Annotated in this window: 399 protein-coding genes, 8 tRNA genes, 4 pseudogenes and 2 riboswitches (2 of these 413 running past the window's edge); of the genes and pseudogenes, 268 read left to right on the top strand and 143 right to left on the bottom strand. The window is 71.7% G+C overall.

From position 1 onward, the window contains the following. From ACH4C6_RS02515 to moeZ, 6 genes are all read left to right on the top strand, one after another. Positions 1-1,168, top strand: the 3' portion of a protein-coding gene (locus ACH4C6_RS02515; RefSeq protein WP_398106667.1) for a dipeptide ABC transporter ATP-binding protein. Its footprint begins 497 nt before the window's first position; the window shows 1,168 of its 1,665 coding nt (coding positions 498-1,665); its start codon lies off the left edge, out of view; its stop codon occupies positions 1,166-1,168. Between the two features lie 270 nt (positions 1,169-1,438). Further along, entirely contained in the window at positions 1,439-3,172 is a 1,734-nt protein-coding gene (locus ACH4C6_RS02510; protein WP_398106666.1) for a DUF3492 domain-containing protein, read from the top strand. Positions 3,173-3,324: 152 nt separating this feature from the next. Continuing rightward, positions 3,325-4,752, top strand: coding sequence for a hypothetical protein (locus ACH4C6_RS02505; protein WP_398106665.1), 1,428 nt, complete (start codon positions 3,325-3,327; stop codon positions 4,750-4,752). Positions 4,753-4,921: 169 nt separating this feature from the next. Continuing rightward, positions 4,922-5,881, top strand: a complete 960-nt coding sequence (locus ACH4C6_RS02500) for an NAD-dependent epimerase/dehydratase family protein (protein ID WP_369193827.1) — start codon at positions 4,922-4,924, stop codon at positions 5,879-5,881. Next, positions 5,869-6,618, top strand: a complete 750-nt coding sequence (locus tag ACH4C6_RS02495; protein WP_398106664.1) for a spherulation-specific family 4 protein — start codon at positions 5,869-5,871, stop codon at positions 6,616-6,618. Before ACH4C6_RS02500 ends, ACH4C6_RS02495 begins: the two co-directional genes overlap by 13 nt. Before the next feature lie 63 nt (positions 6,619-6,681). Beyond that, complete coding sequence (gene moeZ / locus ACH4C6_RS02490; RefSeq protein ID WP_333936861.1) at positions 6,682-7,860, top strand: adenylyltransferase/sulfurtransferase MoeZ; 1,179 nt, start codon at positions 6,682-6,684, stop codon at positions 7,858-7,860. 98 nt (positions 7,861-7,958) lie between these two features. On the opposite strand, the gene ACH4C6_RS02485 is transcribed toward moeZ, so the two are convergent. From ACH4C6_RS02485 to ACH4C6_RS02475, 3 genes are all read right to left on the bottom strand, one after another. After that, a complete protein-coding gene (locus tag ACH4C6_RS02485) occupies positions 7,959-9,431 on the bottom strand; it encodes an alpha/beta hydrolase (protein ID WP_398106663.1) in 1,473 nt (490 codons plus the stop codon). 157 nt (positions 9,432-9,588) lie between these two features. Next, on the bottom strand, positions 9,589-11,136 hold the full coding sequence (locus ACH4C6_RS02480) for an alpha/beta hydrolase (RefSeq protein WP_398106662.1): 1,548 nt from the start codon (positions 11,134-11,136) through the stop codon (positions 9,589-9,591). 204 nt (positions 11,137-11,340) lie between these two features. Then, entirely contained in the window at positions 11,341-14,064 is a 2,724-nt protein-coding gene (locus tag ACH4C6_RS02475) for a lysylphosphatidylglycerol synthase domain-containing protein (RefSeq protein ID WP_398106661.1), read from the bottom strand. A gap of 186 nt (positions 14,065-14,250) precedes the next feature. Between ACH4C6_RS02475 and ACH4C6_RS02470 the strand changes: the two genes are divergently transcribed. The 5 genes from ACH4C6_RS02470 to nudC all read left to right on the top strand — a co-directional run bounded on the left by ACH4C6_RS02470 (position 14,251) and on the right by nudC (position 24,577). Next, complete coding sequence (locus tag ACH4C6_RS02470) at positions 14,251-14,640, top strand: MGMT family protein (RefSeq protein WP_398106660.1); 390 nt, start codon at positions 14,251-14,253, stop codon at positions 14,638-14,640. 266 nt (positions 14,641-14,906) lie between these two features. Then, entirely contained in the window at positions 14,907-18,401 is a 3,495-nt protein-coding gene (locus ACH4C6_RS02465) for an ATP-dependent helicase (protein ID WP_398106659.1), read from the top strand. A 92-nt stretch (positions 18,402-18,493) separates the two neighbouring features. Further along, complete coding sequence (locus ACH4C6_RS02460) at positions 18,494-22,063, top strand: ATP-dependent DNA helicase (protein ID WP_398106658.1); 3,570 nt, start codon at positions 18,494-18,496, stop codon at positions 22,061-22,063. A 10-nt stretch (positions 22,064-22,073) separates the two neighbouring features. Then, positions 22,074-23,477, top strand: a complete 1,404-nt coding sequence (locus tag ACH4C6_RS02455; RefSeq protein WP_398106657.1) for a dipeptidase — start codon at positions 22,074-22,076, stop codon at positions 23,475-23,477. 155 nt (positions 23,478-23,632) lie between these two features. Then, positions 23,633-24,577: an NAD(+) diphosphatase gene (gene nudC, locus ACH4C6_RS02450; protein ID WP_398106656.1), complete on the top strand. Its 945-nt coding sequence runs from the start codon at positions 23,633-23,635 to the stop codon at positions 24,575-24,577. An 80-nt stretch (positions 24,578-24,657) separates the two neighbouring features. On the opposite strand, the gene ACH4C6_RS02445 is transcribed toward nudC, so the two are convergent. Continuing rightward, positions 24,658-24,900 (bottom strand): mycoredoxin, encoded by a 243-nt coding sequence (locus ACH4C6_RS02445; RefSeq protein ID WP_333936850.1) that lies wholly within the window; start codon positions 24,898-24,900, stop codon positions 24,658-24,660. Between the two features lie 202 nt (positions 24,901-25,102). On the opposite strand from ACH4C6_RS02445, the gene ACH4C6_RS02440 reads away from it, so the two are divergent. The 5 genes from ACH4C6_RS02440 (at position 25,103) to ACH4C6_RS02420 (ending at position 29,085) form a co-directional block, all read left to right on the top strand. Beyond that, positions 25,103-27,355: an ATP-dependent DNA helicase UvrD2 gene (locus ACH4C6_RS02440; protein ID WP_398106655.1), complete on the top strand. Its 2,253-nt coding sequence runs from the start codon at positions 25,103-25,105 to the stop codon at positions 27,353-27,355. A 164-nt stretch (positions 27,356-27,519) separates the two neighbouring features. Next, positions 27,520-27,846: a hypothetical protein gene (locus tag ACH4C6_RS02435; RefSeq protein WP_369193809.1), complete on the top strand. Its 327-nt coding sequence runs from the start codon at positions 27,520-27,522 to the stop codon at positions 27,844-27,846. A gap of 173 nt (positions 27,847-28,019) precedes the next feature. Further along, the gene (locus ACH4C6_RS02430) at positions 28,020-28,388 is read left to right on the top strand and encodes a WhiB family transcriptional regulator (RefSeq protein ID WP_037766327.1); all 369 of its coding nucleotides are present in this window, start codon (positions 28,020-28,022) and stop codon (positions 28,386-28,388) included. Further along, entirely contained in the window at positions 28,385-28,708 is a 324-nt protein-coding gene (locus ACH4C6_RS02425) for a hypothetical protein (protein ID WP_376332539.1), read from the top strand. The genes ACH4C6_RS02430 and ACH4C6_RS02425 overlap by 4 nt, the downstream gene beginning before the upstream one ends. Before the next feature lie 155 nt (positions 28,709-28,863). Next, complete coding sequence (locus ACH4C6_RS02420) at positions 28,864-29,085, top strand: hypothetical protein (protein WP_398106654.1); 222 nt, start codon at positions 28,864-28,866, stop codon at positions 29,083-29,085. Between the two features lie 27 nt (positions 29,086-29,112). Here the strand turns inward: ACH4C6_RS02420 and ACH4C6_RS02415 are convergent, their stop codons facing one another. Continuing rightward, complete coding sequence (locus tag ACH4C6_RS02415; RefSeq protein ID WP_398106653.1) at positions 29,113-30,483, bottom strand: ABC1 kinase family protein; 1,371 nt, start codon at positions 30,481-30,483, stop codon at positions 29,113-29,115. Beyond that, positions 30,476-31,690 (bottom strand): TOMM precursor leader peptide-binding protein, encoded by a 1,215-nt coding sequence (locus ACH4C6_RS02410; RefSeq protein WP_398106652.1) that lies wholly within the window; start codon positions 31,688-31,690, stop codon positions 30,476-30,478. The genes ACH4C6_RS02415 and ACH4C6_RS02410 overlap by 8 nt, the downstream gene beginning before the upstream one ends. 298 nt (positions 31,691-31,988) lie before the next feature. Between ACH4C6_RS02410 and ACH4C6_RS02405 the strand changes: the two genes are divergently transcribed. The 4 genes from ACH4C6_RS02405 to ACH4C6_RS02390 all read left to right on the top strand — a co-directional run bounded on the left by ACH4C6_RS02405 (position 31,989) and on the right by ACH4C6_RS02390 (position 35,966). Further along, positions 31,989-32,600 (top strand): M48 family metallopeptidase, encoded by a 612-nt coding sequence (locus ACH4C6_RS02405; RefSeq protein WP_398106651.1) that lies wholly within the window; start codon positions 31,989-31,991, stop codon positions 32,598-32,600. 138 nt (positions 32,601-32,738) lie between these two features. Then, positions 32,739-34,502 carry a TerD family protein gene (locus ACH4C6_RS02400; RefSeq protein ID WP_398106650.1) on the top strand — a complete coding sequence of 588 codons (1,764 nt, stop codon included), beginning with the start codon at positions 32,739-32,741 and terminating at the stop codon, positions 34,500-34,502. A gap of 11 nt (positions 34,503-34,513) precedes the next feature. Next, positions 34,514-35,194 carry an AIM24 family protein gene (locus ACH4C6_RS02395; RefSeq protein ID WP_333936841.1) on the top strand — a complete coding sequence of 227 codons (681 nt, stop codon included), beginning with the start codon at positions 34,514-34,516 and terminating at the stop codon, positions 35,192-35,194. A 16-nt stretch (positions 35,195-35,210) separates the two neighbouring features. After that, complete coding sequence (locus ACH4C6_RS02390; RefSeq protein WP_398106649.1) at positions 35,211-35,966, top strand: AIM24 family protein; 756 nt, start codon at positions 35,211-35,213, stop codon at positions 35,964-35,966. A 178-nt stretch (positions 35,967-36,144) separates the two neighbouring features. On the opposite strand, the gene ACH4C6_RS02385 is transcribed toward ACH4C6_RS02390, so the two are convergent. Both ACH4C6_RS02385 and ACH4C6_RS02380 read right to left on the bottom strand, forming a co-directional pair. Then, positions 36,145-36,672: an NUDIX hydrolase gene (locus tag ACH4C6_RS02385; protein WP_398106648.1), complete on the bottom strand. Its 528-nt coding sequence runs from the start codon at positions 36,670-36,672 to the stop codon at positions 36,145-36,147. Continuing rightward, positions 36,669-38,165: a zinc-dependent metalloprotease gene (locus tag ACH4C6_RS02380; RefSeq protein ID WP_398106647.1), complete on the bottom strand. Its 1,497-nt coding sequence runs from the start codon at positions 38,163-38,165 to the stop codon at positions 36,669-36,671. The genes ACH4C6_RS02385 and ACH4C6_RS02380 overlap by 4 nt, the downstream gene beginning before the upstream one ends. Positions 38,166-38,357: 192 nt before the next feature. Between ACH4C6_RS02380 and ACH4C6_RS02375 the strand changes: the two genes are divergently transcribed. From ACH4C6_RS02375 to ACH4C6_RS02360, 4 genes are all read left to right on the top strand, one after another. Then, positions 38,358-39,479 (top strand): SDR family oxidoreductase, encoded by a 1,122-nt coding sequence (locus ACH4C6_RS02375; RefSeq protein ID WP_398106646.1) that lies wholly within the window; start codon positions 38,358-38,360, stop codon positions 39,477-39,479. Positions 39,480-39,651: 172 nt separating this feature from the next. After that, the gene (locus ACH4C6_RS02370; protein WP_398106645.1) at positions 39,652-40,113 is read left to right on the top strand and encodes a molybdenum cofactor biosynthesis protein MoaE; all 462 of its coding nucleotides are present in this window, start codon (positions 39,652-39,654) and stop codon (positions 40,111-40,113) included. A 115-nt stretch (positions 40,114-40,228) separates the two neighbouring features. Beyond that, positions 40,229-40,390, top strand: a complete 162-nt coding sequence (locus tag ACH4C6_RS02365; protein ID WP_376328773.1) for a hypothetical protein — start codon at positions 40,229-40,231, stop codon at positions 40,388-40,390. A gap of 105 nt (positions 40,391-40,495) precedes the next feature. Then, on the top strand, positions 40,496-41,587 hold the full coding sequence (locus tag ACH4C6_RS02360) for a PDZ domain-containing protein (RefSeq protein WP_398106644.1): 1,092 nt from the start codon (positions 40,496-40,498) through the stop codon (positions 41,585-41,587). 114 nt (positions 41,588-41,701) lie between these two features. Here ACH4C6_RS02360 and ACH4C6_RS02355 read toward each other — a convergent pair whose 3' ends face one another. Then, positions 41,702-42,244, bottom strand: a complete 543-nt coding sequence (locus ACH4C6_RS02355) for a PPA1309 family protein (protein WP_398106643.1) — start codon at positions 42,242-42,244, stop codon at positions 41,702-41,704. Between the two features lie 162 nt (positions 42,245-42,406). On the opposite strand from ACH4C6_RS02355, the gene ACH4C6_RS02350 reads away from it, so the two are divergent. From ACH4C6_RS02350 to ACH4C6_RS02335, 4 genes are all read left to right on the top strand, one after another. Continuing rightward, positions 42,407-45,334 carry a UPF0182 family protein gene (locus tag ACH4C6_RS02350; RefSeq protein WP_398107113.1) on the top strand — a complete coding sequence of 976 codons (2,928 nt, stop codon included), beginning with the start codon at positions 42,407-42,409 and terminating at the stop codon, positions 45,332-45,334. A 58-nt stretch (positions 45,335-45,392) separates the two neighbouring features. Continuing rightward, positions 45,393-45,466: transfer RNA gene (locus ACH4C6_RS02345), tRNA-Met, on the top strand. Positions 45,467-45,700: 234 nt separating this feature from the next. Then, positions 45,701-47,524 carry a tetratricopeptide repeat protein gene (locus ACH4C6_RS02340; protein ID WP_398106642.1) on the top strand — a complete coding sequence of 608 codons (1,824 nt, stop codon included), beginning with the start codon at positions 45,701-45,703 and terminating at the stop codon, positions 47,522-47,524. Positions 47,525-47,802: 278 nt separating this feature from the next. Continuing rightward, a tRNA-Met gene (locus ACH4C6_RS02335) sits at positions 47,803-47,876 on the top strand. 129 nt (positions 47,877-48,005) lie between these two features. On the opposite strand, the gene ACH4C6_RS02330 is transcribed toward ACH4C6_RS02335, so the two are convergent. Continuing rightward, the gene (locus ACH4C6_RS02330; RefSeq protein WP_369193794.1) at positions 48,006-48,422 is read right to left on the bottom strand and encodes a Fur family transcriptional regulator; all 417 of its coding nucleotides are present in this window, start codon (positions 48,420-48,422) and stop codon (positions 48,006-48,008) included. Positions 48,423-48,567: 145 nt separating this feature from the next. On the opposite strand from ACH4C6_RS02330, the gene ACH4C6_RS02325 reads away from it, so the two are divergent. Continuing rightward, positions 48,568-50,019, top strand: a complete 1,452-nt coding sequence (locus ACH4C6_RS02325) for a catalase (RefSeq protein ID WP_398106641.1) — start codon at positions 48,568-48,570, stop codon at positions 50,017-50,019. Positions 50,020-50,091: 72 nt separating this feature from the next. Here the strand turns inward: ACH4C6_RS02325 and ACH4C6_RS02320 are convergent, their stop codons facing one another. Together ACH4C6_RS02320 and hisN are read right to left on the bottom strand one after the other, a co-directional pair. Next, on the bottom strand, positions 50,092-50,484 hold the full coding sequence (locus ACH4C6_RS02320) for a cyclic nucleotide-binding/CBS domain-containing protein (RefSeq protein WP_369193792.1): 393 nt from the start codon (positions 50,482-50,484) through the stop codon (positions 50,092-50,094). A 128-nt stretch (positions 50,485-50,612) separates the two neighbouring features. Continuing rightward, on the bottom strand, positions 50,613-51,413 hold the full coding sequence (hisN, locus tag ACH4C6_RS02315) for a histidinol-phosphatase (RefSeq protein WP_398106640.1): 801 nt from the start codon (positions 51,411-51,413) through the stop codon (positions 50,613-50,615). A gap of 287 nt (positions 51,414-51,700) precedes the next feature. Here hisN and ACH4C6_RS02310 point away from each other — a divergent pair, with 287 nt between their 5' ends. Beyond that, positions 51,701-52,306: a TetR/AcrR family transcriptional regulator gene (locus ACH4C6_RS02310; RefSeq protein ID WP_398106639.1), complete on the top strand. Its 606-nt coding sequence runs from the start codon at positions 51,701-51,703 to the stop codon at positions 52,304-52,306. A gap of 39 nt (positions 52,307-52,345) precedes the next feature. Here ACH4C6_RS02310 and ACH4C6_RS02305 read toward each other — a convergent pair whose 3' ends face one another. The 4 genes from ACH4C6_RS02305 to ACH4C6_RS02290 form a co-directional block, all read right to left on the bottom strand. Further along, positions 52,346-52,669, bottom strand: coding sequence for a multidrug efflux SMR transporter (locus ACH4C6_RS02305; protein WP_369193789.1), 324 nt, complete (start codon positions 52,667-52,669; stop codon positions 52,346-52,348). Between the two features lie 128 nt (positions 52,670-52,797). Further along, positions 52,798-53,808: a ribosome small subunit-dependent GTPase A gene (rsgA, locus tag ACH4C6_RS02300; protein ID WP_398106638.1), complete on the bottom strand. Its 1,011-nt coding sequence runs from the start codon at positions 53,806-53,808 to the stop codon at positions 52,798-52,800. A 17-nt stretch (positions 53,809-53,825) separates the two neighbouring features. Further along, positions 53,826-55,142, bottom strand: coding sequence for a 3-phosphoshikimate 1-carboxyvinyltransferase (gene aroA / locus ACH4C6_RS02295; RefSeq protein WP_398106637.1), 1,317 nt, complete (start codon positions 55,140-55,142; stop codon positions 53,826-53,828). Between the two features lie 588 nt (positions 55,143-55,730). After that, complete coding sequence (locus tag ACH4C6_RS02290) at positions 55,731-56,453, bottom strand: M50 family metallopeptidase (RefSeq protein WP_398106636.1); 723 nt, start codon at positions 56,451-56,453, stop codon at positions 55,731-55,733. Positions 56,454-56,632: 179 nt separating this feature from the next. On the opposite strand from ACH4C6_RS02290, the gene ACH4C6_RS02285 reads away from it, so the two are divergent. The 10 genes from ACH4C6_RS02285 to ACH4C6_RS02240 all read left to right on the top strand — a co-directional run bounded on the left by ACH4C6_RS02285 (position 56,633) and on the right by ACH4C6_RS02240 (position 66,712). Continuing rightward, positions 56,633-57,448 carry an SOS response-associated peptidase gene (locus ACH4C6_RS02285; RefSeq protein ID WP_398106635.1) on the top strand — a complete coding sequence of 272 codons (816 nt, stop codon included), beginning with the start codon at positions 56,633-56,635 and terminating at the stop codon, positions 57,446-57,448. Between the two features lies 1 nt (position 57,449). Then, positions 57,450-58,124, top strand: a complete 675-nt coding sequence (locus ACH4C6_RS02280; RefSeq protein ID WP_398106634.1) for an alpha/beta family hydrolase — start codon at positions 57,450-57,452, stop codon at positions 58,122-58,124. 257 nt (positions 58,125-58,381) lie between these two features. Beyond that, entirely contained in the window at positions 58,382-59,068 is a 687-nt protein-coding gene (gene sigR / locus ACH4C6_RS02275) for an RNA polymerase sigma factor SigR (protein WP_333934068.1), read from the top strand. Further along, positions 59,065-59,376 carry a mycothiol system anti-sigma-R factor gene (rsrA, locus tag ACH4C6_RS02270; RefSeq protein WP_352098347.1) on the top strand — a complete coding sequence of 104 codons (312 nt, stop codon included), beginning with the start codon at positions 59,065-59,067 and terminating at the stop codon, positions 59,374-59,376. The genes sigR and rsrA overlap by 4 nt, the downstream gene beginning before the upstream one ends. Positions 59,377-59,494: 118 nt before the next feature. Beyond that, complete coding sequence (locus tag ACH4C6_RS02265; protein ID WP_398106633.1) at positions 59,495-60,844, top strand: HD-GYP domain-containing protein; 1,350 nt, start codon at positions 59,495-59,497, stop codon at positions 60,842-60,844. Continuing rightward, positions 60,841-62,088, top strand: a complete 1,248-nt coding sequence (locus tag ACH4C6_RS02260) for an HD domain-containing protein (RefSeq protein ID WP_398106632.1) — start codon at positions 60,841-60,843, stop codon at positions 62,086-62,088. The genes ACH4C6_RS02265 and ACH4C6_RS02260 overlap by 4 nt, the downstream gene beginning before the upstream one ends. A gap of 117 nt (positions 62,089-62,205) precedes the next feature. Further along, the gene (locus ACH4C6_RS02255) at positions 62,206-63,186 is read left to right on the top strand and encodes a tetratricopeptide repeat protein (RefSeq protein ID WP_398106631.1); all 981 of its coding nucleotides are present in this window, start codon (positions 62,206-62,208) and stop codon (positions 63,184-63,186) included. Positions 63,187-63,313: 127 nt separating this feature from the next. Beyond that, positions 63,314-63,964: a peptide deformylase gene (gene def, locus ACH4C6_RS02250; protein WP_398106630.1), complete on the top strand. Its 651-nt coding sequence runs from the start codon at positions 63,314-63,316 to the stop codon at positions 63,962-63,964. Between the two features lie 295 nt (positions 63,965-64,259). Next, positions 64,260-65,345 carry an epi-isozizaene synthase gene (cyc1, locus tag ACH4C6_RS02245; protein ID WP_398106629.1) on the top strand — a complete coding sequence of 362 codons (1,086 nt, stop codon included), beginning with the start codon at positions 64,260-64,262 and terminating at the stop codon, positions 65,343-65,345. Beyond that, a complete protein-coding gene (locus ACH4C6_RS02240; RefSeq protein ID WP_398106628.1) occupies positions 65,342-66,712 on the top strand; it encodes a cytochrome P450 in 1,371 nt (456 codons plus the stop codon). Before cyc1 ends, ACH4C6_RS02240 begins: the two co-directional genes overlap by 4 nt. Before the next feature lie 33 nt (positions 66,713-66,745). On the opposite strand, the gene ACH4C6_RS02235 is transcribed toward ACH4C6_RS02240, so the two are convergent. Then, positions 66,746-67,708 carry a GlxA family transcriptional regulator gene (locus ACH4C6_RS02235; RefSeq protein ID WP_398106627.1) on the bottom strand — a complete coding sequence of 321 codons (963 nt, stop codon included), beginning with the start codon at positions 67,706-67,708 and terminating at the stop codon, positions 66,746-66,748. Positions 67,709-67,801: 93 nt separating this feature from the next. Here ACH4C6_RS02235 and ACH4C6_RS02230 point away from each other — a divergent pair, with 93 nt between their 5' ends. Beyond that, positions 67,802-68,044: a hypothetical protein gene (locus tag ACH4C6_RS02230; RefSeq protein WP_398106626.1), complete on the top strand. Its 243-nt coding sequence runs from the start codon at positions 67,802-67,804 to the stop codon at positions 68,042-68,044. Here the strand turns inward: ACH4C6_RS02230 and ACH4C6_RS02225 are convergent. From ACH4C6_RS02225 to ACH4C6_RS02205, 5 genes are all read right to left on the bottom strand, one after another. After that, on the bottom strand, positions 67,957-68,964 hold the full coding sequence (locus ACH4C6_RS02225) for a ribonucleotide-diphosphate reductase subunit beta (RefSeq protein WP_398106625.1): 1,008 nt from the start codon (positions 68,962-68,964) through the stop codon (positions 67,957-67,959). The genes ACH4C6_RS02230 and ACH4C6_RS02225 overlap by 88 nt on opposite strands. Continuing rightward, a complete protein-coding gene (locus ACH4C6_RS02220; protein ID WP_398106624.1) occupies positions 68,964-71,315 on the bottom strand; it encodes a ribonucleoside-diphosphate reductase subunit alpha in 2,352 nt (783 codons plus the stop codon). The genes ACH4C6_RS02225 and ACH4C6_RS02220 overlap by 1 nt, the downstream gene beginning before the upstream one ends. 122 nt (positions 71,316-71,437) lie before the next feature. Beyond that, positions 71,438-71,572: riboswitch (cobalamin riboswitch) on the bottom strand. 138 nt (positions 71,573-71,710) lie between these two features. Next, positions 71,711-73,339 (bottom strand): monocarboxylate uptake permease MctP, encoded by a 1,629-nt coding sequence (gene mctP / locus ACH4C6_RS02215; protein WP_398106623.1) that lies wholly within the window; start codon positions 73,337-73,339, stop codon positions 71,711-71,713. After that, complete coding sequence (locus ACH4C6_RS02210) at positions 73,336-73,602, bottom strand: DUF3311 domain-containing protein (RefSeq protein ID WP_398106622.1); 267 nt, start codon at positions 73,600-73,602, stop codon at positions 73,336-73,338. The genes mctP and ACH4C6_RS02210 overlap by 4 nt, the downstream gene beginning before the upstream one ends. Positions 73,603-73,732: 130 nt before the next feature. Next, the gene (locus ACH4C6_RS02205; RefSeq protein WP_398106621.1) at positions 73,733-74,497 is read right to left on the bottom strand and encodes a GntR family transcriptional regulator; all 765 of its coding nucleotides are present in this window, start codon (positions 74,495-74,497) and stop codon (positions 73,733-73,735) included. A 316-nt stretch (positions 74,498-74,813) separates the two neighbouring features. On the opposite strand from ACH4C6_RS02205, the gene ACH4C6_RS02200 reads away from it, so the two are divergent. The 6 genes from ACH4C6_RS02200 to ACH4C6_RS02175 all read left to right on the top strand — a co-directional run bounded on the left by ACH4C6_RS02200 (position 74,814) and on the right by ACH4C6_RS02175 (position 80,483). Further along, positions 74,814-76,094, top strand: coding sequence for an extracellular solute-binding protein (locus ACH4C6_RS02200; protein ID WP_398106620.1), 1,281 nt, complete (start codon positions 74,814-74,816; stop codon positions 76,092-76,094). Positions 76,095-76,239: 145 nt separating this feature from the next. Then, positions 76,240-77,229: a carbohydrate ABC transporter permease gene (locus ACH4C6_RS02195; protein WP_398106619.1), complete on the top strand. Its 990-nt coding sequence runs from the start codon at positions 76,240-76,242 to the stop codon at positions 77,227-77,229. Continuing rightward, entirely contained in the window at positions 77,226-78,071 is an 846-nt protein-coding gene (locus tag ACH4C6_RS02190; RefSeq protein ID WP_398106618.1) for a carbohydrate ABC transporter permease, read from the top strand. Before ACH4C6_RS02195 ends, ACH4C6_RS02190 begins: the two co-directional genes overlap by 4 nt. A 9-nt stretch (positions 78,072-78,080) precedes the next feature. After that, positions 78,081-79,619: a glycoside hydrolase family 3 protein gene (locus tag ACH4C6_RS02185; RefSeq protein ID WP_398106617.1), complete on the top strand. Its 1,539-nt coding sequence runs from the start codon at positions 78,081-78,083 to the stop codon at positions 79,617-79,619. 73 nt (positions 79,620-79,692) lie between these two features. Then, complete coding sequence (locus tag ACH4C6_RS02180) at positions 79,693-79,941, top strand: helix-turn-helix transcriptional regulator (protein ID WP_398106616.1); 249 nt, start codon at positions 79,693-79,695, stop codon at positions 79,939-79,941. Further along, positions 79,938-80,483 (top strand): hypothetical protein, encoded by a 546-nt coding sequence (locus ACH4C6_RS02175; RefSeq protein WP_398106615.1) that lies wholly within the window; start codon positions 79,938-79,940, stop codon positions 80,481-80,483. The genes ACH4C6_RS02180 and ACH4C6_RS02175 overlap by 4 nt, the downstream gene beginning before the upstream one ends. 356 nt (positions 80,484-80,839) lie before the next feature. Here the strand turns inward: ACH4C6_RS02175 and nagB are convergent, their stop codons facing one another. Both nagB and ACH4C6_RS02165 read right to left on the bottom strand, forming a co-directional pair. Further along, the gene (gene nagB / locus ACH4C6_RS02170; RefSeq protein WP_398106614.1) at positions 80,840-81,625 is read right to left on the bottom strand and encodes a glucosamine-6-phosphate deaminase; all 786 of its coding nucleotides are present in this window, start codon (positions 81,623-81,625) and stop codon (positions 80,840-80,842) included. Positions 81,626-81,886: 261 nt separating this feature from the next. Then, positions 81,887-82,636, bottom strand: a complete 750-nt coding sequence (locus tag ACH4C6_RS02165) for an SDR family NAD(P)-dependent oxidoreductase (RefSeq protein WP_398106613.1) — start codon at positions 82,634-82,636, stop codon at positions 81,887-81,889. A gap of 87 nt (positions 82,637-82,723) precedes the next feature. On the opposite strand from ACH4C6_RS02165, the gene ACH4C6_RS02160 reads away from it, so the two are divergent. Then, on the top strand, positions 82,724-83,431 hold the full coding sequence (locus ACH4C6_RS02160) for a TetR/AcrR family transcriptional regulator (protein WP_398106612.1): 708 nt from the start codon (positions 82,724-82,726) through the stop codon (positions 83,429-83,431). Between the two features lie 355 nt (positions 83,432-83,786). After that, positions 83,787-85,253 carry a sensor histidine kinase gene (locus ACH4C6_RS02155; protein WP_398107112.1) on the top strand — a complete coding sequence of 489 codons (1,467 nt, stop codon included), beginning with the start codon at positions 83,787-83,789 and terminating at the stop codon, positions 85,251-85,253. Between the two features lie 289 nt (positions 85,254-85,542). Here the strand turns inward: ACH4C6_RS02155 and ACH4C6_RS02150 are convergent, their stop codons facing one another. Together ACH4C6_RS02150 and ACH4C6_RS02145 are read right to left on the bottom strand one after the other, a co-directional pair. Continuing rightward, complete coding sequence (locus ACH4C6_RS02150; RefSeq protein ID WP_003992873.1) at positions 85,543-85,800, bottom strand: WhiB family transcriptional regulator; 258 nt, start codon at positions 85,798-85,800, stop codon at positions 85,543-85,545. A gap of 321 nt (positions 85,801-86,121) precedes the next feature. Continuing rightward, entirely contained in the window at positions 86,122-87,090 is a 969-nt protein-coding gene (locus ACH4C6_RS02145; protein ID WP_398106611.1) for a diacylglycerol/lipid kinase family protein, read from the bottom strand. Between the two features lie 116 nt (positions 87,091-87,206). On the opposite strand from ACH4C6_RS02145, the gene ACH4C6_RS02140 reads away from it, so the two are divergent. Then, positions 87,207-87,650: a hypothetical protein gene (locus ACH4C6_RS02140; protein WP_398106610.1), complete on the top strand. Its 444-nt coding sequence runs from the start codon at positions 87,207-87,209 to the stop codon at positions 87,648-87,650. Positions 87,651-87,653: 3 nt separating this feature from the next. Here ACH4C6_RS02140 and ACH4C6_RS02135 read toward each other — a convergent pair whose 3' ends face one another. The 3 genes from ACH4C6_RS02135 to ACH4C6_RS02125 form a co-directional block, all read right to left on the bottom strand. After that, complete coding sequence (locus ACH4C6_RS02135) at positions 87,654-88,790, bottom strand: SigB/SigF/SigG family RNA polymerase sigma factor (protein WP_398107111.1); 1,137 nt, start codon at positions 88,788-88,790, stop codon at positions 87,654-87,656. A gap of 17 nt (positions 88,791-88,807) precedes the next feature. Further along, positions 88,808-89,221, bottom strand: coding sequence for an anti-sigma regulatory factor (locus ACH4C6_RS02130; RefSeq protein ID WP_361198141.1), 414 nt, complete (start codon positions 89,219-89,221; stop codon positions 88,808-88,810). 262 nt (positions 89,222-89,483) lie between these two features. After that, positions 89,484-89,744 (bottom strand): UBP-type zinc finger domain-containing protein, encoded by a 261-nt coding sequence (locus ACH4C6_RS02125; protein ID WP_369193758.1) that lies wholly within the window; start codon positions 89,742-89,744, stop codon positions 89,484-89,486. 61 nt (positions 89,745-89,805) lie between these two features. Here ACH4C6_RS02125 and ACH4C6_RS02120 point away from each other — a divergent pair, with 61 nt between their 5' ends. Continuing rightward, complete coding sequence (locus ACH4C6_RS02120) at positions 89,806-91,404, top strand: Na+/H+ antiporter (RefSeq protein ID WP_398106609.1); 1,599 nt, start codon at positions 89,806-89,808, stop codon at positions 91,402-91,404. A gap of 73 nt (positions 91,405-91,477) precedes the next feature. Here the strand turns inward: ACH4C6_RS02120 and ACH4C6_RS02115 are convergent, their stop codons facing one another. Then, a complete protein-coding gene (locus tag ACH4C6_RS02115; RefSeq protein WP_398106608.1) occupies positions 91,478-92,386 on the bottom strand; it encodes a 1-aminocyclopropane-1-carboxylate deaminase/D-cysteine desulfhydrase in 909 nt (302 codons plus the stop codon). 276 nt (positions 92,387-92,662) lie between these two features. Between ACH4C6_RS02115 and ACH4C6_RS02110 the strand changes: the two genes are divergently transcribed. From ACH4C6_RS02110 to ACH4C6_RS02095, 4 genes are all read left to right on the top strand, one after another. Beyond that, entirely contained in the window at positions 92,663-94,069 is a 1,407-nt protein-coding gene (locus ACH4C6_RS02110; protein ID WP_398106607.1) for a family 2B encapsulin nanocompartment shell protein, read from the top strand. A 111-nt stretch (positions 94,070-94,180) separates the two neighbouring features. After that, on the top strand, positions 94,181-95,350 hold the full coding sequence (locus tag ACH4C6_RS02105) for a family 2 encapsulin nanocompartment cargo protein polyprenyl transferase (protein ID WP_398106606.1): 1,170 nt from the start codon (positions 94,181-94,183) through the stop codon (positions 95,348-95,350). Positions 95,351-95,667: 317 nt separating this feature from the next. Then, positions 95,668-96,282, top strand: coding sequence for a GNAT family N-acetyltransferase (locus tag ACH4C6_RS02100; protein ID WP_398106605.1), 615 nt, complete (start codon positions 95,668-95,670; stop codon positions 96,280-96,282). Positions 96,283-96,830: 548 nt separating this feature from the next. Beyond that, a complete protein-coding gene (locus ACH4C6_RS02095) occupies positions 96,831-97,061 on the top strand; it encodes a hypothetical protein (protein WP_398106604.1) in 231 nt (76 codons plus the stop codon). 2 nt (positions 97,062-97,063) lie between these two features. On the opposite strand, the gene ACH4C6_RS02090 is transcribed toward ACH4C6_RS02095, so the two are convergent. Next, positions 97,064-97,816 carry a VOC family protein gene (locus tag ACH4C6_RS02090; RefSeq protein ID WP_398106603.1) on the bottom strand — a complete coding sequence of 251 codons (753 nt, stop codon included), beginning with the start codon at positions 97,814-97,816 and terminating at the stop codon, positions 97,064-97,066. Positions 97,817-97,918: 102 nt separating this feature from the next. Here ACH4C6_RS02090 and ACH4C6_RS02085 point away from each other — a divergent pair, with 102 nt between their 5' ends. Then, positions 97,919-99,073: an anion permease gene (locus ACH4C6_RS02085; RefSeq protein ID WP_398106602.1), complete on the top strand. Its 1,155-nt coding sequence runs from the start codon at positions 97,919-97,921 to the stop codon at positions 99,071-99,073. 298 nt (positions 99,074-99,371) lie between these two features. Here ACH4C6_RS02085 and sodN read toward each other — a convergent pair whose 3' ends face one another. Further along, complete coding sequence (gene sodN, locus ACH4C6_RS02080) at positions 99,372-99,767, bottom strand: superoxide dismutase, Ni (protein ID WP_004983535.1); 396 nt, start codon at positions 99,765-99,767, stop codon at positions 99,372-99,374. A gap of 146 nt (positions 99,768-99,913) precedes the next feature. On the opposite strand from sodN, the pseudogene sodX reads away from it, so the two are divergent. Further along, positions 99,914-100,165: pseudogene (gene sodX / locus ACH4C6_RS02075) on the top strand (nickel-type superoxide dismutase maturation protease); the annotation flags it as partial. A 65-nt stretch (positions 100,166-100,230) separates the two neighbouring features. Here the strand turns inward: sodX and ACH4C6_RS02070 are convergent. The 4 genes from ACH4C6_RS02070 to ACH4C6_RS02055 all read right to left on the bottom strand — a co-directional run bounded on the left by ACH4C6_RS02070 (position 100,231) and on the right by ACH4C6_RS02055 (position 103,755). Then, entirely contained in the window at positions 100,231-100,890 is a 660-nt protein-coding gene (locus tag ACH4C6_RS02070) for a CGNR zinc finger domain-containing protein (protein WP_398106601.1), read from the bottom strand. 179 nt (positions 100,891-101,069) lie between these two features. Next, on the bottom strand, positions 101,070-101,831 hold the full coding sequence (locus ACH4C6_RS02065; protein ID WP_398106600.1) for an amino acid ABC transporter ATP-binding protein: 762 nt from the start codon (positions 101,829-101,831) through the stop codon (positions 101,070-101,072). Further along, on the bottom strand, positions 101,828-102,769 hold the full coding sequence (locus ACH4C6_RS02060; protein WP_398106599.1) for an amino acid ABC transporter permease: 942 nt from the start codon (positions 102,767-102,769) through the stop codon (positions 101,828-101,830). Before ACH4C6_RS02060 ends, ACH4C6_RS02065 begins: the two co-directional genes overlap by 4 nt. Positions 102,770-102,801: 32 nt before the next feature. Beyond that, positions 102,802-103,755, bottom strand: a complete 954-nt coding sequence (locus ACH4C6_RS02055) for an ABC transporter substrate-binding protein (RefSeq protein WP_398106598.1) — start codon at positions 103,753-103,755, stop codon at positions 102,802-102,804. A gap of 624 nt (positions 103,756-104,379) precedes the next feature. On the opposite strand from ACH4C6_RS02055, the gene ACH4C6_RS02050 reads away from it, so the two are divergent. From ACH4C6_RS02050 to ACH4C6_RS02035, 4 genes are all read left to right on the top strand, one after another. Further along, positions 104,380-105,612 carry an NADP-dependent malic enzyme gene (locus ACH4C6_RS02050; protein WP_398106597.1) on the top strand — a complete coding sequence of 411 codons (1,233 nt, stop codon included), beginning with the start codon at positions 104,380-104,382 and terminating at the stop codon, positions 105,610-105,612. Positions 105,613-105,881: 269 nt separating this feature from the next. After that, positions 105,882-106,847: a zinc-binding dehydrogenase gene (locus ACH4C6_RS02045; RefSeq protein ID WP_398106596.1), complete on the top strand. Its 966-nt coding sequence runs from the start codon at positions 105,882-105,884 to the stop codon at positions 106,845-106,847. Between the two features lie 111 nt (positions 106,848-106,958). Then, a complete protein-coding gene (locus ACH4C6_RS02040; protein WP_003992902.1) occupies positions 106,959-107,168 on the top strand; it encodes an HTH domain-containing protein in 210 nt (69 codons plus the stop codon). Continuing rightward, positions 107,168-107,731 (top strand): Clp protease N-terminal domain-containing protein, encoded by a 564-nt coding sequence (locus ACH4C6_RS02035; protein ID WP_398106595.1) that lies wholly within the window; start codon positions 107,168-107,170, stop codon positions 107,729-107,731. Before ACH4C6_RS02040 ends, ACH4C6_RS02035 begins: the two co-directional genes overlap by 1 nt. 11 nt (positions 107,732-107,742) lie before the next feature. Here ACH4C6_RS02035 and ACH4C6_RS02030 read toward each other — a convergent pair whose 3' ends face one another. Both ACH4C6_RS02030 and ACH4C6_RS02025 read right to left on the bottom strand, forming a co-directional pair. Next, entirely contained in the window at positions 107,743-108,819 is a 1,077-nt protein-coding gene (locus tag ACH4C6_RS02030; protein WP_398106594.1) for a PadR family transcriptional regulator, read from the bottom strand. Position 108,820: 1 nt separating this feature from the next. Beyond that, complete coding sequence (locus tag ACH4C6_RS02025; protein ID WP_398106593.1) at positions 108,821-109,786, bottom strand: DUF4097 family beta strand repeat-containing protein; 966 nt, start codon at positions 109,784-109,786, stop codon at positions 108,821-108,823. Between the two features lie 145 nt (positions 109,787-109,931). Here ACH4C6_RS02025 and ACH4C6_RS02020 point away from each other — a divergent pair, with 145 nt between their 5' ends. Beyond that, a complete protein-coding gene (locus ACH4C6_RS02020; RefSeq protein WP_398106592.1) occupies positions 109,932-110,768 on the top strand; it encodes a hypothetical protein in 837 nt (278 codons plus the stop codon). 80 nt (positions 110,769-110,848) lie between these two features. Here ACH4C6_RS02020 and ACH4C6_RS02015 read toward each other — a convergent pair whose 3' ends face one another. The 5 genes from ACH4C6_RS02015 to ACH4C6_RS01995 form a co-directional block, all read right to left on the bottom strand. Beyond that, the gene (locus tag ACH4C6_RS02015) at positions 110,849-111,028 is read right to left on the bottom strand and encodes a DUF6104 family protein (protein WP_003992906.1); all 180 of its coding nucleotides are present in this window, start codon (positions 111,026-111,028) and stop codon (positions 110,849-110,851) included. Between the two features lie 85 nt (positions 111,029-111,113). Continuing rightward, positions 111,114-114,992, bottom strand: a complete 3,879-nt coding sequence (locus ACH4C6_RS02010) for a multifunctional oxoglutarate decarboxylase/oxoglutarate dehydrogenase thiamine pyrophosphate-binding subunit/dihydrolipoyllysine-residue succinyltransferase subunit (protein WP_398106591.1) — start codon at positions 114,990-114,992, stop codon at positions 111,114-111,116. A 281-nt stretch (positions 114,993-115,273) separates the two neighbouring features. Then, the gene (locus ACH4C6_RS02005; RefSeq protein WP_398106590.1) at positions 115,274-116,386 is read right to left on the bottom strand and encodes an ATP-binding protein; all 1,113 of its coding nucleotides are present in this window, start codon (positions 116,384-116,386) and stop codon (positions 115,274-115,276) included. Further along, a complete protein-coding gene (locus ACH4C6_RS02000; protein ID WP_333933999.1) occupies positions 116,383-117,123 on the bottom strand; it encodes a response regulator transcription factor in 741 nt (246 codons plus the stop codon). The genes ACH4C6_RS02005 and ACH4C6_RS02000 overlap by 4 nt, the downstream gene beginning before the upstream one ends. 135 nt (positions 117,124-117,258) lie before the next feature. Next, positions 117,259-117,936, bottom strand: coding sequence for a spermidine synthase (locus ACH4C6_RS01995; RefSeq protein ID WP_398106589.1), 678 nt, complete (start codon positions 117,934-117,936; stop codon positions 117,259-117,261). 174 nt (positions 117,937-118,110) lie between these two features. Between ACH4C6_RS01995 and ACH4C6_RS01990 the strand changes: the two genes are divergently transcribed. Next, complete coding sequence (locus ACH4C6_RS01990; RefSeq protein ID WP_398107110.1) at positions 118,111-118,998, top strand: rhomboid-like protein; 888 nt, start codon at positions 118,111-118,113, stop codon at positions 118,996-118,998. Here ACH4C6_RS01990 and ACH4C6_RS01985 read toward each other — a convergent pair. Then, positions 118,989-119,648, bottom strand: a complete 660-nt coding sequence (locus ACH4C6_RS01985) for a GNAT family N-acetyltransferase (protein WP_398106588.1) — start codon at positions 119,646-119,648, stop codon at positions 118,989-118,991. The two genes, ACH4C6_RS01990 and ACH4C6_RS01985, sit on opposite strands and share 10 nt — an antisense overlap. A gap of 174 nt (positions 119,649-119,822) precedes the next feature. On the opposite strand from ACH4C6_RS01985, the gene lon reads away from it, so the two are divergent. Then, on the top strand, positions 119,823-122,246 hold the full coding sequence (gene lon / locus ACH4C6_RS01980) for an endopeptidase La (protein WP_398106587.1): 2,424 nt from the start codon (positions 119,823-119,825) through the stop codon (positions 122,244-122,246). Between the two features lie 174 nt (positions 122,247-122,420). Further along, positions 122,421-122,909 carry a MarR family winged helix-turn-helix transcriptional regulator gene (locus tag ACH4C6_RS01975; protein WP_398106586.1) on the top strand — a complete coding sequence of 163 codons (489 nt, stop codon included), beginning with the start codon at positions 122,421-122,423 and terminating at the stop codon, positions 122,907-122,909. A 22-nt stretch (positions 122,910-122,931) separates the two neighbouring features. Here ACH4C6_RS01975 and ACH4C6_RS01970 read toward each other — a convergent pair whose 3' ends face one another. Further along, positions 122,932-123,717, bottom strand: a complete 786-nt coding sequence (locus tag ACH4C6_RS01970; protein ID WP_398106585.1) for a protein phosphatase 2C domain-containing protein — start codon at positions 123,715-123,717, stop codon at positions 122,932-122,934. 368 nt (positions 123,718-124,085) lie between these two features. On the opposite strand from ACH4C6_RS01970, the gene ACH4C6_RS01965 reads away from it, so the two are divergent. The 5 genes from ACH4C6_RS01965 to ACH4C6_RS01945 are packed head-to-tail and all read left to right on the top strand — an operon-like array spanning position 124,086 to position 129,782. Next, positions 124,086-126,938, top strand: a complete 2,853-nt coding sequence (locus ACH4C6_RS01965; protein ID WP_398106584.1) for a nitrate- and nitrite sensing domain-containing protein — start codon at positions 124,086-124,088, stop codon at positions 126,936-126,938. Next, positions 126,935-127,459 carry a roadblock/LC7 domain-containing protein gene (locus tag ACH4C6_RS01960; protein WP_398106583.1) on the top strand — a complete coding sequence of 175 codons (525 nt, stop codon included), beginning with the start codon at positions 126,935-126,937 and terminating at the stop codon, positions 127,457-127,459. Before ACH4C6_RS01965 ends, ACH4C6_RS01960 begins: the two co-directional genes overlap by 4 nt. After that, complete coding sequence (locus ACH4C6_RS01955) at positions 127,456-127,878, top strand: DUF742 domain-containing protein (RefSeq protein WP_376328609.1); 423 nt, start codon at positions 127,456-127,458, stop codon at positions 127,876-127,878. The genes ACH4C6_RS01960 and ACH4C6_RS01955 overlap by 4 nt, the downstream gene beginning before the upstream one ends. Next, positions 127,859-128,506, top strand: coding sequence for a GTP-binding protein (locus ACH4C6_RS01950; RefSeq protein ID WP_398106582.1), 648 nt, complete (start codon positions 127,859-127,861; stop codon positions 128,504-128,506). The genes ACH4C6_RS01955 and ACH4C6_RS01950 overlap by 20 nt, the downstream gene beginning before the upstream one ends. Positions 128,507-128,519: 13 nt before the next feature. Further along, the gene (locus ACH4C6_RS01945) at positions 128,520-129,782 is read left to right on the top strand and encodes a styrene monooxygenase/indole monooxygenase family protein (protein WP_398106581.1); all 1,263 of its coding nucleotides are present in this window, start codon (positions 128,520-128,522) and stop codon (positions 129,780-129,782) included. Here ACH4C6_RS01945 and ACH4C6_RS01940 read toward each other — a convergent pair. The 9 genes from ACH4C6_RS01940 to ACH4C6_RS01900 form a co-directional block, all read right to left on the bottom strand. Further along, complete coding sequence (locus ACH4C6_RS01940; RefSeq protein ID WP_398106580.1) at positions 129,746-131,050, bottom strand: NlpC/P60 family protein; 1,305 nt, start codon at positions 131,048-131,050, stop codon at positions 129,746-129,748. The genes ACH4C6_RS01945 and ACH4C6_RS01940 overlap by 37 nt on opposite strands. A 109-nt stretch (positions 131,051-131,159) precedes the next feature. Then, positions 131,160-131,468 carry a hypothetical protein gene (locus tag ACH4C6_RS01935; RefSeq protein WP_398106579.1) on the bottom strand — a complete coding sequence of 103 codons (309 nt, stop codon included), beginning with the start codon at positions 131,466-131,468 and terminating at the stop codon, positions 131,160-131,162. A 10-nt stretch (positions 131,469-131,478) separates the two neighbouring features. Then, positions 131,479-132,132, bottom strand: coding sequence for a TetR/AcrR family transcriptional regulator (locus tag ACH4C6_RS01930; RefSeq protein ID WP_398106578.1), 654 nt, complete (start codon positions 132,130-132,132; stop codon positions 131,479-131,481). Positions 132,133-132,268: 136 nt separating this feature from the next. Next, positions 132,269-133,207: a diiron oxygenase gene (locus ACH4C6_RS01925; RefSeq protein ID WP_398106577.1), complete on the bottom strand. Its 939-nt coding sequence runs from the start codon at positions 133,205-133,207 to the stop codon at positions 132,269-132,271. A 127-nt stretch (positions 133,208-133,334) separates the two neighbouring features. Next, positions 133,335-134,795 carry a penicillin-binding transpeptidase domain-containing protein gene (locus ACH4C6_RS01920; RefSeq protein WP_398106576.1) on the bottom strand — a complete coding sequence of 487 codons (1,461 nt, stop codon included), beginning with the start codon at positions 134,793-134,795 and terminating at the stop codon, positions 133,335-133,337. Further along, positions 134,792-136,156, bottom strand: coding sequence for an FtsW/RodA/SpoVE family cell cycle protein (locus tag ACH4C6_RS01915; RefSeq protein ID WP_398106575.1), 1,365 nt, complete (start codon positions 136,154-136,156; stop codon positions 134,792-134,794). Before ACH4C6_RS01915 ends, ACH4C6_RS01920 begins: the two co-directional genes overlap by 4 nt. A gap of 955 nt (positions 136,157-137,111) precedes the next feature. Then, on the bottom strand, positions 137,112-138,410 hold the full coding sequence (locus ACH4C6_RS01910; RefSeq protein ID WP_398106574.1) for an ATP-binding protein: 1,299 nt from the start codon (positions 138,408-138,410) through the stop codon (positions 137,112-137,114). Then, entirely contained in the window at positions 138,407-139,222 is an 816-nt protein-coding gene (locus ACH4C6_RS01905; RefSeq protein ID WP_398106573.1) for a hypothetical protein, read from the bottom strand. Before ACH4C6_RS01905 ends, ACH4C6_RS01910 begins: the two co-directional genes overlap by 4 nt. A 298-nt stretch (positions 139,223-139,520) precedes the next feature. Beyond that, positions 139,521-140,039: a dual specificity protein phosphatase family protein gene (locus tag ACH4C6_RS01900; protein ID WP_398106572.1), complete on the bottom strand. Its 519-nt coding sequence runs from the start codon at positions 140,037-140,039 to the stop codon at positions 139,521-139,523. Between the two features lie 158 nt (positions 140,040-140,197). Here ACH4C6_RS01900 and ACH4C6_RS01895 point away from each other — a divergent pair, with 158 nt between their 5' ends. Continuing rightward, positions 140,198-141,001, top strand: coding sequence for a nuclease-related domain-containing protein (locus tag ACH4C6_RS01895; RefSeq protein ID WP_398106571.1), 804 nt, complete (start codon positions 140,198-140,200; stop codon positions 140,999-141,001). Positions 141,002-141,054: 53 nt separating this feature from the next. On the opposite strand, the gene ligD is transcribed toward ACH4C6_RS01895, so the two are convergent. Next, entirely contained in the window at positions 141,055-141,936 is an 882-nt protein-coding gene (gene ligD / locus ACH4C6_RS01890) for a non-homologous end-joining DNA ligase (protein WP_398106570.1), read from the bottom strand. 54 nt (positions 141,937-141,990) lie between these two features. Between ligD and ACH4C6_RS01885 the strand changes: the two genes are divergently transcribed. Both ACH4C6_RS01885 and ACH4C6_RS01880 read left to right on the top strand, forming a co-directional pair. Further along, positions 141,991-143,010 carry a Ku protein gene (locus ACH4C6_RS01885; protein WP_398107109.1) on the top strand — a complete coding sequence of 340 codons (1,020 nt, stop codon included), beginning with the start codon at positions 141,991-141,993 and terminating at the stop codon, positions 143,008-143,010. Between the two features lie 154 nt (positions 143,011-143,164). Next, on the top strand, positions 143,165-144,055 hold the full coding sequence (locus ACH4C6_RS01880; RefSeq protein WP_398106569.1) for an MBL fold metallo-hydrolase: 891 nt from the start codon (positions 143,165-143,167) through the stop codon (positions 144,053-144,055). A gap of 216 nt (positions 144,056-144,271) precedes the next feature. Here ACH4C6_RS01880 and ACH4C6_RS01875 read toward each other — a convergent pair whose 3' ends face one another. After that, the gene (locus ACH4C6_RS01875; protein WP_398106568.1) at positions 144,272-144,745 is read right to left on the bottom strand and encodes an Asp23/Gls24 family envelope stress response protein; all 474 of its coding nucleotides are present in this window, start codon (positions 144,743-144,745) and stop codon (positions 144,272-144,274) included. A gap of 127 nt (positions 144,746-144,872) precedes the next feature. Between ACH4C6_RS01875 and ACH4C6_RS01870 the strand changes: the two genes are divergently transcribed. The 5 genes from ACH4C6_RS01870 to ACH4C6_RS01850 all read left to right on the top strand — a co-directional run bounded on the left by ACH4C6_RS01870 (position 144,873) and on the right by ACH4C6_RS01850 (position 156,270). Beyond that, the gene (locus ACH4C6_RS01870) at positions 144,873-145,268 is read left to right on the top strand and encodes a hypothetical protein (protein WP_398106567.1); all 396 of its coding nucleotides are present in this window, start codon (positions 144,873-144,875) and stop codon (positions 145,266-145,268) included. Between the two features lie 818 nt (positions 145,269-146,086). Beyond that, the gene (locus ACH4C6_RS01865; RefSeq protein WP_398106566.1) at positions 146,087-148,183 is read left to right on the top strand and encodes a hypothetical protein; all 2,097 of its coding nucleotides are present in this window, start codon (positions 146,087-146,089) and stop codon (positions 148,181-148,183) included. Continuing rightward, the gene (locus ACH4C6_RS01860; protein ID WP_398106565.1) at positions 148,183-149,130 is read left to right on the top strand and encodes a hypothetical protein; all 948 of its coding nucleotides are present in this window, start codon (positions 148,183-148,185) and stop codon (positions 149,128-149,130) included. The genes ACH4C6_RS01865 and ACH4C6_RS01860 overlap by 1 nt, the downstream gene beginning before the upstream one ends. Continuing rightward, on the top strand, positions 149,123-154,693 hold the full coding sequence (locus tag ACH4C6_RS01855) for a DEAD/DEAH box helicase (RefSeq protein WP_398106564.1): 5,571 nt from the start codon (positions 149,123-149,125) through the stop codon (positions 154,691-154,693). Before ACH4C6_RS01860 ends, ACH4C6_RS01855 begins: the two co-directional genes overlap by 8 nt. A 152-nt stretch (positions 154,694-154,845) precedes the next feature. Further along, on the top strand, positions 154,846-156,270 hold the full coding sequence (locus ACH4C6_RS01850; protein WP_398106563.1) for a PIN-like domain-containing protein: 1,425 nt from the start codon (positions 154,846-154,848) through the stop codon (positions 156,268-156,270). A 14-nt stretch (positions 156,271-156,284) separates the two neighbouring features. Here the strand turns inward: ACH4C6_RS01850 and ACH4C6_RS01845 are convergent, their stop codons facing one another. Beyond that, entirely contained in the window at positions 156,285-157,157 is an 873-nt protein-coding gene (locus ACH4C6_RS01845) for a hypothetical protein (RefSeq protein ID WP_398106562.1), read from the bottom strand. Positions 157,158-157,739: 582 nt separating this feature from the next. Here ACH4C6_RS01845 and ACH4C6_RS01840 point away from each other — a divergent pair. Beyond that, complete coding sequence (locus ACH4C6_RS01840; RefSeq protein WP_398107108.1) at positions 157,740-157,937, top strand: hypothetical protein; 198 nt, start codon at positions 157,740-157,742, stop codon at positions 157,935-157,937. A gap of 208 nt (positions 157,938-158,145) precedes the next feature. Then, positions 158,146-158,583: a hypothetical protein gene (locus tag ACH4C6_RS01835; protein ID WP_398106561.1), complete on the top strand. Its 438-nt coding sequence runs from the start codon at positions 158,146-158,148 to the stop codon at positions 158,581-158,583. A 68-nt stretch (positions 158,584-158,651) separates the two neighbouring features. On the opposite strand, the gene ACH4C6_RS01830 is transcribed toward ACH4C6_RS01835, so the two are convergent. From ACH4C6_RS01830 to ACH4C6_RS01805, 6 genes are all read right to left on the bottom strand, one after another. Further along, positions 158,652-160,028 (bottom strand): hypothetical protein, encoded by a 1,377-nt coding sequence (locus tag ACH4C6_RS01830; protein ID WP_398106560.1) that lies wholly within the window; start codon positions 160,026-160,028, stop codon positions 158,652-158,654. 1,133 nt (positions 160,029-161,161) lie between these two features. Beyond that, complete coding sequence (locus tag ACH4C6_RS01825; protein WP_398106559.1) at positions 161,162-161,794, bottom strand: hypothetical protein; 633 nt, start codon at positions 161,792-161,794, stop codon at positions 161,162-161,164. A 758-nt stretch (positions 161,795-162,552) separates the two neighbouring features. Beyond that, positions 162,553-162,933, bottom strand: a complete 381-nt coding sequence (locus tag ACH4C6_RS01820; protein WP_398107107.1) for a hypothetical protein — start codon at positions 162,931-162,933, stop codon at positions 162,553-162,555. Next, positions 162,933-163,358, bottom strand: a complete 426-nt coding sequence (locus ACH4C6_RS01815; RefSeq protein WP_398107106.1) for an ATP-binding protein — start codon at positions 163,356-163,358, stop codon at positions 162,933-162,935. The genes ACH4C6_RS01820 and ACH4C6_RS01815 overlap by 1 nt, the downstream gene beginning before the upstream one ends. Before the next feature lie 46 nt (positions 163,359-163,404). Beyond that, on the bottom strand, positions 163,405-163,812 hold the full coding sequence (locus tag ACH4C6_RS01810) for an NUDIX hydrolase (RefSeq protein ID WP_030851880.1): 408 nt from the start codon (positions 163,810-163,812) through the stop codon (positions 163,405-163,407). Positions 163,813-163,832: 20 nt separating this feature from the next. Continuing rightward, on the bottom strand, positions 163,833-164,075 hold the full coding sequence (locus tag ACH4C6_RS01805) for a hypothetical protein (RefSeq protein ID WP_398107135.1): 243 nt from the start codon (positions 164,073-164,075) through the stop codon (positions 163,833-163,835). On the opposite strand from ACH4C6_RS01805, the gene ACH4C6_RS01800 reads away from it, so the two are divergent. The 13 genes and pseudogenes from ACH4C6_RS01800 to ACH4C6_RS01740 all read left to right on the top strand — a co-directional run. After that, entirely contained in the window at positions 163,989-164,708 is a 720-nt protein-coding gene (locus ACH4C6_RS01800) for a GntR family transcriptional regulator (protein ID WP_398107105.1), read from the top strand. The two genes, ACH4C6_RS01805 and ACH4C6_RS01800, sit on opposite strands and share 87 nt — an antisense overlap. A 166-nt stretch (positions 164,709-164,874) precedes the next feature. Beyond that, positions 164,875-165,231, top strand: a complete 357-nt coding sequence (locus tag ACH4C6_RS01795; RefSeq protein WP_398106558.1) for a hypothetical protein — start codon at positions 164,875-164,877, stop codon at positions 165,229-165,231. Continuing rightward, positions 165,231-166,607, top strand: a complete 1,377-nt coding sequence (locus ACH4C6_RS01790) for an FtsK/SpoIIIE domain-containing protein (protein ID WP_398106557.1) — start codon at positions 165,231-165,233, stop codon at positions 166,605-166,607. The genes ACH4C6_RS01795 and ACH4C6_RS01790 overlap by 1 nt, the downstream gene beginning before the upstream one ends. A gap of 87 nt (positions 166,608-166,694) precedes the next feature. Continuing rightward, positions 166,695-167,357: a DUF2637 domain-containing protein gene (locus ACH4C6_RS01785; protein WP_398106556.1), complete on the top strand. Its 663-nt coding sequence runs from the start codon at positions 166,695-166,697 to the stop codon at positions 167,355-167,357. A 16-nt stretch (positions 167,358-167,373) separates the two neighbouring features. Beyond that, positions 167,374-167,559, top strand: coding sequence for a hypothetical protein (locus ACH4C6_RS01780; RefSeq protein ID WP_398106555.1), 186 nt, complete (start codon positions 167,374-167,376; stop codon positions 167,557-167,559). Positions 167,560-167,561: 2 nt separating this feature from the next. Continuing rightward, positions 167,562-167,753 carry a mobile element transfer protein gene (locus ACH4C6_RS01775; RefSeq protein ID WP_102910782.1) on the top strand — a complete coding sequence of 64 codons (192 nt, stop codon included), beginning with the start codon at positions 167,562-167,564 and terminating at the stop codon, positions 167,751-167,753. Positions 167,754-167,768: 15 nt separating this feature from the next. Then, on the top strand, positions 167,769-167,963 hold the full coding sequence (locus ACH4C6_RS01770) for a hypothetical protein (protein WP_053670608.1): 195 nt from the start codon (positions 167,769-167,771) through the stop codon (positions 167,961-167,963). A gap of 24 nt (positions 167,964-167,987) precedes the next feature. Next, positions 167,988-168,233 (top strand): SpdD protein, encoded by a 246-nt coding sequence (locus ACH4C6_RS01765; protein ID WP_398106554.1) that lies wholly within the window; start codon positions 167,988-167,990, stop codon positions 168,231-168,233. A gap of 144 nt (positions 168,234-168,377) precedes the next feature. Then, the gene (locus ACH4C6_RS01760) at positions 168,378-169,694 is read left to right on the top strand and encodes a replication initiator (RefSeq protein WP_398107104.1); all 1,317 of its coding nucleotides are present in this window, start codon (positions 168,378-168,380) and stop codon (positions 169,692-169,694) included. Then, positions 169,694-169,864, top strand: coding sequence for a helix-turn-helix domain-containing protein (locus tag ACH4C6_RS01755; RefSeq protein WP_078625823.1), 171 nt, complete (start codon positions 169,694-169,696; stop codon positions 169,862-169,864). Before ACH4C6_RS01760 ends, ACH4C6_RS01755 begins: the two co-directional genes overlap by 1 nt. Further along, entirely contained in the window at positions 169,861-171,243 is a 1,383-nt protein-coding gene (locus tag ACH4C6_RS01750) for a tyrosine-type recombinase/integrase (protein WP_398106553.1), read from the top strand. The genes ACH4C6_RS01755 and ACH4C6_RS01750 overlap by 4 nt, the downstream gene beginning before the upstream one ends. Positions 171,244-171,677: 434 nt before the next feature. Continuing rightward, positions 171,678-172,868, top strand: coding sequence for a hypothetical protein (locus tag ACH4C6_RS01745; RefSeq protein ID WP_398106552.1), 1,191 nt, complete (start codon positions 171,678-171,680; stop codon positions 172,866-172,868). Positions 172,869-172,945: 77 nt separating this feature from the next. After that, a pseudogene (locus ACH4C6_RS01740) lies at positions 172,946-173,299 on the top strand (site-specific integrase); the annotation flags it as partial. A gap of 233 nt (positions 173,300-173,532) precedes the next feature. Here the strand turns inward: ACH4C6_RS01740 and ACH4C6_RS01735 are convergent. Continuing rightward, a tRNA-Arg gene (locus ACH4C6_RS01735) sits at positions 173,533-173,604 on the bottom strand. 176 nt (positions 173,605-173,780) lie between these two features. Here ACH4C6_RS01735 and ACH4C6_RS01730 point away from each other — a divergent pair. The 26 genes from ACH4C6_RS01730 to ACH4C6_RS01605 all read left to right on the top strand — a co-directional run bounded on the left by ACH4C6_RS01730 (position 173,781) and on the right by ACH4C6_RS01605 (position 202,016). Continuing rightward, positions 173,781-174,371: a response regulator gene (locus ACH4C6_RS01730; RefSeq protein WP_398106551.1), complete on the top strand. Its 591-nt coding sequence runs from the start codon at positions 173,781-173,783 to the stop codon at positions 174,369-174,371. 202 nt (positions 174,372-174,573) lie between these two features. Then, entirely contained in the window at positions 174,574-175,650 is a 1,077-nt protein-coding gene (nrtL, locus tag ACH4C6_RS01725) for an ArgS-related anticodon-binding protein NrtL (protein ID WP_398106550.1), read from the top strand. Positions 175,651-175,675: 25 nt separating this feature from the next. Then, positions 175,676-177,067: a diaminopimelate decarboxylase gene (gene lysA / locus ACH4C6_RS01720; RefSeq protein WP_398106549.1), complete on the top strand. Its 1,392-nt coding sequence runs from the start codon at positions 175,676-175,678 to the stop codon at positions 177,065-177,067. Positions 177,068-177,220: 153 nt separating this feature from the next. Then, a complete protein-coding gene (locus tag ACH4C6_RS01715) occupies positions 177,221-178,513 on the top strand; it encodes a homoserine dehydrogenase (protein WP_398106548.1) in 1,293 nt (430 codons plus the stop codon). A gap of 6 nt (positions 178,514-178,519) precedes the next feature. Beyond that, positions 178,520-179,578: a threonine synthase gene (thrC, locus tag ACH4C6_RS01710; RefSeq protein ID WP_398106547.1), complete on the top strand. Its 1,059-nt coding sequence runs from the start codon at positions 178,520-178,522 to the stop codon at positions 179,576-179,578. Positions 179,579-179,937: 359 nt separating this feature from the next. Then, positions 179,938-180,867, top strand: coding sequence for a homoserine kinase (thrB, locus tag ACH4C6_RS01705; RefSeq protein ID WP_398106546.1), 930 nt, complete (start codon positions 179,938-179,940; stop codon positions 180,865-180,867). Positions 180,868-181,269: 402 nt separating this feature from the next. Continuing rightward, entirely contained in the window at positions 181,270-183,324 is a 2,055-nt protein-coding gene (gene rho / locus ACH4C6_RS01700) for a transcription termination factor Rho (protein ID WP_398106545.1), read from the top strand. Between the two features lie 126 nt (positions 183,325-183,450). After that, positions 183,451-185,232 (top strand): trypsin-like serine protease, encoded by a 1,782-nt coding sequence (locus ACH4C6_RS01695; protein ID WP_398107103.1) that lies wholly within the window; start codon positions 183,451-183,453, stop codon positions 185,230-185,232. A 205-nt stretch (positions 185,233-185,437) separates the two neighbouring features. Next, on the top strand, positions 185,438-186,574 hold the full coding sequence (locus ACH4C6_RS01690; protein WP_398106544.1) for an LCP family protein: 1,137 nt from the start codon (positions 185,438-185,440) through the stop codon (positions 186,572-186,574). A gap of 172 nt (positions 186,575-186,746) precedes the next feature. Further along, positions 186,747-186,968 (top strand): 50S ribosomal protein L31, encoded by a 222-nt coding sequence (gene rpmE, locus ACH4C6_RS01685; protein WP_333933958.1) that lies wholly within the window; start codon positions 186,747-186,749, stop codon positions 186,966-186,968. Positions 186,969-187,073: 105 nt separating this feature from the next. Next, positions 187,074-188,150, top strand: coding sequence for a peptide chain release factor 1 (gene prfA / locus ACH4C6_RS01680; protein ID WP_398106543.1), 1,077 nt, complete (start codon positions 187,074-187,076; stop codon positions 188,148-188,150). 50 nt (positions 188,151-188,200) lie between these two features. After that, entirely contained in the window at positions 188,201-189,046 is an 846-nt protein-coding gene (gene prmC / locus ACH4C6_RS01675; protein WP_398106542.1) for a peptide chain release factor N(5)-glutamine methyltransferase, read from the top strand. A gap of 61 nt (positions 189,047-189,107) precedes the next feature. Beyond that, positions 189,108-189,755 (top strand): L-threonylcarbamoyladenylate synthase, encoded by a 648-nt coding sequence (locus ACH4C6_RS01670; RefSeq protein WP_369193700.1) that lies wholly within the window; start codon positions 189,108-189,110, stop codon positions 189,753-189,755. Continuing rightward, complete coding sequence (locus ACH4C6_RS01665) at positions 189,752-190,432, top strand: protein-tyrosine-phosphatase (RefSeq protein ID WP_398106541.1); 681 nt, start codon at positions 189,752-189,754, stop codon at positions 190,430-190,432. The genes ACH4C6_RS01670 and ACH4C6_RS01665 overlap by 4 nt, the downstream gene beginning before the upstream one ends. Before the next feature lie 193 nt (positions 190,433-190,625). Beyond that, entirely contained in the window at positions 190,626-191,864 is a 1,239-nt protein-coding gene (gene glyA / locus ACH4C6_RS01660) for a serine hydroxymethyltransferase (protein WP_398106540.1), read from the top strand. A gap of 128 nt (positions 191,865-191,992) precedes the next feature. After that, on the top strand, positions 191,993-193,339 hold the full coding sequence (locus tag ACH4C6_RS01655) for an MraY family glycosyltransferase (protein WP_398106539.1): 1,347 nt from the start codon (positions 191,993-191,995) through the stop codon (positions 193,337-193,339). Between the two features lie 298 nt (positions 193,340-193,637). Beyond that, a complete protein-coding gene (locus ACH4C6_RS01650; protein WP_398106538.1) occupies positions 193,638-194,075 on the top strand; it encodes a hypothetical protein in 438 nt (145 codons plus the stop codon). A gap of 273 nt (positions 194,076-194,348) precedes the next feature. Further along, on the top strand, positions 194,349-195,119 hold the full coding sequence (gene atpB / locus ACH4C6_RS01645) for a F0F1 ATP synthase subunit A (RefSeq protein ID WP_398107102.1): 771 nt from the start codon (positions 194,349-194,351) through the stop codon (positions 195,117-195,119). A 76-nt stretch (positions 195,120-195,195) separates the two neighbouring features. Further along, positions 195,196-195,429 (top strand): ATP synthase F0 subunit C, encoded by a 234-nt coding sequence (gene atpE, locus ACH4C6_RS01640; protein ID WP_143636214.1) that lies wholly within the window; start codon positions 195,196-195,198, stop codon positions 195,427-195,429. Between the two features lie 41 nt (positions 195,430-195,470). Beyond that, positions 195,471-196,019 (top strand): F0F1 ATP synthase subunit B, encoded by a 549-nt coding sequence (locus ACH4C6_RS01635; protein WP_398106537.1) that lies wholly within the window; start codon positions 195,471-195,473, stop codon positions 196,017-196,019. Further along, entirely contained in the window at positions 196,016-196,831 is an 816-nt protein-coding gene (locus tag ACH4C6_RS01630) for a F0F1 ATP synthase subunit delta (protein ID WP_398106536.1), read from the top strand. Before ACH4C6_RS01635 ends, ACH4C6_RS01630 begins: the two co-directional genes overlap by 4 nt. Before the next feature lie 124 nt (positions 196,832-196,955). Next, positions 196,956-198,545: a F0F1 ATP synthase subunit alpha gene (gene atpA, locus ACH4C6_RS01625; protein WP_398106535.1), complete on the top strand. Its 1,590-nt coding sequence runs from the start codon at positions 196,956-196,958 to the stop codon at positions 198,543-198,545. A gap of 20 nt (positions 198,546-198,565) precedes the next feature. Then, on the top strand, positions 198,566-199,480 hold the full coding sequence (locus ACH4C6_RS01620; protein WP_398106534.1) for a F0F1 ATP synthase subunit gamma: 915 nt from the start codon (positions 198,566-198,568) through the stop codon (positions 199,478-199,480). A gap of 3 nt (positions 199,481-199,483) precedes the next feature. Beyond that, complete coding sequence (gene atpD, locus ACH4C6_RS01615; protein ID WP_398106533.1) at positions 199,484-200,932, top strand: F0F1 ATP synthase subunit beta; 1,449 nt, start codon at positions 199,484-199,486, stop codon at positions 200,930-200,932. Positions 200,933-201,062: 130 nt separating this feature from the next. Continuing rightward, positions 201,063-201,440 carry a F0F1 ATP synthase subunit epsilon gene (locus ACH4C6_RS01610; protein ID WP_102908178.1) on the top strand — a complete coding sequence of 126 codons (378 nt, stop codon included), beginning with the start codon at positions 201,063-201,065 and terminating at the stop codon, positions 201,438-201,440. Positions 201,441-201,569: 129 nt separating this feature from the next. Next, positions 201,570-202,016, top strand: a complete 447-nt coding sequence (locus ACH4C6_RS01605) for a DUF2550 domain-containing protein (RefSeq protein WP_398106532.1) — start codon at positions 201,570-201,572, stop codon at positions 202,014-202,016. A gap of 105 nt (positions 202,017-202,121) precedes the next feature. Here the strand turns inward: ACH4C6_RS01605 and ACH4C6_RS01600 are convergent, their stop codons facing one another. The 3 genes from ACH4C6_RS01600 to ACH4C6_RS01590 form a co-directional block, all read right to left on the bottom strand. After that, positions 202,122-203,945, bottom strand: coding sequence for a glycosyl hydrolase family 18 protein (locus tag ACH4C6_RS01600; protein ID WP_398106531.1), 1,824 nt, complete (start codon positions 203,943-203,945; stop codon positions 202,122-202,124). A gap of 133 nt (positions 203,946-204,078) precedes the next feature. Further along, the gene (locus ACH4C6_RS01595; RefSeq protein ID WP_398106530.1) at positions 204,079-204,720 is read right to left on the bottom strand and encodes a response regulator; all 642 of its coding nucleotides are present in this window, start codon (positions 204,718-204,720) and stop codon (positions 204,079-204,081) included. Continuing rightward, positions 204,717-205,901: a sensor histidine kinase gene (locus ACH4C6_RS01590; protein ID WP_398106529.1), complete on the bottom strand. Its 1,185-nt coding sequence runs from the start codon at positions 205,899-205,901 to the stop codon at positions 204,717-204,719. The genes ACH4C6_RS01595 and ACH4C6_RS01590 overlap by 4 nt, the downstream gene beginning before the upstream one ends. A gap of 152 nt (positions 205,902-206,053) precedes the next feature. Here ACH4C6_RS01590 and ACH4C6_RS01585 point away from each other — a divergent pair, with 152 nt between their 5' ends. Together ACH4C6_RS01585 and ACH4C6_RS01580 are read left to right on the top strand one after the other, a co-directional pair. Further along, the gene (locus ACH4C6_RS01585; RefSeq protein WP_398106528.1) at positions 206,054-206,638 is read left to right on the top strand and encodes a hypothetical protein; all 585 of its coding nucleotides are present in this window, start codon (positions 206,054-206,056) and stop codon (positions 206,636-206,638) included. Further along, complete coding sequence (locus tag ACH4C6_RS01580; protein WP_398106527.1) at positions 206,635-206,823, top strand: DUF5708 family protein; 189 nt, start codon at positions 206,635-206,637, stop codon at positions 206,821-206,823. The genes ACH4C6_RS01585 and ACH4C6_RS01580 overlap by 4 nt, the downstream gene beginning before the upstream one ends. Positions 206,824-206,842: 19 nt before the next feature. Here the strand turns inward: ACH4C6_RS01580 and ACH4C6_RS01575 are convergent, their stop codons facing one another. Next, entirely contained in the window at positions 206,843-207,415 is a 573-nt protein-coding gene (locus ACH4C6_RS01575) for a cob(I)yrinic acid a,c-diamide adenosyltransferase (protein WP_398106526.1), read from the bottom strand. Positions 207,416-207,636: 221 nt separating this feature from the next. On the opposite strand from ACH4C6_RS01575, the gene ACH4C6_RS01570 reads away from it, so the two are divergent. The 3 genes from ACH4C6_RS01570 (at position 207,637) to ACH4C6_RS01560 (ending at position 211,732) form a co-directional block, all read left to right on the top strand. Next, on the top strand, positions 207,637-208,485 hold the full coding sequence (locus ACH4C6_RS01570; protein ID WP_369193683.1) for a 3-hydroxyacyl-CoA dehydrogenase family protein: 849 nt from the start codon (positions 207,637-207,639) through the stop codon (positions 208,483-208,485). Positions 208,486-208,635: 150 nt separating this feature from the next. Continuing rightward, entirely contained in the window at positions 208,636-208,959 is a 324-nt protein-coding gene (locus ACH4C6_RS01565; RefSeq protein ID WP_369193682.1) for an STAS domain-containing protein, read from the top strand. Between the two features lie 265 nt (positions 208,960-209,224). Next, on the top strand, positions 209,225-211,732 hold the full coding sequence (locus ACH4C6_RS01560) for an ATP-binding protein (RefSeq protein ID WP_398106524.1): 2,508 nt from the start codon (positions 209,225-209,227) through the stop codon (positions 211,730-211,732). 93 nt (positions 211,733-211,825) lie between these two features. Here ACH4C6_RS01560 and nucS read toward each other — a convergent pair whose 3' ends face one another. Beyond that, complete coding sequence (gene nucS, locus ACH4C6_RS01555) at positions 211,826-212,497, bottom strand: endonuclease NucS (RefSeq protein WP_398106523.1); 672 nt, start codon at positions 212,495-212,497, stop codon at positions 211,826-211,828. Between the two features lie 251 nt (positions 212,498-212,748). On the opposite strand from nucS, the gene ACH4C6_RS01550 reads away from it, so the two are divergent. After that, positions 212,749-213,141, top strand: a complete 393-nt coding sequence (locus tag ACH4C6_RS01550) for an SCO5389 family protein (RefSeq protein WP_369193679.1) — start codon at positions 212,749-212,751, stop codon at positions 213,139-213,141. Positions 213,142-213,225: 84 nt separating this feature from the next. Here the strand turns inward: ACH4C6_RS01550 and ACH4C6_RS01545 are convergent, their stop codons facing one another. Continuing rightward, positions 213,226-214,254: an LLM class flavin-dependent oxidoreductase gene (locus ACH4C6_RS01545; protein WP_398106522.1), complete on the bottom strand. Its 1,029-nt coding sequence runs from the start codon at positions 214,252-214,254 to the stop codon at positions 213,226-213,228. A 276-nt stretch (positions 214,255-214,530) separates the two neighbouring features. Between ACH4C6_RS01545 and ACH4C6_RS01540 the strand changes: the two genes are divergently transcribed. Continuing rightward, positions 214,531-214,860: an ATP/GTP-binding protein gene (locus ACH4C6_RS01540; protein ID WP_398106521.1), complete on the top strand. Its 330-nt coding sequence runs from the start codon at positions 214,531-214,533 to the stop codon at positions 214,858-214,860. Between the two features lie 7 nt (positions 214,861-214,867). Here the strand turns inward: ACH4C6_RS01540 and ACH4C6_RS01535 are convergent, their stop codons facing one another. The 7 genes from ACH4C6_RS01535 to mce form a co-directional block, all read right to left on the bottom strand. Then, positions 214,868-215,755 carry an ABC transporter permease subunit gene (locus ACH4C6_RS01535; RefSeq protein ID WP_398106520.1) on the bottom strand — a complete coding sequence of 296 codons (888 nt, stop codon included), beginning with the start codon at positions 215,753-215,755 and terminating at the stop codon, positions 214,868-214,870. Beyond that, complete coding sequence (locus ACH4C6_RS01530; RefSeq protein WP_398106519.1) at positions 215,752-217,104, bottom strand: ABC transporter ATP-binding protein; 1,353 nt, start codon at positions 217,102-217,104, stop codon at positions 215,752-215,754. The genes ACH4C6_RS01535 and ACH4C6_RS01530 overlap by 4 nt, the downstream gene beginning before the upstream one ends. A gap of 121 nt (positions 217,105-217,225) precedes the next feature. Further along, on the bottom strand, positions 217,226-217,996 hold the full coding sequence (locus ACH4C6_RS01525) for an ABC transporter permease (RefSeq protein ID WP_398106518.1): 771 nt from the start codon (positions 217,994-217,996) through the stop codon (positions 217,226-217,228). Between the two features lie 2 nt (positions 217,997-217,998). Then, positions 217,999-218,979, bottom strand: a complete 981-nt coding sequence (locus tag ACH4C6_RS01520) for an ATP-binding cassette domain-containing protein (RefSeq protein ID WP_398106517.1) — start codon at positions 218,977-218,979, stop codon at positions 217,999-218,001. A gap of 86 nt (positions 218,980-219,065) precedes the next feature. Further along, positions 219,066-220,001 carry a cellulose-binding protein gene (locus ACH4C6_RS01515; RefSeq protein ID WP_369193672.1) on the bottom strand — a complete coding sequence of 312 codons (936 nt, stop codon included), beginning with the start codon at positions 219,999-220,001 and terminating at the stop codon, positions 219,066-219,068. A gap of 196 nt (positions 220,002-220,197) precedes the next feature. Continuing rightward, the gene (gene scy, locus ACH4C6_RS01510) at positions 220,198-224,112 is read right to left on the bottom strand and encodes a polarized growth protein Scy (RefSeq protein WP_398106516.1); all 3,915 of its coding nucleotides are present in this window, start codon (positions 224,110-224,112) and stop codon (positions 220,198-220,200) included. A gap of 232 nt (positions 224,113-224,344) precedes the next feature. Further along, positions 224,345-224,785, bottom strand: coding sequence for a methylmalonyl-CoA epimerase (mce, locus tag ACH4C6_RS01505; protein ID WP_333933921.1), 441 nt, complete (start codon positions 224,783-224,785; stop codon positions 224,345-224,347). Between the two features lie 148 nt (positions 224,786-224,933). Between mce and ACH4C6_RS01500 the strand changes: the two genes are divergently transcribed. Further along, positions 224,934-226,133, top strand: coding sequence for an acetyl-CoA C-acetyltransferase (locus tag ACH4C6_RS01500; protein ID WP_398106514.1), 1,200 nt, complete (start codon positions 224,934-224,936; stop codon positions 226,131-226,133). A 34-nt stretch (positions 226,134-226,167) separates the two neighbouring features. Continuing rightward, positions 226,168-227,124: a methylmalonyl Co-A mutase-associated GTPase MeaB gene (gene meaB, locus ACH4C6_RS01495; protein WP_398106513.1), complete on the top strand. Its 957-nt coding sequence runs from the start codon at positions 226,168-226,170 to the stop codon at positions 227,122-227,124. A gap of 265 nt (positions 227,125-227,389) precedes the next feature. On the opposite strand, the gene ACH4C6_RS01490 is transcribed toward meaB, so the two are convergent. Further along, positions 227,390-228,019 carry a PepSY domain-containing protein gene (locus ACH4C6_RS01490; RefSeq protein ID WP_398106512.1) on the bottom strand — a complete coding sequence of 210 codons (630 nt, stop codon included), beginning with the start codon at positions 228,017-228,019 and terminating at the stop codon, positions 227,390-227,392. A 116-nt stretch (positions 228,020-228,135) separates the two neighbouring features. Here ACH4C6_RS01490 and ACH4C6_RS01485 point away from each other — a divergent pair, with 116 nt between their 5' ends. Both ACH4C6_RS01485 and ACH4C6_RS01480 read left to right on the top strand, forming a co-directional pair. Continuing rightward, positions 228,136-228,804 carry a response regulator transcription factor gene (locus tag ACH4C6_RS01485; RefSeq protein WP_398106511.1) on the top strand — a complete coding sequence of 223 codons (669 nt, stop codon included), beginning with the start codon at positions 228,136-228,138 and terminating at the stop codon, positions 228,802-228,804. Continuing rightward, positions 228,801-230,201, top strand: coding sequence for an ATP-binding protein (locus ACH4C6_RS01480; RefSeq protein WP_398106510.1), 1,401 nt, complete (start codon positions 228,801-228,803; stop codon positions 230,199-230,201). The genes ACH4C6_RS01485 and ACH4C6_RS01480 overlap by 4 nt, the downstream gene beginning before the upstream one ends. A gap of 4 nt (positions 230,202-230,205) precedes the next feature. On the opposite strand, the gene ACH4C6_RS01475 is transcribed toward ACH4C6_RS01480, so the two are convergent. The 4 genes from ACH4C6_RS01475 to ACH4C6_RS01460 form a co-directional block, all read right to left on the bottom strand. After that, the gene (locus tag ACH4C6_RS01475) at positions 230,206-230,682 is read right to left on the bottom strand and encodes a MarR family winged helix-turn-helix transcriptional regulator (protein ID WP_369193665.1); all 477 of its coding nucleotides are present in this window, start codon (positions 230,680-230,682) and stop codon (positions 230,206-230,208) included. A 116-nt stretch (positions 230,683-230,798) separates the two neighbouring features. Next, a complete protein-coding gene (locus tag ACH4C6_RS01470) occupies positions 230,799-231,599 on the bottom strand; it encodes an AIM24 family protein (protein ID WP_398106508.1) in 801 nt (266 codons plus the stop codon). Further along, positions 231,596-232,246: an AIM24 family protein gene (locus tag ACH4C6_RS01465; RefSeq protein WP_398106507.1), complete on the bottom strand. Its 651-nt coding sequence runs from the start codon at positions 232,244-232,246 to the stop codon at positions 231,596-231,598. Before ACH4C6_RS01465 ends, ACH4C6_RS01470 begins: the two co-directional genes overlap by 4 nt. A gap of 1 nt (position 232,247) precedes the next feature. Further along, positions 232,248-232,880, bottom strand: a complete 633-nt coding sequence (locus tag ACH4C6_RS01460; RefSeq protein WP_398107101.1) for an AIM24 family protein — start codon at positions 232,878-232,880, stop codon at positions 232,248-232,250. A 169-nt stretch (positions 232,881-233,049) separates the two neighbouring features. On the opposite strand from ACH4C6_RS01460, the gene ACH4C6_RS01455 reads away from it, so the two are divergent. The 5 genes from ACH4C6_RS01455 to ACH4C6_RS01435 all read left to right on the top strand — a co-directional run bounded on the left by ACH4C6_RS01455 (position 233,050) and on the right by ACH4C6_RS01435 (position 236,492). Next, positions 233,050-233,394, top strand: a complete 345-nt coding sequence (locus tag ACH4C6_RS01455) for a DUF3817 domain-containing protein (protein ID WP_398106506.1) — start codon at positions 233,050-233,052, stop codon at positions 233,392-233,394. Then, positions 233,391-233,684, top strand: coding sequence for an MTH1187 family thiamine-binding protein (locus ACH4C6_RS01450; protein WP_398106505.1), 294 nt, complete (start codon positions 233,391-233,393; stop codon positions 233,682-233,684). The genes ACH4C6_RS01455 and ACH4C6_RS01450 overlap by 4 nt, the downstream gene beginning before the upstream one ends. Before the next feature lie 99 nt (positions 233,685-233,783). After that, positions 233,784-234,293, top strand: a complete 510-nt coding sequence (locus tag ACH4C6_RS01445; protein ID WP_369193661.1) for a MarR family winged helix-turn-helix transcriptional regulator — start codon at positions 233,784-233,786, stop codon at positions 234,291-234,293. A 43-nt stretch (positions 234,294-234,336) separates the two neighbouring features. Next, on the top strand, positions 234,337-234,675 hold the full coding sequence (locus ACH4C6_RS01440; protein WP_398106503.1) for a DUF3817 domain-containing protein: 339 nt from the start codon (positions 234,337-234,339) through the stop codon (positions 234,673-234,675). A gap of 116 nt (positions 234,676-234,791) precedes the next feature. Further along, positions 234,792-236,492 carry a methylmalonyl-CoA mutase gene (locus tag ACH4C6_RS01435; RefSeq protein ID WP_398106502.1) on the top strand — a complete coding sequence of 567 codons (1,701 nt, stop codon included), beginning with the start codon at positions 234,792-234,794 and terminating at the stop codon, positions 236,490-236,492. A 3-nt stretch (positions 236,493-236,495) separates the two neighbouring features. Here the strand turns inward: ACH4C6_RS01435 and ACH4C6_RS01430 are convergent, their stop codons facing one another. Next, positions 236,496-237,107 carry a TetR/AcrR family transcriptional regulator gene (locus tag ACH4C6_RS01430; RefSeq protein WP_398106501.1) on the bottom strand — a complete coding sequence of 204 codons (612 nt, stop codon included), beginning with the start codon at positions 237,105-237,107 and terminating at the stop codon, positions 236,496-236,498. 237 nt (positions 237,108-237,344) lie between these two features. Between ACH4C6_RS01430 and ACH4C6_RS01425 the strand changes: the two genes are divergently transcribed. The 4 genes from ACH4C6_RS01425 (at position 237,345) to ACH4C6_RS01410 (ending at position 241,738) form a co-directional block, all read left to right on the top strand. Further along, complete coding sequence (locus tag ACH4C6_RS01425; RefSeq protein WP_398106500.1) at positions 237,345-238,319, top strand: tetratricopeptide repeat protein; 975 nt, start codon at positions 237,345-237,347, stop codon at positions 238,317-238,319. 621 nt (positions 238,320-238,940) lie between these two features. After that, positions 238,941-239,579, top strand: a complete 639-nt coding sequence (locus ACH4C6_RS01420; protein WP_398106499.1) for a DUF6230 family protein — start codon at positions 238,941-238,943, stop codon at positions 239,577-239,579. Positions 239,580-239,766: 187 nt separating this feature from the next. Next, positions 239,767-240,351, top strand: coding sequence for a DUF6114 domain-containing protein (locus ACH4C6_RS01415; RefSeq protein ID WP_398106498.1), 585 nt, complete (start codon positions 239,767-239,769; stop codon positions 240,349-240,351). A gap of 91 nt (positions 240,352-240,442) precedes the next feature. After that, positions 240,443-241,738: a hypothetical protein gene (locus ACH4C6_RS01410; protein ID WP_398107100.1), complete on the top strand. Its 1,296-nt coding sequence runs from the start codon at positions 240,443-240,445 to the stop codon at positions 241,736-241,738. Positions 241,739-241,824: 86 nt separating this feature from the next. Here ACH4C6_RS01410 and ACH4C6_RS01405 read toward each other — a convergent pair whose 3' ends face one another. The 5 genes from ACH4C6_RS01405 to pta all read right to left on the bottom strand — a co-directional run bounded on the left by ACH4C6_RS01405 (position 241,825) and on the right by pta (position 251,055). Further along, entirely contained in the window at positions 241,825-242,178 is a 354-nt protein-coding gene (locus tag ACH4C6_RS01405; RefSeq protein ID WP_398106497.1) for a hypothetical protein, read from the bottom strand. Next, positions 242,168-245,965, bottom strand: coding sequence for a hypothetical protein (locus tag ACH4C6_RS01400; protein WP_398106496.1), 3,798 nt, complete (start codon positions 245,963-245,965; stop codon positions 242,168-242,170). Before ACH4C6_RS01400 ends, ACH4C6_RS01405 begins: the two co-directional genes overlap by 11 nt. Before the next feature lie 274 nt (positions 245,966-246,239). Continuing rightward, positions 246,240-247,667: a pyruvate kinase gene (gene pyk / locus ACH4C6_RS01395; RefSeq protein ID WP_398106495.1), complete on the bottom strand. Its 1,428-nt coding sequence runs from the start codon at positions 247,665-247,667 to the stop codon at positions 246,240-246,242. Positions 247,668-247,741: 74 nt separating this feature from the next. Then, positions 247,742-248,956: an acetate kinase gene (locus ACH4C6_RS01390; RefSeq protein ID WP_398106494.1), complete on the bottom strand. Its 1,215-nt coding sequence runs from the start codon at positions 248,954-248,956 to the stop codon at positions 247,742-247,744. Continuing rightward, positions 248,953-251,055 (bottom strand): phosphate acetyltransferase, encoded by a 2,103-nt coding sequence (gene pta, locus ACH4C6_RS01385; RefSeq protein WP_398106493.1) that lies wholly within the window; start codon positions 251,053-251,055, stop codon positions 248,953-248,955. Before pta ends, ACH4C6_RS01390 begins: the two co-directional genes overlap by 4 nt. Before the next feature lie 248 nt (positions 251,056-251,303). On the opposite strand from pta, the gene ACH4C6_RS01380 reads away from it, so the two are divergent. Then, entirely contained in the window at positions 251,304-252,329 is a 1,026-nt protein-coding gene (locus ACH4C6_RS01380; protein ID WP_398106492.1) for an ATP-dependent 6-phosphofructokinase, read from the top strand. Positions 252,330-252,365: 36 nt separating this feature from the next. Here the strand turns inward: ACH4C6_RS01380 and ACH4C6_RS01375 are convergent, their stop codons facing one another. The 3 genes from ACH4C6_RS01375 to ACH4C6_RS01365 all read right to left on the bottom strand — a co-directional run bounded on the left by ACH4C6_RS01375 (position 252,366) and on the right by ACH4C6_RS01365 (position 255,911). Next, on the bottom strand, positions 252,366-253,109 hold the full coding sequence (locus ACH4C6_RS01375) for an XRE family transcriptional regulator (RefSeq protein WP_398106491.1): 744 nt from the start codon (positions 253,107-253,109) through the stop codon (positions 252,366-252,368). 449 nt (positions 253,110-253,558) lie between these two features. Further along, complete coding sequence (locus ACH4C6_RS01370; RefSeq protein WP_398106490.1) at positions 253,559-254,248, bottom strand: response regulator; 690 nt, start codon at positions 254,246-254,248, stop codon at positions 253,559-253,561. After that, positions 254,238-255,911 carry an ATP-binding protein gene (locus ACH4C6_RS01365; RefSeq protein ID WP_398106489.1) on the bottom strand — a complete coding sequence of 558 codons (1,674 nt, stop codon included), beginning with the start codon at positions 255,909-255,911 and terminating at the stop codon, positions 254,238-254,240. The genes ACH4C6_RS01370 and ACH4C6_RS01365 overlap by 11 nt, the downstream gene beginning before the upstream one ends. A gap of 185 nt (positions 255,912-256,096) precedes the next feature. Between ACH4C6_RS01365 and ACH4C6_RS01360 the strand changes: the two genes are divergently transcribed. Beyond that, positions 256,097-257,503, top strand: a complete 1,407-nt coding sequence (locus ACH4C6_RS01360) for a cation:dicarboxylate symporter family transporter (RefSeq protein ID WP_398106488.1) — start codon at positions 256,097-256,099, stop codon at positions 257,501-257,503. An 84-nt stretch (positions 257,504-257,587) separates the two neighbouring features. On the opposite strand, the gene ACH4C6_RS01355 is transcribed toward ACH4C6_RS01360, so the two are convergent. Continuing rightward, a complete protein-coding gene (locus tag ACH4C6_RS01355) occupies positions 257,588-258,217 on the bottom strand; it encodes a TetR/AcrR family transcriptional regulator (protein WP_398106487.1) in 630 nt (209 codons plus the stop codon). A 145-nt stretch (positions 258,218-258,362) separates the two neighbouring features. Here ACH4C6_RS01355 and ACH4C6_RS01350 point away from each other — a divergent pair, with 145 nt between their 5' ends. The 4 genes from ACH4C6_RS01350 (at position 258,363) to ACH4C6_RS01335 (ending at position 263,243) form a co-directional block, all read left to right on the top strand. After that, the gene (locus tag ACH4C6_RS01350) at positions 258,363-260,033 is read left to right on the top strand and encodes a DHA2 family efflux MFS transporter permease subunit (protein WP_398106486.1); all 1,671 of its coding nucleotides are present in this window, start codon (positions 258,363-258,365) and stop codon (positions 260,031-260,033) included. A 52-nt stretch (positions 260,034-260,085) separates the two neighbouring features. After that, positions 260,086-260,496, top strand: a complete 411-nt coding sequence (locus tag ACH4C6_RS01345) for a MerR family transcriptional regulator (protein ID WP_398106485.1) — start codon at positions 260,086-260,088, stop codon at positions 260,494-260,496. A gap of 20 nt (positions 260,497-260,516) precedes the next feature. Next, positions 260,517-260,831 carry a thioredoxin family protein gene (locus ACH4C6_RS01340; protein ID WP_398107099.1) on the top strand — a complete coding sequence of 105 codons (315 nt, stop codon included), beginning with the start codon at positions 260,517-260,519 and terminating at the stop codon, positions 260,829-260,831. A 180-nt stretch (positions 260,832-261,011) separates the two neighbouring features. Further along, the gene (locus tag ACH4C6_RS01335) at positions 261,012-263,243 is read left to right on the top strand and encodes a HelD family protein (RefSeq protein ID WP_398106484.1); all 2,232 of its coding nucleotides are present in this window, start codon (positions 261,012-261,014) and stop codon (positions 263,241-263,243) included. Between the two features lie 84 nt (positions 263,244-263,327). On the opposite strand, the gene glgB is transcribed toward ACH4C6_RS01335, so the two are convergent. From glgB to ACH4C6_RS01315, 4 genes are all read right to left on the bottom strand, one after another. Further along, positions 263,328-266,399 (bottom strand): 1,4-alpha-glucan branching enzyme, encoded by a 3,072-nt coding sequence (gene glgB, locus ACH4C6_RS01330; RefSeq protein ID WP_398106483.1) that lies wholly within the window; start codon positions 266,397-266,399, stop codon positions 263,328-263,330. 29 nt (positions 266,400-266,428) lie between these two features. After that, positions 266,429-267,871, bottom strand: a complete 1,443-nt coding sequence (locus tag ACH4C6_RS01325) for a maltokinase (RefSeq protein ID WP_398106482.1) — start codon at positions 267,869-267,871, stop codon at positions 266,429-266,431. 194 nt (positions 267,872-268,065) lie between these two features. Then, positions 268,066-269,766 (bottom strand): maltose alpha-D-glucosyltransferase, encoded by a 1,701-nt coding sequence (gene treS / locus ACH4C6_RS01320; RefSeq protein WP_398106481.1) that lies wholly within the window; start codon positions 269,764-269,766, stop codon positions 268,066-268,068. Next, on the bottom strand, positions 269,763-271,886 hold the full coding sequence (locus ACH4C6_RS01315; RefSeq protein WP_398106480.1) for an alpha-1,4-glucan--maltose-1-phosphate maltosyltransferase: 2,124 nt from the start codon (positions 271,884-271,886) through the stop codon (positions 269,763-269,765). The genes treS and ACH4C6_RS01315 overlap by 4 nt, the downstream gene beginning before the upstream one ends. Positions 271,887-272,675: 789 nt before the next feature. Between ACH4C6_RS01315 and ACH4C6_RS01310 the strand changes: the two genes are divergently transcribed. Then, positions 272,676-275,294 (top strand): glycosyltransferase family 1 protein, encoded by a 2,619-nt coding sequence (locus ACH4C6_RS01310; RefSeq protein WP_398106479.1) that lies wholly within the window; start codon positions 272,676-272,678, stop codon positions 275,292-275,294. Positions 275,295-275,342: 48 nt separating this feature from the next. On the opposite strand, the gene ACH4C6_RS01305 is transcribed toward ACH4C6_RS01310, so the two are convergent. The 7 genes from ACH4C6_RS01305 to glgX form a co-directional block, all read right to left on the bottom strand. Beyond that, on the bottom strand, positions 275,343-275,864 hold the full coding sequence (locus tag ACH4C6_RS01305; protein WP_398106478.1) for a DUF1990 domain-containing protein: 522 nt from the start codon (positions 275,862-275,864) through the stop codon (positions 275,343-275,345). 69 nt (positions 275,865-275,933) lie between these two features. Further along, complete coding sequence (locus tag ACH4C6_RS01300; protein ID WP_398106477.1) at positions 275,934-277,574, bottom strand: M4 family metallopeptidase; 1,641 nt, start codon at positions 277,572-277,574, stop codon at positions 275,934-275,936. 209 nt (positions 277,575-277,783) lie between these two features. Continuing rightward, a complete protein-coding gene (locus tag ACH4C6_RS01295; RefSeq protein ID WP_398106475.1) occupies positions 277,784-279,841 on the bottom strand; it encodes a M4 family metallopeptidase in 2,058 nt (685 codons plus the stop codon). Positions 279,842-280,101: 260 nt separating this feature from the next. Then, the gene (locus ACH4C6_RS01290) at positions 280,102-280,617 is read right to left on the bottom strand and encodes a DinB family protein (protein WP_398106474.1); all 516 of its coding nucleotides are present in this window, start codon (positions 280,615-280,617) and stop codon (positions 280,102-280,104) included. 101 nt (positions 280,618-280,718) lie between these two features. Next, a complete protein-coding gene (locus ACH4C6_RS01285) occupies positions 280,719-282,566 on the bottom strand; it encodes an ABC transporter ATP-binding protein (protein WP_398106472.1) in 1,848 nt (615 codons plus the stop codon). Continuing rightward, entirely contained in the window at positions 282,563-284,371 is a 1,809-nt protein-coding gene (locus ACH4C6_RS01280; protein WP_398106471.1) for an ABC transporter ATP-binding protein, read from the bottom strand. The genes ACH4C6_RS01285 and ACH4C6_RS01280 overlap by 4 nt, the downstream gene beginning before the upstream one ends. Positions 284,372-284,504: 133 nt before the next feature. Beyond that, positions 284,505-286,754 (bottom strand): glycogen debranching protein GlgX, encoded by a 2,250-nt coding sequence (glgX, locus tag ACH4C6_RS01275; RefSeq protein ID WP_398106470.1) that lies wholly within the window; start codon positions 286,752-286,754, stop codon positions 284,505-284,507. 189 nt (positions 286,755-286,943) lie between these two features. Between glgX and ACH4C6_RS01270 the strand changes: the two genes are divergently transcribed. The 7 genes and pseudogenes from ACH4C6_RS01270 to ACH4C6_RS01240 form a co-directional block, all read left to right on the top strand. Further along, entirely contained in the window at positions 286,944-288,188 is a 1,245-nt protein-coding gene (locus ACH4C6_RS01270; RefSeq protein ID WP_398106469.1) for an Ig-like domain-containing protein, read from the top strand. A 157-nt stretch (positions 288,189-288,345) separates the two neighbouring features. After that, the gene (locus tag ACH4C6_RS01265) at positions 288,346-289,578 is read left to right on the top strand and encodes an Ig-like domain-containing protein (RefSeq protein WP_398106468.1); all 1,233 of its coding nucleotides are present in this window, start codon (positions 288,346-288,348) and stop codon (positions 289,576-289,578) included. Positions 289,579-289,659: 81 nt separating this feature from the next. Continuing rightward, on the top strand, positions 289,660-290,427 hold the full coding sequence (locus tag ACH4C6_RS01260; RefSeq protein WP_398106467.1) for an enoyl-CoA hydratase/isomerase family protein: 768 nt from the start codon (positions 289,660-289,662) through the stop codon (positions 290,425-290,427). A gap of 274 nt (positions 290,428-290,701) precedes the next feature. Beyond that, on the top strand, positions 290,702-291,205 hold the full coding sequence (locus ACH4C6_RS01255) for an ATP-binding protein (RefSeq protein WP_398106466.1): 504 nt from the start codon (positions 290,702-290,704) through the stop codon (positions 291,203-291,205). An 86-nt stretch (positions 291,206-291,291) separates the two neighbouring features. Next, positions 291,292-292,470 carry a hypothetical protein gene (locus tag ACH4C6_RS01250; protein WP_398106465.1) on the top strand — a complete coding sequence of 393 codons (1,179 nt, stop codon included), beginning with the start codon at positions 291,292-291,294 and terminating at the stop codon, positions 292,468-292,470. 133 nt (positions 292,471-292,603) lie between these two features. Beyond that, positions 292,604-292,816 carry an EF-hand domain-containing protein gene (locus ACH4C6_RS01245; RefSeq protein ID WP_190201287.1) on the top strand — a complete coding sequence of 71 codons (213 nt, stop codon included), beginning with the start codon at positions 292,604-292,606 and terminating at the stop codon, positions 292,814-292,816. A gap of 180 nt (positions 292,817-292,996) precedes the next feature. Continuing rightward, a pseudogene (locus tag ACH4C6_RS01240) lies at positions 292,997-293,665 on the top strand (NADPH-dependent F420 reductase); the annotation flags it as partial. 7 nt (positions 293,666-293,672) lie between these two features. Here ACH4C6_RS01240 and ACH4C6_RS01235 read toward each other — a convergent pair. The 6 genes from ACH4C6_RS01235 to gcvT form a co-directional block, all read right to left on the bottom strand. Further along, positions 293,673-294,230, bottom strand: coding sequence for a glycoside hydrolase family 25 protein (locus ACH4C6_RS01235; protein ID WP_398106464.1), 558 nt, complete (start codon positions 294,228-294,230; stop codon positions 293,673-293,675). Positions 294,231-294,360: 130 nt separating this feature from the next. Continuing rightward, a complete protein-coding gene (locus ACH4C6_RS01230; RefSeq protein WP_398106463.1) occupies positions 294,361-295,773 on the bottom strand; it encodes an MFS transporter in 1,413 nt (470 codons plus the stop codon). Positions 295,774-295,886: 113 nt separating this feature from the next. Further along, the gene (locus ACH4C6_RS01225; protein ID WP_398106461.1) at positions 295,887-297,254 is read right to left on the bottom strand and encodes an L-serine ammonia-lyase; all 1,368 of its coding nucleotides are present in this window, start codon (positions 297,252-297,254) and stop codon (positions 295,887-295,889) included. A gap of 87 nt (positions 297,255-297,341) precedes the next feature. Beyond that, positions 297,342-298,604, bottom strand: coding sequence for a serine hydroxymethyltransferase (glyA, locus tag ACH4C6_RS01220; RefSeq protein ID WP_398106460.1), 1,263 nt, complete (start codon positions 298,602-298,604; stop codon positions 297,342-297,344). 14 nt (positions 298,605-298,618) lie between these two features. Then, the gene (gene gcvH, locus ACH4C6_RS01215) at positions 298,619-298,996 is read right to left on the bottom strand and encodes a glycine cleavage system protein GcvH (protein ID WP_086562694.1); all 378 of its coding nucleotides are present in this window, start codon (positions 298,994-298,996) and stop codon (positions 298,619-298,621) included. Between the two features lie 110 nt (positions 298,997-299,106). Continuing rightward, positions 299,107-300,228: a glycine cleavage system aminomethyltransferase GcvT gene (gene gcvT, locus ACH4C6_RS01210; RefSeq protein WP_398106459.1), complete on the bottom strand. Its 1,122-nt coding sequence runs from the start codon at positions 300,226-300,228 to the stop codon at positions 299,107-299,109. Positions 300,229-300,376: 148 nt separating this feature from the next. Then, a riboswitch (glycine riboswitch) is annotated at positions 300,377-300,476 on the bottom strand. 222 nt (positions 300,477-300,698) lie between these two features. Here gcvT and ACH4C6_RS01205 point away from each other — a divergent pair. From ACH4C6_RS01205 to ACH4C6_RS01160, 10 genes are all read left to right on the top strand, one after another. After that, positions 300,699-301,367 carry an AAA family ATPase gene (locus ACH4C6_RS01205; RefSeq protein WP_398106458.1) on the top strand — a complete coding sequence of 223 codons (669 nt, stop codon included), beginning with the start codon at positions 300,699-300,701 and terminating at the stop codon, positions 301,365-301,367. A 361-nt stretch (positions 301,368-301,728) separates the two neighbouring features. Then, on the top strand, positions 301,729-302,517 hold the full coding sequence (locus tag ACH4C6_RS01200) for an enhanced serine sensitivity protein SseB (protein WP_398106457.1): 789 nt from the start codon (positions 301,729-301,731) through the stop codon (positions 302,515-302,517). 125 nt (positions 302,518-302,642) lie between these two features. Then, a complete protein-coding gene (locus ACH4C6_RS01195) occupies positions 302,643-303,443 on the top strand; it encodes an enhanced serine sensitivity protein SseB C-terminal domain-containing protein (RefSeq protein ID WP_398106456.1) in 801 nt (266 codons plus the stop codon). A gap of 331 nt (positions 303,444-303,774) precedes the next feature. After that, positions 303,775-304,773, top strand: coding sequence for an ABC transporter permease (locus tag ACH4C6_RS01190; RefSeq protein WP_398106455.1), 999 nt, complete (start codon positions 303,775-303,777; stop codon positions 304,771-304,773). An 8-nt stretch (positions 304,774-304,781) separates the two neighbouring features. Then, positions 304,782-306,548, top strand: coding sequence for an ABC transporter substrate-binding protein (locus ACH4C6_RS01185; protein WP_398106454.1), 1,767 nt, complete (start codon positions 304,782-304,784; stop codon positions 306,546-306,548). A gap of 91 nt (positions 306,549-306,639) precedes the next feature. Further along, positions 306,640-307,650 carry an ABC transporter permease gene (locus ACH4C6_RS01180; RefSeq protein WP_333933850.1) on the top strand — a complete coding sequence of 337 codons (1,011 nt, stop codon included), beginning with the start codon at positions 306,640-306,642 and terminating at the stop codon, positions 307,648-307,650. Further along, positions 307,647-308,732 carry an ABC transporter ATP-binding protein gene (locus tag ACH4C6_RS01175; RefSeq protein ID WP_398106453.1) on the top strand — a complete coding sequence of 362 codons (1,086 nt, stop codon included), beginning with the start codon at positions 307,647-307,649 and terminating at the stop codon, positions 308,730-308,732. The genes ACH4C6_RS01180 and ACH4C6_RS01175 overlap by 4 nt, the downstream gene beginning before the upstream one ends. After that, on the top strand, positions 308,729-309,862 hold the full coding sequence (locus tag ACH4C6_RS01170) for an ABC transporter ATP-binding protein (protein ID WP_398106452.1): 1,134 nt from the start codon (positions 308,729-308,731) through the stop codon (positions 309,860-309,862). Before ACH4C6_RS01175 ends, ACH4C6_RS01170 begins: the two co-directional genes overlap by 4 nt. Positions 309,863-309,925: 63 nt before the next feature. Next, positions 309,926-310,600: a trimeric intracellular cation channel family protein gene (locus ACH4C6_RS01165; RefSeq protein ID WP_333933847.1), complete on the top strand. Its 675-nt coding sequence runs from the start codon at positions 309,926-309,928 to the stop codon at positions 310,598-310,600. A 74-nt stretch (positions 310,601-310,674) separates the two neighbouring features. Next, positions 310,675-311,535, top strand: coding sequence for a thioesterase family protein (locus ACH4C6_RS01160; protein WP_398106451.1), 861 nt, complete (start codon positions 310,675-310,677; stop codon positions 311,533-311,535). A 75-nt stretch (positions 311,536-311,610) separates the two neighbouring features. Here the strand turns inward: ACH4C6_RS01160 and ACH4C6_RS01155 are convergent, their stop codons facing one another. Beyond that, complete coding sequence (locus tag ACH4C6_RS01155) at positions 311,611-312,249, bottom strand: TetR family transcriptional regulator (RefSeq protein WP_398106450.1); 639 nt, start codon at positions 312,247-312,249, stop codon at positions 311,611-311,613. Positions 312,250-312,365: 116 nt separating this feature from the next. Between ACH4C6_RS01155 and ACH4C6_RS01150 the strand changes: the two genes are divergently transcribed. From ACH4C6_RS01150 to ACH4C6_RS01140, 3 genes are all read left to right on the top strand, one after another. Further along, positions 312,366-312,530, top strand: a complete 165-nt coding sequence (locus ACH4C6_RS01150) for a hypothetical protein (RefSeq protein WP_398106449.1) — start codon at positions 312,366-312,368, stop codon at positions 312,528-312,530. A gap of 45 nt (positions 312,531-312,575) precedes the next feature. Then, complete coding sequence (locus ACH4C6_RS01145) at positions 312,576-312,842, top strand: DUF4190 domain-containing protein (RefSeq protein WP_369193605.1); 267 nt, start codon at positions 312,576-312,578, stop codon at positions 312,840-312,842. A gap of 62 nt (positions 312,843-312,904) precedes the next feature. Then, a complete protein-coding gene (locus ACH4C6_RS01140) occupies positions 312,905-314,074 on the top strand; it encodes a cysteine desulfurase family protein (protein WP_398106448.1) in 1,170 nt (389 codons plus the stop codon). A 21-nt stretch (positions 314,075-314,095) separates the two neighbouring features. On the opposite strand, the gene ACH4C6_RS01135 is transcribed toward ACH4C6_RS01140, so the two are convergent. Further along, positions 314,096-314,761 carry an N-acetylmuramoyl-L-alanine amidase gene (locus tag ACH4C6_RS01135; protein WP_398106446.1) on the bottom strand — a complete coding sequence of 222 codons (666 nt, stop codon included), beginning with the start codon at positions 314,759-314,761 and terminating at the stop codon, positions 314,096-314,098. A gap of 60 nt (positions 314,762-314,821) precedes the next feature. On the opposite strand from ACH4C6_RS01135, the gene mnmA reads away from it, so the two are divergent. After that, positions 314,822-315,952, top strand: coding sequence for a tRNA 2-thiouridine(34) synthase MnmA (gene mnmA, locus ACH4C6_RS01130; protein WP_398106445.1), 1,131 nt, complete (start codon positions 314,822-314,824; stop codon positions 315,950-315,952). A 43-nt stretch (positions 315,953-315,995) separates the two neighbouring features. Here mnmA and ACH4C6_RS01125 read toward each other — a convergent pair whose 3' ends face one another. Both ACH4C6_RS01125 and ACH4C6_RS01120 read right to left on the bottom strand, forming a co-directional pair. Beyond that, positions 315,996-316,778, bottom strand: a complete 783-nt coding sequence (locus ACH4C6_RS01125) for an alpha/beta fold hydrolase (protein WP_398106444.1) — start codon at positions 316,776-316,778, stop codon at positions 315,996-315,998. Between the two features lie 61 nt (positions 316,779-316,839). Next, entirely contained in the window at positions 316,840-317,163 is a 324-nt protein-coding gene (locus ACH4C6_RS01120) for a DUF427 domain-containing protein (protein WP_398106443.1), read from the bottom strand. Between the two features lie 80 nt (positions 317,164-317,243). Between ACH4C6_RS01120 and ACH4C6_RS01115 the strand changes: the two genes are divergently transcribed. The 10 genes from ACH4C6_RS01115 (at position 317,244) to gatB (ending at position 328,814) form a co-directional block, all read left to right on the top strand. Further along, positions 317,244-318,047 carry a class I SAM-dependent methyltransferase gene (locus ACH4C6_RS01115; RefSeq protein ID WP_398106442.1) on the top strand — a complete coding sequence of 268 codons (804 nt, stop codon included), beginning with the start codon at positions 317,244-317,246 and terminating at the stop codon, positions 318,045-318,047. Beyond that, positions 318,044-318,583, top strand: a complete 540-nt coding sequence (locus ACH4C6_RS01110) for a TIGR00730 family Rossman fold protein (protein ID WP_398106441.1) — start codon at positions 318,044-318,046, stop codon at positions 318,581-318,583. The genes ACH4C6_RS01115 and ACH4C6_RS01110 overlap by 4 nt, the downstream gene beginning before the upstream one ends. Positions 318,584-318,651: 68 nt before the next feature. Beyond that, positions 318,652-319,350: an SDR family oxidoreductase gene (locus tag ACH4C6_RS01105; RefSeq protein WP_398106440.1), complete on the top strand. Its 699-nt coding sequence runs from the start codon at positions 318,652-318,654 to the stop codon at positions 319,348-319,350. Positions 319,351-319,380: 30 nt separating this feature from the next. Next, positions 319,381-320,388 (top strand): methionine synthase, encoded by a 1,008-nt coding sequence (locus ACH4C6_RS01100; protein ID WP_398106439.1) that lies wholly within the window; start codon positions 319,381-319,383, stop codon positions 320,386-320,388. A 15-nt stretch (positions 320,389-320,403) separates the two neighbouring features. Beyond that, positions 320,404-322,599 carry an NAD-dependent DNA ligase LigA gene (ligA, locus tag ACH4C6_RS01095; RefSeq protein WP_398106438.1) on the top strand — a complete coding sequence of 732 codons (2,196 nt, stop codon included), beginning with the start codon at positions 320,404-320,406 and terminating at the stop codon, positions 322,597-322,599. A gap of 258 nt (positions 322,600-322,857) precedes the next feature. Beyond that, complete coding sequence (locus ACH4C6_RS01090; protein ID WP_398106437.1) at positions 322,858-325,137, top strand: putative bifunctional diguanylate cyclase/phosphodiesterase; 2,280 nt, start codon at positions 322,858-322,860, stop codon at positions 325,135-325,137. A 114-nt stretch (positions 325,138-325,251) separates the two neighbouring features. After that, entirely contained in the window at positions 325,252-325,548 is a 297-nt protein-coding gene (gene gatC / locus ACH4C6_RS01085) for an Asp-tRNA(Asn)/Glu-tRNA(Gln) amidotransferase subunit GatC (RefSeq protein WP_018531282.1), read from the top strand. Positions 325,549-325,554: 6 nt separating this feature from the next. Beyond that, positions 325,555-327,048 (top strand): Asp-tRNA(Asn)/Glu-tRNA(Gln) amidotransferase subunit GatA, encoded by a 1,494-nt coding sequence (gene gatA / locus ACH4C6_RS01080; protein ID WP_398106436.1) that lies wholly within the window; start codon positions 325,555-325,557, stop codon positions 327,046-327,048. Then, positions 327,045-327,284, top strand: coding sequence for a hypothetical protein (locus ACH4C6_RS01075; protein ID WP_019329755.1), 240 nt, complete (start codon positions 327,045-327,047; stop codon positions 327,282-327,284). Before gatA ends, ACH4C6_RS01075 begins: the two co-directional genes overlap by 4 nt. Before the next feature lie 15 nt (positions 327,285-327,299). After that, positions 327,300-328,814 carry an Asp-tRNA(Asn)/Glu-tRNA(Gln) amidotransferase subunit GatB gene (gene gatB / locus ACH4C6_RS01070; RefSeq protein ID WP_398106435.1) on the top strand — a complete coding sequence of 505 codons (1,515 nt, stop codon included), beginning with the start codon at positions 327,300-327,302 and terminating at the stop codon, positions 328,812-328,814. 62 nt (positions 328,815-328,876) lie between these two features. Here gatB and ACH4C6_RS01065 read toward each other — a convergent pair whose 3' ends face one another. Next, complete coding sequence (locus ACH4C6_RS01065; RefSeq protein WP_398106434.1) at positions 328,877-329,683, bottom strand: SAM-dependent methyltransferase; 807 nt, start codon at positions 329,681-329,683, stop codon at positions 328,877-328,879. 193 nt (positions 329,684-329,876) lie between these two features. Between ACH4C6_RS01065 and ACH4C6_RS01060 the strand changes: the two genes are divergently transcribed. The 7 genes from ACH4C6_RS01060 to ACH4C6_RS01030 all read left to right on the top strand — a co-directional run bounded on the left by ACH4C6_RS01060 (position 329,877) and on the right by ACH4C6_RS01030 (position 337,700). Next, positions 329,877-330,251 carry a hypothetical protein gene (locus ACH4C6_RS01060; protein WP_398106433.1) on the top strand — a complete coding sequence of 125 codons (375 nt, stop codon included), beginning with the start codon at positions 329,877-329,879 and terminating at the stop codon, positions 330,249-330,251. A 157-nt stretch (positions 330,252-330,408) separates the two neighbouring features. Next, on the top strand, positions 330,409-332,652 hold the full coding sequence (locus ACH4C6_RS01055) for an MMPL family transporter (RefSeq protein ID WP_398106432.1): 2,244 nt from the start codon (positions 330,409-330,411) through the stop codon (positions 332,650-332,652). Continuing rightward, entirely contained in the window at positions 332,630-333,202 is a 573-nt protein-coding gene (locus tag ACH4C6_RS01050) for a GNAT family N-acetyltransferase (protein WP_398106431.1), read from the top strand. Before ACH4C6_RS01055 ends, ACH4C6_RS01050 begins: the two co-directional genes overlap by 23 nt. A gap of 35 nt (positions 333,203-333,237) precedes the next feature. Beyond that, complete coding sequence (locus ACH4C6_RS01045) at positions 333,238-333,792, top strand: hypothetical protein (RefSeq protein WP_398106430.1); 555 nt, start codon at positions 333,238-333,240, stop codon at positions 333,790-333,792. A 169-nt stretch (positions 333,793-333,961) separates the two neighbouring features. Further along, a complete protein-coding gene (locus ACH4C6_RS01040; protein ID WP_398106429.1) occupies positions 333,962-334,171 on the top strand; it encodes a hypothetical protein in 210 nt (69 codons plus the stop codon). 200 nt (positions 334,172-334,371) lie between these two features. After that, the gene (locus ACH4C6_RS01035) at positions 334,372-337,476 is read left to right on the top strand and encodes an AAA family ATPase (RefSeq protein WP_398107098.1); all 3,105 of its coding nucleotides are present in this window, start codon (positions 334,372-334,374) and stop codon (positions 337,474-337,476) included. Positions 337,477-337,526: 50 nt separating this feature from the next. After that, positions 337,527-337,700 (top strand): DUF6191 domain-containing protein, encoded by a 174-nt coding sequence (locus ACH4C6_RS01030; protein WP_398106428.1) that lies wholly within the window; start codon positions 337,527-337,529, stop codon positions 337,698-337,700. A gap of 263 nt (positions 337,701-337,963) precedes the next feature. Here the strand turns inward: ACH4C6_RS01030 and ACH4C6_RS01025 are convergent, their stop codons facing one another. Beyond that, a complete protein-coding gene (locus ACH4C6_RS01025) occupies positions 337,964-339,127 on the bottom strand; it encodes a PQQ-dependent sugar dehydrogenase (RefSeq protein ID WP_398106427.1) in 1,164 nt (387 codons plus the stop codon). A gap of 118 nt (positions 339,128-339,245) precedes the next feature. After that, a complete protein-coding gene (locus tag ACH4C6_RS01020) occupies positions 339,246-340,244 on the bottom strand; it encodes an aldo/keto reductase (protein WP_398107097.1) in 999 nt (332 codons plus the stop codon). A 78-nt stretch (positions 340,245-340,322) separates the two neighbouring features. On the opposite strand from ACH4C6_RS01020, the gene ACH4C6_RS01015 reads away from it, so the two are divergent. From ACH4C6_RS01015 to serA, 6 genes are all read left to right on the top strand, one after another. Next, complete coding sequence (locus ACH4C6_RS01015) at positions 340,323-341,273, top strand: 2-hydroxyacid dehydrogenase (RefSeq protein WP_398106426.1); 951 nt, start codon at positions 340,323-340,325, stop codon at positions 341,271-341,273. Positions 341,274-341,694: 421 nt separating this feature from the next. Next, entirely contained in the window at positions 341,695-344,712 is a 3,018-nt protein-coding gene (locus ACH4C6_RS01010) for a putative bifunctional diguanylate cyclase/phosphodiesterase (RefSeq protein WP_398106425.1), read from the top strand. Between the two features lie 230 nt (positions 344,713-344,942). Continuing rightward, positions 344,943-346,790, top strand: a complete 1,848-nt coding sequence (locus ACH4C6_RS01005) for an acetolactate synthase large subunit (protein ID WP_398106424.1) — start codon at positions 344,943-344,945, stop codon at positions 346,788-346,790. Between the two features lie 21 nt (positions 346,791-346,811). Further along, the gene (ilvN, locus tag ACH4C6_RS01000) at positions 346,812-347,336 is read left to right on the top strand and encodes an acetolactate synthase small subunit (protein WP_010048631.1); all 525 of its coding nucleotides are present in this window, start codon (positions 346,812-346,814) and stop codon (positions 347,334-347,336) included. Positions 347,337-347,457: 121 nt separating this feature from the next. Further along, positions 347,458-348,456, top strand: coding sequence for a ketol-acid reductoisomerase (gene ilvC, locus ACH4C6_RS00995; protein WP_398106423.1), 999 nt, complete (start codon positions 347,458-347,460; stop codon positions 348,454-348,456). A gap of 255 nt (positions 348,457-348,711) precedes the next feature. After that, positions 348,712-350,301 (top strand): phosphoglycerate dehydrogenase, encoded by a 1,590-nt coding sequence (gene serA, locus ACH4C6_RS00990; RefSeq protein WP_398106422.1) that lies wholly within the window; start codon positions 348,712-348,714, stop codon positions 350,299-350,301. A gap of 136 nt (positions 350,302-350,437) precedes the next feature. Here serA and ACH4C6_RS00985 read toward each other — a convergent pair whose 3' ends face one another. Then, positions 350,438-351,706, bottom strand: coding sequence for a PucR family transcriptional regulator (locus tag ACH4C6_RS00985; RefSeq protein ID WP_398106420.1), 1,269 nt, complete (start codon positions 351,704-351,706; stop codon positions 350,438-350,440). Positions 351,707-351,880: 174 nt separating this feature from the next. On the opposite strand from ACH4C6_RS00985, the gene ACH4C6_RS00980 reads away from it, so the two are divergent. The 4 genes from ACH4C6_RS00980 (at position 351,881) to ACH4C6_RS00965 (ending at position 355,500) form a co-directional block, all read left to right on the top strand. Further along, complete coding sequence (locus tag ACH4C6_RS00980; protein WP_398106418.1) at positions 351,881-352,807, top strand: proline dehydrogenase family protein; 927 nt, start codon at positions 351,881-351,883, stop codon at positions 352,805-352,807. Positions 352,808-352,861: 54 nt separating this feature from the next. Next, positions 352,862-354,493 (top strand): L-glutamate gamma-semialdehyde dehydrogenase, encoded by a 1,632-nt coding sequence (pruA, locus tag ACH4C6_RS00975; RefSeq protein WP_398106416.1) that lies wholly within the window; start codon positions 352,862-352,864, stop codon positions 354,491-354,493. Between the two features lie 76 nt (positions 354,494-354,569). After that, positions 354,570-355,112 (top strand): GNAT family N-acetyltransferase, encoded by a 543-nt coding sequence (locus ACH4C6_RS00970; RefSeq protein ID WP_398106415.1) that lies wholly within the window; start codon positions 354,570-354,572, stop codon positions 355,110-355,112. A 256-nt stretch (positions 355,113-355,368) separates the two neighbouring features. Next, positions 355,369-355,500, top strand: a complete 132-nt coding sequence (locus tag ACH4C6_RS00965) for a hypothetical protein (RefSeq protein WP_389093301.1) — start codon at positions 355,369-355,371, stop codon at positions 355,498-355,500. Between the two features lie 46 nt (positions 355,501-355,546). Here ACH4C6_RS00965 and ACH4C6_RS00960 read toward each other — a convergent pair whose 3' ends face one another. Then, entirely contained in the window at positions 355,547-357,127 is a 1,581-nt protein-coding gene (locus ACH4C6_RS00960) for a purple acid phosphatase family protein (RefSeq protein ID WP_398106413.1), read from the bottom strand. Between the two features lie 163 nt (positions 357,128-357,290). On the opposite strand from ACH4C6_RS00960, the gene ACH4C6_RS00955 reads away from it, so the two are divergent. Both ACH4C6_RS00955 and ACH4C6_RS00950 read left to right on the top strand, forming a co-directional pair. Continuing rightward, positions 357,291-358,343 (top strand): 3-isopropylmalate dehydrogenase, encoded by a 1,053-nt coding sequence (locus ACH4C6_RS00955; RefSeq protein ID WP_398106412.1) that lies wholly within the window; start codon positions 357,291-357,293, stop codon positions 358,341-358,343. A gap of 243 nt (positions 358,344-358,586) precedes the next feature. Then, the gene (locus tag ACH4C6_RS00950) at positions 358,587-359,675 is read left to right on the top strand and encodes a branched-chain amino acid aminotransferase (protein ID WP_398106410.1); all 1,089 of its coding nucleotides are present in this window, start codon (positions 358,587-358,589) and stop codon (positions 359,673-359,675) included. 403 nt (positions 359,676-360,078) lie between these two features. On the opposite strand, the gene ACH4C6_RS00945 is transcribed toward ACH4C6_RS00950, so the two are convergent. Beyond that, positions 360,079-361,527, bottom strand: coding sequence for a cytosine permease (locus ACH4C6_RS00945; protein WP_398106408.1), 1,449 nt, complete (start codon positions 361,525-361,527; stop codon positions 360,079-360,081). 143 nt (positions 361,528-361,670) lie between these two features. Here ACH4C6_RS00945 and ureA point away from each other — a divergent pair, with 143 nt between their 5' ends. The 5 genes from ureA to cimA all read left to right on the top strand — a co-directional run bounded on the left by ureA (position 361,671) and on the right by cimA (position 367,702). Then, on the top strand, positions 361,671-362,375 hold the full coding sequence (gene ureA / locus ACH4C6_RS00940) for an urease subunit gamma (protein ID WP_398106407.1): 705 nt from the start codon (positions 361,671-361,673) through the stop codon (positions 362,373-362,375). Then, positions 362,372-364,084 carry an urease subunit alpha gene (locus ACH4C6_RS00935; protein ID WP_398106406.1) on the top strand — a complete coding sequence of 571 codons (1,713 nt, stop codon included), beginning with the start codon at positions 362,372-362,374 and terminating at the stop codon, positions 364,082-364,084. The genes ureA and ACH4C6_RS00935 overlap by 4 nt, the downstream gene beginning before the upstream one ends. 9 nt (positions 364,085-364,093) lie before the next feature. Then, positions 364,094-365,131 carry an agmatine/peptidylarginine deiminase gene (locus ACH4C6_RS00930; RefSeq protein WP_398106405.1) on the top strand — a complete coding sequence of 346 codons (1,038 nt, stop codon included), beginning with the start codon at positions 364,094-364,096 and terminating at the stop codon, positions 365,129-365,131. Positions 365,132-365,139: 8 nt separating this feature from the next. Beyond that, positions 365,140-365,745 (top strand): TetR/AcrR family transcriptional regulator, encoded by a 606-nt coding sequence (locus ACH4C6_RS00925; RefSeq protein ID WP_398106404.1) that lies wholly within the window; start codon positions 365,140-365,142, stop codon positions 365,743-365,745. 352 nt (positions 365,746-366,097) lie between these two features. Then, on the top strand, positions 366,098-367,702 hold the full coding sequence (gene cimA, locus ACH4C6_RS00920; RefSeq protein WP_398106403.1) for a citramalate synthase: 1,605 nt from the start codon (positions 366,098-366,100) through the stop codon (positions 367,700-367,702). A 31-nt stretch (positions 367,703-367,733) separates the two neighbouring features. On the opposite strand, the gene ACH4C6_RS00915 is transcribed toward cimA, so the two are convergent. Beyond that, a complete protein-coding gene (locus tag ACH4C6_RS00915; protein WP_398106402.1) occupies positions 367,734-368,420 on the bottom strand; it encodes an SLATT domain-containing protein in 687 nt (228 codons plus the stop codon). 147 nt (positions 368,421-368,567) lie between these two features. On the opposite strand from ACH4C6_RS00915, the gene ACH4C6_RS00910 reads away from it, so the two are divergent. Then, complete coding sequence (locus ACH4C6_RS00910) at positions 368,568-369,923, top strand: hypothetical protein (RefSeq protein WP_398106400.1); 1,356 nt, start codon at positions 368,568-368,570, stop codon at positions 369,921-369,923. A gap of 141 nt (positions 369,924-370,064) precedes the next feature. Here the strand turns inward: ACH4C6_RS00910 and ACH4C6_RS00905 are convergent, their stop codons facing one another. Next, entirely contained in the window at positions 370,065-371,042 is a 978-nt protein-coding gene (locus tag ACH4C6_RS00905) for a DMT family transporter (RefSeq protein ID WP_398106399.1), read from the bottom strand. Positions 371,043-371,115: 73 nt separating this feature from the next. Here ACH4C6_RS00905 and ACH4C6_RS00900 point away from each other — a divergent pair, with 73 nt between their 5' ends. Both ACH4C6_RS00900 and ACH4C6_RS00895 read left to right on the top strand, forming a co-directional pair. After that, on the top strand, positions 371,116-371,697 hold the full coding sequence (locus ACH4C6_RS00900; protein ID WP_398106397.1) for a TetR/AcrR family transcriptional regulator: 582 nt from the start codon (positions 371,116-371,118) through the stop codon (positions 371,695-371,697). A gap of 39 nt (positions 371,698-371,736) precedes the next feature. Further along, a pseudogene (locus ACH4C6_RS00895) lies at positions 371,737-372,317 on the top strand (YdeI family protein). Positions 372,318-372,686: 369 nt separating this feature from the next. Here ACH4C6_RS00895 and ACH4C6_RS00890 read toward each other — a convergent pair. Both ACH4C6_RS00890 and ACH4C6_RS00885 read right to left on the bottom strand, forming a co-directional pair. Further along, on the bottom strand, positions 372,687-373,472 hold the full coding sequence (locus tag ACH4C6_RS00890) for a S1 family peptidase (RefSeq protein ID WP_398106396.1): 786 nt from the start codon (positions 373,470-373,472) through the stop codon (positions 372,687-372,689). A 220-nt stretch (positions 373,473-373,692) separates the two neighbouring features. Further along, on the bottom strand, positions 373,693-374,304 hold the full coding sequence (locus ACH4C6_RS00885; RefSeq protein ID WP_398106395.1) for a YceI family protein: 612 nt from the start codon (positions 374,302-374,304) through the stop codon (positions 373,693-373,695). A 366-nt stretch (positions 374,305-374,670) separates the two neighbouring features. On the opposite strand from ACH4C6_RS00885, the gene ACH4C6_RS00880 reads away from it, so the two are divergent. The 4 genes from ACH4C6_RS00880 to ACH4C6_RS00865 all read left to right on the top strand — a co-directional run bounded on the left by ACH4C6_RS00880 (position 374,671) and on the right by ACH4C6_RS00865 (position 380,153). Continuing rightward, positions 374,671-375,522: an SDR family NAD(P)-dependent oxidoreductase gene (locus ACH4C6_RS00880; RefSeq protein ID WP_398106394.1), complete on the top strand. Its 852-nt coding sequence runs from the start codon at positions 374,671-374,673 to the stop codon at positions 375,520-375,522. 299 nt (positions 375,523-375,821) lie between these two features. Beyond that, positions 375,822-378,185 (top strand): polysaccharide lyase 8 family protein, encoded by a 2,364-nt coding sequence (locus ACH4C6_RS00875; protein WP_398106392.1) that lies wholly within the window; start codon positions 375,822-375,824, stop codon positions 378,183-378,185. Between the two features lie 154 nt (positions 378,186-378,339). Further along, positions 378,340-379,923 (top strand): acyl-CoA carboxylase subunit beta, encoded by a 1,584-nt coding sequence (locus ACH4C6_RS00870; RefSeq protein ID WP_398106391.1) that lies wholly within the window; start codon positions 378,340-378,342, stop codon positions 379,921-379,923. A 35-nt stretch (positions 379,924-379,958) separates the two neighbouring features. Further along, positions 379,959-380,153: an acyl-CoA carboxylase subunit epsilon gene (locus ACH4C6_RS00865; protein ID WP_398106390.1), complete on the top strand. Its 195-nt coding sequence runs from the start codon at positions 379,959-379,961 to the stop codon at positions 380,151-380,153. Positions 380,154-380,306: 153 nt separating this feature from the next. On the opposite strand, the gene ACH4C6_RS00860 is transcribed toward ACH4C6_RS00865, so the two are convergent. The 8 genes from ACH4C6_RS00860 to ACH4C6_RS00825 form a co-directional block, all read right to left on the bottom strand. Then, complete coding sequence (locus ACH4C6_RS00860) at positions 380,307-380,888, bottom strand: ATP/GTP-binding protein (RefSeq protein ID WP_014675207.1); 582 nt, start codon at positions 380,886-380,888, stop codon at positions 380,307-380,309. Then, on the bottom strand, positions 380,869-381,444 hold the full coding sequence (locus ACH4C6_RS00855) for a DUF742 domain-containing protein (protein WP_369193553.1): 576 nt from the start codon (positions 381,442-381,444) through the stop codon (positions 380,869-380,871). The genes ACH4C6_RS00860 and ACH4C6_RS00855 overlap by 20 nt, the downstream gene beginning before the upstream one ends. A 94-nt stretch (positions 381,445-381,538) precedes the next feature. Continuing rightward, a complete protein-coding gene (locus ACH4C6_RS00850) occupies positions 381,539-381,952 on the bottom strand; it encodes a roadblock/LC7 domain-containing protein (protein ID WP_004983065.1) in 414 nt (137 codons plus the stop codon). A 10-nt stretch (positions 381,953-381,962) separates the two neighbouring features. Continuing rightward, complete coding sequence (locus ACH4C6_RS00845; RefSeq protein ID WP_398106389.1) at positions 381,963-385,286, bottom strand: nitrate- and nitrite sensing domain-containing protein; 3,324 nt, start codon at positions 385,284-385,286, stop codon at positions 381,963-381,965. Positions 385,287-385,663: 377 nt separating this feature from the next. Next, positions 385,664-386,239 (bottom strand): GTP-binding protein, encoded by a 576-nt coding sequence (locus ACH4C6_RS00840; RefSeq protein ID WP_398106387.1) that lies wholly within the window; start codon positions 386,237-386,239, stop codon positions 385,664-385,666. After that, entirely contained in the window at positions 386,220-386,615 is a 396-nt protein-coding gene (locus ACH4C6_RS00835) for a DUF742 domain-containing protein (protein WP_159535968.1), read from the bottom strand. The genes ACH4C6_RS00840 and ACH4C6_RS00835 overlap by 20 nt, the downstream gene beginning before the upstream one ends. 111 nt (positions 386,616-386,726) lie before the next feature. Beyond that, entirely contained in the window at positions 386,727-387,140 is a 414-nt protein-coding gene (locus tag ACH4C6_RS00830; RefSeq protein ID WP_030851929.1) for a roadblock/LC7 domain-containing protein, read from the bottom strand. Positions 387,141-387,149: 9 nt separating this feature from the next. After that, positions 387,150-390,944: a nitrate- and nitrite sensing domain-containing protein gene (locus ACH4C6_RS00825; protein WP_398106385.1), complete on the bottom strand. Its 3,795-nt coding sequence runs from the start codon at positions 390,942-390,944 to the stop codon at positions 387,150-387,152. Between the two features lie 605 nt (positions 390,945-391,549). Here ACH4C6_RS00825 and ACH4C6_RS00820 point away from each other — a divergent pair. The 10 genes from ACH4C6_RS00820 (at position 391,550) to ACH4C6_RS00775 (ending at position 397,901) form a co-directional block, all read left to right on the top strand. Then, on the top strand, positions 391,550-391,741 hold the full coding sequence (locus ACH4C6_RS00820) for a hypothetical protein (RefSeq protein ID WP_398107134.1): 192 nt from the start codon (positions 391,550-391,552) through the stop codon (positions 391,739-391,741). Positions 391,742-391,935: 194 nt separating this feature from the next. Then, positions 391,936-392,712, top strand: coding sequence for a fumarylacetoacetate hydrolase family protein (locus ACH4C6_RS00815; RefSeq protein ID WP_398106384.1), 777 nt, complete (start codon positions 391,936-391,938; stop codon positions 392,710-392,712). Continuing rightward, complete coding sequence (gene gltX, locus ACH4C6_RS00810) at positions 392,705-394,189, top strand: glutamate--tRNA ligase (RefSeq protein ID WP_398106383.1); 1,485 nt, start codon at positions 392,705-392,707, stop codon at positions 394,187-394,189. The genes ACH4C6_RS00815 and gltX overlap by 8 nt, the downstream gene beginning before the upstream one ends. 173 nt (positions 394,190-394,362) lie before the next feature. Further along, on the top strand, positions 394,363-396,570 hold the full coding sequence (locus tag ACH4C6_RS00805) for a FlgD immunoglobulin-like domain containing protein (protein WP_398106381.1): 2,208 nt from the start codon (positions 394,363-394,365) through the stop codon (positions 396,568-396,570). Between the two features lie 29 nt (positions 396,571-396,599). Continuing rightward, positions 396,600-397,331 carry an HAD family hydrolase gene (locus tag ACH4C6_RS00800; RefSeq protein ID WP_398106380.1) on the top strand — a complete coding sequence of 244 codons (732 nt, stop codon included), beginning with the start codon at positions 396,600-396,602 and terminating at the stop codon, positions 397,329-397,331. Between the two features lie 91 nt (positions 397,332-397,422). Then, positions 397,423-397,494 (top strand) — tRNA-Gln (locus ACH4C6_RS00795). 21 nt (positions 397,495-397,515) lie between these two features. Continuing rightward, positions 397,516-397,588, top strand: a tRNA-Glu gene (locus ACH4C6_RS00790). Positions 397,589-397,635: 47 nt separating this feature from the next. Continuing rightward, positions 397,636-397,708, top strand: a tRNA-Glu gene (locus ACH4C6_RS00785). Positions 397,709-397,728: 20 nt separating this feature from the next. Next, a tRNA-Gln gene (locus ACH4C6_RS00780) sits at positions 397,729-397,800 on the top strand. Positions 397,801-397,828: 28 nt separating this feature from the next. Then, positions 397,829-397,901, top strand: a tRNA-Glu gene (locus ACH4C6_RS00775). Between the two features lie 202 nt (positions 397,902-398,103). Here ACH4C6_RS00775 and ndgR read toward each other — a convergent pair. Next, positions 398,104-398,820 carry an IclR family transcriptional regulator NdgR gene (ndgR, locus tag ACH4C6_RS00770; RefSeq protein ID WP_020270051.1) on the bottom strand — a complete coding sequence of 239 codons (717 nt, stop codon included), beginning with the start codon at positions 398,818-398,820 and terminating at the stop codon, positions 398,104-398,106. Between the two features lie 196 nt (positions 398,821-399,016). Between ndgR and leuC the strand changes: the two genes are divergently transcribed. The 4 genes from leuC to ACH4C6_RS00750 all read left to right on the top strand — a co-directional run bounded on the left by leuC (position 399,017) and on the right by ACH4C6_RS00750 (position 402,342). Then, complete coding sequence (leuC, locus tag ACH4C6_RS00765) at positions 399,017-400,447, top strand: 3-isopropylmalate dehydratase large subunit (protein ID WP_398106379.1); 1,431 nt, start codon at positions 399,017-399,019, stop codon at positions 400,445-400,447. 6 nt (positions 400,448-400,453) lie between these two features. After that, positions 400,454-401,047: a 3-isopropylmalate dehydratase small subunit gene (gene leuD / locus ACH4C6_RS00760; protein ID WP_398106378.1), complete on the top strand. Its 594-nt coding sequence runs from the start codon at positions 400,454-400,456 to the stop codon at positions 401,045-401,047. A gap of 277 nt (positions 401,048-401,324) precedes the next feature. Next, the gene (locus ACH4C6_RS00755) at positions 401,325-401,555 is read left to right on the top strand and encodes a hypothetical protein (protein WP_333933759.1); all 231 of its coding nucleotides are present in this window, start codon (positions 401,325-401,327) and stop codon (positions 401,553-401,555) included. A 136-nt stretch (positions 401,556-401,691) separates the two neighbouring features. Beyond that, positions 401,692-402,342: an HU family DNA-binding protein gene (locus tag ACH4C6_RS00750; RefSeq protein ID WP_398106377.1), complete on the top strand. Its 651-nt coding sequence runs from the start codon at positions 401,692-401,694 to the stop codon at positions 402,340-402,342. 81 nt (positions 402,343-402,423) lie between these two features. On the opposite strand, the gene ACH4C6_RS00745 is transcribed toward ACH4C6_RS00750, so the two are convergent. Together ACH4C6_RS00745 and cofC are read right to left on the bottom strand one after the other, a co-directional pair. Continuing rightward, positions 402,424-402,627, bottom strand: a complete 204-nt coding sequence (locus tag ACH4C6_RS00745; RefSeq protein WP_398106376.1) for a hypothetical protein — start codon at positions 402,625-402,627, stop codon at positions 402,424-402,426. A gap of 9 nt (positions 402,628-402,636) precedes the next feature. Next, positions 402,637-403,275 carry a 2-phospho-L-lactate guanylyltransferase gene (gene cofC, locus ACH4C6_RS00740; RefSeq protein ID WP_398106375.1) on the bottom strand — a complete coding sequence of 213 codons (639 nt, stop codon included), beginning with the start codon at positions 403,273-403,275 and terminating at the stop codon, positions 402,637-402,639. A 157-nt stretch (positions 403,276-403,432) separates the two neighbouring features. Here cofC and ACH4C6_RS00735 point away from each other — a divergent pair, with 157 nt between their 5' ends. Genes ACH4C6_RS00735 through ACH4C6_RS00725 form a run of 3 tightly spaced genes read left to right on the top strand, consistent with a single transcriptional unit; the run spans position 403,433 to position 406,486 of the window. After that, entirely contained in the window at positions 403,433-404,263 is an 831-nt protein-coding gene (locus ACH4C6_RS00735) for a lysophospholipid acyltransferase family protein (RefSeq protein ID WP_398106374.1), read from the top strand. Continuing rightward, complete coding sequence (locus ACH4C6_RS00730; RefSeq protein ID WP_398106373.1) at positions 404,260-405,270, top strand: NAD(P)H-dependent glycerol-3-phosphate dehydrogenase; 1,011 nt, start codon at positions 404,260-404,262, stop codon at positions 405,268-405,270. Before ACH4C6_RS00735 ends, ACH4C6_RS00730 begins: the two co-directional genes overlap by 4 nt. Positions 405,271-405,328: 58 nt before the next feature. Continuing rightward, positions 405,329-406,486: a D-alanine--D-alanine ligase family protein gene (locus ACH4C6_RS00725; protein ID WP_398106372.1), complete on the top strand. Its 1,158-nt coding sequence runs from the start codon at positions 405,329-405,331 to the stop codon at positions 406,484-406,486. A 32-nt stretch (positions 406,487-406,518) separates the two neighbouring features. Here the strand turns inward: ACH4C6_RS00725 and ACH4C6_RS00720 are convergent, their stop codons facing one another. Next, positions 406,519-407,034 carry a DUF3515 domain-containing protein gene (locus ACH4C6_RS00720; protein ID WP_398106371.1) on the bottom strand — a complete coding sequence of 172 codons (516 nt, stop codon included), beginning with the start codon at positions 407,032-407,034 and terminating at the stop codon, positions 406,519-406,521. A 20-nt stretch (positions 407,035-407,054) separates the two neighbouring features. Continuing rightward, on the bottom strand, positions 407,055-407,288 hold the full coding sequence (locus tag ACH4C6_RS00715) for an Lrp/AsnC family transcriptional regulator (RefSeq protein WP_158990895.1): 234 nt from the start codon (positions 407,286-407,288) through the stop codon (positions 407,055-407,057). Positions 407,289-407,494: 206 nt separating this feature from the next. Between ACH4C6_RS00715 and ACH4C6_RS00710 the strand changes: the two genes are divergently transcribed. Both ACH4C6_RS00710 and thiD read left to right on the top strand, forming a co-directional pair. Continuing rightward, a complete protein-coding gene (locus tag ACH4C6_RS00710) occupies positions 407,495-408,460 on the top strand; it encodes a thiamine-phosphate kinase (protein WP_369193537.1) in 966 nt (321 codons plus the stop codon). After that, a complete protein-coding gene (thiD, locus tag ACH4C6_RS00705) occupies positions 408,457-409,248 on the top strand; it encodes a bifunctional hydroxymethylpyrimidine kinase/phosphomethylpyrimidine kinase (protein WP_398106369.1) in 792 nt (263 codons plus the stop codon). Before ACH4C6_RS00710 ends, thiD begins: the two co-directional genes overlap by 4 nt. Before the next feature lie 145 nt (positions 409,249-409,393). Here thiD and rpmB read toward each other — a convergent pair whose 3' ends face one another. Next, positions 409,394-409,579 (bottom strand): 50S ribosomal protein L28, encoded by a 186-nt coding sequence (gene rpmB, locus ACH4C6_RS00700; protein ID WP_003993230.1) that lies wholly within the window; start codon positions 409,577-409,579, stop codon positions 409,394-409,396. Positions 409,580-409,844: 265 nt separating this feature from the next. On the opposite strand from rpmB, the gene ACH4C6_RS00695 reads away from it, so the two are divergent. After that, on the top strand, positions 409,845-411,851 hold the full coding sequence (locus ACH4C6_RS00695) for a DAK2 domain-containing protein (RefSeq protein ID WP_398106368.1): 2,007 nt from the start codon (positions 409,845-409,847) through the stop codon (positions 411,849-411,851). Positions 411,852-411,860: 9 nt separating this feature from the next. Here the strand turns inward: ACH4C6_RS00695 and ACH4C6_RS00690 are convergent, their stop codons facing one another. Next, positions 411,861-414,851, bottom strand: a complete 2,991-nt coding sequence (locus tag ACH4C6_RS00690; protein ID WP_398106367.1) for a tetratricopeptide repeat protein — start codon at positions 414,849-414,851, stop codon at positions 411,861-411,863. A gap of 302 nt (positions 414,852-415,153) precedes the next feature. Between ACH4C6_RS00690 and recG the strand changes: the two genes are divergently transcribed. From recG to mutM, 8 genes are all read left to right on the top strand, one after another. Then, the gene (gene recG / locus ACH4C6_RS00685; RefSeq protein ID WP_398106366.1) at positions 415,154-417,391 is read left to right on the top strand and encodes an ATP-dependent DNA helicase RecG; all 2,238 of its coding nucleotides are present in this window, start codon (positions 415,154-415,156) and stop codon (positions 417,389-417,391) included. Between the two features lie 83 nt (positions 417,392-417,474). Continuing rightward, positions 417,475-418,062, top strand: coding sequence for a 16S rRNA (guanine(966)-N(2))-methyltransferase RsmD (gene rsmD, locus ACH4C6_RS00680; RefSeq protein ID WP_398106365.1), 588 nt, complete (start codon positions 417,475-417,477; stop codon positions 418,060-418,062). Between the two features lie 26 nt (positions 418,063-418,088). Further along, positions 418,089-418,568, top strand: coding sequence for a pantetheine-phosphate adenylyltransferase (gene coaD / locus ACH4C6_RS00675; RefSeq protein WP_398107096.1), 480 nt, complete (start codon positions 418,089-418,091; stop codon positions 418,566-418,568). 120 nt (positions 418,569-418,688) lie between these two features. After that, positions 418,689-419,801: a cell division initiation protein gene (locus ACH4C6_RS00670; RefSeq protein ID WP_398106364.1), complete on the top strand. Its 1,113-nt coding sequence runs from the start codon at positions 418,689-418,691 to the stop codon at positions 419,799-419,801. Positions 419,802-419,931: 130 nt separating this feature from the next. Further along, the gene (locus ACH4C6_RS00665) at positions 419,932-420,585 is read left to right on the top strand and encodes a YceD family protein (RefSeq protein WP_398106363.1); all 654 of its coding nucleotides are present in this window, start codon (positions 419,932-419,934) and stop codon (positions 420,583-420,585) included. Between the two features lie 2 nt (positions 420,586-420,587). Further along, on the top strand, positions 420,588-420,761 hold the full coding sequence (gene rpmF, locus ACH4C6_RS00660) for a 50S ribosomal protein L32 (RefSeq protein ID WP_003951102.1): 174 nt from the start codon (positions 420,588-420,590) through the stop codon (positions 420,759-420,761). A gap of 7 nt (positions 420,762-420,768) precedes the next feature. Beyond that, positions 420,769-421,620, top strand: coding sequence for a ribonuclease III (gene rnc / locus ACH4C6_RS00655; protein WP_398106362.1), 852 nt, complete (start codon positions 420,769-420,771; stop codon positions 421,618-421,620). Positions 421,621-421,732: 112 nt separating this feature from the next. Beyond that, complete coding sequence (gene mutM, locus ACH4C6_RS00650) at positions 421,733-422,593, top strand: bifunctional DNA-formamidopyrimidine glycosylase/DNA-(apurinic or apyrimidinic site) lyase (RefSeq protein ID WP_398106361.1); 861 nt, start codon at positions 421,733-421,735, stop codon at positions 422,591-422,593. Here mutM and ACH4C6_RS00645 read toward each other — a convergent pair. Next, on the bottom strand, positions 422,566-422,970 hold the full coding sequence (locus ACH4C6_RS00645) for a winged helix-turn-helix transcriptional regulator (RefSeq protein WP_398106360.1): 405 nt from the start codon (positions 422,968-422,970) through the stop codon (positions 422,566-422,568). The genes mutM and ACH4C6_RS00645 overlap by 28 nt on opposite strands. Positions 422,971-423,078: 108 nt before the next feature. Here ACH4C6_RS00645 and ACH4C6_RS00640 point away from each other — a divergent pair, with 108 nt between their 5' ends. Beyond that, positions 423,079-423,663, top strand: coding sequence for a flavodoxin family protein (locus ACH4C6_RS00640; RefSeq protein WP_398106359.1), 585 nt, complete (start codon positions 423,079-423,081; stop codon positions 423,661-423,663). A 138-nt stretch (positions 423,664-423,801) separates the two neighbouring features. On the opposite strand, the gene ACH4C6_RS00635 is transcribed toward ACH4C6_RS00640, so the two are convergent. Then, positions 423,802-424,983 (bottom strand): CAP domain-containing protein, encoded by a 1,182-nt coding sequence (locus ACH4C6_RS00635; RefSeq protein WP_398106358.1) that lies wholly within the window; start codon positions 424,981-424,983, stop codon positions 423,802-423,804. Between the two features lie 161 nt (positions 424,984-425,144). Between ACH4C6_RS00635 and ACH4C6_RS00630 the strand changes: the two genes are divergently transcribed. From ACH4C6_RS00630 to ftsY, 5 genes are all read left to right on the top strand, one after another. Further along, entirely contained in the window at positions 425,145-425,426 is a 282-nt protein-coding gene (locus tag ACH4C6_RS00630) for an acylphosphatase (RefSeq protein WP_398106357.1), read from the top strand. A gap of 381 nt (positions 425,427-425,807) precedes the next feature. After that, positions 425,808-426,011, top strand: a complete 204-nt coding sequence (locus tag ACH4C6_RS00625; protein ID WP_003993245.1) for a hypothetical protein — start codon at positions 425,808-425,810, stop codon at positions 426,009-426,011. Between the two features lie 210 nt (positions 426,012-426,221). Next, positions 426,222-429,803, top strand: coding sequence for a chromosome segregation protein SMC (gene smc / locus ACH4C6_RS00620; RefSeq protein WP_398106356.1), 3,582 nt, complete (start codon positions 426,222-426,224; stop codon positions 429,801-429,803). Positions 429,804-430,026: 223 nt separating this feature from the next. Further along, positions 430,027-431,445 carry a sugar porter family MFS transporter gene (locus ACH4C6_RS00615; RefSeq protein ID WP_398106355.1) on the top strand — a complete coding sequence of 473 codons (1,419 nt, stop codon included), beginning with the start codon at positions 430,027-430,029 and terminating at the stop codon, positions 431,443-431,445. Between the two features lie 271 nt (positions 431,446-431,716). Next, positions 431,717-432,910, top strand: coding sequence for a signal recognition particle-docking protein FtsY (gene ftsY, locus ACH4C6_RS00610; protein ID WP_398106354.1), 1,194 nt, complete (start codon positions 431,717-431,719; stop codon positions 432,908-432,910). 105 nt (positions 432,911-433,015) lie between these two features. Here the strand turns inward: ftsY and ACH4C6_RS00605 are convergent, their stop codons facing one another. Further along, on the bottom strand, positions 433,016-433,681 hold the full coding sequence (locus ACH4C6_RS00605) for a bifunctional DNA primase/polymerase (RefSeq protein WP_398106352.1): 666 nt from the start codon (positions 433,679-433,681) through the stop codon (positions 433,016-433,018). A 446-nt stretch (positions 433,682-434,127) separates the two neighbouring features. Here ACH4C6_RS00605 and ACH4C6_RS00600 point away from each other — a divergent pair, with 446 nt between their 5' ends. The 5 genes from ACH4C6_RS00600 (at position 434,128) to ffh (ending at position 441,760) form a co-directional block, all read left to right on the top strand. After that, positions 434,128-435,624 carry a hypothetical protein gene (locus tag ACH4C6_RS00600; protein ID WP_398106351.1) on the top strand — a complete coding sequence of 499 codons (1,497 nt, stop codon included), beginning with the start codon at positions 434,128-434,130 and terminating at the stop codon, positions 435,622-435,624. Positions 435,625-435,960: 336 nt separating this feature from the next. Next, the gene (locus ACH4C6_RS00595; protein WP_398106350.1) at positions 435,961-437,301 is read left to right on the top strand and encodes an ammonium transporter; all 1,341 of its coding nucleotides are present in this window, start codon (positions 435,961-435,963) and stop codon (positions 437,299-437,301) included. Beyond that, complete coding sequence (locus ACH4C6_RS00590; RefSeq protein ID WP_030117734.1) at positions 437,298-437,636, top strand: P-II family nitrogen regulator; 339 nt, start codon at positions 437,298-437,300, stop codon at positions 437,634-437,636. Before ACH4C6_RS00595 ends, ACH4C6_RS00590 begins: the two co-directional genes overlap by 4 nt. Positions 437,637-437,672: 36 nt before the next feature. Further along, positions 437,673-440,120 (top strand): [protein-PII] uridylyltransferase, encoded by a 2,448-nt coding sequence (locus ACH4C6_RS00585; RefSeq protein ID WP_398106349.1) that lies wholly within the window; start codon positions 437,673-437,675, stop codon positions 440,118-440,120. Positions 440,121-440,203: 83 nt separating this feature from the next. After that, complete coding sequence (ffh, locus tag ACH4C6_RS00580) at positions 440,204-441,760, top strand: signal recognition particle protein (protein ID WP_398106348.1); 1,557 nt, start codon at positions 440,204-440,206, stop codon at positions 441,758-441,760. Positions 441,761-441,841: 81 nt separating this feature from the next. Here ffh and ACH4C6_RS00575 read toward each other — a convergent pair whose 3' ends face one another. Next, positions 441,842-442,696 (bottom strand): methyltransferase domain-containing protein, encoded by an 855-nt coding sequence (locus ACH4C6_RS00575; protein ID WP_398106346.1) that lies wholly within the window; start codon positions 442,694-442,696, stop codon positions 441,842-441,844. Between the two features lie 199 nt (positions 442,697-442,895). Here ACH4C6_RS00575 and proS point away from each other — a divergent pair, with 199 nt between their 5' ends. From proS to ACH4C6_RS00485, 18 genes are all read left to right on the top strand, one after another. Continuing rightward, positions 442,896-444,311 carry a proline--tRNA ligase gene (proS, locus tag ACH4C6_RS00570; protein ID WP_398106345.1) on the top strand — a complete coding sequence of 472 codons (1,416 nt, stop codon included), beginning with the start codon at positions 442,896-442,898 and terminating at the stop codon, positions 444,309-444,311. Positions 444,312-444,580: 269 nt separating this feature from the next. After that, positions 444,581-445,183, top strand: a complete 603-nt coding sequence (locus ACH4C6_RS00565; RefSeq protein WP_333937174.1) for a hypothetical protein — start codon at positions 444,581-444,583, stop codon at positions 445,181-445,183. A 290-nt stretch (positions 445,184-445,473) separates the two neighbouring features. Then, positions 445,474-445,893 carry a 30S ribosomal protein S16 gene (rpsP, locus tag ACH4C6_RS00560; RefSeq protein WP_333937175.1) on the top strand — a complete coding sequence of 140 codons (420 nt, stop codon included), beginning with the start codon at positions 445,474-445,476 and terminating at the stop codon, positions 445,891-445,893. A gap of 2 nt (positions 445,894-445,895) precedes the next feature. Then, entirely contained in the window at positions 445,896-446,135 is a 240-nt protein-coding gene (locus tag ACH4C6_RS00555) for an RNA-binding protein (protein ID WP_115744409.1), read from the top strand. An 80-nt stretch (positions 446,136-446,215) separates the two neighbouring features. Next, entirely contained in the window at positions 446,216-446,758 is a 543-nt protein-coding gene (rimM, locus tag ACH4C6_RS00550; RefSeq protein WP_398106344.1) for a ribosome maturation factor RimM, read from the top strand. Then, complete coding sequence (gene trmD, locus ACH4C6_RS00545; RefSeq protein WP_398106343.1) at positions 446,758-447,591, top strand: tRNA (guanosine(37)-N1)-methyltransferase TrmD; 834 nt, start codon at positions 446,758-446,760, stop codon at positions 447,589-447,591. The genes rimM and trmD overlap by 1 nt, the downstream gene beginning before the upstream one ends. Positions 447,592-447,726: 135 nt before the next feature. Next, entirely contained in the window at positions 447,727-448,077 is a 351-nt protein-coding gene (gene rplS, locus ACH4C6_RS00540; protein ID WP_030852073.1) for a 50S ribosomal protein L19, read from the top strand. A 45-nt stretch (positions 448,078-448,122) separates the two neighbouring features. Further along, positions 448,123-448,845, top strand: coding sequence for a signal peptidase I (gene lepB / locus ACH4C6_RS00535; RefSeq protein ID WP_398106342.1), 723 nt, complete (start codon positions 448,123-448,125; stop codon positions 448,843-448,845). Further along, positions 448,838-449,929: a signal peptidase I gene (lepB, locus tag ACH4C6_RS00530; protein ID WP_398106341.1), complete on the top strand. Its 1,092-nt coding sequence runs from the start codon at positions 448,838-448,840 to the stop codon at positions 449,927-449,929. Before lepB (ACH4C6_RS00535) ends, lepB (ACH4C6_RS00530) begins: the two co-directional genes overlap by 8 nt. Further along, positions 449,817-450,782 (top strand): signal peptidase I, encoded by a 966-nt coding sequence (lepB, locus tag ACH4C6_RS00525; protein WP_398106340.1) that lies wholly within the window; start codon positions 449,817-449,819, stop codon positions 450,780-450,782. The genes lepB (ACH4C6_RS00530) and lepB (ACH4C6_RS00525) overlap by 113 nt, the downstream gene beginning before the upstream one ends. A 124-nt stretch (positions 450,783-450,906) precedes the next feature. After that, complete coding sequence (gene lepB / locus ACH4C6_RS00520) at positions 450,907-451,680, top strand: signal peptidase I (protein WP_398106339.1); 774 nt, start codon at positions 450,907-450,909, stop codon at positions 451,678-451,680. Continuing rightward, positions 451,670-452,194 carry an NUDIX hydrolase gene (locus ACH4C6_RS00515; protein ID WP_398106338.1) on the top strand — a complete coding sequence of 175 codons (525 nt, stop codon included), beginning with the start codon at positions 451,670-451,672 and terminating at the stop codon, positions 452,192-452,194. Before lepB (ACH4C6_RS00520) ends, ACH4C6_RS00515 begins: the two co-directional genes overlap by 11 nt. A 56-nt stretch (positions 452,195-452,250) precedes the next feature. Continuing rightward, positions 452,251-452,559, top strand: a complete 309-nt coding sequence (locus tag ACH4C6_RS00510) for a DUF2469 domain-containing protein (RefSeq protein ID WP_055510545.1) — start codon at positions 452,251-452,253, stop codon at positions 452,557-452,559. A 127-nt stretch (positions 452,560-452,686) separates the two neighbouring features. Further along, positions 452,687-453,079 (top strand): YraN family protein, encoded by a 393-nt coding sequence (locus ACH4C6_RS00505; RefSeq protein WP_398106337.1) that lies wholly within the window; start codon positions 452,687-452,689, stop codon positions 453,077-453,079. Further along, positions 453,080-454,705 carry a YifB family Mg chelatase-like AAA ATPase gene (locus tag ACH4C6_RS00500; RefSeq protein ID WP_398106336.1) on the top strand — a complete coding sequence of 542 codons (1,626 nt, stop codon included), beginning with the start codon at positions 453,080-453,082 and terminating at the stop codon, positions 454,703-454,705. Further along, complete coding sequence (gene dprA / locus ACH4C6_RS00495) at positions 454,702-455,862, top strand: DNA-processing protein DprA (RefSeq protein WP_398106335.1); 1,161 nt, start codon at positions 454,702-454,704, stop codon at positions 455,860-455,862. The genes ACH4C6_RS00500 and dprA overlap by 4 nt, the downstream gene beginning before the upstream one ends. Positions 455,863-456,134: 272 nt before the next feature. Next, the gene (gene whiG / locus ACH4C6_RS00490) at positions 456,135-456,977 is read left to right on the top strand and encodes an RNA polymerase sigma factor WhiG (protein ID WP_398106334.1); all 843 of its coding nucleotides are present in this window, start codon (positions 456,135-456,137) and stop codon (positions 456,975-456,977) included. A gap of 94 nt (positions 456,978-457,071) precedes the next feature. After that, positions 457,072-457,629 (top strand): TetR/AcrR family transcriptional regulator, encoded by a 558-nt coding sequence (locus tag ACH4C6_RS00485; RefSeq protein ID WP_398107095.1) that lies wholly within the window; start codon positions 457,072-457,074, stop codon positions 457,627-457,629. 242 nt (positions 457,630-457,871) lie between these two features. On the opposite strand, the gene ACH4C6_RS00480 is transcribed toward ACH4C6_RS00485, so the two are convergent. Further along, positions 457,872-458,498, bottom strand: coding sequence for a murein hydrolase activator EnvC family protein (locus tag ACH4C6_RS00480; RefSeq protein ID WP_398106333.1), 627 nt, complete (start codon positions 458,496-458,498; stop codon positions 457,872-457,874). A gap of 273 nt (positions 458,499-458,771) precedes the next feature. Between ACH4C6_RS00480 and rpsB the strand changes: the two genes are divergently transcribed. The 3 genes from rpsB to pyrH all read left to right on the top strand — a co-directional run. Continuing rightward, positions 458,772-459,662 (top strand): 30S ribosomal protein S2, encoded by an 891-nt coding sequence (gene rpsB, locus ACH4C6_RS00475; protein WP_398106332.1) that lies wholly within the window; start codon positions 458,772-458,774, stop codon positions 459,660-459,662. 172 nt (positions 459,663-459,834) lie between these two features. Then, the gene (gene tsf / locus ACH4C6_RS00470; RefSeq protein ID WP_398106331.1) at positions 459,835-460,671 is read left to right on the top strand and encodes a translation elongation factor Ts; all 837 of its coding nucleotides are present in this window, start codon (positions 459,835-459,837) and stop codon (positions 460,669-460,671) included. 183 nt (positions 460,672-460,854) lie between these two features. Further along, positions 460,855-461,373, top strand: partial view of a UMP kinase gene (gene pyrH / locus ACH4C6_RS00465; protein WP_398106329.1) — the 5' portion only. 240 nt of this gene lie beyond the right edge of the window; 519 of the gene's 759 nt are visible here — the first part of the coding sequence; it begins with the start codon at positions 460,855-460,857; its stop codon lies off the right edge, out of view.

The raw sequence follows: 461,373 nt of genomic DNA, 5'->3' as shown, positions 1-461,373 counted from the left end.
CGAACCCGCCCTGCTGATCGCCGACGAACCGACCACCGCCCTCGACGTCACGGTGCAGGCCCAGGTCCTCGACCTGCTGCACGACCTGCGCACCGAGACGGGCATGGGGCTGCTCCTCGTCACGCACGACGTGGGCGTGGCCGCCGAGAGCGTCGACGAGGTGCTGGTGATGCGGCACGGCCGGGCGGTCGAGCAGGGCCCGGTCGCCACCGTCCTGGGCGCTCCGGAGCAGCCGTACACGCGTGAGCTGCTGGCCGCGGTACCGCGGGTGGACGCGCCGCGGGTTGTGGGGGCGGGATTGGGGGAAGCCGCGCCGGCGGTGCCGGGGGCGGCCGGGCCGGGGGCGCCCGGTGAGGTCGTGCCTGGAGTGCCCGGTGAGGTCGTGCTGGAGGCGAGCGGTCTGCGGCGGGCGTTCGGGCGGGGCAAGCGTGCGGTCACGGCCGTGGACGACGTGTCGCTGACCCTGCGACGCGGCGAGACCCTCGGGATCGTGGGGGAGAGCGGCAGCGGCAAGACGACCCTGGGCCGCATGCTCGTGGGGCTCCTGCAACCGACCGCCGGGTCGATCACCCTCGACGGCCGTCCGCACACCGGTGTGAACCCGGCCGTGCAGATGGTCTTCCAGGACCCCGTGTCGTCGCTCAACCCGCGGCGCAGCGTGGGCGAGTCCGTCGCGGACCCGCTGCGGGCGCGCGGCGAACGCGACCAGGAACGCGTGCGGGCGCGGGTGGGGGAACTCCTGGAACGCGTCGGCCTGGAGGCGGCGCACCAGGACCGCTACCCGCACGAGTTCAGCGGGGGGCAGCGCCAGCGCATCGGCATCGCCCGGGCCCTGGCGGCCGACCCGCGGGTCGTCGTCTGCGACGAGCCGGTCTCCGCGCTCGACGTCACCACGCAGGCCCATGTGGTGGCCCTGCTGGGGGAGTTGCAGCGCGAGCTCGGGCTCGCGCTGGTCTTCGTGGCGCACGACCTGGCCGTCGTGCGCCAGGTCAGCGACCGGGTCGCGGTCATGCGGCGGGGCAGGGTCGTCGAGGAAGGGCCGGCCGACGAGGTGTACGCCTCGCCGCGGGACCCGTACACCCGTCGGCTGCTGGCCGCCGTACCGGCCGTCGACCCCGAGGCTGCCGCCCTGCGCCGGGCGCGACGGCGGGAGCCCGCGGTGGTGTGAACGCCGGGCGCACCGCACGGGATGCCCCCGGGAGCGCGGCGGGCAGCGCCGCCCCGGCGACAGGAGTTGGCCGGGGCGTGACGATCCGTGTCCGGTTGATCTCCTAGCGCGACGGAACGCGACCCGCACGGGAAAGTTACGACCGTTCACCCCTTTTGGTGGTGCGACGGACAACCGTCCGTCGCACCCCCGCCTTGTCCGCATACGTTCGTCCCGCTGCGAGCCGCCGGGCAACGGCGGCTCCCCATACGGGAGATCGGGGGTGCACTCGTGCGCATCGGACTGCTGACGGAGGGTGGCTATCCGTACGTGAGCGGTGACGCCAGGCTCTGGTGCGACCGGCTCGTACACGGGCTCGCCCAGCACGAGTTCGACGTCTACGCGCTCAGCCGCAGCCGGCACCAGGAGGACGAGGGCTGGGTCCCGCTGCCGCCCAACGTCCGCAGGGTGCGCACCGCTTCACCCTGGTCCGCCGAGGACGACGAAGCCGTGCTGGGCCGCCGGGCCCGCAGGCGCTTCACCGAGTGCTTCGCCGAACTGGCGGCAGTGCTGTGCGGCGCGGGCGCGGGCGGGTCCCCGAGCGGGACGGCCGCCGCAGCCGCCGGGGCTCCCGCGGAGGGGTTCACCCCTGAGGCGGACCGTTTCGCCAACGCTCTGTACGCGCTCGCCGAACTGGCCCGCGACGAGGGCGGCCTGACCGGAGCGCTCCGCTCGGAGGCCGCCGTGCGCACGCTGGAGCGCGCCTGCCGCGCGCCCGGCGCGCACCGGGCGGCCCGCGAGGCCCGCGTGCCCGACCTCCTCACCGTCACCGCCCACCTGGAAAGCGCCCTGCGCCCCCTCTCCCTCGACTGGTACGAGGACGACGGGCTCGGCGCCGTCGACGTGTGCCACGCCGCATCCGGCGGCACGGCCACCCTGCCCGGACTGCTGGCCCACCACTTCACCGGCGTGCCCCTGATGGTGACCGAGTACGGCGTGCGCCTGCGCACGCACTACCTCACCACCCCGGACGCCCCGCCCGCCGTACGGTCCCTGCTCGCGGCCTTCCACGGTCTGCTCGCGGCCGAGGCCTACCGGCGGGCCGAGGTCGTCACCGCCGGCAACACCCACGCCCGGCGCTGGCAGGAGCGCTGCGGCGCCGACCGGGGCAAGCTCCGCACGGTCTACCCGGGCATGGACGCCCGGCCGTTCGCGGAGGTGGGGGAGTCCCCCGAGTACGCGGATCCGCACACGCTGGTCTGGGTCGGCCGCGTCGAGCCGGCGAAGGACCTGGTCTCCCTGCTGCACGCCTTCGCCGAGATCCGCAGGCAGGAACCGCGGACCCGCCTGCGCGTCGTCGGAGCGGCCGCCGGTGACGAGGGCGCCGCCTACCTCGGGCACTGCCGGACGCTGGCCGCCCAGTTGTTCCCCGACGAGGCCGCGGGGCCGCACGCCGCCGGGGACAACCCCGTGTCCTTCGAGGAGATCGGCGGCCCCGAACTGCCGTCCGCCGCCGAGGCTTACGCCTCGGGCGCGGTGACCGTCCTGTCCAGCGTCGTGGAGGGCTTCCCGGCCGGCCTCGTCGAGTCCATGCTCTGCGGGCGGGCGACGGTCTCCACCGACGTCGGCGCGGTCGTGGAGATCATCGGCGGCACCGGGCTGGTCGTCCCGCCGCGCAATCCCCGGGCGCTCGCCGACGCGTGCGTGGCGCTGCTGCGCGACCCCGAGCGCCGTCAGCGCCTCGGCGCCGCCGCCCGCGCCAGGGCGCTCGAACTGTTCACGGTCGAGCAGAACATCGAGGCCTTTCACGGCATCTACCTGGAGATCGTCTCGCGCGCGCCCGTCCGCCGGGCCCTCGACGGCGCGGGCGAGCCGCTGCCCTTCGCGGTGCCCGCCGAGGCGCGGGTTCCCGTGCGGTGGTCCTCCCCGTCGCCGCGCCTCGCCGCGCGCCGGGGTCCCGGCTGGGCCGCGGGCCGTCCCGTCCGGGCGACCACGCCGGTGCCGGCCCCGGAGGGAGCGCGATGAAGGACCTGGGCGCACTGGACAGGCCGGGCACCCCCGCCGGCCCCGGTGCAGGAGACACCGACTCGGAGCGGGCACCGGCCCCCGGGAGGGGAAGGAGCGGCTCGGAACCGACGGCACGGGGGGCCACGGAGGGTTCCGGGGCCTCGGAGTCGATGGCACCGGGGGTCGACGTGGACTTGTCCTCAAGCGGGTCGGAGTCGCTGGTGTCGCGGTATGCGGGACCGGAACTGCCGGTCTCGGAGCGCTCCGGATCGGAGTCGCCGGTCTCGGAGCGCTCGGGATCGGAGTCGCCGGTCTCGGAGCGCTCCGGAACGGAGTCGTCGCTGTCGGAGCGTGCGGAGGGCGCGTCCGGGGTGGCGGGAGGTGCGGAGGTGAGCGCTCCTCCGGTGGGCGGGCACGCAGGTGTCTCGCGGGTGACGGCGCCCGGTGCCGTCACTGCCCCGGCGCCGGCCCCGCGTCGAGGCGCGGCCGACCCCGTGAAGGCCCTCATGCACCGCCACCGCGAGCTCTGCGAACGTGCGGTGGACCCGCTGGAGATCGCTGCGGGTCTCGAAGCGCACGGCATCACCGACCGCACCGCCGCCCGCTTCCGGCACCGGGACGTGTTCTCCCTCGCGGAGGAGATGTACGCACGCGTCTCCCGGGAGAGCGACGCGCCTCCGCCCGCCCCGACCGCCGCACCCCGCGTGCGCGCCGACTGGGTGCTGCTGACGCTTCTGCCCGGAGCGCTGTGCGCCGCCGCCGTGACCGCCCTGGATCTCACCCAGGGCCGGGCGCGCCTGTACGTCGCGGTCGCTGGGGCCCTCGCCCTGGCCCTGGCCCTCCGTGCGGCCCTGCGCCGCGGCCCGCTGAGCCTCACCGAGGGAGGCGGGCCGGGGCCCCGCCCCGGTGCCGCCCGGGGCAGGTCCGCCGTATGGACGCTGTGGCTCCTCGGCTACGCGCTGCTCGGTGACGGTCTGCTCCGCAGCGCCCTCGCCGGAGGCCCGGACCTCCCGCCCACCGGAGCCGCGAACGGGCCCTGGCCCCTCACCGCGGCCCCGGTCCTGGCTCTCGCCCTGGCGTGCGCACCGGCGGCCTGGAGCGCCCACCTTCTGACCGCGCGCGCCCGGCGCAAACTCGTCGCGAGCCGCGGTCTGGAGGACTTCGCCGCCTCCGTCCGGCCCTTGCTGCTCGGCACGTTCGCTCTGTTCATGGCCGCCCTGACGGCTCTGGCCGTCCTGAGCACCACCCTCCTCGACGAGCCGTCGGCCTATGCGGAGGTGCTCACCCTCGGTGCCCTGCTGCACTTGGCTCGCCTCCTCACCGTCCACGGCTTCGCCTACGCACCGGCCCTCGTCCTCACGGCCACCGCCCTGGTCGAGGCGGCCGCTCTCGCCTCCGTGTTCGTCTCCCGCCTTCCCGGATGCGGTTTCGTCGCCACTCCGGTCGAGGCCCTCGTGGCCACCTGGGGAGCCGGCAGCGTCCCGGCCCTGGCGTGCGGTGCCGGGACCCTGGCCCTGCTGCTCCACACCACGCGCAAGCTGGCCCGGGCCTCCGCCCACGCGCCGCCGGACCGGCCCCCGGTGACGCCCTCCGGGTGAGCGCCCGGCCATCCGCGGCCGGCGCGGCCTCCCACGCCCCCGTCACCGCCTCACAGCCCCACCCCCCACAGCTTCGGACACCACCCCCCCACACCCGTTCCGTCCCGCCCTCAAGGAGAACCCGCATGACCAGCCAGCCAGGAGCCACGGCCGCAACAGGAGCCGCGCGATGAGAGTCCTGCTGATCGGAGCCAACGGCTACATCGGCCGCTTCGTCGCCGACCGCCTGCTCGCCGACCCGGCCGTCCAGCTCACCGCCCTCGGCCGCGGTGACGACGCCGACGTGCGCTTCGACCTCGCCTCGGGCAGCCCGGGCGCCCTCACCCGCTTCCTCGACGCGGTCCACCCGGGAGTCGTCGTCAACTGCGCCGGCGCCACCCGCGGCGGGGCCCGCGAGCTCACCCGCCACAACACCGTCGCCGTCGCCACCGTCTGCGAGGCCCTGCGCCGCAGCGGCTGCGGCGCCCGTCTGGTGCAGATCGGCTGCAGCGCCGAATACGGACCCAGCCAACCCGGCTCCTCCACCGCCGAGGACGCCGTGCCCCGGCCGGGCGGCCCGTACGGGGTCAGCAAGCTCGCCGCCACGGAACTCGTCCTCGGTTCCGGCCTGGACGCCGTCATCCTGCGCGTCTTCTCACCGGCCGGTCCCGGCACCCCCGCCGGCTCCCCCCTGGGCCGCCTCGCCGAGGCCATGCGCCGGGCCATGCAGTCAGGCGACGGCGAGCTGAAACTCGGCGGCCTCGGCGCCCAGCGCGACTTCGTCGACGTCCGCGACGTGGCCCGCGCCGTGCACGCCGCCTCCCTCTCCGCCGCGCAGGGCGTCATCAACATCGGCTCCGGGCGCGCCGTGCGCCTGCGCGACGCCGCCGCGGTCCTCGCCCGCGTGGCCGGGTACGGCGGCGCCCTCCACGAACTGGACGGCCCGCCCGGTGCCCTGCGCCCGGCCATCGGCCACCCGCGGCCCGACTCCGACCACGCGGCTCCGGTCGCGTACCCGTACCCGGACGGTTGCGGCAGCTGGCAGCAGGCCGATGTGCGCACCGCCCGCGACCGGCTCGGCTGGCGTCCCCGGATCGGTCTTGAGGAGTCCCTGGCCGACATCTGGATGGAGGCGGCGTGCCGCATCTGACCAGGCCACAACCGCGCACCTCCGGCACGGAACTCCGTCCCGGCGTCGGCGTCCCCGGCTACGCCCACCCCCTCCTCGCCCGCGCCGAATGGGGTGAGCTGACGAGGCCCGGCACTCCACTGCACTGGGTGGTCCTCAACGTGGCCGACGGGCCCGGCGCCCGCCCCGACCCGCACTGCCTGGAAGCCGCCGGCCGCCTGCGCAACGCGGGCGTCCGCGTCCTCGGACACCTCGACACCCGCTACGGCACCCGGAGCTTCGGCGAAGTCGTCTCGGACGCCCACCGGTTCGTCGACTGGTACCAGGTCGACGGTTTCCTCCTGGAGCGCTGCCCGGCCGACCACGTCGGGCTGCCCGAGGTGCGCCGCACGGTCGCCGCGCTCCGCGTGATCCGTGACGAGGCCCACATCGTCCTCGGCCACGGCATCCACCCGCACCCGGGATACGCCGACCTCGCCGACCAGCTGGTCACCTTCTCCGGACCGTGGAGCGACTACCGCTGGTCCCAGGTGGCCGAGTGGACCGCCGAGTACGAACCGGAGCGCTTCTGCCACTTCGTGCACGGCGTGCCCCGGGCCCATCTGGAGGAGGCGCTGCGCATCGCCCGCTGGCAGGGGGCTTCGACGGTCTGGTTCACCGACCACACCGACCGCGGTGGCCGGGTCGACCCCTGGGAGGCCATGCCCGGCTACTGGGACGACATCGTCTCGCTGGTCGGAACGGGTGTCTCGGAATGAAAAAGGGCATGGCAGTGTTACGGGGAGAACAACCGTAGTGATTGACCGACCAACGGAGTCCCCGTGTCGTTGCCACCCCTGGTCGAGCCGGCTGCCGAGCTCACCGTAGACGAGGTCCGCAGGTACTCCCGCCACCTGATCATCCCCGACGTCGGGATGGACGGGCAGAAGCGGCTGAAGAACGCCAAGGTGCTGTGTGTCGGCGCCGGCGGCCTGGGCTCGCCGGCGCTGATGTACCTGGCCGCAGCGGGCGTCGGCACCCTGGGCATCGTGGAGTTCGACGAGGTCGACGAGTCGAACCTGCAGCGCCAGATCATCCACAGCCAGGCCGACATCGGCCGGTCGAAGGCCGAGTCCGCCCGCGACAGCGTCAAGGGCATCAACCCCTACGTGAACGTGGTCCTTCACGAGGAGCGGCTCGAGGCCGACAACGTGATGGACATCTTCAGCCAGTACGACCTGATCGTCGACGGCACGGACAACTTCGCGACCCGCTACCTGGTCAACGACGCCTGCGTACTGCTGAACAAGCCGTACGTATGGGGCTCGATCTACCGCTTCGACGGTCAGGCCTCCGTCTTCTGGTCCGAGCACGGTCCCTGCTACCGCTGCCTCTACCCGGAGCCCCCGCCCCCCGGCATGGTCCCCTCCTGCGCCGAGGGCGGCGTCCTGGGCGTGCTGTGCGCGTCCATCGGCTCCATCCAGGTCAACGAGGCCATCAAGCTCCTCGCCGGCATCGGCGAGCCCCTCGTCGGCCGCCTGATGATCTACGACGCCCTGGAGATGCAGTACCGCCAGGTCAAGGTCCGCAAGGACCCGGACTGCGCGGTCTGCGGCGAGAACCCCACCGTCACCGAGCTCATCGACTACGAGGCCTTCTGCGGCGTCGTGTCCGAGGAGGCCCAGGCGGCGGCCGCCGACTCCACGATCACTCCGAAGCAGCTCAAGGAGTGGATCGACGACGGCGAGAGCATCGACATCATCGACGTCCGCGAGCCGAACGAGTACGAGATCGTCTCCATCCCGGGCGCCCGGCTGATCCCGAAGAACGAGTTCCTCATGGGCACCGCCCTGGAGAGCCTCCCGCAGGACAAGAAGATCGTCCTGCACTGCAAGACGGGTGTCCGCAGTGCGGAAGTCCTCGCGGTCCTGAAGTCCGCGGGCTTCTCGGACGCCGTCCACGTCGGAGGCGGCGTGATCGGCTGGGTCAACCAGATCGAGCCGAGCAAGCCGGTCTACTGACACCGACCTGACGGTCCGGCCCACCGGGCCGGACCCTGATGCCCGGTCACATCGGCGGGGGTCGCGGGCACCTCGGGTGCCCGGGGCCCCCGCCGTCGTCATGAGCAGACCTTGCCGTCCTTGGGCACCGACCCGTCGAGCAGGTACGCCTCCACCGTGGAGTCCACGCAGTCGCTCCCGCTGCCGTACGCCCCGTGGCCCTCGCCACGCCAGGTGAGCATCACCCCGACGCCCTCGCCCAACTCGTCGGCCATCCTGCGGGCACCCTCGTAGGGCGTCGCCGGATCGCCCGTGTTGCCCACCACCAGGACCGGCGCCGCTCCCGGTGCGCCGACCTCCGGGGTGTCGTGCTGTCCGGGCACGGGCCAGTCGTGGCACCAGCCGGCCGTGTCCCACGCGAGGAACGTGCCGAAGACCGGGGAGATCCTCTCGAACCGGGGCAGCAGCTTCCTCGTCTCGGCAGCGGTCGGCCGCTGCCTGTCGTCCAGGCACGATATGACCCGCTGGGAGTGGGTCGTCGTGCCGTAGCGCCCCGAGGAGTCACGCTCGTTGTAGCCGTCGGCCAGCGCCAGGAGTTCCGAGCCGTCGCCCTTCCTCGCCGCGTCCAGTGCGCGGGTCAGGCTCGGCCAGCCGTTCTTGTCGTACAGAGGCAGGATGATGCCCGTCACGGCGAGGGACTGGGTCAGTTTCCGCTCGGGCGTGCCCGTCTCGAGAGGGCGGGCGTCGATGCGCCGGAGCAAGGCCGCGATCTCGCGGGAGCCTTCCTGCGGGTCCTGGCCGGTGGACGTGAGGTAGTTGTCCAGCGCGCGCTGGAAGCCACGGGCCTGGTTCTCGGCATGGCCCACGGTGTCGGCGCCGGGGTCGACGACCGCGTCCAAGGTCATCCGCCCGACCTTCTCCGGGAAGAGGTGGGCGTAGGTGCCGCCCAGCTCGGTGCCGTAGGAGATGCCGAAGTAGTGCATCTTCGCGTCGCCGAGGACCTCGCGGATGCGGTCCATGTCGCGTGCCGAGTCCGCGGTGGAGACGTGCGGGAGCAGCTTGCCGGCGGCCTTCTCGCAGCCCTTGCCGAAGTCGGCGGCGTCGGCGAGGTAGGCCTTCTCCTCGGCCGGGGTGTCCGGGGTGACGTCCACCGACTCGGCCGCCTGGATCTCCTCGTCCCCGCGGCAGCGCACCCCTTCGCTGGCGCCCACGCCCCGCGGGTCCCAGCTCACCAGGTCGTAACGCTCGCCCAGTCGCGAGACCGTCGGGGCGTAGGACGGCATCATGGACACCCCCGAAGCACCCGGGCCGCCGAAGTTGAACAGCAGTGAGCCCACGCGGTCCCCGCCCCGGGCCTTGGCGCGGATCAGCCCCAGGCCGATCGTCTCGCCGTCCGGCTTCGACCAGTCCAGCGGCACCTCCAGCGTGGCGCACTGCCATTCGCTGCTCGGCGCGGGCCCGTCGGCCGTGGCCTTGCAGCGGCCCCAGGAAAGCCCGCCCCTGCCGTCGTCGGACGTGTCGCCGCCGCTGCAGCCCGCTGCCAGCAGGGCCGAGGCCGCCGCCGCAGCGGCCCACCGTACGAAGCGCGTCATCGCCCATCCCCCCTCACAGGCCGTCCGCTTCGTGCCGCGGATGGCGGTCAGGCCATGGTAGGCAGAACCCGCGGCCGCCGGTCCGGCCTGTGGATAACCCGCTGACCTGCGGATTCCGCAGGTCGGCTGAGATGTACGGAGGAGGTCGGGTGGGTCGTCAGGCGCAGACCGTGCCGGTCGGCGGCACCTTCCCGTCCAGCAGATAGCCGTTCACGGCGCCCTGCACGCACTTGTTCCCGCTGTCGTACGACCCGTGCCCCTGCCCCCGGTACGTCAGCTCGATCCCGACCCCCTTGCCCAGGGCCTCCACCATCGCCCGCGCCCCCTCGTACGGGGTCGCGGGGTCGCCGGTGTTGCCGACGACCAGGATCGGCGCCGAGCCCGCAGCGCTCACGTCCGGATGATCGGCCGCGCCCGGCACCGCCCAGTCCGTGCAGCTGATCATGCCCCAGGCCAGATAGTCGCCGAACAGTTCGGACGCGGCTCGGAACTCGGGCAGCTTCCGCTCCACGTAGGCGGTGTCGTACCGCGCCTTGTCGTCGGCGCAGTTGATGGCGGCGTTGGCCGCGGCGCTGTTGTTGTACTCGCCGTTCTCGCTGCGTCCGTTCAGCGAGTCGGACAAGAGCATGAGGATCTGGCCGTTGCCGTCGTAGGCCTGCTCCAGGCCCTGGGTGAGGTACTCCCAGAAGTCCTTGGAGTACAGCGCCTGCGCGATGCCGCTCGTCGCGGCCGTCTGGGTCAGCTCGCGGGGGAAGACGCCCGGGATCGGCTTGCGGTCGAGGTCCGCCAGCAGCTTGGCGATACGGTCCTTCACGTCCTGGGCGCTGTCGCCGACGGGGCAGTCCTCGGTCTTGGAGACGCAGTCCTCGGCGAAGTTGTCGAGGGCCAGCTGGAAGCCCTTGGCCTGGCCCAGCGAGCCCTGCTCGGCGGATTCCGAGGGGTCGACCACGGCGTCGAACACGGCCCGGCCGACGCGCTCGGGGAACAGGTGGGCGTACACGCCGCCGAGTTCGGTGCCGTAGGAGATGCCGAAGTAGTGCAGCTTGTCGTCGCCCAGGACCTGGCGCATCAGATCCATGTCGCGGGCCGCGTCGGTCGTGCGCACGTTCGGCAGCATCTTGCGCGAGTTGTCCTCGCAGGCCGCGTTGAACTCCTTGGTGTTGTCCAGCAGCGTGGTGCGCTCCGCGGCGTCGTCGGGTGTGGCGTCCTGCTGGAAGTAGGCGTCGAGCTGCTGGTCGTTCTCGCAGATCACGGGTGCGCTGCGGCCGACTCCGCGAGGGTCGAAGCTGACCAGGTCGTAGCGGGTGCGCAGTGTCTCGTAGCCCTCCGCGAAGGCGGGCAGCGAGGTGACGCCGGAGCCGCCGGGGCCGCCGAAGTTGAAGATGAGCGAGCCGATGCGCGCGCTGTTGTCACCGGTCGTGCGCACCCGGATCAGTTCCAGGCCGATCGTGTCCCCTTTGGGGTCGTCCCAGTCCAGCGGCGCCTTCATGGTGGTGCATTCCCACTCGCCGTCGTCCGGCAGCGGGGACGGCGCGGGACCGCCTCCCTGGGCCTCGTCCGGCGCGGGGCATTCCTTCCAGTCCAGGGTCTGCCGCGTGAGGTCCTCGTCCTTGGCGTCGTCGCCCCCGCAGCCCGCGAGGACGGCGGACAGCAGCGCGGCGGAGGCGGTCAGGGCGGTGGCGCGCAGGCGGAGGCGGGTCGGCATGAATCCATCCTGCGGCGGCCCGCACCGGTCCGCGCGGGACGCGTGCCGTACGAGGGAGGAGGGGTCGTGGGGGCCAGTGAGGCGGGAGGGAGCCTGGCCGGCCAACGGTCAGGGGGCCGGCTGGCAACCGGTCAGGGGGCCGGCTGGCCACCGGTCAGGGGACCGACTGGCCACCGGTCAGGGGACCGGCCGGCCGACGGTCCCCTAGAGCGCCTGTTTGCGGGTCAGATGGGTGAAGGCCAGCCAGCCCGGCAGGACGGGCAGCCACAGGGTCAGCATGCGGAACAGCAGCACCGCGGGAGTCGCGACCTCCTTGGGCAGCCCCACGGCGATGAGACCCACCGTCAGGGTCACATCGACCGCGCCCACACCGCCCGGGGTGGGCGCCGCGGACCCCAGGGCGTTGCCCGCGAGGAAGACCACGGCGACGCTGGCGAGGCTGATCGAGGTGGTCTCGTCGCCGAACGCCCGGATGGAGGCGTCCAGGCACATCACGAAGCAGGCCGTCAGCAGCAGCATGCCGCCGATGCCGGTGACCAGCTTCTGCGGCCGCTGCAGCACGTCCAGCATGCGCGGCACGACACCGGCGAACAGCGACCGCACGCGCGTGACGACGAACTTGCGCAGGAACGGCACCGAGGTCACCACGAGCACCAGCACCGCCACCGTCAGCAGACCGGCGATGACCGTCCGGGACGGTGACAGCGACGGCGTCTTCTCGGTGCCGGTGAGATAGCCGAAGGACAGCAGCATCAGGATGTGACAGCCCAGCCCGAACAACTGCGACGCGCCCACGCTCGCCACCGCCAGCCCCGGGCGCACGCCCGCACGCTGCAGGAAGCGCGTGTTCAGGGCCACACCTCCGACCGCCGCCGGAGCGACGATCTTGACGAACGAGCCGGCCACCTGAGCCGCCACCGTCCGCACGAACGGCACCCGCTCGGGCACGAAGCCCAGCAGGGCCATCGCCGCCGCGACGTAGCTGGCCATCGAGAACAGCACCGCTGCGGCCACCCAGCCCCACTCGGCGTTCGCGATGAGCGGCCCGAACTCGATGTGGGTGAGTTGGGTGAGCAGGAAGTACGCGCCGATCGCACCGGCGATGAGACTGATGAGGGTGCGCGGCCGCACCCGCTCCAGCCGGGCCGGCTCGACCGGGGCCTGCGGCCTGATGCGCAGCACCTCGTGCCGGATCTGGGTGAGCAGATCCTCCTCGCGCGCCTCCTCCAGAGCCTCGTCGATGGCCCGCTTCTCGGCCCGCTGCTCGGCGCGCACGGCCTTCTTGTCGGCCTTCTCCGGGGCCGGTGCGGTCTCGTCGGCGGCCTCGTCGAGACGGGCCTGCTTGGCCTGCCGGGACGCCTCCAGGACCGCCTCGCGCTCGCGCTCCGCCCGCTCCCGGGCGAGTCGGCGCAACGTCGCGCGCGTGGAGCGGCTGAGCGCGATGGGCTGGAGCATCGGCAAGCAGTCCGCCACCGCGTCCGGGCCGAGCACCCCGACCGCCGAGGCGACCGCACGCTCGCCCCCCACGCGCAGGCCGAGGGTCACCAGGAGCTGGGAGATGTCCATCCGCAGCAGCAGATCACCGGCCGCGATCTCGCCGACGCGCAGATCGGTGAGGATCACCGTGCCGGAACGATCCACCAGGATCGCGTCGCCCACCAGCCTGCGGTGCGCGATCCGACGGGACTGCAGGGCCTTGACCTGGTGCCAGGTGTCGCGCAGCAGGTCGTCGGTGATCTCCTCGTCGGACAGCGAGTCGAGGCTGCGGCCGCCGCTGTGCTCGTAGACGAGCATCACCGCGTCGGGGCCGAGCTCGGAGGTGGCGATCAGCTTCGGCGCGTTGGCGCCCGCCGCGATGGCCGCGTACGCGAGCAGTGCCTCCTGCTCCAGGGCCTGGCGCAGCGACTGCAGGCTGCTGCGGGTGGCGAAACCGCGCAGGGTGAGGTTGCGCCAGGCGCGGTAGAAGAAGCCCTGGGCCTGCTGCTCCCGATCGACCACGGTGACGTCCAGGGGCGGGCCGTCCTCCAGGGTGACGAAGTAGCGGCGCCCTCGGTCACCGGTGTCCGGGTTGTCCGACGTGTCCTCGCGGGAGGCGCTGACCGGCCGGAAGCCGACGGTCCGCAGGCCCGCCATCAGGGTTCGCCCGGTGGGCCGGACATTGGGCGAGCCGACCGCGTAGAGCGTGCCGTAGGCCACCGTCCAGCCGATCAGCACGGTGAGGATGATCGAGAACGGCGTCGTGTACCCGGTCACGAGCATCGAGAAGGCGTCGAGGAGCAGGACGACCCAGAGCACCGCGCGCCATCTCGGTCTGCGGGACATGCCGACGGCGGTCATGTACGCGATCACGGGCGCCAGATAGCCGTGCACCGGGTCGGTCAGCGCGTGGACGTCGCCCGGGGAGGGCTGGGTGAGCGCCTCCTGGATCGAGTCGGGGGCCGCCCGGGCCACCCACAGGTCGGTGGCCAGCGTCACACCGTGGGCGAGGACCGCCGCCAGCACGCCGTCGGCGATCCTCAGGCCGTCCCGCTTGATCAGCCGTTCGATGGCGAACGCGACCGGCACCAGCAGGATCGCGATGCTGGAGGCCAGCCCCGCGATCTTGATGAGCAGGTCCGGGGCCTGCCCGGTGCCCTTGTTGATGTCCTGTTCGAGTCCCGACGTGGTGCCGTGCGCGAACGCGGCGATCCCGATGAGCACCGCGACGGCGAGCACGCCCACCAGGAGCCGCATGAGGTCGGACGGCCGGTGCACGCGCGCGGGGAGCAGCGGTTCATCGCCCTCGACCTGGTCGATGTGGGCGACGTCGGGCTCCTCGACGGCCGGCCGGTTCCTCTTCCCGGGCGCCTTGCGGCCACCGGCGGGGGATTCCGGGCGCGACGAAGCGTCAGAGGTGCCCTCCGTGTCCTGTGCACCCTGCTGCTTCATGGTCTCTTCTTGGTCTCGTATCACCGGTCACCGCCCGCACGATGGTGGCATGCCACACCGATACGCGCGGGCATCAGGGTGCACATGCGGGGGCGGACAGTCTGCCCGACGCGCCTGTGCCGGGCGATTCGCAAGCCTGTGCGCACCTCCAGCCCGTTGTCGGTGGGGTGGGGCAGGATGGGACGGATGAGTGAGCAGAGCCCTGAGGGGGGCCGGGACGAGGACGGCGGCGCGCAGGCGCTGCCCGCGTACGCCGAGCGGGTCCTCGACGTCGCGGAGCTGATCCCGCCGGGACGCGTCCTCACCTACGGCGACGTCGCCGAATGGCTGGAGGAGGGCGGCCCGCGGCAGGTCGGCCGCGTGATGGCCCTCTACGGGGGAGCCGTGCCGTGGTGGCGCGTCGTCCGCGCGGACGGCCTCCTGCTCCCCGGGCACGAGCAGCGCGCGCTCGGGCACTACCGCGAGGAGGGCACGCCCCTCAAACAGGCGAGCCGGGCCGCCGAGGGCCACCTGCCGCGCATCGACATGAGACGCGCGCGGTGGGACGGCGGCGATCGCGCGGAGGGTCACATCTGACAGCTTCCGCCATCGCGGGCGCCCTCGTGTGACCCGTGATCCGGACGGGGGACACGGGGCACGTCGGCGGCATGACGTACGTTCGTGGGACGAGGGACTCGAGCGCCGAGCGTGTCCCGAGTGACCGGAGGGAAGAAGGGGAAGCCCTGCCTCCGCCTCACTCGGCGGCGTAGCGTCGGCCGCACCTGTCCCCGTCATCCCGCGGTCACCGCCCGCCACGCGTGGCGGCCCGCCAACCAGCACTTCCACCAGGACCGGCGAACCACGTGAGCTCCTCTTCCTCCACCAGCGGCCTGACGCACCCCCGGGTGCGGCGGGGGAGCCGTGGCGCTTACCGACTGGTCCGTACCCCTCCCGCCCGGGTGGATCCCCCCGTGTTGGACGCGGCGCAGCGCTCCGTGGTTGACCACGCGGGCGGGCCCTTGCTCGTCCTCGCAGGTCCGGGCACCGGCAAGACGACCACGCTCGTCGAGTCCGTGACCGAGCGGATCGCCCGCGGCGCGGATCCCGAGCGCATCCTGGTGCTGACGTTCAGCCGCCGGGCCGCCGTCGAACTGCGCGACCGCATGGCCCTGCGCACCGGTGCGGCCCGCGCGCCCCGGGCCACCACCTTCCACTCCTTCTGCTACGCCCTGGTGCGCGCCCACCAGGACGACGACCTGTTCGTCGAGCCGATGCGCCTGCTGTCCGGCCCCGAGCAGGACGTCTCCGTCCGGGAACTGCTCGCGGGCCAGGTGGACCTGGAGCGGCTCGGGCTCGCCCACGTGCGCTGGCCGGACGAACTGCGCGCCTGCCTCACCACCCGGGGATTCGCCGACGAGGTCCGCGCGGTCCTCGCCCGCAGCCGTGAACTGGGCCTCGGCCCCGACGCCCTGGACGCCTTCGCACGCCGCACGGGCCGCCCCGACTGGCGTGCCGCGGCGGCCTTCCTCGCCGAGTACCTGGACGTGCTCGACCTTCAGGGCGTGATCGACTACGCCGAGCTCGTCCACCGCGCGGTGCTCCTCGCCCGCCGCCCCGAGGTCGCCGCCCGGCTCGCCGCCCGGTACGACGCGGTCTACGTCGACGAGTACCAGGACACCGACCCCGCTCAGGTGCGGCTCCTGCACGCGCTCGCCGGAGGCGGCCGCAGCCTCGTCGCGTTCGGCGACCCCGACCAGTCGATCTACGCGTTCCGCGGGGCGGACGTCAACGGCATCCTGGAGTTCCCGCACGCCTTCCCGCGCGCGGACGGTCACCCCGCCCCCGTCGCGGTACTGCGCACGTCCCGCCGTTCCGGCGCCGCCCTGCTGGCCGCCACCCGGCTGCTCACCCAGCGCATGCCGCTGACCCGGCTGCCCGCCGAGAAGGTCCGCGCCCACCGCGAACTCGCGCCGGTGCGGGAGGGCGGCCGCGTCGAGGCGTACACCTACCCGACCTCCGGGACGGAGCTCGACAACATCGCCGACATCCTCCGCAGGGCCCATTTGGAGGACGGCGTCCGGTGGAGCGACATGGCGGTGCTGGTGCGCGCCGGTTCCCGCACCATCCCGACGATCCGCCGCGCCCTCACCGCGGCGGGCGTCCCCGTGGACGTCGACGGCGACGACATGCCCCTGCGGCACGAGCCGGCGGTGGCACCGTTGCTGACGGCACTGCGGGCGGTGGCCGGGGCGGAGGCGGGGCCCTCCGGGGCGGCGCCCACGAGGCTCTCCGGCGCGGCGCAGGCGGGGCTCTCCGGCGCGGCGCAGGCAGGGCTCCCCGGGGTGGGGGACGTGGCAGCCCCGAGCGCGGAGGACGCAGCTGCCTCGGACACCGGTGCCCCAGCCGATCCCGCAGCTGCCATCGGCGAGGGCACCGCCCCCGCCTCCGACGCCGGTGACGGCCGCACCGGCCACGGCGACCCCTGCTGGCTCGACACCGAGACCGCCCTCACCCTGCTCACCTCCCCCCTCGCCGGCATGGACGCCGCCGACCTGCGCCGGCTCGGCCGCGCCCTGCGCGACGAGGAACGGGCCGCCGGCAACCCGCTGCCGCCGCCCTCGGACGTGCTGCTCGCCCGCGCGCTCGCCGAGCCGGAGCGGCTCGCCGTGCACGACCCGACGTACGCGCGCGGTGCCCAGCGGCTCGGCGCGCTCCTGCGCAAGGCCCGTGAGCGGCTGGCCGGCGGCGGCACGGCCGAAGAGGCGCTGTGGGACCTGTGGGAGGGCACGCCGTGGCCCGCCCGGCTGGAGCGGACCGCCCGCAGGGGCGGCGCGGCGGGACGCAACGCCGACCGCGACCTGGACGCCGTCTGTGCCCTGTTCGCCACCGCGGCCCGGGCCGAGGAGCGCACCGGCGGCCGCGGCGCGCTGAACTTCCTGGAGGAGATCGACGCCGAGGACATCGCCGCGGACACCCTCACCCGGCGGGCCGTGCGCCCGGACGCCGTGCGCCTGATGACCGCTCACCGCGCGAAGGGCCTGGAGTGGCGCCTGGTGGTCGTCGCGGGGGTCCAGGAAGGCCTGTGGCCGGACCTGCGCCGCCGCGGCTCCCTGCTGGAGGCCGACCGCATCGGCCGCGACGGGCTCGCCGAACCCCTCACCCCGGGTGCGCTGCTCGCCGAGGAGCGCCGCCTGTTCTACGTGGCGGCCACACGCGCGCGTGAACGGCTCGTCGTCACCGCCGTCAAGGCCCCCGCCGACGACGGCGACCAGCCGTCCCGGTTCCTCACCGAACTCGGCGTCGAACCCAAGGACGTCACCGGACGTCCCCGCCGTCCGCTGTCCGTCGCCGCGCTCGTCGCCGAGCTGCGCGCCACCACGGTCGACCCGCGGGTCTCCGGCGCCCTCAGGGAGGCCGCCGCCCGCCGCCTGGCCCGCCTCGCCGCCCTCTCCGACGAGGACGGCCGTCCCCTGGTGCCTTCCGCCCACCCCTACCGCTGGTGGGGCATGTTCGAACCGACCGAGTCCAAGGTGCCGCTGCGCGACCGCGACCAGCCCGTCGTCCTCTCGGGCAGCGCCCTCGACCAGCTGGCCAACACCTGTGCCCTGCAGTGGTTCCTGGGCCGGGAGGTCAAGGCCGACGCACCCGCCACCGCCGCGCAGGGGTTCGGCAACGTGGTGCACGTCCTCGCCGACGAGGTCGCCTCCGGACGCACCCCGGCCGACCTGTCGGTCCTCATGGAACGCCTCGACTCCGTCTGGAACGCCCTGGCCTTCGACGCGCCCTGGAAGTCGGAGCAGGAGAAGGCCAACGCGCGCGTGGCGCTCGAGCGCTTCCTCCAGTGGCACGTCATGGACCGCACCGGGCGCACCCCGGTGGCCAGCGAGCACGACTTCGACGTCACCCTGGAGGCGGGCGACTACGAGGTGCGCATCCGGGGCCAGATGGACCGTGTCGAGGCCGACGGAGACGGCCGCGCCTACGTGGTCGACTTCAAGACCGGCAAGCAGGCGCCCACCTCCAAGGAGGTCGAGCGCCACCCGCAGCTGGCTGTCTACCAGCTGGCCGTGCGCGAGGGCGCCGTCGACGAGGTCTTCGACGGGGTGCGCCCCGAGCCGGGCGGAGCGGAACTGGTCCACCTCCGGCAGGGGGCGGCCAAACGCGACGGCGGCGAGACGCTGCCCAAGGTGCAGGCGCAGGAGCCGCTGGAGGGGGAGTGGGTCGGCGACCTGCTGGCCACCGCGGCCGGCAAGGTCCTCGACGAGCGGTTCACACCGACCGCGGGGCAGCACTGCACGCACTGCGCGTTCCGGGCCTCCTGCAGCGCGCGTCAGGAAGGGCGCCACGTGGTGGAGTGACCCATCGCACCACCCGTGCCGACCTGCGCTTTCCGTCGTCACGGCAGGCGATCCGGTCACCGCTGTCACTGGCCGCCGCTAGCCTCTTCGACGTGCCCGCCCGTATCACCGACCCCGAACAGCTCAAAGAGCTCCTCGGCATCCCGTTCACCCCGGAGCAGACGGCCTGCATCACCGCGCCGCCCGCCCCGCAGGTGATCGTGGCCGGGGCCGGGTCGGGCAAGACGACGGTGATGGCGGCGCGCGTGGTGTGGCTGGTCGGCACCGGCCAGGTCGCCCCCGAGCAGGTGCTCGGACTCACCTTCACCAACAAGGCCGCCGCCGAACTCGCCGAGCGGGTCCGCAAGGCGCTGGTCAGGGCCGGTGTCACCGACCCTGACGCAATCGACCCGGACAACCCGCCCGGCGAGCCGGTGATCTCCACCTACCACGCCTTCGCGGGCCGGCTGCTGACCGACCACGGCCTGCGCATCGGCCTGGAGCCCACTTCCCGCCTGCTCGCCGACGCCACCCGCTTCCAGCTCGCCGCGCGCGTGCTGCGCGAGTCACCGGGGCCCTACCCGGCGCTGACCCGGTCCTTCCCGGACCTCGTGGGCGACCTCCTCGCCCTCGACGCCGAACTGGCCGAGCACCTCGTACGCCCGGAGGTGCTGCGTGCGTACGACGCCGAGCTGCTGCTGACCCTGCGCGGCGCCAAGCTCAGCAACGCCGACCTGCGCAAGGTGCCCGAGGCGGCCACCGCCCGCCGTGAACTCGCCGAACTCGTCACCCGCTACCGAGCCGCCAAGGGCGAGCGGGACCTGCTCGACTTCGGCGACCAGATCGCCCTGTCGGCCCGTCTGGCGAAGGTCCCCGAGGTGGGACGCCTGCTGCGTGACGAGTTCCGGGTGGTCCTGCTCGACGAGTACCAGGACACCTCGGTCGCCCAGCGCGTCCTGCTGGCGGGCCTGTTCGGCGAGGGCACCGGCCACCCCGTCACCGCCGTCGGCGACCCCTGCCAGGCGATCTACGGCTGGCGCGGGGCCTCCGTGGCGAACCTCGACGACTTCCCCGAGCACTTCGCCCACGCCGACGGCCGCCCCGCGACCCGGCAGGCGCTCAGCGAGAACCGCCGCAGCGGCGGCCGCCTCCTCGACCTCGCCAACGGCCTCGCGAAGCCGCTGCGCGCCCTGCACGCGGGCGTGGAGGCGCTCCGCCCGGCCCCGGGCGCCGAGCGCGACGGCTCGGTGCGCTGCGCCCTGCTGCGCACCCACGCGGAGGAGCTCGACTGGGCCGCCGACTCCGTCGCCCACCTGGTACGGACGGGGACGCCGCCCGGCGAGATCGCCGTCCTGTGCCGCACGGCCACCGACTTCGCCGAGATCCAGGGCGCGCTGGTCGCGCGGGACGTCCCGGTCGAGGTGGTCGGCCTGTCCGGATTGCTGCACCTGCCGGAGATCGCCGACCTCGTGGCCGTCTGCGAGGTCCTGCAGGACCCCGGCGCCAACGCCTCCCTGGTCCGTCTCCTGACCGGTCCCCGCTGGCGCATCGGACCACGCGACCTCGCCCTCCTCGGGCGGCGCGCCAGGCTGCTCGTGGCCCACGCACGCGTGGAGGAGGACGACGACCCGGACCGCCGGCTCGCCGAGGCGGTCGAGGGCACCGACCCGTCGGAGGTGATCTCCCTCGCCGACGCCCTCGACACGTTCCTGGAGACGCCGCTGGACGGCCGTGGGGACGACGACGGGCTGCCGTTCTCGCCCGACGCGCGCGTGCGCTTCGCCCGGCTGGCCACCGAGCTGCGCGAGCTGCGCCGCTCCCTGTCCGATCCGCTGATGGACGTCCTGCACCGCGTGCTCGCCATCACGGGACTGGAGGTGGAGCTGTCGGCGTCCCCGCACGCCCTGGCCGCCCGCCGCCGCGAGACCCTGTCGAACTTCCTCGACGTCGCCGCCTCGTTCGCCGCCGGTGACAACGAGGCGACCCTGCTCGCCTTCCTCGGCTTCCTGCGAACCGCCGCCCAGTACGAGAAGGGCCTGGACAACGCCCTGCCCGGCGGGGAGAACACCGTGAAGGTGCTCACCGCGCACAAGTCCAAGGGCCTGGAGTGGGACGTCGTGGTCGTCCCGGGGCTGGTCACCGGAACCTTCCCCAGCAGCCAGGGCCGTGAGAAGTGGACCTCCCAGGGCAAGGTCCTGCCGCACGAGCTGCGCGGTGACGCCGACACCCTGCCCAACGTCACCTCGTGGGACGCCCGGGGCCTGAAGGCCTTCCACGAGGCGATGAAGGACCACCAGCACATCGAGGAACTCCGCCTCGGCTACGTCACCTTCACCCGCCCCCGCTCCCTCCTGCTGGGCTCCGGCCACTGGTGGGGCCCGACCCAGAAGAAGCGCCGCGGCCCCTCGGCGTTCCTCCAGGCCCTCTACGAGCACTGCGCAGCGGGACACGGCGAGATCGAGGCCTGGGCGGAGGATCCCCCCGAGGACGAGGAGAACCCGGCCCTGCACCGGGCCGCGGGCGACCAGGTGTGGCCCCTGCCCTTGGACGACGCGGCCCTCGCCCGCCGCCGAGCGGCCGCCGAGACCGTCCTGACCTACCTCGAGCGCCTCGCTGCGCACGAGGACATCCACACCGCGGTGCACGCCACAGGCGTACTCGACGACCCGGAGTGGCCCCCGCCACCCGAGGACGACGAGCCCCCGTACGACGAGCCGGACCCCTACGGCGAACCAGGCTCTTACCGCGAACCCGGCTCCTACGACGGCCCCGGCCCGTTCGACGAGCCCGGTCCCTTCGACGAACCTCGCCCCTCGGACGAGCGCGACCCCTTCGCGGAGCCGGCCGCGCCCGGCGCCGGTGCGAGGCCCGGGCACCGCCCCACCGTCCCCCGCCAGGCCGCCCCGGCCGACCCCGCGCCCTTCCGGGACGAACCCCGTCTCACCCCGGAGGAGGCCCGCACCGTCGCCTCCTGGGACCGCGACCTCGACGCCCTCACGGGCGAGCTGCTGCGCGCCCGCGACAGCGTCACCGAGGTCCCCCTCCCGGCGTCGCTCACGGCCTCCCAGCTGATGCACCTGGCCGCCGACCCGGACGGCTTCGCCCAGGAACTGGCCCGCCCCATGCCGCGCCCGCCCCGGCCCGCCGCCCGCCGCGGCACCCGCTTCCACGCCTGGGTCGAGTCCCGCTTCGAGGAACTCACGCTCCCGATGCTGGAGCCCGAGGAACTGCCCGGCGGCGACGCCGAGATCGCCGACGAACGGGACCTGGAAACGCTCAAGGAGGCCTTCGAACGCAGCACGTACGCACGCCGCACGCCCTACCGGGTCGAGGCACCCTTCCAGCTGGCGATCGCCGGCCGGGTCGTCCGGGGCCGCATCGACGCCGTCTACAAGGAGGGCGACGGGCGAGGCGCGACGTACGAGATCGTCGATTGGAAGACCAGCCGCTCGCGCACCGCCGACCCGCTCCAGCTGGCCGTCTACCGCCTCGCCTGGGCCGAGCAGCAGGGCGTTCCCCCGGAGAGGGTCACGGCGGCGTTCCTCTACGTGCGCAGCGGAGAGGTCGTACGACCCCGGCACCTGCCCGGCCGGGCGGAGCTGGAGCGGCTGCTTCTGGACGAGCCCCCGGGAGGGCAGCTCGGTGAGGAACCGCACTCCGACGACGCCGGTGAGGGCCGATAGGCTCGTGACCATGAGCCAGACCCCGGACAGCGTCGTCCGTACGTACATCGAGCAGCACCGCGCCGCCTTCCTCGACGACCTCGCCGAGTGGCTGCGCATCCCGTCGGTGTCGGCCCAGCCCGACCACGCGCCCGACGTACGACGCAGCGCCGACTGGCTCGCCGCCAAGCTCCGCGAGACCGGCTTCCCGACGGCCGAGGTCTGGCCGACCCCGGGCGCCCCCGCCGTCTACGCCGAGTGGCCCTGCGACGACCCGCAGGCGCCCACGGTCCTGGTCTACGGCCACCACGACGTTCAGCCCGCCGCCCGGGAGGACGGCTGGGACACCGAGCCGTTCGAGCCGGTCGTGCGCGGCGACCGCCTCCACGCGCGCGGGGCGGCCGACGACAAGGGCCAGGTGTTCTTCCACACCCTCGGTGTGCGCGCCCACCTCGCCGCCACCGGCCGCACCTCTCCGGCCGTGCACCTCAAGCTGCTCGTCGAGGGCGAGGAGGAGTCCGGCTCGCCGCACTTCCGGGCGCTGGTCGAACAGCACGCGGAGCGGCTCGCCGCCGACGCGGTCATCGTCTCCGACACCGGCATGTGGTCCGAGGACACCCCCACGGTGTGCACGGGCATGCGCGGCCTCGCCGAGTGCGAGATACGGCTGCACGGCCCGGACCAGGACATCCACTCCGGCTCCTTCGGCGGCGCCGTGCCGAACCCCGCGACGGCCGCCGCCCGCCTGGTCGCCGCCCTGCACGACGAGCACGGGCGCGTGGCGGTCCCCGGCTTCTACGACGGCGTGATCGAACTGACCGACCGCGAACGTGAGCTCTTCGCGGAGCTGCCCTTCGACGAGGAACGGTGGCTGCGCGGAGCCAAGTCGTACGCGGCGCACGGCGAGGCCGGCTACAGCACCCTGGAGCGGGTCTGGGCCCGCCCCACCGCCGAGGTGAACGGCATCGGGGGCGGTTACCAGGGCCCCGGCAGCAAGACGATCATCCCGTCCTCCGCCATGGTGAAGCTGTCCTTCCGCCTGGTGGCGGGCATGGACCCCGGCCACGTCGAGAAGGCCGTCCGCGCGTGGGCCGGACAGCAGGTGCCCGACGGGATCCGCAGCGAGATCACGTTCAGCGGGGCCACGCGCCCGTGCCTGACGCCGCTGGACCACCCGGCCCTGCAGTCGGTCGTGCGCGCCATGGGCCGGGCCTTCGGCAAGCCGATCCGCTTCACCCGCGAGGGGGGTTCCGGCCCGGCCGCCGACCTCCAGGACGTCCTCGGCGCACCGGTGCTGTTCCTGGGCATCTCCGTCCCGTCGGACGGCTGGCACGCCCCGAACGAGAAGGTCGAGCTCGACCTGCTCCTCAAGGGCGTCGAGACCACCGCCTACCTGTGGGGTGACCTCGCCGAGCACTGGAGCCACGCCCCCTGAGTCCTCCGCGCCGTCCGGACCGGCCACGCGCGCGGGGCACACTGGAAGAGCCGCCCCGCACCGCCCGGGTCCGCCGCACCCGGTCGCCTCCCGCCGTACCGCCCGCCGATCAGTCCGCCGAACCAACCGTTCCACCGGGGGAGTTGGAAGCACCCGTGACCACCTGGACCGACCACAACGCCGACCGTCCCATCTCGCTCACCGCCCCGAGCGGCATCGACCGGGCCGCCCACCACCGGCTCGACGAGGCCTGGCTCGCGGCGGCGTGGAGTCACCCCACCACGCGCTGCTTCGTGGTCTCCGGCGGCCAGGTCCTCATCGACGAGACGGCGGACGGGCGCACCGAACTCGTCATGACCCCGTCCTTCGAGGCTCCCCTCACCGAGGCGCACCGCTACTTCCTCGGCATCGACGAGGAGGGCGTCAGCTACTTCGCGCTGCAGAAGGACGCCCTGCCCGGGCGCATGGACCAGTCGGCGCGCGCGGCGGGTCTGCGCGAGGCGGGCCTGCTGCTGTCGGCCCGGGACATCGGCCTGATGGTGCACGCCGTGGGCCTGGAAAACTGGCAGCGCACCCACCGCTTCTGCTCCCGCTGCGGCGAGCGCACCGTCATCGCGGCAGCCGGCCACATCCGCCGCTGCCCGGCCTGCGGCGCCGAGCACTACCCGCGCACCGACCCGGCCGTGATCATGGCCGTCACCGACGAGGACGACCGCATCCTGCTCGGACGCCAGGTGCACTGGCCCGAGGGCCGCTTCTCCACGCTCGCCGGCTTCGTCGAGCCCGGTGAGTCGATCGAGCAGTCGGTGCGCCGCGAGGTCCAGGAGGAGGTCGGCATCACGGTCGGCCCGGTCGAGTACGTCGCCAGCCAGCCCTGGCCCTTCCCGTCCAGCCTCATGCTGGGCTTCCTGGCCCGCGCCACCTCCACGGAGATCGACGTGGACGGCGACGAGATCCACGAGGCCCGCTGGTTCTCCCGCGACGAACTGCGCGCCGCCTTCGAGTCCGGCGAGGTCCTCCCGCCGTACGGCATCTCGATCGCGGCCCGGCTGATCGAGCTCTGGTACGGCAAGCCGCTCCCGACGAGGACGGCCGCCTGACCGGGACCCGGGACCCGGGATACAACGAGAAGGCGGCTCCTGAGCCTGTCAGGAGCCGCCTTCCTCGTACGTCCGGGCCGTCAGGCGCCGATCTTCTGCTTGACCTGGGCCAGCGAAGGGTTGGTCAGCGTGGAGCCGTCGGGGAACAGCACGGTGGGTACCGTCTGGTTCCCACCGTTCGCCTTCTCCACGAACGCGGCGGACTCCGGGTCCTGCTCGATGTTGATCTCGTCGTACGCGATGCCCTCGCGGTCCATCTGGCTCTTCAGCCGGCGGCAGTAGCCGCACCACGTGGTGCTGTACATCGTCACAGTGCCCGGCATGTCGCTCGTGCTCCTTCGGTGACTCGGGGACGGGTTCGCAGTGGAGGGAACGTATGTGAAACCTCCACCATTCCCGCTGCCCCGCCGCCTCCGCTTCCACCGGCTGCCGGGCCGCCGACGACTGTGACACCCACCGCACCGGTCATGCACAGAGCCCCTCGCACCAGCCGCTGTGACGCCTGCCGCATCAGTACGACTATCGGTGCGTGCCTGTGGACAACCGGCACAGCCGTCTCCCACGACCTGGCAGCATGGCCATGTGACAGCAGCAACGCACTCCCCCCTCTTCCCGCGGGTACCGGACTCGGCCGACGCGGTGCTCGAAGGGCTCGACCCCGAGCAGCGCGAGGTGGCCACCGCCCTGCACGGTCCGGTGTGCGTCCTGGCGGGCGCGGGCACGGGCAAGACCCGGGCCATCACCCACCGCATCGCCTACGGCGTGCGCGCAGGAATCCTGCACCCCTCCAGCGTGCTCGCCGTCACCTTCACCAACCGCGCCGCGGGGGAGATGCGCGGCCGGCTGCGCCAGCTCGGCGCCGAGGGCGTCCAGGCACGCACGTTCCACTCCGCGGCCCTGCGCCAGCTCCAGTACTTCTGGCCGAAGGCAGTCGGCGGATCCATGCCGCGGCTCGTCGACCGCAAGATCCAGCTCGTCGCCGACGCGGCCGCCGCCTGCCGCATCCGCCTCGACCGCGGCGAGCTGCGCGACGTCACCGCCGAGATCGAATGGTCCAAGGTCACCCAGATCGTCCCCGCCGACTACGCGCCCGCCGCCGCCAAGGCCGGCCGTGAGACGCCCCGCGACCCGGCCGAGATCGCCCAGCTCTACGCGGCCTACGAGGACGTCAAGCGCGAGCGCTCCGTCATCGACTTCGAGGACGTCCTGCTGCTGACCGTGGCCGTCCTGCAGGACCGGAACGACATCGCCGAACAGGTCCGCGCCCAGTACCAGCACTTCGTCGTCGACGAGTATCAGGACGTCAGCCCCCTCCAGCAGCGCCTGCTGGAACTGTGGCTGGGCGACCGCGACAGCCTCTGCGTGGTCGGCGACGCCAGCCAGACCATCTACTCCTTCACCGGGGCGACCCCCGATCACCTGCTGGACTTCCGCACCCGCCACCCCGGGGCGACGGTCGTCAAGCTGGTCCGCGACTACCGCTCCACGCCGCAGGTCGTCCACCTCGCCAACGGCCTGCTCGCCCAGGCCCGGGGCCGGGCCGCCGACCACCGGCTCGAACTCGTCTCGCAGCGCGGCCCCGGCCCCGAGCCCGTCTACACCGAGTACACCGACGAGCCCGCCGAGGCCGAAGGCGCCGCCCGCCGCATCCGCGAACTCGTCGACTCGGGCGTCCCGGCCGCCGAGATCGCCATCCTGTTCCGCACGAACGCGCAGTCCGAGACCTACGAGCAGGCACTCGCCGACGCCGGAGTGCCCTATCAGCTGCGCGGAGCCGAGCGGTTCTTCGACCGCCCCGAGGTGCGCAAGGCCGGCGTCGCCCTGCGCGGCGCGGCCCGCTTCGGCGGCAACGACTCCCTGCTGGACGACGCCGTGGACCTGCCCTCCCAGGTGCGCGCGGTGCTGTCGGGCGAGGGCTGGACCCCGCAACCGCCGGCCGGCTCCGGCGCCGTGCGCGAACGCTGGGAGTCGCTGGCCGCCCTGGTGAACCTCGCCCACGACTTCGCCGCCGCCCGGCCCGGCGCCACCCTGGCCGACCTCGTCGCCGAGCTCGACGAACGCGCCAACGCCCAGCACGCCCCCACGGTGCAGGGCGTCACTCTGGCCTCGCTGCACTCCGCCAAGGGACTGGAGTGGGACGTGGTCTTCCTGGTCGGCGTGGCCGAGGGCATGATGCCGATCACCTACGCCAAGACCGACGAGCAGATCGAGGAGGAGCGCCGCCTGCTCTACGTCGGCGTCACCCGGGCACGGGAGCGCCTCCATGTCTCCTGGTCGCTCTCCCGCTCACCCGGGGGCCGGCCGGGTCGCCGTCCGAGCCGTTTCCTGGAGGGACTGCGCCCCGGTTCCACGGCCACCACCGGGCGCGCCGCCGCAGGCGGAGCGGGCGGAATCGAGCGCGGCATCCCCGGAACCAGGGGCTCCGCCCCGAGACGGACGCGTCGCGTCCCGGCGCGCTGCCGGGTCTGCGGCCGCACCCTGACCGACGCCGGCGAGATGAAGCTGATGCGCTGCGACGGCTGTCCCTCCGACATGAACGAGGGCCTCTACGAGCGGCTGCGGGAGTGGCGCGCGGACCAGGCGCGCACCAGTGGTCAGCCCGCTTTTTGCGTCTTCACCGACCGCACCCTGATGGCGATCGCGGAGACCGCCCCGGACGACGCCCACGAGCTGGCCCGCATCCCGGGCGTCGGCCAGCGCAAGCTCAACCGCTACGGGGCCGATGTGCTGGCCATCTGCGCAGGCCAGTACGGCTCCCCGGACACCGGCGAGGACTGACACGAACTCGTCGAAAAAATAGTTTGCGCATGCCCCGGCAATCCCCATAGGTTCTTAGGCACGAGAGCAGCGGCCTTCTCGAAGGCCCTGACTCCGTGTTGTACTTGCATATCCGCAGGACTGGTCCGTCCAGTCCCCCGAGACGCCGAGAGGAGGCGAGTCCAGTGATCAGCATCAACACCAGCTTCTCCAGCACCGTGAAAATGACCGATCGCTCGGCCGTCTCCACGTGCATGCTCGGCGTCTCGAACCTGGGCACCGGTCTGTCCGGCATTCGTGCCGTCCTGCCGGCTGCCTCCTCCGTTGCCCCCGCGGCCCTTCCTGTCCGTGAGCGCAATGAGCGACCGACCAAGGCACTGGAAGCAGCAGTAGTGGCACAGGCCCAGGCCTATGCCTTTACGGCGACCGGTGCCGGATTCCGGAAGCAGACGACGCAGCACCACCAGATGTGGGCCTTCCGTGGGCCAGAACCCTGGAGTGATCCAGCCTGATCGACGATCAGGTCGGCGCCTTCAGGGCCGCGGAACCCCATCCGGGATCCGCGGCCCTTCTGTTTGTCCCCGACCAGGGACGACAGACCGAAGGAGCCTCGGGACAAGAAAAGAACCCGGTACCAGCCGCCCCCGGCCAACCGGCCGGAACGACCAGACGAGGAAGACGAACCGTGCAACTCGAAGCGCACGCACCGTCCGTACCGCCTTCCGACACGATCCCCAAGCCCGGCTCCACGGAGGACTCCGCCTTGACCCCGCTCACCGCGCTCACCGCGCTCGACGACGCCATCGAGAACCTCGGCGTACCCGTCCCGTGCCGCTCCTACGACCCGGAGGTCTTCTTCGCCGAGTCGCCCGCGGACGTCGAGTACGCCAAGTCCCTCTGCCGTACCTGCCCGCTGGTCGAGGCCTGCCTCGCCGGCGCCAAGGAGCGGCGTGAGCCCTGGGGCGTCTGGGGTGGCGAGCTGTTCGTCCAGGGTGTCGTCGTCGCCCGGAAGCGGCCGCGTGGCCGCCCGCGCAAGAACCCGGTCACCGCATGAACACCGCAGGAACGATCGACCGCCCCCTCACGCACGACCCCCAGAAGCAGGCCCCGATGAAGCCGTCCACCGACGAGCCCGCAGGCTCCGCGACCCGCGATTTCACCACCACCGGCGCGAAGGACTCGCGTCAGAACAGGACCCGAGAGATGCAACTCATCCCAGAAGCCCTGGCGCGTGCGCATATGCACGAGCGCTTGCACGAGGCGGAGCAGGAACGCCGGGCCGTGCGCCTGGTGACCGCCCGCCGGATGCAGCGCAGGGCGGAGCGAGCCTCGCGGCGTGCCCGCCGGGCGCTCGCCATGGCCGTCATGCAGTGACCGTCCAGATCTGAAGCACGGGCCTCCCGATCAGGAGGCCGGGCTCTCCCGCGGGGGCCGGTCCGTACCCACGGACCGGCCCCCGCGGCGTTCTCGGCGACTGGCCGGCCGCCGCCCCGGTGTCCGCGTCCGGTGCTTCGGCGTATCGTCGGCGCGTGGCGAGTGCGACGAATCCTTCCGGAGCCGACGGCGACGCCGCGAAGACTCCGCGGCCGGTGTGCGGCCGCTGCGGTGCGACAGCGGACGCCGGGGCACAGGGTCCGCCGCCGACCTGGACGTTCTCCGTCGAGCACGGCGCCGGCCGCCACTACTGCGACATCTGCTCCCGGGAGAACCTCAGGTCGATCGAGGGGCGGCTGGACTCCGACTGGTGGTGAAGCCCCCGGCTCCGGCCGGTCGCGCGATCACGCCTGGGCGACGGACTCCGCACCGTCCGCCGGATCCTCCGGGAGGAAACCCGGCAGCCACTCCTCCAGTTCCTCGCGCAGCCGCACCGTCGCCCCGAGCTGGCACAGCACGCCGATGGTGCTCAACGTCACCCGGTGGATCAGCAGGTAGGCCGGGGGCAGGTTGAGCCGCTTGCCGAGCTGGTAGGCGGGCGAGCGGGGGTCGGCGACCCGGGCCGCCTGGCTGCGCATCCAGCCGCGGGTGAAGGTGAACGCGTCCACCTGGGCCGGTTCGATGATCGGCAGCAGGTAGTCGAGGACCGCGTCGGCCTCCAACTCGATCGTCTCCTTGACGAACCCTTCCGCGCACAGCAGCTCGTAGACCGTCTCCGCCTCCCCGTCGAGGGTCAGCCGCAGGCACTCCCCGATGGTGGCGGGCAGCCCGCCGGGCAGCCGGTCGACCGTGCCGAAGTCGAGCACGCCCAGGCGCCAGTCGTCCTCGCCTCCGGGGCCGTCGGGCAGGAGGCGGAAGTTGCCCGGGTGCGGGTCGGCGTGCAGCAGGCCGGTGCGGGCGGGGCCGGAGAACAGGAAGCGGGCCAGGAGCTGACCGGCACGGTCGCGCTGTTCCTGGGTGCCGTCCGAAATGATCTCCGACAGCGGGATGCCGTCGATCCACTCGGTGATCAAGACCTGTTCGGACTGATGCACCACCTGCGGCACGAGAACGTCCGGGTCGTCCGCGAACTCGTCGGCGTGGGCGCTCTGGGCCTGCGCCTCCAGCCCGTAGTCCAGCTCCTCCGAGACCCGGTCCTTCAGCTCGGTGATCAAGGGCTTGATGTCCATGCCGGGGATCAGCGGGCCGAGCAGGCGGGAGAAGCGGCTCAGCTGGTTCAGGTCGGACAGCAGGGCCTCGCCTGCGCCCGGATACTGCACCTTGACCGCGACCTCACGGCCGTCGTGCCACACCGCCCGGTGCACCTGGCCGATCGAGGCGGCCGCGGCCGGCTTGTCCTCGAACTCCAGGAACATCTCCTGCCAGTCCTCCCCGAGCCGCTCGCGCAGCACCGTGTGCACGGTGCGCGTCGGCATCGGCGGCGCGGCTTCCTGCAGCTTGGTCAGGGCCGCCCGGTAGGGCCCGGCCACCTCCTCCGGCAGGGCCGACTCGAAGACGGACAGCGCCTGCCCGAACTTCATCGCCCCGCCCTTGAGCTCGCCCAGCACCTTGAACAGCTGCTCCGCGGTGCGCTGCTGGAGCTCACGGCCGACCAGCTCGGCGGACTCGCCGACGATCCGCTTGCCGAACCCCCAGGTCGCCCGCCCGGCGAAGCCGAGCGGGAGCGCGGCGAGCTTGGCGGTCCGGGTGACCGCCTTCCGGGGAAGATCAGACATGCGCCCTCCAAGTCCCAGCCGGCCGCTCCGCCGCTGCCTCACGGCACTGCGTCGGCGGCCGTTGCACAGCCATTGTCTCGTGCGGCTCCCCGTCCTCCGAAGGGTGCTCCTCGATTTCTCTCGCCGCGGCCCCGCACGGACATGCAGCATGCGGGTAGACGGGCCGCGCATGCCAGTGCAGCTCGGGAACGGAGACCTCCCAGCGGGCCCCGGCGCTCGACGGGAGCCGGCCGTCCAGGAACGCCAGCGCGTGCGCGGCCGCCAGCCCGGCCACGGTGGTGGCCAGCGCCAGATCGCAGGCCCGCCCCTGCGGCTGCCGGCCCGAACGCCACTGGGCGACGAGACGGGGCCACGTCGGGTCCCGGTCGGTGCGGCTGTGCTGCAGGCACCCCGCGCAACCGGTCTCCCCGGGCAGGACGAACGGGCCGACCACCCCGGTCCCCTCCACGACACCGGCGTACAGATGCGGCGTCCCGGACGCCATGAACGGCTCGGCGGCGGCAGGGTCCGGCGCGTGCACGGCGACGTCGTCACGAGGAGCGAGGACGACCAGTGAGAAGCCCGGGTCGGGCTCCGCCGGAGCGGACCCCGCCGCCGGACGGCGCGAGGGACGGTCCGGAGCGGCCCGTCGCACGGCACGGCGAGCCGCCGCGTCCCTGCGATCCCCGACGGCATCCGCGGGCAGACCACCCGGGGCGACGTCCCAGGGCTCCACACACCCCCCGTCGAGCACCTCGACCTCGCCCACGCCCGCTCCCGCGAGCACTGAGGCGAGCACGGCGCCCACCCGGCCCGCGCCCCGCACCTGCACCCGCTGCGCACGCCGGGCGGCCAGCCGGCCCATCGCCTCGCCGGGGCGGGACGTCGTCAGGGAGAGGGTCGCCAGATCCGGCCGCAGACGGTCGAGGACCTCCTTGTTCTGTCGCAGGGCGTCGGCCTCCGGCCCGCCGCCCCGGGCGTCGTCGAGCAGCCCGGCCTCGGCGAGGCCACGCACGAGCCGGTCGACGTGGCCGTCGGGGAAGTCCATCCGGTGGCCCTCCTCACGGAGCAGCTCCATGCCCCGGGTGCCGTTCAGCAGGTCGAGGAAGTAGCCGGACGCCTGGTCCAGCGGACCGAGTGTCATCGCGTGCGCCGGCGCCATCCCGAACTGCACGGTCTTCAGATCACGCCAGCCGCGCCGGAGCGCAGGCTTCACCACCGGATGCATGACAACCCCCGTGTGCCATAGATCGTTCCCGTTCCACGTCGCGGTGCTCACCGAGGCAATGCCGCGAGGCTCGCCGAAGCGATGCCGCGAGGCGCGCCGAGGCGGTGTCGCGGTGCTCACCGAAGCGATGCCGCGATGCTCGCCGACGCGATCCAGGATGCCCGCACTGGTGATCCGCCGCCGAGAGTTGTCCACAGGGGCGGGGAATCGTCGTACAAATCCGGCAGCCGATGACGGTGCGGGCACGGAAGCCTTCCGGAGCCGGGACTTCCCCCGGCCCAGCGGGTACGGTCGGGGCGTGCCCGCCGACCCACTGCACCGCGCCGGAAACCCACAGCGCAGTACGACGAGCCAGCCGCCGAGCGGCTCCGGGGCGAGCGCGATCGAGGTCCGCCGGAGCACCCGCCGCCGCAGAACGGTCTCCGCGTACCGCGAGGGCGATCGCACCGTGGTCCTCATCCCCGCCCGGATGTCCGAGGCGGAGGAGCAGCGCTGGGTCGACGTCATGCTCGCCAAACTGGCGGCCCAGGAAAGCAAACGGGCCCTCGGCGACGCCGAGCTGGCCGAGCGGGCCCGGCGCCTGTCGGAGCAGTACTTCGGGGGGCGGGCCCGGCCCGCGACGGTGCGCTGGGTGAGCAACCAGAACACCCGTTGGGGATCCTGCACCCCGGCCGAGGGCAGCATCCGCCTGTCGCACCGCCTGCAGGGAATGCCCGAGTACGTCGTCGACTACGTCCTGCTTCATGAGCTCGCCCATCTCCTCGTCCCCGGGCACGGCCCACGCTTCTGGGCACTGCTGGAGGCCTACCCGCGCACCGAACGCGCGCGGGGCTACCTCGAAGGCGTGGTCGCCGCCGGGCGCCTGCCCCACGTGCCGGGCGCGCGGGGCGAGCCCCCCGCGGGTGAGTGACCGCTCACCCGGAGCGAGCAGCGGATACGGCCGGGCACGCGTTCTGTACCGGGTCTGTACCGACATCTACCGGTGTCCGTGTTTGCCGTTAGCCTGACGCGACGCACTCACGTTCTGGATGGGGGACGGTCGTTACGCATGGCCAGGGAATTCCAACGCGGCCACAAGGCCAGGATCAGTGACCTCACCGCGGGCACGGATCTGTACGTAGGTGTGCAGATCTCCGGCCCCGGTCTGGGTTTCGACATCAGCTGCTTCGGCCTCGACGCCGACGAACGGCTCTCCGACGACCGGTACTTCGTCTTCTTCAACCAGCCGAAGTCCCCCGAGGAGGCCGTCCAGCTCCTGGGCGCCCAGGCGGGCGACACGGAGTCCTTCCGGGTGACGCTCGACCGGGTCCCGCCGCAGATCCACAAGCTGTCGTTCACGGCGACGATCGACGGCGCCGGACAGATGTCGCAGATCACCTCCGGGTACATCCGGATCGTCGCGGGCGGTGAGGAGGTGGCCCGCTACTCCTTCAGCGGCTCGGAGTTCTCCACAGAGCGGGCCGTGATGCTCGGTGACTTCTACCTCAAGGACGTGTGGCGGTTCGCCGCCGTCGGGCAGGGATTCGACGGCGGGCTGGAGGCGCTGCTGAAGAACTTCGGCGGCGAGGTGGCCGAGGAGGAGACCCCGGCCCCGGCCCCGGAGCAGCCCCAGACCGGCGCCGCCCCCGGCTTCGCCCCGCCCGCGTTCGCGGCCCCGGGCGCCCCGCCGGCCTCCGCGCCCGCCCCCGCCGCGCCCCCCGCTCCCGCGCCGCAGCCCGCCGCGCAGGGCTTCGCGCCCCCGCCGGGCGCCACTCCGCCCCCGGCACCCGCGCCCGCGCCCCAGGTTCACGCCGCCCCCACCATCGTCGCGCCCCTGCACACCCCGCCGGGCGGCTCCCCGGTGCCCCCGCCGACCGCGGCACCGCCTCCCTACGGACAGCCCGGCCAGCAGCCTGCGCCGTACGGACAGCCCGGCCAGCAGCCTGCGCCGTACGGGCAGCCCGGCCAGCAGCCGGCGCCGTACGGCCAGCCGCCGGGCCACACGCCCCCGCCGCCTCCCGGCTACGGCCAGCCCGCGGCCCCGCACGCCCCGGCACCGCCCCCCGGCTACGGCCAGCCCACCCCGCCCCCGGGCTACGGGCAGCAGCCGTACGGACAGGCGCCCCACGGCGTCCCGCAGCAGGCCGCCCCGCAGGCCGGTGCCGGACAGGGACCCGGTGTGGCCGCCGCGTTGCAGCAGTTCAAGGAGACGCCCACCGGCCAGCGCTGGACCCAGCAGAACAAGAAGCTGGTCCGCGTCGACCTCGGCGTCGGCGGCCAGCCCGTCCTGGCCCGCCAGGGCAGCATGGTGCTCTACCAGGGCAAGGTCGACTTCAGCTACAAGGGGGCCGGCTTCTCCGGCCGGATCGTCGGCAACGCCACCGGCCAGGAGATGCAGCTGATGCGCTGCACCGGCCAGGGGCAGGTGTTCCTCGCCGAGAACTCGACGATGCTGCACCCCATCGAGCTCCAGGGCGACGGCATCTGCGTCTCCGCCGAGAACGTCCTGGCCTTCGACGAGAGCCTGCAATACGAGGTCCGCCGCATCGAGGGCCACGGCATCCCCGGCGGCGCGCTGTTCACGATGCAGTTCACGGGCACCGGCACGGTCGTCGTCAAGACGCACGGCACGCCCGTGGTGCTCCCCGTCACGCCCACGACGTTCGCCGACTGCAACGCCGTGGTCGCCTGGTCGTCCGCCGCGCAGGTGATCGTCTCCAGCCAGGTGCGGATGCGCCGCAACGCCTACCCGGGCGACACCGGCGAGAGCATCAACCTCCAGTTCCGGGGCGCCCCCGGCAACTTCATCGTCGTCCAGCCGTACGAGATCTGAGGGAGAGCCCGATGAACCAGCCGCTCGCGGGCTACGCCCCCGCACCCGTCACCGCCCGCATGGAGAACCACGGCAACCACATGCTGAAGGTCGCCATGCAGACGGGCAACGACCTCCTCGCGCGCGTGGGGTCGATGGTCGCCTACGAAGGGTTCGTCCAGTACGAGCCCAACCCGCCGGCCGTGCGCCAGATCGCCAAGGACTGGCTCACCGGCGAGGGCGCGCCCCTGATGAAGTGCTCCGGCGACGGCCTGCTCTACCTGGCCGACTACGGGGCGAACGTCGTCGTCATCAACCTCAACGGCGACGGCATCTCGGTCAACGCCACCAACCTGCTGGCCTTCGACGCCCACCTGAACTGGGGCGTCGAGCGGGTCAAGGGCCTGGCGAAGTTCGCCGGCCAGGGCCTGTGGAACACCCGGATCTCCGGACAGGGCTGGGTCGCGCTGACCTCCCGGGGCAAGCCCATCGTCGTCGACTGCGGAGGCGGCGAGGACGAGACCTACGTCGACCCCGACGCGCTCGTGGCCTGGTCCCCGAACCTCAAGGTGAAGGGCAAGCGCAGCTTCCGCGCGCAGTCGCTGATCGGCCGCGGCAGCGGCGAGGCCTACCAGATGGCCTTCTCCGGTCAGGGCATCGTCGTCGTCCAGCCCAGCGAGGACAGCACCGACCGCCTCCGGTTCCGGGGCTGAGGGGGAGCAACACACCATGCAGAGCCCGATTTTCGCCTACAACGACCAGCAGACCCAGGAACGCTGGAGCCTGCAGAACAAGCAGATGCTGCGCGTCAGCCTGGAGGGCCACGACGACGTGCTGGCCCGCAAGGGGACCATGGTCGCCTACCAGGGGCTCGTCGAGTTCGACGCCGAGTTCCAGACGAACCAGCAGTCACGCGCGCGCGCCCAGACCGGGGAGGGCCTGGACCTGATGCGCTGCCACGGGCAGGGCACGGTCTACCTGGCCAACCTCAAGCAGCACGTCCACGTCATGGAGGTGGACCAGGAGGGCCTGACCGTCGACAGCAGTTACGTGCTGGCGATGGACTCCTCGCTGCACCACGAGGTCATCGCCGTCGACAGCCTCTACGGCATCGCCGGCTCCGGGAAGTACCAGCTCAACATCAGCGGCCGGGGCAAGGTCGCCCTGATGACCTCCGGCATGCCGCTGCTGATGCAGGTGACGCCCGACAAGTACGTCAACTGCGACGCCGACGCGATCGTCGCCTGGTCGACGAGCCTGCGCGTGCAGATGCAGGCACAGACGCACTCCTCCGGCGTGTGGCGGCGGCGCGGGAACACCGGTGAGGGCTGGGAGCTCAGCTTCATGGGTTCCGGCTTCGCATTGGTCCAGCCGAGTGAACTGCTGCCGCCGCAGAACGCCCAGATCGGTTCGGGCCTCGCCGCGCAGTACGGGATGGGCCAGCAGGGGGCCCGGGGGCAGAACCAGGGCAACGTCTGGAGCTGAGCGCTCCTCGGATCCGGCCGGTCCTGGTGCGGGAACCCGCCGTCGAGCTGTGGCAGCAGCCCTTCGGGTCCGGTCGCGCGGGGTCCGGTCGCGCGGTTCCCCCTCGGGGGCGGCGCGGCCCGGGTGACCGGGAGCTGTCAGGGGCGGCCGCAGTGGCGTCGCCCCTGACAGGCCGCGGTCAGGCGGCGAGCCTCGCGCGCGTGGCCGCCAGGAGCCGGACGACCGACTCGTCGGCCACGTCCGCGACCTCGTCGTAGCCGAACCAGCGCACGTCGAGGGACTCGTCGCTGACGGCGTGCGCGGCGTCCGGGGGCGCCAGGACGCCGTACTGGACGTCGAAGTGCCAGTGGCACGGGGCCGGGATCGGGTGCCGGTCCAGGCGCACCGGGCCGCCGGGCAGCAGGGTGAGCCCCGCAACGCCGGACTCCTCCGTCGCCTCGCGCAGGGCCGCGGCCGCGAGCGAGGTGTCCCCGGGCTCGCAGTGGCCGCCCATCTGCAGCCACATCCGCAGCTTCCTGTGCAGGGTCAGCAGCACCCGGCCGCGCTGCGGGTCGACGACCAGACCGCTCGCCGTGAGGTGGCCGGCGTGGCAGGCCTTCCACAGACCGTCCGGGTGTTCCGCCAGATGGGTGAGGTAGGCCTCGCGCAGCTCCGTCTGGTCCTCGTACCCCTTCAGGACGAGGACCGCGTCGTCGTACAGACTCACCCGGCGTCGTCGCCCTTGCGCTCGTCCTTGCCGCCGTCGCCGCCGCCGTCGCCGCCGTCGCCGTCGTCGGTGCCGGGCTTCTTGAGGTCCGGCTTGTCCGCCGCCTCGCCGAGCATCTTGTCCAGCTCGGAGAAGTCGAGGTGCTCGCGGTGCACGAAGCCGTCCGGGTCGTCCAGGTCGGTCGCCGTCGGCAGCATGTCCGGGTGGTGCCACAGGGCGTCCCGGCCGTCGACCCCGCGCGCGTCCGTGAGCGAGGCCCACAGGCGGGAGGCGTCCCGCAGACGGCGCGGACGCAGCTCCAGGCCGATCAGCGTGGCGAACGTCTGCTCGGCCGGCCCGCCCGAGGCGCGGCGGCGGCGCAGCGTCTCGCGCAGGGCGTCGGCGGACGACAGGCGGGGCTTCGCCGCGGCGTGGACCACCGCGTCCACCCAGCCCTCCACGAGCGCCAGAGCGGTCTCCAGCCGGGCCAGGGCGGCCTTCTGCTCGGGCGTGTCCTCGGGCTGGAACATGCCCTGCTGAAGGGCCTCCTGCAGCTGCTCGGGGTTCTGCGGGTCGAACTGGCCGACCACGTCCTCGAGCTTTGCCGTGTCGACCTTGATGCCGCGCGCGTAGCCGTCGACCGCGCCGAACAGGTGCGAGCGCAGCCACGGCACGTGCGCGAAGAGGCGCTGGTGGGCGGCCTCGCGCAGGGCGAGGTAGAGCCGCACCTCCTCCTGGGGGACGCTCAGGTCCCTGCCGAACGTCTCGATGTTCACCGGCAGCAGGGCGGCCTTGCGGGCCGGGCCGAGCGGCAGGCCGATGTCGGACGAGCCGACGACCTCGCCGGCGAGCACGCCGACGGCCTGACCGATCTGCGTGCCGAACATCGCGCCGCCCATCGAGCGCATCATGCCGATCAGCGGGCCGGCCATGGCCTGCATCTCCTCCGGCAGGACGTCGCCCATGGCGGTGCCGACGCGCTCGGCGACCGGATCGACCAGCTCCTTCCAGGCGGGCAGCGTCGCCTCGACCCACTCCGCGCGGCTCCAGGCCACCGCCGAGGCGGCGCCGGAGGGCAGGGAGGTGGCGTCGTCGAGCCACAGGTCGGCCAGGCGGACGGCCTCCTCGACGGCACGACGCTCGGCGGGGCCGACGCTCGCGTCCTTGGTGCCGTCAGGGGAGCCCTGCGACACCGTCTGGCGGGCGATCTGCTTGGCCATGTCCCAGTTCACCGGGCCGCCCTCGTAGGAGAGCATCTGGCCCAGCTGCTGGAACGCGGCGCCCAGGTCGGTGGGGTTCAGCGACCCGAACATGGCTGCGAACGGATTGTCCGCACCGGGGCCGCCGGGGCCACCGGGGCCTCCGCCGAAGCCTCCGGCTCCGGGCAGACCGCCGAATCCGAACGGGTTGGCCGGTCCCTGACCACCACCGCTCTGCTGGTCCTTCTTCTTGCCCTCGTCGCCGTCGTCCGGCTCCTCCGGCGGAAGGCCGAATCCGAATGGGGTGTCACTCACGGGATTCCTCGGCTGGTAGGGCCGCCGGTTCTTTCCGGCGGCACGGCTGCCCGACAACACCACCCAGCGTAGACACCCGGGGCGGATCGGGCCTCGGTGCTTCGCCGACTGACGGCCTGCGGCAGGATGGATGCCACCTGGTACGCACGCGTGGCACGTGCTCGTACTGAAGACAACCGCTGGAGACGCCCGGTGAGTTCCCCAGATCCGCAGGTTCGCGCAGCGCGAAACCAGTCAATCAGTTCCGCGAGCCCCGCGGCGCGCGGACCCGTCGTCGCGGTCACCGGTGCCGCCTACGGCGTAGGAGCCCTGCTCACGGAGCGGCTCGCGGCGTCCGACGAGATCAAGCAGGTCGTGGCCATCGACGAGCGGCGCGGCGAGTGCGCCGCCGCGCAGTGGCACATCCTCGACGTCCGGGACCCGGCCATCGCGGACAAGCTGCGCGGCGCCGACGTGGTCGTCCACCTGGCGCTGGACCTGGACCTGGAGACCGACGCGGCCGCCCGGACGGCCTACAACGTACGGGGGACGCAGACCGTCCTGACGGCCGCCGCGGCGGCCGGGGTCCACCGGGTCGTGCTGTGCACCTCGGCGATGGTCTACGGGGCACTGCCGGACAACGAGCTGCCCCTGTCGGAGGACGCGGAGCTGCGGGCCACGGCCGAGGCGACCGGGGTCGGCGACCTGCTGGAGGTCGAGCGCCTGGCGCGCCGGGCACCCCGCGCACACCCCGGGCTCAACGTCACCGTGGTGCGGCCGGCCGTCCTGGTCGGCGGCACCGACACGGCCCTGACCCGGTATTTCGAGTCGCCCCGGCTGCTCGTCGTCGCCGGTTCGCGGCCCGCCTGGCAGTTCTGCCACGTCGAGGACCTGTGCAGCGCGCTGGAGTACGCCGTCCTGGAGAAGGTCGACGGGGAGCTCGCCGTCGGCTGCGACGGATGGCTGGAGCAGGAGGAGGTGGAGGAGCTCAGCGGCATCCGGCGGATGGAGCTGCCCTCCGCCGTCGCGCTGGGGGCGGCGGCGCGGCTGCACCGCATCGGGCTCACCCCGTCCCCCGCGGGTGACCTGGCCTACACGATGTACCCGTGGGTGGTGAGCGGCAGCCGACTGCACGACGCCGGCTGGCGGCCGCGGTACACGAACGAGGAGGTGCTGGCGGAACTCCTGGAGGAGGTCTCCGGCCGGCACACGGTGGCGGGCCGCCGGCTGGGCCGCAAGGACGCGACGGCCGCGGGTGCCGCCGGCGCGACGGTGGCGCTGCTGGGCGCGGCGGCGGTGGTGCGCCGGGCGCGCAAGGCCCGGCGGCGCATCTAGCGCCCGTCTTCGCGCGGGGGAGCACGGCGCACCCCGGCACCGCCGTGGCCGCCGTCCTCGTGCGCGGCACGGGGGCCGGGGGCGCCCCTGTAGGAGGCTCCAAACGGGCACGCGCGCGTGCCGGTCGATAGCTCTATTCCGTGCTGTCGGTGCGGTGCGGCACGATGGGGGCATGGCACCCACGAGCGAGCACCCCGGTGAGCAGGCCGCGCAGGACCCGATCCGGCTGATCGGCATCCGTGAGACGGCCCTCTCCCTGGACGAGGTGTTCCGGGCCGTCGGGGACGACGCCGCGGGAGGCACCGCGCTCTTCGTGGGGACGGTGCGCAACCACGACGGCGGCGCCGACGTCGAGGAGCTGGGCTACTCGTGCCACCCCAGTGCCGAGGCCGAGATGCGGCGGATCGCGGAGAAGGTCGCGGCCGAGTACCCGGTCCGGGCGCTGGCCGCCGTGCACCGGGTCGGCGACCTGGCGGTCGGTGACCTCGCGGTGGTCGTCGCCGTCTCCTGCCCGCACCGCGGCGAGGCCTTCGAGGCGTGCCGGAAGCTGATCGACGACCTCAAGCACGAGGTGCCCATCTGGAAGCACCAGAGGTTCTCCGACGGCACCGAGGAGTGGGTCGGCGCCTGCTGATCCCCGGAGTCGATTTCCGGTTGCGTAACCGCACCCCTGGCGTGAGCGTTGTCACTGCGGATGGTTAATCTGCTGATCAGTCAGTTCGCGGAGCTCGATGGGGTTGGAGGTCGGCATGGCGGCGCTCGCCTGGTTGCTGATTCCGCTTGTGGCTGCGATCGGCGCCGGTCTGTGGGGAAGTTGGGCCAACCGGACCCGCAAGGTCCGCAACGACGGCCCGGAACTCGTCGGGTACGCCCGCTTCCGAGAGGCCATGGAGAAGCCCCCGGTGCGCTAGCTCGGAGCCGGAAAGCAGCAGGTCACAAGCGTTTGACGCCTCAGGGTCGCCCCGGACGGGCGGCCCTGACGGTGCGCTGACAGAACCGTCCCGTACTGTCGAGTCATGCCACGCCGCACCGCGACGATGCTCGCCTCCACCCTGATGCTGATCGCGCTCCTGTGCGCGGGAGTCTTCATCCCCGTGCCGTACGCGGAGATGTCGCCGGGGCCGACGGTGAACACGCTGGGCGATCACGACGGTGAGCCGGTGCTGCACATCTCGGGGCGGAAGACCTATGCGACCAGCGGCCACCTGAACATGACGACGGTCCGGGTCACCAGCGCGGACTACCGCATGAACCTGGTCGAGGCGGTCTACGGCTGGCTCGCCCACGACAACAAGGTCGTGCCCCACGACACGCTCTACCCGGACGGCAAGACCGAGGAGCAGTCCACACAGGAGAACGCCGAGGAGTTCAGCCAGTCCCAGGAGAGCGCCAAGGTCGCGGCGCTGAAGGAACTGGACGTCCCGGTGAAGTCCTGGGTGATCGTCTCCACGGTCGTCAAGGGCTCCCCGGCCGAGGGCAGGCTGCACGCCGGCGACGTGATCAAGGCCGTCGACGGCACGGCGGTCAAGGAGCCGGCGGACGTGGCCAAGCTGGTCACGAAGCACAAGCCCGGCCAGGAGGTGCGGTTCACGATCGTGCCGGTCAAGGAGCAGGCCGCCGCGGAGAAGGAGAAGCGGACGCCGACCCGGACGGAGAACGTCACCATCACGACGGCGACGTCCGACGACACCGGCGAGAAGCGCGCCATCGTCGGCATCTCGGCGGGCACCGACCACACGTTCCCGTTCACCGTCGACATCAAGCTGGCCGACGTCGGCGGCCCCAGCGCGGGGCTGATGTTCGCGCTCGGCATCTACGACAAGCTCACGCCCGGCAGTCTCACCGGCGGCAGGTTCGTCGCGGGCACCGGCACGATCGACGACCAGGGCAAGGTCGGACCGATCGGCGGCATCGAGATGAAGACCGTCGGCGCGCGGAGCAAGGGCGCCCGGTACTTCCTGACGCCGGCCGACAACTGCGCGGCCGCCGCCAAGGACACCCCCGAGGGCCTCACCCTGATCAAGGTGGACACCATCAAGGACGCCCTCGGCGCGCTCGAGGACCTGCGCAGCGGCGACACCGCGGACCTGCCGACCTGCGGCAAGTAGCCCGGGGCGCACGACGGTGGACCGGGGCGCACCCCCGGTGGACCGGGCGGGGCGCATGCGTGGGGCCGGGGCGCGCGCAGTATTGCGCCCGCGCCCCGGCCGGGCGCGGCGGGCCTACTCCTCGAAGGTCGCCGTCAGGGCCTCCGCCAGGCCCGGCACCAGGTCGGACCCGGTCAGCACCTCGGTGGGGGAGTCCTTCTCCCGCAGACGCAGCGCCGAGTCGCGGGTGCCGTCGCGCAGGACCGCGACGGTCATGCGGACCTCCTGGCGGTCCGGGTGCTCCGCCACCCACTTCGTCAGCGCGGTCTCGTCCAGGTCCTTGGGGACCTGTGCCTCCGCGGACGGCGGCAACATCAGGCGCTCCACGGTGAGGGCGCAGCCGGCCACCGCGTCGGGCCAGGCGATGGTGGCGAGGAACTCGTCGAGGGGCTTGCCCGTCGGTACTTCGTCCTGCTCGATCGGGGTGAGGCCGGCGCTCTCCGGCTCGTCACCGAGACCGAGCCGATCCGCCAGCGAGGGCTGGTCGGCCTTGAGCCGGGCGGTGTCGACGAGGGCGAAAAGGCGGGCCGGCTGGTCCCAGCCGAGGCCGGAGACGTACTCGTCGATCTCGAGAACGGCCCGGGTGAGCGGGTTCGCAGCCATGGGAGTGTTGGACATGGTCACAATCCTCTCTCGTTCCTGGCCGAAATCGGGAACCGAGTAAACGGTGAGTAAGTTGCATAGGTGGGGGCCCACGATCACGGGGGCCGCTGACGGCCCGTGAAGACGCGGGCCCGACGAATCGACAGCGACTTCGAGGTGCGCACCTTGGCTTTCCAGATGCCGGACCGCGGCGGAGGCCCGACAGGGCCGCGGATGAGAGTGGGCCGCCCGTCCCGGCGTGTCCGGACCCTGCTCATGACGCTGGGCGTCCTGGCCGTTCTCGGCATGGCGTTCACCATGTTCGCGGGGTTCTGGACGGACTGGCTGTGGTACCGGTCGGTGAACTACTCGTCGGTCTTCACCACCACCCTGTGGACCAAGATCGGGCTCTTCTTCGTCTTCGGGCTGCTGATGGCCCTCGCCGTCGGCGTCAACATCTGGCTGGCCCACCGCCTGCGGCCGCCGCTGAGCGCGATGTCGATGGAGCAGCAGAACCTCGACCGCTACCGCATGGGCATCGCGCCCTACAAGAAGTGGCTGCTGCTCGGGATCACCGCCCTGGTGGGCCTGATCGCCGGCGCCTCCGCGTCCGGCCAGTGGCGCACCTGGCTCATGTGGGTCAACGGCGTGCCCTTCGGCCAGAAGGACCCCCAGTTCAAGCTTGACGTCTCCTTCTACGCCTTCGACCTGCCCTGGTACCGATTCCTGCTCGGCTTCGGCTTCGCCGCCGCGATCCTGTCCGTGATCGCCGCCGCGCTCACCCACTACCTGTACGGCGGGCTGCGCGTCACCAGCCCCGGCGCCCGTGCCACGGCCGCCGCCACCGGTCATCTGTCGGTGCTGCTCGGCATCTTCGTGGCCCTGAAGGCGGTCGCCTACTGGCTCGACCGCTACGGGCTCGCGGTGAAGTCCAGTGACTTCCGGGCGACCGACAACTGGACCGGCCTCAGGTACGTCGACGCCAACGCCTACCTGCCGGCCAAGACGATCCTGTTCTGCATCGCCGTGATCTGCGCGCTGCTGTTCTTCGCGACGCTGTGGCGGCGCACCTGGCAGCTGCCCGTCATCGGCTTCGGCCTGATGGTCCTGTCCGCCATCCTCATCGGCGGCCTCTACCCGGCGATCGTCCAGAAGTTCCAGGTCCAGCCGAACGAGCAGGCCAAGGAAGCGCCGTACGTCGAGAAGAACCTCGAAGCGACGCGCAAGGCCTACGGCATCGACGGCACGAAGGTCACCGACTACTCGGGCACCAGCAAGACCGAGGACAAGTCCACGCTCCGCGACGACGTCGGCTCCACGGCGAGCATCCGCATCATGGACCCGAACATCGTCTCGCCGACCTTCCAGCAGCTCCAGCAGATCAGGAACTACTACGCGTTCCCGACCAACCTGGACGTCGACCGCTATCCGAAGGACGGCAAGGACCAGGACACGGTCCTCGGCCTGCGTGAGATCAACCTCGCGGGCATCCCGAAGAAGAACTGGATCAACAACCACTTCCGCTACACCCACGGCTACGGAGTGGTCGCCGCCGAGGGCACCAGCGCGGACGCCCAGGGCCGGCCGAACTTCACGGAGTCCGACCTGCCGTCCAAGGGCGACCTCGGCACGTACGAGCAGCGGGTCTACTACGGCGAGAAGACGACCACGTACTCGATCGTCGGCGGTCCCCAGAAGGAGATCGACTACTCCGACGACAACGGCGAGAAGACCACCAGCTACAAGGGCGACAGCGGGGTCAACCTCTCCAACCCGGTCAACCGGGCCGCGTACGCGGTGGCGTTCGGCGAGCCGCAGATCCTGTACTCCGGTGCCATCGGCGACGGTTCGCGCGTCCTGTACAACCGCACGCCCAAGGAGCGCGTCGAGGCGGTCGCCCCCTGGCTGACCATCGACGGCGACGCCTACCCGGCGGTGGTCAACGGCCGCATCCAGTGGATCGTCGACGCGTACACGACGACGAACGGCTACCCGTACTCCTCGCGCACGACGCTCGGCGACACCACGGCCGACTCGCTGACCGCCACCAACGACAACCGCGCGGTGGTGGCCCAGCAGAACCAGGTCAACTACATCCGCAACTCGGTGAAGGCGACCGTCGACGCCTACAGCGGCAAGGTGAAGCTCTACCAGTGGGACACCCAGGACCCCGTCCTGAAGACCTGGATGAAGGCCTTCCCGGACACGGTCGAGCCCAAGAGCGACATCTCCCCGCAGCTGATGGACCACCTGCGCTACCCGCAGGACCTGTTCAAGGTCCAGCGTGAGCTGCTCACCCGCTACCACGTGAAGGACGCCACGACGTTCCTCAGCGGCAGCGAGGTGTGGCAGGTGCCGGACGACCCGACGAACCGGTCGGGCAGCGCGGTGCCGCCGTACTACTTGAGCATGAAGATGCCCGACCAGAAGGCGCAGGCGTTCTCGCTGACGACGACCTTCACGCCCAACGGCCGGGACAACCTGAGTGCTTTCATGGCGGTCGACGCCGAGGCCGGCACCAGTGACTACGGCAAGATCAGAATCCTGAAACTGCCGACGAACACCACGGTGAACGGCCCCAAGCAGGTCCAGAGCCAGTTCAACTCCCAAGAGGACATCGCCGAGTCCATCAGGCTCCTGAGAGGCGGCGACTCCGAAGTCGAGTACGGCAACCTGCTGACCGTCCCGCTCGACGGGGGACTGCTCTACGTGGAGCCGGTCTACGTACGCGGTGGTGGACTGAAGTACCCGCTGCTGCGCAAGGTTCTGGTGACCTACGGAGGCCAGACCGCCTTCGAGAACACCCTCGACGAGGCCCTCAACAAGGTCTTCGGAGCGGACGGCGCGACTCCCGAACCGCCGGACGAGGGCGACAACGACACGTCACCGCCACCGCCGTCGTCGAAGAACCCGACGGTCCAACAGGCCCTGGAGGACGCCCAGAAGGCGTTCGACGAAGGCCAGGAGGCCCTGAAGGACAACGACTGGGAGGCCTACGGCCGAGCGCAGAAGGACCTCGAGGACGCCCTGAAGAGGGCCGAGGACGCGCAGGCCGAGGCGGGCCGGGGTGCCGGGGGCGGCGAGAGCAAGCCCAGCGGCAGCCCGAGCCCGAAGCCGAGCAGCTAGCGCTCCGGCCTGGACGAATGGCCCACCCCGCGCCGTGATACGGTGGTGAACACAACGGCGCGGGGTGGAGCAGCTCGGTAGCTCGCTGGGCTCATAACCCAGAGGTCGCAGGTTCAAATCCTGTCCCCGCTACTGCAGTCGCGATGTCCGAGTGACACAGCGGCAACGAAGGCCCGGATTCCACAAAGGAATCCGGGCCTTCGTGATGTGTGAACGCATGTGCTGACGGGAGGTGTGGCCGCGCCGCCGGGGGGAGTTGGGCAATCTGTGTTTGACTTGTCTCTCTGTGGGCATGTCGACAAAACGCTGTAGTGACCTCACTGGCTGCGGTATACCAGGTGTACCCAGGTTGCAGGTGGTGCGACGATGGACGTTATGGGGGACAAGGCAACTCTGTTCGAGACAGGGCGTTTTGTGCAGCCTTCCAGCCGGGAGGACACCGAGACCCCGGACGAGACCGGGGAGATCGCCGACGAGGCGGCCGAAGAGCTGCGTCAGCGGCTCGCCGCGGAGGCCGGCGATGTCGAGGCGATGAGTGTCCTCGGGGCCATGCTGCTGCGCCGTGGTGATCTCGACGGTGCCGAACCCCATCTGCGTGCCGCCACCGCCGCGGGCGACCGGGCCGCGGCCAACAACCTGGGAGTCCTTCTCCACCAGCGCGGATACGCCGACGAGGCCGCCGGATGGTGGCGCATCGCCGCCGTCGCCGGATCCGCGGCGGCCGCGCACGCCCTCGGCCGGCACCACCGCGAGCGCGGGGACGAGCCCGCCGCCGAGTACTGGCTGCGCCAGTCCGCCGAACAGGGCCACACGCTGGGTGCGTACGCCCTCGCCGATCTGCTGGAGCACCGCGGTGACGCCGGGGCCGAGCGGTGGATGCGGGTCGCGGCCGAACGCGGCCACCGGGAGGCGGCCTACCGGCTGGCGCGGGCACTGGACCGCGGGGCGACAGGGGAGAGCGACGGTGACAACGGTGTCCACGGGGCCGCCGAGGCCGAGCAGTGGTACCGGCAGGCCGCCGCGCGCGGCCACCGCCGGGCGGCGCTGCACCTCGGGACGATCCTGGAGCGGCGCGGTGAGCTCAAGGAGGCCGGGCGCTGGTACCTGACGTCCGCGAAGGACGGCGAGGCCCGGGCCGCCTGCGCGCTCGGGTTCCTGCTGCGTGACGCGGGCGACACCGAGAACGCCGCCGTGTGGTGGCTGCGCGCCGCCCAGGACGGCGACGGCAACGCGGCCAACGCGCTGGGCGCGCTGCACGCCGAGCGGGGCGAGACACAGACGGCCGAGCGGTGGTACAGGGCCGCGATGGACGCGGGTGACGTGAACGGCGCCTACAACCTCGGGCTGCTCTGCGCCGAGCAGGGCCGGACCCCGCAGGCCGAGCAGTGGTACCGCCGCGCCGCCTACGCCGGGCACCGCGAGGCCGCGAACGCGCTGGCGATCCTGCTGCTGCAGGGCGGCGACGAGACGGGTGCGGAGCCGTGGTTCTCCAAGGCCGCGGAGGCCGGGAGCGTGGACGCCGCGTTCAACCTCGGCATCCTGCACGCGGGGCGGGGCGAGGACGAGGCCGCGCTGGGCTGGTACGAGCGGGCTGCCGCCGCCGGGCACACGGAGGCGGCGCTGCAGGTCGGCATGGCGCGGCTGCGAGCCGGCGACGAGCAGGAGGCCGAGCGGCACCTGCGCTGTGCGGCCGGGGGCGGCAGCGCCGAGGCGGCGTACCGGCTGGCGACCGTGCTGGACGCGCGACGGCCGCCGGAGCCGGCGCACGAGCTCGGCGAGCCGGTGCACCGGCGCAGCGAGTGCGAGGAGTGGTACGAGCGGGCGGCCTCCCAGGGGCACCGGCGGGCGCAGGTCCGGGTGGGCATGCACGCGGCGGCGCGGGGGGATGTCGTCGAGGCGGCCCGGTGGTACCGCGAGGCGGCCGAGGCGGGCTCCCGCAACGGGGCGTTCAACCTCGGGCTGCTGCTGGCGCGGGAGGGCAGTGAGCCCGAGGCGGCGGTCTGGTGGCAGCGTGCGGCCGACGCCGGTCACGGACGGGCGGCTCTGCGGCTCGCCCTGGTCTACGCGCGTCGTGGAGAACTCGCGGAAGGACAGCGCTGGGCCGACCGCGCGGTGGCGCTCGGCCCGGAGTCCGTGGCCGAACGGGCGGCGCGCCTGCGGGACGCGTTGCGGCAGGAGCTGTCCGCGTAGGGCGGCCGGGCCGCGGGGTGGCCCGGGCGATCCCCGGTGCCGGGGTGCCGGGGTGCCGGGGTGCCGGGGTGCCGGCGGCGGTGGCACGCTGACTCGCCGCCGGGCCCGTGGCGGACGGGCCGCGCGTCGCCGAGGGCGAGTGATGGAACGGCCCTCCGCCGAACCGTAGGCGTCGGGAGAGGTTCGCTCACCTCCAAGCGGGGGGGCCCCTGACGCGCCACCCGAGAGGAAGGGATTTGCATCTGCCCTCGTCACTGACGTAACGTTGCATTCATCGCCGCGGGGTGGAGCAGCTCGGTAGCTCGCTGGGCTCATAACCCAGAGGTCGCAGGTTCAAATCCTGTCCCCGCTACTGATGGCCGAGGGCCGGAATCCGAAAGGGTTCCGGCCCTCGGTCGTTGTCGTGATCCACAGGCGCCCTGCGGGCACGGCACGGAAAAGCCCCGGCACCCATCGGTGCCGGGGCTTTCGTGCGGAGGGGTCAGGCCGCCGCGCAGTTCGGGCACACGCCGCGGTACGTCACCTCGACGTCGGAGACGGTGAAACCGAAGCGCTCCGAGTCAGGCAGGTCAGCCATCGGGTTGCCGACCGGGTGGACGTCGCGGATCGCGCCGCACTGGGCGCAGACCAGGTGGTGATGCGGCCGGTGGGCGTTCGGGTCGTACCGCTTGGCGCGCTGGTCGGTGGAGACCTCCAGCACCTCGCCGAGGGTGACGAGCTCACCGAGGGTGTTGTAGACGGTCGCCCGGGAGATCTCCGGCAGCTTGGCGACGGCCCGGGCGTGGACCTCGTCGGCCGTCAGGTGGACGTGTTCGCCGTCGAGGACCTCGGCCACGACGCGCCGCTGCGCGGTCATCCGCCATCCGCGTCCGCGCAGGCGTTCCAGAAGGTCACTCATGGCCACCAGCCTAACAGCTAAGGGAACCAGGTTCCGAACAGGTGTGAGATTGGAGTCTCACTTGCTTTAGACAATGTCTATTGTAGGATCGAGAACGGCTTTGGCCAAGGGACAGGATTGACCAGGATTGCTGCAGGAGGCGCACGTGACGCAGGGACCGCTTACGACGGAGGCCGGGGCTCCGGTCGCCGACAACCAGAACAGCGAGACCGCGGGCGTCGGCGGCCCCGTGCTCGTCCAGGACCAGCTCCTGCTGGAGAAGCTGGCCCACTTCAACCGGGAGCGCATCCCGGAGCGCGTGGTGCACGCCCGCGGCGCCGGCGCCTACGGCACCTTCACGGTGACGGCCGACGTCACGCCGTACACGCGCGCCGCGTTCCTCGGCGAGGTCGGCAAGCAGACCGAGGTCTTCCTGCGCTTCTCGACCGTGGCCGGCAACCTGGGCGCGGCGGACGCGGTGCGCGACCCGCGGGGTTTCGCGCTGAAGTTCTACACCGAGGAGGGCAACTACGACCTCGTCGGCAACAACACCCCGGTGTTCTTCATCAAGGACGCCATCAAGTTCCCGGACTTCATCCACACCCAGAAGCGCGACCCGTACACCGGCTCGACCGAGGCGGACAACGTCTGGGACTTCTGGAGCCTGTCGCCCGAGTCCACGCACCAGGTGACCTGGCTGTTCGGTGACCGGGGCATCCCGGCCTCCTACCGCCACATGGACGGCTTCGGCTCGCACACCTTCCAGTGGAACAACGCGGCCGGCGAGGCCTTCTGGGTGAAGTACCACTTCAAGACCGACCAGGGCATCAAGAACCTGACCAGCGCGGAAGCCGCGCGGCTCGCCGGTGAGGACCCCGACTCCCACCAGCGCGACCTGCGCGAGGCCATCGAGCGGGGCGAGTACCCGAGCTGGACCGTCGGCGTGCAGATCATGCCGGTGGCCGAGGCGGCGACGTACCGGTTCAACCCGTTCGACCTGACCAAGGTGTGGCCGCACGCGGACTACCCGGTCGTCGAGATCGGCAGGCTGCAGCTCAACCGCAACCCGGAGAACATCTTCGCCGAGGTCGAGCAGTCGGTCTTCAGCCCCGCCCACTTCGTGCCGGGCATCGGTCCCTCCCCGGACAAGATGCTCCAGGGCCGTCTGTTCGCCTACGGCGACGCCCACCGCTACCGCGTCGGCATCAACGCCGACCACCTGCCGGTGAACCGCCCGCACGCCACCGTGGCGCGCACCCACTCCCGGGACGGCCACCTCTACGACGGTCGCCACGGGGGCGCGAAGAACTACGAGCCGAACAGCTTCGGCGGGCCGTTCCAGACGGACCGTCCGCTGTGGTCGGCCGTCACCGTGGGCGGCGCCACCGGCAACCACGAGGCGCCCGTGCACGCCGAGGACGACGACTTCGTGCAGGCGGGCAACCTCTACCGGCTCATGTCGGAGGACGAGAAGGAGCGTCTGATCGCCAACCTGGCGGGCTTCATCGCCAAGGTCTCGCGCGACGACATCGTCGAGCGGGCGATCGATAACTTCCGTCGGGCCGACGGGGACTACGGCAAGCGGCTGGAGGCCGCGGTCCAGGCCCTGCGCGGCTGAACTCCAGCACTGGACCGCTTGCGGTAGGGGACGGGCCGGGCTCCTTGTGCGGAGCCCGGCCCGTCCGTGTGTCTAGGCGGGGACGCGCTGCCGCGCCGGTGCCCAGCAGCGGATGATGTCGCGGACCGAGACGATGCCGGCGGGTTCGCCGCCGTCCAGCACGATCAGGTGCCGGAATCCGCCGTGGGTCATGGCGCCCGCCGCCTCCTCCAGGGTCCAGGCCGGAGCGGCGAACACGACGTCGGTGGTGGTGTGGGCGTGGGCGTGTTCCGTGTCCGGGTCCTGGCCCAGGCCCACGGAGTTGAGGATGTCGCGTTCGGTGAGGATGCCGATGCCGCCGGCGTCCGGGTCGTGGACGACGGCCGCGCCGACCCGGCGGGCCGACATCAGCGCGGCGGCCTGACGCAGGGTGTGGGTCGGTCCGATGGTGAGGACAACGGTGCTCATGGCGTCACGGACGAGCATGAAAGGAGCCACCTCCTGGGAGTGTCCCGCAGCTTGTTCATGATTTCACAAGTTCACAAGCCGGGGGACTCTCAGAGTGGCAGGCAAAGGGACGGTCAAACAAGAGGGCGCTCGTAACAACAGGGCGCTCAGTAGCGCTGGTTGAGATACCCCAGCAGTTCGTCGTGGAGCAGGCCGTTCGACGCGGCCGCGTTGCCGCTGTGCGGGCCCGGGCGGGAGTCCAGCCCGGTGAAGGTGCCCCCGGCCTCCGTGACGATGATCGCCGTGGCGGCCATGTCCCACAGGGACAGCTCCGGTTCGGCGCACATGTCGACCGCGCCCTCGGCGACCATCATGTACGGCCAGAAGTCGCCGTACGCGCGCGTGCGCCAGACCGCGCGGGTCAGGTCGAGGAAACCGTCGAGACGGCCCTGCTCCTCCCAGCCGCTGAGCGAGGAGTACGCGAACGACGCGTCGGAGAGCTGCGCGACCCGCGAGACCTGCAGCCGGGACGCCTTGGTGAGGCTGCGGCCGGTGAACGCGCCGTGGCCCTTCGCCGCCCACCAGCGGCGTCCCAGGGCCGGGGCGGAGACGACGCCAACGACGGGCTGGAACCCGCCCTCGCCGGCTTCCATCAGGGAGATGAGCGTGGCCCACACGGGCACGCCCCGCACGTAGTTCTTCGTGCCGTCGATCGGGTCGATCACCCAGCGGCGCGGGCCGGTTCCCTCGACTCCGTACTCCTCGCCGAGGATCGCGTCCCTGGGTCGGGCGCGCTGGAGCTGGCCGCGGATGAGCTCCTCCGCGGCCTTGTCCGCCTCGCTGACCGGGGTCATGTCCGGTTTGGTCTCGACCTTGAGGTCGAGGGCCTTGAAACGGTCCGTCGTCGCGGCGTCGGCGGCGTCGGCGAGGACGTGTGCGAGACGCAGGTCGTCGAGGTAGTCGGGCATGCGACGAACCTATCGGCCGAGGTGGGGGTGGGGCCACCGGGGGATCGTGAGGGTGGGGGAGCGGTCGTGTGACGCGCCTGCGGGGCCCGGCGGGCGCGGTGGACCGGTGCCACGAGCTGTGGTTCCCGCCGGGTTGCGGCCGGTGGTGCACGGCCGCGGCTGCGCCGGATGAACGCCCCGCGTGCAGCGGCCGGAACGCGCCCTCGCGCGCCTTCGTGAACCCTTGACAGTGGTCGCATGCGCGTCAAACCTGGGCGCAGAGCCGCTCGCCCCAAGGGGAGGCGAAGATGCCTGCAGCGCGGGAATCCCTACTGGACGCCGCCTACACGGCGCTGGCGCGCCGGCCCTGGTCCACCGTGCGCATGGTGGACGTGGCCGCGGCGGCGGGAGTGTCCCGGCAGACGCTGTACAACGAGTTCGGCAGCAAGGACGGCCTGGCCCGGGCCCTGGTGCGCAGGGAGGCCGACGGATACCTGGCGGGCGTCGAGCGGGCGCTCGCCGCGCACACCGACCCCCGGGAGCGCATCACCGCCACCGCCGAGTGGACGGCCGCGGCCGCCCGTGACAACGCCCTGGTCCGCGCCATGCTCACCGGCTGCTGGAGCGAACGCCTGCCCTCGCCGGTCCTGACCGCCGTACCCTCCGGCTCCGCCGTGCCGGCCCAACGGCGTGCCGACGGCCCGCTGCCCTCGCCGGCGGACTTCGTCGCCCTGGTCCGCGACCGGGCCGTCATGGCCCTGGCCCCTCCGGGCACGCCCCGCCCCGAGACCGGGGAGCTGGCCCGCACCTGCGAACTCGCCCTCCGGCTCGCCCTGTCCTGCGTGGCCGCGCCACCCGCCGACGGCGGCGTCGCCGACCTCGTCCGCGGCGCCCTGCACCGGCAACCCGGCTGACCCGCGGCGGCCGCCCCGCTCACGGCAGTTGACGTGCCGTCAGTGCGCCGACCCCGACAACTGGAGCCCGATCACCCCGATGATGACGAAGCTGATCGACACGATCTTCAGCGTCGACACCAGGTCGCCCAGGAAGACCATGCCGTAGATCGCGGTGCCCGCCGCACCGATACCGGTCCACACCGCGTACGCGGGGCCCACGTCGAGCCTCTTCAGCGCCAGCGTCAGCAAGCCGAAACTGCCGAGGGCGAAGGCGCAGAACGCGATCGTCGGCCAGAGCCGGGTGAATCCGTGGGAGAGCTTCAGGCACACGGCGAAGCCGGTCTCCAGCAGCCCTGCCACGATGACCAGCAGCCACGCCATGAGGTGTCCTCCCGTTTCCCACGTCCGGTGACCGCTACGTCCGGGTCCGTCGAGTTCGGCCAGGCTTGCATCCGGCTCGGTGCGATTATGCACTTGCCGTCCGCGGGCCAGGACAAACAACGCGGAGGTCAGTCCCCTTCGGTTCGCTCCCGGGTGGCCAGCAGCCGCCGCAGCGAGTACAGCCGCGCCGGATCGGCGTGCCCCTCGGCCACCCAGGCGTCCAGCGCGCAGTCCGGTTCGTCGTGGCTGCACGCGCGCGGACAGCCCTCGGTGCCCGGCTCCAGGTCGGGGAAGGCGTGGATGACCCGGGACGGGTCGACGTGGTTGAGCCCGAAGGACCGCACACCGGGGGTGTCGATCACCCAGCCGTCGCCGCCGGACAGCGGCAGTGCCAGCGCCGACGTGGTGGTGTGCCGGCCGCGCCCCGTCACCGCGTTCACATGCCCGGTCGACCGGCGTCGCTCCTCCGGCACCAGCGCGTTGACCAACGTCGTCTTGCCGACCCCGGAGTGGCCGACGAACGCGGTGATCCTGCCGTCGAGTTGCTCGCGCACCCGGGCCACGGCCACCCCGCTGTCCAGTTCCGCGCGGCTGGTGACCACGTAGGGGATGTCGAGGTCGCCGTACAGCTCCAGCAGCTTCTCGGGCGGGGCGAGGTCGGACTTGGTGAGGACCAGCAGCGGTTCGAGGCCGCCGTCGTAGGCCGCGACCAGGCAGCGGTCGATGAGCCGGGGGCGGGGCTCGGGGTCGGCCAGGGCGGTGACGACCGCCAGCTGGTCGGCGTTGGCCACGACCACCCGCTCGAACGGATCGTCGTCGTCGGCCGTGCGGCGCAGGACCGAGGTGCGCTCCGCGATGCGCACGATCCGCGCGAGCGTGTCCTTCTTCCCGGACAGGTCGCCCACCAGGGCCACCCGGTCTCCCACGACCGCGGCCTTGCGGCCCAGTTCGCGTGCCTTCATCGCCAGGACCACGCGGTCCTCGACCAGGCACGTCAGGCGCCCCCGGTCGACGGTCAGCACCAGGCCCTCGGCGGCGTCCTCGTGCTTGGGGCGGATGTTCGTCCGGGGCCGGGTGTTGCGGCGGCCCGGGCGCGTGCGGATGTCGTCCTCGTCGGTGTGCTTGCCGTAGCGGCGCATGACCTGTTCCCCGCGTCCTACGCCCCGAGCATCCCGGTCCACAGGCCGGGGAAGTCCGGCAGGGTCTTCGCCGTCGTCGCCACGTTCTCGATCTGCACGCCCTCGACCGCGAGGCCGATGATCGCGCCGGCCGTGGCCATGCGGTGGTCGTCGTAGGTGTGGAAGATGCCGCCGTGCAGCCGGCGCGGGCGGATGTGCAGGCCGTCGGCCGTCTCGGTGACGTCGCCGCCGAGTTCGTTGATCTCCTTGGTGAGCGCGGCCAGCCGGTCCGTCTCGTGCAGGCGCAGGTGGGCCACGCCGCGCAGGGTCGACGGGGAGTCGGCGAGGGCGGCGACGGCCGCGATGCCCGGGGTCAGCTCCCCGACCTCGCCCAGGTCGACGTCGATGCCGTGGAGGGATCCGGAGCCGGTGAACACCAGCCCGTACTCGGTCAGTTCGCAGGAGCCGCCCATCTCGGTGAAGATCTCGCGCAGCTTGTCACCCGGCTGGGTGGTGCGGGCCGGCCAGTCCGGGACGACGACCTTGCCGCCGGTGACCAGGGCCGCTGCCAGGAACGGCTGGGCGTTGGACAGGTCCGGCTCGATCACCAGGTCGCGGCCGAGCAGGGCGCCCGGCGTCACCCGCCAGACGTTCGGCTCACCGCCGGACTCGGGCGTGTCGACCTGGGCGCCGACCGCGCGCAGCATGTCGACGGTCATGCGGATGTGCGGCAGGGAGGGCAGCGTGTCGCCCGTGTGGCGGACCTCGACGCCCTGGTTGAAGCGCGGCCCGGACAGCAGCAGGGCGCTGACGAACTGCGACGAGGAGGACGCGTCGATCGACACCGGGCCACCGTCCAGGGCGCCGCCGCCGTGCACCGTCATCGGCAGGGCGCCCCGGCCGTCGTCGTCGATCCGGGCACCGAGCGCGCGCAGGGCGTCGATCACGCCGTGCAGGGGGCGCTCGTAGGAGCGGGGGTCGCCGTCGAAGCGGACGGGGCCGTCGGCCAGCGCGGCGACCGGCGGCAGGAACCGCATCACCGTGCCGGCGTTGCCGACGTCCACCGTGGCCGGGCCGCGCAGACCCGTCGGCAGCACGCGCCAGGCCTCGCCCGTGCCGTCGGGACCCACGCCCTCCTCGATCTCGACGCCCAGCGCGCGCAGCGCGCCGGCCATCAGCAGCGTGTCGCGGGAGCGGAGCGGGCGGCGCAGCCAGCCCGGCTCGGAGGCGAGGGCCGCCAGGACCAGGGCACGGTTCGTGACGGACTTGGACCCCGGCACGTGGACCGTCGCGTCGACGGCTCCGCTCGCGTGCGGGGCGGGCCAGAGGGCGGCTTCTGCGGTGTTCGGGGCCATGCCCTCACTTTATCGGCAGGCGGTGCCACGGACGCCGCGCCGTCGGGCCGACAGCGCCCGCACGGCGGAGCGGGACGGCACCTGGGACTCCGCCTTGTGGACCGGGGCGGTCCCTCGGACCCCCGCCCCGCCGGCGCTGGACGGCACCTCGAACCCCCGCGCTGCGGAGCGGGACGGCACCGCGGACCCTCCTTGCGCGGAGCTGGACGGCATCTCGGACTCCGCCCTGCGGGAGCGGGAGGGCATCACGTACTCCAACCCTGAGGGGGACGGCACGTCGGACTCCCGCCCTGTGCAGCGGGACGGCACCGCCGACCTCCTCCGCGGAGCCGGTCGGCACCTCGTACTCCGCCTTGTGGAGGGGGACGGCACCTCAGACCCCCGCCCTGCCGGCGCTGGACGGGACCTCAAACCCCCGCGCTGCGGAGCGGGACGGCATCGCGGACCCTCCTCCGCAGAAGCGGACGGCACCTCGGACCGGTCTCCGCACCCCGGTCGGCGTGGACCCGCCCCCGCACCCCGGTCGGCACGCGGCCCCCCCGCGCCCCCGTCCGCACGTGAACCGGGCCGGCGTGTGCCCGGGGTGTGTCACAGACCGAGCAGCCAGCGGCCGCCGCCGAGCAGTGAGCACAGCGACACCGCGTGGAACAGGAAGAACCACATCCCCGCCGGTACGTGCGTCAGCCGGGACAGCTGGTCCGCGTCGGAGTCCCCGGCGCCGCCCCGCGACCGCTTGGCCTGGAGTTCGAAGGCCGGCCGCACCCCGCCGACCAGCAGGAACCACACCACCGCATACGCGAACGCCGCCTGCACCTGCGGTCCGGCCAGCCACGACACCACCACGAACAGCCCGCCGGTGACGAGCATGGTCAGGGCGCCGTAGGCGTTGCGGATCATCACGAGCATCGCGAGCAGCAGGGCCGTCGCCAGCCACAGCAGGAGCGTGATGCGGCCGGCGCCCAGCAGGGCGGCGCCGCCGAGACCGAGCAGGGGCGGGGCCGTGTAGCCGGCGGCGGCCGTGAGGATCATGCCGATGCCGTGCGGCTTGCCCCGGCTGACCGTCAGGCCGCTGGTGTCCGAGTGCAGCCGGATGCCGGTCAGCGTACGGCCGGTGAGCAGGGCCACGAGCCCGTGACCGCCCTCGTGCGCGATGGTGATGGCGTTGCGGGCGACGCGCCACAGGCCGTGCGGGACGACCACGGCGAGCGCCGCGGCCAGGGTCGCGATCACCACCCACAGGTCGGGTTCGGGCTGGGTGCCGGCGACCTCGTCCCAGAGGGAGGCGAGCGAGGCGGATGCTATGTGGTCCATGTCGGCGGGGGGCTCCTCCGGGTCGCGCGGGTCTGGCAGTGTGGCACGTCTGCGCGGACGGTACCCAAAGACGCCCTGGAGGCGGCGACCGTTCCGGCCTCTGCGACCCTGGGACCCGTCCGGGCCGGCGCCGGCCCGGACGGATTCTGGCGTGTGCGCAGGTCGGAGGGGCAGGACACATGTGCGGGCGGTACGCGGCCAGCCGCAGTGCGGAGGATCTCGCGGCGATCTTCGGGATCGAGAAGTGGGAGCCCGAGGAAAGCCCCGGGCCCGACTACAACGTGGCGCCCACCAAGGAGGTCCACGTCGTCCTGGACCGCCCCCTGAAGGACACGGACGACCCGCGACCGGTGCGGCAACTGCGCCGGCTGAAGTGGGGGCTGGTCCCGTCCTGGGCGAAGACGCCCGAGGGCGGTGCCCGGATGATCAACGCGCGTGCGGAGACCGTGCACGAGAAGCCCTCCTACCGCCGCGCCTTCACCTCCCGGCGCTGCATCGTGCCCGCCGACGGCTACTACGAGTGGGTCACCGGCACCGAGGAGCGCGAGCTGGAGGTCGAGGGGCGCAGGAAGCGGCCCCGCAAGCAGCCCTACTTCGTGACCCCGGCGGACGGGTCCGTCTTCGCCATGGCCGGCCTCTACGAGTTCTGGCGGGACAGGACCCTGCCCGACGACCACCCGCTCGCCTGGTGGGTGACGTGCTCGGTGATCACCACGGAGGCCGAGACGAGCCCGCTCGCGGTGGCCCCCGAGCAGGGGCCGCGGGCGCTGGCCGACATCCACCCCCGGATGCCGCTGATGCTGACCCCGGACCGCTGGGACGCCTGGCTGGACCCGGCCCGTACCGACCTCGGCGCACTGCGCGAGCTGCTCGCGCCACCGCCCGCCGGGCTGATGCGCGCCTACCCGGTCGCCACCGCCGTCAGCAACGTCCGCAACAACGGGCCGGAGCTGCTGAAGGAGCTGGACGGGCCCGAGGAGGGCACACTCTTCTGACGTGACGCAACGAAAGCAGGCGGCCGGAGGCCAGGCCACCGGGAGCGCCGAGACCGAGACCGTCGAGACCGAGGCCGGGACCGCGCGGATCACGTGGCACCGGGCCCCGCGGCCCCGGCTCGTGCTGGCCGTGAGCCACGGCGTCGGCGGCGGCATCGAGGCCCGCGACCTGACGGCCCTGGCCGCCGTCCTGCCCGGCCACGGCGTGACCGTCGCCCGGGTCGAGCAGCCCTGGCGGGTGGCGGGCAGGAAGCTGGCGCCCGCCCCCAAGACCCTCGACACCGGCTGGCGGGGGCTGTGGCCCGCGCTGACCGCACCCGGCCTGCCCGTCGTCGCGGGCGGCCGCAGCGCCGGGGCCCGGGTGGCCTGCCGCACCGCCGCCGAGCTGGGCGCGCACGCCGTGCTCGCGCTGAGCTTCCCCCTGCACCCGCCCGGCAAGCCGGACCGCTCCCGCGCCGGCGAACTGCTGGGCGCGGGCGTGCCCACCCTGGTCGTGCAGGGCGGCAACGACCCCTTCGGCAGGCCCGAGGAGTTCCCCGAAGGGCCGTACCGGCTCGTGGAGGTTCCGTACGGGGACCACGGGTTCGCCGTGCCCAAACGTGCGGAGATCTCGCAGGAGGAGGCCGTGGAGGTCGTCACCGACGCGGTCGCGGAGTGGACCGGGTCACTCGGGTAAAGCTTCGGGAATGCCGGGGCGGCGGTCGCTGTTGTGCGGTGCGTACGTGCTGGGGGACCAGCACCGACGCCGTAGGAGAGGGAGTCCGCCGCATGGGTTCGACCGTATGCCCGACCCGCAGCAGCCGCGCCGACCTGGACTGGACGGTGCTGCACGCGGCCAAGACCGCCCCTGTTCGGGCGGCGGGCGGACCGGATCGTCGTCTATCCTCCGATTCGGGTGGGACCGGCCTCGGTCCCACGAGAGCATTCGAGGAGGTGGGTCCGGTCACTGGGACCGACGCAGGGACCGACAACGGCCAGGCGGAGCAGCCCGAGGGCCAGGGCGGCACGAGCACGGAGACCGCGACCGAGCGCAGCGCGCGCTTCGAGCGGGACGCGCTCGAGTTCCTCGACCAGATGTACTCGGCCGCGCTGCGCATGACGCGCAACCCGGCCGACGCGGAGGACCTGGTGCAGGAGACGTACGCCAAGGCGTACGCGTCCTTCCACCAGTTCCGCGAGGGCACCAACCTCAAGGCGTGGCTGTACCGGATCCTCACCAACACCTTCATCAACTCGTACCGCAAGAAGCAGCGTGAACCGCAGCGTTCCGCGGCCGAGGAGATCGAGGACTGGCAGCTCGCCCGTGCCGAGTCGCACATGTCGACCGGTCTGCGCTCCGCCGAGTCGCAGGCCCTGGACCACCTGCCCGACTCGGACGTGAAGGAAGCGCTCCAGGCGATCCCCGAGGAGTTCCGCATCGCCGTCTACCTGGCGGATGTCGAGGGCTTTGCCTACAAGGAGATCGCCGACATCATGGGGACACCCATCGGTACGGTGATGTCCCGCCTGCACCGGGGCCGCCGTCAGCTGCGCGGCATGCTGGAGGACTACGCCCGCGACCGCGGGATGGTCCCGGCCGGCGCCGGAGAGTCGAACGAAGCGAAAGGCTCGGGGTCATGAGCTGCGGAGAGCCGCACGAGACGGATTGCAGCGAAATCCTCGATCATCTCTACGAGTTCCTCGACCGTGAGATGCCGGACTCGGACTGCGTGAAGTTCGAGCACCACTTCGAGGAGTGCTCGCCCTGCCTCGAGAAGTACGGGCTCGAGCAGGCCGTCAAGAAGCTGGTCAAGCGGTGCTGCGGGCACGACGACGTCCCGGGCGACCTGCGCGACAAGGTCATGGGGCGGATCGAGCTGATCCGCTCCGGCCAGACGGTCCCCGAGCAGGACGTCACGGCCTCGCCCGCCACGCCGCGGGAGTCCTGACCGTCCCGGTCGCCCCCGCGCACGTCACCCGAACGTGCGAATGCGCGGGCCGTCCGCCCGCGAACCCCTCCCGCCGTCCTAGGCTCCGGGCCTGACGGACATGGCCGGGGAGGGGCTCATGACAGCGGTACCGGCACGGGTACGTGCGTACGTCGCCTGTGTCGTCGGCGCCGCCCTGCTCTGCCTGCTGCCCCTGCCGGGCGCGCGAGCGCCCTGGTGGGCGGCCCTGTTGCTCGCCCTGCTGTACGCGGGCTGCGAGCGCGCCGCCCGGTCCCGCCTCGCGGGGATCTCCCAGCCGGCCGGGACCTTCTACCCCGTGCTCCTCGCCGGTGCCTTCCTGCTGCCCGCGCCCGTCGCGGCCCTGGTGGCCGTGCCGGGCGCGCTGCTGTCCCACGTCGAGCACCGGCCCGTGGCGGTGCGGCGGATCTGGCGGGCCGCGCAACTGGTCGTCGGTGTGTGGGCCGCCGCCGAGGTGCACCGCCTCCTCGGCGGCCGGGACGCGGTCGCCGAGGGCGACGTCCCCTACGCCCTCGGCCCGGCGGGAGCGGCGGTGCTGGCGTTCTGCCTGGTGCTCGCGCTGCTCGACGGCGGGATCCTGGCCGTGGCCGAGCGGGTCCCGGTGCGGCGGGCCTGGCGAGGGCTGGTGGCCCGCTCGCTCGCCCCGATCGCCGTGCACGGCCTGGCCGGACTGATGATGGCCGTCCTGTGGCGCAGCCCCTACGGACCCGTCGCGGCACTGCTGGTCCTGCTGCCGATGTGCGTCTCGTGGTGGGCCTTCGCGCAGTACCACCGCGAACGCGGCGCCCACCAGGCGACCATCCGGGCACTGGTGCAGGCCGTCGACATCAAGGACGGCTACACCCGCGGGCACAGCGAGCGCGTGGGGCACGCCTCCATGATGATCGCCCGCGAGCTGGGCATGGACGACGAGCGCGTGGAAGTGCTGCGCTTCGCCGGGATCCTGCACGACGTCGGCAAGCTCGGTGTGCCCACGCGGCTGCTCCGCAAGGACGGGCCGCTGACCCCCGAGGAACGGCGGGTGATCGAGCTCCACCCCGAGTACGGGCACGAGATGGTGCGCGGCATCGGCTTCCTCGGCGAGGCCCGCGCGGCGGTGCTGCACCACCACGAACGGCTGGACGGCAGCGGCTACCCCTACGGGCTGACGGGTCGGCAGATCCCCGAGTCCGCCCGGGTGGTGGCCGTCGCCGACGCCTTCGACGCCATGACCTCCACCCGCAGCTACAGCAGGGCCCGGCCGGTTCCGGTGGCCCTGGCGGAGCTGGAGCGGTGCGCCGGCAGCCAGTTCGACCCTGCGATGGTGACGGCTCTGGTCGAGGCCGTGGGACGCTCGGGGTGGCGCCCCGCGGTCACCGCCGGGGACGAGGAGGTCCGCGACCGCACCGGGGCGACCCGCGTGCCCCGGCCGGGCGCCCCCGTCGCCGGCCGGCCCGGAGCCCACCGGTGAGCCCGCGGCGGCAGCCGCTGCTCCTCGCCCTCGTGCACACCTGCGCCGGCCTCCTCGCCGCCGGCTCCCTGGCCGTCACCCTCTACGACGGGCTGGAGGAACGGCGCGTCGCCCTGGCCTTCGGCGTCCTCGTCGCCGTCGGCGAACTCGCCCGGCGCAACGACGCACACGTCCGCGAACCGGCCCCGCTGGGCGCCGCCGGAGCCCTGTCCTACGCGCTGCTCGGCGAGGCCGGCGGGCACCCCACCCACCACGGCCTCGCCCAGGTCCTCGCCGTCGTGCTGGCCGCCTCGCTGCTCGGCAGCGTGCCGCACGTCGCCCGGGGTGAAGGCCCCACCCTCGACCACCTCTCCCGGCGCGTGCTCACCGTCGGGTTCGTCGCCGTCTGCTTCCAGCCCCCGTACAACCGGGGCACGTTCGAGGACTGGGGCGGTCCCGCCTACGCGCTGCTGCTGCTCGCGCTGCTGTCGCTGACCGCGCTGTGCGACGCGCTGCTCGCCGCCGCCCTGGCCCACCTGCGCACCGGCTGGCCCTTCGGACCGGTGCTGCGCGACGAGCTGCGGGCCGCGCACGGCATCGGCACCGCGGTCATCGCCACCGGGGCGGTGATGGCCCTGGCGGTGGCCGTCGTGGGCCTGTGGGCGCTGCCCGTGTTCTCCGTGCCGCTGCTGCTCGCCCAGATGTCCTTCCGGCGGTACGCGGCCGTCCGGGCGACCTACCGGCAGACCATCGCCTCCCTCGCCCGGGCCACCGAGGTCGCCGGCTGCACCCCCGCCGGGCACGCCCGCCGCGTCGCCGCGGTGAGCCAGGCCGTCGGCCGTGACCTGGGCCTCACCGAGCCCGAACTGGCCGTGCTGGAGTACGCGGCGCTCATGCACGACATCGGCCAGCTGAGTCTCGTCGACCCCGTGCCCGCCGGCGCCACCGCCGCGCTGCCCGCCGCCGAACAGCGGCGCATCGCGCTGCTCGGCGCGGCCGTCGTCCGGCAGACCGGCGTCGACGAGGCGGTCGCCGTGGTCGTGGAGCGGCAGGCCGACCCCTACCCGGAGCAGCCGCTCGCGGCGCGAATCGTCCGGGCCGTGAACGCGTACGAGGAGAAGTCCCGGGAAGGAGGGCCCGGCGGGCCGCTGACGGCGCTGGAGGAACTCCGGCTCGCCACCGCCGGGACGTATGCGCCGGAGGTGGTGGAGTCACTGGCCCGTGTACTGGCAAGGAGCAGTCTGACGCTGCCCGTGGCTGGGTAACCCATGGGTAATGAGCGCCCCCGAGGGCGTACGTGGTTGGATGCGAAGGAGAAGGTGTCCGGGGGCTCGAAACACAGCTACGGCCAGCCCACCGCACGGAACTGGCAGGCGGGAATCGTGAGGATCTTCGGCAAGGGACGGCACCGGCCCTCCGCCTCCTGGCGGCAGGCCACGGACCGGGCGTTCACACTGATCGGCGACGGCCGGTACGAGGACGCGGGCGCACTGCTGACACGTGCCGCCGATCTGGAGCCCTGGCTTTCCGAGTCCTGGTTCAACCTCGCGCTGCTGCACAAGTTCCGGCACGACTGGGAGCAGGCGCGGGCGGCGGGCCTCAGGGCGGTGGCCCTGCTGGACCGGGACGCGGGCGCGCCCGACTGGTGGAACGTCGGCATCGCCGCGACGGCCCTGCAGGACTGGCCGCTGGCCCGGCGCGCCTGGCAGGCGTACGGGCTGCGCACACCGGGTCCGGCCAACGACCCCGGTGAGCCCGTCGGCATGGACCTCGGCAGCGCCGCCGTACGGCTGTCCCCGGAGGGGGAGGCCGAGGTCGTGTGGGGGCGGCGACTGGATCCCGCGCGGATCGAGGTGCTGTCCATCCCGCTGCCGTCGTCCGGGCGGCGCTGGGGCGAGGTCGTCCTGCACGACGGCGTGCCGCACGGCGAGCGCACCACGGCCGCCGGGCACACCTATCCGGTGTTCGACGAGATCGAGCTGTGGGCGCCGTCCCCCGTGCCGACCTGGGTGGTGCTGCTGGAGGCGGCGACCGAGTCGGACCGGGACGCGCTGGAGCAGCTCGCCGGTGACGCGGGGTTCGCCGCGGAGGACTGGTCCTCCTCGGTGCGGCTGCTGTGCCGGATGTGCTCGGAGTCGCGGATGCCGTCCGACGAGGGCGACGGCGAGCACCTGGATCCGCACGACCACAGCGAGCCGGGGCACCCCGGGCCGCTGGGGCACCGGACCGACGGGCAGCTGTGGGTTCCCGAGCGGGAGTGCGGGTTGGCCGCGCCAGCTTCGCTGGTCCGGGGGCTGCTGGACGGGTGGGTGGCCGACAGCCCGGATTCCCGGGACTGGCGGGATCTGGAAGAGGTGTGCTAGCGCCGTCGTCCGGTGCGGCTGCGTCCTGGTCGCTCGCGCAGCTCCCCGCGCCCCTCAGGGGGCGCCTTCCCCGTACCCTGTATCAGCATCCCGGGTTGGATTTGTTCAGGAAGGCGTACGTAACGTCATGGCTCAGCAGGACACCGATCAGCAGCACGAGGGCGTGCTCCCCGTCGACGGCGAGGGGTACGTGATCGACACGGAGGACTGCGAGGAGCGCGAGGCCGCCTGGCGTGAGCGGGGGACCTCGCGGCCGATCACGGTCGTCGGCAACCCGGTGCTGCACAAGGAGTGCAAGGACGTCACCGAGTTCGGCGAGGAGCTCCAGCAGCTCGTGGCCGACATGTTCGCCAGCCAGCGCACCGCCGAGGGCGTGGGCCTGGCCGCCAACCAGATCGGTGTCGACGCGAAGGTCTTCGTCTACGACTGCCCGGACGACGAGGGCGTCCGGCACGTGGGCGTGATCTGCAACCCCAAGCTCGTCGAACTGCCCGCCGACAGGCGCCGGCTGGACGACAGCAACGAGGGCTGCCTGTCGGTGCCGACCGCGTACGCGCCGCTGGCCCGGCCCGACTACGCCGAGGTGACCGGGCAGGACGAGAAGGGCAACCCGGTCAAGGTGCGGGGCACCGGGTACTTCGCACGGTGTTTGCAGCACGAGACCGATCACCTCTACGGCTACCTGTACATCGACCGGCTCTCCAAGCGGGAGCGCAAGGACGCGCTGCGGCAGATGGCCGAGAACGAGCCCCGCTACCCCGTGGTGGCCAACGACTGAGACCTCTGCTTCACCAGGCGCACGGCGTCTGTTCGGGTGCACCGCCCCGAACAGGCGCCGTTCGTCTGTGTCGTTCGCCTGTCCGTCGCACGTTCGATCGCTTCTGCTCGCCCGCCGATCCGGTACCCGTCACCTCCCGGGAGGATCACGGCCCTGTGGGGTAGTGAATGAAGCAAATACGTTCCCAGAACGGTCAGTTGTAGTGCTGAATGGGATGAGCGGGGTATGCAACGGCGCACGCCCGGCACGAAGGGAGGGGCGCCCGCGCCAACCGGCGGCTGAGAGGGGTTAGTTCGTGCACGCTTTGACACACGGCACCACAGCGACACCGGCCAGGACCGCAGTTCCACCGTCGCTCTCGCTCCCGGTGATCGAGGAGTCGTTTCCGCGGCGACTCCACCCGTATTGGCCCAAGTGCCAGGAGAAGACCCGGGCCTGGCTGCTCGAAAAGCGGCTCATGCCCGCGGACAAGGTGGAGGAATATGCCGACGGCCTGTGCTACACCGACCTCATGGCGGGGTACTACCTCGGCGCCCCCGACGAGGTCATGCAGGCGATCGCGGACTACAGCGCCTGGTTCTTCGTCTGGGACGACCGGCACGACCGCGACATCGTGCACGGCCGTCCGGACGCCTGGCGGGAGCTCAGGGACCGCCTGCACGCGGCGCTCGACTCCCCCGGGGAGCACCTGCACCACGAGGACCCACTGGTCGCCGGGTTCGCGGACGGGGTGCACCGGCTGTACGGGTTCCTTCCCCGGACGTGGAACCTCCGGTTCGCCCGGCACTTCCACGCGGTGATCGACGCGTACGACCGCGAGTTCCACAACCGCACCCACGGCATCGTGCCCACGGTCGAGGAGTACCTGCGGCTGCGCCGGCTCACGTTCGCGCACTGGATATGGACCGACCTGCTCGAGCCGGCCGCGGGATGTGAATTCCCCGACGCCGTGCGCGATTGTCCGGCCTATCGGCGGGCGGCGCTGCTGAGTCAGGAATACGCCGCCTGGTACAACGACCTCTGCTCGCTGCCGAAGGAAATCGCGGGCGACGAGGTGCACAATCTCGGAATCAGTCTCATCACCCATGAGGGGCTGACCCTCGAACAGGCCGTAGGAGAAGTCCGCCGACGCGTCGAGGAATGCATCACCGAATTCATCGACGCCGAGAGGGAGGCCGTACGGTTCGCCGAGGGCCTCGACGACGGAACCGTGCGCGGAAAGGAACTGAGCGCCGCCGTGCGCCTCTCTCTGAGCAATATGCGGAACTGGTTCAGTGCCGTCTACTGGTTCCACCACGAGTCCGGCCGGTACATGGTCGACAGCTGGGACGACCGCTCCACGCCCCCGTACGTCAACAACGAAGCGGCAGGTGAGAAATGACCGTCGAGTCCGTCACGCCGGACACCGCTCCGGCAGGGGAGCCGCACGAGCCGCCCCGGGCGGGCGGCGGCGTCCCCGTCCTCGGCCACGGCTGGCGGCTGGCGCGGGACCCGCTGGGGTTCATGTGCCGGCTGCGCGAGCACGGCGACGTGGTCCGCCTCAAGCTCGGCCCGAAGACCCTCTACGCCGTGACCGCCCCGGACCTGACCGGCGCCCTCGCGCTGAGCAACGACTTCATCATCGCCGGACCGCTGTGGGAGTCCCTGGAGGGCCTGCTCGGCAAGGAGGGCGTGGCCACGGCGAACGGCCCGCTCCACCGCCGCCAGCGGCGCACCATCCAGCCCGCCTTCCGGCTCGACGCGATACCCGCCTACGGGCCGATCATGGAGGAGGAGGCGCACGCCCTCACCGAGCGCTGGCGGTCCGGGGAGACCGTCGACTGCACCTCGGAGTCCTTCCGGGTGGCCGTGCGCATCGCGGCCCGCTGCCTGCTGCGCGGCGACTACATGGACGAGCGGGCGGAGCGGCTGTGCGTCGCCCTCGCCACCGTCTTCCGCGGCATGTACCGGCGGATGGTGATTCCGCTCGGACCGCTCTACCGGCTGCCGCTCCCGGCCAACCGCGAATTCAACCGCGCTCTGGCCGATTTGCATCTCCTGGTCGACGAGATCGTCACCGAGCGCCGCGCAAGCGGTCAAAAGCCGGACGATTTGCTGACGGCATTGCTGGAGGCGAAGGACGAGAATGGCGACCCGATCGGGGAACAGGAGATCCATGATCAGGTCGTGGCGATCCTCACCCCGGGCAGCGAAACCATCGCCTCCACGATCATGTGGCTCCTGCACGTCCTCGCGGAACACCCGGAACACGCGGACCGGGTGCACGACGAAGTGCAGGAGGTCACCGGCGGCAAGCCCGTGACATTCGCCGACGTTCGGGCCCTGCGGCACACCAACAATGTCGTGGTCGAGTCCATGCGTTTGAGCCCGGCCGTCTGGATTCTGACCCGCCGGGCGGTACGGGACACACAGCTCGGCGAATACCGCATTCCGGCCGGGGCGGACATCATCTACAGTCCGTACGCGATCCAGCGCGATGCGAAGTCCTATGAGCGGAATCTGGAGTTCGACCCCGACCGCTGGCTCCCGGAACGGGCGAAGGACGTGCCCAAGCACGCCATGAGCCCGTTCAGCGTGGGCAACCGCAAGTGCCCGAGCGACCACTTCTCGATGGCCCAGCTGACCCTGGTGACGGCGGCGCTGGCCGCGAAGTACCGCTTCGAGCAGGTGGCCGGTTCGAAGGACAGCCCGCGGATCGGCATCACCCTGCGGCCGCACGAGCTGAAGGTGCGGCCGGTGGCGAGGTGAACCGCCGGGCCGGCGGTCAGGCCGCCTCGGGGCTCAAGCCGCCTCGGGGCCCCTGAACGTGCGCCGGTAGGCGTTCGGGGTGGTCCCGACCGCCCGGACGAAGTGGTGGCGCAGCGTGGCCGCGTTGCCGAACCCCGTCCGGCCGGCGATCGCGTCCATCGTCTCGTCCGTCGCCTCCAGCAGCCGCTGGGCCTGCAGCACGCGCTGCCGCAGGACCCAGCGGTAGGGCGTCGTGCCCGTCTCCTGGTGGAAGCGGCGGGCGAACGTCCGCGGGGACATCAGGGCCCGGGCGGCGAGCTGCTCGACGGTGACCTCCTCGTCGAGGTGCCGCTCCATCCAGGCCAGCACCTCCCCGATCGAGTCCGCCTCGGAGTGCGGCAGGGGACGCTCGATGTACTGGGCCTGGCCGCCGTCCCGGTGCGGCGGCACCACCATCCGCCGGGCGATCTTGTTGGCGATCTCGGTGCCCTGCTCCTTGCGAACCAGGTGCAGGCAGGCGTCGATGCCGGCGGCCGTGCCGGCGGAGGTGATCACCGGGTCCTCGTCGACGTAGAGCACGTCCGGCTCGACGGCCACCCGGGGATAGCGCCGGGCGAGGTCCCGCGCGTGCTTCCAGTGCACCGTGCAGCGGCGGTCGTCCAGCAGCCCGGCGGCGGCCAGCACGTAGACGCCGGAGCAGACGCTGAGCACCCGGGCGCCGCGGTCGACGCCGCGGCGCAGGGCGTCCAGCAACTCCGGCGGGAAGGTGCGCGTGGAGTAGTCGTCCCCGGCCGGGACGGCGATGAGGTCCGCCGTCTCCAGCCGCTCCAGGCCGTGCTCGACCTGGAGCGAGAAGCCCGTGTTCGTGCGCAGGGACGGACCCTCGGCCGAGGCGACGGCGAAGTTGTACACCGGCAGTCCGTCGTCGCTGCGGTCGGTGCCGAAGACCTCGCACACCACGCCGAGTTCGAAGGGGTTCACACCGTCGAGCAGGGCGACGGCCACGTTCTGCAGCATGCGTCCAGTGTGCCTCGCCGCTGGCAGTAATTCGAGGGTCCACGGCAGTACTGCCACTGACGGTAAGGAGCATCAGGCGGGACAGTGGTGTCCATGGACACGAACCAGACACAGACACTCATCGCCATGATCTTCGTCCTCGGGACGCTGGTCCTCCTGGTCCTCCCGTCCGTGATCGGCCTGGTGCACGACCGGCGCATCGACCGGCGGATCCGGGAGGCCCAGGAGGCCCGTGCGAGCGCTCCGGCTCAGAAGTCCTCGTCCAGGTCGACGGTGCCCTCCACCGCCACCTGGTACGCCGAGGGCCGCCGCTCGAAGAAGTTGGTCAGCTCCTGAACCCCCTGGAGCTCCATGAAGGAGAAGGGGTTCTCGGAGCCGTACACCGGAGCGAAGCCCAGGCGGGTCAGCCGCTGGTCGGCGACGCACTCCAGGTACTGCCGCATCGACTCGGTGTTCATGCCCGGCAGGCCGTCACCGCACAGGTCGCGCGCGAACTGCAGCTCGGCCTCGACGGCCTCCCGGAGCATGTCCGTCACCTCCTGCCGCAGCCGGTCGTCGAACAGCTCCGGCTCCTCCTTGCGCACGGTGTCGACCACGTCGAACGCGAACGACATGTGCATCGTCTCGTCACGGAACACCCAGTTGGTGCCGGTCGCCAGCCCGTGCAGCAGGCCGCGGCTGCGGAACCAGTAGACGTAGGCGAAGGCCCCGTAGAAGAACAGGCCCTCGATGCACGCGGCGAAGCAGATCAGGTTGAGCAGGAAGCGGCGCCGGTCCGCGGGTGACTCCAGCCGGTCCAGCTTGTCCACCGAGTCGATCCACTTGAAGCAGAACGCCGCCTTCTCGCGGATGGACGGGATGTTCTCCACGGCCGCGAAGGCCGCCGCGCGGTCCTCCGGGTCGGGGAGATAGGTGTCGAGCAGCGTCAGATAGAACTGGACGTGCACGGCCTCCTCGAAGAGCTGCCGCGACAGATACAGGCGCGCTTCAGGGGAGTTGATGTGCTTGTACAGCGTCAGCACCAGGTTGTTCGCGACGATCGAGTCGCCCGTCGCGAAGAAGGCCACCAGCCGGCCGATGAGGTGCTGCTCGGCGGGGGAGAGCTTGGCGAGGTCGGCGACGTCGGAGTGGAGGTCGACCTCCTCCACGGTCCAGGTGTTCTTGATGGCGTCCCGGTAGCGCTCGTAGAAGTCCGGGTAGCGCATGGGGCGCAGGGTCAGCTCGAAGCCGGGGTCGAGAAGGTTCTGGGTGCTCATCACTGACAGGCCTCGCAGGACTCGGGGTTTTCCAGGGAGCAGGCGACCGCCTCGGGGTCGGGGGTGGCCTGCACGGGCACGGTGGCCCGGGCGGCGCGGGCGATGCGGGTCGCCGGGCGCGAACGCAGGTAGTACGTGGTCTTCAGCCCGGACTTCCAGGCGTAGGCGTACATCGAGGAGAGCTTGCCGATGGTCGGCGTCTCCAGGAACAGGTTCAGGGACTGGGACTGGTCCAGGAACGGGGTCCTGGCCGCCGCCATGTCGATCAGGCCGCGCTGCGGGATCTCCCACGCCGTGCGGTAGAGGGCGCGCACGTCCTCGGGGATCCAGGCGAAGTCCTGCACCGAGCCGTTCGCCTCGCGCAGGGCCTCCCGGGTGCGGGCGTCCCACACGCCGAGCCGCTTCAGCTCGTCCACCAGGTAGGAGTTCACCTGGAGGAACTCGCCCGACAGCGTCTCGCGCTTGAACAGGTTGGACACCTGCGGCTCGATGCACTCGTACACGCCCGCGATCGAGGCGATGGTGGCCGTGGGCGCGATGGCCAGGAGCAGGGAGTTGCGCAGGCCGGTCGCGGCGATCCGCTCGCGCAGGGCGGCCCAGCGCTCGGGCCACGTCCGTTCCACGTCGTAGTGGTCGGGGTGCAGGACGCCCCGGGCGGTGCGGGTCTTCTCCCAGGCGGGCAGCGGGCCGCTGCGCTCGGCGAGATCGGCGGACGCCTCGTACGCGGCGAGCATGATGCGCTCGGCGATCCGGGTCGACAGGGCCTTGGCCTCGGGCGAGTCGAAGGGCAGGCGCAGCTGGAAGAAGACGTCCTGCAGGCCCATCGCGCCGAGGCCGACCGGGCGCCAGCGGGCGTTGGAGCGGCCCGCCTGCTCGGTCGGGTAGAAGTTGATGTCCACGACCCGGTCGAGGAACGTCACCGCCGTGCGGACGGTCTCGTCCAGCCGCTCCCAGTCGATGTCCCCGCCGGTCACGAAGGCGCCGAGGTTGACCGAGCCGAGGTTGCAGACCGCCGTCTCCCCGTCGTCGGTGACCTCGAGGATCTCCGTGCAGAGGTTGGAGGAGTGCACCACGTGGCCGGGCTCGGCCGTCTGGTTGGCGGTGCGGTTGGCGGCGTCCTTGAAGGTCATCCAGCCGTTGCCGGTCTGCGCGAGGGTGCGCATCATGCGGCCGTACAGCTCACGGGCGGGCAGGGTCTTCCGCGCCAGGCCCTTCGCCTCGGCCGCACGGTACGCGGCGTCGAACTCCTCGCCCCACAGGTCGACCAGTTCGGGCACGTCCGAGGGGGAGAACAGCGACCACTGCGCGTCCGCGTTCACGCGCCGCATGAACTCGTCCGGCACCCAGTGCGCCAGGTTGAGGTTGTGCGTGCGCCGGGCGTCCTCGCCGGTGTTGTCCCGCAGCTCCAGGAACTCCTCGATGTCCGCGTGCCAGGTCTCCAGGTAGACCGCGGCGGCTCCCTTGCGGCGGCCGCCCTGGTTCACCGCGGCGACCGAGGCGTCGAGGGTCTTCAGGAACGGGACGATGCCGTTGGAGTGGCCGTTGGTGCCGCGGATCAGCGAACCCCGGGCACGGATGCGGGAGTAGGCCAGGCCGATGCCGCCCGCGTGCTTCGACAGGCGCGCGACCTGGTGGTAGCGGTCGTAGATCGAGTCCAGCTCGTCCTGGGGGGAGTCGAGCAGGTAGCAGGACGACATCTGGGGATGCCGGGTGCCGGAGTTGAAGAGGGTGGGGGAGGAGGGCAGGTAGTCGAGGCGGCTCATGAGCCCGTAGAGCGCCGCGACCTCGTCCACCGCGCGGGCGGTGTCGTCCTCGGCGAGGCCGCTCGCCACCCGCAGCAGGAAGTACTGGGGTGTCTCGACCACCTTGCGGGTGATCGGGTGCCGCAGCAGGTAGCGGCTGTACAGCGTGCGCAGGCCGAAGTAGCCGAAGCGGTCGTCGGCGGCGCCGTCGACCAGCGCGTCGAGGCGGGGGGCGTGGACGCGTACGAACTCCGCGGTGCGGTCGGCGATGAGCCCCTCGCGGTGGCCGACCGCGACGGACCCGGTGAAGGACGTGACCCCCTGCGAGGCGGCCTCCTCGCGGATGCCGATGGTCAGCAGGCGTGCGGCCAGCCGGGAGTAGGCCGGGTCCTCCGAGATGAGGCCCGCCGCCGCCTCCGTCGCCAGGTCCCGCAGCTCCCGCTCGTCCGCCTGCGCGGACCGGCCGCGCAGCGCGGCGGCGGCGACCCGGCCGGGGTCGGCGTCGGGGAGGTCGGCGGTCAGTTCGGTCAGGGTCCGCAGCAGCGCGGCACCGGGAGCGTCCTGCTCCGGTTCGGCGGCTGCGGCCGGATCCGCTGGCGCGATGGTCACGGGGGCTCTCCCTCGCTCGGCACGGGGCCTCGCCGAGGGCAGGGGGCAGCACACGGACGCACACGGCGTCACGCGTCCACCGGCCCATTCCACGAGGCCCGGACGTCAGGGCACACCGGCCGGCGGCCGGGTGCACTGTCGGCAGGTCCTCGGACTGACCGTCATGCGCGCAGAGGGGCATGGGTTCACCGTTGCGGGACAGTTCCGGATTCGCACCGGATTCCCCTGCGGCGACAGCGAGCATGAGCATACATCTTGTGCCGGGCCCGGGTGGCACCCCCAGATGTAGTGTCGCGGGGGTGTCGGAGTGTCGGCTTCACATGACGGCGGGCCGCCGTGACGTTCGGTCACGGCGGCCCGCCGTTCGGTGGTCGCGGCGTGCCGCGCCGTTCGGGTCAGTGCGACGATCCGGCGGTGGCCGGCGGAAGCTCCACCTGGACTCCCGGGTCGCCCGCGTCGGCCGTGTAGTCCTCCGGCTTGGTCTCGTCGACGCCGTCGGGGGCCTTCACCGCCTTCAGGACGAAGGTCAGGACGACCGTCACGACCACGTTCAGCACGAACGCCGTGAGGCCGATGTAGCCGATCTCGCCGATGCCGGGGATCTCCTTCGACGAGCCGCCGAAGTGCTTCTGCGTCGGGGAGGCCACGCCGTAGGCGGCGAGGGTGCCGTAGACCATGCCGACCGCCCAGCCCGCGAGCAGCGCCCAGCGGTGGAACCAGCGGGTGAACAGGCCGCCGACCAGGGCCGGGAAGGTCTGCAGGATCCAGATGCCGCCCAGCAGCTGGAAGTTGATGGCGACCGTCTTGTCCATGGTGAGGACGAAGACCAGCGCGCCCACCTTCACCAGCAGCGAGACCAGCTTGGAGACCTTGGTCTCCTGCGCGGGGGTGGCGTCCGGCTTGAGGAAGTCCTTGTAGATGTTGCGGGTGAACAGGTTCGCGGCCGCGATGGACATGATGGCCGCGGGCACCAGCGCGCCGATGCCGATGGCCGCGAAGGCCACACCGGCGAACCAGTCCGGGAACATCGTCTCGAACAGCTGCGGGATCGCCAGCTGCCCGTTCTGCACCTTGATGCCGGCCGCGATCGCCATGAAGCCGAGCAGCGCGAGCAGGCCCAGCATCAGCGAGTACAGCGGCAGGATCGTGGTGTTGCGGCGGATCACCTCACGGCTCTTCGAGGACAGCGTCGCCGTGATCGAGTGCGGGTACATGAACAGCGCCAGCGCGGAGCCCAGCGCGAGCGTGGCGTACGTCCACTGGCCCGCCTCCGGCGGCGTCAGCGCACCGCGCGGCGCACCCGTGGCCGGGTTGGTCTGGCTGTACGCCTCACCGGCCTTGGCGAAGATCTCGTCGAAGCCGCCCAGCTTGATCGGGATGTAGATGATCGCCACCGCGATGACGAGGTAGATCAGGGTGTCCTTCACGAACGCGATCAGCGCCGGCGCCCGCAGGCCCGAGGAGTACGTGTACGCCGCCAGCACGCCGAACGCGATCAGCAGCGGCAGGTCCTTGATGAACCAGTTGGTGTTCTCGCCGCCGCCGACGCCCATCACGTCCAGTACGGCCTGGATGCCGACCAGTTGGAGGGCGATGTACGGCATGGTCGCCAGGATGCCGGTCACGGCCACCGCGAGCGACAGCCCCTTGGAGCCGAACCGGCCGCGCACGAAGTCGGAGGTCGTGACGTAGCCGTGCTTGTGGGAGACCGACCACAGGCGGGGCAGGAAGGTGAAGATCAGCGGGTACACCAGGATCGTGTACGGCACGGCGAAGAAGCCGGCCGCGCCGGCCGCGTAGATCGCCGCGGGTACCGCGACGAACGTGTAGGCCGTGTACAGGTCGCCGCCGAGCAGGAACCAGGTGATCCAGGTGCCGAACGAGCGGCCGCCCAGGCCCCATTCGTCCAGGCTGTGCTCGTTCTCGGCCTTGCGCCAGCGCGCGGCCAGGAAGCCCATGACCGTGACGAGCAGGAAGAAGAAGATGAAGACGGCGAGTGCGACGCCGTTCACGCCGTCCTTCACCGCGACGCACCGCCCTTCGCGGCCGAGCGGGAGCGCTGGTCACGCTGCCACAGCTTGTAGGCGATCATCGTCAGTGCGGTGGAGATCAGCACCCACGCCATCTGGTACCAGTAGAAGAACGGGATCCCGATGAGAGCCGGGTCGGTCTTCGCGTACGAGCCGACCCAGAGCATGGCCACGAAGGGCGCGACAAGACAGAGGCCGATGACGACGCGCACGGGCGTCACCACCGGACCTCTGCTGGATTCTGGGGCTTGCGACATCAGGCGGCTCCGTCCCCTCAGTGATCACCTGTGCAATGCGCAGGCAATCTAGGTCAGGGTGCGGCGCAAGCGGAACCCCTCGTCCGCAATGCGGTACCCAAAAGCAATCGGGGGTTCGGCGGCCGTCGCGTCAGTCCTGGGGCCGCTTGAGACGGGCCACGAACTTGTACCGGTCACCCCGGTACACCGAGCGCACCCACTCCACCGGCTGGCCGTCCCGGTCCAGCGAGTGCCGGGACAGCATCAGCATCGGCAGGCCCACGTCCGTGCCGAGCAGTCCGGCCTCGCGCGGGGTCGCCAGCGACGTCTCGATGGTCTCCTCGGCCTCCGCGAGGTGGACGTCGTAGACCTCGGCGAGCGCGGTGTAGAGGGAGGTGTACTTGGCCAGCGACCGGCGCAGCGCGGGGAAGCGCTTGGCGCTCAGGTGGGTGGTCTCGATGGCCATCGGCTCACCGTTGGCCATGCGCAGCCGCTCGATGCGCAGCACCCGCCCGCCCGGGGTGATGTCGAGCAGACCGGCCAGCCGGTCGTCGGCGGTGATGTAGCCGATGTCCAGCAGCTGCGAGGTGGGCTCCAGGCCCTGTGCGCGCATGTCCTCGGTGTACGAGGTGAGCTGCAGCGCCTGCGAGACCTTCGGCTTGGCGACGAAGGTGCCCTTGCCCTGGATGCGTTCCAGCCGGCCCTCGACCACGAGTTCCTGCAGCGCTTGGCGCACGGTGGTGCGCGAGGTGTCGAACTCCGCCGCCAGGGTGCGCTCGGGCGGCACCGGGGTACCGGGCGCCTGGGTCTCGGTCATGTCGAGCAGGTGCTTCTTCAGGCGGTAGTACTTGGGCACGCGCGCGGTACGGACGGGTGCCCCCGTCTCGTTCTCCGCACTGCTGACGTCGGTGCTCATGCTCCGCCTTCCCGGCTCGGTCCGCCGACACGATCCCACTTGTATACCGTCGGCGCCTCTTTTGGTCTAGTCCAGCCATCGCTGTGGTCTACCCGCAGTATGCCGTGTCCATCAGGGTTTTCGCTGGCTTCTTACTTAAAGGTTCCTGCATATGTAGGTCGCATAACGGCTGGTCAGGGCCATCTCGCGACCCTTGACAGGCCTGCTGGTCTGGTCCAAGCTCCCCGTACTGGTCTACACCATTGGTCCAGGTCCTGGCGCCCCACGTCTCACCGCGGGGAGCAGGGGGGTTTGTGGCATCCCTGAGGAGGGTGGCGTGAAGCGCAAGCTGATATCCGCGATCGGTATCGCGGGCATGATGGTCTCCATCGCGGCGTGCGGGGGCGAGGGTGACGGGGGCTCCGACAAGGGCGCGGACGCCAAGGAGCTGACGGTGTGGCTCACCGTCGACGCCCAGAACAACTGGCCGGAACTGGTGAAGGCCGCCGACGCCGCGGTGAAGAAGAAGCACCCCGGCGTCAAGATCAACCACGAGTACTACGGCTGGCCCGACAAGAACGCCAAGCTCGACGCCGTCCTCGCCACGGACAAGGCCCCCGACGTGGTCGAGATGGGCAACACCGAGATGCTCAGTTACATGGTCAAGGGCGCCTTCGCCCCCCTGGACGCGAGCAAGTTCGACCACTCGGACGCCTGGCTGGACGGTCTGAAGGCCTCGGTGACCTACGAGGGCGAGACCTACGGCGTCCCCTACTACGCCGGTGGCCGTGTCGCCAACTGGCGCAAGGACGTGGCCGCCTCGGCCGGCCTGAAGACGCCCCCCAAGACCTACGGGGAACTGACCGACGCCCTGGACAAGATCCAGAAGAAGCAGGGCGACAAGTTCAACGCCTGGTACCAGCCCACCCGCGACTGGTACGCGGCCATGTCCTTCGTCTACGACGCCGGCGGCGCCATCGCCACCGAGTCGGGCGGCAAGTGGAAGGCCTCCCTCTCCTCGCCCGAGTCGATCAAGGGCCTCAAGGAGTTCAAGAACGTCGTCGACACGTACATGCACGGCGACAAGACCAAGGACGAGTCCGACCGCTACATCGTCTACGGCCAGGGCAAGTCCGCCATGATCTTCGCGGCGGCCTGGGAGGGCGCGACCGCCGAGGACCCGAAGAACGACAAGACCGGCAAGCTCAAGGGCAACCTCGAGAACTTCGTGATGCCCGGCCCCTCCGGCAAGAACATGCCCGTCTTCCTGGGCGGCTCCGACCTCGCCGTCCCGGTGAAGTCCGACGCCCAGGCCCTGGCCGCCGAGTGGATCAACGCCTTCACCGGCTCCTCCGGCCAGAAGGGCCTGATGGCCAAGGGCAACCTGCCCAACAACAAGACCGACCTCGCGACGCTGAAGAACGACCCGAAGACCGCCGTGCCCGCCACCGCGGCCGAGTCCAGCTGGTTCGTCCCCATGGCCCCCGGCTGGGGCCAGGTCGAGAAGGCGCAGGTCCTGCAGACGATGCTGCAGAGCATCGGCACCGGCAAGAAGTCCGTCGAGGCCGCCGCCAAGGAGGCGGACGCCGCGATCGACAAGGTCATCAACACCAAGTGACCTGCGGGTCCGTCGTCCGGGTCGAACCACGCCACGGTGCCTCCCCGCGTCTGCGGCGCGACCCGGACGACAGACCCACGGGCGGGGCTCCCGGCAGCGGAGCCCCGCCGTTCGTCCGACCTGAGGGACCGCCGAGGAGCGCGCGATGAGTGCCGCAGACACCCACATTCCCGCCAAGGTGCCGCCACCGCGGCAGGTGCCCATGCCGCCACCCCAGGCGCGTCGTCCACGTGGACGGCGCACCTCGGGCGGGGCCGCCGCTCCCTGGCTGCTGCTCGCGCCCTGTCTGGTCATCCTGGCCCTGGTCATGGGCTATCCGCTGGCCCGCCTGGTCACCCTGTCCTTCCAGAAGTTCGGCCAGTCGCAACTGTGGGGCTTCCAGCCCGCCGAGTCCGTCGGCCTCGACAACTTCGCCAAGGTGCTGGGCGACGGCGAGTTCTGGGCCGTCGTCGTGCGCACGATCGTCTTCGCGGCCGGCGCCGTCGTCTTCACCATGGTCATCGGCATGGCGCTCGCCCTGCTGCTGCAGCGGATCTCCGGCTGGCTGAAGGTGCTCATCAACATCGTGCTGGTGGCCAGTTGGGGCATGCCGGTCATCGTGGCGACCACCGTCTTCAAATGGCTCTTCGACTCCGACTACGGCGTCTTCAACGCGCTGCTCAGCAAGCTGCCGGGCGTCGACATGATCGGCCACAACTGGTTCGCCAGCGGGCCCGAGGGCCTCGCCGTGATCATGCTGCTGGTCATCTGGGGCGCCGTGCCCTTCGTGGTCATCACCCTCAGCGCCGGCCTCACCCAGGTCCCCAAGGAGCTGGAGGAGGCCGCCCGCCTGGACGGCGCCAGCTCCTGGGGTGTCTTCCGCTTCGTCACCCTGCCCGTCCTGAAGCCGATCATCGTGATGCTCACGACCCTGTCGGTCATCTGGGACATGGGCGTCTTCCCCCAGGTGTTCGTCATGCGCAACGGCCACCCCGAGCCGGAGTTCCAGGTCCTCAACACCTACTCCTACGACCGGGCCTTCGTCGTCAACGACTACGCCCAGGGCTCGGCCATCGCGCTGATCACCGTCCTGCTGCTGCTCGGCGTCGTCGCCGTCTACATGCGGCAGATGCTGAAGATCGGAGAGGTCGAATGAGCACGCTCGCCGGAACCCGCCGCCGCAGGAACCCGCGGCTCGGCTGGAACCTCCTCGGCCTGCTGGTCTTCCTCGTCGCGGGCTTCCCCCTCTACTGGATGCTCAACACGGCGTTCAAGCCGGCCAAGGACGCCATCGACCCCGACCCGAGCCTGCTGCCGACCGGCCTGACCTTCGACAACTTCGGCCGCGCCCTGGACATCGCCGACTTCTGGGGCCCGGTGGGCCGCAGCCTCGTGGTGTCCCTGGCGGTCGTCGTGATCGGCATGGCCGTCGGGCTGCTGGCCGCCCTCGCCATCTCCCGCTTCGCCTTCCGCGGCCGGAAGATCGTGATCGTCGGCATCCTCGCGGTCCAGATGGTCCCGCTGGTCGCCATGATCATCCCGGTGTTCCTGCTCCTGAACGACCTGGGCCAGTACGACAAGCTCACCGGCATCATCATCACCTACCTGACCTTCGTCCTGCCCTTCACGGTCTGGACGCTGCGCGGCTTCATCGTCAACATCCCCAAGGAGCTGGAGGAGGCCGCCATGGTCGACGGCTGCTCCCGCACCAGCGCCTTCCTGCGGGTCGTCTTCCCGCTGCTGGCCCCCGGGATGGTCGCCACCTCGGTCTACGGCTTCATCCAGGCCTGGAACGAGTACCTCTACGCCCTGATGCTCCTCAGCCAGAAGAACCAGACCGCGACCGTCTGGCTCGGCAACTTCACCACCAAGCACGGCACCGAATACGCGCCGATGATGGCCGGAGCCACGATGATGGCCGTGCCGATCGTCGCCCTCTTCCTCCTCGTCCAGCGCAAGATGGCCGCGGGCCTGACCGCGGGCGCCGTGAAGGGATGACCTCACCCGATGACGACACTCGCCAGCGGCACCGACACGCTCACCCGCGACGCCCTGACCGTGCTCCAGCCCGGCTTCACCGGTACCACCGCCCCCGACTGGCTGCTGCGCCGGCTCGGTGAAGGGCTCGCCTCCGTCGGGCTCTTCGGCCGCAACATCGCCTCACCCGGCCAACTCGCCGCCCTCACTGCCCAGCTGCGGGCCGAGCGCGACGACGTCCTCGTCGCCATCGACGAGGAGGGCGGTGACGTGACCCGGCTGGAGGTGCGCAACGGCTCCTCCTTCCCCGGCAACCACGCCCTCGGCGCGGTCGACGACGTGGAGCTGACCCGGCAGGTCGCCCACGAACTGGGCCGCCGCCTCGCCGCCTGCGGCGTCAACCTCAACTGGGCACCCTCCGCCGACGTCAACTCCGACCCCCGCAACCCCGTCATCGGCGTCCGCTCCTTCGGCGCCGACACGGCCCTGGCCGCCCGGCACACCGCCGCCTACGTCACCGGCCTCCAGTCCGCCGGCGTCGCCGCCTGCACCAAGCACTTCCCGGGCCACGGCGACACCGCCGTCGACTCCCACCACGCCCTGCCCCGCATCGACGTCTCCGCCGAGGTCCTGGCCGAACGCGAACTGGCCCCCTTCCGGGCCGCCATCGCCGCCGGCAGCCGCGCCGTCATGAGCGCCCACATCCTCGTCCCCGCCCTGGACCCCGAACGTCCGGCCACCCTCTCCCACCGCATCCTCACCGGCCTGCTCCGCGGCGAACTCGGCTACGACGGCCTGATCGTCACCGACGGCATGGAGATGCGGGCCATCGCCGGCACCTACGGCATCGAACGCGGCAGCGTCCTCGCCATCACCGCGGGCGCCGACGCGATCTGCGTCGGCGGCGGACTGGCCGACGACGCCACCGTGCTGCGGCTGCGCGACGCCCTGGTCTCGGCCGTGCGCACCGGCGAACTCCCCGAGGAACGCCTGGCCGACGCGGCCGAACGCGTCCGCGCCCTGGCCCAATGGACCGGCACGGCCGACCGCTCACCCGACAGCGCCCACGGCACCGAGGTCGGCCTGCACGCCGCCCGCCGCGCCCTGACGGTGACCGCCGCGCCCGGTCTCGGCGACCCCGCGACCTTCGAACCGCTCACCGAACCCCCCTACGTCGCCGCCTTCACCCCCGTCGCCAACATCGCCGTCGGCGACGAGACGCCGTGGGGCGTCGCCGCCGAACTGATCCACCTCCTGCCCGGCACCGTCACCGGCAGCTTCACCGCCGAGGACGCCGACGGGGGAGAGGCCGGGCATCACGCGGGCCGGGCCGCCGTCCAGGCCGCCGGGACGCGCCGCATCGTCGCCGTCGTGCGCGACGAGCACCGCCATCCCTGGATGGCCGGCGCCCTCGACGTCCTGCTGTCGGCCCGCCCCGACACCGTCGTCGTCGAGATGGGCGTCCCGCAGGCCGCCCCGCGCGGCGCCCTGCACATCGCCACCCACGGCGCGGCCCGCGTCTGCGGCCGGGCGGCGGCCGAGGTGATCGCCGGGGCCACGAGCCACTAGGCCCGCTCCGGGGGAGTGGCGGCGCCGGGCCGAATGGTTGCAGGGCTGCTGACTGATGTAGTACTTCTTATACATGAGCGAGCAGGTGCACAACAGGTTGGCCGTGGTGCGCGCCGAACGGAAGGTGTCGCGCCAGAGCCTGGCCGAGGCAGTGGGAGCCCACTACCAGACCATCGGCTACATCGAGCGGGGCCAGTACAACCCGAGCCTCGACCTGGCGCTGAAGATCTCCGCGTTCTTCGGTCTCCCGGTCGAGGCCCTGTTCTCCCTCGAACCGTTCCGGCCGCTCACGGACGAGGTCTACGGGAGGAAGCAGCCATGACGGAACCGGCGATCACGACGACACGCCTGACCCGCTACGACCGGACGATGCTGCGGCTGATGAACGACCGCCGCGGAGCGGCCTGGTACGCCACCGCGGCGCGCCGCCGCCTGGCCGTCGCCGCGCACATCACCCTGACCGCGGCCATCGGCGGGCTGCTGACCGTCTTCTTCCTCGTCGAGGGCGAGCCCCTGTGGACGGTGGCCGTGACGGCGGTGTTGTTCCTCCCCTGGATGGTCGCCACCGGCGTGATCAACGCCGCCACCCGGGGCCTGCTGGAACTGCGCGAACGCGCTCTCGACGAGCGCCAGTCCGCCGAGCGCACTCGGGTCCTGGCCCTGGCCCACCGGGCGACGACCCTGCTCCTGCTCGCCGGTGCGGCAGCCCTCCTGATCAGCGGCGGCCTCGACGGCGACGCCCCCAAGGCCTACGCCGCGCCCCTGCTCATCACCGTTCTCGTCGTGCACTGGCTGATGCCCCTGTGGGTGGCCGGCTGGCGCGCGCAGGACGAGCCGGGCGACGACGAGGTGGCGCACGCCTGAGTTATGTGGCGGTGGGTGGGCGGCAGTGGCAGCCGAGGCGGGGCGTTTGCCAGTGGGAGCCGCGCCGAGTTCTGAGGAACGGTGACCGCGCCATGTCCTGAGGAACGGTGACCGCGCCGAGTTCTGAGGAATGGCTCCTCGGAGGCGCCCCGGGGCCGCCCTGAGGTGCCCGGCGTCAAGTCGAGACGCCCGTCGCCGCCCCGGGGTGGCGGCCGCACCGGCCGCTCCGGGTGGCCCCCCGGGCCCCACTCGGCCTCCGGGCCCACTCGGCCTCCGGAGGCTATCCGGCTGAGAGATCCGCCGTCGGTCAGCCGGCATGGCCGACCCTTGCCCTGCCAGCGGTCAGGCCCGGCGCCTCAGATGCCCTGCCACTCCGGCTTGTTGGCGTACGTATGGCGGAAGTAGTCCGCCAGCTTCAGCTTCGACGCCGCGGCCTCGTCGACGACCACCGTCGCGTGCGGGTGGAGCTGCAGCGCGGACGCGGGGCACACGGCCGCCACCGGCCCCTCCACCGTCGCCGCCACCGCGTCGGCCTTGCCCTCACCCGTCGCCAGCAGGACCAGGTGCCTGGCCTCCAGGATCGTGCCGATGCCCTGCGTGATCACGTGGTGCGGGACCTGGTCGATGTCCCCGTCGAAGAAGCGCGCGTTGTCGATCCGGGTCTGCTCGGTCAGTGTCTTGATGCGCGTCCGGGAGGCCAGCGAGGAGCACGGCTCGTTGAACCCTATGTGCCCGTCGGTCCCGATCCCCAGCAACTGGAGGTCCACACCCCCGGCCTCGGAGAGCGCCCTGTCGTAGGCCTCGCACGCCCCCTGCACGTCCTCTGCCGTACCGTCCGGACCCGTGAACTGCTCCATGCCGATCCCCAGCGGCTCCAGCACCTCGCGTCGCAGCACCGACCGGTAGGACTCCGGGTGGTCGGCGGGCAGCCCCACGTACTCGTCGAGCTGGGCGATGCGCGCCCGGGTCACGTCCACGGCACCGGAGCGCACCTTGCCGGCCAGCGCCTCGTACACGGGCAACGGCGTCGAGCCGGTGGCCACGCCCAGCAGGGCGTCGGGCTTGCGCCGGAGCAGCTGCGCCATGGCCTCGGCGATGAGCTCGCCGCCCGCCCTGGCGTCCGGGACGATGACAACTTCCACGCTGGGCCTGCCGATCTGAGAGGGATGCTCGACTGGGAGGGGACCCCGGGGGAGGGTCGTGTGGTTTAGACCAATCTAACAGAGCGAGAGCCTCCCTCCCAGGGTGGCGGACGCCCCTGCGCGGTGAGGCGGCCGCCGGGTGCAGGGCAGGTGGCCGGCCGGGGAACGGCTCCGGCGGTGGAGTGGGCGGCGCCCCCGCCGGCCGTGGCGCGTCCACCGGCCGAGGTGCGTCCACCAGCCGTCATGCACCCTCCTCCCCAGCTACGTCAGTGACCCCCCTGTCACATCCACCCAGCTCCCCGTCACCCAGCGCCCGGCGTCCGAGACCAGGAACGCCACCACGTCCGCCACCTCGGCCGGCTCGCCCACGCCGCTCAGCGCCGATATCGCCTCGGCCTGCCGCCGGCCGCCGGGGCTGCTCAGCAGCGGGGCCGTGTTGTCGGTGTCGATGATCCCCGGCGCCACCGAGTTCACCGTGATGCCCCGGGGGCCCAGCACCTTGGACAGGTCACGGGAGAGGATGTCCAGCGCGCCCTTGGTCATGGCGTACGCCATGTTGTCCGGCATCACGGCCGTCCGTGCCAGCCCCGACGAGATGTTGACGACGCGGCCGCCGTCCCGCAGCCGGGGCATGCCGTGCTTGAGGATGAAGAACGGCGCTTTCACGTTCACCGCGAACACCGCGTCGAACTCCCGCTCCGCCAACTGCTCGATGGGGCGGGTGCCACCGATCCCCGCGTTGTTCACCAGGATGTCCAGGCCGTCCGCATGCCGGTCGAACTCCTCCCACAGCGCCTCGGCGTCCCCCGGGACCCCCAGCTCCACGCCCAGTGCGAACGCCGAGCCGCCCTCCTTCTCGATCGCCGCGACCGTCTCCTTGGCCGCCGCTTCGCTCCTGCCGTAGTGCACCGCCACGCGCGCCCCGTCGCGCGCCAACCGCTCGGCGATGCCGCGACCGATCCCCCTGCTCGCCCCCGTGACGAGTGCCGTCCTGCCCGTGAGCACACCCATGACGCTCCCCCTCCATAATTCCCTAGCGATCGATACAGAAATGACCGTACAACAGCCCGCTGACATTTCTCTAGTGCCCGCTATAAAATGCACGCCATGGTGAACGACCAGACCTCGCCACAGGGGTCGACTGAGTCGAAGAAGCCGGTGGCGCCGGTGACGGGTGCCGCCGCCGGCGGACGCAAGAAGGGCAAGCCGCGCGGGCGCCCCCGCTCCTTCGACCGCGAAACCGCGCTGGAGAAGGCTCTCCTGGCCTTCTGGGAGCACGGCTACGAAGCCACCTCCGTCTCCGACCTCACCCGCGTCATGGACATCGGCGCGCCGAGCCTCTACGCGGCCTTCGGCGACAAGCGCTCCCTCTTCGACGAGGTCGTCCAGGTCTACGGCGTGCGCTACGGCTCCTTCGCCGACCGGGCACTCGCCGAGGAGCCGACCGCTCGCGCCGCCGCCGGGCGCACGCTGCGCGAGGCCGCCACCGCGTACACGGAACCGGGCCATCCGCACGGCTGTCTCGTGGTCCACGCCGCCGCCAACTGCTCCACCCCCGAGGTCGAGCAGTCGCTGCGCGAGCGCCGCAACGCCAACATCGCCGCTTTCGAGCGCCGCATCAGCGCCGATGTCGCCGCCGGTGTGCTGCCCGCGGACACCGACGCCGCCGCCCTGGCCCGCCACACCGGCGCCATGATCCAGGGCATGTCACAACAGGCGCGGGACGGGGCGAGCCGGGAGGAACTGGAAGCCGTCGCGGAAATTGCCATGACCGTCTGGCCCCGCACAGGAACCCACACGGGTTAGGCTGCCTGCTGGGCGCCGGTGCGCCCGGCATGTCGGAGAAAAAGACAGCAACGAACAGCCTCGCACGCATGGACACCCGCGAGTGGTCTAGTCCACAATGCGTGACGAGAACGCGTGTCACAGCGCGCAGCCAGCTTCCGTCTTCCCCGCACAGGAAGGCGGATCGAGGATCCGAGGCTCTCTGCCCTGACTGCCCCGGCTCCTCATCCTTCGGCCGACCGGGACCGCACACCCCACGGCCGATACTGCTCCGGGCTGCGGTGCCGGGAGGGTTGAGGGTCCCTCCCAGGCGCCGCGGCCCGCGGGTGTTTCAGTGCCGTACAAACCCCCGGGTACGCTCGCACACGTGCCCTCCATGAACGAACTCGTACGCCAGCACACCGCACTCGACGACACCGATCTCGAGTGGCTCCATCTGCTGGTCTCGGAGTGGCAGCTGCTCTCCGACCTCTCCTTCGCCGACCTGGTCCTGTGGGTCCCCACCAGCGACGGCACCCGGTACGTGTCGGTCGCCCAGATGCGGCCCAACACCGGACCGACCTCCTACCAGGACGACATGGTCGGCCACCTCGTCCCGCGCGGCCGCCGCCCCATGCTGGACGCCGCCCTCGACGAGGGCCGCATCGTGCGGGAAGGCGACCCGGAGTGGCGCGAGGAGGTCCCCGTCCGGGTCGAGTCGATCCCCGTGCGGCGGGAGGGCCGCGTCCTCGGGGTCATCGCCCGCAACACCAACCTGCTGACCGTGCGCACCCCGAGCCGCCTCGAACTGACCTACCTGCAGAGCGCCTCCGACCTCGCGCAGATGATCGCGGCGGGTTCCTTCCCGTTCGCGAACCAGCAGCTCGACATGGACGCCTCGCCCCGCGTGGGCGACGGCCTGATCCGTCTCGACGCCGACGGCCTCGTCCAGTACGCCTCCCCGAACGCGCTGTCCGCCTACCACCGGCTCGGCCTCGCCTCCGACCTCGTCGGCCAGCACCTCGGCCGCACGACCGCCGAACTCGCCCCGACCCGGGGCCCGGTGGACGAGGCTCTGGCCAAGGTCGCCAGCGGCTGGGCGCCGCGCGAGTTCGAGATCGAGGCCAGCGACGGGGTCATCCAGTTCCGCGCGATCCCCCTCAAGCCCAAGGGCACCCGCATCGGTTCCCTCGTCCTCCTGCGCGACGTCACCGAACTGCGCCGGCGCGAACGCGAGCTGATCACCAAGGACGCGACCATCCGGGAGATCCACCACCGGGTCAAGAACAACCTCCAGACCGTCGCCGCCCTGCTGCGCCTCCAGGCCCGGCGCATCGAGTCCGACGGTGGGCGGGAAGCCCTGGAGGAGGCGGTGCGGCGCGTCGGGTCGATCGCGATCGTGCACGAGACGCTGTCCCAGAACCTGGACGAGCGCGTGGAGTTCGACGACATCGCCGACCGGGTCCTCGCCATGGTGGCGGAGATCTCGCCCGGCAAGGTCACCGGCCGGCGCACCGGCCGCTTCGGCATCCTCGACGCCGAGGTCGCCACGCCGCTGTCCATGGTCCTGACCGAGGTGTTGCAGAACGCGCTGGAGCACGGTTTCCGCGAGGGCGACACCGGCACGGTCGAGGTGTCGGCGGTCCGCGGCGGCACCACCAAGGAAGCCCGTCTGCTGGTCACGGTCCAGGACGACGGGGTCGGGCTCCCGGAGGGCTTCGATCCGCACACGGCCGGCAATCTGGGCCTGCAGATCGTGCGCACGCTGGTGGAGGGCGAACTGGGCGGCACCTTCGACATGGTCCCGGCCCCGCAGCACGGGACCCGGGTGATCCTGGACATCCCGGTGCGCGGCGAGAAGTAGGGGCGGCGGTCACCTTTCGGCGAAGCGCGCCGCCGCCGCCCGGAGGAGCCAGCCGCCAATTCCCGGAAGGGTTACCGCAGTTGCGTTGGTTCCATAAGGAAGAAGGGCGCCGCGACTTACGGAACGGCCCGGAAAAGCATTGAGCCCCGGGCCGTCAACTGGCCCGGGGCTAAAGCTCGTTGTCGCTTGACTAAGCGCATCGGGGGAACTGCGCGCTGCGGCTCGGGGGCGGGAGATGCGTACGCGGTGTACGCGCCGCCAAGCTCAGGCTGTCAGCAGGGGTGGGTTGTCAGGCAGAAGCCTGACGAGCCCGGTTGCGAGCGGCGCGGCGCTTCATCGCGCGGCGCTCGTCCTCGCTGAGACCACCCCAGACGCCGGAGTCCTGGCCGGACTCGAGCGCCCACTGCAGACACTGCTCGATCACCGGGCAGCGACGGCAGACGGCCTTGGCTTCCTCGATCTGCAGCAGCGCAGGACCGGTGTTGCCGATGGGGAAGAAGAGCTCGGGGTCTTCCTCGCGGCAAACGGCGTTGTGACGCCAGTCCATGGCTGCTACCTCTCCTTGGTATTACGTGCAGGTGTGCTTGTGAATGTGAACGCTTTCACGAATCCCCCAACAAGTGAAGGGCCGACCGCCAGGTTCCCTGACGTAGGTCCTGTGAGTTGATGAGGGGTTCTGGTGATCAGTGGAGGCCGATCCTGCGGGCCGTCCCGATCGCCACGTAGAGACTCGCAAACCTCAGCGGCGGATACAACCCCTTCCGGAAAGTTTTTTTTGATTCTTCGGTGTCGACTAGGTCACAGCCGTACTTCCATGGGGTGGATCCTGGCCTAAACGTTCGAGTGAAAGGACTTTAGCCAGTTCTGCTCACACAATCACACGCAGTGCACGGCGTACGCCTGTGAACGTCACGCTGGTTCGCAGCCCCAGGTGGTCGCCGTCCATCTGGAGGGGGAGCGGGACCTTCGAATGCAAGGTGAACTGTGTCAAGTCGTGCAGCGAAGTGGCGTGCTTCCCATGGGGGCCGCGCTCGGGGGACGAAGTGAGCAACTGGGTGCCATACCGGGCAACCGCCGCGGTGGAGAGGCGGCTGAGAGCGAAGACGTCGAGGCCGGTATCGAACGAGGCCTTAGGTGCCGCGTAGATCGGGCGATTCCCCAGAAACGTCCAGGGCGAGGTGTTCGAGGCTATGGACAGGACCAGATCGGTGATCGGTTCCTCGCCCGCCCGCTCCAGTGTGATCGTGCCGTGCCGGCGGTTCGGCTCGCCGAGGAGCTGGCGCACCACCTGGCGTACGTACAGCGCGTGCGTGGACTTGCGGCCCCGTTCGCGGTGCTGCTCCACCCGCCCCACCACGCCGGCGTCGAATCCGAGCCCGGCGTTGAAGGTGAACCAGCGAGACGGCACCGACTCGTCCTCCGTGCCGGCCGTGCCCGAGGTCAGACCGAGGCCGACCGTCCGCTCCCGGCCCTCGCGCAGCGCGTCCAGCAGGACGCCGGTGGCCTCCACCGCGTCATTGGGCAGACCCAGGGCACGGGCGAAGACGTTCGTGGAACCGCCCGGGACCACGGCCAGGCCGGGCAGGTGCCCGGGGTTCGGGCCCGCGTGCAGCAGGCCGTTGACCACCTCGTTGACCGTGCCGTCGCCGCCTAGGGCCACCACCAGGTCGATGTCGTCGCTCTGGGCCGCGTGCCGCCCGAGGTCGCGGGCGTGGCCGCGGTACTCGGTGGTGACCGCCTCCAGCTTCATCTCGCTGGCGAGCGCATGGATCAGTACGTCGCGTGTGCGCGCACTTGTGGTGGTTGCCGCCGGATTGACCACGAGAAGTGCACGCATGACTGGCAGCGTACCTACTGGGTGGTACCTGGCCCAGACCGAGGTGGGGATCAGGTAAGAGAGCGGAGGTGAACCTGGCCACGGGGGGCGCGTGCGCCGAGGGCTACCCTTCAGGGGTGAGCAGTGAGCAGACCCCCACCACCGAGGAAACCACCGGCCCCCGCCCGCGGCGGCTCACCTACGCCGCCCTGCTGGCGGCACTGGAGGGGCTCGCGCTGGTCGTCGGCGGCGTCTGGATCCTCGTCCTCGGCCTGAGCGGACACCCGGACGACCGGCAGCAGGCCGTGACCGGTGGGATCACCCTGGTCGTCCTCGCGCTGCTGCCGCTGCTCGCCGCGCGCGGACTGCTCGCCCGCCGCAGCTGGAGCCGCGGACCCGCCGTCATCACTCAGCTCCTGGCGCTGCCGGTGGCCTACAACCTGTTGCAGGCCGACAGCATGGCCATCCCGGGCGGGATCGCCCTCGCGGTCGTCGCCGTCGCGGCGCTCGTGCTGCTCGTGAACCCGGAGACCACCCGGGCCCTCGGGATCCGCGGGCCCGGAAACACCGGCGAGCAGTAGCGGTCACTCCTCGACGAGGAGCTTCTCCCGCAGCTGGGCCAGGGTGCGCGCCAGCAGCCGGGAGACGTGCATCTGCGAGATGCCGACCTCCTGCGCGATCTGCGACTGGGTCATGTTCCCGAAGAAGCGCAGCAGCAGGATCCGCTTCTCGCGCGGTGGGAGGTCCTCCAGCAGCGGCTTGAGGGACTCCCGGTACTCGACGCCCTCCAGCGCCTCGTCCTCCGCGCCGAGGGTGTCCGCGACCGCCGGCGACTCGTCGTCCGTGTCGGGGACGTCCAGGGACAGCGTGGAGTACGCGTTCGCCGACTCCAGGCCCTCCAGGACCTCCTCCTCCGAGATCGCCAGCTTCTCGGCGAGCTCGTGGACCGTGGGGGAGCGGCCGTGCAGCTGCGAGAGCTCGGCCGTCGCCGTCGTCAGCGACAGGCGCAGTTCCTGCAGCCGGCGCGGGACGCGCACCGCCCAGCCCTTGTCGCGGAAGTGCCGCTTGATCTCTCCGACGACCGTCGGGGTCGCGTACGTGGAGAACTCCACCCCGCGGTCCGGGTCGAAGCGGTCGACCGACTTGATCAGGCCGATCGTGGCGACCTGGGTGAGGTCGTCCAGCGGCTCGCCCCGGTTGCGGAAGCGGCGGGCCAGGTGCTCCACGAGCGGCAGGTGCATGCGGACCAGTTGGTTGCGCAGCTCCGCGTACTCCGGGCTGCCGCTGCTCAGGGTGCGCAGCTTCAGGAACATCTCGCGTGCCCCGCTGCGGTCCGGGGACGCGTGGTGCGCGCCCTGGGCGCGGTGCGCGTTCGGCGTCTCGTCCTCGGAGTGTCGCTCGTGCTCGCTCATCGTCCCGCCCGTCGCCCTTCCCCGAGCCCTCGCCCCCTCCGCCACCCTCGACTCCTCATGGGTGGCGGGACCCCCCTGGGCCGGGGGTGCGGTGACCTCCCCGCCCGGAGGCGCGCTCCGCACGGCACTGTCCCGCTCCGGCCTCGCACCGCCCGGGAGGACGGCCCCCGCGGCGTCGTCCTCCGGGTGCGGGCGGGCCTGCTCGGGAATGCCGTCGATACCGTCTGCCATGCGCCGGGCTCCGCTCGGACCGCCTGTGCCCGTGCCCTCGGCCGGCAGCTCTCGTGTGCTGCGCTCTTCGTCCCGCACCGGCCCGTCCCCGTTCCTCACGCCGGCCCGGGTCCCGCGCCGCGCTGTTTGTAGAGGCTGATCGAAACGGTTCTGTCCTTGTCCACGGCGGAGGAGACCTTGCCCGCGAGGGCGGACAGGACGGTCCAGGCGAAGGTGTCCCGTGAAGGGGCGTGCCCGTCCGTGGTCGGCGCCGAGACGGTGACCTCGAGTGAGTCGTCGACGAGGCGGAAGACGCAACTGAGCACCGAGCCGGGCACGGCCTGCTGCAGCAGGATCGCGCAGGCCTCGTCCACCGCGATGCGCAGGTCCTCGATCTCGTCGAGGGTGAAGTCCAAACGGGCCGCGAGACCGGCCGTGGCCGTACGCAGCACCGACAGGTAGGCCCCCGCGGCCGGCAGCCGGACTTCGACGAAGTCCTGGGTCGCGGGCTCGCCTGCGATCTGGGACACCCTCACCTCCATGGTGGTACAAGCGTTATAGGGCCCGAGGGTCGCCCCCCGGGGGTAACGCGCTACGTGGTTCAGCGGTGACGCTATCGCGCTCTCAACGGTCCTGTCCCCGGGACCCCAACCCCTTGCCGTCACTCACAGTAAACCTGTGGATACGCTCCGTGTCTAGGGGTTGGGCGGGCCCAAATGGGAAGAGCGCGCGCCGGGTTGACGTACCCAGACGTCAGACGGTCGAACCGTCCTGCTGCGGGGTCCTGCGGCGTCACACCAGGACATGATCGACGAAGCACCACCGCCAGGCCTCCCCGGGCTCGTGGGTCCGCATCACGGGATGGCCGGACTCCTTGTGGTGTCGCGCCGCGTGCCGCCCCGGCGAGGAGTCGCAGCAGCCGACGTGACCACAGCTGAGGCACAGCCTCAGCTGCACCGGATCCGTGCCCTCGGCCAGGCACTCCGGACAGGTCTCGGTGAGCGGACCCGGTTCGGGGTGCGGCAGCGCGTCGGCGTGCGTGCACTGTTTCATGATTGCCAGGTTACGACGGTCGGGCCGAAGACCGCGTGGAAAAAGAGGGCGGGCGAGAACGATGGACGTGATGCCACTGCTGCTCCTGGTGGCGGGCAGTGCCGCGATCGCCGCGGCCGCGCGGCGCACACCGGTGCCGGCGCCGCTGCTGCTGGTGGCGGCCGGACTGGCGGTGAGCTACGTCCCGGGGGTGCCGGACTACACGCTCGACCCCCATGTCGTGCTGCCGCTCATCCTGCCCCCGCTGCTGCACACGGCCGCCAGTGACAGCTCCTACCTCGACCTGCGGGCACAGCTGCGGCCGGTGGCGATGCTGTCCGTCGGCTACGTGCTGTTCGCGACGTTCGTCGTCGGCTGGGCCCTGTACGTGATCGTTCCGGACATGCCGCTGACGGCCGCCCTGGTGTTCGGCGCGGTCGTCGCGCCCCCGGACGCGGTCGCGGCGACGGCGGTGGCCCGCCGGGTGGGGCTGCCGTCCCGGATCACCACGATCCTCCAGGGCGAGTCCCTGCTGAACGACGCCACCGCCATCACCGCCTACCGGGTCGCCCTCGCGGCCGCCGTCGGCGAGGGGGCCACCTGGGCCGGGGGCATCGGCGAGTTCCTCCTCGCCGCGGTGGGCGGTGTCGTGGTCGGACTCGTGCTGATGGCGCCGATCCACTGGCTGCGCACGCACGTGAAGGAAGCGCTGTTCCAGAACACCCTGTCCCTGCTCACCCCGTTCGTCGCCTACGCCGTCGCCGAGCAGGTGCACGCCTCCGGTGTGCTGGCCGTCGTGGTCGTCGCGCTCTACCTCGGGCACCGCGCGTGGGAGGTCGACTTCGCCACGCGCCTGCAGGAGGACGCCGTCTGGAAGATGGTCGCCTTCGTCCTGGAGTCGGCGGTGTTCGCGCTGATCGGCCTCCAGCTGCCGATCGTCCTGCGGGGACTGGGGGAGTACGAGGGCTCGCAGGCCCTCTGGTACGCGGTCGCGGTCTTCCTGGTGGTGGTCGCCGCCCGGTTCGTGTGGGTGTACCCCTCGGCCTTCCTGCCACGGCTGCTGTCGGCCCGGATCCGCGAACGCGAGGAGAGACTCACGTGGAAGGCGCCCTTCGTGGTCGGCTGGGCCGGGATGCGGGGCGTGGTGTCGCTGGCCATCGCCTTCTCCATCCCGCTCACCCTGCACGGCGGCGAGGAGCCCTTCCCGCAGCGCAACCTGATCCTCTTCCTGACCTTCACCACCGTCATCGGGACTCTCGTCGTGCAGGGCCTGACCCTGCCCCCGCTGATCCGTCTGCTGAAGTTCCCCGGGCGCGACGCCCAGGCCGAGACCCTCGCCGAGGCCAACGCCCAGGCGCAGGCCTCCCGGGCGGCCGAGCGGCGCCTGGACGAACTCCTCACCGACGAGCGCAACGCCCTGCCCGGCCCGCTCGCCGAACGCCTGCGCACGGTCCTGGAACGCCGCCGCAACGCCGTCTGGGAACGCCTCGGGCAGGCGAACCCGATCACCGGGGAGTCCGTCGACGACACCTACCGGCGGCTGTCGCGGGAGATGATCAGCGCCGAGCGCGAGGTGTTCGTCAAGCTCCGCGACGGTCGCTACATCGACGACGAGATGCTGCGGACCCTGCTGCGCAGGCTGGACCTGGAGGAGGCGGCGGCCTTCCGGGAGGCGGCGTGACGGTCTGGCCCGGGGCGGTCCGGGACGGGAAGCCCGGACCTCGGACCTCGGACCTCGGACCTCGGGTCACGGGTCACGGGAACGGGCGGCCCGTGATCACGGCCGCCAGCGTCGTCCCGAGCGGGAAGGCGCCCTCGTCCACCAGGGTGACGAGGCCGTACAGCAGCTTGGCGACGTAGAGCCGCTCGACGGGCAGGCCGTGGCGCTGTTCGAAGTCCACGGCGAACGCCTCCAGCTCGGCGGGCACGCGCGCGTAGCCGCCGAAGTGAAAACGGTCGTCCAGGTCCCACGTGCCCCGACGGCCGCCGAAGGCGCGTCGTTGCAGGGCCTCGGTCTCCGCGGCCAGGAAGCCGCCCTTGAGCACCGGTACGCCCAGGGCGCGCTGCCCGGGCGCGAGACCGGCGGCCAGGCCCGCCAGGGTGCCCCCGGTTCCGCAGGCCACGGCGACGACGTCGGCCTCGCCGCGCAGTTCGGCGCCCAGCTCCCGGCAGCCGCGCACCGCCTCGGCGTTGCTGCCGCCCTCAGGGACGACGCAGGCCTCCCCGGCCCCCGCCGCGCGCAGCACGGAGGCCAGGACGGCGGGCTCCGCCTTGCGGCGGTACGTCGTCCGGTCGACGAAGTGCAGCCGCATCCCGTCGGCCGCGCAGCGCGCCAGGGAGGGGTTCAGGGGCCGGGTCGCCAGTTCGTCGCCGCGTACGACACCGACCGTGGGGATGCCGAGCAGGCGGCCGGCCGCTGCCGTGGCGCGCAGGTGGTTGGACCAGGCACCGCCGAACGTGACGACGGTCCGGCCGGCGGCAGCCGCGAGGTTCGGCGCCAGCTTGCGCCACTTGTTGCCGATCAGTTCCGGATGGATCAGGTCGTCGCGCTTCAGCAGCAGCCGCACGCCCCGCCGCCCGAACCGGCCGTCCACGACCTCCTGCACCGGCGAGGGGAGCCGGGGGCGCAGTGAGGCGAGGCCGGAGGTGTCGGGGCTGGTCACCGCGCCATTGTCACCCGGGAGCGGTGGTTGCCGGGCCGGCGCCGGCGGAGTGCGGCGAGCGCCCGGCGTCCGTCCGACGTCCGCGCCCGCGTGGGCTGCAGTTCGGTGTTTTCGAACGCCGGGGACGCCTGAACCGGCCCCCCTGCCCAGCGCGGCAAAGATCCATTCCCGCTCTTTCGGGTAATAGCACCACAACGCTGCGTGAGGAAGGCTTGCCCGTGCACAGCGATGCCCGAGGCATATGGGCGTCGGTCACAACCGGGGAGGCAGTTCTCTATGTCGGTAGGCGAAGAGGTCCGCACGGAGCAGACCAAGCCGCAGCAGAGTCTCGGCACAGCGGCCGCGCGGAACCTGGCCACCACGACCAAGTCCGTGCCGCAGATGCAGGAGATCAGCTCTCGCTGGCTGCTGCGCATGCTGCCCTGGGTCGACATCAAGGGCGGTACGTACCGGGTGAACCGGCGGCTCACCTACGCCGTGGGCGACGGCCGGCTGACGTTCGTCAAGACCGGCGACCGTGTCGAGATCATCCCCGCGGAGCTGGGCGAGCTGCCGGCACTGCGGTCCTACGAGGACGAGGAGGTCCTCTTCGAGATCGCCCGCCGCTGCGAGCAGCGGGAGTTCGCGGCGGGCGAGGTGATCACGTCGTTCGGCGGGCCGTCCGACGAGGTGTACCTGCTGGCGCACGGCCGGGTCGAGAAGGTCGGCACCGGCCCGTACGGGAACGACGAGTCCCTCGGCATCCTCGCCGACGGCGCCTACTTCGGCGACGACGCGCTCCTCGACGAGGACGCGATCTGGGAGTACACGGCCCGCGCGCTCACCGCCTGCACCGTGCTGGTCCTGCCCCGTGCCGAGTTCCAGCAGATCGCGGAGCGCTCGGACACCCTGACCGGGCACCTCCAGCAGGTCCGCTCGATCCCCTCGCAGCGCTCCAACAAGTACGGCGAGAAGGAGATCGACCTCGCCGCCGGCCACTCGGGTGAGCCGGACATCCCGCACACGTTCGTCGACTACGAGGCCCGGCCCCGCGAGTACGAACTGAGCGTCGCCCAGACCGTCCTGCGCATCCACACGCGCGTGGCCGACCTCTACAACCAGCCCATGAACCAGACCGAGCAGCAGCTCCGGCTGACCGTCGAGGCGCTCAAGGAGCGCCAGGAGCACGAGCTCATCAACAACCGGGACTTCGGTCTGCTGCACAACTGCGAGTACGACCAGCGGATCCAGCCGCACGACGGCGTCCCCAGCCCGGACGACCTGGACGAGCTGCTCAGCCGGCGCCGCGGAACCAAGCTGCTCCTCGCCCACCCGCGGGCCATCTCCGCGTTCGGCCGCGAGCTCAACAAGCGGGGCCTCGTGCCCGAGACCATCGACATGGCCGGCAACCGCATCCCCACCTGGCGCGGAGTGCCAATCTTCCCGTGCAACAAGATCCCGGTGACCGAGGCGCGGACGACCTCGATCATCGCCCTGCGTACCGGCGAGGCGGACCAGGGCGTCATCGGTCTGCGGGCCTCCGGCATCCCGGACGAGATCGAGCCGAGCCTGTCCGTGCGCTTCATGGGCATCAACGAACAGGCCATCATCAAGTACCTCGTCACGGCCTACTACTCGGCCGCCGTCCTGGTGCCGGACGCGCTCGGCGTCCTGGAGAACGTCGAGATCGGCCGCTGGCAGTGACGCTCCCGGTGCGCCTCTCGTGTCCCCGCCCACCGCGGCGGGCAGGCCCTCGGGGCATGCGCCCGGCGGCAGCGGAAGCGCCACCGTCCGCTCATCCGCCGAGGCGGCCCCATGGGTGATTCCCTCACGGAGTCCCGGATGGAGCCGACGCTGCCCGCCCCCGGCGGGCAGCCCGGGGCCGAGTCCCGGCCCCAGGCCGGGCCGCCGGAAAAACGCAGGCCGATCGGGACGCAGCGGGACGGCCGGACCGAACCGGCCGAGGGGCACGAGGCGGTGACGCTCCTGGAGCGGGCCCGCGCGGAGGTCGACCCGGTGCTGCGGTGCGCCCTCGGCACCCTGCCCCCGTCGATGCGCCGGGTCGCGCTCTACCACTTCGGCTGGGAGCAGGCCGACGGCAGCCCCGCCGACGGCGGCTCGGGCAAGGCCATCCGTCCCGCTCTGGTCCTCGCCGCGGCGTCCGCCCTCGGCGGTCCCGAGGCCCGGGCGGCAGCGGCCACGGCGGCCGCGGCGGTGGAGCTGGTCCACAACTTCTCGCTGCTGCACGACGATGTGATGGACCGGGACGCCACCCGCCGCCACCGGGCCACCGCCTGGACCGTGTTCGGTGACGCGGACGCGATCCTCGCCGGTGACGCCCTGCAGGCGCTGGCGCTGAGGCTGCTGGCCGAGGACCCGCGTCCGGTGTCCCGGGCAGCGACCGCGCGACTCGCGGACTGCGTGATCGAACTGTGCGGGGGCCAGCACGCGGACACGGCCCTGGAGCACTGCGCCCCGGGCGAGGTGACGCTCGACGAGGTGCTCGCCATGGCGGAGGCCAAGACGGGCGCACTGCTCGGCAGCGCCTGCGCGATCGGCGGTCTGTACGCGGGTGCCTCGGACGACGAGGTGGCGGCGCTGGACGCGTTCGGCCGGGAGGCCGGGCTCGCCTTCCAGCTCATCGACGACATCATCGGCATATGGGGTGATCCGCGCCGTACCGGCAAGCCCGCCGGCGCGGATCTTGCCGTCCGCAAGAAATCCCTGCCCGTCGTCGCGGCGTTGGTCTCCGGCACTCCGGAGGCGGCGGAACTGGCCGAACTGTACGCACGGCCCGGCGAGAAGGAGGACCTCGACCACATCGCCACGGCCGTGGAGCGTGCGGGGGGCCGGGACTGGGCACAGATCCAGGCGGCGGACCGGATGGCCCGGGCGATGCAGCAGCTCTCCCGGGCGGTGCCGGACCCGGAGTCGGCGGGCGGACTGCTTGCCCTCGCCGAGTTCGTGACGCGGCGCAGCAGTTGACGGCCGGCACCCGTTGGCGGTCACCGTTCGGCGGTCGGGGGGCCGGCCGCCGGCAGCACTGACGGCCCTTCGGGCGACCGAAGGGCATGACCCCGGAGCGCCGGGGCCGTGCGGCTCCTGACCCCGCACGGTCACCGGCCTCCGGCCGGCGGGTCCCGCACTGCCCCACGGTGTGCGGGGCCCGCCCCTTACGCGTGTCACGTACGCGAGACAGGGCGCGCGTTCGACTGATTTGCGCCAAGCTGGCTCGCGGTTCGTCCGGGCCACCCTCAACGCCCCTACGATCAACGCCGATCGGACGAGCGAAGGGGCGGAGCATGGGTGTGGCGATCCGGACGGCGGACGAAGGGGACAGGGACCTGATCGTCCGTCTGCTCGACGAGGCGTTCCAGGACGACCCCGTGAGCGGCTGGGTCTTCCCCGACGCGCAGGACCGTCGCGTGCACCACCCCGGGCTCATGGCCGCCTTCACCGACATCGTGTTCGAGGCCGGCCGCATCGACGTCACGGAGGACGGCTCGGCCTGTGCGCTGTGGCTGTCCCTGCCCGCCGGCGATCCCCATCAGGACGACGACGCCGAGGACGAGGGCCCGGCCCAGGTGCGGGAGGCCGTCGACCCCGGCAACGAGCGCATCGAGCTCATCGGCCGGCTCACCGCGGGCATCCACCCCTCGGGGCGGGCCCACGAGTACCTGTGGATGATCGGCGTCGCCCCGGGCCGCCAGGGCGAGGGGCTCGGCACGGCGCTCATCGAGACGGTCCTCGACCGGTGCGACCGCGAGGGGACCGCGGCGTACCTGGAGGCGAGCAGCGCGCGCAGCCGCAAACTGTACGAGCGCCTCGGGTTCGAGCCCTGCGGCCCCGCCCTGCACCTGCCCGACGGCCCGGAGATGTGGCCGATGTGGCGCGAGCCGGCGTCGCACACGGTCTAGGCACCCGGCCAGGGCCTGTCCGCCGACCCGGTGACGTCCGGGCCGCCCCCGCCCTGCGCAGGCCCCGTGCGAGTCCCGCGCAGTGCCCCGGCGCGCTGGTGTCCGAGCCCGGAGCCGCGAGTCGCCGGGCGCCCGCGTACGGCGGTGAGCGGGGTGGCCCGGACCGGCCTACGCTGAGGACATGGGCAGCAGCGACGAGCACGTCTGTCCCACTTGCGGACAGCCAGTGGAAACGGTCGTCCGGCGGCACAAGACGCTGGGCACATGGGTCCCGCGGTGGGTGGCGGGCCCCTGCCACAACCCGGACTGCGGAGCGCGGGAGACCGAGGGCGCCGACAGCGCCCGCACCGCGGCGGAGCAACAGCAGGCCGAGGCCCCCACAGCCACGGCGACGGCACTGCCGGAGACCGCCCCGCCCGGCGCCGCCCCACCCCGGCCGGTATCGGAGGAAGCCGTCACACGGCGCCCCTGAGCAGGGCCGCAAAGGCCGGGCAGCCCGTCTCTGGCCCGCCTGGCCGGGCGCGACGCGGAGGCCTAGCGTGTGACCCATGGGCTTGCGGGGGGAGCATCGCCGCCGTGCGCGGCGCGCGGTGGTGATCGTGTGGGTGCTGCTCGTGGCCGCGGCGGGTGCGCTGACCCTGTGGATACGGGACTCGTCGGAGCCCGCAGGGCCGTACGTCTGGCAGAACACCGAACCCGGGGAGACCTACGACCTGCCGCCCTGCCCGACGCCCGACGCGGGTCGGCCCGCCACCTGCGCGTACGCCGACCCGCGCTGACGTCAGGCCGTCCGCGGGGACCGGGAGCGCACTGCGCCCGTCGCCGGATCGCGGGACGTCAGGCAGTACAGGCCGCCCGCCGGGTCGCGCATCACCGTCCAGCCGGAGAAGCCCGACACGAAGACCGCCCCGAGGGCTTCGTGCCGCGCCCGGGTCGTGGCCGGGTCCGCGCAGGCCAGGTCGAGGTGCGCGGAGACCGGCCGCTCCTCGTCGAGGCGCTGGAGCAGCAGACGGACCGGCAGGCCGGACGGCGGCTGGACCACATGGAACTCGGGGAGGGACCCCGGCCGCGTGTCCCAGCTGGCCAGCAGCGTGCTCCAGAAGGCGACTTCGGTGCCGTACGAAGACGGCGGGACGTCCAGGCACACCTGGTCGAGCCGGCTCCCCTGCACCACGTCCGGCCGTGACGCCTGGCCGCGCCACGGGTCCGCGCAGAACAACTGGCCGCCTGGTGAGCGCAGTACGACGAGCGACCCGAGGTCCGTCACCACGCTCGCGCCGAGCCGCACCGCCGCGGAGGCGAACTGAGCCACGTCGTCCACGCAGAAGTCGAGATGCGCGCCGCCCGGCCCCGACTCCACCGCCTGCGCCTTCACGTACGCGTCGGCATCCTCCGGGAGCAGGGTCACGAACTCCTTGTGCTCGCCGCGCAGTTCGGACAGCCGGGTGTCCGTGGCCGCCGTCCAGAAGTCACAGGCGGCGCGGAAGCCGGAGCGGGGGCGGTCGATGAAGGCGTAGGTCCAACGGATCGTCATGGGCGCGATCGTAGAGGGCCCGCCACGGCCACCTGCGTGAACCTTGCGTCTGCTCCGCCTCGCCGGTCCCGCCCCCCGGCCCGGACTTGTTTGCATGCTGCGATGGACCACATCACGTTCCTCGTGGCGGCCGTGATCATCACGGCACTCGTCTTCGACTTCACCAACGGATTCCACGACACGGCGAACGCGATGGCCACCTCCATCGCCACCGGCGCGCTCGCTCCCCGGACGGCGGTCCTGCTCAGCGGTGTCCTCAACGTCGCCGGTGCGTTCCTGTCCACCGAGGTCGCCCGGACCATCTCGGACGGCATCGTGGACGACGGCCTCGTCACCCCCGGCATGATCTTCGCGGGGCTGGTCGGTGCGATCCTGTGGAACCTGCTGACCTGGCTCCTCGGGCTGCCGTCCAGCTCTTCCCACGCCCTTTTCGGCGGGCTGATCGGGGCGGTGTGGGCAGGAGCGGGCAGCCAGGGGGTGCACGTCGGCAAGGTCGTCGAGAAGGTCCTGGTGCCGGCGGTGGCCTCACCGCTGGTGGCCGGGGTCGCGGCGCTGCTGGCCACCGGCCTCGCCTACCGGCTCACCCGCCGGGCCCGCCCGGAGACGGTGGCCAGGGGTTTCCGCGTCGGCCAGGTCGCCTCCGCCTCGCTGGTCTCCCTCGCCCACGGCACGAACGACGCGCAGAAGACCATGGGCGTCATCACCCTCACCCTCATCTCGGCCGGGGCGCTCGGCGCCGACGCCGGGCCGCCCCTGTGGGTGGTCGCCTCCGCGGGGCTGGCCATGGGGCTGGGCACCTACCTCGGCGGCTGGCGGATCATCCGCACGATGGGCCAGGGCCTGGCGGACATCCGCTCGCCCCAGGGCTTCGCGGCGGAGACCGCCTCCACGGCCGTCATCCTCACCTCCGCCCACCTCGGCTTCGCCCTGTCCACCACGCAGGTCGCGTCGGGCAGCATCCTCGGCGCGGGGCTGGGCCGCCGGGTCGCGGAGGTCCGCTGGGGCGTGGCGGGACGCATGGTGGTCGCCTGGGCGATCACCCTGCCCGCGGCCGCGCTGATCGGCGGCCTGGCGGCCGCCGTCGTCGGCTTCGGCGGCGACATCGGTACGGCCGTCGTGGGACTCACCGGCGCCGCTGTCGCCGCCGGCATGGTGCTGGTCGCGCGCCGCAGCCCGGTCAACGCCCACAACGTCAACGACGCGCACGAGGTCCCGCTCCGCGGCGACCGGCCGGCGAAGGCCGGCTCCGCCGCGTGAGGCGGCGTAAGCGCACGCTAAGCCGTGCGTGAGGCCGCAGGTCAGGCCGGGCGTGAGGCCGCACGCCAGGCCGAGGCCAAGCCGCACGTGAGGCCGCACGTCAGGCCGTGTATGAGGCCGCACATCACGCCGCAGGTCAGGCCGTCGTGGAACCGCACGGCAGGCCGTAGGACAAACCGCACGTGAGACCGCACGTCACGCCGTGCGTAGGCCGCCCGTCAAGCCGCACATCAAACCGTACGCACAGCGAAGGGGCCCGGCCGCCGATCCGGCCGGGCCCCTTCGCCGCAGGTGGCGATCAAGCCTTCTTGGTCTCCCAGAAGATCTTGTCGATCTGGGCGATGTAGTCCAGCGCCTTCTGGCCGGTGGCCGGGTCGGTCGACGCCTTGGCGGCCGAGAGGGCCTTCAGGGTGTCGTTGACCAGCTGGTGCAGCTCCGGGTACTTCTCGAAGTGCGGGGGCTTGAAGTAGTCGCTCCAGAGCACCGAGACGTGGTGCTTGGCAAGCTCCGCGCGCTGCTCCTTGATGACGGTGGCGCGGGCCTGGAAGTGCGGGTCGTCGTTTCCGGCCATCTTCTCCTGGACGGCCTTGACCGACTCCGCCTCGATGCGGGCCTGGGCGGGGTCGTAGACACCGCAGGGAAGGTCGCAGTGCGCGCTGACCTTGACCTTGGGTGCAAACAGGCGGGAAAGCATGGAGCATTCCTTCCTCGTGATCGTCTTCTCACAGGGGACATTACTCCGTGACGGAGGGGTTTTCGCGAGTGCCCCCTTGGGCTTAGGACAAAAGTCCGGGGTGAGACTGAGACTGGTGGAGGAAAGAACCGGGGAGGTGCCGGGTGATGCCGGAGCTGTCGCAGGAGTCCGAGCGGGGAAGGCCGGCCCCGCCCTTCGGGGTCGCCGAGGTCACGGGTCCCTCCATGGTGCCCACGCTGTACCACGGCGACCGGCTCCTGGTGCACTACGGTGCCCGGATCCGGACCGGTGACGTCGTCGTGCTGCGGCACCCCTTCCAGCAGGACCTGCTCGTGGTGAAGCGGGCCGCCGGGCGCCGCGGCGACGGCTGGTGGGTGCTCGGCGACAACGCCCACGCCGGCGGCGACAGCACCGACTACGGCGTGGTGCCCGACGAGCTGGTGCTGGGCCGGGTCCGGTTCCGCTACCGGCCGCTCAGGTCCGGCCGGCGCAGGCCCTGGGCGCTGCTCGGCTGGGTGCTGTCCGCCGCCAGGCCCGTCGTCTCGGGCAGGCCGGGCCTGGCCGTCTCCAGGCGCTTGCGGGCCCGGTAGGCCGCCACGTTGGCCCGGGTCGCGCAGCGGTCCGAGCAGTAGCGCCGGGAGCGGTTGGTGGAGGTGTCCAGGTAGGCGTTGCGGCAGGGGGCGGCCTCGCACAGGCCGAGGCGGTCCACGCCGTACTCGGTGAGGTGGAACGCCAGGCCCATCGCGGCGATCGCCGCGTAGCCGGCCGTCGCGTTGGACGGGTGGTCCGCCAGGTGCATGTGCCACAGGGGGCGCCCGTCGTCGTCGCGGACGTCGTGCCCGGAGATCTGGGGGCTGACCGGGAACTCCAGCAGCAGGGAGTTGAGCAGGTCGACGGCGAGCGTCTCGTCGCCGGCGTCGGCCGCCTCGAAGACCGCGCGCAGCCGGGCCCGGATGGAGCGGAACCGCGTCACGTCCGCCTCCGTGGCACGACGGGCCGCGGACCGGCTGGTGCCGAACAGGTCGCGAACGGCCTCGACCGACGTCAGGGCGTCCTTGCCCCGGACCGGCTCCTCGGTGTTGACGAGGCGCACGGCGTAGTCCGAGTAATAGGCCAGTTCCACTTGTAGTCCTCACGCAGGGCTTCATCGTCGGGAGCGTGCACGGGTAAGAGCTGATGGAGCTTCCAGGGTATTACGAGGGAGGGGCTCGACGGCGTCTCGGACACTCGCCGCCGGGCCGGACCGGGACGTGCGAAGGGGCGGTACGGAGACTCCGTACCGCCCCTTCGCCGTGTCCGGGGTCAGAGCACCTTGGACAGGAAGGACTTCGTCCGCTCGTGCTGCGGGTTGGTCAGCACCTCGCGCGGGTGGCCGGACTCGACCACCACGCCACCGTCCATGAAGACCAGGCTGTCGCCCACCTCGCGGGCGAAGCCCATCTCGTGGGTGACGACGACCATCGTCATGCCGGACTCGGCGAGGTCGCGCATGACGTCCAGGACGTCACCCACCAGCTCCGGGTCCAGCGCCGAGGTCGGCTCGTCGAACAGCATCAGCTTCGGGTCCATGGCCAGGGCCCGCGCGATCGCGACGCGCTGCTGCTGGCCGCCGGAGAGCTGGGAGGGGTAGTTGCCCGCCTTGTCGGCCAGGCCCACCCGGTCCAGCAGTTCCAGCGCACGCTGCCGGGCCTGGCCCTTGTTGGCGCCCTTGACCTGGACCGGTGCCTCCATGACGTTCTCCACGGCCGTCATGTGCGGGAACAGGTTGAAGCGCTGGAAGACCATGCCGATGTCCCGGCGCTTCAGCGCGACCTCGCTGTCCTTCAGCTCGTAGAGCTTGTCGCCCTTCTGGCGGTAGCCCACCAGCTCACCGTCGACGTAGAGGCGGCCGGCGTTGATCTTCTCCAGGTGGTTGATGCACCTCAGGAAGGTCGACTTGCCGGAGCCGGAGGGGCCGATGAGGCAGAACACCTCGCCGGACTTCACCTCCAGGTCGATGCCCTTGAGCACCTCGACCGGACCGAAGGACTTGTGGACGCCCTCGGCCTTCACCATGGCGGTCATGCGGTGCCTCCCGTCGTCGACGAGCGGTTGGACAGGGACAGCACGTTGGCCTTGATCTTCTGGAACGGCGTCGCCGGGAGCGACCGGCTCGAACCGCGGGCGTAGTAGCGCTCCAGGTAGTACTGGCCGACGCTGAAGATCGAGGTCAGCAGCAGGTACCAGGCCGCGGCCAGGAAGAGCATCTCGGCGGGTGCGCCGGAGGTCTGGCCGATGTCCTGGGCTGCGCGCAGCAACTCGGGATACTGGACGACCGAGACCAGCGAGGTCGTCTTCAGCATGTTGATGACCTCGTTGCCCGTCGGCGGCACGATCACGCGCATCGCCTGCGGGATGACGATCCGGCGCAGCGTCTTGGAGTGGCTCATGCCGAGCGCGTGGGACGCCTCGGTCTGGCCCTCGTCGACCGAGAGCAGGCCGGCCCGGCAGATCTCCGCCATGTAGGCGGCCTCGTTCAGGCCGAGGCCCAGCAGCGCCGTCAGGAACGGGGTCATGAAGTCCGACCACTCGTCCTTGTAGAACGGCCCGAGGTTGATGTACTCGAAGACCAGGCCCAGGTTGAACCAGACGATCAGCTGGACCAGGACCGGGGTGCCGCGGAAGAACCAGATGTAGAACCACGCGATCGACGAGGTCACCGGGTTCTTCGACAGGCGCATCACGGCGAGCAGGACGCCGCCGACGATGCCGATCGCCATGGACAGCACGGTCAGCAGCAGCGTCTTGCCGACGCCGTCGAGGATGCGGTCGTCGAAGAAGTAGTCCGGGATCGCGCCCCAGTTGATCTTGCCCTGGGAGAACGCGTAGACGATGCCGCCCAGCAGGGCGACGGCGACGACGGCGGAGACGTACCGGCCGTAGTGCCGGACCGGGATGGCCTTGATGGCCTCCGGTCCGGCCGGGGGCGTGTCGCCCGCCGTCTTCTCGATGTCAACAGTCACGGGTAGTGCCTTTCAGTGCCGCTGCGCTGCGGTCACTTGCCGCCGTTGATGGTGGCCGCGTCGATGGAGCCGTCGGTGACGCCCCACTTCTTCATGATCTTCTCGTACTCGCCGTTCTCGATGATGGCGTCGAGCGCGGCCTTGAGCGCGTCCCGCAGCTGCGTCTGGTTCTTGGCGACCGCGATGCCGTACGGGGCGGCCTCGACCTGCTCGCCGACCAGCTGGAAGTCCTTGCCGCCGCCGGAGGTCTTCACCGCGTACGCGGCGACCGGGAAGTCGGACGAGCCGGCCGCGGCACCGCCCGCGCGCAGACGGGTCTGGGCCTGCTGGTCGTTGTCGAAGGCCTCGATGGCGATCTTCTTGCCGGCCGGGCACTTCTTCGACTCCGCCTTGGCGAGGTCCTCGGAGACCGTGCCGCGCTGGAGCACGATCTTCTTGCCGCACAGGTCCGACCAGGTCTTGATGCCCTGGTCGTCGCCCTTCTTGGTGTAGATCGACACACCGGCGGTGAAGTAGTCGACGAAGTCGACGCCCTCGCCGACCTTCTTGCCGGTGTCGGAGTCGATGCCCTCCTGGCGGTCCTTGGTGTCGGTCATCGCGGACATGGCGATGTCGTACCGCTTGGACCGCAGACCCGTGATCAGCGTGTCGAAGGTGCCGTTCTCGAACTGGAAGTCGACACCGAGCTGCTTGCCCATGGCGGCGGCGACGTCCGGGTCGATGCCGACGACCTTGCCGGAGCTGTCCTTGAACTCGACCGGGGCGTAGGCGATGTCCGAACCGACCTTGATGACGCCCTTGTCGCGGATGGCCTGCGGCAGCTTGCCGGCGAGCGGGGCGGTGGAGGCGGTGTCGCTCTCCGAGCCGCTGTCCTTGGTCTGGTCACCGCATCCGGTGAGCATCAGCGTGCCTGCGACCGCGATCGCACCGACCGCTGCTAGCCGGGAGCGGGCGGCGGTCGTACGACGGGTGGAGCTTGCGGTCATGGTGGGTTCCTCCGGCGGATGGGTGGAGTTGCCGATGGGGCTGCGCGCCGCCGATGGGACCGGCAGCGCATGCACTGCCGACGGTGCCGGCAGAGCCGTGGGTCGACGGGAGCACACGTCTTCGAGTGTCGCGACCTCGTGTGATTACGGCATCTTGCCATTCGGACTGCGCCATTCTGGGGGCCAGCCATGTCAAAATCGGATAACGGGCGATCCCCGAACCGCACCACTCCGGTACATCACGGCCGGACCTTCTGTGGGAATCTTTCGTTCCGGCCGGAAGATCTTCGGTACATCCCAGGATTTCGAGACGGGGTCCATGGGCTTCGCCGCCGCTTGAGTGGTTCTCCCTGGTTTGTCCAGGCCTTGTACCGATATTGGACGAAGAGTCAGGGCACCGTCATGTGACCTTGGCGTTATGGACTCGTCCCAGGAGCCTTCCGTCCGGTAAGAAGGGTCTTCACACCCCTCATCCGGGGCTCAGGGCGCGTGTGCGGCGCGCCCGTCGCGTACGCGCCCGTACGTATCACGTACACAGCACGACCACGGCGGTACGCGGTCCCGCCCACCCCTCACCAGGAGTGGCCACCCTCAAACCGATGAAGATTTAAGGGGTAAAAGAAAGTGGCAGCGGAGATCGTCAATCCTCGCAGCGAGAGCAAGACCGGCGATACGGATCCCGAGGGCGGTGCGGAGCCCCTCGACTCCTTCGATCCGGCATTCGCGCTGCACCGCGGCGGCAAGATGGCCGTGCAGGCCACGGTGCCGGTCCGCGACAAGGACGACCTGTCCCTGGCGTACACGCCCGGCGTCGCGAAGGTGTGCAGCGCGATCGCGGAGCAGCCGGAGCTCGTGCACGACTACACGTGGAAGTCGTCGGTCGTGGCCGTCGTGACGGACGGCACGGCCGTTCTGGGGCTCGGTGACATCGGGCCCGAGGCCTCCCTCCCGGTGATGGAGGGCAAGGCCATCCTGTTCAAGCAGTTCGGCGGTGTGGACGCCGTTCCGATCGCGCTGAACTGCACGGACGTCGACGAGATCGTCGAGACGGTGGTGCGCCTCGCGCCCTCGTTCGGCGGAGTCAACCTGGAGGACATCTCGGCGCCGCGGTGCTTCGAGATCGAGCGGAAGCTGCAGGAGCGGCTGGACATCCCGGTCTTCCACGACGACCAGCACGGCACGGCGGTCGTCACGCTCGCCGCCCTGCGCAACGCCGCCCGGCTGAGCGGGCGGGCGGTGGGCGACCTGCGGGCCGTCATCTCCGGCGCCGGCGCGGCCGGTGTCGCGATCGCGAAGATGCTGGTCGAGGCCGGTATCGGGGACGTCGCGGTGGCCGACCGCAAGGGTGTCGTGTCGGCGGACCGCGAGGACCTCACGCCCGTGAAGCGGGACGTGGCCGGGTTCACGAACAAGGCCGGGCTGACCGGGTCGCTGGAGTCGGCGCTGGCCGGTGCCGACGTGTTCATCGGCGTGTCCGGCGGGACCGTCCCGGAGTCCGCGGTCGCCACGATGGCCGAAGGCGCCTTCGTCTTCGCCATGGCGAACCCGAACCCCGAGGTCCATCCGGAGGTCGCGCACAAGTACGCGGCGGTCGTCGCCACCGGGCGGTCGGACTTCCCGAACCAGATCAACAACGTCCTGGCGTTCCCGGGGATCTTCGCCGGCGCCCTCCAGGTGCGGGCGTCCCGGATCACCGAGGGGATGAAGCTGGCCGCCGCCGAGGCGCTGGCCGCCGTCGTCGGGGACGATCTGGCCGCCGACTACGTCATCCCGTCGCCCTTCGACGAGCGTGTCGCACCCGCCGTGACCGCTGCGGTCGCGGCGGCGGCCCGCGCGGAGGGCGTGGCCCGGCGCTGACAGCGCCGACCGTGCCGTGAGGTGACCCCGTCCGGGTGCGGACGGGGTCATTTCTTTGCCGGGCGGTACGGCCGATCGGGTGGAGCAGGCCGGTCCCGACCGATGCGGTGCCCGTCCTGTGCCGTCCGCCCGTGCGGGTCCCGTGTCCTCGCGGGGTGCGGGCCCTGCCCCGGTGGCTGCGGGCACCACCCGCGGGCTCCTGGCAAGAGGGTGTGTCTCACAGGGCGGTGTGGTTCCTTCGCCACAGCCGGGAACCTATCGTCAAGGTCATGTTCGCCGTCTACGCCGCCCGAATCGACCGCGACCAGCCGCTCTCCGGCCTGGAGTCGGGGGAGCGTCCCGCCCCCGAGGCCCGTCCCGGCTGGAGCACCGTCAACGTCAAGGCCGCCTCCCTCAACCACCACGACCTCTGGTCCCTGCGCGGGGTCGGCCTCGCCGAGGACAAGCTGCCGATGATCCTCGGCTGCGACGCCGCGGGCGTCGACGAGGACGGCAACGAGGTCGTCCTGCACTCCGTCATCGGCCAGAGCGGACACGGGGTCGGCCCGAAGGAGCCCCGTTCCATCCTCACCGAGCGCTACCAGGGGACGTTCGCCGAGCAGGTCGCGGTGCCGACCTGGAACATCCTGCCGAAGCCGAAGGGGCTGTCCTTCGAGGAGGCCGCCTGCCTGCCCACGGCCTGGCTGACCGCCTACCGGATGCTGTTCACCAACGCGGGTGTCCGGCCGGGCGATTCCGTGCTCGTCCAGGGCGCCGGCGGCGGTGTCGCCACGGCCGCCATCGTGCTGGGCAGGGCCGCCGGCCTGAAGGTGTTCGCCACCAGCCGCGACGAGGCCCGGCGCAAGCGGGCCCTGGAGCTGGGGGCCGTGGAGGCGCTGGAGTCCGGGGCGCGGCTGCCCCATCGGGTCGACGCCGTGATCGAGACCGTGGGGGCCGCCACCTGGTCGCACTCGGTGAAGTCGCTGAAGCCGGGCGGCACGCTCGTCATCTCCGGCGCCACCAGCGGCGACCGGCCCTCGCACGCTGAGCTGACCCGGATCTTCTTCCTGGAGCTCAAGGTCGTCGGCTCCACGATGGGCACCAAGGACGAGCTGGAGGACCTGCTGTCCTTCTGCGCCACCACCGGTGTACGGCCCGTCATCGACGAGGTGCTGCCCCTGGACCGGGCCCGCGAGGGCTTCGAGCGGCTGGCCGCGGGTGAGCAGTTCGGGAAGGTCGTGCTGACCAATCCCTGAGGGGATTCCGCACGCAGACGCGCTGGTCGACGGCCGGTCCGGAAACGGGCCGGCCGTTGCGCATGTCAACCGGGGTTGACGAGCACGGGGGCGTCAACGTAAGTTGACGTCATGACCGAAGCGACCGATCTGGCCGAGCGGGCCGGTGACCGGGACCCGCGGGTCGGCCTGCGGGCCGTCGCCGCCCTGCGCCGGCTGCTGGAGCAGCTGGAGGCCGTGCAGGTGCGCAACGCGCGCAACCAGGGCTGGTCCTGGCAGGAGATCGCCACCGAACTCGGTGTGAGCAGGCAGGCCGTGCACAAGAAGTACGGGAGGCATTGATGTTCGAGCGGTTCACCAAGGACGCGCGGGACGTGGTGAAGGGCGCGTTCTCCCACGTGGAGGGCGGACGGAGCGTGGAGCCGGAGCACCTGCTGCTGGCCCTGCTCGACCGGGAGGGCAGCCGCGGCTCGTTCGCCCTCGCGGCGCTGGGGCTCGGGGAGGACCGGGAGCCCGTGCGCGAGGCACTGCGGGAGGCGCGGCGACGGGCCGGGCTCTCCCGCGCCGAGAGCGACGCGCTGGCCGGGCTGGGTATCGACGTGGCCGAGATCGTCGCCCGGGTGGAGGGCGTGCACGGAGCGGGTGCGTTGTCCGGCGACCCGAAGGACCGGCGGTGGTGGTCCGCCGGGCGTCCCTCCTTCGGACGGGGCGCGAAGGACGTGCTGGAACGCTCCCTGCGGGCCGCGCTGGCACAGCACGACCGGCACATCGGGGACGAGCACATCCTGCTGGCCCTGACCACCCGCCCGGGCGTGCCCGCCGAGGTCCTCGCCGACCACGGGGTGACGTACGAGTCCCTGGTGCGGGTGCTGTACGGACGCGGCGGCGAGGCCAAGGCCGGCTGAGCGGGGGCCGGTCACCTCCTCGGGGAGCGCAGCAGCGCTCCTATGTGGGCCGCCGCCGTCGACAGGTGGCGGCGGGCGTCGCGGAGCTGGTCCGGCGTCACGCCGTTGTCCCGGGCCGCGTCGCGGATGTCGTCCCGGAAGCGGTCGAGCAGGCGGTCCAGGTCGCGGGCCGGGTCGCCGGTGGAGTCCGCCGCGTCCTCATGGGCCCAGACGGGTTCGTAGGCCGCCGGGAAGTCCTGCGCCGGCTGCTCGTGCGCCGGCTGGTCGCGCGCCGGGTCCGGGGCGGGTGGGGCGGTCCTGCCCGTGCCGGACCAGTCGAAGCCGAAGTCCTTGCCGTAGTCCTTCCCGAACTCGCCCATCTCCTTGACCAGTTCGCTCAGGCCCTCGCGCAGCCCGGCCGGCCAGTCACCGCGGGCGAAGCGGTCCTGCACCTGCTCCTGGACCCGGCGGGTGATGCGCTGCATCTGCTCCTGGGCCTGGGCCCGCGCCTGCTCCTGGGCCTCCTTCGCCTGGCGCCGGGCCCGCTGGGCGTCCTCGCGGGCCCGGCGGCTCTCGTCCTTGGCCCGCCGGGCCTGCTCCTTCCACTCCTGCCGGGCGCGGCGCATCTCCTCCTTGGCGATGCGCCAGGCCTCCTTGTCGCCGAACGGCGGGACGTCACCGGGGGAGGTGCCGCCCTCCGTGCCGCCCGAGCCGGGGCCCCGGCGCGCCTCCGTCGCCGCCGCGCGCATCTCGCGGCGCAGGTCGCCCGCGGCGCCGCGGACGTCCGCCTGGATCTCGGCGGCCAGTTCCGCGACCGACTCCCGGATCTCCAGCTCCAGATCGGCCAGTTCACCGCTGCGGTCGGCCAGCTCGGCGCGCCCCGCGTCCGTGATCGAGTAGACCTTGCGGCCGCCCTCGGTGGTGTGGGTGACCAGGCCCTCGGCCTCCAGCTTGGCCAGCCGGGGGTAGACGGTGCCCGCCGACGGCGCGTACAGCCCCTGGAAGCGCTCCTCGAGGAGGCGGATCACCTCGTAGCCGTGGCGCGGGGCCTCGTCGAGCAGCTTCAGCAGGTAGAGGCGGAGGCGGCCGTGGGCGAAGACGGGGGGCATGTCAGAGCACCTTCTTGTCGGTCGAGCCGTCGGCCGGGGCGCCGTCGACGCCGGTGTCCCGGCCGGAGACGGAATTGTCTCCCGAGCCGGCCGGCGTCCCGCCCCGCGGGTCGGCGGGCGGGGTGCCGGGCCGGGCGTCCCCGGGAGCGGTGTCCTCGTCCTCCCGGGCGGGGCGGCGCAGCAGGGCGATGGAGCCGGAGACGGTGGTGGCCCGCAGCCTGCCGGTGCCCGCGCCGAGCCTGCCCGCGATCTTGTGCGCGCCCCACTGGCCGTAGACCCGCAGGCCCTCGAAGGCGTTGGAGATGGCGCCGCTCGCCGTGTTCGCCTCGACCTCCGCGTCCGCCGGGTACGGCAGGCGGATGGCGATCTCGCCCGAGACGCTGGTCAGCCGCACGTCCGTCGGGCCGTCCGGGTCGAGGTCGACGATCATGGAGCCGCTGACGGATTCGGCCCGCACGGAGGGCCCGGAGCCCTCGACCACGGTGAGATCGCCGGAGACGGAGTTGAACCGGAGCTCGCCCGTCACGTCCTGGGCCTCCAGGCTCCCGGAGACCGTGTCGGCGCGGACCGGGCCGGACAGGCCCACCAGCGTCGTGTCGCCGGTGACGCCCTTGACCACCGACGGGCCGCGGAGGCCGGAGACCACCGCCGCCGCGCCGACCACGCCCACCTCGACGCGGGTGCCGGCCGGGACGGCCAGGGAGACCACCGCGCTGCGCTGCCAGCCCTTGCGGTCCAGCCACTTGAGGAAGCCCTTCCAGGGCAGGTCCTCGTACGCCACGGTGAGGGTGCCGTGCTGCTGGGTCACCACCAGGGGCGGCCCCTCGATCTCGGAGACCTCCAGCCGGGCGGAACCCTCGTCGGTGCCCACCACGTTCACCGTGCCGTTGACCACGCGCACGTGGAGATCGCGCACGGGCTCGTCGAAGGTGAGCTTCACCGGTTCCGTGACGGACCACTCGGGCATGGCAGACCTCCCTGACGGGACGCGCCATATCGCGTCCTCTCGCATTCACGATATATCGCGGTCGAGGAAAGTCAAGACACCCGTTGTGTGGACGGGGGGCAGTCATAAGTGCTCACAGGTGGGCAAATCGCCCTACCGTGGGACCATGCCGACGGAAGCCGCCCCTACGGGCTCTGCCTCTGGGGCGTTGCTGCTGTGCCGGGCGGCGCCCTCCGCCGTCGCGGCGGTGGCCCCGCTGCTGCGCGAACCGATGCAGCTGACGCGCGCGGGTGACGGGTGGAGCGTGCTCGTTCCCGAGGGCGGCCCCTGGCGGGACGGCGACGAGCCCATCGACCGGGTGGTGACCGGCTGGGCCGGTGCCCTGGCCGTCGGTGCGCCGTGGCCCGTGCTCGCGCTGTGGTGGGACGCGGACCACGCGGGCTTCACGCTGGCCACCGGGTTCCGCCGCCCGGTCGGCTTCGTCTGGCTCTCCCGCGGCGTCCCGGTCGGGGAGGACGAGGCGATGCGGACCTTCGCCGCGCGGGTGGGGCTCGACCCCGTCCTGGACCTCCAGGCCCTCGACCGGCTGACCGCACCCGACACGACGGCCGACGCCCGCGCCCGGCTGCGTGGCCTGCTGGCGGTCCTCACGCGCGTGGGCGTCTCGATGCCCCCGGAACTCGTCCCCGGGCTGCCCGCCGACCGCCTCCGCGAAGCCGTCGCGGTCCTGCCGGACAGCCGCCGTGTCGAGTGGCCCGGCCTGCGCGAGGCGGCGGGGGAGCGCGGCGCCGTCACGCACAGCCGCCCGGGTGCCTGGATGCCCTGGACGGGCGGCCCCGCAGCGCACGTCCTCGCCCTGGCCCAGATCGCGGCGGGCGTCCCCCTGCTGGTCCGGGGCCTGCGCCGGCCCGGCGGACGCTGGGGCTGGGTCACGGCCGGCGCGCTGCTCCTCGCGCACGGCACCGCGGGGCTGGCCTACCGGGTGACCCACCCGCGCGACTGAAGCCGGACCTGCCGGGCTCCGGAACAGGAGGGGCCCACCCGGAGTGCCGGAGCCGGCGCGTGGAGGAGTCCGCGCGGGTGCTACTCGTCGTCCTCGTCGTCCAGCCGGGCCAGCCACGTCGCGAGGCGTTCCACCGGGACCTCGAAGTCGGGGTTGAGGTCCACGAACGTGCGCAGCTGCTCGGCCAGCCACTCGAAGGTGACCTCCTCCTCGCCGCGCCGCTTCTCCAGTTCCTCGATGCCACGGTCCGTGAAGTACATGCCGTCAAGGATAGGGGGGTGCGAAACGGCCGGGCCGCACCCCCACCAGCGGGGATGCGGCCCGGCCGCGGACGCGCGAGGGCGGTTACGCCTCGAACACCTCACGCACCAGCTGCTCCTGCTCGGCCTGGTGCCGCTTGGCGGAACCGACGGCCGGGGACGAGGAGTGCGGACGCGAGATGCGGCGCAGACGCTCGCCGTGCGGCACCTCGGCGCCGACGGCCAGGTCCAGGTGGTCGATCAGGTTGAGCGCGATGAACGGCCAGGCACCCTGGTTCGCCGGCTCCTCCTGGGCCCACAGGTACTTCTCGGCGTTCGGGTACTTCTTGATCTCCGCCTGGAGCTCGGTACCCGGCAGCGGGTACAGGCGCTCGATGCGGATGATCGCCGTGTCCGTCACACCGCGCTTCTGACGCTCGGCCTCCAGGTCGTAGTAGACCTTGCCGGCGCAGAAGACGACCTTCTTCACGGCGGCCGGGTCGACCGAGGCGTCGCCGATGACCGGCTGGAACTGGCCCGTCGTGAACTCCTCCGCCTTGGCCGCCGCCGCCTTCAGGCGCAGCATCGACTTCGGCGTGAAGACCACCAGCGGCTTGTGGTGCGGGTTGTGCACCTGCCACCGCAGGAGGTGGAAGTAGTTCGACGGCGACGTCGGCATGGCGACCGTCATGTTGTTCTGCGCGCACATCTGGAGGAAGCGCTCGGGGCGGGCCGAGGAGTGGTCCGGGCCCTGGCCCTCGTAGCCGTGCGGCAGCAGCAGCACGACGCCCGAGGTCTGGGCCCACTTCTGCTCGGCCGACGAGATGAACTCGTCCACGACCGTCTGCGCGCCGTTGACGAAGTCGCCGAACTGCGCCTCCCACATCACGAGCGCCTCGGGGCGGGCCAGCGAGTAGCCGTACTCGAAGCCCATCGCCGCGTACTCGGAGAGCAGGGAGTTGTAGACGTTGAGCCGCGCCTGGTCCTCGGAGAGGTACTGCAGCGGCGTGTACTCCTCGCCCGTGCTGCGGTCGATGATGACCGCGTGGCGCTGGCCGAACGTACCGCGCTGCGAGTCCTGGCCGGCCAGGCGGACCGGCACGCCCTCCAGCAGGAGGGAACCGATCGCGAGGGTCTCGCCCATGCCCCAGTCGATGGTGCCGTCCTCGACCATCGACGCCCGGCGCTGCAGCTGCGGCAGCAGACGCGGGTGGACGGTGATGTGGTCGGGGATGTTGACCTGCGACTCGGCGATCCGCTTGACGACCTCCGTGGTCACCGCGGTGTTCACGGCGACCGGGAACTCGGCCTGCGGGTCGGACGTCTCCACCGTGTTCGGCTGCGAGGTGGCCTCGCGGACCTCGGTGAAGACCTTCTCCAGCTGGCCCTGGTAGTCCTGCAGCGCCTGCTCGGCCTCTTCCAGGGTGATGTCGCCGCGACCGATGAGGGACTCGGTGTAGAGCTTGCGCACCGAGCGCTTCTTGTCGATCAGGTCGTACATCAGCGGCTGGGTGAAGGCCGGGTTGTCCGACTCGTTGTGACCGCGGCGGCGGTAGCAGATGAGGTCGATCACCACGTCCTTGTTGAACGCCTGGCGGAACTCGAAGGCGAGCCGCGCGACGCGGACCACGGCCTCCGGGTCGTCGCCGTTCACGTGGAAGATCGGGGCCTCGATCATGCGGGCCACGTCCGTCGCGTACATGGAGGAGCGCGAGGACTCGGGGGCCGCGGTGAAGCCGACCTGGTTGTTGATGACGATGTGGACCGTGCCGCCGGTGCGGTAGCCGCGCAGCTGCGACATGTTCAGGGTCTCGGCCACCACGCCCTGGCCCGCGAAGGCCGCGTCGCCGTGGATCGCCACCGGCAGGACCGTGAAGTCCGTGCCGCCCTTGTTGATGATGTCCTGCTTGGCGCGCGAGACGCCCTCCAGGACCGGGTCCACCGCCTCCAGGTGCGAGGGGTTCGCGACCAGGGAGACCTTGATCTGCTCGCCGTCCAGGCCGGTGAAGGTGCCCTCGGCGCCCAGGTGGTACTTCACGTCACCGGAGCCGTGCATCGACTTCGGGTCGAGGTTGCCCTCGAACTCGCGGAAGATCTGGGCGTAGGACTTGCCGACGATGTTCGCCAGGACGTTCAGGCGGCCGCGGTGGGCCATGCCGACGACGACCTCGTCCAGGCGGGACTCCGCGGCGCTGTCGAGGACCGCGTCCAGCAGCGGGATGACGGACTCGCCGCCCTCCAGGGAGAAGCGCTTCTGGCCGACGTACTTCGTCTGCAGGAACGTCTCGAAGGCCTCGGCCGCGTTCAGCCGGCGCAGGATGCGCAGCTGCTCCTCGCGCTCCGGCTTGGAGTGCGGGCGCTCGACGCGGTCCTGGATCCACTTGCGCTGCTTGGGGTCCTGGATGTGCATGAACTCGATGCCGGTGGTGCGGCAGTACGAGTCGCGCAGGACGCCGAGGATGTCGCGCAGCTTCATCATCGACTTGCCGGCGAAGCCGCCGACGGCGAACTCGCGCTCCAGGTCCCAGAGCGTGAGGCCGTGCTCGGTGATGTCCAGGTCGGGGTGCTTGCGCTGCTGGTACTCCAGCGGGTCGGTGTCGGCCATGACGTGGCCGCGGACCCGGTAGGAGTGGATCAGCTCGAAGACGCGGGCGGCCTTGGTGACGTCGTCGTCGTGGCTGGCGTCGATGTCCTTGAGCCAGCGGACCGGCTCGTAGGGGATGCGCAGCGCCTCGAAGATGTCGTCGTAGAAGCCGTTCTCGCCGAGGAGGAGGTTCGCGACGATCCGCAGGAACTCGCCGGAGGCGGCGCCCTGGATGACCCGGTGGTCGTAGGTCGACGTGAGCGTCATGACCTTCGAGATGCCGAGCTTGTTCAGGGTGTCCTGGGAGGTGCCCTGGAACTCCGCGGGGTAGTCCATGGAGCCGACGCCCATGATCACGGACTGGCCGGGCATCAGACGCGGCACGGAGTGCACGGTGCCGAGGCCGCCCGGGTTGGTCAGGGAGACCGTCACCCCGGTGAAGTCGTCCATGCCCAGCTTGCCGTCACGGGCGCGGCGGACGATGTCCTCGTAGGCCTGCCAGAACTCGAAGAAGTTCAGCGTCTCGGCCTTCTTGATGCCCGCGACCACGAGCTGGCGGTCGCCGTTGGGCTTGACCAGGTCGATCGCGAGGCCGAAGTTGACGTGCTCCGGCTTGACCAGGGTCGGCTTGCCGTCCTTCTCCGCGAAGGAGTAGTTCATCGACGGCATGGCCTTGATGGCCTGCACCATCGCGTAGCCGATCAGGTGCGTGAAGGAGATCTTCCCGCCCCGGGCGCGCTTCAGGTGGTTGTTGATGACGATGCGGTTGTCGAACAGCAGCTTCACCGGGACCGCGCGCACGGACGTGGCCGTGGGCACCTCCAGGGAGGCGTTCATGTTCTTCGCGACCGCGGCGGCCGGGCCGCGCAGCACGACGTGCTCGGGGCCCGAGGGGGCCTCGGCGGCGGGCTCGGCCTTCTTCGCCTGGGCGGCCTGCTTGGCGGCGGCCGGCTTCGCGGGGGCCGGGGCGGCCTTCGCGGGAGCGGCGGCCTGGGCCGGGGCCTGTGCGGCGGGCTTCGGCTGGGCCGGGGCCTGCGCGGGAGCCGGGGCCGGAGCCTGCGCCTGGGCGGGGGCCGGAGCGGCGGCGGGCTTCTGGGCCTGCTCGGCCGCAGGCGCGGGGGCCTGGGCGGGAGCGGCCGGAGCCGCCGGCTGAGCGGTGGTGGTGGTCCCCGCGGCCCCCGCGGCCGCGGTACCCGCCGGAGCCGGGGCGCCAGCGGCGCCCGGCTTGTAGTCGGCGAAGAAGTCCCACCAGGCTCGGTCTACCGAATTCGGGTCCTGGAGGTACTGCTGATAGATCTCGTCGACGAGCCACTCGTTGGCACCGAACGACGCAGCGGGGTTCTTGCCCGCTTGGTCGGTGTCGGTCGAGATGCTCGAGTTACTGGGGGACTGTGGCGACACGGCGGCAACCGCCCTCTTCCGCTTCACAAGATGATGGACAGCGGGAATCAAGGCTACGCCTCCCCGACGGGGAAGGTCAGGCCGGGCCCGTTCAACGTCGTGCAAGTCACATCTTGGAGCGTGTTTCGGAGCTTGAAATGGCGGGAAACAAGCGTGGTTCCGCTTTGGCAGGCAAGGGTGGAGCGGGGCCTGGCGCGCCGACGGCGCGGGCCTGTGCCTGATCACACGTGTCCGTCTGCGAGGACGCTCGTGGATCTTGTGACTCCGGTTCGAACTTTACGTCAACTTGGCGTTGAGGTGACTCCCGGGAGAGTGACAAGAATCCGGCAACCCCGCTCGGATTCGGCCACTCCGATCCGGCCGCCGTGCAGATCCACCGCCCAGCGGGCGATCGCCAGCCCGAGTCCCGTGCCCCCGTCGCTGCCCGGCCCCTGCGGGCGCTTGGCGCTGCCGCGGTTGAACCGCTCGAAGACGCGGTGCCACTCCGACTTGGGGATGCCCGGACCCTCGTCCAGGACCTCCAGCTCCAGCGACTCCGGCAGCGCCCCGCGCCGCGCCTTGACCGTCACCCGGCCGTGCGGCGGGCTGTGCTTGACCGCGTTGTCGATGAGGTTGGCGACGACCTGGTGGATGCGCTCGGGGTCCGCGTGGGCGGTCAGCTCCGGCGGATGGACGTCGAGGTGCAGATGGACGTCCGTACGGGTGTGACTGCCCGAGCCGGTGGCGATGCCGGCGCGCACGGAGGCGACCATGTTGGCCTCCTTCAGCACGCCGGACAGGTACGGCCACACCTCGAACCGCCGCTTCTTCAGCGGCACCACGCCGTTGTCCAGGCGGGACAGGTCCAGCAGGGTCTCCACCAGCCGGCCGAGCCGCTCGGTCTGCTTCAGCGCCGTGCGCATGGTCTCCGGATCGGCCTGCGTGACGCCGTCGACGATGTTCTCCAGCACCGCGCGCAGCCCCGCGATGGGCGTGCGCAGCTCGTGCGAGACGTTCGCCACCAGCTCCTTGCGCTGGCTGTCCTGCGCCTCCAGCTCGTCGGCCATGGCGTTGATGGTCACGGCCAGGTCGCCGAGCTCGTCCCGGCGGTTCTCCCGCGTGCGGCGGGTGTAGTCGCCCTGGGAGATGGAGCGGGCCACCGCCGTCATCTCGTCCAGCGGGGCGGTGAGCGAATGGGCCACGAACTGCGTGATGAGCAGGGTGGCGATCATCGAGAAGACCGTGATGAAGCGCAGCTCCGTCTTGGTGTGCACCGCGATCACCGACAGACCCGTCGTGATCAGCACCGAGATGACGACGAGCGCGCCCAGCTTGGTCTTGATCGAGAACGGGCTCACCCTGCCCCAGGGCTCCGGCTCCCGGGGGTTCCTCCGTGCGGCCGGCCCGCGGCTCATGGCGTCGGGGTCTCCAGGGCGTAGCCCACGCCGTGCACCGTGCGGATCCGCTCAGCGCCGATCTTCCGGCGCAGCGCCTTGATGTGGCTGTCGACCGTGCGGGTGCCCGAGGCGTCCGCCCAGTCCCAGACCTCGGCCAGGAGCTGCTCGCGCGAGAGGACCGCGCGCGGGGTGTTCGCCAGGCACACCAGCAGGTCGAACTCGGTGGGCGTGAGGTGGACGTCCTCACTGCGCACCCGGACCCGGCGCTGGGCGTGGTCGATCTCCAGCTCGCCCAGGCGCAGGATGCCGGAGCGGGGGGTGGCCGCCGCGATGGCGGCCCGCTCCACCCGGCGCAGCAGCACGTGCACGCGCGCCGCCAGTTCCCGCATCGAGAACGGCTTGGTCATGTAGTCGTCGGCGCCGACGCCGAGCCCGACCAGCATGTCGGTCTCGTCGTCGCGCGCGGTCAGCATCAGCACCGGCACCGGGCGGGCGGCCTGCACGCGACGGCAGACCTCCAGGCCGTCGAAGCCGGGCAGCATGATGTCGAGGATCAGCAGGTCGGGCTGCCACGCCTCGGCGGTGTCGACCGCGGACGGACCGTCGCCGGCGGTTTGCACGAGGAATCCCTCGGCTCGCAGACGGGTCGCGATGGCATCCACGATCGTGGCGTCGTCCTCGACGACCAGCACCCGGCGCTGTGCGCCCGGTGCAGCCGTCGCGGAACCGTTGTGGGAGGTGTGTGTCTGCTCCATCGCCCGCCCCTGGGGTGTGCTTTCCGGAATCAGTGGGGTGATTCCTTCTGACTGGCTGTGCCTGCGCATGGTTGCGATTGACGCTTGAATGATCGGCGCCAGGGGAGCAGCGTACGGGGCTGCGGCGCGCCATTGCTATCCAGGGCGGACGCCGAGGTGGACGACGTCCGGAACGCCCCGGGCAACGGGGATCTCTTCGGTACGCACCTGTTGGAACCCGGCATTCCGCAAGGTTCCCTCGAATTCCGGAGACGGCTGCGCGGACCAGACAGCGAGCACTCCACCGGGCCTCAACACCCGGGCGCAGCACGCCAGTCCGGCCTCCCCGTAGAGCGCGTCGTTGTCCTCGGTGACCGTCCAGTCGGGTCCGTTGTCGATGTCGAGGCACAGGGCGTCGTACGTGGCGGATGTCTCACGGAGGTGGGCCACCAGGTCCGCCTCGACGATGTCGGTGCGCGGGTCCGCGAGCGCCTCGGCGGACAGGGCCGCGAGCGGGCCGGAGCGGTGCCACTCCACGATCGCGTGCTCGCGTTCGACCACGGTGATCCGGCCCCAGCGCGGATCGGCCGCCGCGTGTGCGAGGGAGAAGCCGACGCCGAGCCCGCCGATCAGCACGTCGGGGTGGTCCCGGCCGGGCAGGGCGTCCAGCGCCGCGTCGACCAGGCGCCGCTCCGAGCGGCCGTCGGAGGTGTCCATCAGGAAGGTGCCGTTGGCGATGATCTCCAGCCGGTCGCCGTGCCGCCGCAGCACGACCTCGCCGTGCGGCCCCTCGCGCCGGTCCAGAACGTCAGGCCTGTCGTATGAGGTGGGCATCGCATCATCCTGGCAGGTCCGGGACGGCGGGTGCGGGGAATTGTCTGTGGGGTGCCGCCGGCGGGACGCGAAGGTCCCCGCGGGGCCTGTGCGCGGGGAGCACGCGCGCGTGGGCCGTCGCGGACACTGGGACACACGGGGCGAATGCCGGGCAGGACGGAGGGAGCGCCCGTGGTGGAACGCACCGCGCCACCCGACGGGACGGCCGCACCGGAATCGACCGGCCGGCCCACCGGAGGGGCGACGGCCGCACCGGCATCGGCCGGCCGGCCCGCCGGAGGGGCGCCCGTGCCGCTCGACGGGGTGCCGCGCCAGGGGTGCCCGCGCGTGGCGGCGGGGACCGGCGCACGGCGCACCCCGGAAGCGGGCCCGCGCCGGGCCGCGGCGGGTGGAGTGCGGCCCTGGCGGCTGCTGCCCACGCCCGCCGGGACGCCGTTCACCTTCTGGTACACCGTCGTGCTCTGCGCGACCGGGCTGATCGCCGCGCTCGCGGACCCCGCCGTGGTGCACGCGCTGCTCCAGGGCTCCAGCACCGACGTGGCCCACCTGGTGCGGACGCCGGAGCTGGTGCTGGTCGGCAGCGCGCTGTGGATCGCGGGCGGGCCGGCCTCCCCGTCCGCCGTCGGCTTCGTGCTGGTGCTGACCGCGCTGGAGCGGCGGATCGGCGGGCTGCGCACGGCCGGCGTCTTCCTGCTCGGCCATGTCCTGGCCACTTTGACGACCGAGGTGCCGGTGGGCCTCGCCGTGCTGGCCGGGGACCTCCCGGGATCCTCGCTGCACCGCATGGACTACGGCGTGAGCTTCGGTGTCGCGGCGGTCTGCGGCGCCCTGGCCGGCCTGCTGCCGCCGTGGCTGCGGGTGCTGTCGCCGGCCGCCCTGGGCGCGGTGCTCGTGCGGGACCTGCTCGCCCTCACCGACCCCGTGACCGCGTGGGGGCATCTGATCGCCCTGGCGGTCGGGATCGCGCTCTGGCCGCAGGTGCGCCGGTGGCGCGCAGCCCGGCGGCTTCCTCCGGGTGCCCGGCAGGAGGCTGGTGCCCGGCGGGCGGCGCCTCAGGGCTGAGCGGCGGGCGGCGGGCCGTACCGGGCGCTGGTCAGCGGGGCCACCACCTGCCAGCCCACGGCCTCGTAGAGAGCGCGCCCCGCGGGTGTGCCCGCCAGGACGCCGGTGCGCGCGCCCTGCCGGTACGCGACCTGCTGCAACGTCCGCACCACCAGGCTGCCGAGTCCCTTGCGGCGGTGTGCGGCCGCCGTCTCGATCCGGTCGGCGACGGCGGTGCCGCCCGTCGGCGTGATCTGGCCGCGCGCCGCGAGGGACCCGTCGGGCGCGGCCACCATCAGCCGCGTCACTCCGTCGCGCGACCAGGTGCGCAGCCGGTAGCCGTCGGGAACCTCCGGGACGTCGTCCTCCGTCAGCGGCAAGGTCATCAGCCAGCCGGTCTCCGGATCGATCCACCAGCCGGGGCCGAGCCAGCCGGAGACCACCGCCGGGTCCCGGAACGCCTTGAGCCACACGCCGTGCCCGGTGACCCCGCCGGCCACCTTGCGGACCGTCGTCTCGTCCAGGGCGTCGCCCGTGGTGCCGAGGACGTGCCGGGTGGCGTGCCCGATCAGGCCCACGTCGATCGTCCAGCCCCACGGCTCGGCCACGGGCGGGGCCGCCCCGCGCGACACGACCCACCCCTCCACCCACGCCTGCACGGTCTCGTCCACGCATCCCCCTGTAACGACCGAAAGCGGTTTACGTCTATTACCCACCGCAGCTTAGGGGCTCTGCGTTCCGGCGCGTGAGAGGTGATCGCTGACAGCGAACAGGGGCCGGGGAACATTCGGCCGCCCCCGAGCATTGAGTCGGCATAGCTCAACTTGACTGCCGAAGGGGAGATCATGGCTGCTGAGTCCACGGCGTTCACACCGCTCACCCTGCCCGTGCTGCCGCTCGACGACGAGGTCGTGCTGCCCGGCATGGTGGTCCCGCTGGACCTGAGCGACTCCGAGGTCCGCGCGGCGGTGGAAGCCGCTCAGGCCGCCGCCCGCACAACACCCGGGAAGCCCCGGGTACTCCTGGTGCCGCGCATCGACGGGACCTACGCGAACACCGGTGTGCTCGGCACCGTCGAACAGGTGGGCCGGCTGGCCGACGGCGATCCGGGCGCGCTCATCCGCGGCCGGGGCCGGGTGCGGATCGGTGCCGGGACCACGGGCCCCGGCGCGGCCCTCTGGGTCGAGGGCACCAGCGTCGACGAGACCGTCCCTGAGCCCCTGCCCGGTCAGGTCGCCGAGCTGGTCAAGGAGTACAAGGCCCTCGCCACCGCCTGGCTGCGCAAGCGCGGTGCCTGGCAGGTCGTCGACCGGGTCCAGGCCATCGACGACGTCTCGGCGCTGGCCGACAACTCCGGCTACTCGCCGTTCCTGACCACCGACCAGAAGGTCGAACTGCTGGAGACCACCGACCCGGTGGCCCGGCTCAAGCTCGCCACCCGGCAGCTGCGCGACCACCTCGCCGAGCAGGACGTGGCCGAGACCATCGCCAAGGACGTCCAGGAGGGCGTCGACAAGCAGCAGCGCGAGTTCCTGCTGCGGCGCCAGCTGGACGCCGTGCGCAAGGAGCTGCGCGAGCTCAACGGCGAGCAGGAGGGCGAGGAGTCCGACGACTACCGCGCCCGCGTGGAGGCCGCCGACCTGCCCGAGAAGGTCCGCGAGGCCGCCCTGAAGGAGGTCGACAAGCTGGAGCGCTCCTCCGACCAGTCGCCCGAGGGCTCCTGGATCCGCACCTGGCTCGACACGGTCCTGGAGATGCCGTGGAACGAGCGCACCGAGGACGCCTACGACATCCAGGGCGCCAAGGCCGTGCTGGACGCCGAGCACTCCGGCCTGGAGGACGTCAAGGAACGCATCACCGAGTACCTGGCGGTGCGCAAGCGGCGCGACGACCGGGGGCTGGGCGTCATCGGCGGACGGCGCGGCGGTGCCGTGCTCGCGCTGGTCGGGCCACCCGGCGTCGGCAAGACCTCCCTCGGCGAGTCCGTCGCCCACGCGATGGGCCGCACGTTCGTCCGCGTCGCCCTCGGCGGCGTCCGCGACGAGGCCGAGATCCGCGGCCACCGGCGCACCTACGTCGGTGCCCTGCCCGGCCGTGTCGTGCGGGCCATCAAGGAAGCCGGGTCGATGAACCCGGTCGTGCTCCTCGACGAGATCGACAAAGTCGGCTCGGACTTCCGGGGCGACCCGGCCGCCGCCCTGCTCGAAGTGCTCGACCCGGCGCAGAACCACACCTTCCGGGACCACTACCTGGAGGTCGAACTGGACCTGTCGGACGTGGTGTTCCTCGCCACCGCCAACGTCCTGGAGTCGATCCCGGAGGCCCTGGCCGACCGCATGGAGATCGTCCGCCTCGACGGCTACACCGAGGACGAGAAGGTCGTCATCGCCCGCGACCACCTGCTCCCGCGCCAGCTGGAGCGGGCCGGACTCGGCGCGGACGAGGTGACCGTCGACGAGAGCGCCCTGCGCAAGCTGGCCGGCGAGTACACCCGCGAGGCGGGCGTGCGCACCCTGGAGCGGTCCGTCGCGCGGCTGCTGCGCAAGATCGCGGCCCAGCACGAACTGGGCGAACGGGAGCTGCCGTTCACCGTCCGCGACGAGCACCTGCGGGACCTGATCGGCCGGCCGCACCACGTGCCCGAGTCCGCCCAGGACCCGGCCGAGCGGCGGACCGCCGTGCCGGGCGTGGCGACCGGGCTCGCGGTGACGGGCGCGGGCGGCGACGTCCTGTACGTCGAGGCGTCCCTGGCCGACCCGGAGACCGGCGCGGCCGGACTGACCCTGACCGGTCAGCTGGGCGACGTGATGAAGGAGTCCGCGCAGATCGCGCTGAGCTTCCTGCGCTCGCACGGCGCCGAGCTCGAACTGCCGGTGGCCGACCTGAAGGACCGGGGCGTGCACATCCACTTCCCGGCGGGCGCGGTCCCCAAGGACGGCCCCAGCGCCGGCATCACGATGACCACGGCCCTGGCGTCCCTGCTGTCCGGCCGGCTGGTCCGCACGGACGTCGCGATGACCGGCGAGGTCTCGCTGACCGGGCGGGTGCTGCCGATCGGCGGCGTGAAGCAGAAGCTGCTCGCCGCGCACCGCGCCGGTGTCACCACGGTGATCATCCCCAAGCGCAACGAACCCGACCTGGACGACGTCCCGGCGGAGGTGCTGGACACGCTCGACGTCCACGCCGTCACCGACGTCCGCCAGGTCCTGGAACTGGCGCTCGCACCCGCCACCAGCGGCGCGGCGCCCGAGGTTCCGGTGGCCGCGTGACGGAGGTCATCGGATGAGGGAAGGCCCGGGTCCCGTGAGCGAGATCCGGGCCTTCACCCCGTGTAGACCCTGTGGACACGGGTGCCGTGAGCTGCGGAATACTTGCCGAGCTGCGGCGACGCCCGCGGCCGGCGGAGAATTCAGGTACCGGGCGACGACCGAGGCAGGGCTCACGTGCACGACGACGGCAACGACGACGACCGCCGGGACGCCGGCCCGGCACGCGGTGTGGACCAGCCGGCGTTCCTCGCGCTGGAGCGCGAGCTGACCGTGCTGCTGCGGCGCGCCCGGGCCAGCCAGGGCGAGATGGCCCGCGAGGTGCACCCCGACCTGGAGTCGTCCGCCTACGGGCTGCTCGTGCGCCTGGACGAGTGCGGCAAGCAGCGGGCCACCGAACTGGCCGGCTACATCGGCGTCGGCAAGGCCACCATGTCCCGGCAGTTGCGCGCCCTGGAGGAGCTCGGCCTCGTCGCCCGCGAGCCCGACCCCGCCGACGGACGGGCGTGGCTGGTCGCCCTCACCCAGGAGGGGCACGACCGGGTCGGCCGCGTCCGCCGGGCCCGCCGCGCCCGCTACGCCGGCCGCCTCGCCGATTGGGACACCCACGAGGTCACCGAACTGGCCCGGCTGCTGCACCAGCTCAACCGCGGCATGGAGAAGTAGCGCAGGAGGGCGGGCCCGGCGCCTACAGCTCGGCGTACACGACCGTCGCGTCGTCGTGCGTCTTGCCCCTGCCCGGGGACGTCCGGGCCGCGCCCGACCGCTCCAGGTCCCGCACGCGGTCCACCAGCGCCTGCGCCCCCTCCTTGCGCACGAGCCGGAAGCAGTCCGTCCAGTCGCCCTGGCCGAACCGCTCCACCCAGCGGCCGGCGCCGTCCGTCAGGGCGGCCAGGGCGCGCACCTCGCCGCGGGGCAGGGTGCCGGTCACCGCCCGCGCCGCGACGGACGGATCGGCCGCGGCGGTGAAGAAGCCGCCCTCCTGGTTGCGCAGGGTCGTGTCCACGAGCGCGGCCGTCGCCAGCGCCGAGCGGGGGAGCAGGGCCAGCCGGTCGTCCAGCACCGGCGTCACCACCCCTTCCGGCGACTCCACCAGCAGCGCCGAGTCCGACAGGACCAGGTACTCCACCGCGGCCGGGTCCCAGCGGGCCACGACCACCGTGGCCTGCGGTGTACGCGGGTGAGAAAGGTCACAGGTTGCCGCGTGTGCGGCGGCGGTACGCGCGATGGCGTGGGACAACGCGTCGGCCAGGGGAACATCCGGGAGTGAAACGGTCAGTTCGGTCAGTGCGCCGCCGAGGCGCGCGGTGAACCAGGGGACGGAATGCAGACAGCCCGTCCCGCTCGTCGGGGGCGTGACCCCGTCCAGCACGACGACCGAACCGCCCTGTCCCGAGGCCGGGAGTCCGACAGCGGCGAAGTCCTCGTTCGGGCGGTCCGCGTCCCCGGGCTCCGAGGCGAGTTCTGTACGCATCGAGCCAGTCTGCACGAGCCCTTCACAAGGCCCGCCGGAGGTCGGCAACGACCGCCGGACCGGCACACCCGAGCAGGTCAGACGCCCTGTTTGGGGGGTAATGCTGGGTATCGGGAAGGCGTGGTGGCGAATATTGCCACCGCCCGTCGCCGTCGTCCAACCGGCCCGCCGCGCAGGGCGACTGCACAGGCCGGTGGAACTTGCCCCTCAACTCCCCTCCGATGTTCACTCCTTCGGGTGGCGGGTCAGGTGATGCGCGTGCGTGGCACACCGGCGCTGGGAGGGTCGGGAAGTGTACCGGGAGTACGCGCCAGTTGACGGAGCGTCACCCGGACCCAAGGGTTCACGAGTCAGGAATGCGAGCACCGGTGCAGAAGACGCGGCCTCGTCGCACAGGCAAGCAGACGGCCCCCCAGCAGAGCGCTGAGCCGACGACCCCCACCGGCAAGGGCCGCCCCACCCATGTACGCAACCGGCTGATCGTCTCCGTGGCCGTGGTCGCCGCGGCCATCGCCGGTGCCGGCACGCCGGCCGTCCTGGCCGCCTCCGGGCAACTGCACGACACGCAGCAGCTGGTGACGCTCGCCGAGCAGACCCGGGACGCCCTCGTCCTCGCCCACTCCCTGGCCGACGAACGCGACGACGTCACCGCCTACATCGCGGCGGGCCGCCCCGAGTCCAAGGCCCCCTCCGAGCAGCGCAGCGCCCGCGTGGACCGGCAGGTCGAGGAGTTGCGCGCCGACACGGACACACCGGCGGCCCTGAAGACCGGACTCGACGGCATAGCGGCCGTGCGGCGGGCCGCGCTCACCGGCAAGAGCAGCGCGCTGGAGACCCACCAGGCGTACTCCGCCGCCATCACCGAACTGCACCGGCTCGCCGAGGACCTGGCCCAGCGCACACCGCCGCGCGCCGGCTCCGGCGGGTACGCCCTGGCCGAACTCGACTCCGCCGTGCAGCAGGCCGCGGCGGCCCGCGGGCTGCTGCTCGCCGCGCTGAGCGTGCCGCGCAGCACCGGGACGGTCATCGACCCCGTCACCGGGCTGCCCACCCGGACCTCCACGTCCTCGGACGCCGACACCCGGCAGCGCGGCCTGCTGAGCGCCGCAGCCCAGCAGGCCCGGCTGCGCTCCGACGCCGCCCTGGCCGACTTCCGGGCCACCGCGCCCAAGGCCGCCCGCACCTCCTTCGACAGCACCGTCACCGGCGCCGAGGTCAACTCCGCCGAGAAGTACCTCGCGGCCCTGACCGACCAGCCGGCCCTGTCGAGCCGTGAACTGGCCACCAGCACCAAGAAGCTGGACACGGCCCTGTCCGCCCGGGTCGACCTGATGCGCGGCGTGGAGTCGGCCCTCTACGACCGGCGCGTCAAGGACCTCGAGGCGCTGCGCGACGAGGACGTCACCGCGCTGGAGATCCGCGTCGCGGTCCTCGGCGCCCTGATGCTGCTCGCCGTCGGCGTCGCCACGGGCATGGCCCGCAGCCTCACCCGGCCGCTGGCCGTGCTGCGCCTGGGCTCCAAGCGCCTCGCCGAGGCCGAGGACCCGGCGGCGGAGGAGCCGGTCCGGTTCACCGGCCGCAACGACGAGTTCGCGCAGGTCGTCCGCTCCGTCAACGCCCTGCACGCGCACGCCGCCGCCCTCACCGAGCGCATCACCACGCTGGAGGCCGACCGCAAGCACCTCGTGGGACAGCGGCAGAAGATGGCCGACGCCCGCGAGCAACTGCGCGGCGAACTCGCCGAGTCCGCCGCCCATCTGGAGCGGCTGCGCACCGCCATCGGCGGCACGTTCGTCAACCTCGCCCTGCGCACCCTCGGCCTGGTCGAGCGGCAACTGGGCGTCATCGAGAACCTGGAGGAGCGCGAGCAGGACCCGGACCGCCTGGCCACGCTGTTCAAGCTCGACCACTTCGCGACGGTCATGCGCCGCCACAGCGAGAACCTCCTGGTCCTCGCCGGCACCGAGCACGTCCAGCACACGGCCGGGCCGGTACCGCTCGTGGACGTCGTGCGCGCCGCGGTCAGCGAGATCGAGCGCTACGAGCGCGTCCGCATCGCCGCCCTGCCGCCGCACGCCCACATCGCCGGGTTCGCCGCCGACGACCTCTCCCACCTGCTGGCCGAACTCCTGGAGAACGCCACCTCGTTCTCCCCGCCCGACCTGCCCGTGGAGATCTCCGGCTGGCTCCTGGAGAACGGCGAGGTCATGCTGTCCGTCCAGGACGAGGGCATCGGCATGACCGAGGACCGCATGGAGCGCCTCAACGCCCGGCTGTCCGACTTCGACCCCGAGGCGCCCTACGACCAGGAGGGCGAGGACGGCCTCGGCCTCGGGCTGTACGTCGTGGCCCGCCTCGCCCACCGCCACGGCGTGCGCGTGCAGTTGCGCGAGCAGAAGCAGGGCGGTGTGGCGGCGGTCGTCGTCCTGCCGCGCACCCTGCTGGCGGCGGCCACGCCGGGGGCCGTCCCGGCCTCCGGGCCCGTCGGCGGCGCCGCCCACTCCTTCTCCCTGCCCGGCGCGGACGCCGAGGCCAACTCCAACGTCCTGCACGGCCGCACCGAGAGCGGTGACCCGCTGGTGGCCCTGGCGGAGAAGGCCGTACGCCGCACGGAGGCCGGCGAGCACGCCGCCGCCGCGGAGCACCCCGAACCGGCCGGGACCACCGAAGCGGACCGCGCGGCGGACCCCGCCGGCGCCGAACGGGCGCGGATCCCGGCGCAGATCCCGGCGCAGATCCCGGCGGAGACCCCGTCCGAGACCACGATGGAGCTGCTGGCCCCCCTGCCGCAGGGCGAGCCGGACGACGTGCAGCACACATCCGCTGCCGCCGCCGGCGGGGACGCCCCGCAGGGGCCGGCCGCGCACGACCACGGAGGCCGCACGGGGGGTGCGGCCGGGAACGAACCCGCCGGGGGCGGAACCGAGGCGGAGGCCGACGCCGCACACGAGCGCGTCACCGACAAGGGCCTCCCCAAGCGCACGCCCAAGATCACCGCACCGGCCACCGCGCCACGCCAGCGCAGCGGCTCCGTCGACGCCGAGGCCCTGCGCCGACGCCTCGGCGGCTTCCGCCAGGGCGCCCAGGCCGGCTACCGGGACGTCAGTGCGGAGATCGCCGAGCAGACGGCCTCGCACAAGAGGCCGGCCGCCACCGGCACGTCTGAACCAGCTGAATCCGAAGAAGCCACGGGGGGCACAGTCGAGGAGGCAAGCAGTTGACCGCTCCCAGTACCTTCGGACTGATCGGACTGAGCAGCGAGGCACGAAACCTGCACTGGCTGCTGACCAACCTCGTCGAGGAGGTCCCCGGCATCCAGTCGGTCGCGGTCGTCTCGTCCGACGGACTGCTCCTGCTGTCCTCGGACGCGGACCGCAACAAGGAGGCCCGGGAAGCCCTGCACACCCGAGGGGCCCGGCAGACCGGCCCGCGCGGCTCCGCCGCCGACCTGGCGACCATCGTCTCCGGCATCGGCAGCCTCACCGTCGGCGCCGCCAAGCTGATGGACTTCGGCGGGGTGAAGCACACCATGATCGCCATGGACGAGGGCAGCCTGTTCGTCATGTCGATCAGCGACGGCTCGCTGCTCGGCGTGCACGGCTCCGCCGACTGCGACATGAGCGTGGTGGCCTACCACATGGCGCTCTTCGTGGGCCGCGCCGGCCACGTCCTGACGCCCGAACTGCGCAGCGAGCTGCGCGCCTCCCTCGAGGAGACGCAGACGGCGGAGGACGCCCGATGAGCAGGACGCCCAAACAGCAGCTCCCCGTGCGCGGCGGCGACCGCAAACCGGCCCGGGTGCGCCCGTACTCGCTCACCGGCGGCCGCACCCGCTTCGGTCACGTCCTGCTCGTCGAGACCTTCGTGGCGAGCACCGCCGCCCTCGAAGCGGCCGAGGAGCGCAGGGAACTGACCAACGGCCACCTCTCCAGCCGTGTGATGCCGGAGCTGAGGGCCATCGTCGAACTGTGCCGCCGCATGCGTACGGTGGCCGAGATCGCCGCGCTGCTGAAGATGCCGCTCGGCGTGGTCCGCGTGCTCCTCAGCGACCTCGCGGACCAGGGAAAGATCCGTGTGTACGGCACGGGGACCGGCCATGGCACGGGCCGCCCCGACCGCGCTCTGCTGGAAAGGGTGCTGAGTGGACTCCGTCGTCTCTGACGCCGCTCACGGCGTCACCGGTTCCTCTCCGTTCGCGCAGCCCGACGAGGGCATGCACGCCTGGGAGACGGACCGCACCCGGGCCCCGATCGCCACGAAGATCGTGGTGGCGGGCGGCTTCGGCGTGGGCAAGACCACGCTGGTCACCTCCGTCTCGGAGATCACGCCCCTCCAGACCGAGGCGCTGATGACCGAGGCGAGCGAGGCCACCGACGACCTCACCGCCACGCCGGGCAAGACCACCACCACCGTCGCCATGGACTTCGGGCGCATCACGCTCGACGACGACCTGGTGCTGTACCTGTTCGGCACGCCGGGCCAGCAGCGGTTCTGGTTCATGTGGGACGACATCGTGCGCGGAGCGATCGGCGCCGTCGTCCTGGCCGACACCCGGCGGCTGAAGGACTGCTTCCCGGTCCTGGACTACTTCGAGAGCTCCGGACTGCCGTACGTGGTCGCCGTCAACCACTTCGACGGCAGCGAGCTGTTCGAGCCGGAGGACGTGCGGGAGGCCCTGACCATCCCGCGGCACATACCTGTCATGATCATGGACGCGCGTCGCCGGATCTCCGTGATCGAGACCCTCCTGGCCCTGGTGGGCCACGCGCTCGACGAAACCCCCGAGTAGGAGACAGCCCCGCATGCGGAAGATACTCGTCGTCGGAGCCGGTCAGTCCGGCCTCCAGATCGCCCTCGGCCTCCAGTCCCAGGGGTACGAGGTCACCCTGATGTCGAACCGGACGGCGGACGAGATCCGCACCGGCCGGGTCATGTCCACGCAGTGCATGTTCCACACCGCGCTGCAGCACGAGCGTGACCTCCAGCTGAACTTCTGGGAGTCCCAGGCCCCGAAGATCGAAGGACTCGGCGTCTCGGTCGCCGCCCCCGGCTCCTGGGCCGAGGGCCCGGCCGCCCGGGCCATCGACTGGCTGGGCCGGCTCGACGGGTTCGCGCAGTCCGTCGACCAGCGCGTGAAGATGGCCGGCTGGATGGAGACCTTCGCCCAGCGCGGCGGACAGCTCGTCATCCACGGCGCGGCCGTCGGCGACCTCGACTACTTCTCCCGCACCTACGACCTGGTGCTCGTCGCGGCCGGCAAGGGCGAACTGGTGCAGATGTTCGCCCGCGACGCGGAGCGCTCCCCGTACAGCGAGCCGCAGCGCGCGCTCGCCGTCGCCTACGTCCACGGCCTCGGGCCGCGCCCCGAGCACCCCGGCACCGAAGCGGTCCGCTGCAACCTCGTGCCGGGCGTCGGCGAGCTGTTCGTGATGCCCACCCTGACCACCTCCGGCCGCGCCGACATCCTCTTCTGGGAGGGCATACCCGGCGGTCCGCTCGACGTCTTCGCCGGCGTCAAGGACCCCGCGGAGCACCTCTCCCTGACCCTGGAACTCATGGAGCGGTACGTCCCCTGGGAGTACGCGCGGGCCACCAAGGTCGAACTGACCGACGCCGGCGGCACGCTCGCCGGCCGCTACGCCCCGACCGTCCGCAACCCCGTGGGGCGGCTGCCCGGCGGCGGTCTGGTGCTGGGCGTCGCCGACGTGGTGGTGGCGAACGACCCGATCACGGGCCAGGGCTCCAACTCGGCCTCCAAGTGCGCCGCCGCCTACCTCGCCTCGATCGTCGAGCACGGCGACAGGCCCTTCGACGAGGAGTGGATGCGGGCCACCTTCGACCGCTACTGGAACACCGCGCAGCACGTCACCAAGTGGACCAACGCGATGCTCGCGCCGCCGCCGGAGCACATCCTGAACCTCATCGGCGCCGCCGGCGAGATCCAGCCGGTCGCCGACCGCTTCGCCAACGGCTTCGACAACCCGGCCGACTTCGAGAACTTCTTCTACGACCCGGACAAGGCCCAGGCCTACCTGGTCGAGGCGTCGGGCGCGGGCGCCGCGTAGGACCCGTAGCCCTCGTCCGGCCCGTCCGCAGCCCCCTCGGGGAGCTCCGGCGGCTCGTAGCGCCGCAGGGGCTTCCCGTCCGGGTCCGGGCGCACGGCGCCCAGGACCGGGTTGGCCGCGATCGGCGACACCTTCACCTCGGCGCCGGGGCGGGGCGCCTGGACGACCATGCCGTCGCCCAGGTACACCGCCACGTGCGTGGCCTCGGGGAAGTAGACCACCAGGTCACCGGGGCGCAGCCGGTTCAGCGGGACGCGCTCCAGCCGCTTCCACTGCTCCTGGCTGGTCCGGGGCACGGCCCTCCCGGCCGCCGCCCAGGCGCGCGAGGTCAGCCCCGAGCAGTCGTACGACCTCGGGCCCTCCGCGCCCCACTCGTAGGGCTTGCCCAGCTGCCGCACGGCGTAGTGGACGGCCCGGGCGCCCGCCGCGGTCGGGCGGCGCACGACGGCCTTTTCACCGTCGGCCTTCTCAGCACCGGCCTTCCGGCCGTCACCCTTACGGCCGTCGTGGTTCTTGCCGTCGTCCTCGCCGTCGCCGTCGCCCTCGCCGTCGATGGTCGCGTCGTCGTCGGCGGTGGGCTCGTCCTCGCCGGGCGCGCCGAGGGCCTCGGAGGCCAGGAACTTCCGCTGCGCCTTCGTGATGCCGTCCGCCTCCAGCTCGGCCAGGGCCGTGAGCTGGTCCCGGCTGAGCGAGGTGAGCATCTCCTCCACCTCCGCGAGGCGTGCGCGGACCTCGTCCCGGGCCTTCTTGCGCCGCTCGGTGAGGACGAGCTGCCGGTCCAGTGCCTTGCGGGACGTGCGGGCCAGCGCACGGGCCGTGCGCTCGGCGCCGGTCAGGCGCCCGACCGTGCCGGCGCGCTCCCGCGCCAGCCGGCCGATCACCTGGCCCTGCTCGATCGCGTGCTGCGGGTCGCGGGCCAGGAGCAGGCGTACGTAGGGGGAGAGGTCGGTGCTGCTCTGGTACTGCTGGCGGGCCAGCCGGCCGGCCGCGCTCCGGCTGTCGTACAGGGAGAGCCGGGCGCGGACGAGGGCGCGCTCCAGCCGGGCCGTCTCGGCGCGCTGTGCCTTCAGCTTCTCGTCGGTGGCGTTGAACGCCTCGGTCGCCTTCTCCGTCTCCCGGTACAGCTTCTGAAGGTCCGTCAGCAGCTCGGCCACGGAGACGTCCGCGGCCGGTTCCGGCTTCGGGGCCGCGGTGGCGGGGACGGGCGCGAGGGCCGTGGTCGCCGCCGTCGCCGCGACACAGACCAGACGCACGAACCGTGCTGACATGGCATCACCTCCGGGTGCGGGGGCGGCCCTTCGGCCACCGGACACTCGTGAGGATCAGGTGTGCGCGCGGGGAGCGCGCGGCGGGTGTGCGCGGTTCGGCGCAACGGGGTCACCCGTCGGCGTCGTCCGGCTTGCCCGGCGGCGTGGCGTCTGGCCTGTGCGGCTTCGACCACGGCCAGTTCAGCCGGCGGGGCGGCACGCCCTCCGGGGCGTACTCGTACTTCCAGCGGTTCGTCAGGCCGACCTTGCCCGGGCCGCGCGGCACGCGGCGGTAGACCAGGACCGTGGGCGGGCCGCCCGCGGGGTCCGGGACGGGGATGCGGTACGTCTTGGGCGGGTGGCCGGTGATGCCGAGGAGGACGGGCAGGACCCTGCCGTCCATCGGGCCGCCCTCGAAGGGGGTCTCTTCGCTCTTCACGGGATCAGTGTCAGACATCCTCGGCGAGGGCCCGGACCAGGGCGTCGGTCTGCGGGTCGCGCCGGGCGGTCACCGTCAGCACCGCCACGAACTGCTCGACCAGCCAGTCGCGCAGCTCCCCGGCGGGGGGCTGCTTGCCCTCGTCGAGCCACATCAGCGACGACGCCTCCACCGCGGTGATCCACATGCGGACCGTCATGCGCAGGCTCGGCCCGGGACGGGTGGCGCCCAGGTGGCTGAGGATGTGCTCGGCGGCGGTGCGGCGGACGCCGTCGACGATGGACGAGGTGCGCGAGGTCTCCACGACGCTGCCGCCCTGGAGGAGGGCGCTGAAGCCGGTGTCGTGCTCGTCGACGAAGGTGAGGTAGCGGTCCAGGGCCCGGGACAGCCGGGCGAGCAGGGGGCCCTCGCGGGGCTCGTCGAAGCAGTCCTGGAGCTCGTCGGCGGCGGAGCGCAGCGCGGCCTCGTACAGCTGCTGCTTGCCGCCGGGGAAGTAGCGGTACACCAGCGGCCGCGACACCCCGGCCGCCTCGGCCACGTCGTCCAGCGAGACCTCCTCGGGGGCGCGGTGCGCGAAGAGGCCCAGCGCGGACGAGAGCAGCTGATTGCGCCGCTCCTCGACGCTGAGCCGCCGGTAGGCGGGACTGGAGGCGGCTGGTGTCATGTCCAGCAGCGTAATCGGGGCGGCGCCGGCTGCGTAGCGCGGCTTCGGTGGGGTGTGCGGGTGGCGCCTGACCGTGGGTGGGGGGCGGAGCCGTGCCGGGGGGTGCGGGCCCTTGCCGTGGCGGGCGCGGTGGTGGTCAGGCCAGCAGGCCCGAGGACTTCCAGAGGCGGCGGCCGACGCCCCGCAGCACCCCGATGTCGTCCAGGAAGTCCGTCAGGCGCTTGGAGCCGGTCTGCATGACCTCGCGGCGGTGCCCGCTCGCCCGGACCTGCGCGACGGCCTCCCGCTTGTCGAGCCCCACGTTCGTGTAGACCTCGGGGTTCACGAACGCCACCGAGAACACCCGGGCGAACTCGCCGGAGGTGACGCGGGTGAACTCCCGGGACCACCGGGGGGCCGTCACCATCTGGCGGCGCAGTTCCTCCCGGGCGTAGCGGACGTGGCGGGCCTCCTCCACGACGTGGATGCGGGTGACGCCTCGCACCAGGGTCTGGACGCGCTCGTCGGGGAACGTCAGACGCTGCATCCAGTCGAGGACCTCCTCGCCGAGGAGGGTGGCCGTGAAGGAGCCGGGGGTGGTGGAGACGGTCTTGAACAGCCGGCCGAGCTGCTGGTGGGCGCGGCTGACCGGGTACCAGGGCGTGTCGCCGCGGGAGATCAGGCGGGCGAACATCTTGGAGTGGCGGCACTCGTCCTCGATCTCGGTGAGCGCGTAGCGCACGTGCGCGCTCGTCGCCGCCTTGTCGTAGATGTGCCGGACCAGCAGCTGCATGAGGATGATCTCGAACCAGATGCCGAGGGAGGCGAGCGCCGCCGCCTCGTGCTGGGAGAGCAGGATGCGCTGCTCCTCGCCCATGCGCTTCCACAGCGGGGTGCCGTAGAGCGAGACCAGCTCCGGCGGCCAGAACCACTTGCCCTCCTCGAAGGGCGCGTCCCAGTCCAGCTCCTCGTCCGGGTCGAAGGAGTGCTTGGCGGAGGAGTCGAGCAGCCGCTGGGCCACCTGCTCCCGGTCCTTCAGCAGGCCGAGTGCGTCGCGCAGGCCGTCGAGCGCGTCGGCTTCCGTCAGGGTCGTCATGGCTGCCCACCTCGTTGTGCACACGTCACCGTCCCCACTTATGAGACTGCCTGTCAGCAAGCTCGTCAATCCCCCGTGCACGAGTTGTCGACCCGCGGCCGCCGTGTGCGGGGCCGCGGACAGTCACCTAGCGGGACGTGAGGACCGCCTCCATCACCGCACGGGCGATCGGGGCCGCGTCGCCGCCCCCGCTGATCTCCCGGCGCTCCGCCTCCGCGTCCTCCACGACCACCGCCACCGCCACCCGCGGCTCCAGGTCCGCCTCGCCCTGCGCCCAGGAGATGAACCAGGCGTACGGCATGCCGGAGTTGCGGCGGCCGTGCTGGGCCGTGCCGGTCTTGCCGCCCACCTCGGCGCCGCGGATCGCGGCCCGGCGGCCGGTGCCCTTGTCCACCACCTCCCGCATCAGCGCCCGCAGCCGCACCGCGGTCGAGGGGTACATCGCCTGACGGGCCGCGCGCGAGCCGGCGGTCGCGAGCGTGCCGCCGCCCGGCCGGGTCGTGCGCTCCACCAGGTACGGCTCGCGCACCTGCCCCCCGTTGGCCACCGCCGCCGCGACCATCGCCATCTGCAGGGGCGTGGCCCGGGTGTTGTACTGGCCGATCGACGACAGTCCGAGCTGCGCCCGGTCCAGCGCGGTGTCGAAGGTGGAGCGGGCCACCGCGAACGGGACGCGCAGCGCCGGGTCGTTGAAGCCGAAGTCCTGCGCCGTGGCCGTCATGTCCGCCACCCCCACCTCCACGCCGAGCTTGGCGAACACCGTGTTGCAGGACAGCGTGAACGCCTTGCGCAGGGACGCGTCCCGGCAGCCCTTGGCGGCGTTCGTCAGCCGGGTGCGTGTGCCGGGGAGCGTGTACGGGTCGGGGGAGTCGGTCGGCGCGTCCAGGTCCCTCACCACACCCGCGTCCAGCGCGGCGGCCGCGGTGACGACCTTGAAGGTGGACCCCGGCGGATACGTCTGCCGTACCGCCCGGTTGAGCATCGGCCGGTCCTCGTCCGCGTTCAGCCGCTTCCAGGCCCGGGTCGTACCGGGTCCGTTGCCCGACAGCGGCTGCGGGTCGTAGGACGGGGCCGACACCAGGGCCAGGATCCGGCCGGTGGCGGGTTCCACCGCCGCGACGGCCCCCTTCAGCCCGGTGAGTCCCTTGAACGCCGCCCGCTGCGCGCCCTGATGGAGGGTCGTGACGACGTCCCCGCCGGTGGGCCGCGCCCGCGTGAACTCGTCCCACAGCGGGAACGGCGCGAGCATCGGGTCAGAGCCGGACAGGACGCCGTCCTGGGCGTCCTCCAGCAGCGTCGTCCCGTACAGCTGGGAGGCGAAGCCGGTGACCGGCGCGTACAACGGCCCGTCCGTGTAGGTCCGCTCGAAACGGAGGTGCTCCCGCGTGTCCCGGGAGCCGGTGACGGCCCTGCCGCCGACCAGGATGTCCCCGCGCGGCTGCTCGTAACGGGCGATGTCGGGGCGGCGGTTGGCCGGACTGCGGTCGTACTCCGGGGCCCGCACCAGCTGGACCCGGGCCGCGTTCAGCAGCAGGGCCGCCAGCAGCAGCGCGCAGAAGAGGCGGGCGTGCCTGATGTACCGGGTCACCGGGTCTCCTGCCCTTCCTGCTGGCGCCGGGCCGAGTCGCTGACCCGGACCAGCAGCGCCACGATCGCCCAGTTGGTCACCACCGACGAGCCGCCCTGCGCCAGGAACGGCATCGCCATGCCGGTCAGCGGGATCAGCCCGGTCACCCCACCCGCGATCACGAACACCTGGAGCGCCACGAGCGAGGCGAGACCGACCGCGAGCAGCCGCCCGAAGGGCTCGCGCAGGGCGAGGCCCGCCCGGAAGCCGCGCTCCACGAGCAGGCCGTACAGCAGGAAGATCGCGGACAGGCCGGCCAGGCCCAGCTCCTCGCCGGCCGTGGCCAGGATGAAGTCCGACTTCACCGCGAACCCGATGAGGACGGAGTGGCCGAGACCCAGGCCGGTGCCGAGCAGGCCGCCCTCCGCGAAGGCGAACAGGGACTGGGCGAGCTGGTTCGCCCCCTCGCCCGCCTCGACGGAGGCGAAGGGGTGCAGCCACGTCTCGATCCTGCTGTGCACGTGCGGCTCCAGCCGGCCCACCGCGACCGCGCCCAGCCCCGCCAGCAGCAGTCCCAGGGCGATCCAGCCGGTGCGGCCGGTGGCGACGTAGAGGAGGACCACGAACAGGCCGAAGAACAGCAGCGAGGTCCCGAGGTCACGCTCCAGGACCAGCACGCCGACGCTCACCAGCCAGACGGCGACGATCGGCCCGAGGACCCGCCCGGTGGGGAACTGCAACCTCCACAGGCGGCGGCCGGTGTACGCCAGGGCGTTGCGGTTGGCCGCCAGGTACGCCGCGAAGAACACCGCCAGCAGCACCTTCGCGAACTCGCCCGGCTGGATGGAGAACCCGGCGACCCGGATCCAGATGCGGGCGCCGTTCACCGCCGGGAACAGGATCGGCAGGGTGAGCAGCACCAGCGCGGCCACGACGCAGACGTACGTGTAGCGCTGGAGCACGCGGTGGTCGCGCAGGATCAGCACGACCAGGGTGAACAGCGCCACGCCGAGCGTCGACCACACCAGCTGGGCCGGCGCCGCCCGGTCGCCCGGGGTCTCCAGGTCGAGCCGGTAGATCAGCACCAGGCCGAGCCCGTTGAGTAGCACGCCGATCGGCAGCAGCAGGGGGTCGGCGTACGGGGCGCGCAGGCGTACGGCCAGATGGGCCACCAGGGCCAGTACGCCCAGCCCGGCGCCGTAGCCGGCCGCGCCGGGCGGCAGGGTGCCGTGCCGGGCGAGGCCCACGGCGCAGTAGCCGTAGACCGACAGCAGGACGGCCAGGACGATGAGGGAGAGTTCGACGCCCCGGCGCCGGGGAGGGCGGCGGACGACGACTGCGGGAGGATCCGCCGTCGCCACGGTGATTCCGGCCTTGCTCATGTCTGGAACCTACCCAAACAGTGCGTCTTGTGAGTCTTTGGGTGAGGGAGTGTCAGCGCTGAGGTGATGCGGGGCCGTCCGGCAGTGGCCGGACCGTTCCGCCCGTCGTACGCGGGGGCGGTGAGGGCGGGGTAGGGGCGCAGGGGCATGGGGGAGGGATACCTCCATGCGGGGGCGAGGGTGGCGAAGCCGACTGAGCGCCACCCTAGGGGCGCCCCTGGCGGACCGCCCTTCGGGCTGGGCCAGGAGAGGGGCCTGGGAGCGTCCCACGCGGACCACCCTTCGCGCTGGGCCAGGAGGGGACCTGCGGCTGACACCGCGCCAGGGCGGCACTTGGCCGGAGCCTCCGCGGCGGGCGGGGCATGTGGCTGTCGCCTGGCTGGGATCTCCGTGGCGGGCGGCGCGTGTGGCTGTCGCCGGGCCAAAGTCTCCGCGGTGGGCGGGGACCCGCGGCTGTCGCTCGGCTGGAGCCCGCCCGTGGCAGAGAATCCCACTGCCGAGCTGTCACCGGGCTGAAGCCGCCTTTCCCACCCGGGTGGCAGGCTGGGCCCGTCGTCCTCCCCGGCCGAAGCCGGTCCCGGCAGGCGCGGCCAGGTGGCCGTCACCCGGGCTAAGCACTCGCCCGCGGCAGGCAGGGCCTGCGTCCCCCGGCTGAGGCCGGCCGAGGTAGGTACGGCCGCGATCGTCACCCCGGCCGAAGCCCTCCGGGGGGTGGCAGGCTGGGCCCGTCGTCGTCCCTCCGCCGAAGCCGGTCCCCGCCAGGCACGGCTCGCGATCGTCACCCGAGCTCGGGACTCGTCCGAGTCAGGCAGAGGCCGTAGTCGTCCCCTCGGCGAAGCCCGTCCCCGGCAGGCAGAGACCGCGGTCGTCACCCGGTCCGAGACTTGCTTGTGGCAGACAGGGCCCGCCGCCACCCCCGGACGAAGCCGCCCCCAGCAGGCACGGCCCGGGGTCGTCACTCCGTCGGGAGCCGCAGTGTCGCCACCGCTCCGCCGTCCGGGGCGTGGCCGAACTCCAGTCGCGCGCCGAGCACCTCGGCCTGCCCGGCCGCGATGGTCAGCCCCAGCCCGTGCCCCCGCGTACCGCCCTCCGTGCGGAAGCGCTGCGGGCCGTGCGCCACCAGGTAGTCGGGGAAGCCCTCGCCGTGATCGCGCACGGTCACCACCGGGCCGTCCACCGTCAGGACCACCGGCCCCGCTCCGTGCTGGTGCGCGTTGGCCACGAGATTGCCCAGCACCCGCTCCAGCCGGCGCCGGTCCGTCTCCACGCACACGTCCCGGACGACGCTGACCTCCGTGCCGCCGCCCGCCGCCCGCACCACCCGTTCGGCCAGCGGCCCCAACTGCTCGGTGTCCAGTTCCAGCCGCTCCCGGCCGGTGTCCAGCCGGGAGATCTCCAGCAGGTCCTCGGTGAGCGTGCGCAGCGCCGCCACCCGGTCGCGGACCAGTTCCGTCGGCCGGCCGGGCGGCAGCAGTTCGGCCGCCGCGTGCAGTCCGGTCAGCGGCGTGCGCAACTCGTGCGCGACATCGGCCGTGAACCGCTGCTCGGCGAGCAGTTTGCCCTGGAGCGAGGAGGCCATGGAGTCCAGCGCGGCGGCGACCGCGGCCACCTCGTCCTGCGGACGCGGCGGGCCCCCGGCCCGGGCCCGCGGTTCCGTACGGGGATCGTGCACGCGGGCGTCCAGGTCACCCGCGCTGATCCGCCGGGCCACCTGTGCCGTGGTGTGCAGCCGGCGCGTCACCCGCGTCACCGCGAACGCGCCGACCAGCAGCGTCGCACCGATCGCCAGCGCCGAGGACCACAGGATCGCCCGGTCCAGCCCCGCGATCGTGCGGGCCTGCTGCGAGTAGTCCACCGCCACGGCCAGGGCCCGGCCCCCGTCGGCGGGCCCGGCCGCCCACATCGTCGGCCGCCCGTCCCGGTCGGCGACCATCGTGCCCCGGTCCCCGGACGCCGCCAGGTCCCGCAGCTCGCGCGGCAGTCCGCGCGGATCCAGCCCGGCGTCCCGCCGCAGGGCGTCCCCGGCCTCGTACCGCCGCGTCGCGTCCGTGAGCCGCTGCAACGCCTGGTGGCGGGCCTGACCGACGGTCTGGTTCGTCACCTGCACGTGCACCAGGACGCCGAGCAGCGCGGCCAGCGCGCAGCACATCACCGTGATGAAGGCGGCGGCCTTGACGGCGAGCGTCCCGGACCACCGGGGGAGGCCGGACCTTCGCCGAAGTACCGGTCTCCGGAGGAGCGCGGGCCTTCTCATCCGCTGCTCGCGGCGGACGGACCGGAGGACGCCCCGGAGGCCGAGGGGGAGGACGTGGGGGTGGGGGTGGGGGAGGCCCGGTGCGGGGGCTTGCGCGAGCCGGTGCGCAGCATCTCGTCGTGCGTGAGGAGCATGGCCCCCTGGTCCCGGTCCCAGGTCCACTGGAGCCGGTACTCGTACCCGGCCACCTCGGAGGGCGAACGGATCACCAGGGAGCGCCCGGCCAGCTCCACGCCGCTGAGCGCGTCCTCCCAGGCCATCACCTGTTCGATCCGGTGCCCGACCACCGTGTAGACGCGCACGGCCGTGGTCTTGCCGGGCAGGAGCCGGAAGCCCAGCACGAGGTCGTCGCGCCCGTCCCCGGTCAGGTCCCGGTAGTACGGGACGAGGACCGGGCAGTCACCGTGCCCGGCGCCGTCCGCGCAGTCGGCCATCCGGGCCTTCGTGCCGCGGTAGGGGGCCTTGGCGCCGTCGTAGTCACCGGGGTGCGCGGCGATCTCGGCCCGGACGATGCCGACCGGGTCCACCTTGCGGAGGTCGTCGCCGGGGACCTTCACGCCCTTGACGACCTCGGTGTCGACCTCGCCGATCTCGAAGGCCGGACTGGACGCCGGTGTCATCCCCGGCCACAGCCGGACCGGGCCGGCCGCCGTCGGGGTCGCCCCCGCGCCCTCGAGACCACCGGCGTCCCCGCAGCCCACGGCCCCGGCCAGCAGCAGCACGGCGACGGCCGCCGCACGCGCGGGGCGGCCGGGTCGGCACGCGAAGGGGCCGAGGCGGCTGCGGGTACCGGGGCGGCGGCTGGGGGGCACTGCACTCCTGCGGGGGTGGGTGATCACGCGGCTCGGACGCGACCGCCGGCCGCGTACACCTTATTCGCGGGGACGTCCCATTTGCGCGCGAGGGCGGCCGTGAGCCGCGGGCACGGCGACATGGCGGCACGGCGGCACGGCGGCACACCGTGCGCCGCACGCCGTACGCCGTACGCCGTACGCCGTACGCCGTACAGCCGTGGGCACCCCGCACCCCGCACCCCACACCTCGCACGTGCGTCGCACCCCGCACGCCGTATCGCGCACCCGGCCGCCTGTGTCTGCCGACGGGGCCGCCCTACTCCGCGCCCTGCTGCTCGGTGAGTTCCTCCAGCAGCCGGGCCGTGGCCAGACCGGCCCGCAGGTAGTCGACGAACAGGTCGTTGTGCAGCGCCCAGGGCGAGCGGCGGTCCCGGATCAGCCGGATGGCCGCCTCGGCCGAACTGCCCCGGCGCATCAGCACGTGCGCGACCACCAGCCCCGAGCGGTTGTAACCGTGGAAGCAGCGGACCAGGACCCTGCGGCCGTCGTCCAGCGCCTCGCACGCGGCCTCGGCCAGCCGCATCACCCCGGCCAGCTGGGTGCCGTCCAGCGGCCCGTCCGGGATCGGCCAGACCTGGTGCCGCACGCCCGGATCGGGGCCGTGGCCGGGCAGCCGCAGCAGCGTCTGCACCAGGTCGAACTCGTCCCGTACGACGGCGAACTCCCGGTGGCCGGAGCCGCCGGCGTACTCGTGGCCGCCCATCCACAGACCGGGGACCACCTCGCTCCACGCGTTCTGCGGAGCCGGAACATCGGGTTTTCCGCGGGTACGCACCGACGCCTCCCACCTCACCGCCCGGGGGCCCGCCCCGCTGACCAGGCGCGGCGTCCTTCCCGCGCCCCGTCGCCGGACGGGCCCAACTCCTTCCCAAGGTAACCGGGTTCTTGCCCCCGCAGCACCCCGCCTGTTCCCATGGTCGGGGGTGATGGTGCATGCGAGGACTGCGCGTCATACCGACCTGGAGGCACGGCCGGCAGCTGCTGTACGTCTGCCTCCCGGACGGCGGCAACGTCGCCTGGTACGACCGTGAGGCCGCCCGGGTCAGCCTGCTCGCCGAGGACCGAGAGGACGAGGTCCTGCGCGTTCTCCAGCCCTTCCTCACCGGCCCCGTGGCGGTCGGCCCGCCCCCGGTGCCGACCCCGGCCGAACTCGCCCGCCTCGCCCTCCACCCGGACGACGACCTCGCCCCCAACCGTCCCGGCGAGGCCCTCGTCGTCGCCCTGGACCGGGACCCCGGGCCGGCCCACCGGCTGCGGCCCGACCCCCGCCGCCGCGCCCTGGCCGCCGAGCAGACGGTGGGCGACGCCCTGGACGCCCTCGACGGGGCGGGCTGGCACGCCCTGCACTCCGTACCGCTGCCGGGCGGCGACCGCGTCCACCACCTGCTGATCGGCCCCGGCGGTCTGTACGCCGTGCACACGCTGTACGCCCGCCGGCAGCGCGTCCGGGTCTCCGACCCGCTCGTGGCGCTGGGCCGCCACGACCCCGAACCCCTGCTGCGCCGCGTCCGCTCCGACGCCGCCCGCGCCTCCTACGCCCTGACCGCGGAGGTCCGACCGGTCCTCGTCCTGGTGGGCCCGGCGGCCGTGTCGGTCCCGGTTCCGCCGCGCGGGGTGCGGGTCCTGGCGGACGGCGACCTGCCAAACCTGTCCCGCCAGGGCGGCGTCCTCAAGCCGGCGGACGTGGAGGCCCTGCACGCCATGGCCCGCGACCGGAACACCTGGGCCCGGGTGTGACGGGTGCGATGTGACGGCACGGCGCACCGGCCCCGTCGCCGGCCGCGGCGTCTCTACGGCAACGACCCGGCCCGCTCCGGGTCCAGCAGCGGCGCGAGCAGGTCCCCGAAGTCCTGCACCCGGGGCGGTACGTCCCCCGCCCGGAGGTCCAGCCGCCCGGGCGCCCGGCACTCCTCGACCTCCTCCCAGGTCACCGGCGCCGAGACGGTCGGCTCGGGGCGGGCCCGCAGGGTGTAGGGCGCCGCGGTCGTCTTGCGGGCGGCGTTCTGGCTCCAGTCGACGAACACCTTCCCCGGCCGCAGACTGCGCGTCATCCGGTGCAGGGCCAGGCGCGGCATGGCCTTCTCCGCCTCCACGGCGAGGGCCTTGGCGTACTCCGAGACCTGCTCGGAGGACGCCCCCCGCACCGCCGTGAGCAGGTGCAGCCCCTTCGAGCCGGAGGTCTTCGCGTACGTCTCGAAGCCGTCCCGCGCGAGCCGCTCGCGCAGCCACAGCGCGACCTCGCAGCACTGCACCACGGTCGCCGGCGCCCCCGGGTCGAGGTCGAAGACGATCCGGTCGGCCTCGTCCGGCGAGCCGACGAGCCACTGGTGCGTGTGGAACTCGGTCACCAGGTTCGCCGCCCACATCAGGCTCGGCAGGTCCTGCACCAGGACCATCCGCGACGGCCCCTCGACCCGGGGCACCTCGGCGGTGGTGACCCACTCGGGCGTACCCGGCGGCACGTTCTTCGCGAAGAACCGCTGCCCGTCCGGCCCGTCCGGATACCGCAGGAAGGACACCGCCCGGTCGTGCAGGTGGGGCAGCAGGACCTCGGCGACGGTGGCGTAGTAGTGCAGCACCTCGCCCTTGGTGAAACCGGTGGCGGGATACAGCACCTTCTCCAGGTTGCTCAGCGCGAGCCGTCGCCCCTCCACCACTGTCATAGGCGCCATACGATAAGAATCCCACGCAAACCGTGACAAACACTCCCGAGCGTGACCGGAAGGGTGCTGCACGTGAGATCCATCTGGAACGGCGCCATCTCCTTCGGCCTGGTCAGCATTCCGATCAAGCTGGTGAACGCCACCGAGAACCACTCGATCTCGTTCCGCCAGATCCACAGCGAGGACGGCGGCCGCATCCGCTACCGCAAGTTCTGCGAACTGGAGGACCGCGAGGTCACCCAGGGGGAGATCGGCAAGGGGTACGAGGACGCGGACGGCACGATCATCCCGATCACCGAGGAGGACCTCTCCAGACTGCCGCTGCCGACGGCCAAGACGATCGAGATCGTCGCCTTCGTCCCGGCCGACCGGATCGACCCGCTCCAGATGGACGCCGCGTACTACCTCCAGGCCGGCGGCGCCCCGGCGGCGAAGCCGTACACCCTGCTGCGCGAGGCCCTCAAGCGCAGCAACCGGGTGGCGATCGCCAAGTACGCCCTGCGCGGCCGGGAACGCCTCGGCATGCTCCGGGTCGTCGGCGACGCCATCGCCATGCACGGCCTGCTCTGGCCGGACGAGGTGCGCGCCCCCGAGGGCGTCGCCCCCGACACCGACGTCACCGTCCGCGACCAGGAACTGGACCTCGCCGACGCGCTGATGGACACCCTGGGCGAGGTCGACCTGGAGGACCTGCACGACGAGTACCGCGAGGCCGTGGAGGAGGTCATCGCCGCGAAGGTCGCCGGCGAGGCCCCGCCGCAGGCCCCGGAGCCGGCCACCGGAGGCAAGGTCCTGGACCTGATGGCGGCCCTGGAGAACAGCGTCCGCGCCGCCCGCGAGTCCCGCGGCGAGGAGGCCGGCGACCACGCCGAGGTCAAGCCGCTCCCGGCCCGCAAGACGTCCCGCGCGGCGCCCAAGCAGACCGGCGGCAAGAAGTCGACGTCCACCGCGAAGAAGACGGCGGCGAAGAAGACGACGGCCTCGTCCGCCAAGAAGTCCACGGCGAAGTCGGCGCAGAGTGCGAAGAAGACGACGGCCAAGAGCACGGCGAAGAAGTCGACCCCGCGCAAGCGCTCGGCCTGAACGGCCGGGGCAGGGGTACCCCGCCGGGGAGAGGCCGGGTCCGCGGAGGCCGGCACGGATAGTCCGGGCCTACGCGTCCGGACCGACGCGACCGGACCGACGCGTCGGGGCCCACGCAAGCGGGCCGACGCGTCCGTGAAGACGGGAGAACGCCATGCCGCGGTCAACCGACCACCACACCGGCGCCGCTGCCGAAGGACCGGCAGGAGCCGACGCACTCGACGTCCACTTCATCGGCAACGCGACGGTGCTGCTCTCCTACGGCCCCCTCACCCTGCTCACCGACCCGAACTTCCTGCACAAAGGCCAGTACGCCTACCTGGGCTACGGCCTGCTCAGCCGCCGCACGACCGAACCGGCCCTGGACGTCCACGAACTCCCGCGCCTGGACGGGATCGTCCTGTCCCACCTGCACGGGGACCACTGGGACCGCCGGGCCCGCCGCCACCTCGATCACACGGTGCCGATCCTGACGACCCCGCACGCGGCCCGCCGCCTCAAGGTGCTCCACCGCTTCGAACGCACCGCAGGGCTGCGCACCTGGAAGTCGCTCACCCTGCAACGCGACGGCGTCCAGGTCACGGTCACCGCCCTCCCGGGCCGCCACGCCGGTCACGCCGCGCTGCGCCGCCTGCTGCCGCCGGTGATGGGCAGCATGCTCGAGTTCGGCCCGGCCGGCGGCCCGCCCCGGCTGCGGCTCTACATTTCCGGCGACACCCTCGTCTACGACGGCCTCGACGAGATCACCCGCCACTTCCCGTCCGCCGACCTGGCCGTGCTCCACCTCGGCGGCACCCGCCTGCCGGGCGGCTTCGTCGTCACGATGGACGGCCCCCAGGGCGCCGAACTCGCCCGCCGCCTGCGCCCCCGCCTGATCCTGCCGGTCCACTACGGCGACTACACGGTGATGCGCTCACCGCTGTCGGAGTTCCTGGCGGAGGCGGAGAAGATCGGCCTCGGCGACAGGATCGTCCACTGCGCCCACGGGGAACGGGCCCGGATCCCGACGGAGGCCGGGGTGACCCCGGGCGTACACGCAGACTGAGCCCGCACGACGCCTACGTCTCCCGGCCCGACGCACCGGGATGCGCGGACGCCGGACTGGAGAACGGGACGCAACTGAACGCAACTGGACGCCCCCTGGCGTAAGTCACATAAGGCCGGCGCCCGCCGCACCACCACCCTCCCACGGTGCGCACGGGCGCCGTCGAAGCTCTGGTCGGGACCGATCGCGCGCCGAACCGACCGCTCGCCGGGGCGATCAGGCGACCCGCCTCCCCCCTCCCTCTTCCTCCTCGTCGGGCTCGTCGGGAAGATGGACGTCGTCGACGGAGATGTTCACCTCCACGACCTCCAGCCCGGTCATCCGCTCCACAGCATTGATGACGTTGGTCCGCACGTCGGCGGCCGTGTCGGTGATGGCGGCGCCGTACTCGACGACGACGTCCAGGTCGACGGCGGCCTGACGCTCGCCGACCTCCACCTTCACGCCCTGCGTCACACCGCTGCCCGAGCCGGGCACGCGCTGACGCACGGCACCGAAGGCCCGGGTCATCCCGCCGCCGAGGTTGTGGATCTCGGGAATCTCCCGGGCCGCCATGCCCGCGATCTTCGCCACGACCGTGTCCGCGATCGCGGTGCTCCCACGGGTCTCGGGGGCGCCTTTACCGCCCCGCGACGCGGAACCCGGGCCGGACCCGGCCGCGGCATTGCTGCGCTGAGTGGTCTCCGTCATGACCGTCACCTCGATGGTGGGTGAGGGGGTACGAGCAGCGTCTTTCCTTCCACGGTAGAACAGAGGGACAGAAGGGGCGAAAGTGCAGAAACCCCGGACGGGCGCGAGAGGCCAGGAGGCAAGGGCCATGACGGATCCGCGAACGGTCCTGTGGCAGGCGCGCAAGGGACCGGTACCGCAGGACTGGCGCGTGTTCACCAAGAAGCGCGGCAGACTCTCCGGCTTCTTCCACGGAACGTCGGACGACCCGGACCCGCTCCTGGTGATCACGACGGGTGGCTCGGTGGAGTATGTCAGCGAGGCCAAGCCCCTGGCGATCGTCCTCTTCGGCGACCTGACGGAGGTGAAACTGCGCGTCTCCACGACGGACTCGTCGTCACTGGTCTCCACGTGGCTGGACCTGCGCCACCGCAACGGCAACAAGACACGATGGAGCTCGGTCGGCTTCACGAACCACCTGGACGTGATCCAGGCCTTCCTCGAGTCCTACGGCGCACACAAGGCACTACGGGGGCACGGCTGAGCTGGTCGGGGGGAGGGGAATGCGGGGCCCGGGTTGAGGCCTCCGCAGAGACGGCGAGGCGGTAAGTCCCCTCACTGACCAGCCGGCCTGAGCTCTGATCAGTCAACGCCGCTGCACCCAGCCATACTTGCACCCGATCGAGCCGCTCAGATCTGCCCATACGCGAAGACCCCGTCTCAGCTGGAACGCTGATGGCGGGGTCTTTGGGCACCTCATACAAGGTGCCCCCGGCAGGATTCGAACCTGTGCACACGGCTCGGCCTTTGCGGGTTTCAAGGTTCGAGCAGGTCACAGGCCTGTGAACCGTAGATGGCGCGCGCTTCGTCCACAGGTAGTCCACGGGTGCTTTGCAAGCCGCTCGACGGAGCGGTGAAGGGCATCGGGAGCAGCCTTCGCACTTCGATCAGCAGAGGTGTGACTGCACCTCGGTCATCGTTGCTCGAGGGTGCGCGCCGGGGCCCCTGGCAGGTGCTGCCTTCGGTGTCTGCCGCCCTTCCGGCATAGCCAGCTAGAGGTAACCGCAGCCGCGTTGAGGCCCCGTGCTTCGAGTGAGGGCAGTTGCGGTTGGAGGGCTGACTGGATACGACAAGGCTGTCGGCATTCTGGCAGCTTTCAGCACGGGAGGGGGCCGACAGTGATGCGCCAGTAGGCCGCAAGAGCGACGAACGAGCGCATATGCCTGTCGCGCGAAGAGCCGCATGAGTAGCGTGGGTTGAGCTGGGCGGATGGCAGGGCCACTGCCGAAGCGGGACGCGAGAGCGTGTGTCCGCACCCGCAGGTGGGCGCGCGGCTGTGGGTGGGGAAGCTGGAAGGGTTTGATGGGGTCTGAGTACAAGCAGTGGCACGAGGTGCTCTGCGCTGAGTTCTTCGGTGAGGGCAATGAGCAGCGGAGCACCGTCCTGTACGTCGATGCCGAGGTTGAACGGGAGTTGGCCGAGCGCGTAGGAGCAGGCCTTGCCCAGGCTGTCGCCGGCGAACTCAACTGGAGCGATCCGGACAGACCGCTGTTCAGCCGCATTCAGCGCGAGTGCGAGATGTGGGAGGAACGGGGGAGTGTGGGCCCGCCGCCGAGCCTACCGGTGCTGGCGCTGTCCGTGCTGGCGGCTACCCGCATGGCGTCCTCGGACGGCATGCTGAAGACCAACTTCTACGGACGGTGGAGCCAGCTGTTCGGCGAACAGCCCTCCAGTCGGCGGGGCCACAAACTTGCGAACGCCTTTGAGGACGTGGCCGGGATGTGGGAGGAGCTGGATACCTGGCTTGAGGATACGGGCGGTCTCTACGGCACCAGCACGATCAGCACCGACGAGTATTACTGGAAGATCGGTTTCCCTATCTCGCAGGCACTGGTGCGCGACTCGGACCGGCAGATCCTCACCCGGTTTTTCGCCGCCACCCGCTTGCGGCCTCGCAACCCAGACGAGGTTTCGGGCCGCGAGTTGCTGCGGCGCCTGCGCGTGTGGACAGCAGGGCGGGACCGGCACCTGTCGCCCCGGCTCATGGAGGAGCTTGCCAACGCCCTGGATATGGGCGACACCCTGATCGCCGGCCTGGTCAAGCGGCTCGCCGATGACTGGGACGGTACCCTCCACGAGCCGGAGCGCGAGCATCGGCGCCGCGCCATCGGACTGAGACTCGTAGTCGCGGACCGGGGCAGGCGCCTGGAATGGCTCGCAGAAGCGTGTGACGGTATCGACGAGGCGCGCGTCGCAGTGCCCCCAGGCGGTCGCACGTTCACGCTGCGCAAGGGGTATGGGGGCGTATACGAAGGGCTGGAATCGCTGCACCCCTCTTGGCAGCAGCTGGAACACGGCCTGCGCCTTGAAGGGGCGGAGCTGGTCCTTGAGTGGGCACCGCAGGAGGTGCTCCTGCTGCGACTGCACCCGCACCTAGGTGAGTGGGTGAGTACAGAGTATTTCGAGCCCGGCGAGCAGCACTGGATTCTGGCCGCTGACTCTGCTGTCCGCGCAGTGCGATCCATGGTCGATGCCCTCGGCGGCCGTACTGTCCGTGAAGCGGCGGCGCCCGTACCGGGGTGGAAGCTGATCAAGGGCGTGCGCGCCGTCAATGGGCTGGCCTTCGCAAGCGCCCTCGACCGGGGCGGAGACCACGCACACGTCCTTGAGCCCCAAATCCGGCACCATGCCGCGTTGTCCGGCGGGCTGCGTATCGCCCCTGAGTACCCGACGGGTGCCGGAGTGGCCGGCCATTTCCTCCGCGGCGGTGCTCCCGACCTCATCTTGCCGGCCAGCGACTCACAGGACGGTCGTGTGGAAGTCGTCCTCGACGGCCGCACTGAGAAGCTGCGCGCTGACCCCCGCGTGCCCTTCCCGCTCTGTCTGATCCCTCTCGATGAGGGAGAGCACCGCGTGGGTACGGCCCGCAGCAACCAGGTCTTCACACTGCACGACGGACTTCACGAAGGTCTGCCGCCGGGCACTGGGATGCTGGGATACCCCTGCGACGGCACTGCCCAGCCCGAGCTGAGCGACGTAACGGGTTCCAAGGCCGCCATCCGCGGGGCTGATGCGGTAAGCAGTATCAGCCTCCCGCGAACCGAGCTGCTGCGCTCAAGTGTTCTGGAAGCCGTGCTGCTGGATCCCTGTGGCGGCGTGTACCGGGCCAAGCAACGGTCGGTCCCGGCCTGGATGGCTTCCCGTCTGCCCGCTGCAGCCCTCGGCCCCTGCCTCGAGATCGAGGTGCCGGACGGCTGCGTCTGGCTGGTCTACCGTACGGCGGCCCGCTGGTCGGTCAGGGCGCTGGCGGCAGCAGCTGACATACCCGCTCCCGCGCCGGCATCCGACGACTACGCCTGGGCGTACGCCGTCCTCAGCGCCGCCCAGCGCCTGCAGGATCCTGCCTGGCTCGACTATGTAGCGGCAGCAGAAGCGATCAGCGGAAGGCGGGGAGCCTGATGACCGACACAGGAGCCCTGCTGCTGCGTTGGCTGAGTGAGCGGGGCGCCGGCACCCTGTCTGATGCCAAGCAGGGCATGTGGTGGCTTGCAGCTAAACACTGTCAGGACATCGAACCGGGAGCCCCAGGCCGCTGGCTACGCGACGCCGTCTCCCTGGCTTACATGGACATCGACTGGCGCAACCGGCGCTGGTGCGCTGCCCCGCCGGTCCTGACCCGCCTGCCACAGGCGCGGGGGCTGGCGGTACTCACCGGGAGCCGGACGGCCGCCTTTGACGCGCGCGTAGCGCAGGCGGTGGAGGATGGGTTGCTGGAGCTGTTCCAGGTGCCCAGTGACCGTCCGCCCACGGACATCCCCTTGCCCCCCTCCCTCATCGTCCAATTTGATGACGAAGCAGGGCTAGCAAGCTGGGCAGCCGAGCTCGGCGTCTCCTACACACCGTGCTTCGCGCTGCAAGGAGCAGCGCTCTTGCCGCCTTTGAGACTTGGCGAGCCTACCTCCGCACCGGAGTTTGGCAAGCCGCTGGAACAGTACGACCTTGAGCGCGGCGAATACCGTCTTGTGCCGCGGCCCCAGGGTGATGGTCTGTACCGGCTCAAGCGGCGCGACAGCAAGCGCGTATGCCAAGTCCTGCGCGACCGGCAATGGTACGAGACCAGTCACGAGCAGGGCGTCTACCTCGTGCTGGAGAGCCAAAGGCGGATTGCGGACGTGCTGCGCTGGAGGCCCGAGAAAGACTCCGGACGTGAGAGGTTCGGGACCCTATTCGTCGACTGGGGGTACCCCCTGCCCGACCTGCACCGGCGTGTGGCCGTGATGTGCTGCGGTCTCGCGCCCCGTATCAACGCCCAAGCCAAGAACCTCGCCTACGACAACGTGCCCTACGCCGTAGCCGCCAAGATTGCCCAATCGCTCGGACAGCATCTGGGGGAGAACGATGAATGACGCCGCTTCGCAGCAGCCTGGCCGGGAGGTGGACATCCTCGGTTCGTTCGAGCACTTGAAGGATGCGCTCTTCCGTTACTACAACACGCCGTTCGGGCTTGCTGACGAGCACCTCGAACGCGAGCGCCAGGACCTGTTCGACGTGAACGGCGGAGCCTGGAGGCGTCCTCTGCTGGAGGTCCGCCCGCGCTACGTTCAGATGGACGCGGGCATCGCGGAATCCGTGAAGGCAGCAGGAGCCCACCCTGACCTGGCGGAACTGGTCCAGCTTGGACTGATGCAGGGTGTCCCCTCCCTGTACGAGCACCAGCACCGGGCCCTGGCTGCGGCTGTGCGCGACGGGCGCGACGTCGTCGTCACGGCCGGCACAGGCTCGGGCAAGACAGAGTCGTTCATGCTGCCCATTCTGGCCGACCTCGTCCGCGAGTCCGCCGACTGGCCGACCGCCTCGCCGCCGTCGAACCGCTGGTGGGTTTCTCCCAACGGCGAGTATCAGCCCCAGCGGGCAGGCGAGGCCGGCCGGCACGCAGCTGTACGCGCGCTCGTCCTCTATCCCATGAACGCGCTCGTCGACGACCAGATGATGCGCCTGCGCAGGGCGCTGGACAGCGATGACGTCAGGGCATGGCTTGCCCGGTCGCGGCCCGGCCACCGCTTCTATTTCGGCCGCTACACCGGGGCGACGCCCGTCCCTGGTGAGGTCGGTTCGCCGGCTGGCGTCAAGACGTTGCGCAAGGAGTTTGCCGCCACGGAGGAGCGCTCCCGCCAGGCGCAGAAAGCCTCCGGCGACGGCCGGTACTTCATCCCCCGGCTGGATGGTGCGGAGATGCGCTGCCGCTGGGACATGATCCAGGCTCCGCCCGACATCATGATCACGAACTACAGCATGCTGAATGTCATGCTGATGCGCTCGCGCGAGTCGCGGATCTTTGACAAGACGCGCCGCTGGCTGGAGGAAGTGCCCGACGCCCGATTCACCCTGGTCGTCGACGAGCTCCACATGTACCGGGGCACGGCGGGCACAGAGATTGCTTACCTCCTGCGCAACCTGCGTCACCGCCTCGGCCTGGATCACAGGCCGGACAAGTTCCGCATCCTGGCCGCCTCCGCCTCGCTCGAAGCCCCCCGTGATCTGGACTTCCTGCAGGAGTTCTTCGGCGTCGACCGCAACCGGTTCGTGGTCCTCGGCGGTCAGCTTGTATTGCCGACGCACACCCGCACCGACATCTCCCATCATGCCGAGGCCTACGCCGCCCTGGACCAGGATCCCGCGCCCGCCCAGGCCGACCAGTTCCTGGCAGATACCGGTGCCGGTGACGCGCTGGTCAACGCCCTGCGTGACGGTGACCGCCTCATCGCCGACTTCGACGACGCTGTTGCCGCCCGCATCTTCCCTGCCGCCGACACCGCCGTGCAGGAGAAGGCGTTGCGCGGAGTCCTCGCCGCACTGCGACGCTCGGCCGATCCCCGGACGCCCAAGCTGCGCGGGCACCTTTTCTTCCGCAACATCCCAGGTGTCTGGGCCTGCTCTGACCCTCAGTGTCCCGACGCTCCGCGTCCGGAAGGTATGGAGAGGACCGTCGGCAAGCTGTACCCGCGCCCCACGTCGCGCTGCAGCTGCGAAGCACGCGTGCTGGAACTCCTCTACTGCCAGAACTGCGGAGATCCGTTCCTCGGCGGGTACGCACCAGAATCGGCCTTCCGGAACGCGGCCAAAGGGCGCCCCTTCGAAGCCGGACTGCTCGCGGACCTGCCCGACCTCGACTCACTACCCGACGCCGCTGCTACGGGGCCGAGCGCGGCCAACTACATCGTCTACTGGCCGCGTAAGGACGACCCTGCGGTGGAGAAGCTGAAGTGGCCGTCCACCTCGGACAAAGGCACACTGAGCGCCGACTTCGAGTTCAAGCGCAGCCAGTACGACCCGCGGACCGGCATCCTCCGCAACCATCACAAGCACACCGGCTGGTCCTTCCACACCAGCGTGCCGCAGACAAAGAAGGGGCGATCCCGGCTCAAAGCGGAGGACCTCCCCGCGGCACCGACCCAGTGCCCCAACTGCGGTGACAACTGGGAAGTCAAACAGGTCGGGACGGAGCATCTCAGCCTCAACGACTCCCGCCGCATGCGTACACCAGTCAGGTCCATGCGTACCGGTTTCGAGAAGGTCAACCAGGTGCTGACCACCGGGATCCTCTCCCACCTGCCGAACAGGCAGGCCGTGGTCTTTTCCGACAGCCGTCAGGACGCAGCGAAGCTGTCCGCAGGCCTGGGGCTGCGCCACTACCAGGACCTCCTGCGCCTGCTGCTTGCAGAGGAGGTCGAGGGCCAAGGGGATCCGGCCGCCGACCTCGCGGCCGTATCGGGCTTCTACCGCAAGTCCCCTGACGACCCGGTCGACAAGGAGACTGCTAAAGCCGCCCGCGACCGGCTGCGTGCCCGCGATCCGGAAACCTATGACGCCTGGGTGAAGCTCCAGAAAGCATCCGAAAGCCTCGACGATCTCGACGATGACCTCGCCGACCCGGCAGAAGAGGCTGCGCTCTACAGCCGCCTCAGCCGGGTGCCCAGCCTCGACAGCCACGGCAGCGCCGTCGCTGAACGCCTGGTCCAGCTCGGCGTCAATCCCGGCGGCCCGAAGGCGTCACTGCAACAGACCAGCTACCAGAATGGCTCCCAGCCGCAGCCCTGGACCTCCCTGTACCAGTGGCCCGAGCTCCCTGCTGGCAAGGTACGTGACGAGTCCAGCCTGGTCCTGAGCGAACGGCAGGCGCAACTGCGCCAGGACATCCGCGAGGCTCTCACCAGCGAGCTGCTCAACGGGCTGTTCGGCAGCGCCGGACGCGACTTCGAGTCTCTGGGCCTGGGCTGGCTCACCCTCGCCACCGATCAGGCACCCCTCGAAGCTGAGCGGGCCTCCGATGCCGCGCTGGCCCGGGCCAGCCTGCGAGTCCTCGGCCACATGCGCCGTTTCGCAGGACTGCGCAGCCCGGCTGACGAACCACCGAAGAAGCTGCGGGACTTCTGGGCCAGCACAGCGGACCACCTGGGACAGGACCCGGACGACCTCCGCAATACCGTCGAGCGGATCTGGGGCGAGGCAGTCAAGAAATACGTCATCCAGCCTGAGCACGTCGCCTTGCGCCACGGCCGAGCGGTGTCCTGGACCTGCTCCGTCTGCCGACGACGGCACCTCCACCCCGGCGTCGGGGTGTGCACGAAGTGCCGACGGCCCCTTCCTGCTGTGCCCGAGCCGTTCGAGGGCACAGACGCCGACTACTACGCCTGGATGGCGCACAGGCAGTTCGGTGATTTCCGACTCAACGCCGCCGAGCTCACCGGCCAGACAGACCGTCTGGACGCGCAGGCCCGCCAGGCCCGCTTCCAAGGCATCTTCCTCGACGGCAAGGAGCACAAGCTCCCCGACACTCTCGACATCCTCTCTGTCACCACCACGATGGAAGCCGGAGTCGACATCGGCCCGCTGTCCGCTGTCCTGATGGCGAACATGCCGCCGACCCGGTTCAACTACCAGCAGCGAGTCGGACGGGCAGGACGGCGCACCTCGCCGGTCGCGCTTGCACTCACCGTGTGCCGCGGCCGTAGCCACGACGAGTACTACTTCCAAGACCCCCAGCGCATCACCAACGATCCGACTCCGCCGCCTTACCTGTCCACGGACATGAAGGACATCTACCAGCGGGTCCTCGCTGCCGAAGTGCTCCGAAGGGCATTCGACGCCGTGCAGGGCGCGGCCGGGGACGACACAGGGCCCGATCCGACCCGTAACGTCCACGGCCAGTTCGGCCACACTGCAGACTGGCCCGCCGTAAGTGAAGCGGTCAGCGGATGGATTAAGTCGCATGATGCCGAAATCTGCAGTCTCGCCGAAGCCCTCGCCGACCACACCCGCAGCACCTGGTCCCCGGCTCAGGCGACGGCATGGGTGGCCCAGGAGCTCGTCAACCGCGTCACCCAGATCGCCGACGAGCCTCGCGGCCACCACGAACTCAGCCAACGACTGGCGGAGTCAGGCCTGCTGCCAATGTTCGGATTCCCCACCTCGGCCCGCTACCTGTACACCAAGCGCCCTTCCGAGTCCTACCCCTGGCCGCCGAGCGGAGTAGTCGACCGGTCGCTGGACATCGCGATCTCGCAGTTCGCTCCCGGCGCTGAAACGGTCAAGGACGGACAGGTCCACACGGCAGTCGGCGCAGTCGCGTTCGAGCCGACCGGGCGAGCTCCCCGAGCCGTGCAGGAACCGCTCGGGCAGCCTGTCCTCATCGGTATCTGCCGTGCCTGCGGCCACCTCGCAGAGGACGTACAGGCGCTGCCGGAACAAGAGGACGCTCCGCCGCAGCCGTGCCCCGCCTGCGGAACGGCCGACGGCTCCTACCGGGAGATCGAACTGCGCGAACCGGTCGGCTTCTACTCCGGCAAGGCACGCGACTTCGACGGCAATTTCGCATGGAGGGCCAGGTCGCTCGCCCCCCGCACTGCCGCAGACCTTGAGAACGGCGCACCGCTGAAGATCGAGACACCTGGCATGGTGGTCCACTCCGGCAAGGGCGAGCGGTACGCAGTCAACGACAACGGCGGCCGACTGTTCCAGTTCTCAAAAGTAAGCCCGACCACACGCTGGTCCGGCGCCTACCTGGAGGCCGGGGCGGCCGATCTGTTCCCATGGCTTGCAAAGGACATTGTCGCCGACGAGGAACCGCTCACCACCGCCATCGGCGCCACCCAGCACACGGACCTGTTCCTGCTCGGCCCCCAGGCAAGCGAGATCCCAGCGCTCGGTCTGCGCCTGAACCTCACCTCCGTGCCACAGAGCACCGGCTTCCCCGACGACCGCTCGGGCCGACGGGCAGCCTGGTACTCGCTGGCCGCCCTGCTGCGCACAGCCGCCGGCTCGCTCCTGCAGGTGCAGCCGAACGAGATCGCATCCGGCATCCACGGCGCAGGTACTGGCAGCAACAAGGCGCGCACCTTCGCCTTCCTCTCCGACACCTTGGACAATGGCGCCGGCTACTGCACGCACCTCGCCGAACGGGAGGTCTTCGAGCAGCTCATGGCGACTGCCAGCAGGATGCTGGCCGGCTTCGCGGACGGTGCGCACGGCCATGACTGCCGCGGCTCGTGCTACCAGTGCCTGCGCGACTACACGAACATGGCGTACCACAGCCTCCTGGACTGGCGACTGGCCGGCGAACTCCTGGCCATCCTCCAAGGCACAGGCGCCGCCAGCAGCCAGCATGGCCGCCGGGCCGCGGGACTGCTGCGCAACTGGGCGTCCGACTTCCCGCCCGGCGACGCGGAATTCGTGGACGACCTGGGCGGCACCGGCCCTGCGGTACTCTTCGAAGAGCGGGTCTGGGTCGCTGCCAAGGGCCCCTTCGAGGCGGCCGACGCCATGCTGTCCTCCCCCCGCATCAGCTCCGTACGCGACGCCGCCGCAGTCGACAGACGAGATGTTCCGGACGTGGTATTCGTCGACGACTTCCTCCTCGACAAAGCCCCTGCCCGCGTGTCAGCCATGCTCGCCGACTTCGACGGGGTGTAGAACATCAGCCCCTTGCAGCTGCGGAGTTGCAAGGGGCATGGGAGCTGAGAGGCAGCACAGCCGCTGCAGCCGGGCGCACGCCCGCCGACTGTCGACTGCTTATGCCAAGATGATCGGCCAGGGGAGAGGGCACGGCCGAGCCGGAGGGAAGTATGAACGACCCGGTACTGCTGCAGCGGTTCGCAGCCTGGCTCCAGCCCGGGCCGTCGGCTGAGGACGCGGAGCGCAGCGCCTTCTTCAAAGACGGCGTCATCGTGCTGGACACGAACGTCCTGCTGAGCCTGTACGAGTACACCGAGACCTCCAGAAAAGATGTCCTGTCGGCACTCGAGCAGACCGCAGGACGGCTGTGGATGCCCTACCAGGTCGGCCTCGAGTTCGTCCGCGGCCGCCGCAGCACACTGGAATCCCGCAAAAGGGCCCTCGCTGATGCTGCTTCAGAGGTCAACAAGAAGCTCATGGCAGCCCGAAAAGCGATCGTCGAGGCCAAGAAGGTCGTGTGTGCCCAGCTCGACAAGTACGCTCGGGCCCAGCAGGAGATAGCGGGACTCGACGCACTCGTCGCGGACTCCGGCGTCGATGCTCACCTCGACGTCTACCGGCACGAGTTCAAACGTCACCTAGACATGCTCAAAGCCGACCACGGCTTAGCGCTGAACTCCGCCGATGCGGAAGACCCCATCCTTAAGCGCATCGCGAAGCTATACGGGGAAAGCATCGGCGAGCAGCCGGACGACGACACCCTGCGCAAGCGGCTGGAGGAGGCGACCGTCTTCCGGTTCCCGAACAAGATCCCTCCCGGATTCTCCGACTCCGACAAGGACACGCCGCTGAAGTCTGCTGGCGACTTCCTCCTCTGGGAAGAGCTGATCGCGTATGTCCGCCAGTTGCCCCCCAGTGGCCGCCGCGTGCTGTTCGTTTCGAATGACACGAAGGAAGACTGGTACGAGCAGGGCTCCGGCTCAAGTAGCTCCCGTCCGTGGCCAAGTCTTGTCGACGAACTGAGGCGGAGGGCACAAGCAGACTTGAGAATCGAGACACCACCCCACTTCTTCGGCGGGGTCAGGGAGTTCCTGGACGCTGAGCTCGCCGCGGATACATACGCAGAGATCGAGCGGGTGTCGGAGGCATTCGAGGCGAAGGTCCAGGACACACCGCTGGTGGTCACGGAGGAGACAGCGTCTCACCTAGACCCCCCGGAGGGGCTGGCGCTTGATGCGTTCAACTCCGTAGGACTCACCTCTTCGGCCGTCCGTGCGGCTGCGGAGTCGGCGTCGCCGTCCCAACGGTTGTTCCAATGGTGGCTCATCGGTGTGACAGCCCAGCTCGGGCGGAGGGCTGTAGGAGAAGCGGAACCGTCTGTAAGCATTGCTACGGCCAAGAGAGGCAGCGAGCCGCCCTCCGCGGACTGGATTCCCGGTACCGCCCTCTCGCCAGGCGAGTGGCTCCACCGGGACTCGTCGTGGATCGCACCGTGGTTCATGGACCTGCTGGACTCCATCCCCCAGGCGGACCGCGCTCTCCTGCGCCGGCTGGCGCAGCAGCAAGCAGAGAGCAACAGGCGCTTCCGCAGCTGACGCTAACCGATGTCTCAACTTCCCACCGTGTCCCGCACATCTGACAGGTGTGGGGCACGGCCTCTCTGCCCACGACTCTGGTGGTCTGGTGATGCAGGGGCCCAGGCCGCGCTAAAGAGGGCCAGTTCGAGGACGTCCGGCCCAGCGGACCACTCGATCGATGAAGCCGTCAGCTGCTCGCTGGCCGCGTACATCCATGTTAGATAGATGTGATACCGGTAGGACGTCCAGTTTCCGTCACGCCAAACGCGATTGGCGACCACCGGGGCCCATTCGAAGCCAGCCGTTACTCCAATTTTCGTGGCATACCGACGGAGAACCCCAGCAAGCACTCTGTCGAGGATGAGGGGACGCAGCCCCTTCACCTCAGGCAACGCCTGACCAGCAAAGTAGAGGAACTTGGTAAGAAACGCCGGCCCAAGACCGTCCAATACCTGCAGCCGCTCGTAGGCCGCGGACGCACCTTCGCAAGTAAGCAGAGATACGGCTTCTGTGAAGGCTTCCTCAGCACCTGGCTGGGCGAGCACATGACCTGTGCGGTACGGGCCGTAGCCCGTGAGGCCGTAGCCCCAAACCTGGGTGGCCACGAACGCTTCTGCCAAACTCTGCGACTGTTCCGCAGCTCGGAATGTGGCCACGACCTCAGCCCGGCTCACAGAAGCCGAATCAACTGTCGTCCGATCGGCGAAGTCGTTGGGCCAGGGGTCTACGGCCATCCAACTGGAAGGCGTGTACGGAACGGTGTGGACTCCACTTCCGTTCCTGTACCGCTGGCCCCTCTCCGGGGCATTCAGCCACCTGCCCAAGGACGTCACTGCATCTTCCGGCAGTAGCTGCGCAAGTATCACCGCGTCGAGCTTGTCCGCCAAGCTCTGGTCAAACCGCATTAAAATTCCCCCTCCTTGCAGGAGACGTCATCGTGTCAGGCAAGGAGAGAGCAGCTATGTCGAACGTGTGCACGATAATGGCTCCGGAGGCCGTCTGGGTCCTAGGCAACGCAGCAGGTCACGGCCCTGCACGCGGCAGATTAAGGGGGAGGAGTCCACGGATAATCCACGGCTGGCTGAGTACGGCTGTAGCGGCTTGGGTGGCGGACTGGCGCTGTACACCTTCAGTCGTCACTTCCATGTCCCCACCGGCTGCGTTGACGTGCCATCGTCTGGCGCCGTTGATGTCACCTGGCCAGCCCGCTACACACCAGGGACGACGCTGCAGCGCCTGGCACCTATCCGGATGATCACGTGCGGGCGCCAGATGCCGATCAAGTGGAGGGGCAACCGGATTTGACCTGCATGGATAGTGCTCTGGACGAGCATTGTCAGTGGTGTCGCGTACGGTGAGTCTCGTCGAGTGCCAGGACGTGTAAGGGTTGGCGACACCCCCTTCTGGCGGCTGCTCGGCCTATGGGGAAGAGTGGAGCTAGACACCCGACAAGCCCGCTCTTGAAGGAGGAGGACACTGTGACCGTCATGGACGAGCGGACCGGCCGTGAGGACGACCAGCACATCGTCTGGACGGCTGAGGAAATCCAAGCCGTCGTGCGGCATGAGCTGAAGGAATTGGGGCTGACGTACGAGGAGTTGAGGGACCAGGCACGTCGCCGTGATTTCAGTTCTGCGCAGGCAAACTCGCTGTGGGCCCTGATCGGGGACGCTGTTGATCTCTGATCCGCTGTCGCGGAAGTCTACTGAGTTCGCTCAGGAGATACAGAACCTTCTGAACGCCACGGTTACACAGCACGTCCGAATCAACTCGGCGGAGTTCCCCACGAGGCAAGGCCGGTTGTTTATGGTCGCGGCCGGCCTGTCCAAGAGTCGTCTGTTTCAGACCTCTCGCTTCCTCCTGCGGACAGCCAAGGGACGGCCGGAGGTCTGGATGGAACTCAGCTTCCAGCTCCACATGGATCCAGAGGGTGAGTACCTGACCGTCTACAAGTCGTTCATCGGTGTCTTCCGAGACAAGGAGACCAAAGTCGGCTTGGTGCACTTCGATTATGAACGTGACAAGGCTGATGGGTACCCGGACGCGCACTTGCAGGTCCAGGGCTACTCGGAGTTCCTAGCAGAACTCCTCCCGAACCGACCCCTGGCCAAGCTGCACTTTCCCGTCGGGGGTAAGCGGTTCCGGCCGTGTCTGGAAGACGTTATTGAGTTCCTTATCGTGGAGGACCTTGCAGAGGGTGCCCCGGAGTGGCGTGGAGCATTGGCACCCGGCCGCGAGCGTTTCCAGCGTAACCAGCTGCGAGCGGCTATGCGACGCAACCCCGACATAGTGCGCGAGTTCGTGAAGGAGTACCGCTTCGACGAGACCTGAGAGGTTCAGTACTGTGCATAAACCCAGGTCTACCGGTGGTGCGCGCTGCGACCCGCGCCTCGTAGTGACTACAAACTGCGGGGCTTGATCAGTTTTTCACCTCGCGGGATGGATCTGATCTGGTGAGGGAGCCCGGCCAGCATGGAGGCCAAATCGTCTTCTTCCTCACTGGTCGCAAAGATGATCTGGCTTCCAGCTGCACCATTCGCAGCGGCGCGACCCAAGAGCTGCTGAAAGCTGGCACGAGCCGCCTCTTGCTGTCTCGGCTCATCGAAAATCAGAATTTGCGGATGATGTCCACGGAATTCGCGTGATACTTCCATGAAGGAAAAAAGGTAAGCCCAGATCACTCGGATCATATCGCTCGCCGACAAGTCAAACCCGAGATCGAATCCCTCATGAATCGGGCGATATGTCTTCTTGGAGATGTCGAGGGACTGTGGTACCAGTGAGCGAAATCCGTACGCATCAAGCTGAGAGACGAGTGATGACCTCAGGGCGCTGATCTTAGCCTCATCAGAAACCGTAAGGTCCCTGCCCTTGAGCGCGGCCAATTCTTCCTTATTGCGTCGCCATGTTGCAGCCAGCGAGTCAAGCTCATCAATTGATGACTCAATCGAATCCCTGATGCTACGCAGCGCTTTGACCTTTTCTTCCAGTCGCAAGCGCTCGGCTAGAAGAGAAGAATCCGGCAGTGAGTTGGGGCTGACTAGCGCGTCCTTTTGTGACCGGATGGCCGCCCGCAACCCCTCCATCTCTTCGCGCAACCTGTAGACGCGGGCCTGGCTGATCTCTGCAGTCCGTGCGGCGTCGAGTGCCATGGAGCGGAAGGTCGCTAGTTCTCTCTCTAGATGTGCAATGTTGTCCTCAATCGCCAATGGGTAGTCGGTAATTTCAAAGCCGTCGGGAAGGCTCTGACCGCATGTTGGGCAGTTTTCATATGCGGTACCCAAGTCATCGGGCGATCCAAGGCGCTGAAGGAGAAGGGCATCCTTGTGTTTGCGTAGGTCTTCTTCCAGTGCTTCGATGCGCAGCTCAAGGGATTGCCGCTGCTTGTTCGCCTGCTCCCAGTCCTCTATCGCAGAAGCCAGCACCATACTGAGCTGGGTTACCCTCTCCTGGTTTCTAGTTAGGGCTCCTTCAATCTCAGTCGCGGCCTCCCCGACGGAGGCGACTGGCCGAACTTCTTGGGCATCCAACTCCCTCGCGATTCGGTCAATCTCGTCGTCAAGTGAAATCCATCCGGATCCGGAATCCATCTCTAGGCCAACTAGATCTTCCCTGCGCCAAGTAGTGCTCGGCTTTTTTGGGATTCCACGCACGAGAATTCCGGCCCTGGATGCTAAATCAGAGATGCTACGATGCACGCTTTTCCAGTCGGCCTCAAGGAGCGAGATAGCCGACTCGATTCTTTGCACTTCAAGCACCATGTCCATGGCGTCCATGGCCAAGATGAACTCGGCTGATCGTTTGGACACATCCTGAATCCCCAAGTATGTGGGGATTCGGGCTTGAACGCCGGACCAGCCGTGTTTCTGCTCAACAAAGAAGTAGGGAAAAAGGCATTCCAGATACAGTGGCCCTTCGCTCCCGTCCATTCGGGTTACCCGTGGAGGCTCCCAGCCTAGGAAACGAGCCAGTTCGTAGTGGAAGCCGGCCTCTCTCTGTGCGGCTCCGGCTCGACGGACAAAGTAATCCCGCTGCGTGTAGGCGCTGCCAGGTTGCGACAGTGTTGGCCCACTCCGGGTACGCACGAGGCTGGTATCGTGCCGGGAGCTCTTAACAGGGCGACCAATCGTTAGAACTTCACCCCGAGAGTTCTCAATTTCGAGCGCGACGCTTGACTCGGTTACTTGGTATTCTCTCCCCTCAACCTCAATAACGTCCGTCATGGCATGGGGGAGAGGGATATCTCGACTAGGGCTCATCATGCCCTCAAGGCCCAGTGCATAGATAATTGACTGCAGGCATGTGGACTTGCCGCTAGAGTTGTCGGCTCGCAGGATATTGAGGCCCGCCTCAAAACTCAGATCTGTTCCACATGTGGGCCCGGAGGTGCGGACATTTAATGAAAGCCTCCTGATTTTCACGACTTAGGACCTCCACTCCAATAGATCGTTGACAGACTTCTGAGTGATTCGGGCTGGCAGGGTGGCTAAGAATTCTTTCTCAGGTAGTAAGAGCTCTGGATGGGTCCAGAGTTTGTTAGCGAGTCGCTCTCCCTTCTCTGTGAGGGAGATGGTGGAGTTATCATTCCTCTTCGCCAGTCCCGTAGCCACGGTCAGGTTGATGGTGCGGGTTGTCGAGGGATCATGACGGATGATTAGACCGTTCGGCTTACGGTGCTCCGTAAACCACTCCTTGATCACCTTGCGTCCCTGTGCAGAGCGTAGAGCCCAGGCAAGTACGTGAATCTGCTCCAGGTTGGCTGTATTTCCTCGACAGCGCTTCAAAATCAAGACAGCTGAAGCCAGCCTCCATCCCGTACGGAGATCGCCAGGGATTGGGTCGGGGCGTCGTGTAAAAACGACCCCGCTTGTGATGCCCGAGAAAGCACGCTCCAAGACGGATGTATTACTCATGATGCACTCTCAATCTCAAAGTCCAATGGGCATCGCATGAGCCAGTCAGCGATCGAACCCCACGACATGGCATCGACAAATGCATCGTCTAGAGCGGGCGCCTGGCGGGCCAACTCCTCTTTTAGTGACCTTACGATGGTAGTGACGTCTGCCGCGCTATTGGTGCTTCCAGGGGGATATTCTAGGACTAGTTTGCGCTCCTTGCGTACTCTCGCCCCTGTTGCAGCTTCCCACTGATCGGGATACTTTTCTCGCAAGCGAGTCAAGGCGTTTTCCGAGTCAAGGAACTGATTTACAAGCTGTTCGAGATATGTCTTTTGGGCAGTCGGGGACAGCCTGAGTTTCGCGAGTTTCTTGAGCGCGACGTGAGCAAGCTGGGAATTACCCTCCATCCAGTCATCGACTTCATCGGGAGGGGTAGGTACGACGTCGACTAGAGACGTGGCCCGTTCCAGAACTTCACTTCGCTCTGCGGCGTAGATAGCATCAGTAGCAACGGTGACCTTGAAGCCATCTGCGATGAATGGGAGGCCTTTGGCGCGGATCTCATCCGACTTTGTGCTGGCATGCTGAACGAGTTGAGCAGAATCGAAGATAGGCACCAGGAAGATATAGTTGTGAATCTTCACATCTCCGAGCAGCTTGTGAAGTTCCTTCTGTTTGGTATCCAGCTTTCTGAGGTCCGTCGAGAGTTTGTCTCGCTGCTTTTCGTATCGTTCAGCAGTAGACAGTGGCTCGACTGGGGCATAGCACTGAAACGCTCGTCCACAGAAAGTGAACGCCTCAATTCCAAGGTCTCCACCGTGTCGAGCCGGGACCTCCTGAACCCGGTCTGCCCCGTAATGACGTCGAGCCAAAAGGAGGCAGTACTTCTCCCACTCGTCTCCTGAGTAGTGGTGAGTTGCTACCAAGTAGACCCCCAACCTCGCGGGCTGCCGCCCAGCCCATAAAGGGCCTGCCTGTGAGGCCCTCCGCCCCAGGACATGATAGGGAGAGGTTTTGCCCGGTGACCTCTGCTTTCAATCATCTAGGTCGGTGGAGCGGGTTTGGCCGGTGGCCTGCCCGGTCTGGGGTCGAGCATGACCAGGGGGCCGTACGCTGGCTGGCAACTCGGGCAGGCTTTGGACCTGCCCGCAATGTGCACGAGTGGCCCCCTGGTCTTGCTCGACGCGGGACCCGGACCGGGGAGGTGGCTAAAGCCGTGGAGCCGACCGCCCCAGCCACGACGTACCCCTTCTCTGACGTCAGGCGGCTGATTGCTGTGCGCGCGGCGCGGGCGCCGGCCGGGCTGGAGCGGGGCGGAGACAGGAGCGCAGGCCCGGCCGGGGGCCGGGCCGCGCGCGGGGAGCGGAGCGAGCCGCCTTGAACCACTAGAGAAAGTTGTAACTCAGTCTTTGGTGTGGGGCGTGAAGTCGTATGCGCAGGCTGGAAGTTCGATGCCTTGGCGGTGGGCCAGCGGTAGGAAGACAACTGGTCGGATCGTCCATGTGATGCGGGTGCTGGCGTGGGTCAGAGAGACCGTGCAGGGCTCCATGCGTAAGAGGGCTCGTCGCGTGTCGATGCGGCCGTCGTAGAGCCATTCCCAGGCCTCGTCGGAGGCGTCCGGGTCGAGTGCAGGTGAGATGGTGCGCAGGGCGACCGCTACCCATCTGTCAGCCTGCGGTGCGGAGTAGGCGTCGAAGGATGCCCGAAGTGCCGGCCACCCAGTCTCGTCGCTGACGTCCTGTGTCCAGCACTCGCACCAGAAACCCCGCTGGGGCTTGTCCATCAGCACGGGTGTCCCCCCGGCTGGGTGTCCGTGAAGAGTTCCGCGGTGACGGTGTAGCCGCTGTGGCTGCCGTGGACGACGACCCGATGCGCGATGACACTCACCATTCCCAAGCCGCGGCCATGCACGGCGTCCTCGCTCGGCCGTTCGACCTTCGGAGTCGTGCCTGTCCCTCCCTCGTCGGTGACCGACAGGGCCACCACCTTGGGGGAGACCGCGAGGGCCAGGTGGAAGCTGCCTACCCCGCCGCTCGCCGTGTGGAGGATCGCGTTCGTGCTCAGCTCGCTCACGATCAGTTCGGCGTCGTCGGCCAGGGGAGATCCGCGCAGGATGTCCCGTGTCCAGCGGCGGGCCCTGCTGACCTCTTCCGGAAAACCTGGGCAAGTGAGTCCCCAGACCCGGGCGGTGCTCGTATACTCGTGCATACAAGTTCCTTCGTGCTGGTAGGCCGCCATGTGCAGCGGGTTCGGGCTAGACGAGTTTGACGCCGTCGTGGGCGCGGATGGCCGGCGGGGATACCGCGTCGAGTGCGTCCAGGACGCGGATCGCGTATGCCTCGTCGGCGAGTTCGATGACTTCTTCGCGGGTGGCCCAGCGCAGTGCGCGGGTCTCGTCCCCGGTGGTGGGCGTGCCGTCGGCGGCCTCGCAGCGGAAGACCATGGAGACGATCAAGCCCTTCATGTTCTTGTAGATCCCGGTCAGGGTCGCGGGAAGCGCGATCTTGATGCCGGTCTCTTCGAGAACTTCGCGCTGGAGGGCCTCGGGGATGGTTTCCTCGCGTTCGAGGACTCCGCCCGGGGGTTCCCAGTGGCCGTTGTCGCGGCGTTTGATCAAGAGGGCGCGGTCCTGGTCGTCGACGATGACTCCGGCGACGCTCACGGAGTGCGGACGGTCGGTGCTCACGTTCCTCTGCCCTCTCGGATGGCTAGGCTCTCCACCGTAGCAACAAAGCTCGCCCACTCGTCTAGATACCTAAAGGAGTACACGTGCCGTCTCTTTCCTCCGGCCTCCTCGGCGATCTCGACCCCACGAGCGATCGTGCGGTCTTCCGGCAGATCGCCGACCAGCTGCGCGAGGCCATCGACCGTGGGCGATTCAAGGAGGGCGAAAAGCTGCCCTCTGAGGCCGAACTCGTCGAGCATTACGGGGTTTCCCGTATGACGGTTCGAAACGCCTTCTCCGTCCTCCAGGGCGAGGGCCTGGTGCACGCCGAGCACGGCAAGGGCGTCTTCGTACGACCACGACCGCCTGTACGGCGTCTCGCCTCCGACCGGTTCGCCCGGCGCCACCGCGAGCAGGGGAAGTCCGCCTTCATCGTCGAGGCCGACGCCGCCGGCAGTCACCCGCAGGTAGACAGCCTGGAGGTCAAGGAAGAGAAGGCAAGCCAGGACGTCTCCACCCGGCTCGGTTCCGTGCGGCGAGTGCTCGCCCGGCGTCGCCGGTATCTGCTGGACGGGCGGCCCGTGGAGTTCGCCACCTCGTACCTGCCGCTCGACATCGCACGGGGCACACCGATCGCCGAGCCGAACCCCGGGCCCGGCGGCATCTACGCCCGGCTTGAGGAGCTGGGGCACCGCCTCGATCACTTCGAGGAAGAGATCCGTGCCCGGATGCCCTCGCCTGATGAGGTGCGCACGCTGCGGCTGGCCTCCGGCGTGCCGGTCATTCACCTGATCCGGACCGCTTTCGACCAGGAAGGCCGGGCCGTGGAGGTCTGCGACACGGTCATGGCGGCGGACGCCTACGTCCTGTCGTACCAGCTCCCGGCGACGTGAACGCCTGATCGGCGGTGGTGCGCGGGGAGGCTTCTCCGAACTCGTACACCCCAACACGCTTACTCGTATAGACGAGTGGGCAAGTTGTGTGGCAAGGTGGTTGCCGTTTCCGGGAGATCGGGTTCGAACGCCGCATCTTGTATAGACGAGCAGACGGGGAGAAGTCTTGCGCACCATCCGTGTAGAGACCTCGGCCGCAACGATCCTGCTGACCGAAGCGCCCGAGCCCAAGGTCCGCGACCGGCAGACCGGCGAGATCGCCAAGGACGCCACCAGCGGAGAGGCTCTGATGACGATCGGCGTCGTCTACCTGGAAGACGGCGAGTCGTCGCTGATCAAGGTCACCGTTCCCGAGAGCGGAGTGTCCGAAGGGCTCGCCCTCGGGGCTCCGGTCTCGCTGCCGGGGCTGGTGGCCCGGCCGTGGGAGCGCGTCTTCAACGGCCAGCAGCGCCACGGCATCGCGTTCCGCGCCGCCGCCGTTACTCCGGCCGCGTTCCCGGCCGCCACCGGGGCCGCTGCCTGATGACCGACCTGACGACACTCCTGGAGGTGGGTGGTCCTGTCGCCGCACTCGGCGGCGGGGCCGCCTACGCCCGGGCCAAGCACCCCGGGGTGTACTGGTCCACGGTTGGCCTGCCGATATCCACCGCCCGGCTCCTCAGCTCCTATGGCTCGGTCATGGAGGCCTGCGGCCTGACCGTGGCTCCGTCCCGGCTGCGGATGCTGGCGGTCAAGGCCACCACCCGCCGAGAGGTCCGTCCCGTACCGCCGCGTCGCGGCATCATCCGGCCCACCTCGACCGGGCTGCGGCTCCGGCTCCGCCTCGCTCCGGGGCAGGAACCCGCCGACGTCGCCGCCTCGGCGGAACGGCTGCGGCACGCCTGGGGCGTCCACGCCGTGTACGTGACCACGATCAAGCCCGGTGTGGTTGAGCTGCGGCTGGTCGGCTTCGATGTGCTGCGGCAAGTGCGGATGCCGCGCAAGGTGGACGCCGGGTTCCTTCAGGTGCCGGTGGCCCTGCGAGAGGACGCCATGCCCTTCGTGCGCGACTACCGGACCGTGCCCCACCAACTCACACTCGGCGCCACGCTGTCGGGCAAGTCCATGTACCTGCGGCACCTGATCGCCGGACTCGCCCCTCAGCCGGTCGCCCTGGTCGGGATCGACTGCAAGCGCGGTGTGGAGCTGGCACCTTTCGCCTCCCGCCTCTCCGCGCTGGCGACCGAACCGGAGCAGGCTGCCGAGTTGCTGCCCGTGCTCGTGAAAGAGATGGAGGACCGATACGACCTGATCAAGGCCCGGCAAGGCATTGCCCCGGACACCCCGGCGGAGGAAATCACCTCGGACGTCTGGGGGCTGCCCGAGTCCGAACGCCCGGTCCCCATCGTGCTGTTCGTGGACGAGGTGGCTGAACTCTTCCTTGTCGCCACGAGGAAGGACGAGGAACGCCGGGACGAGATGGTCACCCAGCTCATTCGTCTCGCCCAGCTCGGCCGCGCGGCCGGCATCTACCTGGAGGTCTGCGGCCAGCGGTTCGGTGCCGAGCTGGGCAAGGGCGCGACCATGCTGCGGGCCCAGTTGACCGGTCGCGTCTGCCACCGCGTCAACGACGAAGCCTCCGCGAAGATGGCGCTCGGCGACATCGCACCCGAAGCGGTCACGGCCGCCTGCGCCATCGCCCCCGAACGGCCCGGCCTCGCCGTGGCAGGTGACACCTCCGGCGGCTGGTCTCGCATCCGCACGCCGTACCTGTCGCTGGGCGACGCTGCCGAGACCTGCCGCGAGTCGGCCCACCTGGTCTCCGACCTGCCCGCGCTCAAGCCCTTCCGGCCCGACGTGCCCGTACGGCCCGTCGAGGCACCGGGACTGGCTGTGCGGCCCCGGCCCGTGACCGACTGACCCGCGTCCCCACTCAACCCCGGTCGGCGTGACCGCCTCACGCCACGTCCCTACCCCTCCATGCCCGAATTCGGAAGGAGCCGCAGCATGCGCGCCCACCTGGCCCGCGTCGATGCGGTGCTCGTTCAGGCGGTCATCGCCGCCGCGCTGTCCTTCGCCCACCTGCACGATGTCGCCTCGGCGGCCGGGCAGGACGGGTGGAAGGCGTGGGCCTACCCGATCAGCGTTGACCTGCTGCTCGTCGTCGCCTGGCGCCGACTGCGCTCCGGAGAGGCGAAAGCGGCCGGGTGGTGCTGGTTCCTGATCGCACTCGCCGCCTCCCTCGGCGCGAACGTCGCCACCGCCGGCCTGCTCGACCTGGATCACGTCCCGGCCTGGCTGCGCATCCTCGTGGCGGGCTGGCCCGCGGTCGCCTTCCTCGGCGGAACGCTCCTGGTCCACTCGCCGCCGACAGCGCACGACGAGACCACTGACGCCGTGGACCAACAGGATCCCGACGACATCGAGGACCAGGAGAACGCGCCCGATCCTGCGCCAGACCCCCCGACGCCACCGGCGGCCGACCTGGCACCGGCCCCACCGTTGGCCCCGCCTCCGGTCGCTGTCCCGCCCGCCCTGGTCGAGCACGCCCGCAAAGTCGCCGCCGACCACCACACCCGCACCGGAAAAGCCATCGACACCCCGACCCTGCGCGCCCGCCTCGGCGTCCCGCCGCCCATGGCCGAAGCCATCGCCGCCCAACTCACCTGACCAGCAAAGGAAGATCATGCCGCTCTTCTGCTTCAACACGGCCGCCGACTACCTCTCAGCGGCCCGCGACATGGCCGTCAGCGGCCGATCGACCCTCGCCCGGCTCCTCGCCGAAGAAGCCGCCGACCGCACGCCGGACCCGGAAGAAGCCGCCCGGATCCTGCGCGACTTCCCCCGCCCCAGCCCGCGACAGGAGGACTGACCATGCCCGCACCGAAGCGCTTCCGCCACGTCAGCCGCATCGGCCCCGTCCAGGTCGGCACGTCCTACGACGGCCGAGGCCGGGAGAAGCACACCGCCGCCTGCACCGCCCCGCGCTGCGGCTTCTCCGCCGACTACGACAGCCGCGCCGCCGCAGAGCTGGCCGCCCGCACCCACCGCTGCCCCGTGCGCTGAAAGGATCCCCGACCCGTGACCGTCAGCCTGCCGCTTGTCGTCGTCCTCGGCTTCTTCGCCTGGGGAGCAGTCAGGTTCCTCGGCGTCCGCGTCTGGATCGTCGTCCTGATCGCCCTCTTCGGCTTCTGGCTCTCCCGCACCTTCCTCGCACCCGCCATCGAGTCCGGCACACGTTCCGGCGTGACCGTCATAAACGGCTCACACACCTAGACGAGTAGATAAGGAGCCCTGACCGTGTTCCTCCCGAAGTACCCCGACAGCCCGACCCCGCCGCCCGCGCACACCCACACCCCGACCGAGCCGGCACCCATACGGCGTTCGTTCCCGTCGGTCTCCATCGATCAGAAGACCATCGCGGCCCTGGTCGTCGGCGGGGTCGTCCTCACCGCGCTCCTGGCAGCCGTCGCCGTCACGGCCATCTCCGTAGCCGTCGCCGCCGTCGTCCTGCGCTCCATGCTCCGCGACCACCACCGCCGCTGAACCGCGCTGGCCGCCGGGGCGGCGGCACACGACCAAGCATCTCGCCGCCCCGGCGCCTGCTCCTCCCGACCGACCGAGCCAGTCAGAAGGGGAATCGCCATCTTCACCCGCACCACTCCGGCCCCACTTCCGGAACTCGCGAACCTGGCCGCGCAGGGCACGCTGCCGGGTATCCTCCGCCAACTCTCCGGACTCGGCGGCTGCACCCACCCGATCCGCCTCGACGGTCACCGCACCGAGTACGACGTCGACACCCGCACCGGCGAGATCGGCAATGTCCTCCACCGCCTCGACTCGACCAGCCTCCCGGCCGGACAACTCCTCGTCCGCTGCAACAACCGCCGCACGACCCGCTGTCAGGCCTGCGCCGAGGTCTACCGCCGCGACACCTTCCACCTGATCACCTCCGGCCTGCGCGGCGGCAAGGGCACCCCCGAACACGTCGCCACGCACCCGCGCGTGTTCGCCACCTTCACCGCGCCGAGCTTCGGCCCGGTCCACAACCGCCCCTCCAGCGGGCGCCCCTGCCGCTGCGGCACCCACCACGACCAGAACGACGACGAACTCGGCTCCGCGCTCGACCCGGACACCTACGACTACGAAGCTGCCGTGCTTTGGAACGCCCATGCCGGTCCGCTCTGGCGGCGCCTCTCCACCTACCTGCGCCGAGAGGTCGCCAAGCGCGCCGGCCTGTCTCAGCGGCGCTTTCGCGAGCACGCTCGCGTGTCCTTCGCCAAGGTCGCCGAGTACCAGAAGCGCGGCGCGGTCCACTTCCATGCCGTCATTCGCATTGACGGTCCCAGCGGCGGCGACACCTCACCCCCTGCCTGGGCAACCGCCGAACTGCTCACGGACGCCATCCGCGCTGCCGCCGCCAAGGTCCGCGTGGACGGCCCGACCATCGACGGCCGCACCCACACCTTCACCTTCGGCCGCCAACTCGACGTCCGCACCATCCGCTCGGCCGATTTCAACGGCGGCCAGGAGCTGACCGAACGGGCCGTCGCCGCCTACATCGCCAAGTACGCCACCAAGGGCGCCGAGACAGCGACGGGAGCTCTCGACCGGCCGCTCAAGTTCGCCGCCGAACTCGCCCAGCTCGACATCAGCGATCACGCCCGCCGCCTCATTCGCACCGCATGGTTCCTCGGCGCGCGCAAGGACCTCGAACACCTCCGCCTACGCGCCTGGGCCCACATGCTCGGCTTCCGCGGCCACTTCTCCACCAAGTCCCGCCGCTACTCCACCACCCTCGGCGCCCTCCGCGACGCCCGCGCCGAATGGCGCCGCGCCCAAGCCGCAGCAGCCAACGGCCCCGAGCCCGAGACGACGTACGTCCTCGCCCACTGGGTCTTCGCCGGTACTGGCCTCTCCGACGCCGAAGCCTGGCTTGCCGCATCTCTCGAACCCGCCCCCGGAACGGAAGGAGAACCGACATGGACCGCCGACGGGATGAACTGATGACTGTCCCGCAGATCCTCGCCGAGCTCGGCGGAGTGTCCCGGCGAACCTTCTACCGCTGGCGCGAGCTGGGGCAGGCTCCGGAAGCGATCAAGCTTCCGAATGGTGAGCTCCGCGTCTGGCGCAGCGACTTCGACGCGTGGCTCCACGGGCTCGCGGAGGCGGCGTGAAGTCGCATGACGTGAGGGTGTGGGGCATCCGCAAGCGGCCGTACAAGACGCCGTCGTATGACGTGCGATGGAAGGTCGGCGATGCCCCGCCGTTCTCCGAGACCTTTCGGACGAAGGCACTCGCCGACCACTTCCGGGCCAAGCTTCTTCGGGCTGCCCAGAAGGGGGAGGCATTCGACACGGAAACCGGTCTGCCGGACTCCATGGCACCCGCCAAGGCGTCTCGCACCTGGTACGACTTCGCACGGGCCTACGTCGCCATGAAGTGGCCGCACGCGGCTCCGAACTCGCGCGACAGCTTGAACGAGACGATGACGCTCGTCACGACTCAGCTGCTGGGTGATCGGCCTGGGCGTCCAGCTGACGACGTATTGCGCCGTGCGCTGCGTGGCTGGGCTTTCGTAGTCCAAGCCTCGGGCGAGGGAGATCCGCCGGTCGATATCGCGAACGCTCTTCGCTGGGTGGCCAAGGCCTCGCTGCCGTTGGCGACACTCAAGAATCCGGCAGACATCCGCCGCGTCCTCGACTCGCTCAAGCTCAAGCTGTCCGGCGCTCCAGCGGCCGCCGAGACGGTACGGCGCAAGCGCGCGGTCCTCTTCAACGCCCTCGCCTACGCGGTCGAACTGGGGGAGCTCCCGGAGAACCCGGTGACGCTCGTGAAGTGGAAGCCACCGAAGGTGACCAAGGAAGTCGACCGCCGGGTCGTGGTGAACCCTCGGCAGGCACGCGAACTCCTGGCCGCAGTCTCTTACGTCGGCGGTTACCGCAGGGCCCGTGGACGGCGCCTGGTCGCGCTCTTCGCCTGCATGTACTTCGGTGGGCTTCGGCCGGCGGAAGCTGTGGCGCTGCGTCGTCCGGACTGCACGCTGCCGGAGGCCGGGTGGGGTTCACTGATCCTGGAGAAGACCCGCCCGACTGTGGGGAAGCGCTGGACCGGGACCGGGGAGGTTCACGACAACCGCGGCCTCAAGAACCGCCCCACGAACGAAACCCGCATCGTCCCGATCCCGCCTCGTCTCGTCCGTATGCTCCTCGCTCACATCGAGGAGTTCGGCACCGCCGAGGACGGGCGGATGTTCGCCAACGAACGCGGGGGAGTGGTCGCCTCCACTACGTACTGGCGCGTCTGGGACGAGGCTCGGCACCTGGCGCTCACGCCGGAACAGGTGGCCTCGCCGCTGGCCGCTCGGCCGTACGACCTGAGGCACGCCGCGCTCTCCTCGTGGCTCAATGCGGGCGTCGACCCCACCGAGGTTGCGGAGCGTGCGGGCAACAGCGTCGAAGTGCTGCTGAGCCGGTACGCGAAGTGCCTCGATGGTCGCCAGGACATCGCCAACCGCCGGATCGCCGAGCTCCTCGGTGGGGACGACGACGGCTAGGAGGACGAGCCCAGCGACGGGACCTGATCCCGACACCCCTCCGACACACGCACCTGCGGCATGATGGCCCCTGGACTACGGTCCGGGGGCCTCAGCGTTTTCCGGGCCTGACCTGCGGATTCCTACCCTGTAGCCAGTCCACGTGGACACATCGTGCCCACAGCTCAGGTCCTCCCATGCACCCTGCTGATATTGATCGTCACTCGCTATTTGAAGGCGAAAAGGGATAGCGCGGAGTGAGATGCGAGCGACAACGGAGCCGCGTAGCCTGAAAATATAAGGGCGCACGAGCCGAGGAAGTCGAGGGGGCGTCCGCCGTGACTGTTTGGTGGCGTGAACGCGGATTCCGAACCAGTCCCTATCACGTGGATCCCGTTCCGAGTTCATTTGATGGGGAAGCGCTTCTGGTTGGACGGGATGGGCAGATCAATGCTTTGAATGACTGCATAACCGGCGGCGTTCTACACCCAACTGTTGAGGGGGAGAACGGGGTGGGTAAAACAAGCCTAGTCTCTGTCGCTCAGTACAGGCTGTGGCGAGAATTCAACGAGAATGACGGGATCCCGTTCATTCCGATCAAGACGACTGAGTTGCGCTCAAACGATACTGCCGCTTCATTTACCAGGAGTGTGATGTTCGATGTAGCTCACGCTTTCATTAAACACAGGAAGATACTGAAGCGGCGCGGTTATCATTTCCCTGACTCGCGTAACATTGAAAGGTGGATTTCCGATCCGGTGAATCGGTCCAGAACTGCGGGTGTCTCGGCTTTGAGCTTCGGAACCACCTTTGGGGGGTCGCGAACGTCGAACACATCACCCGGTTTTGCTGAATCTGGATTCCCCTCCGCAATCATGGCTTGGCTGGAAGAATGCTTCCCTGACCGCTCCTCGGGCGGGTTCGTGTGCACGATAGACAACCTTGAGCTGCTGCGGACTGCCAGGGCATCTATTAACGCCCTTGAATCCATGAGGGATGCACTCTTCAAGTGCCCGGGTCTTTTTTGGGTGCTTTGTGGATCCAACCACGTAACGCGGACTTTGGTTCAGACGCCACGTCTTAGAGGGCGTCTCGACGATCCAATCGAGTTGTCCCCAGTTGGGGATGGTGACGTCAGGGAGATCCTCAAGCGCAGGTTTGACGTTTACGCTGTCCGTAAACCGCACGACGCGCCTGTCGATGCGGACGACTTCTACTTCATATATGCAACCATAGGGAAGCAATTGCGTGACGCCTTTAAGTATGCGGAATGTTTCTCCTCTTGGTTTGCAAGGGAGCGTCCTGTTGTCGAGCCCTCGGGGCGTAGCAAGCTCCTTAAGGAGTGGCTTACGGGTAAGGGTAAGGAGCACGAGAGTAGTCAGCCCGTACGTTTGAAGGTTAGGGAGCGAGGCTGGCAACTTTTCGACAGGCTGGCCGACGCGGGAGGATACTGTATCTACAGTCAGCATCAAGAGTTCGGTTTTCCCGGTCAACAAAGCATGCGGGACCAGATCGCGCGCCTTGTGGACGTCGGCCTAGTTCGCCAGGACACGGACGTTTCAGCTAATGGCCGCAGAGTGATGTCACTAACCCCGATTGGCTGGCTTGTTGCGCGTGCTAGAGGTGTCGTTCATGACGTCACATAGCTGTGCGTGGATCACTGTAAAACTCACCGCAAGTTCGGTGGGTGGCAAGAAAATGCGTATGGCGCTATAGCGCGCTGTTCGGCACCGCCGAGGACGGGCGGCTGTTCGCCAACGAACGTGGGGGAGTGGGCGCCTCTACCACGTACTGGCGCGTCTGGGACGAGGCCCGGCACCTGGCGCTCACGCCGGAACAGGTGGCCTCGCCGCTGGCCGCTCGGCCGTACGACCTGAGGCACGCCGCGTTCTCTTCCTGGCTCAATGCCGGCGTCGACCCCACCGAGGTCGCGGAGCGCGCGGGCAACAGCGTCGAAGTGCTGCTGAGCCGGTACGCGAAGTGCCTCGACGGTCGCCAGGACGTCGCCAACCGCCGGATCGCCGAGCTGCTCGGTGAGGACGACGGCCAGGAGGACGAGCCCGGCGACGGGACCTGATCCCGACACCGCTCCGACACGCGCACCTACGGCATGATGGCCCCTGGACTACGGTCCGGGGGCCTCGGTGTTTTCGGGGGCCTGACCTGCGGGTTCCTGGCCTGCGGTCAGTCCACGCATAGTCCACGGCGCCCGACATACAGCCGCTCCAAGCCGCACACGCCTGCACATACGCGAAGACCCCGTCCCAGCGAAAGCGCTGATGGCGGGGTCTTTGGGCACCTAATCCAAGGTGCCCCCGGCAGGATTCGAACCTGCGCACACGGCTCCGGAGGCCGTTGCTCTATCCCCTGAGCTACGGGGGCGTGTCGGGCGGGAGCTGTTCGCTCGCGGCGACGGGTAGAACACTACCAGCTCCCTCGGGGTGGTCATGAACCACTTTCCGCGCTGCCTGCAGCAAGGCCTGTTCCGCCTCCACGCGGGGTCAGCGCATGGGCCCGCACGGCCGGCACGGCGTGCCGGTCGCCCGTGCGGGGTGGAAGTGGGGAAAACCCGGACGCGATGGCCGGGGGCCACCTACTCTCGAGTTGTGCCAGGCGCGTCGGGCCGGGTGCTTGTTGTCGACGACAACAAGGTCATCCGGCAGTTGATCAGGGTCAACCTCGAGCTGGAGGGGCTGGAGGTCGTGACCGCTGCCGATGGTGCCGAGTGTCTGGATGTCGTTCATCAGGTGCGCCCCGACGTCGTGACCCTCGATGTCGTCATGCCCCGGCTCGACGGGCTCCGCACCGCCGCTCGGCTGCGGGCCGACCCGCGTACCCGTGACGTCCCCCTTGCCATCGTCAGCGCCTGCAGCCACCACGAGATCGAGTCCGGGCTCGAAGTGGGTGTGGACGCCTTTCTACCCAAGCCCTTCGAGCCCGCCGAACTCGTCGTTCTCGTACGGCAGTTGGTCGAGCGTGCCCGGGGTGGCGGGCGGCTGCGGGGTGGTGGTTCCGGCGTCGGCAAGGAAGGTGACGCCTCCGCCCATCAGCCGGCGGCGGTCGAGTCGTCCGCCACGGGTGATCGGTCGGCCGTGGCTCATCCGCCCGTCGTCCCGCCCGTCGCCGCGGATCAGTCCGTCGGGTCGTAGCCCCTTCTTCTTTCCTCCCCCTCACCACGTGAGGCTGCGCCCCCGGGCATCCGGACCGCTGTGACGTCCGCCGGCGTCCGGGGCCTCCGCCTCAGGGTGATCTCCGCCCTTCTCCCGTCGCGCCCGCCCCCTCCGTCCACATCCCGGGACCCTCGGCAAACCGGTTCGCTTACCCACCCCCCTCCTCCCCTACGCTTGACCCGTGACCCCCGTCGAGCTCTCGCGCACCGTGCTGCACGCCGTGCGTCGCGCTGTCGACGAGGGGGAGCTGTGCGTGACCGTGCCCGAGCGGGTCGTGGTCGCGCCGCCCGGGCCCGGAGGGTGCGGCGACTACGCCACCCCCGTCGCGCTGCAGCTGGCCCGTGCGGCGGGCGAGTCCCCGCACCGCGTCGCCGGCATCCTGCGCGCGCGGCTGCTCCAGGAGCGTCGGATCACCGACGTCGTCGTCACCGGACCGGGGTTCCTCAATCTCCGTCTGCGCGGTGACACCTCCGCCGACCTCGTCGCCGAGATCCTGCGGTGCGGGCAGCGGTACGGGCACATCACCGCACCGAACCCGTCCGGCCGCCTCCTGCTCCGTTGTCCCGCCGAGGTGCGCGCCGTCGTCGTCGCCGACGCCCTCGCCCGCGTGGCCCGCAGCCAGGGATTCGTTCCCCGCTTCGCATGCGACGGTCCCGTCGACCCGCAGTGGCCCACCGCCCTCGGACTCGACAGCGACACCGACACCGACACCGACAGCGACACCGACACCGACAGCGCGCAGCACCCCGGCGACGACACCGCTCCCGCCCTCCGCCCCGCCCCCGCCCCCGCCGACCCCCTCCCCCTCGGCCGCGACGCCGCCCGCTGGGCCCTGCTGTATCCGGCCGGGCACGACCGGCCCCGCGTCACCGGCGAGCACCTCGTGCAGCGGGAGAGCAACCCCCTGTTCCGCGTCCGGTACGCCCACGCCCGCACCCGGGCCCTGCTGCGCAACGCCGCCGACCTGGGCTTCCACCCCGAGCCCGGCCCGGTGGACGCCCCCTCCCTCCTGACCGGCCTGCGCGACCACCCCCGCGTCCTCGCCGCCACCGTCGCGGACCGTGCTCCCGACCGGCTCGCCCGGCACCTCGTCGCCGTCGCCGACGCCACCCTGCCCGCGCTGCACTCCGTGCTGCCCCTGGGGGAGGAGAAACCCTCGGCCGCCCACCGTGCCCGGCTCGCTCTCGCCGAAGCCGCCGGGACGGTGCTGGCCGGCGGCCTGTCCCTGCTCGGTATCGACGCACCCGCACACCTCTGAGAGCCAAGAAGAGGCACACGACACCATGAGCCGTTCCGCACACCCCGCCGGGCCCCGTCACGCCGATGTCCTTCCCGAGGGCCACTACTCCGCCCCGCCCGCCGACCTCAACGCGCTCGACCCCAAGGTGTGGGCCGGGACGGTCACGCGCGACGAGGACGGTGTCGTCACCGTCGGCGGGATCCCCGTCACGCGGCTCGCCGAGGAGGTCGGGACCCCGGCGTACGTCCTGGACGAGGCCGACTTCCGCGCCCGTGCGCGGGCCTGGCGCACCGCCTTCGGGACCGGCGCCGACGTGTTCTACGCCGGCAAGGCGTTCCTGTCCCGGGCCGTGGTGCGCTGGCTGCACGAGGAGGGGCTGAACGTGGACGTCTGCTCCGGCGGTGAGCTGGCCACGGCGCTGTCCGCCGGCATGCCCGCCGAGCGCATCGCCTTCCACGGCAACAACAAGTCCGTCGACGAGATCACCCGGGCCGTCGAGGCCGGGGTGGGCCACATCGTGCTCGACTCCTTCCAGGAGATCGTCCGCGTCGCCCACATCGCGCAGGGCCTGGGCAAGCGGCAGAAGGTGCTCATCCGCATCACCGTCGGCGTCGAGGCGCACACCCACGAGTTCATCGCCACCGCCCACGAGGACCAGAAGTTCGGCATCCCGCTGGCCGGCGGGCAGGCCGCCGAGGCCGTACGGCGGGCGTTGCAGCTCGACGGCCTGGAGCTGGTCGGCATCCACAGCCACATCGGCTCGCAGATCTTCGACATGTCCGGGTTCGAGGTCGCCGCCCACCGGGTGGTCGGGCTGCTGAAGGACATCCGCGACGAGCACGGCGTCGAGCTGCCCGAGATCGACCTCGGCGGCGGGCTCGGCATCGCGTACACCAGCGGCGACGACCCGCGCGAGCCGCACGAGATCGCCAAGGCGCTCACCGAGATCGTCACGCGCGAGTGCGAGGCCGCCAGGCTGCGCACCCCCCGCATCTCGGTCGAGCCGGGGCGGGCCATCGTCGGGCCGACGGCCTTCACGCTCTACGAGGTCGGCACCATCAAGCCGCTCGACGGGCTGCGCACGTACGTCTCGGTGGACGGCGGCATGTCGGACAACATCCGCACCGCGCTGTACGACGCCGAGTACAGCGTCGCGCTGGTCTCCCGCACCTCCGACGCGGAGCCGATGCTGTCCCGCGTCGTCGGCAAGCACTGCGAGAGCGGGGACATCGTGGTCAAGGACGCGTTCCTGCCGGCCGACCTGGCGCCGGGCGACCTCGTCGCCGTGCCCGCCACGGGTGCCTACTGCCGGTCGATGGCCAGCAACTACAACCACGTGCTGCGCCCGCCGGTCGTCGCCGTGCGCGACGGCGAGGCCCGGGTGATCGTCCGCCGCGAGACGGAGGAGGACCTGCTGCGTCTCGACGTCGGCTGAGCCCGGCGCGCAGGCCCGGGGCGGCGGAAGATCTGCTGTCCGCCGCCCCGTGAAAATGAAATTGATGTCTCACGATCCGGACTCCGGGCAGAAAGTCCCGTCCGGTGAGTGAGACTGGATCCACCGATGACGGTCATGAGGAAACGAGGTCGGATGATGCGTACGCGTCCGCTGAAGGTGGCGCTGCTGGGCTGTGGAGTGGTCGGCTCAGAGGTGGCGCGCATCATGACGACGCACGCCGACGACCTCACGGCCCGCATCGGCGCCCCGGTGGAGCTCGCGGGCGTGGCGGTCCGCCGGCCCGACCGGGTCCGCGAGGGCATCGACCCCGCGCTCATCACCACCGACGCCACCGCCCTGGTCAAACGGGGCGACATCGACGTGGTCGTCGAGGTCATCGGCGGCATCGAGCCCGCCCGGGCGCTCATCACCACCGCCTTCGAGCACGGTGCCTCCGTCGTCTCCGCGAACAAGGCCCTGCTCGCCCAGGACGGGGCGGCCCTGCACGCCGTCGCCGAGCAGCACGGCAAGGACCTCTACTACGAGGCCGCCGTCGCCGGTGCCATCCCGCTGATCCGGCCGCTGCGCGAGTCCCTCGCCGGCGACAAGATCAACCGGGTGATGGGCATCGTCAACGGGACCACCAACTTCATCCTCGACAAGATGGACTCGACGGGCGCCGGGTACCAGGAGGCCCTCGACGAGGCCACCGCCCTGGGGTACGCCGAGGCCGACCCGACCGCCGACGTCGAGGGCTTCGACGCCGCCGCGAAGGCCGCCATCCTCGCGGGCATCGCCTTCCACACGCGCGTGCGCCTCGACGACGTCTACCGCGAGGGCATGACCGAGGTGACGGCGGCCGACTTCGCCTCCGCCAAGGAGATGGGCTGCACCATCAAGCTGCTCGCCATCTGCGAGCGGGCCGGGGACGGCGCGTCCGTCACCGCGCGCGTGCACCCGGCGATGATCCCGCTGAGCCACCCGCTGGCCTCCGTCCGCGGCGCCTACAACGCCGTGTTCGTCGAGTCCGACGCCGCCGGGCAGCTCATGTTCTACGGTCCCGGGGCGGGCGGTTCCCCCACGGCCTCGGCCGTGCTCGGCGACCTCGTCGCCGTCTGCCGCAACCGGATCGGCGGCGCGACCGGGCCGGGCGAGTCCGCCTACGCCGCGCTGCCGGTGTCGCCCATGGGCGACGTGGTCACGCGCTACCACATCAGCCTCGACGTGGCCGACAAACCGGGCGTTCTCGCCCAGGTCGCGACCGTCTTCGCCGAGCACGGGGTCTCGATCGATACGGTTCGCCAGTCGGGGAAGGACGGCGAGGCCTCCCTCGTCGTCGTCACGCACCGCGCGTCCGACGCCGCCCTCACCGGCACCGTCGAGGCGTTGCGCAAGCTCGACACCGTGCGTGGTGTCGCCAGCATCATGCGGGTTGAAGGAGAGTAACCAGCAATGACCCACCAGTGGCGCGGAATCATCGAGGAGTACCGGGACCGGCTGCCGGTCTCCGACACCACGCCGGTCGTGACGCTCCGCGAGGGCGGTACGCCGCTCGTGCCCGCGCAGGTGCTCTCCGAGCGCACGGGCTGCGAGGTCCACCTCAAGGTGGAGGGCGCGAACCCGACCGGTTCCTTCAAGGACCGCGGTATGACCATGGCCATCACCCGGGCCAAGGAGGAGGGCGCCCAGGCCGTCATCTGCGCCTCCACGGGCAACACGTCCGCCTCCGCCGCGGCGTACGCCGTGCGGGCCGGGATGGTGTGCGCCGTCCTCGTGCCGACGGGCAAGATCGCGCTCGGCAAGATGGGCCAGGCGCTGGTCCACGGCGCGAAGATCCTCCAGGTCGACGGCAACTTCGACGACTGCCTCACGCTGGCCCGCGGCCTCAGCGACAACTACCCGGTGGCACTGGTCAATTCGGTCAACCCGGTACGGATCGAGGGCCAGAAGACGGCCGCGTTCGAGATCGTGGACATGCTGGGCGACGCGCCCGACCTCCACGTCCTCCCGGTGGGCAACGCGGGCAACATCACGGCCTACTGGAAGGGCTACACGGAGTACGCCGCCGACGGGATCGCCTCCCGCAAGCCCCGGATGTGGGGTTTCCAGGCCTCCGGCAGCGCCCCGATCGTGCGCGGCGAGGTGGTCAAGGACCCCTCGACCATCGCCACCGCCATCCGCATCGGCAACCCGGCCTCGTGGAACTTCGCGCTCGCCGCGCGGGACGAGTCGGGCGGACTCATCGACGAGGTGACGGACCGTGAGATCCTGCGGGCCTACCGGCTGTTGGCGTCGCAGGAGGGTGTCTTCGTGGAGCCGGCGTCCGCCGCGTCCGTCGCCGGTCTGCTGAAGGCCGCCGAGCAGGGCAAGGTCGACCCGGGCCAGCGGATCGTCTGCACGGTCACCGGCAACGGGCTGAAGGACCCCGACTGGGCCGTCGCCGGCGCCCCGCAGCCGGTCACCGTGCCCGTGGACGCGGCCGCCGCGGCGGAGCGCCTGGGTCTCGCCTGAGGGCGCCCGGACCCGCTGTGACGTGCGCCGACGCTTCGAGCGCCGGTGCCCGCACGGCACGGTCCGGCGTAAGGCGGCGCCCGCTGGGGAAGGGTTCCGGCGGGGGGTGCACAGGGGGCTTGCGACACGCATCGTGCGCCTGCTGTGCGCCCTATGTCGCCGCAGAACCTTCCTTCGATAGGCTGTACTGAACCCGCCCGCCGCATATGCCTCCGCAGGAGCGCGGTGCCGCGCCGTCTCCGCGGCCGGGCAGCGGCCGGCCCTCCCGGCCGGCGGCGGCCCCCGGGGTTCCCGTACGGCATCGCATGTCCATCGAACGTCATTCGACAATCACGCAGCTCAAGGAGAGTCATCGAGCGATGGCCGGTCCAGCGTTCCGCGCCGCCGCCGTCCGGGTGCGCGTCCCCGCCACCAGCGCCAACCTCGGCCCGGGCTTCGACGCCCTCGGCCTCGCGCTGGGCTTGTACGACGACGTCGTCGTCCGGGTGGCCGACTCCGGGCTGCACATCGACATCGCGGGTGAGGGCAGCGAGACGCTCCCGCGCGACGAGCGGCACCTCCTCGTACGGTCCCTGCGCACCGCCTTCGACCTGCTGGGCGGGCAGCCGCGCGGACTGGAGATCGTCTGCGCCAACCGCATCCCGCACGGCCGGGGCCTCGGCTCCTCCTCCGCCGCCATCTGCGCCGGGATCGTCGCCGCCCGAGCCGTGACCATAGGCGCCGACGCCAAGCTCGACGACACCGCGCTGCTGGAACTGGCCACCGAGATCGAGGGCCACCCCGACAACGTCGCGGCCTGCCTGCTGGGCGGCTTCACCCTGTCCTGGATGGAGGGCGGCGCCGCCCGCGCGATCAGGATGGACCCGGCCGATTCCATCGTTCCGGTGGTTTTCGTCCCCGCCAAGCCGGTGCTGACCGAGACGGCGCGAGGACTGCTCCCGCGCAGCGTTCCGCACGTCGACGCGGCCGCCAACGCCGGCCGGGCCGCCCTGCTCGTCGAGGCCCTCACCCGCCGCCCCGAGCTGCTGCTGCCCGCCACCGAGGACCGGCTGCACCAGGAGTACCGCGCCCCGGCCATGCCCGAGAGCGCGGCGCTGGTGGAGCGGCTGCGCGGCGACGGCGTCCCCGCGGTCATCTCCGGTGCGGGACCCACGGTCATGGCACTGGCCGACGCGGACACGGCCGACAAGGTCGAGGCCCTGGCCGGCGCCGAATGGGCCGCCAACCGGCTCGGCCTCGACGCGCAGGGCGCGAGCGTGCTGCCGCTGACGGCGTCCGGCGACATCTGACGCCACACGGTTGCCGGATTTCGAGAGGGGGAATGTTTGTTGGATCCGGTAGTGTTAACCTCAAGTCTGCACCCGACCCCACCATGGCGAGGTGCCTCGTGTCCCCGTCCGGGACAGACATTCTTCCGGGAGCCCCCCAAGCCGCACTGTGTGCCGTACGTCGGACCGTACGCCGTACGAGGACACTGAGCGGGGCGCAGGGCGCGCTCCGGAACCGGTGCTCCCACGCCGCGTGACACTGACACTGGGTGCCACGACTCAAGGAAGCGCCATCACCAGATTCCTCCGCCGCTTAGGCGGACCACCGCCCCGGCACGGTTCACACCACACGGACCGAAGCCGGACAGCACAACCGGTCGCCGAGCCAGACAGGCCGACGTCCGCTCCAGGGAAGGACCCTTCGTGAGCGACACCACCGATCTGATGGGCGCACGTGTCGAGGAGACCGCTGCCGCGCCCGCCACGGACGCCTCCGCGCCTGCCACCGGTGCCGGCTCCCGGCGGCGCCGCGGTACCGGCCTCGAGGGCATGGTGCTGGCCGAGCTGCAGCAGGTCGCATCCGGCCTCGGCATCAGGGGCACCGCGCGGATGCGCAAGAGCCAGCTGATCGAGGTCATCAAGGAGGCGCAGGCGTCCGGCGGCGCCGCCCCGGCCGCCAAGGCCGACGCGGGCGACGCGGGTGCCGAGACCAAGCCCAAGCGCCGCGCGACCTCCCGCGCCCGTACGGGCGACAACGCCGACGGCGCCGGCAAGGCCGAGAAGAAGGACGCGAAGGAGGCCCCGAAGGCCCCCGCGGACCAGGCCGACAAGGCCGCGGCCCAGCAGCAGATCGAGATCCCGGGACAGCCCGCCGGCGGCGAGGACGCCCCGGCCGAGCGCCGTCGCCGCCGCGCCACCGCCGATGCCGGAGCTCCCGCCTCCGCTTCCGGGACGGTCGCGGCCGAGGCGAAGAACGACGGCAAGGCCGAGACCCCGGCCCCGCAGCAGTCGCAGAACAACAACGACGCCAAGTCCGACGCCGGTGACGGCGGCGAGGGCCGCCGGCGCGACCGCCGCGACCGGGACCGCGACCGCGGCCGGGACCGCGACCGCGGCCGCGGGGGCAAGGGCGACGACCAGCAGGGCGGCGGCCGTCAGGACCGCGGCCAGCAGCAGAACCAGCAGGGCGGCGGCCGTCAGGACCGCGGCCAGCAGCGGGCCGACGAGGACGGGGACGACTTCGAGGGTGGCCGCCGGGGCCGCCGCGGCCGCTACCGCGACCGCCGGGGCCGTCGCGGCCGCGACGACATCGCGACCGAGCCGCAGATCAACGAGGACGACGTCCTGATCCCGGTCGCGGGCATCCTCGACATCCTCGACAACTACGCGTTCATCCGGACCTCCGGCTACCTGCCCGGCCCGAACGACGTGTACGTCTCCCTCGCCCAGGTCCGCAAGAACGGCCTGCGCAAGGGCGACCACATCACCGGCGCGGTCCGCCAGCCCAAGGAGGGCGAGCGCCGCGAGAAGTTCAACGCGCTGGTCCGCCTGGACTCCGTCAACGGCATGGCGCCCGAACACGGCCGCGGCCGCCCGGAGTTCAACAAGCTCACCCCGCTGTACCCGCAGGACCGCCTCCGCCTGGAGACGGACCCGGGCGTGCTCACCACCCGCATCATCGACCTCGTGTCGCCGATCGGCAAGGGCCAGCGCGGTCTGATCGTGGCCCCGCCGAAGACCGGCAAGACCATGATCATGCAGGCGATCGCCAACGCGATCACGCACAACAACCCCGAGTGCCACCTGATGGTCGTCCTCGTCGACGAGCGTCCGGAAGAGGTCACCGACATGCAGCGGTCGGTCAAGGGCGAGGTCATCTCCTCGACCTTCGACCGCCCGGCCGAGGACCACACCACCGTCGCCGAGCTCGCCATCGAGCGCGCCAAGCGCCTGGTGGAGCTGGGTCACGACGTGGTCGTGCTGCTCGACTCGATCACCCGTCTGGGCCGTGCGTACAACCTCGCCGCCCCGGCCTCCGGCCGCATCCTGTCCGGTGGTGTCGACTCGACGGCGCTGTACCCGCCGAAGCGGTTCTTCGGTGCCGCGCGCAACATCGAGGACGGCGGCTCGCTCACCATCCTCGCCACCGCGCTCGTCGACACCGGCTCCCGCATGGACGAGGTGATCTTCGAGGAGTTCAAGGGCACCGGCAACATGGAGCTCAAGCTCGACCGGAAGCTCGCCGACAAGCGCATCTTCCCGGCGGTGGACGTCGACGCGTCCGGCACCCGCAAGGAGGAGATCCTGCTCGGCAACGAGGAGCTCGCGGTCGTCTGGAAGCTGCGCCGGGTGCTGCACGCGCTCGACCAGCAGCAGGCCATCGAGCTGCTCCTCGACAAGATGAAGCAGACGAAGTCGAACGTCGAGTTCCTGATGCAGATCCAGAAGACGACGCCGACGCCGGGCAACGGCGACTGACGACGGCACTGCGCACAAGGGCCGCTCCCCGCACGGGGGGCGGCCCTTCGTGATGGTCGTGTACACGTTAGGATCACGCTTCCTTCGAACTTGTGATCCCGAGGGGGGACATACGTGGGTACACCCATGTCCGGGGGCGGTCGGCACAGACGCCGGATACGTTTCGCGCTGCCCGTCGCCGCCGCCGGCATCGCGGCCGCCGTGGCCGGCACGCTGCTGACGACGTCCGCGGGCGCCGCCACCTCGCTGCCGCGGCCGACGGTCGAGCCGGCCGTCAGCTCACCGTCGCCGGCCGAGCTGCAGAAGCGGGTCGCCGGCGCCATGGCCGGTGACGACGTCGCCGGCCGGACGGGCAAGACCTCGCTCAGCGCGGGCACCGTCGAGGGCCGCATCGACCCGAAGATCATCGGTGGCAACGAGACCACCATCAGCACGGCCCCGTGGATGGCGCAGCTCCACTACTACGACGACCGGGGCACCTCCAGCACCGGCGACGACCTCGGCTTCTTCTGCGGCGGCGCCGTCGTCGCGCCGACGAAGATCCTCACCGCCGCGCACTGCGTCAAGGGCTACGACTGGAAGAACAACGGCGCCGTCATCACCGGCACCTCCCAGCTGCCCGACGGCGACGACATGCACGGCGGCACCGTCACCGGTGTCTGGCGCCAGTGGAACCACCCCTCCTACAGCGCCACGACCATCGACAACGACATCGCGGTGCTGACCCTGCCCGTCGCGGTCAAGGCCACCCCGATCCGCATGACGACGTCCGGCGACACCACGTCGTACAAGGCCGGCACCAGCGCCAAGGTGTACGGCTGGGGCCGCACCAGCTCCACCAGCGACGACATCTCCGACACCCTGAAGACCGCCACGCTGCCCATCCAGTCCGACACGACCTGCTCCGGCGCGTACGGCAGTGACTTCGTCAAGGGGCACATGGTCTGCGCGGGCAAGCCCGCCACCGGCAGCGACAGCGGGACCACCACCGCCTGCAACGGCGACTCCGGCGGCCCCCTGGTCGTGAACAACCGGATCGTCGGTGTCGTGTCCTGGGGCGTGACCGACTGCGTCGCCCGGGGCGCCTACAGCGTCTTCAGCAAGGTCAGCTCCTACGTCGGCGCCGCCTACCCGCGCCTGGACGACACCAACATCAGCGGTGACCACAAGGCCGACCTGTGGGTGCGCAACGCCTCCACCAGGACCGGCTACTCCAAGGACTCCAAGGGCACGTCGTTCGCCGCCCGCGAGTCCTGGGGCGACTGGAACGGCGTCAACGTCGTCCTGCAGACCGACCTCGACCGCGACGGGTACCAGGACCTGGTCTACCGGCGCAGCAGCGACGGCGACGTCTTCTGGACGCACTTCGTCGTCTCCAGCGGCACCTGGACCACCAAGCAGATCTTCGACAACTGGAAGACCCGCACCCGGATCGTCACCCCCGGTGACGTCACCGGCGACTACCTGCCCGACCTGCTCTCGGTGGACTCCGCCGGCGTGCTGTGGATCTACCCGGGCAAGGGCAACGGCACCTTCGTCACCCGCGTGCAGGTCGGCTCCGGCTGGAACCAGTACAACTCCGTGCGCGGCAAGGGCGACTTCACCGGCGACGGCAAGACCGACCTGATCGCCCGCGCCAAGTCCGGCAGCGCCCTGTACCTGTACAAGGGCACCGGCAAGTCCGGCTCGGGCGCCTTCTCGGCCCGGGTCAAGGTGCGCACGTGGGACGGCTACAACGCCTTCGACGCACCCGGTGACGTGACCGGCGACGGCAAGGCCGACTTCCTGGCCCGCACCCCCGGCGGCACGCTCTACCTGTACGCCGGCACCGGCAAGGCGACCAGCGAGATCTTTGCCACAAGGAAGTCCGTCGGCACCGATTTCGAGCAGTACGACATCTTCGGCTGAAAGCCCAGGTGAGCGGGTACGGCCCGCGACGTACGACCACGCACTGTGCCCACCGCCGCACGCGGTGGGCACAGTGCGTCGTGCAACCCTTTCCCGAGTTTCTCCGTCCTCCCGGGCGGAGCGACGATGGTGCGAGGAGGAGGTTCGTCTCCACGCCTGGCGCTGACCGCAGGGGGTAATGGACCGTAGACGAGCTGAGGAGCACATGTCTGCCGAGAGCACACCGGGCCCGGACATACCGGGTGAGACCGGCACCGAGGGAACGCGCAGCCGTGCCAAGGGGCGGCGCCGCAAGCCCCGCACGCGACACAAGGGGCTGGTGATCGCGGCCTGGACGGCGGCGGGCATCGTCGTCCTGGGCGGCACGGGAGCGGGGTACCTGTACTTCAAGCTCAACGGCAACCTCAAGAGCGTCGACATCGACCAGGCCCTCGGCACCGACCGGCCCGAGAAGGCCGACAACGGCTCCGAGAACATCCTCGTCCTCGGCTCCGACACCCGCGCCGGCGGCAACAGGAAGATCGGCGGCGGCACCGACGACGGCAGCGCCCGCTCCGACACGGCGATGATCGTGCACGTGTACAAGGGCCACCGGAAGGCCAGCGTCGTCTCCGTCCCGCGCGACACCCTCATCGACCGTCCGGCCTGCACCGACACCGAGGGCGGCGAGCACCCCGCCGCGCGCGGCGTGATGTTCAACTCCGCCTACTCCACCGGCGGGGCCGCCTGCGCCGTGAAGACCGTCGAGTCGATCACGGACCTGCGCATGGACCACTACCTGGAGGTCGACTTCGCCGGCTTCCAGAAGCTCGTCGACGACCTCGGCGGGGTCGAGATCACCACCACCGAGGCCATCGACGACCCCGACAGCCACCTGAAGCTCAAGGCCGGCACGCACAGACTCGACGGGGAGCAGGCCCTCGGCCTGGTCCGCACCCGCCACGGCGTCGGCGACGGCTCCGACCTCGGCCGCATCCAGCTCCAGCAGGCGTTCATCAAGGCCCTGGTCCACCAGCTCAAGGACGTCGGCGTCCTCTCCCACCCCAAGAAGCTGCTCGACCTCGCCGAGACCGCGACCAAGACGGTGACGACCGACTCCGACCTCGGCTCGGTCAACCGGCTCGCGTCCTTCGCGAACGGCCTCAAGGGCATCAGCCCCTCCCACCTGCACATGGTCACCATGCCGGTCGCCTACGACCCGGCCGACCCCAACCGCGTGCTGCTGCGGGAGAAGAAGGCCGACGAGATCTGGAAGGCCCTCGCGCACGACGAGCCGATCCCGAGGAGCGCGACCACGGGCAACGCCTCAGGAGAGGCCAAGGGCGTCGTGAGCGCCCCGTAAGGGGCGCGGGGCCCCGCGCGAGCAGCCGCATGCGGCCCGCAGGGAACAAACAACGGCAACCCCCGGTTTTGGGGGATGGCCCCAGTCCTGGCAGACTGGTACGTCGGCCCCGGTTCACGCCCCCGCAGCCCGCGGCGGCGACCCGGCGCCCTCCCGGAACCTAGGAGACACCTTGAAGCGCGACATCCACCCCGCGTACGTCGAGACGCAGGTCAGCTGCACCTGCGGCGCGTCGTTCACCACCCGCAGCACCATCGAGTCCGGCACCATCCGCGCCGATGTCTGCTCCGAGTGCCACCCGTTCTACACGGGCAAGCAGAAGATCCTCGACACCGGTGGCCGCGTGGCCCGCTTCGAGGCCCGCTTCGGCAAGGCCGCCGGCTCCAAGAAGTAGCGAGCCCCGATTCGCCGGTCCGCGGACGCGCCCCCTCACCGGGCGCTCCGGGACCGGCGTTTTTGGTCGCCCGCCCTTCACCCCCGTCCCGCACAGGAGCCCAAGATGTTCGAGGCCGTCGAGGAACTCGTCGCCGAGCACGCCGACCTGGAGAAGAAGCTCGCCGACCCGTCGGTCCACTCCGACCAGGCCAACGCGCGCAAGCTGAACAAGCGTTACGCCGAGCTCACCCCCATCGTCGCCACCTACCGCTCCTGGACGCAGACGGGCGACGACATCGAGACCGCGCGTGAACTGGCCGCCGACGACCCCGACTTCGCGGCCGAGGTGAAGGACCTGGAGCGGCAGCGCGAGGAGCTCACGGAGAAGCTGCGCCTGCTGCTCGTCCCGCGCGACCCCAGCGACGACAAGGACGTCATCCTGGAGATCAAGGCGGGCGCGGGCGGCGACGAGTCGGCCCTGTTCGCCGGCGACCTGCTGCGGATGTACCTGCGCTACGCCGAGCGCGTCGGCTGGAAGACCGAGATCATCGACGCCACCGAGTCCGAGCTCGGCGGCTACAAGGACGTCCAGGTCGCCGTGAAGACCAAGGGCGGCCAGGGCGCCACCGAGCCCGGGCAGGGCGTGTGGGCGCGGCTGAAGTACGAGGGCGGTGTGCACCGCGTGCAGCGCGTGCCCGCCACCGAGTCCCAGGGCCGGATCCACACCTCCGCGGCCGGCGTCCTCGTGACGCCCGAGGCCGAGGAGATCGACGTCGAGATCAACCCCAACGACCTGCGCATCGACGTGTACCGCTCCTCCGGCCCCGGCGGGCAGTCCGTCAACACCACCGACTCCGCCGTGCGCATCACGCACCTGCCCACCGGAGTCGTCGCCTCCTGCCAGAACGAGAAGAGCCAGCTGCAGAACAAGGAGCAGGCCCTGCGTATCCTGCGCTCCAGGCTCCTCGCCGCCGCGCAGGAGGAGGCGGAGAAGAACGCCGCCGACGCCCGCCGCAGCCAGGTCCGCACCGTGGACCGCTCCGAGAAGATCCGGACGTACAACTACCCGGAGAACCGCATCTCGGACCACCGCGTCGGCTTCAAGGCGTACAACCTGGACCAGGTCCTGGACGGCGACCTCGACGCGGTGATCCAGGCCTGTGTCGACGCCGACTCGGCGGCGAAGCTGGCGGCCGCGTAAGACGACGTGCGCGCGCGCCCGAGCACGTACGAGCACTACGGAGGACTTGCGTGAACCTGCTGCTCGCGGAGGTGGCCCAGGCCACCCAGCGGCTCGCCGACGCCGGCGTGCCCTCGCCGCGCACCGACGCGGAGGAGCTCGCCGCGTTCGTGCACGGCGTCAAGCGCGGCGAGCTGCACTCCGTCAAGGACTCCGACTTCGACGCCCGGTACTGGGAGGTCATCGCCCGCCGCGAGGCCCGCGAGCCCCTCCAGCACATCACCGGGCGCGCCTACTTCCGCTACCTGGAACTCCAGGTCGGGCCCGGGGTGTTCGTGCCGCGGCCCGAGACGGAGTCGGTGGTCGGCTGGGCCATAGACGCCGTGCGCGCCATGGACGTCGTCGAGCCGTGCATCGTCGACCTGTGCACCGGCTCCGGCGCGATCGCGCTCGCCCTCGCCCAGGAGGTCCCGCGCTCGCGCGTGCACGCCGTCGAGCTGTCCGAGGACGCCCTGCAGTGGACGCGCAAGAACGTCGAGGGGTCCAGGGTCGACCTGCGCCAGGGCAACGCCCTGACGGCCTTCCCGGACCTCGACGGCCAGGTCGACCTGGTCGTCTCCAACCCGCCGTACATCCCGCTCACCGAGTGGGAGTACGTCGCCCCCGAGGCGCGCGACTACGACCCCGACATGTCCCTGTTCTCCGGCGAGGACGGCCTGGACCTGATCCGGGGCCTGGAGCGCACCGCGCACCGGCTGCTGCGCCCCGGCGGCGTCGTCGTCGTGGAGCACGCCGACACCCAGGGCGGCCAGGTGCCGTGGATCTTCGCCGAGGACCGCGGCTGGACCGACGCCGCCGACCACCCGGACCTGAACAACCGTCCGCGCTTCGCCACGGCCCGCAAGGCACTGCCGTGAGCCCGGCGCGTTCCCCGCGAACTTCGACCCAGCAGTACGTGTACGAGGAGGCCAGCTGAAGATGGCACGGCGATACGACACCAACGACGCGACCGACCGTGTGACCGGTCTGCGCGAGGCAGCGTCCGCCGTCCGCCGAGGCGAGCTCGTGGTGCTGCCGACGGACACCGTGTACGGCATCGGCGCGGACGCGTTCTCCGCGGAGGCGGTCGCCGACCTGCTGGACGCCAAGGGCCGGGGCCGCAACATGCCCACGCCCGTCCTCATCGGCTCCCCGAACACGCTGCACGGCCTCGTCACGGACTTCTCCGAGCTGGCCTGGGAGCTGGTCGACGCCTTCTGGCCGGGCGCCCTGACGCTCGTCGCCCGGCACCAGCCGTCCCTCCAGTGGGACCTCGGGGACACCCGGGGCACGGTCGCCGTGCGCATGCCGCTGCACCCGGTCGCCATCGAGCTGCTCACCGAGGTCGGCCCCATGGCCGTGTCGTCGGCGAACCTCACGGGCCACCCGGCGCCGGAGGACTGCGACGCCGCGCAGCAGATGCTCGGCGACTCCGTCTCCGTCTACCTCGACGGCGGCCCCACCCCGGGCAACGTGCCGTCGTCCATCGTCGACGTCACCCGCGAGGTCCCGCTGCTGCTGCGGGCCGGCGCCCTCTCGGCGGACGAGCTGCGCAAGGTCGTACCCGACCTCGAGGTGGCGAATTGACGTCCCCCGGAACGGGGCGCGGCATAGGCAACGGGGAAGGCGCGGCGGAGATCACGACGACCTTCGTGGGACTTCCGCGCGACAGCTTCCGCATCCTCCACGTCAGCACCGGCAACGTGTGCCGCTCACCCATCACCGAGCGGCTGACCCGCCACTTCGTCAAGGAGCGGCTGGGCGTGCTCGGCGGCGGCCTCATCGTGGAGAGCGCGGGCACCTGGGGTCACGAGGGCGCGCCCATGGAGGCCCACGCGGAGACCGTCCTCGCCGACTTCGGCGCGGACGCCTCCGGCTTCACCGGGCGCGAGCTCCTCGACGAGCACGTGATCCGCGCGGACCTGGTGCTGACCGCCACCCGCGACCACCGCGCCCAGGTCATCTCCATGGGCCACTCGGCGGGCCTGCGCACCTTCACGCTCAAGGAGTTCACCCGCCTGGTGAAGGCCATCGACCCGGTGACCCTGCCCCCGCTGGAGGAGGGCGTGGTCACCCGCGCGCGTGCCCTGGTGCGCGCCGCGGCCGCGCTGCGCGGCTGGCTCCTGGCCCCGGACGCCGAGGCGGACGAGGTCTACGACCCGTACGGGGCGCCGCTGACGTTCTTCCGCTCCATCGGCGACGAGATACACCAGGCGCTCGACCCGGTCGTCACGGCCCTCACCGGCGTTCCCGCACGGACGTAGCGGCCGAGCGCCCCGGGGGCCCCGGGCCTACATTGGACGTACGTCACCCCGGCGCGTGAGCCGACGGGGCGCGTCGGTCCCGAGAGGCCGAACGCGCGGAGGCCCGAGGGCTGAGCACCATCGGCCTCTCGGGACCGACTCAGGCGCCCCGGAGGCGAACCGCCCAGAAAAGCGACGCCGCCCGGAGCCCACCATGACGGTCACCCCTGCCATCGAGGCCGACGTCCTGCACCGCCAGGACCCGGAGCTCGCCGACCTCCTGCTCGCCGAACGGGAGCGGCAGGCGACCACGCTCCAGCTGATCGCCGCGGAGAACTTCAGCTCACCCGCCGTGCTGGCCGCGCTCGGCTCACCCCTGGCCAACAAGTACGCCGAGGGCTACCCGGGCGCGCGCCACCACGGCGGCTGCGAGATCGTCGATGCCGCCGAACGCCTCGCCGTCGACCGGGCCAGGGCCCTGTTCGGCGCCGATCACGCCAACGTCCAGCCCCATTCGGGCTCTTCGGCCGTCCTGGCCGCCTACGCGGCCCTGCTGCGCCCCGGGGACACCGTCCTGGCGCTGGGCCTGCCGCACGGCGGCCACCTCACGCACGGGTCGCCCGCCAACTTCTCCGGCCGCTGGTTCGACTTCGTCGGCTACGGGCTGGAGGCCGACTCGGGGCTCGTCGACCACGAGCAGGTGCGCGCCCTGGCCCGCGCGCGCCGGCCCAAGGCGATCGTGTGCGGCTCCATCGCCTACCCCCGCCACCTGGACCACGCCTTCTTCCGCGAGGTCGCCGACGAGGTGGGCGCCTACCTCATCGCGGACGCCGCGCACCCGCTGGGGCTGGTGGCCGGGGGAGCGGCGCCGAACCCGGTGCCGTACGCGGACGTCGTGTGCGGCACCACGCACAAGGTGTTGCGCGGCCCGCGCGGCGGGCTGATCCTGTGCCGGGCCGAGCTGGCCGAGCGGGTCGACCGGGCCGTGTTCCCCTTCACCCAGGGCGGCGCCCAGATGCACACCGTCGCCGCCAAGGCCGTCGCCTTCGGGGAGGCGGCAACACCGGCGTTCTCCGCGTACGCCCATCAGGTGGTGGCGAACGCGCGCGTTCTCGCGGCGCGGCTGGCCGCCGAGGGCCTGGTGGTCACCACCGGCGGCACGGACACCCACCTCATCACCGCCGACCCGGCCCCGCTCGGCGTCGACGGCCGCACCGCCCGGGGCCGGCTGGCCGCGGCCGGGCTGGTCCTGGACTGCTGCGCGCTGCCGCACGGCGACGCCCGGGGACTGCGTCTGGGCACCGCCGCCGTCACCACCCAGGGCATGGGGGAGGCGGAGATGACGCGGATCGCGCAGCTGCTCGCGCGGGTGCTCCGGAACGTGACGGATCCCTCGACGGCTCGTGAAGAAGTGCGGGAGCTGACCGGTGGATTCCCGCCGTACCCCCGCTGAGCGGGGCGGGCGCGCCCGGGTGCGCGGCTGATCGTGCAACCATCGTCGCTACCCGGAAGTCCCCACTCATATGCGCGCATCGCTAGGGTGTGAGGCTGAGATGGCCAGCGAGACCTGTGGGGAAGCCCGTGCGTGAATACCTGCTGACGCTCTGCATCACGGCCGCGGTGACGTATCTGCTCACAGGGCCGGTGCGGAAGTTCGCGATCGTGGCGGGTGCGATGCCGGAGATCCGGGCCCGCGACGTGCACCGGGAACCCACTCCGCGGCTCGGCGGGATCGCGATGTTCTTCGGCCTGTGCGCGGGCCTGCTGGTCGCCGACCACCTCACCAACCTCAACCAGGTCTTCGAGACGTCGAACGAACCGAGAGCCCTGCTGTCCGGAGCGGCGCTGATCTGGCTGATCGGCGTCCTGGACGACAAGTTCGAGATCGACGCCCTCATCAAGCTGGGCGGTCAGATGATCGCCGCGGGCGTGATGGTCGTGCAGGGTCTGACGATCCTGTGGCTGCCCGTCCCGGGCGTCGGCTCGGTCGCGCTCACGCAGTGGCAGGGCACGCTGCTCACCGTCGCGCTGGTCGTCATCACGATCAACGCGGTCAACTTCGTGGACGGCCTCGACGGTCTCGCGGCCGGCATGGTCTGCATCGCGGCCACGGCGTTCTTCCTGTACGCCTACCGCATCTGGTTCTCCTACGGCATCGAGGCCGCCGCCCCGGCCACGCTGTTCTCGGCGATCCTGATGGGCATGTGCCTGGGCTTCCTGCCGCACAACATGCACCCGGCGCGGATCTTCATGGGCGACTCGGGCTCCATGCTGATCGGGCTGGTCCTGGCCGCCGGCGCGATCTCCATCACGGGGCAGGTCGACCCGGACGCGCTGAACCTGTACGCGGGATCCGAGAAGGAGGCCGTGCACCAGACGGTCCCCGTCTACATCCCGCTGCTGCTGCCCCTGACGATCATCGCGGTGCCGGCCGCCGACCTGATCCTGGCGATCGTGCGCCGCACCTGGCGCGGGCAGTCGCCGTTCGCCGCCGACCGGGGCCATCTGCACCACCGGCTGCTGGAGATCGGGCACTCGCACAGCCGCGCGGTGCTGATCATGTACTTCTGGTCGGCGCTGATCGCCTTCGGCGCGCTGGCCTACTCGGTCAACTCGGCGTCCATGTGGATCGTGCTGGGCGTGGTCTTCCTCAGCGCGATCGGACTGATCCTGCTGCTGCTGCCGCGCTTCACGCCGCGTGCGCCGCGCTGGATGGAGCGGTTCGTGCCGCCGCGCTACCGGCGTCGTGGGGCGGTGTCGGAGGTCGCGCCGGGTGCCTCGTCCCCGGAGCCGCCCACGGACGAACCGGCCCCCGCCGACCCGGACCACCGCACCCCGGTGGCCTCGGGGGTGTCGGGCGCCAACGGGGCCACGGCCATCGGCGCACGTTCGCGCATGGCCGACCGGGGCAGGGCTGGGACAAGGTAAGAATCTGACGAGAGCATTGCCAAGTCGTGGGGTGGCGATGGGGGTGCAAAGCGTCCCAATACCAGACAAGTGGATGCTGTTCCCGCTCAGACGCGCGTGTTCACTCTCATGTGTGACTGTACGCACACTCCCAGGTAAAGACTGCATCAAATAGTTTGTGATACGGTTCACGAGAACCCCCCGGATAGAGCCGAAGGACCGCAGTGCGACGGTCCACCGGCGTGAGGTCTCCACTCAGCCCGGGACTACGCTCGTCCATGACGACACCCCTGCCCCCTGCGAAAGCGGAGTTGCCGCCATGCCGTCCAATGACGCCCGGATCCTGGCCCAGGCCGCCGTACCCACGGCTGCCGTCGGTGCTGTCGCCGCCGTCATCAGTGGTGTGGTCGCCGGCGGCAAGGGGGCGATCGGGGCGGTCGTCGCCACCTTCGTGGTGATCCTCTTCATGGGGATCGGTCTCTACGTCCTGCAGCGCACCGCCAAATCGCTTCCGCATCTTTTCCAGGCGATGGGCCTGATGCTCTACGCGGCGCAGATCCTGCTGCTGTTCGTCTTCATGGCCGCCTTCAAGAACACGACGCTGTTCAATCCGAAGGCCTTCGCCCTCACGCTGGTTGTCGGCACCCTCGCATGGATCGCCGCTCAGACGCGTGCTCACATGAAGGCCAAGATCCTTTACGTGGAGCCCGATTCGACGACGGGCGAGAAGCCCGAAAAGTCGGAGCACTCCGCGTGAGGGATAGGGCCGGGATAAAGAGGCATGAGATCTCCTGCTATCGTCCGGTGCCAACTGCGGCATCGCGGGCGCGGGCATCCGAGCTGACGCCTGCTCCATCGCGAGGCGAGATGCCCCACTGCCGCCCCCACATCCGTAACACCAGTCCCGTGCCGAACCGCGGCCGCGCGCCGCGCCGACACAACGAGGTTGCCGTACCCATGCGTCACGCCGAAGGAGCCCGTGGTGAGTGCTGACCAGACCCAGCTCGCCTTTGACTGGAGCTGTCGGATCATGTCCGACAACGGGTGTGGTTTTCCGGCTCCGGGCCTGCACTCGTTCCTCTTCAAGCCGATTGCAACGGTCGGGGGGTTCGAGTTCAACAAGGTGATGCTGCTTGCCCTCATCACCACGCTTCTGGTCGTCACCTTCTTCACGCTCGCCTTCGGCAAAGCGAAGGTGGTGCCGGGCAAGCTGCAGATGGTCGGTGAGGCCGGCTACGACTTCGTCCGCCGCGGCATCGTCTACGAGACCCTCGGCAAGAAGGAGGGCGAGAAGTACGTCCCCCTGATGGTCTCGCTGTTCTTCTTCATCTGGATCATGAACATCTGGTCCGTGATCCCGCTGGCGCAGTTCCCGGTGTCGTCGATCATCGCGTACCCGGCCGTCCTGGCCGCCGTGGTCTACGTGACGTGGGTCTCGGTGACCTTCAAGCGGCACGGCTTCGTCGGCTTCTTCAAGAACGTCACCGGCTACGACAAGACGCTCGGCCCGGTACTGCCGCTCGTGATGGTCATCGAGTTCTTCTCGAACCTGATCGTCCGCCCCTTCACGCACGCGGTCCGGCTGTTCGCGAACATGTTCGCCGGGCACCTGATGCTCGTCATGTTCACCGTCGCCTCCTGGTACCTGCTCAACAGCTGGATGATCCCGGCGGCCGGCGTCTCCTTCGTCATGACCATGGTCATGATCCTTTTCGAGCTCTTCGTGCAGGCCGTCCAGGCGTACGTCTTCGTGCTCCTCGCCTGCTCCTACATCCAGGGCGCTCTCGCCGAGCACCACTGAGCGACCCGCCCTCCCAGACCCATGAACGTCCGGTGGCCAACCCCCGCCGGTCCATGAAAGAGAAGGAAGAATCAGCATGGCTGCCCTTGAGACCCTCGCCGCCGTCGAAGGCAACATCGGTTCCATCGGCTACGGCCTTGCCGCCATCGGCCCCGGCGTCGGTGTCGGCATCATCTTCGGCAACGGCACGCAGGCGCTCGCCCGCCAGCCCGAGGCCGCTGGCCTGATCCGTGCCAACCAGATCCTTGGCTTCGCCTTCTGTGAGGCGCTCGCCCTCATCGGCATTGTCATGCCGTTCGTCTACAACTGACGAACGCTGACGAGCCGAACCTTTCGACGAAAGGCACTGATGTGATCGCCAACCTGGTGCAGCTGGCGGCCGAGGAAGAGCAGAACCCGCTCATTCCTCCGGGCCCCGAGCTGCTCGTCGGCACCATCGCCTTCGCCATCGTGTTCTTCTTCTTCTGGAAGAAGCTGCTTCCGAACATCAACAAGGTTCTGGAGGAGCGCCGCGCGGCGATCGAAGGCGGTATCGAAGAGGCCGAGACCATGAAGGTCGAGGCCCAGAGCGTCCTTGAGCAGTACAAGGCACAGCTCGCCGAGGCCCGGCACGAGGCCGCGCGTCTGCGCCAGGAGGCGCAGGAGCAGGGCGCCACGCTCATCGCCGAGATGCGCGCGGAAGGCCAGCGGCAGCGCGAGGAGATCGTCGCCGCCGGTCACGCCCAGATCGAGGCCGACCGCAAGGCCGCCGCGTCCGCGCTGCGCCAGGACGTCGGCAAGCTCGCCACCGACCTGGCCGGCAAGCTCGTCGGCGAGTCCCTCGAGGACCACGCCCGGCAGAGCCGCGTGATCGACCGGTTCCTCGACGACCTCGAGGAGAAGGCCGAGGCCGGGCGATGAACGGAGCGAGCCGCGAGGCCCTGGCAGCCGCACGAGAGCGTCTCGACGCGCTGACGGACTCCACGTCCGCCGACGCGGCGCGGCTCGCCGACGAGCTGGCCGCCGTCACCGCGCTGCTCGACCGCGAGGTGTCGCTGCGTCGGGTCCTGACCGACCCGGCGCAGGCCGGTCAGGCCAAGGCCGAGCTGGCCCAGCGCCTGCTCGGCACGCAGGTCAGCGGCCCCGCCGCCGACCTGGTCGCGGGCATGGTGCGCTCCCGCTGGTCGCGTTCGCGCGACCTGGTGGACGCGCTGGAGGAGCTGGCCGACACGGCCGACCTCACCGCCGCCCAGCAGGCCGGCAAGCTCGACGACGTCGAGGACGAGCTGTTCCGGTTCGGCCGGATCGTCTCCGGCAGCACCGAGCTGCGTGCCGCGCTGACCGACCGCAAGGCCACCACCTCGGCCAAGAGCGGGCTGCTGCGCGGCCTCCTCGGCGGCCGGGCGCAGTCGGCCACCGAGCGTCTGGTGACGCGCCTTGTGACCGCGCCGCGTGGACGTAGCCTGGAGTCGGGACTCGAGTCCCTGTCCAAGCTCGCCGCCGAACGCCGGGACCGCATGGTCGCCATCGTGACCTCGGCGGTTCCGCTGAGCGACCTGCAGAAGCAGCGCCTGGGCGCCGCCCTCGCGAAGCTCTACGGCCGCCAGATGCACCTCAACCTGGACGTGGACCCCGAGGTCCTCGGTGGGATCAGGGTGCAGGTCGGCGACGAGGTGATCAACGGCTCCCTCGCGGACCGCATCGAGGACGCCAGCCGCCGGCTCGCCGGCTGAGCAGCAACTCAATAGGCACAACGTACTTACGACGGCCCTGGTTGGGCCGTGCAGAAGAATCCTGGGGGTCACCCCCAGACCCCCTAAGAAACTTCGGGCCCAACAAGGAGAGCAGGGAACCCAGATGGCGGAGCTCACGATCCGGCCGGAGGAGATCCGGGACGCGCTGGAGAACTTCGTCCAGGCGTACAAGCCGGACGCGGCCTCGCGCGAGGAGGTCGGTACGGTCACCTTTGCCGGCGACGGCATCGCGAAGGTGGAGGGCCTGCCCTCGACCATGGCCAACGAGCTGCTGAAGTTCGAGGACGGCACCCTCGGCCTCGCCCTCAACCTCGAGGAGCGCGAGATCGGTGCCATCGTCCTCGGTGAGTTCAGCGGCATCGAGGAGGGTCAGCCGGTCTCCCGCACCGGTGAGGTTCTCTCCGTCGCAGTGGGCGAGGGCTACCTCGGCCGCGTGGTCGACCCCCTCGGCAACCCGATCGACGGCCTCGGCGAGATCGAGTCCGAAGGCCGCCGCGCCCTCGAGCTGCAGGCCCCCACGGTCATGCAGCGCAAGTCGGTGCACGAGCCGATGGAGACGGGCTACAAGGCCGTCGACGCGATGACCCCCGTCGGCCGCGGTCAGCGTCAGCTGATCATCGGTGACCGCCAGACCGGCAAGACCGCCCTGGCTGTCGACACCATCATCAACCAGCGTGACAACTGGCGTACCGGCGACCCGAACAAGCAGGTCCGCTGCATCTACGTCGCCATCGGCCAGAAGGGCTCCACCATCGCCGGCGTGCGCGGCGCTCTGGAGGAGGCCGGCGCGCTGGAGTACACGACCATCGTCGCCGCCCCGGCGTCCGACCCGGCCGGCTTCAAGTACCTGGCGCCGTACACCGGTTCGGCCATCGGTCAGCACTGGATGTACCAGGGCAAGCACGTCCTGATCATCTTCGACGACCTGTCGAAGCAGGCCGACGCCTACCGCGCCGTGTCGCTGCTGCTGCGCCGCCCGCCGGGCCGTGAGGCCTACCCGGGTGACGTCTTCTACCTGCACTCCCGCCTGCTGGAGCGCTGCGCCAAGCTCTCCGACGAGATGGGCGCGGGTTCGATGACCGGTCTGCCGATCGTCGAGACCAAGGCCAACGACGTCTCGGCGTTCATCCCGACCAACGTCATCTCCATCACCGACGGCCAGTGCTTCCTGGAGTCGGACCTGTTCAACGCCGGTCAGCGCCCCGCGCTGAACGTCGGTATCTCCGTCTCCCGAGTCGGTGGTTCCGCGCAGCACAAGGCGATGAAGCAGGTCTCCGGCCGTCTGCGCGTGGACCTCGCCCAGTTCCGTGAGCTGGAGGCGTTCGCCGCCTTCGGTTCCGACCTGGACGCCGCGTCGAAGGCGCAGCTGGAGCGCGGTCAGCGCATGGTCGAGCTGCTGAAGCAGCCGCAGTACCAGCCGATGGCCACCGAGGACCAGGTCGTCTCCGTCTGGGCCGGCACCACCGGCAAGATGGACGACGTCCCCGTCGCCGACATCCGCCGCTTCGAGTCGGAGCTCCTGGACTACCTGCACCGCAAGGAGCAGGGTCTGATGACCTCCATCCGCGAGGGCGGCAAGATGTCCGACGACACCCTGCAGGCCGTGGCGGACGCCATCGCGGAGTTCAAGAAGCAGTTCGAGACCTCCGACGGCAAGCTGCTCGGCGAGGACGCCCCGGCTGCCGGCAAGTGACGACGGAAGGGACCTGACTCATGGGAGCCCAGCTCCGGGTCTACAAGCGTCGCATCCGATCCGTCTCCGCGACCAAGAAGATCACCAAGGCGATGGAGATGATCGCCGCCTCGCGCGTCGTCAAGGCGCAGCGCAAGGTGGCGGCCTCCACCCCGTACGCGACCGAGCTCACCCGCGCGGTCACGGCGGTCGCCACCGGCTCTAACACCAAGCACCCGCTGACGACGGAGGCCGAGAACCCGACCCGTGCCGCGGTCCTGCTCCTCACGAGCGACCGCGGTCTGGCCGGCGCCTTCAACGCCAACGCCATCAAGGCGGCGGAGAGGCTCACGGCGAAGCTGGAGGCCGAGGGCAAGGAGGTCGTCAACTTCATCGTCGGCCGCCGTGGTGTCGCCCACTACAACTTCCGCGAGCGCAAGATCGCGGAGTCGTTCACGGGCTTCACCGACGACCCCTCGTACACGGACGCCAAGAAGGTCGCGGCCCCGCTGATCGAGGCCATCGAGACGGAGACGGCCGAGGGCGGGGTGGACGAGCTCCACATCGTCTACACCGAGTTCGTGTCGATGATGACGCAGACGGCGATCGAGGCGCGGCTCCTGCCGCTCAGCCTCGACGAGGTGGCGGCGGAGGCCAAGCCCAAGGGCGAGATCCTCCCGCTGTTCGACTTCGAGCCCTCGGCGGAGGACGTCCTGGACGCCCTGCTGCCGCGCTACGTGGAGAGCCGTATCTACAACGCGCTGCTCCAGTCGGCCGCCTCCAAGCACGCCGCCACGCGGCGCGCGATGAAGTCGGCCACCGACAACGCCGGAGAGCTCATCGAGACGCTCACCCGGCTTGCCAACCAGGCCCGCCAGGCCGAAATCACCCAGGAAATCAGCGAGATCGTCGGTGGCGCCAGTGCCCTGGCCGACGCGACCGCGGGGAGTGACTGACAAATGACCACCACTGTTGAGCCGACCGCTCCTGCTGGCGTGGCCACTGGCCGCGTCGCGCGGGTCATCGGCCCGGTCGTCGACGTGGAGTTCCCCGTCGACGCGATGCCGGAGATCTACAACGCCCTGCACGTCGAGGTCGCCGACCCGGCGCTCGAGGGCGCGAAGAAGACGCTGACCCTGGAGGTCGCGCAGCACCTGGGCGACGGCCTGGTCCGCGCGATCTCGATGCAGCCGACCGACGGCCTGGTCCGCCAGGCCCCGGTGACCGACACCGGCGAGGGCATCACCGTCCCCGTCGGCGACTTCACCAAGGGCAAGGTGTTCAACACCCTCGGCGAGGTACTGAACACCGACGAGGTCCACACGGGCGAGCGCTGGTCCATCCACCGCAAGGCCCCCGCGTTCGACCAGCTCGAGTCGAAGACCGAGATGTTCGAGACGGGCCTGAAGGTCGTCGACCTGCTGACCCCGTACGTCAAGGGCGGCAAGATCGGTCTGTTCGGTGGTGCCGGTGTCGGCAAGACCGTGCTGATCCAGGAAATGATCATGCGTGTCGCCAACCTCCACGAGGGCGTCTCCGTCTTCGCGGGCGTCGGCGAGCGCACCCGTGAGGGCAACGACCTCATCGCGGAGATGGAAGAGTCCGGCGTTCTGGACAAGACCGCCCTGGTCTTCGGCCAGATGGACGAGCCCCCGGGCACCCGTCTGCGCGTGGCCCTGGCCGGCCTGACGATGGCGGAGTACTTCCGTGACGTCCAGAAGCAGGACGTGCTGTTCTTCATCGACAACATCTTCCGCTTCACCCAGGCCGGTTCCGAGGTGTCGACCCTGCTCGGCCGTATGCCCTCCGCGGTGGGCTACCAGCCGAACCTGGCCGACGAGATGGGCACCCTCCAGGAGCGCATCACCTCGACCCGTGGTCACTCGATCACCTCGATGCAGGCGATCTACGTCCCCGCGGACGACCTGACCGACCCGGCCCCGGCCACCACCTTCGCCCACCTCGACGCGACGACGGTTCTGTCCCGTCCGATCTCCGAGAAGGGCATCTACCCGGCCGTGGACCCGCTGGACTCGACGTCCCGCATCCTCGACCCGCGGTACATCTCGGCGGACCACTACAACGCCGCGATGCGCGTAAAGAACATCCTGCAGAAGTACAAGGACCTGCAGGACATCATCGCGATCCTCGGTATCGACGAGCTCGGCGAGGAGGACAAGCTCGTCGTCCACCGTGCCCGTCGCGTGGAGCGCTTCCTGTCCCAGAACACCCACGCCGCCAAGCAGTTCACCGGCGTGGACGGTTCGGACGTGCCGCTGGACGAGTCGATCGCCGCCTTCAACGCGATCTGCGACGGCGAGTACGACCACTTCCCGGAGCAGGCGTTCTTCATGTGCGGTGGTCTCGAGGACCTGAAGAAGAACGCGAAGGAGCTCGGCGTCTCCTGAGCCTCGTGCTCGACGTGAGCCGCGTGCTCACACCGGAGGGGGCGGGGTTCGTCCCGCCCCCTCCGTCACGCCTACTAGACTTGTAACCAACACCCGGCACTCCCGCCGGGTGGTGACCCGAGGAGCCACCTTGGCTGCTGAGCTGCACGTCGCGCTGGTCGCGGCCGACCGTGAGGTCTGGTCCGGCCAGGCCACCCTGGTCGTCGCGCGCACCACGTCCGGCGACATCGGCGTCATGCCCGGTCACCAGCCGCTGCTCGGTGTGCTGGAGTCGGGCCCGGTGACCATCCGCACGAGCGAGGGCGGGACGGTCGTCGCCGCGGTGCACGGCGGATTCATCTCGTTCGCGGACGACAAGCTCTCCCTGCTGGCCGAAGTCGCCGAGCTGTCGGACGAGATCGACGTCCAGCGTGCCGAGCAGGAGCTGGAGCGCGCGAAGGCGGAGGACGACGCGGAGGCCCGGCGCCGCGCGGACGTCCGGCTGCGGGCTGCGACGGCGGCGCGCTGACCCCGCTCGCCGTGTACTGACGTCACTCAGCCGCGGCTGGGTACCGGAGAGATCCGGACCCGGCCGCGGCTGAGGCGGATGTGGGTGTTTTTACGTTCCGTTACCTAGGAGACGAGGAGGTCGGTGCCGATGGTCCTCGCTCTGACTGTGTGCGGAATCGTGGTGGCCCTCGTGGTGGTGGGCCTGTTCGTCTTCGGTCTGCGCCGCCGGCTGATCCAGCGCTCGGGCGGCACCTTCGACGCCAGCCTGCGCTGGGACACCCCCGCCGAGGGCGAGAGCAACGGCAAGGGGTGGGCGTACGGAGTGGCCCGGTACAACGGCGACCGCGTCGAGTGGTACCGGGTCTTCTCGTATGCGCCGCGCCCGCGCCGCGTCCTGGAGCGGTCGGCGATCGAGGTGGCCGGCCGCCGGGTCCCGGAGGGCGAGGAGGAACTGGCGCTGCTCTCCGACCACGTGATCCTGGCCTGTCTGCACCGGGGTACGCGCCTGGAACTCGCGATGAGCGAGGATGCGCTGACCGGTTTCCTCGCGTGGCTCGAGGCCGCGCCCCCCGGACAGCGGGTGAACGTGGCGTAGCCGCGGTCCCCCCCCCCGAACGGGTGACGCTCCCCCGGAAGGATTCCGGGGGAGCGTCAGTGTCGTCCAGGGTCTATGACCCTTCGAACGTCTCTCTGATCCGGCCTACTTCAGGCCGCTGTCGATGGCCGCCGCCAGCTCTCCGTTGGCGGTGTCGCCGCTGAACTCCCAGAAGAACGCGCCGCCCAGGCCCTGGCTCTTGGCCCAGCTCATCTTGGAGGCGATGGTCGACGGGGTGTCGTACGACCACCAGTTGCTGCCGCAGTGGGCGTACGCGGTGCCGGCGACGGTGCCGGTGGCGGGGCAGGAGTTCTTGAGGATCTTGTAGTCCTCGATACCCGCCTCGTAGGTGCCGGGTGCGGGGCCGGTGGCGGTGCCGCCGGGGGCGGCCTGGGTGACACCGGTCCAGCCGCGGCCGTAGAAGCCGATGCCGAGCAGGAGCTTGCTCGCCGGGACGCCCTTGGCCTTGAGCTTGGCGATGGCCGCCGCGGAGTTGAAGCCGTCCTTCGGGATGCCGCTGTACGAGGTCAGCGGGGAGTGCGGGGCCGTCGGGCCGGCCTTGTCCCAGGCGCCGAAGTAGTCGTACGTCATCACGTTGTACCAGTCGAGGTACTGGGCGGCGCCGCCGTAGTCGGCCGCGTCGATCTTGCCGCCGGACGAGCCGTCGGCGGTGATGGCCGCGGTGATCAGGTAGTTGGAGCCGAACTCGGTGCGCAGGGCCTGGGAGAGGGTCTTGAACGCCGCCGGACCGGACGTGTCACAGGTCAGGCCGCAGGCGTTCGGGTACTCCCAGTCGATGTCGATGCCGTCGAAGACGTCGGCCCAGCGCGGGTCCTCCACGACGGCCTTGCAGGACTTGGCGAACGCGGCCGCGTTCTGCGCCGCCTGGCCGAAGCCGCCGGAGTAGGTCCAGCCGCCGAAGGAGTACAGCACCTTGATGTGCGGGTACTTGGCCTTCAGCTGGCGCAGCTGGTTGAAGTTGCCGCGCAGCGGCTGGTCCCAGGTGTCGGCGGTGCCGCTGACGGACTGGTCGGCGGTGTAGGCCTTGTCGTAGGCGGCGTAGGTGTCGTCGACGGTGCACTGACCGTTCTTGACGTTGCCGAACGCGTAGTTGATGTGGGTGATCTTCGACGCGGTGCCCGACGTCACGAGGTTCTTGACGTGGTAGTTGCGGCCGTAGACGCCCCACTCGGTGAAGTAGCCGAGCTTGACCTTGTCGCCGGGGGGCGGCTCGGTGGTGCCGCCGGTGGTGCGGACCCGTACGGCGCCGCTGACCGGGCCGGTCTGGTCGGCGGTGTCACGGGCCTGGACCGAGTAGGAGTAGTCCGTGCCCTTGGTCAGGCCGGTGTCCGTGTACGAGGTCGTCGTGACGGTGGCGACCTTGGCGCCGTCGCGCAGGACGTCGTAGTTCTTGACGCCCTTGTCGTCGGTGGCGGCGGACCAGGTCAGCTTCGCCGAGGTGTCGGTGATGCCGGAGGCCGTGGGGGTGCCGGGGGCGCTCGGCGCGCTGTCGCCGGGCTCGCCGGTGCCGCCGTCGCAGCTGCCGCCGTTGAGCTTGCAGTTGGCGGGGGAGCCGGAGCCGGAGCCGTTGAAGCCGAAGGAGACGGAGGCGCCGGGGGCGAGGCTGCCGTTCCAGGCCTTGTTCTTCGCGGTCCAGTGGGTGCCGGAGGAGGTGACGTCGGCGTCCCAGGAGGAGGTGACGGACGTGCCGGAGGGGAAGTCCCACTCGACGGTCCAGGAGCTGATGGAGGTGGTGCCGGTGTTCTTCACCGTCCACTTGCCCTCGAAGCCGGAGCCCCAGTCCTGGGTCTTGGCGTAGGTGGCGGTCGCGGACGTGGCTGCCTGGGCCGGGCTCGCCAGGCCGACGAGGCCGGCGAAGGGGAGCAACAGGGTCGCGAACCCTGCCGCGGCTCTGTGTCTGAAGCGCATGCTGCGCCTCCTCGATGGAGTTGTGGGGGGCGTGACTGAGCCTCACGCCACTCGTGGTGCGGTGAGAATAGAAAGGTCTGGACCACCGGTCAATAGGTCTGGACCACCACGACCTGTGCCGATCCGTGCCGGATCAGAGCCCCAACTCCTGCGCGAGCACCGCCGCTTGCACCCGGCTGCGCAGCTCCAGCTTGGCCAGCAGGCGGCTGACGTGCGTCTTCACGGTTGCCTCGGCCATGTCCAGCCGCTCGGCCACCCCCGCGTTCGACAGCCCTTCGCCGAGACAGGACAGCACCTCGCGTTCGCGCCGGGTCAGCCGCTCCAGCACCGCCGGGTCGGCCGCCGGCTCCCGGGCGGGCTTCGCGGCGAACTCCGCGATGAGCCGCCGGGTGACCGCGGGGGCGATCAGGCCCTCCCCGCGCGCGACGGTCCGCACCGCCTCCAGCAGGTCCCCGGCCTCCGTGTGCTTCAGCAGGAAGCCGGAGGCGCCCGCCCGCAGCGCCCCGAAGACGTACTCGTCCAGATCGAAGGTGGTCAGCACGAGCACGTCCGCGAGCCGGTCCGCGACGATCCGCCGGGTCGCCGTCACCCCGTCCAGACGCGGCATCTGAATGTCCATCAGCACCACGTCCGGCCGCAGCTCCCGGGCCAGCTCCACCGCCTGCTCGCCGTCCGCCGCCTCGCCGGCCACCTCGATGTCCGGGGCGCTGCGCAGGATGAGCACCAGGCCGGCGCGGACGGCGGACTGGTCCTCGGCGACCAGGACGCGGATCATGCGGGTTCTCCTTCGACGACGGGCAGGGCGGCGCGCACGACCCAGACCTTGCCCTCCGGCGAGGTCTCGGGTCCGGCCTGGAACGTGCCGTCCAGCAGCGCGGCGCGTTCGCGCATGCCGACCAGGCCCGCGCCCGACCCGGGAGCGCCGGGCACCTCACGGTCTCCGTAGGGGCTGGTGACGGTGATGGCCAGCGACCCGTCCCGCCGGGTCAGGCGGACGGCGACCCGGCCGGGACCGGCGTGCTTGAGGGCGTTGGTCAGGGACTCCTGGACGATGCGGTAGGCGGCGAGCTCGACCGGCGCGGGTACGGCGCCCGGGGCCGCGTCCAGGTGGACGTCGAGGCCGTTGGTGCGGGCCGCCTCGACCAGGGCGTCCAGCCCGTCGAGCGTGGGGGCCGCGGCCGGCTCGGTGCCGCCGCCGGCGTCCCGCAGGATGCCGATCAGACGGCGCATCTCGGCCAGCCCCTCGACGCTGTTCTCGCGGATGACCGTGAGGGCGTCCCGGGAGGTCTTCGGGTCGTCCAGGGAGAGCGCGGCCGTGGAGTGGATGGCGATCGCCGAGAGGTGGTTGGCGACCATGTCGTGCAGTTCGCGGGCCATCCGGGCGCGTTCGGCGGTGACCGCCTGGGTGCGGTCCATCTCGGCGAGCAGCGCGGTCTGCCCGGCGCGCAGCCGGGCCGCGTCGGCGGCCTCGCGGTGGTTGCGCACGATCAGCCCGGTGGAGGCGGGCCCGAAGGCGACCAGGCCCGTCACCACGCCGATCAGCAGCGCCTCGGGCTCGCGCCAGAGCGCGAACGGCACGACGGCTCCGGCCACCGTGAGCAGCCCGGTGATCCGCGGGATCCGGTGCGCCGAGGCGGGCGGCCCGTACAGCACGGCCGCGTACATCAGGTCGGTGTACATCAGGATCGTCACCAGGTTGCCCTGGGTGACGGTGTCCAGGACGATCGCGGGCGTGCCGACCAGCAGGGCCGTGCGCGGCGCGGTCCGGCGCAGCAGCTCGCAGCCCGCCATGACGACCAGCGGCAGCAGGACGGGCCAGCGTCCCGGCAGCAGGACGTACGGCTCGGTGTGCGGCCGGACGGACAGGCCGAGACCCCACAGCAGCAGTCCGCCCAGCAGGCTGCCCAGCGCGACGACCGCGTCGAAGCGGCTGGGGCGGGTCGGTCGTGCGGCCATGTCCCCATCCAACACGGCCGCGTGGTGCGGCGCCTGATCCCCGCGGAGGGTCCCCGGCTGCATCTTTCGATGTACCGCGACCTCGTCGGTGGTGACGACGACTCCGGCCGCACCGCCCGGGAGCCTTGAAGGGTGACCGAGAGGAGCGAACCGTGATCGTCGCCTTGATCGCCGCCTGCGAGGTCGGCTTCTGGGTGCTGCTGGCGGCCGGGCTGGCCTTCCGCTACCTGCTGCGGATGCCGCGCACGGGACTGGCGCTGCTGCTGTGCGAACCGCTGCTGGAGGTCGTCCTGCTGGTCGCCACCGCGGTGGACCTGAGGAACGGCGCCGATCCCGACTGGACGCACGGGCTGGCCGCGCTGTACATCGGCTACACCGCGGGGCACGGCCACCGCACGGTGACGTGGCTGGACGGCCACGCGGCCCACCGGCTGGGCGGCGCCCCGAAGCCCGCCGGCCCGCCGCGGTTCGGCCTGGCCCGGGCGCGCCACGAGGGGAAGGTCTGGCTGGGCACGCTGGTGGGCGCCGTCGTCGCGACCGGGCTGCTCCAGCTGGCCATCTGGTATGTCGACGACCCGAGCCGCGTCACCTCGCTGGAGAGCTGGCGCTGGGTGGCGTGGCGCGCCGCGGGCATCCACGGCGTGATCGCGCTGTCGTACTGGATCTGGCCGCGGAAGGCACCCGTGGGGGAGGCCGGCGTGGCGGCGGAGGAGGACAAGGAAGGGGTGCGCCGATGAGCCGCGGGCGCGGGGGGCTGCTGGAGGGGGCCGTCACCTTCACGGCGGGCCTGGCGCTGTGGCTGTTCGCCGGTGACGTGGAGGTGCCGTGGGTGACCCTCACCAAGGTGGGGGTGGTGATGATGTGCGTGGGCGCCGCGCAGGCCGTCGCGGGGGCGTGGCGCAGGGCGCACAGGGGAGCCTGAGCGCCGCCCTGCCGCGTGCCTACCGCTCCCCGCCCGGGACCCACAGGACGTCGCCGATCTCCTTGTTCGCCGTCCGCGCGAGGATGAACAGGAGGTCGGAGAGGCGGTTGAGGTACGTGGCGGTGAGGGGGTTCATCACGTCGGCGTGGACCTCCAGGGCGGCCCAGGTGGAGCGCTCCGCCCGGCGCACCACCGTGCAGGCCTGGTGGAGGAGGGCCGCGCCGGGGGTGCCGCCGGGGAGGATGAAGGAGCGGAGCTTCTCCAGCCGCTCGTTGAAGCGGTCGCAGTCCGCCTCCAGCTTGTCGACGTAGAACTGCTCGACCCGCAGGGGAGGGAACTCCGGGTTCTCCACCACCGGCGTCGACAGGTCCGCCCCCACGTCGAACAGGTCGTTCTGCACGCGGGTGAGGACCGTGACGACCTCCTCGTCCAGACCGCCCAGCGCGATCGCCGTGCCGATCACCGCGTTCGCCTCGTTGGCGTCGGCGTACGCGGCGATCCGCAGGTCGGTCTTGGCGACCCGGCTCATGTCACCGAGGGCGGTCGTGCCCTGGTCGCCGGTCCTGGTGTAGATGCGCGTCAGATTGACCATGCGGCCAGCCTAGTTACGCACCGGCCGATCGGGACACGTGTGTGCCCACCGTCACCGGGGAGGGGCTCAACTACGCCGTCCGGGGCGCCGCGTGACCCCTGCCGGTGTGATGTCCGTCATGTGAGACGTGACGCGCATTACTTACTGGTCACACAGGACCTCACGACCGCTACTGTCCGCTGGAGAGGCAGACATGAACAGCGCGTCAGGGGAGTCGCACAGTGGCACGGAAGCTCGCCGTCATCGGAGCCGGCCTCATGGGATCCGGCATCGCCCAGGTCTCCGCACAGGCGGGCTGGGAGGTGGTCCTGCGTGACGTCACCGACGAGGCGCTGCGGCGCGGCACCGACGGCATCAAGGCGTCGTACGACAAGTTCGTCGCCAAGGGGAAGCTGGAGGCGCACGACGCCGACGCCGCCCTGGCGCGCATCACCGCCACCACCGACCTGGACGCCGCGGCCGACGCGGACGTCGTCGTCGAGGCCGTGTTCGAGAAGCTCGAGGTCAAGCACGAGATCTTCCGTGCGCTCGACAAGATCGTGAAGGACGAGGCGATCCTCGCCTCCAACACCTCCGCCATCCCGATCACCAAGATCGCGGCCGCGACGGAGCGCCCCGAGCGGGTCGTCGGCACGCACTTCTTCTCGCCGGTGCCGATGATGCAGCTGTGCGAGCTGGTGCGCGGCTACAAGACCAGCGACGAAACCCTCGCCACCGCCCGTGAGTTCGCCGAGTCCGTCGGGAAGACCTGCATCGTCGTCAACCGCGACGTCGCCGGGTTCGTGACGACCCGTCTCATCTGCGCCCTGGTCGTCGAGGCCGCGAAGCTGCAGGAGTCCGGCGTGGCCAGCGCCGAGGACATCGACCTCGCCTGCAAGCTGGGCTTCGGCCACGCCATGGGCCCGCTGGCCACGGCGGACCTGACGGGCGTCGACATCCTGCTGCACGCCACGAACAACATCTACACCGAGTCCCAGGACGAGAAGTTCGCCGCCCCCGAGTCGATGCGCCGGATGGTTGACGCCGGTGACATCGGCCGCAAGAGCGGGCAGGGCTTCTACAAGCACTGAAAAACCGCACACGCCCCGGGGGATCACTCCCCGGGGTGAATTCGGTATCGGTTCGCTTACAAGAAGCAACCTCCGGCTCCTCCACACAGTCAGAGGTTGCATACCCAGAACCAGAACGCGGAGCACGATTCGCACGCACCGGGAGCGCATATGTACATCAGGGGCGACCACGCCGAGCTGGTCGTCGGGGGCCGCCTCGACGTCCGCAGCGCGGCGGACGCCCGTACGGTTCTGCACTCGGCCGTCGACGGCGGAGTCGGTGACCTCGTGCTCGATCTGTCCGCACTGGACTCCTGGGACGCCACCGGACTCGGCGTCATCATGGGCGCCCACCGGCGGGCCGGCCGCTGCGGCCGGCGGCTGGTGCTGCGCGGCGTCCCGCCGCAGATGCAGCGGCTGCTCGTCGCCACCCGCCTGCACCGCATCCTCGCCATCGAGGGCGGCATCGGCGTGGAGACCCTGCCCCGCGTGTGACGCCCGTCCGGGTGTGAACCGGGCGACCGGGGAGACCCGGCCCCACGGCGCCGAGCAGCGCGCCGCGCACAATCCTCACGACACCGTGACGTTACGGACGGAGCGGCACCCCGGACTGTCGGAGATACTGAGCGAAGGTTTAAGGTCTGGCTGCCCGCTGCACTGCACCCTTCGAGCGGGCCCGGACCAGAAGCGACAGCGCGGTGTGCAGCAAGGCCGGGAGGGGCTTCACCGAGCACACACACGCCTCTGGGGGGCATGACCTATGGACCCTGACAACCGGGGACCCGAGGAGTACGGCCACGACGGCGACGGCGACACGCCGCGTCAGCGCCCTCCCAGGGAATCCCTCACCTCCGACTTCGGGCAGCACGCACCGGCGCCGGCGCGCACCGTGCAGCTGGTCTCCGGCGACTTCCTGCTGACCGTCAACCCCGTCGACGGCAGCGAGATAGAGGTCTGCCCGCCCGCCGAGCGGCCCGCCGCTCCCGTGAGACTCACCGCCGCCGAGCGGGCCGAGGCCGAGCGCGCGTCCCGGCCGCCCGTGCCGCCCGGCCCCGCCCAGCCCGACCTGCCGCTGCTGGCCCGCCAGGACGAGCGCAAGCAGCTGGTCCGCCTGCTGGCCCGCGGCCGCTCCGTCCGGCTCACCGGCCCCGGCGGCTCCGGCCGCACCCGTCTGCTCGACGTCGTCGCCGAGGACTGCTCCGACCTCGCCCCCGACGGGGTCATCCGCCTCAGCGGCTTCGGCCGCACCGCCGGCGACCTGCTGGACGACCTCTTCCGGGCTGTGTACAGCGCCCCCCTGCACCGCCCCGACCGGGACCGGCTGCTCGCCCACGTCCGGGAGATCGGCGCCGTCGTCGTCCTCGACGACCTGGAGTTCGGCGGGGCCGCACTCGACGAGCTGCTGGAGGCGACCCCCGAGTGCGCCTTCCTGTTCGGCGCCACCCCGGACGTGCCGGCCCCCTCCGGCGACTCCGGCGTCGAGGAGGTCACCCTCGGCGGCCTGGACCGTGCCGACGGCCTGGAGCTGCTGGAGCACGCCGTCGGCCGGCCCCTCACCGAGGAGGAGTCCACCTGGGCGGGCGACCTCTGGTTCGAGTCCGAGGGCCTGCCGCTGCGCTTCGCGCAGGCCGGCGCCCTGCTCCGCCAGCGCGACCGGCTGCGCGCCGGCACCAGCGCCGTCGACGAGTTCGGCGTCTTCGAGGACGCGCCCCCTTCCGACTCCTTCGACCCGGACGACGGGGACGACGTACCCCTGCCCTCGCTCGCCGAGGCCGCCGCCCCCGCGCCGCTGCTCGCGGCACGGCTGAGCGCCTCCGCCCGCGCCACCCTGCGCTTCGCCGTCGCCCTCGGCGGCGAGATCCCGCACCAGGCCCACCTGCCCGCCCTGGTCGGCGACACCCACGCCGACGCCGCCCTCGGTGAACTGGCCGCCTGCGGCCTGGTCTCCCCGGTCGGCTCCCGCTACCGGCTCGCCGCGGGCGTGCAGGCGCAGCTGGAGGCCGCCGGGTACGGCGACGAGGCCGAGACCGCCGCCCGCAGCGCCGCCCAGCACTACTCCTGGTGGGCGGGGCACCCCTCGGTCACGCCCGAGCGGGTGAGCGCCGAGGCCGACGCGCTCCTCGCCGCCCTGGCCGTCCTCGCACCGGCCACCCGCCCGCCGGCCGAGGACGAGCGGAGCGCGGCCGTGCACCTGGCCCGCACCGCCGCCCCCGCCTTCGCCGCCGGGCTGCACTGGAGCGCCTGGGAGCGCACCCTGCGCTCCGGCGCCGAGGCGGCCCGGCTCGCCGGGGACGTCGCCGAGCAGGCCTACTTCCACCACGAGCTCGGCATCCTCGCCCTGTGCGAGGGCGGGCTCGACCGGGCCCGCGCCGAGCTGGAGGCCTCCATCGGCCTGCGCGGCGCCCTGTCCGACAAGCGCGGCACCGTCGCCGGACGCCGGGCCCTCGCCCTGGTCGCCGACCGCTCCGGCACCCCGCTCAGCCTCGGGCCGGCCGTCGCGGACGAGGTGCCCGAGGCCCGGCACGAGGATCCGGCGCCCCTCGCCGGTGCGGCCCCCGCGGCGTTCCCGACGCTCCAGCCGCCCACCTCCCCGGCGCTCGTCACCCACCACAGCACCCCCGCGCCCTCGCGCAAGGCCCGGGGCGGACTGGGGGGCCTCGCCCGGCGCAACCTCGTGGCCGCCGGTGCCGGTGCCCTGCTCGTCGCCGTCCTCGGCACGGTCGTGACCCTCGGCGCCACCTCCGACAACGACCCCGGCACACCCTCGGACCGGGTGGGCGTCAACCCGTCCGCGAGCCAGGACGCAGGCGACGGCAGCCTGGGCGCCGACCGCCCGGCCGACGGGGCCAACGGCGACACCGAACCGGCGGCGAGCCGCCCGACCGACCCGGGCCCCGACGGCACGCTCGGCACCTCGGACGACCCCACGCCGACGGGCGGCCCGAGCGGATCCCCGGACCCGAGCGGTTCCGCTTCCGTGTCCGGCCCGCCGGCCGGTTCCAAGCCGCCTGCGTCGTCGAAGCCGCCGGCCGGTTCCAAGCCGCCCACCTCGTCGAAGCCGCCGGCCAGTTCCAAGCCGCCCACCTCGGAGCCGCCGACCTCGTCCGAGCCCCCGGCCTCCTCCGAGCCGCCGACGTCCGACCCGCCGCCGTCCTCGCCCTCCACGTCCAACTCCGCGAGCGGCCCCGCCTCCAGTGCTCCCGCGAGCACGATGAGCGCACCGGCGAGCGGCAGCGGCGCGCCGAGCGGCTCCCCGTCGGTGATCTGACACCCCTACACACGGCAGGGCCGGGTCCGTACGCGGACCCGGCCCTGTGTGTTCGTCGTGTTCGTCGCGCGGGAGCGCGCGCGGGAGGTGCGGTCAGAACAGCCGCAGCTTGTCGTCCTCGATGCCGCGCAGCGCGTCGTAGTCGAGGACCTGGCAGCCGATGCCCCGGTCGGTGGCGAGGACGCGGGCCTGGGGCTTGATCTCCTGCGCGGCGAACACGCCGCGCACCGGCGCGAGATGGGGGTCGCGGTTCAGCAGCTCCAGATAGCGCGTCAGCTGCTCGACACCGTCGATCTCACCGCGCCGCTTGATCTCCACGGCGACCGTCCGGCCGTCGGCGTCCCGGCAGAGGATGTCCACCGGCCCGATGGCCGTGGGGTACTCGCGGCGGATCAGCGTGTAGCCCTCGCCCAGTGTCTCGATACGGTCGGCGAGCAGCTCCTGGAGGTGTGCTTCCACGCCGTCCTTGATCAGGCCGGGATCCACGCCCAGTTCGTGCGAGGAGTCGTGGAGGACCTCCTCCATCGTGATGATGAGCTTCTCGCCCGCCTTGTTGACGACGGTCCAGACGCCCTCTTCCTCGCCGGTGCCCACTTTGAGGGTGCAGGGCGGCGACATCCAGTTCAGGGGCTTGTAGGCCCGGTCGTCGGCGTGGATCGAGACGCTGCCGTCCGCCTTCACCAGGATCAGGCGCGGGGCCGAGGGAAGGTGGGCGGTGAGCCGCCCGGCGTAGTCCACGGAGCAGCGGGCAATGACGAGACGCATGGTCCGCAACGCTACTCGACGGGCACCTGTCCACGCGATTCGCCCTGGAAAACGCGTGTTCGGTAATGGCCGATTGTGTGCACGGTGTGCTCACTGGGAGTGTCTCATCTGCGCATTTTCCTGGTGCCGTTCCGCTCCGGTGCTTACCGTATGAGCGGGAGGTCGCGATGTGTGTACGCAGCGTGTCTGGATCGCGAGCTCCCTCATCCGTCAGGCAACCCCCGCTGGTTGGGGGTGCGAGAGGAGAACTCATGTCGCTCGACGTCTCACCGGCCCTACTCGAACAGGCCGAGCGAGGCGAGGTCGACGAAGCGGAATTCGTCGACTGCGTCCGGACCTCCCTGCCCTATGCGTGGGAGATGATCAGCTCCCTGGTGGCCCAGCTGAAGGTGGACGGCGGTGCGTTCGCCGACAACCAGACGCCTCCGCCGGACGAGCAGGCGCGCGGCCAGCTGCTGCGCGCGCTTGCGAGTGACGCGATACGCGGTGCGCTGCAACGCCACTTCGGTGTGCGGCTGGCCTTCCAGAACTGCCACCGGGTGGCCGTGTTCCCGCTCGACTCCTCGGTCGACGAGAAGCTGACGCGCTTCACCTCGGTCCGCAGTCAGGTGCTCAACCAGTCTCCCGAATTCCGGGACTGCTGACGCAGCGCCGCTCGCTTGCCGCTCCGTACGCGGGAGGTGCACTTTTTGTACCGGAGCGGCAAGTGCCCGGGATCCACCGTGCCCTCAGAGGAGTTGGGGGAGCACCTCTGCCCCCAGCCGTCGTACGTTCTCCTCCGTCGCGGCCAGGTCGCCGGAACCCTCGACGAGGAGGGCGAAGCGGGAGATGCCGGTCCGCTCGCTGGTGGCCGCGAGCCGGTCCGCACACAGCCGCGGGGTGCCCACCGGGTGCAGCCCGCAGAGCAGTTCGGTGTACGCCAGGGGGTCGCGCATCCGGCGCGTGCGCCCGTCGACCGTGACGTGCGCCTCCAGACCCTGCTTGAGCCAGCCCGGCATCGCCTTCATCAGCGTCTCCGCCGCGTCGGCCCGGCGGTCCGCGATCTGGCAGACGCCGGCCGACACATGGGCCGCGGCGCGGACCTCCTCGGCGGGCCGGCCGCTGTCGCGCGCGTGCCGCCGCCACAGCGCGACCATCTCGGCCTTCTCCTCGTCGCCCACGTGCATGCCGAGCAGCATCGGCAGCCCGCGTTCGGCCGCCAGCCGCACCGACTTCGGCGAGGTGCACGCGACGACCAGCTCGGGACCCGCCACGTCGGTCAGGGCCTCCGACGGCCGGGGCACGACCGGGACCTCGCGGAAGCGGAACCGCTCCCCGTCGGCCGACACGGACGGCTCGCGCAGCCAGCGCGCCAGGATGTCGAGGGACTCCGGGAAGCCCGTCTCGTAGGCCTCCAGGCCGGCCCCGAAGACCTCCAGGTCGATCCACGGGCCGCCCCGGCCGACGCCGAGGGTGAAGCGGCCACCGCTCGTGTGGTGCAGCAGCGCCGCCTGCTCGCCCAGGGCCACGGGGTGGGCGGTGGGCAGGACGCTGACCGCCGTGCCGACCCGGATGCGGCGGGTGCGGCCCAGCAGCAGGGCGGCCAGGGTGACGGCCGACGGGCAGGTGCCGTACGGCACGAAGTGGTGCTCGGCCAGCCAGACCGTGTCGAGCCCGGCCTCCTCGGCCACCTCGGCCGAGCGGACCGCGCGGTGCAGCGCCTCTCCCTCGCCCTGGCCGGGGAACCGGGCCCCCAGCACGAAACTTCCAACGCGCATTGCTTTCCTGCTTCCTTGGCTCCGACGCGGAGCTCCCCCACAGCGCATAACCGTCCGACACGTGCCGAGGACACGGCCGGGCGGAGTATTTTGCGGATTGTCTGCCGAATGAGCGGCTGCGCGGGGGACCGCGAGCGGTTGCGCGGCGGACCCCGGAGAGCCGCCCGCCGCCTTCGACGGGCGACTTGTGGCGACCGGCGGCGTACGTCCACCGGCCCCCGTGCCGCGTAGGCTGGACGCGGCCCGTGCTTCCTGTATAGCCCCGAGAGGTGTCCCGTGTCCCCGCGTCGCAACCGAGCCAAGGGCGCCGGATCGTCCGGCCGGACCTCCGAGGACGACGGCGGCCGCTACGGCGGCTGGCAGTCCTCCGAGGACTGGCGGGGCGAGAGCTGGAGCGTGCGGCACGTGGCCGGGGCGAGCGCGCAGGGCAAGTCCTACCGCTGCCCGGGCTGCGACCAGCTGATCCCGGACGGGGTGCCGCACGTGGTGGCCTGGTCCGAGCACGCGGGCGTCGACGACCGCCGGCACTGGCACAAGGCCTGCTGGAACGCGCGGGACCGCCGCACCCCGGGGGTGCGGCGGTCCCGTAACGCGCCGAGGTTCTGAACCGGGCTCAGACGTCCCGCTTCTCCAGCAGCGCGAAGGCGGCGGCGAACGCGACGGCCGTGGCGCCCAGCATGATCCACAGCGGGTCCCAGCCGGACGGGCCGGACGAGCTGAGGGAGTTGGCGTAGAAGACGCTGAGCTGGTTCGGGATCGAGTACTCGAACAGGGCGTCGCGCACGCCCTGGAGCGACTCCGAGTACATGAACAGGGCGATCACCAGCGGGGCGAGCACGGCGCCGATCATGATCGTGATGGCACCGGCCGAGTGGCGGATGATCGAGCCGACGGCCAGCGAGAGCAGGCCCAGCAGGGCGACGTAGGCCGCGATGCCGACGGTGGCCTTGAGCCACTCGCCGCCGGAGGGGCTCCGGGCGCCGTCGCCCTCCAGCAGCGCCACGTGCAGCAAGGCCACCAGGGACGCCGAGACCAGCGTCACCACGAACGCGACCAGGAAGAACACCACGCCCTTGGCCGCCAGGACCCGGCCGCGGCTCGGGCAGGCGACCATGGTGGTGCGGATCATCCCCGTGCCGTACTCCGAGGCGGTGGTCAGCACGCCCAGCGTGATGATGCACATGCTGCCCAGAAGCACCCCGAAGAAGCCCAGCCCGAGCGGGCTCTCGCCGCTCAGGGCCGGGTCGGAGCCGGCCACGATCGCTCCGGTCAGCGTGCCGATGCCGACGACGAGCAGGACGAACACGCCGAGCGTCCACAGCGTGGAGCGCACCGACCGGATCTTCGTCCACTCGGAGGCGATCGCGTGCACCAGGTGCGTGCGGACGACCGGGATCGGCGAGGTGTAGCCGGGCTCCGCCGGGCCGGCGGGGAACGGCGTGCCGGGCGCCGCGTGCCAGGCGGGCTCGGCCTGCGGCATCTGGGGCTGGGGGCTGCTCATCGGGCGTCCTCGGGCTTGGTCAGGTCGGTGGTCGGGGCGGCGGCGGGCGCGGACGGAGCCGCCGGCGCGCTGTCCGCGGGGGCCGGTGCCGCGGCGGCCGCCGGGGCGGGCGCCTGCGGGGCCGGGGGCGCGGACGGGGCGCCGGCGGAGGGAGCCTGGCCCGCGGAGGACGGCGGGGTCAGGGGCGCGGCGGGCGCACCCGCGGGCGCCTGCGGGGCCGGCGCGGCGAAGCCCTGCGGCGCGGGCTGGGCGTACGGGTTGACCGCGCCCGGGGCGAAGGCGCCCTGGGGAGCGCCGTAGGGGCCGGAGGGGACCGGCGCGCCCGGCTGGGGCGGCGGCGGGGCGTACCAGCCGGGCTGGCCCTGGCCGGGCACCGGCATGGGCGGCTGCGTGCCGGGCGGCAGCGGCTGCTGGAGTCCTTCCTTCTGGTCGGTGGTCGACCGGTAGTCGACGGCGCCCTGCGTCATCCGCATGTACGCCTCCTCCAGGGACGCCTGGTGCGGCGAGAGCTCCCACAGCCGCACGTCGTGCTCGTGCGCGATGTCGCTGATGCGGGGGAGCGGCAGCCCGGTCACCCGCAGCGCGCCGTCCTGCTCCGGCAGCACGTGGCCGCCCGACTCGGTGAGCGCGGCCGACAGCTTCTCGCGCTGCTGCGGCTCGCTGTCGGGCGTGCGCACCCGGGCGAAGTCGGCGGAGTTCGCCGAGATGAAGGCCGTGACGCTCATGTCGGCGAGCAGCTGGCCGCGGCCGATGACGATGAGGTGGTCGGCGGTCAGCGCCATCTCGCTCATCAGGTGCGAGGAGACGAAGACGGTACGGCCCTCGGCGGCCAGGGCCTTCATCAGGTTGCGCACCCAGAGGATGCCCTCCGGGTCGAGACCGTTGACCGGCTCGTCGAACAGCAGCACCTGCGGGTCGCCGAGCAGCGCCGCCGCGATGCCGAGTCGCTGCCCCATGCCGAGGGAGAAGCCCTTGGACCGCCGCTTGGCCACGTCCTGGAGACCGACGACCCCCAGCACCTCGTCCACCCGGCGGGCCGGGATGCCCGACAGCTGGGCCAGGGACAGCAGGTGGTTGCGGGCGGAGCGGCCGCCGTGCACGGCCTTGGCGTCCAGCAGCGCGCCGACGTGGCGGGCGGCGTTGGGCAGCCTGCGGTAGGGGAAGCCGCCGATCGTCACGTGCCCGGCCGTCGGATTGTCCAGACCGAGGATCATGCGCATGGTCGTCGACTTGCCGGAGCCGTTCGGCCCGAGGAAGCCGGTCACGGCCCCGGGCCGCACCTGGAAGGAAAGGTTGTACACAGCGGTCTTGTCGCCGTAGCGCTTCGTCAGGCCGACTGCTTCGATCATGCTCCGCACCCATCGCAAGGTTCAGGACAGCGGGGCACACGCCCCCGTAAGGGTTAGGAGGATATCCAGGCGCTGACGGTTCCGCCCAAGAGCAGGTAAAAGAGCGGCGGCCTCCGCACCGCTAGGCGTCCCGTTTCCTCAGCAGCAGGTACCCCCCGGCCAGGGCGGCCAGCACCCACAGCGCCATGATCCCGAGCCCGCCCCACGGACCGTACGGCGTGTCGTCGCCGACGGGCGGGACCACCTGCATGATCTTGCTGCCGGCCTGGTCGGGCAGGAACCGGCCGACCTTCTTCGTCGCCTCGACGTTGCCCAGGATGTTGGAGATCAGGAAGAAGAACGGCATCAGGATGCCCAGCGACAGCATCGGCGAGCGCAGCATCGCGGCGACACCCATGGAGAACATGGCGATCAGCGCCATGTAGAGGCCCCCACCGAACACCGCCCGCAGCACCCCCGGATCGCCGATCTCCGCCCGGTGCCCGCCCAGCATCGCCTGGCCGAGGAAGAACGCGGCGAAGCTGGTGACCAGCCCGACCAGCAGGGCGAGTGCCGTGGCCACCGCGATCTTGCTGAACAGGAAGGAGCCCCGCCGGGGCACCGCCGCCAGCGAGGTGCGGATCATGCCGGTGCTGTACTCGTTCGACACCACCAGCACGCCGAACACGATCATCGCCAGCTGCCCGAGGCTCATCCCCGCGAAGCTGATGAACGTCGGGTCGAACTCCGCCCGGTCCTGCGCGCTCATCGAGTCGAACTCGTTCTTCGACAGGGCCGAGATCAGCATGCCGAGGGCGACCGTCACGACCACCACGAGCGACAGCGTCCACACCGTGGACGCCACCGACCGGATCTTGGTCCACTCCGACCGTACGACCTGTGTCACCGCCATGCTCAGCCCCTCTTCCAGCCGTCGCCCCACTGCTGCTGCTGCTGCTGTTGCTGCTGCGGTGGCGCCCCGGCGCCCGCTGCGCCGTGCGCGTGGTACTCCACCGACTCCGCCGTCAGCCGCATGAACGCCTCCTCCAGGGAGGCCTGTTGCGGGCTCAGCTCGTGCAGGGTGATCCGGTGCTGCGCGGCCAGCTCGCCGATCTGCTCGGCCTTGCCGCCGTCCACCTCCAGCACGCCCTCACCGCTCTCCACGGCCACCACCCCGGCTTCGTGCAGCACGTCGAGCAGCCGCTCCCGCTGCGGGCTGCGCACCCGGACGTACGAACGCGAGTTGCGGTCGATGAAGTCGGCCATGGAGGTGTCCGCGAGCAGCCGCCCCTGCCCGATGACGACGAGGTGGTCGGCCGTCAGGGCCATCTCGCTCATCAGGTGGGAGGAGACGAACACGGTCCGGCCCTGTGCGGCGAGCGACTTCATCAGGGTGCGGATCCAGTGGATGCCCTCCGGGTCGAGGCCGTTGACCGGCTCGTCGAACATCAGGATCCGCGGGTCGCCGAGCAGCGCGGCGGCGATGCCGAGCCGCTGGCCCATGCCCATGGAGAAGCCCTTGGTCTTCTTCTTCGCGACGCCGGTCAGCCCGACCGTCTGGAGCACCTCGCCGACCCGGGCGCGCGGGATGCCGTTGCTCTGCGCGAGGCACAGCAGGTGGTTGTAGGCGGTGCGCCCGCCGTGCCAGGCCTTGGCCTCCAGCAGGGCGCCGATACAGGTCAGCGGGTCCTTGAGCTGGTCGTACCGCTTGCCGTCGATCCGGACGCCGCCGGCGGTCGGATGGTCCAGGCCCAGGATCATCCGCATGGTGGTGGACTTGCCCGCGCCGTTCGGCCCGAGGAAGCCGGTGACGATGCCCGGTCTCACGGTGAACGACAGGTTGTTGACCGCCACCTTCTCGCCGTAACGCTTGGTCAGCCCCTCCAGCTCCATCATGACCGCCACGCTAGAGCGCGGCAAAGCCCTCTGCCACCCGAGCGGCAGAGGGCTTTGCGGAGGTTCAGCTTCCGTATGCCGGGCTGTTACCGGGACTGCTGGGCCGGGACCCCACGGGAGATGGGCTCGTCCTCGGCCGGCGTGCCGGCTGCGGCCACCGCGGCGCCGGTGAGCGTCGCGAGCATCTCGCGGACGTTCGTCAGCTGCGCGTTGATGGAGTCGCGACGGTTCGTCAGCGCCGCCAGCTCGCGCTCGGATTCCGAGCGGATGCGGTCGGCCTTGGCGTTGGCGTCGGCCACGATGTCCTCGGCCTGACGCTGGGCCGTCTCGACCGTCTGGCGGGCGCGGCGCTCGGCGTCCGTGCGGAGCTTCTCGGCCTCCAGACGCAGCTGCTCCGCGCGGTGCTCGATCTCGGCGAGGCGCTTCTCGGCCTTGGCCTGACGCGACGCCAGGTCCCGCTCGGACTGCTCGCGGCGCTTGGCGAGGTTCGTCTCGAAGTCGGCGGCGGCCTGCGCGGCCTTGGCGCGGGTCTCCTCGAAGAGGGCGTCCGCCTCCTCGCGCTTGGACTGCGCGTCCTTCTGCGCCTCGGAGCGCAGCTGGGCGGCGTCGCTCTTGGCCTTCTCGACGATCCGCAGGCCCTCGTCCTCGGCCTTGGCCTTGCGGTCGGCCGAGTACGACTCGGCGTCGTTGCGCACCTGCTGGGCCGCCGACTCGGCGAGCTCGCGGTGCTGCTCGGCCGCGCGCCGGGCCTCCTCGCGCAGGTCCTTCGCCTCTTCCTCGGCGAGGCGGAGGATCTTCTCCACGCGCGCACCGAGACCCGCGTACGACGGCTCGGCGTCGGTGATCTGGGCCTGGGCGTTCTGCGTCTCGAGGTGGAGCTCTTCGATGCGCTTTTCCAGAGCGGTGATGCGGGCGAGAGCGCTGTCACGGTCGGAGACGAGCTTGGAGATACGTTCGTCCACCTGAGCGCGGTCGTACCCACGCCGCACAAGCTCGAAGCCGTAGGGGGAAGTGTCGCTCATGGGGTTCCTGTCGAATGAGACCGGTGAGGTGATAGGTGGAATCCTAGGGGCCGGAACGGTGTGTCATCGAGCGGATGCGCGTTTGAACCGGAAAATGAGACCCCTTTTGAGTGGCTAAGCGGCGGATCGCTTGCCAGAACCCGGTCAAAGCCCCTCGATGTCCCCGGAATCAGCCGTTCCGGCTCGCTCCGGACGCCTAGCCGTCCGAGGACTTGCCACCCGATCGGGGCGCGCCGATCGTCGCGCCCGCCTTCACCCCGCTGTCCTTGGCGCCGGCCGGAGCCTCGAAGGACTCCAGCGCCTCCAGCACGTCCTGGACACGGGAGATCTCGGCGTTGATGTCCTCGCGGCGGCGGACCAGCACCTCCAGCTCGCGCTTGCCCTCCTCGACCGTGCGCTTGGCCTCGCGGACCGCCTCGGCCTTGAGCTCCTCGGCCTCCCGGACCAGCGTCGACTTCTTCTGCTCGGCCTCCTTGAGCAGCCCCTCGGCCTTCTTCACCGCGGCGATGCGCACCTTGCCCGCCTCGGAGTTGGCCTCCGACACGATCTCCTTGGCCTTCGCCTGCGCCTTCGCCAGCTGCTCCTCGGCCGCCTTGACCAGGGCGTCGCAGCGGTCGCCCGCCGTCTTCATCGCCTCGGCCGACTCCCGGCGGGCCCGCTCGTGCAGCTCCTCGATCTCCGTCGTGATGCGGTCGCGCAGCTCCTCGGCGCGCTCCCTTATCTGCGTGGCGTCCCGGCGCGCGCCGACCAGCAGCTCGTCCGCGTCCGTACGGGCCTTCTCCACCAGCGAGTTGCCCTCGACCGTCGCCTCGGACACCAGCCGGTCGGCCTCCGTGCGGGCCGCGCCCACCATCGTGTCGGCCTGCGCCTCGGCCTCGGCGGTGGTCTTGTGCGCCTGCTGCTGCGCCTCGGTGAGCAGCTTGTCCGCCTCGGCCGTGGTCTCCGTGATGAGCTTGTCGACCTGCTCGGCCGCCTCCGAGCGCCGCTTGTTGGCGTCCTTGCGGGCCTCGTCCAGCGTGCGGTCGGCCTCCTCGCGCGCGTCGGCGACGACGCGCTCGGCCTCCGCCCGCGCCTGCGACTTGACGCGCTCGGCCTCGGTGCGGATCCGCTCCGCGTGCTGCTGCGCCGAACCGACCGTCTCGGCGGCCTCGGCCCGCAGCCGCTCCGCCTCACCGGTGGCCTCCGCGAGGAGCCGGTCGGCCTCCCCGGCAGCCTCCGCGCCCACCCGCTCGGCCTCGGCGAGCGCCTCGGTGCGCACCCGCTCCGCCTCGGTGACCGTCTCCATGCGCAGCCGGTCGGTCTCCCGGACCGTCTCGGTGGTGAGCCGCTCCGCCTCGCTGCGCGCCTCGGTGATGAGGGTGTCCGCCTGCGTCGCCGCGTCCGAGCGGATGCGGTTGGCGTCCTCGCGGGCGTCGGCCCGGGTGCGCGAGGCGCTCTGCTCCGCCTCGGCGATCGTGTCGGACGCCTCCGTGCGCACCCGCTGGGCGTGCTCGGCGACATCCGCGCGGATCCGCTCCGCCTCGCTGATCGCCTCGGACATCGTCCGCTCGGCGAGCGCCTTGGCGGCCTCGGACTCCTCGTGCGCCTCGCGGCGCAGCCGGCTCGCGTCCTCGCTCGCCCGCTCGCGCTCCGCGTAGGCGTCGGCGCGGACCCGGTCCGCCTCCTCCTCGGCCTCGCGCCGGGTGCGCTCCGCCGCGTGCTCGGCGGCGCTGCGCAGCCCGGTGATCTCCTCCTGGGCCTGCTCGTGCAGCCCCGCGACGGAGTCGCGGACCTGCTGCGCGTGCTGCTCGGCGGCGGACACCATCTCCGTGGCCCGCCGGTCGGCCTCCTCGACCAGCCGGACGGCCTCGGCCTGGGCCTCCTCCACGCGCTTGCGCGCCGAGGCCAGCAGCTCCTCGCTCTGCTCGCGGGCCCGCTCGCGCTCCTGGTCGGCCTCCTGCCGGGCGCTGCCGAGGAGTTCCTCGGCCTCGCGGCGGCGGCGGTTGGCCTCCTCCTGGGCGGCGGCCAGCGTCTCGGACGCCTCCGCGGCCAGCCGCTCCGCGGCGGCCTGCGCCTCCGCGCGCATCCGGTCGGCGCTCTCCTGCGCCTCGGACTTCAGCCGCTCGGCCTCCGTCGCGGCCTCCGTGCGCAGCCGTACGGCGACGGCCTCGCCCTCGGCCCGCGCGGCGGACGCGTCCGAAGCGGCCTCGTCCCGCAGCCGCTCGGCCTCCGTCTCGGCCTGCTGCCGCAGCGTGCGGATGCGCTCGGCGGCCTCGGCCCGCAGCCGCTCGTTCTCCTCGGCGGCCTCGCGGCGGATCCGCGCGGCCTCCTCCCGGGCCTCCGACAGCGCCTGCTCGGCCGCCGTCAGCCGCTCCTCGGCCTCCCGCTGCAGCCGCGTCAGCTCCTCGGCGGCCTCCGCGCGGCGGGCCTCGACGGCCCGCTCGGTCTCCTCGTGCAGCTCCAGCGCCGCGCGCTCGGCTTCCGCCTTGAGGGCCTCGGCCTGCTCGACGACCTCCTCGCGGTGCCGTTCGGCCTCCTGCCGGGTGCGCTGGAGGGTCTCCTCCGCCTGCCGGCGCAGCGTCGTCGCCCGCTCGATGGCCTCGGTGCGGACCTTCTCGCTGTCGGCCTGGGCCGTGGTGCGCAGCTCGTCCGCGTCGGCCTTGGCCTTGGCGAGCAGCTCCTCTGCGGACTTCGCCGCCTCCTCGATCTGCGCCACGGCCTCCTTGCGGGCCTCGGCGCGGATCTTCTCGCCCTCCTCGACGGCGTCCGCCCGGAGCTGCTCGGCCTCGCCGCGCAGCCGGCGGGCCTCCTCCTGCAGCTCGACCGTCTTGGCGCGGTACTCCTTGGTGTCGTCCTTCGCCGCGCCCTTGAGCTCCTCGGCGATGTCGTGCGCCTCGGCCCGCAGCCGGTCCGCCTCGGCCTCGGCCTCCTTGCGGATCCGCTCGGCCTCCTCGGCCGCGGCCTTGGTGGTCTTCTTGGCGTCCTCCGACGCCTTGTTGAGGACCTCCTCGGCCGTACGGGCCGCCTTGGAGAGCTGGGTCGCCGTCTCCTCGGCGGTGAGCGTGCGCGCCTTCTCGGCGGCCTCGGCGACGATCTTCTCGGCCTCGGCGCGGGCGTCCGCGACGATCTGCTCCGCCTCGGACTTGGTGCTCTCGGCCTCCTTCGTGGCCTCCTCGACCAGCCGGGCGACCTGCTCCTTGGCGGTGCGCGTGCGCGTCTCGTTGGCCGACTCGGCGCTCGCCAGGGCCTTGGCGGCGGCCTCCTTGGCCTCCGTGACGAGCTTCTCCGACTCGGACTGCGCCTTGCGCAGCGCCTCCTCGGCCTCGGCCATCCGCTGTTCGGCGGCCTTGGTGAGCTCCTGGGCCTCGCGGCGCGCGGACTCCGACTCCGAGACGGTGGAGGTGCGCAGCTGCTCGGCGTGGTCGGTGGCCTCCTGGGCCTGCGTGGAGGCCGCGTTCAGCAGCCGCTCGGCGTCCGTGCGGGCCCGCCGCAGGATCTGCTCGGCCTCCGCCCGGGCCTCCTCGGCCGCGCTGGTCAGCCGCTGCCGGGCCTCGGTGGCCAGCCGCTCGGCCTCCGCGCGGGCGGCGGCCAGGGACTGCTCGGCCTCCGCGCGGGACTCCTCCAGCAGCCGGCGGGCCTGCTGCTCGGTGCGGGCGCGCAGCTGCTCGGCCCACGCCACGTTCTCGTTGACGTGCGACTCGACCGTCTGGCGGCGCTCGGCCAGTTCCTGGTCCAGCTGCTGGCGGCGGGTGACCGCCTCCTGGTGCAGCTCCGCCTGGAGGCGGGCCGCCTGCTCGGCGTGCTCCTGCAGGATCCGCTGGGTCTGGGCCCGGGCCTCGCTCAGTTCCCGCTCGGCGTCCGTGCGGATCTGGTCGGCCTGCATCTGCGCGTTGCGCAGCAACTGCTCGGCCTGCCAGCCGATGTCGCCCCCGTCGAAGGAGGGCCGGGTCATGATGGTGCGCCGCGCCTCGTGCAGCTTGGCGCGCAGTACCTCGACCTGGTAGCCGAGGTCCTCGGCGTGCTGGATCGCCTTTTCCCGCTCGGTCTTCAGCCGCTTCATCTCGGCTTCGAACCGAGAGAGGTGGTCGACGTCAGCCGCCGGCTCTCGCTCCTGGCTCTCGTAGCCCCGCACTGCGCGGTCCCATCCGTCCCCTGGTCGAAACTCTTTCCGTACGAGCTCCGTCCATCCGCCGAACGGGGCCCCCGGGGAATGGTGTCAGATCATCGGCGGAGCAGAGGCTGCTGCCCCGACGCTCGTCCCCCGAAACCCGGACCCCGGTGGTCCTGCCGTCGCACGGCGGGACCGCGGTCACCCTGGCTGAGCGGCGACCGCACCCAACCCTACCGGCCCCTATGTACGAGGGTCAGTGCTCAGGTGACTCAACGGGCGCCGAAGTGACCAGTTCTGTCAGTACGCCATGACAGTCCTTGGGGTGCAGGAAGGTGATCCGTGACCCCATGGAGCCGCGCCGGGGCTCTTCGTACAGCACGCGCACGCCCTTGTCCTTGATGTCGGCGGCGTCCGCGTCGACGTCCGCGGTGCCGAAGGCGATGTGGTGGACGCCCTCGCCGTTCTTCGCGAGCCACTTCGCGACGGTGGAGTCCTCCCGGGTCGGCTCCAGGAGCTGGAGGTAGGTGGCGCCCCCGTCGGACGTCTCGTTGATCTTGAGCATGGCCTCGCGCACGCCCTGCTCCTCGTTGACCTCGGAGTGGAAGACCTCGAAGCCGTAGGTGGCACGGTAGAACTCGACGGTCTTGTCCAGGTCGAAACAGGCGATCCCGATGTGGTCGATTCGCGTCAGCATGAGTTCAGTGCAGCGCCCCGGAGGTGGTTACGCAACGTGCGCGCGATCACACCGACGGCCCGATGACGGCACGGAGTGCCACTCAGTACATTCGAAGTAAACCCTCGTTCACTCCTCGGCTGTGCAGCCGGTAAGGGGATCGCAGCTCATGTCTTCTGCAACGACCAGCTCGGTGATCGTCTCGGGTGCGCGTACGCCCATGGGACGGCTGCTGGGCTCCCTGAAGTCCTTCTCCGGAGCCGACCTCGGCGGCGTCGCGATCAAGGCCGCCCTCGACCGTGCGGGGATCGGCGGCGACCAGGTGCAGTACGTGATCATGGGCCAGGTGCTCCAGGCCGGGGCGGGGCAGATCCCGGCCCGCCAGGCCGCGGTCAAGGCCGGCATCCCGATGAACGTGCCGGCGCTGACCATCAACAAGGTCTGCCTGTCCGGCCTCGACGCCATCGCGCTCGCCGACCAGCTCATCCGCGCGGGTGAGTTCGACGTGATCGTCGCCGGCGGCCAGGAGTCCATGACCAACGCCCCGCACCTGCTGCCCAAGTCCCGCGAGGGGTACAAGTACGGCGCCATCCAGATGCTGGACTCCATGGCGCACGACGGGCTGACCGACTCCTTCGACGGCGTCGCCATGGGCGAGTCCACCGAGAAGCACAACACCCGCCTCGGCATCGGCCGGGCCGAGCAGGACGAGATCGCCGCGCTGTCGCACCAGCGGGCCGCCGCCGCGCAGAAGAACGGCCTGTTCGAGGCCGAGATCACGCCCGTCGAGATCCCGCAGCGCAAGGGCGACCCGGTGCTGTTCAGCAAGGACGAGGGCATCCGCGGCGACACGACCGCGGAGTCGCTCGGCAAGCTGCGTCCCGCCTTCGCCAAGGACGGCACGATCACGGCCGGTTCCGCCTCGCAGATCTCCGACGGCGCCGCCGCCGTCGTCGTGATGAGCAAGGCCAAGGCGCAGGAGCTCGGCCTGGAGTGGATCGCCGAGATCGGGGCGCACGGCAACGTGGCCGGGCCGGACAACTCGCTGCAGTCGCAGCCGTCCAACGCGATCCTGCACGCGCTGAAGAAGGAAGGGCTGGAGGTTTCCGACCTCGACCTCGTCGAGATCAACGAGGCGTTCGCGGCGGTGGCCGTGCAGTCCATGAAGGACCTCGGAGTGTCCACCGAAAAGGTGAATGTCAACGGCGGTGCCATTGCCCTGGGTCACCCGATCGGGATGTCCGGTGCGCGGCTCGTGCTGCATCTCGCGCTGGAGCTGAAGCGGCGCGGCGGCGGGGTGGGCGCGGCCGCGCTGTGCGGTGGCGGGGGCCAGGGTGACGCGCTGATCGTGCGCGTGCCCAAGGCCTGAGTGTCGGTACGTCCCTGATCTGAACGGAGCTGTGATGCAGGACGTCTCCACGTTGGTGGCCCAGGCCAGGGAAGGTCGGCCCCGGGCCGTGGCCCGGCTGATCTCCCTGGTGGAGGGGGCGTCCCCGCAGCTGCGGGAGGTCATGGAGGCGCTGGCGCCCCTGACCGGCGGCGCGTACGTGGTCGGCCTGACCGGGTCGCCGGGTGTCGGCAAGTCGACGTCGACCTCGGCACTGGTCAGCGCCTACCGCAAGCAGGGCAGGCGGGTCGGCGTGCTCGCCGTCGACCCGTCGTCCCCGTTCTCGGGCGGTGCGCTGCTCGGCGACCGTGTGCGCATGTCGGATCACGCGTCCGACCCGGGCGTGTACATCAGGTCGATGGCGACGCGCGGGCACCTGGGTGGGCTGGCGTGGGCCGCGCCGCAGGCGATCCGGGTGCTGGACGCCGCCGGGTGCGACGTGATCCTCGTCGAGACGGTGGGGGTCGGGCAGTCGGAGGTGGAGATCGCCTCGCAGGCGGACACCTCGGTGGTGCTGCTGGCGCCCGGCATGGGCGACGGCATCCAGGCGGCCAAGGCCGGGATCCTGGAGATCGGCGACGTGTACGTCGTGAACAAGGCGGACCGGGACGGCGCGGACGCCACGGCCCGCGAGCTGAACCACATGCTGGGGCTGGGGGAGTCGCGGGGGCCGGGGGACTGGCGCCCGCCGATCGTGAAGACGGTCGCCGCGCGGGGGGAGGGCGTGGACGAGGTCGTCGAGGCGCTGGAGAAGCACCGGGCCTGGATGGAGGAGCGGGGGGTCCTCGCGGAGCGGCGGACGGCCCGGGCCTCGCGCGAGGTCGAGACGATCGCGGTGACGGCTCTGCGCGAGCGGATCGGGGACCTGCACGGGGACCGGCGCCTGGGGGCCCTGGCGGAGCGGATCGTGGCGGGCGAGCTGGATCCCTACCGGGCGGCCGACGAGTTGGTGGCGGGGCTGACGGAGGGCTGAGCCTGCGCGTTCGGCGGGCACGTTCGGTGCTTCGCCTGGCGCTTGTGGTGGGTCGGGGCCGTGCCGGGGGGTGTCCGTCCTCGGAACGGCGCGATGGGGTGTCACACCGACTCACTGTCCGTCGACGCGCCAACCAGCTGCGGGCGGACACCCCCCGGCACGGCCCCTTCCGTGGCACGGCGGGTGCGGGTGCGGTGCGCTGCGAGGCGCGTCGCGCCCCGGCGCGACTGTGGGCGCCGGGGCGGTTGCGGTGCTGGGTGACGGGTCAGTCCTGGTCGTCATCGGTGTCGTCCTGGGTGTCCGAGCGGTCCGCGGTGACCTTCGCCGTGTCGAGGCCGATCTTCCAGTCCTGCTCGGTGCCGTCCTGCTTGCGGGTCTCGGCCTCCCAGGCCTGGCCCTTGCCGTCGTCGTCGAGGTCGACGGACGTCACCACGCCCTTGCCGGCCGCGGCCTTCGCCGCCTCCTCGGCGGTCACGGCGGAGCCCTTCAGCGCGGCCCGCACCTGCGCCGTGTCGTCCTCGTCGTCCTTGTGCGCGCCGAGGACCTTGCCGCTGGACGGGTCGACGCTCACGCTGCGCCAGGTGTCGTCGCCGGCCAGCACGTCGACCTGCCACACCGTCTTGCCGGAGTCGTCCTCGTCGTCCAGTTCCGCGGAGACGGCCGTGCCCGAGGTGTGCTTCAGCGCGGAGGCGATGGCCTCGGCCGCCGTGACGTCCGCGTCGGCGACCTGCTCGGCGTCGTCCCGGTCGTCGCGGCGGTCGTCGTCCGACACCCGGGTGTTCGCCGTCTGGCGCGCCGGGCCGTCGTCGTCGCCCGTGGTCGCGAGGGCCGTGGCCGTACCGCCTCCGATCAGAGCGGCGGCGGTCACGGCGGCGATCACGATGTTGCGCTTCATGCGGGTTCCTCCCGAGTCGTTTCGTTTTCGATGTCTTCGACTCTGGCCGACGGAGGCTGAGAGGAACCTGAAGCCCCCTGAAGGGATCTTCAGCTTGGCTTTGCCACTCTGGACGCATGCGCCTGTTGATCGTGGAGGACGAGAAGCGGCTGGCCCTGTCGCTCGCCAGAGGCCTGACGGCCGAGGGGTACGCCGTGGACGTCGTCCACGACGGACTGGAGGGGCTGCACCGGGCCTCGGAGGGCGTCCACGACCTGGTGATCCTGGACATCATGCTGCCGGGGCTCAACGGCTACCGGGTCTGCGCCGCCCTGCGCGCCGCCGGCCACGACGTGCCGATCCTGATGCTGACCGCCAAGGACGGCGAGTACGACGAGGCCGAGGGCCTCGACACCGGCGCGGACGACTACCTCACCAAGCCGTTCTCCTACGTCGTGCTGGTCGCCCGTGTGAAGGCGCTGCTGCGCCGGCGCGGGCAGGGCGGCGGGGCGTCGCCCGTGCACGTGCACGGGGATCTGAAGGTCGACACGGCCGCCCGCCGGGTCTTTCTCGGTGACGCCGAGATCGCCCTGACGGCCAAGGAGTTCTCCGTGCTGGAGCAGCTCGTGCTGCGGCCCGGCGAGGTCGTGTCCAAGTCGGAGATCCTGGAGCACGTCTGGGACTTCGCCTACGACGGCGACCCCAACATCGTCGAGGTGTACGTCAGCACGCTGCGGCGCAAGCTGCGCCCGGGGCTGATCCGGACCGTGCGCGGGGCCGGGTACCGGCTGGAGACGGCGCCGTGAGCCGGCTGTTCGGGTCCGTCCGGGCGCGGGCCACGCTGGGAGCCACGCTCGTCGTCGCGGTCGCCCTGGTCGCGGCCGGGACCGCCGTGCTGCTGTCCCTGCGGTCCAACCTGATCGGCGAGGCCGGAACGCAGGCCGAGCGCTCCGCCCGCGCGGTCGCCTCGGAACTGGCCGCCGGCACGCCCTACGACAAGCTGTCCGGGCTGGACGGCGACGACGGGCCGGTGCAGGTGCTCGACGAGGACGGACGGCTGGTCGCGGCCAGCGAAGACCTGGAGCGGATCAGCGGCACCGACAGCACCCGGGTGGAGCCGCAGCCGGCCGCGTCGCCGGACGGGGACGACGAGGACGACTCCGGCGAGAGCCTCGCACCGGGCGAGATCTCCGGGGAGAGCGTCTTCAGCAACGGCTCCGCGACGATCGACGGGGACACCGAGGACTACCGGTTCGCCGCCGTCGAGGTGGAGACCCGGGACCGCGGCCACCTCGAGGTCTACGCGGGCTGGCCGCTGGCCGCCGAGCACGGGGCGGTGCGCACCGCCCTGACCGTGATGCTCATCGGCTTCCCGCTGCTGCTGGCCGTCGTCGCGGGCGTGACGTGGCTGGTGACCCGGCGGGCCCTGCGCCCCGTCGAGGGCATCCGGCGCGAGATGGCCGCGATCACCCGGTCCGAGGACCTCGCGCGCCGGGTGCCCGAGCCGGACACGCACGACGAGATCGCCCGGCTCGCCAGCACCACCAACGAGACGCTCGCGGCGCTGGAGACGTCCGTGGAGCGGCAGCGCCGGTTCGTCGCGGACGCCTCCCACGAGCTGCGCAGCCCGATCGCCTCCCTGCGCACGCAGTTGGAGGTGGCCGCCGCGCACCCCGAGCTGCTGGACCTCGACGGGGCCGTGGAGGACACCGTGCGCCTCCAGCGACTGGCCGCCGACCTGCTGCTGCTCGCCCGGCTCGACGCGGGGGAGCGGCCCGGGGACGCGACGGTCGACCTGGCCGCCCTGGCCCGCGAGGAGGCCACCGGGCGGACCGGCGTGAGCGTGCGGGCGGAGGCCGTGGAGGTGGCCGGGTCGCGGGGGCAGCTGGGGCGGGTGCTCGCCAATCTGCTGGACAACGCCCAGCGGCACGCGCGCTCGGCCGTGACGGTCAGCGTGCGGCGCGAGGGCGACCGGGCCGTGGTCGGGGTGGCCGACGACGGCGACGGGGTGCCCGAGGCGGACCGGGAGCGGATCTTCGAACGGTTCGTCCGGCTCGACGCGGCCCGCAGCCGGGACGACGGAGGCGCCGGACTGGGGCTGGCCATCGCCCGGGACGTCGCCGTCCGGCACGGCGGCACGCTCACCGCCGGGCGGGGACCCGCAGGCGGAGCCCTGTTCGAACTCCGCCTGCCGCTCCGCTAGCGGGTCAGGGGCGCCCGCGCTGGCCGCGCAGGTGCTCGGCGATGGGCTTGAGTGCCTTGTCGAGCTCCGTGAGGGTCTCCGGGGACAGCAGGTCGATGAAGTGCCTGCGCACGGACGCCACGTGGTGCGGCGCGACCTTCTGCATCGTCGCCATGCCGTGGTCGGTGAGGACCGCGTAGAGCCCCCGTCGGTCCGACTCGCAGTTCTCGCGCCTGACCAGGTGCGCGTTCTCCATGCGCGTGATCTGGTGCGACAGGCGGCTCTTGGACTGCATCGTGGCGGAGGCGAGGTCGCTCATCCGCATCCGCAGGTCGTCGGACTCGGAGAGGTTCACGAGGATCTCGTAGTCGTTCATCGTCAGGCCGAACGGCTGCAGGTCCTTCTCGAGCTGGTACGTCAACAGCCTGTTGACCTCCAGGTGGGTGCGCCAAGCGCACTGCTCCGCATCGGTCAGCCAGCGGGTGGCCGTCTCGGTCTCCATGAATGAAGTCTACCTAAAATGTTGAAAGGCGAACTAGTGAGGGGTGGCGTGTGACAGCGCACACCTGGCGAACAACCGTGCGCAGGCGTTCGATGTCACACTCCGCAGACTACCGCTCACAGCCCGAAGCGACGCTGGAGGTCCCCCAGCTGTCCGGGAAGGCGCGGTACGCCCGACTGCCCCGCCTGCGGGCCGTGCGTCCCCGCGCCGGGCACCCCCGCCTGGTGCGGGACCGCCCCCGTCGCCTGCTCCGCCATCAACGTCTCGGACGACTGCAACAGCACCGTGCCGGCGCCCACGAACTCGAACTGGTGCTCCTCGCCGGAGGCGCCCCCGAGGCCCGTCAGTGCACGTAGACCGCCCATCACGCCCGTCATGTAGCCGTGGTCGTAGTGGTGGCAGGGCGAGGGGCAGTCGGCCCAGCCGACCAGCGCCTGGGGGTCGACCCGGATCGGGGGCTCCATGAACACCACCGGGCCGTTGGACGCGGCCACGAACTTCCCCGTCCCGATGAGCGTCAGAAAACCCGGCACGATTGATTGCTTCAGCGACAGACTTGGCTGAAAAGCAAGCAGGTTGCCCGAGCGAATGGTCAGGTTGCCGTCCTCGAGGTCGTACGAATTGACGTCGAAGGCCCGGTCGGCCAGGAGCATCTTGCCCGACCCCTCGGCCACCACCCAGTCGCTCGCGTGCAGTGGCGAATGGAACGAGGTGCGCACGAGACGGTCCAGCCGGCCGTGCCCGACGCCGTTGAAGTCCATCGAGCCGTAGTAGGCGATCATCTTCCCCTTCTGCAGGAACCACTGGCTCCCCTTGAGCTCCACGCAGAAGGTGTACGGATTGACGTTGTCGTCGCAGGGCAGGGTCGCCGGGTCGAAGACCGCGGGGCCGGCGCCCGGGGATGCGTAGGTGCTCACAGCTTCTCCTCCGACGCCTGGACGTACACCGCACCGCTGCCGCTCAGCTCCAGCTGGAACGCCTCGCCGGAGCCGCGGCCCACCATGTCCCGCCAGCCCAGGGCGGTGGACAGCTTGTTGCGGACCTCGCCGTGGTGGGCGACGTAGGCCTGCGGGTCGACGTGCACCGGGTGCTGCGGGGTGATCGGGATCTCGATGACGCCGCCGTGGGCCATGACCGCGACGGACCCGTGCCCCTTCAGCGTCGTCGTGAACAGCCCCTGGCCGCTGACCTGGCCGCGCACCATGCCCATCACGCCGCCCTGCGCACCGAGGAACATCGTGCCCTGCTGGAGCGTGCCCTCGAAGGCCAGCAGGCGGTCCGCCTCGACGTAGAGGGTGTCGCCGGTGAGGCGGATCACCTGGACGTGGTGCCCGCCGTGCCCGAACAGGACCGTGCCGCTGCCCTCGACGGACATCAGGGGGGTGTCCTCGTTCGCGACCCGGCGGCCGATCATCGACATGATCCCGCCCTGGCCGCCCGCCATGTCGGGCGTGAAGGACACCTCGCCCTTGTACGCGAGCATCGCGCCGCGCTGGCTGAACAGCCGCTGCCCGGGCGCGACCGTCGCCTCGACCATCTTCCCGTTGATCTCCCGGAAGCCCATCTCACACGTCTCCCGCGATCGTGTTCCGCTCGCTCGGCTGCACGTACACCAGCCCGTCCCCCTCGAACCGCATCTGGAACGCCTCGCCGCCGCCCTCCCCGAGCAGCGTGCGGAACGTCACACCGGACTGGAAGGACTGCCGCAGGTTCCCCTGGTGCGCCACGTACGCGCCCGGGTCCACGGTCAGCGGGTACTGCGGACTGACCCGGAGCACCACCGCCGGTCCGTCCGACATGATCGCTGCCTGGCCGTGGCCCTCGAGGGTCGTGGTGAACAGCCCGTTCCCCTGGGAGGCGCCGCGCAGGCCGGTGAACTCGGTCCCCGTGCGCAGCCCGCCGTCGGTGGCGAGCAGATTGCTCGACTCCACGTAGAGCTTGTCGCCCTGCACGCGGACCAGGTTGATCTCGGAGGCCCGGTCCGCGAACCAGCAGGTCCCCCGGCCCTTCACCTCCATCAACGTCATCTGCTCGCCGGTCAGGCGCCGGGTCACCATGCCCCGTATGCCCTCGCCGCCGCCGCTGAGTTTCTTGAAGGCCATCTCGCCGTCGTACGCGACCATCGAGCCGTTCTTCGCCTTCACGGCGTCTCCGGTCATGTCGACGGCGAGCACCTTGCTGCTCTGAAGTCGGAACATCGCCACGTACGCGAAGGTATCCGCAGGCCGGGCCCCGCGGACAGGCCCCGTGGGTGGAGAACGTCCCTGAGCGCACCCCTAGGGACCGGACGGCCGGGGCGGTTTGCCACAATGGGCGCGACGCTTGTGCGTGCGTTCACAAACCGATCCCTGCCATCGAAGGTGACCCGTGGACCTCAAGACCGCCACCGCCCTCCGCCGCCTCCGCCTGGTCTCGGCCCCCGAGGCGATCTCGTTCCTGCTCCTGCTGGTCTGCTCGGTGCTGAAGCGGACCACGGACTTCAACGCCGTGCCGGTGATGGGGGCGGTGCACGGTGCGCTGTTCGTCCTCTACGTCGTCTTCTGGGCCGACGCCTGGAACCGGGCCAAGTGGCCGCTGGGGACCGCCGCGCTGTACTTCGTCCTCTCGGTGCTCCCGGCCGGCGGCTTCTTCGCCGAGCGCCGGCTGCGGCGTGAGGCCGAGGACGCGGTCATCGCCTCGCGCGTGCGCAAGGAAGGCGTGGTGAACGCGTGATCGTCGCCTTCTCCGTGACGCCCCTGGGCGTGGGCGAGGACGTGGGGGAGTACGTCGCCGACGCCGTGCGGGTGGTGCGGGAGTCCGGGCTGCCGAACTCCACGGACGCGATGTTCACCTCCGTGGAGGGGGAGTGGGACGAGGTCATGGACGTCGTCCGGCGTGCCGTGGCCGCGGTCGAGCGGCGGGCGCCGCGCGTCTCCCTCGTGCTGAAGGCGGACATCCGCCCCGGTGTGACGGACGGACTGACGTCCAAGGTGGAGACGGTGGAGCGGCACCTCGCGCGGTAGCGCCCTCGCCCTCCCGCCGCCGGGGTGCCCGCGGCGGCGGGTGGACCGAAGGGCGAGACGGAGCTGACCACCATGTGACCGGCCGGTAAGGTCTGGTCCGTGCCGAAGCCGCTCAGTCTCTCCTTCGATCCGATCGCGCGCGCCGACGAACGCTGGAAGCAGCGCTGGGGGAACGTGCCGTCCATGGCCGCGATCACCTCGATCATGCGCGCCCAGCAGATCCTGCTCGCCGAGGTCGACGCGGTGGTCAGGCCGTACGGGCTGACCTTCGCCCGCTACGAGGCCCTGGTGCTGCTCACCTTCTCCAAGTCGGGCGAGCTGCCGATGTCCAAGATCGGCGAGCGGCTGATGGTGCACCCCACGTCCGTGACCAACACCGTCGACCGGCTGGTCCGGTCCGGCCTGGTCGCCAAGCGGCCCAACCCCAACGACGGCCGCGGCACCCTGGCCAGCATCACCGCCAAGGGCCGCGAGGTGGTCGAGTCGGCCACGCGGGACCTGATGGCGATGGACTTCGGGCTCGGCGCGTACGACGCGGAGGAGTGCGCCGAGATCTTCGCGATGCTGCGCCCGCTGCGCGTCGCGGCCGGCGACTTCGAGGAGCAGTGACCCGGGGCAAGATCTCCCGGAACGGGTCGTTACGCTCGACGGCATGAAGAAGAGCGTGCTGACCCGCTACCGGGTCATGGCCTACGTCACCGGTGTGCTGCTCGTCGCGCTGACCCTCGGAATGATCGGCAAGTACGTCCTGGATCTGGGCGGCGCGGCCGACTTCACCCAGGTGGTCAGCATCGCGCACGGCTGGCTGTACGTCGTGTACCTGATCTTCGCCTTCGATCTGGGCTCGAAGGCGAAGTGGCCGGTCAAGAAGCAGCTGTGGGTGCTGCTGGCCGGCACGATCCCCACGGCCGCGTTCTTCGTCGAGCGCCGGATCAGCCGTGAGCTGGACGGCAGGCTCGCCGAGGACGTGCCCGCGCCGGCCAAGGCGTAGCAGAACACCCGGGACCGCCGCCGTACGCGCGCGTACGGCGGCCGGCCTCACCCGTTCGCCAGGTCACTGCCGTCAGCCATCGACATTTACTAGGACGTCCAAGTAAATTCGACGGTATGGACGCTGACGCCATCGAGGAGGGCCGCCGCCGCTGGCAGGCCCGGTACGACGCCGCACGCAAGCGCGAGGCCGACTTCACCACGCTCTCCGGGGACCCCGTGGAGCCGGTGTACGGGCCCCGGCCCGGGGACCGGTACGACGGGTTCGAGCGGATCGGCTGGCCCGGGGAGTACCCCTTCACCCGCGGTCTGTACGCGACGGGCTACCGGGGCCGCACCTGGACCATCCGGCAGTTCGCCGGGTTCGGCAACGCCGAGCAGACCAACGAGCGCTACAAGATGATCCTCCGCAACGGCGGGGGCGGGCTCTCGGTCGCCTTCGACATGCCGACCCTCATGGGCCGCGACTCCGACGACCCGCGCTCGCTGGGCGAGGTCGGGCACTGCGGCGTGGCGATCGACTCGGCGGCCGACATGGAGGTCCTGTTCAAGGACATCCCGCTGGGCGACGTCACCACGTCCATGACCATCAGCGGCCCGGCCGTGCCCGTCTTCTGCATGTACCTGGTCGCCGCCGAGCGGCAGGGCGTCGACCCGTCCGTCCTCAACGGCACGCTCCAGACGGACATCTTCAAGGAGTACATCGCCCAGAAGGAGTGGCTCTTTCAGCCCGAGCCCCACCTGCGGCTCATCGGTGACCTCATGGAGTACTGCGCGGGCGGGATCCCGGCGTACAAGCCGTTGTCCGTCTCCGGCTACCACATCCGCGAGGCCGGGGCCACGGCCGCCCAGGAGCTGGCCTACACCCTCGCGGACGGCTTCGGCTACGTGGAGCTGGGCCTCTCGCGCGGCCTGGACGTCGACGTGTTCGCGCCCGGCCTGTCCTTCTTCTTCGACGCGCACGTCGACTTCTTCGAGGAGATCGCCAAGTTCCGCGCGGCCCGCCGCATCTGGGCCCGCTGGATGCGGGACGTGTACGGCGCGCAGTCGGAGAAGGCCCAGTGGCTGCGCTTCCACACGCAGACCGCGGGTGTCTCCCTCACCGCCCAGCAGCCGTACAACAACGTCGTCCGCACGGCCGTCGAGGCCCTGGCCGCGGTGCTCGGCGGGACGAACTCGCTGCACACCAACGCGCTCGACGAGACCCTGGCCCTGCCGAGCGAGCAGGCCGCGGAGATCGCGCTGCGCACGCAGCAGGTGCTGATGGAGGAGACCGGCGTCGCCAACGTGGCCGACCCGCTGGGCGGTTCCTGGTACATCGAGCAGCTCACCGACCGCATCGAGGCCGACGCCGAGAAGATCTTCGACCAGATCAAGGAGCGCGGTCTGCGGGCCCACCCCGACGGGCAGCACCCCATCGGCCCGATCACCTCCGGCATCCTGCGCGGCATCGAGGACGGCTGGTTCACCGGCGAGATCGCCGAGTCGGCGTTCCGCTACCAGCAGGCGCTGGAGAAGGGCGACAAGAGGGTCGTCGGCGTCAACTGCCATGACGGCTCGGTGACCGGGGACCTGGAGATCCTGCGCGTCAGCCACGAGGTGGAGCGCGAGCAGGTGCGCGTGCTGGCCGGCCGGAAGACGGCGCGGGACGACGCGGCGGTGCGCACCGCCCTGGACGCCATGCTGGCCGCCGCCCGCAGCGGCGCCAACATGATCGAGCCGATGCTGGACGCCGTCCGCGCGGAGGCCACCCTCGGGGAGATCTGCGGGGTGCTCCGCGACGAGTGGGGCGTGTACACGGAGCCGGCCGGCTTCTGACGGCTACGACCCCAGCCCCTGCAACAGCACCCTGGTGAAGCCGCGGACCCACTCCTCGTCGGCGGGTTCCGCGCTCACCAGGGTGCGGTGCACCACCGCGCCCGCCACCATGTCGAAGATCAGGTCCACCGTGCGCGCCGCCGACTCCGGGTCGTCCTCGGCCGGGAGTTCGCCGCGCGCCTGGGCCCGGGCGCGGCCCTCCACGACCAGCCGCTTCTGCCGGTCCACCACGGAGGCGCGGATGCGCTCGCGCAGCGCCTCGTCGCGGGTGGCCTCCGCCACCACCGCCATCAGTCCGCTGCGCGCCTCCGGGAGGGCCAGGATCGCGGCGAACTGCAGCACCACGCCCTCGATGTCCGCGGCCAGCGAGCCGCAGTCGGGCAGCTCCAGCGCGTCGAACAGTTCGGCCACGGCGTCGACGACCAGTTCGTTCTTGCCCGCCCAGCGGCGGTAGAGCGTCGTCTTCGCAACCCCCGCACGCGTCGCCACGTCCCCCAGGGTGAGCTTGGACCAGCCCAGGTCCACCAGCGCCGCACGGGTCGCGGCCAGGATCGCGGCGTCCGCCGCGGCGCTGCGCGGGCGCCCGGAACGGCCGGACGGGCTGCGACGGTGCATGTCCTGACCATAAACCGACGGTTCCCGCACGGCCCCGTGAGGGAGATCACCGGGGGGCGGTGTCCCGAAGACCACGTCTGGCATTACGCTACGACTCGTAGCGAAAGCCCGTGCCGGACGTACACGGGCCTCGACACGCACGGCGTGGGGTGGGGACCCGGCGCCGAAGGGCACCGACCGGCCCGGCTTCCACACCGCGTTTTCACACGCGCGCGCACTACGGGGGAGGATAGGCGCATGCAGCCACGGAACATGTCCATGAGCGGAGTCGTCGACCTCGCCGCGGTGAAGGCGGCCCAGGAGGCCAAGGCGAAGGCGGAGCAGGCGCGGGCCCAGGCGGCCCGCGAGGGCGGCGCGGGGGCCATCTCCCCGGCCGACCTGGTCATCGACGTCGACGAAGCGGGCTTCGAGAACGACGTCCTGCAGCGCTCCGCCGAGGTGCCGGTCGTCATCGACTTCTGGGCCGAGTGGTGTCAGCCCTGCAAGCAGCTGAGCCCCGTCCTGGAGCGGCTGGCCGTCGAGTACAACGGCCGCTTCCTGCTCGCCAAGATCGACGTCGACGCCAACCAGATGCTGATGCAGCAGTTCGGTGTCCAGGGGATCCCCGCGGTGTTCGCGGTGGTCGCCGGGCAGGCGCTGCCGCTCTTCCAGGGTGCCGCGGGCGAGGCGCAGATCCGGCAGACCCTGGACCAGCTGGTGCAGGTCGCCGAGCAGCGCTTCGGCCTGACCGGCCTCGTCGTCGACCCGGAGGCCGAGCCGGGCGGCGCCCCCGCCGCCCCCGAGCGGCCGGCCGGTCCGCACGACGGGCTCCTGGAGGCCGCCGTGCAGGCACTGGACTCGGGCGACCTGGGCGGGGCGATCCAGGCCTACCGCAACGTGCTGAACGAGGACCCGGCCAACGAGGAGGCCAAACTGGGCCTCGCACAGGCCGAGTTGCTCCAGCGGGTGCAGGGCGCCGACCCGCAGCGCGTGCGCCGGGACGCGGCCGAGAAGCCGTCCGACGTGCAGGCGCAGATCGCCGCCGCCGACCTGGACCTGGTGGGCGGTCACGTCGAGGACGCGTTCGGCCGGCTCATCGAGACCGTGGCGCGCACGGCGGGCGACGACCGGGACGCCGTACGCGTGCGGCTGCTGGAGCTGTTCGAGGTCGTCGGCCCCGAGGACCCGCGGGTGATCGCGGCGCGCCGGGCCCTGGCGCGCGCTCTGTTCTGACCAGTCGCTAAACGCCCGGGCCTGTGGTGCCCAGGTGAAAAGTCTGCTGTGGAGTCCTCACTGCGGCCGCGCTTTGCCAAATCTTGGCAATCGCGGCCGCTGTTACTACCAGTAAGTCCGGGGCGTTGATCTGTCGGATTCTGTCCAGCGATCAACAGCTTTGTACCGCCGTCCGGCGCCACCCTGCGTTGCCGTCCGAGACCGTTGGGTCGTTGTTCGGTTATCCCGCCGTTACTAGTGAGTAACGAACCCCCTTGTGCGGGCGGCGAGAATGCACCACGATCGGCCACGCTCGGTCCATTCCCGTACCCCGGCAGCCGGTTGGGTCGCGGGACGATCTGGGTCCCCACCGAGCAGAGCCGGCGGCAGTGGCGCCGGCTCTTGGACAGGGGGGTCTTCGCCCACCGGGTGAAGCCTGTCCAGCAGGGTTGTGCGTGATGCGTGTCAGGCGCGACCAGTGGTTGTCGCTCGGGGGTGATCGCCGGTGATTCGGGCGCAGTTGCGCCGCCGAGTGCAGGCGCTCTCCTTCCCGAGGACGTAGCACTTCTCCCATCCCTGCCCGGCTGAGCCGCAGTTCGCGGCGGGCCAGGACAGGAGATGTACGTCCGAGAAGGAGGAAATATGGAGTCCCAGGTGCGTGGCGGGACCAGATGGAAGCGGTTCGCTGTGGTCATGGTGCCCAGCGTCGCCGCCGCGGCATGTGTGGGTGTCGGACTCGCTCAGGGGGCGCTCGCCGCGTCGTTCAGCGTCTCCGGCCAGCAGTTCAAGGTGTCGGCCGGTCACCTGCACGGTGACGGTTTCGCCCAGTACGGCGGAATCGACACCGTCTACAAGACGACCGAGGGCAAGGAGAAGGTGCCGGTCCCGGTCGCCATCTCCTCGTTCGACACGGCGACCATCAAGAAGATGTGTCAGTCGGTCGCGACGCCGATCCCGCTCATCGGCAAGACGGTGTACCTCCGTCTCGAGGCGGGCAACGACAAGCCGGTCACCGCCGAGAACCTCTACATCGACGTCGCCCAGCTCGACGCCGACGCGAAGTTCAAGAACATCGACATCGGCGTCGCCGTCAAGGACAAGACCCGCGGCCCCGACGTCAAGCAGGGCGAGAACGTCCTGCCGGGCGGCTTCGCCCAGCAGGCCGAGTCGGCCGACCTCACAAAGGTCGAGCAGACGGCGTGGGCGACCTCCGCCGGCACGTTCACGCTGAACGGTCTGTCGATGAAGCTCGGCATGAACAAGGAGATGGAGTGCTTCTGACGGTCTCCGGCCGACAGACACCCCCAGGGCCGAAGCGCCCCTGAAGGGCGGGGAAGCCGTCGCTTCCCCGCCCCGCCGCCCGGCCCGGCCGTACGCCGGGCGCCTCCACAGACTCACCATTTCCGGCTACTGAACGCCTACGGCCGAGCCGGTACGTACCTCCACCGGACCGAGGGAGCTGTTTTCCATGAGTGCCGAGACTCCGGTCCAGAGCGCCGGGACCTTCACCCGGCTGCGTCGGCGATTCCGTGACTGGCGGGGCAACCGGCCGTTCTGGGCGGGGCTGTTCACCATCCTCGGCGGCGTGCCGATCGCCTACTTCCCCTACGCCACCCTGAAGCTGGGAACCATGTCGCTCACCATGGCGACCACCGCGGGTGCCGGCTCCCTCATCATCGGCGTCCTGCTCGTCACGCTGGGCCTGACGATGTGGTTCCAGCAGGCGACGCGCATCTTCGCCGGTGTGGCGGCGATCATCCTGGCCCTGGTGTCGCTGGTGGTCTCCAACATCGGCGGTTTCATCATCGGCTTCCTGCTCGCCATGCTCGGCGGCGCACTGGCGATGGCCTGGGCGCCGGGCCGGCCGGAGGACACCGGGCGCGGCAAGGGGGCGGCGGACCAGGGTCCCGCGGACAAGGCCGCCTGGGAGCCCACCCCCGCCGGCGAGCCCGGGGAGCCGGGGCACCCGCACCCCGCGCCGGGGACCGGTGACGGCGAGGCGGCCGGCGACGTGCGGCCCGAGGCGCACCACGGGGGGCACCGTGTCGGCTGACGCCCGCGACCAGTTCCCCGGGACGCAGGACCGGCCGAGAACGGGTCCCCGTCACGCGGCCCCCAGGAAGCCGCTGTTCACCAGGTTCCAGATGCCGGCCGGCAAGGCGATAGCCATGGCGGCGATGCCCACCGCCGTCCTCATGGGCATGGGCTTCACCCCGACGCTGGCCCTCGCCGACGACCACCCGACGGCGTCCAACAGCCTCAAGGCCGACGAGTACAAGGACTGCGTCGAGGCGCTCGACAAGGACGGCAAGGACGACAAGGACAAGGCCGACGCCTCGCCCTCCCCCTCGCCCTCGGCGAGCGGCAGTGAGGACGACGGCGGCAAGGACATCCCTGCGGCCGAGCCGACTCCCTCGGCGTCGGCGGGCGGTTCGGGCACGGACGCGGACAAGAGCCCGTCGGGTTCCTCCGGTTCGTCAGGTTCGTCGGATTCAGGTTCCGACGACCCGGGCGACAAGGCCGAACCGAAGCCCGCCCCTTCCGCCTCCGGGGACGCCTCGGACGAGAAGGAGGACGAGGCGGCGCCCAGCCCCTCGGAGTCCAGGAGCGGCGGCCTCCTCGAGGGCATCGGCGACGCGATCGGCGGCATCCTCACGGGCGGCAAGTCCACCGAGAGCCCGAGCCCCACGCCGTCGGCGTCCAGCTCGTCCCCGTCCGCGGAGACGAGCACGCCGGAGAAGACCGAGAAGCCCTCGGGCACGGACACGTCCGACGCCGCCGCCAGCGCCGGGAAGACCGCCGGCAAGGCCACCGACGCCGTGAAGGACACCGTCGAGGACACCGCGAAGGACACCACCGACGCGGCGTCGAAGGCGGCCGAGGACGCCGAGGACAAGGCCGAGGAGGCGGCGGACGAGGCCACCGCTTCCCCCAGCCCCTCCGCGAGCCCGTCGGTCGACCCCGAGGACTGCCCGGCCGCCACCGACGCCGAGGGAGGCGTCGACAACCAGATCCTGGTGCCCGACGAACCGTGGTACCTGGAAGCCAGCTCCCTGACGCTCAAGGGCGCCGACTACCAGGGCATCGTCGAGGTCAGGACGGCCAGCGGGACCACCAAGAAGGTGCTGAAGTACGTCATCAGCAACGGCACCGACATCGGGGACCTGCACCAGCTGGTGAAGGACAAGCAGTCCGGGAAGACGCACCACGTCCAGGCCGCGAAGGGATCGACCTCCACGATCGACGACGGCAAGACGGTGATGTACACGGAGAGCATCTCCGGCAACCTGCTCGGACTGATCCCGGTCACCTTCGACCCGGAGCACCCGCCGCCCCTGAACATCCCGCTGATCTACTTCACCAAGGTGAAGGTCACCCAGGCCGCCCAGTTCGGCGGCACGCTGACCGTGCCGGGGCTGCGCCAGTACGTCACGGACTGACGCCGCCTGCGAGGTCTTCCAGGGAGCCGCAACGAGCTGTGCCCCGCCGGATTCGTCCGGCGGGGCACAGCTCGTTGCGCGATGCGTCAGTCGTCCTCTTCCTCGTCCTCGTCGTCGACGAAGCGCGGCAGGACATCGGTGTCCAGGCCGTGTCGGCCGAAGAGGTCGACCAGGGCCGCGGTCATGGCCGGGAGGCCGCCGCTGCGCACGACCACGAGGTCGGGGATCCGCAGACACGGGTCCCCGCCGGTCGAGGAACGCTCGTCCAGCACCTCGGCGATCTTCCGTGCCGTCATGAGTGTCGCGGTCCACCCTGCGCCGTCACCGGTGGTGATGACGGCGTCCACGTCCTCGACAGTGCCTGCGTCGTCGTCCAGGGCCAGTACATAGGTGATGGAGAAGTCGGCCGTCTCCACCGTCACCAGGGGCTCATGAGCCATAGATCTTCAGCAACTCCTTGATGACGTTCGGCTCGTTCGGCTTGTCGGACTTGCCGATGATCTCGAAGCCGCCGTCGACCTCGCGGAAGAACAGCCGCGCGCCGGCGTCGCCCCGAAGGTACCGGATGCCGTGCGACAGCGCCCTGGAACCCTTGCCCGGCTGGTCGTTGCCGCCCATCAGCTTGTTGATGAGCTGGTTCATCTCACGCTGCACGGCCTGGTTCTTCGTGGACTTCTCCGCGAGCTTCGCCAGCCGGCTGTTCTTGCCGAGCGCCGAGGTCACGCAGACCTTCGGGTTCCCCGCGGAGGCGGCAGTGGCGACCCTGCCCGCGTTCGCTGCCGCCTGGTGGGACGGGGCCTGCCGCGCTGCGGCTCCCTCGGCGAGCGGGACGAGGCACGCCACGGCGCTCTGCCCCTTCTTGACCCGGTCGACGACCGTACGCAACCGGTCCAGGGTGTCCTTGGCCTTGTCGAGGCGCTCCCAGAAGCTGTGGATCCCGTTGCCGACCCGGTAGATCGCCTTGCCGACCGCCGGGATCTTGGTGACGGCCGCGCCCACGAGGATCACGTTCACCAGCGTCCACAGGCAGCCCTCGACGTCGCGCTTGGTGAAGCACTTCTTGGCGTCGGTGTAGCCGAGCTCGTCGAGGATGATCTGGCCGCCGTTGGCGACCACCCAGTCCATGACGTCCATGGCCAGGAGTTGCTTGGCCTCGCGGAAATCGTCGACGCAGGTCTGGCCGCACTGGGCCCGGAGCAGGGCCTCCTCGTTCTGGGTCAGGTCCGGCCCCGTCGCCGGCTTGGGACCCTCCAGGGCCGCCTTGCGCTCTTCCTCCAGCTCCTCCAGGAACTCCTTCTCGGCGCGGTCCGCCGCCGCGTCGGCCGCCTTCGCGTCCTCGTCGGCGTTGGCCGCGGACTTCTCCGCGGCGTCGGCGTCCTTCTCGGACCGGGTGGCCGCCGAGTCCGCGGCGCCGGCGTCGCGCGTGGCGGCGTCGGCGGAGGCGCGGGCGTTGACGGCGCTCTTCTCGGCCTCGGTGGCCTCGTCGTTCGCCGCGGCGGCCTCGGTCGACGCCTCGCGGGCCGCGAAGTCCGCGTAGAACCAGTCCGTGCCCGCCTGGGCCACGTACTCGCCGGTCTTGGTGTCGGCCTTCTTGGCGGCCTCGGCGGCCTTGGCCGCTTCCGCGGCCGAAGCGCGGGCGGCGGAGGCGGAGGTGAGCGCGGCCGCCGCGTCGGCCGCGGCTGCGGCTGCCGCCTGGGCGGCGAGCTTGGCGTCACCGGACGCCTTGTCGGCCAGTGCCTTGGCGTCGGCGGCCGCCTTGGCCGCGTCCTTGGCCTTGGCCGCTGCCGCGGCGGCCTGCCGCTCGGCGATCGGCTTCGAGGTCTGTCCGACGAGCACCGCGAACGCGGCCGCGGTGTCGGTCTCCTTGTAGGGAGTCCCGACGGTGATGGCCTCGTTGGCGGGCTTGATGACCTCGGCGGCCGAGTCGCGGGCTGCCGAAGCCGCCAGGCCGGCCGCATAGGCGTGCCCGGCGGTCACGGCCGCCCAAGAGCTGGTCCTGGCCGCCTCGGTGCGGGCCGCTTCGGCCTCCTTGCCCGCCTTCAGGGAGGCGGCTTGGGCCTTCTTGGCCTCCTGCTCCGCCTTGGCGGCGTTCGCCGACGCGGCATCGGAGGCGTCGATGGCCTCGGCGGCTGCGGCATGCGCGGTGGCGCCCGCGGCCACAGCCGTCTGGTAGGCCGACCAGGCCTTGTCCGCGGCCGCGTTCGAGCGCTGGGCCGCGGCCTCGGACCGGGTGGCGGCGGCGCGTGCCTTCTGTGCCGCGGTGCTCGCCTCGCCGGCGGCGGTGTTCGCCCGGGTGGCCGCGCCGGCCGCGTCGTCGGCGGCGGCGCGGGCGACGGTGGCCGCCTCACGGGTCTCGGCCGCGGCACCGGTACCGACGGCCGCGGCGGCGGCCGACTCCAGGGCGGCGGCTCGTGCGGCGGTGGCCTTCTTGTTGCGCTCCGCCTCCTCGGCCTTCTCCCGCGCCGCGGCGGCCTTGCCCTCGGCCGCGAGCGCCACGCCGAGTTGCTCGTCGGCCGTCTTGGCGGCACTCTCCGCCTTGGTGCGGGCGCTTCCGGCCGTCTCGCGTTCCTCGGCCGCGCGCTTCTCGGCCGCTTGTGCCTTGCCGCGTTCACCGGCCGCGGTACGGCGTTCCTTCGCCGCGACGGCCTTCTCCTGCTCGGCCTTGGTGCGCTGCTCCTTGGCGGTCTGCGCCGCCTCGCGGGCGGTCTCCTGTGCCGCCTCGGCCGTGGCCTGGGCGTTCTTCGCCTTCGTGGCGTTGGCCGCGGCCTCCTTGGCCAGCGCGTCCGCGGACACCCGGGCCGCCTTGGCCTGGGCGGCCGCCTCCTGCGCGGCGATCCGGCGGAACTCGGTGTTGATGGCGTGCGCCTGGGTCTTGGACAGCGCGAACAGCGCCTTGCTGTCGGCCACCGTCGCCTTGGCCGCGTTCACCGCGGTCTGCGTGGCCTTCGCCGCGGCCTGGGCGGCGGCGTACGAGGCCTTGGCGACCTGCACCGACTGCTGCGCGTACAGCAGACCCCGGCCGCGCGGCGTCTTGGCGGCGTCGGCGAGGGCGTAGGCGTCGTTCTGGGCCGTGCCCGCCTGCTCGGAGGCCGTCTTGGCCGACGCCACCGCCTTGTTGGCGAGCGTCAGCTGGTCGGCGGCGCGCTTCTGGGCGTTGGCGAGATCCGTCTTCGCCTGGGTGAAGACCGCCGCCTTGGGCCGGTGGATGTTGTCCTTGGGCTGGCCCGCCCAGTACTTCTGCCACAGGAGGATCTGCTCGGCGAGCCACGCCTGCCCGATGGACTCGATCATCGCCTCGGTGGCCTTGCGGGCCTCGGCCGAGGCGGTCGCCTCGGCGGCCATGATGGTCGTCCGGGGCTTGGCCTGGGCGGCGTACTCCTGCTCCCACTCCTGATGGGCGGTCAGGACCACCGGGGTGAGGATCCGGCGGGCGTCGACGGGGTTGAAGCTGTCGCAACCGCCCCAGGCGACCTTGAGCGCCTCGACCTCCAGGCGGTACTCGGCGGAGCCCTCCTCCAGCGGCTTGGTGACGAAGCCGCCGTGGCGCAGGAAGGAGGCGACGTCGCTGGCGGTGGTGGTGTTGTAGGGGCCGCGGACGTCGGTGTCCCCGAGCATGGTGCCGACCGCGAAGTCGTTCCAGTCGTCCTGGCCCTTGATCTCCTCGGCGACCTTCTTCGCCTGGTCGACCGAGGCCTTGGTGGGCACGCTGCGGCCGTCCTGCCCGAGCCTGCCGTAGAGGTCGCGCTGGGGACCCAGGGTGAAGGCGACGATCCCCTTGTCGAACTCCGGAGCGTGGTACTCGGTGCCCGAGTCCCAGCCCGTCTGTGCGTAGATCTTGTTGGCCGTCTCCCAGCGCTCCTTGCGCTTGCGGGACTGGTCCAGGTAGTCGATGACGGCGTCGTTGTCCTTGGAGCGGGCGTCACCGATCGTGCCCAGGCCCAGTTGGTGGCCTTCCAGGGCGGCGGCGAGTTCGGTGTCGGTGCCGTTCAGGGCCTTGGCGGCCGCGGTCTTGAGGGCGGGGCCGCCGATGTGCAGTGCCGTGCCGGCCACGCACCGGTCCGTACGGGCGCGCATCCCGAGACTGATCCGGACACTGCCGGCGTCCGGGTCATCGGCCGGGGGGTCGTCGGCGCGGGCCGGTGTCGCGTACACCAGTCCGGTGAGTACGGCGGAGGCGGCCACCAGAGCGGTGCCGGACAACCCCCGCGAGCGCAGGGCTCTTCGCATGTCGTCGCCTGTCTGCTGTCGGATGATGAGGCCAGGAAGAGAGCAGGCGGACATGGCTGCGCGGCAGCTGGTGTGAAGAGCCGACGGATGTGGTCCGTCGGGTGAGACATGTGCGCTGGTCAGGCGCGTTCCCCCTGTGCCCCCTCCCCGGGAGCGGCACAAGATTTTCACATCTGATCGAATATGGATAGAGGATGATCAGCCATGAACGCCAGCGAGGGCGCCCCCTGTGCGCAGGGGGCGCCCTCGGTCGTCCGGGCGGGTGGGGCGGGGGTCAGCTCGTGGCGTCGCCCAGGTGGTGGACGCGGACCATGTTGGTGGTGCCGGGGACGCCGGGGGGCGAACCGGCGGTGATCACCACGATGTCACCGGTGTTGAAGCGGTTGAGCTTGACCAGCTCCTGCTCGACCAGTTCGACCATCTCGTCGGTGCTGTTCACGAACGGCACGACGTACGGCTCGACGCCCCAGCTGAGCGCCATCTGGTTGCGGGTGCCCTCGTCGGTGGTGAAGGCGATGATCGGCTGCTGGGCGCGGTAGCGGGACAGCCGGCGGGCGGTGTCGCCGGACTGCGTGAAGGCCACCAGGCCGCGGCCGCCGAGGAAGTCGGCGATCTCGCAGGCGGCACGGGCCACCGAACCGCCCTGCGTGCGGGGCTTCTTGCCCGGAACCAGCGGCTGCAGGCCCTTGGACATCAGCTCCTGCTCGGCCGCGGTGACGATCTTCGACATCGTCTTGACGGTCTCGATCGGGTACGCGCCCACGCTCGACTCGGCGGACAGCATGACCGCGTCGGCGCCGTCCAGGATCGCGTTGGCCACGTCGGAGGCCTCGGCGCGGGTCGGACGGGAGTTGGTGATCATCGACTCCATCATCTGGGTCGCCACGATCACCGGCTTGGCGTTGCGGCGGCACAGCTCGATGAGCCGCTTCTGCACCATGGGGACCTTCTCGAGCGGGTACTCGACGGCGAGGTCGCCACGGGCGACCATCACGCCGTCGAACGCCATCACGACGTCCTCCATGTTCTGCACCGCCTGCGGCTTCTCCACCTTGGCGACGACCGGGACGCGGCGGCCCTCCTCGTCCATCACGCGGTGCACGTCCTGGACGTCCTTGGCGTCCCGGACGAACGACAGCGCGACCAGGTCGCAGCCCATGCGGAGGGCGAAGCGCAGGTCCTCGATGTCCTTCTCCGACAGGGCGGGCACGTTGACGGCCGCGCCGGGCAGGTTGATGCCCTTGTGGTCGGAGATGACGCCGCCCTCGATGACGATCGTCTTCACCCGGGGGCCCTCGACCTCGGTGACCTTCAGCTCGACGTTGCCGTCGTTGATGAGGACCTGGTCGCCCTTGTTCACGTCGCCGGGCAGGCCCTTGTAGGTCGTCCCGCAGATCGTCTTGTCGCCGGGGACGTCCTCGGTGGTGATGGTGAACTCGTCACCGCGGACCAGCTCCACGGGACCCTCGGCGAAGGTCTCCAGCCGGATCTTCGGGCCCTGGAGGTCGGCGAGGACACCGATGGCCCGGCCGGTCTCCTTGGCGGCGGCCCGGACCCGGTCGTACCGGCCCTGGTGCTCGGCGTGCGAGCCGTGGCTGAAGTTGAAGCGGGCCACGTTCATGCCGGCTTCGATCAACGCGACAAGCTGCTCGTGGGAGTCGACCGCGGGGCCGAGAGTACAGACGATTTTCGAACGGCGCATGGGGGCGATCCTATCGGTTTGTTTCCCAGCGGAATATTCCGTCTGGCGGAAAATACAAAAGGGCGGGTTGCCGCTCAGGTGTGATTCCCCGAACCAATTACCAGCGCGTAGGTCTGCGTGGCGATCTCCATTTCCTCGTCGGTGGGGACCACGGCCACCGCCACCCGGGCGCCGTCGGGCGAGATCAGCCGCGCCTCGTCCGAGCGCACCCCGTTGCGTCCGGGGTCCACGGCGAGACCCAGCTCCTCCAGACCCGCCACGGCTGCCGCGCGCACGGGCGCCGCGTTCTCGCCGACACCGGCGGTGAAGGCGACCGCGTCCACCCGCCCGAGAACGGCGTAATAGGCGCCGATGTACTTCTTCAGCCGGTGAATGTAGATGTCGAACGCCAGCTCCGCCTGCTCGTCGCCCGCGTCGACGCGACGGCGGATCTCCCGCATGTCGTTGTCACCGCACAGCCCGATCAGCCCGCTCCTCTTGTTGAGAAGAGTGTCGATCTCGTCGGCGGACATTCCGCCGACGCGCATCAAATGGAAGATGACGGCCGGGTCCATGTCTCCCGAGCGCGTACCCATCACGAGTCCCTCCAAAGGGGTCAGCCCCATGGAGGTGTCGACGCACCTGCCGCCCCGCACGGCCGAGGCCGACGCCCCGTTGCCCAGGTGCAGCACGATCACGTTCGTCTCGGACGGGTCCTTGCCCAGCAGCCCGGCGGTGGCCCGGGAGACGTAGGCGTGCGAGGTGCCGTGGAAGCCGTAGCGGCGGATGCGGTGCTCGTCGGCGGTTCTCACGTCGATCGCGTAGCGGGCGGCCGACTCCGGCATCGTGGTGTGGAACGCGGTGTCGAAGACGGCGACCTGCGGCAGATCCGGCCGCAGCGCCTGCGCCGTGCGGATGCCGGTGAGGTTGGCCGGGTTGTGCAGTGGCGCCACCGGGATGAGCCGCTCGATCTCGGCGAGCACGGCGTCGTCGATCACGGTGGGCTCGGTGAAGGACTTGCCCCCGTGCACCACCCGGTGCCCGATGGCGGCCAGTTCGGGGGAGTCCAGTCCCAGGCCGTCCTTGGCGAGCTCCTCCGCCACGGCCTTCAGGGCGGCGTCGTGGTCGGCGATCGCGCCGCCGCGCTCCCGGCTCTCGCCGCCCGCCGGCGTGTGCTTCAGCCGGGAGGACCGCTCGCCGATGCGCTCGACCAGGCCCATCGCCAGGCGGCTGCTGTCGCGCATGTCGAGCAGCTGGTACTTCACCGACGAGGAGCCGGAGTTGAGGACGAGGACACGGGTGGGGCTCACTGGGCGGTCGCCTTCTCGCTCGGGGACGGGGCGGGGGACTGGGCCTGGATCGCCGTGATGGCGACGGTGTTGACGATGTCCTGCACCAGGGCGCCCCGGGACAGGTCGTTGACCGGCTTGCGCAGGCCCTGGAGCACCGGCCCGACGGCGATGGCGCCCGCCGAGCGCTGCACGGCCTTGTAGGTGTTGTTGCCGGTGTTCAGGTCGGGGAAGATCAGCACGCTCGCCTGCCCGGCGACCTCCGAGCCGGGCAGCTTGGTCGCCGCGACGGACGGCTCCACGGCGGCGTCGTACTGGATCGGGCCCTCGATCCGCAGGTCGGGCCGGCGGGCGCGCACCAGCTCGGTGGCCTCGCGGACCTTGTCGACGTCGGCCCCCGAGCCGGAGGTGCCGGTGGAGTACGACAGCATCGCGATGCGGGGCTCCACGCCGAACTGCTCGGCCGTGGTGGCCGACTGGATGGCGATGTCGGCCAGCTGCTCGGCGTCGGGATCCGGGTTGACCGCGCAGTCGCCGTAGACGAGGACCTTGTCGGCCAGGCACATGAAGAACACCGACGAGACGATGTCCGCGTCCGGCTTGGTCTTGATGATCTCGAAGGCCGGGCGGATCGTCGCGGCCGTGGAGTGCACCGATCCCGACACCATGCCGTCGGCGAGACCCTCCTGGACCATCAGTGTGCCGAAGTAGTTCACGTCCGAGACGACGTCGTAGGCCAGCTCCACGGTCACGCCCCGGTGGGCGCGCAGGGCCGCGTACTTCTCGGCGAAGGAGTCCCGCAGCTCGGAGGTGGCCGGGTCGATCAGCCGGGACTCGCCGAGGTCCACACCGAGGTCGGCGGCCTTCTTGCGGATCCGGTCGACCGGGCCCAGCAGCGTCAGGTCGCACACCCCGCGGCGCAGCAGCACCTCCGCGGCGTGCAGCACCCGCTCCTCGGTGCCCTCGGGGAGCACCACCCGGCGCAGGTCGGTGCGGGCCTGCTCCAGCAGCTTGTGCTCGAACATCATCGGCGTGACGCGGTCGCTGCTCGGCGCGGAGACGCGGTGGGCCAGTCCGGCGGTGTCGGCGTACCGCTCGAACAGGCCGAGGGCGCGCTCGGCCTTGCGCGGGGTGGCCGCGTTGAGCTTGCCCTCCAGGGAGAACAGCTGCTCGGCGGTGGGGAAGCTGGTGCCGGCCACCGACAGCACGGGGGTGCCGGGGGCGAGGCGGTCGGCCAGGGTCAGGATGTCCCGGCCGGGCACCTCGTCCAGGGTGAGCAGCACGCCGGCGATCGGCGGTGTCCCGGCGCTGTGGGCGGCCAGCGCGCCGACCACCAGGTCCGCCCGGTCGCCCGGGGTGACGACCAGGCAGCCCGGCGTCAGGGCGGTCAGGAAGTTCGGCAGCATCGCACCGCCGAAGACGAAGCCGAGCACGTCCCGGGCGAGGCCCGAGTCGTCGCCGAGCACCACCCGGGCGCCGAGGGCGTGGCTGATCTGCGAGACGGTCGGGGCGGACAGTGCGGGCTCGTCGGGCAGGACGTAACAGGGCGCGGGGAGCCGGGAGTCCAGCTGGGCGGCGATCGCGTCCCGGTCCTCACGCGCCACCCGGTTGGTGACCATCGCCAGGACGTCGCAGCCGAGGGTGTCGTAGGCGCGGTAGGCGTTGCGCGTCTCGGCGAGCACCGACTCCACGCTCTGCCCGCGCCCGCCGACGACGGGGATCACGGAGGCACCGAACTCGTTGGCCAGCCGGGCGTTGAGCGACAGTTCGTCGGGCAGCTGCGTGTCGGCGTAGTCGGTGCCCAGGACCAGGACCACGTCGTAGTCGCGGGCGACCAGGTGGAAGCGGTCGACCAGAGTGGAGACGAGCTCGTCCGTGCCGGCCTCGGCCTGGAGGGCCGACGCCTCGTGGTAGTCCATGCCGTAGACGGTCGCCGGGTCCTGGGTGAGGCGGTAGCGGGCGCGCAGCAGCTCGAAGAGGCGGTCGGGCCCGTCGTGCACCAGGGGCCGGAAGACGCCGACCCGGTCGACCTGCCGGGTGAGGAGTTCCATGACCCCCAGTTCGACGACCTGGCGGCCGTCGCCGCGGTCGATGCCGGTCACGTACACGCTGCGGGTCACGCGCGCTCTCCGTTTCGTTGCGAAGGGGGGTGCGTCCAGATGGGGGTGCGTCCAAGGGTGGCGGCCCTGCCTCACGGCTGTCCCGCCAGAGGCACAAAAATCGCCCACCGAGGTGAGCAGAACCCTCTTGACAATACCTCTGCCGCTAGATAAGGCGCCCGTCAGAGAGGGGTTCCACAGCGGGGTGCGGGGCGTGAAACAATCGGCAGTGCTCACCGGTGTCTACAGCGAGCAGGAGACAGAGCACGATGCGTATCGGAGTTCTCACCGCAGGCGGCGACTGCCCCGGACTGAACGCCGTGATCCGGTCGGTCGTGCACCGGGCGGTCGACAACTACGGCGACGAGGTCATCGGCTTCGAGGACGGGTACGCGGGGCTGCTCGACGGGCGCTACCGCACCCTCGACCTCGAGTCCGTCAGCGGCATCCTGGCCCGCGGCGGCACCATCCTCGGCTCGTCCCGGCTGGAGCGCGACCGGCTGCGCGAGGCCTGCGAGAACGCCTCCGACATGATCCACCAGTTCGGGATCGACGCGCTCATCCCGATCGGCGGCGAGGGCACGCTCACGGCGGCCCGCATGCTGTCCGACGCGGGCCTGCCCGTCGTGGGTGTGCCGAAGACGATCGACAACGACATCTCCTCCACCGACCGCACCTTCGGCTTCGACACCGCGGTCGGTGTCGCCACCGAGGCGATGGACCGCCTGAAGACCACCGCGGAGTCCCACCAGCGGGTGATGGTGGTCGAGGTCATGGGCCGCCACGCCGGCTGGATCGCCCTGGAGTCCGGCATGGCCGCCGGTGCGCACGGGATCTGCCTGCCGGAGCGCCCGTTCGACCCGGCGGACCTCGTGAAGATGGTCGAGGAGCGCTTCTCCCGCGGCAAGAAGTTCGCCGTGGTCTGCGTCGCCGAGGGCGCCCACCCGGTCGACGGCTCCATGGACTACGGCAAGGGCGCCATAGACAAGTTCGGCCACGAGCGCTTCCAGGGCATCGGCACCGCCCTCGCCCACGAGTTGGAGCGGCGACTGGGCAAGGAGGCCAAGCCGGTCATCCTGGGCCACGTCCAGCGCGGTGGCGTGCCGACCGCCTACGACCGGGTGCTCGCCACGCGGTTCGGCTGGCACGCGGTGGAGGCCGCGCACCAGGGCCGCTTCGGCCGGATGACGGCACTGCGCGGGACGGACATCGTGATGGTGCCGCTCGCGGAGGCCGTGACCGAGCTGAAGACCGTGCCGAAGGACCGCATGGACGAGGCCGAGTCGGTCTTCTAGGACCTCCCGGTCCGGGCGGGGCGCCGGGGGCCGGCGTCAGGCGCCCTCCCGGCCGTCGTCCTCCTGGAGCTTCGTCCAGAAGTGCTCGACGATCCGGTCCAGGAACTCCTGGCCGGCGCCGCCCGCGTCACCGCGGCCACCGCCCCAGCTGAGGGTGGCGGCCATGTGCCCCTGGTAGTCCTCGTGCAGGCCCTGAAGAGTCCTCTCCAGGGACCGCCGGGTCAGCGGCACCACGCGGGCCACCGGGCGCACGTACGCCTGCCAGCGGGTGGTGGCCGCGCTGCGCAGCAGTTCGCCTAGCTTGCGCTCGCGTCCCGTGACGGCGACGAAGTCGGGCAGGTCGAGGCCGAGCACCTCGGCCAGGGCCGTCGCCTGGCGCTCGGTCCCGCGCCAGTGGTCGGTCTCCTCCATCCGCAAGTAGGCGTGCACGTCGTGCCCGACGGCGCGGGCCACGTCCTCGGGCGCGAGGCAGCGCGCGATGCGGTGTTCGCGCAGCGTGCGCGGCCTGCCGATGAGTTCGGCGGGCGAGCACCACAGCACGCCCGCGAGAGCGGTGAGTTCGGAGCCGCTGGGGGCGGTCAGTCCACGCTCCCAGTCGACGACGTGCTCGGGGGTGACGTGGGCGTGCCCGTAGGAGACCCGCATGCCGTAGGCGACATGCTCGGGGGCCATGCCGAGGGCCGCCCGCAGACGGCGGGCCGCGGAGGCGTCGAAGGGCGGGGGAGCGGTCGCGGGAGGGGGATCGCCCGGACGGGGTGTTGGTCGGCGCACGGGCCACAAGCTAGGGGCGCCCGGCGCCGCCGACTACGGTCTGTTCGGCCAGGATCACGGATTGTAGGAACGTACGGCTACCCGTCGGTTCGGGTGGAGCGGGGGAGCGCCTGTCGGGCGGACGGGTGTGCGGCCGGGGCCGGCGCGTGAGCCGGTGCGCGCGGGCGTGCGAGCTCTCAGGGCGCGAGAACGGCAAGCTCAGCGGGCATATGCGTCAATCGCGCGCCACGCCCGGCTCCGCGCGGCTCGCGGCGCCGGGGCGGGCGGCGGCGGGAGCGAGGTCGTCCGTGCGGACGGCAGTCGAAGGCGGGTGCGCCGCCGTCAACCCCTCGCGCACGGACGGAAGGCGGCACTCCGCGGCGCGATCCGTACGCTGCCCGCCCCCTGCCGCCCTCCACGTCGCGTGGTCCGGTCAGCTCGATGCGTGTGCGCGGGTCAGGTCACCGGCTGAGGGGCCGTCACTGGCCGGTGACCCAGCGGTACTGCAGTTCCGGCCGCCCCACCGTGCCGTACTGCGGGCGGCGGGCCGCGCGGCCGGCGTCGACCAGGTGCTCCAGGTAACGGCGCGCGGTGATGCGGGAGATGCCCACGCTCTCGGCGACGCCGGCGGCCGTCAGGCCCTCGGCGCTGTCGCGCAGGGCGAGGGTCACCCGCTCCAGGGTCGGTGCGCTCAGGCCCTTGGGCAGGGCGGCCGGGCCGGGCGCGCGCAGGGCCGCGAGTGCCCGGTCCACCTCGTCCTGCCCGCTCGCCTCGCCGACGGCCGCGTGGAACTCGGCGTAGCGCACCAGCCGGTCGCGCAGGGTGGCGAAGGTGAACGGCTTCAGGACGTACTGCACCACCCCGAGCGAGACGCCCTCGCGGACGACGGCCAGGTCGCGGGCCGACGTCACCGCTATCACGTCGGCCTGGTGCCCGGCCGCCCGCAGGGAACGGGCCAGTTGCAGTCCGTGCACGTCCGGCAGGTGCAGATCGAGCAGGAGCAGGTCGACCGGGGTGCGCTCCAGGATCCGGCGGGCCTCCGCGCCCGTGTGGGCCTTGCCCACGGCGACGAACCCGGGCACACGGCCGACGTAGAGGACGTGGGCGTCGGCGGCGACCGGGTCGTCCTCCACCACCAGGACGCGGATGGCGTGCTCGCTACCGGTCATGCGTCGTCTCCCGCGCCCTGCCGGCGGTGGCCGCGGCGGTCACGCCCCGGTCGGTCCCCGGCTCCCGCAGCGGCAGCCGCACCTCGAACTCGGCCCCGCCCCCGTCGGCCTCCGCCACGGTCAGCGAGCCGCCGTGCCTCCGGGCCGTCTGCCGGACCAGCGCCAGTCCCAGGCCCCGGCCGCCCGGGCCCGCCGGCTTGGTCGAGAAGCCGCGCTCGAAGACCGCCTCGGCATGGGCGGGGTCGACGCCCGGACCCGTGTCCGAGACCCGCAGCACCAGTTCCGGGCCGGCCGCGGGACGCCGGGTGCGGGCCGTGACCGTGACCCGGGCGCGCACGGTGCCCTGGGCCGCGTCCACCGCGTTGTCGATCAGGTTGCCCAGGATGGTGACCAGGTCCCGGGCGGGCAGGGTCTCGGGCAGCAGGCCGTCGTCCAGGCTGCTGTCCGGTGACACCACCAGCTCCACGCCCCGCTCGTTCGCCTGGGCCGTCTTGCCGAGCAGCAGTGCCGCCAGCACCGGCTCGCTCACCGCCGCCACGACCTGGTCGGTCAGGGCCTGCGCCAGCTCCAGCTCGGCCGTGGCGAACTCCACCGCCTCCTGCGCCCGGCCCAGCTCGATCAGGGAGACGACCGTGTGCAGCCGGTTCGCCGCCTCGTGCGCCTGGGAGCGCAGGGCCTGGGTGAAGCCCCGCTCGGAGTCCAGCTCGCCCGTCAGCGACTGAAGTTCCGTCACGTCGCGCAGGGTGGCGACGGTGCCACGCCGCTCCCCGCCCGACACCGGCGAGGTGTTGATCACCAGCACCCGGGACGCCGTCAGGTGCACCTCGTCCACCCGCGGTTCCGATGCCAGCAACGCGCCCGTGAGCGGGGCGGGCAGCCCCAGCTCCGCCACCGATCTGCCCACCACGTCCCCCGCCACGCCGAGCAACTCGCGCCCCCCGTCGTTGATCAGCGCCACACGGTACTGCCCGTCCAGCATCAGCAGCCCCTCACGCACCGCGTGCAGGGCGGCCTGATGGTAGTCGTGCATCCGGCTCAGCTCGGTCGCGTTCATCCCGTGGGTGTGGCGGCGCAGCCGGGCGTTGACGACGTACGTGCCGACCGCGCCCAGCAGCAGCGCGCCGGCCGCGACGCCGAGCAGGGCCGTCAGCTGCTCCTGCACCCGCTGGGTGATCTGCTCGACCCGGATGCCCGCGCTGACCAGTCCGACCACCCGGTCGCCGTCCCGGATCGGGGTGACCGCGCGGACCGAGGGGCCGAGCGTGCCGGTGTAGGTCTCGGTGAAGGTCCGGCCCCGCAGGGCCCGCTCGGTGTGCCCCTGGAAGGTCTGGCCGATCTGCCGGGGATCGGGGTGGGTCCAGCGGATGCCCCGCGGATCCATGATCGTGACGAAGTCGACCTCGGTGTCCCGCATGACCTTCAGCGCGTACGGCTGCAGCTCGGCGGTCGGATCGGCGGTGCGGGCCGCCGCGAGCACGGAGGGGGAGTCCGCGACGGACCGGGCCACCGCCCTGGCCTGGCGTGCCGCCGCCTCCTCGGCCTGGCTGCGGTCGCTGACATAGGTGAACAGCGCATATCCGGCCACGACGACCGCTATCAGCACGGCCTGCATGGCGAAGAGCTGCCCCGCCAGGCTGCGGGGGCGGGGGACGGTGAGGCGCATGCCGTCAGTCTGCACCGTGGCCGATTGTGAACTAAATGAACGGAAGGGTGACCGCGCTCACAGCGCACGACATAGTCACGGCATTCCCCGTAACGCACCTTCGGGAGCCTCGACCTGCTTCCCGGAGTTCCCCGGACGTGAGCCGCACGCCGGTGATGCCGACGACGTCGTCAAGGAGGGCCGCCGTGACCAGCGCAGCCGATACGGCACCTGCCGCACCCCGAGCCAGGCGGGACCGCACGCACTACCTGTACATCGCGGTGATCATCGCGGTCGCCGCCGGTATCGCGGTGGGTCTGGCCGCACCCGACTTCGCGCAGGAGCTCAAGCCGATCGGCACCGGGTTCGTGGCCCTGATCAAGATGATGATCTCGCCGATCATCTTCTGCACGATCGTGCTGGGCATCGGCTCGGTCCGCAAGGCCGCCAAGGTCGGTGCCGTCGGCGGTATCGCCCTCGGCTACTTCATGGTCATGTCGCTGGTCGCGCTGGCCATCGGCCTGGTCGTGGGCAACATCCTGGAGCCGGGCACCGGCCTCGCGGTGACCGACGCGGTCAAGGACGCCGGCCACGCCCAGATCGACTCCGAGGCCAAGGACACCACCGAGTTCCTGCTCGGGATCATCCCGACCACCATCGTGTCGGCCTTCACCAGCGAGTCGGTGCTCCAGACCCTGCTGATCGCCCTGCTCGCGGGCTTCGCCCTGCAGGGCATGGGCGCGGCCGGGCAGCCGATCCTGCGCGGCATCGAGCACATCCAGCGGCTCGTCTTCCGCATCCTGGCCATGGTGATGTGGGCGGCCCCCGTCGGCGCGTTCGGCGCGATCGCCGCCGTCACCGGCTCGGCGGGCGTGGAGGCGCTCAAGAGCCTGGCCGTGCTGATGCTCGGCTTCTACGTGACCTGTTTCCTGTTCGTCTTCCTGGTGCTGGGCACCCTGTTGCGCGTGGTGTCGGGGCTGAACGTCTTCTCGCTGTTCAAGTACCTGGGCCGCGAGTTCCTGCTGATCCTGTCCACGTCCTCCTCCGAGTCCGCGCTGCCGCGCCTCATCGCCAAGATGGAGCACCTGGGCGTCAGCAAGCCGGTGGTCGGCATCACCGTCCCGACCGGCTACTCCTTCAACCTCGACGGCACCATGATCTACATGACCATGGCGTCGCTGTTCATCGCCGACGCCATGGGCACCCCGATGTCCGTCGGCGAGCAGATCCCGCTGCTGCTGTTCCTGCTGGTCGCCTCCAAGGGCGCCGCCGGTGTCACCGGCGCCGGCCTCGCGACCCTGGCCGGCGGGCTCCAGTCGCACAAGCCGGCCCTGGTGGACGGCATCGGCCTCATCGTCGGCATCGACCGCTTCATGAGCGAGGCCCGCGCCCTGACGAACTTCGCGGGCAACGCGGTCGCCACCGTGCTGATCGGCACCTGGACCAAGGAGATCGACCGGGCCCGCGTCGACCAGGTGCTGGCCGGCCGGCTGCCGTTCGACGAGAAGACGCTGCTGGACGACGGGCACGGCGCGCAGGAGGCCCGGCCCGCGGACGACCCGGCCGGGGACGTTCCCGGGCAGGGCGGCGAGAAGGAGCTGGCGAAGGCCTGAGGGCCGCTTCGCCCCGCGGACGCCGGGCGGCCCGGGCGACGACCCCCCCTCGTCGCCCGGCCGCCCGGTCTCACTGCGCGCGGTTCAGTCGTTCAGTTTCGCCACCAGCGCGGTGGCGTCGGAGGCGGGCACGCCCGCCGCAGTCAGGATGGTGACTGCGGCGCAGCGGCCCGCCTCCCGCGCGTCCACCAGCCCGTCGTTCACCGCCTCCATCAGCGCCACCAGCATCTGCTCGTGCACGTACGCCAGGGCCGGCGGGGGCAGCGGTGAACTGAAGACGCCCTGCCCGGCCCCGCGCCGCAGCACTTCGGTGGCCGCCTCCCGGACGGGGGCGAGGCGCTCCCGGATGCCCTGCATGGTGACCGTGCGCTGGGCGAGGGCGATCAGCAGCCGGTAGCGGTCGGCCAGCTCCCAGACCGCCAGCACCGAGCGGGCCACGGCCTCCGCCGGATCCTGCACCCCCTCCCGGCCCGCCGCGTGGGCGGCCGACAGCGCCAGCACCGCCTCGTCGACGAGCGTGCTGATCAGCGCCTCGCGGTTGGGGAAGTGCCCGTACACCGTCCGCCGGACGACGCCGGCGGCGCGGGCGATCTGGTCCATGGACGCGTCGGGGTCGCGCAGCAGCTCGGCCAGGGCGACGTCGAGGATGCGGCGCCGGTTGGCGTCGGCGCGGCTGGAGTGGCCGGGGGCGCGGCCGGGGTGACCGGTGGGCATGCCAGCCATTCTGCCCGTCCCGCCCGGGGGGACGCCTCCGTTGTTTGCACAGTGCTGTGCAACAGGCATACATTGCACAAGACTGAGCAATTGCACAGTGCTGTGCAATCACCGTCGCGCACACCGGAGGAAGGCGACCCCTGCCATGCGACTCGTCGTGACCGAACCGGCCGACAGGACGGACCAGCCCTACGCACGCCGCTGGTGGGCGCTGCTGGTGCTGTGCTTGAGCCTGCTGATCATCGTGATGGCGAACACGGCCCTGACCGTCGCCGCGCCCGACATGACCGCCGACCTCGGCCTGACCAGCGCCGACCTGCAGTGGGTGATCGACGGGTACACCGTCCCCTACGCGGCGCTGATGCTGCTGCTCGGCGCGATCGGCGACAAGTACAGCCGCCGGGGCGCGCTCGTCGCGGGGCTGGCGGTGTTCGGCGGCGGCTCCGTCCTCGGCTTCCTCGCCGACAGCGCCGCGACCGTGATCGCCGCCCGGGCCGTGATGGGCGCGGGCGCGGCGATGATCATGCCGGCCACGCTCTCCCTGCTCGCCGCAACCTTCCCGCGGGCGGAGCGTGCCAAGGCCATCACCCTGTGGACCGCCACCGCCGGACTCGCCATCGCGGCCGGGCCCCTGGTCGCCGGGGCCCTGCTCCAGGGGCACGGCTGGTCGTCGACGTTCCTCATCAACGTGCCCGTCGCGGCCCTCGCCGTGGTCGGCGCGTTCGTCCTCGTCCCGCCGTCCCGGGCCGGGCACCGCGGCCGGATCGACTACGGCGGCGGACTGCTGTCGGTGGTGTGGATCGCCGCGCTCGTCTACATGATCATCGAGGGTCCGCACTTCGGCTGGGGCGTCGAGGCCGTCACGGCGGCCGTCGTCGCCGGCGCCGGCCTGGTGGCCTTCGTGCTGTGGGAGCTGCGTCACCCGCGCCCGATCCTCGACGTCCGCCGCTTCACGGACCGCGGCTTCGCCGGGTCCAACCTCGCCGTCGCGCTGTTCTTCCTGGCCGTCTTCGGCGCCTTCTACTACCTGACCCAGCACCTGCAGTTCGTGCTCGGCTACGACGCCCTGGACACCGGGCTGCGCATGCTGCCGCTGGCCGGTGCGGTCTTCGCCGGTTCCGCGCTGACCGGGTACCTCACCCCCCGGGTCGGCATGAAGTGGACCGTCACGGCCGGTATGGCCGGGGGCACGGCGGCCCTGGCCCTGCTGACCCGGGTCGACTCCACGTCGTCCTACGGCGACTTCGTCGCACCCCTGATCGTCCTCGGCCTCGCGATCGGGCTGGCGCTCTCGCCCTGCACCGACGCGATCATGGGGGCGTTCCCGGAGCCGGAGCTGGGCGTCGGCGGCGCCGTCAACGACACCTCGCTGGAGCTGGGCGGCTCCCTCGGCATCGCCGTCCTGGGCTCGCTGCTGGCGACCTCCTACTCCGGCCACCTGTCCGACGCCACGTCCGGCAGCAAGCTGCCCGCCTCCGCCCTGGACACCGCCCAGGACTCGGTCGGCGCCGGGTACGCCGTCGCCCGGGGCATCGGCGACCGGGCACAGCAGCTGGCCGAGCAGGCGGCCCACACCGGCGACCCCCAGCAGGCGGAGCGGCTGCGCGCCCAGGCCGGGAAACTCGGCGACGGAGCGCGGCAGATGACCGACGCGGTGGGTGCGGCCTTCTCCGACGCCGTCGCGCACACCAGCCTCGTCGGGGCCGTGATCCTGGGCGCGGGCACCCTGCTGGTGGCCCTGCTGCTCCCCGGCCGGGGCAAGCCGGCGGCCGAGTCCGCCGAGGAGAGGGAGCCGGAGACCGCCGGGGCCCGCTAGCGGGCGTCCCGCCGTTGCCTTGACGCCGGGGGCAAGGCTTACGTTCGGCGGTATGCGAATCGGCGAGCTGGCCGCGCGGGCCGGGACCACGACGCGGACGCTGCGGTACTACGAGTCGCGGGGCCTGCTGCCCGCGCGGCGCACCGGGAACGGCTACCGCACCTACGACGAGAGCGATCTGCGGCTGCTGCGGCAGATCCGGACGCTGCAGGACTTCGGGTTCGACCTGGAGGAGACGCGGCCGTTCGTGGAGTGTCTGCGCGCCGGGCACCCCGAGGGGGACTCCTGCCCGGCGTCCCTCGCGGTCTACCGGCGCAAGCTGGACGAACTCGACGCGCTGATCGGCCAGCTGAGCACCGTGCGCGAGACGGTGGCACGGCAGCTGGCCCGCGCCGAGCTGGCCGCCGAGGCGGAGGTTCCGGGTGGTCCGGAACCCGTGTGCGAGCTGGGAGGGAACCCGTGACGAGCAGGGTGAGCGACGGCGTGACCGAGGTGACGGACGCCGATTTCGAGTCCGAGGTGATCGGCGCGGAGCTGCCGGTGCTGGTGGAGTTCACGGCCGACTGGTGCCCGCCCTGCCGGCAGATGGGGCCGGTGCTGAAGGCCCTCGCCGCGGAGGAGGGCGAGCGGCTGAAAGTCGTGCAGCTGGACGTGGACGCCAACCCGGTCACGACGCAGGCCTACAAAGTGCTCTCGATGCCGACCTTCCTGGTGTTCCGCGACGGCGAGCCCGTGAAGGCGATGGTGGGGGCACGGGCCAAGCGGCGGCTGCTCCAGGAACTGGACGAGGTGCTGTAGCCGAGGCGGGCGACCCGCCCGGAAACGGGAAATCCCCCGAGCAATTGCGCTCGGGGGATTTCCTTGCGTATATTTGTCTGTTCGTGACTTCAAGTCTATTGCAGTCACAGTGAAGTTCAGTGAGCACAGTATATCCGGGCGGGAGCGGAATTGTCAAACACCGAGTTTCCGGACGATGAATTGCGACAGGAACAGGAATTCATCGACGGGTTGTACGCGCGCGTGGACGCACTGCGCGGCGACACCGAGACCTCCGTCACGGACGCCCTCGCGCAGGGCGACACGCCCATGCAGGCCCGGCTCGAACGGGACATCCTCGTCGCCGAACGCTCCGGGCTGCTCGCCGCGCTGAACGCGGTGGACGGCTCCCTGTGCTTCGGCCGGATCGACCTCACCTCGGGCGTCAGCCACCACATCGGCCGCATCGGCCTGCGCACCGACGACAGCGAGCGCACCCCCGTCCTGATCGACTGGCGCGCCGAGGTCGCCCGTCCCTTCTACCTGGCCACCGGGCACACCCCGATGGGACTCAGGCGCCGGCGGCACATCGCCACCGAGGGCCGCCGCGTCACCCACCTGCACGACGAGATCCTCGACCTCGGCGACGAGACGCGCACCGGTCACGAGGACCCCACCGGCGACGCGGTCCTGCTCGCCGCGCTCGACTCCGCCCGTACCGGCCGCATGGGCGACATCGTGCGGACCATCCAGGCCGACCAGGACCGCATCATCCGCGCCCCGCACCGCGGTGTCCTCGTCGTGGAGGGCGGGCCGGGCACCGGCAAGACGGCCGTCGCCCTGCACCGTGCCGCCTACCTGCTGTACGAGCACCGGGAGCTGCTCGCCAAGCGGGCCGTGCTGATCGTCGGGCCCAACCCGGCCTTCCTCGGCTACATCGGCGAGGTGCTGCCCTCGCTGGGCGAGACCGGCGTGCTCCTCGCGACCGTCGGCGAGCTGTACCCGGGCGTGCGGGCGACCGCCGTCGACACCCCCGCGGCGGCCGCCGTGAAGGGGCGGGCCGAGATGGCAGACGTGCTCGCCGACGCCGTCCGCAGCCGGCAGGCGCTGCCCGACCCCGTCATCACCGTCGAGCACGAGCGCGAGGTCCTCATGCTCGACGACGGTCTGGTCAACGTCGCCCGCGAGCGCACCCGTGCCGTGCGGCTGCCGCACAACACGGCCCGCGAGCACTTCGAGGGCCACATCCTCAACGCGCTCACCGACCTGTACGCCGAGCGGATCGGCACCGATCCCTTCGACGGGTCCAGCCTGCTCGACCCCAGCGACATCACGCAGATCCGCGACGACCTCGCCGAGAACCCCGAGGTGTGGGCGGCCGTCGACCGGTTGTGGCCGGTGCTCACCCCCGAGCGGCTCGTCGCGGACCTCCTCGCCGCGCCCGAGGAGTTCCTGTCCGCCGAGGACGCCGACGCCGTGCGGCGGCCCGTGACCCGGCACTGGACGGTCGCGGACGTGCCGCTGCTGGACGAGGCCGCCGAACTGCTCGGCGAGGACGACCGGATCGCCCGGGACCGCGCCGCGCGCGAGCGGGAGCGGCAGATCGCCTACGCGCAGGGCGTGCTGGACGTGTCGTACGCCTCCCGGACCTACGAGTTCGAGGACAAGGAGGAGGACGACCCCGAGAGCTCCGAGGTGCTGTCCGCGCACGACATCATCGACGCCGAGCGGTTCGCCGAGCGGCACGAGGAGGACGACCACCGCAGTGCCGCCGAGCGCGCGGCGGCCGACCGCACCTGGGCGTTCGGGCACATCATCGTCGACGAGGCGCAGGAGCTGTCGCCCATGGCGTGGCGGCTGCTGATGCGGCGCAGCCCGACCCGTTCCATGACCCTGGTCGGCGACCCCGCCCAGACGGCGGAGGCGGCCGGGGTCGGCTCCTGGTCCGACATCCTCGCCCCGTACGTGGAGGACCGCTGGGAGCACACCCGGCTGGGCGTCAACTACCGCACCCCCGCGGAGATCATGGACGTCGCGGCGGCCGTGGTGCGGGCCGAGAACCCGCGGTTCGAGCCGCCCGGCTCGGTCCGCTCCACGGGCGTGCGCCCCTGGGCCCGCCCCACCGACGACCTGCCCGGCGCCGTCGCCAAGGCGGTCGGGGAACTCACCCCAGCCGAGGGGCGGCTCGCGGTGATCGCCCCGCGCGACCTGCACCGGGGCATCGCGGCCCGGCTGGACGGCGTGACGGCGGGCGCCGAACCGGACCTCACGCAGACGGTCGTCCTGCTCGACCCGCGGCAGGCCAAGGGGCTGGAGTTCGACTCCGTGCTCGTCGTCGAACCCGGCCGCTACGGCACCAGCGACCTGTACGTGGCGCTGACCCGGGCCACCCAGCGCCTCGGCGTCGTGCACACCGGCCCCCTGCCCGAGGCGCTCGCCGACGCCCTGCCGTGACACACCGCAGCCGTACCCGGCCGCAGCCGTACCCGGCCGTTCCCCGGCCGGGTACGGCACGTCACCGCGGTGGTACCCAGCCGCTCAGGCCGGCCGCAGCCACACCGTCGCCAGTGGGGGCAGGGTCAGGCGGATGCTGGCCGGGCGGCCGTGCCAGGGCTGGGGCTCCGGCTTGACCGGGTCCGGGGCCGTCACGTCGCTGCCGCCGTAGCGGGCCGCGTCGGTGTTGAGGACCTCGTGCCAGGCGGGGATCTCCTCGGGGACGCCGAGCCGGTAGTCGTGGCGGATGACCGGCGCGAAGTTGGAGACCGCCAGCAGCGGGTTGCCCTCCGGGTCCAGCCGCAGGAACGCCACGACGTTGTCGTCGGCGGCGTCCCCGACGATCCACTCGAAGCCCGCCGGGTCGGTGTCCAGCCGCCACAGCGCCGGGGTGGCGCGGTAGACCGCGTTGAGGTCGCGGACCAGGTCGCGCACGCCCCGGTGGTCCGCCTCCGCCCCGTAACCCGGGTCGAGCAGCCACCAGTCCGGGCCGTGCACCTCGGACCACTCCGCGCCCTGCGCGAACTCCTGGCCCATGAACAGCAGTTGCTTGCCCGGGTGGGCCCACATGAAGCCGAGGTAGGAGCGCACCCCGGCCCGCTGCTGCCACCAGTCGCCCGGCATCTTCGACACCAGGGAACCCTTGCCGTGCACGACCTCGTCGTGCGAGATCGGCAGCACGTAGTTCTCGCTGTAGGCGTACACCATGGAGAAGGTCATCTCCCCGTGGTGGTACTTGCGGTACACCGGCTCGTGGCTCATGTACTGCAGCGAGTCGTGCATCCAGCCCATGTTCCACTTCAGCCCGAAGCCGAGCCCACCGAAGCCGCTCGGGCCCTTGTGGTGGGTGGCCCGCGTGACGCCGTCCCACGCGGTGGACTCCTCCGCGACCGTCACCACGCCGGGCACCCTGCGGTACACCGTCGCGTTCATCTCCTGGAGGAACGCCACCGCGTCCAGGTTCTCCCGGCCCCCGTGCTCGTTCGGCGTCCACTGGCCCGGCTCGCGGGAGTAGTCGAGGTAGAGCATCGAGGCGACCGCGTCCACGCGCAGCCCGTCGATGTGGAACTCCTCGCACCAGTACACCGCGTTGGCCACGAGGAAGTTGCGGACCTCGTTGCGCCCGAAGTCGAACTCCAGCGTCCCCCAGTCGGGGTGCGCGGCCCGCAGCGGGTCCTCGTGCTCGTACAGCGGGCGCCCGTCGAACTCGGCCAGCGCCCAGGCGTCCCGCGGGAAGTGGGCGGGCACCCAGTCCATGAGGACGCCGATGCCCGCCTGGTGCAGCTTGTCGACCAGGTACCGGAAGTCGTCCGGCGTGCCCAGCCGGGCCGTCGGCGCGTAGAAGCCGGTGACCTGGTACCCCCAGGACCCGCCGAAGGGGTGCTCGGCGACCGGCATCAGCTCCACGTGCGTGAAACCGAGGTCCTTCACGTACGCGGGCAGCTGTTCGGCGAGCTGACGGTACGTCAGTCCCGGTCGCCAGGAGGGCAGGTGCACCTCGTACACCGAGAACGGCGCCTCGTGCGCCGGGGCCTGCGCGCGGCGCTCCAGCCACTCGGCGTCGCCCCACTCGTAATGCGAGGAGGTGATGACCGACGACGTGGCGGGGGGCACCTCGGTGCGGCGGGCCATCGGGTCGGCGCGCAGCGTCCTCGACCCGTCGGGCCCGGTGATGTCGAACTTGTACAGCTCGCCCTCGCCGACGTCCGGCAGGAACAGCTCCCACACCCCGGACGAACCCAGCGACCGCATGACGTGCCCGGTGCCGTCCCAGAAGTTGAACGTGCCGGCCACGCGCACACCGCGGGCGTTCGGTGCCCACACCGCGAACCGGGTGCCGGTCACGCCCTGGTGCGTCGTCGGGTGGGCGCCCAGCGCCGTCCACAGCTCCTCGTGCCGGCCCTCACCGATCAGGTGCAGGTCGAGATCACCGAGTGTGGGCAGGAAGCGGTAGGCGTCCTCCGTCTCCAGCAGCGTGCCCTCGTAGCGCACCAGCAGCCGGTACTCCGGGACCTCCGTCAGCGGCAGCAGCCCCGAGAAGAACCCCTCGCCATCGTCGTGCAGCTCCGCCCGCACCTCACCGGCGAGCACCGTCACCGCCAGGGCGTACGGACGGAACGCCCGGAAGGCGATGCCGCCGGGCACGGGGTGTGCGCCGAGCACGGAGTGCGGGTCGTGGTGCGTGCCGTCGAGCAGCCGCGCGCGGTCCTGCGGGTCGACGGCGGGGGAGACGGCGACCTCCATCTCCGGAGGAACCACCTGGGCGGCGGCCTCCTGTGCCGGAGCCCCGACGGCCGGTGCCTTCCCGGCCGGTGCCTTCTTGGCCGGAGCCTTCCCGGCCGGTGCCTTCTTGGCCGGAGCCTTTCCGGCCGGTGCCTTCTTGGCCGGAGCCTTTCCGGCCGGTGCCTTCTTGGCCGGAGCCTTTCCGGCCGGGGTCTTCTTGATTGCCTTCCTCGGCGCCGTCGCCTTCTTCTCGGCGGTCTTCCTCGCGGGGGCTCGCTTGGCGGGGGCCTTCGTGGCGGGGGCCTCGGCGGTGGCCGCCGGCGCGGCCGCCGCCTTCACCGCGGCGGCTTCGGTGGCCGCCGCCTTCTTCGTCACGGCCTTCTTCGCCGTGGTCTTCTTGGCGGCGGCCTTCTCCGCCGGGGCCTTCTCGGCCGTGGTCTTCCGTGCGGTGGCCTTCTTCGCGGCGGACTTCACCGCGGCCGTCCCGGCGGCCGTCGCCTTCTTCGCCGTGGTCTTCTTGGCGGTGGTCTTCTTCGCCGCGGTCGTCCTCGCCGCCGTGGCCGGTTCGGCAGCCGTGGCCGCCCCGGCCTCGGCCGGCTGCGCTGCCGGCGTCCTGGTCGCGGCGACCTTCCTGGCCGTGGACTTCGCCGCGGCCGCCTTCTTCGTGACGGCCTTCTTGGCGGCCGCCGCCTTCTCGGGGGCCGCCTTCGCGGCAGTGGCCGTCTTCTTGGCCGCCGCCTTCTTCGCGGCCGCCGTCTTCTTCGCCGCTGCCTGCTTCGGCACCGCCGTCTTCTTCGCGGCGCTCTTTCGCTGCGCGGCCGTGGGCTGCTCGGGGATCTTCTCCCCGGCCGTCCCCTTGGGACGCGGACCGCTGGACTCAGGACGGGGGGTCACGGGCGGAGCCTCCAGGACGAGGGGGTGGGTCAGGTCAGGTGGCCGGACGAGGCCAGCCGCTCTATGGCGGCCAGCGGGACCGGCAGCCAGTCGGGGCGGTGCCGGGCCTCGTACACCACCTCGTAGATCGCCTTGTCCGTCTCGAAGGCGCGCAGCAGCACCGGGTCGGTGCGCGGGTCGCTGCCGGAGGCGTCGGCGTAGCCGGAGCAGAAGGCGGCCCGGCACGTCTCGGCCCAGTCCGGCTGGGCCGGGTCCACCGAGCGCGCCGCGTAGTCGAAGGAACGCAGCATGCCGGCCACGTCCCGCACCGCCGGCTGCGGCATGCGCCGCTCGGACAGCGGACGGGCCGGTTCGCCCTCGAAGTCGATCAGCCACCACTCGCCGGACGGCGAGCGCAGGCACTGCCCCAGGTGGAGATCGCCGTGCACGCGCTGCGCGGTCCAGGTGCGGCCCTCCGAGGCCAGGTCGGCGAGCGCCGTGAACGCCGAGCGCAAGCCGCCGGCGTAGGGGCGCAGCGCGGGCACCGCCTGGACGGCCGTGTCCAGGCGCTCGATCATGCCGTCGACCATCAGCCGCAGCTGCATGTGGCCGAGCGTCACCGTGGGCAGTGCGCGGGCCAGCGCGGTGTGCACCTCGGCGGTGGCCCGCCCCAGGGCCCGTGCCTCGGCGGCGAAGTCCTCGCCCTTCGCCAGTTCGCGCAGCGCCAGCTCCCAGCCGTCGGAGGCACCTTGCAGGAACGGCTGCAAGACGCCCAGCACGTACGGCTGCCCGGCGAGGTCCGCCGGGCCGCCCATGGCGACCGGGTCGGACGCGGGGTCGACGTCCGCGACCATCCAGGCCGTCGGCGCGGGCACCCGGGGGCAGCCCTCGCGGGCCAGCGCCAGCGGCAGCTCCAGATCGGGGTTGATCCCCGGCACGATCCGGCGCAACAGCTTCAGGATGAACGTATCTCCGTAGACGACCGACGAGTTGGACTGCTCGGCGGTCACCACGCGTGGTACCAGCCCCGAGCGGATGTCCTGCTGCGGGTCCCGGTCGAAACGGAGCCCGCCGATACGCGCCCGGGTGCGCAGGGCCTCCAGGAGCAGTTCGGCGGGCCTGGTGTCGTGCAGGGCGTCGTAGACCGTGCGGCCGGCGAGCGGCCCCGTCGACACGTGTCCGATGAGCGCGGGCGCCAGCCGAGGCGGCAGCGCCTCGCGCACGCCTATCAGCAGCTGGTAGCAGTCACCTGGGTGGTCCGGCGCCCCGTGGGACGGCACGAGCGGCTGGTGGGCGCGCACGAGCAGGTGGTACAGACCGAGCTTCGCCGTGCCCGGGAGCAGCTCGGTGGCCCCGACCAGGGTGAAGCCGGTGACCGGCCGTCCTTTGCCCGCGAACCAGCGCTGCCGCGGCAGCCATTCCCGCAGCAGTGGCTCCAGGGATGCGAGAAGGCCGGGCGGGGTGGCGACGGTGCGTGTGACGGCTTCCGACATGGCCTCGCGTCCTTTCACCCATTCTTGATGCGCCCCCTGATGCCTGCAACCGGCCCGGACGGCGCTCCTCCGGCATACGCGGGTGGGCGGGGTGTTACTAGTGCGTGCCCCGGGCGGGGCGGAGGAAACGCCCCGCCACGGGGGTTTGCGGCCCGCCGCGCGGATCAGGCCTCAGCAGGCCTGTCGTTCGGCTTTCACACGGCGTCCTTGCGGAGCCGGAACCAGTAGAAACCGTGCCCGCCGAGGGTCAGCAGGTACGGCAGTTCACCGATCGCGGGGAAGCGGACCCCGCCGAACAGCTCCACCGGGTGCCGGCCCTCGAAGGCGCTCAGATCCAGCTCCGTGGGCTGCGCGAAACGCGAGAAGTTGTTCACGCACAGCACCAGGTCGTCCTCGTACTCCCGCAGGAACGCCAGCACGGCGGGGTTGGACGAGGGCAGCTCGGTGTAGGAGCCGAGTCCGAACGCGGGGTTCTGCTTGCGGATCTCGATCATGCGCCGGGTCCAGTGCAGCAGCGACGATGGCGAGGCCATGGACGCCTCGACGTTGGTCACCTGGTAGCCGTAGACCGGGTCCATGATCGTGGGCAGGAACAGCCGCCCGGGATCGGACGAGGAGAAACCCGCGTTGCGGTCGGGCGTCCACTGCATCGGGGTGCGCACCGCGTCGCGGTCGCCGAGCCAGATGTTGTCGCCCATGCCGATCTCGTCGCCGTAGTACAGGATCGGCGAGCCGGGCAGCGACAGCAGCAGCGCGGTGAACAGCTCGATCTGGTTGCGGTCGTTGTCCAGCAGCGGGGCGAGCCTGCGGCGGATGCCGATGTTGGCCCGCATGCGCGGGTCCTTGGCGTACTCGGCCCACATGTAGTCGCGCTCTTCGTCGGTGACCATCTCGAGCGTCAGCTCGTCGTGGTTGCGCAGGAAGATGCCCCACTGGCAGCGCTCGGGGATGGCCGGGGTCTTGGCCAGGATCTCGGAGACCGGGTAGCGCGACTCGCGCCGCACGGCCATGAAGATGCGCGGCATGACCGGGAAGTGGAACGCCATGTGGCACTCGTCGCCACCGCTCGGGTAGTCGCCGAAGTAGTCGACGACGTCCTCGGGCCACTGGTTGGCCTCCGCCAGCAGCACGGTGTCCGGGTACTGGGCGTCGATCTCCTTGCGCACCCGCTTCAGGAAGGCGTGGGTCGCCGGGAGGTTCTCGCAGTTGGTGCCCTCCTCCTGGTACAGGTACGGCACCGCGTCGAGCCGGAACCCGTCGATGCCCAGGTCCAGCCAGAACTTCAGCGCGGAGATCATCTCCTCCTGCACGGCCGGGTTCTCGTAGTTGAGGTCCGGCTGGTGCGAGAAGAAGCGGTGCCAGTAGTACTGCTTGCGGACCGGGTCGTAGGTCCAGTTGGAGGCCTCGGTGTCGACGAAGATGATCCGCGCGTCCTGGAACTGCTTGTCGTCGTCGGCCCACACGTAGTAGTCGCCGTAGGGGCCGTCGGGGTCCTTCCTGGACTCCTGGAACCACGGGTGCTGGTCGCTGGTGTGGTTCATGACGAAGTCGATGATCACGCGCATGCCGCGCTGGTGGGCGGCGTCGACGAACTCCACGAAGTCGGCGAGGTCGCCGAACTCGGGGAGCACGGCGGTGTAGTCGCTGACGTCGTAGCCGCCGTCACGCAGGGGCGACTTGAAGAACGGCGGCAGCCACAGGCAGTCGACGCCGAGCCACTGGAGGTAGTCCAGCTTGGCGGTCAGGCCCTTGAGGTCGCCGACGCCGTCGCCGTTGCTGTCCTGGAACGAGCGGACCAGCACCTCGTAGAAGACGGCGCGCTTGAACCAGTCGGGGTCGCGGTCCCTGGCCGGGGTGTCCTCGAAGGTGTCCGGCACGGGTTCGTTGACGATCATATTGTGGGTGACCCTCCGATCTGCGGGGTGGACGGTCGCAGCACCGAGAAGACGTGCGCGGGACGCCGGCCCGGCTCGAGGCGCACATAGTTGGACCTGCCCCAGTGATAGGTCTCGCCGGTGAGCTCGTCGCGCACCGGCACCGACTCGTGCCAGTCCAGGCCGAGTTGCGGCATGTCCAACGAGACCGTGGCCTCCTGGGTGTGGTGGGGGTCGAGGTTCACGACCACCAGAACCGTGTTCGAACCCTGCCGCTTCGAGTACACGATCACCGCGTCCTGGTCCGCGTGGTGGAAGTGCAGGTCGCGCAGCTGTCGCAGGGCCGGGTTCTCCCTGCGGACGGTGTTGAGGCGGGTGATCAGCGGGGCGATGCTGCGTCCCTCGCGTTCGGCCGCCTCCCAGTCGCGGGGCCGCAGCTGGTACTTCTCCGAGTCCAGGTACTCCTCGCTGCCCTCCTTCAACGGCGTGTTCTCACACAGCTCGTAGCCGGAGTAGATGCCCCAGGTCGGCGAGAGCGTCGCGGCGAGCACCGCCCGCACCTCGAAGGCCGGCCGGCCGCCGTGCTGGAGGTAGGCGTGCAGGATGTCGGGCGTGTTGGCGAAGAAGTTCGGCCGCATGTAGGAGGCGGCCTCGCCCGACAGCTCCGTCAGGTACTCCGTCAGCTCCTGCTTGGTGTTGCGCCAGGTGAAGTACGTGTACGACTGCTGGAAACCGATCTGCGCCAGGGTGTGCATCATCGCCGGCCGGGTGAACGCCTCGGCCAGGAAGATCACATCCGGGTCGGTGCGGTTGACGTCCGCGATCACCCGCTCCCAGAACACCACCGGCTTGGTGTGCGGATTGTCCACCCGGAAGATCCGCACCCCCGCGTCCATCCAGTGCCGCAGCACCCGGCACGTCTCCGCCACCAGACCGTCCATGTCCGCGTCGAAGGCGATGGGGAAGATGTCCTGGTACTTCTTCGGCGGGTTCTCCGCATACGCGATCGTGCCGTCGGGCCGGTGGTGGAACCACTCCGGGTGCTTGTGCACCCACGGGTGGTCCGGCGAGCACTGCAAGGCGAAGTCCAGCGCGATCTCCAGCCCCAGCTCCCGCGCCCGCTCGACGAACCACACGAAGTCGTCCATCGTGCCCAGATCCGGGTGCACGGCGTCGTGGCCGCCCTCGGGCGAGCCGATCGCCCACGGCACCCCCACGTCGTCCGGACCGGGGGAGAGGGTGTTGTTCTTCCCCTTGCGGAACGTGGTGCCGATGGGGTGGATCGGCGGCAGGTAGACCACGTCGAACCCCATCGCCGCGATCGCCGGCAACCGCCGCGCCGCCGTGCGGAACGTGCCGTGCGGCCGCTCGGCCGTGCCCTCCGAACGCGGGAAGAACTCGTACCACGACCCGTACAGCGCCCGCTCCCGCTCCACCAGCAACGGCAGGGGATCGCTGCTCGTGACGGGGTCGCGCAGCGGGTACCGGGCCAGGACCTCGTCCACCTCGGGTGTCAGCGCCGCGGCCAGCCGCGACGCCGCGGGACGCGTCTCGTCCCGCAGGGCGGCGGCAGCGGCCGTGATCACGTCGCGCGATCCCTCCTGTGCGGGCACCCCGGCGGCCGCTCGCTCGTACAGGCGCGCGCCCTCCTCCAGGACGACGTCCGTGTCGATGCCCGCCGGGATCTTGATCCGGGCGTGGTGGCGCCAGGTGCTGACGGGGTCTCCCCACGCCTCCACCGTGAACGTCCACAGTCCGGGTTCCCCGGCGGTGACGGTCGCACCCCACCGGTCCGTCCCGGGCGCCAGCTCCCGCATCGGCGTCCACGGGCCCGGGCGGCCCTCCGGGTCCTTCAGGACGACATTGGCCGCGACCGCGTCGTGCCCCTCCCGGAACACGGTCGCCGAGACCTCGAAGCTCTCGCCGGTGACGGCCTTCGCCGGACGGCGCCCGCCCAGGACGACGGGGTGGACGTCGAGGACGGGTATGCGCCCGACCGCCGTCTCCCCGCTCCCGGACGGCGGTGGCGGGGCCGGGGGACCGGCGTCCGCCGGGCGCGCGGGGCGTGTGTCACCGCCGGGCGCGCGCGCCCCGGTGGTGCGGCGGTTCGGGGGTGCTGGCGAGTGGTGCTTGGCGGGCATGACCGCTCCTGTCCGCGTCAACGTGGGTGGGCGGATGACTGTGGGGAGGTGGGTCCTGCGTGGTGTTCCCGAGAGGAGTACCCGCTGGAGCCTTCCCACCCTGTTCGGGTGGGCAATCCGGCACTTTGTTAACTACTCACGCGTATGTCGACACACAAGACCGGCCTCCTCCGGGGCACACGGGACCGGCCTTCCGAGTGGCCGCTCCTTCGCCCTACCCCCGTCCTCCGCGCAGTAACTTGTCCGATCAACGTCCGTCGGCGAGCACCTTCCCCGCGGTCGACGCCGCGGCGGCCGCACCCCCGCCGACCTGCGCCCAAGCCGACCTCGACGAGGTCGTCGGTGGATGTGCGACCGTCCTCACGGCATGAACCGGCGCCGGGGCGGTACCCGGTCGGGCTGCTCCCTTGCGGCGGACGGGGACGTGCCGGCGACGCCCCGCGGACCGCCGGGGCAGGCGCCGGACCCCTCGCGCAGAAGTCCGGTTTCCTACCCCTCGCAGCCGGTCGCCCCCTGGTTCGCGCCCCCCCCGGCCGCTCCGGCGCACGACCGACGCGGGGCGGCGCGCGCGGCGGACGGGAGCCGGTGCGACGGCAGCCGCCTCCCGTGGCACGTGCACCACCGGGGGAACGGCCTGGCGAACGGTTCCGGCCACGCCCGCGGACGGTGTCGTTCGGGCCGATCGGGGGTCCGGCCGCAGAGCCTCAGCGGACGCGGCGCCGACGCCGGTAGTGTCGTAGACGACGTCGATGAAGCCCTGTGTCGAAGCCCAGCGTGACGAGGTGGAAAGTGAAGGCGATCCGTCGGTTCACCGTCCGACCCGTGCTCCCCGAACCCCTCAGGCCGCTCAGCGATCTCGCCCGCAACCTGCGCTGGTCGTGGCATGCCGAGACCCGTGACCTGTTCCAGTCCGTCGACCCCGGGCGCTGGTCCGCCTCGGGGAGCGACCCGGTCCGCCTGCTGGGGAGCGTGCCGCCCGCGCGCCTCGCCGAGCTGGCCGGGGACCGCCGCTTCCTGCGCCGCCTCGCCGCGGCCGCGGGCGACCTGCACGACTACACCACCGGCGACCGCTGGTACCAGGCGCAGACCGAGCCCCTGCCCGCCGCCATCGCCTATTTCTCACCCGAGTTCGGCATCACGGCCGCCCTGCCGCAGTACTCCGGCGGACTCGGCATCCTGGCCGGCGACCATCTGAAGGCGGCCAGCGACCTCGGCGTCCCGCTGATCGGCGTCGGCCTGCTCTACCGGCACGGCTACTTCCGCCAGACCCTCTCCCGGGACGGCTGGCAGCAGGAGCACTACCCGGTCCTCGACCCCAACGAGCTGCCCGTCGCCCAGCTCGAGGAGCCCGACGGCACCCCCGCCCAGGTCGCCCTGGCGCTGCCCGGAGGCCGGCAGCTGCACGCCCGGATCTGGCTCGCGCAGGTCGGCCGGGTCCCGCTGCTCCTGCTCGACTCCGACGTCGAGGAGAACGACCTCGGCGAGCGCGGCGTGACCGACCGCCTCTACGGCGGCGGCAGCGAGCACCGGCTGCTTCAGGAGATGCTCCTCGGCATAGGAGGGGTCCGGGCGGTACGGACGTACTGCCGGCTGACCGGCCACCCCGAGCCGGAGGTGTTCCACACCAACGAGGGGCACGCCGGGTTCCTCGGCCTGGAGCGCATCGCCGAACTGTGCGACGGCGGTTCCGACTTCGACTCGGCGCTGGAGGCGGTCCGGGCCGGGACCGTCTTCACCACCCACACGCCCGTGCCGGCCGGCATCGACCGCTTCGACCGGGAGCTGGTCGCCCGGCACTTCGGCCCCGACGCCGAACTGCCCCGCATCGACGTCGACCGCGTCCTGCGGCTGGGCATGGAGTCCTACCCGGGCGGGGAGCCCAACCTGTTCAACATGGCCGTGATGGGCCTGCGCCTGGCCCAGCGCGCCAACGGCGTGTCGCTGCTGCACGGCAACGTCAGCCGCGAGATGTTCTCCGGCCTGTGGCCCGGGTTCGACGCCGACGAGGTGCCGATCACCTCCGTCACCAACGGGGTGCACGCACCCACCTGGGTCGCCCCCGAGGTGTTCCGGCTCGGCGCCCGGCAGATCGGTGTCCAGCGCGCCGAGGACGCCCTGACGGTCGGCGGCTCGGAGCGCTGGGACTCGGTGGCCGACATCCCCGACCAGGACATCTGGGACCTGCGGCGGGTGCTGCGCGAGCAGCTCGTCGAGGAGGTCCGCGAGCGGCTGCGGGCCTCGTGGCGGCAGCGCGGCGCCGGTACGGCCGAACTGGGCTGGATCGACGGTGTGCTCGACCCGGACGTGCTGACCATCGGCTTCGCCCGGCGCGTGCCGTCGTACAAGCGCCTGACGCTGATGCTGCGCGACCGGGACCGGCTGATGGACCTGCTGCTGCACCCCGAGCGGCCGATCCAGATCGTCGTCGCGGGCAAGGCGCACCCCGCCGACGACGGCGGCAAGCGGCTGGTGCAGGAGCTGGTGCGGTTCACGGACGACCCGCGGGTGCGCCACCGGATCGTGTTCCTGCCCGACTACGGCATGGCGATGGCGCAGAAGCTCTACCCAGGCTGCGACATCTGGCTGAACAACCCGCTCAGGCCGCTGGAGGCCTGCGGCACCTCGGGCATGAAGGCCGCGCTCAACGGATGCCTCAACCTTTCCGTCCTGGACGGCTGGTGGGACGAGTGGTTCCAGCCGGACTTCGGCTGGGCCATCCCCACGGCCGACGGCGCCGGGACCGACCCGGACCACCGCGACGACATAGAGGCCGCGGCGCTGTACGACCTGCTGGAGCAGCGGGTGACGCCCCGCTTCTACGAGCGCGGGCGCAGCGGCCTGCCCGACCGCTGGATCGAGATGGTCCGGCACACGCTGGGTTCGCTCGGGCCGAAGGTGCTGGCCGGGCGGATGGTCCGGGAGTACGTCGAGCGCCTCTACGCGCCGGCGGCCGTCGCCCACCGCGCCCTGGGCCCGGACACGGCACGGGAGCTCGCCGAGTGGAAGGCCCGGGTGCGCGCGGCCTGGCCCGGCGTCACCGTCGACCACGTGGAGACGTCGGCCTCCGAGGCCCTGGCCGAGCTGGGCACGACGCTGGGGCTGCGGGTGCGGGTCGGGCTCGGTGAGCTCGGGCCCGACGACGTGGAGGTCCAGGTGGTCTCGGGGCGGGTGGACGAGCAGGACCGGATCGGCGACGCGACGGTCGTGCCGCTGAAGCCGGTGGGGTCTGCCGACCGGGACGGGCGCTGGGTCTACGAAGGGCCCCTGTCGCTGGATCGCACCGGGCCTTTCGGGTACACGGTGCGGATCCTGCCCGCGCATCGGCTGATGGCATCGAGCGCGGAGTTGGGCTTGGTCGCCGGGCCGTCCGAGGAGCTGGTGGCGGCTGCGGGGTTGTTGATGCGTTGAGCGCCGGTGCGGGCGCGTGGGGGTTGCTCGCGCAGTTCCCCGCGCCCCTCAGGGCGACTCACCACCCTGCGTCGCGAGGTCGCGCAGGACGGTGCCGCACCTGCGGGCGTACGCGTGCTGGAAGCCCCGCGTCGCGGGGCCGCCCGCCTTCGCGTACCACTTGGCGGCGCGGCTGAAGGCGTGCACCGTCAGCCACACCGTGCCGTCCCCCGTGCGGTCCACCACGAAGGACTCCTCGCCGCGCTCCGGGTGGCCGGGCAGCGTGCCGTACGCCCAGCCGGCGCGGCGGGGCTCCTCCACGGTCCACACCACGCGGCAGGGGGCCTTGATCATCCCGGCCAGGGTGACGGTGACGTCCACGCCGGGGGCCGCCCGGTCCGCGCTCGCGTCCAGGCCCACCCCCATGGCCCGGTGCATCTCCCAGGTCAGGACGGCTTCCGAGGCCCGGCGGAAGACCTCCTCGCCCTCGCCCAGCCGGGTTCGCACGTGCAGGGTACGGAAGCCCGGCGGGCAGAAGCCCTCGTCACGGGTGGCGCCGACATCGGCGTAGCTGAAGTCCTCGGAAGACATGGTCACCAAGACTAGGGCGGTACCCGGACCGGCGTTCGGTCCGGGTACCGCCCCGGGGTCGTGCTTCGGTCAGCCGACGTTCACGGCGGACCAGGCGGCCGCGACCGCCTTGTACTCGGTGCTGGACGCGCCGTACAGGGCCGACGCGGCGTTCAGGGTCGCCGTGCGGGCCTGCGCGTACTTCGTCGTCGACGTCATGTACGTCGTCAGCGCCTTGTACCAGATCTGCAGCGCCTTGGTGCGGCCGATGCCGGTGACCGTGGAGCCGTTGGACGTGGGGGAGTTGTAGGACACGCCGTTGATGGTCTTCGCGCCGCTGCCCTCGGACAGCAGGTAGAAGAAGTGGTTGGCGGGGCCGGACGAGTAGTGCACGTCCACGCCGCCCAGACCGGAGGACCAGGCGTCCTTGGAGGCCCCGTCCTTGCTGGGCTTGTCCATGTAGCGCAGCGGGGTGCCGTCGCCGTTGATGTCGATCTCCTCGCCGATGAGGTAGTCACCGGTGTCGGAGGAGTTGTTGGCGAAGAACTCCGCGCCCGCGCCGAGGATGTCGCTGGTGGCCTCGTTCAGGCCGCCGGACTCGCCGCTGTAGACCAGGCCCGCGGTGGCCGAGGTCAGGCCGTGGCTCATCTCGTGGGCCGCCACGTCGAGCGAGGTCAGCGGGTTGGCGTTGCCCGAGCCGTCGCCGTAGGTCATGCAGAAGCAGCTGTCGGACCAGAAGGCGTTGACGTAGTTGTTGCCGTAGTGGACGCGGGAGTAGGCCGCCCTGCCGTCGCCCCGGATGCCGCTGCGGCCGAAGGCGCTCTTGTAGAAGTCCCAGGTGACCTGGGCCCCGTAGTGGGCGTCGGCGCCGGCGGTCTCCGCGTTGGAGGGGCTGCCGTTGCCCCAGATGTCGTCGGCGCCGGAGAAGAGCGTGCCGGTGCCGGAGGTGCCGCGGTTGAGGTTGTACGTCTTGTGCCCGCCGCGGGAGGCGTCCGTGAGGTTGTACGAGGTGCCCGACTTGGTGGTGGTCAGGGTGACCTGGCCGCTGTAGGTGGTGTTGCCGGTGCCGGTCTCGATGGCCTGGTACTCGTACAGCTTCTTGCCGGTGGCCGCGTCGGTGATCACGTGCAGCTCGTTCGGGGTGCCGTCCTCCTGGAGTCCGCCGACGACGGTCTCGTAGGCGAGGACCGGCTTGCCGCTCGCGGCCCAGACCACCTTGCGGGGCTCGGACGTGGCCTCGGTCTTCGCCGAGCCGGCCGCCTCGGCCAGGGTCAGGGCCTGCTTCTCGGCCTTGGCGGCGGCGATCGCGGGCTTGAGCGAGGCGACCTTGATCGCGGCCTTGGTGGCTCTCGTGACGCCCTTGGCGGCCCCGGACTTCGAGGTGTGCACCACGAGGTCGCCACCGAGGACGGGCAGTCCGTCGTAGGTGCGCTCGTAGCGGGTGTGGACCGTGCCGTCGGCGTCCTTGACGACGTCCTTGACGACGAGTTCATCCTGGGCGCCGAGGCCTATCGCGTCGGCGGTCCGGGCGGCGCCGGCCTGCTGGTCCTGGATGAGCGCGGTGCGGGCGGGTGCGGAGAGCCGCACGGGCGCGGCGGCCGGGGTGCTCACCGAGTCGGCGGCGACGCTGCTGCCCGAGGCGAGGCCGGTGGTGAGGAGGGCGCCGGAGGCGACGGCGGTGGCGATGGCCAGCGTGGCGCGCCTGCGACGGGTGTAGCGAGGGGTGGACACACAGGCTCCTAGGTGTGGGGGAAGCTGCGGTGCTGTGCGGTGGGTGGGGGAAGAGTGGCACCGAAGACGCGTACATGTCAGGAGTGACGAGTGATGTTGGCCGGAAATCGACGGCGCATGCTTGCCCTCTCCACACGAAACGGGCGCCGCCCCGGGGGATTCGAACCCACCGGGGCGACGCCCTGACTCGGTGCCCGCGACCTGCCGGTCTACGGGAAGGTCAGCTTCCAGCTGTTGATGTAGCCGGTGTCGGCGGCCGCGTTGTCCTGGACCCGCAGCTTCCAGACGCCGTTGGCCACCTCGGAGGAGGCGTTCACCGTGTACGTGGTGTTGATGTTGTCCGCGCTCCCGCCGGTGCCGTAGGCCTTGAGGGTGTAGGCCGAGCCGTCGGGGGCGACCAGCTCCACCTTGAGGTCGCCGATGTAGGTGTGGACGATGTCCACGGCGACCTGGAGGTTGGAGGGCGCGTTGCCCGTTCGTCCGGAGACGGTGATCGAGGACGTGACCGCGGAGCCGCGGTCCGGGATCGCCACGTCGGCGGTGTTCTCGAACGAGGTGCCCCCACCGCCTCCGCCGCCGGAGCGGGTGCCGACGTTGACGCCGGCCCAGGCGTCCTGGACTGCCTTGTACTCGGCGCTGTCCGCGCCGTACAGCTCACCGGTGGCCGCGAGGGTGCCGGTGCGGGCGGCCGCGTAGTTGGTGTTCGAGGTGAACTTCGTGGTGAGCGCGCGGAACCAGATCTTCTCCGCCTTGTCGCGGCCGATGCCGGTGACCGGAAGGCCGTCCGAGGTCGGCGAGTTGTACGTGACACCGTTGATCGTCTTGGTGCCGCTGCCCTCGCTCAGCAGGTAGAAGAAGTGGTTGGCGGGGCCCGACGAGTAGTGCACGTCGATCGAGCCGATGCCCGAGTACCAGGCGTCCTTGGAGGCCCCGTCCTTGCTGGGCTTGTCCATGTAGCGCAGCGGGCTGCCGTCGCCGTTGATGTCGATCTCCTCGCCGATGAGGTAGTCACCGGTGTCGGAGGAGTTGTTGGCGTAGAACTCGACGGTCGAGCCGAAGATGTCGCTGGTGGCCTCGTTCAGGCCGCCGGACTCGCCGCTGTAGACCAGGCCCGCGGTGTTGGAGGTGACGCCGTGCGTCATCTCGTGGGCGGCCACGTCGATCGACGTCAGTGGGTGCGTGTTGCCCGAGCCGTCGCCGTAGGTCATGCAGAAGCAGCTGTCGGACCAGAAGGCGTTGACGTAGTTGTTGCCGTAGTGGACGCGGGAGTAGGCGCCCACGCCGTCACCCCGGATGCCGCTGCGTCCGTGCACGTTCTTGTAGTAGTCCCACGTCAGCGCGGCCCCGTAGTGGGCGTCGGCGCCCGCGGTCTCCGCGTTGGAGGGGCTGCCGTTGCCCCAGACGTCGTCGGGCCCGGAGAAGAGCGTGCCGGTGCCGGAGGTGCCCCGGTTGAGGTTGTACGTCTTGTGCCCGCCGCGCGCGCCGTCGGTCAGGTTGTACGTCGACCCCGACTGGGTGGTGCCGAGCGTCACCGTGCCGCTGTACATGGTGTTGCCCGTGCCGGTCTCGATGCCCTGGTACTCGTAGAGCTTCTCGCCGGTGGCCGCGTCGGTGATCACGTGCAGTTCGTTCGGGGTGCCGTCCTTCTGGAGGCCGCCGACGACGGTCTCGTAGGCGAGGACCGGCTTGCCGCTCGCGGCCCAGACCACCTTGCGCGGCGCCCTGTCGACGTCCGCGCTCCTGGTGTCGTCGGCCTTCGCGGCCGCCAGTGCCTGCTTCTGCGCCTTGGCGGCGGGCAGTGCGGCCGTGGTGGTGGCCGGCTTCACGGCGGCCCGGGTCGCCTTGACGACGTCCCTGGTCGCACCGGACTTCGCCGTCTCGACCACCAGGTCCCCGCCGAGGACGGGCAGTCCGTCGTAGGTGCGCTCGTAGCGGGTGTGGACCGTGCCGTCGCGGTCCTTGACCACGTCCCGGACGACCAGCTTCTCCTTGGCGCCGAGGCCCAGCTGCTTCGCCGTCCGCGCCGTGGCGGCGTCGGCGTCCCGTATCAGCGCGGCGCGCTGGGCGGGGGTCAGCTTGACCGACTCGGAGCCGGGGTTCGCCTTGCTCGCGGCCGACGGTGCCTTCGCCGGTGCCGCGACGGCGCTGCCGCTCTGGACGGCCGCGGCGATCAGCGCGGCGACGCCGGCCAGGGCCACGGCCGCGGTGCGGCGGGTGCGGGCAGCGGGTCTGTGGGAGGTGGCTCTGCGCGAGGAACTGCTTCTCAACACGGACTCCTTCTGCGGGACCGGGGGTCGCCCGGCCTGGGGAGGTGGAGGTGTTGCTGTGGGGTTGCTGTGGAGCAGTCGCCACGGAAGCGTGGCAGGGGACCGCGCTTTCTGTCAGGAGCGCGTCAACACTATGGCCGGAAACGGTTCGTTGACCGGAAGTTCATGTTCGCTATACGAACGCTTCGCCCCTGCGACTTCCGCACGGTCGTCGCGGCAGCGGTCGGCTGCGGCTCCGCCCGCGACCCGCACGACGGGTCTCAGGCGCCGGTCTGCCCGTCGACGAGTTCGCGCACCACGTCGAGGTGGCCGTTGTGGCGGGACGTCTCCTCGATGAGGTGCAGGATCACCCACCGCAGGTCGACGTGGCGGCCGTCACTGATGGGACGCCTGGCCGTCGCGTCCAGGTCGTGGTCGGACACCAGGCGACGGTAGCGGGAGCTCTGCTCCTCGTACTCGGCGAGAAGCCGGGGCAACGGGACGTCGACCGCTGTCCGCATCTCGGGGTCGGGGTCGTCGTCGCCCGCCTCGGCGAGCGGCCCGGCGAGCTCCTCGCCCAGGAACATCACCTGGAACCAGTAGTACTCGACCCACCGCAGATGGCTGATCAGCCCACACAACGTCATCAGCGGTGAACCCGGGGGCGGGGCCCTGCGGGCGTCCTCGGCGGACACGCCCTCGCACTTGGCGCGCGCGGTGTCACGGGCGTAGTCCAGGAAGGTGGCCAGCTGCGTGCGCTCGTCCCAGGTGGGAGGCGTATCGGTTCGTCGCGTCATCGCGAGGAGTTTCCCTCGGTCCGGGACGGGTGTCGACCCCGTCGCGGGAGCCCGACGGGAACGGGCCCCGGGGGGCGCGGGGCGCCGGGGGCCCGCGCCCTCTACGTCAGGCTGTCCCGCCAGGCCCGGTGCAGGTCCGCGAACCTGCCCGTGCCGCCGACGAGTTCGGCCGGGGTGCCGTCCTCGACGACCGCGCCCCGCTCCATCACCAGGACACGGTCCGCGATCTCGACCGTCGACAGCCGGTGCGCGATCACCACCGCCGTACGGCCCTTCAGCACCGTCGCCATCGCCCGCTGCACCGCGCGCTCGCCCGGGACGTCCAGCGAGCTGGTCGCCTCGTCGAGGATCAGCACCGCCGGATCGGCGAGCAACGCCCGTGCGAACGCCACCAGTTGCCGCTGCCCGGCCGAGATGCGCCCACCCCGCTTGCGGACGTCGGTGTCGTAGCCGTCGGGCAGCGCGGCGATGAAGTCGTGCGCACCGATGGCCTTCGCCGCCTGCTCCATCTCCGCGCGGGTCGCGTCGGGGCGGCCGATCGCGATGTTGTCGGCGACCGTGCCCGAGAACAGGAAGGCCTCCTGCGTCACCATGACCACCCCGCGCCGCAGTTCGGGCACGGCCAGGTCGCGCAGATCGACGCCGTCGAGCAGCACCCGGCCCTCGGAGGGGTCGTAGAACCGGGCCAGGAGCTTGGCCAGGGTCGACTTGCCCGCGCCCGTGGAGCCCACGACCGCGACCGTCTGGCCGGCCGGGATCGTCAGGTCGAAACGGGGCAGGATCTCGCCACCCGTGCGGTAGGCGAAGCGCACGCCGTCGAAGACGACCTCGCGGCCCGGGTGCTCGCCCGGCAGCGGCGGCAGCTGCCGCGGGTGCGCCGGCTCGGGCACGGAAGGGGTCTGCGCCAGCAGGCCCGCGATCTTCTCCAGGGACGCCGCCGCCGACTGGTACGAGTTGAGGAACATCCCGAGCCGGTCGATCGGGTCGTACAGCCGCCGCAGGTAGAGCACCGCAGCCGCCAGCACGCCGAGGGCGAGCGTGCCGTCCGCGACCCGGTGCGCGCCCCACAGCACGATCCCCGCCACCGCCGTGTTCGCGATCAGACGCGAGCCGGTGACGTAGCGGGCCATCTCCAGCAGCGCGTCGCCGTTGGTCCGCTCGTGCCGCCGGTTCAGCACGCCGAACTCGGCGTCGTTGACGGCCTCGCGGCGGAAGGCGCGCACCGGCCGGATGCCGTTCATCGTCTCGACGAACCGGACGATGACGGCGGCGATGGCGGTCGAGCGCGCACGGTACACCCGCCCCGCCCGCCGCTGGTACAGCCGCACGAGCGCGTACAGCGGCACCAGCGAGGCCACCGCCACACCCCCGAGGCCGAGATCCAGCCACAGCAGCATCGCCGAGATGTAGACGAACGACAGGACGACCGTCACCAGCTCCTGCAGGCCCTCGTCCAGCAGCTCGCGCAACGACTCCACGTCCGTCGTGGCGCGCGAGATGAGCCGGCCCGAGGTGTAGCGCTCGTGGAAGTCCACACTCAGCGCCTGCGCGTGCCGGAAGATCCGGCCCCGCAGGTCCAGCAGCACGTCCTGGCTGACCCGGGCCGCCGCGGCGACGAAGGCGAACTGCAGCCCGCCCGCCGCCAGCGCACAGGCCAGGTACCCGGCGGCCACCGCGATCAACGGCCCGTGGTCCTGCCCCCGGAAGGCCGGAACGGCCCGGTCGATGGCGTACGCCACGAGCAGCGGACCCGCCTGCACGACCGCCTGCTGCACCAGCAGCAGCAGCGTCGTCACCACGACCCGGGCCCTCAGCGGCGCGAGCAGGGAACGCAGCAGCGCGGCGGTCGCGCCCGGCGGCGTGGGCAGGAGGTCCTGGTCGAAGGGGTCACCGGCGGCCGCCGGGCCCCCGGGCCGCCGGTCGGCCGGTGCGGTGGTGGGCGCCGTCATCGTCCGTCCCCCTCTTCCCCCGCCGGCTCCCCGGCCATCAGATGCGCGTACTCGGCGCTGGTGCGCAGCAGTTCGTGGTGGGTGCCGACCGCGGTGATCCGGCCGCCGGACAGCAGGGCGACACGGTCGGCGAGCAGCACGGTCGACGGGCGGTGCGCCACGATCAGGGCCGTGGTGTCCGCGAGCACCTGCCGCAGGGCCGCCTCCACGGCGGCCTCCGTGTGCACGTCCAGGGCCGACAGCGGATCGTCCAGGACGAGGAACTCCGGCTGCCCGACGACCGCCCGGGCCAGGGCCAGGCGCTGGCGCTGCCCGCCGGACAGGCTCAGGCCCTGCTCGCCGACCCGGGTGTCCGCGCCCTGCGGCAGCGCGTGCACGAAGTCGGCCTGCGCCACGGCCAGGGCGCGCCCCAGGTCGGCCGCCGAGGCGGTGTCACCGGCGCCCATCAGGACGTTCTCGCCCACCGAGGTCGAGAACAGCGTGGGCTCCTCGAACGCCACCGCGACCTTCGCCCGCAGGGCGTCCCTCGACAGCTCGGTGATGTCGGTGCCGTCGAGGGTGATGCGCCCCGAGGTGACCTCGTAGAGCCGCGGCACGAGAGCCGTGAGGGTGGTCTTGCCGCTGCCGGTGGTGCCGACCAGGGCCATGGACTCGCCGGGGCGGATGTGCAGGTCGATGTCGCGCAGGACCGGCGGGGAGCCGGGTGGGGCGTCGGGGTAGCGGAAGGTGACGCCGTGGAAGCGCAGGCCCCTGTCCGCGGGGACCGGTCCGGCGGGGGCGGGACGCGCCGGGAGCACGGCGGACGCGGTTCCCTCGGCCTTCTCGTCCATCACCTCGAAGTACCGCTCGGTGGCGGTCGCGGCCTCCTGGCTCATCGCCAGCAGGAAGCCGATCGACTCCACCGGCCAGCGCAGTGCCAGCGCCGTCGACAGGAACGCCACCAGCGTCCCCGCGGACAGCGCCCCGTCGGCGACCTGCACGACACCCACCACCAGCGCGGCCCCGATCGCCACCTCGGGCAGCGTGACGATCACGCCCCAGATGGCCGCCAGCAGCCGCGCCTTGCGCAGCTCCGTGCCGCGCAGCGTACGCGACAGGTCCCGGAACGCCGTCGCCTGACTGCGGTGGCGGCCGAAACCCTTGATGATGCGGATGCCGAGCACGCTCTCCTCGACGACCGTCGTCAGGTCGCCGACCTGGTCCTGGGCGCGCCGGGCCACCGCCGCGTAGCGCTTCTCGAAGATCACGCACATGACGACGACGGGCACCGCGGGCCCGAGGACGACCAGCCCGAGTGTGGCGTCCTGGAGCAGCATGATGACCACGCCGACCAGAATCGTCACGCCGTTGACCAGCAGGAACGTCAACGGGAAGGCGAGGAACATGCGCAGCAGCATCAGGTCCGTCGTCCCCCGGGACAGCAACTGCCCCGAGGCCCACCGGTCGTGGAAGGCCACCGGCAGCCGCTGGAGGTGGCGGTAGAGATCCGCCCGCATCGACGCCTCGACCCGGGACAGCGGGCGCGCCACCAGCCACCGCCGCAGCCCGAACAGCAGGGCCTCCGCGAACCCGAGGAGCAGCAGGTACAGGGCGCCGAGCCACACGCCGGCCGGGTCCCGGCCGGCGATCGGCCCGTCCACCATCCACTTCAGCACGAGCGGGATGACCAGCCCCACGCAGGAGGCCAGTATCGCGACGAACGCGGCCGTGAACAGCCGCACCCGCACGGGGCGCACGTACGGCCACAGGCGCAGCAGCGAACGCACGGCGGAGCGGTCGGGGGCGGGGGCGGGTGTCGTGGGCATCAGCAGCGAGCCTACGGTTCACCACTGACGCTGCCCACCGGATTTCCGCCCGGTCCGCCTCGGTCCCCGGTCCTACGACCTGCCGGTTCGAGCGGCCGGTCCGGGGCGTCCGGAGGACAGCGGCCGGAGGGTGTCATCCCGCCACGCGCAGAAGCAGCACCGCCCGGGCCGGCATCGTGATCTCCGCCCCGGCCGGGTGCTCGACGCCCGGCGCCCGCCCCTGCTCCTCCAGGCTCGTGTCCACGACCACCTCGTACCGCTCCGCCCACGGCGGCCCCGGCAGCACGAAGCTCACCGGGCCCTCGCCCGCGTGCAGCACGGCCAGGAAGCTGTCGTCGAGGACCTGGTCCCCGTGCTCGTCCCGGCCCGGGATGTCCCGGCCGGACAGGTACATCCCGAGTGTGGCCGCCGGCGCGTACCAGTCCTGCTCGGTCATCTCCGTGCCCCGGGAGGTGAACCAGGCCAGATCGCGCAGCCCGTCGGCGGAGTGCGCCCGGCCGGAGAAGAACGCCCGGCGGCGCAGCACGGGGTGGCGGTGGCGCAGCGCTATCAGCCGGGAGGTCAGCTGGAACAGGGCCTGCCAGCCGGGTTCGTCGAGCAGCCCCCAGTCCAGCCAGCTGATCTCGTTGTCCTGGCAGTAGGCGTTGTTGTTCCCGCGCTGGGTGCGGCCCAGTTCGTCGCCGGCGACCAGCATGGGCACGCCCGTGGACAGCAGCAGCGTGGTGAGCAGGTTGCGCAGCTGCCGGCGGCGCAGGGCGAGGACGTCCTCGTCGCCGGTCTCGCCCTCCGCGCCGCAGTTCCAGGCTCGGTTGTCGTCCGTGCCGTCGCGGTTGCCCTCGCCGTTGGCCTCGTTGTGCTTGCGCTCGTAGGAGACCAGGTCGCGCAGCGTGAACCCGTCGTGCGCGGTGATGAAGTTGACCGACGCGTAGGGCCGGCGCCCGCCCCAGGCGTACAGGTCGCTGGAGCCGGACAGGCGGTAACCCATCTCGCGGACGTCCGGCAGCGCGTGCCGCCAGAAGTCCCGCACGGCGTTGCGGTACCGGTCGTTCCACTCCGTCCACAGCGGCGGGAACGCGCCCACCTGGTAGCCGCCCGACCCCACGTCCCAGGGCTCGGCGATCAGCTTCACCCGGCGCAGCACCGGGTCCTGGGCGATCACCGCCAGGAACGGGGAGAGCATGTCGACGTCGTGCATCGAGCGGGCCAGCGCCGCCGCCAGGTCGAAGCGGAAGCCGTCGACGCCCATCTCGGTGACCCAGTAGCGCAGCGAGTCCGTGATCAGGCGCAGCACGTGCGGCTGGACCACGTGCAGGGTGTTGCCGCAGCCGGTGTAGTCGGCGTAGCGGCGGGCGTCGTCCTGGAGGCGGTAGTAGCCGCGGTTGTCGATGCCCTTCAGCGACAGCGTCGGGCCCAGCTCGCCGGCCTCCGCGGTGTGGTTGTAGACCACGTCCAGGATGACCTCGATGCCGGCCGCGTGCAGGGCGCGCACCATCCGCTTGAACTCGCCGACCTGCTGGCCCCGGGTGCCGGAGGCGGCGTAGGCGGCGTGCGGGGCGAAGTAGCCGACGGAGTTGTAGCCCCAGTAGTTGCGCAGGCTGCGGCGCAGCAGGTGGTCCTCGTGCGCGAACTGGTGCACCGGCAACAGCTCCACCGCCGTCACGCCGAGCTTCACCAGGTGCTCGATCGCGGCCGGGTGGGCGAGGCCGGCGTAGGTGCCGCGCAGCTCCCCGGGGATGTCCGGGTGCAGCTGTGTGAAGCCCTTGACGTGCAGCTCGTAGATCACCGAGTCCGCCCACGGCGTCTTGGGACGCCGGTCGTCCGCCCAGTCGTCGTCGTCGTGCACGACGACGCCCTTCGGTACGTACGGCGCCGAGTCCCGGTCGTCGCGCACGGTGTCGGCGACGTGCTGCTGCGGCCAGTCACGGACGTGCCCGTACACCTCGGGCGGCAGCCCGAAGTCGCCGTCGACCGCCCGGGCGTACGGATCCAGGAGCAGCTTCGCGGGGTTCCAGCGGGCACCGGTCCACGGGTCCCAGCGCCCCTGCACCCGGTAGCCGTAGCGCTGGCCGGGCAGGACGCCCGGCACGAAGCCGTGCCATATCCCGTGGGTCAGTTCGGCCAGACGCACCCGGGACTCCTTGCCCGCCTCGTCGAACAGGCACAGCTCCACCCCCTCGGCCCCGCCCGCCCACAACGCGAAGTTGGTCCCGGCCACTCCTGCCGGGCCGGCCCGGAACCGGGCGCCCAGCGGTGTCGGCGCGCCCGGCCGGGCGGGCACGACGGGCGGCGGCGCGGCCCTCCGCGCCCCGTTCACGGAGGCCTGGCGCCCCTCCTCGGTGGCCCGACGACCGGCCACCGCCTCCTGCTCGGCTGCGCTGGACACCTGTCAGCCTCCCGCGGCTCGTGGAACGACGGGGAACAGGGGGGTGCGGCCCTGGTGCTGCGGCCCGGGTCGCGGCTCCCCTGCGCGCCGTCCTCCCCACTGTTCTGCCCAGAGCATGGGTCGCACTCACGTTTCCCCGGAGGCGGGCATGGTCGTTTCCCGGGGGCGCGGCCGGTCGTTGGGCACCCCGTGAGGCACGTACAAGGGCGCGCGCGGCGCGCGAGGGCCGCGCTGGCCGCCGTAGTGACATGGGCAGGGCTCCTCGCCGGGGCCACCGGCTGTACCTCGGACGACGGCGGCGGCATCGCCGGTGCCTTCGGTGCGCCCCGGGCGCCCGGGGACGTCATCGAGGTCTCGCCCGGCGACGGGAGCAGGGGTGTGCGCCCCGGCAGGAAGCTGCGGGTGCGCGTGTCCGAGGGGCGGCTGGAGTCGGTGAAGGCCGTCCGCTCCCAGGACGCCCAGGACACGCCGGTGCCCGGGCGGATCTCCGCCGACGGCCTGAGCTGGGAGCCGCGGGAGGACCGGCTGGCGCTGGCCGCCAAGTACACGGTCGACGCGGTGGCCGTGGACGCCGGCGGGCGCCGCTCGGCCCGGCACACCACCTTCACCACCTACGTCCCGGGTGAGCGCTTCATCGGCTACGTCGCCCCGGAGCACCGCGCCACGGTCGGCACCGGGATGATCGTCTCGCTGGCGTTCAACCGGGCGATCTCGGACCGGGCCGCCGTGGAGCGCGCGGTGACCGTGACCGCCCGCCCGCCCGTCGAGGTCCGTCCGCACTGGTTCGGCCGCACCCGCCTCGACTTCCGCCCCGAGCACTACTGGAAGCCGGGCACCAAGGTCACCGTCTCGCTGCGCCTGCGGGACGTCGAGGGCGCACCCGGCGTCTACGGCCTGCAGCACAAGGCGTTCGCGTTCACGGTCGGCCGCAGCCAGGTCTCGGTCGTCGACGCCGCCGCCCACTCCATGGAGGTGCGGCGCGACGGCGAGCCGCTGGCCACCGTGCCCGTGACGGCGGGGGCCCCGAGGACGACCACCTACAACGGCAAGATGGTGGTGACCGAGATGCTCGACGTCACCCGGATGAACGGCGCCACGGTCGGCTTCAAGAAGCGCGACGGCAAGGGCGAGTACGACATCCCGGACGTCCCGCACGCCATGCGCCTGACCGACTCGGGCACGTTCCTGCACGGCAACTACTGGGCCCACCGCTCGGTCTTCGGCCGCACCAACGTCAGCCACGGCTGCATCGGACTGCGCGACGTGAAGGGCGGCGGCTCGGACACCCCGGCCGGCTGGTTCTTCGACCGCAGCCTCGTCGGGGACGTGATCGAGGTCGTCAACAGCAATGACAAAAAGGTTGCTCCCGACAATGGGCTCGGAGGATGGAATATGGGCTGGAATGCATGGAAGGCGGGCAGTGCGGTGAAGTAGCCCGACACGGGGGCGGGTTGACCCGGCGGTCCGTTGGGACCGAACAGTGACAATCGCGGGCCGCCGGGGCCGGGCGACCAGTGGTTACTATTCGCCGGTGCGCGGGGGTCACGCGCCGGGGAGCGGGCCTGGTCAGGCCCTGGGAGGGGAGAACCACGTGAACGGGCGACCGATATCGGGGGCGTCGGTTGGGCGCAGGAGGGGACGTCTCGCACTGGCCGTGGGCGCGCTGCTGTTCGCCGTGACGGCGTGCGGGGGCGGGGACACGAACTCGGGTTCCGGCTCGGGTGGCCGCGAGGGCAAGGACTCGGGCAGCGCGCAGAGCAAGCAGTCCGAGGCCGTCGTCGGCATCGCCCCGAAGGACGGCGCGAAGTCCGTCGACACCAGCGGCGCGCTGAAGGTCACCGCCGCCAAGGGCAAGCTGACCGAGGTCCTGGTCAAGGACTCCGAGGGCGAGAGGATCGACGGGAAGATATCCGCCGACGGCGCCACCTGGACGCCGTCCACGCACCTGGCCGGCGCGACCAAGTACACCGTCCACGCGGTCGCCAAGGACTCCGCGGGCCGCACGGCCGCGGAGGACGCCGACTTCACCACGCTGACCCCGCAGAACACCTTCATCGGCACCTTCACCCCGGAGGACGGTTCGAAGGTCGGGGTCGGGATGCCGTTCTCGGTCCGCTTCTCGCGGGGCATCACCCACCCCGACGCCGTCGAGCGGGCCATCCGCATCCGGACCGAGCCCGCCGTCGAGGTGGAGGGCCACTGGTTCGGCAACGACCGCCTCGACTTCCGCCCCGAGAAGTACTGGAAGCCCGGTACCAAGGTGACCGTCGACTTCGCCCTCGACGGCGTCGAGGGCCGGCCCGGCGTCTACGGCGAGCAGGACAAGAAGGTCGAGTTCACCATCGGCCGCAACCAGGTCTCCGTCGTCGACGCCAAGAAGCTCACGATGAAGGTCACCCGCGACGGCCGGACCGTCAAGACGATCCCGGTCACCACCGGCAAGCCCGGCATGGAGACCTGGAACGGCCAGATGGTCGTCAGCGAGATGCTGAAGGTGACCCGGATGAACGGCGAGACCGTCGGCTACGGCGGCGAGTACGACATCAAGGACGTCCCGCACGCCGTGCGCCTGACCACCTCCGGCACCTTCCTGCACGGCAACTACTGGGCGAGCGGCGCCTTCGGCGAATACAACGCGAGCCACGGCTGCATCGGACTGCGCGACGTGCGCGGCGGCTGGGACAAGAAGGTGCCCGCCGCGTGGTTCTTCGACAACTCGATGGTCGGCGACGTCGTGGTCGTCAAGAACTCCGAGGACCGCACCGTGGACCCGGACAACGGACTCAACGGCTGGAACATGTCGTGGGAGAAGTGGAAGAAGTAGCACCCCGCAGCTGACGGCAGGGCCCCGGTGTGACGGACCGCACCGGGGCCCCGCCCGTTAATCCCCGTTAACCTGCTGCCCATGACCGTCTCTCTCGAAGTCGCCGAAGGCGTCGGCACGCTCCGGCTGGACCGACCGCCCATGAACGCGCTGGACATCGCCACGCAGGACCGGCTCAAGGAACTCGCCGAGGAGGCCACGCGCCGCGAGGACGTGCGCGCCGTGGTGATCTACGGCGGCGAGAAGGTGTTCGCGGCCGGCGCGGACATCAAGGAGATGCAGGCGATGGACCACACCGCGATGGTCCTGCGCGCCCGCGCCCTCCAGGACGCGTTCACCGCGGTGGCCCGGATCCCCAAGCCGGTCGTCGCGGCCGTCACCGGCTACGCGCTGGGCGGCGGCTGCGAGCTCGCCCTGTGCGCGGACTTCCGCATCGCCGGGGAGAACGCCAAGCTCGGCCAGCCGGAGATCCTGCTCGGCCTGATCCCCGGCGCGGGCGGCACCCAGCGCCTGGCCCGCCTGGTCGGCCCGTCCAAGGCCAAGGACCTCATCTTCACGGGCCGGATGGTCAAGGCCGACGAGGCCGAGCGGATCGGCCTGGTCGACCGGGTCGTGCCGGCCGACGAGGTGTACACGCAGGCCCACGCCTGGGCGGCCCGGCTGGCGCAGGGTCCCGCCCTGGCGCTGCGCGCGGCCAAGGAGTCGGTCGACACCGGGCTGGAGACGGACATCGACACCGGCCTGGCGGTGGAACGGAACTGGTTCGCCGGCCTGTTCGCCACCGAGGACCGCGAGCGCGGCATGCGCAGCTTCGTCGAGGAGGGACCGGGCAAGGCGAAGTTCCTCTGAACATCCCTCCAGGGGCTTGCAATTGACACGATGTCTGATCCGGGGTCCCTCGAAGGGGCGGTTTATGGCAGCCTTAGCGCAGCCTTAAGCCCGTCTGGCCGAGGGAGCCCGTCGATTGCCCCGCAAAGGGACGTTCCAGCAGGTCGGAGGGGGCGCTGACGACCCCGACGTGCCTCTGGCACATGCCGGGGGACCACCTGGCGGGGGGCCGTCCCCCGGAGTGCGTTGCCCGGGAACGGCCTCCTCAGCCCTGCCCGGCGGCCATGATGGGGGCATGGCGGGGCTGGAGGGTACGGAACAGCCGCGGGGGCACGCTCGTGCGGCCGCGGCACGCTGGTCGCCGGCGGTCGAGGACGAACACGCGACGCGCGCACTGGAGTTGTACGGCAACCCGACGGAGGCGGAGGTCCCGCTGCCGTCCCGCCCCGAGTCCGCGGCCACCGCCCGGCGCCTCGCCCAGGTCGTGATCCTGCGCCAGTGGGGGCTCACCCCCCGGACCACGGAGGACGCCGTGCTGCTCGTCTCCGAACTGGTCGGCAACGCCGTCCGCCACACCGGCGCCCGCGTCTTCGGGCTCCGCATGCACCGGCGCCGGGGCTGGATCCGGGTCGAGGTGCGCGACCCGTCCCGGGGGCTGCCCTGCCTGATGCCGGTCCAGGACCTGGACCTCAGCGGCCGGGGCCTGTTCCTCGTCGACAAGCTGGCCGACCGCTGGGGCGTCGACCTGCTGCCGCGGGGCAAGACCACCTGGTTCGAGATGCGGGTCGCCGAGCGCTGACGGCCGCAGGCCCCGGGGCATGCCTCACCCGGCCGCCGTACGGACGAATCGCCCGTTTCCGGGGCACCAGGCCCTTGAATGGTCCGATGCACCGCCATCTCGCCAAGAGCGCCCTCGTCGCGGGCGCCGTCGCCGCCGTCCTCGCCGCCTGCGGCGCCCCCAGCGGGGAACGGGCCGCCGAGACCCGCGGCACCCGGGCCGCCGTGCCCGCCCCGCCCGAGAAGAGGCCCGTCGACGGCCTGCCCGGCATGCCGCCCGTGCTCGACCCCCGGGACGTGTACGCGGCCGACCGCCCCGGCAGGCTGTCGCCCGTGGTGAAGGACTTCCCCTCCCGGGTGTACGTCCCCAACACCGAGTCCGACACGGTGTCCGTCATCGACCCCGGTACCTACGAGATCGTCGACACGATCAAGGTGGGCCGGCAGCCCCAGCACGTCGTGCCCTCCTGGGACCTCAAGACGCTGTGGGTCAACAACAACCGGGGCCACACCCTCACCCCGATCGACCCGAGGACGGGCAGGGCCGGCAAGGAGGTCGACGTCCACGACCCCTACAACCTCTACTTCACCCCCGACGGCAAGTACGCCGTCGTGATGGCCTCCCTCGACCGCGAACTGGTCTTCCGCGACCCGCACACCATGCGGATCGAGAAGACCGTCCCGGTCTCCTGCTACGGCGTCAACCACGCCGACTTCTCCCTCGACGGCCGCTACTTCATCGTCTCCTGCGAGTTCAGCGGCGAACTCCTCAAGGTCGACACCGCGAGGAGGGAGGTCGTCGCACAGCAGCGGCTGCCGTTCGAGGGCGCCATGCCGCAGGACGTGAAGCTCTCGCCCGACGGCAAGCGGTTCTACATCGCGGACATGAAGGCCGACGGCATGTGGGTCCTCGACGGCGACAGGTTCACCGAACCCACCCTGCTGCCCACCGGCAAGGGCACCCACGGCCTGTACGTCAGCCGGGACTCGCGCGAGATGTACGTGTCCAACCGCGGTGAAGGCACGATCTCCGTCTTCGACTTCCACCGGAACGAGCTGACCAAGAAGTGGAAACTGCCCGGCGGCGGCAGCCCCGACATGGGCGGTGTCTCCGCCGACGGCAAGGTGCTGTGGCTGTCCGGCCGCTACGACGCCGAGGTGTACGCCCTCGACACCCGCACCGGGGCCCGGCTCGCCCGCATCGCGGTCGGCAGCGGCCCGCACGGCCTCGCCGTCTACCCCCAGCCCGGCCGCTACTCCCTCGGCCACACCGGCGTCTTCCGGTGAGGCGCGTCGTCCTCCGGTGAGGCGTGCGAGGTCCGGCGGTGGTCGCCGCGCCGGCGTTCCCGGCGGGCGGATAACCTGACCTCCGTCATACCCGCGTCACGAGGACGCGCAGCACGAGAAGAGGGGCGGATCGGTGGCGGACATCGAGGAAGCACGCAAGCAGTTCGAGCGGATCGATACGGACGGTGACGGCTACATCACCGCTGCCGAGTTCAAGACCGCCCTGGCACAGTCGGGCGACTGGAACGTCACCGAGTCGGTCGCCGAGGTCGTCATCAAGACCCGCGACCTGGACGGCGACAAGCAGCTCAGCTTCGACGAGTTCTGGGCCTACCTGAACAAGTAGGGCCGCCGCGGCGCACGCCGTCCCGGCAGGGGCCCGCTCCATGCCCGGACCGGGCCCTTCGGCGTGCCCGGGGGAGGTCTTCGGCCGTCCGGGCGAGGAGCGGAATAGCCGGCCCGCCGCCGAGGTTGTCGCCGGTCGCAGACCTTTGGCCGGCGTTACCGACCCCCGGAAGGGCGAGGCGAGGACATGAAGATCGGCATCATCGGAGCGGGCAACATCGGCGGCAACCTGACCCGGCGGCTCACCGCACTCGGTCACGACGTGTCCGTCGCCAACTCCCGCGGACCGCACACGCTGACGGCCCTGGCCGAGGAGACCGGCGCGACGCCCGTGCCCGTCGAGGAGGCGGCCCGGGGCGCGGAGGTGGTCGTGGTGACCATCCCGCTGAAGGCCGTCCCCGACCTGCCCTCCGGCGTGCTCGACGGCGCCGCCGAGGGCGCGGCCGTCGTCGACACCGGCAACTACTACCCCCGGCAGCGCGACGGCCGGATCGCCGGGATCGAGGACGAGGGCCTCACCGAGAGCCGCTGGACCGAGCGGCAGCTCGGCCACCCCGTGATCAAGGCGTTCAACGGCACCTACGCCCAGGACATCCTGGACCGCCACCGCCCGGCCGGCGATCCCGGCCGCATGGCCCTGCCGGTGGCCGGCGACGACGAGCGGGCCAAGCGCACGGTGCGGGCCCTGATCGACGAGCTGGGCTTCGACACCGTCGACGCGGGCGGCCTCGACGACTCCTGGCGCCAGCAGCCCGGCACCCCGGTGTACGGACTGCGCGCCGGCACGGACGAGGTCGCCGAGGCGCTCGCGGAGGCGTCCCCGGAGCGCACGGCGGACTTCCGCGGCTAGGGCCCGCTCACGCGCCCTCGGCCCACTCGCGCAGGGCCGCCCTGCTCTCGAAGGCGGCGACGTTCCTGTCCAGGGGGTCGTCGGTGTACTGGTGGAAGCGCCACTTCGCCTTGATCCGGGGCTTGCCCGCGCTCACGTAGTCGGCGATCCACAGACCGTCGCCCGCGTAGGAGCTCGTGTCGACGTTGAGCCAGAAGTCGCGGTTGCAGTAGAGCACCACGCGGTTGTCCGGGCGCAGTTCCTTCAGTTTGCGCAGGAAGCGGTCCTTCTCGGCGTTGCTCGCGCGCGTCCCGTCGCCGGTCCTCTCCCAGTCGACGGCGAGCACGTCGCCCGCCCGGTCCGGTGCCTTGCCGAGGAAGTACTCGGCCTGGTCGGTGAGGTTGCCGGGCCACAGGAAGTGGTAGAAGCCGACGACCAGTCCGGCGTCCCGCGCCCGCTTCGTCTGCGCGGCCAGTCTCGGGTTGACGTAGGAGCGGCCCTCCGTCGCCTTGACGAAGACGAAGGACAGGCCCTCCGTGGAGTAGGACGAGGACTGGTAGGCGCTCACGTCGATTCCGCGCAGCATGGGGGGCTCCCTCGGGTTCCGGTGGGGCGGAAGTGCACTCGGGTGGAGGGTTGTTGTATGCCCGCCGCCGACGGCCGTACGCCGGGCGCGCGGAGGTGCGCGGCCCGGCGGAGGTGCGCGCCGGACGGACTCAGGGAGCGGCGGAGGCGGCGGGTGCCGGGCTCTGCGACGAGGCCGGACCGGGCTCCCCGTCGTCCAGGGAGACGTGCCTGGTCTCCTTGCCGAGCAGGAGCGCGACCAGCGTGAGCAGCGCCATCCCGGACAGGTAGACGCCCACCAGCCACGGCGAGCCGTCCCCGGTCTCCCAGAGCGCCACGGCGATGAACGGGGCGACCGCCGCCCCCAGGATCGAACTGACGTTGTACGAGATGCCCGACCCGGTGTAGCGGACGCTGGTCGGGAACAGCTCGGGCAGCAGCGCGCCCATCGGACCGAAGGTGAGGCCCATCAGGGTGAAGCCCAGCACGAGCCACAGCACCACGCCCGGCGTGCCCAGGCCGATCAGCGGCACCCAGACCAGCCCGAAGACGACGATGGCGGCGGTGATCCAGACGAGGGTGGTGCGCCGCCCGTAGCGGTCCGCGAGGGGGCCGGAGACCAGGGTGAACGCGGCGAAGAACAGCACACCGAAGATCATCATGAGGACGAACGTGGTGTAGTCGTAGCCCAGTCCGGGCACGGCGGCGTCCTCGGGGGTGCGGCCGTAGCTCAGCGAGAACGTCGTCATCAGGTAGAAGAGCACGTAGGTCGCCAGCATGATGAACGTGCCGAGGACCAGCTGCCTGCCGTGGCTGCGCACCACCGTGGCCAGCGGCAGCCGCCGCACCCCGCCCGTGGCGCGGGTCCTGGTGAACACCGCCGACTCGACGAGCCGCGAGCGCACCCACAGCCCGATGGCGACCATCACGGCGGAGAAGAGGAACGGCACCCGCCAGCCCCAGCTGACGAAGGCGTCCGAGGGCTGCGAGGGGTCGGCGCCCGCCGCGGACGGCAGCAGCGCGCCCATGGCCAGGAACAGCCCGTTGCCGATGATGAAGCCGAACGGGGCGCCCAGTTGCGGGAAGGTGCCGTACAGGGCCCGCTTGCCGCGCGGGGCGTTCTCGGTGGCGACCAGGGCCGCGCCGCTCCACTCGCCGCCGAGCGCGAAGCCCTGCGCGAGCCGCATCAGCACCAGCAGCGCGGTGGCCACCCAGCCGGCCTGGGCGTAGGTGGGCAGCACGCCGATGAGGAACGTGGCGATGCCCATGGTCAGCAGCGAGGCGACGAGGGTCTTCTTGCGGCCGAGACGGTCACCGAGGTGCCCGAAGACGACGGCCCCGACCGGCCGGGCGACCATCGCGGCGCCGAAGACGGCGAAGGACGACAGCAGCGCGGTGGTCGGGTCGCTGCTCGGGAAGAACAGCTGCGGGAAGACGAGCACCGCGGCCGTCGCGTAGATGTAGAAGTCGTAGAACTCGATCGTCGTGCCGATGAGGCTGGCGACGAGGACGCGCGAGCGCGGGTTGACGGGTGCCGGGGCTGAACCGGAGGCAGGAGCGGACATCGATCGGTCTTTCACGCGCGAAACATGGCACGTACAACGATGTCAGCCATCTTGTTGCGCGGTACGGCCCTCTCGCGATGTGAGACGCGGTCGGGCCGTGCCGTCCGGCCCGCTCAGCACTCGATGATGTTCACCGCCAGCCCGCCCCGGGCCGTCTCCTTGTACTTGACCGACATGTCGGCGCCGGTGTCCTTCATCGTCTTGATGACCTTGTCCAGGGACACCTTGTGGGAGCCGTCGCCGCGCATCGCCATGCGCGCGGCGGTGACGGCCTTGACCGCCGCCATGCCGTTGCGCTCGATGCACGGGATCTGGACCAGCCCGCCGACCGGATCGCAGGTGAGCCCGAGATTGTGCTCCATGCCGATCTCCGCGGCGTTCTCGACCTGCTCGGGCGAGCCGCCGAGGACCTCCGCGAGGGCTCCCGCGGCCATCGAGCAGGCGGAGCCGACCTCGCCCTGGCAGCCGACCTCGGCGCCGGAGATCGAGGCGTTCTCCTTGAACAGCATGCCGATCGCGCCCGCGGCGAGCAGGAAGCGGACCACGCCCTCCTCGTCGGCGCCGGGCACGAAGTTCACGTAGTAGTGCAGCACCGCCGGGATGATGCCGGCCGCGCCGTTCGTGGGGGCCGTGACGACCCGGCCGCCGGCCGCGTTCTCCTCGTTCACGGCCATCGCGTAGAGGGTGATCCACTCCATGGCCAGGGCCTGCGGGTCGCCCTCGGAGCGCAGCTTGCGGGCGGTGTTGGCGGCCCGGCGGCGCACCTTCAGACCGCCGGGCAGGATCCCCTCACGCGACATACCGCGCGCCACGCACGCCTGCATCACGCGCCAGATCTCCAGCAGCCCCGCGCGGATCTCCTCCTCGGTGCGCCAGGCCCGCTCGTTCTCCAGCATCAGCGCGGAGATGGACAGGCCGGTCTCCTCGGTGAGGCGCAGCAGCTCGTCACCGGTGCGGAAGGGGTACTTCAGCACGGTGTCGTCGAGCTTGATGCGGTCCGCGCCGACGGCGTCCTCGTCGACGACGAACCCGCCGCCCACCGAGTAGTACGTCTTCGTCAGCAGCTCCGCGCCCGAGGCGTCGTACGCCCACAGCGTCATGCCGTTGGCGTGGTACGGCAGGGCCTTGCGGCGGTGCAGGACCATGTCGTCGTCGAAGGAGAAGGCGATCTCGTGCTCGCCGAGCAGGTTCAGCCGGCCGCCGGTCCTGATCGCCTCCACCCGCTCGTCGGCGGTCTCCACGTTCACCGTGCGCGGGGAGTCGCCCTCCAGGCCGAGCAGGACCGCCTTGGGCGTGCCGTGGCCGTGGCCGGTGGCGCCGAGCGAGCCGTACAGCTCCGCGCGGACCGAGGTCACGGACTCGAGGAGCTCCTCGTTGCGCAGCCGCCGGACGAACAGGCCGGCCGCGCGCATCGGGCCGACGGTGTGCGAGCTGGACGGGCCGATGCCGATCGAGAACAGGTCGAAGACCGAGATGGCCACGGGGGAACTCCTGACTACGGGGGTGGTGCCAAGGGGGTGGGCGCCGCGCCCGCTTGTGGCCGGCGCGGCGCCCGAAAGGTTTCTTCGTTACTTGTTCAGACCCGGGTACAGCGGGTGCCGGTCGGCCAGGGCCTTCACCCGGGCCTTGAGGGCCTCCGCGTCGTACGACGGCTTCAGCGCCTCGGCGATGACGTCGGCGACCTCGGTGAAGGCCTCGGCGTCGAAGCCGCGGGTGGCCAGGGCCGGGGTGCCGATCCGCAGACCGGACGTCACCATCGGCGGACGCGGGTCGTTCGGGATCGCGTTGCGGTTGACGGTGATGCCGATCTCGTGGAGCCGGTCCTCGGCCTGCTGCCCGTCCAGCTCGGAGTCGCGCAGGTCGACCAGGACCAGGTGCACGTCCGTGCCGCCGGACAGCACGTCCACGCCCACGGCCCGGACGTCGTCCTTCACCAGACGCTCGGCCAGGATGCGGGCACCCTCCAGCGTACGGCGCTGGCGCTCCTTGAAGTCGTCCGAGGCGGCGACCTTGAAGGCGACGGCCTTGGCGGCGACCACGTGCTCCAGGGGGCCACCCTGCTGACCGGGGAAGACGGCGGAGTTGATCTTCTTGGCCAGCTCGGCCGTGGAGAGGATCACACCGCCGCGCGGGCCGCCGAGGGTCTTGTGCGTCGTGGTGGTGACCACGTGCGCGTGCGGCACCGGGTTGGGGTGCAGCCCGGCCGCGACAAGACCGGCGAAGTGGGCCATGTCGACCATCAGGTACGCGCCGACCTCGTCCGCGATCCGGCGGAACTCGGCGAAGTCCAGCCGGCGCGGGTAGGCCGACCAGCCGGCCACGATCAGCTTCGGACGGGACTCCTTGGCCAGCCGCTCGACCTCGGCCATGTCGACCCGGCCGTCGTCGCCCACGTGGTAGGCGACGACGTCGTAGAGCTTGCCGGAGAAGTTGATCTTCATGCCGTGGGTCAGGTGACCGCCGTGGGCGAGGTTCAGGCCCATGATGGTGTCGCCCGGCTTGAGCAGCGCGAACATGGCGGCCGCGTTGGCCTGGGCGCCGGAGTGCGGCTGCACGTTGGCGTGCTCGGCGCCGAACAGCTCCTTCACGCGGTCGATCGCGATCTGCTCGACCACGTCGACGTGCTCGCAGCCGCCGTAGTAGCGGCGGCCCGGGTAGCCCTCGGCGTACTTGTTGGTCAGGACCGAGCCCTGCGCCTCCATGACCGCGACCGGGGCGAAGTTCTCCGAGGCGATCATCTCGAGCGTGGACTGCTGACGGTGCAGCTCGGCGTCGACCGCGGCGGCCACGGCCGGGTCGAGCTCGTGCAGGGGGGTGTTCAGGACGGACATACGGCTACGACTCCTCAGCCGGCGGAGAACGCGGTGTACTCGTCGGCGGAGAGCAGGTCGCCCGGCTCGTCCGTGACGCGCACCTTGAACAGCCAGCCGCCCTCGAAGGGGGCCGAGTTCACCAGCGAGGGGTCGTTCACGACGTCCTCGTTGACCTCGGTGACCTCACCGGAGACCGGCGAGTACAGGTCGGACACCGACTTGGTCGACTCCAGCTCGCCGCAGGTCTCGCCCGCGGACACCGTGTCACCGACCTCGGGGAGCTGGACGAAGACCACGTCGCCGAGCGCGTTGGCCGCGTGCTCCGTGATGCCGACCGTCGACACGCCGTCCTCGGCGGCCGACAGCCACTCGTGCTCCTTGCTGTAGCGCAGCTGCTGGGGGTTGCTCATGGCCTGAATTCTCCTGTTACGCGCGGGAGTGCTGTGAAAAAGGGGGACGGGAGACTGCTCGTGAACCGGGTGACGGTGGCCGGGCCGCACGGGCGGCCCACGGCCAGTGTCTACTTCTGCCGCTTGTAGAACGGCAGCGCCACGACCTCGTACGGCTCGTGACTGCCCCGGATGTCCACACCCACGCCGGGCGTGCCGGGCGCGGCGTGCGCGGCGTCGACGTAGGCCATGGCGATCGGCTTGCCCAGGGTGGGGGAGGGGGCGCCGGAGGTGACCTCGCCGATCACCTCGCCGCCGGCGACCACGGCGTACCCGGCGCGGGGGACGCGGCGGCCCTCGGCGACCAGGCCGACCAGCACGCGCGGCGGGTTCTGCTCGGCCCGGGCGGCGGCCTCGCGCAGGGCCTCGCGGCCCACGAAGTCGCCCTCCTTCTCGAACTTCACCACGCGGCCGAGACCGGCGTCGAAGGGAGTCAGGGAGGTGGTGAGCTCGTGCCCGTACAGCGGCATGCCCGCCTCCAGGCGGAGCGTGTCGCGGCAGGACAGGCCGCAGGGGACCAGCCCGGCGCCCTCGCCGGCCTCGGTCAGCGCCTGCCACAGCTCGACGGCGTGCTCCGGCTTCACGAACAGCTCGAAGCCGTCCTCGCCGGTGTAGCCGGTGCGGGCGATCAGGGCGGGGACCCCGGCGACGGTGCCCGGCAGACCGGCGTAGTACTTCAGCCCGTCGAGGTCCGCGTCGGTCAGGGACTTCAGGATCCCGGGGGACTCAGGGCCCTGGACGGCGATCAGCGCGTAGGCGTCCCGGTCGTCGCGCACCTCGGCGTCGAAGCCGGCGGCGCGCTCGGTCAGCGCGTCCAGGACGACCTGGGCGTTGGAGGCATTGGCGACGACCATGAACTCGGTCTCGCCCAGCCGGTAGACGATCAGGTCGTCGAGGATGCCGCCGTCGGCCCGGCAGATCATGGTGTAGCGGGCGCGGCCCGGCTTCACACCGCCGATGTTGCCCACCAGGGCGTGGTCGAGGAGGGCGGCGGCCTGCGGGCCGGTGACGGTGATCTCGCCCATGTGGGAGAGGTCGAACAGCCCGGCCCTGGTGCGCACGGCGAGGTGCTCGTCGCGCTCGGAGCCGTAGCGCAGGGGCATGTCCCAGCCGGCGAAGTCGGTCATCGTCGCGCCGAGCGAACGATGCAGGGCATCGAGCGCGGTGTGACGGAGTTCTCCTGTACTGCTCACGGTCGGTCGTCTCCCAAGGCGATGACGGGGGCGAGGTCGTTCCTCCCCATCTGTCATCGGAACCTGAGAGGTTCGCCATGACCGCGCCGGTCCATGGCTTGCACCTTGGGTGGGACCGCCCTGGCAGCGGCCCGCTTTTCAGATGTGCCTCGCCCGCGCGGTAACGGGGCCTGAGAGATTCAAGGGAGGGACTTGCTCCTTCGGCGCCCCAGCGTCAGCGGTGCTGGGAACTCTCCCGCGCGGATTCAAACGGCCGGTATGCAGTTGGCGCGCACATCATTGCACGCATCCTTCCGGCGCGGCAGGGGGACCTTTCTCAGCAAGTGCGCTGTCCCGCGCGCCGGGCCCGGAGAGCTGTGGCAGCCCTGTTGCAGGAACCGGACCGAAATGAGAGGCCTGCGGCATTACCTTCTCTTTACACTCGGCGGGGACGGTACCGGCGTACCTGGCTCCAGGGGAGGACGATCACGGTGAACAGGACCAGGGCGTACGCCGCGACCACGGGCATCGCGTTGCCCGGGCAGCCGGCGGTGCCGGCCCGGGCGGCCCGGGGCACGGTGCCGGCGCCCACCGTCCGTGACCTGCGCGAGCGCGCCGGGCGCGGTCCGCGCACGCTGGTGTTCGGCTCCCGCGACGTCGTCGTGGTCACCGGGCTGCCCGGCAGCGGCAAGTCCACGCTGATGCGGCGCGCCGTCCCGGGCCGGCGCGTCGACTCCCAGGACGCCCGCGACCGCTGGGAGCGCCGCGTACCCCGCTTCCTGCCCTACGGGGTCTACCGCCCGCTGGTCCGCCTCTCCCACTACGCCGGGCTGCGCCGCGCCCTGCGCACCGGCGAAGGACTCGTGGTGCACGACTGCGGCACCCAGGCGTGGGTGCGCCGCTGGCTCGCCCGCGAGGCACGCCGCCGGGGCGGCGCCCTGCACCTGCTCCTCCTCGACGTCACGCCGCAGCAGGCCCTGGCCGGCCAGCGGGACCGGGGCCGCGGCGTCTCCCGCTACGCCTTCCGCCGCCACCGCGCGGCCACGGACCGCCTGCTGCGCGCGGTGGAGAACGGCCGCCTCCCACGAGGCTGCGCCTCGGCCACCCTGACCGACCGCGCCACAGCAGCAACCCTCCACCGCATCACCTTCACCCCCTGACCCCAGCCCCCTCCCGCCCCTCAGCGAGCCAGACCACCGCGCGCACGGCACCCGCCTGTCAGGGGCGCGGGGGACTGCGCGAGCAACCCCCGACAACCCGCACCCACCCACCGACCCCGGCCCTCCAGGGGCGCGGGGAACGGCGCGAACAACCCCCGACAACCCGCACCCACCCACCGGCCCTGCCGGCACCCACGGACAACTGGCCTCGGCCCCCCCAGCGCAGCTACCCCCGCACCCCTGCCCCCCCGGGCACACACCCACCCCCAACCGCCCCACCCCCGGAGGGCCCCGCACGGAGATCCCCCAAACCGTTAGCCTGCTGACGGCACTGGCAGTGGCTCGAGGCAGGCGGTAGGACATGGACGTTCCGGCGGAGTTCCCGGCCGGCTTCCCGGCGCACACGCAGACCCATCCGACCGGAGGATGGCCCGGCAACGAGCTGGAGGAGGTCCTCTCGGCCTCCCTGGGCGCCGGACCCGCGGCCGGCGGCCGGATCGTCGAGGTGCTGGGGCGGAGCTTCGTCTGGGTCCCGCTGCCCAACGGCGGCGGCCCGCACAGCGGCCCCCTCGACCTGCCGGCCGTCGAGATCGACGGCCAGGCGTACGTGCCCGTGTTCAGCTCGGAGGAGCAGTTCCGCCTCGCCGCCGGCGCGCACATGTCATACACGATCGCCCCCGCCGTGGAGTTCGCCCGCGGACTGCCCCCGCACGCCGGCCTCGTGATCAACCCCGGCGGCGTGGTCGGCATACCCCTGCCGCCCCCCGCCGTCGCCGAGCTGTGCCGGGCCGGGCGCACCCCGCTCGACGGGCCCGCGGGCGGCGGCCGCGTCCGCCTCTTCGAACCCGACTGGCAGGACGACCCGGTGGACTTCCTCGCCGCCGCCTCGGCCGAGTTCGGGGCTACCGGTGTCGTCGTCACCGCCCGCCGCTGCCTCGCCGCGATCGAGACCGCCGACCCCGTGATGTTCGTGGGCGTCGAAGTCTCCTCGTGGGAAGGCGACCTGCGCGCCCTGCCCCTGGAGGCGCTCACCCGGGCCGTCACCGCCGTCCCCACCCCCTGGCCGGTCAACCTGGTGCTCCTGGACGTCACGGAGGACCCGGTGGGCACCTGGATGAGAGAGCGGGTCCGGCCCTTCTACCAGCGGTAGCGGCCGGCACGGCGGCCCGGCGTACCACCGCCCGCGCCCGTACCGCCGCGCGCGGGCAAGTCCCGAGCCGGTGGGCGGGCTTAAGCTAGGTCACGGTCGAGGCGTTGTACGAAGGGGCGGTAAAGGTGAGCGCGAGCGGCACGGCCGCGGCCGGACAGGTCGAGCACATGCTGCGCCAGGTCACGCCCGGGCGCTACGACGCCTACGAGGCACTCCTGCGCGCGCTCGCGACCCCGCACACCGGCCAGATCTGGATGCTCCTGTGGCACGGCCAGGCCGGCTCCCCGGACGCCCAGTACGGGAAGATGGAGGTCGACGGCCACGGCTACGCGCCGTGCGTCACCTCCGCCCAGGAGCTGTCCGCCAGCGGCTGGAACCGCTCCTACGAGGTGATCGACGGGCTCGACGTGGCCCGCGCCCTCTACCCCGACCACTACGGCCTCTGGCTCAACCCGCACGCCCCCGGCGGCGGCCTCGGCATCCCCTGGCTCGACCTGCGCCGGATCGCCACGGGCCTGGACCGCCAGCCGGCCGGTCCGCTGCGGCTGTCCGAACCGGCCATCGAGATCCCCCAGTTCTACGCCCTGCTCGCGCAGAACGCCCACCGCACCCCGGCCGTCCGCTCCCTGCGCCGCGCCTGGGTGCAGCCCGCGCTCGGCGCGCCGTACCTCGCCATCGGGCTGGACGTGTACGACACCTCGCCGCCGGCCGTGGACGCCGTACGCGCGATGATGCAGCAGTCCCTCGGCGCCGTGCCGGACGGTCTGCCCGTCTCGACGGTCGCCATGTCGGACGAGCACGACCCGGTCGCCATGTGGCTGCGGGCCAAGGCGCGCCCCTTCTACGACCGCGAGGCGCACGCCACCGCCCCCGCCCAGGCCCCCGCGTCCGGCTACGGCTACCCTCCCGCGCAGGGCAGGTTCTGAGGCCCCGGCGGGCCTGCCGCCGACCCCGTTCAGAAGGTGAAGGAAGCTCACCTCTCCGCGCGTAGATGAGAGCAGTACGGGTGGGTTCGCCCTAAAATCCCCCTACTACGCCGCGTCCGACCCCCGTTACCCGCTGTCCGGATAACGGAACCCCCCAGACAGCATCACGTTTACGCATCCATTCACCGCCAAGTCTGGCAACAGATCGCCAAAGCGTTGAAGACTCCCGGCAAGACACGGACCGGTCGGTCGCGTGTACGAGACAAACAACACCGCTACAGCGGCAGCCAGGGGGTCGGCGATCGCCGGCCCGAGAGGGGTCAATCGCACCGTGACCGCACCGATCGAGACCACCGGGGCGGAAGCCGGAGCACAGCCCGAGGCCGTGCTCTCCGGGGTCAAGAAGAGCCAGATCGAGGGGCGTTCGCTCACCCAGATCGCCTGGATGCGCTTCAAGCGGGACAAGGTGGCGATGGCGGGAGGCGTCGTCGTCATCCTGCTCGTGCTGATGGCGATCCTCTCGAAGCCGATCCAGTGGGTCTTCGGCCTCGATCCCAACAAGTTCAACCAGGACCTCATCGACCCGGCGCTGCTCGCGCCCAAGGGCGGCTGGGGCGGCATGAGTTGGGACCACCCGCTGGGCGTGGACCCCCAGTACGGCCGTGACATGCTCGCGCGCATCATCGACGGCTCCTGGGTCTCCCTGCTGGTCGCGGGCGGCGCCACGCTGCTGTCCGTCTGCATCGGCACCGTGCTCGGTGTCGTCGCCGGGTACTACGGCGGCTGGATCGACAGCGTCATCAGCAGGCTGATGGACACCTTCCTGGCCTTCCCGCTGCTGCTGTTCGCCATCTCGATCTCCGCCTCCGTGCAGGACGGGTTCTTCGGTCTCGACGGCCTGTCCCTGCGCATCAGCGTGCTGATCTTCGTCATCGGCTTCTTCAGCTGGCCGTACATCGGCCGCATCGTGCGGGCCCAGACCATGACCCTGCGCAAGCGGGAGTTCATCGAGGCCTCCACGAGCCTCGGGGCGCGCGGCCCGTACATCCTGTTCCGCGAGCTGCTCCCGAACCTCGTCGCGCCGATCCTCGTCTACGCGACGCTGATCATCCCGACGAACATCCTGTTCGAGGCCGCGCTGAGCTTCCTCGGCGTCGGTATCGCTCCGCCGCAGGCCTCCTGGGGCGGCATGCTCAGCAACGCTGTGGATCTCTACACGGCTGATCCGCAGTACATGTTCGTGCCCGGACTGGCGATCTTCATCACCGTCCTGGCCTTCAACCTGCTGGGTGACGGGCTGCGTGACGCCCTCGACCCTCGCAGCAAGTGATCCATCGAATGAGGGGGCTTCCTCAGGTGAAGACGAGAAGGGTGACCGCCGGCGTTGCGTCGGTCCTGGCACTGTCGCTCGGTGCTGCCGCGTGCGGCGGCGGAGGCGACGACAACGACGGGGGAGGCAGCGGCAAGAAGGACGCCGCGCTGAACTCGATCGTCAACGCGTCCGACAAGAAGGGAGGGACGGTCGCGTACGAGCACTCGGACGTGCCGGACTCCCTCGACCCGGGCAACACGTACTACGGCTGGGTCCAGAACTTCTCGCGGCTCTACGGCAGGACGCTCACCACGTTCAAGCCGGCCGCGGGCAAGGAAGGCCTGGAGGTCGTGCCGGACCTCGCCGAGTCCCTCGGCAAGTCCAGCCCGGACGCCAAGACCTGGACGTACAAGCTGCGTGCGGGTGTGAAGTTCCAGGACGGCACCCCGGTGACGTCCAAGGACGTCAAGTACGCCATCGAGCGCTCCAACTTCGCGCCCGAGGCCCTGTCGAACGGCCCGACGTACTTCAAGGCCTACCTCGAGGGCGGCGACAAGTACAAGGGTCCCTACAAGGACAAGTCCGCCGACGGCATCAAGTCCATCGAGACGCCGGACGACCGGACGATCGTCTTCAAGCTGAAGCAGCCGTTCGCGGACTTCGACTACCTGGCGACCTTCTCCCAGACGGCCCCCGTGCCGCAGGCGAAGGACACCGGCGCGAAGTACGTCCAGGCCATCCAGTCCTCCGGCCCGTACCAGTTCCAGTCCTACGAGGAGGGCCGCGGCGCCACCCTCGTGCGGAACAAGCAGTGGGACGCGAAGACGGACCCGATCCGCAAGGCTCTGCCGGACAAGATCACGATCAAGTTCAAGGTCAACCCGGTCACGGTCGACAACAACCTGCTGTCCGACAAGATCACGGCTGACGCGGCCGGCACCGGTGTGCAGCCGCAGACCCAGCCGAAGGTGCTGCGCGGCAAGTACGCCAACCAGACCGACAGCTCCTACGCGGGTGCCACGCAGTACATCGCGCTCAACGTCAACGTGAAGCCGTTCGACAACGAGCACTGCCGCAAGGCCGTCCAGTGGGGCCTGAACAAGCAGTCCGTCCTGGACGCGATGGGCGGCTCCCCGAAGGGCGACGTGGCGACCACGCTGCTGCCGCCGTCGGTCAACGGCTACACCAAGTTCGACACCTACGCGACCGAGGGTCACAAGGGTGACGTGGCCAAGGCCAAGGCCGAGCTGAAGGAGTGCGGCAAGCCGAACGGCTTCAACACGATCCTGACCGCTCGTTCGGACCGTCCGGCGGAGGTCGCGGCCGCGACCGCCATCCAGGCGTCGCTGAAGAACATCGGCGTCAACATCGAGATCAAGCAGTTCCCCTCCGGCAAGTACTTCTCGAACTTCGCCGGTGTCCCGAGCTACGTGCACGACAACAAGCTCGGCATGCTCTCGATGGCCTGGGGTGCCGACTGGCCGACCGGCTACGGCTTCCTCGACCAGATCATCAACGGTGCCGCCATCAAGCCCTCCGGCGGCAACAACCTGATGGAGCTGGACGACCCGAAGATCAACAAGGCCCTGACGGACGCGATCGCCAACACCGACGACGCGGCCCGCACCAAGGCCTGGGGTGACATCGACAAGATGGTGCTCGACAACGCCTCGGTCGTCCCGCTGGTCTACCGCAAGAACCTGCTGCTCCGGCCGGTGTCCGCCAGCAACGTCACGGTCACGCAGGCCTACCTGGGCATGTACGACTACCTGCTGATGAGCTCCTCGAAGTAACTCAGCAGGCCGGATCCTTTCGAAAGGCAGGTGAAGGCAACGGGTGGCCGCGGCGGACGATCCCGCCGCGGCCACCCGGGGCCGTACAGCTGTGGCTGCGTACATCCTCCGACGCGTCATGGGCGCGGTGCTGTTGCTGCTGGTGGTCAGCGCAGTCACCTTCGCCATCTTCTTCCTCGTTCCCCGCCTCGGGGGGCAGACGGCCGACCAGTTGGCCACCCAGTACGTCGGCAAGGACGCGAACCCCGCCTCCGTCGCCGCGATCAAGCAGAACCTGGGACTGGACCAGCCGGTCTACGTCCAGTACTGGGACTTCATCAAGGGCCTCGTGGTGGGCGCCGACTACAAGTTCGGCCCTGACGCGACGCACTGCAGCGCACCCTGCTTCGGCTACTCCTTCAAGAGCCACATCGAAGTGTGGCCCCAGTTGGAGCAGCGGATCCCGGTGTCCTTCTCGCTGGCCATCGGTGCCGCGGTGATCTGGCTGGTCTCGGGTGTGACGACCGGTGTCATCTCCGCCCTGCGCAAGGGCAAGCCGATCGACCGCATCTCGATGTTCATCGCCCTGGCCGGCGTCTCCCTGCCGATCTTCTTCACCGGCCAGATCCTGCTGGCCCTCTTCGTCTACGAGATCCCCATCTGGGACAGCATCGACTACGTGCCGTTCACCGAGAACCCGGCCGAGTGGGCCTGGCACCTGGTGCTCCCCTGGGTCAGCCTCGCCTTCCTGTTCTCCGCGCTGTACGCCCGGCTCACCCGGGCGGGCATGCTGGAGACGATGAGCGAGGACTACATCCGCACCGCGCGGGCCAAGGGCCTGACGGAGTCCACGGTCGTCGCCAAGCACGGCCTGCGCTCCGCGCTCACCCCGATCGTCACCATCTTCGGCATGGACTTCGGCACCCTGGTCGGCACCGCGGTGCTCACCGAGACGGTGTTCTCCCTCCAGGGCATCGGCGCATACTCGGTCCAGGCCATCAAGGACAACGACCTGCCCATCGTGATGGGCGTGACCCTGGTCGCCGCGTTCTTCATCGTCTTCTGCAACTTGATCGTCGACCTGGTGTACGCCGCCATCGACCCCCGGGTGAGGTACTCGTGAGCAAGCTCGACAAAGCCGCGCTCGGCGAACCGGACGACACCACCGCCCCGTCCGCCCCGGACGACGCGTTCCTGTCCGTCCGCGACCTGCGCATCCACTTCGACACCGACGACGGCCTGGTCAAGTCCGTCGACGGCGTCAGCTTCGACGTGCGCAAGGGTCAGACCCTGGGCATCGTGGGCGAGTCCGGCTCCGGCAAGTCCGTCACCTCGCTCGGCGTGATGGGCCTGCACCGCTCGGCGCGCGCCAAGGTCACCGGCGAGGTCTGGCTGGACGGCCAGGAGCTGATCGCGGCCGACCCCGACGCCGTACGGCGGCTGCGCGGGCGGAAGATGGCCATGATCTTCCAGGACCCGCTGTCCGCGATGCACCCGTACTACACCGTCGGGCACCAGATCGTGGAGGCGTACCGCGTCCACCACGACGTCAGCAAGAAGGCCGCCAAGCAGCGGGCGGTGGACATGCTCGACCGGGTCGGCATCCCCGAGCCCGGCAAGCGCGTCGACAGCTACCCGCACGAGTTCTCCGGCGGTATGCGCCAGCGCGCCATGATCGCCATGGCCCTGGTGAACAACCCCGAGCTGCTGATCGCCGACGAGCCGACCACCGCCCTGGACGTCACCGTCCAGGCGCAGATCCTGGACCTGATCCGGGACCTGCAGAAGGAGTTCGGCTCCGCGGTCATCATGATCACCCACGACCTGGGCGTCGTCGCCGAGATGGCCGACGACCTGCTGGTCATGTACGGCGGCCGGTGCGTGGAGCGCGGCCCCGCCGAGGACGTGTTCTCCGCGCCCCGGCACCCCTACACCTGGGGCCTGCTCGGCTCGATGCCGCGTCTGGACCGGGACGAGACCGACCGGCTCATCCCGATCAAGGGCTCGCCGCCCTCCCTCATCAACCTCCCGTCCGGCTGCGCCTTCCACCCGCGCTGCCCGTACGCGGACATCCCGAAGGACAACGTCACCCGCACGGTCCGTCCCGAGCTGACCGAGGTCGGCGGCTCGCACTGGGCCGCCTGCCACATGACCCAGGAGCAGCGGGAGCGTATCTGGACCGAAGAGATTGCGCCGAAGCTGTGAGCGACGACAAGACGGTGAGCGCACCGGACACCAGCGCACCCACCCTCACCAAGGACACCGCCGACGGCGAGATCCTGCTGAAGGTGAGCGGTCTGGAGAAGCACTTCCCGATCCGCAAGGGCCTGCTCCAGCGGCAGACCGGCGCGGTCCGCGCCGTCGACGGCATCGACTTCGAGGTCCGCAAGGGCGAGACGCTCGGCGTCGTCGGCGAGTCGGGCTGCGGCAAGTCCACCATGGGCCGGCTGATCACCCGGCTGCTCGAACCGACCGGCGGCTCGGTCGAGTTCGAGGGCAAGGACATCACGCACCTGAAGACCGGCGAGCTGCGCCCCATGCGCCGCGACGTGCAGATGATCTTCCAGGACCCGTACTCCTCGCTGAACCCGCGGCACACGATCGGCACGATCGTCGGCGCCCCCTTCCGGCTGCAGGGCGTCGAGCCCGAGGGCGGGGTCAAGAAGGAGGTCCAGCGGCTGCTGTCGGTGGTCGGCCTCAACCCCGAGCACTACAACCGCTACCCGCACGAGTTCTCCGGCGGCCAGCGCCAGCGCATCGGCATCGCCCGGGCCCTCGCGCTCAACCCCAAGCTGGTGGTGGCCGACGAGCCGGTCTCCGCGCTGGACGTGTCGATCCAGGCGCAGGTGGTGAACCTGCTGGACGACCTCCAGGAGGAACTCGGCCTGACGTACGTGATCATCGCGCACGACCTGTCGGTCGTCCGGCACGTCTCGGACCGGATCGCGGTGATGTACCTCGGCAAGATCGTCGAGCTGGCCGACCGCGACAAGCTCTACAAGTCGCCGATGCACCCGTACTCCAAGGCTCTGCTGTCGGCCGTGCCGATACCGGACCCCAAGCGCCGGGGCGTCAAGAGCGAGCGCATCCTGCTCAAGGGCGACGTGCCCTCGCCGATCGCGCCGCCGAGCGGCTGCCGCTTCCACACCCGGTGCTGGAAGGCGACGCAGATCTGCAAGACGACCGAGCCGCCGCTGGTGGAGCTGCGGGCCGGTCAGCGCGTGGCCTGCCACCACCCGGAGAACTTCGAGGACCAGCAGCCGCAGGACACCGAGCTGCTGTCCTCGGCCAAGGAAGTGACCGCGGAGAACACCGCCACCGCCGTGCAGAAGTGACTCCGCCCGAGCCCCCGCACCGTACCCCGGGGCGGGGGCTCACCCGTGGGGGAAAATGCACGGGTGCTCCAGCAACTCTTCAGTCCGTCCGTCCAGCACACGCTCGACCTGATCGGCATCTTCGTCTTCGCGATCTCCGGCGCGCTGCTGGCCGTGCGCAAGAACTTCGACGTCTTCGGCATGGCCGTCCTCGCCGAGGTCACCGCGCTGGGCGGCGGGCTCTTCCGCGACCTGGTCATCGGGGCCGTCCCGCCCGCCGCCTTCACGGACCTGGGGTACTTCCTCACCCCGCTGCTCGCCACGCTCCTGGTGTTCTTCCTGCACCCCCAGGTGGAGCGCATCCAGGTCGCCGTGAACGTCTTCGACGCGGCGGGCCTCGGCCTGTTCTGCGTCGCCGGCACCACCAAGGCGTACGAGTACGGGCTCGGCCTGACCGCCTCCGCCGGCCTGGGGCTCACCACCGCGGTGGGCGGGGGCGTGCTGCGGGACGTCCTCGCCAACGAGGTGCCCTCGCTGCTGCGCTGGGACCGCGACCTCTACGCGGTCCCGGCGATCGTCGGCGCCGCCCTGGTCGCCCTGTGCATCCGCTACGACGCCCTGAACCCGTTCACCAGCTCCCTCGCGGTGATCACCGCCTTCGTGCTGCGCCTGCTGGCGATGCGCTACCACTGGCGCGCCCCGCGGGCCTGGCACCGCAGGTCGACGGTGAGCGAGGAGGAGCAGCCCGTGCTGCCGTGACGGCCGGGGAGCCCCTCGCGCGGAGCGCGGCACAAAAGCTACCGCTTAGTAGCTGATTCTTGTACTGTTCAGCCATGCCAGAAGCAGCCTCCGCCCCGGCCGTCCGGGCCTCGATCGGCGACAGCGAGTTCGACCGCGACACCGCGCTGACCCGCCGCGCGCCCGGCGTGTACGACATCGACCTCTCCGCCGGCTGGACGATCATCAGCGCCGTCAACGGCGGCTACCTGCTCGCGGTCCTCGGCCGCGCCCTCGCGGACGCCCTCCCGCACGCCGACCCCTTCACCGTCTCGGCGCACTACCTGACCGCGTCCCAGCCCGGCCCCGCCGTCGTCCGCACGGACGTCGTCCGCACCGGCCGCACGCTGTCGACGGGCCAGGCCTCGCTCTTCCAGTACGACGACGAGGGCCGCGAGGTCGAGCGCATCCGCGTCCTCGCCTCCTACGGCGACCTGGACGCCCTGCCCGACGACGTGCGCACCACGGCCCGGCCGCCCGCCATCCCGCCGCCGGAGCACTGCTTCGGCCCCGAGGACGGGCCGGCCCCCGTGGACGGCAGTTCCGCGATCACCGAGCGCCTGATGCTCAAGCTCGACCCCTCCACCCTGGGCTGGGCCCTCGGCCAGCCGTCCGGCAAGGGCGAGATGCGGGCCTGGTTCGGCTTGAAGGACGGGCGCGACCCCGACCCGCTCTCGCTGCTGCTCGCGGTGGACGCCCTGCCGCCGACCGCGTTCGAGATGGGGCTGAAGGGCTGGGTGCCGACCGTCGAGCTGACCGTGCACGTCCGGTGCCGCCCGGCCCCCGGCCCGCTGCGGGTGTCGATCACCACGCGCAACCTCGCCGGCGGCTTCCTGGAGGAGGACGCCGAGGTCTGGGACAGCGCGGACCGGCTGGTGGCCCAGTCCCGGCAGCTGGCGCGGGTGCGGCTGGGCTGAGGCCCGGCGGCCTTCACGCCACAGGGGCGGTGCGCTCGTGAACGGGCGCGCCGCCCCCGTGTCGTCTGCGCCGCATCAATCCAGCCAATGCCGGCGGCCCAGGCCGATCAGCCGCATCTGCCGGGCCGCCACCCGGGCGACCTGCCGCTCGCGCTCCTCGCGCTCCTCGCCGGGACTCTCCAGCACCTCCAGGAACAGCGACGCCGTGCTGAGCATCTGGTCCACGTAGAGGTGGGCCAGCATCAGCAGGTCGTCCCCGCTCCAGCCCTGCGACACCGGGTCCTTGGCCAGCTCGTCCCCCACCTCCCGGGCGAACCGGTCCAGTTGCTCGCGTATGGCCTCGCGCACCCGCTGGACACCGCCGTGCCGTTCCCGGGCGATGAACCGGACGTGCGCGGGGTACCCGTCGACGTGACGAGCGATCAGTTCGATGGTGCGCGTGACGCGTTCCTCGTGGTCACCCGTCGTGGACACCGTCGTCCGGATCATCGGGTGCAGGCTGCCCAGCGCCTCCTCGACCAGGGCCACGCCCAGATCCGCCGTGGACCGGAAGTGGCGGTAGAAGGCGGTCGGGGCCACTCCGACGGCGCGGGTGACCTCGCGCAGCCCGAGGCTGCTCAGGCTCTGCTCCTCGAGCAGCGCCAGGGCCGCGTCCAGGAGCGCCTGCCGGGTCTTCTGCTTCTGGGCCTGCCGGATCCCGAGGGTGTGACTCATACCATGCAGTTAACAACTGTTCTCTGGAATTGAAAAGTCATGAGAGGCGCTAGACTGGGAAGTCAGTGAACAACTGTAACTACAACCGTTCACCGAAACTCAGGGAGCTGTTTCCCGTGCTGTTCATCGTCGCCGCGCTGCTGCTGCTGGGTGTCCTGCTGGGCACCGTCGCCCACGCGCCGCTCACCTTCTCCGTCGGCGCGGGCATCGTCATCGCCGTCTGGCTCGCCGTCTTCGCGCTGCGCGAGCGCGGCCGCCGCCGCCACACGCAGGCCCACTGACCGCCGACCGCCGCACGACCGCACCCACCTCGGGAGTCGATCACCATGCAGCTCACCGCTCCGGCCTCGCGCCGCACCGGTCTCCGCGACACCGACGGCATGGCCGTCGCGTCCTTCGTCCTCGGCCTGCTGGGCCTGCTCGTGCTGAACCTCCTGCTCGGCCCCATCGCCATCGTGCTGGCGAGCGTCGCCCTGTGGCGCGGCACCGAGCGCCGCGGCCGCGCGCTGCTCGGCCTGGGTCTCGGCATCGCCGACCTGGTGGTCCTCGCGACCTTCATGCAGTTCGACAGCTCCATCTCCTGGAGCCTGTAGCCCCGCCGGCGGGCCCTCCGCGCCCCGGGGCGGCCGGGGCGAGCCGTAGAATCGGGCTCACCATGGCTTACCTCGACCACGCCGCGACCACCCCGATGCTCCCGGAGGCGGTTGAGGCGTTCAGCGCCCAGCTGGGTGCCACCGGCAACGCGTCGTCCCTCCACGCATCGGGCAGGCAGGCCCGCCGCACCGTCGAGGAGGCCCGCGAGTCCCTCGCCGAGGCCCTCGGCGCCCGCCCCAGCGAGGTCGTCTTCACCTCGGGCGGCACGGAGGCCGACAACCTCGCCGTGAAGGGCCTGTACTGGTCACGCCGGGACGCCGACCCGGCCCGCACCCGCGTCCTCGCCAGCCCCGTCGAGCACCACGCGGTCCTCGACGCCGTGCACTGGCTCGGCGAACACGAGGGCGCCACCGTCGAGTACCTGCCCGTCGACGCGCACGGCCGCGTCCACCCCGGCGCCCTGCGCGAGGCCATCGCCCGCAACCCCGATGACGTGGCCCTCGCCACCGTGATGTGGGCCAACAACGAGATCGGGACGATCCTGCCGATCCGCGAACTGGCCGACGTCGCGGCCGAGTTCGGCGTCCCGCTGCACTCGGATGCCGTCCAGGCCTTCGGCCAGATCCCGGTGGACTTCGCCGCGTCCGGCCTCGCCGCGATGACCGTGTCCGGCCACAAGATCGGCGGCCCGTACGGCATCGGCGCGCTCCTCCTCGGCCGCGAGCACACCCCCGTGCCCGTCCTGCACGGCGGCGGCCAGGAGCGGCACGTGCGCTCCGGCACCCTCGACGTGCCCGCCATCGCGTCCTTCGCGGTCGCCGGACGGCTCGCCGCCGAGCAGCGCGAGTGGTTCGCCCGCGAGATCGGCGCCCTGCGCGACGCCCTCGTGACCGCGGTGCGCCGAGCCGTCCCGGACGCCGTCCTCGGCGGCGACCCGGACCCGGCCGGACGCCTGCCCGCCAACGCGCACTTCACCTTCCCCGGCTGCGAGGGCGACTCCCTGCTGCTGCTCCTCGACGCCCAGGGCATCGAGTGCTCCACCGGCTCCGCCTGCACCGCCGGCGTCGCCCAGCCCAGTCACGTCCTGCTGGCCACCGGCACCGACCCGGACCTGGCCCGCGGCACCCTGCGCTTCTCCCTCGGCCACACCTCCACCGAGGCCGACGTCGAGGCCCTGGCCAAGGCCATCGGCCCGGCCGTGGAACGGGCCCGGGCGGCGGGGCTCACGTAGGTCCGGCGCCGGGTCGCCCGGTCACGCCGGTGCCGTGCGCGCCCGCCGCACCAGCCGCATGTACCGGTCCCAGTCCCAGTGCCGCCCCGGGTCGGTGTGGTCCGTGCCCGGGACCTCCACGTGGCCGATGATGTGCTCGCGGTCGACGGGGATGCCGTAGCGGGCGCATATCCGGGCGGTGAGGCGGGCCGAGGCCGCGTACATCTCGTCCGTGAGGTCCTGCGGGCGGTCCACGAAGCCCTCGTGCTCGATGCCGACACTGCGCTCGTTGTAGGAGCGGTTGCCCGCGTGGTAGGCCACGTCCAGCTCGCGGATCATCTGCGTGACGTGCCCGTCCTGGCGGACGATGTAGTGCGTGGCCGCCTTGTGGCCCGGGTCCTGGAAGGCCTTCACGGCACTGTCGAAACTGCCCTGCGTCACATGGACGATCACCATGTCTATGCCGTAGTCGTCGGGCCGGTCCGCCCGGCGCCAGTTCGCCTCCGACGCGGCCACCCAGCGCGCGCCCGCGAAGTCGACCTCGCCCTCCTTGCGGGGCTTCTCCACCCCGGGGGTGCGCCACCACAGCCGCGCCAGCTCGTCACGGGCCAGCACGGCCGAGCCCGCCGCGGCCACCGTGCCGCCGATCAGCAGCGCGCGGCGGCCCACCCTGCGGTCGCCGTCCTTCGAAGCCTTCCGCTGTCCCATGTGATCGTCAACGGATACCCGGCGGCCCCGGTTCCCGCGCCCCCGTACCCTGGAGGGGTTATGACTGAGACCCCGCAGCGCTCCCGCCCCCTCCGCGTCCTGGCCGCCATGTCCGGCGGCGTCGACTCCGCCGTCGCCGCCGCCCGCGCGGCCGAAGCGGGCCACGACGTGACCGGTGTGCACCTCGCGCTCTCCGCCAACCCCCAGTCCTTCCGGACCGGCGCGCGGGGCTGCTGCACCATCGAGGACTCCCGCGACGCCCGCCGCGCCGCCGACGTCATCGGCATCCCCTTCTACGTGTGGGACCTCGCCGACCGCTTCCGCGAGGACGTCGTCGAGGACTTCGTCGCCGAGTACGAGGCCGGCCGCACGCCCAACCCCTGCCTGCGCTGCAACGAGAAGATCAAGTTCGCCGCCCTTCTCGACAAGGCGCTCGCCCTCGGCTTCGACGCGGTCTGCACCGGTCACTACGCCAAGGTGATCGTCCGCGAGGACGGCACCCGGGAGCTGCACCGCGCCTCCGACATGGCCAAGGACCAGTCCTACGTCCTCGGCGTGCTCGACGACCGGCAGCTCGCCCACGCCCTGTTCCCGCTGGGCGACACCGTCACCACCAAGGACGAGATCCGCGCCGAGGCCGAGCGCCGCGGCCTGGCCGTGGCCAAGAAGCCCGACTCGCACGACATCTGCTTCATCGCCGACGGCGACACCCAGGGCTTCCTGGCGCGGCGGCTGGGCAAGGCCGAGGGCGCCATCGTCGACGAGGCCGGCAACAAGCTGGGCACCCACGAGGGCGCGTACGGATTCACGATCGGCCAGCGCAAGGGACTGCGCATCGGCACGCCCGCCGCCGACGGCAAGCCCCGCTACGTCCTCGACATCTCCCCGGTGGACAACACGGTGACGGTCGGCCCGGCCGGCGCCCTCGACGTCACCGGACTGCGGGCGATCAAGCCGCGCTGGTGCGGCGCCGCCCCCACCGGCCCCGGCACCTACACGGCCCAGCTGCGCGCCCACGGCGGCGAGAGCGAGGTCACCGCCGAACTGGTCGACGGCACCCTGGAGGTCGCCTTCACCGAGCCGGTCCGCGGGGTGGCCCCCGGCCAGGCGATCGTGCTGTACGACGGCACGCGCGTGGTGGGCTCGGCGACGATCGCGTCGACCACGAGGGCCACGGCCGGGGTGGCCTGACCCGCCGACGGCGACCGGCCGGGCCCACGCACGCGTGGCCCGGTCAGTCCCGGCCGAAGAACTCCGTCAGCGCCGGTGCCAGCACGTTCGGCTCCACCATGTGCGTCTGGCCCTGCAAAGCCCGGTAGGCGCCCTGCGGCACGCAGTCCGCGATCGCCCGGGCCGCCTCGCGCAGCCACCCGGGACTTGCCTCGCCGGCGACCGCCAGGACCGGCACCCCGACCTTGCCCAGGCGGTCGCGCGGGACCCGGCCGTCGCGCATCACGGCGTCGTCGTAGGCCAGGCTCGGGGCGATCGCCTCCATGCCGGCCCACATGGGGGACTGGCGGGCGCCCTGGATGACGTTCTCCGCCAGGCCGGTCAGCCGCAGGAACAGCTCCACCGCGTCCCCGCGCCGCCCCTCGCCGAGCGCCTCCGTCAGCCGCCGGGTGTACTCCGCGCGTTCCCCGGCGCCCTCCTCGGACATCGCGAACGGTGTCTCGTACACGGCGACGCGGCGCACCGGCAGCCCGGCGGCCGCCGCCTCCAGTGCCAGCGCCCCGCCCGAGGAGATGCCGTACAGGAACGCCTCGCCGCCCACCGCCTCGATCACCGCCGCCAGGTCCTCGACCTCGCGTTCCACCGCGTAGGGCGCGGTGTCACCGCTGGCGCCGCGGCCCCGGCGGTCGTACACGACGGCCTGGAAACGCTCCGAGAGCGACACGGCCAGCGGCGCGAGCGTGCCGCCCGTCGACATCGCGCCGCTCACCAGCACGACCGCGGGGCCCTGCCCGGTGCTCTCGTAGGCGATGCGGGTGCCGTCGCGCGAAAGGGTCTTCTTGTCCATGCCCATGCAGACTGCCGCACCGCGCGGACTTCATCGGTGAGGCGAGCCGCGCGTCAGCCGATCACACCACTTCGACCTCGTAGAAGCACAGGTGATCCCTGATCCCGGCGACATCCGGCTTGGGGTCGGGATACGCCCAGACGAGGTCGTCCGCGCCCGGCCGCGACCAGTAGGCGGCGGTGCCCTTGAACGGGCAGTACGTCTGCGTGTCCGACGGCGTCAGCAGATCCAGGCGCACGTCCTCCGGGGGGATGTAGTAGCGCTCCGGGCAGCCCGTCTCGCGCAGCACCAGCGCCCGGTCGCTGTCCGCGAGGACGTCCCCGCCCTGCACCACGCGCACGTGCCGGTCGCTCCGCTCGACGGTGATGCGGTGTCCTGTCGTCACGATCGCTCCTCCTCGGGTAGCCGACTCCCCGTGTACAGCGCACGCTGAAGCGGAGTTCTTCCCCCGCCGCTGGAGGCCCCATGCGTGCCACCGACCCGTCCGGCAACCGCTCCAGCCTGCTGCACCAGGTCCGCTACGCCCTGCGCCACCCCGAGCGCGTCCCCGCCCACGCCCGGCGCGCGGCGCGGGACGCCCTGCTGCGGCTGCGCCACCGCGACCACGTCGCCTACTACCGGGCCGTGATGGCCTCCGACGCGGCCCGCAGCGTCGAGGCCGCCGTGGGGCACAACCCGTCGCGCGAGCAGTGGGAGCGCATCGGGCGCCTCCAGTTCGACTACCTCGTCGGCCACGGCCTGCGGCCCCACCACCGGATGCTCGACATCGGCTGCGGAAACCTGCGCGCCGGGCGGCTGTTCATCGAGCACCTCGACACCGGCAACTACTACGGCATCGACATCTCGCCGCACATCCTGCTCGCCGCCCAGGACACCCTGGTGGCCGACCGGCTCCAGGCCAAGCTGCCGCACCTGACCCTCGCCGCCGACCTCACCTTCGCGTTCCTGCCCGAGGGCCACTTCGACGTGGTGCACGCGCACAGCGTCTTCTCCCACTCCCCGCCGGACGTCATCGAGGAGTGCCTCACCCACGTCGGCCGCGTCCTGGCCCCCGGCGGCTTCTTCGACTTCACCTTCGACCGCACGGAGGGCGAGGAGCACCAGGTGCTGCACGAGGACTTCTACTACCGCACCCGCACCCTGACCGAACTCGCCGCGCGGCACGGCCTCGACGCCCGGTTCATGGACGACTGGGAGCGGCTCCCGCACCGGCAGTCCAAGATGCGCCTGACCGTCGCGTCCGGGCGGGCCCGTACCGTGGGCGCATGAACATCTGCGTCTTCCTCTCCGCCGCCGACCTCGACGAGCGCTACACCCGGCCCGCCCGCGAGTTCGCCGAACTGCTGGGCAGGGGCGGCCACACGCTCGTGTGGGGCGGCTCGGACGTCGGCCTGATGAAGGTCGTCGCCGACGGGGTGCAGGAGGCCGGCGGCCGGCTCGCCGGCGTCTCCGTGCGCTTCCTCGCGGCCAAGGTCCGCCCGGGCGTCGACGAGATGGTGATCGCCGAGGACCTGGCCGAGCGCAAGAAGCTGCTGCTGGAGAAGGCCGACGCCGTGGTCGTCATGGTCGGCGGCACGGGCACGCTCGACGAGGCCACCGAGATCCTGGAGCTGAAGAAGCACGGGCACACCGACAAGCCGGTGGTCCTGCTCAACACGGCCGGCTTCTACGACGGCCTGAAGGAGCAGTTCCGCCGCATGGAGGCGGAGGGCTTCCTGCCCCGCCCGCTCACCGAGCTGGTGTTCTTCGCGGAGGAACCGGTCGGCGCCCTGGCCTACCTGGAGGAGAGCCAGGGCATCGACTGACCCGGGGCAGGGGGGCAGGGGGCGCGGCCTGCTGCCCGGCGCCGGCCCCGGCCCCGGGTGATGCGAGCATGGCGCCCATGGCTACTCATGTGATCACCGGAGCCGGCTCCGGCATCGGCGCGGCCGTGGCCCGCCGGCTGCACGCGCGCGGGGACGAACTCGTGCTGCACGCGCGCGACGCGGGCCGCGCCAAGGAACTGGCCGCCGCGTTCCCCGGGGCGAGGACCCTGGTCGGCGACCTCGCCGACCCCGACAAGCTGTCCTGGGCCTTCTCCCACCAGTCGCTGCCGGACCGCGTGGACTCCCTGCTGCACATCGCCGGGGTCGTCGACCTCGGCCCGGTCGGCGAGCTCACCCCGAAGACCTGGCGCCACCAGCTCAACGTCAACCTCGTCGCCCCCGCCGAGCTGACCCGCCACTTCCTGCCGCAGCTGCGCGCCGCCCGCGGCCACGTGCTGTTCGTCAACTCCGGCGCCGGCCTCAGCGCGCACGCCGGCTGGTCCGCCTACGCCGCCTCCAAGCACGGGCTGAAGGCCCTCGCCGACTCCCTGCGCCAGGAGGAGCACGGCAACGGCGTGCGGGTCACCTCCGTCTACCCGGGCCGCACGGCCAGCCCCATGCAGGCCAAGGTCCACCAGCAGGAGGGCAAGGAGTACGACGCCGCGCGCTGGATCGACCCGGAGTCGGTCGCCACCACCCTCGTGATGGCCCTGGACCTGCCGCGGGACGCCGAGGTCAACGACCTGACGGTGCGGCCGGGCGCCTGACCGCGGCGGCCCGTTCACTAGGCTGTCGCGGTGAGCGAAAACAGCCAGTTCAGGTTCGGTGCCGCCACCGGCGTGGGCTCCATGCCCGGCGGCGACGCCCGCGAGGCCGCCAAGACGGTCACCGGGACCTTCGAGGACTTCCCCTTCCTGCCCGAACTGCCCGCCCGGGGCCCCGGCGCGGACATGATCGGGCGGACCGCCGGCATGCTCGTCGAGCTCTACGCGCGCGTGGAGCCCAGCGGCTGGCGGCTGGGGGACCGGCCGGGCCGGGACACCAGGCGGGCCCGCTCCTGGCTCGGCGAGGACCTCGACGCGCTGGAGGAGTTCACCCAGGACTACCGAGGGCCGCTGAAGGTCCAGGCCGTCGGGCCGTGGACCCTCGCGGCCAACCTGGAGCTGCGCGGCGGCGAGGCCGCCCTCTCCGACGCCGGCGCCTGCCGCGACCTGGCCGCCTCGCTCGCCGAAGGGCTGCGGGAGCACCTGGCCGAGGTGCGCCGGCGCGTGCCCGGCGCCCGGCTCGTGCTCCAGCTCGACGAACCGTCCCTCGCCGCCGTGCTGCGCGGGCAGGTGAAGACCGCCAGCGGTTACCGCACGCACCGGGCCGTGGACCGGCAGGTCGCCGAGCAGACGCTGCGCGACCTGGTCGCGGTGCATCCGGACGGCCCGGTCGCCGTCCACTCCTGCGCCCCGGACGTCCCCTTCGCCCTGCTCCGCCGGGCGGGCGCGGCGGCCGTCTCCTTCGACTTCTCCTTGCTCACCGAGCGTGACGACGAGGCGATCGGGGAGGCGGTGGAGGGCGGCACCCGGCTCTTCGCCGGTGTCGTCCCGTCCGCGGAGGGACCATTGTCAGACCCTGCCGGTAGCGTCATGGGTGTCAGGACGCTGTGGCGCAGGCTGGGGCTGTCTCCGGGGCTTCTCGCGGAGGCGGTCACGGTCACCCCGGCGTGCGGGCTCGCGGGGGCCTCCCCGGGGTACGCGCGCACGGCTCTCGCCCACTGCGCCAGGGCGGCGAGATCCCTCGCGGACAACCCAGAGTAACGGGAGGACGACACGGTGGCCGGCGACAAGCAAGCGGAGACGACGACGGTGCCCGCCGAGGCACGGGAGAAGCACGCGCGCCTCGCGGAGCAGATCGAGGAGCACCGCTTCCGCTACTACGTGAAGGACGCTCCCGTCGTCAGCGACGCGGAGTTCGACCAGCTCCTGCGGACCTTGGAGGGTCTGGAGGAGGAGTATCCCGAGCTGCGCACCGCGGACTCGCCGACCCAGAAGGTCTCCGGGTCCTACGAGACGGAGTTCACGGCGGTCGCGCACCGCGAGCGGATGCTCTCCCTGGACAACACGTTCAACGACGACGACCTGGCCGCCTGGTTCGACCGGATCGCCCGCGAACTGGGCGAGCAGACCTACCACTTCCTGTGCGAGCTGAAGGTCGACGGCCTCGCCGTGAACCTCACCTACGAGCACGGCCGCCTGACCCGCGCGGCGACCCGCGGCGACGGCCGCACCGGCGAGGACATCACGCCCAACGTCCGCACGATCGCCGAGATCCCGGACCGCCTCGCCGGCGACGACCTCCCCGACCTGGTGGAGATCCGCGGCGAGGTCTACTTCCCGATGGAGAAGTTCCAGGAGCTGAACGCCCGTCTCGTCGAGGCAGGCGACAAGCCCTTCGCCAACCCGCGCAACGCGGCGGCCGGTTCGCTGCGCCAGAAGGACCCGCGCGTCACCGCCACCCGCCCCCTGCACATGGTCGTCCACGGCATCGGCGCCCTGGAGGGCTTCACCGGACTGACCCGCCTCTCCCAGGCCTACGACCTGCTCAAGACCTGGGGCCTGCCCACCTCCCGGCACAACAGGGTGGTCGACGGGCTCGACGGCGTACGGGAGTTCATCGCCCACTACGGCGAGAACCGCCACTCCGTGGAGCACGAGATCGACGGCGTGGTCGTCAAGCTCGACGAGATCCCCCTCCAGGGCCGCCTCGGCTCCACCTCGCGCGCCCCGCGCTGGGCCATCGCGTACAAGTACGCCCCGGAGGAGGTCAACACCAAGCTGGTCAACATCCGCGTGGGTGTGGGCCGTACGGGCCGGGTCACCCCGTACGCCCAGGTCGAGCCGGTCACGGTCGCCGGCTCCGAGGTCGAGTTCGCCACGCTGCACAACCAGGACGTGGTCAAGGCCAAGGGCGTCCTCATCGGCGACACGGTGGTGCTGCGCAAGGCCGGTGACGTGATCCCGGAGATCCTCGGGCCCGTCGCCGACCTGCGGGACGGCAGCGAGCGCGAGTTCGTCATGCCGAGCGAGTGCCCCGAGTGCGGCACGCCGCTGCGGCCCATGAAGGAGGGCGACGTCGACCTGCGCTGCCCCAACGCGCGCAGCTGCCCCGCCCAGTTGCGCGAGCGCCTGTTCTACCTCGCGGGACGCAAGGCGCTGGACATCGAGCACTTCGGCTACGTCGCCGCCGCCGCCCTGACCGCCCCGCTGGAGCCCGGGACGCCGCCGCTGGTCGACGAGGGCGACCTGTTCGACCTCACCATCGAGCAACTGCTGCCCATCAAGGCCTACGTCCTCGACCCGGACAGCGGTCTGCCCAAGCGCGACCCGAAGACCGGCGAGGAGAAGGTCGCCACGATCTTCGCCAACCAGCACGGCGAACCCCGCAAGAACGCGGTCGCGATGCTGGAGAACATCGCCGCGGCCAAGGAGCGCCCCCTGGCCCGCGTCCTCACCAGCCTGTCGATCCGTCACGTCGGGCCGGTCGCGGCCGAGGCGCTGGCCCGCGAGTTCCGCTCGATCGAGCGGATCGACCAGGCAGGCGAGGAGGAGCTGGCCGTCACCGACGGGGTCGGCCCGACCATCGCGGCCTCCCTGAAGCAGTGGTTCGCCGAGGACTGGCACCGGGAGATCATCCGCAAGTGGAAGGCCGCCGGCGTCCGCATGGAGGAGGAGGGCAGCGGCGGCGACGAAGGCCCGCGCCCCCTCGAAGGACTCACCGTGGTCGTCACCGGCACCCTGGAGAAGTTCACGCGGGACGGCGCCAAGGAGGCGCTGCAGAGCCGCGGGGCGAAGGTCACCGGCTCTGTCTCGAAGAAGACGTCGTTCGTGGTCGTGGGTGACAGTCCCGGGTCCAAGTACGACAAGGCGATGCAGCTGAAGGTTCCGGTTCTGAACGAGGAGGGCTTCGGCGTCCTGCTGGAACAGGGGCCCGAAGCGGCGGCCGAAGTCGCGCTTTCGTCCGAGGAGTAGCGGTTGAAGGCCACCCGTTCGGCGCATACCAGATGCATACGGGTGGCCGGGGCGCATTCGGGCAACCGTCGGCGACCGCCGCCCGAGGAAGCCTTCCGCGGCCTACTGTTGAGATGTGCGCCTGCCGTGCCCAGCTGCGGTCGGGGCATCCTCGTGCTCGGGCAGGGGCGCGGGGAAGGGTTTTCCAGCGCGGGCCGTTGAGGTTGTCGGGCACCGGCCCGCGTGGCGTGGGCACCGCCGGCTGTGAGAGGGACGGGAATGGAACCGACCGAGAGCGCCGTGCCGGGCTCACGGCTGCGCATGCGCCGCATGGCGGTCGCGTGGCGTGCAGTCCGTGGAGCGGGCCGGCCGGCGGGACGTCCGGGCGCGGGAGTGCGTGCCGCCGGACAGTACTCCGCGGACGGGCACACCACGGGGGAGCGAGCCGCCGGGCCGGACGGCCGCGGGACCCCGGGACCGGGCGCCGAGGACCGACCCGCCCTCGGCGCGGCGGACACCGACCGGCACGCCTCCTGGCCCGCCCTGCCCACCACGGTCGTCGCGGCGGCCGGCCTCGTCCTCGGCGCCGGCTTCCAGCGCGCCTTCACCGGCGGCCACGCCCTCTTCCCGTCGGGCACGGCCGGCTGGTCGCTGGCCGTGCTGACCGGCCTGATCGTCGGCCATCTCGTCATGCTCGGCCGCTCCCGCTGGTGGGGCGGCACCGGATCGGGCGCCGCCCTCACCCTCGCCGTGCTGCTGCTGTACGGCTGGGTCCCGGCCGGGATGGTCAGCCTCACCGTCGTCGTCCTGGTCGGGGTCGCCCGGCGCAACCGCTGGCGCCAGGGGGTGCTGCACGGCGCCGTCGACCTGCTCGGCATCGGCGCCGGGGCCCTGGTGCTGGCCGCCTTCGGCACGGTGCCCTCCGTCGAGTCCCCGGCGGATCCCGCCTCCTGGACGCCGGCCACCGGGCCGCAGGTCGCCCTGGTCGCCGTCGCCTACCTGGCCGTCACCCGTGTCCTGCTGTGGTACCTGCACGCCCCGCGCCCCGGCCTGCCCACCGTCGCCCGCACCGCCCTGGTCAGGCAGGGCCTGGTCGCCGTCGCGCTGCTGGGCATCGCACCGCTGGTGTGCGTGGTCGCCGTGGCCAAACCGATCCTGCTGCCGCTGTTCGCCATCCCCCTCGTCGCCCTGGACTCCACCCTGTGGATAGCCCGGGCCCGGGCGGAGGAGCAGTTGCGCGACCCGCTGACCGGGCTCCCCAATCGGCAGTGGCTGCTCGAACGGATCTGGACCGCGCTGGACGACGCGGAGCGGATCGACGCCCGGGCCGCCCTGATGCTGATCGACCTCGACCGTTTCCGGTCGGTCAACGACACCCTCGGTCATCTGGCGGGGGACCGGCTGCTGCTCCAGATCGCCGACCGGCTGCGGGTGGCCCTGCCGCGCGGCGCCGAGGCCGCCCGGCTCGGCGGGGACGAGTTCGCCGTGTTACTGCCGGTCGCCGACTCCACCACCTCCGCGACGCGCGTGGCCCGCACCCTCGTCGCCGCGCTCAGCTCCCCGCTCGACCTCGACGGCCTCACCCTCGTGCTGGAGGCCAGCGCCGGGGTCGCCGTCTTCCCCGACCACGCCCTGGACGCCGAAGGACTGCTGCGCCGCGCGGACGTGGCGATGTACCAGGCCAAGCGGGACCGCACGGGAGTGGAGGTCTACGAGTCCAAGCGCGACTCCAACACCCCCGACCGGCTCGGTCTGCTGGGCGATCTGCGCCGCGCGCTCGACGCGCACGAGGTGCACCTGCACTACCAGCCCAAGGTCCGGTTCGACGGCCAGGTGGCGGGCCTGGAGGCCCTGGTCCGCTGGGTGCACCCGGAGCGGGGCAAGGTCCCGCCGGACGAGTTCATAGCCATCGCCGAGTCCTCCGGACTCATGCCGCACCTCACCGAGTACGTCCTGGAGACCGCGCTCGGCCAGGTCGCCCGCTGGCGCGAGCAGGGCCTGTTCGTGCCGGTCGCGGTGAACGTCTCCCCGCGCGACGTGCACACCCCCGGCTTCGCCGGCTCCGTCGCCGCCCGGCTGGCCCGGCACGGCGTCCCGGCGGGAGCGCTCCAACTGGAGATCACCGAGCACGTCCTGCTGGAGGACCCGCAGCGCGCCGCCGACACCCTCAACGCGCTGACCGGGCACGGCGTGAAGATGTCCCTGGACGACTTCGGCACGGGCTACTCCTCGCTGGTGCACCTGCGCCGGCTGCCGGTCAGCGAACTGAAGATCGACCGCTCGTTCGTGGCCCGGCTCGCGATCGACACCGAGGACGCCGAGATCGTGCGCTGCACGGTCGACCTGGCCCACTCCCTCGGGCTGCTGGTCGTCGCCGAGGGCGTCGAGGACGACGAGACCTGGGAGCGCCTGCGCGACCTCGGCTGCGACGCCGTGCAGGGGTGGCTGGTCGCGGCCGCGATGCCGCCCGAGGAGACCACGGCGTGGCTGCGGGCGCGCGGACCACGGGGGTGGCAGCGGCCGCGCGCCGCGCTGCCGGCGGCCACGGCCGACGAGTAGGGGGCGGCCCGGCCCCCCGCGTCGGTGCCGGGCACGGCAAACCGTTTCACGGTCACCGGCCCCGGACCCATAGGATTGGGCCAAACCCGTTCACTCACCCCAGAGGATCGCTGCATGCCTGGCATCACGCGCGAGGAGGTCGCCCACCTCGCCCGGCTGGCGCGTCTGGAGCTGAAGCCCGAAGAGCTCGACCACTTCGCAGGCCAGCTCGACGACATCATCGGCGCGGTCGCCCGCGTCAGCGAGGTCGCCGACCAAGACGTACCGCCGACCTCGCACCCGCTCCCGCTGACGAACGTCATGCGGGCGGACGAGGTCCGTCCGTCGCTCACCCCCGAGCAGGCGCTCTCCGGCGCCCCGGCCCAGGAGCAGCAGCGTTTCAAGGTGCCGCAGATCCTGGGGGAGGACTAGGAAGTCATGACGGACATCATCAAGCTCACCGCCGCCGAGACCGCCGCGAGGATCGCCTCCGGCGAGCTCACGGCCGTCGAGGTCACCGAGGCCCACCTCGCGCGCATCGAGGCCGTCGACGAGAAGGTGCACGCCTTCCTGCACGTCGACCGCGAAGGCGCCCTCGCCCAAGCCCGCGCCGTCGACGAGAAGCGGCAGCGCGGCGAGAAGCTCGGCCCGCTGGCCGGCGTCCCCCTCGCGCTGAAGGACATCTTCACCACCGAGGGCATCCCGACCACCGTCGGCTCCAAGATCCTCGAAGGCTGGATCCCGCCGTACGACGCGACGCTCACCAAGCGGCTGAAGGCCGCCGACGTCGTCATCCTCGGCAAGACCAACATGGACGAGTTCGCCATGGGGTCCTCCACCGAGAACAGCGCCTACGGCCCGACCGGCAACCCCTGGGACCTGACGAAGATCCCCGGCGGCTCCGGCGGCGGCTCCTCCGCCGCGCTCGCCGCGCACATGGCGCCCCTCGCCATCGGCACCGACACCGGCGGCTCCATCCGCCAGCCCGCCGCCGTCACCGGCACGGTCGGCGTCAAGCCGACCTACGGCGCGGTGTCCCGGTACGGCATGGTCGCCTTCTCGTCCTCCCTGGACCAGGGCGGACCCTGCGCCCGCACCGTCCTCGACGCGGCCCTGCTGCACGAGGTCATCGCCGGGCACGACCCGATGGACTCGACGTCCATCGACGAGCCGGTCCCGCCGGTCGTCGAGGCCGCGCGCAACGGCAGCGTGCGGGGCATGCGGGTCGGCGTCGTCAAGCAGTTCCGCGGCGAGGGCTACCAGGCCGGCGTCATCCAGCGCTTCGACGAGTCCGTCGAGCTGCTCAAGGAACTGGGCGCCGAGATCGTCGAGCTGGACTGCCCGTCCTTCGACCTGGCGCTGTCGGCGTACTACCTGATCGCGCCCTCCGAGTGCTCCTCCAACCTCGCCCGCTTCGACGGCCTGCGCTACGGCCGGCGCGTCGGCGACGACGGCACGCACTCCGCCGAGGAGGTCACCTCGCTGACCCGCGAGGCGGGCTTCGGCGCCGAGGTCAAGCGCCGCATCATGCTCGGCACCTACGCCCTGTCCAGCGGCTACTACGACGCCTACTACGGCAGCGCCCAGAAGGTCCGCACGCTGATCAAGCAGGACTTCGACGCGGCGTTCGAGCAGGTCGACGTGATCGTCTCCCCGACGACCCCGACCACCGCCTTCGCGATCGGCGAGCGTGCCGACGACCCGATGGCGATGTACCTCGCCGACCTGTGCACCATCCCGACCAACCTGGCGGGCAACGCGGCCATGTCGCTGCCGTGCGGCCTCGCCCCGGAGGACAACCTCCCGGTCGGTCTGCAGATCATCGCCCCCGTCATGAAGGACGACCGCCTGTACAAGGTGGGCGCCGCCGTCGAGGCCGCCTTCGTGGAAAAGTGGGGCCACCCGCTGATCGAGGAGGCTCCGTCGCTGTGAGCGCACTGTCCAAGGCCAAGGGCTTCAAGAAGTCCAAGTCCGGTCTGTACGTCTCGATGGCCACGTCGGCGTTCGGCGCCGTCGGTGTCTACAAGCAGATCAAGAAGGCCCGCGGAGACAACGACACGCTGCGGCTGCTCGACGCCGTCGTCACCGGCGCGGCCGTCGTCACCAACCTGGCCATTCTCTACCGCGAGCTGAAGCGGCTGGGCGACGACGACGTCCTGCTGGGCTGAGAGGGAACTTCCACCGTGACCACCACGACCGACCTGGTGTCGTACGAGGACGCACTCGCGTCGTACGACCCCGTCATGGGCCTCGAGGTCCATGTCGAACTCGGCACCAAGACCAAGATGTTCTGCGGTTGCTCGACCGCCCTCGGCCAGGACGCCAACACGCAGACCTGCCCGGTCTGCCTCGGCATGCCCGGCGCGCTCCCGGTCGTCAACGCGACCGGCGTCGAGTCCGCCATCAAGATCGGCCTCGCCCTGAACTGCGAGATCGCCGAGTGGTGCCGCTTCGCCCGGAAGAACTACTTCTATCCGGACATGCCGAAGAACTTCCAGACCTCCCAGTACGACGAGCCGATCGCGTTCGACGGCTACCTCGACGTGCAGCTGGAGGACGGCGAGACCTTCCGCGTGGAGATCGAGCGCGCCCACATGGAGGAGGACACCGGCAAGTCGACGCACGTCGGCGGTGCCACCGGCCGCATCCACGGCGCGTCCCACTCCCTGCTGGACTACAACCGCGCCGGCATCCCCCTCATCGAGATCGTCACCAAGCCGATCGAGGGCGCCGGCGAGCGGGCCCCCGAGGTCGCGCGGGCGTACGTCCGTGAGCTGCGCGAGGTCATCAAGGCGCTCGGCGTCTCCGAGGCCCGCATGGAGATGGGCCAGATGCGCTGCGACGTGAACCTGTCGCTGCGCCCGCACGGCACCGAGAAGTTCGGCACGCGCTCGGAGACCAAGAACGTCAACTCGCTGCGGTCCGTGGAGCGCGCGGCCCGCTTCGAGATCCAGCGGCACGCGGCCGTGCTGTCCTCGGGCGGCACGATCATCCAGGAGACCCGCCACTTCCACGAGGACACCGGGTCGACGACCTCGGGCCGCGTGAAGGAGGAGGCCGAGGACTACCGGTACTTCCCGGAGCCCGACCTCGTCCCGGTGGCCCCGTCCCGTGAGTGGGTCGAGGAGATCCGGGCCGCGCTGCCCGAGCTGCCGCTGGTCCGCCGCAACCGGCTCCGCGAGGAGTGGGGCGTCTCCGGCACCGACATGCAGGCCATCCTCAACGCCGGTGCGCTGGAGCCGATCGTCGCCACCATCGAGGCCGGTGCCGACGCGGCGTCCGCCCGCAAGTGGTGGATGGGCGAGCTGGCCCGCAGCGCCAACGAGTCGGGCAGGGCGCTCGACGAGCTGGCGATCACGCCGGAGCAGGTGGCCCGGGTCACCGAGCTCGTCGCGAAGGGCGACCTGAACGACAAGCTGGCCCGGCAGGTCATCGAAGGTGTCCTCGCGGGCGAGGGCACCCCGGACGAGGTCGTCGACAAGCGCGGTCTGAAGGTCGTCTCCGACGAGGGCGCCCTCACCACCGCCGTCGAGGAGGCCATCGCCGGCAACCCGGGCGTGGCGGACAAGATCCGCGGCGGCAAGGTGGCCGCGGCCGGCGCTCTGGTCGGCGCGGTCATGAAGGCCACCCGCGGCCAGGCGGACGCGGCCCGCGTGAAGGAACTCATCCTGGAGAAGCTGGGCGTCAGCGAGGGCTGACCGCGGCGGACCCGAGGAGGGGGGGATGCACCGGACCCGGTGCATCCCCCCCTCCTCGTCACTTACGGGCGGCGTCCCACGACCCGGACGAAGCCGAGCGTGCGCCCCCGGTCCCGGCGCAGCATCTCGGCGCTGTGCCGGGCCATGCGGACGTGCCATTCGTCGGTGTGCTCGTCGGCCACGATCTCGGACCAGCGCAGCCAGTCGCGCCAGCCGTCCTGAAGCCAGTCCGCGGTCTCCACCTCCACCGCCCCGCTGCGGGTCCAGTGGCGGCGCCACCACGCGGCCGTGTGGAAGCACCAGAACGCCGGCTCCCAGTAGGGCCGCAGGTGCTCCGGAGGCTCGGTGCCGTCGATCTCCTCGCGCAGCGCCGGGACGACGACGCCGATCCGCCCGCCGGGCTTGAGCAGCGGCGTCAACGCGGGCAGGTAGAGATCGTCGGTGCCGAAGTACTGGTAGGCGTCGACGGAGACGATCGCGTCGAAGGTGCCCTCGCCGAACGGCAGGTCGTGCGCCTCGGCCAGCACGGGGACGACGCGGTCCGCGACGCCCGCCTCGGCGATGCGCGCGGCGTTCTCGCCGGGCTTGATCCACAGGTCGGCCGCCGTGACCTGGAGGCCGTACTCCCTGGCCAGGAAGACCGAGGTCATGGCGCGGCCGCAGCCCAGGTCGAGCACGCGCGAGCCGGGGCTCAGCGTGTCGAGCCCCAGGGCCGGGGCCAGCCACTCCAGCAGCCACAGCGCGTGCGGGCCCATCTGGTTGTCGACGGTCCAGCGGGCGTCGTAGCCGTTGCTGCGCGGGAAGCCGGGATGCCTCGCACGGTCAGCGAGGGGGGCGTCCGAAGGAGGGAAGGTGAGGTCGTCGTGCATCGGTGAACGGGCTCCTTGAGTCCTCGAGGAAGAACGGGTGTGCGTCGGAGCTCGGTCGGACCGTCAAACAATGCACCTGCTTCGGCGGGGCGGCGCGGGGCGCCGCGGGCGTACCCGGGACGCGCGGACGCTAGCAGCCGGACCACCGGCCCCGCATCCGGTTTACGCCACCCGGCGCGCTACCGTTCCGGCCATGAGTGGACGCGCTGAATCCGACACCGTTCCCGGGACGGCGGACCCGGAGACGGCCGCGGCCCCGGAGACGGCCGCGGAGCACGATACGGCCGCGGAGCAGGACGGCGACGCCGAGGACCACCACCGTCAGGACGCCCGCCGGGCCCGCTGGACGGCGGCGGGTGCCGGCGCCGCCCTGACACTGGCCGGCCTGGCCGCCGCGCTCCTCCGCCTCGCCCGCTCCACGCCCGCCTTCGTCCCGGCCGCCTACGCCGGCGGAGCCGCGGTCTGCGCCGCGGCCGCCGTGCTCGGATCCCGGGGGCGGACCCGGCGGGCCCTGTGGCTGCTGATAGCCGGAGTGATGGTCATGGCGCTGGGTGACCAGTTCGACTGACCGCTGCCATTGTGAATAAGCCCACGAATGCCGCAATGGATCTTTTTCGCCTGTAAGAGTGGCTTTGCATTGCTCATGCGTTCTTTGCGGGCTGTTCGGTTCCCCGACGACTGATCCCGGTCAAAGATCCACACAAGGCAACTCCGGGAGCACGTTCGTGGCAGCCCTCGCACGCTGGTGTGTCCAGCGCCGTCTGGTCACCGTTCTGCTGTGGCTCCTCGCCTTCGCGGGCGTCGCCACCGGCGCCGCCGTCGCGGGCACGACGTACTCCAACGACTACGAGGTCCCGGGCACCGAGTCCGGCCGGGCCACCCAGCTGCTGCACGAGGGCTTCCCCCAGCTCGGCGGCGACAGCGACACCGTCGTCTGGCACACCCCGTCCGGCAGCGTGCGCGGCACCGACGTCGAGCAGACCATGACCCGCACCCTGGAGCGCATCGAGGACCTGCCCGGCGTGGCCTCGGTCGCCGGCCCCTACGGGCCGGGCACCGGCCGCATCAGCGCCGACGGCCACACCGCCTACGCCACGGTCACCTTCGACGACCGGGCCGAGGACATCGACCGGGGCGAGGCACAGGCGGTCGTCGACACCGCCAAGGCCGCCGAGGGCGACGGGCTCCAGGTGGAGCTCGGCGGCAGCGCCGTGGCCCTCACCCAGTCCTCCGGCGGGCACCTCGCCGAGGTCGTCGGCGTGGCCGTCGCCGCAGCCGTGCTGTTCCTCGCCTTCGGCTCGCTCGCCGCCTCCCTGCTGCCCATCGCCACCGCCCTGGTCGGCGTCGGCACCGCCTACGCCGGGATCGTGCTGCTCGGGCACGCCATGACCGTCGCCGACTTCGCGCCCATGCTCGGCATGCTCATCGGGCTCGGCGTCGGCATCGACTACGCGCTGTTCATCGTCACCAGACACCGGCGCGGGCTCAAGCGCGGACTGTCCGTCCCCGAGGCGGCCACCAACGCCGTCGCGACCACCGGGCGCGCGGTCGTCTTCGCGGGTGCCACCGTTTGCATCGCCCTGCTCGGCATGCTGATCCTGCGGCTGGGCTTCCTCAACGGCGTCGCCATAGCGGCGAGCCTGACGGTGGTCCTCACCGTCGCCGCGTCCGTGACCCTGCTGCCCGCCCTGCTGTCCCTGATCGGCATGCGCGCCCTCAGCCGGCGCGAGCGCCGCCGGCTGGCCGAGCACGGGCCCGAGCCCGAGGTGCCCACCGGCTTCGCGGCCCGCTGGTCGGCGTTCGTCGAGCGCCACCCCAAGCTGCTCGGCGTGATCGCGCTGGCCGTCATGGCCGTCCTCGCGCTGCCCACCTTCTCCCTCCACCTGGGCACCTCCGACCAGGGCAACGACTCCCGGGCCACCACCACGCGCCAGGCCTACGACCTGATCGCCGACGGCTTCGGCCCCGGCGTGAACGGCCCCCTCACCCTCGTCACCGAGGTCGACGGCGCCGCCGACCGGCTCGCCCTGGACAACCTCGACGCCACCCTGCGCACCACCGAGGGCGTCGCCTCGGTCACCCCGGTGACCTTCGACGCCGGCGGCGGCACCGCGTACCTGACCGTCGTACCGGAGTCCTCCCCGCAGTCGCAGCGCACGAGCGACCTCGTCGACCGGCTGCGCGAGGACGTGCTGCCGCGCGCCGAGTCGGGCACCTCGCTCGACGTGCAGGTCGGCGGCATGACGGCCGGCTACGACGACTTCGCCGAGGTCATCGTCTCCAAGCTGCCCGTGTTCGTCGGGGCCGTGATCGGCCTGGGCTGCCTGCTGCTCCTGCTCGCGTTCCGCTCGATCGGCATCCCGCTCAAGGCCGCCGCGATGAACGTCGCCGCCGTGGCCTCCGCGTTCGGCGTGGTCGTCGCGATCTTCCAGTGGGGCTGGGGGAGCGAACTGCTCGGCCTGGGCAGCGCGGGCCCCATCGAGCCGTTCCTGCCCGTGATCATGGTGTCGGTCCTCTTCGGCCTCTCCATGGACTACCAGGTCTTCCTGGTCAGCCGGATGTACGAGGAGTGGCTGGAGACCGGCGACAACCGGCGGGCCGTGCGCGTCGGCCTCGCCGAGACCAGCCGCGTCATCAACTCGGCGGCCGTCATCATGATCTCCGTCTTCCTGGCCTTCGTGCTCAGCGGCGACCGCGTGATCGCCATGTTCGGCATCGCCCTGGCCGCCGCCGTCGCCCTGGACGCCTTCGTCCTGCGCACCCTGCTGGTCCCCGCCCTGATGCACCTGCTCGGCGGCGCCAACTGGTGGCTTCCGCGCTGGCTCGACCGGCGCCTGCCGCGCATCAGCATCGAGCCGCCCGAGACGCGCGCCACCCATGAGAGGCTGGCCGCCGCGACGGACGCCGAGGTGGCGGACGTCCTGGCGGAGGAGGAGCGGCAGCGGGATGTACGCGATATCCCTGGGTGACGACGCAGAGCTGAAGCCCCTGGAGCCCTGGCACGCCGCCGAGTTCCTGGCACATCTGGAGCGCGGACGGGACTTCATCGGCCGGTACATCCCGTTCGGCACGACCGAGACGGACCTGGCCTCGGCGCGGGCGAAGCTCCAGCGGTACGCGGACATGCGGGCCGCCGACACGGGCTCCCTGCACGGACTGTGGCTGGACGGCACGCTCGTGGGCGGGGTGCTGTTCCTCAACTTCGACGCGGCGAGCGGCAACTGCGAGGTCGGCTGCTGGCTGGAGCCGGCCGCCACCGGGCGGGGCCTGGTGACCCGGGCGATGCGGGTGCTGATCGACTGGGCCGTCGAGGAGCGGGGCATCCACCGCGTCGAGTGGGTCGCCGCCGCCGGCAACCGGCCCAGCCTGAACGTGGCGCGCCGGCTCGGCATGAGCCGCGACGGTGTGCGGCGCGAGGCCCACCCCTATGGTGGCGTACGGCACGATCTCGAAGTCTGGTCGCTGCTGGCGCCCGAGTGGCGCGCCGCACGCGCGCGTGCCGCCCACGACGCTCATTAAGAGACTTCTCAGACAGCGACCCTACGGTGCGAGACATGGCAACGAACGCAGTGGACGAGACCGAGGCCGCCGAGGCCACGACCGAGGAGAAGGCGGTGAAGACCACCGAGTCCGACGAGGTGACTCCAGCCGGGGCCCCCGAAGAGACCGAGGCCCCGGACGAGGCCGGGGAGGCGGCGACGGAGCGGGAGCGCCCGTCCGGCGTCGGCCAGGGCGCCGCGGCCGTGGTCTCCGCGGCCTTGGGCCTCGTCTCGCTCACCGGCAGCTGGGTCGGCACCGTGGCCGCCGCGCGCCAGAACCTCATCGGCCAGCTGGAGACCACGCAGAACGCGAGCGTCGCCAAGCAGATCCAGGCCGTCTACGGCGACGCCTGGCAGACCACCGCCCTGTGGGCCGGCCTGTTCGCCCTGACCGCGCTGATCGTCGGCGTCGTCACGCTGGCCCGCCCCGCGTTCGGCACGCCCGGCCGCGTCCAGGCGCCGTGGATCAAGTCGGTCGCGTGGGCGGGCGTCGCCCTCGGCGTCGTCGGCCTGTTCCTGGCCGTGCTGAAGTACACCGACGTCCTGCTCGGACTGCCGTCGGCGAGCTGAACCGCAGCACGTCCTGAGGGGCCTTAGGACGTCCGTGAGCACCTTACGGACGACCCGGGGCCCCTCGGCCGTGTCCTAAGGCCCCTGCCGCGGCGGGAGATGCGGAACTTACCCGATGTGGCCACCCCGCCCGGGGGACGACAGTGGAGTCGTCGCGGAGAAGCCCTCCGTGACCGACACCCACCGAGGACACGCCATGTACGAGTACGAACTCCAGCGCCTGCACACCGCCGACCTCATCCGCCGGGCCGACCACGAGCGCCAGGTCCGCGAGGCCGACCGGGCCCGCCGCGCCCGCCGCGATACGGACCACGACTCCGCCGAGCACGAGAGCCATAGCCGCCGCTTCCGCCGCCCGCGCCCCGCCCGGCCGGCGTGAACGCCGGGCCGGGACCGGCCCCGGGCGGGGCACACGGCGCCCGGCCGGTGACCAGGCACACGAGCACCGCCCCCGAAGCCGGATCCGGGGGCGGTGCGCTCGTGCGTACGGCACCGGCCACCGCTGCCCTCCGCCCGCACGGCGGCCGCCCGACCGCCGCACCGGCGAAAACCGGTGCCGCGCCCTCCGGCGCGCGTGCGATGCTCGGGACCGTGGAGACCAGGTCCGTCAGCCCCGTGTTCGTCGGCCGTGCCGAGGAGTTGGGCACGCTGCACGACGCGCTCGCCCGCTGCCGCGCCGGTGAACCGCAGGCACTGCTCCTCGGCGGCGAGGCCGGAGTCGGCAAGACACGCCTGGTCGAGGAGTTCGCCGCCGCCGCCCGCGAGCGGGGCGCGGTGGTCGCCCTGGGCGGCTGCGTGGAGATCGGCGCCGACGGACTGCCCTTCGCGCCCTTCTCCACGGCCCTGCGCGCCCTGCGCCGGGACCTGCCGGCCGAGCTGACCGACGCGGCCCGGGGCCAGGAGGAGGAGCTGGCCCGGCTGCTGCCCGAACTCGGCGAGTCCGGCACCGGACGGCACGACGAGAACGGCATGGCCCGCCTCTTCGAGCTCACCGCCCGCCTGCTGGAACGCGTGACGGCCGAGCACACCGTCGTCCTCGCCCTGGAGGACCTGCACTGGGCCGACGCCTCCACCCGCCACCTGCTGGCCTACCTCTTCCGCACCCTGCGCACCGGCCGGCTCGTCGTCCTCGCCACCTACCGCTCGGACGACATCCACCGCCGCCACCCCCTGCGCCCGCTGCTCGCCGAGCTCGACCGGCTGCGCACCGTCCGCCGCATCGAACTGCGCCGCTTCACCCGTGAGGAGGTGGGGTGCCAGATCGCCGGCATCCTGGCGCAGGAACCCGACCCCGACCAGGTCGACGCGATCTTCCGACGCTCCGACGGCAACGCCTTCTTCGTGGAGGAGCTCGCCGTCGCCGCCCACGAGGGCTGCCGGACCGGCCTGACCGACTCCCTGCGCGATCTGCTGCTCGTACGGGTCGAGGGGATGCCGGAGCCGGCGCAGCAGATCGCCCGGATCGTCGCCGAGGGCGGCTCCACCGTCGAGTACCGCCTGCTCGCGGCCGTCGCCCGGCTCGCCGAGGACGACCTCATCGAGGCGCTGCGCGCCGCCGTGAACGCCGGCATCCTCGCCCCCGCGCCCGGCGGCGACGGCTACCGCTTCCGGCACTCCCTGGTCCGCGAGGCCGTCAGCGACGACCTGCTCCCGGGTGAGCGCTCCCGCCTCAACCGCCGCTACGCCGAGGCCCTGGAGGCCGACCCGCAACTGGTCCCCGCCGACCAGCGCGCCACCCGCCTGGCCAGCTACTGGTACCACGCCCATGACGCCGCCAAGGCCCTGCCCGCCGTCCTCGAAGCCTCCGTCGAGGCCCGCCGCCGGCACGCCTACGCCGAGCAACTGCGCCTGCTGGAACGGGCGATGGAGCTGTGGGACTCGGCTCCCGAGGATGTGCGCCGCACCCTGCGCCCCGTGGACCACGCCGAGATCTATCCTCCCCCACTGCCTGAATGGCGTGGGGGGACCCCCAGCGGCCGCGACCCGGCCACCACCGCCCTGCGCCACCTCGACCTGCTGGCCGAGGCGGCCGTGGCGGGGCGGCTCTGCGGGGAACGCGAACGGGCCCTGAAGATCACCAAGCGGGCTCTGCGCCTGCTGGAGGAGGACGGCACCGCGCCCTGCGGCGCCGGCCGGGGCCCCGGCGGCGCCGACCCCCAGCGCGCCGCCTGGTTCTGGATCCAGCGCTCCCGCCTGGTGCGGGGCCTCGCCCGCGGCGACGGCTGGCAGGAGATCGCCACCGCACGGGAGCTGGTGCGGGGACTGCCGCCGTCCGGGGTGCACGCCGAGGTGCTGGCGGCCGCCGCCCACTGGTCGATGCTCCACGAACCCGGGCCGCAGGCCCTGACGGCGGCCGAGCGGGCCGTGGAGTACGCGCGCATGGTCGGCGCCGACGACATCGCCTCCCACGCCCGGCTCACCCTCGGCGGTCTCATGGTCGACGCCGGGCAGATCGACGCCGGACTGGCCCACATGTACGACGTGCGCGACGAGGTGGTCGCCCGCGGTCTCGCCGCGATCGTCGGCCGGAGCCATGTGAACCTGCCGTCCGTCCTGGAGGGCGTCGGCCGCTCCGAGGAGGCCGTCGGCATCCTCCAGGAGGGCCTGCGGCTCACCGGCAGGATGGGGCTGCGGGACACCGAGGCCTGGATATGGAGCAACCTGGCCGAGTCGCTCCTGTCGCTGGGGCGCTGGGACGAGGCCGCCGAGGCCGCCGCCAACGCGCAGCGGCGCGGTCACACGGCCGGCCCGCACGGATCGGCCGCCAACAGCCTGGCGTACCTGGCCCTGGCCCGCGGCCGGGTGCCCGAAGCCGCCCGGCACCTCGCCGAGGGCCGGGCCGCCTACGGCCCGCACGACCCCATGCCCCAGCACGACCTGCCGCTCTCGTGCCTCACCATCGCCGTCGCCGTGCGGGAGGGCCGCCCGGCCGACGCCCGCGCCGAACTCGCCCGCACCCTCGCGGCGGGCTTCCCGCCCGGCACCCAGCGCTACGCCTGGCCGCTGCTGCTCGAAGCGGCCGCCGCCGAGGCCGACGCCCGCGCCCTGCCCGCCGCGCGGGAGGGCCGCGACGAGGTCCTCGACAGCGTTTTCGAGGCCGTCCGGCGCCTCACCACCAACGCCCCGGTCTGGCTGGCGCACGAGCAGTGGGTCCGCGCGGAGCTGCACCGCGCGCAGGGCCTGAGCGCCCCGGAGACCTGGTCCCGGGTGGTCACCGCCTTCGAACCGCTGGGGCGGCCCTACGACCTCGCCCGCGTCCGGTACCGCCTCGCCGAGTCCCTCCTCGCCGGCGGCGGCGAGGACGACCGCGCCCGCGCCACGGAACTGCTCCGGCTCACCCACGCCGTCGCACGCCACCTCGGTGCCCGGCCGCTCGCCGACGCCGCCGGGGCGCTCGCCCGCCGGGCCCGGCTCCCCCTGGCGCCCGCCGGTACGGCGGCCGGGGACCCCGCCGGCGCACTCGGCCTGACCAGCCGGGAGCGGGACGTGCTGCGGCTGGTGGCCGCCGGGCACACCAACCGCGGGATAGCGCAGGAGCTGTTCATCTCCCCGAAGACGGCGAGCGTGCACGTCTCCAACATCCTGGCCAAGCTCGGCGTCTCCGGACGGGGCGAGGCGGCGGCGCTGGCGCACCGGCTGGGCCTGTTCCCGGCCGAGACGCTCCTGCCGGGTCCGGCGGGCTGAGGCATACGCTGGAAGAGAGGTCGCGGTCCCCGCGGCTGAGGGAGGCAGAGTTGTTCAACGCGTTCGAGGAACTGTTCTCGCCCGGCCGCAAGCACACCCGGGACGAACAGAACCGGCTGGAACTGACCCGGGAGGACGTCGGGGACGGCGATCCCGGTCGCGGCCCGATAGACCTGGCCTCCGGCAAGGTCGTCGTACGCCCGCCGGACGACCCCGCGGAGTAGGCGCCGGCTGTCCGGGCGCCACCCTGCGGCCGGGGGCAGCGGCTGGCCCGCGCCACATGGCGGCCGAGGGCACCGGCCCGCCGGCCGCCCCGGGGCCGCGCGAGGGCGCCGATCGGCCCGCACCTGCCGACGGTCGAGACGGCACACCGGCCAGGACCGCACACCGGCCAGGACCGCACACAGGCCGAGACCGGACGGGAAATCCCCCCCGGGGCCGCGACCGTCAGCGGACGCCGCTCTGGCCGTCGGCCCCCGCGGCGTGGCTACCGGACCCGCACCTCCAGGATCCTGTCGTCCCCGTCCCCGGGGCTGCCCCGGCCGTCCGTGTTGCTGGTCATGACGTAGAGCCGGTCGCCGCCCGCCGCGACCACCGTGCGCAGCCGGCCGTACTCGTCCTCCAGGAACGGCTGCGGCTCCGCCGCCGCCTTCGTGCCGTCCAGGGGGATGCGCCACAGCCGCTTGCCGCGCAGGCCCGCCATCCAGACCGACCCCTCGGCGTGGGCGATGCCGCTGGGGGACGCCTCGCCCGTAGACCACTGCTCCACCGGGTTGTGGAACCCGGAGTCGTCCGAGGTGCCCTCCGCCTCCGGCCAGCCGTAGTTGTCACCGGGCTTGATCGCGTTCAGCTCGTCCCAGGTGTCCTGCCCGAACTCCGAGGCGAACAGCCGCTGCCGCCCGTCCCAGGCGAGCCCCTGCACGTTGCGGTGGCCGTAGGAGTACACCGGCGAGTCCGGGAACGGGTTGCCGGGGGCGGGCTCGCCCTCCGGGGTGAGGCGGAGGATCTTGCCGCCCAGGGAGTCCTTGTCCTGGGACAGGCCGGTGTCGCCGCTCTCGCCCGTGCCGGCGTACAGCATCCTGTCCGGCCCGAACGCGATCCGGCCGCCGTTGTGGACGAAGCCCTTGGGGATGCCCTTGAAGACGGTGTCGGGGGCGCCGAGCTGCTCCCCGGCGGGCTTGCGGTCGTCGTAGAGCATCCGCACGATGCGGTTGTCCGAGGCCGAGGTGAAGTACGCGTAGATCATGCGGTCCGAGGCGAAGTCGGGGGAGAGGGCGATGCCGAGGAGGCCGCCCTCGCCCGCCGCGGACACCCCGGCCACCTCGCCCAGCTCGGTCTTCTTGCCGGTCTTCTCGTCCACGCGCACGAGCGTCGCCTCGTCGCGCGAGGAGACGAGCAGGCCGCCGCCCGGGACGGCGGCCAGCCCCCAGGGGGAGTCCAGGCCCTCGGCGACGGTGCGCAGCACCTTCACCGAGCCCTTGGCGGGCGGGACCTCGGCGGAAGGCCGCGCCGGGGCGGAGGCTCCCGGCCCGGTCCGGCTCGCGGAGGTGCTGCCGTCCGGAGCGGCGGACCCCTCGTCGCCGGAGGAGCAGCCGGCCGCCAGCAGGAGCGTGGCGGCGGCCAGGACGGCCGGCACGGCTCGACGTCGCACGATCTCGGTCCCTTCGACGGGGCGGGTCCTCTCCCTGTCATACACCGCACGCGCCCGGGAAGTTCCCGATCGGCCGAAGCCGGACCCGCCCGCACCGTCTTCCCCGGGCCGCCGCGGCTCAGTCCCAGGACTCCCGGGCCGGCGGGAGGTGCGCCAGCTCCTGCAGATCGCCGCTGGTCAGACGCAGCTGCGCCGCGGCCGAGTTCTCCGTGACCCACCGTTCGTGCTTGGTGCCCGGCACCGGCACGACGTGCTCGCCCTGGGCCAGGACCCAGGCCAGGGCGACCTGCGCGGGCGTGACGGCCGGCCCGTGCCGGCGGGCCACACGGCGCAGACCGGCGACGATCGGCTGGTTCGCGGCCATCATCTCGCCGGTGAAACGCGGGTGCCGGGCGCGCGGGTCGTCCGCCTCGAACCCGGCGCCGGGCCGCAGCCGGCCGGTCAGGAAGCCGTTGCCCAGCGGCATCGCGGCGAGGAATCCGACGCCCCGGCCCCGGCACCACGGCAGCAGCGTCCGCAGCGCCTCCGGCGACCACACCGACAGCTCCGCCTGCACCGCGCTCACCGGGAACACCTGCTGCACGCGCTCCAGTTGCCGCACGGTCGCGTCGTACGGCCGGACCCGGCCCCTGCGCGAGGACCCGGCACCCACCGCGCACAGGCCCAGCGCCCTCACCTTCCCGGCGTGGACGAGGTCCGCCATCGCGCCCCAGGTCTCCTCGACGGGCACCTCGGGGTCGGCCCGGTGCAGCTGGTAGAGGTCTATGACGTCCGTCTGGAGCCGCCGCAGCGACGCGTCGCACGCCCGTCTCACGTACCCGGGGCGGCCGTTGGCGACGATGTGCTGGTCGCCCACGAGCAGCCCGACCTTCGTCGACACGAACGCGTCGGAGCGCCGCTCCTTCAACACCCGCCCCAGCAGCAGCTCATTGGTGAAGGGGCCGTACATGTCGGCCGTGTCCAGCAGGGAGGCGCCCAGGTCCAGCGCCCGGTGCACCGCCCTGAGCGATTCGTCGCCGCGCCGCCGCGAGGCGCTGTAGGCCCAGCTCATCGGCATGCACCCGAGTCCGACGGCCCCGACCGCGAGTGCCCCCGCGCCGATCGTCCTGCGCTCCACGTGGTCGTGACCCTCCCCTGTTCCGGCCACCCCAACCTAACCTCTGCCGTGGCGCGGCCCTGACATAGCCTCCGGGGCATGACTGCTGACGTGTGGCTGCCCATCCCGCCGGACGAGATCGAGGGACTCCCCGAGGGTCCGGACTACCACTTCTGGGACGGGACGCAGGACTTCCCCGCGGACCCGGCCGACTGCGCCTTCTACGTCGTCCCCTATATGAAGCCCAGTGCGCTGTGCGTACGCCCGCTGCCCGGGATGCGCCGGGTGGAGGTGGTGCAGACGCTGTCCGCCGGGATCGACCACGTCGAGCCGGGCCTTCGGGGCCTGCGGCCCGGGGTGCGGCTGTGCAACGCGCGCGGGGTGCACGAGGCCAGCACGGCGGAACTCACCCTGGCGCTGATCCTGGCCTCGCTGCGCGGGCTGCCCGACTTCGTGCGCGCGCAGGAACGGGGCGAGTGGCTCGGCGGGTTCCGGCCCGCGCTCGCCGACCGGAACATCCTCATCGTCGGCTACGGATCGATCGGCGCCGCCATCGAGGACCGGCTCGTTCTGTTCGAAGTGGCGCGGGTGGCGCGCGTCGCGCGCTCCGCGCGCACGACGGCGCGCGGGCCGGTGCACCCGCTCACCGACCTGCCCGCGCTGCTGCCCGAGGCGGACGTCGTCATCCTCTCCACGCCGCTCACCGAAGCCACCCGCGGCCTGGCGGGAGCCGACTTCCTGGCCCGGATGAAGGACGGCGCCCTGCTGGTCAACGTCGCCCGCGGACCCGTCGTCGACACCAAGGCCCTGCTCGCCGAGGTCGACAGCGGCCGGATCACCGCGGCCCTCGACGTCACCGACCCCGAGCCCCTCCCGCGCGAACACCCCCTGTGGCGTGCGCCGGGGGTACTGATCAGCCCGCACGCGGGCGGACCCACCTCCGCGTTCCTCCCGCGCGCCCGGCGGCTCCTGGTGGACCAGTTGAGCCGTTACGTGAACCGGGAGCCGCTCCGGAACGTGATTCTCACGACGGGTGCACCAACCGACTGACCGACCTTCGGGTACCGTCCGCAACCTTCCAGGTGCGGTGGGTACTCATATATCTGTTGATCGTCACGGAGCGTAGAGAACCTATGTCCCTGCGTGACGAGACTGGTGTATCGTCCCGACAGGGGCTGCGCCGGGGACCGTTCGGCGCCGGGGACGAGCACTTCGGACTGTGAGGGGGGCGACAGGCGATGCACGGCCTATGGACGAGCGATCCGACGGGGCGGGGCGGCCGGCGGCGACCCGGGCGGACGGCCGCGGGCAGCCGCGGCCGGCGCGCCGATCACGGCGGCCACCGCACCCGTCACAGCGACCACCACACCCAGCACAGCCACCACCGCAGGGCCGGCGTCCGCCGACGGCAGGCCCAGCCGGTCCACCGGGGACCGCGGGACCCGGGCGCGGCGCGAACCGGGAGGGCCCGGTGAGCGCGCCCCCGACGACCCCCACGCTGGACGGAACGCTGCGGGCACAGCCTCCGTCCCGGACCGCGCAGCCGCCCCGTGTCCCGGCCCCCGGCCCTCGGCCGGGCCCGGCCCTCCAGCTCGTCCTCGCCCTCGCCTGCGCGGGCTACGCCGTCGGTGCCGCCGTCGGCTGGGGTTCGAGCCGACTGGCCCTGATCATGGGCGACTTCGGGCTCAGCGCGGCGGCTGCCGCCGCGGCGGTCTCGTGCTTCCTGTACGCCCGCAGCCGCCACACCCGCTTCCGGCCCGCCTGGCTGCTGTTCGGCCTCTCCTCGGCCATGGCGTCCCTGGGCAACCTGGTCTGGGGGTGGTACGAGGTGGTCCTGGGACTGCCCGTGCCCAGCCCCAGCTACGCCGACCTGTTCTTCCTCTGCTTCGCGCCGCCGGCCATCGTCGGGCTGCTCGTGCTCGCCAAACGGCCGGTGACCAAGGCCGGCTGGGTCTGCCTCGGGCTCGACGCCTGGCTGATCGGCGGCTCGTTGCTGACGCTGGCCTGGAGCCTCGCCCTCGCCCAGGCCGCGAAATCCGAAGGGCCGGGCGTGGCGCACACCGCGCTCTCGCTGGCGTACCCGCTGCTGGACATCGCCCTGGTCAGCATGGTGCTCGCGCTGCACTTCCGGCGCTCGGCGGTGAACCGCTCGGCGGTCAACACCGCCATCGGCGCCCTCGCGCTCACCGTGATGTGCGACGCCCTGTTCACCTCTCCGCTGCTGCACCACGGCTACCGCTCCGGCCAGTTGCTCGACGCGGGCTGGTTCGCCGGCTCGCTGCTCCTGGCCTACGCCCCCTGGGTCGCGCCCCGCACCGCGGAGGGCGACCGCCCGGGGCCCGACCGGCCCGGCGCCGAGACGCACTCGCGCGTGGTGCACGAGCACGTGCCGGGCCAGCGCGGCGGCGCACACCCCGCCCCGGCGGGACCGGGCCACGAGTCCGTCCGGTACACGGCGGCCCGGCCCATCGCCGGCTCGCTCGCCGCCCTCACGCCGTACCTCGCGGCAGCCGTGTGCACCCTGGGGATCCTCTACAACGTCCTCAACGGCCGCAGTGTCGACCGCGTGGTCCTGCTCACCGGCGGCACGGTCGTGCTCGCGCTCGTCGTGCGCCAGGGCATCATGCTGCTGGACAACATCACCCTCACCCAGGAACTGGCCCAGAAGGAGAACCACTTCCGCTCCCTGGTGCAGGGCTCCAGCGACGTCATCATGATCGCCGCCCCCAGCGGTGTCCTCAGATACGTCTCGCCCGCCGCCGCCGGGGTCTACGGCCGGCCCGCCGAGGACCTGGTGGGCACGGAACTGGCCGGTCTCATCCACCCGGAGGACCTCGGCTGCGTCGTGCACGAGGTGCGGCGCTTCCTCGCCGCCCACCCCGTCGAGGAACCCACCACGCGCATCGAGTGCCGCTTCCGCTCGGGCGAGGGTGGCTGGCTGAACGTCGAGTCGACCGTCAACCGCCATCAGGGCGGCCTGATCTTCAACTGCCGGGACGTGACCGAACGGGTCCGGCTCCAGGCCCAGTTGCAGCACAACGCCGAGCACGACCCGCTCACCGACCTGCCCAACCGCGCCCTGTTCACCAAGCGCGTCCAGCACGCCCTGTCCGGCCGCCGCGCCTCCGACCGGGGCCTGGCCCTGCGCAACACGGCCGTGCTCTTCATCGACCTCGACGGGTTCAAGGCCGTCAACGACACGATCGGGCACCAGGCCGGGGACGAACTCCTCGTCCAGGCCGCGCGCCGGCTCCAGGACTCCGTACGGCAGGGCGACACGGCGTCCCGGCTCGGCGGGGACGAGTTCGCCGCCCTGATCGTCGGGGACCACACCCGCGACCGGGACGCGAGGGAGCGGCACATCCTGGAGCTGGCCGACCGCCTCAGGACCACCCTGTCCCAGCCGTACCTCATCGACGGCAACGATGTCCGGGTCAACGCCTCCATCGGCGTCGCCTTCGCCGAGCCCGGCCTCGGTGCGGGCGAGCTGCTGCGCAACGCCGACCTGGCCATGTACCGGGCCAAGGCCGGAGGCAAGGGGCGCGTGGAGCTGTACCGGCCGCAGATGCAGCAGGACGTGGTGCGCAAGGCCGAACTGGCCACCCGGCTGCGGGCCGCCCTGCACGACGGCGAGTTCGCCCTGCTGCACCAGCCGGTGGTGTGCCTGGAGGACGGCCGGATCACGTCGGTGGCCGCACAGGCGCGCTGGCGCTCCTCCCAGGGGGTGCTCTTCACCCCGGCGGAGTTCCTGCGGGTGGCGGAGGACGGCGGCAGAACGGCCGAACTGGGCCGCTGGATGATCGAGGAGGCGGTCGCGCAGGCCGCCGAGCGGCACGGCACGGGACCGGCCGTACCGGTCGCGGTCCGGATGAGCGCCCGGCGGCTGCTGGACACGTCGATGCCGCTCGGCTCGATCGAGGCCCTGCTCACCCGGCACGGGCTGCCGTCCGGCGCGCTGATCATCGAGCTGTCCGACGCCGACCCGAGGGTCTCCCTGGACGAGCTGGAGCGGCGCCTGGCAGCACTGCGGCGGGTGGGCGTACGGATCGCGCTCGACGGCTTCGGCAGCGGCTACGCGGCGATCACGGCCCTCAGGAGGCTGCCCGTGGACGTGCTCAAGCTCGACCGCGACCTCGTCGACGGCGTGGTCGAGTCGGCTCGCCTGCACAAGATCACCAGTGGGCTGCTGCGGATCGCCGGCGACCTCGGGCTCCAGTCCGTGGCCGAGGGGGTCGATCTGCCCGAGCAGGTGGCCGCCCTGCGCGCGATGGGCTGCACGCACGGACAGGGCATGGCGTTCTCCGGGCCGCTCGACGAGTACCGGCTGCGCCGGGCACTGGCCGGCGGCCGCTACCCGGTGCCCAACGCGCCCGCGGAGCCGGCGTTCGCGGGCGGCACCCCGCGTCTGTACAGCTCCGGCGTGTCCGCCGTCATCGGCGGTGGGACGGCCCTCCGCTCACATAATGAGACTCCCGTCCCACCCACTTGACAGTGAGTGCGTGCCGGGGGGAGGGTCAGTGCCATGCGCACCCGAATTCTCGTACTTGGAAAGCGCGTCGGCTGACGCTGAGCCTCGACCGCTCAGCGACCCCACCCGGCGCGCTCCCCTCGCTTGCCTTACGGCACGAGGGGTTTTTTGTTGCACGAGCACCTGCCGTGCGGCAGGACAGCACCGCCCAAACCTCGCAAAAACCCTCAGCATCTGAGAAGAGATTGCCGATGACCGAGCAGGCCACCGGGGCCCACCACCCGCAGCCCCGGCCCCGATCCGGAGGACAGCACTCCGCCCCCGAGCACGTCACGGGCGCGCAGTCCCTCATCCGCTCTCTCGAGGAGGTCGGCGCCGACACGGTATTCGGCATCCCCGGCGGCTGCATCCTCCCGGCGTACGACCCGCTGATGGACTCCACCAAGGTGCGCCACGTCCTGGTCCGGCACGAGCAGGGCGCCGGCCACGCGGCCGAGGGCTATGCGCAGGCCACCGGCAAGGTCGGCGTCTGCATGGCGACCTCCGGCCCCGGCGCCACCAACCTGGTCACGCCGATCGCCGACGCGCACATGGACTCGGTGCCGCTCGTCGCGATCACCGGCCAGGTGGCGTCCAAGGCGATCGGCACGGACGCCTTCCAGGAGGCGGACATCGTCGGCATCACCATGCCGATCACCAAGCACAACTTCCTCGTCACCAAGGCCGAGGACATCCCGCGGGTCATCGCGCAGGCCTTCCACATCGCCTCCACCGGCCGCCCCGGCCCGGTCCTGGTCGACATCGCCAAGGACGCCCTCCAGGCGAGGACGACCTTCTCCTGGCCGCCGGCCATGGACCTGCCCGGCTACCGCCCGGTGACCAAGCCGCACGCCAAACAGATCCGCGAGGCCGCCAAGCTGATCACCTCCGCCCGCCGGCCCGTGCTGTACGTCGGCGGCGGTGTGCTCAAGGCCAAGGCGACCGCCGAGCTGAAGGTCCTCGCCGAGCTGACCGGCGCACCCGTCACGACCACGCTGATGGCGCTCGGGGCGTTCCCCGACCAGCACCCGCAGCACCTGGGCATGCCGGGCATGCACGGCTCGGTGGCCGCGGTGACGGCCCTGCAGAAGGCCGACCTGATCGTGGCCCTGGGCGCCCGCTTCGACGACCGCGTCACCGGCAAGCTGGACAGCTTCGCCCCGCTCGCCAAGATCGTCCACGCCGACATCGACCCGGCCGAGATCGGTAAGAACCGCGCCGCGGACGTGCCGATCGTCGGGGACGCCCGCGAGGTCATCGCCGACCTGATCCAGGCCGTGCAGAAGGAGCACAGCGAGGGTCACCAGGGCGACTACGGGATGTGGTGGAACGACCTGAACCGCTGGCGCGAGACCTACCCGCTCGGCTACGACCAGCCCGGCGACGGTTCGCTCTCCCCGCAGCAAGTCATCGAGCGCATCGGGCAGCTCGCCCCGGAGGGCACGATCTTCACCGCGGGCGTCGGCCAGCACCAGATGTGGGCCGCCCACTTCATCCAGTACGACAAGCCCGGCACCTGGCTCAACTCCGGCGGCGCCGGGACCATGGGCTACGCCGTCCCGGCCGCCATGGGCGCCAAGGCCGGGGCGCCGGACAAGGCCGTCTGGGCCATCGACGGCGACGGCTGCTTCCAGATGACCAACCAGGAACTGGCCACCTGCGCCCTGAACAACATCCCGATCAAGGTCGCCATCATCAACAACGGCGCCCTCGGGATGGTCCGCCAGTGGCAGACCCTCTTCTACAACCAGCGGTACTCCAACACCGTGCTGCACTCCGGCCCGGACGACGTCAACCCCGGGGCTCGCGGCACCCGCGTCCCCGACTTCGTCAAGCTGTCGGAGGCCATGGGCTGCTACGCCATCCGCTGCGAGGACCCGGCCGACCTGGACAAGGTCATCGAGGAGGCGAACTCCATCAACGACCGCCCGGTCGTCGTGGACTTCGTCGTCCACGAGGACGCGATGGTGTGGCCGATGGTCGCCGCCGGCACCTCCAACGACGAGATCATGGCCGCCCGGGACGTCCGCCCCGACTTCGGCGACAACGAAGACGACTGAGCGAGAGAGACGTAAAAGACCATGTCCAAGCACACGCTCTCCGTCCTGGTGGAGAACACCCCCGGCATCCTGGCCCGGATCGCCGCCCTGTTCTCCCGCCGCGGCTTCAACATCGACTCGCTCGCGGTGGGCGTCACCGAGCACCCCGACATCTCCCGCATCACCATCGTCGTCGGCGTGGAGGACCTGCCGCTGGAGCAGGTCACCAAGCAGCTCAACAAGCTCGTCAACGTGCTGAAGATCGTCGAGCTGGAGCCGTCGCAGGCCGTCCAGCGCGAACTCGTCCTGGTGAAGGTGCGCGCCGACAACGAGACGCGCTCCCAGATCGTCGAGATCGTCCAGTTGTTCCGCGCCAAGACCGTCGACGTCTCCCCGGAGGCCGTCACCATCGAGGCCACCGGCTCCGGCGAGAAGCTCTCCGCGATGCTCAAGATGCTGGAGCCGTACGGCATCAAGGAGCTCGTGCAGTCCGGCACGATCGCGATCGGCCGCGGTGCCCGTTCCATCACGGACCGGTCGCTGCGCGCTCTGGACCGATCGGCCTGAGCACCGAAGCGGGCGGTCGGCGCACCGCCGCCCGCCCGCATCCCGAGACCCTCACGCTTCCCTTCCGCCCCCCGTCATACGGTGGGACGCAACACCTGCACTCCCGAGGAGAGAACCCAAAGTGGCCGAGCTGTTCTACGACGCCGACGCCGACCTGTCCATCATCCAGGGCCGCAAGGTCGCGGTCATCGGATACGGCAGCCAGGGCCACGCCCACGCGCTGTCGCTCCGTGACTCGGGTGTCGACGTCCGCGTCGGTCTGCACGAGGGCTCCACGTCCAAGGCCAAGGCCGAGGAGCAGGGCCTGCGCGTGGTGAGCCCGTCGGAGGCCGCCGCCGAGGCCGACGTCATCATGATCCTGGTCCCGGACCCGATCCAGGCGCAGGTCTACGAGGAGCACATCGCCCCGAACCTGAACGACGGCGACGCCCTGTTCTTCGGCCACGGCCTGAACATCCGCTACGGCTTCATCAAGCCCCCGGCCGGCGTCGACGTCTGCATGGTCGCCCCGAAGGGCCCGGGCCACCTGGTCCGCCGCCAGTACGAGGAGGGCCGCGGCGTTCCGTGCATCGCCGCCGTCGAGCAGGACGCCACGGGCAACGGCTTCCAGCTGGCCCTGTCCTACGCCAAGGGCATCGGCGGCACCCGTGCCGGCGTCATCAAGACGACCTTCACCGAGGAGACCGAGACCGACCTGTTCGGTGAGCAGGCCGTCCTGTGCGGTGGCACCGCGGCCCTGGTCAAGGCGGGCTTCGAGACCCTGACGGAGGCCGGCTACCAGCCGGAGATCGCCTACTTCGAGTGCCTGCACGAGCTGAAGCTGATCGTGGACCTCATGTACGAGGGCGGCCTGGAGAAGATGCGCTGGTCGATCTCCGAGACCGCCGAGTGGGGCGACTACGTCACCGGCCCGCGCATCATCACCGACGCCACCAAGGCCGAGATGAAGCAGGTCCTCGCCGAGATCCAGGACGGCACCTTCGCCAAGAACTGGATGGACGAGTACCACGGCGGTCTGAAGAAGTACAACGAGTACAAGAAGCAGGACAGCGAGCATCTGCTGGAGACCACCGGCAAGGAGCTGCGCAAGCTCATGTCGTGGGTGAACGAGGAGGCGTGACCTCCGGGTCCTGTGGCGGTGGCCCCCGGCAGGGGGCGCCGCCACAGGGCTTCGCCCGGACCGCTCCACTTCGGCGTCTCTCGTCCGGGTGATCCTTCCGCAGGGGCGCGAGACGACGCCCCCGGCGCCACTAGACTGCAGCACTACATACGCGTCAGGCCCACAGCGTCGTGCGTCTTCCACGCGGCAAGCACCCCTCCACCGCCTGCGGCCGTCGGGACGGCCGTCCGCAGCACTGGACTTGTGAGGACTCACGTGAGCTCGAAACCCGTCGTACTCATCGCTGAAGAGCTGTCGCCCGCCACCGTCGACGCCCTGGGCCCGGACTTCGAGATCCGGCACTGCAACGGCGCGGACCGCACCGAGCTGCTCCCCGCCATCGCCGACGTCGACGCGATCCTGATCCGCTCGGCCACCAAGGTCGACGCCGAGGCGATCGCGGCCGCGAACAGGCTCAAGGTCGTCGCACGAGCCGGCGTCGGCCTGGACAACGTGGACGTCTCCGCCGCCACCAAGGCCGGCGTGATGGTCGTCAACGCCCCCACCTCGAACATCGTGACCGCCGCCGAGCTGGCCTGCGGTCTCCTCGTCGCCACCGCCCGCCACATCCCGCAGGCCAACGCCGCGCTGAAGAACGGCGAGTGGAAGCGCAGCAAGTACACGGGCGTCGAGCTCGCGGAGAAGACCCTCGGCGTCGTCGGTCTCGGCCGCATCGGCGCGCTGGTCGCCCAGCGCATGTCCGGGTTCGGCATGAAGGTCGTCGCCTACGACCCCTACATCCAGCCCGCCCGCGCCGCCCAGATGGGCGTGAAGGTGCTGTCGCTGGACGAGCTGCTGGAGGTCTCCGACTTCATCACCGTCCACCTCCCCAAGACCCCCGAGACCGTGGGCCTCATCGGCGACGAGGCGCTGCGCAAGGTCAAGCCGAGCGTGCGCATCGTCAACGCCGCGCGCGGCGGCATCGTCGACGAGGAGGCGCTGTACTCGGCGCTGAAGGAGGGCCGGGTCGCCGGCGCCGGTCTCGACGTGTACGCGAAGGAGCCCTGCACGGACTCCCCGCTGTTCGAGTTCGACCAGGTCGTCGCGACCCCGCACCTCGGTGCCTCCACCGACGAGGCGCAGGAGAAGGCCGGTATCGCCGTGGCCCGCTCGGTGCGCCTGGCGCTGGCCGGCGAGCTCGTGCCGGACGCGGTGAACGTGCAGGGCGGTGTCATCGCCGAGGACGTCAAGCCGGGCCTGCCGCTCGCCGAGCGCCTCGGCCGCATCTTCACCGCGCTCGCCGGTGAGGTCGCGGTCCGCCTGGACGTCGAGGTGTACGGCGAGATCACCCAGCACGACGTGAAGGTGCTGGAGCTGTCCGCCCTCAAGGGCGTCTTCGAGGACGTCGTCGACGAGACGGTGTCCTACGTCAACGCCCCGCTGTTCGCGCAGGAGCGCGGGGTCGAGGTGCGCCTGACGACCAGCTCCGAGGCGAGCGACCACCGCAACGTCGTCACGGTGCGCGGCACCCTCGCCGACGGCGAGGAGGTGTCGGTCTCCGGCACGCTGGCCGGTCCCAAGCACCTGCAGAAGATCGTCGCCGTCGGCGAGTACGACGTCGACCTCGCGCTCGCCGACCACATGCTGGTCCTGCGGTACGAGGACCGGCCGGGCGTCGTCGGCACGGTGGGCCGCATCCTCGGTGAGGCGGGCCTCAACATCGCGGGCATGCAGGTGTCGCGTGCGGTGGCCGGCGGCGAGGCGCTGGCGGTGCTGACCGTGGACGACACGGTGACGTCCGCGGTGCTGGCCGAGGTGGCGGCGGAGATCGGCGCGACGTCGGCCCGCTCCGTGAACCTGGTCTGACCCTTCCGGGTGAACCGGGGGCCGGGGCCCCCGGGACCCTTCCCCGGCAGCGGGATGCGCTCCTGGACGCCGGACGGGCCGAGTCGATCGGCCTGTCCGGCGTCTTCCCGTACCCGCGGGGAGCCGGCGCCCCGGCTCAGAGGCGGTGCGCCTTCAGGGCCATGTGCAACAGCAGGCGGTCCTCGCCGTCGTCGAGGTCGAGGCCGGTGAGCTTCTCGATCCGGGACAGGCGGTAGTACAAGGTCTGCCGGTGGACGCCCAGTTCTGCGGCGGCCCGGGCGGCCTGGCCGGCGCAGTCGAGGTAGACCTCGGCCGTCCGGGCGAGCTCCCGGTGGACGGGGGCGAGCAGGGTGCGGGCGACGGGGTCGTGGACGACCTCCGGGGGCAGGGAGGTCAGCAGCCGGTACGGCCCGATCGACGCCCACTCCGCGACCGGCCCCAGCCGGGGCTCGGCCAGTGCCGCCCGGGCCGCCGCCGACGCCTCCCACCAGGCGGTGCCCAGCTCGGCGAGACCGGCGCGGGGGGCGGCCACCCCGGCCGCGTGCCCGTCCGCGGCGGCCGGGCCCGCCGGGGCGGGGCCCTTCGCCGGCCGCGCCGGTCCCTGGACCGGCCCCCCGGAACCGCCTCCCGTGCGGGCCCGGTCGAGCAGCCGTGCCGCCGCGGTGGCCGCCGGGGTCAGCACCTCGGGGGAACGCAGCCGGATCAGTACGGCCAGGCACTGCGAGGCGGCGCCCCACGGCAGGGTGCACAGCGCCGTCGCCCCCGGGACGGCACGCACCGAGGGCGCGTCGTCCGGGTCCGCCGACGGCCAGGGGGCGACGCACACCACCGTGTGCAGGGCGTCGGCGCGGGCGCCGAGGGCGGTGCGCAGCTCGGCCACGGCCATGTCCCGGGGCCAGCCGTGCTCGGCGGTGAGGACCGCCCTCAGCTCGCGGCTGAGGTCGGCGCCGTGCTGGGCCTCGTCCGCGAGCAGGGCGCCGATGCGGGCCGTCACCTCCATGGCGGCGGACAGCTGCCGCGCGCCGGGGCCGGGGTCGTCGTCCAGCAGCCAGACGTAGCCGTGCACCACGCCCCGGTGGCGGACCGGGAGGCAGATCCGGCCCCGGTAGACGCCGGCCTCCGGGGTGGGCGGGATGCGGACCGGCCGGGTCGCACGGGTGATGCCGAAGCCCTCGAACCAGGCCCGGACCGCGGCCGTCGAGCGGCGGGTGAGGATCGAGCGGGTGCGCACCGGGTCCAGCGCCGAGGGGTCGAGGTCGCCCTCGCTGTCGTAGGCGCCGAAGGCGATCAGCTCGAAATCGCGGTTCTCCAGCGTCGCGGGCGCCCCCAGCAGCTCCGAGATCTCGTCGACCAGCTCCTGGTAGTCACCCCTGTGTTCCGGTGTCACCCGGGCATTGTCCCTCATCACGGCCGACCCTTCATACAACTGTCTGAGATCTGCGGCACGGATGCGTGACAGCTGTCGATGGCAGACGATCGGAGGGATCCTTAGGTTTCACGGTGGTTCTCCGTGCCGTACCCGACGCGTCGCCCGCGAGGGGTCCGGCCTTCACGTTGCTTGTGCTCCTGGAGGTGCCCCGTGCTGGGTCCCGTGATTCTCGCCGCGTCTCGCAGCGACCGGATGCGACGCCTGATCTCGGCGGCCCCGGTGACCAAGCAGGTCGTCGACCGCTTCATCCCGGGCGAGGACGTCGACGACATCGTCCCGGTGATCCGCGAGATGTCCGAGCGGGGCCTGGAGCTGACGATGGACGTCGTCGGCGAGGACATCACCACCCCGGAGCAGGCCGCCGCCGCCCGGGACGCCTACCTGGAGCTGATCGACCGCCTCAAGCCGCTGGAGCTCGGCACCCGCGCCGAGATGTCGGTCAAGCTGTCGATGTTCGGCCAGGCCCTGGACGGCGGCCACGAGCTGGCCCTGGAGAACGTCCGTCCCGTCGTCGAGGCCGCCGCCGAGATCGGCACCACGGTCACCCTGGACGCCGAGGACCACACCACCCTCGACTCGATGTTCGCCATCCACGAGGAGCTGCGGAAGGACTTCCCGCAGACGGGCTGCGTCATCCAGGCCTACCTGTTCCGCACCGAGGACGACGCCCGCCGCCTCGCCGCGAGCGGCAGCCGGGTCCGCCTGGTCAAGGGCGCGTACAAGGAGCCCGCCTCGGTCGCCTACCAGGACAGGCACGAGATCGACCGGGCATACGTGCGCATCCTGCGGACGTTGATGGAGGGGGAGGGGTACCCGATGATCGGGTCCCACGACCCGCGCCTGATCGCCATCGCCCAGGAGCTGGCCCACCAGGCCGGGCGCAAGCCCGGCGACTACGAGTTCCAGATGCTCTACGGCATCCGCGCCGAGGAGCACGTCCGGCTGGCCGCCGAGGGACACCGCATGCGCGTCTACACCGCGTACGGCACCGACTGGTACGGCTACTTCATGCGGCGCCTCGCGGAGAAGCCGGCCAACCTGCGCTTCTTCGCGCGTTCGATGCTCACCAAGGGCTGACAGCTCGACCCGGGCTGAGACCGCCACACCGCTCAGTAAGGAGTTACGGAAAACATGGACGCTGTGACCCAGGTCCCCACCCCCGTCAACGAGCCGGTGCACGGCTATGCCCCCGGCTCGCCCGAGCGGGCCCGGCTGGAGGCCAAGCTGAAGGAGCTGGCCGACAACCCGGTCGACCTGCCCTGCACCATCGGCGGCGAGAAGCGGATGGGCGGCGGCGAGGCCTTCCAGGTCGTCCAGCCGCACAACCACAAGGCCGTGCTCGGCACGTACCGCAACGCCACGCAGGCGGACGCCCAGGACGCCATCGACGCGGCCCTGGCCGCCGCGCCCGCCTGGCGCGCGATGTCCTTCGACGACCGCGCGGCGATCATCCTGCGCGCCGCCGAGCTGCTGTCCGGGCCCTGGCGCGAGACGCTCGCCGCCTCCACCATGCTCGGCCAGTCCAAGACCGCCCAGCAGGCCGAGATCGACACGCCCTGCGAGCTGGTCGACTTCTGGCGCTTCAACGTCTCCTACGCCCGTCAGCTGCTCGCCGAGCAGCCGCCGGCCAACGCCCCGGGCGTGTGGAACCGTCTGGACCACCGTCCGCTGGAGGGCTTCGTCTACGCGATCACGCCCTTCAACTTCACGGCCATCGCCGGCAACCTGCCGACCGCCCCGGCCCTGATGGGCAACGTCGTCGTCTGGAAGCCGTCCCCGACGCAGACCCACGCCGCCGTGCTGCTGATGCAGCTGCTGGAGGAGGCCGGTCTGCCCAAGGGCGTCATCAACCTCGTCACCGGCGACGGCATCGAGGTCTCCAAGGTCGCCCTGGAGCACCGCGACCTCGCCGGCATCCACTTCACCGGCTCGACCCCCACCTTCCAGTACCTGTGGAAGACGGTCGGCAACAACATCGAGAAGTACCGCACCTACCCGCGCCTCGTCGGCGAGACCGGCGGCAAGGACTTCCTCGTCGCGCACCCCTCGGCCGACCGGGCCGTCCTGAAGACGGCGTTCACCCGCGGCGCCTTCGAGTTCCAGGGCCAGAAGTGCAGCGCCACCTCCCGGGCGTACATCCCCGCCTCGATCTGGAACTCCGGCTTCAAGGAGGAGCTGGCCGCCGAGGTCGACGGCATCAAGATGGGTGACGTCACCGACCTGTCGAACTTCATCGGCGCCGTCATCGACGAGCGTGCCTTCGCCAAGAACAAGGCCGCCATCGACCGCGCCAAGCAGGACCCGACCTGCACGATCGTCGCGGGCGGCACCTACGACGACTCGGTCGGCTACTTCGTCCGCCCGACCGTCATCGAGTGCACCGACCCGGAGAACGAGGTCTTCCGCACCGAGTACTTCGGCCCGATCATCGCCGTGCACGTCTACGAGGACGAGAAGTACGACGAGATGCTGACCCAGATGGAGTCCGTCTCCGACTACGCCCTGACCGGCTCGGTCATCGCCAACGACCGCGCGGCGGCGGCCTACACGGCCGACAAGCTCCGCTACGCGGCCGGCAACTTCTACATCAACGACAAGTCCACCGGCGCCGTCGTCGGCCAGCAGCCCTTCGGCGGCGGCCGTGCCTCCGGCACCAACGACAAGGCCGGCGCCCCGCAGAACCTGATGCGGTGGACCCTGACCCGCGCCATCAAGGAGACGCTGGTCCCGCCGACCGACTACACCTACCCGCACATGGGCTGACACCCCGCCGCACCGACGGGCCGGGTCGTGGGAAACGACCTGGCCCGTCGGCATGTCCGCAGGGAAGACTGGCCCGATGACCCCGAGCGTGCGCACCGCCCACACCGCCGACCTCGCCCCGGCCGACCTCGACGCCGTACGGGCCCTCCTCGACGCCGCGTTCGACGGCGACTTCGGCGAGGACGACTGGGACCACGGGCTCGGCGGCATCCACGTCCTCGTGCACGACGCCGCGGGCCTCGCCGCGCACGGGGCGATCGTGATGCGCCGCGTGCGCCACCGCGGCCGGTGGCTGCGCACCGGGTACGTCGAGAACGTCGCCGTCCGCGCCGACGCCCGCCGCCGGGGTCTGGGCGGACGGGTCATGGCCGGACTGGAACGCGTCGCGGAGCGCGCCTACGACCTCGCGGCCCTCTCCGCCAGCGACGACGGCGCCGCGCTGTACACCGCCCGCGGCTGGCGGGTGTGGCGCGGCGAGGTGCACGCCCTCAGCCCGCTGCACGGTGACGTCCGGCTGCCCGAGGAGGAGGGGAGCACCTATGTGCGCGCCGCCCGCGCCGCCCTTCTGGACCCCACGCACCCCCTGCTGTTCGACTGGCGGGACGGGGACGTCCTGTAGGCGTCACCCCAGGTCGGAGGGGTGTGACCCGACGCGCCGTCTCAGATAGTAGGAAGCCCGAGTAATTGTGGAGACAGACGCTCCGCCCTCCCTTAGCTTTGTAGGAGCCGAACGTCTCGCTCGACCAAGCGAATGGCGGTCGTGAGCCGGGCCCCCGTGCAGGCAATCCCTGCGGCCGTGCTCCCCGCCCCCTTCCGGCGTCTCGAATCCCCTTTCCTGCGCACTCCGTGGTGCTTTTCGAAGGAGTCGATGTCCCATGGCCGAGACGACCGTCCGCCGCCGAGTCCGCCACCTCTCCCGTACGAGCGAGTCCGACCGCAAGAACGCCGCCGCCGCGCTCCAGCGCGCCCTCGACCGCAGGGACAACGGCGGATCCACCGGCCACTGAGCCGCAGCCCGACCGGGAGCCGCCCGACGGGGCGCGGTGCGGGGCCTCAGGTCCCGCGCCGCACCTCGAAGTGGTCGATGCGCTCGCCGCCGGAGGCCAGCGCCTCCACCTTCAGCCGGGGACGGGCACCGCTGATCGCCTCCACCGAGAGGAACGAGAAGCCGCGGTAGCGCACCCGCGACCACCGCACCGACTCCGCCTCGGTGTCCCGGGACTTGGTCCAGCGGAACGTGGCGACCGGCTCGTCCTTCGCCGGCCGGCCCTCGTGGCTCTCCTGCACACCGCCGGGGAAGCCGTACAGCTCCTTGCCGCCGCCGCCCGCGGTGACGTACACGATCCCGTCCCGGCGCGGGTCCGTCGTGCCGCCGACCGGCACCGGCCGGCCCACCTCACCGTTCTTCACGGCGTCGGTCCGCTCGTAGACGTGGTTGTGCCCGTTGATCACCAGGTCCACCTCGTGCCGGGCGAACAGCGGCAGCCACGCCGCGCGCACCCCGCCGTCGGAGGCGTGCGTCGACGTCGAGTACGCGCAGTGGTGGAAGAAGACCACGACGAAGTCGACCGCCGCGTCGGCGCGCAGTCCGCCGAGCGTGCGGTCCAGCCAGCGCGTCTGCCGGCCCTCGCTGTAGCCGAAGTTGGCGGGGATCTCGTAGGAGACGTCGTTGGCGTCCAGGGCCACCACGCCCACGTTGCCGTAGGTGAAGGCGTACACGCCCGGTGCCGTGCGCGGGTCGAAGCCGCTGTCCGGCAGGGAGAAGCGGGCGAGCTGGCCGCCGTAGCCGTCGGGGGAGTACCAGGCCTCCATGTCGTGGTTGCCGGTCGTCACCATCCACGGCACCGACCGGGCGACCGGCTCGGTCTGCCGCAGGAACCGGTCCCACTGGCTCGCGTCGAAGACGTCCGAGTCCTTGCCCTTGCCGGTCGGGTCGGCGTAGCAGATGTCTCCCGCGTGCAGGTGGAACGCCGGGTCCCGGCGCAGCAGCGCCGCGTCGATCCGGGCGGCCTCCGGGCCCACGCCCTGGTCGCCGAAGGCGGTGAAGACGAACCGCTCGGGCCCGCGCGCCGGGGCCGTGCGGAAGGAGGCGACGGTGGGGCGGTGGCCCGGCGACGCCGGGTCGAACCCGTCGTGGCCCACGCCGTAGTAGTACGTGGTGCCCGGCAGCAGGCCGTCCAGGGCCGCGTGCAGGTAGTACTGCTCCACCGGTGCCCGGACGCCCTTCAGCCCCGGGGTGTGCAGGTCGCGCAGCTCCGCCTCGACCTTGCGGCCGAGGTCGTCCGGGCGCAGCCCGACGCGGACGTACGGCTTGCGCACCGCGAACGGCACCTGCCAGGAGATCCGCATCTGCGTCCGCGGGTCGGCGCCGAAGGCGAGATGCCGGCCGAACGGGGTGACGTGGGCGCCGGGTGCCGTCGACGTCACGGCCGACGGGGCCCGGGTCGCGGACGCGCCGCCCTGCCCGGCGCCGGTGCGCCCGCCCGAGCAGCCGGTCAGCAGCCCGCTCGCGACCGCGCCCGCGGTGGCCAGCGTGCGCCGCCGCGACAACCGGGCGCGCAGGTACGCGTGCTGCTCCGCCATGCTCATCCGGCCGGCGAGTTCGGGCGGGATGCCGAAGTGGGGGATCTCCATGTCCGACGAATGTCCCGGTACGAGCCGACGGCCGCCCCACATACGGGTGAACGGAGCCTGACGGACCAGTGCCGTCCCCCGGTCGGACGCGGCGCCGGTCTGCCGGGTGTCCGCATCCCGGACACCGCATGTCATCCCATGGGACGAGGAGTAGGGTGCTCGCATGTCGGCAAGCTCTCGCATCATCGATCTCGCAGTGATCCCCGGTGACGGCATCGGCCAGGAAGTGGTGGCCGAAGGCCTGAAGGTCCTCTCCGCCGTCCTTCCGCAGGATGTGAAGCTGGAGACCAAGGAGTACGACTTCGGCGCCCGGCGCTACCACGCCACCGGTGAGACCCTCACCGACGCCGACCTCGACGCCCTGAAGCAGCACGACGCCATCCTGCTCGGCGCGATCGGCGACCCGTCCGTGCCGTCCGGCGTCCTGGAGCGCGGCTTCCTGCTGAAGCTGCGCTTCGCCTTCGACCACCACGTGAACCTGCGCCCGTCGAAGCTGCTGCCGGGTGTGGACACGCCCCTCAAGGGTGAGCCGGCCATCGACTTCGTCGTGGTCCGCGAGGGCACCGAGGGCCCGTACACCGGCAACGGCGGCACCATCCGCAAGGGCACCGAGCACGAGGTCGCCACCGAGGTGTCGGTCAACACGGCCTTCGGTGTGGAGCGCGTGGTCCGCGACGCCTTCGCCCGTGCCCAGGCCCGCCCCCGCAAGAAGCTGGCGCTGATCCACAAGAACAACGTGCTGACCTTCGCGGGTCACCTGTGGACCGACGTCTTCAACAAGGTGGCCGAGGAGTTCCCCGAGGTCACCACGGAGTACATGCACGTGGACGCGGCGACGATCTACCTCGTCACGCAGCCCGAGCGCTTCGACGTGATCGTCACCGACAACCTCTTCGGCGACATCGTCACGGACCTCGCCGCGGCCGTCTCCGGCGGCATCGGCGTCGCCGCGAGCGGCAACATCAACCCCTCCGGCGCGTTCCCCTCGATGTTCGAGCCCGTGCACGGCTCCGCCCCGGACATCGCCGGGCAGGGCAAGGCCGACCCGACCGCGACCGTGCTGTCCGTCGCCCTGCTGCTGCGCCACCTCGGCCACGAGGCCGAGGCCGACCGCATCGACGAGGCGGTGGCCGCCGACCTCGCCGAGCGCACCGGCAGGCCCGCCCGCTCCACCTCGGAGATCGGCGACGCGCTCGCCGTACGAGTAGCCGGCTGACCCGCCGCTGCTTTTCCGCAAGCCGCCGGGTCGCATCCGCACCCGGCGGCTTCCGCATGCCCCCGCCGGGTGTCACCATCGACCACCGGGTCGGAATCACCCCGTTCCTTCCGCCTCCGCCCACGGGCGATAATCGAACGTGAGGCCGCGGAATGAGGGAATGCTCGGACGTCCTAGCACTGGTCCTCACCAGAGCGGTACCGAGCGCGGCCCGTCACTACAACCGGTGAAGGACATCAACCCATGACGACGCCCACGATCGAGCTCAAGCCCTCCGCCAACCCGCTCTCCGCAAGCGAGCGCGAGGCGATCCTGGCCAACCCCGGGTTCGGCCGGCACTTCACCGACCACATGGTGACGATCAAGTGGACGGAAGGCCGCGGCTGGCACGACGGCCAGCTCGTGCCGTACGCCCCCATCTCCCTCGACCCGGCCACCACGGTCCTGCACTACGCGCAGGAGATCTTCGAGGGCCTCAAGGCCTACCGTCGCCCCGACGGTTCGGTCGCCACCTTCCGGCCGGAGAAGAACGCCGAGCGCTTCCAGCGGTCCGCGCGCCGGCTGGCGATGCCCGAGCTGCCGGTGGAGACGTTCATCGAGGCGTGCGACGCGCTGGTCGCGCAGGACCGCGCGTGGGTCCCGGCGCACGGTGGCGAGGAGTCGCTCTACCTGCGTCCGTTCATGATCGCGACCGAGGTCGGGCTGGGCGTGAAGCCGGCCAACGAGTACCTGTTCCTGGTGATCGCCTCCCCGGCCGGCGCCTACTTCCCGGGCGGCGTGAAGCCGGTGTCCATCTGGGTCTCCGAGGACCGCGTGCGTGCCGTCCCGGGCGGCATGGGCGACGCCAAGACCGGCGGCAACTACGCCGCGTCCCTGCTCGCGCAGGCCGAGGCGGCGGCCAAGGGCTGCGACCAGGTCTGCTACCTCGACGCGGTGGAGCACACCTGGGTCGAGGAGCTCGGCGGCATGAACCTGTACTTCGTGTACGGCAACAAGATCGTCACGCCGTCCCTGACCGGGTCGATCCTGGAGGGCGTCACCCGCGACTCCCTGCTCACCGTCGCCCGCGACCTCGGCTACGAGGCCGAGGAGGGCCGTGTCTCGGCCGACCAGTGGCAGCGGGACTCGGAGAACGGCACGCTCACCGAGGTGTTCGCCTGCGGTACGGCCGCAGTCATCACGCCGGTCGGCACGGTCAAGCGGGCCGGGGCGGAGTGGCAGCAGAGCGGGGGTGAGCCGGGCGAGGTCACGGTGCGGCTGCGCCAGGCGCTGCTCGACATCCAGCGGGGCACGGCCGAGGACAAGCACGGCTGGATGCACCGGCTGGCCTGAGTGTCCTGGCCCGGTCCTTCGCCCGGCCCCTCGCCCGAAGCTGTCGGGCGAGGGGCCGGGCTCGTCTTGCCGGGGGGCCGGTCGTGGGGTGTGCGTGGGGGAGACCGGCGGAGGGGAAGCAGGCGGCCGGGCTCGCGTCCGGCCCTGCCAGCGAGGGCGGGTCGGTCGCGGTCCGGCCCGTCTCCCGGGTGCCGGTCGGGTGGGCGCCCGGGCCTTTGCCCCCCCGGCCGCCCGAAGCCGGCGGGCCGAGGGGCCGGGCTCGCCTCGCCGGCGGCCGGTCGCGGGGTGCGGGTGGGTGACGCGGACGGGCGGGAGACCGGGCGGTTCGACGCGCCCGGCCCCGTTCAGCGAGCGGGCCCGGGCTCGTTCAGCCGGTTTCCCGTCACCGCCCCGGGGCGGTGGGTCAGTGGGTGGGGTTCGGCGCGGTCTCCGGGGACGGCTGCTGCGGCGAGTGTGGCCCGGCGGACGGGCGGGCCGCCTTCGGCGCCGACAGCACGTAGGCCGCTCCGCCCACCAGCCCCGACAGCAGGAAGCTGCAGTCCACCCCGCCGGTCAGGGCCAGCAGGGGTCCCTCGTAGGACGGCAGGGAGACCGCCAGGACGCCCACCGTCGCCCCGGCCGCCCAGGACGCCGTCGCCGGGACGTTCCAGCCCGCGCGGTACCAGTAGACCCCGCCCCGGGAGCGGCGGTTGAACACCTGGAGGGCGTCCGCGTCGTAGACCCCGCCGCAGCGGGCGAAACCGATCAGGGTGATGACCGCCCACGGTGTGCCGATCGCCGTCAGCAGCAGCACGAAGGACGTCATGGCGTCCTGGGTGGTCGAGTGGTAGTGCCCGGCGAAGACGGCGGCGGTGGCCACCACGGCGACCGTGTAGGTCGCCCGGGCCCGCGAGGCGCGCGGCAGGATCGCGTCCAGGTCCAGGCCCATGGAGTACAGCATCAACCCCGCGTTGCCGACCGAGCCCGCCGAGGCCGCCAGCAGCAGCGGGACCAGGTACCAGCCGGGCGCGGCGCCGACCAGCGGACCCGCGTAGTCGAGGGCGGCCCGGGCCGCGTAGGCCGTGAACGTGCCGAACAGCTGCGGTACCAGCAGGCCCAGCATCAGCCCCAGCCAGGTCGCGTGGAGCACCCGGCGCGAGGAGTGCCGGGCCGGGGAGATGTAGCGGGTGTAGTCACCGAGCAGGGTGATGAAGGCGACGGGCCCGGACAGCCCGGCCGCCACGGCCGCCAGCAGCCAGGTCGGCCAGAACCCGCCCAGCAGGTAGCCGCCCGCCCCGGGCAGCGCGGCGGTGGTGAAGTGCGGGGCGTAGGCGATCACGCCGAGCGCCAGCAGGGCCGTCATGCCGAAGGCGAGGACCCGGGACATCGCGAGCAGCACCCGGTAGCCGTAGACGGCGCCCGCGACGGTGGCGGCGGCGAGCAGGCCGTAGAGGACCGCGTAGGAGGTGCCGCCCTGGGGAAGTCCGACGAGCCGGCCCAGTACGCCCACCATCACGTCCCCGCCGATCCAGACGGTCAGCGCGGTGTAGCCGAGGGCCAGCAGCAGGCCGACGACCGAGCCGACCAGCCGTCCGCGCACCCCGAACTGGGCGCCGGAGGAGGTCGACAGGTTGGTGCCCGTGCGCAGCGAGACCAGGGCGAGCGGGGCTGTGAACACCACCCCGACGACGGTGCCCGCGACCACCGCCGCGACGGACGACCACCAGTCGAGGCCGAAGGACGGCGGCAGCCAGCCGAAGACGATCACGCCGAGGCAGAGGTTGGAGCCGAGCAGGATCGAGACGAGGTCCCGTGGGCCGCTGGTGCGTTCCTCCTCGGGGATGGTGTCGACTCCGCGCTGTTCGATCGGCATGGGCTGGTCTCCTTCGACGCCACCGAGTGTTAGAGCGACGCTCAATGTGGTGCAGTGCTTCCTGTTTCGTCAATAACTGGGTTGCGGAAACCCACGGTTTAGAGTGATGCTCTAAGTCCTTGACGGCAAGGAGGTGCCGAGGCGTGAGACTGACTCCCACGGAACGTGACCGGCTGCTGCTCTTCTCCGCCGCGGAGCTGGCCCGGGCCCGCCGGGCACGCGGGCTGCGGCTGAACGTGCCGGAGGCCACCGCGCTGATCGCGGACACCGTGTGCGAGGCGGCCCGGGACGGCGCCCGGCTCGCCGAGGCCGTCGAACGGGCCCGGGCGGTGCTCGGCCCCGGCGACGTGCTGCCCGGTGTCGCCGACGTCGTCACCGAGGTGCACGTCGAGGCCGTCTTCGACGACGGCTCACGGCTCGCCGTCGTCTCCGACCCGCTCGGCCCCGGCTCCGGCCCCGACGCCCCCGGCGCGCTGCTGCCCGGCCCGGAGCACCCCGAGCCCGAACCGGCCGACCGGCTCACGGTCACCAACACGGCGTCCGTGCCCGTCTCGGTCACCTCGCACTTCCACTTCTTCGAGGCCAACCCCCGCCTCGACTTCCCCCGCGCCCGGGCCTACGGCATGCGCCTGGCCGTGCCCGCTGGGTCCTCCGTGCGGTTCGGACCCGGGGAGAGCGTCGACATCGCCCTGGTGCCGATCGGCGGCGACCGCGTCGCCATCGGGTTCGCCGGACTGGTCGACGGACCGCTGGACGCCCCGGGCGCCCGCGAGGAGGCGCTGCGCCGCGCCGCCGCCTGCGGCTACCTCGGCGTGACGGACACCGACGGACAGGAGGACGGGCGATGAGCCGCCCGGGAGGACACCCCGCCGAGGCCCGCCGCCTCACCCCGCACGAGTACGCCGCCACCCACGGCCCACGCGCCGGTGACCGCATCCGCCTCGGCGACTCGGGCCTCACCGTCCGCGTCGAGTCCGACTCCCAGCGGCCCGGCGACGAGTTCCTCGCCGGGTTCGGCAAGACCGCCCGCGACGGACTGCACCTGAAGGCCGCCGCGGTCCGCGAGACCTGCGACGTCGTCGTCAGCAACGTCGTGGTGATCGACGCCGTCCAGGGCGTGCGCAAGGTCTCCCTCGGCATCCGCGAGGGGCGGATCTGCTCGATCGGGCGGGCCGGGAACCCCGACACCCTGGACGGGGTCGACGTCGTCGTCGGCACGGGCACCTCGATCGTCTCCGGCGAGGGGCTCATCGCCACGGCCGGGGCGGTCGACACCCACGTCCACCTGCTGTCGCCGCGGGTCATGGAAGCCTCGCTCGCCTCCGGCGTGACCACGATCATCGGGCAGGAGTTCGGGCCCGTGTGGGGCGTCGGGGTCAACTCGCCCTGGGCACTGCGCCACGCCTTCGGCGCCTTCGACGCCTGGCCGGTCAACATCGGCTTCCTGGGCCGCGGTTCGTCGTCCTCGCCCGCGCCCCTGGTCGAGGCCCTCGCCGAGGGCGGGGCGTCCGGCTTCAAGGTGCACGAGGACATGGGCGCCCACACTCGCGCCCTGGACACCGCGCTGCGCGTCGCCGAGGAGCACGACGTCCAGGTCGCCCTGCACAGCGACGGGCTGAACGAGTGCCTGTCCGTCGAGGACACCCTGCGCGTGCTGGAGGGCCGCACCATCCACGCCTTCCACATCGAGGGCTGCGGCGGCGGGCACGTCCCCAACGTCCTGAAGATGGCGGGCGTCCCGAACGTCATCGGCTCCTCCACCAACCCGACCCTGCCCTTCGGCCGGGACGCCGTCGCCGAGCACTACGGCATGATCGTGTCCGTCCACGACCTCAAGACCGACCTGCCGGGCGACGCCGCCATGGCCCGCGACCGCATCCGGGCCGGGACCATGGGCGCCGAGGACGTGCTGCACGACCTGGGCGCCATCGGCATCACCTCCTCCGACGCGCAGGGCATGGGCCGGGCCGGCGAGACCGTCCGCCGCACCTTCGCCATGGCCGGGAAGATGAAGGCCGAGCTGGGCGACCCCGGAGCCGGGCACGACAACGAGCGCGTCCTGCGCTACATCGCGAAGCTGACCATCAACCCGGCCGTCGCGCACGGCCTCTCGCACGAGGTCGGGTCCCTGGAGACCGGCAAGCTCGCCGACATCGTGCTGTGGCGCCCGGAGTACTTCGGGGCCAAGCCGCAGCTCGTGCTGAAGGCCGGCTTCCCGGCGTACGGGGTGACCGGCGACCCGAACGCGGCGACCGACACCTGCGAACCCCTCGTCCTGGGACCGCAGTTCGGCGCGCACGGGGCCACACCGGCCGACATCTCCGTGGCGTTCGTCGCGCAGGCCGCCCTGGACCAGGGGCACGACACCCTGCCCACCCGGCGGCGCCGGGTCGCCGTGCGCGGCACCCGGGGCATCGGACCGGCCGACCTGCGCCTCAACTCCCGCACCGGCGCCGTCGACGTGGACCAGCGCACCGGGCTGGTCACCCTCGACGGCGAGCCACTGCGCTCCGCACCGGCCGACTCCGTCTCCCTCAACCGTCTCTACTTCCTCTGAGGATCCACGATGTCCGCAGCCGCCGACGGCTTCCGCATGCCCGCCGAATGGGCCCCGCACGAGCGCACCTGGATGGCCTGGCCCGGCCCCAACCCCACCTTCGAGTCCCCCGACGACCTGGCCGCCGCCCAGGCCGCCTGGGCGGCGGTCGCCCGGGCGGTCCGCCGCTTCGAGCCGGTGACCGTGGTGTGCGGCCCGGGCCGGTCGGCGCAGGCGCGGACCCTGCTGGGCGACGGGATCGACACGGTCGAACGGGACCTCGACGACGCCTGGATGCGCGACATCGGGCCGACCTTCCTGACCGACGGCAAGGGCCGGCTGGCCGCCGTCGACTGGACGTTCAACGGCTGGGGCGCGCAGGAGTGGGCGAGCTGGGAGCACGACGCGAAGATCGCCGCGCACGTCGCCGACCTGGCCGGGGCGCGCACGTACTCCTCGGAGCTGGTCAACGAGGGCGGCGGGATCCACGTCGACGGGGAGGGCACGGTCCTGCTGACCGAGACGGTCCAGCTCGGACCCGAGCGCAACCCGGGCTGGAGCCGCGAGCGGGTCGAGGCCGAGATCCACGCCCGGCTCGGCACCCGCAAGGCGATCTGGCTGCCGCGCGGCCTGACCGGCGACTACCCTCCCCACGGCTTCGGCACCCTCGGGCACGTCGACATCGTCGCCGCCTTCGCCCGCCCCGGTGTCGTCGTGGCCCACTCCCAGCCCGACCCCGCCCACCCCGACCACGAGGTCACGCGGGAGGTCATCGGCCTGCTGAAGGCGCAGACCGACGCCCGGGGCCGCCGCCTGGAGGTCGTCGAGGTCCCCGCCCCGACGGTCCTGGAGGCCGACGGCCACTGGGCCGACTACTCCTACATCAACCACTACCTGTGCAACGGCGGCGTCGTGCTGTGCGGCTTCGACGATCCCCGCGACGAGATCGCGGCCGGCATCTTCCGCCGCCTGTTCCCCGAGCGGACCGTGACCCTGGTGGACGCCCGTACGATCTTCGCGGGCGGTGGCGGCATCCACTGCATCACCCAGCAGCAGCCGAGAACCTAGGAGCGCACATGGCCGGTGGGCGAAAGCAGGCCCCGCCCCGCGAGGACGTGCTCGCCGCCGCCATGGAGATGATCGCCGAGCGCGGCCTGGAGAAGCTGACCATGGCGGCGCTCGGCCGCGAGGTCGGCATGAGCAGCGGTCACCTGCTCTACTACTTCGGCTCCAAGGACGAACTGCTGCTGCGCACCCTGGAGTGGAGCGAGGGCCGCCTCGGCGCCGAGCGCGCCCGGCTGCTGACCCGGGCCGCCCCCGCCGGCGAACGCCTGCGCGCCTACGTCGACCTGTACGTCCCCGACGGCCACCGCGATCCGCACTGGACGCTGTGGCTGGAGGTCTGGAACCGGTCGCAGAACGCCGCCGTCGAGTCCGACGCCCGGGACCGGCAGGCCGCCATCGAGGGCGCCTGGCACCGCGACCTGGTCGCCCTGCTCGCCGAGGGCATCTCGCGCGGCGAGTTCCGCCGCGTCGACCCGGACCGCTTCGCCGCCCGCCTGCGCGCGCTGCTGGACGGACTGTCCATCCACGTCGCCATCGGCCTGCGCGGCACCGACCGGGCCGGGGTGCTGCAGCACGTGGCCGAGTTCCTCGCCGACGGGCTCCTCGCGGACGGCTGAGCGGCGCGGCGGGACTCCGCACGGGCGGCATGTCCGCCACCCGGAGCCGATCGACCGCATGCTGAGACGCCGGTGAGCCGGGCCCGGGGACTGTGCCAGACTTCCCGCGTGCTCTCGTTCGCCATGATTATTGGCAGCAGGCGCGCCGGTCCGCAGTGACCGCACGTACGACCAGGTACGGGCGGACACCGTCGTCCTCGACCCGCGCGCAGACCTCTCGCACCCGCGAGGGGTTTTTCGCATTTCTGGCCCACCCGCAGCCGGAAGGCGAGAGCGCGAGGAAGTATGTGAGGGCGGTGGAGCCGGTCATTCCGGTACGACCGAGATCCCATCCTCAGGAGCCTTTGAGACCATGACCGAGACCAGCGAGCCCGACGACTCGTTCCACGTCTTCGACACGACCCTGCGCGACGGCGCCCAGCGGGAGGGCATCAACCTCACCGTCGCCGACAAGCTCGCCATCGCCCGGCACCTGGACGACTTCGGCGTGGGCTTCATCGAGGGCGGCTGGCCCGGCGCCAACCCGCGGGACACCGAGTTCTTCGCCCGGGCCCGGCAGGAGGTCGACTTCCGGCACGCCCAGCTGGTCGCCTTCGGCTCCACCCGCCGCGCCGGCACCACCGCGGCCGAGGACCCCCAGGTCAGGGCCCTGCTGGAGTCCGGTGCCCCGGTGATCACCCTGGTCGCCAAGTCGCACGACCGCCATGTCGAGCTCGCCCTGCGCACCACCCTCGACGAGAACCTCGCGATGGTCGCCGACACCGTGTCCTTCCTGAAGGAGCAGGGGCGCCGGGTCTTCGTCGACTGCGAGCACTTCTTCGACGGCTACCGCGCCGCCCCGGAGTACGCCAAGGCGGTCGTGCGCACCGCGTCCGACGCCGGCGCCGACGTCGTCGTCCTGTGCGACACCAACGGCGGCTTCCTCCCGGCGCAGATCCAGGCGGTCGTCGGCACCGTCCTCGCCGACACCGGCGCCCGGCTCGGCATCCACGCCCAGGACGACACCGGCTGCGCGGTCGCCAACACCCTGGCCGCCGTCGACGCCGGCGCCACCCACGTGCAGTGCACCGCCAACGGCTACGGCGAGCGCGTCGGCAACGCCAACCTCTTCCCGGTCGTGGCGGCCCTGGAGCTGAAGTACGGCAAGCGGGTCCTGCCCGAGGGGCACCTGCGCGAGATGACCCGCATCTCCCACGCCATCGCCGAGGTCGTCAACCTCACGCCCTCCACGCACCAGCCCTACGTGGGCCTGTCCGCCTTCGCCCACAAGGCCGGCCTGCACGCCTCCGCGATCAAGGTCGACCCGGACCTGTACCAGCACATCGACCCCGAGCGGGTCGGCAACACCATGCGGATGCTCGTCTCCGACATGGCCGGGCGGGCCTCCGTCGAGCTCAAGGGCAAGGAGCTCGGCGTCGACCTCGGCGGCGACCGCGAGCTGGTCGGCCGGGTGGTCGAGCGGGTCAAGGAGCGCGAGCTCAAGGGCTACACCTACGAGGCCGCCGACGCGAGCTTCGAGATCCTGCTGCGCACCGAGGTCCAGGGCAAGCCCCTGCGCTACTTCCAGGTCGAGTCCTGGCGGGCCATCGTCGAGGACCGGCCCGACGGGTCCCACGCCAACGAAGCCACGGTCAAGCTGTGGGCCAAGGGCGAGCGCATCGTCGCCACGGCGGAGGGCAACGGCCCGGTCAACGCCCTCGACCGGGCCCTGCGCGTCGGCCTGGAGAAGATCTACCCCCAGCTGGCCAAGCTGGAGCTGGTCGACTACAAGGTCCGCATCCTGGAGGGCAAGCACGGCACCAACTCCACGACCCGCGTGCTGATCTCCACGTCGGACGGCTCGGGGGAGTGGTCCACGGTGGGCGTCGCCGACAACGTCATCGCGGCGAGCTGGCAGGCCCTGGAGGACGCGTACACCTACGGCCTCCTGCGGGCCGGGGTGGTCCCGGCCGAGTAGGACGGGCGGGGCGGGCCGTTCCGGGCCCGGATCACATCGCCGTGTCCCTGGACCGCGGGCCCGGAACCTCGCCGCCCCGGGCGCCGCCGGGCGCCCGGTCCAGCCGGAACAGACCCGCGCCGTGTGGGCGCTGGCCGGTGACCTGGGAGGTCGAGCGGGTCAGTTCCTCGACGCCGTCGGCGAGGTAGCCGACCCAGGCCGACCCCTCCTCCTCGACGATCCGGTGGGCGTCCGTGCGCAGCCGCTCGATCACGCCCAGCAGGGCGGCCTGCTCCTTGTCGCTCGGGGAGTCGGTGGTCCGCAGGTACGCCTGCGCCCACTCCGCCTGCGCCTTCTTCAGCAACTGCTGCAACGCCAGCTGCGAGCGGATGTACCGGGTCCAGGACGCCGAGAAGCCGAAGATCCGGTCGAACAGCACGCAGCCGGCGCCGGCCGCCAGGAACACGAAGCCCCACTCGGGCTGCACGGCGGTGGGCGCGGCCGCGTGCACCAGGGGCGTCAGCGTGCCGACGATGCCCAACAGCGCCGCGAGCGCCCGCAGCGAACGCGACCAGAGCGCCGGTCCGCGCCGCCGCGCCAGATACCAGTCGATCGCCGCCAGCACCTCGGCCTCGGCGTGCCGGAACAGCTCCCACAGCAGATCGGCCCGGGTCCGCGACCGGTCCAGCTCGCTCAGTCCGGACACGGTCATGTCCTGGGCCCTGCGTCGTCCGAGCATGCCTTCGTCCCCCCGCCTCCCGCTGCGGCCGGCGGGCCAGGGCGGCCCACGGCACTGCGTGCACAGGCATCGTAGGGCCCGGGGCGGGCCAAGAACCGGGTCCCGGACGATCTCCCTTTCTGTGCTGATTCGGGTAGCTTCGAACATATGAAGGCCCACTTGGTGCGTACCGTCATACGCCTGCTGATCGTGCCGGTCGCCGCCGTGCTGGCGGTACTGGTGGCGGGTGCGCCGGGTGCGCACGCGGCCACCGACCTGTCGAAAGTCGCCGCGGAGCTGCGCGAGAGCCCCGTCTACGTGGACCCGGCCGCCTCCGACCTGCTCTCCGCGTCGGACGCCGAGGCGCTCGCCGACAAGATCAAGGACGCCGACAGGCCGATCTTCGTGGCGGTCCTGCCGGCCGGCTACCCCACGCAGGACCTGTTCCGGAACCTGCGCACCGAGACCGGCGTCACGGGCCTGTACGGCATCCGCCTCGGCGACCGGTTCGACGCCCGCGCCGACCGCGCGGTGATGAGCCGCCCGGCGGTGTCCAACCTCGTGTCGGCCGCCCAGGGCGCGGGTGACACCAAGGCCCAGCTGAACGACTTCGTCGACGACGCCCTGCGCAGTATGCGCGGTACGGCGCCGAGCAGCTGGGGCGGCGGCTCCGGCGGCGACGTGCCGGTCGGCGGGCTGATCACGGTCGGTGCCCTGGTCGCGGCCGGCGGCGCCGGCACCTACGCGCTGGTCCGGCGCAACCGCCGCCGCCACGAGGAGGAGCAGCGGGCCGCGCTGGAGAGGCTGCGCGTCGTGGTCGACGAGGACATCACCGCCTTCGGCGAGGAACTCGACCGCCTCGACTTCCGCCCCGGGGAGCCCGGCGCCGACGACGCCATGCGCGCCGACTACGAGCGGGCCCTGGACTCCTACGACCGGGCCAAGTCCCTGATGGCGGCCGCGGCGAAGCCGGAGGACGTGCGGGCCGTGACCGAGACCGTGGAGGACGGCCGGTTCTCCCTGGCCTCCCTCGCCGCCCGCCGCGAGGGCCGGGTCCTCCCGGAGCGCCGCCCGCCGTGCTTCTTCGACCCGCGCCACGGCCCCTCGGTGGCCGACGCGAGCTGGACGCCGCCCGGTGGCACCACGCGCGAGGTCCCGGTGTGCGCGGCCGACCAGGTGCGGCTCGCGGAGGGCCGCGATCCGGCGGTGCGCGAGGTCGACACCGACCACGGCCGCCGCCCGTACTGGGAGGCGGGCCCGGCCTACGGCCCCTGGGCCGGCGGCTACTTCGGCGGCGGCCTGCTGCCCGGCCTCCTGGTCGGCACGGCACTCGGCAGCATGATGGCCGGCCCCGCCTACGCGGCCGACTACGGCTCCGGTTACGGCGACTTCAGCGGCTACGAGGGCGGCGACGTCTCCGGCGCGGACTTCGACGCCGGCGACTTCGGCGGGGGGTTCGGCGGCGGTGACTTCGGCGGAGGCGGCGATTTCGGAGGCGGCGGCGACTTCGGGGGCGGTTTCTGACCCGGGCCGCGCCACGGACCCGGCCGCCCCACCGGCCCGGTTCCGACCCGGGCCGCCCGTCCGCCCGCGCCCCTGAAGCCGACGCCCGGGTACGGGCATGATGCCGGGCCCTCGGACACGCACGGGCCGACGGGACGGTGTCTAGCGGCGGGCGTGCTCGGGCGTGGCCCAGCGGCGCCCGGCGTCGCGGCCGTCCCCGGCGGCAGCCGTGGCACTGTCCCGGCCGTCCCCGGCGGCAGTCGCGGCAGTGTTCCGCCCGCCCTCGCCGCGCCCCACGACGACGACGGCCAGGAGGCAGACGGCCAGCCCCAGGGCGGTCCGCACGCCGAACGGCTCACCGAACATCAGCGCTCCCCACACGGCCGTGACCGGCGCCATGAGGAACATCAGCGTGTTGACGGCGGTGACGCCGGAGCGCCGGAGCAGGAGCCAGTACAGCCCGTACCCGCCGACGGTGGACAGGACCACGAGCCAGACCACCGCCAGCCAGAAGGCGCCCTCGGCGGGCGGCGCCGCTGCCCCGGCCGCGACGGCCAGCACGGAGAACAGGACGGCACTGGTGACGCAGTGGACCGTCAGGGACACCTGCGGTGCGACGCGTGCGCGGGACCGGCTCTCCAGGAACGTCGCCGCGATCAGCGAGAACATCCCGAGCAGCGGGACGGCGTAGGCCCACCGGGGCACACCGGCACCCGCCGTCGCGTCGGCCAGGGTGACCAGGGTGACGCCGCCCAGGCCCAGGACCAGGCCGATCCACTGCCGGCCCGACACGTACTGCCCCAGCAGCGGCCCGGCGAGGGCACCCGCGACCAGCGGCTGCACCCCGTCGATCAGGGCCGTCGTCCCGCTGGAGACGCCGAGCTGGATGGCGTGGTACACGCTCAGCAGGTAGCCGCTCTGCGACAGCAGGCCGATGACGGCCTGGCGGGTCAGGTCCCGCGCGGTCAGCCCCCGCCAGGCGCCGCGCGCGACGGCGGCGACGGCCACGAGGACGACGGCCGGCGGCAGGAACCGCCACATCAGGACGGTGATCGCGGACGCGCTGCCCGCGCCGAGCTTGGCGCCGATGAAGCCGGAGCTCCAGCACAGCACGAAGGCGAGCGACAGGAGGATCTTCACGGCGTCACCCCAGCCAGTAGACAGATCTGTTTACCCGTTCCGGCTCACTATACAGATCGGTATAGTGAGGAGCATGAGCACGACCGGGACCCCGCGCCGCATCACCATGACGCCCGCCGCCCGCCGCGCGCTGCTGGCGGCCGGCCGGCTCTTCTACGAGCGCGGCATCCACGCGGTGGGGGTCGACCTCATCGCGGCCGAGGCCGGGGTGACGAAGAAGACGCTCTATGACCGGTTCGGCTCCAAGGAGCAGATCGTCGTCGAGTACCTGGCCGACCGCGACGACCGCTGGCGGGCCTTCCTCGCCGAACGGCTGGACGCGGCGGGGCCGGACCCGCGCGCCCGGGTCCTGGCCGTCTTCGACGCCACGGGCGCCTGGGCCGCGGACCTCAGTCCGAAGGGGTGCAGCATGGTCAACGCCCATGCGGAGATCAGCGACCCCGCCCACCCGGCCCACCGGGTCATCACCGGGCAGAAGCGGTGGATGCTCGACCTGTTCACCCGCCTCGTCGAGGACATCGCCCCCGAGCGGTCCGGCGAGCTGGCCAGGACGCTGATGCTGCTGCACGAGGGCGCCCTGGTCGCGCACGGGCTCGGCATCTTCCCGGACGCGGCGGCGTCGGCGCGCGAACAGGCCCGCGCCCTGCTCCCGTAGCGGACGGCGTCCGCCCCGCCGCCTCCGTACGGTGGTGCCATGAGCGCCACCGACGACACCGGCCCTCTCGCCTTCGCGACCGCCGCCGGGCTGGACTCCTGGCTCACCGCCCATCCGGCCCCGCACCCGGGACTGTGGGTGGAGGTGGCCAAGAAGGGCTCGGGCATTCCCTCCGTCAGCGCCGCCGACGTCAACGACGTGGCCCTGTGCCACGGCTGGATCACCGGGCAGCGCAAAGGGCTCGACGCCGCGCGCTACCTCCAGCGATCACCCCGCGGCGGCCCGGCAGTCTCTGGTCCGCGGTCAGCGTCCGGCGGGTGGGGGAGCTGACCGCCGAGGGCCGGATGCGCCCGGGCGGACTCGCGGAGGTGGCGGCCGCGCGGGCCGACGGGCGGTGGGACGCGGCGTACGCGTCGCAGAAGGAGGCCGAGGTCCCCGACGACCTGGCGGCGGCGCTGGAGCGGAGCCCGCGGGCCGCGGCGGCCTTCCGGGCGCTCGGCCGCACGGACCGCTACCTGGCGATGCTCGGCGTCCTGCGCGCCCGGACGCCGGCCGCGCGTGCGGATCGAGTGGCGGCGGCCGTGGCGGCGTTGGAGTCCCGCGGGGGACCGGACCGCTGAGGGCCCGCGGCCGCGGGAAGAAACGAGTCTGCCGTCGCCTGGGACGCTCCGGGCCGTTCGCCGACCGGGACGGCCGGGGCGACCGGGCGACCGAGGCGACCGGGGCGACCGGGGCCACCGGGATGACCGGGACGGTTGGGAGGACCGGGATCACCGAGACGGTCGGGAGGACCGGGAGGACCGGGACCGCCGGGACGACCGGGAGGACCGGGACCGCCGGGACGACCGGGAGGACCGGGACCGCCGGGAGGGTGAGGCGCGGGAAGCGGACCGGCACGCAGACGCCGGTGTCACCGGCCCCGGGTCCCCGCGTGTGACGGCCTGTGTGACGGCCCGGCGCCGCCGCGGCGCCGGGCCCGGGACAATCGGTCAGAGCGTGGACGCCGCCGAGGCGATGGCGGAGGCGAAGGTCGAGACCTCCGTGTAGACGCCGGGCGCCTGGGGCCGGGCGCAGCCCTCACCCCAGCTGACGATGCCGACCTGGATCCAGTCGCCGACGTTGTCCTTGCGGAACATCGGGCCGCCGGAGTCGCCCTGGCAGGTGTCGACACCGCCCGCGTCGAAGCCGGCGCAGATCTCCTCGTTCGCCACGAGACCGCTGTACGAGCCGCCGTAGGCCCGGCACGCGGCGTCGCTGACGAACGGCACGGTGGCCTTCAGCAGGTAGCGCTGCTGGGCACCGCCCTCGCGGTTCGCGCCCCACCCGGCGACCGTGAAGTCGCCGGTGTTGTACTGCGCCGTGGTGGCGATCTTGAGGGTCGGCAGGTTGATGGGCTGGGCGAGCTTGATCAGCGCCCAGTCCTTGCCGGTGCCGTTGTAGCCGGGGGCGCGCAGCACCTTCGTGGAACGCACCTGCACGCGGCCGCTGGTCGACTGGAGGTCCACGACCCCGGCGGTCGCGGTGATGCTCGTGTTGTTGCCGGAGCGGCCCACGCAGTGCGCGGCCGTGAGCACGATCTGCTGGGTGTAGAGCGCGCCGCCGCAGCCCATGGAGAGCCGGACCATGAACGGGAACTCGCCCTGTGCGGCACGCGTCCCGCCGACCACGGGCGAGGGGGCGGCCTGCGCGGCGGAGACGGGCTGGAGGCTGGCGATCGCGAGCGCGGCGGCGCCGAGGACGGCGCATCTCTTCAAGGCCGTGAGGAGTCTCTTCAACGTGATGCCTTCCGTGGGGGGTTGACTGGGGAGGTGCAACCGGAGCATCAGATTGACGAGCGCATGACAGCAGCATGGGCAAAAAGAACGTCCATGGACTGGCATGGACTGGTCAAAATTCTGCTGCTGGATTATGAGAACGCCGACGGTCCTTCCACAAGGGGCGCGTTCCGGCCAGACCGGTCCGGTGGCGTGGGGCCACCGGACCGGCCGCGCGGGCTCACGCGTTCCTGACGGCCGAGATGTCGAAGGTGAGCTTGATCTTGTCGGACACCAGGACACCGCCGGTCTCCAGCGCGGCGTTCCAGGTCAGGCCCCACTCGGAGCGCAGGATCTCCGCCTTGCCCTCGAAGCCGGCGCGCTCGTTGCCGAACGGGTCCTTCGCGACGCCGTTGAACTCGAGGTCGATCGTCAGCGGGCGGGTCGTGCCGAGGATCGTCAGGTCGCCGGTGATGCGGTAGTCGTCACCGCCGAGCGCCTCCGCGTGGGTGGAGCGGAACGTCATGGCCGGGAACTCGTCCGCCTTGAAGAAGTCGGCGCTCTTGAGGTGGCCGTCGCGGTCCGCGTTGCCCGTGTCGATGCTGTCCATGACGACGTCGAGGGAGGCCGTGGAGCGCGAGGGGTCGCTGCCGTCGAGGTGCAGGGTGCCCGTGAAGTCCTTGAAGCTGCCCTTGACGTTGGTGACCATGGCGTGCCGGGCCGTGAAGCCGATCGTGGAGTGCGCGGGGTCGATCGTGTAGTCACCGGTCAGGGCGGCGAGGTCCGGGCTGACGGCACCGTCGGTGGTGGTGGTGGTGGCGGTGGTGGTGGTGCTGCGGCTGAAGATGCTCATGGTGTACGCCTCCTGCGTTTATGTTGAACGTTGAACTATCTCGACGGGTCCCACCGTAGACCCATTCCGTTCAACATTCAACATCTTCGGCGGGTGTGTTTCCGTCCCGTCCCGATCCGGCGCGTCCCGTACACCCGGATGGCCGCATCGAGCGGTGCGCCGCGGGGGCGACGCGGGATTCCGGTGGAGACGCCACGGACCGTGCGCCGCCCGGGAACGGAGCAGCGGGGAACCCGCCGGGCGGGCGCGGGGCCACGGCTGTGTGCGGTGGCGGGGTCCCGGGAGACGGGGTTCGGTTGCAAGGAACCGTATGGAGACGCGACAGACGAGACCACGGCGGACGCACAGCGCAGGGGAGAGCGACTCGTGACACTCACCGGCTCCGGCTCGGCCCACGACCCCCGGACGGACTCAGCCCCACGCCACCCGGCGGCCTCCGCCCCGGACCGGCCCGGCGCCTACGGCCCGGCGCGGGGACTCGACCGGCGCGTAGCCCTGGTCACCGGGGCTTCCTCGGGCATCGGGGCCGCCACGGCACGCCGTTTCGCCCTGGACGGCTGGCACCTGCTGCTCAGCGGGCGCGACCGGCACGGTCTGGAGCGGACGGCCTCGGGCACGTCGGCCGTCGTGCTCCCCGCCGACCTCGCGGCCCCCGACGGGCCCCGCCTGCTGGCCCGGTCCGCCCTGCACACGACCGGCCGCATCGACGCCCTGGTCGCCGGGGCGGGGCTCGGCTGGACCGGGCCCTTCGCGGCCATGCCCCACACCGACATCGACCGGGTGCTCACCCTGGACCTCAACGCCACGCTCCACCTCGTGCGCGAGGTGCTGCCGTCCATGATCGCCGCCGGGCGCGGCCGGGTGGTGCTGCTCGGCGCGGGGGCGGGCGGCGGGGGAGTGCCGCAGGAGGCGGTCCACTCCGCCGCCCGGGCCGGACTGGCCGCCTTCGCCAAGGCGTTGCGCCGGGAACTGCGCGGCACGGGCGTGGGCGTGACGCTCGTCGAACCCGGCCCCGTGGGCGCCGCGTTCCCCGCACGCGAGGGCGACCACGCGGGCCGTCTGTCACCGGGCCACGTGGCCGCCCGGATCTGGGAGGCCGTGTCCCAGGACCGCGACGAGACCGGTGCACCCGCCCGGCCGAGCCTGCCCGACCGCGTCCGCGAGCTGGCGCCGGGCCTCTACCGCAGATGGACGAACGGCCCGAACCGACCCGGATGAGCCGGGGCCCCCAGCGCCCGGTCGGCTTGCGGTGACCCGGGTGAGGGTGGGCCCTTCGCGTGTCTGCTCGTGACCCCGGGTGAGGGTGGGCCCTTCGCGGGTCTGCTCGTGACCCCGGGTGAGGGTGGGCCCTTCGCGGGTCTGCTCGTGACTCCGGGTGAGCGGCACGGCCCAGTCCCCCACCCGGCCACGAGACGGCTGGCAGGGCCCGGACTCCGCCGTCCCCCGTCCGGTTGATCCGGGCGATCCGGCCGGTTCCGGCGTTCAGGGCGAGCCCCCGCGCGTGGTAGGGCATGGGCATGACCTCCCCGCGCCGCGCCCTGCCCGGGGGCCGCCACCGGCCCACCCGTCGCGCCCTGCTGCTGACGGCCGCCGCCCTCGCGGCGACCGGCGGCGCCCCGCCCGCCACCGCGAGCGCCGCCTCCGGCCCCACCGGTGCCGGTGACCCGTACGACGCCCTGCGCCACCGCTGGCTGGAGCTCGCCCTGGGCAGCGGGTACGACCCGGCAGCCGAGCCCTACGCCGGACGGCTCGCCCGGACCGGCGCCCTCGCGCGGGAGCTGAGCGGCACCATGGCCCCGGCCGCCGGCTCCCTCTGGCCCGGCCACCCCTTCGACCCCCCGGCCGGCATCACCCTCAGCTACGGCCGGCTGTGGACCATGACCCAGGCCTACGTCCAGCAGGGCACCGGCTCCACCGCCGATCCCGACCTGCTGACCGGCGTCCTGCGCGGCCTCGACCACCTCGCCACCACCGTCTACCACCCGGCCACCACCCCCTACGGCAACTGGTGGGAGTGGCAGATCGGCAGCCCCCGCCTGCTGATGGACATCACGGCCGCCCTCCACGACCAACTGGGCGACGCCCGGGTGCGCGCCGCCTGCGCGGCCGTCGACCACTTCGTCCCCGACTCCGCGATCGGCGACTACAGCGGCACCTCCACCGGCGCCAACCGCGTCGACCTGTGCCGCTCCGTCGCCCTGCGCGGCGTCCTCGGCCGCGACCCGGCCAAGATCGCCCTCGCCCGGGACGCACTCTCCCCGGTCTTCCCGTACGTCACCCGGGGCGACGGCCTCCACGCCGACGGCTCGTTCGTCCAGCACACCTGGGTCGCCTACTCGGGCACGTACGGCCAGGTCCTGCTCGACGGCCTGGGCCGCCTGTTCGCCCTGCTCGCCGGATCCGACTGGGAGGTCACCGACCCGAACCGGCAGATCGTCCTCGACAGCGTCGAGCACGCCTTCGTGCCGCTCGTCCACGACGGCCTCGTCATGGACGCCGTCAACGGCCGCGCCATCAGCCGCGGGCTCCTCGCCACCGACGACCGCCGGGTCATGCGCAGCGACCACTACCACGGCCAGCAGCTCATCGCGGCCATCGCCCTCCTCGCGGCCGGCGCGAGCCCCGCCGAACGCGACCGCTGGCACGCCCGCGTCAAGGGGTGGATCGAACGGAACACCGTCAGCCCCGTTCTGACGGCCCCTCAGTACGGCGTCGCCGACCTCGCCCGGCTGCACGCGATCGCCGCCTCACCCGTGCCCGCGGCGCCCGAACCCGCCGGCCACCGCCTGTTCGCCGCCATGGACCGCGCCGTCCACCGCGGCCCCGGCTTCACCATGAGCGTCGCCATGGCCAGCGACCGCATCGCCCACTACGAGTGCGGCAACGGCGAGAACCCGCGCGGCTGGCACACCGGCGCCGGCATGGTGAGCTGGTGGTCCGGCACCGGCGACCAGTACACCGACTGGTACTGGCCGACCGTCGACTGGTACCGCCTGCCCGGCACCACCGTGTCCACCAGGCGGCTCGCGGACCGGGAGGGCGGCGAATGGGGCACCGCCCGCCCCACCGCCCGCTGGGTCGGCGGCACCACCGACGGCCGGTACGCGGCCCTCGGCCAGGACCTCAGGGGCCTCGGCTCCACCCTCCGGGCCCACAAGTCCTGGTTCTTCGCCCACGACGCGGTGATCTGCCTGGGCGCCGGGATCAGCTGCTCCGACGGCGTCCCCGTGGAGACGGTCGTCGACAACCGCAACCTGGGGGAGTCCGGCACCCAGCGCTTCACCCGGGGCCCGCACTGGGCCCACCTGGAGGAGCACGGCGGCTGGGTGCTCCTCGACGGCGAGGCGCGGGCGCTGCGCGAGGACCGCGCCGGCGCCTGGTCCGACATCAACACCGGCGGCACGGCCGAGCGCCGCACCCGCCGCTGGCAGACCCTCTGGCTCGACCACGGCACCGACCCGCACGACGCCACGTACGCCTACCTGCTGATGCCCGGGGCGTCCCGCCGCGCCGTCGCCCACCGGGCCGCCGACCGCCCCTGGCTGTCGGTCCTCGCCAACGACGCCGGGCGCCAGGCGGTCGCGGTGCCCTCCCTGGGCCTCACGGCGGCGAACTTCTGGCAGGCGGGCACGGCGGGAGCGCTCACCGCGTCCGCGGCAGCGAGCGTGCTGACCGTCCGCAGCGGCCGCGGCGCTACGCTCTGCGTGAGCGAACCGCCCCGCACGGGCGAGCCCCTGGAGATCGTCTGGGACCGTCCGGTGCGCCGGGTGATCCGCGCCGACGACTCGGTCCGCGTCCTCGCCACGGGCACCCGTCTGCGCGTCCGCGTCACTCCGGGGGAGGCATGCGCCACCCACGTCTGTGAGGTGGCTCTCGCCTGACGACTTTGTGCGACCCCTACAAGCGACATGCCCTCTGAGCAGTCGGAAAGGCTGCACCCGGCCCTGGTTCTGTTCAGGGGTACCAGGAAAACACGTCGGAGACTGTGAGGAGTCGACGGCCCCCATTCCTCGGTCGGCTTCGTAAGGTCGCTACATGACCGTTTTGGATGAGGCGCCGGGTGAGCCGACCGACGCGCGCGGACGCGTGGCCGAACTGCACGAGATCCGTGCGCAGGCGGTGGCCGGACCGAGCGAGAAGGCGACCGAGGCGCAGCACGCCAAGGGCAAGCTGACCGCGCGCGAGCGCATCGAACTTCTCCTGGACCCGGAGTCCTTCCGTGAGGTCGAGCAGCTGCGCCGGCACCGGGCGACGGGCTTCGGGCTGGAGACGAAGAAGCCCTACACCGACGGTGTGATCACCGGCTGGGGCGCGGTCGAGGGCCGCACGGTCTTCGTCTACGCGCACGACTTCCGCATCTTCGGCGGCGCGCTGGGCGAGGCCCACGCCACGAAGATCCACAAGATCATGGACATGGCCATCGCGGCCGGTGCGCCCCTGGTCTCGCTGAACGACGGCGCGGGCGCCCGTATCCAGGAGGGCGTCTCGGCGCTGGCCGGTTACGGCGGCATCTTCCAGCGCAACACCAAGGCCTCGGGTGTCATCCCGCAGATCTCGGTGATGCTCGGTCCGTGCGCGGGCGGTGCGGCCTACAGCCCCGCCCTGACCGACTTCGTGTTCATGGTCCGCGACACCTCGCAGATGTTCATCACCGGCCCCGACGTGGTCAAGGCGGTCACCGGCGAGGAGATCACCCAGAACGGCCTGGGCGGCGCCGACGTCCACGCCGAGACCTCCGGCGTCTGCCACTTCGCCTACGACGACGAAGAGACCTGCATCGCCGAGGTCCGCTACCTCCTCTCCCTGCTCCCGCAGAACAACCGCGAGAACCCGCCCCGCGCCGAGTCCTCCGATCCGGTCGACCGCCGCTCGGACGTCCTGCTGGACCTCGTCCCGGCGGACGGCAACCGGCCCTACGACATGACCAAGGTCATCGAGGAGATCGTCGACGAGGGCGAGTACCTCGAGGTCCACGAGCGCTGGGCCCGCAACATCATCTGCGCCCTGGGCCGGATGGACGGCCGGGTCGTCGGCATCGTCGCCAACCAGCCGCAGGCGCTGGCGGGCGTCCTGGACATCGAGGCGTCCGAGAAGGCCGCCCGCTTCGTGCAGATGTGCGACGCCTTCAACATCCCGATCATCACCCTTCTGGACGTCCCCGGCTTCCTGCCCGGCGTCGACCAGGAGCACGGTGGCATCATCCGCCACGGCGCGAAGCTCCTCTACGCCTACTGCAACGCGACCGTGCCGAGGATCTCCCTGATCCTGCGCAAGGCCTACGGAGGTGCGTACATCGTCATGGACAGCCAGTCCATCGGTGCCGACCTCACCTACGCCTGGCCGACGAACGAGATCGCGGTCATGGGCGCCGAGGGCGCGGCCAACGTCATCTTCCGGCGCCGGATCGCCGAGGCCGAGGACCCCGAGGCCATGCGGGCCCGCATGGTCAAGGAGTACAAGTCCGAGCTGATGCACCCCTACTACGCGGCCGAACGCGGCCTGGTCGACGACGTCATCGACCCCGCGGAAACCCGCGAGGTGCTGATCAGGTCCCTCGCGATGCTCCAGAGCAAGCACGCCGATCTGCCGTCGCGCAAGCACGGCAACCCGCCGCAGTAACCCGGCGGACATCTCAGCCACGGAGACTGACACCCATGGACACTCCTGACATCCGCGTCGAGAAGGGCCACGCCGAGCCCGAGGAGGTCGCCGCGATCACGGCCATCCTCCTGGCCCGTGCGGCCGCCCGCCCCACGGACCCGGTCCCGACCCACCGCGGCCGTGTGAAGGCCGGCTGGCGCCGCCTGGAGCGCGAGCCCGGCTTCCGCGCCCCGCACAGCTGGCGCTGACCCCAGCTCATGCAAGAAGGCCCCTCACCGAGGGGCCTTCTTGTGCTTGGAGGCGCGGGGAACTGCGCGACCGACCACCGGCAACCCGCACCCGGCAACGCGACAGCCCCCGGCGGCCCGAAGGCCGCCGGGGGCTGCCCCACAGCGAGAGAACTACCGCAGACGAGCCATCAGCGCGTGCTCGACCAGCGTGATCAGGGCACTCTTCGCATCGGCCCGATGCCGGGCGTCCGTCGTGATGATCGGGGTGTCGGGGCCGATCTGGAGCGCCTCGCGGACCTCGTCCGGCGTGTACGGCTGCTGGCCGTCGAAGCCGTTGAGCGCGATGACGAACGGCAGACCGCTGTTCTCGAAGTAGTCGACGGCGGGGAAGCAGTCGGCGAGCCTCCGCGTGTCGACCAGCACGATCGCGCCGATGGCGCCGCGCACCAGGTCGTCCCACATGAACCAGAAGCGGTCCTGGCCCGGCGTACCGAACAGGTACAGGATCAGGTCCTGGTCCAGGGTGATACGGCCGAAGTCCATGGCCACCGTGGTGGTGGTCTTGTCCCCGGTGTGGGTCAGGTCGTCGATGCCCGCGGACGCGGACGTCATGACGGCCTCGGTGCGCAGCGGGTTGATCTCCGAGACGGCGCCGACGAACGTGGTCTTGCCCACGCCGAAGCCGCCAGCCACCACGATCTTCGCGGAGGTGGTGGAGCGGGAAGGCCCTCCGCTAGAGCTTGCGAAGTCCACTGAGCACCCTTTCGAGCAGTGTCACGTCTGGCTGGCCGCCGGCGTTCTCGTCGCCGCCGGGCTGATGGATGGCGACCAGTCCCGCCTCCGCCAAGTCGGCGACGAGGATCCTGGCCACGCCGAGAGGGATCGTGAGGAGCGCCGAGATCTCGGCGACCGACTTGATCTCCCGGCAGAGGTTGCAGATCCGCTGATGCTCGGGCAACTGGCCCTGCATCTGGTGCGGCTGCGCAGTAGTGTGCACCAGCGCCTCGATGGCGAGCTGGTAACGCGGGCGGGTCCGGCCACCGGTCATGGCGTACGGACGCACCAGCGGGTTGTTCGACGCGCCGGCGGGCGCCGGCTCGGGGGCGCGGCGTTGCGGCTGCACCGGCTGGATGCGCGGGGCGTGCGGCTGGTCGTACGGCGACGGGCCGGGGCCTTGCGGCGCGTACGGCTGCCGGTGGCTGGGTGCGGAGGGGAAGTTGTAACGGTTCGGGTTCTGACCACCGTCGCCCTGACCCTGGGCAGGGCCGTACGACCAATTGCCCGACGAACCGCCTGGGGGTGTTGCCACTTTCTCCTCCTCCGACTGTGCCCGGCATCCAACGCTGTGGAGCCGCGTCCCAAGACCTTACGGCCAAGGGACGCCAAAACGCACCGTTCGTCTGTTAGTTGAGCAGGCTCCCCTGGAGCTCCGCACGAAGGTCCGGTGTCAGGACCGTACCGGCTCGGTCGACCAGCAGGGCCATCTCGTACCCGATGAGGCCGATGTCCGCCTCGGGATGTGCGAGCACCGCGAGCGACGAGCCGTCGGAGATGGACATGATGAACAGGAATCCCCGCTCCATCTCCACGACCGTCTGGTTCACACTGCCGCCCTCGAAGATGCGGGAGGCGCCTGCCGTCAGAGACGTCAGACCGGAGGCGACGGCCGCGAGCTGGTCGGCGCGGTCGCGGGGGAAGCCTTCGGACATCGCCAGAAGGAGTCCGTCGGCGGAGACCACCACCGTGTGGGACACCCCCGGGGTGTTGTCCACGAAGTTGGTGATCAACCAGTTCAGGTTCTGTGCCGCCTGGCTCATCGGGCTCACACTAACGCTCCTGGTTGTAGGTGCTGTCAGGACCGAAGCCCTGGCCGTTCGTTTCACTGCCTGCGCTGCGTCCGCGCTGGACGCCCCGACGCAGGTTGCTCAGCCTGCCCCGGACGTCCTCCGGGGCGCGGGAGACCTGTGGGCCTCCCTGGGGGGTGCTCTCGGCGGCGCCCTCGATCAGGTTGGCCTTGGGCACCCGCCGCGGCAGGCCGGAGGAGGTGACCCCGCCCGCCTTGGGCTTCCGGAGCTGCGAGGCCTGCTGCCACCGCTCGTCGTTGGCCGAGCGCCAGTCGTCGTCGCCGTTGCTCTCCTGGGAGGAGGCCGGCTGCTCCTGGCTCACGTGCCGTGCGCCGCCGGTGCCGTTCGCACCGCCGGCGGTGGCTCCGCGGCGGGGAAGCCCGGCGTCGGTCAGCGCCTGCGCGGCGGAGGGGGCCTGTCCCGGACGGTCGAAGCCTACGCGGTCGCGCTCACTCGCGTCAGCGGCCTGCGCAGATTCCGTTTCCGGGGCCTGAGCAGGGTACTGGTTCGGGTAGCCGTTGCGGTAACCGTCCTGCTGCGGCCAGTCGTCCTGGTGACGCCGCTGCTCGAAGGCCGGGAAGCTCTCGGACCCACCCGCGCCCTGCGCCGGGGACTCCTCCCGGGCCGGCTCCGCATAGGAGGGCTCCGGGTAGCCGCCGCCCGCCGGGAAGGTGTCGTTCTGCGGCAGTCCGCCGCCCGGCGCGTAGTACTGGTCGTCGTACGCGGACCGCTGCTGGTCGTCGTAGCCCGCCTGCTGCTGCTCGTACGACCCCTGCGGCTGCTCCTCGTAGGCCGCCTGCTGCTGCTCCTCGTACGGTGCCTGGCGGTCGTACGCGGACTGCTGCTGGTCGGGGTAGCCGTGCGAACCCGTCTCGTAGCCCTGGCCGGTGTCGTAGCCCTGCTGCCCGGTGTACTCGTCGGAGTACGTCCCGGCGCCCTCCTGCGCACCCTGCCCGGGCAGGGCGGGCGGCTGGTGCGACTGGGCCTCCAGGGCCGCCCGGCGCTCCTCGCGCATCAGGGAGCGGCCGACGGGGTCCAGCTCGCGTATGTCGTCGGGGACGTCCGTGTAGCGGCTGTCGTCGAAGCCGAGCTCCGCGGCCGTGCGCATCGGCTGCTGGTGGAAGTTCTCGCCGCCGCCGAAGTTCTGCTCCGGGATGATCTGCGAGACGGTGAACTCGTCGCGGTCCACGTGGCTCTCGCCGCCACCACCGTGGGTGATCGCGTCGGGCAGCATGACGAGCGAGGTCGTGCCGGCCTGCTCGCCCGAGGGGCGCAGCTGGACGCGGATGCCGTGCCGGTCGGACAGCCGGCCGACCACGAACAGGCCCATGCGCTGCGAGATCGCGGCGTCCACGGTCGGCGGGTTGGCCAGCTTGTGGTTGATGTCCGCGAAGTCCTCGGCGGTCAGGCCGATGCCCTTGTCGTGGATCTCGATCATCACGCGGCCGTCGGGCAGCCGGGTCGCGGTGACGCGGACCTTGGTCTGCGGGGAGGAGAACGTGGTGGCGTTCTCCAGCAGCTCGGCGAGCAGGTGCACGAGGTCGGTCACGGCCCGGCCGTGGATCTCCGCCTCGGGCACGCCCGACAGCTCGATGCGCTCGTACTGCTCCACCTCGGAGGAGGCGGCGCGCAGCACGTCGACCAGCGGCACCGGCTGGTCCCAGCGGCGGCCGGGCTCCTCGCCGGCGAGGACGAGGAGGTTCTCGCCGTTGCGGCGCATACGGGTCGCCAGGTGGTCCAGGCGGAAGAGGTTCTCCAGCTGGTCCGGGTCGGCCTCGTTGTTCTCCAGGTCGGTGATCAGGGTCAGCTGGCCCTCGATCAGCGACTGGTTGCGGCGCGAGAGGTTGGTGAAGATCGCGTTGATGTTGCCCCGCAGCAGGGCCTGCTCGGCGGCGAGCCGGACGGCCTCGCGGTGGACCTGGTCGAAGGCGCGGGCGACCTCGCCGATCTCGTCGGTGGTGGTGATCGGGATGGGCGCGACCCGGGTGTCGACCCGGCCGGGGTCGGTGCGCGAGAGCTGGTCGACCAGCATCGGCAGGCGCTGCTCGGCGATGCCGAAGGCGGCGTTGCGCAGCTGGCGCATCGAGCGGCTCATCTGGCGGGCGACCGCACCGGCCAGGATGAAGGCGAGGAGCAGGGCGACGACGACGGCGGCACCGGTGATGTAGGCGTCGCGCTGGGCGTCGGCGGCGATGTCCGAGGCCTCGCTCACGGCCTTGTCGGCCATGTCCGCCTCGATCTTCTCGTACGCGTTGAACTTGAGCGTGTTGACCGCCCACCAGTTCTCCGCGGTGATGCCCTTCGTGGCGAGCGCGGCGCGGGCGCTCGGGTCCGTGCTCGGCAGCGTCGCGATGCCGGCGACCATCGTCTCGGGCCTGGACGGCGGCGGGACGTAGTCCGGGTTCTGCGCCTTGGCCTCGCGGGCCATGGCGGCGCCCTCGGCCTTGATGTCGGCCTCGGCCGTCTTGAGCTTGGCCGCGTCCTGCTCGGTGCCGCCGCCGATGTATTCGCCGATGGCGATGCGCTCGAGGTAGGCGTACGAGGACAGGGCGATGCGCTGGCTGGCCAGGTTGCCGTCGTCCGGGCCGGGCTTGATCAGGATGTGCATGCCGATGGAGCGCTGCAGCGACAGGGCCGCCTTGGTCAGCTCCATGGCGTACACGGTCCGGCCGTAGCTGGTGATGTTGCCGGTGCCCAGGCCCAGCTCGTTGGCGAACTCGGTGAGGGGGTGGGCGATCTCGACGTAGCCCTCCTCCGTCTGCACGCCCTTGAGCTTGGAGGTGTACGCGGCCTGGCGCAGGGTGGCCAGCTTCGGCTCCACGTCGTGGAACAGGTCCAGCCGGCGCACCAGGCCGGGCTTGGACGGCATGTCCTGCGCCGCGGCGTCGAACTCGTCGGCCGCCTTGTCGGTGAGCCTGCGGGCCTCGACGACGGTCTTGTCGTTCTTGCCCTTGCCCTGGAGCAGCGGTGCGGCGGTGATGTCGCGCTCGTTGTAGAGGGCGTTGGCGTACAGCAGGGAGGCCCGCACCAGACGCGCGGTGCTCTCCGCGTCCTCGGCCTCCTGCCAGGTGTCGATCGAGCTCTTCACCTGGAAGCCGCCCATGACGAGGCCGACCACCACCGGGATGAGCAGGATCGCGTTCAGCCGGGTCGCCACGCGCCAGTTGCGCGGGGAGAAGCGGCCTCCGCTCTGGGCGGGGGCGGCCGTCGGCTCCGAACCCTGCACGGGGGCGGGCGCCGCTGTCCGCGGCGGCGGGGTGAAGTTGCCCCGGGCCGACGGCTCGGGACTGTTCTTGCTTCGCCTCACTCGACCAACAACCTCTCGGCGGTCGGCACCAACGTTGTGCCGCAGTTTCTCAGAGCCCCACGCACCATCTACGGACGAGTACGTCATTGACTATTGGGCAGTTCAGGCATTCCAGCACGACGACCTGCGCTCTTCCAAACAGTCCGAGGGGGCGAATCCCCGCGATGTAAGGCCCAGATAAAACGGTCATAAAGAGCGAGCCCCGCCAAAAGGCGGGGCGGTTGTGCGCGCAGTGAGACCGGGTGTGCGCGTCGAGTGGCGGTACCACCCGATTCCTCTGCCGAAACGTTATGAACACCTTGGCCGACCGTGTCAAAGGACACAGCCGGCTCCGGCGCATCTACGACAACTGCCGTATGTCGCTTTTGATTTGGGTGCTACCGCAGTCGTGCCATCAAAGCGTGCTCGACCAGCGTGATCAGGGCACTCTTCGCATCGGCCCGATGCCGGGCGTCCGTCGTGATGATCGGGGTGTCGGGGCCGATCTGGAGCGCCTCGCGGACCTCGTCCGGCGTGTACGGCTGCTGGCCGTCGAAGCCGTTGAGCGCGATGACGAACGGCAGGCCGCTGTTCTCGAAGTAGTCGACGGCCGGGAAGCAGTCCGCCAGCCGCCGGGTGTCCACCAGGACCACGGCGCCGATGGCGCCGCGCACCAGGTCGTCCCACATGAACCAGAAGCGGTCCTGGCCCGGCGTACCGAACAGGTACAGGATCAGGTCCTGGTCCAGGGTGATACGGCCGAAGTCCATGGCCACCGTGGTGGTGGTCTTGTCCCCGGTGTGGGTCAGGTCGTCGATGCCCGCGGACGCGGACGTCATGACGGCCTCGGTGCGCAGCGGGTTGATCTCCGAGACGGCGCCGACGAACGTGGTCTTGCCCACGCCGAAGCCGCCCGCCACCACGATCTTCGCGGAGGTGGTGGAACGACCCGTGTCAGAGCTTGCGAAGTCCACTGAGCACCCTTTCGAGCAGTGTCACGTCCGGTGCGCCGGTGGTCTCGTCGCCGCCCGGCTGGTGGATCGCGACGAGGCCGGCCTCGGCGAGGTCCGCGACCAGGATCCGGGCCACGCCCAGCGGCATGTTGAGCAGGGCCGAGACCTCGGCGACCGACTTCACCTCACGGCAGAGGTGGCAGATGCGCTGGTGCTCGGGAAGCAGCCCCATGAGCGCGGCGGGGTCCGCCGTCGTGCTGATCAGTGCCTCGATGGCCAGCTGGTAGCGCGGCCGCGTCCGGCCACCGGTCATGGCGTACGGCCTTACCAGTGGCTGGTCGCCCTCGTCCTCGTACGGCTCCGCGTACGGATCATGAGAGGCGGTGGGCGGGGTCATGAGTCCTCCGGGCGGGACAGCAAGTCGGTCGGTCGAGCCGTCTGTAGAGGCCTGTGTGGGGGATGTGGCGGCCGGACGGTGATGTGGTGAGACGGGTGGTGCCGGGGCCGATCAGTGGAGCAGACTGCCTTGGAGCTCGGCTCGCAGGTCCGGGGTGAGGACCGCGCCCGCGCGGTCGACCAGGAGCGCCATCTCGTAGCCGACGAGGCCGATGTCGCACTCGGGGTGCGCGAGGACGGCCAGCGACGAGCCGTCGGAGACGGACATGAGGAAGAGGAATCCCCGCTCCATCTCCACGACCGTCTGGGCCACCTCGCCGCCCTCGAAGATCCGGGAGGCGCCCGCCGTGAGGGACGTCAGACCCGAGGCGACGGCCGCGAGCTGGTCCGCGCGGTCGCGCGGGAAGCCCTCCGACATCGCCAGGAGGAGGCCGTCGGCGGACACGACGACGGTGTGGGACACCCCGGGGGTGTTGTCCACGAAGTTGGTGATCAACCAGTTGAGGTTCTGTGCCGCCTGGCTCATCGGACTCAACTAACGCTCCTGCTGGTGAGTGGGCCGTGGGTGGCTGCCGGTCTGGGTGGACCCGGCCTGACGACCCTGTGCGATTCCCCGACGGAGATTGGTCAGCCGGCCGCGCACGTCATCGGGCGCGCGCGAGACCTGCGGACCGCTCTGGTGGGACTGCTGCTGCGCCGTGCCCGGGACGAGGTTGGCCCGGGGGACCCGGCGCGGCAGGCCGGAGGTGGTGATACCGCCGGCGGCGGGCTGGCGGACGCGCTCGGCCTGGCGGACGAGGTCGTCGTTGGGCGAGGTGCGCCAGCCTGCGGAGGCGGACCGCTGCGGACCGGTGGGTTGCTGCGGCGCTTGGGGGGCGGCCGGAGCGGAGCCGTTGTTCTGCTGCTGCTCCTGCTGCCCGTGGAACCAGTTGGTCTCCAGCGTGTCGTACAGCGGCGTACGGCCGTCGCCCGGGCCGGTCGCCGGCGGCAGGGCCTCGGGCTCCTGCCGGACGGGCCGGGCCTGCGGGGCGGGCGGGCGCGGGGCGCCGAAGTCGGCCCCGTTCCGGCCGCCGTCGGCCTGCGGACGCTCGAACTGGCCCGTGCCCGCCGGGTCGGCCGGGGTGGCCGGACCCGGGAGGGTCGGCCGGCCGTCGCCGTTGCCCTGGTGGGGCACCGGGTACTGACCGGTGGAGCCGTTGTCCTGGCGCGGCGCCGGATACTGTCCGGTCGAGCCGTTGCCGTAGGGCTGCGGGGCCTGCGGCGCCGGGTACTGGCCCGTCGAGCCGTTGCCGTGGTCGTACGACTGCTGCGGGACCTGGTACTGGCCCGGCGCGGGCGACGCCTCGCGGCGGCCCTGCTGGGTGCCGTAGACGTCCGGGCGGACGAACTGGCCCGGCCCCTGCTGGGCGTTCGCGTCGTGGGCGTACGGGTCCTGCTGCTGGGGGGCGGTGTAGTCGGCGGGCCCGCCGGCGTTCTGCCGGCCGGCGTCGCGCGGCACGGCCGGGATCTCCGCCGTGGCGGCCGGGCCCTGCCGGTCGTCGATCCGCGGCAGCGCGGCCGTACGGGGGCCGTCCGCGTCCTCGTGACCGCGCGGGGCGTCCAGCGAGGCACGGGGCACCGGCGGCTGGGCGTTCTCGTCGCTCCAGCTGGGCTGGCGCGGCTGCTGCGCGTCACCGCCGGGAAGCTCGGCACGCGCGCCACCGCCGCGCGGCGGCAGCTGCGGCCTGCGGCCACGTCCGCGGCCCTTGCCCTGCTGGGCGTCGCCGCCCTGCTGCGGCCGGCCGCGGCCACCGCCGAAGGCGTCCTGGCCCTGCGGCTTCTCGGTGCCCGCGGCCTGCAGGCCCTGCGGGGCGCCCGGGGCCTGACCGAACCCGGCACCGGCCGGGGCCTGGTTCGGACGGCCCTGCTCGAACATGGAGTTGCCCTGACCCTGCGGTCCGCGCGGTGCACCCGGACCGGCCGGGCGGCCGGCGTCGCCGTCCCGCCCGGGCAGCGCGGCGCGCGAGCCCTGGCCGACCGCCGGCCGGCCACCGCCGAAGGCACCCGCGATACCGGGGGTGCCGGCACCCTGGCCGGGCGGGACGGCCCGCCGGGCCGCGGCCGCGCCCGCCGCCGCCTGCGCGGCGGCCGGACCGCCACCGCCGGCGGGCGGCTGACCGCCCTGCTTGGGCTGGGGCTTCTTGCCGCCCTGGGCGACGTCGACGGGCAGCATGACCAGCGCGGTCGTACCACCGGAGTCGGACGGGCGGAGCTGGATGCGGATGCCGTGCCGCTGGGACAGCCGGCCGACCACGAACAGACCCATGCGGCGGGAGACGGACACGTCCACCGTCGGGGGAGAGGCGAGGCGCTCGTTGATCGCCGCGAGGTCCTCGGGCGAGAGGCCGATGCCGGTGTCGTGGATCTCGATCAGCACCCGGCCGTCGGGCAGGGCGTGACCGGTGACCTTCACCTTCGTCTGCGGGGAGGAGAACGATGTCGCGTTCTCCAGCAGCTCGGCGAGCAGGTGCACGAGGTCGTTGACCACGCGGCCGGCCACCTCGGTGGTCGGCACGGAGGCCAGCTCGATGCGCTCGTACTGCTCCACCTCGGACGCGGCGGCGCGGAGCACGTCGACCAGCGGGACCGGGCGGGTCCAGCGGCGGCCGGGCTCCTCACCCGCGAGGACGAGGAGGTTCTCACCGTTACGGCGCATGCGGGTGGCGAGGTGGTCGAGCTTGAACAGCGACGACAGCTGGTCCGGGTCGGCCTCGCGGGACTCCAGCTCGGAGATCAGCGACAGCTGGCGCTGGATCAGGCCCTGGGAGCGGCGCGAGAGGTTGGTGAACATCGCGTTGACGTTGCCCCGCAGCAGGGCCTGCTCGGCGGCGAGGCGGACCGCCTCGCGGTGCACGTCGTCGAAGGCCGCGGCCACCCGGCCGATCTCGTCCCGGGAGTGCACGCCGACCGACTCCACGGACGTGTCGACGTCCTGCGGGTCGGACTCGGACAGCTGCTTGACCAGCTCGGGCAGGCGGTCGGAGGCGACCTTGGTGGCGGTGTCCTCCAGGCGCCGCAGCGAACGGATCATGGAGCGGGCCACGACGAAGGCGCCGACCAGCGACACACCGAGCACGAGCAGGATCAGGGCACCGGAGATGATCGCGTCGCGCTCGGTGGCGCTGCGCAGCTCGCGGGCCTTCTGCTCCATCTCCTCGAGCAGCGTGTGCTCGATCTTCGTCATCTGCAGGATCTTGGTGGAGCTGTCGTCCAGCCAGTCGCGGTAGGACCGCTTGTCCTGCTGGGCCAGACCGCTCGCGGAGATCAGCACGCGGTCCGCGTAGGTGTCGGTGGCTTTGATCGTGCTGTTGCCGCCGTCCTCGATCGGCTTCAGCAGTTCTGCGGCGGCCTCCTCGCCGTAGATGCTCTTGAAGCTGCGGATCTCGGACTTCTGGCTCTCCGAGGCCGACTGCGCGTACAGCCGGTCGTTCGGCGAGAGCTTGCCGGTCGTGGTGTCGTTCGCGGGCAGCGCCGCCGCGAGGGCCGCGCGCTGGATGGAGGAGTACTCCTTGGCCGCGGAGAACGACGCGAGCGCACGCGTGCGCTGGATCATGTCCGGGTTGCTGGTCGCCTCGGCCATGTCCTGGGAGAGGTCGATCAGGCTCTCGATCAGACGGTGGTAGGCCTCGACCGTCTGGGTGGAGTTGCCCTTGGTCTCGTAGGCGCCCTTGCGGATCTGCTCCAGGTTGCCGAGCTCGCTGGCCAGCTGGACGAGGTACTCGCGGACGCCGGCGAGGTTGCCGTCCTTGCTGGCGCTGTCGATCTCCTCGGAGCTGTCGAGGAAGTTCTTCTTCGCCCGGTCCGTCTTCTCGCGCAGGCCCTTGACCGTGAAGTCGGTGGCCTTGCCGCCGTGTGCGAGCGGGCCGGCCGACTGGTCGCGCTCGTCCTGGAGGGCGGCGGACAGCTCGGTGGCCTGCTTGGTGATGTCCGTCAGCAGCTTCATGTTGTCGAGCTGCTGGATGTCGTCCATCGACTGGTTGATGCGCAGCGCGCCGAGCGAGGTGGCCGCGACCACCGGCAGCGCGAGCAGCGACACCAGTCGCGTGGAGATGCGCCAGTTGCGCAGGGCTATTCGCGGACCGGGGCCGGTGGGGCCCGTCGGCGGCTTCAGCGCCGCGGCCTGGCCCGTGGCCCCCGAAGGAGCCGGCGCACCGGGACGCTCACCGCCGTTGCCCGAAAGGCCCGGGTTCTGGGCGTGCTGGGGCGAGGGGCCGCCATTCATGGGGCCAGTCCCGCCGTGCGGCTCCGGCTCCGCCGAAGCGTTGCCATCCCTCTTGAAACGTCCCTGCACTAGCGTCGCAACCTCTGGACCAGGCACCCCGTCGTGTGAGCGGCGGAGCACGGTGTCGGCGTTCTGGGGACGCCCTGAATTACGCCCCCGTGATGGTCGTGGGTGACCGGCGCTGGCTCCCCCTTCTCACCCGCCGCACGGCGCGTCGGTGCGCCCCCTGTGCGCCGGCTCGATCCTGCGGCGGTCCGTGAGATTCCAGCACAGCACAGGATCTCCAACAAGGCCCGTAAGCCGAGCCGTGACCTAGGTGACACCACGTGAGGGCCGGATCACCGGACGTAGAAAGGGAGTTCGTCCATATCGGGCGTATGCCCGCGAGTCGCCGAGCCGCCGTGGGTGTCCCAGTCGCCATGATCAGGAGCGGAATGATGGCTTCAGGGGTGCAATGTCCGCTTCGTCGCCCCGAGGTGGCCGTCCGGATTGACCGATTCGCCCCCTGGCTGGTGAGCAAACTCACACGGCAAAGATGAACACCCGACGGTTGAGCCGGGAATCAGGTGTTTAGCCTGACGCTTTACAGACATGGCAAAACCGACAACCCGCGCCCGCGTGGGGGCTCGCACGCGCCCTCCCGGCGCCCGTCACAGGACAGGGTCAAGTAAACAGTGAAGACGACGACGATGTTCCACAAGATCGCCAACCCGCGGCGCACGACGCTGGCGCACCTCGCTGGTGCCGACGAACTGCAGACGCCGGAGCAGCCGGAGCACTCTGTCGAACTCCCGACCCAGACCGCCAATCCCAGGCGCACCGTCCTCATGGAGATCCCGGTGGCGGCCGGCGCGGCCGCCGAGTGACACCAGGAAGTACGCGCGCCGGCCGCCGGATGCTCACGGCGGCGGCACACGGATCGCGAAGGGGCGCCCCCACGACGGGGAGCGCCCCTTGTGCACGTGCGGCGTCCCGCCGGTGTGCGCGGGGCCCGGCGCCCTCCCCGCGTTAGCCTGGAGCGTCAGACTCCAGCCGCTTCAGTCAAGGGGCCAAGCATCCCGTGCGCATCGCCAGATTCTCCATCGACGGGAACGTCGCCTTCGGCGCCATCGAGGGCGAGAAGCAGGACGAACTCGTCCTGGACATCATCAAGGGCATCCCGTTCGCGGACTACGAGCTGTCCGGCACGAAGGTGCCGGTCGGCAAGGTGAGGCTGCTGCCGCCGGTGCTGCCCAACAAGGTCGTGGCCTTCGGCCGCAACTACGCGGAGCACGCGCGCGAACTGGGCAACGAGGTCCCCGAGGCGCCCTTCGCCTTCTTCAAGCCGTCCACCTCGGTGGTCGGCCCCGGCGACGAGATCCAGTACCCCTCCTTCTCGTCCGAGGTGCACCACGAGGCCGAGCTGGCCGTGGTCATCGGCCGGATGTGCCGCGAGGTCCCGCGCGAGCGCGTCAAGGACGTGGTCTTCGGCTACACCTGCGCCAACGACATCACCGCCCGCGACGTCCAGAAGCGCGAGAAGCAGTGGGCCCGGGCCAAGGGCTTCGACACCTCCTGCCCGCTCGGCCCCTGGGTGGAGACCGACCTCGACCCCTCCGACCTGACCATCCAGCTCACGGTCAACGGACAGCAGCGCCAGCTCGGCCGCACCAGCGAGATGATCCACTCGGTCGAGGACCTGATCGTCAACATCTCCGAGGCCATGACGCTGCTCCCCGGCGACGTGATCCTCACGGGCACCCCGGCTGGGGTCGGCCCCCTCACCGTCGGCGACGAGGTCGCCGTCACCATCGAAGGCATCGGCACTCTCACCAACAAGGTTGTCAAGCGTGGCTAGCGCATCCGCCCCAGCAGTCCGTGTCCGTTTCTGCCCCTCGCCCACCGGCAACCCCCATGTGGGTCTGGTGCGCACCGCCCTGTTCAACTGGGCGTTCGCCAAGCACCACCAGGGCACCCTGGTCTTCCGCATCGAGGACACCGACGCCGCCCGCGACTCCGAGGAGTCGTACAACCAGCTGCTCGACTCGATGCGCTGGCTCGGCTTCGACTGGGACGAGGGCCCCGAGGTCGGCGGCCCGCACGCGCCCTACCGGCAGTCCCAGCGGATGGACCTCTACAAGGAGGTCGCCCAGAAGCTGCTCGACGCCGGCCACGCCTACCGCTGCTACTGCTCCCAGGAGGAGCTGGACACCCGCCGCGAGGCAGCCCGCGCCGCCGGCAGGCCCTCCGGCTACGACGGCCACTGCCGCGAGCTGACCGACGCCCAGGTCGAGGAGTACACGGCGCAGGGCCGCGAGCCGATCGTCCGCTTCCGGATGCCCGACGAGACGATCACCTTCACCGACCTGGTCCGCGGCGAGCTGACCTTCACCGCCGAGAACGTCCCGGACTACGGCATCGTCCGCGCCAACGGCGCCCCGCTGTACACCCTGGTCAACCCGGTCGACGACGCCCTGATGGAGATCACCCACGTCCTGCGCGGCGAGGACCTGCTCTCCTCCACCCCCCGCCAGATCGCCCTGTACAAGGCGCTGATCGAGCTGGGCGTGGCCAAGGAGATCCCGTCCTTCGGCCACCTGCCGTACGTGATGGGGGAGGGCAACAAGAAGCTCTCCAAGCGCGACCCGCAGTCCTCCCTCAACCTCTACCGGGAGCGCGGCTTCCTCCCCGAGGGCCTGCTCAACTACCTCTCGCTGCTCGGCTGGTCCCTCTCCGCCGACCAGGACGTCTTCTCGATCGAGGAGATGGTCGCCGCGTTCGAGATCTCCGACGTGAACCCCAACCCGGCGCGCTTCGACCTCAAGAAGTGCGAGGCGATCAACGGCGACCACATCCGCATGCTGGACGTGAAGGACTTCACCGAGCGCTGCCGCCCGTGGCTCCAGGCGCCGTTCGCCCCCTGGGCCCCGGAGGCCTTCGACGAGGCGAAGTGGCAGGCCGTCGCGCCGCACGCGCAGACCCGGCTGAAGGTGCTCTCGGAGATCACCGACAACGTCGACTTCCTGTTCCTGCCGCAGCCGGTGGAGGACGAGGCCAGCTGGGCCAAGGCCATGAAGGAGGGCTCGGACGCCCTGCTGCGCACGGCCCGCGAGAAGCTGGAAGCCGCCGACTGGACCTCCGCCGAGTCGCTCAAGGAGGCCGTCCTGGCCGCCGGTGAGGCCCACGGCCTCAAGCTCGGCAAGGCCCAGGCGCCCGTCCGCGTCGCCGTCACCGGCCGCACGGTCGGCCTCCCGCTCTTCGAGTCCCTGGAGATCCTGGGCAAGGAGACCACCCTCGCCCGGATCGACGCGGCGCTGGCCAGGCTGGCCGCGTAGCACCCGAGCACGACCCCACGAGGGCGGCGCCCATTCCGGGCGCCGCCCTCGCCGTGTCCGCCCGGCCGCCACCCGGAGTTCACCGTTCCGGCGAACTCCCGTCTGTCGGAGGGACGTTGGATGCCCCCGTGCGCACGAATCGCGTGTGCGCCCTGGTGCAGGGGGAGAGGAACTTGAGCCGTTCACGAAGACTCGTCCGCGGGGCCGCCGGCGGGCTGCTGGCACTGGCCTGCCTCGTCCCGGCCGCGTCCGCCCGAGCCGCTCCGGCGGCGGGCGACCCGGTCGGCACCGTACGGCTCGTCACCGAGAAGCGGGTGACCGTCGACTACCCGTGGGCGGGGGCGTCCGGCTTCCGGTACCGGCCCGGGACCACCACGGTCACCACGGTCGACCTCCCCGGCACGGTCCCGCCGCCCCACGCCGGCCCCGACGACCTGGCGAGCGGCACCGACGTCATCAACACGCTCGACGACCGGACGGTGGCGCAGCAGCACCGCTCCACCGGGGTGAGCGCCACCGTCGCGCTTCCCTCCGGCCAGGCCTACCGGGCCGCCGCCGGCTGGAGCGTGCTGACCCTGGACTCGACCGCCGCCCTGCACGTCCTGCGCGCCGACGGCACCGGCACCGCGGACACCCCGGTCACCGGCTTCCCCGCGGGCGCCCGCCCCGTCCTCTACCGCACCGGCGGCTCGGTGGCCCACCTGGCCGTCGTCTACGTCCTGGACGGCACGACCTCCGTGGGCCTGGTCGACCTCGCCGACGGCACCTTCCGCACCTACGTCACCGCCGCCGACGCCGCCCCGGAGATCGCCTTCAACGACCGCTGGCTGGTCGCCGACTGGAAGGCGATCCGGGTCGACTCCGAGCCCGGCACCGAACCCACCGCCCTCACCAGGGCCGACGCGCGGTTGCAGGCGGTCGTGGGAGATCGCCTCCTGCTCGGCAACCCGATGTTCCTGGCGGGCGGCACCGACCCGGCACTGACCGCCCGCTCCCTCACCACCGGCGCCACGAGCACCGTACTGACCTCGTCGTTCGGCGGGATCGGCCCGACCCTGGACGGCGGCGCCCTCGCCACCGCCGGTCCCTCCAGCCTCGACTGGAACATCCACCGCATCGGCCTCGACGGCGACGGCGGCCTCACCACCACCGAGGTGGCCCGGGTCCCCGCCGCCGCGACCGCCGTCCAGGGACTGGCCCTCGCCGGCGGCGAGTTGCTCCTGTACGGCGCGACCCCGGGTGCCTCGCTGCGGCACAACGGCTTCCCGCTCGACGCCACCGGCCGCCCCACCGGCCCCCAGACCCCGCGCAGCCCCGCTCTGACCGCCCCCACCTGCCTCGGCGGCGACGCCGCCTGCCCCCAGCTGGAAGCCCTGGGCGACGGCCGGGTCGGCCAGCTGCACACCGGCACGACCGGCGCGGAATCCGTGCTGAACACGGACGGCACCACCCTGCTCACCGCCCCCACGGACGGCGACACCGGCGGCCGCATCGCCGGCAGCACCGGCCGTTACGTGCTGTACAACGGCGGCTCCGGCAAGCAGCGGGTCGTCGACTTCCCGCGCGGTGCCGCGACCGGCACGACCGTCCTCACCCGCGACCGCACCGCCGCCGCGATCTGGGGACAGACCCTGTGGACCCCGGGCACCACCCCGGGCACGGCCACCGGCCGCAACCTCAAGACCGGCACGTCGACCACCGTCACCACCGGGGCCCCCTGCACCCCGACCGACCTCCAGGCCGTCAACACCTGGCTCTACTGGACCTGCGGCGGCACCGCCGGCGTCCTCGACCGTGCCACGAACCGCAGGATCACGGTCCCGGCCGACCTGGGCCCGGCCCGCCTCGCCGACGGCTTCCTGCTCCGCGAGAACCGCACCACCCACGAGCTGCTGCTCACCGACTTCCACACCGGCACCGCCACCACCCGCACCCTCGCCGAGCTCCCGGCCACCGACCGGAACACCGGCGGCAGCAACGGCCGCTGGGCCGTCGACCGCTTCGGCGGCCCCGTCGCCCGCCTCGACGACGCGCACGGCGAGGTGTCGCTCTTCCCGAGCGGCGTGCCCACCTCGCCCCTGGCGCAGATGGAAGCCCAGGTGTACTCGCCGTCCGTGATCGGCAAGGCGTTCCCGTGGGCCCCCGTGTGGCAGCTCAACAAGCCCTCCACCTGGACGCTCACCCTCACCGACGCCTCCGGCAAGGCCGTCCGCACGCTCACCGGCGCGTCCACCGCGGCCGCCGTACGCCCCGCCTGGGACGGCACCACCGACACCGGAGGCACGGTCCGCAGCGGCACCCACACCTGGAGGCTCACCGCGCAGCCCCGCGACGGGCAGGGCCCGGACCTCACCCTCACCGGCACGACGACCCTGGGCTGAGGGCGCACCGGGGCGGGTACGGTCGGAGCATGAGCATCCGCGCCGTGGTCTGGGACGTCGACGACACCCTCTTCGACTACACCAGCGCCGACCGCATCGGCATGCGCGCCCACCTCCTGGCCGAGGGCCTGCTCGACGACTACGGCACGGCCGAGCAGGCCCTCGCCCAGTGGCGGGACATCACCGACCGGCAGTGGGCCCGCTTCGCCGCCGGCGAGGCCGGCTTCGAGGACCAGCGCCGCGACCGCGTGCGGGTGTTCCTGGACCGTGAGCTGACCGACGAGGAGGCCGACGCCTGGTTCCGGCGCTACCTCACCCACTACGAGGCCGCCTGGTCCCTCTTCCCGGACGTCCTGCCCGTCCTCGACGCCCTCGCCGCCACCCACCGGCACGCGGTGCTCTCCAACTCCAGCCTCCACGTCCAGGACCGCAAACTGCGTGCCCTCGGCGTCCACGACCGCTTCGAGAGCATCCTGTGCGCCGCCGAGCTGGGCGTCTCCAAGCCGGACGCCGGAGCGTTCCTCGCCGCCTGCGACGCCCTGGCCCTGCCGCCGCACGAGGTCGCCTACGTCGGCGACCACCCGGAGATCGACGGCCGCGGTGCCGCCGACGCCGGACTGCTGTCGGTGTGGATCGACCGCGGCGGCCGGTACGCCACGATCGACCCGCCCGCCGGGCCACACCGCATCGCGTCCCTGGCCGAACTGCCCTCCGTGCTGGGCGCCGATACTCGTTTTGGAGCCCCGTCCACCTTCGGGTAATGTTCTTCCTGCGCCGCGGGGAGCGGGCCGGAAGGCCGGAACCCCAGGGCGCACAGCTAGAACACGAACCCCCCAGGGGCTTGCGTTCCAGTGGCCTATGGTGTAATTGGCAGCACGACTGATTCTGGTTCAGTTAGTCTTGGTTCGAGTCCAGGTAGGCCAGCTCGCAGAGCTCATCTGCAAAGCCCCCGTTGTGTAGCGGCCTAGCACGCTGCCCTCTCAAGGCAGTAGCGCCGGTTCGAATCCGGTCGGGGGTACTGGTTCCGGAGATCGGCAGATCGACGATCATCCCGGGACTGCTAGGGCCCCCGTTGTGTAGCGGCCTAGCACGCCGCCCTCTCAAGGCGGTAGCGCCGGTTCGAATCCGGTCGGGGGTACTGACTGGTCTAAACCACATTGGTCTATGGTGTAATTGGCAGCACGACTGATTCTGGTTCAGTTAGTCTTGGTTCGAGTCCAGGTAGACCAGCTCGGGCCTGCGGAAACGCAGTGTCCAGGCCCCCGTTGTGTAGCGGCCTAGCACGCCGCCCTCTCAAGGCGGTAGCGCCGGTTCGAATCCGGTCGGGGGTACAACAGAGAAGGCCCTCCACTTCGGTGGAGGGCCTTCTTGGCTTGTGAGGGCGCGAGGAACCGCGCGAACAGCCACTACCGGCCCGCCGGCGACGATCACTACCGCCCCGCAAGCGACGATCGACCGTGCGTGCCCTGGCGCGTGGTCGGGAAAGGTCTGCCGCGGCGTTGAGGCCGACCTTCCCCGATACGCTCCGTTCGCTCAGCCGGTACGCCGCAACGCCTCGGAGAGGCGCCCGGCGGCGTCGATCACAGCCTGTGCGTGCATCCGGCCGGGGTGCCGAGTGAGACGCTCGATGGGGCCCGACACGGACACCGCGGCCACCACCCGGTTCGACGGCCCCCGCACCGGCGCGGACACGGACGCGACGCCCGGCTCCCGCTCGCCGATCGACTGGGCCCAGCCCCGCCGCCGGACGCCCGACAGGGCCGTCGCGGTGAAGCGGGCGCCCTGCAAGCCGCGGTGCAGCCGCTCCGGCTCCTCCCAGGCCATCAGGATCTGCGCCGAGGAGCCGGCCTTCATCGTGAGCGTCGAACCGACCGGGACGGTGTCCCGCAGTCCGGACAGCCGCTCCGCCGCGGCGACGCAGATGCGCATGTCGCCCTGGCGGCGGTAGAGCTGCGCGCTCTCGCCCGTGACGTCCCGCAGATGCGTGAGCACCGGGCCCGCCGTGGCGAGGAGACGGTCCTCACCCGCTGCCGCGGCCAGCTCGGCCAGCCGAGGGCCGAGAATGAAACGGCCCTGCATGTCCCGCGCCACCATACGGTGGTGTTCCAGCGCCACGGCCAGGCGGTGGGCCGTGGGTCGTGCCAGTCCGGTGGCGCCGACCAGACCCGCGAGGGTGGCCGGACCGGACTCCAGAGCGCTCAGGACGAGGGCCGCCTTGTCCAGAACGCCGACGCCGCTACTGTTGTCCATGCAACGATACTCCCGTCTCACTCTGTGAAACGCAAGTTCAATTTTCTCCCGAACCCGCCACCCTGGAATCACGAAGTCACAACGGGCCCGTGACGTAAGGGCCTGGCGGTGCGCGCCCGGAACCAGGGGAACGGGCGCCGCCTCCTCAAGATCTCTAGTTGGGTCGGCGGACGGTCGCCGGCCGGAGGGAACAGCGATGGGTAGGACACTCGCGGAGAAAGTCTGGGACGACCATGTCGTCCGGCGCGCGGAGGGCGAGCCCGACCTTCTCTTCATCGATCTGCACCTGCTGCACGAGGTGACCAGCCCGCAGGCCTTCGACGGCCTCCGCAAGAGCGGCCGCACCGTGCGCCGCCTCGACCTCACCATCGCCACCGAGGACCACAACACCCCCACCCTCGACATCGACAAGCCGATCGCCGACCCGGTCTCCCGGGTGCAGCTGGAGACGCTGCGCAAGAACGCCGCCGAGTTCGGGGTGCGCCTGCACCCGCTGGGCGACGTCGAGCAGGGCGTGGTCCACGTCGTGGGCCCGCAGCTGGGCCTGACCCAGCCGGGCACCACCGTCGTCTGCGGCGACTCCCACACCTCGACCCACGGCGCCTTCGGCGCGCTGGCGTTCGGCATCGGCACCTCGCAGGTCGAGCACGTGCTGGCCACCCAGACGCTGCCGATGACCCGCCCCAAGACCATGGCGATCACGGTCGACGGCGAACTGCCCGAGGGCGTCACCGCCAAGGACCTGATCCTGGCGATCATCGCGAGGATCGGCACGGGCGGCGGCCAGGGCTACGTCCTGGAGTACCGCGGCGAGGCCATCGAGAAGCTCTCGATGGAGGCCCGCATGACCATCTGCAACATGTCGATCGAGGCCGGCGCCCGCGCGGGCATGATCGCCCCGGACGAGACCACGTTCGCCTACCTCCAGGGCCGTCCGCACGCCCCCGAGGGCGAGGACTGGGACGCGGCCGTCGCCTACTGGAAGACGCTGAGGACGGACGAGGACGCCGAGTTCGACGCCGAGGTCGTCATCGACGCGGCCGAGCTGTCCCCGTTCGTCACCTGGGGCACCAACCCCGGGCAGGGCGCACCGCTTTCGGCGTCCGTCCCCGATCCCGCTTCGTACGAAGACGCATCGGAGCGCCACGCCGCCGAAAAGGCCCTGGAGTACATGGGGTTGGGGGCCGGGCAGCCACTGCGCTCCATCAAGGTCGACACCGTCTTCGTAGGCTCCTGCACCAACGGCCGCATCGAGGACCTGCGCGCGGCCGCCGAGCTGCTCCAGGGCCGCAAAGTCGCCGACGGGGTACGGATGCTGGTCGTCCCGGGCTCGGCGCGGGTCGGTCTGCAGGCCGTCTCCGAGGGTCTGGACGTCGTCTTCAAGGAGGCCGGCGCCGAATGGCGGCACGCGGGCTGCTCGATGTGCCTGGGCATGAACCCGGACCAGCTCGCCCCCGGTGAGCGCTCCGCGTCCACCTCCAACCGCAACTTCGAGGGACGGCAGGGCAAGGGCGGCCGTACGCACCTGGTGTCACCGCAGGTTGCGGCGGCGACCGCCGTGCTGGGCCACCTGGCCTCCCCGGCCGACCTGTCCGAGGCCGACGTCCCCACGCCCGCTGGAGTCTGATCAGTCATGGAAGCATTCACCACCCACACCGGCCGGGCCGTCCCGCTGCGCCGCAGCAACGTCGACACCGACCAGATCATCCCCGCCCACTGGCTCAAGAAGGTGACGCGGGACGGCTTCGAGGACGGACTGTTCGAGGCCTGGCGCAAGGACCCCGAGTTCGTCCTCAACCGCCCCGAGCGGCAGGGCGCGACCGTCCTGGTCGCCGGGCCCGACTTCGGCACCGGATCCTCGCGTGAGCACGCCGTCTGGGCGCTGCAGAACTACGGCTTCAAGGCCGTGATCTCCTCCCGCTTCGCCGACATCTTCCGCGGCAACTCGCTGAAGAACGGCCTGCTCACGGTGGTGCTGGACCAGCAGACCGTGGACGCGCTGTGGGAGCTCACCGAACGGGACCCGCAGGTCGAGATCACGGTCGACCTGGAGCGCCGCGAGGTGCGCGCCGAGGGCGTCACCGCCTCCTTCGAGCTGGACGAGAACTCCCGCTGGCGGCTGCTGAACGGCCTCGACGACATCTCGATCACCCTCCAGAACGAGGGGGACATCGCCGCCTACGAGGCGAAGCGCCCGTCGTTCAAGCCCCGGACCCTGCCGGTCTGATCCACAGCACGGCCCCGGCGCCCCGAGCAAGGCGACTTTCGGCCACCGCAACACCCCGCCCGTACCCCCGATCAGCCCGATCGGGGGTACGGGCGTTTCTGCACCCGAACGGCCCTGCATGCCCCCCGGAGCGAGGGCAACTTCCCACGTTATGCAGGTGGTTGCCGGGGTAGGCGGGAGTCACAGCCGTGACTTCCACAGGTGCCTGGAAGACCGTCCAGGGCCGCAGTTGTGCCCTGCGCAGGCGACAACTCGCCCCAGATGGCACAATCTGTGCATGGAACACGACGGCCAACTCGAGCTCTATGCGGCGGTCGCGGACCAACTCAAAGAAGCGCATGCAAGGGTGCGCGCACTGCAAGTCCCGGAGGGCGTACGGATGGCGCTGACCCGGAAGCTGCTGGTCATTACGGCCGCGGCCAAGCACGATCTCGCCGACGCGGCAAGGCGGCTGGAGCGGTTCACCGCGGATCTCGACGAGGGACGTCTCCCCGTCGAGGAACGCTGAACCGTACGGCACCGTCGAGTTCGTTGCGGCACAAGGGTGATAAGCCCGTTTCGTGTTTGATTTGCGGTATATATCTGCCTAACGTGCGAAAAAGCTTGAACACTTTCGTTCTGGCGATGTCTCCGAAGGGGAAGACGTGAACAAGGCGCAGCTCGTAGAAGCGATTGCCGACAAGATGGGCGGCCGCCAGCAGGCCGCCGATGCTGTCGACCATGTACTGGACGCCATCGTCCGCGCGGTGGTCGCGGGTGACCGGGTCTCGGTCACCGGCTTCGGTTCCTTCGAGAAGGTCGACCGTCCGGCCCGCTACGCCCGTAACCCCCAGACGGGCGAGCGGGTTCGGGTCAAGAAGACCTCCGTGCCGCGCTTCCGCGCGGGCCAGGGCTTCAAGGACCTGGTCAGCGGCTCGAAGAAGCTCCCCAAGGGTGACATCGCCGTCAAGAAGGCCCCCAAGGGCAGCCTCTCCGGCCCGCCCCCCACCATCGCCAAGTCCGCGGGCAAGAAGGCCGCGGCGAAGAAGACGGCGGGAGCGGCGAAGACCACCACGGCGCGCAAGACGGCCGCCAAGAAGACGGCTGCCACCTCCAAGACGGCCGCCGCGAAGAAGACCACGGCGAAGAAGGCGCCCGCCAAGAAGACGGCGGCCACCTCCAAGACCACCGCGGCGAAGAAGACCACCGCGAAGACGGCCCCCGCCACGAAGAAGGCCACGGCCAAGAAGGCGCCGGCGAAGAAGTCCACGGCGCGCAAGACCACCGCCAAGAAGACCACCGCCCGCAAGAAGTAAGGGCGCCGGGTACTCACACGCCGGGCCGGACTCCCCTGGGGAGTCCGGCCCGCGGCGTGTCCGGCGTGTGGTCGCTGGTGGTCAGAGGGTCTGCAGGGTCACCAGAGTGATCCTGAGGTTCTCCCTCGCGCCCTCCACCTCGATGCGCACCCGCTGCCCCGGACGCAGCAGGAGCAGGCCGCCCGCGTCGAACGCCGCCGCGTCGAAGGGCACCGGGGTGCCGTCGTCCAGGAGCACCTGCCCGCTGCGGCTCTCGGGGTCGTACGTGTACGCGGTCGCCTGCATGGCCGCAGCCTACTGCCCGGGTATCAGCAACCGCGCGGCGGCCGCGGCCGTATGAGGGCCGACCCCCAGGGCCAGCGCGGTGCGCAGGTCGTCGCCGGTGTCCACGTCCCGGCGGACCGAGTCGACGCCGGCGAGGGCCAGTTCCACCGCCCCGGACGCCCGGTGCCGGGCGCGGGAATCAACCCCGAACGCCGGGCGCAATTCCCGGCCCGGGGCCGCGGCCAGCAGCGTCGTGCCGATTGCGGCGGCGTCCGCGAGGAATGCACGCGGGAATTCCCCGGCGGCGTCGAGCACCCGGGACAATTCGCCGGGGCGCAGGGCCGGCAGATCGGCGTTGAGCGCCGCCACCCGGGCCGCCGGGCGACCCGCCCGTACGGCGGCCGCCCCGTGGGCCAGGGCGGCGTTGAGACCGCTCGCCGGTTCGTCGGCGACGATCGCGGCGCCCAGCGCGGCCAGCTCGCGGACCGCCCGGCCGTCGTCCGTGACGACTGCCACATCCCGCACCGCCGGGCAGGCCAGCGCGGCCGCCACGGTGTCCTGGGCGAAGGCGAGCGCCAGATCCGGCCGCAGCCCGTCGTCCGCGGTGTCCGCGAGCCTGCTCTTGGCCCGGGCCAAGGGCTTCAGGGGTACGACCAGGGTCCACTGCACGGGGGTCCGTCCTCCTCTTGTCGCGGTCATTGTCACCCGGGGCCTGAGGGGCGCGGCGTGCCGGGGCGTACGGTGTTCTCGACAGACCGGCGGCCTGGGGCGACACTTGTGCGGCCCCCCGAGGCCCTCGCTCCAGGCCCTAGAGGAAGGTGTCCGCGTGTCCCGCCGCAGAATCGGCTTCTGGTACCGCTTCGCTGCGGTGATCTGCAAACCGCCGCTGGTGGTTCTGCTCAAGCGGGACTGGCGCGGAATGGAGAACATTCCGGCCGAGGGTGGATTTATCACCGCGGTGAACCACAATTCGCACATCGATCCCTTCGCTTACGCGCATTTCCAGTACAACACCGGACGCGTCCCGCGATTCCTCGCGAAGAGCGGTCTTTTCAAGAAGGGATTCGTCGGGGCCGCGATGCGCGGCACCGGCCAGATCCCCGTCTACCGGGAGAGCACGGACGCGCTGAGCGCCTTCCGGGCCGCGATCGACGCGGTGAACCGCGGGGAATGCGTCGCCTTCTACCCCGAGGGCACCCTCACCCGTGACCCGGACGGCTGGCCCATGACCGCCAAGACCGGGGCCGCCCGCGTCGCCCTGCAGACCAAGTGCCCCGTGATCCCGGTGGCGCAGTGGGGCTGCAACGAACTGCTGCCGCCGTACACGAAGAAGCCGCACCTGCTGCCGCGCAAGACGCACCGCGTGCTGGCCGGGCCCGCGGTGGACCTCTCCCGCTTCTACGACCGGGAGATGACCGCGGACCTGCTGAAGGAGGCCACCGAGGTCATCATGGCCGCCGTCACCGCCCAGCTGGAGCAGATCCGCGGCGAGAAGGCGCCCGAGACGCCCTACGACCCGCGCCGGGAGCGGATCGAGCAGCGGCGCCGCACGCAGGCGCAGGCGCAGCGGGCCGAGCAGCGGCCGGAGCGCACGGTGCCCTCGGCGCCGTCGTCGCAGACCTCGCAGTCGACGCAGGAAGAGGGGCTGGGCACGTGAGCAAGCCGGTCAAGGCGGCGGTCCTGAGCGCCGGTTCGTGGGGCACGGCCTTCGGCATGGTGCTGGCCGACGCCGGGTGCGAGGTCACCCTGTGGGGACGCCGCCCGGAACTCGTGGAGGCGATCAACTCCACCCGCACCAACCCCGACTACTTCCCGGGCGTCGAGCTGCCCGAGCGCGTCCGCGCCACCACCGATCCCGCCGAGGCCGCGGCCGGCGCCGACTTCACCGTCCTGTCGGTCCCCTCGCAGACCCTGCGCGGCAACCTCGCCGAGTGGACCCCGCTGCTCGCCTCGGACACGGTCCTGGTGTCGCTGATGAAGGGCGTCGAACTCGGCTCCGCCATGCGGATGAGCGAGGTCATCGACGACGTGGCCAAGGTCGGCCAGGACCGGATCGCCGTGGTCACGGGCCCGAACCTGGCCCGGGAGATCGCCGCGCGGATGCCGGCCGCTGCCGTGGTCGCCTGCACCGACGAGGCCGTCGCCCAGCGGCTCCAGGCCGCCTGCCACACCCCGTACTTCCGCCCGTACACCAACACGGACGTGGTGGGGTGCGAGCTGGGCGGGGCCGTGAAGAACGTCATCGGCCTCGCCGTCGGCATCGCGGACGGCATGGGGCTCGGCGACAACGCCAAGGGCTCGCTGATCACCCGCGGCCTCGCCGAGACCACCCGGCTCGGCATGGCACTGGGCGCCGACCCGCTGACCTTCTCCGGACTCGCGGGCCTGGGCGACCTGGTGGCCACCTGCTCCTCGCCGCTGTCGCGCAACCACACCTTCGGCACCAACCTCGGCAAGGGCATGACCCTCCAGGAGACCATCGCGGTCACCAGGCAGACCGCCGAGGGCGTCAAGTCCTGCGAGTCGGTGCTGGATCTGGCCCGGCGGCACGGCGTCGACATGCCGATCACGGAGACGGTCGTCGGCATCGTGCACGAGGGCAAGCCTCCGGTGGTCGCTCTCAAGGAGCTGATGTCGCGCAGCGCGAAGCCCGAACGACGCTGAGCGACGCGGCCCCGCGGCGCTGTCTCCGGGCCCTACCACCGGGTACTCTCATCGCGATATGAGCACCGAGAACCTCCCCCAGAGCCCCGAGCAGCCGCCTCGCAAGCCGCGTGTGGCCGTCGTGTTCGGCGGGCGCAGCTCCGAACACGGGATCTCCGTGGTCACCGCCGGCGCCGTCCTGAAGGCCATCGACCGGACCAGGTACGACGTCCTGCCGATCGGCATCACCCAGGACGGCCGTTGGGCGCTCACGGCGGACGAACCGGAGCGGATGGCGATCGTGGACCGGCGTCCCCCGAGCGTGGACGCCATCGCCGAGTCCGCCGAGGGCGGGGTCATCCTCCCGGTCGACCCGGCCAGCCGCGAAGTCGTGTACAGCGAGCCGGGTTCGGTGCCCAAGGCGCTCGGCGAGGTCGACGTGGTCTTCCCGGTGCTGCACGGCCCCTACGGCGAGGACGGCACCCTCCAGGGCCTGCTGGAGCTCTCCGGTGTCCCGTACGTGGGCTCGGGCGTGCTCGCCTCGGCCGTCGGCCAGGACAAGGAGTACATGAAGCGGGTGTTCACCTCCTTCGGGCTCAAGGTCGGCCCGTACGTGGTGATCCGGCCGCGCGAGTGGGAGGGCGACCGGGCCGCCGCCCGCAAGAAGATCGTGGACTTCGCCGGTGAACACGGCTGGCCGCTCTTCGTGAAGCCCTCGCGGGCGGGTTCCTCCATCGGCATCACCAAGGTCGAGGACCTCTCCGGCCTGGACGAGGCCGTCGCCGAGGCCCAGCGGCACGACCCGAAGATCATCGTCGAGGCGGCCCTGCGCGGCCGTGAGATCGAGTGCGGGGTCCTGGAGTTCGAGGACGGCCCCCGTGCCTCGCTGCCCGCCGAGATCCCCCCGCCCCAGGCGCAGGCGTACTACGACTTCGAGGCCAAGTACATCGACTCCACGCCCGGCATCGTGCCGGCGCCGCTGACGCCCGAGGAGACGGCCGAGGTGCAGCGCCTGGCGGTCGACGCCTTCGAGGCGGCGTCCTGCGAGGGACTGGTGCGCGCGGACTTCTTCCTCACCGAGGACGGCGAGTTCGTGATCAACGAGATCAACACCATGCCCGGCTTCACGCCCATCTCGATGTACCCGCAGATGTGGCAGGCGAGCGGCGTGAGCTACCCCGAGCTCATCGACCTGCTCGTGCGGGCGGCCCTGCGCCGCCCGACCGGTCTGCGCTGAACAGGCCCGGCCGGGCGCCCGCCCGGCCGCTCTCAGGAGGCGATCCCTGCGGGGATCGCCTTCTTCACGGCCGGGGCCAGGTCGATCAGGGCGGCGGAGCTGTCGACCCCCTCCGGCACCTGGACCTCGACGTACGCCTCGCGGTTGGCGGTGGTGAACCGGTGGCCGTCACCCTGGCGTTCCATGAGCCAGTCGACGCCGTTCACCCCGCCGGCCACCGCGTCGGAGTCCCGCCCCTCGGCCACCTTCGGATCGACCATCTTCGGCGGCTGCGGCACACCGCAGCGCAGTATGATCGCCGGGCTGCCCCAGGCCGCCGTCAGCGCGGACGCGGGCTCGGGATCCCCGCGGCGCTCACCGCCCACCTTCGCGGGCAGTGCCTTGTCCAGGTTCCGGCACAGTTCCGCGACCTTCGCGTCCGGGCTGGGAACCGCCGCCGACGCGCTGTCGTCTGCTGAGGAGCAGCCCGCCGCGGTGATCAACAGCGCGAGAGCGGGCAGGCGGGACAGGCGGAGCACACGACGGTGCCGGTGAGTGAAGGAGTTCACCGGCCCAGGGTAGACGGGGGCTACAGATGGACGACCGGGCAGGTCAGGGTGCGGGTGATCCCGTCCACCTGCTGGACCTTGGCGACCACCATGCGGCCCAGGTCGTCGACGGTGTCGGCCTGCGCCCGCACGATCACGTCGTACGGTCCGGTCACGTCCTCGGCCTGGATGACTCCAGGGATCTTGGCGATCGTCTCGGCGACGGTCGACGCCTTGCCGACCTCCGTCTGGATCAGGATGTACGCCTGTACCACGGAACCTCCAGGGCGGCCACGAGGATCATGTGGGGAAAAGGAACGCCACGGTATCGCGTCGCCGCTCGCCGCGGGGAGACCCGAGGGACCCGGGTCTTGCGCGCCGGGGCCGGTGTCCGGCAGAACAGGACCGTCACCTCGACGGTAGCGAGGGCCGCAACGCCCCGCGACCGGGCACGGACAGGGACAGAAGGGGAGCAAGGGCAATGAAGGGCACTGTTGGTGAGCTCGGTGAGTTCGGGCTCATCAGGGAGCTCACCTCCCGTCTGACCACCACACCGGCCGTCCGGGTCGGCCCCGGCGACGACGCCGCCGTGGTGGCCGCGCCCGACCGCAGGGTCGTGGCCAGCACGGACATCCTGGTGGAGGGCCGGCACTTCCGCCGCGACTGGTCGACGGCCTACGACGTGGGCCGCAAGGCGGCCGCGCAGAACCTCGCCGACATCGCCGCCATGGGCGCCGTCCCGACCGCGCTGCTGCTGGGCCTGGTCGTCCCGGCCGAACTGCCGGTGACCTGGCCGAGCGAGCTGATGGACGGCCTGCGCGACGAGTGCCAGGTCGCGGGCGCCGCGGTCGTCGGCGGTGACGTCGTGCGCGGCGACTCGATCATGGTGTCGATCACCGCGCTCGGCGACCTGCGCAACCAGGAGCCGGTGACCCGGGCGGGCGCCCAGCCCGGCGACCTCGTCGCGGTGACCGGCTGGCTCGGCTGGTCGGCGGCCGGGTACGCGGTGCTCTCCCGCGGCTTCCGCTCGCCCCGGGCGTTCGTGGAGGCCCACCGGCGTCCGGAACCCCCGTATCACGCCGGTCCGGCCGCCGCCGGGCTCGGGGCGACCGCCATGTGCGACGTGAGCGACGGGCTGATCGCCGACCTCGGGCACATCGCCGAGGCCAGCAAGGTGCGCATCGACGTCCGCTCCCAGGCGATCGACATCCCCTCGCAGATGAACGACATCGGGCAGGCCGTCGGCGTCGACCCGATGCAGTGGGTGCTGACCGGGGGAGAGGACCACGCCATCGTGGCGACCTTCCCGCCGGACGTGAAGCTGCCCGCCCGCTGGAAGGTCATCGGCGAGGTCCTCAACCCCTCGGCGCTGCCCCAGGTGACGGTCGACGGCGCGCCGTGGACCAGCAAGGGCGGCTGGGACCACTTCGGGGACCTCGACTCATGATCCCCAACGTCCTCACGGTGGCGGGCTCCGACTCCGGCGGAGGCGCCGGCATCCAGGCCGACCTCAAGACGATGCTGGCGCTCGGCGTGCACGGCATGAGCGTCCTCACGGCCGTGACCGCGCAGAACTCCCTGGGCGTGCAGGGCGCCTGGGAACTGCCGGTGGAGGCCGTCCGGGCCCAGTACCGCAGCGTCGTCGACGACATCGGCGTACGGGCCGTCAAGACCGGCATGCTCGCCTCGGCGGAACTGGTCGAGGCGGTCGCCGAGTTGCTCGCGGGGACGGACGCCCCGGCGGTCGTCGACCCGGTCGGGGTCTCCAAGCACGGCGACTCCCTGCTCGCCGCGTCCGCGCTGGACTCGGTGCGCACGAAGCTGCTGCCGGTCGCGACGGTGGCGACCCCCAACCTCGACGAGGTGGCGCAGCTGACCGGTGTGCGCGTGGAGTCGGAGGCGCAGTTGCGTGACGCCGCGTCGGCCGTGCTGGAGCACGGCCCGCGCTGGGTGCTGATCAAGGGGGGTCATCTGTCCGGGGACGCCGTGGACCTGCTCACGGACGGTTCCGAGGAGCACTGGCTGCGGGCGCCGCGGCACGACAACCGCCACACCCACGGCACCGGCTGCACCCTGGCCTCCGCGATCGCCGCGCAGCTCGCCAAGGGCGACACCGTCCCCGAGGCGGTGGCGACCGCGAAGGACTACGTCACCGGGGCGATCGCGGCCGGCTTCGCGCTCGGCGGCGGCATCGGGCCGGTGGACCACGGCTGGCGCTTCCGCGGCGGTTCGTGACCGCCCGCCGCCCGGGCCGGCTGCCGCGCGGCCGCCGCAGGCGCGCCGAAGAGCCGGTCCACCGCTGCGGGTACGCCAAAGAGCCGGTCCACCTGGGTGGACCGGCTCTACAGCGAACCAGCAGTGGCCGCGCGCTAGCGGAGCGTCAGCGCGAGACCTTGCCGGCCTTGATGCACGAGGTGCAAGCGTTCACGCGCTTCGGCGTCCCGCCCACCACGGTACGCACACGCTGGATGTTCGGGTTCCAGCGACGGGACGTACGGCGGTGCGAGTGCGAGATGTTGTTGCCGAAGCCCGGCCCCTTGCCGCAGACGTCGCAGTTGGCAGCCACGGGTCACTCCAAAGACTTCAGATGCACTTACGGTTGATCCCGGCATGCCGGGATCGAGATCCTTGGACTCGGAAGCCTGCTGGATCTGAGTGGCGCTGCCAGGGGGAAGGCCCGATCGGATCGGGCAACCGGAGCAGCATACAACGGCTGCACCCGTGAAGCGAAACTACCATGGCAGCTCAGGGGCCCGCCCCGGCCCTCTTCCGGTGGACGGCGCCCCCGGGGTCTACGCTGCCTGCCACGTCCAGCAGCTCAGGGAGGCGCAGTGGCGCAGGTGCCGCAGACATTCTTCGATGCTCTCGCGGTGCGCACCTGGTGCGGCCTCGCGCTGGAGACCCTGGGACGGGCCCGCGAGGAGATCGACGCGATCAACGTCTACCCGGTGGCGGACGGGGACACCGGCACGAACCTGTACCTCACCGTGGAGTCCGCCGCCGGTGCCGTGGAGGCCGTCTTCGCCGGGCACGCCGCGGGCGCGCCCCCGCCCGCGAGGAGCGGTCCCGCCGGCCCGGCCCCCGCCGACGCCGGCCCGACCCTCGCCGACGCCGTCCGGGCGATGGCGCACGGTGCGCTCATCGGCGCCCGCGGGAACTCCGGCACGATCCTCGCCCAGCTGCTGCGCGGCATGGCCCAGGTGCTGGCCGGCTGCGAGAGCGCGCAGGCGGGCGGCCACGACCTGCGCCTCGCCCTGCGGCACGCGGCCGACTCGGCCCGTGAGGCCGTCGCCCACCCCGTCGAGGGCACCGTGCTCACGGTCGCCTCGGCCGCCGCCGACTCCGCCGCGTCCACCGAGGGCGACTGCGGGACGGTGGCCCGGGCGGCCTACGCGGGCGCCCGCACGGCCCTCGCCGAGACCCCCTCGCGGCTGCCCGTCCTGGAACGCGCCGGGGTGGTCGACGCCGGCGGGCGGGGGCTGGTCGCGGTGCTCGGGGCGCTGGTGGAGACCTTCACGGGGGAGCGGCCGCGCGGACCGGTGGCGCACGCGGGGCGCGTTCCGGAGGCCCGGGGGGCCGGGCACGGGGCCGCTGAGGCGGCGGGGGCGGCGGGGGCGGCCGAGCGCGTCCGGGTCGTCGAAGCCTCGCGGGCGGCGGAGGCGGTGGGCACCGGCGGGACCCACGCGCGCGTGGGGGCCCGGCCGCACCCCGGTGGCCGGCAGTCGCCCGACGGCGGCGGGCACGGGGAGGAGCCCGGTGCGTCCGGCGCGGCGGCCGGTGCCGGCCGGGGCGGGCAGGACGTACCGGCCGGCGGAGACGACCCGCACGCGCGCGTGGTGTCGCCGGCGGACACCGTCGCGGCGTGCGCCGAGCCGGGCGAGAGCCCCGGCGGCGCCACGGCGCACGGCCCGGACGGGCCCGCCTTCGAGGTCGTCTACCTCCTGGAGGCCGAGGACGCGGCGGTCGCGCGGCTGCGCGGGCGGCTCGACGCCCTCGGGGACTCGCTCGTCGTCGTCGGCGGTGACGGGCTGTGGAACGTCCACGTCCACGTCGACGACCCGGGCGCCGCCGTCGAGGCCGGCATCGAGGCCGGACGGCCGCACCGCATCCGGATCACCCACTTCGGTGCCGGTGACGTGCACACCACCGGTGCCGAGCGGCCGCCCCGCGAGCGTGCCCAGCGGGCCGTCGTGGCCGTCGTGCCCGGTGAGGGCCTGGCCGGGCTGTACGCCGAGGCCGGGGCGACGACCGTGCTCGCCCGCCCCGGGGAACCGCCGGCCAGCGGAGAGCTCGTCCAGGCGCTGCGGCGGGCCCACGCGCGCGAGGTCGTACTGCTGCCCAACGACGCCGAGCTGCGGCACACCGCCGCGGCGGCCGCGGAGCAGGTCCGTACGGAGGGCGTCCGCGTGGCCCTCATCCCGACCCGGTCGGCGATCCAGGGCATCGCCGCGCTCGCGGTGCACGAGCCGGAGCGGCGCTTCGACGAGGACGTCGTCTCGATGACCTCGGCGGCCGGTGCCACCCGGTACGCCGAGGTCACGGTCGCCGAGCACGAGTCCTGGACGATGGCGGGCATCTGCCAGGCCGGTGACGTCCTCGGCCTGATCGACGGGGACGTGGCCGTGATCGGCCCGGACCTCACCACGACCGCCGAGACCGTCCTGGAACGGATGCTCGCCGCCGGGGGCGAGATGGTCACCCTGGTGCTCGGCGAGGACGTCCCCGACGCCGTCGCCCGGTACCTGGAGGACCGGGTCCGCGAGGGGTACCTCGCCGTCGACACCGTCGTGTACCGGGGCGGGCGGCAGGGTGCCCTGCTCCTCATCGGCGTGGAGTAGGCGGCGCGGTCAGTCCGGCCGGTCCGCCAGCAGGCGGAGCAGCTGCTCGGCCTCCGTCCGCCGGGCCGCCACCGTCTCCCGCTCACTCTCGGAGCCGTCGAGGCCGTCGAGGCCGTCGAGGCCGTCCCCGTCGCCGCAGCCGCCGTAGGCGTCGTACCCGTCGTACGCGGCGAGCACCCCCCGCGCGCGTGCCCGCGCCTCGGCGGTGCGGGCGAGGCCCGCCTCCAGCCGCCCCGCCGCGAGTTCGGCGCCCGTGCGGTCGTGCAGGGCGGCCGGCCCGAGGGAGACGAACACCCCGACCGACCGCATCAGGTGGGCGTGCGCCTCCTCCAAGACGGGCCGGGCGGCGCCGCCTTCGGGCTCCTCGTCGGCCGCCGCGGCCAGCAGGTCGCCGAACTGGCGGTGTGTGTCGCCCAGTTCGGCGGTGAGCCGCCGCCGCGTCTCCTCGTCCGCCGCGGCGTCCCGCGCCCGCTCGCACTCCCGGACCGCGCTCGTCATGAGCTCCCGTGCCCGGGACGGGTCCTCGCCCGCGTCGACGACCAGCCAGGCGCGGGCGCGCAGGGCGCGGACCACGCCGGGGGTGTCGCCGAGAGCGCGCCAGAGGCCGCCCGCGCGCGTGTAGGCCCGGTCCGCCTCGGCGGTCAGTCCCGCCTGCCCGAACGCCTCCCCGGCCAGGTGGGTCAGCGTCGCGTGGTCGTGCTGCTCCGGCCAGGCGCGGGCGATCCCGGCGGCCCGCAGGCGCCGTTCGGCGGCGGCCCGGTGCTCGCCGAGCTCACCCAGGCAGTCGCCGAGCCACCACAGCGTCTGCACGACCACCTCGTCGCCGTGCGTCTCGGCGTTCAGGTCGGGCAGCGCGCACTCCAGCACCTCCGCGGCCTCGGCCCACCGGCCCTGCATCAGCAGGAGACCGCCGAGCTGCTGCCGGGCCCAGGCGCCCAGCGACGCGCTCTCCCCGGCCTCGTCGGCCCAGTGTGCGGCCCGGAGGGCGTGCGCCGCGGCCTCCACGGCGTCGCCCCGGCCCCCCGTCACCTCGGCGAGCTGTAGGTGCAGCCGGGCCCGTCCGGGCGGCTCGAGCTGGTCCCCGCCGTGCTCCAGGGCGGCCCGCAGCGCGCGCTCCGTCTCCCGCGCGTCGCCGAGCTCGTGCGCCAGGGTGGCGAGCCGGGCCTCGTACTCGACCGCGAACCAGGGCAGTCCCGCCGCGACGAACGCCGCCGCCCCCTGCGCGAACAGCTCGGCCGACGTCCGCAGGTCCCCGGCCAGTCGGGCCAGTTCACCGAGCATCGCCCGCGCCTCGGCGACCCGGGCGGCCAGCCGCACGTCCTCGCCGCCGCGCTCCCCGACGAGCGCCGGCACCTCGCGGACGGCGGCCTCCGCGTCGGCCCGCGCCGCCGCGGCGCCGGGGCCTGCGGCCGCGTGCGCCGCGCGCATCAGCACCCGCGCCCGGGACATCAGGACCGACGCCGTCTGCCGCAGACCCGTGCCGCCCGCCGCGTACAGCGCCAGCACCTCCTCGTACGGACCGGCGACGCGGGCCGTCGCAGCGGCGACCTCCCCGGTCAGGGCCCGTACGTACGCGGCACGCGCGCGGGCCGCCAGGGCCTCTCCCGGATCGCCCGCCGCTGCGTACAACTCCGCTGCCTGCTCGAACAGTTCGGCACCCGCCGCGCCGAGGTCCGTCGCCGCGTGCTCGGCGATCTCGGCCCGGTCGCGGGCCGCCAATTCGGCGCCCACGGCTTCGGCGGCCCGCGCGGCGGCGGCCCACGCCTCCACGGCGCCGGGCCGCAGGGTGTCCGAGAGCCGCCGCGCTTCGGCCAGCAGGGCGGGCAGGTCCGGCGGCGAGGCGGCGGGAGCGGGGGCCGGCGGGGGAGCGGGCGCGGGAAGCGGCCGGGCCGCGCGCACGCCCAGCGGCAGCCGCTCCACCAGCGGCTCCTGCGCCATCCGCGCGCGGGCGCGCTCACCCACGTACGCCGTGCCGTTGCGCGCGTCGAAGCGGGCGGCCAGGGCGAGAGCCTCCGCACGCGCGTGTGCGGCGAGGACGTCCACGGTCCACTCCCGGCCGGCCGGACCCGGCACTCGGAGGCCGCCGAGTCCGCGCACCACCAGACGGTCCATGAGCAGGGTGGCCGCGCTCAGGAACTCCAGTCTGCTGCGGGGGTTCCCGTCGTCCGTGAAGTACGCCGGCCGCTCGGCGAGCAGCTCCAGCCCCCGCGCCTCGTTGCCGGTCAGCGCGCAGAACTCCACGTGCTCCGCGTGGGCGCCCCGCATGCTTTCGCGGCCCCGGACGAGCCGGAAGCCCCGCAGGTGCCCGGCGCCGGCCTCGTCCGCGCGGCCCAGCCGCAACAGCGGCAGCAGGGACGACGCCAGGACCGTGTCGGGTTCGCGGGCGCAGGCGTGTGCGCCCTCCAGCACGGGCCGCCACAGCCGAAGCGCCTGCGCGTCCCGGCCCCGCTCGGCCTGCCACCGGCCCTGCCCGTGCAGGTCGCACGCCGGGCAGTCCGCCGTGCCGTCCCGGTCGGCGGCCAGCCACGCGGTGTACGCCCGCCCGGCCCGCCCCAGGTCCCCGACGTGGGCCGCGACCCGGTGCTCGGCGCTGCGCACGGCCCGCTCGGAGTACCCGGCGAGCCGGTAGCGGCGCTCCATGTCGCCCAGGCACTCCTCGACCGAGGCGAGCGGCACGTCCGGCTGGTCGAGCAGGCCGACGCAGACCCACGCGAACATCCCGTGCAGCGACCGGGCCTCGTGCGCCTCGAAGTCCCCGGGCCGCTCGTCCCACATGTGCAGCAGACGCGAGAACGGGGCGAACGCCCCGCCCCTCTCGCCGCTGTGGTGGCAGACCCTCACCTGGTGCCCGAGCGCCTCGATCACGGCCCGCGGCCCGGCTAGGCCCTCGGCCGCCGCCACCAGCTCCCGCGCGCGCGTGTTGCGGGCCGGTCCCTCCGGTTGCCCGGCGTTGTCCGCCAGGGCCCGGCGCAGGTCGTCGATGTCCTGGATCCCGCTCATGCGTGGTCGTCCTCACGGCGGGCGGGCGCCGCCGGCAGGCCGGCCCGGACGGCGGGAGGGAGGAGGTGCGAGGGGGAGGCCGGCGACGGCAGTGATCTCTGGGAATCCATCTTCACGGCGCCGGCGCGGGACTCGCCGCGGCGCGGGGTCGGGCGGCCCGGGACGAGACGGTGACCGCGGGAGGAAGATCCGGTGGCCCGTCATCCTAGGGCCCGGGTCATCCGCCTGAGCAGCAGTTTCCCGGATCTTTACGTCAGCGGAGTCCGGGGCCTTGCAGGCCGATGTCAGTGACGTGGTGTGCAATGGATCTCGTGCCCGCACCTGATGAACCCCTGCGCCAACCGCTGAAGTCGGTGCTCGGCCCCGCCACCGCGAAGGTGATGGCCGAGCACCTCGGCCTGCACACCGTCGGAGACCTGCTCCACCACTACCCGCGCCGCTATGAGGAGCGCGGGCAGCTCACCCACCTCGCGGACCTCCCGCTGGACGAGCACGTCACGGTGGTCGCCCAGGTCGCCGACGCCCGGCTGCACACCTTCGCCTCCGCCAAGGCCCCGCGCGGCAAGGGCCAGCGCCTGGAGGTCACGATCACCGACGGCAGCGGCCGGCTCCAACTGGTCTTCTTCGGCCACGGCGTTCACAAGCCCCACAAGGAGCTCCTGCCGGGCACCCGCGCGATGTTCGCCGGCAAGGTCTCCCTCTTCAACCGCCGTCTGCAACTCGCCCACCCTGCCTACGAGTTGCTGCGCGGCGACCCCGACGAGCCCAGCGCGTCCGTCGAGTCCTGGGCGGGCGCCCTGATCCCGATCTACCCGGCCACCGCGAAACTCGAGTCCTGGAAGATCGGCAAGGCGGTCCAGACCGTCCTGCCCACCGCCCAGCAGGCCGCCGACCCGCTCCCGGACTCGCTGCGCGAGGGCCGCGGTCTGGTCCCCCTGCCCGAGGCCCTGCTGAAGATCCACCGCCCGCAGACCAAGGCCGACATCGAGGACGCCCGCTCCCGCCTCAAGTGGGACGAGGCCTTCGTCCTCCAGGTCGCCCTCGCCCGCCGCCGCCATGCGGACGCCCAACTCCCCGCCGTCCCCCGCAGACCCGCTCCGGACGGCCTCCTCACCGCTTTCGACGCCCGTCTCCCCTTCACCCTCACCGACGGCCAGCAGCGCGTCTCCCGGGAGATCTTCGACGACCTGGCCACCTCCCACCCGATGCACCGGCTGCTGCAGGGGGAAGTGGGCAGCGGCAAGACGATGGTGGCCCTGCGGGCCATGCTCGCCGTCGTCGACGCGGGCGGGCAGGCCGCCATGCTCGCGCCCACCGAGGTGCTCGCCCAGCAGCACCACCGGTCCATCGTGGAGATGATGGGCGAACTCGCCGAGGGCGGCATGCTCGGCGGCTCCGAGCAGGGCACCAAGGTCGTGCTGCTGACCGGGTCCATGGGCGCCGCCGCCCGCCGCCACGCCCTGCTCGACCTCGCCACCGGCGAGGCCGGCATCGTCATCGGCACCCACGCGCTCATCGAGGACAAGGTGCAGTTCCACGACCTCGGCCTGGTCGTCGTCGACGAACAGCACCGCTTCGGCGTCGAGCAGCGCGACGCCCTGCGCGGCAAGGGCAAGCAGCCCCCGCACCTGCTGGTCATGACGGCCACGCCCATTCCGCGCACGGTCGCGATGACGGTCTTCGGCGACCTGGAGACCTCCGTCCTCGATCAGCTCCCCGCCGGCCGCTCGCCGATCGCCAGCCATGTCGTCCCGGCCGCCGACAAGCCGCATTTCCTCGCCCGCGCCTGGGAACGGGTCCGCGAGGAGGTGAGCAACGGCCACCAGGCCTACGTCGTCTGCCCCCGCATCGGCGACGAGGAGGACGCCCCGGGCAGGGCCGGCCGCAAGAAGGCCCAGCAGCCCCCCGAGGAGACGGCGGACAAGCGCCCCCCGCTCGCGGTGCTCGACGTGGCGGACCAACTGGCCAAGGGGCCCCTCCAGGGGCTGACCGTCGAGGTCCTGCACGGCCGGATGCACCCGGACGACAAGGACGCCGTCATGCGCCGCTTCGCCGCCGGCGAGACCGACGTCCTGGTCGCCACGACGGTCATCGAGGTCGGCGTCAACGTCCCCAACGCCACCGCCATGGTCATCATGGACGCCGACCGCTTCGGCGTCTCCCAGCTCCACCAGCTGCGCGGCCGCGTGGGCCGCGGCTCCGCCCCGGGCCTGTGCCTGCTGGTCACCGAGATGCCCGAGGCGAGCCCGGCCCGCCAGCGCCTGGGTGCGGTCGCCGCCACGCTCGACGGCTTCGAACTCTCCCGCATCGACCTGGAACAGCGCCGCGAGGGCGACGTCCTCGGCCAGGCCCAGTCGGGCGCCAGGACCTCCCTGAAGGTCCTCGCGGTCATCGAGGACGAGGAGATCATCGCGGAGGCGAGGGAGGAGGCGACGGCGGTGGTGGCCGCCGACCCGGAGCTGACCCGCCTGCCCGCACTGCGGACGGCCCTGGACGCCCTCCTGGACGAGGAGAGGGAGCAGTACCTGGAGAAGGGGTGAGGTGGACTGACCCTCTTTCAGGGGCGCGGGGAACTGCGACCAGCCACAATGGACCCGAAGCCGCCCACGACCAAGGACCGAAGATGACCCGCGTGATCGCCGGCGCAGCCGGTGGACGTCGCCTGGCGGTACCCCCAGGCACCGGCACCCGCCCCACTTCCGACCGCGCGCGCGAGGGCCTCTTCTCCACCTGGCAGTCCCTGCTCGGCGGCCCCCTGGACGGCGAACGCGTCCTCGACCTCTACGCGGGATCGGGAGCGGTGGGCCTGGAGGCGCTCTCCCGGGGCGCCGGCCACACCCTCCTCGTCGAAGCCGACGCCAGGGCCGTCCGCACGGTCCGCGAGAACGTGAAGAACCTCGGGCTTCCCGGCGCCGAGGTCAGATCGGGCAAAGCCGAGCAGATCATCCGTGCCGCGCCCCCGGCGGAGCCGTACGACCTGGTGTTCCTGGACCCGCCGTACGCCGTCACGGACGACGATCTTCGGGAGATCCTCCTCACACTCCGCTCGGAGGGCTGGCTCGCCGCGGAAGCCCTCGTCACCGTGGAGCGCAGCACCCGAGGCGGGGAATTCCGGTGGCCCGAGGGCTTCGCACCTCTGCGGGCCCGTCGCTACGGCGAGGGAACGTTTTGGTACGGTCGCGCCGCCTCTACGTGCGAAGACGCACGATGACCGGACCGGAGAGCGAGGGATCACAAGTGCGCCGCGCCGTCTGTCCCGGGTCGTTCGACCCGATCACCAACGGACACCTCGACATCATCTCGCGCGCCTCCAGGCTGTACGACGAGGTCTACGTCGCGGTGATGATCAACCAGTCCAAGAAGGGGCTGTTCGAGATCGAGGAGCGGATCGACCTGATCCGCCGGGTCACCGCCGAGTACGGAAACGTCCGCGTGGAGGCCTTCCACGGCCTGCTCGTCGACTTCTGCAAGCAGCGCGACATCCCCGCCATCGTCAAGGGCCTGCGCGCCGTCAGCGACTTCGACTACGAGCTGCAGATGGCCCAGATGAACAACGGCCTGTCCGGGGTGGAGACCCTCTTCATCCCCACCAACCCCACCTACAGCTTCCTGTCGTCCTCCCTGGTCAAGGAGGTCGCGACCTGGGGCGGCGACGTCTCCCACCTGGTGCCCGCGGAGGTCCTCGGGGAGCTCACCGAGCGGCTGCGGAAGGACTGACGCGCCCCCGGTGCACCGCCGGGGACCTGACGACCCGTCACCCGGTGTTCCCCGGCGCCCCGTGGCCGTACAGTCGTCCCGTCCGTCTCCAACGCATCTGTAGAGAGTGGCGAGCACACGGTGGACGTGCAGAAGAAGCTCGACGAGATCGTCACCGCGGTCTCCGGCGCCCGGTCCATGCCCATGTCGGCCTCGTGCGTGGTCAACCGCGCCGAGCTGCTCGCGATGCTGGAGGAGCTGCGCGCGGCGCTGCCCGACTCCCTCGCCGAGGCCCGGGAGCTGATCGGCGACCGTGAGCAGATGGTCGAGCAGGCCCGCCAGGAGGCCCAGCGGATCATCGACAGCGCGCACGCCGAGCGCGGCTCGCTCGTCTCCGGCACCGAGATCGCCCGCCGCTCGCAGGCCGAGGCCGACCGGATCCTCGCCGAGGCCCGCCAGGAGGCCGAAGAGGTCCGCGCCGAGGCCGACGAGTACGTCGACTCCAAGCTCGCCAACTTCGAGGTCGTCCTCACCAAGACGCTCGGCTCCGTCGGCCGCGGCCGCGAGAAGCTCCTCGGCACCGGCCCGGGCACCGACGAGCAGGGCTACGAGGACGAGGACGCCCCCGAGCGCAGCCACGACCCGGACACCCAGCGCCGCACTGCCGACGCGTACGTCGACGCCAAGCTCGGCGCCTTCGAGGCGGTCCTCGCCAAGACCCTGGAGGCCGTCGGCCGGGGCCGGCAGAAGCTGCACGGCCGGATCGCCACCGACGACCTCGGCGCCCTCGCCGACGACGCGAGCACGATCCAGCACTCCAGCGACGCCGACTACCTCGCCGACCTGGCGGCCCTGGCCGCCGAGCCCCCGGCCGAGCGCCCGGCCGCCGCACCGCAGGAGGAGTACGCCCCGCCGCAGCCCGCGTACGGCTACGGGCAGCAACCCGAGCCCTACGGGGACTACGCCCAGCAGTCCTACGCCGCCCAGCCCGACCCGTACGGCTACCCGCAGGCCGATCCCTACGCGGCCGCCGGCTACGCCCCGGCGGCAGACGGCCACTTCCCGGGCTACGACCCCCAGCAGGCGGCCTACGACCCGCACCAGGCCCAGCAGCAGGCGCAGCACGCCCAGCAGCAGGTGCACCAGGCGCAGCAGGCCCAGGGGTACGCCCTCGACGAGACCAGCCTCTTCGACACCGGCATGATCAGCGCCGAGCAGCTGCGGGCCTACGAGCAGGGGCGCGGCCAGGGCTGAGCACCGGATTGGGCCGACGGCGAAAGGTCCAGTATCCTGGCTCTTCGGTCGCGCGTACGTCCGCGATCCACGCTGCCCGAAGAACACCGAGGGCGGCGTCCCCCCTGAGCTCGAAAGACCGAAAGCAGGAATGGCCCTGAACGCCCGCCTCGACCACCGCAACCCCCTCGTGTTCGACACACACGAGCTGGGCCGGCGGCCTGGTGCGCTGCAGCGCCTGACCCGCACGGTCGACGCTCCCAAGGACTTCGGTATCAAGGGAGTCATCGGAGTGCCGGAAGGCGCCCCGGTGGAGCTCGAACTCCGTCTGGAGTCGGTCATGGAAGGGGTGCTCGTCACAGGCACCGCCCGTGCCGCGGCCGAGGGGGAGTGCGTAAGGTGTCTGGAGCCGCTCGAGCAGGAGCTCGAAGCGGACTTCCAGGAGATGTTCTCGTACCCTGACGCCGACGACCGGGGCCGCGTGATCGCGGAACCGGGCGACGACGCCGAGGACGACGAGGACAGGCTCTTCCTCGAGGACGGCCTGTTCGACCTCGAGCCCGTGCTGCGTGATGCGGTGGTGCTCGCACTGCCGATGCAGCCGGTGTGCCAGGAAGACTGCCCTGGTCTGTGCGCCGAGTGCGGCGCGCGGCTGGCGGACGACCCGGACCACCACCATGACGCCGTCGACATCCGTTGGGCGGCACTGCAGGGACTCGCCGACACCATGTCGGACGGCGAGAAGGACGAGATGAGCGGCGGCGCGCCTCAGTCAGCACGCGCCGACGAGAAGCAGGAGAAGTAGCCGTGGCTGTTCCGAAGCGGAAGATGTCGCGCAGCAACACGCGCCACCGCCGGTCGCAGTGGAAGGCTGCGGTCCCCACCCTGGTTGCGTGCGAGCGCTGCCACGAGCCCAAGCAGCAGCACATCGCGTGCCCGTCTTGCGGCACCTACAACAAGCGCCAGGTCCTCGAGGTCTGAGCGGCTGGTGAGAGGCACTGTGTCCACGCCTAAGAACAAGTCTTCCCGTGCGAGCGGGAGTGCTCCGGCGGACAACCAGGCCTCGTCCCACACGCTTCTGGAAGGGCGGCTCGGCTACCAGGTCGAGTCCGCCCTTCTGGTGCGCGCACTGACCCACCGGTCGTACGCATACGAGAACGGCGGTCTGCCGACCAACGAGCGCCTGGAGTTCCTCGGGGACTCCGTCCTCGGCCTCGTGGTCACGGACACGCTGTACCGCACCCACCCGGACCTGCCAGAAGGCCAGCTGGCCAAACTGCGGGCCGCGGTGGTGAACTCGCGTGCGCTCGCCGAGGTGGGCCGCGGGCTCGACCTGGGCTCCTTCATCCGGCTCGGCCGCGGTGAAGAGGGCACGGGCGGGCGGGACAAGGCGTCCATCCTGGCCGACACCCTCGAAGCGGTGATCGGCGCGGTCTACCTCGACCAGGGACTGGACTCGGCGGCGGAGCTGGTGCACCGCCTGTTCGACCCCCTGATCGAGAAGTCCTCGAACCTCGGAGCCGGCCTGGACTGGAAGACCAGTCTCCAGGAGCTCACCGCGACCGAAGGACTCGGTGTTCCCGAGTACCTGGTCACGGAGACCGGCCCCGACCACGAGAAGACCTTCACTGCTGCCGCCCGCGTCGGAGGCGTCTCGTACGGCACCGGCACCGGCCGCAGCAAGAAGGAGGCGGAGCAGCAGGCCGCCGAGTCCGCGTGGCGGTCCATCCGGGCCGCGGCGGACGAACGCGCCAAGGCGGCCGAGGCCGCCGAGGCGACGCAGGCGGCAGCGGCTCAGGCCGCCCACGCCACCGTCGACGGCAGCGGCGTCGACGGCTGACGCACCGGCCGCCCCTCGAGCGGGCGTCCGGCCACAGCACAGCGCATCCGAGCGCCCGCCCCTGCCGGGGTGGGCGCTCGGGTCGTCCGCACGTACGTGACGGGGGAGTCCCATGCCCGAGTTGCCCGAGGTCGAGGTCGTGCGGCGCGGACTCGAGCGGTGGGTCGCCCACCGCACCGTCGCCGACGCCGAGGTGCTGCACCCGCGCGCGGTGCGCCGCCACCTCGCGGGCGCCGAGGACTTCGCACACCGGCTGGCGGGCCACCGCGTCGGCGTCCCCAGCCGCCGCGGCAAGTACCTGTGGCTGCCCCTGGAGGACACCGACCAGTCGGTCCTGGCCCACCTCGGCATGAGCGGCCAGCTGCTGGTGCAGCCGCGTACCGCCCCGGACGAGAAGCACCTGCGCATCCGGGTCCGCTTCACCGACACCGCGGACACCGAGCTGCGCTTCGTCGACCAGCGCACCTTCGGCGGCCTGTCGCTGCACGAGACCACCCCGGACGGGCTGCCCGACGTCATCGCGCACATCGCCCGCGATCCGCTGGACCCGCTCTTCGACGACGAGGCCTTCCACCAGGCCCTGCGCCGCAAGCGGACCACGATCAAGCGGGCGCTGCTGGACCAGTCGCTCATCAGCGGAGTCGGCAACATCTACGCGGACGAGGCCCTGTGGCGCTCCCGCCTCCACTACGAGCGCCCGACCGCGACCCTCACCCGCCCGCGCACGCTGCAACTGCTCGGCCATGTGCGGGACGTGATGAACGCGGCCCTCGCCGTGGGCGGCACCAGCTTCGACAGCCTGTACGTCAACGTCAACGGCGAGTCGGGCTACTTCGACCGGTCCCTCGACGCGTACGGCCGGGAGGGCCTGCCGTGCCGGCGCTGCGCGACGCCCATGCGGCGGCGGCCCTGGATGAACCGGTCGAGCTACTTCTGCCCGAAGTGTCAGCCGGTACCGCGCGTCTCGTCGTAACGCCGGCGGGCCTCCAGCACGTCGTCCATGCGCCCCTCCACGAAGTGGATGAGGGTCAGCAGGCGCTCGGCGACCCCGCGTCCCAGGGGCGTCAGCTCGTAGTCCACACGCGGCGGGTTGGTGGGCTGCGCCTCGCGGTGCACCAGGCCGTCCCGCTCCAGGGCGTGCAGCGTCTGGGACAGCATCTTCTCGCTGACGCCGTCGACGCGGCGGCGCAGCTCGTTGAAGCGCAGCGAGCCCTCGTACAGGGCGCCCAGCGTCAGTCCGCCCCAGCGGCCCGTGACGTGCTCCAGCGTGCCGCGCGAGGGGCAGGCCCTGGCGAACACGTTGTACGGGAGGCCGTCCAGCCCCTCCGCGGGCTCCTGGGTGGTGGTCATGCAGTCAGCCTACGCCAATGCAGCGCTAACCGACAGGTTGCACTAACCAAAAGTTAGTGCTTTCCTTTGGTCATCGTCAGCGACCTGCTCAAGCGAGGAGCCCTGCCCATGACCACCCCTGTCGTCTCCCTGGCCTACCACTCCGGATTCGGCCACACGGCCGTCATCGCCGAGGCGGTCCGCACCGGCGCCCTGGAGGCCGGCGCCGACGTGCATCTGATCAAGGTGGACGAGATCAACGACGAGCAGTGGGCGGTGCTGGACCGCTCCGACGTCATCGTCTTCGGCTCGCCGACCTACATGGGCACGGCGTCCGGTGCCTTCCACGTCTTCGCGGAGGCCACGTCCAAGCGCTGGGCCACGCAGGCCTGGAGCGGCAAGCTGGCCGCCGGCTTCACCAACTCGGCCTCCAAGAGCGGCGACAAGCTGCACACCCTGCAGTTCTTCCAGATCCTGGCCGCGCAGCTCGGCATGCACTGGGTCAACCTCGGCCTGCTGCCCGGCTGGAACAGCACGACCGGTTCGGAGAACGACCTGAACCGCCTCGGCGTCTTCGCGGGCGCGGCCGCCCAGACCAACGCGGACGAGGGCCCCGAGGCCGTCCACAAGGCCGACATCGCCACGGCGGAACACCTGGGCCGCCGCGTGACGGAAACGGCGAGGGTGTTCCTCCGGGGGCTCGCCGCCGCCTGAGCGGGCGGTGACGGGCAGGGCGGGGCCGGCTGTGCGGTTCGTCAACCGCGGGGCAGGGCGTCGCCTGTCCCCCGGCGCACGCAGCGGGGGCCGTCCGACCGGACGGCCCCCGAGAGCGAGTCGATCACCCGCGGCTGCTCAGTAGCCGAAGTTCTGCGTCCACCAAGGGCCGCCCGAGCCGAGCTCGACGCCGACGCCCAGGGTCTTGAAGTCGCAGTTCAGTATGTTCGCGCGGTGGCCGGGGCTGTTCATCCAGGCGTCCATCACGGCCGCCGCGTCGGCCTGGCCGCGGGCTATGTTCTCGCCGCCGAGGTTGGATATCCCGGCCTTCTCCGCCCGGTCCCACGGCGTGCGGCCGTCGGGGTCGGTGTGGTCGAAGAAGCCCCGCGCCGCCATGTCCTCGCTGTAGCTCTGCGCGAGCCCCGTCAGCGCGCTGTTCGCGGCGACCGGGCGGCAGCCCACCTTGGCCCGCTCCTCGTTCACCAGGGCGAGCACCTGGGCCGCGGCCGAGGACTCCCCGGACAGCGACGCGGAGCCACCGGGCTTCTTCGGCGCGCTCGTGGCCGTACGGGAGGGCGTGTCGTCCGGCTTCTCGCTGGGCGTGGCCGCCGGCTTCTTCTTCTCCGGCTTCGCGGCCTTCTCGTCCCGCGTCTTCTCCGTCTTCTCGGGCGTCTTGCTCGGCGCCGGAGAGGACTTCGAGGCGGAGGGCGACGGAGACACGGTGCGCTCGGCGTCCCGGCTGGCCGGCGCGCTCTCGCGGCTGTCGGCGCTGCCGGACGTGCCGCCCTGCTCGACCGGCGTGTTCGTCGGCGTGTCGCCGGCCTGCACCTTGTCGGCGCCGCCGGTGCCGCCCAGCTTGTAGTTGTCCAGGCCGGGCACCGCACCGGTGGCGACCGCCACCGTGCCGAGGGCCACGGCCGCGGAGACGCCCAGCAGCCCGGTGCGCACCGGGCGGGCGGCCTTCTTGCGGCGGCGGTGCGTACCGGCGCGGCGGGCACCGCTGTCGGGCGTGAAGCCGTCGCCGCCGAAGCCGTCGCCCCGGTAGGCGTCACCGGCGAAGGCGGTCGTCTCCACGAAGCGGTCGTCCGCCCCGGATCCATCCGCCGCGGGCCCGTCCGCCCCGAACAGGTAGGCCTCGGTGCTGGCGTAGGTGCCCGCGTACGCCTCCGGGTTCAGGTAGGGCGCGATGCCCATCGTCGGAGCGTCGTCCGTGGTGGAGTACAGCGGGTCGTGGCCCTCCGCGAAGCCGTCGGCGTGGGTGAACCCCGTGGCGCGGCCCTCGGCGGCGCGGCCGTCGGCGGAGCGTCGGTGGCGTCCCATGTCCTGGCCTTCCTCGTCCTGGCGGTCGACTCGTCCTCGAGATCAACACGAAACTCACTCGATCGTGTGAGTTTCATATGAGATGCGTTGAGGGGGGACGGTACCGCATGGCGCGTGGGGACGATGTGCCCGGAGCGAATCAGGGCGGTTAGGTTGCACCCATGAGCGAGGATGTACGACTGGTCGCCTGGGTGCGGGGACGCGTCCAAGGTGTGGGTTTCCGCTGGTTCACGCGGGCCAAGGCCCTGGAGATCGGCGGCCTGAGTGGCTTTGCTCTCAATTTGGGCGACGGACGCGTCCAGGTGGTCGCCGAGGGCGCCCGCGAGGCCTGCGAGGGTCTGCTCGCCTGGCTCCAGGGCGACGACACGCCCGGACGCGTGGACGGTGTCACCGAGATGTGGGACACACCGCGCGGCGGCTACGAGGGCTTCGCCATCCGCTGACCGGGGTCGCCCCCGACGGGCCCCGACCGGGTGGGCGGCGCGCCGCCGGCCGCCGTCGGCAACGGAAACTCGCTGGTGGTTGCCGAGAACCCCTTGCGTCCGAAGGCTCCGGCGGCAAGGATGATCGCCACGCCCCCGGGGCCCGCAGAAGCCGCCGCGCCGCCGTCGAAGGCCGTGTGCGCCCGGGTCGTCCGCCAATACGGGGCGTGATCGTGTTGACCGTCAAACTTTTTGGTGAGACGCTGAAAGCACCCCGCGCACCTTAGCTGTTTGGCATGGCTGAACGGCAGCACAACTCCAGGCCCTGCCAAGACTGCGGGTGCGAATCCCTCACGACCCACACCGCATCGGTCGGTCACTCATTGTGGAGGACCATCCATCATGGCAAAGGCGCTTCTCGGTTACGTCGGCGGCTCCGACCCGCGACTCCTCGCCGAGATGCGACGGCTCCAGCAGCGCGTCCAGGACCTGGAATCCGAGCTCGTACGGATCCAGGCGGAGAACGAGGCGCTGACGGCTGCCGCTTCTCACGACAGGATCATGGAGAGCGTTGACGCACACCAGGCGGAGCCTGCGCTGACCTGATCACTGCACCGCTCCACATCGGCACGCAGTGGTCGGGCCGCCCGTCACAACCGCCACGCTGTCAGAAGTGCAAGGGACGCCACCGGCGTCCCTTCTTTCTTCCCCCCGTGCATCCCTCACTGTCTTCAACGTCTGGTCTGCCCTCCGCGTTCAACGGCGAAACCGCGGGTTCATGGAGTGAGACGAAACCGGGCGGTAGAGTCCGGCGGCGTGCACCTCAAGGCCCTGACCCTCCGCGGGTTCAAATCCTTCGCCTCCGCGACCACCCTCCGGTTCGAGCCCGGGATCACGTGCGTCGTCGGACCGAACGGCTCGGGCAAGTCCAACGTCGTCGACGCGCTCAGCTGGGTCATGGGCGAGCAGGGCGCCAAGTCGCTGCGCGGCGGCAAGATGGAGGACGTCATCTTCGCCGGCACCACCGGCCGCCCGCCGCTGGGCCGCGCCGAGGTGTCGCTGACCATCGACAACTCCGACGGGGCACTGCCCATCGAGTACGCCGAGGTCACCATCACGCGGATCATGTTCCGCAACGGCGGCAGCGAGTACCAGATCAACGGCGACACCTGCCGTCTCCTCGACATCCAGGACCTGCTCTCCGACTCCGGCATCGGCCGGGAGATGCACGTCATCGTCGGCCAGGGCCAGCTCGACTCCGTCCTGCACGCCGACCCCATGGGGCGCCGGGCCTTCATCGAGGAGGCTGCCGGCGTCCTGAAGCACCGCAAGCGCAAGGAGAAGGCGCTGCGGAAGCTGGACGCGATGCAGGCCAACCTCGCGCGCGTGCAGGACCTGACGGACGAGCTGCGCCGCCAGCTCAAGCCGCTGGGCCGGCAGGCGGCGGTGGCGCGACGGGCCGCCGTCATCCAGGCCGACCTGCGCGACGCCCGGCTGCGCCTGCTCGCCGACGACCTCGTACGGCTCCGGGAGGCACTCGACGCCGAGCTCGCCGACGAGGCCGCGCTGAAGGAGCGCAAGGAGACCGCAGAGCAGGAGCTGCACAGGGCCCAGCAGCGCGAGGCCCTCCTGGAGGACGAGGTCCGCCGGCTGACTCCGCGGCTGCAGCGCGCCCAGCAGACCTGGTACGAACTCTCCCAGCTCGCCGAGCGCGTGCGCGGCACCGTCTCGCTCGCCGACGCCCGCGTGAAGAGCGCCACCTCCGCGCCCCCCGAGGAGCGGCGCGGCCGCGATCCCGAGGACATGGAGCGCGAGGCCGCCCGCATCCGGGAGCAGGAGGCCGAGCTGGAGGCGGCGCTGGAAGCGGCCGAGCGCGCCCTGGAGGACACGGTCGCCCACCGCGCCGAGCTGGAGCGCGCGCTGACCCAGGAGGAACGGCGGCTCAAGGACGTGGCCCGGGCCATCGCCGACCGCCGGGAGGGACTGGCCCGGCTCAGCGGCCAGGTCAACGCGGCCCGTTCCCGCGCGGCCTCCGCCCGGGCCGAGATCGAACGGCTGGCCGCGGCCCGCGACGAGGCGCAGGAACGTGCCGTCACCGCCCAGGAGGAGTACGAGGCCCTCAAGGCCGAGGTCGACGGCCTCGACGCCGGGGACGCGGAACTCGCCGAGCAGCACGAGGCGGCCAGGCAGCGGCTCACCGACGCCGAGGCCGCCCTCACGGCCGCCCGCGAGGAACTCACCGCGGCCGAACGCAGGCGCGCCGCCACCCAGGCCCGGCACGAGACACTCGCCCTCGGCCTGCGCCGCAAGGACGGCACCGGCATACTGCTCGCCGCCCGGGACCGTCTCTCCGGCCTGCTCGGCCCGGCGGCGGAACTGCTGACGGTGACGCCGGGCCATGAGGTCGCCCTGGCCGCCGCGCTCGGGGCGGCCGCGGACGCCGTCGCGGTCACGTCCCCCGCATCCGCCGCCGACGCGATCCGGCTCCTGCGCAAACAGGACGGCGGCAGGGCCACCCTGCTCCTGGCGGGGGACGACGCCCTCGGAGGCGCGGGAGACCGCGCGGGCGGCCACGACCGCGCCGCCGCGGACACCCGCCACACCTACGCCGCCGACCTGGTCCAGGGACCGATGGACCTCATGCCCGCCGTCAGGCGGCTCCTCGACGGCATCGTCGTGGTCGCCACCCTCGAGGACGCCGAGAGCCTCGTCCACACCCACCCGCACCTCACCGCCGTCACCGCCGAGGGCGACCTCCTCGGCGCCCACGTCGCCCACGGTGGCTCCGCCGGCGCCCCCAGCCTCCTCGAGGTGCAGGCGTCGGTCGACGAGGCCGCCGCCGAGCTGGAGGAGCTGGCCGTCCGCTGCGCCGAACTGAGCGACGCGCAGCAGGCCGCTGCGGCGCGGCGCATGGACTGCGCCGCGTCGGTCGAGGAGCTGGGGGAGCGGCGCCGGGCCGCAGACCGGGAGAAGTCCGCCGTCGCCCAGCAGCTGGGACGGCTCGCGGGCCAGGCCCGCGGCGCGACCGGTGAGGCCGAACGCGCCACCGCCGCCGCGGCCCGTGCGCAGGACGCGCTCGACCGGGCGCTGGAGGAGGTCGAGGAACTCGCCGAGCGGCTGGCCGTGGCGGAGGAGATGCCGATCGAGGAGGAGCCGGACACGGCGGTGCGCGACCGGCTCGCCGCCGACGGCGCCAACGCCCGCCAGACCGAGATGGAGGCCCGGCTCCAGGTGCGTACGCACGAGGAGCGGGTCAAGGGACTGGCCGGGCGTGCCGACGCGCTGGACCGGGCCGCGCGAGCGGAGCGCGAGGCACGCGCGCGTGCCGAGCAGCGACGGGCCCGGCTGCGGCACGAGGCGGCCGTGGCCGGCGCCGTCGGGTCCGGCGCCCGGCAGCTGCTCGCGCACGTCGAGGTCTCCCTGGCCCGCGCCGAGGCGGAGCGCACCGCGGCCGAGGCCGCCAAGGCCCGCCGCGAGCAGGAACTGGCCCGCGCCCGCACCGAGGGGCGCGATCTCAAGGCGGAACTCGACAAGTTGACGGATTCGGTTCACCGCGGCGAGGTACTCGGTGCCGAGAAGCGGCTGCGGATCGAGCAGCTGGAGACCAGGGCACTGGAGGAGCTGGGTGTCGAACCGGCCGGGCTGGTGGCGGAGTACGGTCCGCGTCAGCTCGTGCCGCCCTCGCCCCCCGCCGAGGGCGAGGAGCTGCCGGAGGACCCGGAGCACCCCCGCAACCGGCCCAGGCCCTTCGTCCGGCCCGAGCAGGAGAAACGGCTGAAGGCCGCCGAGCGCGCCTACCAGCAGCTCGGCAAGGTCAACCCGCTCGCCCTGGAGGAGTTCGCGGCACTGGAGGAACGCCACCAGTTCCTCAGCGAACAGCTCGAGGACCTGAAGAAGACGCGGGCCGACCTGCTGCAGGTGGTGAAGGAGGTCGACGAGCGCGTCGAGCAGGTCTTCACCGAGGCCTTCCGCGACACGGCCCGTGAGTTCGAGGGCGTCTTCAGCCGGCTGTTTCCCGGAGGCGAGGGGCGGCTGGTGCTGACCGATCCCGGCAGCATGCTCACCACGGGCGTGGACGTCGAGGCCCGGCCGCCGGGCAAGAAGGTCAAGCGGCTGTCGCTGCTCTCGGGCGGGGAGCGGTCGCTGACCGCCGTGGCGATGCTCGTGTCGATCTTCAAGGCGCGCCCGAGCCCGTTCTACGTCATGGACGAGGTAGAGGCCGCCCTGGACGACACCAACCTCCAGCGGCTCATCCGGATCATGCAGGAGCTCCAGGAAGCCTCGCAGCTGATCGTGATCACGCACCAGAAGCGCACGATGGAGGTCGCCGACGCGCTCTACGGCGTCTCCATGCAGGGCGACGGTGTGTCGAAGGTCATCTCCCAGCGCCTGCGCTAGGCAGATGTGGTCTACACCTTTCTCACCTGGGCCTCCGTGCGGGTTCATTTCTTGAACACATCACCGCCACACTCCTGCGCCGGATTCACGACCGCTGCCCTATTGACTTCGAAACTTGAAGGCATAGTCTCGGCAACGTTCCTTTTACCTTCAGGTACCTTCAGGTGGCACCTCGAAGGGCAGACCCGCTCCGGCAGCGTTGCCGGTGGCCCGAGGAGTACACGTGACCAGCACAGCGCAGGCACCCAAGTCAGGAGCCGGAACGGCTCATCCCGATCATCTCGGGCACGTCATCTTCATCGCGGCGGCGGCCGCGATGGGCGGTTTCCTCTTCGGTTACGACAGCTCCGTGATCAACGGCGCCGTCGAGGCCATCCGTGACCGCTACGACGTCGGGTCCGCGGCCCTCGCCCAGGTCATCGCCATCGCCCTCATCGGCTGCGCCATCGGCGCCGCGACCGCCGGACGCATAGCCGACCGCATCGGCCGCATCCGGTGCATGCAGATCGCCGCGGTCCTGTTCACCATCAGCGCCGTCGGCTCCGCGCTGCCGTTCGCGCTGTGGGACCTCGCCTTCTGGCGGGTCGTCGGCGGATTCGCCATCGGCATGGCCTCGGTGATCGGCCCGGCCTACATCGCCGAGGTCGCCCCGCCCGCCTATCGCGGCCGGCTCGGCTCCTTCCAGCAGGCCGCGATCGTCATCGGCATCGCCGTGTCGCAGCTGGTCAACTGGGGTCTGCTCAACGCGGCGGACGGCGACCAGCGCGGCAAGCTGATGGGCCTGGAGGCCTGGCAGGTCATGCTGGGCGTCATGGTCGTCCCGGCGATCCTGTACGGCCTGCTCTCCTTCGCCATCCCCGAGTCGCCGCGCTTCCTGATCTCCGTCGGCAAGCACGAGCGCGCCCGCGAGATCCTCACCGAGGTCGAGGGCAAGGACGTCGACCTGAACGCCCGTGTCGCCGAGATCGAGGGCGCCATGAGGAGCGAGCACAAGTCGAGCTTCAAGGACCTGCTCGGCGGCAGCTTCTTCTTCAAGCCGATCGTCTGGATCGGCATCGGCCTGTCGGTCTTCCAGCAGTTCGTCGGCATCAACGTTGCGTTCTACTACTCCGCGACGCTGTGGCAGTCCGTCGGCGTCGACCCCGCGGACTCGTTCTTCTACTCCTTCACCACGTCGATCATCAACATCCTCGGCACCGTCATCGCGATGATCTTCGTCGACCGCATCGGCCGGCGGCCGCTGGCGATCATCGGCTCGGTCGGCATGGTCGTCGGCCTGGCGCTGGAGGCCTGGGCGTTCTCCTACCACCTCGTCGACGGCAAGCTGCCGGCCACGCAGGGCTGGATCGCCCTGATCGCCGCGCACGTCTTCGTCCTCTTCTTCGCCCTGTCCTGGGGCGTGGTCGTCTGGGTCATGCTCGGCGAGATGTTCCCCAACCGGCTCCGCGCCGCCGCCCTGGGTGTGGCCGCGGCCGCGCAGTGGATCGCCAACTGGGCCATCACCGCGAGCTTCCCGTCGCTGGCCGACTGGAACCTCTCCGCGACGTACGTGATCTACACGGCCTTCGCCGCGCTCTCGATCCCGTTCGTCCTCAAGTTCGTCAAGGAGACGAAGGGCAAGTCCCTGGAGGAGATGGGCTGAGCAGCCCGTCCCACCCGCTCGGGGAGAAGGGCCACAGACCCCGCTGCCCCTCTCCCCGTAACCCGCCGCCGCCCCGGTTCGGCCACTGCCCGAGCCGGGGCGGCGGTCTGCCCGGACCCGGACCCGGCCGGGTCGTCGCGCTCCGCGGGCCGGCGGGCGGACGAGAGCCGGCGGGCGAGGCATCCAGAGGTGTGGAGATCCGGCGGCCGCGGCCCTCCGGTGCGGTGCGAGCGGGGTGACCGGGGGACCCATGACTGATACTGGACGCGTTATGGACATCGTCATCCTTGCTGTAGTCATCGCCGTGGTCGTGCTCGGCGCGCTCGGCGGGCTCATCGTCGGCAGCCGGCGCAAGAAGCAGCTGCCGCCGCCCCCGCCCGCGGCGCCCGACATCACCGCCCCACCGGCCGAGCCGCACGTCGGCGACGAGGCCGAGACGCCGCGGGAGGAACCGCGGCGCACGATAGAGGAGGTGGATCTTCCGGACGGCTCGGCTCCGGTCGTCGTCGAGGAGCCGCCCGCCCCCGAGATCGAGATCCCGGAACCCACCGCCGGCCGTCTGGTCCGGCTGCGGTCCCGGCTCTCCCGCTCGCAGAACGCCCTGGGCAAGGGCCTGCTCACCCTGCTGTCCCGCGAGCACCTCGACGAGGACACCTGGGAGGAGATCGAGGACACGCTGCTCACCGCCGACGTCGGCGTGCAGCCCACCCAGGAACTCGTCGAGCGCCTGCGCGAGCGGGTCAGGGTGCTCGGCACCCGCACCCCCGAGGAACTGCGCACCCTGCTGCGCGAGGAACTGATCACCCTGGTCGGCCGCGACCTGGACCGCGCGGTGAAGACCGAGCCGGAGGACCGCAAGCCCGGCATCGTGATGGTCGTCGGCGTCAACGGCACCGGCAAGACCACCACCACCGGCAAGCTCGCCCGCGTCCTGGTCGCCGACGGCCGGAGCGTCGTCCTGGGTGCGGCCGACACCTTCCGGGCCGCCGCCGCCGACCAGCTCCAGACCTGGGGCGAGCGCGTCGGCGCCTACACCGTGCGCGGACCGGAGGGCGGCGACCCCGCCTCCGTGGCCTTCGACGCGGTCAAGGAGGGCAAGGAGATGGGCGCGAACGTCGTGCTCATCGACACCGCCGGCCGGCTGCACACCAAGACCGGCCTGATGGACGAGCTGGGCAAGGTCAAGCGCGTCGTCGAGAAGCAGGCCCCGGTCGACGAGGTGCTGCTGGTCCTGGACGCCACCACCGGCCAGAACGGCCTCGTCCAGGCCCGGGTCTTCTCCGAGGTCGTGAAGATCACCGGCATCGTGCTCACCAAGCTGGACGGCACGGCCAAGGGCGGCATCGTGGTCGCGGTCCAGCGTGAGCTGGGTGTCCCGGTCAAGCTCATCGGGCTCGGCGAGGGCGCGGACGACCTCGCGCCGTTCGAGCCGGAGGCGTTCGTTGACGCCCTTATCGGGGAGTGACCTCGGCCCGGACCGAGGAACCACCCGCGAGAAACCCTGTGTGCGTGAGAAGCGCCCGCCCCCGAGGTGCAGTCGGGGACGGGCGCTTCGCTCTGTGTCCGGGCCCTAGGCGCGGGAGCGGTGCGCCACGTACGCCAGGGTGCCCAGCACCAGCCGGGCCTCCGGCGGCCGGGACGCCGAGTCCAGGGCGGGGGAGCGGAGCCAGCGGACCGGGCCGAGGCCGCCGCGGTCGGACGGGGGTGCCGTGATGTGGGTGCCGGGGCCCAGGCCGCGCAGGTCGAGGGCGGCCGGGTCGTCCCACCCCATGCGGTAGAGCAGACCCGGCAGGTCCGCCGCGGCACCGGGGGCGACGAAGAACTGGGCCCTGCCGTCCGGGGTGGCCGCCACCGGGCCGACGGGCAGGCCCATGCGCTCCAGCCGGGCCAGCGCACGGCAGCCGGCGGGCTCGGCCACCTCGACGACGTCGAACGCGCGGCCCACCGGCAGCATCACCGACGCGCCGGGATGCTCGCCCCACACCTCGCTCACCTCGTCCAGCGTCGCCCCGGCCGGCAGCACGGGCGCGAAGTCCAACGGGTGCGCCCCCGGAGCGGAGCAGTCGCGGCGGCCGCAGGAGCAGGCGCCCGCCGAGGCGCGGGCACCCGGCACCACGTCCCAGCCCCACAGGCCGGTGAACTCGGCGACGGCCGTGCCGTCCGAGGTGCGGCCGCGGCGGCGCGAGCCGGTCCGGATGTCGCGCATGCCCCGGCTGATGCCGATCGTGAAGCCCATGCCCCCTCCAACGGGTGCGACGCAGCGGTGGTTACGCAGCGGACGCGGCGCGTGACTCTCTGTTTCCGGCTTCCCGGGCCCCGGCCGTTTCACTCGGCGCCCGGGGGTGCCCGGGGTGGTGTGTCCGGCGACGCGCGCCCTCCAGCGCATCGCTGCACCCACTCGTGGTTGTGCTGTGTCAAGTGAATCGTGCGTAGCCGTACGGGAGTTCATTCGATGGGGTGGCGAATGGTGGCGTTTCCGTGTGAGCCGTGGCTGGACGGGTGATCGTAGGATTACTGTGTGTGCACGAGCCCTGGGGGCACATGCACTCATGGGTATGCCGGAGGCAAGTCGTCATTCCGTTCGAAGGGTGACAAGGGCCGGACGGAGGGCCGTACGAACCGGCATGCTGTTAGGGCTTGGCGCACTCGGCGACAAGTGGTCCAGGGAGTGGGGGCGTTCCAGTGAGCGGCAACGGCGGAGGCGGGACGAACGCTGCGAGCGCGACGCACACTGAGAAGCGCCCGAACGAGCTGCTCACCTCCTGGTTCGTGCGCAGCGGCTGGTCCAAGGGCGAGCTGGCCCGCCAGGTCAACCGCCGGGCACGGCAGTTGGGCGCCAACCACATCTCCACCGACACCTCCCGCGTGCGCCGCTGGCTCGACGGCGAGAACCCCCGCGAGCCCATCCCCAAGATCCTGTCCGAGCTGTTCTCGGAGCGCTTCGGGGTCGTCGTCTCCGTCGAGGACCTGGGGCTGCGCACCGCACGCCAGTCACCCTCCGCGACCGGCGTCGACCTGCCGTGGACGGCCCCGCAGACCGTGGCGCAGCTCAGCGAGTTCTCGCGCAGCGACCTGATGCTGGCGCGGCGCGGCTTCCTCGGGAGCTCGCTGGCCCTGTCCGCGGGCCCGGCCCTCATCGAGCCCATGCAGCGCTGGCTCGTCCCCTCGCCCGCGGCCCCGCGCACCGAGCCCGACCCCGCGACCGGACCCGGGCGGGCCCGCGGCCGGCTCTCCAAGCCCGAGCTGGACCTGCTGGAGTCCACGACGGTCATGTTCCGCCAGTGGGACGCCCAGTGCGGCGGCGGACTGCGCCGCAAGGCGGTCGTCGGCCAGCTGCACGAGGTGACCGACCTCCTCCAGGAGCCGCAACCGGAGTCCACCACCCGCCGGTTGTTCAAGGTCGCGGCCGAACTCGCCGAGCTGGCCGGGTGGATGTCGTACGACATCGGGCTCCAGCCCACCGCGCAGAAGTACTTCGTGCTCGCGCTGCACGCCGCCAAGGAAGCAGGGGACCGGCCCCTCGGGTCGTACGTGCTGTCCAGCATGAGCCGGCAGATGATCCACCTGGGCCGGCCCGACGACGCGCTGGAGCTGATCCATCTCGCGCAGTACGGCAGCCGCGACTGCGCCAGCCCGCGCACCCAGTCCATGCTGTATGCGATGGAGGCCCGCGCCTACGCCAACATGGGGCAGCCCGGCAAGTGCAAGCGGGCCGTCCGGATGGCCGAGGACACCTTCGCCGACGCCGACGAGTGGGACGAGCCGGACCCCGACTGGATCCGCTTCTTCTCCGAGGCCGAGCTGCACGGGGAGAACAGCCACTCCTACCGCGACCTCGCCTACGTGGCGGGCCGCAGCCCCGCCTACGCCTCGCTGGCCGAACCGCTGATGAAACGGGCCGTGGAGCTGTTCGCCGAGGACGGCGAGCACCAGCGGTCCTACGCGCTGAACCTGATCGGCATGGCCACGGTGCACCTGCTCCGGCGCGAGCCCGAACAGAGCACGGTCTTCGCCTCCGACGCCATGCGGGTCGCCAAGAAGGTCCGCTCCGAGCGGGTCAACACCCGCATCCGCAAGACGGTCGACACGGCCGCACGCGACTTCGGCGACCTCGGTGAGGTCGTCGACCTCACCGAACGGCTCGCCGCCGAACTGCCCGAGACCGCCGAAGCGGTCTGACCAGCCGCACGACCCCAGAACCCCGGCCGCGGCCGGCCCTCCCGAACTGCCCGACTCGGCTCCCCCATGCCAGGTCATCGGAAGGCCGGACGCGGCCGGCCCGCGTTCCCGGAAGGCCGTGCGGGCCCGAGGATGCGCCCCGGCGGCGACCGGCGCATCCCGGGTCCGGCAGTTCACCGACGCGTAACACGCCACGCGCCTTCGTCACGGCGGCGAAACAACGAGGGGCCCCCACCGAAACCGCGCTGCGCCAATCTCGTGGCGCATAACCGGCCCACCCCTCAATCCGCTCGAGGCTTCGCCCGCACGGGGCCGTACCAAGACGAGGAGACGCCGATGGCACCAGCCATCACCCTGGCCGCAGAGGCGCCCAAGCTCTCTGCCGCGAACACAGGGTTCATGCTCATCTGTTCCGCCCTGGTGATGCTCATGACCCCGGGCCTGGCCTTCTTCTACGGAGGCATGGTCCGCGTCAAGAGCACCCTGAACATGCTGATGATGAGCTTCATCAGCCTGGGGATCGTCACCGTCCTGTGGGTGCTGTACGGCTTCTCCCTGGCGTTCGGCACCGACTCGGGCAGCCTCATCGGCTGGAACTCCGACTGGGTGGGCCTGAGCGACATCGGCCTGACCGAGCTGTGGGACGGCTACACCATCCCGGTCTTCGTGTTCCTGGTCTTCCAGCTGATGTTCGCGATCATCACCCCGGCGCTGATCAGCGGCGCCCTCGCCGATCGCGTGAAGTTCAGCGCCTGGGCGCTGTTCATCACCCTGTGGGCCACCGTCGTCTACTTCCCGGTCGCGCACTGGGTGTGGGGCGCCGGCGGCTGGGCCTTCGAGCTGGGTGTCATCGACTTCGCCGGCGGGACGGCCGTGCACATCAACGCCGGTGCCGCGGCCCTCGGCGTGATCCTGGTCATCGGCAAGCGCGTCGGTTTCAAGAAGGACCCGATGCGCCCGCACAGCCTGCCGCTGGTCATGCTCGGCGCCGGTCTGCTGTGGTTCGGCTGGTTCGGCTTCAACGCCGGCTCGTGGCTCGGCAACGACGACGGCGTGGGCGCGCTGATGTTCGTCAACACGCAGGTCGCCACCGCCGCGGCCATGCTGGCCTGGCTCGCCTACGAGAAGATCCGCCACGGCGCGTTCACCACCCTCGGTGCCGCCTCCGGCGCGGTCGCGGGCCTGGTCGCCATCACCCCGGCCGGCGGCGCGGTCACCCCGCTCGGCGCCATCGCGGTCGGCGCCATCGCCGGTGTGCTGTGCGCCATGGCCGTCGGACTGAAGTACAGGTTCGGCTACGACGACTCCCTCGACGTCGTCGGCGTCCACCTGGTCGGCGGCATCGCCGGATCCCTGCTGATCGGCCTCTTCGCCAGCGGCAAGGGCCAGTCCACCGTCGAGGGCCTCTTCTACGGTGGCGGCCTCACCCAGTTCTGGAAGCAGTGCGCCGGTGTCTTCGCGGTGCTCGCCTACTCCCTGGTGGTCTCCGCCATCCTGGCCTTCGTCCTCGACCGGACCATCGGCATGCGGGTGCCGGAGGACGACGAGATCACCGGCATCGACCAGGCGGAGCACGCCGAGACCGCATACGACTTCAGCGGCGCCGGGGGCGGCGCCGCCAAGACGGCCGTCACGGCCCCCGTGGCCGCGGCCGCGAGCAAGAAGGTGGACGCATGAAGCTCATCACCGCAGTGGTCAAGCCGCACCGGCTCGACGAGATCAAGGAGGCCCTGCAGGCCTTCGGAGTGCACGGCCTGACGGTCACCGAGGCCAGCGGCTACGGCCGCCAGCGGGGCCACACCGAGGTCTACCGGGGCGCGGAGTACACCGTCGACCTCGTCCCCAAGATCCGCATCGAGGTCCTGGTCGAGGACGAGGACGCCGAGCAGCTCATCGAGGTCGTGGTCAAGGCCGCCCGCACCGGCAAGATCGGTGACGGGAAGGTCTGGTCCGTCCCGGTCGACACGGCCGTACGGGTCCGGACCGGCGAGCGCGGTCCCGACGCGCTCTGACGGCCTTCAGGCAGGCACACGAACAGGAGTCGCCGGGTGACGGGTACGGACGTGCGCAACGAAGCAGAGGACGCGGGACCCGGCGGTTACGCGGCGGCCCGGCTGCGTCTCCTCACCGAGGAGACGCGGTCCGGGCCGCCGCGCCGTGCCGCCCTGGCCGAACTCACGGACCGCTGGCTCGCGGACCTGTTCACCGCGGGTGCCGGCGGGCTGCGCGGCGCCTCCCTGGTCGCCGTCGGCGGCTACGGACGCGGCGAGCTGTCCCCACGCAGCGACCTCGACCTGCTCCTGCTGCACGACGGCGGGGACACCGGGGCCGTCGCCGCCCTGGCCGACCGGCTCTGGTACCCCGTCTGGGACCTGGGCCTGGACCTCGACCACTCCGTGCGCACCCCCGCCGAGGCCCGCAGGACCGCCGGTGAGGACCTCAAGGTGCAGCTCGGCCTGCTCGACGCCCGGCACATCGCCGGCGACCTCGGCCTCACCGCGGGTCTGCGCACCGCCGTCCTCGCCGACTGGCGCAACCAGGCCCCCAAGCGCCTCCCCGAACTCCAGGAACTGTGCGCCGAACGCGCCGAGCGGCAGGGCGAGCTGCAGTACCTGCTGGAACCCGACCTCAAGGAAGCCCGCGGTGGGCTGCGGGACGCCACCGCCCTGCGGGCCGTCGCCGCCTCCTGGCTCGCCGACGCCCCGCGCGAGGGCCTCGCCGACGCCCGGCGCCGCCTCCTCGACGTGCGGGACGCCCTGCACCTGGCCACCGGGCGCGCCACCGACCGGCTCGCCCTGCAGGAACAGGACCAGGTGGCCGCGGAACTCGGCCTGCTCGACGCGGACACCCTGCTGCGCCAGGTCTACGAGGCGGCCCGGCTCGTCTCCTACGCGAGCGACGTCACCTGGCGCGAGGTGGGACGCGTCCTGCGCTCGCGGGCCGTGCGGCCCCGGCTGCGCGCCATGCTCGGCGGCGGGAAGCCGACCGCCGAGCGGTCCCCGCTGGCCGAGGGCGTGGTCGAGCAGGACGGCGAGGTGGTGCTCGCCCGGGCCGCGCGCCCGGAGCGCGACCCCGTCCTGCCGCTGCGCGCCGCGGCCGCCGCCGCGCAGGCCGGGCTCCCGCTGTCCCTGCACGCCGTGCGGCGCCTGGCGGCCACCGTGCGCCCGCTGCCCACGCCCTGGCCCGCCGAGGCGCGCGAGCAGCTCGTCACCCTGCTCGGCTCCGGCCGCCCCACCGTCGAGGTCTGGGAGGCGCTGGAGGCGGAAGGGCTGATCACCCGGCTGCTGCCGGACTGGGAGCGGGTCCGCTGCCGCCCGCAGCGCAACGCCGTGCACCTGTGGACCGTCGACCGGCACCTGATCGAGACCGCCGTGCGCGCCTCCGCGTTCACCCGCCGGGTCAGCCGGCCCGACCTGCTGCTGGTCGCCGCGCTGCTGCACGACATCGGCAAGGGCTGGCCGGGCGACCACTCGGTGGCCGGCGAGATCATCGCCAAGGACGTCACCGCCCGCATCGGCTTCGACCACCACGACGTGACGGTCGTCGCCACCCTCGTCCGCCACCACCTGCTGCTCGTCGACACAGCCACCCGGCGCGACCTGGACGACCCGGCCACCGTCCGCTCGGTCGCCGCGGCCGTGGGCACGCAGGGCACCCTGGAGCTGCTGCACGCGCTGACCGAGGCCGACGCCCTCGCGACCGGGCCGGCCGCGTGGTCGTCCTGGCGCGGCTCCCTCGTCGCCGACCTGGTGAAACGCGTCTCGGCGGTGCTCGCCGGGGACGCTCCGGCCGAGCCCGAGGAGGCCGCCCCGACCGCCGGGCAGGAGCGGCTCGCGCTGGAGGCGGCCGCCACCGGCGGCCCCGTGCTGGCCCTGCGCGCCCAGGCCGAGCCGCCCGCCGGGCAGGAACCCGCCGGCGATCCCGAGCCGCTCGGCGTCGAACTGCTCATCGCCGTCCCCGACCAGCCCGGGGTGCTGCCCGCGGTGGCCGGCGTCCTTGCCGTGCACCGGCTGACCGTACGCACCGCGGAGCTGCGCTCCCTGTCGCTGCCGGACGGCGTCGACGGCTCCGTGCTGCTGCTGGACTGGCGGGTCGCCGCCGAGTACGGCTCGCTGCCGCAGGCCGCCCGGCTGCGCGCGGACCTGGTCCGGGCCCTGGACGGCTCACTGGACATCGCCGCCCGCCTCGCCGAACGGGACGCCGCCTATCCGCGCCGCCGGGGCGTGGTCGCGCCGCCGCCTAGGGTGTCGGTCCACCCCGCCGCCTCCCGGCTGGCCACGGTCATCGAGGTCCGCTCCCAGGACGCCCCCGGCCTGCTGTTCCGCATCGGGCGGGCCCTGGAGGACGCGGGGGTGCGGGTGCGCAGCGCGCACGTGTCGACCCTGGGCGCCAACGCCGTGGACGCCTTCTACGTCACCGGTCCGGAGGGCGCGCCGCTGCCCGGCGACGAGGCGGCCGCGGTGGCCCGGAAGCTGGAGGAGACACTGAGGGGGTGAGGGCGACCCGGCGACTTGTCACGCCGGGATACCCTGGAGGGCGATTCCCCAGTCTGTCTCCGACCCCGAGGACCGCGAGCGCCGTGTTCGATACTCTTTCCGATCGCCTCTCAGCGACCTTCAAGAACCTGCGCGGCAAGGGACGGCTCTCCGAGGCGGACATCGACGCCACGGCGCGCGAGATCCGCATCGCGCTGCTCGAGGCGGACGTGGCGCTTCCGGTCGTCCGGACGTTCATCAAGAGCGTCAAGGAGCGCGCCCTGGGCGCCGAGGTCTCCCGGGCGCTGAACCCGGCCCAGCAGGTCCTCAAGATCGTCAACGAGGAACTGGTCACCATCCTCGGCGGCGAGACCCGGCGCCTGCGCTTCGCCAAGCAGCCGCCCACCGTGATCATGCTGGCGGGTCTGCAGGGTGCCGGTAAGACCACCCTCGCGGGCAAGCTCGGCCGCTGGCTGAAGGAGCAGGGCCACTCGCCGCTGCTCGTCGCCTGCGACCTCCAGCGCCCCAACGCCGTGAACCAGCTCAGTGTCGTCGCCGAGCGCGCCGGTGTCGCGGTCTACGCCCCGGAGCCGGGCAACGGCGTCGGTGACCCGGTCAAGGTCGCCAAGGACTCCATCGACTTCGCCAAGGCCAAGGTCCACGACCTCGTGATCGTGGACACCGCCGGCCGTCTCGGCATCGACCAGGAGATGATGCAGCAGGCCGCGGACATCCGCGACGCCGTCTCCCCGGACGAGATCCTCTTCGTCGTCGACGCGATGATCGGCCAGGACGCGGTCAACACCGCCGAGGCCTTCCGCGACGGCGTCGGCTTCGACGGCGTGGTGCTCTCCAAGCTCGACGGCGACGCCCGCGGTGGTGCCGCCCTGTCGATCCGGCAGATCACCGGCAAGCCGATCATGTTCGCCTCCAACGGCGAGAAGCTCGACGACTTCGACGCCTTCCACCCGGACCGGATGGCCTCCCGCATCCTCGACATGGGTGACCTGCTCACCCTGATCGAGCAGGCGGAGAAGACGTTCAGCCAGGAAGAGGCCGAGAAGATGGCCTCCAAGCTGGCGTCCAAGAAGGGCCAGGACTTCACCCTGGACGACTTCCTGGCCCAGATGGAGCAGGTCCGCAAGATGGGCTCCATCTCCAAGCTGCTCGGCATGCTGCCCGGCATGGGCCAGATGAAGGAGCAGATCCAGAACCTCGACGAGCGGGACGTCGACCGCACCGCGGCCATCATCAAGTCGATGACCCCGGGCGAGCGCCAGGACCCGACGATCATCAACGGCTCGCGCCGCGCCCGTATCGCCCGCGGTTCCGGTGTCGAGGTCAGCGCGGTGAAGAACCTGGTCGAGCGGTTCTTCGAGGCCCGCAAGATGATGTCCCGCATGGCGCAGGGCGGCATGCCGGGCATGCCCGGCATGCCCGGGATGCCGGGCATGGGCGGCGGTCCCGGCCGGGCGAAGAAGAAGCAGAAGCAGGCCAAGGGCAAGCAGCGCTCCGGCAACCCGATGAAGCGCAAGCAGCAGGAGCAGGAGGCCGCCGCCCGCCGCGCGGCCGCGGCCGAGAGCGGCGGCGCGCTCGGCCTGCCGCAGCAGGGCGGCAAGGACTTCGAACTGCCCGACGAGTTCAAGAAGTTCATGGGCTGACGGCCCGTTCCCGTCCCCACGCCGAGGGCGCCCCTTCCTCCGAAGGGGCGCCCTCTCGGCCTTCCGGTGGGGCGCCGTGCGTCAGGGCGTCCGGGCGATCAGGTAGCGGAACACGTTCGGCATCCACACCGTGCCGTCCCGCCGTTGGTGCGGATGCAGCGCCTCGGTCAGCTCCTTGTCCACCTGCACCTGGTCCGTCGCCGCCGTCGCCGCGTCGAACAGGCCCGTCGACCTCAGCCCGCGCACCGCGCTGTCCATGTCGGCGTAGCCGAAGGGGCAGGCCACCCGGCCCGAGCCGTCCGGCCGCAGCCCGGCCCGCCGGGCGACGTCCTCCAGATCGTCGCGCAGGGCCGGACGCCAGCCGCCCCGGGTGCGCTCCGGCTCCGCCGGCTTCGCGGCCACCCGCACCACCGACGCCGTGGCGCAGCGCTCGGGCGGGCCCCAGCCGGCCAGCACCACGGCCGCGCCCCGCTCGGCGAGCGGCCTCGCCTCCACGAGTTGTCCGCTCAGCCCCTCCGAGTCGCCCGCCAGGCACCCGATCGGCTCGAACGCCGTCACCAGGGTGTAGCCCGCGGTGGCGGGCCCGCCGGCGTCCCGGGCCGATCCGTCGACCAGCCGCGGGCCCGTACGCCCCCGCGTGCCCGGCGCCTCGGGGAGCAGCCGCTCCCGGGCCAGAGCCATTCTTTCGGGGGATGCGTCGACACCGGTGACCGCCGCTCCCCGGGCGGCGGCCATCAGCAGGGCGAGTCCGGAACCGCAGCCGAGGCCGAGCAGCCGCGTGGCGGGACCCACGTCCAGTCGCTCGTAGACGGCCTCGTAGAGCGGCACCAGCATCCGCTCCTGGATCTCGGACCAGTCACGCGCGCGTGCACTCCGGTCCACGCGGGGTGCGGCCCCCGCGTGAGGCAGGTGCTGCCGCACGAGCGTAGGTGTCATAAGTAAGCGCCCCAATCCGCAGCGAGTTTCCTCTTGCCCGATTCCTTGGCCCCCGTGACAGTGCGCTCGCACTCCCCCCGTATGCCAGGAAACTCCCCCCTCGACCCGTCGTCCAGTGGGATGCGGCAGGGGGTGCGAGATGTCATGTGCCGGTGGCGAGATTTCACATTCCGGCAACCCGGGCCCGTACGATCGCGCCATGGCCAAGGCACCCGTTCTCACGCCCCGGGCGGTCGACTTCCCGCGCTGGTACCAGGACTTGATCGCCAAGGCGGAGCTCGCCGACAACGGTCCGGTGCGCGGCACCATGGTCATCCGGCCGTACGGCTACGGGCTGTGGGAGCGGATGCAGGCGGAGATGGACGCCCGCATCAAGGCGACCGGCACGCAGAACGCCTACTTCCCCCTGCTGATCCCGCAGTCCTACCTCACCAAGGAGGCCGACCACGTCGAGGGCTTCGCGCCCGAGCTCGCGGTCGTCACGCACGGCGGTGGCAAGGAGCTCGAGGAGCCCGCGGTGGTCCGCCCCACCTCCGAGATGATCGTCAACGCCTCCTTCTCCAAGTGGGTGCAGAGCTACCGGGACCTGCCGCTGCTCATCAACCAGTGGGCGAACGTGGTGCGCTGGGAGCTGCGGCCCCGGCTGTTCCTGCGGACCAGCGAGTTCCTCTGGCAGGAGGGCCACACCGCGCACGCCACGTACGAGGAGGCGCGCGACTTCGCCGCGCACATCCACCGCCGGGTCTACGAGGACTTCATGCGGAACGTCCTCGCGATGGACGTCGTCCCCGGCCGCAAGACCGTCAAGGAGCGCTTCGCGGGCGCCGTCAACACCCTCACGCTGGAAGGGATGATGGGCGACGGCAAGGCCCTGCAGATGGCGACCAGCCACGAACTGGGCCAGAACTTCGCCAAGGCCTTCCACACGCGGTTCCTGTCCAAGGAGGGCAGGCAGGAACTGGTCTGGCAGACCTCCTGGGGCTCCACCACCCGCATGATCGGCGCCCTGGTGATGATGCACGGCGACGACGGCGGGCTGCGCGTCCCGCCGCGGCTGGCGCAGATCCAGGCCGTGGTGCTCGCGATCAAGGACGACGAGCCGGTTCTGGCCAAGGTCCGCGAGCTCGGCGACCGGCTGGAGGCGGCCGGTGTCCGCGTCCACGTCGACGACCGCACCGACACCCCCTTCGGGCGCCGCGCCGTCGACTGGGAGCTGAAGGGCGTCCCCGTCCCCATCGAGATCGGGCCGCGCGATCTGGAGAACGGCACCGCGATGCTGGCCCGCCGGATCCCCGGGGGCAAGGAGCCGGTGTCCCTGGACGCCCTGCCGGAGCTGCTCCCGAAGGTCCTTGAGGAGGACCAGGCGCTGCTGCTCGGGCAGTCCCGGGAGCGCCGGGAGTCGCGCACCGCCGAGGTCTCCACGATCGAGGAGGCCGTCGAGGCGGCCACGGCCGGTGGCTGGGCCCGCATCCCGTGGTCGGTGCTCGGCGAGGAGGGCGAGGCCGAGCTGGCCGATCACGCGGTGACCGTACGGTGCCTGGTCGCCGAGGACGGGTCGGTGCCGGACGACGGGGACGCGCCCGGTAACGTCGCGGTCGTCGCACGCGCTTACTGAAGCACGCACACGCCGTCCGGGCGGGCGCAAGGCGGCCGGAACGCCCCTTGCGCCCCGTCGGACTCCCGCGATCCCGGCGTGCGCAGGTGCCCTACGCGCGGGGGCGTAGCGAGAAGTACGCACCAGCTTGTGGTGAGCTGCGAGGCTTCTCCGCAGATCAGCGCACCCGCCCTCGTCGGGACGCATCAGAGGCAACTGACGGGTACGTGCAAAATATTTGGGATGCCCCGGAATCGGAACACTGGGGCACCCCGGCTCGTTGTCATTACGTGAGCACGACACAGACACCACCTGTTCTCGCCGCAGAGCTGGCACAGGCGTGGGCCGACATTCAGCGGTACCACCCCGAGCTGCCCGACCTTGCCGCGCCAGAGTCCCTGATCGGGGAGTCGTCGTCCGCGTGCGGTCACGAGCTCTCCTTCGAGCGACTGCTCCATGAGGCAGTCCATGGCATCGCCGCAGCCCGCGGCGTACGCGACACCTCCCGTGCGGGCCGCTACCACAACCGCAGATTCCTCGCGATCGCCGAGGAGATGGGCCTGGACCACCCCGAGGAACCGCATCCCAGCAGCGGCTTCTCGCTGGTCACGCTCACCCCCGAGGCCAAGCGGCGCTACCGCCCGACCATGGAGCGCCTCCAGCGCGCCCTGAAGGCGCACACGGCGGCCACCTCCTCCGACACCTCCCGCACCTTCCGGGGCCCGGCCGCCCGGCACGGCTCCTCCGGCGGCGGCGTCCGCGTCAAGGCGGTCTGCGACTGCGGCCGCAACGTCCGGGTCGTCCCCTCGGTCCTCGCCCAGGCCCCCATCGTCTGCGGCGGCTGCGGCAAGCCGTTCCGCATCCCGGACGTCGTGGGAGCGGTGGCCGGCTGACGTCTCCCACCGGCAACTCGTGGCTGCCGGTCGGACCGACGCCGGACCGTGGCCGGCACCCGACGTGTCCCACCTCCACGCCGGGTGCCGCTCAGGCGTGCCCGCAGGCGGCGGCCTCTGCCCCCGGCCGGAGCGGCCCGCCGGGTGTGGCACAATGGCTAGCTGTACTCGACAGCCGCACAGGACCCCTCTCTCCTCCGGCTGACGCGTCCATCGGGCACTCGGGTACCGCAACCCCACGCGGCGTCTCGCCGTGCCCAACCACGTCAAATCCAGGAGATTCCACTCCCGTGGCAGTCAAGATCAAGCTGAAGCGTCTGGGCAAGATCCGTTCGCCTCACTACCGCATCGTCGTCGCCGACTCCCGTACCCGTCGTGACGGCCGTGCGATCGAGGAGATCGGCAAGTACCACCCGACGTACAACCCGTCGGTCATCGAGGTCGACGCGGACCGTGTCGCGTACTGGCTGGGTGTCGGCGCGCAGCCGACCGAGCCCGTGCTCGCCATCCTGAAGAAGACCGGCGACTGGCAGAAGTTCAAGGGCGAGCCGGCCCCGGCGCCGCTCCTGACGCAGCCCGAGAAGGCCGCGCGCCCGTCGTTCGAGGCTCTCGGCGGTGACGACGAGGGCAAGGGTGAGGCGATCACCCAGAAGAAGAAGGCTGAGAAGAAGGACGAGGCCGCCGCCGACTCCGCTTCGACCGAGGCCTGATCATGCTCGAGGAGGCTCTCGAGCACCTCGTGAAGGGCATCGTCGACAACCCCGACGATGTGCAGGTCGCCTCGCGCAACCTGCGCCGCGGGCAAGTGCTCGAGGTCCGGGTCCACCCGGACGACCTCGGCAAGGTGATCGGCCGCAACGGCCGCACCGCTCGCGCCCTGCGCACCGTAGTGGGCGCCATCGGCGGTCGCGGTGTCCGCGTCGACCTCGTCGACGTGGACCACGTCCGCTGACGCTGAACGCAACCGGCTCGGGCCGGGGAAGGCCTGAGGGCCGTCCCCGGCCCGTAGTCGTACGACAGGAGATCGCACACGTGCAGCTGGTAGTCGCACGGATCGGCCGTGCCCATGGGATCAAGGGCGAGGTCACCGTCGAGGTACGGACCGACGAGCCCGAGCTGAGGCTCGCCCCCGGCGCCGTGCTCGCCACCGACCCCGCCTCCGCGGGACCCCTCACCATCGAGACGGGCCGCGTCCACAGCGGCCGCCTCCTGCTGCGCTTCGAGGGCGTCGGCGACCGCACCGGCGCCGAGGCCCTGCGCAACACCCTCCTCATCGCGGAGATCGACCCGGAGGAACTGCCCGAGGGCGAGGACGAGTACTACGACCACCAGCTCATGGACCTGGACGTGGTCACCGCCGACGGCACCGAGGTCGGCCGCATCACGGAGATCTCCCACCTGCCCACCCAGGACCTGTTCATCGTGGAGCGCCCCGACGGCAGCGAGGTGATGATCCCCTTCGTCGAGGAGATCGTCGCCGAGATCGACCTGGAGGAGCAGCGGGCCGTCATCACCCCGCCCCCGGGCCTGATCGACGACCGCGCGGAGATCGCCTCCAGCCGGGACGAGTCCTGATGCGCCTCGACGTCGTCACGATCTTCCCCGAGTACCTCGAACCGCTGAACGTCTCCCTCGTCGGCAAGGCACGCGCGCGGGGACAGCTCGACGTCCACGTCCACGACCTGCGCGCGTGGACCTACGACCGGCACAACACCGTCGACGACACCCCCTACGGCGGCGGCCCCGGCATGGTCATGAAGACCGGGCCCTGGGGGGACGCACTGGACTCCGTCCTCGCCGACGGCTACGAGGCCGGCTCCCGCGAGCCCGCCCTCGTCGTGCCCACTCCCAGCGGCCGCCCCTTCACCCAGGAACTCGCCGTCCGCCTCTCCGAGCGCCCCTGGCTGATCTTCACCCCGGCCCGCTACGAGGGCATCGACCGCCGCGTCGTCGACGAGTACGCGACCCGCATGCCGGTGTACGAGGTGTCCATCGGCGACTACGTCCTGGCCGGAGGAGAGGCGGCCGTCCTGGTCGTCACCGAGGCCGTGGCGCGCCTGCTGCCGGGCGTCCTCGGCAACGCGGAGTCCCACCGCGACGACTCCTTCGCGCCCGGTGCGATGGCCAACCTGCTGGAAGGCCCCGTCTACACCAAGCCGCCCGAGTGGCGCGGCCGGGACATCCCCGAGGTGCTCCTGAGCGGCCACCACGGGAAGATCGCCCGCTGGCGGCGTGACGAGGCCCTCAAGCGCACCACCGCGCACCGGCCCGACCTCATCGAGCGCTGCGACCCCGGGGCCTTCGACAAGAAGGACCGCGAGATGCTCTCCATCCTCGGCTGGGCACCGGACCCGGCGGGCAGGCCGTACGGCCGATTTTGGCGCAGGACCGACGGCGTGGAAGAATAGCCAGCTGTTGTGCCCAGGTCCGGCGCGCGCCCCTGCCACAGGGGGAGACGACGCCCGTCCGACCGGCACGGCCCCGATCCCGAAACACCTAGTTTCCGTTGATGACCTGTGGCATCAGCGAGGAAAGCAGACGAAATGTCTCACCTGCTCGACACCGTCGACTCCGCGTCGCTGCGCAGCGACGTCCCCGCCTTCCGCCCGGGCGACACGGTCAACGTGCACGTCCGCGTCATCGAGGGCAACCGCTCCCGTGTGCAGCAGTTCAAGGGCGTCGTGATCCGCCGCCAGGGCTCCGGCGTCCGCGAGACCTTCACGGTCCGCAAGGTCTCCTTCTCCGTCGGCGTCGAGCGCACGTTCCCGGTGCACACCCCGATCGTGGAGAAGATCGAGCTCGTCACCAAGGGTGACGTCCGCCGCGCCAAGCTGTACTACCTGCGCGAGCTGCGCGGCAAGGCCGCCAAGATCAAGGAGAAGCGCGAGAACTGAGCGCTCTCCGGGGTCCGCGCCGGAGCCGGATAGCATCTGGCTCCGATGGACACCGAAGCACAGCACCCGGAGCGCGACCGCTCCTCCCGCCCTTCCGACGCCGGTCAGCCGGCCTCGGACTCCGCAGGGCCGGAGGGACGGTCGCGTTTCGCGTTGCTGTCGAGGCCCGGCTCCTGGTTCCCCGGCGGCCGGACCACCCTCACCCTGCTGCTCTGCCTGCTGTTCCTGCTGCTGGTCAGCACCTTCGTGCTGCGCCCCTTCCAGATTCCCAGCGGGTCCATGGAGCGGGGATTGAGGATCGGCGACCGCGTTCTCGTAAACAAGTTGGCGTACCGTTTCGGTGCCGCGCCGCAACGGGGAGACATCGTCGTGTTCGACGGCACCGGGTACTTCGGGCACGCCGACTACGTGAAGCGCGTTGTCGGTGTGGGCGGGGACCATGTGGTCTGCTGCGACGAGGAGGGGAGGATCCAGGTGAACGGCCGGCCGGTCGACGAGTCGGGCTTCCTGTACCCCGGCGACAGCCCCTCCGCGGTGCCCTTCGACGTCGTCGTGCCCCGGGGCAGGCTGTTCCTCCTCGGCGACCACCGCAGCCGCTCCAGCGACTCGCGCGACCACCTCGGCTCGCCCGGCGGCGGCATGATCCCGGTCGACGACGTCATCGGGCGCGCCGACTGGATCGTCTGGCCCTTCGGCCACGCCACCGGGCTCGACCGCCCCGGCGCCTACGCGCGCGTGCCCGCCGCCAGGGCGGACGCCCATGGGTAACCGCGGCAAACCGCGTGGCGTCCCCGCCGGCCCCGCGGAGAACCTCCTGCCCACCGGCGCCCGGCGCGCCTCCGCGCCCTCCAGCGGCCGCAGCCGCGCCGAGCGGCGCCGGCTCCAGCGCAAGGTCAAGCGGCGCCGCAGGCGCAGTGCCGTCAAGGAGATACCCCTCCTCGTCGGCGTCGCCGTGCTGATCGCCCTGGTGCTGAAGACGTTCCTCGTCCAGGCCTTCGTCATCCCGTCGGGCTCCATGGAGCAGACGATCCAGATCGGCGACCGCGTCCTGGTCGACAAGCTCACCCCGTGGTTCGGCTCCAGGCCCGAGCGCGGGGACGTCGTGGTGTTCAAGGATCCCGGCGGCTGGCTCCGCGACGAGCAGACGGGTCCCAAGAAGGAGGACCCCGTCGTCGTCAAGCAGGTCAAGGAGGGGCTCACCTTCATCGGCCTGCTGCCGTCGGAAAACGAGAAGGACCTCATCAAGAGGGTCGTCGGCGTCGGCGGCGACCGCGTCAAGTGCTGCGACGCACAGGGGCGGGTGACCGTCAACGGCGTTCCCCTGATCGAGGACTACCTGTACCCGGGGGCCGCGCCGTCCGACACCCCGTTCGACGTCACCGTGCCCCAAGGGCGGCTGTGGGTGATGGGCGACCACCGCAACGACTCCGCGGACTCCCGCGTCCACCAGAACACCGACTACGGCGGCACCGTCTCCGAGGACGAGGTCGTCGGCCGAGCCATGGTGATCGCCTGGCCCTTCGGGCACTGGACCACCCTGGACGAACCGAACACCTATGCCTCCGTGTCCGACTCGGCCACCGGGTCGACCGCCGGTCCCGAACTGTCGCATAGGGTTGCCCCCTACGATGCGAACGGATCGATCCAGCTCCCGACTCCTGCGGAACTCCCGCTCGTTATGGGAGTGGTGGGCCTGCGCCGAATCTGGCGCGGGCGGCGGCACAGAGTGAGGAGTTGGCGTGGGGGATGTGGCGGTCGGCGCACGGTCCGGACACGACGGCGAGGAACACCGCGGACGCCCCGCGCAATCCGCCGCCCCGGCAGCGGACAGCGCCGTGACCTCCGGGAATGACGCCGGGGCAACAGCCGAGGACGACAGGGTGACGGGCGAGCACACGACAGCCGATGACCAGGGGCCGGGCGGTACGCCGCGGGCGCCGAAGAAGCAGCGCTCCTTCTGGAAGGAGCTGCCGATCCTGATCGGCATCGCGCTCGTCCTGGCGCTGCTCATCAAGACCTTCCTGGTGCAGGCGTTCTCCATCCCCTCCGACTCGATGCAGAACACCCTCCAGCAGGGCGACCGCGTCCTGGTCGACAAGCTCACCCCGTGGTTCGGCTCAGAGCCCGAGCGCGGCGAGGTCGTCGTCTTCCACGACCCGGACAACTGGCTGGCGGGCGAGCCCACCACCGATCCGAACGCGCTGCAGACGTTCCTCAGCTGGATCGGCCTCATGCCGTCCTCGGAGGAGAAGGACCTCATCAAGCGCGTCATCGGCGTCGGCGGCGACACGGTCGAGTGCAACGGCACCGGCCCGCTGAAGGTCAACGGCAAGGCGCTGGACGAGGTGCCCTACGTCTACGCGGGCAACACCCCGTGCAGCCAGGACGACCAGGGCGGCCAGTTCAAGGTGAAGGTCCCCGAGGGCTTCATCTGGGTCATGGGCGACCACCGGCAGAACTCCCGGGACTCCCGCTACAACCAGGCCGACAAGCACGACGGCATGGTCCCCGTGAAGGACGTCGTGGGCCGCGCCGTCGTCATCGCCTGGCCGGTGAACCGCTGGGACACCCTGCCGGTGCCGGACACCTTCGACCAGAGCGGTCTGAACGCCCAGCCGGCCGCCGCGGGCTGGACGGTCGCGCCGCAGGGCCTGGCACTGGCCGGCGTGCTGCCCGTGGTGTGGTGGCGCCGCCGCAAGCAGTGAGGCCGGGGCGGCGGGGACGCGCCCGAGAGGAACCGGTCCGGCCGGGCCGGCCGGGAGCGGCCGGTGAAGGTGACGCCGGTCATGGGCTGACCGCGGACCGTACCCCCGGGTAGGGTGCGGACCCATGGGTGGCGAGAGCATGACGCACACGGCCGCGCGCAGCGGCGGCTCGGGTACGGGCCCGGTGGGCAGCCGGACCGGACAGCGGTTGTCCGGGCTGGCCGTCGCGCTGGGCCTGGTGCTTTTCCTCGGCGGTTTCGCCTGGGGAGCGGTGGTCTACCTGCCGTACACCGTGCCCACGAGCTCCATGACCCCGACGATCGACGCGGGTGACCGCATCATGGCGCAGCGTGTCGACGGCGACGACGTGCGCCGCGGGGACGTCGTGGTCTTCAAGGACACGAACTGGGGCAACGCCCCCATGGTCAAGCGCGTGGTCGCCGTCGGCGGCGACACGGTCTCCTGCTGCCAGGACGGCAAGCTCAAGGTCAACGGCAAGGAGATCGACGAACCGTATCTGCCGGACGGCGCACCCGCGGAGGTCACCAACTTCCCGACGGTGACCGTCCCGGAAGGACGCCTCTTCCTGCTCGGCGACGAGCGCGGCAGTTCACTGGACTCCACCGCCCATCTGACCGACGCCGCCAGCGGCACGGTGGCCCGTTCCAGCGTGGACGCCCGGGTGGACGCCGTCGTCTGGCCCATGAAGGGCATGCTGGAGCGCCCCACCGGCTTCGAGCAGCTCGGCTCCCTCTCCTCGCCCGGTCCGCTGCGCACGATGGTGCTGCTCGTGATCGTCGGCGCCGTGCTCGTGCTGGGCGGTGGCGCGTACGGGCCGATCGCCAAGCGCACGGGCGCGGCCCGGCGCGCGGACGCGGAGCCCGCGCGTGCCCGCTGAGACCGCGGGCGCGGGCCAGGACACCTACGAGGGCGGGCTGCGCAAGGTGGCCCGGGTCGTGCTGCTCGACCCGCGGGACCGCATCCTGCTGCTGCACGGGCACGAGCCGGACGATCCGGCCGACGACTGGTGGTTCACCCCCGGCGGCGGTGTGGAGGGAGACGAGACCCGTGAGGAGGCCGCCCTGCGGGAACTCGCCGAGGAGACCGGCATCACCGACGTCGACCTCGGACCGGTGCTGTGGCAGCGGCGCTGCTCCTTCCCGTTCGCGGGGCGCCGCTGGGACCAGGACGAGTGGTACTTCCTGGCCCGCACGGACCGTACGGCGGTCGCCGCCGCCGGACTGACCGAGCTGGAACGGCGCAGCGTCGCCGGAGCGCGCTGGTGGACGTGTCCGGAACTGAGCCGGGCACATGAGACGGTGTATCCGACCAGACTCGCCGGGCTGCTGCGCACGCTGCTCGACGAGGGTCCCCCGGCCAGGCCTGTGATCCTCGACCCGGAAATCGTCTAGGGGCGCACGGGACTGGCGCACAATGGGGGGATCGCACGGCTGAAGGGGAACATGCCATGAGCGCCGAGGACCTCGAGAAGTACGAGACCGAGATGGAGCTGAAGCTCTACCGGGAGTACCGCGATGTCGTCGGTCTGTTCAAATACGTGATCGAGACCGAACGGCGCTTCTACCTCACGAACGACTACGAGATGCAGGTGCACTCGGTCCAGGGCGAGGTGTTCTTCGAGGTGTCCATGGCGGACGCCTGGGTGTGGGACATGTACCGGCCGGCGCGCTTCGTGAAGCAGGTCCGGGTACTCACGTTCAAGGACGTGAACATCGAGGAGCTCAACAAGAGCGACCTGGAGCTGCCCAGCAGCTGAGCGGCCCGCTCGCCGGAGGCTGCCGGGGACGTCGGGCTGCCGGGGACGTCGGCTCACTCGTGTGAGTGACGCGGTTGTCCACATCCGCTGATCCGTCCACCAAGATCCACTCCGGCGGCCCGGCCGCGTGATCGTTGGCGCCGGAGGTGGTGCCGACATGAACGCACGCGGTGCGATGGGCAAGTACGGAGAGACGCTGGCGGCCCGGCGGCTGGCGGAGACGGGCCTGACGGTCCTGGCGCGCAACTGGCGCGCAGGCCGCAGCGGAGAGATCGACATCGTGGCCCGGGACGGGGACGTCCTGGTCGTCTGCGAGGTGAAGACCCGCAGGGAGGGCCCCTTCGAGCACCCGATGGCGGCCGTGACGCGGCAGAAGGCGGAGCGGCTGCGGGATCTCGCCGAACGCTGGATCCAGGCCCACGGGGGAGCCCCGCCCGGCGGCGTCCGCATCGACCTGGTCGGAGTGCTCCTGCCGGCGCGCGGCGCCGCCGTGGTCGAACACGTGCGGGGGGTGGCCTGAATGGCGTTCGCCCGTACGTGTTCGGTGGCGCTCGTGGGCGTCGAGGGCGTGGTCGTCGAGGTCCAGGCCGACCTGGAACCGGGAGTCGCCGCCTTCACCCTCGTCGGGCTGCCCGACAAGAGCCTCACGGAGAGCCGGGACCGGGTCCGCGCGGCGGTGGTCAACAGCGGAGCGGCCTGGCCGCAGAAGAAGCTCACGGTGGGGCTCAGCCCCGCCTCCGTGCCCAAGTCCGGCAGCGGTTTCGACCTGGCCGTCGCGGCAGCGGTCCTCGGCGCTGCGGAGCGCATCGACCCCCGGGTCCTCGCCGACATCGTCATGATCGGGGAACTGGGGCTGGACGGACGGGTCCGGCCGGTCCGCGGAGTCCTGCCGGCCGTCCTCGCTGCGGCGGACGCGGGCTACGAGCAGGTGGTGGTCCCGGAGTGCGCGGCAGCGGAGGCGTCACTGGTGCCGGGGGTGTCGGTGCTGGGGGTGCGCAGCCTGCGGCAGCTGATCGCGGTGCTGGCCGACGAGCCCGTGCCCGACGAGGAACAGGACGAGCCGGGCCGCCCGGACCCGCTCCTGGCCGGCTTGCGCGTACCGGGCACGGGCGCGGCCACCGGCATGCACAGCGCGGGAGCCGCCCACCACGATCACGGCCACGACCTGGCGGACGTCGTCGGTCAGACCTCGGCGCGCACGGCCGTGGAGGTGGCCGCGGCAGGAGGGCACCACCTGTTCCTCGAGGGGCCTCCCGGCGCAGGCAAGACGATGCTCGCCGAGCGCCTGCCGGCCATCCTGCCCAGGCTCGGCCGGCAGGAGTCCCTGGAGGTCACGGCGGTGCACTCGGTGGCGGGGCTGCTGCCCCCCGGCAAGCCGCTGATCGACGTCGCCCCCTACTGCGCCCCGCACCACTCGGCCACGATGCAGGCCCTCGTCGGCGGTGGTGCGGGGGTCGCACGCCCCGGCGCGGTGTCGTTGTCCCACCGCGGGGTGCTGTTCCTGGACGAGACGCCGGAGTTCCGCAGCCAGGCCCTCGACGCGCTGCGGCAGCCCCTGGAGGCCGGGCACGTTGTGATCGCCCGGAGCGCGGGCGTGGTGCGCTTCCCGGCCAAGTTCCTGATGGTGCTCGCGGCCAATCCGTGCCCGTGCGGCCGGTTCTCGCTGCGGGACGACCTGTGCGAGTGCCCGCCCTCGGCGATCCGCCGCTACCAGGCCAGGCTCTCCGGCCCGCTGCTCGACCGCGTCGACCTCCGGGTGGAGGTCGATCGCGTCACCCGGACCGAGCTGACCGCCCGCGGCGCCCGCGGGGAGTCCACCGCGACGGTCGCCGACCGGGTGCGCGAGGCACGTGACCGGGCGGCGGAGCGCCTCGCGGGCACCCCCTGGCGCACCAACAGCGAGATGCCCGGCCGTGAGCTGCGCAGCCGCTGGTACGCAGCGCCGGGGGCGATGGACGAGGCCGAGCGCAACCTGGAGCGGGGCGTCCTGACCGCGCGTGGCCTGGACCGGGTGCTCAGAGTCGCCTGGACGGTCGCCGATCTCGTCGGTCACGACCGCCCCGACGCGACGGACGTCGCCCTGGCCCTCCAGCTGCGCACGGGCGTGCCACGCGGCGTGCCCATGGCCATCGGGGCGCTGACATGAGGGACACCGCCGAACGGAACGACGACCTGCTCCACCGCGTGCTCCTCACCCGCGTCGTCGAACCGGGTGACGAGGCCGCCGGCCGGTGGGTGCGGGAGTTCGGGGCCGGGGAGGTGGCGCGGCGGCTGACGGAGGGCGGGCCGGTGCTGCCGGGGGTGAGCGGGAAGCGCTGGGCCGGGATGGCGGCCCGGGCCGCCCTGGCTCGGCCGGGTCGGGACCTGGCCGTCGCCCGGGAGGCCGGCGTGCGGTTCGTGTGCCCCGGGGACGCGGAGTGGCCGGGGCAGCTCGACGACCTCGGCGACGCCCGGCCCCTCGGACTGTGGGTCCGCGGCCCGGCCGGCCTGCGCCTGTGGGCACTCAGGTCGGTGGCCGTCGTCGGCGCCCGCGCCTGCACGGAGTACGGCGCCCACATGGCCGCCACCCTCGCCGCCGGCCTCGCGGAGCAGGGCTGGGTCGTGGTGTCCGGCGGCGCCTACGGCATCGACGGCGCCGCCCACCGCGGCGCGCTCGGGGCCGGGGGCGCCACCGTCGCCGTCCTGGCCTGCGGTGTCGACCGGCCCTACCCCCGCGGGCACACCCAGCTCATCGGCAGGATCGCCGAGCAGGGCCTGGTCGTCGGCGAGCTGCCGCCCGGCGACCACCCGACGCCCACCCGGTTCGTCCTGCGCAACCGGGTGATCGCGGCGCTCACCCGCGGCACCGTGGTCGTCGAGGCCGCCCACCGCAGCGGTTCGCTCGTCACCGCGCGGGCCGCGCAGCGCCTCGGCCGGCTCACGATGGGCGTGCCGGGCCCCGCCACCAGCGCGCTGTCCGCCGGCGTCCACGAACTGCTGCGCGGCGAGGCCGTCCTGGTCACCGACGCCGCCGACGTCCTCGAACTGGTCGGCGACATGGGGCAGCTGGCGCCCGAACGCCGGGGGCCCGTGCTGCCCCGGGACCTACTGGAACCAGCCACCCGGCAGGTCCTCGCCGCACTCCCGGCCCGGGGGACCGCCCGGCCGGACGAGATCGCACGCCGTGCCCTGACCGCACCGGACGACGCGATCGCGAGACTGTACGAACTCCGAGCACTCGGTTACGTCGAACGACACGGCGACGGCTGGAAGTTGACACGCCAGGCGGTGATGTCGGTCCGGGACGGGCGGGCGCCGGGCTGACGCGCGCGGTTCGGCCGTCCGGGGGAACCCCCAGAGCCCTTGCAAATGCGCCCAGTTGGGCTTCTCGGTTTGTCACACCGACCGGATCGGAGGGCGCTGCGGGGCGCCCCGAGGAACGTCTCTGCGCCTGCTCGCGCCCTCACCACTCGCGCACCGCGACTCCACAGTCACGCTACGCTCACGAGGATCCCGACACGGACAGGCAACTCGACATCAGACAGACAGCCCATCTCAGCAGCACCCCTGCGCAGCAGAACGGCACAAGGCGACGAATGCCCCAGCACACCTCCGGGTCCGACCGGGCGGCGATCCCCCCAGCCGCCCGTGACGGTGGCAGCGTGCGGCCGCCCGCTCCCTCGACGCTCGACGAGCTGTGGCGGTCGTACAAGGCGACGGGGGACGAGCGGCTGCGGGAGCAACTGATCCTGCACTACTCGCCGCTGGTGAAGTACGTCGCCGGACGGGTCAGCGTGGGTCTGCCGTCCAACGTGGAGCAGGCGGACTTCGTCTCGTCCGGGGTGTTCGGGCTGATCGACGCGATCGAGAAGTTCGACATCGACCGGGAGATCAAGTTCGAGACGTACGCGATCACCCGTATCCGCGGCGCCATGATCGACGAACTGCGCGCGCTGGACTGGATCCCCCGCTCGGTGCGGCAGAAGGCGCGCAACGTGGAGCGCGCGTACGCCACGCTCGAGGCGCGGCTGCGGCGGACGCCGACGGAGGGTGAGGTGGCCGGCGAGATGGGCATCGCCGTCGAGGACCTTCACGCGGTGTTCAGCCAGCTGTCCCTGGCCAACGTCGTGGCGCTGGACGAACTGCTGCACATCGGCGGCGAGGGCGGCGACGGGCTGAGCGTGCTGGACACGCTGGAGGACACCACCGCCGACGACCCGGTGGAGGTCGCCGAGGACCGGGAGCTGCGCAGGTTCCTGGCCCGGGCGATCAACACCCTGCCCGACCGGGAGAAGACCGTGGTCACGCTGTACTACTACGAGGGTCTCACCCTCGCCGAGATCGGCAACGTGCTGGGCGTGACGGAGAGCCGGGTCAGTCAGATCCACACCAAGTCGGTGCTCCAGCTGCGAGCGAAACTGGCGAGCTTCGGCCGCTGACCCGGCCTGATGTCACCGGCTGGGCAGGAGGTACTCCCGTCGGGCGGGGCGCGTCCGTAGAGTGGTCGACGTGCCAAGGATTCGAGCGGCCTCCGTGGCCGAGCACCGGTCGATGCAGCGAGCCGCCCTGCTGGACGCGGCTCGTTCCTTGTTGTCGGAGGGCGGTACGGAGGCGTTGACCTTCCCCGCCCTCGCCGAGCGCACGGGACTCGCGCGGTCGAGCGTCTACGAGTACTTCCGGTCGCGGGCCGCCGTCGTCGAGGAGCTGTGCGAGGTCGACTTCCCGGTCTGGGCGGCCGAGGTGGCGGCGGCGATGGAGCAGGCCCCGACGCCCGGTGCCAAGGTCGAGGCGTACGTGCGCCGGCAGCTCCTGCTGGTCGGCGACCGGCGGCACCGGGCCGTGGTGGCGATCTCGGCGAGCGAGCTGGACGCCGGGGCCCGGGAGAAGATCCGCGCGGCCCACGGGGGCCTGGTCGCCATGATCGTCGAGGCGCTGGGGGAGCTCGGGCACGAGCAGCCGCGGCTCGCGGCGATGCTGGTCCAGGGCGTCGTGGACGCGGCCGTACGCCGGATCGAGCTGGGGGCGGCCGAGGAGCCCGAGGCGATCACGGACGCGGCGGTGTCGATGGCCCTGCGGGGTGTGGGGGGCTGAGCCCCGCGCGGACCGGTGCGACCCGGGCCGTCCAGCCGGCGTCGGGAGCATCGGGGGTATCGGGGCAGCGGGGTAGGCACGGCGTCACTCCGGCGGTCGGCCGCCGGCCGCTGTGACCGGCCGCTGTGACCGGCCGCCGGCGGTCAGCCGGGCGCCGCCGCTACCGGCCCGAGCGGCCAGCCGGGCCGCCGCTACCGGCATCGAGCGGCCAGCCGGGCACCGTCTGTACCGGCACCGAGTGGTCAGCCGGGCGCCGCCGGTACCGGCAGCAGCCGGGAGGGTCCTCTGTGCAGGAGCCACGGCGGGAGCAGGGACAGCGGGTCCAGGTACGTCTCGCCCCGGCGCAGGCCCCAGTGCACGCAGGTGGCCGTGCAGTGCGACCCCGTCCTCGCCACCGTGCCGATCACCTGGCCCGCCGCCACCTGCTCGCCCTTCTCCACCGCCGCCGTCACCGGTTCGTAGGTCGTGCGCAGCGGGGGATCGCCCGTCCCGGTGAGTTCCACCGAGATCACGCCTCTGCCCGCCACCCCGCCCGCGAAGGACACCCGCCCGGCGGCCACCGCCCGTACCGGTGCGCCCGTCGGTGCCGTCAGGTCCACGCCCCGATGGCCCGCCGCGTACACCGTCGCCGGCGGTTCCCAGCCGCGCAGGACCGGCGGGCGGGAACCGACGGGCCACACGCGGCCGACGGCCGGCACGGCCGGCACGGCCGGCACGGCGGGCTCGGCGGGCTCGGCGTATTCGGCGGGGTCCGCGGCGGGGGTGGCCGCCGCGAACAGGGGCGGCGGAGGGGCCAGCAGGGCCGTCGCCGTCAGGGCCACCAGCAGGACCAGCCGCGTGATCACGCGCACACATCGCTTCGCTCGCATGCGGAGAATCGTCGCGGAACACCCCCGTCGCCGCCCGGGCCTGTGGACCGCCGTCCGCTTGTGGACATCGGCGTCACCCGGGGCCTCCCGGGTCCCGTACACTTCTGGTGGCGATCCGGGTCACCGGGTCGACTTCGCACGCCCCGATACGACGGCCGGAGACGGTCCGTATCTGCGCCCCTCGGTCCCTCGTGGCACGGCGCGCAGCGGGCGTCAGGCGCGGGAGCCGTCCGGCACCCGCGGCACAACCGAGAAAATCAAGGAGATACGGCCATGGCCGTCGTCACGATGCGGGAGCTGCTGGAGAGCGGCGTCCACTTCGGTCACCAGACCCGTCGCTGGAACCCGAAGATGAAGCGCTTCATCTTCACCGAGCGCAACGGCATCTACATCATCGACCTGCTCCAGTCGCTGTCGTACATCGACCGCGCCTACGAGTTCGTCAAGGAGACCGTCGCCCACGGCGGCACGGTCATGTTCGTCGGCACGAAGAAGCAGGCGCAGGAGGCCATCGCCGAGCAGGCCACCCGCGTCGGCATGCCCTTCGTCAACCAGCGCTGGCTGGGCGGCATGCTCACCAACTTCTCGACCGTCTACAAGCGTCTGCAGCGCCTCAAGGAGCTCGAGCAGATCGACTTCGAGGACGTCGCCGCGTCGGGTCTGACCAAGAAGGAGCTTCTCGTGCTCTCGCGCGAGAAGGCCAAGCTGGAGAAGACCCTCGGTGGTATCCGCGAGATGCAGAAGGTGCCCAGCGCCGTCTGGATCGTGGACACCAAGAAGGAGCACATCGCCGTTGGTGAGGCCCGGAAGCTGAACATCCCGGTCGTCGCGATCCTCGACACCAACTGCGACCCCGACGAGGTCGACTACAAGATCCCGGGCAACGACGACGCGATCCGCTCCGTCACCCTGCTCACCCGCGTCATCGCCGACGCCGTCGCCGAGGGCCTCATCGCCCGCAGCGGTGTCGCCACCGAGGGCAAGGGCGAGAAGGCCGCGGGCGAGCCGCTGGCCGAGTGGGAGCGCGACCTGCTCGAGGGCGAGAAGAAGGCCGACGAGGCTGCTCCGGCCGCCGAGGCCGCCCCGGCCACCGAGGCTGCTCCGGCCGCCGAGGCCGAGAAGCCGGCCGAGGGCGAGAAGCCGGCCGAGGCCGAGCAGGCCTGACCCGTCAGTCCGAGGTGACGGCGGGAGCGGCACCGCACCCAGCGCCCACCGGCGCGGTGAAGTCCGCTCCCGCCGTTCACCCGTAGGTCAGCGGTAGGACAGCGCGCTCCTGCTCCATGGAGCGCACCGCAGATCTTCGATCTTCCAGACTTCGAGAGAGATTCACAGACTCATGGCGAACTACACCGCCGCCGACGTCAAGAAGCTCCGTGAGCTCACGGGCGCCGGCATGATGGACTGCAAGAAGGCGCTGGACGAGGCCGAGGGCAACGTCGAGAAGGCCGTCGAGGCGCTCCGCATCAAGGGCCAGAAGGGCGTCGCCAAGCGCGAGGGCCGCTCCGCCGAGAACGGTGCCGTCGTCTCGATCATCGCCGACGACAACTCCTCCGGTGTCCTCGTCGAGCTGAAGTGCGAGACGGACTTCGTCGCCAAGGGCGAGAAGTTCCAGGCCGTGGCCCGGACCATCGCCGAGCACGTCGCCAAGACCTCCCCGGCCGACCTCGAGGCCCTGCTCGCCTCCGAGATCGAGTCCGGCAAGACCGTCCAGGCGTTCGTCGACGAGGCCAACGCCAACCTGGGCGAGAAGATCGTCCTGGACCGCTTCGCGCAGTACGCCGACGGCTACGTCACGGCCTACATGCACCGCACGATGCCCGACCTGCCCCCGCAGATCGGTGTCCTCGTCGAGCTGGACAAGCCGAACGCGGAGATCGCCAAGGGCGTCGCGCAGCACATCGCCGCCTTCGCGCCGAAGTACCTCTCCAAGGAGGACGTGCCGGCCGAGGTCGTCGAGTCCGAGCGCCGCGTCGCCGAGGAGACCACCCGCGCCGAGGGCAAGCCCGAGGCCGCGCTGCCGAAGATCGTCGAGGGCCGTCTCAACGGCTTCTTCAAGGACGCCACGCTGCTCGGCCAGCCGTACGCGCTCGACAACAAGAAGTCCGTCCAGAAGGTCCTGGACGAGGCCGGTGTCACCCTGAAGCGCTTCACGCGCATCAAGGTCGGCATCTGAGTCCGTACCGCGATCGGCGCCCGGCCCCGATAGGGTCGGAGCAGTCGTCCGCGTACGCCGTCACATGAGTGGCGGACGACAGCAGATCTGACGAGGAGGCCATTGCCGTATGGGATGCGAATCACGCCCCACCGGCAATGGCCTTCTTCGCATGTGCACCACGTGAAAGAGGCGGGATCCCCCATGACGACCAAGGCCCAGAAGAGCGACGACGGCAAAGTACCCGGCCGGTTCCTGCTGAAGCTGTCCGGAGAGGCCTTCTCCGGCGGCGGGGGCCTGGGCGTCGACCCCGACGTGGTGCACAAGATCGCCCGCGAGATCGCGGCCGTCGTGCGCGACGGAGCGCAGATCGCCGTCGTCATCGGCGGCGGCAACTTCTTCCGCGGCGCCGAACTCCAGCAGCGCGGCATGGACCGGGCGCGCTCCGACTACATGGGCATGCTCGGCACGGTCATGAACTGCCTGGCCCTGCAGGACTTCCTGGAGAAGGTCGGCGTGGACTGCCGTGTGCAGACCGCCATCACCATGGGCCAGGTCGCCGAGCCCTACATCCCGCTGCGCGCCGTGCGCCACCTGGAGAAGGGCCGCGTGGTCATCTTCGGCGCCGGTATGGGCATGCCGTACTTCTCCACCGACACCACCGCCGCCCAGCGCGCGCTGGAGATCGACGCCGAGGCGCTGCTCATGGGCAAGAACGGCGTG

It is taken from the genome of Streptomyces sp. NPDC017943 (assembly GCF_044328425.1).
Classification (GTDB): domain Bacteria; phylum Actinomycetota; class Actinomycetes; order Streptomycetales; family Streptomycetaceae; genus Streptomyces; species Streptomyces djakartensis_A.
The sequence above is the reverse complement of the archived record's forward strand: the minus strand, read 5'-3'. Positions and strand labels throughout refer to the sequence as shown.

Excerpts from the sequence above, each read along its gene's own strand:
- ACH4C6_RS01185 (WP_398106454.1), top strand. The coding sequence starts at position 304,782 with ATGAGGGGGCTTCCTCAGGTGAAGACGAGAAGGGTGACCGCCGGCGTT.
- ACH4C6_RS01530 (WP_398106519.1), bottom strand. The coding sequence starts at position 217,104 with ATGATCGAAGCAGTCGGCCTGACGAAGCGCTACGGCGACAAGACCGCT.
- ACH4C6_RS02395 (WP_333936841.1), top strand. The coding sequence starts at position 34,514 with ATGAACCAGCCGCTCGCGGGCTACGCCCCCGCACCCGTCACCGCCCGC.
- whiG (WP_398106334.1), top strand. The coding sequence starts at position 456,135 with ATGCCCCAGCACACCTCCGGGTCCGACCGGGCGGCGATCCCCCCAGCC.
- meaB (WP_398106513.1), top strand. The coding sequence starts at position 226,168 with ATGCAGGACGTCTCCACGTTGGTGGCCCAGGCCAGGGAAGGTCGGCCC.
- ACH4C6_RS01370 (WP_398106490.1), bottom strand. The coding sequence starts at position 254,248 with ATGACCGGTAGCGAGCACGCCATCCGCGTCCTGGTGGTGGAGGACGAC.
- ACH4C6_RS01440 (WP_398106503.1), top strand. The coding sequence starts at position 234,337 with ATGAAGAAGAGCGTGCTGACCCGCTACCGGGTCATGGCCTACGTCACC.
- ACH4C6_RS02155 (WP_398107112.1), top strand. The coding sequence starts at position 83,787 with ATGAACGAACTCGTACGCCAGCACACCGCACTCGACGACACCGATCTC.
- trmD (WP_398106343.1), top strand. The coding sequence starts at position 446,758 with ATGCGCCTCGACGTCGTCACGATCTTCCCCGAGTACCTCGAACCGCTG.
- ACH4C6_RS01315 (WP_398106480.1), bottom strand. The coding sequence starts at position 271,886 with ATGCCCGCCAAGCACCACTCGCCAGCACCCCCGAACCGCCGCACCACC.
- ACH4C6_RS02505 (WP_398106665.1), top strand. The coding sequence starts at position 3,325 with ATGGCACCGGGGGTCGACGTGGACTTGTCCTCAAGCGGGTCGGAGTCG.
- ACH4C6_RS00755 (WP_333933759.1), top strand. The coding sequence starts at position 401,325 with ATGGAACACGACGGCCAACTCGAGCTCTATGCGGCGGTCGCGGACCAA.
- ACH4C6_RS01930 (WP_398106578.1), bottom strand. The coding sequence starts at position 132,132 with ATGACACCAGCCGCCTCCAGTCCCGCCTACCGGCGGCTCAGCGTCGAG.
- ACH4C6_RS00725 (WP_398106372.1), top strand. The coding sequence starts at position 405,329 with ATGAGCACCGAGAACCTCCCCCAGAGCCCCGAGCAGCCGCCTCGCAAG.
- ACH4C6_RS01110 (WP_398106441.1), top strand. The coding sequence starts at position 318,044 with ATGAACATCTGCGTCTTCCTCTCCGCCGCCGACCTCGACGAGCGCTAC.
- ACH4C6_RS02055 (WP_398106598.1), bottom strand. The coding sequence starts at position 103,755 with ATGACCGCAAGCTCCACCCGTCGTACGACCGCCGCCCGCTCCCGGCTA.
- ACH4C6_RS02045 (WP_398106596.1), top strand. The coding sequence starts at position 105,882 with ATGTTCGCCGTCTACGCCGCCCGAATCGACCGCGACCAGCCGCTCTCC.
- ACH4C6_RS02410 (WP_398106652.1), bottom strand. The coding sequence starts at position 31,690 with ATGCATCCGGTGGTGAAGCCTGCGCTCCGGCGCGGCTGGCGTGATCTG.
- ACH4C6_RS02145 (WP_398106611.1), bottom strand. The coding sequence starts at position 87,090 with ATGCGTGCACTTCTCGTGGTCAATCCGGCGGCAACCACCACAAGTGCG.
- sodN (WP_004983535.1), bottom strand. The coding sequence starts at position 99,767 with ATGCTTTCCCGCCTGTTTGCACCCAAGGTCAAGGTCAGCGCGCACTGC.
- ACH4C6_RS02185 (WP_398106617.1), top strand. The coding sequence starts at position 78,081 with ATGACGACACTCGCCAGCGGCACCGACACGCTCACCCGCGACGCCCTG.
- ACH4C6_RS01355 (WP_398106487.1), bottom strand. The coding sequence starts at position 258,217 with ATGCCCACCGGTCACCCCGGCCGCGCCCCCGGCCACTCCAGCCGCGCC.
- ACH4C6_RS01460 (WP_398107101.1), bottom strand. The coding sequence starts at position 232,880 with ATGTTCCGACTTCAGAGCAGCAAGGTGCTCGCCGTCGACATGACCGGA.
- ACH4C6_RS01160 (WP_398106451.1), top strand. The coding sequence starts at position 310,675 with ATGCCAGAAGCAGCCTCCGCCCCGGCCGTCCGGGCCTCGATCGGCGAC.
- ACH4C6_RS02165 (WP_398106613.1), bottom strand. The coding sequence starts at position 82,636 with ATGGGTGTGCTCACGGGCAGGACGGCACTCGTCACGGGGGCGAGCAGG.
- ACH4C6_RS01560 (WP_398106524.1), top strand. The coding sequence starts at position 209,225 with ATGGACCCTGACAACCGGGGACCCGAGGAGTACGGCCACGACGGCGAC.
- ACH4C6_RS01465 (WP_398106507.1), bottom strand. The coding sequence starts at position 232,246 with ATGGGCTTCCGGGAGATCAACGGGAAGATGGTCGAGGCGACGGTCGCG.
- ACH4C6_RS01475 (WP_369193665.1), bottom strand. The coding sequence starts at position 230,682 with ATGGAGACCGAGACGGCCACCCGCTGGCTGACCGATGCGGAGCAGTGC.
- ACH4C6_RS00835 (WP_159535968.1), bottom strand. The coding sequence starts at position 386,615 with ATGACCCCGCCCACCGCCTCTCATGATCCGTACGCGGAGCCGTACGAG.
- ACH4C6_RS00965 (WP_389093301.1), top strand. The coding sequence starts at position 355,369 with ATGGCCGAGACGACCGTCCGCCGCCGAGTCCGCCACCTCTCCCGTACG.
- ACH4C6_RS01050 (WP_398106431.1), top strand. The coding sequence starts at position 332,630 with ATGTACGCGATATCCCTGGGTGACGACGCAGAGCTGAAGCCCCTGGAG.
- ACH4C6_RS00640 (WP_398106359.1), top strand. The coding sequence starts at position 423,079 with ATGACCACCCCTGTCGTCTCCCTGGCCTACCACTCCGGATTCGGCCAC.
- tsf (WP_398106331.1), top strand. The coding sequence starts at position 459,835 with ATGGCGAACTACACCGCCGCCGACGTCAAGAAGCTCCGTGAGCTCACG.
- ACH4C6_RS00950 (WP_398106410.1), top strand. The coding sequence starts at position 358,587 with ATGACGACGCCCACGATCGAGCTCAAGCCCTCCGCCAACCCGCTCTCC.
- ACH4C6_RS01290 (WP_398106474.1), bottom strand. The coding sequence starts at position 280,617 with ATGACGCGACGAACCGATACGCCTCCCACCTGGGACGAGCGCACGCAG.
- ACH4C6_RS01410 (WP_398107100.1), top strand. The coding sequence starts at position 240,443 with ATGCCGGCCGGCAAGGCGATAGCCATGGCGGCGATGCCCACCGCCGTC.
- ACH4C6_RS01880 (WP_398106569.1), top strand. The coding sequence starts at position 143,165 with ATGCCGCGGTCAACCGACCACCACACCGGCGCCGCTGCCGAAGGACCG.
- ACH4C6_RS01620 (WP_398106534.1), top strand. The coding sequence starts at position 198,566 with ATGGGAGCCCAGCTCCGGGTCTACAAGCGTCGCATCCGATCCGTCTCC.
- ACH4C6_RS01280 (WP_398106471.1), bottom strand. The coding sequence starts at position 284,371 with ATGCCCACGACACCCGCCCCCGCCCCCGACCGCTCCGCCGTGCGTTCG.
- recG (WP_398106366.1), top strand. The coding sequence starts at position 415,154 with ATGGATCTCGTGCCCGCACCTGATGAACCCCTGCGCCAACCGCTGAAG.
- ACH4C6_RS01345 (WP_398106485.1), top strand. The coding sequence starts at position 260,086 with ATGCGAATCGGCGAGCTGGCCGCGCGGGCCGGGACCACGACGCGGACG.
- ACH4C6_RS02125 (WP_369193758.1), bottom strand. The coding sequence starts at position 89,744 with ATGAAACAGTGCACGCACGCCGACGCGCTGCCGCACCCCGAACCGGGT.
- thrB (WP_398106546.1), top strand. The coding sequence starts at position 179,938 with ATGGCCGGTCCAGCGTTCCGCGCCGCCGCCGTCCGGGTGCGCGTCCCC.
- dprA (WP_398106335.1), top strand. The coding sequence starts at position 454,702 with ATGAGGGACACCGCCGAACGGAACGACGACCTGCTCCACCGCGTGCTC.
- nucS (WP_398106523.1), bottom strand. The coding sequence starts at position 212,497 with ATGCGTCTCGTCATTGCCCGCTGCTCCGTGGACTACGCCGGGCGGCTC.
- ACH4C6_RS02160 (WP_398106612.1), top strand. The coding sequence starts at position 82,724 with ATGCACGCCATGGTGAACGACCAGACCTCGCCACAGGGGTCGACTGAG.
- ACH4C6_RS02065 (WP_398106600.1), bottom strand. The coding sequence starts at position 101,831 with ATGACCGCCATGGTGAAGGCCGAGGGCGTCCACAAGTCCTTCGGTCCG.
- ACH4C6_RS02020 (WP_398106592.1), top strand. The coding sequence starts at position 109,932 with ATGCCGACGGAAGCCGCCCCTACGGGCTCTGCCTCTGGGGCGTTGCTG.
- ACH4C6_RS01915 (WP_398106575.1), bottom strand. The coding sequence starts at position 136,156 with ATGAGCAAGGCCGGAATCACCGTGGCGACGGCGGATCCTCCCGCAGTC.
- ACH4C6_RS01775 (WP_102910782.1), top strand. The coding sequence starts at position 167,562 with ATGCCCGCACCGAAGCGCTTCCGCCACGTCAGCCGCATCGGCCCCGTC.
- ACH4C6_RS02485 (WP_398106663.1), bottom strand. The coding sequence starts at position 9,431 with ATGACGCGCTTCGTACGGTGGGCCGCTGCGGCGGCGGCCTCGGCCCTG.
- def (WP_398106630.1), top strand. The coding sequence starts at position 63,314 with ATGGCTCAGCAGGACACCGATCAGCAGCACGAGGGCGTGCTCCCCGTC.
- pyk (WP_398106495.1), bottom strand. The coding sequence starts at position 247,667 with ATGCGCCGTTCGAAAATCGTCTGTACTCTCGGCCCCGCGGTCGACTCC.
- ACH4C6_RS01005 (WP_398106424.1), top strand. The coding sequence starts at position 344,943 with ATGACCGAGCAGGCCACCGGGGCCCACCACCCGCAGCCCCGGCCCCGA.
- ACH4C6_RS01400 (WP_398106496.1), bottom strand. The coding sequence starts at position 245,965 with ATGCGAAGAGCCCTGCGCTCGCGGGGGTTGTCCGGCACCGCTCTGGTG.
- atpD (WP_398106533.1), top strand. The coding sequence starts at position 199,484 with ATGACCACCACTGTTGAGCCGACCGCTCCTGCTGGCGTGGCCACTGGC.
- ACH4C6_RS01790 (WP_398106557.1), top strand. The coding sequence starts at position 165,231 with ATGACCGACCTGACGACACTCCTGGAGGTGGGTGGTCCTGTCGCCGCA.
- ACH4C6_RS00850 (WP_004983065.1), bottom strand. The coding sequence starts at position 381,952 with ATGAGCCAGGCGGCACAGAACCTGAACTGGTTGATCACCAACTTCGTG.
- ACH4C6_RS02240 (WP_398106628.1), top strand. The coding sequence starts at position 65,342 with ATGACCGTCGAGTCCGTCACGCCGGACACCGCTCCGGCAGGGGAGCCG.
- ACH4C6_RS02230 (WP_398106626.1), top strand. The coding sequence starts at position 67,802 with ATGGACACGAACCAGACACAGACACTCATCGCCATGATCTTCGTCCTC.
- leuC (WP_398106379.1), top strand. The coding sequence starts at position 399,017 with ATGGGTAGGACACTCGCGGAGAAAGTCTGGGACGACCATGTCGTCCGG.
- ACH4C6_RS00885 (WP_398106395.1), bottom strand. The coding sequence starts at position 374,304 with ATGAGCATCTTCAGCCGCAGCACCACCACCACCGCCACCACCACCACC.
- ACH4C6_RS01485 (WP_398106511.1), top strand. The coding sequence starts at position 228,136 with ATGCGCCTGTTGATCGTGGAGGACGAGAAGCGGCTGGCCCTGTCGCTC.
- ACH4C6_RS01430 (WP_398106501.1), bottom strand. The coding sequence starts at position 237,107 with ATGCACCGTCGCAGCCCGTCCGGCCGTTCCGGGCGCCCGCGCAGCGCC.
- ACH4C6_RS02210 (WP_398106622.1), bottom strand. The coding sequence starts at position 73,602 with ATGTCGCAAGCCCCAGAATCCAGCAGAGGTCCGGTGGTGACGCCCGTG.
- ACH4C6_RS01785 (WP_398106556.1), top strand. The coding sequence starts at position 166,695 with ATGCGCGCCCACCTGGCCCGCGTCGATGCGGTGCTCGTTCAGGCGGTC.
- mnmA (WP_398106445.1), top strand. The coding sequence starts at position 314,822 with ATGACTGAGACCCCGCAGCGCTCCCGCCCCCTCCGCGTCCTGGCCGCC.
- hisN (WP_398106640.1), bottom strand. The coding sequence starts at position 51,413 with ATGCCCGACTACCTCGACGACCTGCGTCTCGCACACGTCCTCGCCGAC.
- ACH4C6_RS01850 (WP_398106563.1), top strand. The coding sequence starts at position 154,846 with ATGAACGACCCGGTACTGCTGCAGCGGTTCGCAGCCTGGCTCCAGCCC.
- ACH4C6_RS01945 (WP_398106581.1), top strand. The coding sequence starts at position 128,520 with ATGCGGAAGATACTCGTCGTCGGAGCCGGTCAGTCCGGCCTCCAGATC.
- ACH4C6_RS01145 (WP_369193605.1), top strand. The coding sequence starts at position 312,576 with ATGCAGCTCACCGCTCCGGCCTCGCGCCGCACCGGTCTCCGCGACACC.
- ACH4C6_RS01285 (WP_398106472.1), bottom strand. The coding sequence starts at position 282,566 with ATGACGGCGCCCACCACCGCACCGGCCGACCGGCGGCCCGGGGGCCCG.
- ACH4C6_RS01380 (WP_398106492.1), top strand. The coding sequence starts at position 251,304 with ATGCGTATCGGAGTTCTCACCGCAGGCGGCGACTGCCCCGGACTGAAC.
- gcvH (WP_086562694.1), bottom strand. The coding sequence starts at position 298,996 with ATGAGCAACCCCCAGCAGCTGCGCTACAGCAAGGAGCACGAGTGGCTG.
- ACH4C6_RS01260 (WP_398106467.1), top strand. The coding sequence starts at position 289,660 with ATGACCGTCTCTCTCGAAGTCGCCGAAGGCGTCGGCACGCTCCGGCTG.
- ACH4C6_RS02480 (WP_398106662.1), bottom strand. The coding sequence starts at position 11,136 with ATGCCGACCCGCCTCCGCCTGCGCGCCACCGCCCTGACCGCCTCCGCC.
- lepB (WP_398106342.1), top strand. The coding sequence starts at position 448,123 with ATGGACACCGAAGCACAGCACCCGGAGCGCGACCGCTCCTCCCGCCCT.
- ACH4C6_RS01715 (WP_398106548.1), top strand. The coding sequence starts at position 177,221 with ATGATGCGTACGCGTCCGCTGAAGGTGGCGCTGCTGGGCTGTGGAGTG.
- ACH4C6_RS01405 (WP_398106497.1), bottom strand. The coding sequence starts at position 242,178 with ATGGCTCATGAGCCCCTGGTGACGGTGGAGACGGCCGACTTCTCCATC.
- ACH4C6_RS01550 (WP_369193679.1), top strand. The coding sequence starts at position 212,749 with ATGTCGCTCGACGTCTCACCGGCCCTACTCGAACAGGCCGAGCGAGGC.
- ACH4C6_RS01695 (WP_398107103.1), top strand. The coding sequence starts at position 183,451 with ATGTCCGGGGGCGGTCGGCACAGACGCCGGATACGTTTCGCGCTGCCC.
- ACH4C6_RS01350 (WP_398106486.1), top strand. The coding sequence starts at position 258,363 with ATGCGACTCGTCGTGACCGAACCGGCCGACAGGACGGACCAGCCCTAC.
- ACH4C6_RS00710 (WP_369193537.1), top strand. The coding sequence starts at position 407,495 with ATGAAGGGCACTGTTGGTGAGCTCGGTGAGTTCGGGCTCATCAGGGAG.
- gatC (WP_018531282.1), top strand. The coding sequence starts at position 325,252 with ATGCCTGGCATCACGCGCGAGGAGGTCGCCCACCTCGCCCGGCTGGCG.
- ACH4C6_RS02445 (WP_333936850.1), bottom strand. The coding sequence starts at position 24,900 with ATGCCGGGCACTGTGACGATGTACAGCACCACGTGGTGCGGCTACTGC.
- ACH4C6_RS01235 (WP_398106464.1), bottom strand. The coding sequence starts at position 294,230 with ATGCTGCGCGGAATCGACGTGAGCGCCTACCAGTCCTCGTCCTACTCC.
- lysA (WP_398106549.1), top strand. The coding sequence starts at position 175,676 with ATGAGCCGTTCCGCACACCCCGCCGGGCCCCGTCACGCCGATGTCCTT.
- ACH4C6_RS00925 (WP_398106404.1), top strand. The coding sequence starts at position 365,140 with ATGGCCGGTGGGCGAAAGCAGGCCCCGCCCCGCGAGGACGTGCTCGCC.
- ACH4C6_RS00575 (WP_398106346.1), bottom strand. The coding sequence starts at position 442,696 with ATGACACCTACGCTCGTGCGGCAGCACCTGCCTCACGCGGGGGCCGCA.
- gatA (WP_398106436.1), top strand. The coding sequence starts at position 325,555 with ATGACGGACATCATCAAGCTCACCGCCGCCGAGACCGCCGCGAGGATC.
- ACH4C6_RS01595 (WP_398106530.1), bottom strand. The coding sequence starts at position 204,720 with ATGATCCGCGTCCTGGTCGCCGAGGACCAGTCCGCCGTCCGCGCCGGC.
- ACH4C6_RS00865 (WP_398106390.1), top strand. The coding sequence starts at position 379,959 with ATGGACACTCCTGACATCCGCGTCGAGAAGGGCCACGCCGAGCCCGAG.
- ACH4C6_RS00605 (WP_398106352.1), bottom strand. The coding sequence starts at position 433,681 with ATGGGCTTCACGATCGGCATCAGCCGGGGCATGCGCGACATCCGGACC.
- ACH4C6_RS00960 (WP_398106413.1), bottom strand. The coding sequence starts at position 357,127 with ATGGAGATCCCCCACTTCGGCATCCCGCCCGAACTCGCCGGCCGGATG.
- treS (WP_398106481.1), bottom strand. The coding sequence starts at position 269,766 with ATGATCGTCAACGAACCCGTGCCGGACACCTTCGAGGACACCCCGGCC.
- ACH4C6_RS01820 (WP_398107107.1), bottom strand. The coding sequence starts at position 162,933 with ATGGACAAGCCCCAGCGGGGTTTCTGGTGCGAGTGCTGGACACAGGAC.
- mutM (WP_398106361.1), top strand. The coding sequence starts at position 421,733 with ATGCCCGAGTTGCCCGAGGTCGAGGTCGTGCGGCGCGGACTCGAGCGG.
- lepB (WP_398106341.1), top strand. The coding sequence starts at position 448,838 with ATGGGTAACCGCGGCAAACCGCGTGGCGTCCCCGCCGGCCCCGCGGAG.
- ACH4C6_RS00945 (WP_398106408.1), bottom strand. The coding sequence starts at position 361,527 with ATGCCGATCGAACAGCGCGGAGTCGACACCATCCCCGAGGAGGAACGC.
- ACH4C6_RS00690 (WP_398106367.1), bottom strand. The coding sequence starts at position 414,851 with ATGAGCGGGATCCAGGACATCGACGACCTGCGCCGGGCCCTGGCGGAC.
- ACH4C6_RS02290 (WP_398106636.1), bottom strand. The coding sequence starts at position 56,453 with ATGGACCACATAGCATCCGCCTCGCTCGCCTCCCTCTGGGACGAGGTC.
- ACH4C6_RS01875 (WP_398106568.1), bottom strand. The coding sequence starts at position 144,745 with ATGACGGAGACCACTCAGCGCAGCAATGCCGCGGCCGGGTCCGGCCCG.
- ACH4C6_RS01865 (WP_398106566.1), top strand. The coding sequence starts at position 146,087 with ATGGGGTCTGAGTACAAGCAGTGGCACGAGGTGCTCTGCGCTGAGTTC.
- ACH4C6_RS01250 (WP_398106465.1), top strand. The coding sequence starts at position 291,292 with ATGCACCGCCATCTCGCCAAGAGCGCCCTCGTCGCGGGCGCCGTCGCC.
- thiD (WP_398106369.1), top strand. The coding sequence starts at position 408,457 with ATGATCCCCAACGTCCTCACGGTGGCGGGCTCCGACTCCGGCGGAGGC.
- ACH4C6_RS02090 (WP_398106603.1), bottom strand. The coding sequence starts at position 97,816 with ATGACGATCCGTTGGACCTACGCCTTCATCGACCGCCCCCGCTCCGGC.
- ACH4C6_RS02235 (WP_398106627.1), bottom strand. The coding sequence starts at position 67,708 with ATGCTGCAGAACGTGGCCGTCGCCCTGCTCGACGGTGTGAACCCCTTC.
- ACH4C6_RS01255 (WP_398106466.1), top strand. The coding sequence starts at position 290,702 with ATGGCGGGGCTGGAGGGTACGGAACAGCCGCGGGGGCACGCTCGTGCG.
- ACH4C6_RS02305 (WP_369193789.1), bottom strand. The coding sequence starts at position 52,669 with ATGGCGTGGCTGCTGGTCATCGTGGCAGGGCTGCTGGAGACCGGCTTC.
- ACH4C6_RS02355 (WP_398106643.1), bottom strand. The coding sequence starts at position 42,244 with ATGTCCAACACTCCCATGGCTGCGAACCCGCTCACCCGGGCCGTTCTC.
- ACH4C6_RS02390 (WP_398106649.1), top strand. The coding sequence starts at position 35,211 with ATGCAGAGCCCGATTTTCGCCTACAACGACCAGCAGACCCAGGAACGC.
- atpA (WP_398106535.1), top strand. The coding sequence starts at position 196,956 with ATGGCGGAGCTCACGATCCGGCCGGAGGAGATCCGGGACGCGCTGGAG.
- ACH4C6_RS01860 (WP_398106565.1), top strand. The coding sequence starts at position 148,183 with ATGACCGACACAGGAGCCCTGCTGCTGCGTTGGCTGAGTGAGCGGGGC.
- rsgA (WP_398106638.1), bottom strand. The coding sequence starts at position 53,808 with ATGCGCCGCTACGGCAAGCACACCGACGAGGACGACATCCGCACGCGC.
- ACH4C6_RS00635 (WP_398106358.1), bottom strand. The coding sequence starts at position 424,983 with ATGGGACGCCACCGACGCTCCGCCGACGGCCGCGCCGCCGAGGGCCGC.
- ACH4C6_RS00625 (WP_003993245.1), top strand. The coding sequence starts at position 425,808 with ATGGCAAAGGCGCTTCTCGGTTACGTCGGCGGCTCCGACCCGCGACTC.
- ACH4C6_RS01535 (WP_398106520.1), bottom strand. The coding sequence starts at position 215,755 with ATGAGCAGCCCCCAGCCCCAGATGCCGCAGGCCGAGCCCGCCTGGCAC.
- ACH4C6_RS00870 (WP_398106391.1), top strand. The coding sequence starts at position 378,340 with ATGACCGTTTTGGATGAGGCGCCGGGTGAGCCGACCGACGCGCGCGGA.
- ACH4C6_RS01060 (WP_398106433.1), top strand. The coding sequence starts at position 329,877 with ATGAGTGGACGCGCTGAATCCGACACCGTTCCCGGGACGGCGGACCCG.
- ACH4C6_RS01415 (WP_398106498.1), top strand. The coding sequence starts at position 239,767 with ATGAGTGCCGAGACTCCGGTCCAGAGCGCCGGGACCTTCACCCGGCTG.
- ACH4C6_RS00645 (WP_398106360.1), bottom strand. The coding sequence starts at position 422,970 with ATGACCACCACCCAGGAGCCCGCGGAGGGGCTGGACGGCCTCCCGTAC.
- ACH4C6_RS01605 (WP_398106532.1), top strand. The coding sequence starts at position 201,570 with ATGGTCCTCGCTCTGACTGTGTGCGGAATCGTGGTGGCCCTCGTGGTG.
- ACH4C6_RS01135 (WP_398106446.1), bottom strand. The coding sequence starts at position 314,761 with ATGGGACAGCGGAAGGCTTCGAAGGACGGCGACCGCAGGGTGGGCCGC.
- ACH4C6_RS01995 (WP_398106589.1), bottom strand. The coding sequence starts at position 117,936 with ATGCCCACCTCATACGACAGGCCTGACGTTCTGGACCGGCGCGAGGGG.
- ACH4C6_RS01755 (WP_078625823.1), top strand. The coding sequence starts at position 169,694 with ATGACTGTCCCGCAGATCCTCGCCGAGCTCGGCGGAGTGTCCCGGCGA.
- ACH4C6_RS01420 (WP_398106499.1), top strand. The coding sequence starts at position 238,941 with ATGGAGTCCCAGGTGCGTGGCGGGACCAGATGGAAGCGGTTCGCTGTG.
- rpsB (WP_398106332.1), top strand. The coding sequence starts at position 458,772 with ATGGCCGTCGTCACGATGCGGGAGCTGCTGGAGAGCGGCGTCCACTTC.
- ACH4C6_RS00935 (WP_398106406.1), top strand. The coding sequence starts at position 362,372 with ATGAGCCGCCCGGGAGGACACCCCGCCGAGGCCCGCCGCCTCACCCCG.
- ACH4C6_RS02330 (WP_369193794.1), bottom strand. The coding sequence starts at position 48,422 with ATGAGTGACCTTCTGGAACGCCTGCGCGGACGCGGATGGCGGATGACC.
- ACH4C6_RS00900 (WP_398106397.1), top strand. The coding sequence starts at position 371,116 with ATGAGCACGACCGGGACCCCGCGCCGCATCACCATGACGCCCGCCGCC.
- ACH4C6_RS01630 (WP_398106536.1), top strand. The coding sequence starts at position 196,016 with ATGAACGGAGCGAGCCGCGAGGCCCTGGCAGCCGCACGAGAGCGTCTC.
- ACH4C6_RS01115 (WP_398106442.1), top strand. The coding sequence starts at position 317,244 with ATGCGTGCCACCGACCCGTCCGGCAACCGCTCCAGCCTGCTGCACCAG.
- ACH4C6_RS02415 (WP_398106653.1), bottom strand. The coding sequence starts at position 30,483 with ATGTCTGATCTTCCCCGGAAGGCGGTCACCCGGACCGCCAAGCTCGCC.
- ACH4C6_RS00800 (WP_398106380.1), top strand. The coding sequence starts at position 396,600 with ATGAGCATCCGCGCCGTGGTCTGGGACGTCGACGACACCCTCTTCGAC.
- ACH4C6_RS02225 (WP_398106625.1), bottom strand. The coding sequence starts at position 68,964 with ATGAGCACCCAGAACCTTCTCGACCCCGGCTTCGAGCTGACCCTGCGC.
- ACH4C6_RS01940 (WP_398106580.1), bottom strand. The coding sequence starts at position 131,050 with ATGTCAGCACGGTTCGTGCGTCTGGTCTGTGTCGCGGCGACGGCGGCG.
- ACH4C6_RS01065 (WP_398106434.1), bottom strand. The coding sequence starts at position 329,683 with ATGCACGACGACCTCACCTTCCCTCCTTCGGACGCCCCCCTCGCTGAC.
- ACH4C6_RS00590 (WP_030117734.1), top strand. The coding sequence starts at position 437,298 with ATGAAGCTCATCACCGCAGTGGTCAAGCCGCACCGGCTCGACGAGATC.
- ACH4C6_RS00500 (WP_398106336.1), top strand. The coding sequence starts at position 453,080 with ATGGCGTTCGCCCGTACGTGTTCGGTGGCGCTCGTGGGCGTCGAGGGC.
- ACH4C6_RS02360 (WP_398106644.1), top strand. The coding sequence starts at position 40,496 with ATGCCACGCCGCACCGCGACGATGCTCGCCTCCACCCTGATGCTGATC.
- ACH4C6_RS01970 (WP_398106585.1), bottom strand. The coding sequence starts at position 123,717 with ATGCGTACAGAACTCGCCTCGGAGCCCGGGGACGCGGACCGCCCGAAC.
- cimA (WP_398106403.1), top strand. The coding sequence starts at position 366,098 with ATGACCGAGACCAGCGAGCCCGACGACTCGTTCCACGTCTTCGACACG.
- ACH4C6_RS02455 (WP_398106657.1), top strand. The coding sequence starts at position 22,074 with ATGAGCCAGACCCCGGACAGCGTCGTCCGTACGTACATCGAGCAGCAC.
- ACH4C6_RS00510 (WP_055510545.1), top strand. The coding sequence starts at position 452,251 with ATGAGCGCCGAGGACCTCGAGAAGTACGAGACCGAGATGGAGCTGAAG.
- ACH4C6_RS02265 (WP_398106633.1), top strand. The coding sequence starts at position 59,495 with ATGACAGCGGTACCGGCACGGGTACGTGCGTACGTCGCCTGTGTCGTC.
- ACH4C6_RS02005 (WP_398106590.1), bottom strand. The coding sequence starts at position 116,386 with ATGAGCCGCGGGCCGGCCGCACGGAGGAACCCCCGGGAGCCGGAGCCC.
- ACH4C6_RS00665 (WP_398106363.1), top strand. The coding sequence starts at position 419,932 with ATGGCCCTGAACGCCCGCCTCGACCACCGCAACCCCCTCGTGTTCGAC.
- ACH4C6_RS02195 (WP_398106619.1), top strand. The coding sequence starts at position 76,240 with ATGAGTGCCGCAGACACCCACATTCCCGCCAAGGTGCCGCCACCGCGG.
- ACH4C6_RS02370 (WP_398106645.1), top strand. The coding sequence starts at position 39,652 with ATGGCACCCACGAGCGAGCACCCCGGTGAGCAGGCCGCGCAGGACCCG.
- ACH4C6_RS02425 (WP_376332539.1), top strand. The coding sequence starts at position 28,385 with ATGAACACCGCAGGAACGATCGACCGCCCCCTCACGCACGACCCCCAG.
- proS (WP_398106345.1), top strand. The coding sequence starts at position 442,896 with ATGGCCAAGGCACCCGTTCTCACGCCCCGGGCGGTCGACTTCCCGCGC.
- ACH4C6_RS01140 (WP_398106448.1), top strand. The coding sequence starts at position 312,905 with ATGGCTTACCTCGACCACGCCGCGACCACCCCGATGCTCCCGGAGGCG.
- ACH4C6_RS00970 (WP_398106415.1), top strand. The coding sequence starts at position 354,570 with ATGACCCCGAGCGTGCGCACCGCCCACACCGCCGACCTCGCCCCGGCC.
- ACH4C6_RS02030 (WP_398106594.1), bottom strand. The coding sequence starts at position 108,819 with ATGCCCCCCGTCTTCGCCCACGGCCGCCTCCGCCTCTACCTGCTGAAG.
- ACH4C6_RS02040 (WP_003992902.1), top strand. The coding sequence starts at position 106,959 with ATGACCGAAGCGACCGATCTGGCCGAGCGGGCCGGTGACCGGGACCCG.
- ACH4C6_RS01590 (WP_398106529.1), bottom strand. The coding sequence starts at position 205,901 with ATGGCCGCACGACCGACCCGCCCCAGCCGCTTCGACGCGGTCGTCGCG.
- ACH4C6_RS01125 (WP_398106444.1), bottom strand. The coding sequence starts at position 316,778 with ATGGACAAGAAGACCCTTTCGCGCGACGGCACCCGCATCGCCTACGAG.
- rsmD (WP_398106365.1), top strand. The coding sequence starts at position 417,475 with ATGACCCGCGTGATCGCCGGCGCAGCCGGTGGACGTCGCCTGGCGGTA.
- ACH4C6_RS02340 (WP_398106642.1), top strand. The coding sequence starts at position 45,701 with ATGGACGTTATGGGGGACAAGGCAACTCTGTTCGAGACAGGGCGTTTT.
- ACH4C6_RS02095 (WP_398106604.1), top strand. The coding sequence starts at position 96,831 with ATGGGCTTGCGGGGGGAGCATCGCCGCCGTGCGCGGCGCGCGGTGGTG.
- ACH4C6_RS01835 (WP_398106561.1), top strand. The coding sequence starts at position 158,146 with ATGGAACTCAGCTTCCAGCTCCACATGGATCCAGAGGGTGAGTACCTG.
- pruA (WP_398106416.1), top strand. The coding sequence starts at position 352,862 with ATGGACGCTGTGACCCAGGTCCCCACCCCCGTCAACGAGCCGGTGCAC.
- glyA (WP_398106540.1), top strand. The coding sequence starts at position 190,626 with ATGACGGTCACCCCTGCCATCGAGGCCGACGTCCTGCACCGCCAGGAC.
- ACH4C6_RS01895 (WP_398106571.1), top strand. The coding sequence starts at position 140,198 with ATGCGAGGACTGCGCGTCATACCGACCTGGAGGCACGGCCGGCAGCTG.
- ACH4C6_RS02190 (WP_398106618.1), top strand. The coding sequence starts at position 77,226 with ATGAGCACGCTCGCCGGAACCCGCCGCCGCAGGAACCCGCGGCTCGGC.
- ACH4C6_RS02085 (WP_398106602.1), top strand. The coding sequence starts at position 97,919 with ATGGACCACATCACGTTCCTCGTGGCGGCCGTGATCATCACGGCACTC.
- ACH4C6_RS01870 (WP_398106567.1), top strand. The coding sequence starts at position 144,873 with ATGACGGATCCGCGAACGGTCCTGTGGCAGGCGCGCAAGGGACCGGTA.
- ACH4C6_RS00480 (WP_398106333.1), bottom strand. The coding sequence starts at position 458,498 with ATGCGAGCGAAGCGATGTGTGCGCGTGATCACGCGGCTGGTCCTGCTG.
- ACH4C6_RS01500 (WP_398106514.1), top strand. The coding sequence starts at position 224,934 with ATGTCTTCTGCAACGACCAGCTCGGTGATCGTCTCGGGTGCGCGTACG.
- ACH4C6_RS01015 (WP_398106426.1), top strand. The coding sequence starts at position 340,323 with ATGACTGCTGACGTGTGGCTGCCCATCCCGCCGGACGAGATCGAGGGA.
- rplS (WP_030852073.1), top strand. The coding sequence starts at position 447,727 with ATGTCTCACCTGCTCGACACCGTCGACTCCGCGTCGCTGCGCAGCGAC.
- ACH4C6_RS01855 (WP_398106564.1), top strand. The coding sequence starts at position 149,123 with ATGAATGACGCCGCTTCGCAGCAGCCTGGCCGGGAGGTGGACATCCTC.
- ACH4C6_RS01515 (WP_369193672.1), bottom strand. The coding sequence starts at position 220,001 with ATGAGCGACACTTCCCCCTACGGCTTCGAGCTTGTGCGGCGTGGGTAC.
- ftsY (WP_398106354.1), top strand. The coding sequence starts at position 431,717 with ATGGACATCGTCATCCTTGCTGTAGTCATCGCCGTGGTCGTGCTCGGC.
- ACH4C6_RS01600 (WP_398106531.1), bottom strand. The coding sequence starts at position 203,945 with ATGCGCTTCAGACACAGAGCCGCGGCAGGGTTCGCGACCCTGTTGCTC.
- ACH4C6_RS02000 (WP_333933999.1), bottom strand. The coding sequence starts at position 117,123 with ATGGAGCAGACACACACCTCCCACAACGGTTCCGCGACGGCTGCACCG.
- ACH4C6_RS01580 (WP_398106527.1), top strand. The coding sequence starts at position 206,635 with ATGAGCCGCGGGCGCGGGGGGCTGCTGGAGGGGGCCGTCACCTTCACG.
- ACH4C6_RS01045 (WP_398106430.1), top strand. The coding sequence starts at position 333,238 with ATGGCAACGAACGCAGTGGACGAGACCGAGGCCGCCGAGGCCACGACC.
- ACH4C6_RS01830 (WP_398106560.1), bottom strand. The coding sequence starts at position 160,028 with ATGGACGCCATGGACATGGTGCTTGAAGTGCAAAGAATCGAGTCGGCT.
- ACH4C6_RS01425 (WP_398106500.1), top strand. The coding sequence starts at position 237,345 with ATGCAGCCACGGAACATGTCCATGAGCGGAGTCGTCGACCTCGCCGCG.
- rsrA (WP_352098347.1), top strand. The coding sequence starts at position 59,065 with ATGAGCTGCGGAGAGCCGCACGAGACGGATTGCAGCGAAATCCTCGAT.
- ACH4C6_RS01670 (WP_369193700.1), top strand. The coding sequence starts at position 189,108 with ATGGCACGGCGATACGACACCAACGACGCGACCGACCGTGTGACCGGT.
- aroA (WP_398106637.1), bottom strand. The coding sequence starts at position 55,142 with ATGGCCCCGAACACCGCAGAAGCCGCCCTCTGGCCCGCCCCGCACGCG.
- leuD (WP_398106378.1), top strand. The coding sequence starts at position 400,454 with ATGGAAGCATTCACCACCCACACCGGCCGGGCCGTCCCGCTGCGCCGC.
- ACH4C6_RS01575 (WP_398106526.1), bottom strand. The coding sequence starts at position 207,415 with ATGGTCAATCTGACGCGCATCTACACCAGGACCGGCGACCAGGGCACG.
- glyA (WP_398106460.1), bottom strand. The coding sequence starts at position 298,604 with ATGTCCGTCCTGAACACCCCCCTGCACGAGCTCGACCCGGCCGTGGCC.
- ACH4C6_RS01815 (WP_398107106.1), bottom strand. The coding sequence starts at position 163,358 with ATGCACGAGTATACGAGCACCGCCCGGGTCTGGGGACTCACTTGCCCA.
- ACH4C6_RS02015 (WP_003992906.1), bottom strand. The coding sequence starts at position 111,028 with ATGTACTTCACGGACCGTGGCATCGAGGAACTGGAGAAGCGGCGCGGC.
- ACH4C6_RS01925 (WP_398106577.1), bottom strand. The coding sequence starts at position 133,207 with ATGACGACCCTGACGGAAGCCGACGCGCTCGACGGCCTGCGCGACGCA.
- ACH4C6_RS01780 (WP_398106555.1), top strand. The coding sequence starts at position 167,374 with ATGCCGCTCTTCTGCTTCAACACGGCCGCCGACTACCTCTCAGCGGCC.
- ACH4C6_RS00595 (WP_398106350.1), top strand. The coding sequence starts at position 435,961 with ATGGCACCAGCCATCACCCTGGCCGCAGAGGCGCCCAAGCTCTCTGCC.
- ACH4C6_RS02310 (WP_398106639.1), top strand. The coding sequence starts at position 51,701 with ATGCCTGCAGCGCGGGAATCCCTACTGGACGCCGCCTACACGGCGCTG.
- ACH4C6_RS02025 (WP_398106593.1), bottom strand. The coding sequence starts at position 109,786 with ATGCCCGAGTGGTCCGTCACGGAACCGGTGAAGCTCACCTTCGACGAG.
- ACH4C6_RS01805 (WP_398107135.1), bottom strand. The coding sequence starts at position 164,075 with ATGCTCGACGAGTTCGGCCTCAGAGGGCAGCTTTTCGCCCTCCTTGAA.
- ACH4C6_RS01565 (WP_369193682.1), top strand. The coding sequence starts at position 208,636 with ATGTACATCAGGGGCGACCACGCCGAGCTGGTCGTCGGGGGCCGCCTC.
- ACH4C6_RS01200 (WP_398106457.1), top strand. The coding sequence starts at position 301,729 with ATGGACGTTCCGGCGGAGTTCCCGGCCGGCTTCCCGGCGCACACGCAG.
- ACH4C6_RS01545 (WP_398106522.1), bottom strand. The coding sequence starts at position 214,254 with ATGCGCGTTGGAAGTTTCGTGCTGGGGGCCCGGTTCCCCGGCCAGGGC.
- ACH4C6_RS01325 (WP_398106482.1), bottom strand. The coding sequence starts at position 267,871 with ATGTCGGAAGCCGTCACACGCACCGTCGCCACCCCGCCCGGCCTTCTC.
- ACH4C6_RS02120 (WP_398106609.1), top strand. The coding sequence starts at position 89,806 with ATGGACGTGATGCCACTGCTGCTCCTGGTGGCGGGCAGTGCCGCGATC.
- mce (WP_333933921.1), bottom strand. The coding sequence starts at position 224,785 with ATGCTGACGCGAATCGACCACATCGGGATCGCCTGTTTCGACCTGGAC.
- ligD (WP_398106570.1), bottom strand. The coding sequence starts at position 141,936 with ATGGCGCCTATGACAGTGGTGGAGGGGCGACGGCTCGCGCTGAGCAAC.
- ACH4C6_RS01910 (WP_398106574.1), bottom strand. The coding sequence starts at position 138,410 with ATGAGAAGGCCCGCGCTCCTCCGGAGACCGGTACTTCGGCGAAGGTCC.
- ACH4C6_RS00745 (WP_398106376.1), bottom strand. The coding sequence starts at position 402,627 with ATGCAGGCGACCGCGTACACGTACGACCCCGAGAGCCGCAGCGGGCAG.
- ACH4C6_RS01365 (WP_398106489.1), bottom strand. The coding sequence starts at position 255,911 with ATGCGCCTCACCGTCCCCCGCCCCCGCAGCCTGGCGGGGCAGCTCTTC.
- ACH4C6_RS02400 (WP_398106650.1), top strand. The coding sequence starts at position 32,739 with ATGGCCAGGGAATTCCAACGCGGCCACAAGGCCAGGATCAGTGACCTC.
- thrC (WP_398106547.1), top strand. The coding sequence starts at position 178,520 with ATGACCCACCAGTGGCGCGGAATCATCGAGGAGTACCGGGACCGGCTG.
- ACH4C6_RS01650 (WP_398106538.1), top strand. The coding sequence starts at position 193,638 with ATGCCGTCCAATGACGCCCGGATCCTGGCCCAGGCCGCCGTACCCACG.
- ACH4C6_RS02205 (WP_398106621.1), bottom strand. The coding sequence starts at position 74,497 with ATGAGCACCGACGTCAGCAGTGCGGAGAACGAGACGGGGGCACCCGTC.
- ACH4C6_RS01090 (WP_398106437.1), top strand. The coding sequence starts at position 322,858 with ATGGAACCGACCGAGAGCGCCGTGCCGGGCTCACGGCTGCGCATGCGC.
- ACH4C6_RS00910 (WP_398106400.1), top strand. The coding sequence starts at position 368,568 with ATGAAGGCCCACTTGGTGCGTACCGTCATACGCCTGCTGATCGTGCCG.
- ACH4C6_RS01105 (WP_398106440.1), top strand. The coding sequence starts at position 318,652 with ATGGCGCCCATGGCTACTCATGTGATCACCGGAGCCGGCTCCGGCATC.
- ACH4C6_RS00875 (WP_398106392.1), top strand. The coding sequence starts at position 375,822 with ATGACCTCCCCGCGCCGCGCCCTGCCCGGGGGCCGCCACCGGCCCACC.
- ACH4C6_RS00985 (WP_398106420.1), bottom strand. The coding sequence starts at position 351,706 with ATGAGGGACAATGCCCGGGTGACACCGGAACACAGGGGTGACTACCAG.
- atpE (WP_143636214.1), top strand. The coding sequence starts at position 195,196 with ATGGCTGCCCTTGAGACCCTCGCCGCCGTCGAAGGCAACATCGGTTCC.
- ACH4C6_RS02105 (WP_398106606.1), top strand. The coding sequence starts at position 94,181 with ATGGGTGATTCCCTCACGGAGTCCCGGATGGAGCCGACGCTGCCCGCC.
- ACH4C6_RS01845 (WP_398106562.1), bottom strand. The coding sequence starts at position 157,157 with ATGCGGTTTGACCAGAGCTTGGCGGACAAGCTCGACGCGGTGATACTT.
- ACH4C6_RS01690 (WP_398106544.1), top strand. The coding sequence starts at position 185,438 with ATGTCTGCCGAGAGCACACCGGGCCCGGACATACCGGGTGAGACCGGC.
- ACH4C6_RS01305 (WP_398106478.1), bottom strand. The coding sequence starts at position 275,864 with ATGTCTTCCGAGGACTTCAGCTACGCCGATGTCGGCGCCACCCGTGAC.
- ACH4C6_RS02350 (WP_398107113.1), top strand. The coding sequence starts at position 42,407 with ATGCCGGACCGCGGCGGAGGCCCGACAGGGCCGCGGATGAGAGTGGGC.
- ACH4C6_RS00930 (WP_398106405.1), top strand. The coding sequence starts at position 364,094 with ATGTCCGCAGCCGCCGACGGCTTCCGCATGCCCGCCGAATGGGCCCCG.
- ACH4C6_RS01230 (WP_398106463.1), bottom strand. The coding sequence starts at position 295,773 with ATGTCCGCTCCTGCCTCCGGTTCAGCCCCGGCACCCGTCAACCCGCGC.
- ACH4C6_RS02180 (WP_398106616.1), top strand. The coding sequence starts at position 79,693 with ATGAGCGAGCAGGTGCACAACAGGTTGGCCGTGGTGCGCGCCGAACGG.
- ACH4C6_RS02365 (WP_376328773.1), top strand. The coding sequence starts at position 40,229 with ATGGCGGCGCTCGCCTGGTTGCTGATTCCGCTTGTGGCTGCGATCGGC.
- ACH4C6_RS02475 (WP_398106661.1), bottom strand. The coding sequence starts at position 14,064 with ATGAAGCAGCAGGGTGCACAGGACACGGAGGGCACCTCTGACGCTTCG.
- ACH4C6_RS01490 (WP_398106512.1), bottom strand. The coding sequence starts at position 228,019 with ATGAAGCGCAACATCGTGATCGCCGCCGTGACCGCCGCCGCTCTGATC.
- lepB (WP_398106339.1), top strand. The coding sequence starts at position 450,907 with ATGGGTGGCGAGAGCATGACGCACACGGCCGCGCGCAGCGGCGGCTCG.
- ACH4C6_RS02035 (WP_398106595.1), top strand. The coding sequence starts at position 107,168 with ATGTTCGAGCGGTTCACCAAGGACGCGCGGGACGTGGTGAAGGGCGCG.
- ndgR (WP_020270051.1), bottom strand. The coding sequence starts at position 398,820 with ATGGACAACAGTAGCGGCGTCGGCGTTCTGGACAAGGCGGCCCTCGTC.
- ACH4C6_RS01525 (WP_398106518.1), bottom strand. The coding sequence starts at position 217,996 with ATGGCGGTGACACAGGTCGTACGGTCGGAGTGGACCAAGATCCGGTCG.
- ACH4C6_RS00630 (WP_398106357.1), top strand. The coding sequence starts at position 425,145 with ATGAGCGAGGATGTACGACTGGTCGCCTGGGTGCGGGGACGCGTCCAA.
- atpB (WP_398107102.1), top strand. The coding sequence starts at position 194,349 with ATGTCCGACAACGGGTGTGGTTTTCCGGCTCCGGGCCTGCACTCGTTC.
- ACH4C6_RS01520 (WP_398106517.1), bottom strand. The coding sequence starts at position 218,979 with ATGATGGAGCTGGAGGGGCTGACCAAGCGTTACGGCGAGAAGGTGGCG.
- ACH4C6_RS02100 (WP_398106605.1), top strand. The coding sequence starts at position 95,668 with ATGGGTGTGGCGATCCGGACGGCGGACGAAGGGGACAGGGACCTGATC.
- ACH4C6_RS00915 (WP_398106402.1), bottom strand. The coding sequence starts at position 368,420 with ATGCTCGGACGACGCAGGGCCCAGGACATGACCGTGTCCGGACTGAGC.
- ACH4C6_RS00555 (WP_115744409.1), top strand. The coding sequence starts at position 445,896 with ATGCTCGAGGAGGCTCTCGAGCACCTCGTGAAGGGCATCGTCGACAAC.
- ACH4C6_RS01035 (WP_398107098.1), top strand. The coding sequence starts at position 334,372 with ATGCTCGGGACCGTGGAGACCAGGTCCGTCAGCCCCGTGTTCGTCGGC.
- lon (WP_398106587.1), top strand. The coding sequence starts at position 119,823 with ATGGCTGCTGAGTCCACGGCGTTCACACCGCTCACCCTGCCCGTGCTG.
- ACH4C6_RS01840 (WP_398107108.1), top strand. The coding sequence starts at position 157,740 with ATGGACGAGCGGACCGGCCGTGAGGACGACCAGCACATCGTCTGGACG.
- ACH4C6_RS01955 (WP_376328609.1), top strand. The coding sequence starts at position 127,456 with ATGAGCAGGACGCCCAAACAGCAGCTCCCCGTGCGCGGCGGCGACCGC.
- ACH4C6_RS02175 (WP_398106615.1), top strand. The coding sequence starts at position 79,938 with ATGACGGAACCGGCGATCACGACGACACGCCTGACCCGCTACGACCGG.
- ACH4C6_RS02110 (WP_398106607.1), top strand. The coding sequence starts at position 92,663 with ATGTCGGTAGGCGAAGAGGTCCGCACGGAGCAGACCAAGCCGCAGCAG.
- ilvN (WP_010048631.1), top strand. The coding sequence starts at position 346,812 with ATGTCCAAGCACACGCTCTCCGTCCTGGTGGAGAACACCCCCGGCATC.
- ACH4C6_RS00955 (WP_398106412.1), top strand. The coding sequence starts at position 357,291 with ATGTCGGCAAGCTCTCGCATCATCGATCTCGCAGTGATCCCCGGTGAC.
- ACH4C6_RS02320 (WP_369193792.1), bottom strand. The coding sequence starts at position 50,484 with ATGCTCGTCCGTGACGCCATGAGCACCGTTGTCCTCACCATCGGACCG.
- prfA (WP_398106543.1), top strand. The coding sequence starts at position 187,074 with ATGTTCGAGGCCGTCGAGGAACTCGTCGCCGAGCACGCCGACCTGGAG.
- ACH4C6_RS00830 (WP_030851929.1), bottom strand. The coding sequence starts at position 387,140 with ATGAGCCAGGCGGCACAGAACCTCAACTGGTTGATCACCAACTTCGTG.
- ACH4C6_RS02470 (WP_398106660.1), top strand. The coding sequence starts at position 14,251 with ATGAGTGAGCAGAGCCCTGAGGGGGGCCGGGACGAGGACGGCGGCGCG.
- ACH4C6_RS02500 (WP_369193827.1), top strand. The coding sequence starts at position 4,922 with ATGAGAGTCCTGCTGATCGGAGCCAACGGCTACATCGGCCGCTTCGTC.
- ACH4C6_RS02150 (WP_003992873.1), bottom strand. The coding sequence starts at position 85,800 with ATGGACTGGCGTCACAACGCCGTTTGCCGCGAGGAAGACCCCGAGCTC.
- ACH4C6_RS01155 (WP_398106450.1), bottom strand. The coding sequence starts at position 312,249 with ATGAGTCACACCCTCGGGATCCGGCAGGCCCAGAAGCAGAAGACCCGG.
- ACH4C6_RS02285 (WP_398106635.1), top strand. The coding sequence starts at position 56,633 with ATGTGCGGGCGGTACGCGGCCAGCCGCAGTGCGGAGGATCTCGCGGCG.
- ACH4C6_RS01435 (WP_398106502.1), top strand. The coding sequence starts at position 234,792 with ATGGACGCTGACGCCATCGAGGAGGGCCGCCGCCGCTGGCAGGCCCGG.